At 61.7% G+C, this 457,535-nt stretch carries 450 protein-coding genes, 6 tRNA genes, 4 pseudogenes and 4 riboswitches (2 of these 464 only partly in view); of the genes and pseudogenes, 294 read left to right on the top strand and 166 right to left on the bottom strand.

The window, feature by feature from the left end:
- Positions 1–655: the 3' portion of an ATP-dependent helicase HrpB gene (gene hrpB, locus ATK23_RS09905; protein WP_066141319.1), read on the top strand. It extends 1,904 nt beyond the left edge of the window; 655 of the gene's 2,559 nt are visible here — the last part of the coding sequence; its start codon lies off the left edge, out of view; the stop codon is at positions 653–655.
- Positions 656–721: 66 nt separating this feature from the next.
- Here the strand turns inward: hrpB and ATK23_RS09900 are convergent, their stop codons facing one another.
- Positions 722–1,954, bottom strand: a complete 1,233-nt coding sequence (locus ATK23_RS09900; protein ID WP_066141316.1) for an acyl-CoA dehydrogenase family protein — start codon at positions 1,952–1,954, stop codon at positions 722–724.
- A gap of 101 nt (positions 1,955–2,055) precedes the next feature.
- Positions 2,056–2,745, bottom strand: coding sequence for a TetR/AcrR family transcriptional regulator (locus ATK23_RS09895; protein ID WP_066141313.1), 690 nt, complete (start codon positions 2,743–2,745; stop codon positions 2,056–2,058).
- Between the two features lie 161 nt (positions 2,746–2,906).
- On the opposite strand from ATK23_RS09895, the gene ATK23_RS09890 reads away from it, so the two are divergent.
- Positions 2,907–3,338, top strand: a complete 432-nt coding sequence (locus tag ATK23_RS09890; RefSeq protein ID WP_100339263.1) for a DoxX family membrane protein — start codon at positions 2,907–2,909, stop codon at positions 3,336–3,338.
- Between the two features lie 94 nt (positions 3,339–3,432).
- Positions 3,433–3,615 (top strand): hypothetical protein, encoded by a 183-nt coding sequence (locus tag ATK23_RS09885; protein ID WP_066141310.1) that lies wholly within the window; start codon positions 3,433–3,435, stop codon positions 3,613–3,615.
- Positions 3,616–3,686: 71 nt separating this feature from the next.
- Here the strand turns inward: ATK23_RS09885 and ATK23_RS09880 are convergent, their stop codons facing one another.
- From ATK23_RS09880 to ATK23_RS09870, 3 genes are all read right to left on the bottom strand, one after another.
- Complete coding sequence (locus ATK23_RS09880) at positions 3,687–5,138, bottom strand: DHA2 family efflux MFS transporter permease subunit (RefSeq protein WP_066141307.1); 1,452 nt, start codon at positions 5,136–5,138, stop codon at positions 3,687–3,689.
- Positions 5,139–5,198: 60 nt separating this feature from the next.
- Entirely contained in the window at positions 5,199–6,197 is a 999-nt protein-coding gene (locus ATK23_RS09875; RefSeq protein WP_233125400.1) for a PhzF family protein, read from the bottom strand.
- A gap of 95 nt (positions 6,198–6,292) precedes the next feature.
- Entirely contained in the window at positions 6,293–6,838 is a 546-nt protein-coding gene (locus ATK23_RS09870; protein WP_083515571.1) for an AMIN-like domain-containing (lipo)protein, read from the bottom strand.
- Between the two features lie 211 nt (positions 6,839–7,049).
- On the opposite strand from ATK23_RS09870, the gene ATK23_RS09865 reads away from it, so the two are divergent.
- Positions 7,050–8,144: a mechanosensitive ion channel family protein gene (locus ATK23_RS09865; protein WP_066141300.1), complete on the top strand. Its 1,095-nt coding sequence runs from the start codon at positions 7,050–7,052 to the stop codon at positions 8,142–8,144.
- A gap of 71 nt (positions 8,145–8,215) precedes the next feature.
- Here ATK23_RS09865 and ATK23_RS09860 read toward each other — a convergent pair whose 3' ends face one another.
- Together ATK23_RS09860 and ATK23_RS09855 are read right to left on the bottom strand one after the other, a co-directional pair.
- Positions 8,216–8,860, bottom strand: a complete 645-nt coding sequence (locus tag ATK23_RS09860; RefSeq protein WP_233125401.1) for a YqaJ viral recombinase family protein — start codon at positions 8,858–8,860, stop codon at positions 8,216–8,218.
- A 64-nt stretch (positions 8,861–8,924) separates the two neighbouring features.
- Positions 8,925–9,116 carry a hypothetical protein gene (locus tag ATK23_RS09855; protein WP_157066381.1) on the bottom strand — a complete coding sequence of 64 codons (192 nt, stop codon included), beginning with the start codon at positions 9,114–9,116 and terminating at the stop codon, positions 8,925–8,927.
- Between the two features lie 201 nt (positions 9,117–9,317).
- On the opposite strand from ATK23_RS09855, the gene ATK23_RS09850 reads away from it, so the two are divergent.
- The 3 genes from ATK23_RS09850 to ATK23_RS09840 all read left to right on the top strand — a co-directional run bounded on the left by ATK23_RS09850 (position 9,318) and on the right by ATK23_RS09840 (position 12,632).
- Complete coding sequence (locus ATK23_RS09850) at positions 9,318–10,061, top strand: ABC transporter ATP-binding protein (RefSeq protein WP_066141292.1); 744 nt, start codon at positions 9,318–9,320, stop codon at positions 10,059–10,061.
- Complete coding sequence (locus tag ATK23_RS09845; protein WP_066141289.1) at positions 10,058–11,383, top strand: FtsX-like permease family protein; 1,326 nt, start codon at positions 10,058–10,060, stop codon at positions 11,381–11,383. The genes ATK23_RS09850 and ATK23_RS09845 overlap by 4 nt, the downstream gene beginning before the upstream one ends.
- A 190-nt stretch (positions 11,384–11,573) precedes the next feature.
- Entirely contained in the window at positions 11,574–12,632 is a 1,059-nt protein-coding gene (locus ATK23_RS09840; protein WP_066141286.1) for an ABC transporter substrate-binding protein, read from the top strand.
- 7 nt (positions 12,633–12,639) lie between these two features.
- Here ATK23_RS09840 and ATK23_RS09835 read toward each other — a convergent pair whose 3' ends face one another.
- Positions 12,640–13,368, bottom strand: coding sequence for an MBL fold metallo-hydrolase (locus ATK23_RS09835; protein ID WP_245858358.1), 729 nt, complete (start codon positions 13,366–13,368; stop codon positions 12,640–12,642).
- Between the two features lie 92 nt (positions 13,369–13,460).
- Here ATK23_RS09835 and ATK23_RS09830 point away from each other — a divergent pair, with 92 nt between their 5' ends.
- The 3 genes from ATK23_RS09830 to ATK23_RS09820 are packed head-to-tail and all read left to right on the top strand — an operon-like array spanning position 13,461 to position 17,527.
- Positions 13,461–14,510: a FecCD family ABC transporter permease gene (locus tag ATK23_RS09830; RefSeq protein ID WP_066141280.1), complete on the top strand. Its 1,050-nt coding sequence runs from the start codon at positions 13,461–13,463 to the stop codon at positions 14,508–14,510.
- The gene (locus ATK23_RS09825) at positions 14,507–15,616 is read left to right on the top strand and encodes a FecCD family ABC transporter permease (RefSeq protein WP_223308768.1); all 1,110 of its coding nucleotides are present in this window, start codon (positions 14,507–14,509) and stop codon (positions 15,614–15,616) included. The genes ATK23_RS09830 and ATK23_RS09825 overlap by 4 nt, the downstream gene beginning before the upstream one ends.
- Positions 15,617–15,619: 3 nt before the next feature.
- Positions 15,620–17,527, top strand: coding sequence for an SIP domain-containing protein (locus ATK23_RS09820; protein WP_066141278.1), 1,908 nt, complete (start codon positions 15,620–15,622; stop codon positions 17,525–17,527).
- 72 nt (positions 17,528–17,599) lie between these two features.
- On the opposite strand, the gene ATK23_RS09815 is transcribed toward ATK23_RS09820, so the two are convergent.
- Positions 17,600–18,076 (bottom strand): MarR family winged helix-turn-helix transcriptional regulator, encoded by a 477-nt coding sequence (locus ATK23_RS09815; protein WP_073707932.1) that lies wholly within the window; start codon positions 18,074–18,076, stop codon positions 17,600–17,602.
- A 106-nt stretch (positions 18,077–18,182) separates the two neighbouring features.
- Here ATK23_RS09815 and ATK23_RS09810 point away from each other — a divergent pair, with 106 nt between their 5' ends.
- Positions 18,183–20,027 (top strand): ABC transporter ATP-binding protein, encoded by a 1,845-nt coding sequence (locus ATK23_RS09810; RefSeq protein WP_083515570.1) that lies wholly within the window; start codon positions 18,183–18,185, stop codon positions 20,025–20,027.
- Here ATK23_RS09810 and ATK23_RS09805 read toward each other — a convergent pair.
- On the bottom strand, positions 20,024–20,509 hold the full coding sequence (locus ATK23_RS09805) for a MarR family winged helix-turn-helix transcriptional regulator (protein WP_038993747.1): 486 nt from the start codon (positions 20,507–20,509) through the stop codon (positions 20,024–20,026). The genes ATK23_RS09810 and ATK23_RS09805 overlap by 4 nt on opposite strands.
- A gap of 140 nt (positions 20,510–20,649) precedes the next feature.
- Here ATK23_RS09805 and ATK23_RS09800 point away from each other — a divergent pair, with 140 nt between their 5' ends.
- Together ATK23_RS09800 and ATK23_RS09795 are read left to right on the top strand one after the other, a co-directional pair.
- Positions 20,650–21,225 (top strand): NADPH-dependent FMN reductase, encoded by a 576-nt coding sequence (locus ATK23_RS09800; RefSeq protein WP_038993749.1) that lies wholly within the window; start codon positions 20,650–20,652, stop codon positions 21,223–21,225.
- A gap of 124 nt (positions 21,226–21,349) precedes the next feature.
- Entirely contained in the window at positions 21,350–22,459 is a 1,110-nt protein-coding gene (locus ATK23_RS09795) for a glutathione S-transferase C-terminal domain-containing protein (protein ID WP_083515580.1), read from the top strand.
- A 71-nt stretch (positions 22,460–22,530) separates the two neighbouring features.
- Here ATK23_RS09795 and ATK23_RS09790 read toward each other — a convergent pair whose 3' ends face one another.
- Complete coding sequence (locus tag ATK23_RS09790) at positions 22,531–22,839, bottom strand: hypothetical protein (RefSeq protein ID WP_100339262.1); 309 nt, start codon at positions 22,837–22,839, stop codon at positions 22,531–22,533.
- A 117-nt stretch (positions 22,840–22,956) separates the two neighbouring features.
- Between ATK23_RS09790 and ATK23_RS09785 the strand changes: the two genes are divergently transcribed.
- Entirely contained in the window at positions 22,957–23,865 is a 909-nt protein-coding gene (locus tag ATK23_RS09785) for an RNase H family protein (RefSeq protein ID WP_066141267.1), read from the top strand.
- A 68-nt stretch (positions 23,866–23,933) separates the two neighbouring features.
- Here the strand turns inward: ATK23_RS09785 and ATK23_RS09780 are convergent, their stop codons facing one another.
- Positions 23,934–25,382, bottom strand: coding sequence for an APC family permease (locus ATK23_RS09780; RefSeq protein ID WP_066141261.1), 1,449 nt, complete (start codon positions 25,380–25,382; stop codon positions 23,934–23,936).
- A gap of 272 nt (positions 25,383–25,654) precedes the next feature.
- Between ATK23_RS09780 and ATK23_RS09775 the strand changes: the two genes are divergently transcribed.
- From ATK23_RS09775 to ATK23_RS09730, 10 genes are all read left to right on the top strand, one after another.
- The gene (locus ATK23_RS09775; protein WP_157801651.1) at positions 25,655–26,818 is read left to right on the top strand and encodes a serine hydrolase domain-containing protein; all 1,164 of its coding nucleotides are present in this window, start codon (positions 25,655–25,657) and stop codon (positions 26,816–26,818) included.
- 35 nt (positions 26,819–26,853) lie between these two features.
- Positions 26,854–27,642: an SGNH/GDSL hydrolase family protein gene (locus ATK23_RS09770; protein WP_245858356.1), complete on the top strand. Its 789-nt coding sequence runs from the start codon at positions 26,854–26,856 to the stop codon at positions 27,640–27,642.
- A gap of 102 nt (positions 27,643–27,744) precedes the next feature.
- Positions 27,745–27,842: riboswitch (glycine riboswitch) on the top strand.
- Positions 27,843–28,006: 164 nt separating this feature from the next.
- Complete coding sequence (gene gcvP / locus ATK23_RS09765) at positions 28,007–30,853, top strand: aminomethyl-transferring glycine dehydrogenase (protein WP_066141255.1); 2,847 nt, start codon at positions 28,007–28,009, stop codon at positions 30,851–30,853.
- Between the two features lie 13 nt (positions 30,854–30,866).
- A complete protein-coding gene (gcvT, locus tag ATK23_RS09760; RefSeq protein ID WP_066141251.1) occupies positions 30,867–31,994 on the top strand; it encodes a glycine cleavage system aminomethyltransferase GcvT in 1,128 nt (375 codons plus the stop codon).
- Between the two features lie 60 nt (positions 31,995–32,054).
- Positions 32,055–32,435, top strand: a complete 381-nt coding sequence (gene gcvH, locus ATK23_RS09755) for a glycine cleavage system protein GcvH (RefSeq protein WP_038993761.1) — start codon at positions 32,055–32,057, stop codon at positions 32,433–32,435.
- Positions 32,435–33,757 carry a serine hydroxymethyltransferase gene (gene glyA, locus ATK23_RS09750; protein ID WP_066141248.1) on the top strand — a complete coding sequence of 441 codons (1,323 nt, stop codon included), beginning with the start codon at positions 32,435–32,437 and terminating at the stop codon, positions 33,755–33,757. The genes gcvH and glyA overlap by 1 nt, the downstream gene beginning before the upstream one ends.
- A 188-nt stretch (positions 33,758–33,945) precedes the next feature.
- Entirely contained in the window at positions 33,946–35,355 is a 1,410-nt protein-coding gene (locus ATK23_RS09745) for an L-serine ammonia-lyase (RefSeq protein WP_066141240.1), read from the top strand.
- 417 nt (positions 35,356–35,772) lie between these two features.
- Entirely contained in the window at positions 35,773–37,128 is a 1,356-nt protein-coding gene (gene mgtE / locus ATK23_RS09740) for a magnesium transporter (protein WP_066141239.1), read from the top strand.
- A gap of 59 nt (positions 37,129–37,187) precedes the next feature.
- Positions 37,188–38,297, top strand: a complete 1,110-nt coding sequence (locus ATK23_RS09735; protein ID WP_066141237.1) for an NADH:flavin oxidoreductase/NADH oxidase — start codon at positions 37,188–37,190, stop codon at positions 38,295–38,297.
- Between the two features lie 140 nt (positions 38,298–38,437).
- Positions 38,438–39,568: a baeRF2 domain-containing protein gene (locus ATK23_RS09730; RefSeq protein WP_073707992.1), complete on the top strand. Its 1,131-nt coding sequence runs from the start codon at positions 38,438–38,440 to the stop codon at positions 39,566–39,568.
- A gap of 89 nt (positions 39,569–39,657) precedes the next feature.
- On the opposite strand, the gene ATK23_RS09725 is transcribed toward ATK23_RS09730, so the two are convergent.
- On the bottom strand, positions 39,658–40,749 hold the full coding sequence (locus ATK23_RS09725; RefSeq protein WP_066141230.1) for a CPBP family intramembrane glutamic endopeptidase: 1,092 nt from the start codon (positions 40,747–40,749) through the stop codon (positions 39,658–39,660).
- A 235-nt stretch (positions 40,750–40,984) separates the two neighbouring features.
- Here ATK23_RS09725 and ATK23_RS09720 point away from each other — a divergent pair, with 235 nt between their 5' ends.
- The 3 genes from ATK23_RS09720 to ATK23_RS09710 all read left to right on the top strand — a co-directional run bounded on the left by ATK23_RS09720 (position 40,985) and on the right by ATK23_RS09710 (position 44,500).
- Entirely contained in the window at positions 40,985–42,238 is a 1,254-nt protein-coding gene (locus tag ATK23_RS09720; protein ID WP_066141404.1) for a YibE/F family protein, read from the top strand.
- A 68-nt stretch (positions 42,239–42,306) separates the two neighbouring features.
- Entirely contained in the window at positions 42,307–43,362 is a 1,056-nt protein-coding gene (locus ATK23_RS09715; protein ID WP_066141229.1) for a metal ABC transporter solute-binding protein, Zn/Mn family, read from the top strand.
- A 109-nt stretch (positions 43,363–43,471) separates the two neighbouring features.
- The gene (locus tag ATK23_RS09710; protein ID WP_066141228.1) at positions 43,472–44,500 is read left to right on the top strand and encodes a CDP-glycerol glycerophosphotransferase family protein; all 1,029 of its coding nucleotides are present in this window, start codon (positions 43,472–43,474) and stop codon (positions 44,498–44,500) included.
- A gap of 10 nt (positions 44,501–44,510) precedes the next feature.
- On the opposite strand, the gene ATK23_RS09705 is transcribed toward ATK23_RS09710, so the two are convergent.
- The 5 genes from ATK23_RS09705 to ATK23_RS09685 all read right to left on the bottom strand — a co-directional run bounded on the left by ATK23_RS09705 (position 44,511) and on the right by ATK23_RS09685 (position 50,470).
- Positions 44,511–46,001, bottom strand: coding sequence for a gamma-aminobutyraldehyde dehydrogenase (locus ATK23_RS09705; RefSeq protein WP_066141227.1), 1,491 nt, complete (start codon positions 45,999–46,001; stop codon positions 44,511–44,513).
- 20 nt (positions 46,002–46,021) lie between these two features.
- On the bottom strand, positions 46,022–46,390 hold the full coding sequence (locus tag ATK23_RS09700; protein ID WP_066141226.1) for a cupin domain-containing protein: 369 nt from the start codon (positions 46,388–46,390) through the stop codon (positions 46,022–46,024).
- Positions 46,390–47,835, bottom strand: coding sequence for an NAD(P)/FAD-dependent oxidoreductase (locus ATK23_RS09695; RefSeq protein WP_066141222.1), 1,446 nt, complete (start codon positions 47,833–47,835; stop codon positions 46,390–46,392). Before ATK23_RS09695 ends, ATK23_RS09700 begins: the two co-directional genes overlap by 1 nt.
- 276 nt (positions 47,836–48,111) lie before the next feature.
- Positions 48,112–48,564: a hypothetical protein gene (locus ATK23_RS09690; RefSeq protein ID WP_066141220.1), complete on the bottom strand. Its 453-nt coding sequence runs from the start codon at positions 48,562–48,564 to the stop codon at positions 48,112–48,114.
- Positions 48,548–50,470, bottom strand: a complete 1,923-nt coding sequence (locus tag ATK23_RS09685; RefSeq protein ID WP_066141217.1) for a primary-amine oxidase — start codon at positions 50,468–50,470, stop codon at positions 48,548–48,550. The genes ATK23_RS09690 and ATK23_RS09685 overlap by 17 nt, the downstream gene beginning before the upstream one ends.
- A 130-nt stretch (positions 50,471–50,600) precedes the next feature.
- On the opposite strand from ATK23_RS09685, the gene ATK23_RS09680 reads away from it, so the two are divergent.
- The 4 genes from ATK23_RS09680 to ATK23_RS09665 all read left to right on the top strand — a co-directional run bounded on the left by ATK23_RS09680 (position 50,601) and on the right by ATK23_RS09665 (position 55,200).
- A complete protein-coding gene (locus tag ATK23_RS09680; RefSeq protein ID WP_066141214.1) occupies positions 50,601–51,194 on the top strand; it encodes a TetR/AcrR family transcriptional regulator in 594 nt (197 codons plus the stop codon).
- Between the two features lie 105 nt (positions 51,195–51,299).
- The gene (locus tag ATK23_RS09675) at positions 51,300–52,223 is read left to right on the top strand and encodes an AraC-like ligand-binding domain-containing protein (RefSeq protein WP_066141211.1); all 924 of its coding nucleotides are present in this window, start codon (positions 51,300–51,302) and stop codon (positions 52,221–52,223) included.
- A 108-nt stretch (positions 52,224–52,331) separates the two neighbouring features.
- Complete coding sequence (locus ATK23_RS09670) at positions 52,332–53,762, top strand: APC family permease (protein WP_066141209.1); 1,431 nt, start codon at positions 52,332–52,334, stop codon at positions 53,760–53,762.
- A 25-nt stretch (positions 53,763–53,787) separates the two neighbouring features.
- Entirely contained in the window at positions 53,788–55,200 is a 1,413-nt protein-coding gene (locus tag ATK23_RS09665) for an aldehyde dehydrogenase family protein (protein ID WP_066141206.1), read from the top strand.
- Positions 55,201–55,274: 74 nt separating this feature from the next.
- Here the strand turns inward: ATK23_RS09665 and arr are convergent.
- Positions 55,275–55,684, bottom strand: a pseudogene (gene arr / locus ATK23_RS09660) (NAD(+)--rifampin ADP-ribosyltransferase).
- 142 nt (positions 55,685–55,826) lie between these two features.
- Here arr and ATK23_RS09655 point away from each other — a divergent pair.
- Positions 55,827–56,642, top strand: coding sequence for a shikimate 5-dehydrogenase (locus ATK23_RS09655; protein ID WP_066141203.1), 816 nt, complete (start codon positions 55,827–55,829; stop codon positions 56,640–56,642).
- 92 nt (positions 56,643–56,734) lie between these two features.
- On the opposite strand, the gene ATK23_RS09650 is transcribed toward ATK23_RS09655, so the two are convergent.
- From ATK23_RS09650 to ATK23_RS09630, 5 genes are all read right to left on the bottom strand, one after another.
- The gene (locus tag ATK23_RS09650) at positions 56,735–57,211 is read right to left on the bottom strand and encodes an HtaA domain-containing protein (protein ID WP_066141200.1); all 477 of its coding nucleotides are present in this window, start codon (positions 57,209–57,211) and stop codon (positions 56,735–56,737) included.
- 92 nt (positions 57,212–57,303) lie between these two features.
- Entirely contained in the window at positions 57,304–57,741 is a 438-nt protein-coding gene (locus ATK23_RS09645) for a hypothetical protein (RefSeq protein WP_157066378.1), read from the bottom strand.
- Positions 57,742–57,779: 38 nt separating this feature from the next.
- The gene (locus ATK23_RS09640; protein ID WP_066141195.1) at positions 57,780–59,138 is read right to left on the bottom strand and encodes an FAD-binding oxidoreductase; all 1,359 of its coding nucleotides are present in this window, start codon (positions 59,136–59,138) and stop codon (positions 57,780–57,782) included.
- Between the two features lie 60 nt (positions 59,139–59,198).
- Positions 59,199–60,563 (bottom strand): aspartate aminotransferase family protein, encoded by a 1,365-nt coding sequence (locus tag ATK23_RS09635; RefSeq protein ID WP_066141193.1) that lies wholly within the window; start codon positions 60,561–60,563, stop codon positions 59,199–59,201.
- Positions 60,564–60,568: 5 nt separating this feature from the next.
- On the bottom strand, positions 60,569–62,071 hold the full coding sequence (locus ATK23_RS09630; protein WP_066141190.1) for a CoA-acylating methylmalonate-semialdehyde dehydrogenase: 1,503 nt from the start codon (positions 62,069–62,071) through the stop codon (positions 60,569–60,571).
- A 120-nt stretch (positions 62,072–62,191) separates the two neighbouring features.
- Between ATK23_RS09630 and ATK23_RS09625 the strand changes: the two genes are divergently transcribed.
- The 4 genes from ATK23_RS09625 (at position 62,192) to ATK23_RS16575 (ending at position 65,511) form a co-directional block, all read left to right on the top strand.
- Positions 62,192–63,709, top strand: a complete 1,518-nt coding sequence (locus ATK23_RS09625; protein ID WP_167550502.1) for a PucR family transcriptional regulator — start codon at positions 62,192–62,194, stop codon at positions 63,707–63,709.
- A 62-nt stretch (positions 63,710–63,771) separates the two neighbouring features.
- On the top strand, positions 63,772–64,617 hold the full coding sequence (locus ATK23_RS16580) for a hypothetical protein (protein WP_066141186.1): 846 nt from the start codon (positions 63,772–63,774) through the stop codon (positions 64,615–64,617).
- Between the two features lie 100 nt (positions 64,618–64,717).
- Positions 64,718–64,849, top strand: a complete 132-nt coding sequence (locus ATK23_RS16675) for a hypothetical protein (RefSeq protein ID WP_255209571.1) — start codon at positions 64,718–64,720, stop codon at positions 64,847–64,849.
- Entirely contained in the window at positions 64,846–65,511 is a 666-nt protein-coding gene (locus tag ATK23_RS16575; protein ID WP_407645323.1) for an HNH endonuclease signature motif containing protein, read from the top strand. Before ATK23_RS16675 ends, ATK23_RS16575 begins: the two co-directional genes overlap by 4 nt.
- Here the strand turns inward: ATK23_RS16575 and ATK23_RS09615 are convergent.
- The 4 genes from ATK23_RS09615 to ATK23_RS09600 form a co-directional block, all read right to left on the bottom strand.
- Positions 65,508–67,430: an acyl-CoA dehydrogenase family protein gene (locus ATK23_RS09615; protein ID WP_066141180.1), complete on the bottom strand. Its 1,923-nt coding sequence runs from the start codon at positions 67,428–67,430 to the stop codon at positions 65,508–65,510. The genes ATK23_RS16575 and ATK23_RS09615 overlap by 4 nt on opposite strands.
- Positions 67,431–67,510: 80 nt before the next feature.
- The gene (locus ATK23_RS09610) at positions 67,511–68,569 is read right to left on the bottom strand and encodes an ImmA/IrrE family metallo-endopeptidase (RefSeq protein WP_038990281.1); all 1,059 of its coding nucleotides are present in this window, start codon (positions 68,567–68,569) and stop codon (positions 67,511–67,513) included.
- Positions 68,570–68,726: 157 nt separating this feature from the next.
- Positions 68,727–70,106 carry an aspartate aminotransferase family protein gene (locus ATK23_RS09605; RefSeq protein WP_066141177.1) on the bottom strand — a complete coding sequence of 460 codons (1,380 nt, stop codon included), beginning with the start codon at positions 70,104–70,106 and terminating at the stop codon, positions 68,727–68,729.
- The gene (locus ATK23_RS09600; protein ID WP_066141175.1) at positions 70,103–70,570 is read right to left on the bottom strand and encodes an Lrp/AsnC family transcriptional regulator; all 468 of its coding nucleotides are present in this window, start codon (positions 70,568–70,570) and stop codon (positions 70,103–70,105) included. The genes ATK23_RS09605 and ATK23_RS09600 overlap by 4 nt, the downstream gene beginning before the upstream one ends.
- Positions 70,571–70,780: 210 nt before the next feature.
- On the opposite strand from ATK23_RS09600, the gene ATK23_RS09595 reads away from it, so the two are divergent.
- The 8 genes from ATK23_RS09595 to rpsN all read left to right on the top strand — a co-directional run bounded on the left by ATK23_RS09595 (position 70,781) and on the right by rpsN (position 76,859).
- On the top strand, positions 70,781–72,004 hold the full coding sequence (locus tag ATK23_RS09595; RefSeq protein WP_066141173.1) for an ABC transporter substrate-binding protein: 1,224 nt from the start codon (positions 70,781–70,783) through the stop codon (positions 72,002–72,004).
- Between the two features lie 118 nt (positions 72,005–72,122).
- Entirely contained in the window at positions 72,123–73,256 is a 1,134-nt protein-coding gene (locus ATK23_RS09590) for an ABC transporter ATP-binding protein (protein WP_066141171.1), read from the top strand.
- A complete protein-coding gene (locus tag ATK23_RS09585; RefSeq protein WP_052253594.1) occupies positions 73,253–74,176 on the top strand; it encodes an ABC transporter permease in 924 nt (307 codons plus the stop codon). The genes ATK23_RS09590 and ATK23_RS09585 overlap by 4 nt, the downstream gene beginning before the upstream one ends.
- 1 nt (position 74,177) lies before the next feature.
- Entirely contained in the window at positions 74,178–74,975 is a 798-nt protein-coding gene (locus ATK23_RS09580) for an ABC transporter permease (protein WP_038990285.1), read from the top strand.
- A 336-nt stretch (positions 74,976–75,311) separates the two neighbouring features.
- On the top strand, positions 75,312–75,812 hold the full coding sequence (locus ATK23_RS09575; RefSeq protein WP_066141398.1) for a MarR family winged helix-turn-helix transcriptional regulator: 501 nt from the start codon (positions 75,312–75,314) through the stop codon (positions 75,810–75,812).
- 328 nt (positions 75,813–76,140) lie between these two features.
- Positions 76,141–76,377 carry a 50S ribosomal protein L28 gene (gene rpmB / locus ATK23_RS09570; RefSeq protein WP_013349911.1) on the top strand — a complete coding sequence of 79 codons (237 nt, stop codon included), beginning with the start codon at positions 76,141–76,143 and terminating at the stop codon, positions 76,375–76,377.
- Between the two features lie 2 nt (positions 76,378–76,379).
- A complete protein-coding gene (rpmG, locus tag ATK23_RS09565; protein ID WP_013349910.1) occupies positions 76,380–76,550 on the top strand; it encodes a 50S ribosomal protein L33 in 171 nt (56 codons plus the stop codon).
- Between the two features lie 3 nt (positions 76,551–76,553).
- On the top strand, positions 76,554–76,859 hold the full coding sequence (gene rpsN / locus ATK23_RS09560; protein WP_038990287.1) for a 30S ribosomal protein S14: 306 nt from the start codon (positions 76,554–76,556) through the stop codon (positions 76,857–76,859).
- 61 nt (positions 76,860–76,920) lie between these two features.
- Here rpsN and ATK23_RS09555 read toward each other — a convergent pair whose 3' ends face one another.
- Positions 76,921–77,502 carry a DnaJ family domain-containing protein gene (locus ATK23_RS09555; protein WP_066141167.1) on the bottom strand — a complete coding sequence of 194 codons (582 nt, stop codon included), beginning with the start codon at positions 77,500–77,502 and terminating at the stop codon, positions 76,921–76,923.
- Positions 77,503–77,721: 219 nt separating this feature from the next.
- Between ATK23_RS09555 and ATK23_RS09550 the strand changes: the two genes are divergently transcribed.
- The 11 genes from ATK23_RS09550 (at position 77,722) to ATK23_RS09505 (ending at position 89,137) form a co-directional block, all read left to right on the top strand.
- The gene (locus tag ATK23_RS09550; RefSeq protein ID WP_066141164.1) at positions 77,722–78,690 is read left to right on the top strand and encodes an SDR family NAD(P)-dependent oxidoreductase; all 969 of its coding nucleotides are present in this window, start codon (positions 77,722–77,724) and stop codon (positions 78,688–78,690) included.
- Between the two features lie 174 nt (positions 78,691–78,864).
- A complete protein-coding gene (locus ATK23_RS09545) occupies positions 78,865–79,149 on the top strand; it encodes an HU family DNA-binding protein (protein ID WP_013349906.1) in 285 nt (94 codons plus the stop codon).
- Between the two features lie 274 nt (positions 79,150–79,423).
- Positions 79,424–79,708: an HU family DNA-binding protein gene (locus ATK23_RS09540; RefSeq protein ID WP_013349906.1), complete on the top strand. Its 285-nt coding sequence runs from the start codon at positions 79,424–79,426 to the stop codon at positions 79,706–79,708.
- Between the two features lie 156 nt (positions 79,709–79,864).
- A complete protein-coding gene (locus ATK23_RS16340) occupies positions 79,865–80,473 on the top strand; it encodes a hypothetical protein (protein WP_157801650.1) in 609 nt (202 codons plus the stop codon).
- 43 nt (positions 80,474–80,516) lie between these two features.
- A complete protein-coding gene (locus ATK23_RS16335; protein WP_066141160.1) occupies positions 80,517–81,107 on the top strand; it encodes a copper resistance CopC family protein in 591 nt (196 codons plus the stop codon).
- 76 nt (positions 81,108–81,183) lie between these two features.
- Entirely contained in the window at positions 81,184–81,699 is a 516-nt protein-coding gene (locus tag ATK23_RS09530) for a copper chaperone PCu(A)C (RefSeq protein WP_066141159.1), read from the top strand.
- Entirely contained in the window at positions 81,686–82,822 is a 1,137-nt protein-coding gene (locus ATK23_RS09525; protein WP_066141156.1) for a Dyp-type peroxidase, read from the top strand. Before ATK23_RS09530 ends, ATK23_RS09525 begins: the two co-directional genes overlap by 14 nt.
- 65 nt (positions 82,823–82,887) lie before the next feature.
- Positions 82,888–84,939: a bifunctional copper resistance protein CopD/cytochrome c oxidase assembly protein gene (locus ATK23_RS09520; RefSeq protein ID WP_066141154.1), complete on the top strand. Its 2,052-nt coding sequence runs from the start codon at positions 82,888–82,890 to the stop codon at positions 84,937–84,939.
- On the top strand, positions 84,932–85,687 hold the full coding sequence (locus tag ATK23_RS09515; protein WP_066141152.1) for a hypothetical protein: 756 nt from the start codon (positions 84,932–84,934) through the stop codon (positions 85,685–85,687). Before ATK23_RS09520 ends, ATK23_RS09515 begins: the two co-directional genes overlap by 8 nt.
- Before the next feature lie 149 nt (positions 85,688–85,836).
- Complete coding sequence (locus tag ATK23_RS09510) at positions 85,837–87,744, top strand: NHL domain-containing thioredoxin family protein (protein ID WP_066141149.1); 1,908 nt, start codon at positions 85,837–85,839, stop codon at positions 87,742–87,744.
- A gap of 154 nt (positions 87,745–87,898) precedes the next feature.
- The gene (locus tag ATK23_RS09505; RefSeq protein WP_066141146.1) at positions 87,899–89,137 is read left to right on the top strand and encodes an MFS transporter; all 1,239 of its coding nucleotides are present in this window, start codon (positions 87,899–87,901) and stop codon (positions 89,135–89,137) included.
- Here the strand turns inward: ATK23_RS09505 and ATK23_RS09500 are convergent.
- The 8 genes from ATK23_RS09500 to ATK23_RS09465 all read right to left on the bottom strand — a co-directional run bounded on the left by ATK23_RS09500 (position 89,134) and on the right by ATK23_RS09465 (position 95,836).
- Positions 89,134–90,156, bottom strand: a complete 1,023-nt coding sequence (locus tag ATK23_RS09500) for a zinc ribbon domain-containing protein (protein WP_141358465.1) — start codon at positions 90,154–90,156, stop codon at positions 89,134–89,136. The genes ATK23_RS09505 and ATK23_RS09500 overlap by 4 nt on opposite strands.
- A gap of 66 nt (positions 90,157–90,222) precedes the next feature.
- A complete protein-coding gene (locus ATK23_RS09495; protein WP_066141141.1) occupies positions 90,223–91,761 on the bottom strand; it encodes a helicase HerA-like domain-containing protein in 1,539 nt (512 codons plus the stop codon).
- Between the two features lie 18 nt (positions 91,762–91,779).
- Positions 91,780–92,547 (bottom strand): amino acid ABC transporter ATP-binding protein, encoded by a 768-nt coding sequence (locus ATK23_RS09490; RefSeq protein WP_066141139.1) that lies wholly within the window; start codon positions 92,545–92,547, stop codon positions 91,780–91,782.
- Positions 92,534–93,199, bottom strand: a complete 666-nt coding sequence (locus ATK23_RS09485; RefSeq protein ID WP_038990297.1) for an ABC transporter permease subunit — start codon at positions 93,197–93,199, stop codon at positions 92,534–92,536. The genes ATK23_RS09490 and ATK23_RS09485 overlap by 14 nt, the downstream gene beginning before the upstream one ends.
- A gap of 72 nt (positions 93,200–93,271) precedes the next feature.
- A complete protein-coding gene (locus ATK23_RS09480; protein WP_066141138.1) occupies positions 93,272–94,093 on the bottom strand; it encodes an amino acid ABC transporter substrate-binding protein in 822 nt (273 codons plus the stop codon).
- 86 nt (positions 94,094–94,179) lie between these two features.
- Positions 94,180–95,109 carry an AEC family transporter gene (locus tag ATK23_RS09475; RefSeq protein WP_066141135.1) on the bottom strand — a complete coding sequence of 310 codons (930 nt, stop codon included), beginning with the start codon at positions 95,107–95,109 and terminating at the stop codon, positions 94,180–94,182.
- 66 nt (positions 95,110–95,175) lie between these two features.
- Positions 95,176–95,246 (bottom strand) — tRNA-Gly (locus ATK23_RS09470).
- Between the two features lie 104 nt (positions 95,247–95,350).
- Positions 95,351–95,836 (bottom strand): SseB family protein, encoded by a 486-nt coding sequence (locus ATK23_RS09465; RefSeq protein ID WP_066141132.1) that lies wholly within the window; start codon positions 95,834–95,836, stop codon positions 95,351–95,353.
- A 111-nt stretch (positions 95,837–95,947) separates the two neighbouring features.
- On the opposite strand from ATK23_RS09465, the gene ATK23_RS09460 reads away from it, so the two are divergent.
- Positions 95,948–97,654 (top strand): fumarate hydratase, encoded by a 1,707-nt coding sequence (locus ATK23_RS09460; protein WP_066141130.1) that lies wholly within the window; start codon positions 95,948–95,950, stop codon positions 97,652–97,654.
- Positions 97,655–97,782: 128 nt separating this feature from the next.
- On the opposite strand, the gene ATK23_RS09455 is transcribed toward ATK23_RS09460, so the two are convergent.
- Positions 97,783–98,643 (bottom strand): M15 family metallopeptidase, encoded by an 861-nt coding sequence (locus tag ATK23_RS09455; protein WP_066141127.1) that lies wholly within the window; start codon positions 98,641–98,643, stop codon positions 97,783–97,785.
- 189 nt (positions 98,644–98,832) lie between these two features.
- Here ATK23_RS09455 and dcd point away from each other — a divergent pair, with 189 nt between their 5' ends.
- On the top strand, positions 98,833–99,414 hold the full coding sequence (gene dcd / locus ATK23_RS09450) for a dCTP deaminase (protein ID WP_038991749.1): 582 nt from the start codon (positions 98,833–98,835) through the stop codon (positions 99,412–99,414).
- Positions 99,415–99,496: 82 nt separating this feature from the next.
- On the opposite strand, the gene ATK23_RS09445 is transcribed toward dcd, so the two are convergent.
- The gene (locus ATK23_RS09445) at positions 99,497–100,816 is read right to left on the bottom strand and encodes an MFS transporter (RefSeq protein WP_066141124.1); all 1,320 of its coding nucleotides are present in this window, start codon (positions 100,814–100,816) and stop codon (positions 99,497–99,499) included.
- 226 nt (positions 100,817–101,042) lie between these two features.
- On the opposite strand from ATK23_RS09445, the gene ATK23_RS09440 reads away from it, so the two are divergent.
- The 6 genes from ATK23_RS09440 to mnhG are packed head-to-tail and all read left to right on the top strand — an operon-like array spanning position 101,043 to position 107,364.
- A complete protein-coding gene (locus tag ATK23_RS09440; protein ID WP_066141121.1) occupies positions 101,043–104,012 on the top strand; it encodes a Na+/H+ antiporter subunit A in 2,970 nt (989 codons plus the stop codon).
- Complete coding sequence (locus tag ATK23_RS09435) at positions 104,009–104,458, top strand: Na(+)/H(+) antiporter subunit C (RefSeq protein ID WP_038991744.1); 450 nt, start codon at positions 104,009–104,011, stop codon at positions 104,456–104,458. The genes ATK23_RS09440 and ATK23_RS09435 overlap by 4 nt, the downstream gene beginning before the upstream one ends.
- Positions 104,455–106,056: a Na+/H+ antiporter subunit D gene (locus ATK23_RS09430; RefSeq protein WP_066141118.1), complete on the top strand. Its 1,602-nt coding sequence runs from the start codon at positions 104,455–104,457 to the stop codon at positions 106,054–106,056. Before ATK23_RS09435 ends, ATK23_RS09430 begins: the two co-directional genes overlap by 4 nt.
- Before the next feature lie 11 nt (positions 106,057–106,067).
- Positions 106,068–106,694 carry a Na+/H+ antiporter subunit E gene (locus ATK23_RS09425; RefSeq protein ID WP_322787531.1) on the top strand — a complete coding sequence of 209 codons (627 nt, stop codon included), beginning with the start codon at positions 106,068–106,070 and terminating at the stop codon, positions 106,692–106,694.
- A 2-nt stretch (positions 106,695–106,696) separates the two neighbouring features.
- Positions 106,697–106,963 (top strand): MrpF/PhaF family protein, encoded by a 267-nt coding sequence (locus tag ATK23_RS09420; RefSeq protein WP_038991741.1) that lies wholly within the window; start codon positions 106,697–106,699, stop codon positions 106,961–106,963.
- The gene (gene mnhG, locus ATK23_RS09415) at positions 106,963–107,364 is read left to right on the top strand and encodes a monovalent cation/H(+) antiporter subunit G (protein WP_038991739.1); all 402 of its coding nucleotides are present in this window, start codon (positions 106,963–106,965) and stop codon (positions 107,362–107,364) included. The genes ATK23_RS09420 and mnhG overlap by 1 nt, the downstream gene beginning before the upstream one ends.
- 60 nt (positions 107,365–107,424) lie before the next feature.
- On the opposite strand, the gene ATK23_RS09410 is transcribed toward mnhG, so the two are convergent.
- On the bottom strand, positions 107,425–107,676 hold the full coding sequence (locus ATK23_RS09410) for a DUF4235 domain-containing protein (protein ID WP_038991737.1): 252 nt from the start codon (positions 107,674–107,676) through the stop codon (positions 107,425–107,427).
- A 75-nt stretch (positions 107,677–107,751) separates the two neighbouring features.
- Positions 107,752–107,872, top strand: a riboswitch (TPP riboswitch).
- Between the two features lie 62 nt (positions 107,873–107,934).
- Here ATK23_RS09410 and ATK23_RS09405 point away from each other — a divergent pair.
- Both ATK23_RS09405 and ATK23_RS09400 read left to right on the top strand, forming a co-directional pair.
- Positions 107,935–108,543: an ECF transporter S component gene (locus ATK23_RS09405; protein ID WP_066141114.1), complete on the top strand. Its 609-nt coding sequence runs from the start codon at positions 107,935–107,937 to the stop codon at positions 108,541–108,543.
- Positions 108,540–110,867 carry an ATP-binding cassette domain-containing protein gene (locus tag ATK23_RS09400; protein WP_066141111.1) on the top strand — a complete coding sequence of 776 codons (2,328 nt, stop codon included), beginning with the start codon at positions 108,540–108,542 and terminating at the stop codon, positions 110,865–110,867. The genes ATK23_RS09405 and ATK23_RS09400 overlap by 4 nt, the downstream gene beginning before the upstream one ends.
- Here ATK23_RS09400 and ATK23_RS09395 read toward each other — a convergent pair.
- Positions 110,864–111,739: an aminodeoxychorismate lyase gene (locus ATK23_RS09395; RefSeq protein ID WP_066141108.1), complete on the bottom strand. Its 876-nt coding sequence runs from the start codon at positions 111,737–111,739 to the stop codon at positions 110,864–110,866. The genes ATK23_RS09400 and ATK23_RS09395 overlap by 4 nt on opposite strands.
- Before the next feature lie 165 nt (positions 111,740–111,904).
- Here ATK23_RS09395 and cls point away from each other — a divergent pair, with 165 nt between their 5' ends.
- Positions 111,905–113,401, top strand: coding sequence for a cardiolipin synthase (gene cls, locus ATK23_RS09390; protein WP_255209570.1), 1,497 nt, complete (start codon positions 111,905–111,907; stop codon positions 113,399–113,401).
- A gap of 10 nt (positions 113,402–113,411) precedes the next feature.
- On the opposite strand, the gene ATK23_RS09385 is transcribed toward cls, so the two are convergent.
- The 4 genes from ATK23_RS09385 to ATK23_RS09370 all read right to left on the bottom strand — a co-directional run bounded on the left by ATK23_RS09385 (position 113,412) and on the right by ATK23_RS09370 (position 117,190).
- Entirely contained in the window at positions 113,412–115,337 is a 1,926-nt protein-coding gene (locus tag ATK23_RS09385) for a chorismate-binding protein (protein WP_066141105.1), read from the bottom strand.
- Positions 115,338–115,410: 73 nt separating this feature from the next.
- Positions 115,411–115,920 carry a low molecular weight protein-tyrosine-phosphatase gene (locus ATK23_RS09380; RefSeq protein ID WP_066141103.1) on the bottom strand — a complete coding sequence of 170 codons (510 nt, stop codon included), beginning with the start codon at positions 115,918–115,920 and terminating at the stop codon, positions 115,411–115,413.
- A 139-nt stretch (positions 115,921–116,059) separates the two neighbouring features.
- Positions 116,060–116,683 carry a LysE family transporter gene (locus tag ATK23_RS09375; protein WP_066141102.1) on the bottom strand — a complete coding sequence of 208 codons (624 nt, stop codon included), beginning with the start codon at positions 116,681–116,683 and terminating at the stop codon, positions 116,060–116,062.
- Between the two features lie 9 nt (positions 116,684–116,692).
- Positions 116,693–117,190, bottom strand: a complete 498-nt coding sequence (locus ATK23_RS09370) for a MarR family winged helix-turn-helix transcriptional regulator (RefSeq protein ID WP_038991728.1) — start codon at positions 117,188–117,190, stop codon at positions 116,693–116,695.
- Between the two features lie 173 nt (positions 117,191–117,363).
- Here ATK23_RS09370 and ATK23_RS09365 point away from each other — a divergent pair, with 173 nt between their 5' ends.
- From ATK23_RS09365 to ATK23_RS09355, 3 genes are all read left to right on the top strand, one after another.
- The gene (locus tag ATK23_RS09365; protein ID WP_066141389.1) at positions 117,364–119,490 is read left to right on the top strand and encodes an MMPL family transporter; all 2,127 of its coding nucleotides are present in this window, start codon (positions 117,364–117,366) and stop codon (positions 119,488–119,490) included.
- A gap of 275 nt (positions 119,491–119,765) precedes the next feature.
- A complete protein-coding gene (locus tag ATK23_RS09360) occupies positions 119,766–121,307 on the top strand; it encodes a DEAD/DEAH box helicase (RefSeq protein ID WP_066141099.1) in 1,542 nt (513 codons plus the stop codon).
- Between the two features lie 192 nt (positions 121,308–121,499).
- Entirely contained in the window at positions 121,500–121,973 is a 474-nt protein-coding gene (locus ATK23_RS09355; protein WP_066141096.1) for a hypothetical protein, read from the top strand.
- 81 nt (positions 121,974–122,054) lie between these two features.
- Here the strand turns inward: ATK23_RS09355 and ATK23_RS09350 are convergent, their stop codons facing one another.
- Positions 122,055–122,273 (bottom strand): PLD nuclease N-terminal domain-containing protein, encoded by a 219-nt coding sequence (locus tag ATK23_RS09350; RefSeq protein ID WP_066141093.1) that lies wholly within the window; start codon positions 122,271–122,273, stop codon positions 122,055–122,057.
- A 246-nt stretch (positions 122,274–122,519) separates the two neighbouring features.
- On the opposite strand from ATK23_RS09350, the gene dnaK reads away from it, so the two are divergent.
- The 4 genes from dnaK to ATK23_RS09330 all read left to right on the top strand — a co-directional run bounded on the left by dnaK (position 122,520) and on the right by ATK23_RS09330 (position 126,567).
- Positions 122,520–124,373 carry a molecular chaperone DnaK gene (gene dnaK / locus ATK23_RS09345; RefSeq protein ID WP_066141090.1) on the top strand — a complete coding sequence of 618 codons (1,854 nt, stop codon included), beginning with the start codon at positions 122,520–122,522 and terminating at the stop codon, positions 124,371–124,373.
- A 13-nt stretch (positions 124,374–124,386) separates the two neighbouring features.
- Positions 124,387–124,968 (top strand): nucleotide exchange factor GrpE, encoded by a 582-nt coding sequence (locus ATK23_RS09340; protein WP_066141087.1) that lies wholly within the window; start codon positions 124,387–124,389, stop codon positions 124,966–124,968.
- Between the two features lie 85 nt (positions 124,969–125,053).
- Positions 125,054–126,025 carry a DnaJ C-terminal domain-containing protein gene (locus tag ATK23_RS09335; RefSeq protein WP_066141084.1) on the top strand — a complete coding sequence of 324 codons (972 nt, stop codon included), beginning with the start codon at positions 125,054–125,056 and terminating at the stop codon, positions 126,023–126,025.
- 113 nt (positions 126,026–126,138) lie between these two features.
- Positions 126,139–126,567, top strand: coding sequence for a heat shock protein transcriptional repressor HspR (locus ATK23_RS09330; RefSeq protein ID WP_038991723.1), 429 nt, complete (start codon positions 126,139–126,141; stop codon positions 126,565–126,567).
- Here ATK23_RS09330 and ATK23_RS09325 read toward each other — a convergent pair.
- Together ATK23_RS09325 and trmB are read right to left on the bottom strand one after the other, a co-directional pair.
- Complete coding sequence (locus ATK23_RS09325; protein WP_066141387.1) at positions 126,564–127,190, bottom strand: GNAT family N-acetyltransferase; 627 nt, start codon at positions 127,188–127,190, stop codon at positions 126,564–126,566. The genes ATK23_RS09330 and ATK23_RS09325 overlap by 4 nt on opposite strands.
- A 47-nt stretch (positions 127,191–127,237) precedes the next feature.
- The gene (gene trmB / locus ATK23_RS09320) at positions 127,238–128,095 is read right to left on the bottom strand and encodes a tRNA (guanosine(46)-N7)-methyltransferase TrmB (protein WP_066141076.1); all 858 of its coding nucleotides are present in this window, start codon (positions 128,093–128,095) and stop codon (positions 127,238–127,240) included.
- Between the two features lie 126 nt (positions 128,096–128,221).
- On the opposite strand from trmB, the gene ATK23_RS09315 reads away from it, so the two are divergent.
- A complete protein-coding gene (locus ATK23_RS09315) occupies positions 128,222–128,632 on the top strand; it encodes a YccF domain-containing protein (protein ID WP_038991721.1) in 411 nt (136 codons plus the stop codon).
- A gap of 69 nt (positions 128,633–128,701) precedes the next feature.
- On the opposite strand, the gene ATK23_RS09310 is transcribed toward ATK23_RS09315, so the two are convergent.
- Both ATK23_RS09310 and ATK23_RS09305 read right to left on the bottom strand, forming a co-directional pair.
- Positions 128,702–129,886, bottom strand: coding sequence for a TerC family protein (locus ATK23_RS09310; protein ID WP_038991720.1), 1,185 nt, complete (start codon positions 129,884–129,886; stop codon positions 128,702–128,704).
- A 382-nt stretch (positions 129,887–130,268) separates the two neighbouring features.
- Positions 130,269–130,763, bottom strand: coding sequence for a DinB family protein (locus ATK23_RS09305; protein WP_066141072.1), 495 nt, complete (start codon positions 130,761–130,763; stop codon positions 130,269–130,271).
- A gap of 170 nt (positions 130,764–130,933) precedes the next feature.
- On the opposite strand from ATK23_RS09305, the gene clpB reads away from it, so the two are divergent.
- The gene (gene clpB, locus ATK23_RS09300; RefSeq protein WP_066141385.1) at positions 130,934–133,522 is read left to right on the top strand and encodes an ATP-dependent chaperone ClpB; all 2,589 of its coding nucleotides are present in this window, start codon (positions 130,934–130,936) and stop codon (positions 133,520–133,522) included.
- A gap of 72 nt (positions 133,523–133,594) precedes the next feature.
- Here clpB and ATK23_RS09295 read toward each other — a convergent pair whose 3' ends face one another.
- The gene (locus tag ATK23_RS09295; protein WP_066141068.1) at positions 133,595–134,266 is read right to left on the bottom strand and encodes a septum formation family protein; all 672 of its coding nucleotides are present in this window, start codon (positions 134,264–134,266) and stop codon (positions 133,595–133,597) included.
- A 222-nt stretch (positions 134,267–134,488) separates the two neighbouring features.
- On the opposite strand from ATK23_RS09295, the gene ATK23_RS09290 reads away from it, so the two are divergent.
- Positions 134,489–134,707 (top strand): DUF3073 domain-containing protein, encoded by a 219-nt coding sequence (locus ATK23_RS09290; protein WP_038991764.1) that lies wholly within the window; start codon positions 134,489–134,491, stop codon positions 134,705–134,707.
- A gap of 191 nt (positions 134,708–134,898) precedes the next feature.
- On the top strand, positions 134,899–135,789 hold the full coding sequence (locus ATK23_RS09285) for a Sir2 family NAD-dependent protein deacetylase (protein WP_066141383.1): 891 nt from the start codon (positions 134,899–134,901) through the stop codon (positions 135,787–135,789).
- A gap of 99 nt (positions 135,790–135,888) precedes the next feature.
- Here ATK23_RS09285 and purM read toward each other — a convergent pair whose 3' ends face one another.
- The 4 genes from purM to ATK23_RS16455 all read right to left on the bottom strand — a co-directional run bounded on the left by purM (position 135,889) and on the right by ATK23_RS16455 (position 139,451).
- Positions 135,889–137,031 carry a phosphoribosylformylglycinamidine cyclo-ligase gene (gene purM, locus ATK23_RS09280; RefSeq protein WP_066141065.1) on the bottom strand — a complete coding sequence of 381 codons (1,143 nt, stop codon included), beginning with the start codon at positions 137,029–137,031 and terminating at the stop codon, positions 135,889–135,891.
- A gap of 79 nt (positions 137,032–137,110) precedes the next feature.
- A complete protein-coding gene (gene purF / locus ATK23_RS09275) occupies positions 137,111–138,634 on the bottom strand; it encodes an amidophosphoribosyltransferase (RefSeq protein ID WP_066141062.1) in 1,524 nt (507 codons plus the stop codon).
- 105 nt (positions 138,635–138,739) lie between these two features.
- Positions 138,740–139,066 carry a hypothetical protein gene (locus tag ATK23_RS09270; protein WP_066141060.1) on the bottom strand — a complete coding sequence of 109 codons (327 nt, stop codon included), beginning with the start codon at positions 139,064–139,066 and terminating at the stop codon, positions 138,740–138,742.
- A 4-nt stretch (positions 139,067–139,070) separates the two neighbouring features.
- Positions 139,071–139,451 (bottom strand): sterol carrier family protein, encoded by a 381-nt coding sequence (locus ATK23_RS16455; protein WP_083515562.1) that lies wholly within the window; start codon positions 139,449–139,451, stop codon positions 139,071–139,073.
- Between the two features lie 278 nt (positions 139,452–139,729).
- Between ATK23_RS16455 and purD the strand changes: the two genes are divergently transcribed.
- The 3 genes from purD (at position 139,730) to ATK23_RS09250 (ending at position 142,410) form a co-directional block, all read left to right on the top strand.
- Positions 139,730–141,016: a phosphoribosylamine--glycine ligase gene (gene purD, locus ATK23_RS09260; RefSeq protein WP_066141056.1), complete on the top strand. Its 1,287-nt coding sequence runs from the start codon at positions 139,730–139,732 to the stop codon at positions 141,014–141,016.
- A 15-nt stretch (positions 141,017–141,031) separates the two neighbouring features.
- Entirely contained in the window at positions 141,032–141,937 is a 906-nt protein-coding gene (locus tag ATK23_RS09255) for a phosphoribosylaminoimidazolesuccinocarboxamide synthase (protein ID WP_066141051.1), read from the top strand.
- A gap of 110 nt (positions 141,938–142,047) precedes the next feature.
- A complete protein-coding gene (locus ATK23_RS09250; RefSeq protein ID WP_066141048.1) occupies positions 142,048–142,410 on the top strand; it encodes an iron chaperone in 363 nt (120 codons plus the stop codon).
- A 12-nt stretch (positions 142,411–142,422) separates the two neighbouring features.
- On the opposite strand, the gene ATK23_RS09245 is transcribed toward ATK23_RS09250, so the two are convergent.
- The 4 genes from ATK23_RS09245 to ATK23_RS09230 all read right to left on the bottom strand — a co-directional run bounded on the left by ATK23_RS09245 (position 142,423) and on the right by ATK23_RS09230 (position 149,450).
- Complete coding sequence (locus ATK23_RS09245) at positions 142,423–144,231, bottom strand: ABC transporter ATP-binding protein (protein ID WP_066141046.1); 1,809 nt, start codon at positions 144,229–144,231, stop codon at positions 142,423–142,425.
- The gene (locus ATK23_RS09240) at positions 144,228–146,063 is read right to left on the bottom strand and encodes an ABC transporter ATP-binding protein (RefSeq protein WP_407645300.1); all 1,836 of its coding nucleotides are present in this window, start codon (positions 146,061–146,063) and stop codon (positions 144,228–144,230) included. The genes ATK23_RS09245 and ATK23_RS09240 overlap by 4 nt, the downstream gene beginning before the upstream one ends.
- Positions 146,064–146,225: 162 nt before the next feature.
- The gene (locus ATK23_RS09235; protein WP_066141040.1) at positions 146,226–147,179 is read right to left on the bottom strand and encodes a metallophosphoesterase; all 954 of its coding nucleotides are present in this window, start codon (positions 147,177–147,179) and stop codon (positions 146,226–146,228) included.
- A 120-nt stretch (positions 147,180–147,299) separates the two neighbouring features.
- Positions 147,300–149,450, bottom strand: coding sequence for a transglycosylase domain-containing protein (locus tag ATK23_RS09230; protein ID WP_245858353.1), 2,151 nt, complete (start codon positions 149,448–149,450; stop codon positions 147,300–147,302).
- A 384-nt stretch (positions 149,451–149,834) separates the two neighbouring features.
- Between ATK23_RS09230 and ATK23_RS09225 the strand changes: the two genes are divergently transcribed.
- On the top strand, positions 149,835–150,311 hold the full coding sequence (locus ATK23_RS09225) for a RidA family protein (protein WP_066141034.1): 477 nt from the start codon (positions 149,835–149,837) through the stop codon (positions 150,309–150,311).
- Between the two features lie 61 nt (positions 150,312–150,372).
- The gene (locus tag ATK23_RS09220; protein ID WP_038991698.1) at positions 150,373–151,287 is read left to right on the top strand and encodes an NUDIX hydrolase; all 915 of its coding nucleotides are present in this window, start codon (positions 150,373–150,375) and stop codon (positions 151,285–151,287) included.
- A gap of 70 nt (positions 151,288–151,357) precedes the next feature.
- Here the strand turns inward: ATK23_RS09220 and ATK23_RS09215 are convergent, their stop codons facing one another.
- Positions 151,358–152,035 (bottom strand): Crp/Fnr family transcriptional regulator, encoded by a 678-nt coding sequence (locus tag ATK23_RS09215; RefSeq protein WP_022874282.1) that lies wholly within the window; start codon positions 152,033–152,035, stop codon positions 151,358–151,360.
- A gap of 204 nt (positions 152,036–152,239) precedes the next feature.
- On the opposite strand from ATK23_RS09215, the gene ATK23_RS09210 reads away from it, so the two are divergent.
- Entirely contained in the window at positions 152,240–153,430 is a 1,191-nt protein-coding gene (locus tag ATK23_RS09210; RefSeq protein ID WP_066141031.1) for a MarP family serine protease, read from the top strand.
- A 9-nt stretch (positions 153,431–153,439) separates the two neighbouring features.
- Here ATK23_RS09210 and aroQ read toward each other — a convergent pair whose 3' ends face one another.
- Complete coding sequence (gene aroQ / locus ATK23_RS09205) at positions 153,440–153,892, bottom strand: type II 3-dehydroquinate dehydratase (RefSeq protein WP_066141028.1); 453 nt, start codon at positions 153,890–153,892, stop codon at positions 153,440–153,442.
- Between the two features lie 129 nt (positions 153,893–154,021).
- Positions 154,022–155,998 (bottom strand): acetate--CoA ligase, encoded by a 1,977-nt coding sequence (acs, locus tag ATK23_RS09200; protein ID WP_100339261.1) that lies wholly within the window; start codon positions 155,996–155,998, stop codon positions 154,022–154,024.
- A gap of 203 nt (positions 155,999–156,201) precedes the next feature.
- Here acs and nth point away from each other — a divergent pair, with 203 nt between their 5' ends.
- Entirely contained in the window at positions 156,202–156,996 is a 795-nt protein-coding gene (gene nth, locus ATK23_RS09195; RefSeq protein ID WP_066141022.1) for an endonuclease III, read from the top strand.
- Positions 156,993–157,670, top strand: coding sequence for an NUDIX hydrolase (locus ATK23_RS09190; protein ID WP_066141019.1), 678 nt, complete (start codon positions 156,993–156,995; stop codon positions 157,668–157,670). Before nth ends, ATK23_RS09190 begins: the two co-directional genes overlap by 4 nt.
- A 6-nt stretch (positions 157,671–157,676) precedes the next feature.
- Here ATK23_RS09190 and ATK23_RS09185 read toward each other — a convergent pair whose 3' ends face one another.
- Entirely contained in the window at positions 157,677–159,326 is a 1,650-nt protein-coding gene (locus ATK23_RS09185; RefSeq protein ID WP_066141013.1) for a bifunctional 3'-5' exonuclease/DNA polymerase, read from the bottom strand.
- A gap of 147 nt (positions 159,327–159,473) precedes the next feature.
- Here ATK23_RS09185 and ATK23_RS09180 point away from each other — a divergent pair, with 147 nt between their 5' ends.
- The 7 genes from ATK23_RS09180 to ATK23_RS09150 all read left to right on the top strand — a co-directional run bounded on the left by ATK23_RS09180 (position 159,474) and on the right by ATK23_RS09150 (position 164,036).
- Positions 159,474–160,538, top strand: coding sequence for a CpaE-like family protein (locus ATK23_RS09180; protein WP_066141010.1), 1,065 nt, complete (start codon positions 159,474–159,476; stop codon positions 160,536–160,538).
- Positions 160,535–161,776 carry a TadA family conjugal transfer-associated ATPase gene (locus ATK23_RS09175; RefSeq protein WP_066141006.1) on the top strand — a complete coding sequence of 414 codons (1,242 nt, stop codon included), beginning with the start codon at positions 160,535–160,537 and terminating at the stop codon, positions 161,774–161,776. Before ATK23_RS09180 ends, ATK23_RS09175 begins: the two co-directional genes overlap by 4 nt.
- Positions 161,777–161,779: 3 nt before the next feature.
- Positions 161,780–162,460, top strand: coding sequence for a type II secretion system F family protein (locus ATK23_RS09170; protein WP_066141003.1), 681 nt, complete (start codon positions 161,780–161,782; stop codon positions 162,458–162,460).
- Positions 162,457–162,996 (top strand): type II secretion system F family protein, encoded by a 540-nt coding sequence (locus ATK23_RS09165; protein WP_066141000.1) that lies wholly within the window; start codon positions 162,457–162,459, stop codon positions 162,994–162,996. The genes ATK23_RS09170 and ATK23_RS09165 overlap by 4 nt, the downstream gene beginning before the upstream one ends.
- Positions 162,997–163,122: 126 nt before the next feature.
- Positions 163,123–163,305, top strand: a complete 183-nt coding sequence (locus tag ATK23_RS09160) for a DUF4244 domain-containing protein (protein WP_038991688.1) — start codon at positions 163,123–163,125, stop codon at positions 163,303–163,305.
- A 3-nt stretch (positions 163,306–163,308) separates the two neighbouring features.
- On the top strand, positions 163,309–163,644 hold the full coding sequence (locus ATK23_RS09155; protein WP_066140997.1) for a TadE family type IV pilus minor pilin: 336 nt from the start codon (positions 163,309–163,311) through the stop codon (positions 163,642–163,644).
- Complete coding sequence (locus tag ATK23_RS09150) at positions 163,641–164,036, top strand: Rv3654c family TadE-like protein (RefSeq protein WP_038991687.1); 396 nt, start codon at positions 163,641–163,643, stop codon at positions 164,034–164,036. The genes ATK23_RS09155 and ATK23_RS09150 overlap by 4 nt, the downstream gene beginning before the upstream one ends.
- Positions 164,037–164,050: 14 nt before the next feature.
- Here ATK23_RS09150 and ATK23_RS09145 read toward each other — a convergent pair whose 3' ends face one another.
- Entirely contained in the window at positions 164,051–166,381 is a 2,331-nt protein-coding gene (locus tag ATK23_RS09145) for a DNA 3'-5' helicase SftH (protein ID WP_066140995.1), read from the bottom strand.
- 98 nt (positions 166,382–166,479) lie between these two features.
- Positions 166,480–167,136, bottom strand: a complete 657-nt coding sequence (locus tag ATK23_RS09140; protein ID WP_038991682.1) for a GNAT family N-acetyltransferase — start codon at positions 167,134–167,136, stop codon at positions 166,480–166,482.
- A gap of 165 nt (positions 167,137–167,301) precedes the next feature.
- Here ATK23_RS09140 and trhO point away from each other — a divergent pair, with 165 nt between their 5' ends.
- Positions 167,302–168,201, top strand: a complete 900-nt coding sequence (gene trhO, locus ATK23_RS09135; protein WP_066140992.1) for an oxygen-dependent tRNA uridine(34) hydroxylase TrhO — start codon at positions 167,302–167,304, stop codon at positions 168,199–168,201.
- Between the two features lie 51 nt (positions 168,202–168,252).
- Here the strand turns inward: trhO and ATK23_RS09130 are convergent, their stop codons facing one another.
- Complete coding sequence (locus tag ATK23_RS09130) at positions 168,253–168,831, bottom strand: GNAT family N-acetyltransferase (protein WP_066140989.1); 579 nt, start codon at positions 168,829–168,831, stop codon at positions 168,253–168,255.
- Between the two features lie 73 nt (positions 168,832–168,904).
- Between ATK23_RS09130 and ATK23_RS09125 the strand changes: the two genes are divergently transcribed.
- The 6 genes from ATK23_RS09125 (at position 168,905) to proC (ending at position 176,869) form a co-directional block, all read left to right on the top strand.
- The gene (locus tag ATK23_RS09125) at positions 168,905–170,494 is read left to right on the top strand and encodes a DUF7059 domain-containing protein (RefSeq protein WP_066140987.1); all 1,590 of its coding nucleotides are present in this window, start codon (positions 168,905–168,907) and stop codon (positions 170,492–170,494) included.
- A 23-nt stretch (positions 170,495–170,517) separates the two neighbouring features.
- Entirely contained in the window at positions 170,518–171,168 is a 651-nt protein-coding gene (locus tag ATK23_RS09120) for an ArsR/SmtB family transcription factor (protein ID WP_038991753.1), read from the top strand.
- Positions 171,169–171,317: 149 nt separating this feature from the next.
- Entirely contained in the window at positions 171,318–174,092 is a 2,775-nt protein-coding gene (gene topA, locus ATK23_RS09115; protein WP_066140983.1) for a type I DNA topoisomerase, read from the top strand.
- A gap of 32 nt (positions 174,093–174,124) precedes the next feature.
- Complete coding sequence (locus ATK23_RS09110) at positions 174,125–175,144, top strand: Ppx/GppA family phosphatase (protein WP_038991675.1); 1,020 nt, start codon at positions 174,125–174,127, stop codon at positions 175,142–175,144.
- Positions 175,145–175,197: 53 nt separating this feature from the next.
- Positions 175,198–176,022, top strand: coding sequence for a sugar phosphate isomerase/epimerase family protein (locus ATK23_RS09105; protein WP_038991673.1), 825 nt, complete (start codon positions 175,198–175,200; stop codon positions 176,020–176,022).
- A gap of 4 nt (positions 176,023–176,026) precedes the next feature.
- Entirely contained in the window at positions 176,027–176,869 is an 843-nt protein-coding gene (gene proC, locus ATK23_RS09100; protein ID WP_066140979.1) for a pyrroline-5-carboxylate reductase, read from the top strand.
- Positions 176,870–176,943: 74 nt separating this feature from the next.
- Here proC and ATK23_RS09095 read toward each other — a convergent pair whose 3' ends face one another.
- Together ATK23_RS09095 and ATK23_RS09090 are read right to left on the bottom strand one after the other, a co-directional pair.
- Positions 176,944–177,600: a potassium channel family protein gene (locus ATK23_RS09095; protein ID WP_038992348.1), complete on the bottom strand. Its 657-nt coding sequence runs from the start codon at positions 177,598–177,600 to the stop codon at positions 176,944–176,946.
- Positions 177,601–177,607: 7 nt separating this feature from the next.
- Positions 177,608–179,041 carry a TrkH family potassium uptake protein gene (locus ATK23_RS09090; protein ID WP_038992320.1) on the bottom strand — a complete coding sequence of 478 codons (1,434 nt, stop codon included), beginning with the start codon at positions 179,039–179,041 and terminating at the stop codon, positions 177,608–177,610.
- A 205-nt stretch (positions 179,042–179,246) separates the two neighbouring features.
- Between ATK23_RS09090 and ATK23_RS09085 the strand changes: the two genes are divergently transcribed.
- The 5 genes from ATK23_RS09085 to ATK23_RS09065 all read left to right on the top strand — a co-directional run bounded on the left by ATK23_RS09085 (position 179,247) and on the right by ATK23_RS09065 (position 183,208).
- Complete coding sequence (locus ATK23_RS09085) at positions 179,247–180,416, top strand: acetoin utilization protein AcuC (RefSeq protein ID WP_066141381.1); 1,170 nt, start codon at positions 179,247–179,249, stop codon at positions 180,414–180,416.
- A gap of 95 nt (positions 180,417–180,511) precedes the next feature.
- Entirely contained in the window at positions 180,512–180,955 is a 444-nt protein-coding gene (locus ATK23_RS09080; RefSeq protein ID WP_083515560.1) for an ArsR/SmtB family transcription factor, read from the top strand.
- Between the two features lie 190 nt (positions 180,956–181,145).
- Positions 181,146–182,489, top strand: a complete 1,344-nt coding sequence (gene gdhA / locus ATK23_RS09075) for an NADP-specific glutamate dehydrogenase (RefSeq protein ID WP_038992317.1) — start codon at positions 181,146–181,148, stop codon at positions 182,487–182,489.
- A 256-nt stretch (positions 182,490–182,745) separates the two neighbouring features.
- Entirely contained in the window at positions 182,746–182,970 is a 225-nt protein-coding gene (locus ATK23_RS09070; protein WP_013349804.1) for a helix-turn-helix domain-containing protein, read from the top strand.
- 139 nt (positions 182,971–183,109) lie between these two features.
- On the top strand, positions 183,110–183,208 hold the full coding sequence (locus tag ATK23_RS09065) for a 30S ribosomal protein bS22 (protein ID WP_005504750.1): 99 nt from the start codon (positions 183,110–183,112) through the stop codon (positions 183,206–183,208).
- A 102-nt stretch (positions 183,209–183,310) separates the two neighbouring features.
- On the opposite strand, the gene ATK23_RS09060 is transcribed toward ATK23_RS09065, so the two are convergent.
- Positions 183,311–184,117, bottom strand: a complete 807-nt coding sequence (locus ATK23_RS09060; protein WP_066140971.1) for an HAD family hydrolase — start codon at positions 184,115–184,117, stop codon at positions 183,311–183,313.
- A gap of 62 nt (positions 184,118–184,179) precedes the next feature.
- Between ATK23_RS09060 and ATK23_RS09055 the strand changes: the two genes are divergently transcribed.
- Positions 184,180–184,425, top strand: coding sequence for a glutaredoxin family protein (locus ATK23_RS09055; protein WP_322787529.1), 246 nt, complete (start codon positions 184,180–184,182; stop codon positions 184,423–184,425).
- Between the two features lie 27 nt (positions 184,426–184,452).
- Positions 184,453–185,127 carry a redox-sensing transcriptional repressor Rex gene (locus ATK23_RS09050; RefSeq protein ID WP_255209569.1) on the top strand — a complete coding sequence of 225 codons (675 nt, stop codon included), beginning with the start codon at positions 184,453–184,455 and terminating at the stop codon, positions 185,125–185,127.
- Positions 185,128–185,232: 105 nt separating this feature from the next.
- Here ATK23_RS09050 and ATK23_RS09045 read toward each other — a convergent pair whose 3' ends face one another.
- On the bottom strand, positions 185,233–186,009 hold the full coding sequence (locus ATK23_RS09045) for an AI-2E family transporter (RefSeq protein WP_066140964.1): 777 nt from the start codon (positions 186,007–186,009) through the stop codon (positions 185,233–185,235).
- 174 nt (positions 186,010–186,183) lie between these two features.
- Between ATK23_RS09045 and ATK23_RS09040 the strand changes: the two genes are divergently transcribed.
- From ATK23_RS09040 to ccsB, 5 genes are read left to right on the top strand one after another with little or no spacing between them, the layout of a single operon-like run.
- Entirely contained in the window at positions 186,184–186,846 is a 663-nt protein-coding gene (locus tag ATK23_RS09040) for a histidine phosphatase family protein (protein WP_066140961.1), read from the top strand.
- A 5-nt stretch (positions 186,847–186,851) separates the two neighbouring features.
- Positions 186,852–187,475, top strand: a complete 624-nt coding sequence (locus ATK23_RS09035) for a TlpA family protein disulfide reductase (RefSeq protein WP_066140958.1) — start codon at positions 186,852–186,854, stop codon at positions 187,473–187,475.
- An 8-nt stretch (positions 187,476–187,483) separates the two neighbouring features.
- Positions 187,484–188,239, top strand: a complete 756-nt coding sequence (locus ATK23_RS09030) for a cytochrome c biogenesis CcdA family protein (RefSeq protein WP_066140954.1) — start codon at positions 187,484–187,486, stop codon at positions 188,237–188,239.
- Complete coding sequence (gene resB, locus ATK23_RS09025; RefSeq protein ID WP_066140951.1) at positions 188,239–189,867, top strand: cytochrome c biogenesis protein ResB; 1,629 nt, start codon at positions 188,239–188,241, stop codon at positions 189,865–189,867. The genes ATK23_RS09030 and resB overlap by 1 nt, the downstream gene beginning before the upstream one ends.
- Entirely contained in the window at positions 189,860–190,927 is a 1,068-nt protein-coding gene (gene ccsB, locus ATK23_RS09020; RefSeq protein WP_066140948.1) for a c-type cytochrome biogenesis protein CcsB, read from the top strand. The genes resB and ccsB overlap by 8 nt, the downstream gene beginning before the upstream one ends.
- Before the next feature lie 267 nt (positions 190,928–191,194).
- On the opposite strand, the gene ATK23_RS09015 is transcribed toward ccsB, so the two are convergent.
- The gene (locus ATK23_RS09015; RefSeq protein ID WP_083515559.1) at positions 191,195–191,638 is read right to left on the bottom strand and encodes a PLD nuclease N-terminal domain-containing protein; all 444 of its coding nucleotides are present in this window, start codon (positions 191,636–191,638) and stop codon (positions 191,195–191,197) included.
- Between the two features lie 53 nt (positions 191,639–191,691).
- Between ATK23_RS09015 and ATK23_RS09010 the strand changes: the two genes are divergently transcribed.
- The gene (locus ATK23_RS09010) at positions 191,692–191,982 is read left to right on the top strand and encodes a DUF4229 domain-containing protein (RefSeq protein ID WP_038992302.1); all 291 of its coding nucleotides are present in this window, start codon (positions 191,692–191,694) and stop codon (positions 191,980–191,982) included.
- A 133-nt stretch (positions 191,983–192,115) separates the two neighbouring features.
- On the opposite strand, the gene ATK23_RS09005 is transcribed toward ATK23_RS09010, so the two are convergent.
- The 3 genes from ATK23_RS09005 to ATK23_RS08995 form a co-directional block, all read right to left on the bottom strand.
- Positions 192,116–193,000, bottom strand: coding sequence for a 1,4-dihydroxy-2-naphthoate polyprenyltransferase (locus ATK23_RS09005; RefSeq protein WP_066140945.1), 885 nt, complete (start codon positions 192,998–193,000; stop codon positions 192,116–192,118).
- Positions 193,001–193,075: 75 nt separating this feature from the next.
- Positions 193,076–194,203 (bottom strand): AMP-binding protein, encoded by a 1,128-nt coding sequence (locus ATK23_RS09000; protein ID WP_066140941.1) that lies wholly within the window; start codon positions 194,201–194,203, stop codon positions 193,076–193,078.
- Between the two features lie 27 nt (positions 194,204–194,230).
- Positions 194,231–195,193, bottom strand: a complete 963-nt coding sequence (locus ATK23_RS08995; protein ID WP_174520610.1) for a 1,4-dihydroxy-2-naphthoyl-CoA synthase — start codon at positions 195,191–195,193, stop codon at positions 194,231–194,233.
- Positions 195,194–195,377: 184 nt separating this feature from the next.
- Between ATK23_RS08995 and ATK23_RS08990 the strand changes: the two genes are divergently transcribed.
- Positions 195,378–196,817 (top strand): amino acid permease, encoded by a 1,440-nt coding sequence (locus ATK23_RS08990; RefSeq protein WP_066140938.1) that lies wholly within the window; start codon positions 195,378–195,380, stop codon positions 196,815–196,817.
- A gap of 75 nt (positions 196,818–196,892) precedes the next feature.
- Here the strand turns inward: ATK23_RS08990 and ATK23_RS08985 are convergent, their stop codons facing one another.
- Entirely contained in the window at positions 196,893–198,320 is a 1,428-nt protein-coding gene (locus ATK23_RS08985; protein WP_174520609.1) for an MFS transporter, read from the bottom strand.
- 336 nt (positions 198,321–198,656) lie between these two features.
- On the opposite strand from ATK23_RS08985, the gene ATK23_RS08980 reads away from it, so the two are divergent.
- Genes ATK23_RS08980 through ATK23_RS08970 form a run of 3 tightly spaced genes read left to right on the top strand, consistent with a single transcriptional unit; the run spans position 198,657 to position 201,552 of the window.
- Entirely contained in the window at positions 198,657–199,880 is a 1,224-nt protein-coding gene (locus ATK23_RS08980) for a thiolase family protein (RefSeq protein WP_066140935.1), read from the top strand.
- A 2-nt stretch (positions 199,881–199,882) separates the two neighbouring features.
- Positions 199,883–200,677, top strand: coding sequence for an enoyl-CoA hydratase/isomerase family protein (locus ATK23_RS08975; RefSeq protein WP_066140932.1), 795 nt, complete (start codon positions 199,883–199,885; stop codon positions 200,675–200,677).
- 2 nt (positions 200,678–200,679) lie between these two features.
- Complete coding sequence (locus tag ATK23_RS08970; protein WP_038992296.1) at positions 200,680–201,552, top strand: 3-hydroxyacyl-CoA dehydrogenase family protein; 873 nt, start codon at positions 200,680–200,682, stop codon at positions 201,550–201,552.
- Between the two features lie 54 nt (positions 201,553–201,606).
- Here ATK23_RS08970 and ATK23_RS08965 read toward each other — a convergent pair whose 3' ends face one another.
- Both ATK23_RS08965 and ATK23_RS08960 read right to left on the bottom strand, forming a co-directional pair.
- Positions 201,607–201,861: a LuxR C-terminal-related transcriptional regulator gene (locus ATK23_RS08965; protein WP_038992295.1), complete on the bottom strand. Its 255-nt coding sequence runs from the start codon at positions 201,859–201,861 to the stop codon at positions 201,607–201,609.
- Positions 201,862–202,007: 146 nt separating this feature from the next.
- Complete coding sequence (locus ATK23_RS08960) at positions 202,008–202,910, bottom strand: serine protein kinase RIO (RefSeq protein WP_066140929.1); 903 nt, start codon at positions 202,908–202,910, stop codon at positions 202,008–202,010.
- A 140-nt stretch (positions 202,911–203,050) separates the two neighbouring features.
- On the opposite strand from ATK23_RS08960, the gene ATK23_RS08955 reads away from it, so the two are divergent.
- From ATK23_RS08955 to ATK23_RS08940, 4 genes are all read left to right on the top strand, one after another.
- Positions 203,051–203,779 carry a tyrosine-protein phosphatase gene (locus ATK23_RS08955; RefSeq protein ID WP_066140924.1) on the top strand — a complete coding sequence of 243 codons (729 nt, stop codon included), beginning with the start codon at positions 203,051–203,053 and terminating at the stop codon, positions 203,777–203,779.
- 31 nt (positions 203,780–203,810) lie between these two features.
- On the top strand, positions 203,811–204,179 hold the full coding sequence (locus ATK23_RS08950; RefSeq protein ID WP_066140921.1) for a VOC family protein: 369 nt from the start codon (positions 203,811–203,813) through the stop codon (positions 204,177–204,179).
- Positions 204,180–204,312: 133 nt separating this feature from the next.
- A complete protein-coding gene (gene paaZ, locus ATK23_RS08945; protein ID WP_066140918.1) occupies positions 204,313–206,436 on the top strand; it encodes a phenylacetic acid degradation bifunctional protein PaaZ in 2,124 nt (707 codons plus the stop codon).
- Between the two features lie 393 nt (positions 206,437–206,829).
- Complete coding sequence (locus ATK23_RS08940) at positions 206,830–208,539, top strand: carbohydrate-binding module family 20 domain-containing protein (protein WP_083515576.1); 1,710 nt, start codon at positions 206,830–206,832, stop codon at positions 208,537–208,539.
- Positions 208,540–208,596: 57 nt separating this feature from the next.
- Here ATK23_RS08940 and ATK23_RS08935 read toward each other — a convergent pair whose 3' ends face one another.
- The 6 genes from ATK23_RS08935 to ATK23_RS08910 form a co-directional block, all read right to left on the bottom strand.
- A complete protein-coding gene (locus tag ATK23_RS08935) occupies positions 208,597–209,310 on the bottom strand; it encodes a nicotinamide mononucleotide transporter (RefSeq protein WP_157066377.1) in 714 nt (237 codons plus the stop codon).
- Positions 209,311–209,524: 214 nt separating this feature from the next.
- Entirely contained in the window at positions 209,525–210,142 is a 618-nt protein-coding gene (locus tag ATK23_RS08930; protein WP_066140910.1) for a TetR/AcrR family transcriptional regulator, read from the bottom strand.
- Between the two features lie 32 nt (positions 210,143–210,174).
- Complete coding sequence (gene paaK, locus ATK23_RS08925; protein ID WP_038992288.1) at positions 210,175–211,494, bottom strand: phenylacetate--CoA ligase PaaK; 1,320 nt, start codon at positions 211,492–211,494, stop codon at positions 210,175–210,177.
- A 32-nt stretch (positions 211,495–211,526) separates the two neighbouring features.
- Entirely contained in the window at positions 211,527–211,973 is a 447-nt protein-coding gene (gene paaI, locus ATK23_RS08920) for a hydroxyphenylacetyl-CoA thioesterase PaaI (RefSeq protein ID WP_066140907.1), read from the bottom strand.
- A gap of 116 nt (positions 211,974–212,089) precedes the next feature.
- Positions 212,090–213,103, bottom strand: a complete 1,014-nt coding sequence (locus ATK23_RS08915) for a GNAT family N-acetyltransferase (RefSeq protein ID WP_083515558.1) — start codon at positions 213,101–213,103, stop codon at positions 212,090–212,092.
- A 20-nt stretch (positions 213,104–213,123) separates the two neighbouring features.
- Complete coding sequence (locus ATK23_RS08910) at positions 213,124–215,277, bottom strand: S9 family peptidase (RefSeq protein ID WP_066140904.1); 2,154 nt, start codon at positions 215,275–215,277, stop codon at positions 213,124–213,126.
- A gap of 202 nt (positions 215,278–215,479) precedes the next feature.
- Between ATK23_RS08910 and ATK23_RS08905 the strand changes: the two genes are divergently transcribed.
- The 9 genes from ATK23_RS08905 (at position 215,480) to ATK23_RS08865 (ending at position 223,118) form a co-directional block, all read left to right on the top strand.
- Positions 215,480–216,946 carry an amino acid ABC transporter substrate-binding protein/permease gene (locus ATK23_RS08905; RefSeq protein WP_100339260.1) on the top strand — a complete coding sequence of 489 codons (1,467 nt, stop codon included), beginning with the start codon at positions 215,480–215,482 and terminating at the stop codon, positions 216,944–216,946.
- The gene (locus ATK23_RS08900) at positions 216,943–217,698 is read left to right on the top strand and encodes an amino acid ABC transporter ATP-binding protein (protein WP_066140902.1); all 756 of its coding nucleotides are present in this window, start codon (positions 216,943–216,945) and stop codon (positions 217,696–217,698) included. The genes ATK23_RS08905 and ATK23_RS08900 overlap by 4 nt, the downstream gene beginning before the upstream one ends.
- Before the next feature lie 198 nt (positions 217,699–217,896).
- Complete coding sequence (locus tag ATK23_RS08895; protein WP_066140898.1) at positions 217,897–218,346, top strand: DoxX family protein; 450 nt, start codon at positions 217,897–217,899, stop codon at positions 218,344–218,346.
- A gap of 141 nt (positions 218,347–218,487) precedes the next feature.
- Positions 218,488–219,474 (top strand): 1,2-phenylacetyl-CoA epoxidase subunit PaaA, encoded by a 987-nt coding sequence (paaA, locus tag ATK23_RS08890; protein WP_038992281.1) that lies wholly within the window; start codon positions 218,488–218,490, stop codon positions 219,472–219,474.
- 1 nt (position 219,475) lies between these two features.
- Positions 219,476–219,766 (top strand): 1,2-phenylacetyl-CoA epoxidase subunit PaaB, encoded by a 291-nt coding sequence (gene paaB / locus ATK23_RS08885; protein WP_038992280.1) that lies wholly within the window; start codon positions 219,476–219,478, stop codon positions 219,764–219,766.
- A complete protein-coding gene (paaC, locus tag ATK23_RS08880; RefSeq protein WP_066140894.1) occupies positions 219,763–220,623 on the top strand; it encodes a 1,2-phenylacetyl-CoA epoxidase subunit PaaC in 861 nt (286 codons plus the stop codon). The genes paaB and paaC overlap by 4 nt, the downstream gene beginning before the upstream one ends.
- Before the next feature lie 36 nt (positions 220,624–220,659).
- Entirely contained in the window at positions 220,660–221,157 is a 498-nt protein-coding gene (gene paaD, locus ATK23_RS08875) for a 1,2-phenylacetyl-CoA epoxidase subunit PaaD (RefSeq protein WP_038992277.1), read from the top strand.
- On the top strand, positions 221,154–222,314 hold the full coding sequence (paaE, locus tag ATK23_RS08870; protein ID WP_066140891.1) for a 1,2-phenylacetyl-CoA epoxidase subunit PaaE: 1,161 nt from the start codon (positions 221,154–221,156) through the stop codon (positions 222,312–222,314). The genes paaD and paaE overlap by 4 nt, the downstream gene beginning before the upstream one ends.
- Before the next feature lie 18 nt (positions 222,315–222,332).
- Entirely contained in the window at positions 222,333–223,118 is a 786-nt protein-coding gene (locus ATK23_RS08865; protein WP_066140888.1) for an enoyl-CoA hydratase/isomerase family protein, read from the top strand.
- A gap of 69 nt (positions 223,119–223,187) precedes the next feature.
- On the opposite strand, the gene ATK23_RS08860 is transcribed toward ATK23_RS08865, so the two are convergent.
- Complete coding sequence (locus ATK23_RS08860) at positions 223,188–223,640, bottom strand: Lrp/AsnC family transcriptional regulator (protein ID WP_066140885.1); 453 nt, start codon at positions 223,638–223,640, stop codon at positions 223,188–223,190.
- A gap of 225 nt (positions 223,641–223,865) precedes the next feature.
- Here ATK23_RS08860 and pdhA point away from each other — a divergent pair, with 225 nt between their 5' ends.
- The 4 genes from pdhA to ATK23_RS08840 all read left to right on the top strand — a co-directional run bounded on the left by pdhA (position 223,866) and on the right by ATK23_RS08840 (position 228,806).
- Positions 223,866–225,029 (top strand): pyruvate dehydrogenase (acetyl-transferring) E1 component subunit alpha, encoded by a 1,164-nt coding sequence (gene pdhA, locus ATK23_RS08855; protein ID WP_066140882.1) that lies wholly within the window; start codon positions 223,866–223,868, stop codon positions 225,027–225,029.
- Between the two features lies 1 nt (position 225,030).
- Complete coding sequence (locus tag ATK23_RS08850; protein WP_066140879.1) at positions 225,031–226,113, top strand: alpha-ketoacid dehydrogenase subunit beta; 1,083 nt, start codon at positions 225,031–225,033, stop codon at positions 226,111–226,113.
- Positions 226,114–227,535 carry a dihydrolipoamide acetyltransferase family protein gene (locus ATK23_RS08845; protein ID WP_066140876.1) on the top strand — a complete coding sequence of 474 codons (1,422 nt, stop codon included), beginning with the start codon at positions 226,114–226,116 and terminating at the stop codon, positions 227,533–227,535.
- 242 nt (positions 227,536–227,777) lie between these two features.
- Positions 227,778–228,806 (top strand): hypothetical protein, encoded by a 1,029-nt coding sequence (locus ATK23_RS08840; protein ID WP_066140873.1) that lies wholly within the window; start codon positions 227,778–227,780, stop codon positions 228,804–228,806.
- A 37-nt stretch (positions 228,807–228,843) separates the two neighbouring features.
- Here ATK23_RS08840 and ATK23_RS08835 read toward each other — a convergent pair whose 3' ends face one another.
- The gene (locus ATK23_RS08835; RefSeq protein ID WP_157801649.1) at positions 228,844–229,500 is read right to left on the bottom strand and encodes a phosphatase PAP2 family protein; all 657 of its coding nucleotides are present in this window, start codon (positions 229,498–229,500) and stop codon (positions 228,844–228,846) included.
- A gap of 287 nt (positions 229,501–229,787) precedes the next feature.
- On the opposite strand from ATK23_RS08835, the gene ATK23_RS08830 reads away from it, so the two are divergent.
- From ATK23_RS08830 to menD, 3 genes are all read left to right on the top strand, one after another.
- Complete coding sequence (locus tag ATK23_RS08830) at positions 229,788–230,783, top strand: o-succinylbenzoate synthase (protein WP_066140867.1); 996 nt, start codon at positions 229,788–229,790, stop codon at positions 230,781–230,783.
- Between the two features lie 125 nt (positions 230,784–230,908).
- Positions 230,909–233,002: a PhoX family protein gene (locus tag ATK23_RS08825; protein ID WP_066140865.1), complete on the top strand. Its 2,094-nt coding sequence runs from the start codon at positions 230,909–230,911 to the stop codon at positions 233,000–233,002.
- Between the two features lie 155 nt (positions 233,003–233,157).
- Entirely contained in the window at positions 233,158–234,849 is a 1,692-nt protein-coding gene (gene menD / locus ATK23_RS08820; RefSeq protein WP_066140863.1) for a 2-succinyl-5-enolpyruvyl-6-hydroxy-3-cyclohexene-1-carboxylic-acid synthase, read from the top strand.
- A gap of 85 nt (positions 234,850–234,934) precedes the next feature.
- Here menD and ATK23_RS08815 read toward each other — a convergent pair whose 3' ends face one another.
- The 4 genes from ATK23_RS08815 to ATK23_RS08800 all read right to left on the bottom strand — a co-directional run bounded on the left by ATK23_RS08815 (position 234,935) and on the right by ATK23_RS08800 (position 238,915).
- Positions 234,935–235,717, bottom strand: a complete 783-nt coding sequence (locus tag ATK23_RS08815) for an amino acid ABC transporter ATP-binding protein (RefSeq protein ID WP_066140860.1) — start codon at positions 235,715–235,717, stop codon at positions 234,935–234,937.
- Positions 235,718–235,730: 13 nt separating this feature from the next.
- On the bottom strand, positions 235,731–236,522 hold the full coding sequence (locus tag ATK23_RS08810) for an amino acid ABC transporter permease (protein ID WP_066140856.1): 792 nt from the start codon (positions 236,520–236,522) through the stop codon (positions 235,731–235,733).
- A 99-nt stretch (positions 236,523–236,621) separates the two neighbouring features.
- Complete coding sequence (locus ATK23_RS08805; protein WP_038992261.1) at positions 236,622–237,410, bottom strand: ABC transporter substrate-binding protein; 789 nt, start codon at positions 237,408–237,410, stop codon at positions 236,622–236,624.
- Between the two features lie 167 nt (positions 237,411–237,577).
- Positions 237,578–238,915 (bottom strand): isochorismate synthase, encoded by a 1,338-nt coding sequence (locus ATK23_RS08800; protein WP_066140853.1) that lies wholly within the window; start codon positions 238,913–238,915, stop codon positions 237,578–237,580.
- Between the two features lie 293 nt (positions 238,916–239,208).
- Between ATK23_RS08800 and ATK23_RS08795 the strand changes: the two genes are divergently transcribed.
- Positions 239,209–240,306, top strand: coding sequence for a polyprenyl synthetase family protein (locus ATK23_RS08795; RefSeq protein ID WP_066140850.1), 1,098 nt, complete (start codon positions 239,209–239,211; stop codon positions 240,304–240,306).
- A gap of 94 nt (positions 240,307–240,400) precedes the next feature.
- Here ATK23_RS08795 and ATK23_RS08790 read toward each other — a convergent pair whose 3' ends face one another.
- The 3 genes from ATK23_RS08790 to ATK23_RS08780 are packed head-to-tail and all read right to left on the bottom strand — an operon-like array spanning position 240,401 to position 242,769.
- The gene (locus tag ATK23_RS08790; protein WP_066140847.1) at positions 240,401–240,913 is read right to left on the bottom strand and encodes an HIT family protein; all 513 of its coding nucleotides are present in this window, start codon (positions 240,911–240,913) and stop codon (positions 240,401–240,403) included.
- Positions 240,913–241,347: a hypothetical protein gene (locus ATK23_RS08785; protein ID WP_066140844.1), complete on the bottom strand. Its 435-nt coding sequence runs from the start codon at positions 241,345–241,347 to the stop codon at positions 240,913–240,915. Before ATK23_RS08785 ends, ATK23_RS08790 begins: the two co-directional genes overlap by 1 nt.
- An 18-nt stretch (positions 241,348–241,365) precedes the next feature.
- Complete coding sequence (locus ATK23_RS08780; protein ID WP_066140841.1) at positions 241,366–242,769, bottom strand: PucR family transcriptional regulator; 1,404 nt, start codon at positions 242,767–242,769, stop codon at positions 241,366–241,368.
- A 114-nt stretch (positions 242,770–242,883) separates the two neighbouring features.
- Between ATK23_RS08780 and ATK23_RS08775 the strand changes: the two genes are divergently transcribed.
- From ATK23_RS08775 to gabT, 3 genes are all read left to right on the top strand, one after another.
- Positions 242,884–244,491 (top strand): sodium-dependent transporter, encoded by a 1,608-nt coding sequence (locus tag ATK23_RS08775; RefSeq protein WP_066140838.1) that lies wholly within the window; start codon positions 242,884–242,886, stop codon positions 244,489–244,491.
- Positions 244,492–244,493: 2 nt separating this feature from the next.
- Positions 244,494–244,637, top strand: coding sequence for a methionine/alanine import family NSS transporter small subunit (locus ATK23_RS08770; RefSeq protein ID WP_073705872.1), 144 nt, complete (start codon positions 244,494–244,496; stop codon positions 244,635–244,637).
- Between the two features lie 207 nt (positions 244,638–244,844).
- Positions 244,845–246,188: a 4-aminobutyrate--2-oxoglutarate transaminase gene (gene gabT / locus ATK23_RS08765; protein ID WP_066140835.1), complete on the top strand. Its 1,344-nt coding sequence runs from the start codon at positions 244,845–244,847 to the stop codon at positions 246,186–246,188.
- 87 nt (positions 246,189–246,275) lie between these two features.
- Here gabT and rarD read toward each other — a convergent pair whose 3' ends face one another.
- Positions 246,276–247,166 carry an EamA family transporter RarD gene (gene rarD / locus ATK23_RS08760; protein ID WP_245858350.1) on the bottom strand — a complete coding sequence of 297 codons (891 nt, stop codon included), beginning with the start codon at positions 247,164–247,166 and terminating at the stop codon, positions 246,276–246,278.
- A 286-nt stretch (positions 247,167–247,452) separates the two neighbouring features.
- Between rarD and htpX the strand changes: the two genes are divergently transcribed.
- Both htpX and ATK23_RS08750 read left to right on the top strand, forming a co-directional pair.
- Positions 247,453–248,331, top strand: coding sequence for a zinc metalloprotease HtpX (gene htpX / locus ATK23_RS08755; protein WP_066140830.1), 879 nt, complete (start codon positions 247,453–247,455; stop codon positions 248,329–248,331).
- A 181-nt stretch (positions 248,332–248,512) separates the two neighbouring features.
- Positions 248,513–249,106 carry a hypothetical protein gene (locus tag ATK23_RS08750; protein WP_066140827.1) on the top strand — a complete coding sequence of 198 codons (594 nt, stop codon included), beginning with the start codon at positions 248,513–248,515 and terminating at the stop codon, positions 249,104–249,106.
- A 118-nt stretch (positions 249,107–249,224) separates the two neighbouring features.
- On the opposite strand, the gene ATK23_RS08745 is transcribed toward ATK23_RS08750, so the two are convergent.
- The gene (locus ATK23_RS08745; RefSeq protein WP_038992247.1) at positions 249,225–249,713 is read right to left on the bottom strand and encodes a YajQ family cyclic di-GMP-binding protein; all 489 of its coding nucleotides are present in this window, start codon (positions 249,711–249,713) and stop codon (positions 249,225–249,227) included.
- Between the two features lie 182 nt (positions 249,714–249,895).
- Here ATK23_RS08745 and ATK23_RS08740 point away from each other — a divergent pair.
- Positions 249,896–249,977: transfer RNA gene (locus tag ATK23_RS08740), tRNA-Tyr, on the top strand.
- A gap of 140 nt (positions 249,978–250,117) precedes the next feature.
- Entirely contained in the window at positions 250,118–250,492 is a 375-nt protein-coding gene (gene trxA / locus ATK23_RS08735; RefSeq protein ID WP_038992246.1) for a thioredoxin, read from the top strand.
- Between the two features lie 25 nt (positions 250,493–250,517).
- Here the strand turns inward: trxA and ATK23_RS08730 are convergent, their stop codons facing one another.
- On the bottom strand, positions 250,518–251,480 hold the full coding sequence (locus ATK23_RS08730) for a DNA-3-methyladenine glycosylase family protein (RefSeq protein ID WP_157066375.1): 963 nt from the start codon (positions 251,478–251,480) through the stop codon (positions 250,518–250,520).
- 137 nt (positions 251,481–251,617) lie between these two features.
- On the opposite strand from ATK23_RS08730, the gene ATK23_RS08725 reads away from it, so the two are divergent.
- Both ATK23_RS08725 and ATK23_RS08720 read left to right on the top strand, forming a co-directional pair.
- Positions 251,618–252,982, top strand: a complete 1,365-nt coding sequence (locus ATK23_RS08725) for a pyridoxal-phosphate dependent enzyme (RefSeq protein ID WP_066140822.1) — start codon at positions 251,618–251,620, stop codon at positions 252,980–252,982.
- 27 nt (positions 252,983–253,009) lie between these two features.
- Positions 253,010–254,167, top strand: coding sequence for a cystathionine gamma-synthase (locus tag ATK23_RS08720; protein WP_066140820.1), 1,158 nt, complete (start codon positions 253,010–253,012; stop codon positions 254,165–254,167).
- Positions 254,168–254,255: 88 nt separating this feature from the next.
- Here the strand turns inward: ATK23_RS08720 and ATK23_RS08715 are convergent, their stop codons facing one another.
- Positions 254,256–254,672, bottom strand: a complete 417-nt coding sequence (locus ATK23_RS08715) for a hypothetical protein (RefSeq protein WP_157066374.1) — start codon at positions 254,670–254,672, stop codon at positions 254,256–254,258.
- Between the two features lie 308 nt (positions 254,673–254,980).
- Here ATK23_RS08715 and ATK23_RS08710 point away from each other — a divergent pair, with 308 nt between their 5' ends.
- Complete coding sequence (locus tag ATK23_RS08710; protein WP_038992241.1) at positions 254,981–256,873, top strand: DEAD/DEAH box helicase; 1,893 nt, start codon at positions 254,981–254,983, stop codon at positions 256,871–256,873.
- 90 nt (positions 256,874–256,963) lie between these two features.
- On the opposite strand, the gene thiC is transcribed toward ATK23_RS08710, so the two are convergent.
- Entirely contained in the window at positions 256,964–258,706 is a 1,743-nt protein-coding gene (thiC, locus tag ATK23_RS08705) for a phosphomethylpyrimidine synthase ThiC (protein ID WP_066140813.1), read from the bottom strand.
- Positions 258,702–258,809: riboswitch (TPP riboswitch) on the bottom strand. (Overlaps the previous gene by 5 nt.)
- A 277-nt stretch (positions 258,810–259,086) precedes the next feature.
- Positions 259,087–259,158, bottom strand: a tRNA-Thr gene (locus tag ATK23_RS08700).
- Positions 259,159–259,711: 553 nt separating this feature from the next.
- Here ATK23_RS08700 and ATK23_RS08695 point away from each other — a divergent pair.
- Together ATK23_RS08695 and ATK23_RS08690 are read left to right on the top strand one after the other, a co-directional pair.
- Positions 259,712–259,783: transfer RNA gene (locus ATK23_RS08695), tRNA-Thr, on the top strand.
- 47 nt (positions 259,784–259,830) lie between these two features.
- Positions 259,831–259,907, top strand: a tRNA-Met gene (locus ATK23_RS08690).
- Positions 259,908–260,000: 93 nt separating this feature from the next.
- Here ATK23_RS08690 and ATK23_RS08685 read toward each other — a convergent pair.
- Positions 260,001–260,777, bottom strand: coding sequence for a GTP pyrophosphokinase (locus ATK23_RS08685; RefSeq protein ID WP_066140810.1), 777 nt, complete (start codon positions 260,775–260,777; stop codon positions 260,001–260,003).
- Between the two features lie 240 nt (positions 260,778–261,017).
- On the opposite strand from ATK23_RS08685, the gene ATK23_RS08680 reads away from it, so the two are divergent.
- The 7 genes from ATK23_RS08680 to ATK23_RS08650 all read left to right on the top strand — a co-directional run bounded on the left by ATK23_RS08680 (position 261,018) and on the right by ATK23_RS08650 (position 266,200).
- Positions 261,018–261,959 (top strand): DUF2797 domain-containing protein, encoded by a 942-nt coding sequence (locus tag ATK23_RS08680; RefSeq protein WP_083515555.1) that lies wholly within the window; start codon positions 261,018–261,020, stop codon positions 261,957–261,959.
- Positions 261,960–262,043: 84 nt separating this feature from the next.
- Entirely contained in the window at positions 262,044–262,319 is a 276-nt protein-coding gene (locus ATK23_RS08675) for a hypothetical protein (protein ID WP_038992239.1), read from the top strand.
- Positions 262,320–262,420: 101 nt separating this feature from the next.
- The gene (locus ATK23_RS08670; protein ID WP_066140804.1) at positions 262,421–262,867 is read left to right on the top strand and encodes an FAS1-like dehydratase domain-containing protein; all 447 of its coding nucleotides are present in this window, start codon (positions 262,421–262,423) and stop codon (positions 262,865–262,867) included.
- Between the two features lie 2 nt (positions 262,868–262,869).
- Complete coding sequence (locus tag ATK23_RS08665) at positions 262,870–263,310, top strand: MaoC family dehydratase (RefSeq protein ID WP_038992237.1); 441 nt, start codon at positions 262,870–262,872, stop codon at positions 263,308–263,310.
- Positions 263,311–263,312: 2 nt separating this feature from the next.
- Complete coding sequence (locus ATK23_RS08660) at positions 263,313–264,515, top strand: MFS transporter (RefSeq protein ID WP_066140801.1); 1,203 nt, start codon at positions 263,313–263,315, stop codon at positions 264,513–264,515.
- A gap of 55 nt (positions 264,516–264,570) precedes the next feature.
- Positions 264,571–265,632, top strand: coding sequence for a UDP-N-acetylmuramate dehydrogenase (locus ATK23_RS08655; RefSeq protein ID WP_066140799.1), 1,062 nt, complete (start codon positions 264,571–264,573; stop codon positions 265,630–265,632).
- Between the two features lie 43 nt (positions 265,633–265,675).
- Positions 265,676–266,200 (top strand): GNAT family N-acetyltransferase, encoded by a 525-nt coding sequence (locus ATK23_RS08650; RefSeq protein WP_066140796.1) that lies wholly within the window; start codon positions 265,676–265,678, stop codon positions 266,198–266,200.
- Positions 266,201–266,284: 84 nt separating this feature from the next.
- Here ATK23_RS08650 and asd read toward each other — a convergent pair whose 3' ends face one another.
- The 9 genes from asd to ATK23_RS08605 form a co-directional block, all read right to left on the bottom strand.
- Positions 266,285–267,403, bottom strand: coding sequence for an aspartate-semialdehyde dehydrogenase (gene asd, locus ATK23_RS08645; protein ID WP_066140793.1), 1,119 nt, complete (start codon positions 267,401–267,403; stop codon positions 266,285–266,287).
- A 112-nt stretch (positions 267,404–267,515) separates the two neighbouring features.
- Entirely contained in the window at positions 267,516–267,743 is a 228-nt protein-coding gene (locus ATK23_RS08640; RefSeq protein WP_038992232.1) for an NF038396 family protein, read from the bottom strand.
- 7 nt (positions 267,744–267,750) lie between these two features.
- Positions 267,751–268,326 (bottom strand): dihydrofolate reductase, encoded by a 576-nt coding sequence (locus ATK23_RS08635; RefSeq protein WP_066140790.1) that lies wholly within the window; start codon positions 268,324–268,326, stop codon positions 267,751–267,753.
- Positions 268,323–269,132, bottom strand: coding sequence for a thymidylate synthase (locus ATK23_RS08630; protein WP_066141367.1), 810 nt, complete (start codon positions 269,130–269,132; stop codon positions 268,323–268,325). The genes ATK23_RS08635 and ATK23_RS08630 overlap by 4 nt, the downstream gene beginning before the upstream one ends.
- Positions 269,133–269,241: 109 nt before the next feature.
- Entirely contained in the window at positions 269,242–269,574 is a 333-nt protein-coding gene (locus ATK23_RS08625) for a GNAT family N-acetyltransferase (RefSeq protein ID WP_066140787.1), read from the bottom strand.
- Positions 269,575–269,713: 139 nt separating this feature from the next.
- The gene (locus ATK23_RS08620) at positions 269,714–270,721 is read right to left on the bottom strand and encodes an NUDIX hydrolase (RefSeq protein WP_233125253.1); all 1,008 of its coding nucleotides are present in this window, start codon (positions 270,719–270,721) and stop codon (positions 269,714–269,716) included.
- Positions 270,721–272,937, bottom strand: a complete 2,217-nt coding sequence (locus ATK23_RS08615; RefSeq protein ID WP_066140784.1) for an RNA degradosome polyphosphate kinase — start codon at positions 272,935–272,937, stop codon at positions 270,721–270,723. The genes ATK23_RS08620 and ATK23_RS08615 overlap by 1 nt, the downstream gene beginning before the upstream one ends.
- Before the next feature lie 84 nt (positions 272,938–273,021).
- A complete protein-coding gene (gene mshD / locus ATK23_RS08610) occupies positions 273,022–273,978 on the bottom strand; it encodes a mycothiol synthase (protein ID WP_066140780.1) in 957 nt (318 codons plus the stop codon).
- Between the two features lie 52 nt (positions 273,979–274,030).
- Positions 274,031–274,699: a winged helix-turn-helix domain-containing protein gene (locus tag ATK23_RS08605; protein ID WP_038992228.1), complete on the bottom strand. Its 669-nt coding sequence runs from the start codon at positions 274,697–274,699 to the stop codon at positions 274,031–274,033.
- A gap of 198 nt (positions 274,700–274,897) precedes the next feature.
- On the opposite strand from ATK23_RS08605, the gene ATK23_RS08600 reads away from it, so the two are divergent.
- From ATK23_RS08600 to ygfZ, 3 genes are all read left to right on the top strand, one after another.
- Positions 274,898–275,566, top strand: coding sequence for a hypothetical protein (locus ATK23_RS08600; RefSeq protein WP_066140777.1), 669 nt, complete (start codon positions 274,898–274,900; stop codon positions 275,564–275,566).
- 266 nt (positions 275,567–275,832) lie between these two features.
- Positions 275,833–276,447 carry a heme-binding beta-barrel domain-containing protein gene (locus ATK23_RS08595; protein WP_066140775.1) on the top strand — a complete coding sequence of 205 codons (615 nt, stop codon included), beginning with the start codon at positions 275,833–275,835 and terminating at the stop codon, positions 276,445–276,447.
- Between the two features lie 2 nt (positions 276,448–276,449).
- Entirely contained in the window at positions 276,450–277,532 is a 1,083-nt protein-coding gene (gene ygfZ / locus ATK23_RS08590) for a CAF17-like 4Fe-4S cluster assembly/insertion protein YgfZ (RefSeq protein ID WP_066140772.1), read from the top strand.
- 74 nt (positions 277,533–277,606) lie between these two features.
- Here the strand turns inward: ygfZ and ATK23_RS08585 are convergent, their stop codons facing one another.
- From ATK23_RS08585 to ATK23_RS08570, 4 genes are all read right to left on the bottom strand, one after another.
- Positions 277,607–278,635, bottom strand: a complete 1,029-nt coding sequence (locus tag ATK23_RS08585; RefSeq protein ID WP_038992222.1) for a 6-phosphofructokinase — start codon at positions 278,633–278,635, stop codon at positions 277,607–277,609.
- Between the two features lie 254 nt (positions 278,636–278,889).
- The gene (locus ATK23_RS08580; RefSeq protein WP_038992221.1) at positions 278,890–279,132 is read right to left on the bottom strand and encodes a PspC domain-containing protein; all 243 of its coding nucleotides are present in this window, start codon (positions 279,130–279,132) and stop codon (positions 278,890–278,892) included.
- A 35-nt stretch (positions 279,133–279,167) separates the two neighbouring features.
- Positions 279,168–279,416 carry a hypothetical protein gene (locus tag ATK23_RS08575; protein WP_141356555.1) on the bottom strand — a complete coding sequence of 83 codons (249 nt, stop codon included), beginning with the start codon at positions 279,414–279,416 and terminating at the stop codon, positions 279,168–279,170.
- Between the two features lie 12 nt (positions 279,417–279,428).
- Complete coding sequence (locus tag ATK23_RS08570; RefSeq protein WP_066140769.1) at positions 279,429–280,751, bottom strand: PspC domain-containing protein; 1,323 nt, start codon at positions 280,749–280,751, stop codon at positions 279,429–279,431.
- A gap of 126 nt (positions 280,752–280,877) precedes the next feature.
- Here ATK23_RS08570 and ATK23_RS08565 point away from each other — a divergent pair, with 126 nt between their 5' ends.
- Positions 280,878–282,131 (top strand): ATP-binding protein, encoded by a 1,254-nt coding sequence (locus ATK23_RS08565; protein WP_073705891.1) that lies wholly within the window; start codon positions 280,878–280,880, stop codon positions 282,129–282,131.
- Positions 282,132–282,135: 4 nt separating this feature from the next.
- Entirely contained in the window at positions 282,136–282,804 is a 669-nt protein-coding gene (locus ATK23_RS08560; RefSeq protein WP_066140762.1) for a LuxR C-terminal-related transcriptional regulator, read from the top strand.
- An 80-nt stretch (positions 282,805–282,884) separates the two neighbouring features.
- Here the strand turns inward: ATK23_RS08560 and ATK23_RS08555 are convergent, their stop codons facing one another.
- Entirely contained in the window at positions 282,885–284,084 is a 1,200-nt protein-coding gene (locus ATK23_RS08555) for a pyridoxal phosphate-dependent aminotransferase (RefSeq protein ID WP_038992216.1), read from the bottom strand.
- A 268-nt stretch (positions 284,085–284,352) separates the two neighbouring features.
- On the opposite strand from ATK23_RS08555, the gene ATK23_RS08550 reads away from it, so the two are divergent.
- The 8 genes from ATK23_RS08550 (at position 284,353) to ATK23_RS08515 (ending at position 289,918) form a co-directional block, all read left to right on the top strand.
- A tRNA-Trp gene (locus ATK23_RS08550) sits at positions 284,353–284,425 on the top strand.
- A gap of 114 nt (positions 284,426–284,539) precedes the next feature.
- Positions 284,540–284,788: a preprotein translocase subunit SecE gene (gene secE, locus ATK23_RS08545; RefSeq protein WP_038992215.1), complete on the top strand. Its 249-nt coding sequence runs from the start codon at positions 284,540–284,542 to the stop codon at positions 284,786–284,788.
- A 72-nt stretch (positions 284,789–284,860) separates the two neighbouring features.
- Complete coding sequence (nusG, locus tag ATK23_RS08540; protein WP_066140759.1) at positions 284,861–285,679, top strand: transcription termination/antitermination protein NusG; 819 nt, start codon at positions 284,861–284,863, stop codon at positions 285,677–285,679.
- Between the two features lie 129 nt (positions 285,680–285,808).
- Positions 285,809–286,240, top strand: a complete 432-nt coding sequence (rplK, locus tag ATK23_RS08535) for a 50S ribosomal protein L11 (protein ID WP_066140756.1) — start codon at positions 285,809–285,811, stop codon at positions 286,238–286,240.
- Positions 286,241–286,375: 135 nt separating this feature from the next.
- On the top strand, positions 286,376–287,077 hold the full coding sequence (gene rplA / locus ATK23_RS08530) for a 50S ribosomal protein L1 (RefSeq protein ID WP_038992212.1): 702 nt from the start codon (positions 286,376–286,378) through the stop codon (positions 287,075–287,077).
- Between the two features lie 554 nt (positions 287,078–287,631).
- On the top strand, positions 287,632–288,153 hold the full coding sequence (gene rplJ / locus ATK23_RS08525; RefSeq protein ID WP_038992211.1) for a 50S ribosomal protein L10: 522 nt from the start codon (positions 287,632–287,634) through the stop codon (positions 288,151–288,153).
- A gap of 73 nt (positions 288,154–288,226) precedes the next feature.
- Complete coding sequence (gene rplL / locus ATK23_RS08520) at positions 288,227–288,601, top strand: 50S ribosomal protein L7/L12 (RefSeq protein WP_066140753.1); 375 nt, start codon at positions 288,227–288,229, stop codon at positions 288,599–288,601.
- A gap of 147 nt (positions 288,602–288,748) precedes the next feature.
- Positions 288,749–289,918 (top strand): acyltransferase family protein, encoded by a 1,170-nt coding sequence (locus ATK23_RS08515; protein ID WP_066140750.1) that lies wholly within the window; start codon positions 288,749–288,751, stop codon positions 289,916–289,918.
- Here ATK23_RS08515 and ATK23_RS08510 read toward each other — a convergent pair.
- The gene (locus ATK23_RS08510) at positions 289,872–290,369 is read right to left on the bottom strand and encodes an aminoacyl-tRNA deacylase (RefSeq protein WP_083515553.1); all 498 of its coding nucleotides are present in this window, start codon (positions 290,367–290,369) and stop codon (positions 289,872–289,874) included. The genes ATK23_RS08515 and ATK23_RS08510 overlap by 47 nt on opposite strands.
- 613 nt (positions 290,370–290,982) lie before the next feature.
- On the opposite strand from ATK23_RS08510, the gene rpoB reads away from it, so the two are divergent.
- The 19 genes from rpoB to rpsQ all read left to right on the top strand — a co-directional run bounded on the left by rpoB (position 290,983) and on the right by rpsQ (position 314,375).
- Positions 290,983–294,489 (top strand): DNA-directed RNA polymerase subunit beta, encoded by a 3,507-nt coding sequence (rpoB, locus tag ATK23_RS08505; protein ID WP_038992208.1) that lies wholly within the window; start codon positions 290,983–290,985, stop codon positions 294,487–294,489.
- 97 nt (positions 294,490–294,586) lie between these two features.
- Positions 294,587–298,477, top strand: coding sequence for a DNA-directed RNA polymerase subunit beta' (locus ATK23_RS08500; protein WP_038992206.1), 3,891 nt, complete (start codon positions 294,587–294,589; stop codon positions 298,475–298,477).
- A gap of 233 nt (positions 298,478–298,710) precedes the next feature.
- Positions 298,711–299,913, top strand: coding sequence for a phospholipase D-like domain-containing protein (locus ATK23_RS08495; protein WP_066140747.1), 1,203 nt, complete (start codon positions 298,711–298,713; stop codon positions 299,911–299,913).
- A gap of 452 nt (positions 299,914–300,365) precedes the next feature.
- Positions 300,366–300,740: a 30S ribosomal protein S12 gene (gene rpsL / locus ATK23_RS08490; protein ID WP_013349694.1), complete on the top strand. Its 375-nt coding sequence runs from the start codon at positions 300,366–300,368 to the stop codon at positions 300,738–300,740.
- A complete protein-coding gene (gene rpsG / locus ATK23_RS08485) occupies positions 300,740–301,210 on the top strand; it encodes a 30S ribosomal protein S7 (protein WP_038992204.1) in 471 nt (156 codons plus the stop codon). The genes rpsL and rpsG overlap by 1 nt, the downstream gene beginning before the upstream one ends.
- A 69-nt stretch (positions 301,211–301,279) precedes the next feature.
- A complete protein-coding gene (gene fusA, locus ATK23_RS08480) occupies positions 301,280–303,394 on the top strand; it encodes an elongation factor G (RefSeq protein ID WP_066140744.1) in 2,115 nt (704 codons plus the stop codon).
- A 241-nt stretch (positions 303,395–303,635) separates the two neighbouring features.
- Positions 303,636–304,826 carry an elongation factor Tu gene (gene tuf / locus ATK23_RS08475; protein ID WP_066140741.1) on the top strand — a complete coding sequence of 397 codons (1,191 nt, stop codon included), beginning with the start codon at positions 303,636–303,638 and terminating at the stop codon, positions 304,824–304,826.
- A 126-nt stretch (positions 304,827–304,952) separates the two neighbouring features.
- Positions 304,953–308,750, top strand: a complete 3,798-nt coding sequence (locus ATK23_RS08470; RefSeq protein ID WP_157066373.1) for a hypothetical protein — start codon at positions 304,953–304,955, stop codon at positions 308,748–308,750.
- Between the two features lie 399 nt (positions 308,751–309,149).
- Positions 309,150–309,458, top strand: a complete 309-nt coding sequence (gene rpsJ / locus ATK23_RS08465; RefSeq protein ID WP_013349689.1) for a 30S ribosomal protein S10 — start codon at positions 309,150–309,152, stop codon at positions 309,456–309,458.
- Positions 309,459–309,478: 20 nt separating this feature from the next.
- Entirely contained in the window at positions 309,479–310,129 is a 651-nt protein-coding gene (gene rplC / locus ATK23_RS08460) for a 50S ribosomal protein L3 (protein WP_038992198.1), read from the top strand.
- A gap of 4 nt (positions 310,130–310,133) precedes the next feature.
- Positions 310,134–310,736 (top strand): 50S ribosomal protein L4, encoded by a 603-nt coding sequence (gene rplD, locus ATK23_RS08455; protein WP_038992197.1) that lies wholly within the window; start codon positions 310,134–310,136, stop codon positions 310,734–310,736.
- Positions 310,733–311,035: a 50S ribosomal protein L23 gene (gene rplW, locus ATK23_RS08450; protein ID WP_038992196.1), complete on the top strand. Its 303-nt coding sequence runs from the start codon at positions 310,733–310,735 to the stop codon at positions 311,033–311,035. The genes rplD and rplW overlap by 4 nt, the downstream gene beginning before the upstream one ends.
- A 31-nt stretch (positions 311,036–311,066) precedes the next feature.
- A complete protein-coding gene (gene rplB, locus ATK23_RS08445; protein WP_038992195.1) occupies positions 311,067–311,906 on the top strand; it encodes a 50S ribosomal protein L2 in 840 nt (279 codons plus the stop codon).
- Between the two features lie 12 nt (positions 311,907–311,918).
- Positions 311,919–312,200, top strand: coding sequence for a 30S ribosomal protein S19 (rpsS, locus tag ATK23_RS08440; RefSeq protein ID WP_022874134.1), 282 nt, complete (start codon positions 311,919–311,921; stop codon positions 312,198–312,200).
- Between the two features lie 59 nt (positions 312,201–312,259).
- Positions 312,260–312,625: a 50S ribosomal protein L22 gene (gene rplV / locus ATK23_RS08435; RefSeq protein WP_013349683.1), complete on the top strand. Its 366-nt coding sequence runs from the start codon at positions 312,260–312,262 to the stop codon at positions 312,623–312,625.
- On the top strand, positions 312,626–313,405 hold the full coding sequence (gene rpsC, locus ATK23_RS08430) for a 30S ribosomal protein S3 (protein ID WP_038992194.1): 780 nt from the start codon (positions 312,626–312,628) through the stop codon (positions 313,403–313,405).
- Entirely contained in the window at positions 313,406–313,822 is a 417-nt protein-coding gene (gene rplP / locus ATK23_RS08425) for a 50S ribosomal protein L16 (protein WP_022874131.1), read from the top strand. It begins immediately after the preceding gene.
- A 2-nt stretch (positions 313,823–313,824) separates the two neighbouring features.
- Positions 313,825–314,088, top strand: coding sequence for a 50S ribosomal protein L29 (gene rpmC, locus ATK23_RS08420; protein WP_038992193.1), 264 nt, complete (start codon positions 313,825–313,827; stop codon positions 314,086–314,088).
- A complete protein-coding gene (gene rpsQ / locus ATK23_RS08415; protein WP_013349679.1) occupies positions 314,088–314,375 on the top strand; it encodes a 30S ribosomal protein S17 in 288 nt (95 codons plus the stop codon). The genes rpmC and rpsQ overlap by 1 nt, the downstream gene beginning before the upstream one ends.
- Before the next feature lie 188 nt (positions 314,376–314,563).
- Here the strand turns inward: rpsQ and ATK23_RS08410 are convergent, their stop codons facing one another.
- Positions 314,564–315,355, bottom strand: a complete 792-nt coding sequence (locus ATK23_RS08410) for a helix-turn-helix domain-containing protein (protein WP_066140734.1) — start codon at positions 315,353–315,355, stop codon at positions 314,564–314,566.
- A gap of 70 nt (positions 315,356–315,425) precedes the next feature.
- Between ATK23_RS08410 and ATK23_RS08405 the strand changes: the two genes are divergently transcribed.
- From ATK23_RS08405 to rplQ, 20 genes and pseudogenes are all read left to right on the top strand, one after another.
- On the top strand, positions 315,426–315,932 hold the full coding sequence (locus ATK23_RS08405) for a VOC family protein (RefSeq protein WP_066140729.1): 507 nt from the start codon (positions 315,426–315,428) through the stop codon (positions 315,930–315,932).
- 116 nt (positions 315,933–316,048) lie between these two features.
- On the top strand, positions 316,049–316,987 hold the full coding sequence (locus tag ATK23_RS08400) for an endonuclease/exonuclease/phosphatase family protein (protein WP_066140726.1): 939 nt from the start codon (positions 316,049–316,051) through the stop codon (positions 316,985–316,987).
- A gap of 464 nt (positions 316,988–317,451) precedes the next feature.
- Positions 317,452–317,823, top strand: coding sequence for a 50S ribosomal protein L14 (gene rplN, locus ATK23_RS08395; RefSeq protein ID WP_038992191.1), 372 nt, complete (start codon positions 317,452–317,454; stop codon positions 317,821–317,823).
- A 2-nt stretch (positions 317,824–317,825) separates the two neighbouring features.
- Complete coding sequence (gene rplX, locus ATK23_RS08390; RefSeq protein ID WP_038992190.1) at positions 317,826–318,170, top strand: 50S ribosomal protein L24; 345 nt, start codon at positions 317,826–317,828, stop codon at positions 318,168–318,170.
- A complete protein-coding gene (gene rplE / locus ATK23_RS08385) occupies positions 318,170–318,739 on the top strand; it encodes a 50S ribosomal protein L5 (protein WP_038992189.1) in 570 nt (189 codons plus the stop codon). Before rplX ends, rplE begins: the two co-directional genes overlap by 1 nt.
- Positions 318,740–318,796: 57 nt before the next feature.
- Positions 318,797–319,195 carry a 30S ribosomal protein S8 gene (rpsH, locus tag ATK23_RS08380; RefSeq protein WP_013349671.1) on the top strand — a complete coding sequence of 133 codons (399 nt, stop codon included), beginning with the start codon at positions 318,797–318,799 and terminating at the stop codon, positions 319,193–319,195.
- A 20-nt stretch (positions 319,196–319,215) separates the two neighbouring features.
- Positions 319,216–319,752, top strand: a complete 537-nt coding sequence (gene rplF / locus ATK23_RS08375; RefSeq protein WP_038992188.1) for a 50S ribosomal protein L6 — start codon at positions 319,216–319,218, stop codon at positions 319,750–319,752.
- Positions 319,753–319,754: 2 nt separating this feature from the next.
- Entirely contained in the window at positions 319,755–320,126 is a 372-nt protein-coding gene (rplR, locus tag ATK23_RS08370; RefSeq protein ID WP_066140723.1) for a 50S ribosomal protein L18, read from the top strand.
- Between the two features lie 29 nt (positions 320,127–320,155).
- Positions 320,156–320,833: a 30S ribosomal protein S5 gene (rpsE, locus tag ATK23_RS08365; RefSeq protein WP_174520608.1), complete on the top strand. Its 678-nt coding sequence runs from the start codon at positions 320,156–320,158 to the stop codon at positions 320,831–320,833.
- A gap of 3 nt (positions 320,834–320,836) precedes the next feature.
- Positions 320,837–321,043: a 50S ribosomal protein L30 gene (gene rpmD / locus ATK23_RS08360; RefSeq protein ID WP_038992184.1), complete on the top strand. Its 207-nt coding sequence runs from the start codon at positions 320,837–320,839 to the stop codon at positions 321,041–321,043.
- Positions 321,044–321,045: 2 nt separating this feature from the next.
- Complete coding sequence (rplO, locus tag ATK23_RS08355) at positions 321,046–321,498, top strand: 50S ribosomal protein L15 (protein WP_038992183.1); 453 nt, start codon at positions 321,046–321,048, stop codon at positions 321,496–321,498.
- Positions 321,499–321,754: 256 nt separating this feature from the next.
- Positions 321,755–323,059, top strand: a complete 1,305-nt coding sequence (secY, locus tag ATK23_RS08350; protein ID WP_038992182.1) for a preprotein translocase subunit SecY — start codon at positions 321,755–321,757, stop codon at positions 323,057–323,059.
- Positions 323,056–323,628, top strand: a complete 573-nt coding sequence (locus ATK23_RS08345) for an adenylate kinase (RefSeq protein ID WP_038992181.1) — start codon at positions 323,056–323,058, stop codon at positions 323,626–323,628. Before secY ends, ATK23_RS08345 begins: the two co-directional genes overlap by 4 nt.
- Positions 323,629–323,772: 144 nt before the next feature.
- Complete coding sequence (gene map, locus ATK23_RS08340) at positions 323,773–324,606, top strand: type I methionyl aminopeptidase (RefSeq protein WP_066140719.1); 834 nt, start codon at positions 323,773–323,775, stop codon at positions 324,604–324,606.
- Positions 324,607–324,836: 230 nt separating this feature from the next.
- Positions 324,837–325,058 (top strand): translation initiation factor IF-1, encoded by a 222-nt coding sequence (gene infA, locus ATK23_RS08335; protein WP_013349662.1) that lies wholly within the window; start codon positions 324,837–324,839, stop codon positions 325,056–325,058.
- A 127-nt stretch (positions 325,059–325,185) separates the two neighbouring features.
- Positions 325,186–325,299, top strand: a complete 114-nt coding sequence (rpmJ, locus tag ATK23_RS08330; protein ID WP_013349661.1) for a 50S ribosomal protein L36 — start codon at positions 325,186–325,188, stop codon at positions 325,297–325,299.
- Between the two features lie 148 nt (positions 325,300–325,447).
- Positions 325,448–325,822: a 30S ribosomal protein S13 gene (rpsM, locus tag ATK23_RS08325; protein ID WP_022874115.1), complete on the top strand. Its 375-nt coding sequence runs from the start codon at positions 325,448–325,450 to the stop codon at positions 325,820–325,822.
- Positions 325,823–325,865: 43 nt separating this feature from the next.
- The gene (gene rpsK, locus ATK23_RS08320; protein WP_038992179.1) at positions 325,866–326,267 is read left to right on the top strand and encodes a 30S ribosomal protein S11; all 402 of its coding nucleotides are present in this window, start codon (positions 325,866–325,868) and stop codon (positions 326,265–326,267) included.
- Positions 326,268–326,436: 169 nt separating this feature from the next.
- Positions 326,437–327,438 (top strand): DNA-directed RNA polymerase subunit alpha, encoded by a 1,002-nt coding sequence (locus ATK23_RS08315; RefSeq protein WP_038992178.1) that lies wholly within the window; start codon positions 326,437–326,439, stop codon positions 327,436–327,438.
- 82 nt (positions 327,439–327,520) lie between these two features.
- A pseudogene (gene rplQ, locus ATK23_RS08310) lies at positions 327,521–327,961 on the top strand (50S ribosomal protein L17); the annotation flags it as partial.
- Positions 327,962–328,128: 167 nt separating this feature from the next.
- Here rplQ and ATK23_RS08305 read toward each other — a convergent pair.
- Together ATK23_RS08305 and ATK23_RS08300 are read right to left on the bottom strand one after the other, a co-directional pair.
- Entirely contained in the window at positions 328,129–328,569 is a 441-nt protein-coding gene (locus tag ATK23_RS08305) for a hypothetical protein (RefSeq protein WP_143180986.1), read from the bottom strand.
- 124 nt (positions 328,570–328,693) lie between these two features.
- Positions 328,694–329,146 (bottom strand): hypothetical protein, encoded by a 453-nt coding sequence (locus ATK23_RS08300; protein ID WP_157066372.1) that lies wholly within the window; start codon positions 329,144–329,146, stop codon positions 328,694–328,696.
- Positions 329,147–329,313: 167 nt separating this feature from the next.
- On the opposite strand from ATK23_RS08300, the gene truA reads away from it, so the two are divergent.
- The 6 genes from truA to ATK23_RS08270 all read left to right on the top strand — a co-directional run bounded on the left by truA (position 329,314) and on the right by ATK23_RS08270 (position 335,342).
- Positions 329,314–330,249, top strand: coding sequence for a tRNA pseudouridine(38-40) synthase TruA (gene truA, locus ATK23_RS08295; protein WP_083515551.1), 936 nt, complete (start codon positions 329,314–329,316; stop codon positions 330,247–330,249).
- A gap of 324 nt (positions 330,250–330,573) precedes the next feature.
- Positions 330,574–331,017 carry a 50S ribosomal protein L13 gene (rplM, locus tag ATK23_RS08290; protein WP_038992172.1) on the top strand — a complete coding sequence of 148 codons (444 nt, stop codon included), beginning with the start codon at positions 330,574–330,576 and terminating at the stop codon, positions 331,015–331,017.
- A 38-nt stretch (positions 331,018–331,055) separates the two neighbouring features.
- The gene (rpsI, locus tag ATK23_RS08285) at positions 331,056–331,556 is read left to right on the top strand and encodes a 30S ribosomal protein S9 (protein ID WP_052253868.1); all 501 of its coding nucleotides are present in this window, start codon (positions 331,056–331,058) and stop codon (positions 331,554–331,556) included.
- A gap of 169 nt (positions 331,557–331,725) precedes the next feature.
- Positions 331,726–333,072, top strand: a complete 1,347-nt coding sequence (glmM, locus tag ATK23_RS08280) for a phosphoglucosamine mutase (protein WP_066140711.1) — start codon at positions 331,726–331,728, stop codon at positions 333,070–333,072.
- 148 nt (positions 333,073–333,220) lie between these two features.
- The gene (locus ATK23_RS08275; protein ID WP_066140708.1) at positions 333,221–334,609 is read left to right on the top strand and encodes a UDP-glucose dehydrogenase family protein; all 1,389 of its coding nucleotides are present in this window, start codon (positions 333,221–333,223) and stop codon (positions 334,607–334,609) included.
- A 13-nt stretch (positions 334,610–334,622) separates the two neighbouring features.
- Positions 334,623–335,342 (top strand): SDR family NAD(P)-dependent oxidoreductase, encoded by a 720-nt coding sequence (locus tag ATK23_RS08270; RefSeq protein ID WP_066140702.1) that lies wholly within the window; start codon positions 334,623–334,625, stop codon positions 335,340–335,342.
- Between the two features lie 11 nt (positions 335,343–335,353).
- On the opposite strand, the gene ATK23_RS08265 is transcribed toward ATK23_RS08270, so the two are convergent.
- The 3 genes from ATK23_RS08265 to glmS form a co-directional block, all read right to left on the bottom strand.
- On the bottom strand, positions 335,354–336,802 hold the full coding sequence (locus ATK23_RS08265; protein ID WP_167550501.1) for an NAD(P)H-hydrate dehydratase: 1,449 nt from the start codon (positions 336,800–336,802) through the stop codon (positions 335,354–335,356).
- A 161-nt stretch (positions 336,803–336,963) separates the two neighbouring features.
- Complete coding sequence (locus ATK23_RS08260; RefSeq protein ID WP_066140694.1) at positions 336,964–337,314, bottom strand: holo-ACP synthase; 351 nt, start codon at positions 337,312–337,314, stop codon at positions 336,964–336,966.
- Between the two features lie 87 nt (positions 337,315–337,401).
- A complete protein-coding gene (gene glmS / locus ATK23_RS08255; protein ID WP_066140691.1) occupies positions 337,402–339,273 on the bottom strand; it encodes a glutamine--fructose-6-phosphate transaminase (isomerizing) in 1,872 nt (623 codons plus the stop codon).
- A 167-nt stretch (positions 339,274–339,440) separates the two neighbouring features.
- On the opposite strand from glmS, the gene coaA reads away from it, so the two are divergent.
- The 7 genes from coaA (at position 339,441) to tsaD (ending at position 345,051) form a co-directional block, all read left to right on the top strand.
- Positions 339,441–340,400: a type I pantothenate kinase gene (coaA, locus tag ATK23_RS08250; RefSeq protein ID WP_038992165.1), complete on the top strand. Its 960-nt coding sequence runs from the start codon at positions 339,441–339,443 to the stop codon at positions 340,398–340,400.
- Between the two features lie 110 nt (positions 340,401–340,510).
- On the top strand, positions 340,511–340,909 hold the full coding sequence (gene mscL, locus ATK23_RS08245; protein ID WP_038992164.1) for a large conductance mechanosensitive channel protein MscL: 399 nt from the start codon (positions 340,511–340,513) through the stop codon (positions 340,907–340,909).
- Positions 340,910–341,055: 146 nt separating this feature from the next.
- Complete coding sequence (gene alr / locus ATK23_RS08240; protein WP_083515550.1) at positions 341,056–342,255, top strand: alanine racemase; 1,200 nt, start codon at positions 341,056–341,058, stop codon at positions 342,253–342,255.
- Entirely contained in the window at positions 342,248–342,826 is a 579-nt protein-coding gene (gene tsaE / locus ATK23_RS08235; RefSeq protein ID WP_066140686.1) for a tRNA (adenosine(37)-N6)-threonylcarbamoyltransferase complex ATPase subunit type 1 TsaE, read from the top strand. Before alr ends, tsaE begins: the two co-directional genes overlap by 8 nt.
- Complete coding sequence (tsaB, locus tag ATK23_RS08230) at positions 342,819–343,496, top strand: tRNA (adenosine(37)-N6)-threonylcarbamoyltransferase complex dimerization subunit type 1 TsaB (RefSeq protein ID WP_038992161.1); 678 nt, start codon at positions 342,819–342,821, stop codon at positions 343,494–343,496. The genes tsaE and tsaB overlap by 8 nt, the downstream gene beginning before the upstream one ends.
- On the top strand, positions 343,493–343,984 hold the full coding sequence (gene rimI, locus ATK23_RS08225; protein ID WP_038992160.1) for a ribosomal protein S18-alanine N-acetyltransferase: 492 nt from the start codon (positions 343,493–343,495) through the stop codon (positions 343,982–343,984). Before tsaB ends, rimI begins: the two co-directional genes overlap by 4 nt.
- A complete protein-coding gene (gene tsaD / locus ATK23_RS08220) occupies positions 343,981–345,051 on the top strand; it encodes a tRNA (adenosine(37)-N6)-threonylcarbamoyltransferase complex transferase subunit TsaD (RefSeq protein ID WP_066140683.1) in 1,071 nt (356 codons plus the stop codon). The genes rimI and tsaD overlap by 4 nt, the downstream gene beginning before the upstream one ends.
- Before the next feature lie 152 nt (positions 345,052–345,203).
- Here tsaD and ATK23_RS08215 read toward each other — a convergent pair whose 3' ends face one another.
- The gene (locus ATK23_RS08215) at positions 345,204–346,373 is read right to left on the bottom strand and encodes a metallophosphoesterase family protein (RefSeq protein WP_066140680.1); all 1,170 of its coding nucleotides are present in this window, start codon (positions 346,371–346,373) and stop codon (positions 345,204–345,206) included.
- Positions 346,374–346,600: 227 nt separating this feature from the next.
- Between ATK23_RS08215 and ATK23_RS08210 the strand changes: the two genes are divergently transcribed.
- The gene (locus tag ATK23_RS08210) at positions 346,601–347,872 is read left to right on the top strand and encodes an MFS transporter (RefSeq protein WP_066140678.1); all 1,272 of its coding nucleotides are present in this window, start codon (positions 346,601–346,603) and stop codon (positions 347,870–347,872) included.
- On the top strand, positions 347,869–348,543 hold the full coding sequence (locus ATK23_RS08205; protein ID WP_066140675.1) for a FadR/GntR family transcriptional regulator: 675 nt from the start codon (positions 347,869–347,871) through the stop codon (positions 348,541–348,543). The genes ATK23_RS08210 and ATK23_RS08205 overlap by 4 nt, the downstream gene beginning before the upstream one ends.
- 27 nt (positions 348,544–348,570) lie before the next feature.
- Here ATK23_RS08205 and ATK23_RS08200 read toward each other — a convergent pair whose 3' ends face one another.
- Together ATK23_RS08200 and ATK23_RS08195 are read right to left on the bottom strand one after the other, a co-directional pair.
- A complete protein-coding gene (locus ATK23_RS08200; RefSeq protein WP_066140672.1) occupies positions 348,571–349,713 on the bottom strand; it encodes a glutamate--cysteine ligase in 1,143 nt (380 codons plus the stop codon).
- A gap of 155 nt (positions 349,714–349,868) precedes the next feature.
- Complete coding sequence (locus ATK23_RS08195; protein WP_066140670.1) at positions 349,869–351,110, bottom strand: THUMP-like domain-containing protein; 1,242 nt, start codon at positions 351,108–351,110, stop codon at positions 349,869–349,871.
- Between the two features lie 455 nt (positions 351,111–351,565).
- Between ATK23_RS08195 and ATK23_RS08190 the strand changes: the two genes are divergently transcribed.
- The 5 genes from ATK23_RS08190 to guaB all read left to right on the top strand — a co-directional run bounded on the left by ATK23_RS08190 (position 351,566) and on the right by guaB (position 359,541).
- The gene (locus ATK23_RS08190) at positions 351,566–353,122 is read left to right on the top strand and encodes an amino acid permease (RefSeq protein WP_100339256.1); all 1,557 of its coding nucleotides are present in this window, start codon (positions 351,566–351,568) and stop codon (positions 353,120–353,122) included.
- A 204-nt stretch (positions 353,123–353,326) separates the two neighbouring features.
- Positions 353,327–353,623 (top strand): co-chaperone GroES, encoded by a 297-nt coding sequence (groES, locus tag ATK23_RS08185; RefSeq protein WP_013349608.1) that lies wholly within the window; start codon positions 353,327–353,329, stop codon positions 353,621–353,623.
- Positions 353,624–353,656: 33 nt separating this feature from the next.
- A complete protein-coding gene (gene groL / locus ATK23_RS08180) occupies positions 353,657–355,261 on the top strand; it encodes a chaperonin GroEL (RefSeq protein WP_066140667.1) in 1,605 nt (534 codons plus the stop codon).
- Positions 355,262–355,760: 499 nt separating this feature from the next.
- A complete protein-coding gene (locus tag ATK23_RS08175) occupies positions 355,761–357,914 on the top strand; it encodes an acyltransferase family protein (RefSeq protein ID WP_066140664.1) in 2,154 nt (717 codons plus the stop codon).
- A gap of 121 nt (positions 357,915–358,035) precedes the next feature.
- On the top strand, positions 358,036–359,541 hold the full coding sequence (guaB, locus tag ATK23_RS08170; RefSeq protein WP_038990687.1) for an IMP dehydrogenase: 1,506 nt from the start codon (positions 358,036–358,038) through the stop codon (positions 359,539–359,541).
- A gap of 268 nt (positions 359,542–359,809) precedes the next feature.
- Here guaB and ATK23_RS08165 read toward each other — a convergent pair whose 3' ends face one another.
- The gene (locus ATK23_RS08165) at positions 359,810–360,364 is read right to left on the bottom strand and encodes a hypothetical protein (RefSeq protein ID WP_157066370.1); all 555 of its coding nucleotides are present in this window, start codon (positions 360,362–360,364) and stop codon (positions 359,810–359,812) included.
- 274 nt (positions 360,365–360,638) lie between these two features.
- On the opposite strand from ATK23_RS08165, the gene ATK23_RS08160 reads away from it, so the two are divergent.
- The 7 genes from ATK23_RS08160 (at position 360,639) to ATK23_RS08130 (ending at position 371,409) form a co-directional block, all read left to right on the top strand.
- Complete coding sequence (locus tag ATK23_RS08160; protein ID WP_245858345.1) at positions 360,639–361,913, top strand: BtrH N-terminal domain-containing protein; 1,275 nt, start codon at positions 360,639–360,641, stop codon at positions 361,911–361,913.
- Positions 361,914–362,087: 174 nt separating this feature from the next.
- Positions 362,088–363,239 (top strand): GuaB3 family IMP dehydrogenase-related protein, encoded by a 1,152-nt coding sequence (locus tag ATK23_RS08155; protein WP_066140656.1) that lies wholly within the window; start codon positions 362,088–362,090, stop codon positions 363,237–363,239.
- A 174-nt stretch (positions 363,240–363,413) separates the two neighbouring features.
- Positions 363,414–364,223: an SURF1 family cytochrome oxidase biogenesis protein gene (locus tag ATK23_RS08150; protein WP_066140653.1), complete on the top strand. Its 810-nt coding sequence runs from the start codon at positions 363,414–363,416 to the stop codon at positions 364,221–364,223.
- 50 nt (positions 364,224–364,273) lie between these two features.
- Positions 364,274–364,738: a DUF3817 domain-containing protein gene (locus ATK23_RS08145; protein ID WP_038990681.1), complete on the top strand. Its 465-nt coding sequence runs from the start codon at positions 364,274–364,276 to the stop codon at positions 364,736–364,738.
- 144 nt (positions 364,739–364,882) lie between these two features.
- Complete coding sequence (gene guaA / locus ATK23_RS08140) at positions 364,883–366,469, top strand: glutamine-hydrolyzing GMP synthase (protein WP_066140650.1); 1,587 nt, start codon at positions 364,883–364,885, stop codon at positions 366,467–366,469.
- A 393-nt stretch (positions 366,470–366,862) separates the two neighbouring features.
- Positions 366,863–371,095, top strand: coding sequence for a DNA helicase (locus ATK23_RS08135; protein WP_245858342.1), 4,233 nt, complete (start codon positions 366,863–366,865; stop codon positions 371,093–371,095).
- Positions 371,092–371,409: a hypothetical protein gene (locus ATK23_RS08130; protein WP_038990678.1), complete on the top strand. Its 318-nt coding sequence runs from the start codon at positions 371,092–371,094 to the stop codon at positions 371,407–371,409. Before ATK23_RS08135 ends, ATK23_RS08130 begins: the two co-directional genes overlap by 4 nt.
- Positions 371,410–371,413: 4 nt before the next feature.
- Here ATK23_RS08130 and cpaB read toward each other — a convergent pair whose 3' ends face one another.
- Both cpaB and ATK23_RS08120 read right to left on the bottom strand, forming a co-directional pair.
- Entirely contained in the window at positions 371,414–372,124 is a 711-nt protein-coding gene (cpaB, locus tag ATK23_RS08125; protein WP_167550500.1) for a Flp pilus assembly protein CpaB, read from the bottom strand.
- A gap of 61 nt (positions 372,125–372,185) precedes the next feature.
- Entirely contained in the window at positions 372,186–372,800 is a 615-nt protein-coding gene (locus ATK23_RS08120) for a 5-formyltetrahydrofolate cyclo-ligase (protein WP_066140641.1), read from the bottom strand.
- Between the two features lie 85 nt (positions 372,801–372,885).
- On the opposite strand from ATK23_RS08120, the gene ATK23_RS08115 reads away from it, so the two are divergent.
- Positions 372,886–373,506: a GNAT family N-acetyltransferase gene (locus ATK23_RS08115; protein ID WP_066140639.1), complete on the top strand. Its 621-nt coding sequence runs from the start codon at positions 372,886–372,888 to the stop codon at positions 373,504–373,506.
- Positions 373,507–373,686: 180 nt separating this feature from the next.
- On the top strand, positions 373,687–374,520 hold the full coding sequence (locus ATK23_RS08110) for a hypothetical protein (RefSeq protein ID WP_066140636.1): 834 nt from the start codon (positions 373,687–373,689) through the stop codon (positions 374,518–374,520).
- Positions 374,521–374,592: 72 nt separating this feature from the next.
- On the opposite strand, the gene ATK23_RS08105 is transcribed toward ATK23_RS08110, so the two are convergent.
- A complete protein-coding gene (locus ATK23_RS08105) occupies positions 374,593–375,099 on the bottom strand; it encodes an Lrp/AsnC family transcriptional regulator (RefSeq protein ID WP_066140633.1) in 507 nt (168 codons plus the stop codon).
- Between the two features lie 112 nt (positions 375,100–375,211).
- On the opposite strand from ATK23_RS08105, the gene ATK23_RS08100 reads away from it, so the two are divergent.
- The 4 genes from ATK23_RS08100 to ATK23_RS08085 all read left to right on the top strand — a co-directional run bounded on the left by ATK23_RS08100 (position 375,212) and on the right by ATK23_RS08085 (position 379,030).
- Positions 375,212–375,682 (top strand): NUDIX hydrolase, encoded by a 471-nt coding sequence (locus tag ATK23_RS08100; RefSeq protein WP_038990672.1) that lies wholly within the window; start codon positions 375,212–375,214, stop codon positions 375,680–375,682.
- 40 nt (positions 375,683–375,722) lie between these two features.
- On the top strand, positions 375,723–376,628 hold the full coding sequence (locus tag ATK23_RS08095) for a glycine betaine ABC transporter substrate-binding protein (RefSeq protein ID WP_066140630.1): 906 nt from the start codon (positions 375,723–375,725) through the stop codon (positions 376,626–376,628).
- Positions 376,629–376,720: 92 nt separating this feature from the next.
- Positions 376,721–377,941: a pyridoxal phosphate-dependent aminotransferase gene (locus ATK23_RS08090; protein WP_038990670.1), complete on the top strand. Its 1,221-nt coding sequence runs from the start codon at positions 376,721–376,723 to the stop codon at positions 377,939–377,941.
- A 225-nt stretch (positions 377,942–378,166) separates the two neighbouring features.
- Positions 378,167–379,030 carry a PPK2 family polyphosphate kinase gene (locus tag ATK23_RS08085; RefSeq protein WP_038990669.1) on the top strand — a complete coding sequence of 288 codons (864 nt, stop codon included), beginning with the start codon at positions 378,167–378,169 and terminating at the stop codon, positions 379,028–379,030.
- A gap of 17 nt (positions 379,031–379,047) precedes the next feature.
- Here the strand turns inward: ATK23_RS08085 and ATK23_RS08080 are convergent, their stop codons facing one another.
- The gene (locus ATK23_RS08080; RefSeq protein ID WP_038990668.1) at positions 379,048–379,278 is read right to left on the bottom strand and encodes an exodeoxyribonuclease VII small subunit; all 231 of its coding nucleotides are present in this window, start codon (positions 379,276–379,278) and stop codon (positions 379,048–379,050) included.
- A gap of 28 nt (positions 379,279–379,306) precedes the next feature.
- Complete coding sequence (gene xseA, locus ATK23_RS08075; protein ID WP_066140627.1) at positions 379,307–380,569, bottom strand: exodeoxyribonuclease VII large subunit; 1,263 nt, start codon at positions 380,567–380,569, stop codon at positions 379,307–379,309.
- A gap of 326 nt (positions 380,570–380,895) precedes the next feature.
- Between xseA and ATK23_RS08070 the strand changes: the two genes are divergently transcribed.
- The 4 genes and pseudogenes from ATK23_RS08070 to ATK23_RS16790 all read left to right on the top strand — a co-directional run.
- Positions 380,896–382,038, top strand: a complete 1,143-nt coding sequence (locus ATK23_RS08070; protein ID WP_066140624.1) for an SH3 domain-containing protein — start codon at positions 380,896–380,898, stop codon at positions 382,036–382,038.
- A gap of 100 nt (positions 382,039–382,138) precedes the next feature.
- Positions 382,139–383,230 (top strand): 4-hydroxy-3-methylbut-2-enyl diphosphate reductase, encoded by a 1,092-nt coding sequence (locus ATK23_RS08065; RefSeq protein ID WP_038990665.1) that lies wholly within the window; start codon positions 382,139–382,141, stop codon positions 383,228–383,230.
- Positions 383,231–383,302: 72 nt separating this feature from the next.
- On the top strand, positions 383,303–384,388 hold the full coding sequence (gene ychF / locus ATK23_RS08060) for a redox-regulated ATPase YchF (RefSeq protein WP_066140622.1): 1,086 nt from the start codon (positions 383,303–383,305) through the stop codon (positions 384,386–384,388).
- 267 nt (positions 384,389–384,655) lie between these two features.
- Positions 384,656–385,009: pseudogene (locus ATK23_RS16790) on the top strand (siderophore-interacting protein); the annotation flags it as partial.
- A gap of 515 nt (positions 385,010–385,524) precedes the next feature.
- On the opposite strand, the gene ATK23_RS08050 reads toward ATK23_RS16790, so the two are convergent.
- A complete protein-coding gene (locus ATK23_RS08050) occupies positions 385,525–386,007 on the bottom strand; it encodes a heme-binding beta-barrel domain-containing protein (RefSeq protein WP_066140616.1) in 483 nt (160 codons plus the stop codon).
- 53 nt (positions 386,008–386,060) lie between these two features.
- Positions 386,061–386,228: a hypothetical protein gene (locus ATK23_RS16330; protein WP_157066369.1), complete on the bottom strand. Its 168-nt coding sequence runs from the start codon at positions 386,226–386,228 to the stop codon at positions 386,061–386,063.
- Positions 386,229–386,244: 16 nt separating this feature from the next.
- On the opposite strand from ATK23_RS16330, the gene ATK23_RS08045 reads away from it, so the two are divergent.
- From ATK23_RS08045 to ATK23_RS08035, 3 genes are all read left to right on the top strand, one after another.
- Positions 386,245–386,685, top strand: coding sequence for a YtoQ family protein (locus tag ATK23_RS08045; RefSeq protein ID WP_066140613.1), 441 nt, complete (start codon positions 386,245–386,247; stop codon positions 386,683–386,685).
- A 152-nt stretch (positions 386,686–386,837) separates the two neighbouring features.
- Complete coding sequence (locus ATK23_RS08040; RefSeq protein WP_052253659.1) at positions 386,838–387,422, top strand: DUF5655 domain-containing protein; 585 nt, start codon at positions 386,838–386,840, stop codon at positions 387,420–387,422.
- 331 nt (positions 387,423–387,753) lie between these two features.
- Positions 387,754–388,161 (top strand): hypothetical protein, encoded by a 408-nt coding sequence (locus ATK23_RS08035; protein WP_157066368.1) that lies wholly within the window; start codon positions 387,754–387,756, stop codon positions 388,159–388,161.
- 41 nt (positions 388,162–388,202) lie between these two features.
- Here the strand turns inward: ATK23_RS08035 and ATK23_RS16785 are convergent, their stop codons facing one another.
- Positions 388,203–388,643, bottom strand: a complete 441-nt coding sequence (locus tag ATK23_RS16785; RefSeq protein ID WP_157801647.1) for a VOC family protein — start codon at positions 388,641–388,643, stop codon at positions 388,203–388,205.
- 169 nt (positions 388,644–388,812) lie between these two features.
- Here ATK23_RS16785 and ATK23_RS08025 point away from each other — a divergent pair, with 169 nt between their 5' ends.
- Positions 388,813–389,106, top strand: coding sequence for a hypothetical protein (locus tag ATK23_RS08025; protein ID WP_157066367.1), 294 nt, complete (start codon positions 388,813–388,815; stop codon positions 389,104–389,106).
- A 14-nt stretch (positions 389,107–389,120) separates the two neighbouring features.
- On the opposite strand, the gene ATK23_RS08020 is transcribed toward ATK23_RS08025, so the two are convergent.
- From ATK23_RS08020 to ATK23_RS07995, 6 genes and pseudogenes are all read right to left on the bottom strand, one after another.
- Entirely contained in the window at positions 389,121–389,414 is a 294-nt protein-coding gene (locus tag ATK23_RS08020) for a DUF4287 domain-containing protein (RefSeq protein WP_038990654.1), read from the bottom strand.
- Positions 389,415–389,522: 108 nt separating this feature from the next.
- Positions 389,523–389,909 (bottom strand): hypothetical protein, encoded by a 387-nt coding sequence (locus tag ATK23_RS08015; protein WP_066140601.1) that lies wholly within the window; start codon positions 389,907–389,909, stop codon positions 389,523–389,525.
- 48 nt (positions 389,910–389,957) lie between these two features.
- A pseudogene (locus tag ATK23_RS08010) lies at positions 389,958–390,674 on the bottom strand (alpha/beta fold hydrolase); the annotation flags it as partial.
- Positions 390,675–390,871: 197 nt separating this feature from the next.
- Complete coding sequence (locus ATK23_RS08005) at positions 390,872–391,639, bottom strand: Rv2133c family protein (RefSeq protein ID WP_066140598.1); 768 nt, start codon at positions 391,637–391,639, stop codon at positions 390,872–390,874.
- Positions 391,636–392,175, bottom strand: coding sequence for an Rv2134c family protein (locus ATK23_RS08000; protein ID WP_038990650.1), 540 nt, complete (start codon positions 392,173–392,175; stop codon positions 391,636–391,638). The genes ATK23_RS08005 and ATK23_RS08000 overlap by 4 nt, the downstream gene beginning before the upstream one ends.
- A gap of 10 nt (positions 392,176–392,185) precedes the next feature.
- Positions 392,186–392,869, bottom strand: a complete 684-nt coding sequence (locus ATK23_RS07995) for an Rv2135c family putative phosphatase (RefSeq protein ID WP_066140595.1) — start codon at positions 392,867–392,869, stop codon at positions 392,186–392,188.
- A gap of 360 nt (positions 392,870–393,229) precedes the next feature.
- Between ATK23_RS07995 and ATK23_RS07990 the strand changes: the two genes are divergently transcribed.
- Positions 393,230–394,144 carry an RluA family pseudouridine synthase gene (locus tag ATK23_RS07990; RefSeq protein ID WP_066141348.1) on the top strand — a complete coding sequence of 305 codons (915 nt, stop codon included), beginning with the start codon at positions 393,230–393,232 and terminating at the stop codon, positions 394,142–394,144.
- A 25-nt stretch (positions 394,145–394,169) separates the two neighbouring features.
- Entirely contained in the window at positions 394,170–395,012 is an 843-nt protein-coding gene (locus ATK23_RS07985; RefSeq protein ID WP_066140593.1) for an MBL fold metallo-hydrolase, read from the top strand.
- Positions 395,013–395,053: 41 nt separating this feature from the next.
- Here ATK23_RS07985 and ATK23_RS07980 read toward each other — a convergent pair whose 3' ends face one another.
- The 4 genes from ATK23_RS07980 to ATK23_RS07970 form a co-directional block, all read right to left on the bottom strand.
- Positions 395,054–395,518, bottom strand: a complete 465-nt coding sequence (locus ATK23_RS07980; RefSeq protein ID WP_066140591.1) for a DUF8821 family protein — start codon at positions 395,516–395,518, stop codon at positions 395,054–395,056.
- Between the two features lie 64 nt (positions 395,519–395,582).
- Entirely contained in the window at positions 395,583–396,782 is a 1,200-nt protein-coding gene (locus tag ATK23_RS07975) for an acyl-CoA dehydrogenase family protein (RefSeq protein WP_066140589.1), read from the bottom strand.
- Positions 396,779–396,922: a hypothetical protein gene (locus tag ATK23_RS16325; RefSeq protein WP_157066366.1), complete on the bottom strand. Its 144-nt coding sequence runs from the start codon at positions 396,920–396,922 to the stop codon at positions 396,779–396,781. The genes ATK23_RS07975 and ATK23_RS16325 overlap by 4 nt, the downstream gene beginning before the upstream one ends.
- A gap of 31 nt (positions 396,923–396,953) precedes the next feature.
- Positions 396,954–398,102 (bottom strand): acetyl-CoA C-acetyltransferase, encoded by a 1,149-nt coding sequence (locus ATK23_RS07970; RefSeq protein WP_066140586.1) that lies wholly within the window; start codon positions 398,100–398,102, stop codon positions 396,954–396,956.
- A 339-nt stretch (positions 398,103–398,441) separates the two neighbouring features.
- Between ATK23_RS07970 and ATK23_RS07965 the strand changes: the two genes are divergently transcribed.
- The 4 genes from ATK23_RS07965 to ATK23_RS07950 are packed head-to-tail and all read left to right on the top strand — an operon-like array spanning position 398,442 to position 400,252.
- On the top strand, positions 398,442–399,194 hold the full coding sequence (locus ATK23_RS07965; RefSeq protein WP_066141345.1) for a class I SAM-dependent methyltransferase: 753 nt from the start codon (positions 398,442–398,444) through the stop codon (positions 399,192–399,194).
- On the top strand, positions 399,187–399,492 hold the full coding sequence (locus ATK23_RS07960; protein ID WP_066140583.1) for a hypothetical protein: 306 nt from the start codon (positions 399,187–399,189) through the stop codon (positions 399,490–399,492). The genes ATK23_RS07965 and ATK23_RS07960 overlap by 8 nt, the downstream gene beginning before the upstream one ends.
- A gap of 3 nt (positions 399,493–399,495) precedes the next feature.
- The gene (locus ATK23_RS07955) at positions 399,496–399,720 is read left to right on the top strand and encodes a hypothetical protein (protein ID WP_066140580.1); all 225 of its coding nucleotides are present in this window, start codon (positions 399,496–399,498) and stop codon (positions 399,718–399,720) included.
- Positions 399,721–399,724: 4 nt separating this feature from the next.
- The gene (locus ATK23_RS07950; RefSeq protein WP_066140577.1) at positions 399,725–400,252 is read left to right on the top strand and encodes a 2'-5' RNA ligase family protein; all 528 of its coding nucleotides are present in this window, start codon (positions 399,725–399,727) and stop codon (positions 400,250–400,252) included.
- Here ATK23_RS07950 and ATK23_RS07945 read toward each other — a convergent pair.
- Entirely contained in the window at positions 400,249–400,983 is a 735-nt protein-coding gene (locus tag ATK23_RS07945) for a CDP-alcohol phosphatidyltransferase family protein (protein WP_245858338.1), read from the bottom strand. The two genes, ATK23_RS07950 and ATK23_RS07945, sit on opposite strands and share 4 nt — an antisense overlap.
- A gap of 22 nt (positions 400,984–401,005) precedes the next feature.
- Positions 401,006–401,299: a hypothetical protein gene (locus ATK23_RS07940; RefSeq protein ID WP_066140574.1), complete on the bottom strand. Its 294-nt coding sequence runs from the start codon at positions 401,297–401,299 to the stop codon at positions 401,006–401,008.
- Positions 401,300–401,482: 183 nt separating this feature from the next.
- On the opposite strand from ATK23_RS07940, the gene ATK23_RS07935 reads away from it, so the two are divergent.
- The 6 genes from ATK23_RS07935 to ATK23_RS07910 all read left to right on the top strand — a co-directional run bounded on the left by ATK23_RS07935 (position 401,483) and on the right by ATK23_RS07910 (position 406,046).
- Positions 401,483–402,016: a GNAT family N-acetyltransferase gene (locus tag ATK23_RS07935; RefSeq protein WP_066140571.1), complete on the top strand. Its 534-nt coding sequence runs from the start codon at positions 401,483–401,485 to the stop codon at positions 402,014–402,016.
- A 70-nt stretch (positions 402,017–402,086) separates the two neighbouring features.
- Positions 402,087–402,473, top strand: a complete 387-nt coding sequence (locus tag ATK23_RS07930) for a VOC family protein (protein WP_066140568.1) — start codon at positions 402,087–402,089, stop codon at positions 402,471–402,473.
- A 67-nt stretch (positions 402,474–402,540) separates the two neighbouring features.
- Complete coding sequence (locus ATK23_RS07925) at positions 402,541–403,002, top strand: GNAT family N-acetyltransferase (RefSeq protein WP_245858336.1); 462 nt, start codon at positions 402,541–402,543, stop codon at positions 403,000–403,002.
- 106 nt (positions 403,003–403,108) lie between these two features.
- Positions 403,109–403,870 carry an isocitrate lyase/PEP mutase family protein gene (locus ATK23_RS07920; RefSeq protein WP_066140563.1) on the top strand — a complete coding sequence of 254 codons (762 nt, stop codon included), beginning with the start codon at positions 403,109–403,111 and terminating at the stop codon, positions 403,868–403,870.
- 57 nt (positions 403,871–403,927) lie between these two features.
- Positions 403,928–405,007, top strand: coding sequence for a tellurite resistance/C4-dicarboxylate transporter family protein (locus ATK23_RS07915; protein ID WP_066140560.1), 1,080 nt, complete (start codon positions 403,928–403,930; stop codon positions 405,005–405,007).
- 334 nt (positions 405,008–405,341) lie between these two features.
- Positions 405,342–406,046 carry a hypothetical protein gene (locus ATK23_RS07910; protein WP_066140557.1) on the top strand — a complete coding sequence of 235 codons (705 nt, stop codon included), beginning with the start codon at positions 405,342–405,344 and terminating at the stop codon, positions 406,044–406,046.
- On the opposite strand, the gene ATK23_RS07905 is transcribed toward ATK23_RS07910, so the two are convergent.
- The 3 genes from ATK23_RS07905 to ATK23_RS07895 form a co-directional block, all read right to left on the bottom strand.
- The gene (locus ATK23_RS07905) at positions 406,043–406,537 is read right to left on the bottom strand and encodes a mycothiol transferase (RefSeq protein WP_066140554.1); all 495 of its coding nucleotides are present in this window, start codon (positions 406,535–406,537) and stop codon (positions 406,043–406,045) included. The two genes, ATK23_RS07910 and ATK23_RS07905, sit on opposite strands and share 4 nt — an antisense overlap.
- On the bottom strand, positions 406,534–407,427 hold the full coding sequence (locus tag ATK23_RS07900) for a GNAT family N-acetyltransferase (RefSeq protein WP_066140550.1): 894 nt from the start codon (positions 407,425–407,427) through the stop codon (positions 406,534–406,536). The genes ATK23_RS07905 and ATK23_RS07900 overlap by 4 nt, the downstream gene beginning before the upstream one ends.
- 127 nt (positions 407,428–407,554) lie before the next feature.
- Positions 407,555–409,639, bottom strand: a complete 2,085-nt coding sequence (locus ATK23_RS07895; RefSeq protein WP_211286064.1) for an NAD(P)/FAD-dependent oxidoreductase — start codon at positions 409,637–409,639, stop codon at positions 407,555–407,557.
- A gap of 302 nt (positions 409,640–409,941) precedes the next feature.
- Here ATK23_RS07895 and ATK23_RS16320 point away from each other — a divergent pair, with 302 nt between their 5' ends.
- From ATK23_RS16320 to ATK23_RS07865, 6 genes are all read left to right on the top strand, one after another.
- Complete coding sequence (locus tag ATK23_RS16320; protein ID WP_066140544.1) at positions 409,942–410,631, top strand: VOC family protein; 690 nt, start codon at positions 409,942–409,944, stop codon at positions 410,629–410,631.
- Positions 410,632–410,686: 55 nt separating this feature from the next.
- A complete protein-coding gene (locus ATK23_RS07885; protein ID WP_157801645.1) occupies positions 410,687–411,406 on the top strand; it encodes a lysoplasmalogenase in 720 nt (239 codons plus the stop codon).
- Between the two features lie 26 nt (positions 411,407–411,432).
- Positions 411,433–412,191 carry an alpha/beta fold hydrolase gene (locus ATK23_RS07880; RefSeq protein WP_157801644.1) on the top strand — a complete coding sequence of 253 codons (759 nt, stop codon included), beginning with the start codon at positions 411,433–411,435 and terminating at the stop codon, positions 412,189–412,191.
- Positions 412,188–412,775, top strand: coding sequence for a GNAT family N-acetyltransferase (locus tag ATK23_RS07875; protein WP_157066365.1), 588 nt, complete (start codon positions 412,188–412,190; stop codon positions 412,773–412,775). Before ATK23_RS07880 ends, ATK23_RS07875 begins: the two co-directional genes overlap by 4 nt.
- Before the next feature lie 4 nt (positions 412,776–412,779).
- The gene (locus ATK23_RS07870) at positions 412,780–413,217 is read left to right on the top strand and encodes an OsmC family protein (RefSeq protein WP_066140532.1); all 438 of its coding nucleotides are present in this window, start codon (positions 412,780–412,782) and stop codon (positions 413,215–413,217) included.
- 288 nt (positions 413,218–413,505) lie between these two features.
- On the top strand, positions 413,506–414,726 hold the full coding sequence (locus ATK23_RS07865; protein WP_066140530.1) for a mechanosensitive ion channel: 1,221 nt from the start codon (positions 413,506–413,508) through the stop codon (positions 414,724–414,726).
- A gap of 81 nt (positions 414,727–414,807) precedes the next feature.
- On the opposite strand, the gene ATK23_RS07860 is transcribed toward ATK23_RS07865, so the two are convergent.
- Positions 414,808–415,767: a GNAT family N-acetyltransferase gene (locus ATK23_RS07860; protein ID WP_167550498.1), complete on the bottom strand. Its 960-nt coding sequence runs from the start codon at positions 415,765–415,767 to the stop codon at positions 414,808–414,810.
- 79 nt (positions 415,768–415,846) lie between these two features.
- Positions 415,847–415,951, top strand: a riboswitch (TPP riboswitch).
- Here ATK23_RS07860 and thiO point away from each other — a divergent pair.
- The 7 genes from thiO (at position 415,949) to ATK23_RS07825 (ending at position 422,360) form a co-directional block, all read left to right on the top strand.
- Positions 415,949–417,076, top strand: a complete 1,128-nt coding sequence (thiO, locus tag ATK23_RS07855) for a glycine oxidase ThiO (protein WP_066141343.1) — start codon at positions 415,949–415,951, stop codon at positions 417,074–417,076. (Overlaps the previous riboswitch by 3 nt.)
- The gene (gene thiS / locus ATK23_RS07850; RefSeq protein ID WP_052253651.1) at positions 417,073–417,318 is read left to right on the top strand and encodes a sulfur carrier protein ThiS; all 246 of its coding nucleotides are present in this window, start codon (positions 417,073–417,075) and stop codon (positions 417,316–417,318) included. Before thiO ends, thiS begins: the two co-directional genes overlap by 4 nt.
- Positions 417,319–417,320: 2 nt before the next feature.
- Positions 417,321–418,142, top strand: coding sequence for a thiazole synthase (locus ATK23_RS07845; protein ID WP_066140524.1), 822 nt, complete (start codon positions 417,321–417,323; stop codon positions 418,140–418,142).
- Positions 418,139–419,284, top strand: a complete 1,146-nt coding sequence (gene moeB, locus ATK23_RS07840) for a molybdopterin-synthase adenylyltransferase MoeB (protein WP_066140521.1) — start codon at positions 418,139–418,141, stop codon at positions 419,282–419,284. The genes ATK23_RS07845 and moeB overlap by 4 nt, the downstream gene beginning before the upstream one ends.
- Positions 419,285–419,314: 30 nt before the next feature.
- Positions 419,315–419,887 carry a GNAT family N-acetyltransferase gene (locus tag ATK23_RS07835; protein WP_245858497.1) on the top strand — a complete coding sequence of 191 codons (573 nt, stop codon included), beginning with the start codon at positions 419,315–419,317 and terminating at the stop codon, positions 419,885–419,887.
- A gap of 147 nt (positions 419,888–420,034) precedes the next feature.
- Positions 420,035–421,942, top strand: coding sequence for a translational GTPase TypA (gene typA / locus ATK23_RS07830; protein ID WP_066140514.1), 1,908 nt, complete (start codon positions 420,035–420,037; stop codon positions 421,940–421,942).
- Positions 421,923–422,360 carry a hypothetical protein gene (locus ATK23_RS07825; protein WP_066140511.1) on the top strand — a complete coding sequence of 146 codons (438 nt, stop codon included), beginning with the start codon at positions 421,923–421,925 and terminating at the stop codon, positions 422,358–422,360. Before typA ends, ATK23_RS07825 begins: the two co-directional genes overlap by 20 nt.
- A gap of 76 nt (positions 422,361–422,436) precedes the next feature.
- Here the strand turns inward: ATK23_RS07825 and ATK23_RS07820 are convergent, their stop codons facing one another.
- Positions 422,437–422,946: a helix-turn-helix domain-containing protein gene (locus ATK23_RS07820; protein ID WP_066140508.1), complete on the bottom strand. Its 510-nt coding sequence runs from the start codon at positions 422,944–422,946 to the stop codon at positions 422,437–422,439.
- A gap of 126 nt (positions 422,947–423,072) precedes the next feature.
- Positions 423,073–423,297, bottom strand: a complete 225-nt coding sequence (locus tag ATK23_RS07815; RefSeq protein WP_245858333.1) for a putative acetyltransferase — start codon at positions 423,295–423,297, stop codon at positions 423,073–423,075.
- A 232-nt stretch (positions 423,298–423,529) separates the two neighbouring features.
- Here ATK23_RS07815 and fdxA point away from each other — a divergent pair, with 232 nt between their 5' ends.
- The 4 genes from fdxA (at position 423,530) to ATK23_RS07795 (ending at position 427,115) form a co-directional block, all read left to right on the top strand.
- Positions 423,530–423,853 (top strand): ferredoxin, encoded by a 324-nt coding sequence (gene fdxA / locus ATK23_RS07810; protein ID WP_013349521.1) that lies wholly within the window; start codon positions 423,530–423,532, stop codon positions 423,851–423,853.
- Positions 423,854–423,865: 12 nt separating this feature from the next.
- Entirely contained in the window at positions 423,866–424,981 is a 1,116-nt protein-coding gene (gene dapC / locus ATK23_RS07805) for a succinyldiaminopimelate transaminase (RefSeq protein ID WP_066140501.1), read from the top strand.
- A 98-nt stretch (positions 424,982–425,079) separates the two neighbouring features.
- Complete coding sequence (locus ATK23_RS07800) at positions 425,080–426,366, top strand: citrate synthase (protein WP_038990615.1); 1,287 nt, start codon at positions 425,080–425,082, stop codon at positions 426,364–426,366.
- 140 nt (positions 426,367–426,506) lie between these two features.
- The gene (locus ATK23_RS07795; RefSeq protein WP_157066363.1) at positions 426,507–427,115 is read left to right on the top strand and encodes a hypothetical protein; all 609 of its coding nucleotides are present in this window, start codon (positions 426,507–426,509) and stop codon (positions 427,113–427,115) included.
- A 76-nt stretch (positions 427,116–427,191) separates the two neighbouring features.
- Here ATK23_RS07795 and dapD read toward each other — a convergent pair whose 3' ends face one another.
- Positions 427,192–428,145: a 2,3,4,5-tetrahydropyridine-2,6-dicarboxylate N-succinyltransferase gene (gene dapD, locus ATK23_RS07790; protein ID WP_066140498.1), complete on the bottom strand. Its 954-nt coding sequence runs from the start codon at positions 428,143–428,145 to the stop codon at positions 427,192–427,194.
- Between the two features lie 82 nt (positions 428,146–428,227).
- Here dapD and dapE point away from each other — a divergent pair, with 82 nt between their 5' ends.
- Positions 428,228–429,304 carry a succinyl-diaminopimelate desuccinylase gene (gene dapE, locus ATK23_RS07785; RefSeq protein WP_066140494.1) on the top strand — a complete coding sequence of 359 codons (1,077 nt, stop codon included), beginning with the start codon at positions 428,228–428,230 and terminating at the stop codon, positions 429,302–429,304.
- 96 nt (positions 429,305–429,400) lie between these two features.
- Here dapE and ATK23_RS07780 read toward each other — a convergent pair whose 3' ends face one another.
- The 4 genes from ATK23_RS07780 to ATK23_RS07765 all read right to left on the bottom strand — a co-directional run bounded on the left by ATK23_RS07780 (position 429,401) and on the right by ATK23_RS07765 (position 432,720).
- Positions 429,401–430,312 carry an amino acid ABC transporter permease gene (locus ATK23_RS07780; RefSeq protein ID WP_066140491.1) on the bottom strand — a complete coding sequence of 304 codons (912 nt, stop codon included), beginning with the start codon at positions 430,310–430,312 and terminating at the stop codon, positions 429,401–429,403.
- Positions 430,309–430,986 (bottom strand): amino acid ABC transporter permease, encoded by a 678-nt coding sequence (locus tag ATK23_RS07775; protein WP_038990609.1) that lies wholly within the window; start codon positions 430,984–430,986, stop codon positions 430,309–430,311. The genes ATK23_RS07780 and ATK23_RS07775 overlap by 4 nt, the downstream gene beginning before the upstream one ends.
- A gap of 140 nt (positions 430,987–431,126) precedes the next feature.
- Positions 431,127–431,957, bottom strand: coding sequence for a glutamate ABC transporter substrate-binding protein (locus ATK23_RS07770; protein ID WP_066140488.1), 831 nt, complete (start codon positions 431,955–431,957; stop codon positions 431,127–431,129).
- A gap of 31 nt (positions 431,958–431,988) precedes the next feature.
- On the bottom strand, positions 431,989–432,720 hold the full coding sequence (locus tag ATK23_RS07765; RefSeq protein WP_038990719.1) for an amino acid ABC transporter ATP-binding protein: 732 nt from the start codon (positions 432,718–432,720) through the stop codon (positions 431,989–431,991).
- Positions 432,721–432,897: 177 nt separating this feature from the next.
- Here ATK23_RS07765 and ATK23_RS07760 point away from each other — a divergent pair, with 177 nt between their 5' ends.
- The 3 genes from ATK23_RS07760 to ATK23_RS07750 all read left to right on the top strand — a co-directional run bounded on the left by ATK23_RS07760 (position 432,898) and on the right by ATK23_RS07750 (position 434,322).
- Positions 432,898–433,683, top strand: coding sequence for an LOG family protein (locus ATK23_RS07760; protein WP_066140484.1), 786 nt, complete (start codon positions 432,898–432,900; stop codon positions 433,681–433,683).
- Positions 433,684–433,686: 3 nt separating this feature from the next.
- Entirely contained in the window at positions 433,687–434,031 is a 345-nt protein-coding gene (locus ATK23_RS07755) for a DivIVA domain-containing protein (protein WP_038990606.1), read from the top strand.
- Positions 434,032–434,154: 123 nt separating this feature from the next.
- On the top strand, positions 434,155–434,322 hold the full coding sequence (locus ATK23_RS07750) for a DUF3117 domain-containing protein (protein WP_013349509.1): 168 nt from the start codon (positions 434,155–434,157) through the stop codon (positions 434,320–434,322).
- Positions 434,323–434,417: 95 nt separating this feature from the next.
- Here ATK23_RS07750 and ATK23_RS07745 read toward each other — a convergent pair whose 3' ends face one another.
- Positions 434,418–435,083, bottom strand: a complete 666-nt coding sequence (locus ATK23_RS07745) for an O-methyltransferase (protein WP_066140481.1) — start codon at positions 435,081–435,083, stop codon at positions 434,418–434,420.
- 138 nt (positions 435,084–435,221) lie between these two features.
- Here ATK23_RS07745 and sigE point away from each other — a divergent pair, with 138 nt between their 5' ends.
- Positions 435,222–435,839 (top strand): RNA polymerase sigma factor SigE, encoded by a 618-nt coding sequence (gene sigE / locus ATK23_RS07740; RefSeq protein ID WP_038990605.1) that lies wholly within the window; start codon positions 435,222–435,224, stop codon positions 435,837–435,839.
- Between the two features lie 77 nt (positions 435,840–435,916).
- The gene (locus tag ATK23_RS07735; protein WP_038990604.1) at positions 435,917–436,318 is read left to right on the top strand and encodes a sec-independent translocase; all 402 of its coding nucleotides are present in this window, start codon (positions 435,917–435,919) and stop codon (positions 436,316–436,318) included.
- Between the two features lie 14 nt (positions 436,319–436,332).
- Here the strand turns inward: ATK23_RS07735 and ATK23_RS07730 are convergent, their stop codons facing one another.
- From ATK23_RS07730 to ATK23_RS07720, 3 genes are read right to left on the bottom strand one after another with little or no spacing between them, the layout of a single operon-like run.
- Complete coding sequence (locus ATK23_RS07730) at positions 436,333–437,436, bottom strand: Mrp/NBP35 family ATP-binding protein (RefSeq protein WP_066140475.1); 1,104 nt, start codon at positions 437,434–437,436, stop codon at positions 436,333–436,335.
- Between the two features lie 3 nt (positions 437,437–437,439).
- Positions 437,440–438,048: a DUF1003 domain-containing protein gene (locus tag ATK23_RS07725; RefSeq protein ID WP_038990602.1), complete on the bottom strand. Its 609-nt coding sequence runs from the start codon at positions 438,046–438,048 to the stop codon at positions 437,440–437,442.
- A 42-nt stretch (positions 438,049–438,090) separates the two neighbouring features.
- Complete coding sequence (locus tag ATK23_RS07720) at positions 438,091–439,341, bottom strand: magnesium transporter MgtE N-terminal domain-containing protein (protein ID WP_038990601.1); 1,251 nt, start codon at positions 439,339–439,341, stop codon at positions 438,091–438,093.
- 132 nt (positions 439,342–439,473) lie between these two features.
- Here ATK23_RS07720 and ATK23_RS07715 point away from each other — a divergent pair, with 132 nt between their 5' ends.
- Positions 439,474–440,337 carry a YflT domain-containing protein gene (locus tag ATK23_RS07715; protein ID WP_066140472.1) on the top strand — a complete coding sequence of 288 codons (864 nt, stop codon included), beginning with the start codon at positions 439,474–439,476 and terminating at the stop codon, positions 440,335–440,337.
- 85 nt (positions 440,338–440,422) lie between these two features.
- Here the strand turns inward: ATK23_RS07715 and ATK23_RS07710 are convergent, their stop codons facing one another.
- Positions 440,423–441,970 (bottom strand): aminopeptidase P family protein, encoded by a 1,548-nt coding sequence (locus ATK23_RS07710; RefSeq protein WP_066140470.1) that lies wholly within the window; start codon positions 441,968–441,970, stop codon positions 440,423–440,425.
- Between the two features lie 65 nt (positions 441,971–442,035).
- Here ATK23_RS07710 and ATK23_RS07705 point away from each other — a divergent pair, with 65 nt between their 5' ends.
- On the top strand, positions 442,036–442,881 hold the full coding sequence (locus ATK23_RS07705; protein WP_066140466.1) for a PHP domain-containing protein: 846 nt from the start codon (positions 442,036–442,038) through the stop codon (positions 442,879–442,881).
- On the opposite strand, the gene ATK23_RS07700 is transcribed toward ATK23_RS07705, so the two are convergent.
- From ATK23_RS07700 to ATK23_RS07675, 6 genes are all read right to left on the bottom strand, one after another.
- Positions 442,866–443,750 (bottom strand): DNA-methyltransferase, encoded by an 885-nt coding sequence (locus ATK23_RS07700; protein ID WP_066141340.1) that lies wholly within the window; start codon positions 443,748–443,750, stop codon positions 442,866–442,868. The two genes, ATK23_RS07705 and ATK23_RS07700, sit on opposite strands and share 16 nt — an antisense overlap.
- A gap of 77 nt (positions 443,751–443,827) precedes the next feature.
- Positions 443,828–445,453 carry a DEAD/DEAH box helicase gene (locus ATK23_RS07695; protein WP_066140464.1) on the bottom strand — a complete coding sequence of 542 codons (1,626 nt, stop codon included), beginning with the start codon at positions 445,451–445,453 and terminating at the stop codon, positions 443,828–443,830.
- A gap of 256 nt (positions 445,454–445,709) precedes the next feature.
- The gene (locus ATK23_RS07690; RefSeq protein WP_066140461.1) at positions 445,710–447,164 is read right to left on the bottom strand and encodes an RNB domain-containing ribonuclease; all 1,455 of its coding nucleotides are present in this window, start codon (positions 447,162–447,164) and stop codon (positions 445,710–445,712) included.
- Positions 447,165–447,285: 121 nt separating this feature from the next.
- Positions 447,286–447,507, bottom strand: a complete 222-nt coding sequence (locus tag ATK23_RS07685; RefSeq protein WP_066140459.1) for a DUF3107 domain-containing protein — start codon at positions 447,505–447,507, stop codon at positions 447,286–447,288.
- Between the two features lie 64 nt (positions 447,508–447,571).
- Positions 447,572–448,195 (bottom strand): TetR/AcrR family transcriptional regulator, encoded by a 624-nt coding sequence (locus ATK23_RS07680; RefSeq protein WP_052253668.1) that lies wholly within the window; start codon positions 448,193–448,195, stop codon positions 447,572–447,574.
- A 138-nt stretch (positions 448,196–448,333) separates the two neighbouring features.
- On the bottom strand, positions 448,334–449,653 hold the full coding sequence (locus ATK23_RS07675; RefSeq protein WP_066140456.1) for a glutamyl-tRNA reductase: 1,320 nt from the start codon (positions 449,651–449,653) through the stop codon (positions 448,334–448,336).
- 148 nt (positions 449,654–449,801) lie between these two features.
- Between ATK23_RS07675 and hemE the strand changes: the two genes are divergently transcribed.
- The 8 genes from hemE to hemL all read left to right on the top strand — a co-directional run.
- Positions 449,802–450,857 (top strand): uroporphyrinogen decarboxylase, encoded by a 1,056-nt coding sequence (gene hemE, locus ATK23_RS07670; RefSeq protein ID WP_066140455.1) that lies wholly within the window; start codon positions 449,802–449,804, stop codon positions 450,855–450,857.
- Between the two features lie 82 nt (positions 450,858–450,939).
- Positions 450,940–452,556, top strand: coding sequence for a protoporphyrinogen oxidase (hemG, locus tag ATK23_RS07665; protein ID WP_407645296.1), 1,617 nt, complete (start codon positions 450,940–450,942; stop codon positions 452,554–452,556).
- 92 nt (positions 452,557–452,648) lie between these two features.
- Positions 452,649–453,335 carry a hydrogen peroxide-dependent heme synthase gene (hemQ, locus tag ATK23_RS07660; RefSeq protein WP_066141334.1) on the top strand — a complete coding sequence of 229 codons (687 nt, stop codon included), beginning with the start codon at positions 452,649–452,651 and terminating at the stop codon, positions 453,333–453,335.
- A complete protein-coding gene (locus ATK23_RS07655) occupies positions 453,332–454,537 on the top strand; it encodes a ferrochelatase (RefSeq protein ID WP_066140452.1) in 1,206 nt (401 codons plus the stop codon). The genes hemQ and ATK23_RS07655 overlap by 4 nt, the downstream gene beginning before the upstream one ends.
- Entirely contained in the window at positions 454,534–455,508 is a 975-nt protein-coding gene (gene hemC / locus ATK23_RS07650; RefSeq protein WP_066140450.1) for a hydroxymethylbilane synthase, read from the top strand. Before ATK23_RS07655 ends, hemC begins: the two co-directional genes overlap by 4 nt.
- A 9-nt stretch (positions 455,509–455,517) precedes the next feature.
- Positions 455,518–456,342: a uroporphyrinogen-III synthase gene (locus tag ATK23_RS07645; protein ID WP_066140448.1), complete on the top strand. Its 825-nt coding sequence runs from the start codon at positions 455,518–455,520 to the stop codon at positions 456,340–456,342.
- Between the two features lie 31 nt (positions 456,343–456,373).
- A complete protein-coding gene (hemB, locus tag ATK23_RS07640) occupies positions 456,374–457,357 on the top strand; it encodes a porphobilinogen synthase (protein WP_066140446.1) in 984 nt (327 codons plus the stop codon).
- Between the two features lie 3 nt (positions 457,358–457,360).
- Positions 457,361–457,535 carry the beginning of a glutamate-1-semialdehyde 2,1-aminomutase gene (gene hemL, locus ATK23_RS07635; protein ID WP_066140442.1) on the top strand. The gene runs 1,133 nt beyond the window's last position, so only the first 175 of its 1,308 coding nucleotides appear in the window; it begins with the start codon at positions 457,361–457,363; its stop codon lies off the right edge, out of view.

Genomic DNA, 457,535 nt, shown 5'->3' with positions numbered 1-457,535 from the left:
AGCCCATCCGATCAAGGCCACCGAGGAACTGGGGATGCAGGCTGTGGCCAGCGCCCTTGCCACGCAGGGCATGCGCTTCTTCGGTACCCACGAGAAATTCGATGCCTTGCGTCGGCGCATGGCAGTGGCCCGCCGTTTGCTCGGGGAACCTTTTGTCCGGGTTGACGACCAGAGCCTGGTTGACGCTGCAGATCATTGGCTGCAGCCGGTACTGCGGAAGATTGCTTCCGGCACGAATGCAGCCAAGGTCGACCTGTATTCGGCATTGCGGACATTGCTGCCCTGGGAGCATGCCCATGATTTCGATTCCCTGGTGCCCGAGCGGCTCCAGGTTCCTTCGGGATCGAGAATTTCTGTGGCCTACCCCGAGGTCGGTGAATCTGGTCCTGCGGTTGTCGCGGTGAAACTGCAGGAATGCTTCGGGCTGGAGGACTCGCCCCGCCTGGTCAATGGCAAGATGCCGGTGCAATTCCATCTGCTGTCGCCGGGTGGCAGGCCACTGGCGGTGACCGATGACTTGGTGAGTTTCTTCAATGGACCCTATGCCCAGGTGCGTGCTGAAATGCGCGGGCGCTACCCGAAGCATCCCTGGCCGGAGAATCCGTGGGATCACGTGGCCACCGCAAAGACGAAGAAGCGCTTGGGCGAGCAATAGAAAAAGCACGCCCGGACCGCGGCTCAGATTGAGCCAGGTCCCGGCGTGCTTTCCTGCGTCCTGGTACTAAGCGAAGGCGGAGAGGCCGGTGATGTCGCGGCCCATGATCAAAGCCTGCACGGTTTCGGTGCCTTCATAGGTGTGGATCGCTTCCACATCGGCGAAGTGGCGGGCCACGCGGTTGCTGGTCAGGATGCCGTTGCCGCCGAGCAGGTCGCGGGCATTCGCCGCGATGGAGCGTGCGGTGCGGGTGGCGGTGTACTTGGCCAGCGAAGCCTGCGGCCCGGTCAGCTCACCGGAGGTTTCGCGCTTGGCCGCCTGCATCACCAGAACCTGGATGGTGGCCAGCTCGGACTGCATGCGCGCCAGCCGTTCCTGGACGATCTGGCTGGCAGCCAGCGGGCGGCCGAACTGCACGCGCTGCTTGGCGTAGTTCACTGCCGACTCGTAGCATGCGGTCGCGTGGCCTGCGGCAGACCAGGCGACGCCCAGGCGGGTGGCGAAGAGGACACGGGAGGTGTCCTTGAAGCTCTTGGCTTCCGGCATCACATCCTCATCTGGAACGAAGACGTTGTCCATGCGGATATGCGCCTGCCAGATGGCGCGAAGGGACAGCTTGTTCTCGATGGTGGTGGCCTTGTAGCCCTCGGCATCCTGGTGGACGATGAAGCCGCGGACCTTGCCCTCGTCATCACGAGCCCAGACGATGCTCACGCCGCCGATCGAGCCGTTGCCGATCCATTTCTTCTCGCCGCTCAGTCGGTAGCCGCCCTCGACCTTGGTTGCGCGGGTTTCCAGCGACACCGAGTCGGAACCGTGGGTGGGCTCGGTCAACGCGAAGGAGCCTGGGAGCTCGCCGCGCAGCATGGGGATGGCGTACTTCTGGATCTGCTCTTCGTTGCCGCAGTACAGCACCGAGCGAAGGGCCAGGCCGCCCTGGACGCCGACAATGGTGGAGACGGAGCCATCGCCACGGGCCATTTCCATGTTGACCAGACCGGCAGCCAGCGGACTCATTTCCGCGTAGCCCTCGGGATTCAGGCCATCGCGCAGGAGATCTGCGTCGCCAAGCTTCTTGATCAAGTGCAGCGGGTAGTCGGCCTTGTCCCAGTACTCGTGGATGTCGTGCTTGACCTCTTCGAGGATGAACTTGCGGGCCTTGGCGCGCCAAGCATTGTCCGCTTCGCCGACTTCGGCAAAGACTCCGGTCGGGTCGGTGTTGACGTCCTCCGACCACAGGTCGTATTCGGGTTCAACAACGCCTGCGGGAAATTCGAATTCGGTCTCCAGCTGGGACATTTCGGGTGCTCCTAATAGCTAGGGTGAAAAAGTTTCACTCACTAGACTAGTGGAACGCAGTGCCATGTCAAGAAACTAGGTTTCAAGGTGTGGGGGACAGATTACTTTCCGTGCTCTTTAAGTGCGCGGGAGACCGCTTGGAGAATATCCTTCTCCTCGGCGGCGGCGTCCAGCACCGAGACCACCACGCTGGGGGACGCGGGCTTGGCAGGGGTTGCCTTCTGGTCCGGGTCGAGCAGATCTGCGAAGCGGTTGAGGAACTGGCGTACGTCGTTGGCCAGCTTGGTGCGGTCAGTGCTGTGCGCATCCTTCAGCCAGCTGCGCAGATGGTCATTATGGATGGCCACCAGACCGGCGCTGACGCCTAGGCACAGCGACTTCTCCGATGCGGTCTTCGCCAAGTCGCGGCGCTTCAAGAATCCATAGAAAGCGCGTTCGTATCGGTGGGTGGAAACCAGCTCGCGCTCGCGCAACGATGGCACCGAGGAGAGCAGCTTGTGGCGCAGCGCGGCTCCTTCGGGATTGACCGTGTACTGGTCGAAAACTACATGCGCGGCATCGATGAGCGTAGTGATCGCATCAACCGACGAGGCTGCCAGCGTGGTCTCGACGTGCGCAATGATCATTTCCTGGTCGGCAAAGACCATGTTCTCTTTCGAACCGAAACGGCGGAAGAAGGTGGAACGGGAAATACCGGCGGCAGCTGCCAGCTCATCGACGCTGGTGGCATCGAAGCCCTGCGTAATGAGCAGATCTAGGGCTGCTGGGGGAACTGCGGAAGAAGCGATCATGATTCACGAATTTAGCATGATTCAAGCTGGGAGATTCTTGGGTTCAGCTTTGCGCGCCGCCCAAATGATTGTGAACTACTGCGCCCATGACTACGCTGAACATCAGGGCGTTCTATAGAAGATCGCCATTTCTGGACTAAAAGAAAGAGAAGTGAGGGCCCATGGGAATCTCGATTGCAAACGCCGCGCTACGTTTGGTCAGTGGCGCGTTCATTCTCAACAGCGGCATCAACAAGTTGCGCATCGATGAAGCGAGCGCGGCAGGCCTGCAGCAGATGGCAGCCAACGGCGTGCCGCAGCTGGCCGAGCTGGAACCAGCAGTTTTCGGCAAGGCTGTCTCCATCAGCGAGATCTCGCTGGGCAGCGCCCTGCTGCTTCCGCTGATTCCATCGCGTCTTGCGGGCTTGGGCCTGGGTGCCTTCTCCGGCGTGCTGCTGGCTTCCTACCTGCGCACCCCGGGCATGACGGAATCCGATGGCATCCGTCCGACCGCAGACGGCACCGCCCTGGCCAAGGATGTCTGGCTGGCAGGTATTGCGGTGGCCCTGATCTTTGGCCGCAAGGCAGCCAAGAAGATCAAGAAAGCGAAATAAACGCTTGAGCAAAGCGCTCAGCTGGCCTTAAGTTGATCTTGAAGACTGCGGTTTTCAGCGGCCATATTTGAACCACAAGCTAAGAGGAGAACCAATGGGTTTCTTAGATGATGCAAAGAAGAAGCTGGGCGAGGCAGTCGAAAACGCGAAGGAATTCGCCGGAGACGCCAGCGAGAACATCAAGAGCTTCGCAGCTGATGCCCAGGAGAAAATCGGCGAGAAGGTCGACGAGTTCAAGCACGGCGACAACGAAGAAGATCCTGAAGACAAGGTCTAAGGGCCATAAGGCAAACGCCTGATCCACCGACGTTCACGTCATGGATCAGGCGTTTGCCTTTGACGCGTTGCCTAGCGCCGGGCCTTCTGGCCGTCGCTGAGGAACGCAACAACCAGCACGGCGGCCACGGCGATGAAGCCTGGCAGCATCAACGCCTGCCCCAAGCCGACAGACATGGCTTCCATGATCACCGCAGGATCCTTGGAGCCCGCCTGCGCGATCTGCGCCGAAACACGGGCATCCATCATCACCGCGATCAGCGCCGACCCAAGGACCGAACCGATTTGCCGGGTGGTGTTGTAGATTCCCGAACCGGCACCGGCATCACGCGCGGTCAAGTCCTTGGTGGCCGCCAGCGACAGGGACGGCCAGATCATGGCTGAACCGACGCCTTGGACCGCCGAAGGGATCAGCAGGGCCCACAGCGGGATATCGGCGTGCATCAGGAAGGCATAGGCCACCGTGGCACCGCCAAACAGGAAGAACCCGGGCACAGCCAGGATCCGCGGACTGAGCTGATTGACCTTCTTGCCCAGCTGCGGAGCGATGAAGATCGCCACCAGGGCCATCGGGGAAATCATCAACGCGGATGCGGTCGGACTCAGACCGCGCACGTTCTGCAGGAAGAACACCATAGGCAGGGCGATAGTCGCGATCGTCAGGCCCATGAACGTGATCGCGACGTTGGCCAGCGAGAAATTGCGCACCGTGAACAAGCGCAGTGGAACCAGCGGCTCGGATTTGGTCTTCGACTGCCACCGGACGAAGGCACCCATCAGCACAATGCCGATGATGATCAGATGCCACGAATTCAGCGGGCCAATAAATGGTTCCCAGTTGGTGGCGTCGCCTTCCTGGATGCCGAAGACCAAGCAGAACATGGCCAGCGCCGAGAGGAAGACGCCGAACCAGTCGAAGGAATGCGAATGGGCTTCAAGCGCGGGAACGAACTTGAAGACCATGGCCAGGCTGAGAACCGAGATGGGCAGGTTGATGAAGAAGATCCACTCCCAGCCAATGGAGTCCACCAGCAAGCCGCCGGCAATCGGTCCAATCAGCGAGGCGATGCCCGCCACCGCACCCCACAATCCCATGGCCGCGCCGCGGTGCTGATACGGGAAGAGCCGGGTAATCAGCGTCATGGCCTGCGGGGAAATCATCGAAGCGCCCAGGCCCTGGACGGCGCGTGCTGCCACCAGGGAACCGAGGGAATCGGACAGGCCGCACCACAGCGAGGCCAGCGAGAAGACCACCATGCCGATGAGGTAGATGTTGCGCGGGCCAAAGCGGTCGCCGAGCCTTCCGGTGACCAGCAGCGGCACGGCGAAGGTGAGCAGGTAGGCGCTGTTGACCCACAGGATGCTGGAGATGTCGGCATCCAGCGACTTCATGATGGCAGGCATCGCGGTGGACACGATGGTGGTGTCCAGCAGGATCATGAAGAAGCCGATGACCAATGCCCAGAGGGCTCGCCACGCGGCTTTTCTGTCGAAGTGTGATTCGGGATTCGCAGTATCAGGCACCGCTCAAGGCTATTCCCTATTCGCCGGATGCGGAACCGATAGCGAACCTATGAAGGTTAATCAGTCGAAGCTCACATCACCGGAGATGCGGGTGGCGACATCACCGCTGACCCAAACACCGCGTTCGGTCGCTTCGATATGCAAGATTGCTTCACGGCCCAGGCGGGTTCCCTGGCGTACCGTATAGCGTTGCGGCGCATACCCGGATTGCGTCAGCCAGGTGCCGAACGCCGCGTTCAGCGAACCAGTGGCTGGGTCTTCAGGAACGGCCTCGCCGGGGATGAAGGCACGGACTTCATAGTCGGCGGGAGGCTGGAGCACTACATTGCGGAAACGCTCCTCGGAACGCTCGAAATCAGAAAAGTCCAAGGGACGCAGTTCTTCACGCGTCCCGGAAACCCGCGGGATGACCGATCCGCGCGGTTGCCACACGCTCTGCGAGACGCTGGAGGCCGTGTAGGGGCCGATGACTCCGACTTCCAACCCCTGGAGCGCCACGTAGTCCGGTTCGATACCCAGCACGATATCGGCGTCACGCAGCACCAGGCCGGCAGGATGCGGGCCGTTGACCAGCCACTGGTGGTCCACCACGTCTTCCTCGCGAATGCCCAGACCGGCAATCGCCCATTGCAGGACATCCGGCTCCAAAGGACCGGAGCGGGTGAGCGGGGGAGCGAGGAAAGCCAATCGCCGCGAGTGCCGGTCGCTGCTCTCGCGCTCCACGCGCACCGGGATCAAGCCGGCGCCGCACTGCTGGATCAGATGGCCGGACGGGCCGGCTTCCCCACCGGATTCCAACCAGGCATGGGCAGCGCCAAGGGTCGGATGGCCGGCAAAGGGAAGCTCGGTGCTCGGGGTGAAAATGCGGATGGCATAGTCGGCTTCCTCGTCGCTCGGTTCGACGAAGAATACGGTTTCAGCAAGATTCATCCACTGCGCAAAGTGCTGCATCTGGTCATCGCTCAGGCTGTCAGCATTGAACACGACTCCCAGGCCATTGCCGTTGAAAGCAGTGGGTGCAAAGACGTCAACCTGCTGATAAGAGAATGTGCGCGACATACTTAGCATGGTGGCACATTAACCAGCAGGTTGACCCGGTGTTACGTGTTAGGTCACGCAAAAAGTTGCGAACGCATCATGCAAGCGGACCTTCCTTACCAATGGTGCGCAACATCGATGACCAAGCGTGAACCGTCGCCAGGTCCAGCCAGGGTGAACACGCGCATCGGAAGCCGGGCCCTGGTGGAGATCCCCACCTTGGTCTGGCCTTCAAAGCTGCCCAGCCAGACCAACTGGCGGAACGTCGTATAGCCCAGATTCTTCACCTTCGCTCCGGGATTGAACCCCGGAGCTGTTGGTGCCTGCACCAGGATTTCCAAGTTGGCACCACCCGTGGTGGCCACCGGCAGTCCGGAACCGATTCCAGTCAGTTCGCTGACATACCTTGCCGAGTAGCTGGCAGCCGGTCCTGCCAGATCAATGACCAGCCGGTCAAAGCACAAATGGCGTCCGGTACGCAGATCCTGAATCGTGGAATGCGTGGACAAGGAACCGGTTTTGGCCAAAGAACCCCAATAGACCGTTGGACAGGAAGTGGATGCCTGCGCGGCCGGCGCCGGAGCCGCCGCGGAAGCCGGCGTCACGACGAGCAAGGCCGCCGCCACCGCGCCCAGCGCGATTCCAATTTTTTCGTGGCGCATAGGGATCACCGTCTTTCTTGGTTTGCGCCTGCTGGCAGAGCATACTGCCAGTGAATCTACTAAAGCCCTGGCCCATGTGAAGCACAAGGGCAAAAAGGAATTGGAACCACTCTGAGACGGTTCTGCAATGGTGCTGGAAACCTCCCGAACCATATGGTGGGACGAAGGTTCCGCACAGCATTTATTTAGCGCCATATGACATGCTTAAAGCATGTCTCCTACCCCCGTTGAACCTCTAGACGAAACCGTCGAGGAAGTCATTACAGCATCAAGCTTCCTCCCCGAATCGTTGCAATTCTGGGTTGTGCTGCTGATCGGTGCGCTCGTAGCCGCAATCTTGGCATTCGTTTTCAGCGGCGTGGCACGCCGCGTGCTGCGCCGGATCGGCGTGGATGAAGCCGATGTGAAAGCCACCAGATTCCCGTTCTTCGGCATGGTCACATCGATCATCGCGAAGTCGGCCTTCGCGGTTTTCTATAGCGATCGTCCCTGGTACAACCCCTGGCAGTTCGCCATCCTGATCGTTCTGGTTTTCTTCCTCACCTGGTTCATCATCAAGCTGGTGCGCGTGATTGAAGCGGGCATGATGGCACGCTTCGAGTCGAGATTCGGCCCAGGACGCAGGCTTGCCAAGGTCCAGACGCAGGTTGGCCTGATGCGCCGCGTGCTGATCGCGGTGTTGTGCATCCTTGCCGTCGCCGCGGTGCTGCTGACAATCGAACAGGTCAGGGCGCTGGGCGCCGGCCTGTTGGCGTCGGCCGGTCTGGCATCGGTGGTCGTCGGCTTGGCCGTGCAATCAACCTTGGCCAACGTCTTCGCCGGCTTGCAGGTCGCGTTTACCGACTCCATTCGTGTGGATGACACGGTGGTGGTCGAAGGGGAGCGCGGCACCGTCGAGGAAATCACCCTCTCCTATGTCGTCGTGCATCTGATCGATGGGCGCCGGATGATCCTGCCATCGACCTACTTCACCACCACGCCGTTCGAGAACTGGTCGCGGCGCAGCACCGAGATTTCCGGAAATGTCGCACTGCAGCTGAAGCTCAATGCGCCGATTGCCTACTTGCGCCAGCGCAGCACCGAACTGCTTGAGTCCTCCGACTGGTGGGACGGCCGGGATAATGAGCTACTCGTGACGGATGCCCAAAATGGCTTGCAGACAGTGACCATTTATTTATCTGCGCGCAACGCCGGGGACCTGTGGAACCTGCGCAACATGCTGCGGGAGAAGCTGCTGGCCGAGCTGGTGGAAAACTACCCTGACAGCCTGCCAGATCCCCGGATGATCCCGAGCAACCCGGTCTGATGGCATAGAGATAGCCACTGATTCCAGTCCTTCGAACTGGTTTCAGTGGCTATTTCCGTTTCCCGGTGAAATCAGAGCCGCAACGCCGCCGGCCCGTAGTCGTTGTAGCGCTCCTGGCGGGCCGTCGCCTCGCGCAATGCGTCGATCAGCGACTCGGCCTTGCCAATCAGATCGCTGATCAAATCATCGTCCCGTTCCACCCAGAGGTATTCGGGAACCGCGCGCACCGGCACGAAATTGTCGTGCTCTTCCCAGACGAACAGCGTGCGTTCGGCACCGATCACGTGCTGCTGCCACAGGATCTGGCGCAGATAGTTCTTCGGGATTTTCTTGAACGGCTTATTGGTGGTCTTGATTTCAGCCAATACCGGAACCCCCGAAGCGTCAAAGCCAAGGCCATCGGGAGTTGCCAGATGCAGCTTCGATTGCTGCGAGTGGAAGAGCTGGGTGGAAGGAAAAATATTGAAATTCTCTTGGACCCAGGCGGCAATGACCGGTTCGCGCTTGCGTCCATGGTCGGTGTAGGGATTGCCGGAGAAGCCATTGCCGTACAGCTTGTCCCACGCGGCATTCTTGATGGACTTCTCGGTGGACAGCTTGGCCACGTCCGTTGCCGTGATGCCCTGCGCTCGTGCCCGCAGCCACTCGATGCGGTTGGAAGAGTCAGCTAAAACACGTTCGAAGCATTCATGGTGGACGCCGGGCACAGTAATCACTTGATCTATTCTTCCCCATGAAGGGGCAAGAATCGTGCACCTTGGCCTCGCCGCCGGCGTGAGACTAGTCGCTGGATCCGGCGATAGCGGTCAACAGCTGATTGATAGTCGGCGTCTCACTGGCACGGAATTTCTCTGTGCCGTCCTGCAATAGCCGGATGACCGGGGTGCTGGTGATTTCCAATTCCTCGCCACGGGCCACCTGCTCCACGACGTTGATCTCTTCGACCTCCAACGCGGGCAGCAATTCCTGCACTCGGGCCACGGTTTGCCGAGTGCGGACGCATGGCGCGCAAAATGGCTGCGTATACAATTCCAGCTTCATTTGCCGCTGACTGCTCCTGCTGTAGTTGTGAACAATGCGCCGGCAGCTCCTACCGGGGGATGAGCCCGGCCGGAGGCGACTTGGCCCCCTGCGCCGATGCGCGTAAGGGCACACGATTGAAAACATTGGGTCATGCTTGAAAATTCCCTTGGCCATCCACCCGTCCTCGACGCTCGCCGACTCTACCGCAGCTTCGGCTCCACCACCGCATTGAACGGCATCGACCTGCAGATTGCACTGGGCCAATCGCTGGCCATCATGGGTCCCTCGGGGTCCGGCAAATCCACGCTGCTGCACGCACTGGCCGGTATCGAACTTCCAGACGCCGGCAGCATCATGCTGAACCGCCCGGGCCGGGCACCGGTGGATATCCAAGGGCTCAAGGACAAGGCGCGCACCAAGCTGCGCCGCGAATCCTTCGGCTTCGTCTTCCAATCCGGACTGCTGATTCCCGAGCTGACCGCCGAGGAGAACGTGGCCATGGCCCTGATGATCAACGGGGTGCCACGCAATGCCGCCATTGCCAGCGCCGGATCAGCGTTGGCCGAACTGGGCCTGGCGGGGATGGAGCAACGCCGCATCGGCCAGCTCTCCGGCGGGCAGCAGCAACGCGTTGCCATAGCCCGCGCACAGGTCACCGGGGCCATGGTGGTCTTCGCCGATGAACCCACCGGCGCCCTGGACTCGACCACGGGATTCGAGGTGCTCGATACCTTGCTGCGCTGCACCGTCGGCGCAGGCAAATCATTGGTGATGGTGACCCACGATCCCAACGTAGCCGCACGCTGCGACCGCATTGTGCAGCTGCAGGACGGCCAGCTGACCGGCGACAGCCTGCACCCGGCGCATGCCGCGAAGGACGGTGCCCAGCAGTGAATATCCTGCACCTTTCATGGATGCTCGGCCGGCCGGAGAAATCCCGGCTGGCACCGCAGATCCTGACTGCCAGCGCCTACGCCATGGTCAGCGCGATCCTGCTGATCGTGCTCGGCGGCGCCTACTCCTTCACCAGTTTAGAGCTCGAAGCTCAGGGAACCTATCTGCCCTTGGCCATCTTCGCCGTGGTGCTGCTGGTGGTCCCGCTGCTGGTGCTCGGCTCGGCCGCGGCCCGGCTTTCCGCACGCTCCAATGACCGGGCCCTGTCATCCTTGCGCTTGCTCGGCGCCACCGGTGCGCAGATCAGCCTCGTGGCAGTGCTCCAGGCAGCAGGCACGGCACTGGCCGGTGCGCTCGCCGGTATCGCGCTGTACTTCCTGGCAGCCCCGTTGGCTTCCGTGATTCCGTTCCAAGGTGCGCCGATCGGCTCAGCCATCTACTTGCCGCTGTGGGTGCTGGCGGTAGCGGTAGCCGCTATCGTGCTCCTCTCGGCGGGCAGTGCAGCTGCCGGCCTGCGCAAGCTGGTTATCACCCCGCTGGCAGTGGCAACCCGCAGCACGGTGCCCACCCCCAGCTGGCTGCGCGCGGTGATCTGTATCGGCGGCATCCTGCTGCTGTACGCGCTGTTCTCGAACATGGGCCAGTTCATGCAGTCCATCGCCGCGATCATCGCAGTGATAGCGGGCGGATTCGGCCTGGGCTTGCTGGTGATGAACCTTCTCGGCCCGTACCTGGTGGCCAAGGTGGGCAAGGGCAAGCTGCGCAAGGCCAGCACTCCGCAGCAGCTGCTGGCCGCCCGCATGATCCTGGAAAGCCCTGCCGAGTCCTGGCGCCAGGTCTCCGGGGTGGCCATGGCTTCCTTCGTCGCGGTGGTGGGCGGCAGCGGTGCCGCCCTGATGGCATCGCCCGGCAATGAATTCGGCCAGGGCACCTGGATGGAGCATGTGCCGGCAGATATCGTCACCGGCGTGCTGGTGACCCTTGCCATCAGCTTCATCTGCGTGGCCGCCTCGGCAGCTATTTCGCAAAGCGCCAGCACCTTGGACCGTGCCCCGCTGTATCGCGGGCTGAACCGCTTGGGCATGCCCTACACGACGATGAACGCCGCGCGCACCAAGTCGATCATGATCCCGGCGCTGACTGCCTCGATCGGTTTCGCCATCGCCTCCACAATCCTCGTGCTCCCCCTGGCCGGGGCCGCCGTCCTGCTCCAGCCGCTGACAGTCGTCACCGTCATCTCCTGCGTCGTGCTCGGATTGCTGCTGGTGCGAACGGCAATTTCGGTTGCCGATCCGCAGAAGCTGCTAGCAACTAGAGAATAAATTCTCTAGTCAGCACACCGAGATAATGGCCCGATTTGGTTAGGGTCACTTCCGGGCCGGTGATTAGAGACGTTTCGTGTTGCGTAATGCCGATAAAAACGCGTATTGTGGCATACGGCCCGGATAGGCTTGCCTAACCTTGCTGACCGATACGCTTACAGTACCTCGCATAGTCTGGAATTACCGACCCATGAAAAATTCACGTCGCGCCGGAATTTTCGCCGCATCATCCGTCATCCTCGTCCTCGGCCTGACCGCCTGCGGCGCGTCGAGCAACTCGGCGGATCCATCGGCTGACACCTCTGCCAAGGCTGCAGAAGACTTCACCCCGGTCACCATCGAGAACATCTATGGCGAGACCACCATCGAAGAAGTCCCAGAACGCATTGCGACCATCTCGTGGGTCAACGCCGACACCCTGCTGGCACTGGATACCGTGCCGGTAGGCATGGACACCGACACCTACGGCATGAACGAGAACAACTCCACCGCGTGGAAGGACGCCGCGCTTCAAGAGCAGGGCGCCGCCATCGGCTCCGAGAACGCTCCCGTGCAGTACAAGGTGGGCGACGACATCGACTACACCGGCATCGCCGCCAGCAAGCCGGATGTCATCTTCGCCCCGTACTCGGGCCTGAAGAAGGAGCAGTACGAGAAGCTGCAGGAAATCGCCCCGGTCGTTGGCCCCATCGAGCCGAACTACCTGACCAGCTGGGAGCAGGTTACCGAAGCTGCCGGCCAGATGCTGGGCAAGGAAGAAGAAGCCGACGCCCTGATCGAAGAGATCGAAGGCAAGCTGGCCAAGGTCGGCGAAGACAACCCAGTGCTGAAGGACACCACCTTCATCGCCGCCGACCTGTCCGCTCCGGACACAGCCTACGTCTACTCCGAGGGCGACACCCGCCCGCGCTTCCTGAGCGCGCTGGGCATGACCCAGGCCGAGTACGTGCAGGAGAACGCCGCCAAGGACACCTTCTTCTTCACCGTTTCCCCTGAAAAGGTCAACGAGTGGGATTCGGACATCGTCTTCGCCTCGGCAGTTGCGGGCAACACCATGGACGACATCATCAAGGGCCAGCCGCTGTACGGCCAGATCCCTGCCGCGAAGAACGATGCAGTGGCACTGCCAGGCACCGACGAGGCAACCCTGGCCATCTCCGCGGCATCGCCGCTGTCCATCGAATGGGCACTGGAGAACGTGGTTCCAGGCATCGTGAAGGCTGCCGAAAACGCGGCTGCCGCGAAGTAGCCTCGGGCTAGGGATTCACTGACAGATAGTGCAATTGCGCTTCCAGGGAATGGGTAGCCGCGCCCACCAGGCGCGCATCGAGGTCGGGGTAGACATGCTCCAGCAATTCTGCTGGCTGCGTGTCGGCCCCGGCCTTGCCGAGTTTCCGCAGCGCCGCACGCACCTGGTCCAGCCGGGACTGGCGGTGCTCGATGTACATCTGCAGCAGCGGATGCGAGGACTCATGCTGTTCGCCGTGAGCCGGATGCAATGCCATGTCGGGCAGCTCCAGCAGCCGCTGCAGGGAGTCCAGGTAATCGGCCAGCGTGCCATCGGGATGCTCCAGGATGGTGGTGCCGCGGCCCAGCACCGTATCCCCGGTGAACAGGTGGGCGCGTTCGCCCTGGCGGATGAAGCACACCGAGTCCGAGGTGTGTCCCGGGGTGGAGAGCACCTGGATGCTGGCCCCGGCCGCATGGATCACCTCGCCATCGGCGAGAACCGGCGCATCCCGGCAGTACTCGGGGAGCTTGGCTCGCACCGGCGCCGCGGCCATCCGGCGCAGCGCATCGATGCCTCCGGTGTGATCGGCATGCCGATGGGTAATGAGCACCAGCTGGATGTCGAACACCGCCAAGGCCTGCAGATGCTCTTCGAGCTCGGGGCCCGGATCGATCAGCACCACCGGTGTTCCCGGCGCAAGTTCGCCCGCAGCCGGGTCGAACAGCAGATACGAGTTGGTCCCGTCCAAAGTCATTTCAGAAGGATTCGGCGCGCACAGCACGCCGATCCCGGGGGCGATAATAGTGGGCAAGGGAAGATGAGCCATAGCAAAGAGTGTAGGAACCAATGACCGCGACTGAAAGCGTGACGCGCCAGTCACCGGGGGCCGCATCGGCAAAAACCACCCGGAAGCTCGGCGCCGTGCTGCTGCTGATCGCGCTGCTCGCCCTGGCGTTGTTCGCCTCGCTGCTGCTCGGTGCGCGCAGCGTCTCGATCGGCACCGTCATCGATGCCATCTGGAATTTCGACCCGACCAACGGCGACCAGGGCGTGGTCGCCTCGCGCTTCGCCCGCACCGTCGGGGCCATCGTGGTGGGCGCCGCCCTGGGATTGGCCGGCGCAGGCCTGCAGGGGCTGACCCGCAACCCGCTGGCCGATACCGGCATCCTCGGACTGAACGCCGGATCCTCCATGGCAGTGGTGCTGGCGATCGCCTTCCTCGGCGTCAGCTCGCTGGGCGGAATCATGGTTGCCGCCTTCATCGGCTCCGCCGGGGTGATGGCGCTGGTCTACCTCGTGGCGAACGTGGGCCGCGACGGCGCCACCCCGATCAAGCTGGCCCTCGGCGGTGCCGCCATGGCGGTGGGCGTCGGGGCGATCACCAACGCGATCCTGATGATTTCCGATGCCACCGTGGACCGCTTCCGCATGTGGCAGGTGGGCACCCTGTCCAGCAGCGGCATCGACATCTTCCTCGGCGCCATTCCCGTGGTGGCCGCCGGAGCGCTGATCGTGCTGTCAACCGCCAGGGCCTCCAATGCCGTGTCCATGGGCGATGACACCGCGATCGCCCTGGGTTTCAACCTGAACCGCGCCCGGCTCATCGGCTCCATCGGCGTGGTCATTCTCGCCGGCACAGCTACCGCTGTGGCCGGGCCCATCGCCTTCGTCGGCCTGATGATCCCGCATGCGGTGCGCCTGCTGGTCGGTTCCGACTACCGCTGGCTGATGCCGGCGTGCCTGATCGCCGGTCCGATCCTGCTGCTGGTCGCTGATACGGTGGGACGGATCATCGCCCCGCCCAGCGAGATCCAGGTAGGCGTCATGTGCGCTATGCTCGGCGGACCGATCTTCATCATCATGATGCGCAGCGGCATGAAGTCGGTGAGCCTGTGAGCACGAGCGAAATGGAAGCAACCACCATGGCCCAGCCGACCAGTACCGGGGACGCGGACTTGCCGGCGAAGCCGCCGGCTGCCGCCCAGTCCGGCACGACGCTGGCGGCCCGGCGCCGCTCCCGCGTGCGCCGCACCGCCCTGTGGATGGTCGTGGCGCTGGTGCTCGCCATCGCCGCCTACCTGTTCTGGGGACGGGATCGCCTTCCGGCGGCCGAGGTGTTCCAGGTGCTGGGCGGCGAGAAGGTGCCAGGCACCAGCTTCATTATCATGTCCGACCGCCTGCCGCGCATCGCCGTGGGCGTGCTCGCCGGTGCTGGCCTGGGCATTTCCGGTGCGCTGTTCCAGCGCTGGCTGGGCAACCCGCTGGCCAGCCCCGACGTGATCGGCGTGGGCTACGGTGCCTCGGCGGCCGCCGTCTTCGCCATGATCATCCTCGGCTACACCGACTGGAAGCTCAACGCCTTCTCGCTGGCCGGCGGGCTGCTGGTCGCCGCGCTGATCTATTGGCTCTCGGCCGCGGGCAAGCGCACCGGGTCCCGGCTGATCCTGGCCGGCTTGGCCATCGGCGCAATGCTGCAGGCGCTGATCCAGTACCTGCTCACCCAGGCGCAGGTGAACACCGCCAGCGATGTCATGCACTGGTTGACCGGTTCACTGGCCAGCAGCAACTGGGAGAACGCGCTGCTGCTGCTGGTCTCCCTCGGCGCCATCGGCATCTTGCTGCTGCCGCTGGTGCTGCGCCAGCTGAAGATGCTGGAGCTGGGCGAAGACGCCGCGGCGGCCCTGGGCCTGCATGTCGGCTGGGCCCGTGCCCTGCTGGTCTTCGTGGCCGTGGCCATGGGTGCCCTGCCGATCGCCGTCACCGGGCCGATGGCGTTCGTCGCCTTCCTGGCCGGCCCGATTACCGCCGCGCTGACCCGCGGACCGATCAACATCCTGCTGGCCGGCCTGACCGGAGCCACGCTGGTGACCATCGCCAATTTCTTTGCCGCGAACTTGTTCGCGGACCTGTCGCTGCCGGTGGGCGTTATCACCGGCGCATTCGGTGCACCCTTCCTGATTTGGATTCTGGTGCGCGCCAACTCAACTGGAAGCGGGGCATAACCCATGGCCACTTTGCAGGCTAGCGATCTGACCTTGGCCTATGACAAGGTCACCATCGTCGACGAGCTGTCGCTGGATATCCCTACCGGGCAGGTGAGCATCGTCGTCGGAGCCAACGGCTGCGGCAAGTCCACCCTGTTGCGCGCCCTCTCCAGGCTGCTGAAGCCGGCCGGGGGGCAGGTGCTCCTGGACGGCGCGGATATCCACTCGAAGCCGGCCAAGGAGGTCGCCAAGACCCTGGGCCTGCTGCCGCAGTCGCCGACGGCCCCGGACGGCATTACCGCCCGCGAGCTGATCAGCCGCGGCCGCTACCCGCACCAGGGCCTGTTCAAGCGCTTCTCCGCGGAGGATGAGGCGGCGGTGAACCGCGCCATGGAACTGACCGGCACCACCGAGCTGGCCGACCGCTCGGTGGACGAGCTCTCCGGCGGGCAGCGCCAGCGCGTCTGGATCGCCATGGCCCTGGCCCAGGAGACCGACCTGCTGCTGCTCGATGAGCCGACCACCTTCCTGGACGTGGCGCACCAGCTCGAAGTCCTGGATGTGGTCAGCGAGCTGAACCGCAGCCGCGGGATCACCGTGGTGATCGTGCTGCACGATCTGAACCTGGCTGCCCGCTACGCCGACTACCTGGTGGCCCTGCGCCACGGCAAGATCTACGCCGCCGGCCACCCCAACGACGTGGTCACCGAAAAGACTGTCAAGGATGTCTTCGGCATGCCAAGCCGCGTGATCCCGGACCCGGTGGGCGGCACCCCGCTGGTGCTGCCCATTGGCCGGCACCGCGTGCTGCGCACCGAACAGGTCCTGGCCACCAAGGGCATCTACCGCAGCGAAGCGTCGGCGCGGGACACCGCGGCGAAGCAGGCCGCCAGCGTGAAGGAAGCCGCCGAAGCCGCGGCCCAGCTCGATCCGCAGGCCATGCGCCCGGCCCATGAGCATGTGCCGACCCTGGCCTTCGACACCACGGTCGTCAAGAGCCAGCAGCTGGCCCCGTCCTTTCGCCGGCTCACCGTCAGCGGCGAGGACCTGGAATACTTCGGCACCAACAGCCACCCTTTGGATATGCGCATCAAGCTGCTGCTGCCGCCGGCCGGCGGAACCGCGCTGACCGATGAGATCGCCTCTATGCGCCCGGAGGCTCTGACCAGCCCGGCCGAGCAGCAGGGCTGGTACAAGCGCTGGCTGTCGATCGATCCGGACACCCGCGGCTACATGCGCACCTATACGGTGCGGGCCTTCCGAGAAGCAGGGCACCGGGACAATATCGGGGCCACCGCGGAGCTGGACATCGACTTCGTGATGCACGGGCATATCGTGGACGGCCAGCTGCAGGGCGGACCAGCGACGGAATTCGGCGACCGGGCCAAGGTCGGCGACCAGCTCTTGCTGCTGGGCCCGAACAAGACCCTGAATGACTCCACCTACGGCGGCATCGAGTTCCGCCGCGGCGAGGCAACCCGCGTGGTGCTGGCCGGCGACGAAACCGCCGCCCCGGCGATCTGCGCGATCCTCGAAGCGCTGCCGTCGAACGTCACCGGCCATGCGCTGATCGAGGTTCCGGAGACCACCGACATCCTCGGTGCTTCCACCCGCTCGGGCGTCTCGGTGCAGTGGCTGACCCGCGGCAGCCACGAGCATGGAGAATTGCTGCAGGCCGCCTTGCGCCAGGTGGTCGCTATTCCGGCCGCCGGAGTGGTGCATACCAATGCCGAGCCGGAAGATATCGATGTGGATGCCGACATCCTGTGGGAGACCGGCCAAGCGAACACCGCGCCGTTCTACGCATGGATTGCCGGCGAGGCCGGCACGGTCAAGGAAATGCGCCGTTATCTGGTGCGCGATGCCGGTGTGGACCGCAAGCAGGTGGCCTTCATGGGATACTGGCGCCGCGGAAAGACCGAGAACTAGGCGGCAGCGTCAACCAGAACCAGGGCCCCGGCACACTGTGCCGGGGCCCTGGTTCGTTCTGGCAGCGGTCCGCTATTTTTCTTTGGCCGGGTTCTGGCACGCGCCGCGTGCAGGCCGCGGGTTTTCGCGGTCGAGGATTGCCAGAAGCCGGGTGAGCTCGGCGCGATCCTCGTCGCCGAGTTTGTCGAAGTAGCCATCCATGCTGGAACGGCGCAGCTCGGCAAGCTCCCCGAGCTGGGCGCGGCCCGTGGCGCTGAGCGCGATCAGCGTGGCCCGGCGGTCCGCTGGATCCGGGGTGCGCACGACCAATTTCTTGGCCTCCAGCTGGTCGACCACCTCAGTGGTCGAGCGGGCGGCAATATGCAATCGTTCTGCAAGCTGCGAGTTGCGCAGCCCTGCGTCTTCGGCGCGGGCCAACAGGGTCAGCACCCGTGATTGGTGCGGGGTGATTCCCAGGGGAATCAAGCTGTCCCTCCACCTGCCGCGAAGCATGCGCGAAGCGTGGAGGAAAAGATCTGCCAAGTCAGGCTTGGACTCGTCGTTCTGCATGTTTTCAAGAATAGTGTGTTTCTGCGGACATTTTCAAGATGCAACCACATAGTGAGGTTCCCTCTGTTATTCTGGACTTGGGAAATCCAGGACAAGGAGAGGGCTTATGAGCGCTATGGGAATGCCAGGTCCGCATCCAGGCGGTGGCGGACGGGGCCGGTCCGCGGATGCCGCAAAGGACAAGCAGTGGCTCTCCGAGCATCCGGTGTCGCTCGCACGCATCGCCGGGCTCTTCCGTCCTCATCTGGGATCGGTGATTGCCGTCATGCTGCTGATCGTGGCATCCTCGATCATCGGCTTGGCCCAGCCGTTCATCATCCGGGAACTCATTGACGACGCCATTCCCCACAGCAACGTCCGATTGCTGCTCTGGGGCGCCGGGGGACTGGTGCTGATCGCCTTGGCCACCGCGATCCTGGAAGTCCTCCAGACCTGGCGGGCAACCCTGATGGGCCAACGTGTCATGCATGGACTGCGGACCGGGCTGTTCACGCACCTGCAGAAGCAATCCCTGGGTTTCTTCACCAACTCCCGCTCCGGGGACGTGCAGTCCCGCCTGGTCAACGACGTGGGGCAGATGCAATCGGTGATCACCAATTCGGCCACGAGCATTGCCTCGAACCTGACTACGGTCGTTGCCACCGCCTGCGCGATGGTGGCGATTTCGTGGAAGCTGAGCCTGATCTCCCTGGTCGTCCTGCCGCCAGCAGTGCTGTTGGCCAAGCAAACCGCGAAGCTGCGCCGCGCCGTGACAGGAAAGCGCCAGCGCGAGATGTCTAACTTGACCTCGCTGATCGAAGAACGCCTGAGCATCTCCGGGGTCCGGCTCTCCAAGATCATGGGCACCGGCACCGCCGATGCCCAAGCTTTCGGAGACTCCAGCCGCAAGCTCATCGACCTGGAAATGAAAAGCGCCTTGGCCGGGCGATGGCGCATGGCCACGATGAGCATCATCTTCGCTGCCATCCCCGCGGTGCTCTACATCGTGGCAGGTCTGCCCGTGACCGGGCAGGGCATGAGCATCGGCACCCTGGTGGCCTTCACCGGGTTGCAGGCCGGGATCTTCCGCCCGGTCATGGGCCTGATGCAGATTTCGGTCCAGTGGATCTCTGCCATGGCCCTGTTCAGCCGCGTCTTCGAATATCTCGATACCGACCAGGCGCTGCCGGTAGCCGAGCATCCGCGGGCGGTTGAACCCGCGAAGCTGCGCGGCGAAGTGCAGTTGCGCAATGTCAGTTTCCGCTACCCCGAAGCTGATCGCGCCACCCTGGATCAGCTGAATCTGGAGCTGGAAGCCGGGACCATGACCGCGGTGGTTGGCGCTACCGGCTCGGGCAAATCCACCCTGGGATCCTTGCTGCCCCGGTTGCTTGATCCCACCGAGGGCCAGGTGCTGCTCGACGGCATTGACCTGAAGGACTTCGAACCCGAGGGGATCGCGCAGGCGGTCTCCGTGGTGGCTCAGGAAAGCTACCTGCTGCATGCCTCGATTCGCGAGAACCTCTTGTGGGCGGCGCCGGAGTCAACGGAAGAAGAGCTCTGGGATGCACTGGACGCCGCGCAGATTGCGCCACTGATCCGCAGCCTGCCGCACGGCCTGGAAACCCAGGTGGGGCAGCGCGGGCACCGCTTCTCCGGTGGCGAGCAGCAGCGACTGGCCATTGCCCGCACCATGCTGCGCAAGCCGAAGGTGCTGGTGCTCGATGAAGCCACCAGTGCGCTGGATACGGTCACCGAGGCACTGGTGCAGCGGGCGCTGGATGAGCTGGCGATGGGGCGCACCACCTTGCTTATCGCGCACCGGTTGAGCACGGTGATGCGGGCGGACCGCATCGTGGTGCTGGAGGATGGACGGATTGCCGAATCCGGTACCTTTGATGAACTGGTCCAGCGCGGGGGCCAGTTCGCCCAGCTGGTAGCCAAGAGCGAACTAGCCCAGAGGACCAGTTAGCACCCGTCCGGTTTCAGGCCCTGCTGCTCCAGGGAGGCCAGGATCTTGGGCAGCGCCGATTCGAAGGCGGTGCGCTCGGACGGCTCCAGCGAGTCGAAGATGGTTTCACGCACGAAGCTCACGTGGCTTGGCGCGGCCTCTTCGATGGTTTGGCGCCCTTGGGCGGTCAGCGTGATCTGGTGCCCGCGGCGGTCGGTTTCATCCGAGCAGCGGCTGATCAGGCCCTTGGCTTCCATGCGCCGCAGCAGGTGGGAGAGGCGGGAGCGATCCCAGCGTAATGCGGTGGCCACGTCGGCCGGGCGCAGGCTCGGCTCGGCCGTTTCCGAGAGCACGGCCAGCACTGAGTATTCGCCGGACTGCATATTCGAATCGCGGAGCATCTGGCGGTCCATGGCGCTGGGGAACTGCCAGAGGAATTCGCGCAGGGTACGCCAGAGGTCCTGCTCGCTATCGGTGAGCCAGCGGGTCTCTTCGCTCTTCATTCTCTTTCCTAACCATGTTCTGCCCAACGGGATGCCGAAATATTGTTGACGCATCAATCATCTCCTGTATAGTGGGATTTGGCAAGAGATGATGACGTGTCAACTAAAGTGGTTGGCCGCAGAGCTCCAAGGAGATTGAATTGTCGAAGATCGCTATCGTTACCGGTTCCACCCGTCCAGGCCGCGTCAACCAGTCTGTCGCGCAATGGGTGCTGGCCAAGGCCGAGGAATTCGGCGGTGCCGACTATGAGCTGGTGGACATCGTGGATTTCAACCTGCCGATTCTCGATGAGCCCTTCCCGGCCGCCTACCAGAACTACCAGAACGACCACACCAAGGCCTTCGCCGCCAAGATGAGTGAATTCGACGGCTACATTTTCATTGTTGGCGAGTACAACCACTCTGTCCAGCCTGCCTTGGCCAACGCGCTGAGCTACCTGAATGCCGAGCTGAACAACAAGGCCGCAGGCATGGTCGGCTACGGCTCCGCCATGGGTTCGCGCGCGGTGGAGCACCTGCGTGGAATCCTCTCCGAACTGCAGATCGCCCATGTGCAGAAGACCGGCATGTTCTCGCTGTTCACCGACTTCGAGAACTTCTCCACCTTCGCACCGACCGAGCAGTCCGCTGGCAGCGTGCAGCCGATGTTCGAGCAGCTTCTGGCCTGGAGCAAGGCCATGGCGACCGTGCGCGACAGCGCCTCGGTCAACGCTTAAGGGAGTTCGAATATGGCGGGGTGCTGGCAATCGGCACCCTGCCATTTCCAAACCTGTCCAACTGCCATAGTCTCGACATGAATGGTTTATGCACGGGACCGCAAAATTCTTTGGAGGGAATGCGATGAGCGACGAATACTCGACCAAGGGCTCCTACGTCACCGGCGGAGAATTCACCCGGGACACCAACTACATCCAGGACCGCATCGTCGCTGATGCCAGCGCCGAGCACTATGGGCACAAGGACAGCCACAGCAAGATTGGGCATCCCGACGCAGGGCTGTCCGAAGGCGCCCAGCTCTGGCCGGTGGAGGCCGGCCGCTACCATCTGGTGGCCGCCCGCGCGTGCCCATGGGCCAACCGGACCCTGATAGTCCGCCGCCTGCTGGGCCTGGAAGACGCGCTGTCCATCGGACTGCCCGGTCCCACCCACGATGCGCGCAGCTGGACCTTCGACCTGGACCCGGAGGGCAAGGATCCGGTGCTGGGCACCGAGCGGGTCCAGGAAAACTACTTCAAGCGCTTTGCCGATTATCCACGCGGGATCACCGTTCCGGCCATTGTCGATATCCCCACCGGCGCGGTTGTCACCAACGACTACCCGCAAATCACCTGGGACATGTCCACGCAGTGGAAGGAATTTCATCGTGAAGGCGCACCTGATCTCATTGCCCATGACCAGCTCGATGAGATGCTGCCGCTGATCAAGCGGATTTTCACCGAGGTGAATAACGGCGTCTACCGTGCCGGGTTCGCGGGGGACCAGAAGTCCTACGACGACGCCTACGACAGGCTATTCACCACGTTGGACTACCTCGAAGAACGGCTATCCACCCGCCGCTTCCTCATGGGCGATTACATCACCGAGGCCGACGTACGGTTGTTCACCACCCTGGCGCGATTCGACCCGGTCTACCACGGCCACTTCAAGGCCAATCGCAACAAGCTCATCGACATGCCCAACCTCTGGGGGTACGCCCGGGATCTGTTCCAAACCCCAGGCTTTGGCGACACCATCGACTTCGAGCAGATCAAGGCCCACTACTATGTGGTCCACGAAGACATCAACCCGACCGGGATCATTCCGAAGGGACCGGATCTGGCGAACTGGCTCGAAGCCCCGGACCGGGAAGAACTGGCAGAGCACGGCCCGTTCCTGAACGGCACGGCACCGGGCGAAGTCCGTGCCGAGGAACGCGTCCAGGCAGGACACAACCCGCTGTACCCTGCCTAGGCTCCGGAAGAACCAGCCTCGCGGCCCAGGACCAGATCCATCCCATGGAGCGGATCCCGGGCCGCTGCGCTTTATTCGAAGTCGAAGCCCTGGGCTTCGCACGCCTCCTGGAATGCTGCCAAGTCGGTGATCTTCGGCGTGCCGGCATCATCGGTGGCCACGGCAGCGCTGATTTCTCCGGTCGTGGCCTTCGCCCCGTGCTCAGCGGCTTTCGCCATGTTCGTCGCGCCCATGCCCTCGGGGTCAACCATGCCCCCGCCAAAGTGCACGCACGCGGTATGGCCCTGCGGATCCTGCTCGCGCAGCTCATCGATCGACGGGCCGCCGCAAGCGGTGAGCGCCAAGGCTAGGGTGGCCAGTACAGGCATAATTTTCTTCACAACCCAATCCTAGGCATGGATCCGCTGGGATGCTGAGTTCCGCTCTGCAGGAATTCGCTGGCGACATGGCCCTATGCCTGGAACTCCGCGGTGCGGTGAACGTGGCAGGATTAAACCATGACAATCATTGCAGCGGCGGATGGATCAGCCCTAGGGAATCCCGGACCAGCAGGTTGGGCCTGGTACGTGGACCAGGACAACTGGGCCGCTGGCGGTTGGGACCACGGAACCAACAACATGGGCGAGCTCCAGGCGGTGCTCGAGCTCTTCCGGGCTACCGAGCACCTGCCAGACGAAGAACTGAAGATCCTGTGCGACTCGCAGTACGCGATCAACTGCATCAGCAAATGGATGCCAGGGTGGAAGAAAAAGGGCTGGAAGAAGGCCGACGGCAAACCGGTACTGAACCAGGACATCCTCAAGGAACTGGATCAGGCCATTTCCGGGCGCAAATACACTTTTGAATGGGTCAAGGGACATGCCGGCCATGAGCTGAACGAGGCAGCAGACGGACACGCCCGCGCGGCTGCCACCGCGCACCAGCAGGGCACGGCAGTAGAGGCTGGACCCGGCTACACTGCCGGTGGATCAGCCTCGTCCGGCTCTCCGGCTGAGACGGAGGCGGCACCAGCACCGGCGGAAGAAACCGCTGCCACGCCAGAACCCGGCATGGACATCGCGGCCGCCGCCTATGAGCTGGAGCAGGGTTTTCTCGACCCGCAGATCCGCGCCAGCTTCGCCGAGCTGAACGACTTCCTGCACCCCGGCTATCAGGAAGTGACCCGGCATGGGGGCCTGCTGGACGTGGCCACGGTCCGATCCATGCTGGAATCCGGGGCAGCACTGCCAAGCACCGGTGCGGTGCAGGTGCTTGCGGCGCGCGAAGTGGATGCGCAGATGGTGCTGCTCGCCTACCGCATGAAGCCCGCGGATTCCCCGGTGCTAGTGGTCTCGTCGTGGTGGCAACGCACCGAACGCGGCCTGAAGCTTCGTTTCCGCCAGGAAACCATCGAGCAGGCGGCGTAGAAAACGCGCTTAATGCAGCAATGCCCGCCGAATCAATCGGCGGGCATCGCTGCATTAAGAACTAGGGATCAGTACTGGCCCGGGCGGGTTTCAATGACGCCCTTCTTGTAATTGATCCGGTTGATCAGCCAGGTGACTGCCCACAGCACGATGCCGATCACCAGCAGCAGGCCGGCAATCTCGTACTGTACCCAGTCCTCGCGGGAGCGAGCCCAAGGACCGGCAAGGAACAGGCAGAAGACCACGCCGAGGATCGGGATGGTCGTTGGCGCGCGGAACGCGCCGGGCTCCGGCTTGTCGCGGCGCAGCACCAGCAGGGCGACGTTCACGACGGCGAATACGCACAGCAGCAGCAGTGCGGTGGTGCCGCCCAGCGAGCCGACGATGCTGCTGCCGGTATCCAGGTTCACGTAGGCAACCAGTGCGATGGCCAGCGCGGTGCTGAACAGGATCGCAACCCATGGGGAGCGCCGGGTCGAGTGCACCTTGCCCAGGAACTGCGGAAGCACGCCCTGGCGGGCCATGCCGTAGAGCAGGCGGCTGGCCATCAGCATGTTCATCAGCGCCGTGTTGACCACCGCGAAGACGGTCAGGAACGGGAAGATCGCGTCCACCGGCAGATTCGGCAGGCCAATGCGCACCACATCCAGCAGGATGCCGGCATCCGGGTTCTTCGGATTCAGCAGGTCACCGGTGGGGATCACCATGATGACGGTGACGGCCACCAGCATGTAGATCACGGCGCAGATGCCCAGGCCGATGAGCATGATCTTCGGGAAGACCTTCTTCGGGTTCTTGGTTTCCTCCACCAGGTTCACCGAGTCCTCGAAGCCCACCATGGCGAAGAATGCAATGGCGGTGCCCATGGTCACGGCGGCGAAGACGCTGCGGTCGGTCGGGGTCTCGAAGACCACCAGGCGGGAGATGTCTCCGTGGCCCGAAGCGATCACGGCGAAGCCGATGCCGATGATCGCGGCCATGATGGCCAGCGACACGACGGTCAGGAAGAGGTTGAACTTCACGCTCTCGCCGACGCCGCGGAAGTTGATGATCGCGAGGATGACGATCACCGCAATAGCCGCCCACATGCCCGCTTCAGGCGTGTTGGGCACGCCCTCGACGAACTGGCCGATGCCAATCAGCAGGTTCCGCCCGACCAGGGTGGCCGAGGTGGCGGCGCTGGTAATGCCGGAGCAGGCAACGGTGAAGGCCACCAGGAAGGTCACGAAGTGGATGCCGAACGCCTTGTGGATGTACAGGGCGGCACCTGCTGCGTGCGGGTACTTGGTGACCAGTTCGAGGTAGCTGAAGGCGGTGAGGGTCGCGATCGCGAAGGCGATCAGGAACGGCAGCCACGCGGCTCCACCCACCTGGCCGGCAACCTTGCCGGTAATGGCGAAAATGCCGGCGCCGATGATATCGCCCATGATGAGGAATAGCAGCAGCTTCGGGCCAATCACCCGGTGGAGTTCTGTTTCTTTGCCGTCGGTAACGGCCGTGTCACTGTTCACAGTCATGCGATCTAGATCATCTCCTTCAAATTTGTAGGCAAACGTTACAACTTTAGGGTCAGGGCATGAAGTGGGCAAACCGGGCTCTGAGCTGGCTCGCAGAATCGCGGGACGAACGGCATTATTACGTCGGCGAGTGGCTTAATCGCTTCAAAGGTGTGAGCTGACCTACCTATATGCTGGGTGGTGGACAGCATGTGGAACCTTCGGGAAATGGGAGCACTGCGGTTAGGGTTGGTTGTTGAGGAACAAGCACTTTAAGGATTTAGATGCAATCGGTGATCACTGAAGATTTCGCGCCCCTGGCCCAGGCTTTGGAAGCGCGTGCCGCTGAGGAAGAAGGCTACTCGGCGCAGCTGGCCGTATACCACCGCGGAGAACTGGTGCTCAGCCACACCGTCGGAGAGCACCTCTCGGGCGACGCGTTGACCTGTGTTTTCTCCTGTACCAAGGGCCTGGGCGCGCTGGTCGTGGCACTGCTCGTGCAAGATGGCCTGATTGATCCGAATGCGCCCATGGCCACCTACTGGCCTGAATTCGGCGAGAACGGGAAATCCAGGCTCACCGTCGGCGAGGTGCTCAGCCACCAGGCCGGCGTGCTGGGCGTTCCCGGGGGCGTGCCCAGCAAGATCCTCCTGGACTCCGCCGAGTACGCCAAGGTGCTGGCTTCCATGCCCAGTGTCTGGCCGCTGGGGCAGAATATCGTCGGCTACCACGCGATCACCATGGGCGTGCTCATGGAAGAACTGGTCCGCCGGGTCACCGGCAAGGAGCTCAAGGAGGTCTTCGAGGAGCGCATCCGCAAGCCGCTGGGCGCCGAGGCCTACATCGGCCAGGACCCAGCGCTGGAATCGCGCTACCGCGATGTGCTGCCAGCTGCCGAAGCTGCCACCGAATTCTTCGACCCGTTTTCCCCGGCCGGACTGGCGGTGAATTCGGCCTCCGGGTTCGCGCTTGAAACTGGCCCGGTCTACAACTGGCACGAACTGGCCAATGCGCCGCAGGTGCGCGAACTGGGCCCGGCATCCATGGGAGCGGTGGCCAACGCCCAGGGCCTGGCCGCCATCTATGCCGCATCCTTCGGTGCAGTTCCGGCACTGGGAACCACGCGCGGATTCCTTTCCGCCGACACCTGGTCCCAGGTATCCACCGAACTGGTCTACGGCCATGACCGGACCAATGGACTGCTGCAGGCCTTCGCCCTGGGATTTATGAAGGCCACCGCGCGCAACAATTACGGCTCGATTTTCGCCTACGGCCATGACGGTGCGAACTCCTCGCTGGCCTTCGCCGATCCGGCCCACCAGCTGGGCTTCGGATTCATCCCCTCGCGCAATGAAGGTCTCAAGGAGACCTCCACCGGGGTGAAGCTCAGCCAGCTGGCGCGCCAGCTGATCATGCAGAAGAACATGGCGGCCCAGGCTGCCGGCAACAACGCATAGCCGCCCCACCGGGCAAGGAACGAAGCAGGAGCGAAGTGAAGAAGTTTGTGGCACTGGGTGACTCGTTCACCGAAGGCGTTGGCGACGCGGATCCGGTCCGCCCTAACCAGGTGCGCGGCTGGGCGGACCGGGTGGCCGAGGTGCTCTGCGCCGAAGGAGAATGGGAATACGCCAATCTGGCCGTGCGCGGCAAGAAGATCGGCCAGGTGATCAACCAGCAGCTGGACCAGGCCCTTGCGTTGGCCCCGGATCTGGTCTCCATCTACGCCGGCGGCAACGACATCCTGCGGCCCAAGGCCGACCTGGATGCGCTGATGCGCGGCTATGCCGGCATGGTGCGCCGCTTTTCCGAAGCCGGAAGCACGGTGCTGCTGTTCACCGGTTTCGACACCGTGGACTCGCCGCTGTTCTCCAAGACCCGTCCGCGCACTGCCATCTACAACGAGAAGGTCCGCGAAATCGCGGACGAATACGGTGCGCTGATCGCCGACTACTGGCGATGGCGCGAATTCTCTGACCTGCGCTACTGGGCGCCGGACCGGCTGCACATGAACGAGCTGGGCCACACGCTGATGGCCTCCAAGGTCCTGGACGTGCTCGGCACCGGGCAGATCACCAAGGAGAACTGGTCTGCGAAGATCCAGCAGCCGTCGCTGCCGGATCTGGCGGTGAACTCGCGCGGCGAGAAACTGAAGCAGGAATTGGGCTGGGCCAGGGAGCATTTGGCTCCGTGGATCAAGCGACGGCTCACCGGCACCTCATCGGGAGATTCCTTATCAGCGAAGTATCCCGATTACATCCGTTTAACTGCAGGCGCAAACTGAACGCGTTTATGACTTTTCCTGCCACCGTTCCTGTTTGACGTTGGGGGCGAGGCGGGTAACATGGTGGTGTGCTGCAGGTCTCCGGCCGGCAGCACACGCCATAGACGGATGGCGGGAGAGTCCCGTTCACACCATGGACGGGCGCCGTAGGAGCAATTCCTCCCCAGGAAACTCTCAGGCACCCGTACCGCCATCATGAGGCAACTCTGGAAAGAAACCGGCCCGTTCCGGTTCACCGAAGGTGCAAGTACCCGGCCTGGTTTGCTGGATGCGTAAAACTCTCAGGTTATGCAACAGGGATGGGGAGGTAAAAAGACCTTCCTTTGGCATGCGCCAAGACAGATCCCATGGAGATACCCGCACCATGACCATCACGCAGACTTCGGCACCAGCGAATACCGAATTCGTCTCCCGCCATATCGGCCCGCGTCCTTCCGACGTTGCCACCATGCTTCAGAGCCTGGGCTACGACAGCCTGGAAGCACTGATCGACACCGCCGTTCCGGCAGATATCCGCCAGGACTCCGCACTGGATATCCCTGATGCGCTGAGCGAAACCGAAGCCTTGGCCCGCCTGCGTGCGCTTGCCTCGAAGAACGTCATGAAGACCCAGATGATCGGCCAGGGCTTCTACGACACCATCACCCCAGCCGTAATCCGCCGCAACATCGTGGAAAACCCTGCCTGGTACACCGCCTACACCCCGTACCAGCCGGAAATCTCCCAGGGCCGCCTCGAAGCCCTGCTGAACTTCCAGACCATGGTCATGGACCTGACCGGCCTGCCGATCGCCAACGCTTCGCTGCTGGACGAATCCTCGGCCGCAGCCGAAGCCGTGCTGATGATGCGCCGCGCCAACAAGAAGAAGGCCAAGGGCAAGACCGTCCTGGACTCCAACATCTTCCCGCAGACCCTGAAGGTCGTGCAGGGCCGCGCCGACGCGCTGGGCTTCGAGATCGAGGTCGCCGACCTGTCCGCAGGCCTGCCCGAGGGCGACATCTCCGGCATCGTGCTGCAGCAGCCGGGCAATGACGGCTCGATCGCCGATCACGCGTCGATCATCGCCGCCGCCAAGGAAGCCGGCGCCATGGTGACCGTGATCGCGGACCTGCTGTCGCTGACCATGATCACCCCTCCGGGCGAGCAGGGCGCCGACATCGCCGTGGGCAACACCCAGCGCTTCGGCGTGCCGCTGTTCTTCGGCGGACCGCACGCAGCCTACATGGCTGTTGCCGATGGCCTGACCCGCTCGATGCCAGGCCGCCTGGTGGGCGTCTCGGCCGATGACGCTGGCGTTCCCGCGTACCGCCTGGCGCTGCAGACCCGCGAGCAGCACATCCGCCGCGAGAAGGCCACTTCCAACATCTGCACCGCGCAGGCCCTGCTGGCCATCTGCGCATCGATGTACGCCGTCTACCACGGTCCTGCCGGCCTGAAGCAGATCGCAACCCGTGCCAACAACCACGCCCGCGTGATCGCCAGCTCGCTGGTCGCAGGCGGCTTCACCCTGGCCTCGGATACCTTCTTCGACACCGTTGTGGTGAACGTCGAGAACGCCGATGCCATCATCGCCAAGGCCGTCGAAGCAGGCATCAACCTGCGCAAGGTGGGCAAAACCCAGGTGGGCATCTCCACCGACGAAACCACCACCTCCGCCGTGGTCAAGACCCTGCTTGAGGTCTTCGGTGCGGAACTCTCGGCTCCGGAAGGCTTCGAGCTGCCCGAGTCGATGGTGCGCACCAGCGACTTCATGACCCACCCGATCTTCAACTCGATCTCCTCCGAGACCCAGATGATGCGCTACCTGCGCCGCCTCTCGGATCGCGACCTGGCACTGGACCGCACCATGATCCCGCTGGGCTCGTGCACCATGAAGCTGAATTCGGCCGCCGAGATGGAATCCATCACCTGGCCTGAATTCGCATCTATCCACCCCTACGCACCTGCCGCGCAGACCGCCGGCTGGCGCGAGCTGATCACCGACCTGGAAGGCCGCCTGACCGCCATCACCGGCTACGCAGGCGTCTCCATCCAGCCGAACGCCGGCTCGCAGGGCGAGTACGCCGGCCTGCTGGCCATCTCGGACTACCACCGTTCGCGCGGCGAAAGCCAGCGCGACCTGTGCCTGATCCCTGCATCGGCGCACGGCACCAATGCCGCTTCGGCGGTGCTGGCAGGCATGCGCGTGGTCGTCGTGAAGACCGCGGCCGATGGCACCATCGACGCCAATGACCTGGATGCCAAGATCGAGGCCAACAAGGACGTCCTTGCCGCCATCATGATCACCTACCCATCCACCCACGGTGTCTACGACGCCGACGTGCGCGAGGTCTGCGACAAGGTCCACGCCGCCGGCGGCCAGGTGTACATCGATGGCGCGAACATGAACGCCATGGTGGGCCTGGCCCAGCCGGGCAAGTTCGGCGGCGACGTGTCGCACCTGAACCTGCACAAGACCTTCTGCATCCCGCACGGCGGCGGCGGTCCGGGCGTTGGCCCGATCGGCGTGGGCGAGCACCTGCTGCCGTTCCTGCCAGGCGACGCCTCCGGCACCTACTCCGAGCGCGACGGCGTGCCGGTCGTGGCAACCGCCTTCGGCTCGGCCGGCGTGCTGCCGATCTCCTGGGCCTACATCGCGATGATGGGCGGCGACGGACTGACCGAAGCCACCAAGCACGCGATCCTGAACGCGAACTACATCGCTAAGCGCCTGGGCGAGCACTTCCCGATCCTGTTCACCGGCAACCAGGACCTGGTCGCCCACGAATGCATCCTGGACCTGCGCGAACTGACCGCCAAGACCGGGGTCACCGCCGAGGACGTGGCCAAGCGCCTGATCGACTTCGGCTTCCACGCGCCAACCCTGTCCTTCCCGGTCGCCGGCACCCTGATGGTGGAGCCGACCGAGTCCGAGGACCTGGCCGAGATCGAGCGCTTCATCGAAGCCATGATCACCATCCGCCAGGAAATGGACGAGGTGCTCTCCGGTGCGTACAGCATCGAGGAATCCCCGCTGCGCAACGCTCCGCACACGGTCTCGGCAGTGGTCAACAGCAACTGGGACCGCAAGTACTCGGTGGAGCAGGCAGCCTTCCCGGTAGCCAGCCTGAAGTTCGACAAGTACTTCCCAACCGTGGGCCGCATCGACGGCGCCGGCGGCGACCGCAACCTGATCTGCTCCTGCCCGGCTCCTGAAGCCTTCGAAGACTAAGGAAGAGTTAGAGATGACTGAGACTACCCAAGCACTCAAGCGCACCGCACTGCACGCCCAGCATGAAGCTTTGGGCGCGAACTTCACCGACTTCGGCGGCTGGGACATGCCGCTGAAGTACGGCTCGGAACTGGCAGAGCACAAGGCCGTGCGCTCCACCGCCGGCCTGTTCGACCTGTCCCACATGGGCGAGGTCTACCTCACCGGACCGGAAGCCGGCGTCGCGCTGAACACCGCGCTGGCAGGCAACCTGAGCATCATGAAGGTCGGCAAGGCGAAGTACTCGCTGATCCTGAACGCCGAGGGCAAGATCATCGACGACCTGATCGTCTACCGCCTGGAAGAGGAGAAGTTCCTCGTCGTGCCGAACGCCGGCAATGCCCCGGTGGTCGCCGCCGAGCTGGCAGCCCGCGCCGCTGATTTCGACGTTGTCGTAGATGACGCATCGGGCCGCCAGTCGCTGATCGCGGTCCAGGGCCCGAACGCCGAGGCGATCGTGAGCAAGCTGGCCGCCGACGAGGCAACCGCCCAGGCCGTCGCAGAGCTGAAGTATTACGCGGCTGTGAAGCTGGTGCTCGGCGGCATCGACGTGCTGCTGGCCCGCACCGGCTACACCGGCGAGGACGGCTTCGAGCTGATCATCGAGAACGAGGATGCGGCAGCCCTCTGGGAGAAGACCGTTGAGGCAGGCAAGGACCACGAGCTGGTTCCTTGCGGCCTGGCCGCCCGCGACTCCCTGCGCCTGGAAGCCGGCATGCCGCTGTACGGCAACGAGCTGTCCCTGGAACGCACCCCGTTCGATGCGGGCTTCGGCCCGGTGGTTTCCTTTAAAAAGGAAGAGAACTTCGTGGGCCGCGAGGCACTTGAAGCGCTGCGCGGCACCACCCCGCCACGCAAGCTCGTGGGCCTCAAGGGCCTGGGCAAGCGCGCCGGCCGCGGAGGCTACTCCATCGTCAAGGACGGCACCGTCATTGGCGAAATCACCTCCGGCCAGCCATCGCCAACGCTGGGCTACCCGGTGGCGCTGGGCTACATGGATGCCGAATTCAGCGCAACCGGAACCGAGCTGGAGGTCGATCTGCGCGGTAAGACTTTGCCATTTGTCGTAGTCGAACTGCCGTTCTACACCCGAGCCAAGTAACGTTAAACATCAGTAGGGCTAAGCTAAGCGCCCGCTAATTCCCTTGGGAGAGGAAATACCGTGAGTAAAGTTCTTTCGTCATTGCGCTACTCGGCTGAGCACGAGTGGATCGATGCATCGTCCCCAGCAAAGATCGGCATCACCCAGGTTGCCGCTGACGCCCTGGGCGACGTGGTCTACGTCGACCTGCCAGAGGTTGGCGACACCGTGACCGCAGGCGAGACCTGCGGCGAGGTCGAGTCCACCAAGTCGGTCTCCGACCTGTACTCGCCAGTGACCGGCACCATCGTTGAGGTCAACCAGGAAGCCGTGGACAACCCGGCGATCCTGAACGAGGATCCATACGGTGCCGGCTGGCTGTTCACCGTTGAGGTCACCGAAGAAGGACCGCTGCTCTCGGCAGCAGATTACGCAAGCGCGAACGGTGGAAACGTCGAGTAATGAGCAACCAAACCTTTGAAACCGTTGCCTCGAGCTCGCTGACCCAGTCGCTGGCATCGCTGGACCCGGAGGTGGCGCAGCGTATTGACGCTGAGCTGGCTCGCCAGCAGCGCGGCCTGGAAATGATCGCCTCGGAGAACCACACCGCGCAGGCCATTATGCAGGCGCAGGGTTCGGTGCTGACCAACAAGTACGCCGAGGGCTATCCGGGCCGCCGCTACTACGGCGGCTGCGAGGAAGTCGACGTCATCGAGACGTTGGCGATTGAGCGCCTCAAGGAGTTGTTCGGGGCGAAGTTCGCGAACGTGCAGCCGCATTCCGGTGCGCAGGCTAATGCCTCGGTGTACCACGCGCTGGTGCGTCCGGGCGATACCGTCCTCGGGCTGAACCTGAACCACGGTGGGCATTTGACCCACGGCATGAAGCTGAACTTCTCGGGCCGCTTGTTCAACATCGTGCCTTACGGCGTGGATGAGGAAACGTACCAGGTGGACATGGATGAGGTGGAGCGCCTTGCCGTTGAGCACCAGCCGAAGATGATTGTTGCCGGCTGGTCGGCGTACCCTCGCCAGCTGGATTTCAAGCGTTTCCGCGAGATTGCCGACAAGGTTGGCGCGTACCTGTTCGTGGATATGGCGCACTTCGCTGGCCTGGTGGCCGCCGGGTTGCACCCGTCGCCGGTGCCGCATGCCCACGTGGTGACCTCCACGACGCACAAGACGTTGGCTGGTCCGCGTGGCGGCATCATTCTGTCGAATGATGCGGAGATCGCGAAGAAGCTGAATTCTGCGGTGTTCCCTGGCCAGCAGGGTGGTCCGTTGGAGCATGTGATTGCGGGCAAGGCTGTGGCGTTCAAGATTGCTGGGTCGCCGGAGTTCAAGGAGCGCCAGGAACGTACCTTGGCTGGGTCGAAGATCTTGGCTGAGCGTTTGACCCGGGAAGACGTTGTTGCCAAGGGCATCAGCGTGCTGACTGGTGGCACCGATGTGCATCTGGTGCTGGTGGATCTGCGTGACAGCGAGTTGGATGGCCAGCAGGCTGAGGATTTGCTGGCGCAGGTGGAGATCACGGTGAATCGTAATTCGGTTCCGTTTGATCCGCGTCCGCCGATGGTGACTTCGGGCTTGCGTATTGGTACTCCGGCGTTGGCGACGCGTGGTTTCTCCGAGGCTGCGTTTGCTGAGGTTGCGGAGATTATTGCGCAGACCTTGATCGCTGGTGCCGACGGCAATACGGCTGCACTGCCAGAGCTGAAGGAACGTGTTCTGGCGTTGGCTGAAGCCCACCCACTGTACCCGGACCTGCCAAAGGTTTCCGAGTAGCAGCAAGCTAGTGAAGATGCGGGCCCGGAAGGTGGAATTAGGCGCTTTCCGGGCCCGCAGTCTCTCACCATCCAAAGTTCCACCAGCCGCGGCGATACCTGCGGCGGCCCGGGGGGAGTTTGGAACCACACTTCATAGATCCGGAGCCCAAGCTCTCGGATTACCCAAGTTCTAAGGATGTGACCCGCATGGCGGTTAGCGTATTCGATCTTTTCTCGGTTGGCATCGGACCATCTTCCAGCCATACCGTGGGACCAATGCGTGCAGCGCACGCATTCATTGCCCAAGTAATCCGAGAAGGCCAACTGGACGCACTGGAAAATATCCGTGTGGACGTCTATGGATCCCTGGCCGCTACCGGCCGCGGCCACGGTACCTTCACCGCCATCATGCTCGGGCTCGAAGGCTTCGAACCTGAAACGGTGCTGCCAGCACAGGTCGATGAGCGCCTGGCAGACATGGAAGCCACCGGCGTGCTGCGCTTGGCCGAACAGCTGGGCCAGCGCAAGGACCTGGACTACAAGGTCGAGGACATGATCCAGCACCCGCTGACCGTGCTGCCGCGCCACACCAACGGGGTAAAGTTCATTGCCCTGGATGCCGAAGGCAATGAAATCGTCAACGAGACCTTCTTCTCCGTCGGTGGCGGCTTCATCGTGCGCGAAGGCGCCGAAGACCGCATCGAGAAGAACCTCGAGGAGAAGCTGAACAAGCAGCCCTACCCGTTCACGACAGCAGCCGCACTGCTGGAGCATGTGAAGGAAACCGGCTTGTCCATTGCCGAGATCATGATGGCCAACGAGGAAACCTATCGCACCCGCGAGGAAATCCGATCAGGACTCATCCACATCTACGAAGTGATGGAAGGCTGCAAGGACTCCGCGCTGGAACGCACCGGCGTGCTGCCCGGCGGCCTGAAAGTCCGCCGTCGCGCCCCGGAATGGCATGAACGCCTGCGCAAGGAAGATAAGGACCGCGATCCGGTCTACTGGCAGGAATGGATCAACCTCGTCGCGCTGGCAGTCAATGAGGAGAACGCCTCCGGCGGACGGGTTGTCACCGCCCCCACCAACGGCGCCGCCGGCATCATCCCGGCAGTGCTGTTCTACGCCACCCACTACGCGCCAGGCGCGAAGTACTGGAACGAGGATGAAAAGCACGACGCAGTCGTACGCTTCCTGCTCACTGCAGGCGCCGTCGGCGTGCTGTACAAGGAACAGGCATCGATTTCCGGAGCGGAAGTCGGCTGCCAGGGCGAAGTCGGTTCGGCCTCCTCGATGGCCGCCGGTGGCCTGGCCGAAATCCTTGGCGGCACCCCAGCCCAAGTGGAGAACGCCGCGGAAATCGCAATGGAACACAACCTGGGACTGACCTGCGATCCAATCGGCGGCTTGGTCCAGATCCCATGCATCGAACGCAACGCCATTGCTGCTTCGAAGGCAGTGAATGCGGCGAAGATGGCACTGATGGGCGACGGCGAACACCACGTCACCTTGGACGAAGTCATCATCACCATGCGCGAAACCGGCAAGGACATGAGCGACAAGTACAAGGAAACTGCCATGGGCGGCTTGGCCGTGAACGTGGTGGAATGCTGATTTCATAGCACCGCGAGAACCAAGTCCAGGAGGCCTGCACCGCAGGCCTCCTGGACCATTTAAACGTGATATCGATCCCCAAAGCGGGCATTTCCCAGCCATTGCTGATAGAACTTGGTCAAGGCCCGATGCGCGTGAGCGCAAACCGATTTCGAGGAGGTGAGCGTCGTGGACGACAGTTCAAGTCGATCTATGCCCACGAACTCACCTGGGCGCTCATAGCCGAAGCTGCCGAATAGGGCTGCATCCTGCCATGGGAGTCCCATGAGTTCGTGACACCTGCACATGTCACGGGCGCAGAAACCTGCACGCAAATACTGACTGATTTATCTCCCTGTCTTCACGGGGTGCTCCAGCGGTGAGAATTTGCTGGCAGGCTTGTATTCCTGCGCCAAATGAACCATTTGGACCCACATCATGATTTCTCCAGAAAAGGTAGACTTATCTACTATTTCGCGCTCCTTGTGCTCCCACCTCAACCACGGCGAATTCCAGCAAGCAGCACGGCTGCTGGGGGAGCTGCATACCGCTGAGGCTATCGAGCACCTTGAAGCGCTGGATGCCACCGAAGCAGCCTTGGCCTACCGCCTGCTCGACAAGCAGGCCGCCCTGCTTCTCTTCAAGGACCTCGACGCTGAGGTGCAAGCCGAACTGATTCGGGCGCTGCAGTCAGAAGCAGTGGTCGATGCCTTCTCCCAGCTCTCCGCCGCACAACGGGCAGCACTGCTCGATGAGTTGCCAGCCATCGTGGCAACGAAACTGCTGGCAGGTGCATCGAAGGCCAAACGCCAAGACATCGGAGCCCTGCTGGGCTATCCCGAAGCAAGCGCCGGCAGGGCGATGTCCCCGGACTTCATCGCCACCCATCCGCAGCTAACCGTGGCAGAATCCCTGGCACGCATCAGCAAGCGTTTCGCGCATTGCAAGGACGCGCAGCACATCTTGGTGATCGATGATGAACGCAGGCTGCTTGGCACCATCACGCTCAGCGAGCTGCTCGTCGAACCGGGCACGATGACGGTCGCAGAATTGTGCACCCCTGGCCCCAGCGTCCAAGCCTGCGAGCCGGAGGAAAGCGCAGCACGATTGGCCGTGGGGCGGAAGGCAGGGGTGCTCCCGGTACTTGATCGGGAAGACCGCCTGCTGGGCGTGCTGACCTTGCCCATGGCGCTCGGGATCCTGGAGGATGCCGAGGAGCGACGCACTGCGAACGATCCCGAGCCGGAACCGCTCGTCCGCCCGTACCTGGGTACGCCGCTGCGCCAACTGGTGAAGGCGCGGATCATCTGGTTGCTGGTCCTTGCGATTGGTGCCACTTTGACCGTCAAGGTCCTCGCCAGTTTCGAGCAGACGCTTGAATCGATGGTGGTGCTCAGCTTGTTCATCCCGCTGATTGTGGGCATTGGCGGGAATACCGGCAACCAGGCGGCGACTACCGTTACGCGTGCGCTGGCGATGGGGGAGGTGCGGGGCCGCGACTTTTGGCGGGTGCTGATGCGTGAGGTGCGTATCGGGGCGATCTTGGGATTGAGCCTTGGCCTTGTCGCCCTGTTCTTGGCCGGGCTCATTTTCGAACCCAGCATCGGATTGGTGATTGGCACCAGCCTCGTGGCGCTATGCAGCATTGCGGCCGCTGTTGGCGGGGTGATGCCGATCATCGGAAAATTCTTCAAGGTCGACCCTGCGGTATTCTCCAATCCCTTTATTTCAACGTTCGTGGATGCCGCTGGGCTGATTGTCTACCTCTCTGTGGCGGTACTGATTCTCGGCTAGTTTGACCTGGCACTGGGGGTGCGCGGAATAAATTCGCGCACGCCAGCGTCGTAACTGGTATGCCTCAAAGCAAGCTATTTACTGAAATTACCGTTCCAACCCGCAGCGGCGAAGGCCTGAAGCTGCGCAACCGCGTGGTCCTCCCGCCGATGTGCCAATACTCCGTGGAAAAACACGACGGCGTTCCAACGACCTGGCACCTGGCTCATCTGGGCTCCATGGCGCATGGCGGATACTCGCTGGTCATCGCCGAAGCAACAGCGGTGGCAGCTGAAGGCAGGATCTCGGACCGCGACACCGGTTTGTGGAATGACGAGCAGACTGAGGCCTGGAAGCCGATTACAAAGTACATCCGCTCACATGGTGCAGCCGCTGGCGTGCAGCTGGCGCATGCCGGCGCGAAAGCCTCGACCTATGGTTGGCTCAAGGAGTTCGAAGAGGCCGGAAAAATTGGCAGCATCAGCGATGAAGAAGGCGGCTGGGAAACCTTCACTTCCACTCCAAGCGAGCTCTATGGACTGAAGCCGGCTACCGAGATGACTGTGGAACAGATCCAGGACTCGGTTCAGGATTGGGCTGACGCGGCCAAGCGCGCAGACGAGGCAGGATTCGACCTGATCCAGATCCATGCGGCCCACGGCTACCTGGTGCACCAGTTCCTCTCGCCGCTGTCCAACAAGCGCACGGATGAATACGGCGGCAGCTTCGAGAACCGCACGCGGTACCTGCGTGAAATCATCAAGGCGGTGGCAGCCGTGTGGCCGGAAAACAAGGTCTTGGGCATCCGCTTCTCGGGGGAAGACTGGGTAGACGACGGATGGGGTATCGCTGACACGATTCGAATCGCCAAGGAGCTCTACGGCTACGGTGTTCGCCATTTCGACCTGTCCAGCGCCGGCATCGGCAAGTTCAAGGGTCCCTCTGGTCCCGGATACCAGGTGCCGTTGGCCCAAGCAGTGAAAGACTCACTGCCGCAGGATGCCTTCGTCACCGCGGTGGGCGTGATCACCGAGCCGGTGCAAGCTGAGCACATCGTTGTGACCGGGCAAGCCGACGGCGTGAGCATCGGACGCGCCGCTCTGGGCGACCCGCAGTGGGCCAACCGTGCGGCGAAAGAACTCGGAGCGCCGCTGGCATTCCCTGCCCAATATTGGCGCGGCCGCTGGTAGATACTTGCTGTCATGCTGATTTCATCCAAACAACGACATAGTTTCTGGTTACCTCTTCCAGCCACTGAATAGTGATGTTAGGTTAGTGCCACGGATCTAGTCGCACCGCGGCCAAGGCTCGCGTGCGGAAGGGAGTCAGCATGGCACTACGCGCGGATTCTAACGGAATCGACGCTTCGCTTTATCGGAGAAACGGCTCGTGGAGCACCGCCCTCGTGGACGCATCGTTGGGAACCACTGCGGCCCAAGAAGCCGCAGATCGGCTTCCGGACGACGTAGCCAAGCTGCTCAAGAGCCAGCAGGCACAGCCGGACGATGTCCAAGCACTGATCGGCGCACTGGAACCAGCCGAGGGCTTGCGAGCACCCGTAGCAAGATTCGTCGCCGTTCATGACGGCGAAGTCGTGCTCAACGAAATCATCCCAGGACTCAAGGTCCAAACTCCATCGGTGGATGTGGGTCCATTCCCGAACTTCACAGCGCTGGCTCGCGCGCGTGGCGGTTCGTTCTCCTACCTCGTAGCCGAAGTCAGCAAGGACGGAGGTGAAGTGCACCTCTATAACACGGCGTCCCCTGAACGCCTCGGCAGCCGTGGCATAGTCGGATTGCCCGAGGAAATCCACCATGCGCGCAAGGTGCCCGGCGAATATGACCAGCCGAAGGCCCAGGCAGCCGCCGATGAGATGGTACGTCGAAATGCTGATGAGGTCGCCGGCCTGATCAGTGAGATGTCCGCCGAGAACTACGTTCGTCTGGTCATTCTTTCCGGCGATATCAAGGCTCGTGAAATAGTGCTCGGGGCACTTCCGGTGGCACTGAAGGAATACGTAGAAGTCATCGACTCGCATACGCGTACCGGAGGCGCGGACGCCAAGCAGGTCGATGCCCAGATCACCAAGCTGGTGGAGGAGGTCAAAGCCAAGGATCTGGCTGAATTGGAGTCGAAGGTTGCCGCCCAGTCCGGCAACGGCCGAGCGCAACTGGCTGTCGGATTGAATGAAGTCGTCACTGCACTCCAATCGGCGCAAGCTGAAATGGTGCTGGTTGGCCAATATCAAAGCGAGCATACCCTGCGCGCCTTGAGCGCAGAACCGTGGATTGCCCATCAAGATGGGGATGACCATGCAGAGTTGGTGGTCGGCGAGTGGCCAGCGCCGGAAGTGCTCTTGCGCGCGACTGCGCTGACGGACGCCAGCATCCGATACGTACCGGAATCGATGATCCCTGACGGAGCAGGAATCGCGGCCTTGCTGCGCTGGGCCAAGTCCTGAAGAAGCGCACTAAATGAAATTGCAGTAAACGAAACGATCCGCACAGGAGCTCCTGTGCGGATCGTTTTTGCGCTTGAGCCGCGTGAATCCTAGCGGTCCGACGGGTCGGGTGCCCGCGGCGCTGGTGGGGAATCCATCGGCGGATTGCCGGCGTGTGGCTGCTGCTCTGGCTGATATGCCGGAGGAGCCCAGTATGGCTGGTTAGGGCGAAGCGGCGGCTGGTTCATTTGCCAAGGTTGCAGCAACGGCCGGCGGTCTGCAACCGGGATTGGGCCCGCCGTACGAGCGATGCCCTGCCTATCGGCAAGCTTCACCAGCATGAAGGTCAACAGGGCCATGAAGCACACCGAGAAGACTAATGAAACCGGGTTGGATTCCGTGGCGTTCAGATCGACAAGGCCGACTGCGCCGAGCAGGAACAAGAACGTGTTGTTGATGATGTGCATGGCCATCGCCGCTTCCAGGCCGCCGGTGCGCCACGTCAGATAGCCTGCCGCGATAGCGAAGGCTGCCACATCGAGAAGCCCCCAGATATCGTAGAGGTGGCCGATGGTGAACAGCGGCACCGGTAGCAGAATGGCGAACAAGGGATGCTTCAGCCAGCTGCCGATGACCTGCATGAACGCACCGCGGAAGACGAGCTCTTCGGCTGCGCACTGGAACGGTGTCAAGAGGATAACCAGCAGCGCATAGAACAGCGGATCCGTGGGCAGGCTGCTGGCAGGCACCGGCTCGGACGCGCCAATTCCCACTGCGCCCAGCCCGAAATTCACCCCGAAATACAAGGCGAACAAAACGGCGCTGGCAGCCAACGCCAGGCCGAACCATCGCCAGCGCAATTTGCCGGTGACCGAAATCAACTGGCCGACAGGCTTAGGTCCGATAAGCAAATAAGCGAAAAAGACCGCAGGGATCATGATGATCAATGAGGCCATGGTCATCGAGAAGTCCGTCGCCGAAGCCATATTCAGCATTGGATCCATGAGGAATTGGTCGGGGGCCTCTTCAGGATTATCGGCAGCCCACGTCATCGGGTTCAAGAGCAGTGCGGCGAACATCGCCAGCATTGCAATGAGCAAAGCTGCGAGGTAGAAGCCAATGCCGACGCCGGAGAACGCCAGCGGACGCCACCAGCGATAGTTCGCACTGCGTCTCATCAGGCGATGGAACTGATAGCTCATTTCACCTTCGGCGCCTTGCGGCGCGGGTGGAAAATTCATTGGCAAGCTCATGGCTCAATTCTCCCGTTTCGCGATGCTGGAAAGCATGAACCTTGCGGAGGATTTATCGCGTCATCCTTTTGAGCGTCCACGAACAGCGCGGGAAGACGCGGACTGCGTCCATATGAAACTCCCAGGGGCAAGCTCTTAGACTTGGTAAGGACGATTCGCCTTTATTGATTTGGAGCAGCGCCACGTGGGCCATCATCACCATGACGAACCGATTTTGCAGGATCCCAAGCGCCGGCGGCGTGCCTCGATCATCCTTTGGGCTCTGCTTGCGCCCATAGGTGCGTTGGCCATGGTCATGGTCATCCTGTTGTGGCCGCAAGGCAACTACGACAAGTTCGCCCTCAACGGAGCCATGGATACTACCGGTGGAGCGACGATGGAAGTTGGCACAGTTACGCGCAGCGCCATCCAGGATTGCCCTTCGTCCCAAGGATTGGAAGAAGTAGGCGGCAAGGTGCTCGAATGCCAGGTCACCTATGTGATGCCTGAATCCGGTGGCGCTGAAATCCAGTTGGAGATCCCGCCGGAAATGCTGCAATCACGGGATGCGCGCGCGGGCGACAGCATCCGCTACCTAGATCTTTCCACGGTCGACACCACCAGCGGAAGCCCGTACGTGTTCGTTGACTTCGTGCGCACGTTGCCCATGGCACTGCTGGCCATCGCCTATGGCGTGGTGGTGGTGCTCGTCGCCGGTTGGCGCGGCACCCGGGCCATGATCGGCCTGATCGGCGGCATCGCCTTCATGATCGTCTTCATGGTTCCGGCCTTGCTTGAAGGCGGCAATCCGGTCTTGGTGGGACTCACAGGCTCTACCGCCATCATGTTCGTCGCGCTGTATTTCGCCCATGGACTGAACGCGAAGACATCCACAGCGCTGCTGGGAACGCTCTTCGGTCTTGCGGTGACTGCAGGGATGGTGCTCTGGCTGACCGATGCGGCCGCGTTGACCGGGGCCAATGATGAATCGGCAATCACCTTGTCGACGGTGGCCCCGCAAATATCCTTGCCTGGCTTGCTGATCTGCGGTGTCCTGGTCGGCGGCATGGGTGTGCTCAATGACGTGACGATCACCCAATCGGCCACCGTGTGGGAACTGGCAGAGAGCACGCCGAAGTCCTCGGCCAGGGAATTGTTCTTCCGCGGAATGCGCATCGGCCGCGACCATATCGCTTCGACCGTTTACACCATTGCTTTCGCCTATGCTGGTGCGGCCCTGCCAGTCTTGGCTATTGCCGCATTGAGCAACCAGAGTTTCGGGGTCACCCTGGGCTCCGGCGCCATGGCCGAAGAGGTCATCCGCATTCTGATCGGCTCCATTGGATTGGTCCTGGCAATTCCGGTAACGACCGCAATTGCGGTCATGGTCGTGAAGGCGACCGGCACCGGCGGAGCCCACGGCAAACGCTCCTTGCAACGCGTGGGTTCCGTCGCCTAGGTGCGAACCATTCTCATATGTAATGTAGAATAGTTCTCAATAGCGATCCGATTTAGATGGAGACACCCATGAAGAACCACCGCTCGCTGCTCGCAGCAGCTGTAGCCCTGCCTGCTGCTGGACTGATCCTCGCCGGATGCGGTAGTAGCACGGCCAGCGAATCAACGGAAGCGGATTCTGCTGCGATCAGCGTAGTGGCCACGACGAACGTCTACGGACAGATCGCCCGTGCCATTGGCGGGGAGAGCGTGGAGGTCAGCGAGATCATCACTTCGGCCGCACAGGATCCGCATTCCTACGAGCCAACAGCCCGAGATAAGCTGGCGATCTCCAATGCCACGCTGGTGCTGGCCAATGGCGGAGGATATGACCAGTTCATGGACTCCTTGGTTTCCTCGATTCCAGAAGGCAAGGCTGGCGAGATCACGCTCGTGCACGCAGTGGATTCCTCGCCGGTAGCTGAGGAATCGGAAGCAGCCGGGCATGAGGGCGAGAGCGCTGAAGAGCATGCGCAGCACGCCGAAGAGGATTCGCATGAGGGCGAAAGCGCTGAAGAGCATGCGCAGCACGCCGAAGAGGATTCGCATGAAGGCCACGACCACGCGGCCTACAACGAGCACATCTGGTATGACCTGGAATCCATGGGCGACCTGGCTGATGCGCTGGCTGAATCCTTCGGAAAGGCCGATAGCGCCAACGCCGAGCAGTACCAGCAGAATGCGGCTTCCTTCAACGAAGGAATCGACAAGCTGGAGCAACAGCTCGAAACCGCGAAGCTGGATGGCAAGAGCTTCGTGATGACCGAGCCGGTACCATTCCACCTGCTGCATGCTGCAGGCATGGAGGATGCCACCCCGGAAGGGCTGAGCGAAGCCATTGAAGAGGGCGAAGGCATTGCAGCGATAACCATGAAGAAGGCCGAAGACCTGCTTTCCGCAGGCGACGCCGACATGCTGGCCTATAACGTGCAGACTGAAGGCAGTGAAACCAAGGCGCTGAAGAAGAGCGCAGAGCAGGGGCAGATCCCCGTGGTTGACTTTGCAGAAACCATCCAGGATGACTCCAGCTACCTTGAATGGATGGAATCCAACATTTCCGACTTGGCTTCCGCGATCAACGGCTAAACCTACGTAGACTAAATGCATGGCATTGTTCTCTTCCCAGATAACTCAAGCGACAGGTAAAGCACGCTCCCTCCTCGCGGAGCGGTCTGTCCGAGCAGAAATCGCCCACTTGGACCGGGGAATCGAACAAGCCGACCATGTGCTGTTCTTCGCCGAAGGCCCCGGCCAGTTCTACCAGCTCGGAGTCTGGCTGGGGACCTTTGAGCGGTTGGCTGCCCAGGGCCTGAGCATCGGAGTGGTGCTCATGGATGCCCTGAGCGCACGCCATGCGCTGGAAGCGACGACTCTGCCGATCATGTTCTCGCGTTCCATGGAACAGATCGAGAACAAGCTGCGCGAGTGGGATGCCAAATCCATCAACTACGTGAATAACGCCCAGCGGAACTTCACGATGCTGCGTTTCAATGGGCCAGCGCACATTCACCTGAACCACGGTGAAAGTGAAAAGACGTCGATGGTCTCCAACCAGCTCAAGGCCTACGACTTCGCCTGCGTGGCCGGTGCCGCTGCGGTCGAGCGCATCACTGAAAGCATTGCCCGTTTCGACCCAACGCATCTGGTGCAGATCGGACGCCCGCAGCTGGACAACCTGGAATGGTCCGAGCCATCCGAGAAGATCCGGGTGCTCTACGCGCCGACGTGGGAAGGCGATTCCCAGACCATGGCCTACTCCTCGGTGGCGACCCTGGGGGAGCGGATTCTCGCCCAGTTGAGCAACGATGAGCGCTTCGACGTGCGTTTCCGACCTCATCCGAAGACCGGAGATGTCTCCGCTGAAGCGAAGAAGGCAGTTCTGGGCCTGAAGAGCAATTATGCCGCCACGCTGGACCCGATCGGCGATGCGGCGCAGTCATTGGTGTGGGCGGACGTGGCCATCTGCGACACCTCGGCGATGGCCTATGACGCGGTAGCGCTGAACATCCCGCTGCTGCTGTCGGGGGATCCCGAAAGCAAGCTCCATGCTGGGCTGCCATTGAACCAGCGGCTGGGCAACGCGAACGGCCTGGCCCAGCGGGTAGCTGACCTGGCCGCCTCGCCCGTGGCCGGGGCGCAAAAACAGCTGGCCCAGTACTTCTTTGCCACCACCGAACCAGGGGTGGCAACCAAGAAGCTGAACCAGCTGCTTTCCAGTCTCTAGTATTTCGCGCCTAGCGGTGCTTGAAGACCGTATCCTGCCATTCACGGTGGGCACGAGAATCGTGGGAGATCATCACGTGCTTGACGTTGGTGTACTCATCGAAAGAATACTGGCTCATGTCCTTGCCCATGCCGGAAGCCTTGTAGCCTCCATGCGGCATGTCTGAAACGATCAGAATATGCTCATTGATCCACACGCAACCGGCCTGGATCTCCGCGCTGGCACGCATCGCACGGTCCACGTTCTTGGTCCATGCGCTCGCCGCCAGCCCATACGGGGTATCGTTGGCCAGTTCGATGGCCTCATCGTCAGTGCTGAATGGCAGGGCCACCAGAACCGGTCCGAACACTTCCTGCTGCACGATCTCCGAATTCTGGGCAGCTCCAACCACCAAGGTGGGACGGTAGAAGAAGCCATCGCCCTCAAGCTGATGGCCGCCCGCCAGCACCTGAGCTCCTTGATCCTTGGCCCGCTGGACCATCGAGGAGACCTTCTGCAGGTGCTCCTGGCTGATCATTGAGCCCATGTCGGTATCGGGGTCGGTGGGATCTCCCACCACCATGGCGTCCATCAGCTCGGCCACACGGCTGGTGAACCGCTCGAAGACCGAGGAATGCACGTAGGCGCGGGTGGCCGCAGTGCAATCCTGGCCTGAATTGATCGTCGAGCCGGCTACCGCACCGTGCGCGGCGGCTTCGATATCCGCATCATCGAAGACCACCAGCGGGGCCTTGCCGCCGAGTTCCAGATGCACCCGGGTACCGCTCTCGGCGGCCATGGACATGATTTTCAGGCCCACCGCGGTGGAGCCGGTGAACGAGGTCATCTTCACCAGCTGGTGGCGCACCAATGGCGCGCCGACGCTGGGCCCGTCGCCAACCACAATATTGATCACCCCGTCCGGGAGCCCTGCATCCTTGGCGGCCCGGGCAAAGAGGACCGAGGTGCCCGGGGTCAGCTCGCTGGGCTTGAGCACAATCGTGTTGCCGGCGGCGATCGCGGGCAGGATCTTCCATGCAGCCATCTGCAACGGGTAGTTCCAGGGGCTGATCGAGCCGATCACGCCGATGGCTTCGCGGCGAATCATCGAGGTGGTGTTCCCGGCGTAGTCCCCGGTGGCCAAGCCCTGCAGGTTGCGTGCGGCGCCAGCAAAGAAGTTCACGTTGTCGATGGAACCCGGCACATCGAACTGGGTGGACATGCGGATGCTCTTGCCGGTCTGCGCGGTCTCCACGGCGGCGATCTCATCAGCATGCTTCTCAAGTTCGCGGGCGAAGGCCAGCAGGTGGTCGGCACGCTCGCCCGGGGTGAGCTTGGACCAGGTTGTGAAGGCCTCGGCGGCCGCGTGCACCGCCTGGTCAACCTGTTCGAGGCTTGCGGTATCGACGTCCAGCAGCTTCTTCCCGGTGGCAGGGTTCACGCGTTCCAGCACCGGGCCGAGCCCCCGGACCTGCTGGCCGTTGATGAACTGGTGTCCGAGGGAACTCTCGTAGTAGGCCATGTGGATTCTCCTAGGGATGCTCAGAGGGTGAAATAGAACTTGCGCAGGGTTTCGGTGACAGTCCGCTGTGTTCTCATGCCAGCATGAAGCCTGGCAATGCTGCCCGGAACCAGCCGGAGTTCCTGGGCGCCGAAGCCGCCGGCTTCCAGGATCTGCACGGTGGCGCGGCCGGAAAGCACAGCGAAATATTCGTCGGATTCGATATCCCGCATGGCTCCGGCAGACATCTCCCAGATGCCGACTTCCGCATTCCCGAGGGTGCCCAGTAACGCATAGCCTGTGGTCGCGGGTGCCTGACCGTCAGCCCGCTGGTCTTCGCCGATCGGTTCGTGGCTCAGCTCCACGTCGCCGGCCTGGACGATACTGGCTCGAAGATCTTTGGACGGCATCAGGAATCGAACCCCATTCCGATCTTGTCCATAAGCTTCAAGAAGGCCGAGCGCTCGCCGTGATTGCGGTCGGCTTTGGCCAGCTGGCTGGTCATGAGTTTCACGCCCACCCACGCGGCAGGCTCGGGAGGGAAAGGGATCGGCTTGGTGCGCACCAGTTCCAATTCGGTCAGCCCCGTTTTCTTCCCCGAGAGCAGATCCAGCATGACCTTGGCCCCGAACCGCGTGGCGCCCACACCGAGGCCGGTGAAGCCTGCGCAGTATGCGACCTTGCCGCCATAGGCCAGATCGAAGAACGAGAAGAATCGCGAGCAGGTATCGATGGCGCCACCCCATGCGTGGGAGAACTTCACATCCATCAGGTCCGGGAAGCTGCCGAAGAAATGCGCGGCCAGCTTTTCGAAGGTCCGCTGGTTGGTGTCGTAGCTGGAGCGGACCTTGCCGCCGAAATGGTAGACCGCGTCGTAGCCGCCGTAGAGAATGCGGAAGTTCCCCTCGGCATCGATGGTGGGGCGGGCATAGTGGAAGCGGTTGTTCAGATCTGCCAGGCCCACCATGTCCTCCCAGCCGATGGCTGCGCGCTGCTGGGCTGTGAGTGGTTCGGTCATCAGCGCGTAATCGTAGACCGGGATGATGCGTGCGCGGTGGCGCTTGAGCAGCGAGGGGAAGACGTTGGTGGCCAGGGCTACGCGCTGGGCGGTGATTTGGCCGTCGGCGGTGAGCACCTGGACCTGCGTGCCGGTATTCTCCATCTCCAAGGCGTGGGTGTGCTCGTAGAATTCAACACCCATTTCGCGGCACACGCGGGCCAGTTCCCAGACGAGCTTGGCCGGGTGGATCAGCGCGGTGGAATGGTTGTCGCGGGCGCCGGCCAGGAAATCCGGGGAGTTGATCAGCTGCTTGACCGCATCGGCATCCAGGTAATCGACGCCCGGGGCTTCAGCTTCCCCGGCCACCCACGCGATCTGATGCTGCTCGGTGGCCACGTTGATCGAGCCGTGGCGGATGAAGTCCACGTCCATGGCGTAGCGCTGCACCGTCGCTTCGAACTCGTCGAGGTTCTGCGCCCCGAGCTCGGCGAGCAGCTCGATTTCTTCCGGCAGGTGGTTTGCGCCATTTGCTTCGCCGTGGACCAGCGATGCTTCGCAGAATCCGCCATTGCGCCCCGACGCGGCCCAGCCCAAGCGCTGGCCCTCGATCAGCACCACTTTGCGGGCAGGATCCCGTTCCTTGGCTTGAAGCGCGGTCCATAATCCGGTGTAGCCGCCGCCAATAACCAGCAGGTCGGTGGTGATTGACCCGTGCAGTGCCGGGTGGGGCGCGGGGCGCTGGACGTTGTCCAGCCAGTAGCTGGTGCGCTTGGCATCTGCCAGTGCCCGGGCGACCAAGGCGGGGGAGACTTCGGCTTCATGCCTGTCAAACGTCAGTTCATTGGTGGTGGCCATTGGTACTTTCCTCGAAGATAGCTGGTTCGGTGGACGCTATCGATGCAGGGGAACGACCAATGGTCCCTGCGGCTTTGCGGTCTGCTGGGCACCGAGGATGCCAGATGAGTGCCTGTCGGCGGTCAAGGCTATCCCTCTTCTCGGAAAAGTTGAACACAAATTGAATGTGATTCATTACTCATCTAAGCCGGTGCATCTCGGGGTTGTCAAGATCCGGGAGCAGGCAGAAACCCGGCCTTGAGAACAGCGGAGCGCTGCATCCAAGACCGGGTCTGGTTAGGCGGGAAGAGCCGCGGGTTCTGAGCTATCCGGTTGATCGGCACGGCGTGGGACGCTGCCTGCGGTGAGGCGGCTGAGCCAAGCGGCGCCGAACATCACGACGAATTCGGCAGCCGCGATGCCCAGCATCACCGGCGCATGGTGCGTGCCATGCCCCGCATGGGCTCCGTGATGGCCGGCGAACCAGGGCATCCCGATTACCATCGCCACGTGCGAAGCGCCCATCAGCGCGCTCATCACCAGCAGGCTCATGGGACAGCCGCCGCGCAGCACGCACCAGGAGCATTTGACGCACCAGACCGCCATTGCCAGCAAGGCCAGGGTCCACCACAGCGTGTGCGGCAGCACTGCCAGCACCAGCAGGTGGGCCGCCGCCAGGCACAGCGAGCCGATGCCGAGCGCGCAGTGCCCGGCGGAAACCCTGGCAGTGAGACTAGTCGCCGCTGCCACAGCAGCCGTCGGATTCCGTAGTGGCACAGCAGCCGTGCTGGACCGGGGCTGGAACGTCAAGCACAGGGGAGCGGTCGAAGAATCCTTCGGGGCGGATGGTGAATCCGACCTTGTCCACGGGCATCATTGGCCAGTCCTCGGTGCGCGGGAAGTGGGTCAGCGCGAAGGTGTGCCACAGGCTGATTTGCTCGCCATCGATGTTCTTGTCGTCCTCGATCCAGGAACCGATGCCGTCAACGCCAGGGTTCTGGTTCACGAAGTCGCCGGTGGGGTAGCGCTGGCCATCCTCGCGCTTGGTCACCCACAGCGCCTTGGAAGCGAACTCGGCGCGGCGGTGGATGGAGGATCCCTCGGCGGCTAACAGGGTCGGGAGTCCCTGGGACATGAGCTTGTAGCCTACCGGTTTGCCCAGGTAGTTCGTCTTCTCGGGGTTGGTGACCACCCAGGTGCGCCCGGCCGTCGGGTTGTTGTCGCGCACCGCCTGCTTCTCGGTGGCCAGCACAGTGTGGCTGCGGGTAAAGGCGTTGCCGCGCGGATTCTCCTTGCTGATCGGCAGGCGGACGGCTTCTTCCTCGATGACGCGGCTCGGACCGCCATCCAGCGCGAAGTCCAGGCGGGCGCCGAAGATGTGCTGGTGGAACGGCGCGGTCAGCCCCGGAGCCATCTCGGATGAGAAGCGCTCGTCGCCCATGGCCGAGGTGAACACGATGCCGGTGGCCTTGGCCTCGAATTCGATGGTGCCATCCAGGTAGAGGTACCAGTAGAAGCCGTAGTCGTAGTTGCCCACGGTGGTGAAGAAGCTGATCACCAGGCGGCGGTTGCGCCGGGTGTACTTCACCCCGGACCAGTCATCGGCATGCTTGGAGAGGATCGAGGCGTCCTCCTCATGCATGCAGATGCCGTTGGCGATCTTCTGCGCATTGCCGTCGGCATCGGTGACCACCGGGGAGATGTAGTGGATTTCGCCCAGGCAGTCGCAGCCGAGCTCCAGCGAGTTGGCCAGGCGCCCGATGAGGTATTCGCCGGTGTCGAAGTAGTTCTGCCAGCTGCGTACCGGGGACGGATCCCCGTAGGGCACGACCATTTCCGCGATGGAGGCGCGGTCCAGGATCCGGCGTTCCACGCCCTTGTCGTTGAAGGCGATGTTGTAGAGCACCAGGCCCTCGCGCATGTCGAAGCCGATGTCCAGCGACCATTTCTCCCACTCGACATGGTTGCCGGCGCTCACCGTGAAACTTGGGCCTTCGGGCTGGGTGATCTCGATAGGCTTCTGGGTGGTGCGAACCGGGCCGGTGAGTTCCGGGTCGGTGTAGTTGCCGTGGGTCTCGGGCACCGGAACGATGCCCAGATCCAGCAGCTGGTCGATTTTCCCGGCGATGGTGTCGATGTAGACCACCAGTCCGTCAACCGGGTGGGCCCACGCGGAGTCTTCGGCGAAGTCCTGGCGGAAGGCCAGCCCGCGCAGGATGCGGCGTCCTGATTCCTGCGGGTACTCGTCGTCGTACACACCTGCGGACAGCGGGGCCACGCGCACCTGTTCCGGCTTCAGCCCGCGCTTGGCCAAAGCGGCCGCCCACTGCGGGTCGTCAATCAGGATGGACTCGACCTTTTCGAATTCCTCCAGCAGCACCGGCATCTGCCCCACCTTGGCCGGATCCAGATCGACGCTTGAGTGCACGCCCTGGGCGCCCAGGTCCAGGACGACATCCTTGGGGGAGTCGGCCAGCTTGTCCATGAGCATCACGCGGACAAAGCGGCCGGGGCGGTCGGCGCGCGGGTCTTCCAGGCCCATGTAGGCGATGCGGGTGTTCTCGGTGAACAGCTGGTTGCTGACCAGCAAGTCCTTGGCGGCGGCAACCTCTGCTTCGCTGAGCAGGGTGAAATCCGTGGCGGTGGTGGTTGGCATGAGACCGGCTCCTTTAGTGCTGAAATGTGATCTGCAGCATTTATTATTCTCTGGTTGTAGAGAATACGGGCGGACTCGCAAAGGCGCAAGCCTTTGGTGGAAATAAATGATTTATCGCTAATCTTGAGGCATGCCGAAAATCGTGGACCATGATCAGCGTCGCCGGGAGATCGTCGAGGTCACATGGAGATTCATTGCCCGGGAGGGGATCGAGAAACTCAACCTGCGCGACCTGGCTGCTGCCGCCGGATACTCCAACGGCGCCTTCAAGCCCTACTTCCCAACCCGCGATGCGCTGCTGGCAGCGACTTTCCGCTATGTCGCCGAGGCGACCGACAAGCGCATTGCCCGCAAGTGCCAGGGGCAAACGGGAATCGCGGCCATCGAGGCATTTGCCCGGGAAGTGCTTCCGCTCGATGAGCTGCGGCGAAATGAAGCGCGCATCGCGGTGCACTTCTGGCATCTGGCCCTCGGGGATCGGGCGCTGGCGGCGGTCAATGCGGGAACCATGGACCGCTGGCGCACGCTGGTTGACCAATGGCTTGAGCAGCTCCTCGGCCCCGACCACCCCACGGCTCCCGTGGCGCGCGACTCGATGATCAATTTCCTGATGGGCGCGCAAACCAGCAGCGTGCTCGACGAGGCAGTCAATACCCCCGACGCGCTCGAAGCGCAGCTGCAGTACCGCCTGGAGGCCTTGCGCAGCCTGCGCGCAGCGGAGTAGCTGGATATTCTCCGCACGACGAAAAAAGTGACTTTTCGGCGCGCTCGGCGTACTCTCATTCGTGATGCCCGACACAGTTACTTGGGCTTCGATGGGGAGGCAGGCATGTATCAACTTCAGCACGTCGATTCGTTCACCGCGTGGTCGCGGCTCATTTCCGACGCCTTCGTGAAGCTGCGCAGCGAGCAGATTTCCAGCGGACATTTCACCGCTACGCTGGGTGCCAACATGCTCGGAGAGATCGGCTTGATGCGCATCCATGCCAAACCCCACGCGGTGAAGCGAACCGAGGACCTGAGCGCCAGCGGCGACGGGGATTTCTACAAGGTCTCCTACCAGCTCGATGGCTATGGGCTGCTGATCCAAGACGGCCGCGAAACCTTGCTGGCACCCGGGGACCTGGCGATCTACGATACCCAGCGCCCGTACACTCTGGCCTTCGAGAAACCTGCATCGGTGCTGGTCACCTTGGTTCCGCATGATCTTTTCCGCTTGTCGCAGCAGCAGGTCGGCCAGCTGACCGCGGTTGCGCTCAAGGAATCGCACCCGTTGTCGGGGACCGTCGCACCGCTGCTGCGCCACCTCGGATCCAACCTTTCCCAGTGGGATGAATTCGGCGGCTACCAGCTGGCCCGCAACACCGTGGATCTGCTGGCCACCGCACTGGGCGGCGCGCTCGGCGCCGAATGCCATGGGGACGCCAAGTTGCGCCAACGCGAATTGGTCACCGGCTACATCAACGCGCACCTGGACGACGCCGATTTGGGACCGGCCCGCATCGCGGCCGCCCACTTCATGTCCGTACGCAGCCTGCATGCGCTGTTCGAGCACCAGCCGCTCAGCGTCGCCGCGCTGATCCGCCATCTCAGAATGCGCGAAGCAGCGCGCCTGCTGCGCGACCCGCTCATGGCCGACCTGCCAGTGCAGGCCATCGGATCCCGGGTGGGAATTGCCGATGCCGCGGGCTTCAGCCGCATGTTCTCCAAAGAATTCGGTTCAACCCCGGGCAAATACCGCGACGCCGCCTGAGACGCAGCGGAAGTGCACGCGGTGCCAATGGTCCTGCGCTCAATGCCAACGAAAAGTTCGAGGACTCCGGGATGCTGATATCCAAGAACTCGGATAATGGGGGATCGAATGGGACTCGAACAACGCACGCTCACGGTGCCGGCTCTGGTCGTGATGATCATTGCCGCCAGCGCACCGCTCACCGCCGTGGCTGGCGGCGTGACGACCAACTACGCGGTGACCGGCATGGAATCGGTGCCGCTGTCCTTCCTCATCATCGGTGCCATACTGCTGGTCTTCAGCATCGGCTACACCGCGATGAGCCGCTACATACCGAATGCCGGAGCGTTCTACGCCTACATTGCCCAAGGCCTGGGCGGCGCAGCGGGCGTCGGCGCGGCGATGGTCGCGCTGGTCAGCTACAACCTCATGCAGATCGGAATCTACGGAATGTTCGGGTTCGCCGCCGCATCCTTCGCCAACGCCTCCTTCGGCACCGCCATCCCGTGGTGGGTCATGGCGCTGGTGGCCTGGGCAGTGGTCGGCTTCCTCGGCATGAACCGGGTCGACTTCTCGGTCAAGGTGCTGGGCATCGTCGTCGCCGCTGAATTCCTCGTCGTCATCATCTACAACATCATGGCTTTCGCCTTCGGACCCGAGGCGCCGCAGCCGGCCGCATCCTTCAACGTGGCCGACGCTGTGGCGCCGGGAATGGGCGCGGTCATGGCCTTCACCATCGCCGCATTCATGGGCTTCGAATCCGGAACCATCTACAACGAAGAGGTGAAGGATCCTGTCCGCACTGCCCGGCGTGCCACGATGATCGCGGTCGTCATCATCGCCTGCTTCTACGCGTTCTCGGCCTTCGCCGTAGCAGTCGGCGAAGGCGCCTCGAACGTCATCGGCGCTTCGGCGGAACTCGGCCCTGACCTGATCTTCGCCTTCTTCGGCGCCAACGCCCCAGCATGGTTCGTCGATTTGGCCAACATCCTGTTCATCACCAGTTTGTTCGCCGCGCTGCTGGCCTTCCACAACGTCATTGCCCGCTACTTCTACGCCATGGGCCGCGGCGGGGCCCTGCCGAAGTTCCTTGCCGTCACCTCGCGCACCACCCACGCGCCGGTGGCCGGCTCGCTGGCGCAGTCAACCCTCGGCCTGGTTGTCATCGCCATCTTCGCGGTGATCTCGCAAGGCAAGGACCCGATGTACGTCGTGTTCACGATGTTCACCTGGATGACCAACTCGGCGGCCTATGGCCTGGTGCTGCTGATGGCGCTGACCTCCTTTGCCGTCATCGGATACTTCAAGCGCAAGCAATCCTCTGAATCCCTGGCCACCCGGGTGATCGCCCCGCTCGTCTCCGGCATTGCGCTGGCCTACGTCTTCGCGCAAATCGTCATCAACTTCGACATCTTGCTTGGCATGGAAGAACCGGGAATGCTCGGTTATGTCCTGCAAGGCATCGTGATCCTGCCCGGCGTCATCGCCTGGGTACTGGCACTGGTCGTCCGCTCGTCGACACGGCGTGCGCCCATGGCCGATGAACTTCCCGTCAGCTAACCAACTAGAACCAAGGAGCTCAAAGATGGCTTACGCAAACGCCCAAGAACTGCTGGACGCGATCCAGCCGGCAACCGGTGGCACAGAAATCCTGGACCCGGCAACCGGTGAACTGGTTGGCCGTGTCGCCGAGCAAAGCGCCGCGGACCTCGACGCCGCGGTCGCCGCGGCAAAGGCCGCCCAACCGGCATGGGATGCCCTGGGCCATGAGGAGCGCAAGCGCCTGCTGAACGCCGCGGCCGACAATATCGAAGCCAATGCCGAGGCACTGGCCGAACTGCTCTCCCGCGAGCAGGGCAAGCCGCTGAACGGCCCGAACGCCCGCTTCGAGGTCGGCGGAGCGGCCGCCTGGCTGCGCGCCGCCACCGCCTATGAGGTCGAGCCGGAAGTCGTCGTGGACGACGGCGAAACCTACGCCGCCAAGCACTACCGCGCACTGGGCGTCGTCGGCGCCATCGGCCCGTGGAACTGGCCAATGATGATCTCCATCTGGCAGCTGGCCCCGAGCCTGCGCATGGGCAACACCGTGGTGATGAAGCCCAGTGAATACACCCCGCTCTCGGTCCTCGCGCTGGTCCATGTGCTCAACGAAGTGCTGCCGGCCGACGTGCTGAACATTGTCGCCGGCGGACGCGAGGTTGGCGAGAAGCTCTCGGGGCATCCGGACATCGCCAAGATCATGTTCACCGGTTCCACTCCTACCGGCAAGGCCATCATCCGCTCCTCGGCCGATACCGTGAAGCGCCTGACCATGGAACTGGGCGGCAACGACGCCGGTATCGTGCTGGAAGACGCCGACCCGCAGGCCATTGCCGAAGACCTGTTCTGGGGTGCCTTCATCAACACCGGCCAGACCTGCGCTGCGCTCAAGCGCCTGTACGTGCCGGAATCGATCTACGATGCGGTTTGCGACGCGCTGGCCAATGTGGCCGCGAAGATGCCGATGGGTGTGGGCCTCGATGAGAACAACGTCCTCGGCCCGCTGCAGAACAAGGCCCAGTACGACATCGTTGCTTCCCTGGTCAAGGACGCCGTGGATTCCGGGGCGAAGGTGCTGCTCGGCGCCAACCCGGACGAGAACGCCGCCGGCTACTTCTACCCGACCACGCTGATTGCCGACATCGACCCGTCTAACCGCCTCGTGGTCGAGGAGCAGTTCGGCCCGGCCCTGCCGATCATCAAGGTCAAGGACACCGCCGAAGCGATCAAGCATGCCAACGCCCTGGAAGTAGGCCTCGGCGCCTCGGTGTGGAGCAGCAACCGCGAGCAGGCACTGGAAGTTGCCGCGCAGATCCAGGCGGGTACCGTATGGATCAACTCCCACGGCACCATTGATCCGCGTATTCCGTTTGGCGGCGCCAAGCAGTCCGGCTATGGCCTGGAATTCGGCCTGGACGGCTTGAAGTCGCTGGCCCAGCCGCAGATCATCAAGGGCTGATATAGGCCAGCCGATCCAACGTCCATGGGCGGCGCCCGGTGCCGATCAGGCATCGGGCACCGCCCATGCACTGGCTAATTGATGATCTCGGCTGTTGGATCATTCGTGAGCCGTGCGATGCGCTCACGCCAGTCCTGCAACGCTTCGGGCGACAAGCGCGTCCAGCCATGGACCTCACGGATGACACGGACCGGATGCGCACTGCGGTAGGACCGGGTGGGATTGCCCGGAAATTCTTATCCGTGACATTCGGGTCATTTTCAAATGGCCCGGTCGGCTCCACCTCATACACATGCGCAGTGCCGTCCAATGCAGCGATTTCGGCTGCCAATCCTGCGCCATCGGCTAATGCGGTGAAGTAGATGTGGTTCATGATGACTTCGGGCCGATAGTTCGAGGGGAAACCGGGAGATAGCAGATCCCCGGGGCGCAATGCTGCCTTGGTGCCGTGGAAAAAAGGTCCCTGGTCAAGATCCTGGCTCATGCGCACTGAGCTTAGCCGATGCACTGGCAGAGCGAAAGAGCAACCCAAGCGTGCCCCTGATTGCCGTTGCGGCTTTGCGGGATGCACCAGTCAGTGCACGTATATTGGAGGTGAACCGGCCACCACCACTGGAGATCCCCGCGTGCCCATTTTGAACAAAGACATGTCCCTCTGCATTTCGCTCTCCGGGCGACCATCGAATATCGGGACGCGTTTCCACAACTACCTGTATGACGAGTTGGGGCTGAACTTCATCTACAAGGCCTTCTCCACCGAGGACCTGCCAGGAGCAATCGCCGGGGTACGTGCCCTGGGCATTCGCGGCTGCTCGGTCTCGATGCCGTTCAAGGAAGAAGTCATGGAACTGGTAGACGAAATCGAGCCTTCTGCAGCTGCCATCGATTCGGTCAACACGATTGTGAATCACGATGGCCGGCTCGTGGCATCGAATACCGACTTCGAAGCGATCGCCGCCCTGATTGACCGCCATGGATTGAATGCGCGAAGCAGCGTTCTGGTGCGCGGTTCCGGCGGCATGGCCAAGGCAGTGGTTGCCGCTTTCCGCGAGGCCGGATTCAGCGACGTGACGGTGCTGGCACGCAATGCGCACGCAGGCAAAGCACTGGCCGACAAGTACGGCTACCGCCACGCCTCGGCAGATCCAGTTCCAGGCCACCAGATCCTGGTTAACGTCACTCCATTGGGCATGGATGGGGAGAATGCCGAAACGCTGTCGTTCACCGCTGAGCATATTGCTTCGGCACAAAGCATCTTCGACGTGGTCGCCTTCCCCAGCGAAACGCCGCTGATACGTAACGCACGAGACGCTGGCAAGCAGGTCATCACCGGAGCCGAGGTCATCGCGCTGCAAGCCGCGGCGCAGTTCGAGAAGTACACCGGGCACCCGCTGACCGAAGAACAAGTTATGCGCGCGTCGGAGTTCTCGCGCGAATCCTGAATCAGGGGGTGACCAGCCACTTGGCTGGCGCGGCAACCCAACACAGTGAAGGCCCGGCACTTGCGCGCCGGGCCTTCACTGCTGGTCAGCTGCTAACCGCGCAGCACAACCTCAACTTCTTCCATCTGCTGTCCGGCAGGATATTGGCCGTTGAACAGCTTCGAGCCAGCCTCGGTGAGCACCGCCGAGAAACGGGTCTTGACCAAGCCAAAAGCGTTCGAAACGCTGGTTTCGGTAAGCTCGGCAATGGCTACGCGCTCGCCGGCCTCGTCAATGGTGAGGGTGATGCGGTCATCGTGGTTCACGATGCGCGGCTCAATGAGATCCAGCTTCATCATGCCTCCGTGCCCGGAGAAGGAAACACGGCCGTTGAACCAGATTTCATTCTCCGGAACCTCGGTAGCGGGGGAGACAGGGAACGCCAACGCGTTGCCTGCCTGCCACACCCCGTTGGCGGCCTCGATGCGTCCGTCGGCGAGGGAAGAAATGTAGCTCACGAACGAAGCCTTCAGGCCCCATTCAAGATGCGGCTGGAACGGATCGCCTGCTGGCGCGCCACTTCCGATCATGGTCTTTTCCCTCCACAGGATATTGGCGTGAATAAATGCTGTGGCCAGTATTTCACACTGAAGTCAGATCCTGGTTCGCAGTTCTCTGCCAGCTAATCCTTCGTCATCCTGGGCTCGACGAGCGGGCGGTATTCGGCCTGCATGGAGATCTGGGCGTCCTCGTAGCTGGTGCCATCGGGGAGGGTGATGTCCGCCGTGGCCCACGACCCGTTCCAATACTTGATATCCAGCTTGGTCGGCGAGTATTCCTTGTGGATGTTCGCTTCGAGATTGCTCATCGCGGTGCTGTAGCCGGTGATCCCCAAGACCAGGAAGACGGCTGTCGCGACTGCTGCAAGTCCGGCTGAAATGAATTCGGTGCGAATGGACGAGCGCCGGGCATAGGTCTGCTCCCCGTCACGCAGGCCGGCGAACGCCCTCCGGCGGATCAGTGCGTGGATTGCCAGGGGCACCGCGATCAGCAGGAGGACCACGGACAACGCCACGGACATGAGCGGAAGGCCGAAGACTACGGGTAGATACTCATCCATGTACTTACCCTACCCATGTCAGCACCGGACTTCTAGAACTAAATCGCCTTCCCCGGGTTCAAGATGCCCTGCGGATCGAACACCGCGCGCAGCTGCCGTTGCAATGCCAGCGAGGTCTCGCCCAGCTCCTCGGCCAGCCAATCCTGCTTGAGCAGGCCGATGCCGTGCTCTCCAGTCAGCGTGCCGCCCAGCAACTGGGCAAGGTGGAACATGTCGCCCAGCGCGGCTTTCGGCGCGCCACTGGTGATCGACTGTCCTTCGGGCACCACGATGATCGGATGCAGGTTGCCGTCGGCGGCATGGGCAATGGTGAAGATCGAAACTCCGCGCTCGTCCTCGATGCGCTGCAGGCCGGCGAACGCCTCGGCCAAACGGTGCCGCGGCACGCCGATATCGCAGATCGAGGCGGTGCCCAGCAGCTCCATGCTCGGGATGGCCTGGCGCCTCGCTTCGATGAGCGCCTGGGCTTGTGCCCCATCGCGGGCAATCTCGATATGCCCGGCCAGCGGGGCAATCGCCTCCTGCAGCGCCTGCATTTCCAGGTGCGCGCCGTAGCCATCGGTCTGCGCGAGCAACAAGGCGCCGCCGCGCGACTGGTGATCCGTTCCCAGCGCCGCATCCACCGCCTTCAAGGTCTTGCCGCACATCAGCTCCAGCACCGAGGGAGTCAGCCGTTCGGCGATCACCGCCGAGGCGGCCTTTGCCGCGGCATTTTCATCGGGGAAATAGGCGACCAGGGTGGAAGTATGCTTGGGCTTGGGGCGCAGCCGCAGCAGCGCCTCGACCACGATGCCCAGCGTGCCTTCCGAACCGATCATCAGCGCATTCATGTCGTAGCCGGCCACGCCCTTGATGGTCCGCCGCCCGGTGCGCAGCAGCTGCCCGTCGGGCAGCACCACCAGCAAGCTGAGCACCGACTCGCGGGTCACCCCGTACTTGGCGCACCACATGCCCCCGGCGTTGGTGGCGATATTCCCGCCGATGGAGCAGATCGCCGTGCTGGCCGGATCCGGGGCATAGAACAGCCCATGCTCGCCGGCCGCATGGTTCACCGCCGCATTGATCACCCCGGGCTGAACCACTGCGGTGGCTTCCACCGGATCAATCTGAAGGATCTTGTCCATCCGGGACAGATCGAGCACGATCTGCCCAGCCTGCGCGCTGGAACCTGCCGCCAGCCCAGTACCTGCCCCGCGCGGCACGATTATGGCCCCATGCTCATGGGCGAGCTTCATCGCGAGCACCACATCGTCGATGTCCTGCGCGAAGATCACCCCGTCGGCATAGGTTTCGGGCACATAGCCCGAGCGGTCCACGCTGGCCTGCCTGCGATCCTGCTCATCGATCGAGGCCCGGGGATGGGCGTCAAGCACGGCACTCGTTGCGAGGGTGGTCATCTCGATCTCCTTGTTAATGCGCAACTGGCAGGACAGCTGTGCTGTCCTGCCAGTCAGGTGCTATTGAACGAACGTGTCGGCGACGTCCAGGGCCTGCTCGAGGCGATCCAGCGCCTCGATGAGCACCGAGTCCTCGATGTTCATCGCAGGCACCACGTGCAGCCGGTTGAAGTTCGCGAAGGGCAGCAGCCCTGCGGCCTTCGCAGCGGCAACCACCTGGTTCATCTCCGGGCTGCTGCCTCCGTAGGCGGCCAGCGGCTCGCGGGTCTCCCGGTTCTTCACCAGTTCGATCGCCCAGAACACGCCGGTTCCGCGCACTTCGCCCACGGAAGGATGCTCGGCGGCGAACTGCGCCAGGCGCGGCCCGATGATCTCTTCTCCCAGGCGCTTGGCGTTTTCCACCATGCCCTCGTCCTCCATCGCGGTGATGGTGGCCACGGCCGCCGCGCAGGCCAGCGGGTGGCCCGAGTAGGTCAGCCCGCCCGGGTAGGCCCGCTCGCGGAAGGTCTCGAAGATTTCCGGGCTGATCGCCACCCCGCCCAGCGGCACATAGCCGGAGTTCACGCCCTTGGCGAAGGTGAGCAGATCCGGGACGATGTCCCAGTGGTTGACCGCGAACCATTCGCCCGAGCGGCCGAAGCCGGCCATCACCTCGTCGGCGATGTGCACGATGCCGTACTTGCGGGTCAGCTCGCGCACCCCGGCCATGTAGCCGGCCGGCGGCAGGTAGATGCCTGCGGTGCCCGGGATGGACTCCAGGATCAGCGCGGCGATGTTCGACGGGCCCTCCAGGATGATCGTGTCTTCCAGGTGCTTCAGCGCGCGCTCGGTCTCCTCGGCCTCCGTTGCCGACCCGAAGTAGGAGCGGTACGGGTAGGCCGGGAAGAAGTGCACGATGCCGTCCGCGCCATGATCCGAGGCGAAGCGCCGCGGGTCGCCGGTGATGTTCACCGCCAGGTGGGTGCCGCCGTGGTATGAGCGGTACGCGGAGAGCACCTTGTGCCTGCCGGTGTGCAGCCGCGCCATGCGCACCGCATGCTCCACCGCATCCGCCCCGCCGTTGGTGAAGAAGATCTTGTCCAGCTGCCCCGGGGTGTGCTGGGCGATCAGCCTGGCCGCCTCGGAGCGCGCGTCGTTCACATGCTGCGGGGCGATCGTGGCGATCCTGCCCGCCTGCTCCTGGATCGCGGCGATGACCTTCGGGTGCTGGTGGCCGATGTTCGTGTTCACCAGCTGGCTGGAGAGGTCGATGAGCTTGTTGCCCTCCCCGTCCCACACGTACGAGCCCTCGGTCTTGAGGATCGCCATCGGGGTGAACGGGCCCTGGGCCTGCCAGGAGTGGAAGACGTGCTCGCGGTCCAGCTCGTAGGCGCGCTGGCCTGCAGCGATCTGGTCGCTGGTGATGTCGCTGATTTCGGTAGTCATGGGTCCTAGTCGTTCTGCGGGAAGCCGAGGTTGATGCCGCCGTGGCTCGGGTCGAGCCAGCGCTTGGTGATCACCTTGTTGCGGGTGAAGAACTTGAAGCCCTCCGGGCCGTAGGCGTGCTGGTCGCCGAACAGCGAGGCCTTCCAGCCGCCGAAGGAGTGGTAGCCCACCGGAACCGGGATCGGCACGTTGACCCCGACCATGCCCACCTGGATTTCGTCCTCGAAGCGGCGGGCCGCGCCGCCGTCATTGGTGAAGATCGCGGTGCCGTTGCCGTACGGCGAGGAGTTGATCAGCTCGATGCCCTCGTTGAAGCTGTCCACGCGGACCACCGAAAGCACGGGGCCGAAGATCTCCTCGGTGTAGATGGACATGTCCGTGCCGACCTTGTCGAACATCGTCGGGTGCAGGAAGAAGCCCTCGCCATCGGCGTCCACCGTGCCGGTGCGGCCATCGAGCACCAGCTCGGCGCCGGCAGCGACGCCTGCATCGATGTAGCCGGCCACCTTCGCCTTGTGCTCGCCGGTGATCAGCGGGCCCATGTCGCAGCCGCGGGTGCCATCGCCCACGCGCAGCGTCTTGGCGCGTTCGGCGATCTTGGCTACCAGCTCATCGGCGATGGTGTCGAGCGCGACGACCACGGAGATCGCCATGCAGCGCTCGCCGGCCGCGCCGAAGCCCGCGTTGACCGCCATGTCGGCGGCCAGGTCCAGGTCGGCATCCGGCAGCACCAGCATGTGGTTCTTCGCGCCGCCGAAGGCCTGCACCCGCTTGTTGTGGGCGGTTCCGGTGGAGTAGACGTACTGCGCGATCGGGGTGGAGCCCACGAAGGACACCGAGTTCACCCGGGGATCGGTCAGCAGCGTGTCCACCGCTTCCTTGTCGCCGTGCACCACGTTCAGCACGCCCTCGGGCAGACCGGCCTCGGTGAACAGCTCGGCCAGCCAGTTGGCGGCCGACGGGTCCTTCTCCGATGGCTTGAGCACCACGGTGTTGCCCGCGGCGATGGCCACCGGGAAGAACCACAGCGGCACCATGGCCGGGAAGTTGAAGGGGGAGATGATGGCCGAGACGCCGACCGGCTGGCGCAGGGACTGCACGTCGATGCCGGTGGAGGCGTTCTGCGAGAACTCGCCCTTGAGCAGGTAGGGGGCGTTGCAGCACAGCTCGACGACCTCCAGGCCGCGGGCCACCTCGCCCAGCGCGTCATCGAGCACCTTGCCGTGCTCGGCGGTGATGATCGCCGCCAGCTCGCCCTTGCGCTCGGCCAGCAGCTGGCGGAAGTTGAACATGATCGCGGTGCGGCGGGCCAGCGAGGTGTCGCGCCAGCCCGGGAAGGCGTCCGCGGCGGCGGCAATCGCGTGCTCGGTGGTGGCCTTGGAGGCCAGCGCCACGTGGCGGGAGACCTCGCCGGTGGCGGGGTTGTAGACCTTGCCGGTGCGGTCATCGGCGGAGTAGCTGGTGTTGTTGATCCAGTGCTGCAAGGTATCGGTCAGCGTTGCGGTCATCGTATCGGCCTTTCGAAGTTGGGTGCCTGCATTCATCATGGGTCATGGATGTGAGGGGCAACACCATCACTGTGTCATGATTTAAGTACTATCGATGACGGAGTGTAAAAAATGCTGACGGTGAACGACGTGCTGCACCTGCCGGTGGTGCAGGCCGCCGACCCCCAGGTGCTCTGCGCCGCCGGGATGGACGCGCAGCTGCGCTGGGTGCACGTCACCGAATCCACCGAGAACATCGACCTGTTGCTGGGCCGCGAGCTGATCCTCACCACCCTGCGCAACGTGAACGATGTGCGCGCCTTCATCACCGCGCTGCGCGAGGCCGGAGCGGTCGGGGTGATCATCGAGGACTTGTCGGGCGTCGAGCTGGATGTCGCCGACCTGGGCCTGCCGGTCATCGCCCTGCGCACCACCACCCGCTTCGTGTCGATCACCGAGGTCATCCACCAGAAGCTCGTGGCCGAGCAGCTCGAAGCCGTCCAGTTCTCCCGCACGGTGCACGAAATCTACACCGGGCTCTCGCTGACCGAGGCCGACGAAGCGCAGATCGTGGCCCGCACCGCGCAGCTGCTCTCGGCCCCCGTGGTGCTCGAAGATGTCCGCCACCATGTGCTCGCCGAGTCCGGCGCGCAACTGGAAGACTGGATCACCCGCTCCCGTTTCGTCGGCTACCTGGAGCACACCGGGCGCGCCACCGGCGCCGAGAACTGGCTGCAGACCCCGGTCGGGGCGGTGCGCAGCCGGTGGGGCCGGCTGATCGTCCCGGCCGTGCTGGATGACGACGACCGCGCCGCCCTGGTCCTGGAACGTGCTGGCCAGGCGCTGACCATCGCCCGGCTTTCCGGCCGCGACCAGCGCGAACTGCTCTACCAGGCCCGAACCTCCACGCTGCACGAACTGCAGTCGGGGCACAGCTACAGCGACAAGGACATCGCCATCCGCACCCAGGCCCTGGGCCTGGCCGCCGCCCCCTACTACGTCCCGGTGGTCATCTCGCTGGCCGGATCCGGCACGCCCACCGAAACCCAGCTGGCCGACCGCGCCTTGCTCGAAGTGCTCGACCAGCTCGCCGACGCCCAGCACCTGGGCATCCTGGCCGGCTCGCTCAAGCCCGGGTATCTGGGGCTGATCCTGCCGCTGCGCGCCCGCGAACTGGTGGACTCCACCCTGCAGGGCTTCACCCGGCGGCTGGCCGAGCAGCTCACCGCCCCGGTGGCCATCGGCGTGGGCCCCGAAGGCACGCTGGCCACCAGCATCGCCGGGCTGGAGGAAGCCGCGCACGTCGCGCAGATCGTCCCGCACTTGCCAACCCGCGCCCAGCCCTATTACCGCTTCGCCGACCTGCGCCTGCGCGGGGTGCTTTCGGCCATGGGCGGCGACCCGCGGATGCGTTCCTTCGCGCAAGCCGAGCTCGCCGGCCTGCTCAACCCGGTCGATCACCAGGGACTCGACCTGCTCGATCTCTACCTGGCCCACGGCGGGAACAAGACCGCACTGGCCAAGGCCGGCTACCTTTCGCGGCCGACCCTGTATTCCCGGTTGGCCAAGCTCGAAGCAAAGCTGGGGGTGCAGCTGGACTCCGCCGAATCCCGGGCCTCGCTGCAGGTCGCGCTGCTCTGGTACCGCATGCACGGCTGAGGTTTTCCACATTCCGCCCCGGCGTACCAGCGGCATGGCGTTTCGGGCGCAAGCTGGTTTCCATGAGCACAGACATCGCGCAAGCACTGAAGGACCTGGCCGACGCCAAAGCGTTGGCCGCTTCAGCGACCCGGCGCCTGGCACACGCGGGACTCACCGCAGGCCAAGCCGCCTATCTCGCGCTGCTCACCGAAGACTTGGCCCAAGAACTCACCCGCACCCAGGTCCACGCGGCCGCCGCCCTGCGCAGCACCGGCGCCCACAAGCTCGACCAGGAATCCTTCCAGGCCATCACTGACCTCGGGCCCGACCCCACCATCGAGCAAATTGAAGAGGCGAAGGGGCGCACCACCACCGGGCGCACGCATTTCAAGGATGCCAAAGGGCTGATGACCGGCTGGCTGGACATCCCGCGCAGCACCGCGGCCGCCCGGCTGGTGCAGGCCGACTGCCTGCTCGGCGGCGTAGACGAAGCAGGACAACCAACCGAACCATGGCTGCCCGAGCTCGCCGTGCAGTCCGAGGACCCGGGCATCGATCCGCGGCTGGTCGCCTCGGCGGCCATGAAGCTGCATTCGGTGCGCAAGGACCTGGGCGAAGGGAAAGCGGCCGAAGCGAAGAAGCAGCAGCTGCAGGCTGAGTCCGCGGCCTTCCTGCGGTCGGAGCCGAAGTCGGCGCGCAAGCACATCAACGACCTGGTCGCGCAGGTCAAGGCCGGCAAACGCCCGCTCAAGGCCCTGCTGGACGGGATCGGGATCTTCAAGCGCGGGATGCGCAAAGGCCTGGTGGAATACCTCTTCCGTGTTCTTCCCTCGCAATCCGCATACATCGAGGCGTATTTCGCGAATCTGGATAATCCTTCCACGGTTGCCGGCAACCGGCAGGGCTTGAAAGACGTGGATGCCTAGTTCACCGGTGAGGAAACCAATGGCTGGGATGATGAGGGCAGCAAGCCCGACTGGGCGAAAGACAGACCCGGTGACGAGGACATCGAGGATGACCCGCCGGATGAGGAGGACCTCCCGCCGGATGAAGGGCTCCACCCAGAAGCAGAGGATCACCACTCCGAAGATGGTGATCATCAGCCAGAAGATGATTCCGCTGAAGAGAACCCGGCCAACGGTGAATGGGAAGATCTGAAACCCGAGCGGCGGCGGCTCGTTGGCTTCATGGCTTTGCTGATGAGCGAACGGAAACCGAATGGCAGCCCGCCGGACAAGCAGGCTGGGCTTGCCAGCTCGCAGGTGAGCATCATTCTTGATTGGGAGAAGCTGCAACAGAAAATGGAGGATTTCGCGGTGACTTCCTCGGGGATCCTGCTCTCCCCGGGCGAGGCCAGGACAGCATTGTGCACTGCGGGGATTTTGCCGGTGGTGCTCAACGGCAAGAGCCTGCCCTTGGATCTGGGGCGGACCCAGCGGTTGTTTTCCAAGGCGCAAGTGCGTGCTTTGCAGGCAGCCTATCGGGGGTGTTCGTATCCTGGGTGCAGCATGCCTGCACAAAGATGCGAAGCGGATCATTTGGATCCGTGGGAGAAGGGCGGGCGCACTGATATCAAGTCTGCGGTGTTGAATTGCCTGATCCACCATACGGCCAGGCATTGCGGGTTGTTCCATGCGGTGAAGATCCCTGACAGCCGGCCGATGGTGCTGTTGCCGCCGGAGTTGGATCCGGAGCAGAAATTGCGCGTCAATACGTATTTCATGACGCCGGCCGAGGCGTTGGAGGCTGAGGCGTTGGCGGAGGAGACCACTGCGCGGTGGCGTGCGGGGTTGCTGGACGTAGAAATCGCCGAGCCTTAAGACCCCTTCCCATACGGCCAGCGCACATCCTCGCCAACCTCATCGGACCACTGGGCGATCCAGACACCGGTGCCTTCAGAGGCATCGCGGACCCCTTCTGCCAGCCACTGGAACTTGCCGTCCAGCAGGTCGGCGGCGAGCTGCCCGTCGGAATGCGTCGTGTTGTTCCAGAGCTTCTCGAAGTGCATCTCGCAGCGTTGCGCAGCTTGCTCGCAGAAGGCCAGGGCAAGGCGCTGCGCCGAGTCGCGCTGTGCAGCAGGAGACTGCGGCAGCGCGGTGGTCTTGGCAATCACGGCGGACATGGCGAACAGCTCCGCGCCGATATCCACGATATGGCCGAGGAAAACCTGCTGCTTTTCCATGCCTGCCTGCCAGCGTGCCATGCCGGCGAACGTCTGCCGAGCGAGCCGGCGCGAGGTCCGTTCCACATAGCGCAGATGCTTCGCCAAGGGGCCATGCCTGGAATAGGACGTCGGCACCGAGCCTGCGCCCACGGCGAGCTTGGGCAGCCAGCGGGCATAGAATCCCGACGCGGATGCCGCGGCCCGAGCCTTTTCCTCCATGCTCGCCCCGGCACGAGCCAGGTCTCCCGCGGCCTGCAGGTGGGTATCCACCGCCTCGCGGGCAATCAGCAGGTGCATGATTTCGGTGGAGCCCTCGAAGATGCGGTTGATCCGCAGATCGCGCAACAGCTGCTCCACCGGCACCGCCCGCTCGCCGCGCGCCGCTTGGGACCGGGCGGTCTCGAAGCCGCGGCCGCCACGGATCTGCAACAGCTCATCGGCGATCGTGCACGCGACCTCCGAAGCCCAGAGCTTGGCCAGGGCCGCTTCGATGCGGATATCCTTCGTGCCGGCATCGGCCAGCCGGGCCGAAACCTCGAAAACCGCTTCCAGCGCATAGCTGCTGGCAGCAATGTAGGCGAGCTTGCCGGCGACGGCCTGGTGCTTGCCGACCGGCCTGCCCCACTGCACTCGCGCCGCGGACCATTCGCGGGCAATCTTCGTGGACCATTTGCCGGCCCCGGCGCACATCGCCGGAATGGACAGGCGCCCGGTATTCAAGGTGCTCAGCGCGATCTTCAGTCCCGAGCCTTCCTTGCCCAGCCGGTTGGCCACCGGGACGCGCACCTCGCGGAAGCGTGTCACCCCGTTCTCGATGCCGCGCAGGCCCATGAACTGGTTGCGGTTCTCCACGACGATGCCCTCGGTATCAGCCTCGACGATGAAGGCGGTGATTCCTCCGCGGCCCGCCGGCTCTTCACCCGCGGCCTCGTGCGGCTGCACCGCGGCCATCACCACCAGCAGCTCGGCGACCACCCCGTTGGTGGTCCACAGCTTTGCGCCGTCCAGGAGATAGTGGGTGCCGTCGTCGCTGAGCCGGGCCGTGGTGCCCAACCGGGCAGGGTCCGAACCGACATCATTCTCGGTGAGCAGGAAGGCGCTGATTGCTCCGGCCGCGCAGCGCGGCAGGTATTCGCGTTTTTGCTCCTCGGTGCCGAAGGACTTCACCGGTTCGGGGACGCCAATGGACTGATGGGCCGAAAGCAGCGCGCCGAGCGCGGGGCACACCACGCCGACCCGCATGAGTGCCCGGCCGTAGTCCAGCAGGCTCAGCCCCAGCCCGCCGTATTCAATCGGGATCTTCATGCCGAAGGCGCCGATGCGGCGCAGCTGGGCAGTGTACTCAACGGGGATGCGTGCCTCGGCTTCGATGAGTTCCGGGTCGATGGAATCGAGCACCGCTTCGAGCTGCGGCAGGAAGGCCTGGCCGCGTTCCGGGTGCACGGCTCCCGGCAGCGGTTCGATCAGCGAGAAGTCCACGGCCCCCATGTACAGGCCCTTGGCGAAGCTGGGGCGGTTGAACTGCTCGCGGGATTCCTCGGCGATTTGCCGGGACGTGTCGGCGTTGGCTTGCATGGCGATCCCCTTTTGGCTCGGCGATCGGCCGCGGCGCCATCGCCTGGTGGCACCAGCGTAGCCCCGAATCCGCGGGGTTGCTAGAGCGCGCGCAGGTGGCCGCGGATTCCCTCGCCGGCTTGATGCAGGTTCCCGCCGTCGAGCACCACGTAGGCCTGCCCGAAGGTGAGCTCATGGATCTGCGCTGCGGTCTGCCCCAATTCGCGGGCGATCCGTGCGGTGCTGGCCCGATGATCGAGCTGCAGCGAGGGGAAGACCAGCGAGAACACCCGGGAGACGAGTTGCTGGTGCCCTGCGGCCGGTTCCAGAGCCAGCTCCTGGGACAGCCAGCGGTAGGTGCCGTCGCCCAGCAGGCCGCAGGCCCGGGCGTGGGCCAGGATCGCCGTGGCAGGTGCCCCGAAGTGCTCTTCGAGAACCAGCAGCTGCGGGATCTGCAGCGAGTCCGAAACCCTGACCTGCAGGGACAAGGAGGGCAGCAGCAGGCGTGCGGCGAATTCATCGGCCTCGCGCTCGGCGGTGGCCATCTGCTCGCGGTTCTCGCCCAGCGAGGAGTGCATCAGCAGATGCCCCAGCTCGTGGGCCATGTCCAGGCGTTGCGCATTGCGGCTGCCGGCGGCCAGGAAGATGAAGGCCTGTCCGTCTTCCCAGAAGCTGAAGGTCTTGACCGCGTCCAGCGAGGCAGGCAGGCTCAGCACCCGCACCCCGTGGGATTCGAGCAGGTGCAGCAGATCGGGCAGCGCGCCGCAGCCCAGATCCCATTCGGTGCGCAGCTGCGCTGCCGCATCTTCCGGGGTGAAGCCGCACAGCTCGGGGATCTCGGTTTGCGGGAGCCGGAAGTTCCGCGTGATCAGGTGGTAGAGCTCCACGCCGTTGCGGCCCAGGGCGGCGGCTGCCACCTTCTGCGCGGTGCTAGTGCGGCGAGGGGAGCGGAAGAAGATCCGTTCGGTGTCGATGCCCCGGGTGGCGGGAAGCCGGAAGTACTGCGGCGCGCAGTCCAGCGCATCGGCCAGCGCAAGGGAAAGATCCTCGGGAGCACGAGCTAGTTCGCGCTCGCAAATGCCCAGCGAGGCGGCCAAGGCGGACCGGCTCAGCGCCGCACGTTCGCGTGCCAGCCTGATTCTGGTCGGTTCCAAAGTCATGAGGTTCCTGCAATCTTCCAAAAGGCGATCTTAATCGTCTAATGACCTCAGACTAGTGGCCTGTGCCACAAAGTACCAATTGGGCGTAGCTTCGTGAAGTAACACGCTCTGACTAGTGCAAAAGGCCCGCAGGCGATACCTGCGGGCCTTGTCGCACCTAGATCCTGCTGGCCGCTTCCTGCAGCACGGTGCGCAGGATGGATTCGATCTGGTCGAACTCCGGCTGCCCGATGGTGATCGGCGGAGCCAGTTGGATGACCGGGTCGCCGCGGTCGTCGGCGCGGCAGTACAGTCCGGCCTCCCATAGTGCCGAGGTCAGGTACCCGCGTAGCAGGCGTTCGGACTCGGCATCGTTGAAGGTTTCCTTGGTCGCCTTGTCCTTGACCAGCTCGATTCCGTAGAAGTACCCGGCACCGCGCACATCGCCGACGATATCCAGGTCGGTGAGCTTGGAGAGCGTGGACTTGAACGCGTCGGCATTGTTCTTGACGTTCTCGTTCAGGCCCTCGCGTTCGAAGATGTCCAGATTCGCCATCGCCACCGCTGCGGCCACCGGATGCCCGCCGAAGGTGTAGCCGTGGTAGAACGTGGTGTCGCCCTTGGTGAACGGCTCGAACAGCTTGTCGGAAACGACCATTACGCCCAGCGGGGCATAGCCGCTGGTCAGCGCCTTGGCCGAGGTGATGATGTCCGGGACGTAGCCGAAGTCATTGCAGGCGAACATGGAGCCGATGCGACCGAAGGCGCAGATGGTCTCATCGGAGACCAGCAGCACGTCGTGCTCGTCGCAGATTTCGCGCACCCGGTCGAAGTATCCAGGAGGCGGCGGGAAGCAGCCACCGGAGTTCTGCACCGGTTCCAGGAACACCGCTGCCACGGTGTCGGGGCCTTCGAACTCGATGGCTTCGCGAATACGCTCTGCGGCCCACAGCCCGAAGTCCTTCTCGTTGTCGGCGAACATCTCCGGGGCGCGGTAGAAGTTCGTGTTCGGCACGCGGAAGGTGCCGGGCACCAGCGGTTCGAACGGGGTCTTCATATCCGGCAGCGAGGTGATGGCCAACGCGCCTTGCGGGGTGCCGTGGTAGGCCAGGGCGCGGGAAATGACCTTGGTCTTGCCCGGCTTGCCCTTCATCTTGAAATGCTGCTTGGCCAGCTTGAAGGCGGATTCGACAGCTTCGCCGCCGCCGGTGGTGAAGAAGACGCGGTTCAGATCGCCCGGCGCATAGCTGGCCAGGCGTTCGGCCAGGTCGATCGCCGGCTCATGGGCGTAGGACCACAATGGCATGAAGGCCAGCTTCTCGGCCTGCTTGGCCATGGCCTCGGCCAGTTCGGCGCGGCCGTGCCCGGCGTTGACCACGAACAGCCCTGCCAGGCCGTCGAAGTATTCGCGACCGGCATCGTCGTAGATCTTGTGCCCCTCGCCGTGCGAGATGATCGGTACCGGCGCACCGTTGGAAATTCCGGAGTGCCGGGCCATATGCATCCATAGGTGATCGCGAGCGGCCTGCTGGCGATCGGTACCACGTGGTGTGTTCATCGTGTTCCCCAGTTGTATTCCTGTTTTTTGAGTGAAAGGTAGGTGTACGTATTGGTGCTGACCACGCCTTCGAGCCCGCGGATCGTTCCGATCACGCGCAGCAGGTCTTCATCGTTCGAGCAGATGACCTCGGCGAGGATGTCCGAGCTGCCGGCAGTGACCACGCAGTAGTCGACCTCCGGCAATTCGGCGATCCGGTCGGCGGTGCCGCTGATGTCATTGGCGGCGACGATGCCGATCATGGCCTGGCGGGTGAAGCCCAATTCCAGCGGATTGGTGACTGCGACGATTTGCACGACGCGGCTCTCGACCAGCTTCTGCACGCGCTGGCGTACAGCCGCTTCGCTCAGGCCGACTGCCTTGCCGATGGCGGCATAGGAGCGCCGGCCATCCTCCTGCAGCTGCTCGATGATCTCCTTGGAAATTTCATCAATGGCCTGCGCGGTATGCGAGGGCAGCGTCATATCGACCTCCTAGGTCTAAGGGACTTTCCACAGACCCTACCTTCACTGAATCAGTTGCGAAAGGGGTATTTTCGAAAGATTTCAGTTTTAGTAACGCAATTTTTACAAGGAAACTTGCGTTCAGGTCTTGTTGCACCTGCGTATTGCTGGCAGGATGAACGTCAACACTCTCATGTGTGGCCGATCACATTCGTCGTTAGGACTCCAGCCATGTCGCACTCGCAACGCCGACTTCCGCAAGACCCGCAGATCCGCGCACTCGTCCAGGCCATGAGCCAGCGCAGCTACTCCCGCCGCTCGGTGCTTTCCGCCGCCGGCGCCCTGGGCCTGACCGGGCTGCTCGCGGCCTGCGGCACCGGTGGCAGCAGCACGCAAGCAGCCCCGTCGATCAAGGACATTTCTGAAACCGATCCGACGGTCAACTGGGCCAACTGGACCCTGTACCTGGATTACGACGATGAGAAGAAGACCTATCCGACCCTCGGTGCCTTCACCAAGAAGACCGGCATCGCGGTGAACTACCGCGAGGACATCGACGGCAACGACACCTACTACGGCAAGGTGCAGGGCCAGCTCAAGGCCGGGCAGGACATCGGCCAGGACATCGTCACGCTGACCGACTGGATGGCCGGGCGCATCATCCGCCAGGGCTACGTCCAGGAACTGGACCTGGCGAACATCCCCAACTCCGCCAACCTGCTGCCGAGCCTGAAGGAAGTCGACTTCGACCCGGGACGCAAGCACTCGCTGACCTGGCAGTCCGGATATGCCGGCATCGCCTGGAACAAGAAGGCGTTCCCGAAGGGCCTGAAGTCCGTCGAGGACCTCTGGGATCCGAAGCTCAAGGGCCGTGTCACCGTGCTCGACGAAATGCGCGACACCATCGGCCTGCTGATGATGCAGAACGGCGTGGACATCGCCGGCCAGTGGGGCGAAAGCGAATTCGGCGCCGCGACCGACGTGCTGCGCGAGAACATCGACAACGGCCAGATCCGCCAGGTCAAGGGCAACTCCTACAAGGAGGACTTCGTTTCCGGCGATGCGATCGCCGGCATTGTCTGGTCCGGGGACATCGTGCAGATGAACTTCGAGAACGACGACCAGTGGGAGTTCGTGCTCCCCGAAGCAGGCGGCACCCTGTGGAGCGACAACCTGATGGTTCCGGTCGCGTCGCCGCGCAAGGCCAACGCCGAGAAGCTCATGGACTTCTACTATGACCCGGCCGTGGCCGCGGAGGTCGCAGCCTACGTGAACTACATCTGCCCGGTGGTCGGCGCCAAGGAAGAAATGGAGAAGATCGACCCGGAACTGGTCAGCAACCCGCTAATCTTCCCGTCCGACGCCGATCTGGCCAAGGCGCACGTCTTCCGCTCGCTGGAGGCGGATGAAGAGACCACGTTGAACTCTGAATTCCAGAGTGCCATCGGCGCCTAGAAGCGGGGAATTCCATGAGACAACGAGCCGACATCTGCACGCGCAGAGGCGCAGTCCAGGCGCCTCGCCGTTCGGCGCCAACCGTTGACCAGAACCAGTTCCAGGAAGTGATAGGGGCATGACAATCTTGGCACCGCGTACTGAAACCACTGCCACCGGTGCGGACCTGCACCTGTCGGGCATCACCAAGCGCTTTTCCAGCTTCGTGGCGGTCAAGGAGCTCGACCTGGTGGTTCCATCGGGCACCTTCTTCGCCCTGCTCGGTCCGTCGGGCTGCGGCAAGTCGACCACCCTGCGCATGATCGCCGGCCTGGAAGCTCCCAGCGAGGGCAGCATTTCGATCGGCGGGCAGGACGTGACCGGGTTGGCCAGCCACCAGCGTCCGGTGAATACCGTGTTCCAGTCCTATGCGCTGTTCCCGCACATGAGCGTGCTGGAGAACGTGGCCTTCGGGCTCAAGCGCAAGAAGGACAAGCAGGCTATGGACAAGGCGAAGGCCGGTCTGGAGCTGGTGGAGCTGGGGCATCTTGCAAACCGCAAGCCGATCCAGCTCTCCGGCGGCCAGCAGCAGCGTGTGGCCCTGGCCCGCGCGCTGGTCAACCGCCCGCAGGTGCTGCTGCTCGATGAGCCGCTCGGTGCGCTGGACATGAAGCTGCGCCGGCAGATGCAGCTGGAGCTGAAGAACATCCAGACCGAGGTGGGCCTGACCTTCATCCACGTCACCCACGACCAGGAAGAGGCCATGACCATGGCCGACGTGGTCGCGGTGATGAATGGCGGGCGGATCGAGCAGATGGGTCCGCCGCGCGAATTGTACGAACTGCCCAAGACCGCGTTCGTCGCGAACTTCCTGGGCAAGTCCAACCTGATGCGCGGCACGGTCACGGGCCAGGAGGCAGGGATGCTCAGCGTCCTGGTCAATGGGCAGAGAATCCTGCTGCCGGCTGACCGCGCGGTGCAGGCTTCGGGCGAAGTGGTCGTCGGCGTGCGCCCGGAGAAGATCTCGATCTCGCGCGAGGGGTTTGCGGGGGAGAACCGCCTGACAGGCACCGTGATCGACGTGTCCTTCACCGGCACCACCACCGAATACCTGGTCGAGGTGGACGGGATCGGCACCATCGGGACCTTCGCGCAGAACCGCGGCCAGCAGCCGGCCGCCGAGGGCGACACCGTGCACCTGTCCTGGGAGGCGCAGCACTCCTTCGGCCTGGCCGGCGCCGAGCATGAGGACGCGGGGGTGGACCAGACATGACGCTGATGACTAGGAAGGGGATCGCCGACCTGCGCAGCCGCGAGGAGATCCGGGCGGAACGGCGCAAGGGGCGCACCGGCGTCTACCTGATCGCGCCTGGCATGCTGGTGCTCGCCCTGTTCTTCGCGCTTCCGGTTCTCGTGCTGCTGGCGATGAGCCTGTATGTGAAGCCCGAAGGCGCGGAAATCGGCGAGTTCGTGCCGGGCTTCGAAATCGGCAACTACGCCACGGTACTCGCCGCCTACTGGCCCGAGCTGCTGCGCTCCTTCGGCTTCGCGCTGATCGCCACCGTGCTGGCCCTGCTCATCGGCTTCCCGATGGCCTACCTGGTGGCGGTCCGCCTGCGCGAGAAATCGCTGCTGCAGGGCATCTTGCTGGTGCTGCTGATCGCCCCGTTCTTCTCCAGCTTCATCCTGCGCACCCAGGCCTGGAAGCAGATCCTGGCCGACGAGGGGTTCATCGCGCAGACACTGAAGTTCCTCGCGATCCTGCCGGCCGACGGGCACCTGACCGCCACGCCGATCGCGGTGGTTGCCGGCCTGACCTATAACTTCCTGCCCTTCATGGTGCTGCCGATCTACGCGAACCTGGGCAGGCTGGACACCCGGCTGCTCGAAGCCTCGGGGGACCTGTACGCCAGCCCGATGACCTCGTTCTTCAAGGTGACCCTGCCAATGAGCGCCCCTGGCGTCTTCGCCGGCACCCTGCTGACGTTCATCCCGGCCGCCGGCGACTACGTCAACGCGGCCCTGCTGGGCAATAACCGCAATACGACGATGATCGGCCAGGTCATCGACTCCAGGTTCTTCAAGGTCATTGATTACCCGGGCGCCTCGGCCCTGAGCTTCGTGCTGATGGTCTCGATCCTGATCCTGGTCACGATCTATATCCGCCGCTTCGGCACCGAGGAGCTGATGTAGCATGAAGCAGAAAATCGGACGCTGGTTCATTCCCGCCGTCGGCGGGCTGGCCTTCATCTACCTCTTGGTCCCGATCGCCTACATCTTCGTGTTCTCCTTCAACGATGCAGGCCGCACCAACCTGGAATGGCGCGGCTTCACCCTGTCGAATTGGCAGAACCCCTGCGGCGCTCCGGCAGTGTGCGAGTCGCTGGTTCACTCGTTGCAGGTCGGCACGGTGGCCACCATCGTCGCCACCGCCCTGGGCACGCTGATCGCCATCGGCCTGGTCCGCTACAAGTTCCGTTTCCGCAAGCTCACCGACGTGCTGATCATCCTGCCGCTGGCGACGCCGGAAGTGGTGCTCGGCGCGTCGCTGCTGGCGCAGTTCCTGAACCTCGGTTGGGAACTGGGCTACACCACCATCGTGATCGCCCACATCGTGTTCTGCATGTCCTTCGTGATAGTCACGGTCAGGGCGCGGGTTTCCTCGCTGGATCCGCGATTGGAGGAAGCTGCCGCCGATCTTTATGCCTCGCCGCGCACAGCCTTCTGGAAGGTCACGTTCCCGCTGCTGCTGCCGGGCATCGTGGCTGCCGCGCTATTGTCCTTCGCGATGAGCTTCGACGATTTCATCATCACGAACTTCAACTCCGGCACCTTCCAGACTTTCCCGAAGTTCATCTATGTGGCAGCGACCCGCGGCATCCCGGCCCAGGCGAATGTCATTGGCTCGGCAATGTTCATCCTCGCCCTGCTCGTGGTGGTCATCGGGCAGGTGATCAGCTACCGCAAGAAGAAGCAGCTGGAAAATTCCTAGCTGTCCCGCGCTCCGCTCCCAGTCCCGCGCTCCAGAAGCGCGGGACTTTGGCGTGCCCTGCGTGCTGGTTCGCCAATTCCATCGGGACGTGCCCTGGCCCGGATCCGGGACATGTGTTCGGCAGGTGGCAGATCTTCCGATTCGGTGCAGGAACCGTGGTGGCGGCAAGCGCCCGCGAGGAGAGCGCATTAGGATGGCTAGCGGATGGAAATATCGGCAAAGAACTGAATTATGGGCATCTGACATATAGTAAATACTTAGCTTTACAATATGTGCTCTACTGTTTGATGCTCTCCCGACCTGATAATGGCGGTTCTCGAAACGATTGGAAACTTCATGAGTGATAAGCCAGTTTGGCTCTCCCAGCCTGAACGCGACGCCTGGCTTGGACTGCATGCGGTCATGACTTTGCTGCCGGCTGCCCTGGACTCCGACCTGCACGGACTGGAAGGTATCACGCTCTTCGACTATCACATGCTCGCTATGCTCTCCGAGGCCAAGGACCACCAGCTGACGATGACGACACTGGCCTCGCATACCAGCGCCTCGCTGTCGCGGCTGTCGCATGTGGTGAAGAAGCTGGAGAAGCGCGGCTGGGTGATCCGCGAGCAGTCCCCAGAAGATGCCCGTGTGAAAATCGCCTCATTAACGCAGGAAGGGTGGGAAGCTGTGCAGCAAATGGCACCTCATCATGTTGCTTCGGTGCGCGGGCTGCTCTTCGATACCCTCGATGACAAGGATGTTAAGGATCTTACGCGGATTACACGCAAGATCACGACGTCGCTTGATGCAGATAATTGGATCCTGAACGCGGAGACTTCCGATTTGGAACACTGAGAAATTCTCGATAAGCTAATCAGGCGTTAATCGCGTGTGTTGCTATGCCGTATAACGGCAGAACAACTGCGCGTTGCCCGTAATACCGAATATCGTGGCCAACTGAGTACGGGGAAATTGCTCGACCGGTTGCGAAGTTCACCGACTTACATACTTTAAGGCTCTTCGGTTGGTTCTCACCCAGCCTGGTTACCTTCCTAGTGTGCAGTATTAACGGTGTTTCACTGGTTGGCGGGACTCATAACGCATCAAGCCGTGTCGATATTTAGGTATGGGCACTGTGCGCGAGTACCGCCGAATTTTACTACTAACTAACTGAGGAGTGATCATGGCAGCTGTTTGCCAGGTAACCGGTACTACTCCGGCCTTCGGACATAGCATCTCCCACTCGCACCGTCGCAACAAGCGTCGTTTCGATCCGAACATCCAGAAGAAGACCTACTACGTGCCTTCGCTGCGCCGTAAGGTGACCCTGACCCTGTCGGTCAAGGGCATCAAGGTAATCGATGCTCGCGGTATCGACGCTGTTATTGCTGACCTGATTGCGAAGGGTGTGAAGCTCTAAACATGGCAAAGAAGGATAAGGACGTACGTCCGATCATCAAGCTGAAGTCCACCGCTGGAACCGGTTTCACTTACGTAACCCGTAAGAACCGTCGTAACAACCCTGACCGCATGGTCATGAAGAAGTACGACCCGGTAGTCCGCAAGCACGTAGAATTCCGAGAGGAGCGCTAAGACATGGCCAAGAAGTCCAAGATCGCAAAGAACGAACAGCGCAAGGTCATTGTCGAGCGTTACGCTGCAAAGCGCCTCGAACTGAAGAAGACCCTGGTTGATCCAAACGCAACCGACGAAGCTCGTGAAGCTGCACGCGTAGGCCTGCAGAAGCTTCCACGCAACGCTTCCCCAGTGCGCGTCCGAAACCGCGACGCCATCGACGGCCGCCCACGCGGTACCTTCCAGAAGTTCGGCATCTCCCGTGTCCGCTTCCGCGACATGGCACACCGTGGTGAGCTTCCGGGCATCACCAAGTCTTCCTGGTAAGACCTGCAAGTCTTTTGACTTAGCAAGCCGCCTTCCCGTTTCGGGAGGGCGGCTTCGCCATTTAACGCCTCCACCACCGGCGTTTTGGCGGTGCACTCTCTTCCACTGGCGACGGTTTCTCCGCGCGGCGCTGTTGCCAGCCAAGCACCTCGGCAGTGGAATCGCGCAACGCGGTGATCACCGGGGGTCCGCCCAGCAGCTGGCGCCGTGCCTCAATGATGCGGGCGTTGAAATCCTCGATATGCTCCCGCACGGCACGCTCGGTGGGCAAGCGGTCCAGAGTTTGCTCCATCTGCTCATCTTCAACCCGCAAGGTCAGCGCAGGTGGTCCTAGACCGGTGAGCTGCTCGCGGCGCATCATCGACTTCAGCCACCAGTCGGGATCATCGTTGCTGGTGATGTGGTCGATCTTCTGTCCGGCGAGAGCCAGATTGTCGAAGTCGCCGCGGGCGAAGGCCTCATCGAGCACCGAGTTGGCCACCTCCCAGGCTTCGTCCTCGGCATGCAGCTGCAGGGGAGTCTTCTGCTTCTCAACGGGAGCCATCCCGGTGGCCTGCGCATACTCATCCACGGGCAGCGGCTCGCTGTCCTGCTTCATCTTGTACCGGGCCGCATTCAGCGCGGCATCCTCGTTATGCTCCATCTTCCAATGATCCCACCGCGGGCTGGAACCCGGCAATGCGCGTGCAGGCTTTCCAGAGCAATCCACGCAGGAGCTGGGCGAATAAAATCAATCCCCGCGGATCCGCGTGGATCGCCGAAGATCATGGGCACCACGTGCTGCTGCGAGGTGTCTGCGGGTTTGGCTCAATTGCCATGTCCCACCGGCATTCGAGGGCCCGCCCTGTAGTAGCGTGTAACCATGAAGCCAGCGACCCCCTACCCGCAACCCGCAGCCGACATCTACGCGAACCGGAAGCGGTGGGCGACACTGGGTCACGGCAAGACCGTCGTAGTGACCGGCGCGAATAGCGGCCTCGGCTTCTTCGCCAGCCTCGGCTTGGCGCAGGCCGGTGCGCAGGTCATCCTTGCCTGCCGCAACCAGAGCCGCGCAGAACATGCGATGGGGCAGATCCGGCGGCGCGTGCCGGAGGCCCGTGTCGAATTCATGCAGTACGACTCCTCACGCATTGAATCTGCCATGGGGCTGGCGGCAGAGCTGCGCAATCGGCCACTGGACGCGCTGATCGCCAACGCCGGGATTATCCGGGCGCCGCGGGAACGCCAAGGGGGCCTGCTCGGTTACGAGCTCACTATGAGCACCAACTTCATCGGACACGCACGATTGGCCGGCGAACTCGCCGACCGCTTCAGCCAGCCGATGCGGTTCATCGGCCTGGGGTCGATGTCCACACGTATGCTGGCCACCGATCCGCAGAATCTGGCCTTGGCCCGCGATTACCATCCCTACCGCGCCTATGTGCAGTCCAAGGCGGCAGTGCAGGCGTTCACCCTGGCCCTGGACCACCGGCTGCGCCAGCTGGAACTGCCGGCTCGTGCGCTGGCGATCCATCCGGGATATGCGCTCTCCGGGCTGTCCCCGCAGGTGCCCAGCATTAGTGAGCCGGACTACGCCAAGCGGCTGATCGGCCAATTGCAGGCTGGTTTCGCGCAGGGCAAACACGAAGGAGCGGTGGCCTTGGTCGAAGCGGCCTTGGCACCTGAATTGGATGCCGCGCCACGTGGCTGCTACCTGGGGCCGAAATTCCTGACGAAGGGCCCAACGGTACTGGCCAGCCCGGCGAAAGCGACCCGCGGCAAAGAGCTGCAAGGCAAAGCCTGGGAGCTGTTCGTGAAGGCAAATGAGGGACTCGATCCGTTCGCGCTGTAGGTCCCGGGTGAACTTTCACACCTTTGATTTGGCTAAAAATTCAGCAGAATCCGCATGATGATGCACTTTTTGTCGCCGCCAGCTGGTAAGTTCAACTCTTGATAAGTCCGTGCGACCGCGCGGCGTCCGGGCCCGGAAGAGGGTCTTGGATCACTAGTCCAGGAGGACCATACATTGGCTATGAACCGTAGCGAACTTGTTGCTGCTGTTGCAGCGAAGACCGAAAACTCCCAGGTTGCCGTCAACGGTGTTCTGGATGCAGTCTTCGAGGTTTTCGTCGACCAGATTTCCAAGGGTGAGAAGGTGTCGATCCCAGGTTGGTTGGCTGTAGAGCGCACCGATCGTGCAGCTCGTACCGGCCGCAACCCGCAGACCGGTGAAGCAATCCAGATTCCTGCTGGCCACTCGGTCAAGCTGACCGCTGGTTCGAAGCTGAAGGCTGCTGTAGCCAAGAAGTAAGCTTCCTGTCGAGCTTTGCGCAAGGCCCGCCAACCGTCCTCGGTTTGGCGGGCCTTGCCGCGTTAAGCAGCGTTGCAATAGCTTTTATTCAGCTCGAAAATGGTGCCGTTGAACCAAGAAAACTGCAATTAGTTGAAAAAATCCCGGTTTTCCGCCCGTTTTCCAGTGTTTCAGGGCAAAACGTTTGATATGTTCTCACTGATAAGTCCGTGCGACCGCGCGGCGTCCGGGCCCGGAAGAGGGTCTTGGATCACTAGTCCAGGAGGACCATACATTGGCTATGAACCGTAGCGAACTTGTTGCTGCTGTTGCAGCGAAGACCGAAAACTCCCAGGTTGCCGTCAACGGTGTTCTGGATGCAGTCTTCGAGGTTTTCGTCGACCAGATTTCCAAGGGTGAGAAGGTGTCGATCCCAGGTTGGTTGGCTGTAGAGCGCACCGATCGTGCAGCTCGTACCGGCCGCAACCCGCAGACCGGTGAAGCAATCCAGATTCCTGCTGGCCACTCGGTCAAGCTGACCGCTGGTTCGAAGCTGAAGGCTGCTGTAGCCAAGAAGTAAGCTTCCTGTCGAGCTTTGCGCGAGGCCCGACCCGCTCCGGGAAATCCAGGAGGCAGGGACGGGCCTTTTGCGTTATCTGGCACCATTTGAGGCATACTTCTACTTCGCGTAGAATCAGCCATGATTGAAGATTTCCACTAAGAATGGCTGCCCACCGTGTCACAGAAACCCGCTACCCGCGTACTGCGCGGCTGGTTAGCGGCAAGCGTGTGCACCTGGACAGCTTTTGCCGCCCACGCCCACAGCGCGCCCACTGCGCTGTCGGTCGTGGCCATGCTGCTGATTACCTGCGTTTCCGCGGCGATCAGTGTTGTGCTGGTTGGCCGTAAATTCTCCCTGTGGGCAACCAGCCTGGTCGTGCTGCTCAGCCAAGGGCTCTACCACTTGAGCCTGTCGGTGATGAGCCACCCGAGCGGCGATGTTTCCGGCATGGAGCACGTCCATCATGCGGGACGAAATCTGGAGCTGGCGCAGAACATCACCGCGCAGTACGCCAACGTGCATACCGAATCGATGCTCTACGCCCACGTGCTGGCCGCGATCGCCAGCGTTGTGGTGCTCAACGGCGGTGAACGCCTGCTCAAGGTCTTGGGCAGCTGCCTCACACTGTCAACGGCCCGGCGGATCCTCGCGCGCATTCGCGTGCAGGCTCCTGCTGCCCGGCCGCTCCGCGCCTACTTCCCCTTGCGCTTCCAACTCAAGCTGGCGCAACTGGGAAGGTTGCCGGAGCGCCGCGGTCCTCCCTGCTTCATTCTTGCCGCCTGAGAAAAGAATCGAAGCGCCCCGACAGGGGCTTGGAAGGAAAACCATGACCGTAGCAACCAAGAAGATCTCGCGCGTGATCGCCGTATTGGCGTTCTCCCTGCTGGCCTTTGCCGGCTCGATTAGTGCCGCGAACGCCCACGACCAGCTGATCGGCTCCACCCCGAAGGACGGGGCAACCGTCAAGCAGGCCCCGGAAGACATCACCCTGGAATTCTCCGGTGTGCTCCAGAGCTTATCCGGCGTGGACTCCACGGTGGTCTCGCTGACCCTTGATGGGGAAAAGATCGACGCCGAAGCGCAGACCAAGGGCACCAAGGTCACCATCACCCCGGCCCAGGAACTGGCCAACGGAGAGTACCAGCTGGCCTACCGCGTGGTGTCCTCTGACGGGCACCCGATCGAGAACAAGATCGGTTTCAGCATCGACGCGCCGCAGGCCGAACCGACCCTGGTCAGCTCCAGCGCGCCAGCCGCTCCAAGCGAGACTGCCGGCTCCGCTGACGAGGAACGAGGCCAGAACCCGGTCCAGGAACTGGGCAGCTCGGTGAGCCCGGTCATCTGGGTGATCATCGGCGTGGTCATCCTCGGCGGTGCGCTGGGCGTGCTAGCCAAGTTCATGCGCCAGTCCAAGTAACCCCCACTCTTCCGGTGCGCCAGAGGCCACCGCAGCCTTTGGCGCGCCTGCACACCGATTTTGAAAGCTTGAGAACATGAAATTCCAAAAGACTTCTGCACTGGCCTTGGGCCTCACACTGCTGCTCGCCGGCTGCGCGCAGGGCGCCGGCTCACCCGCACCGGGCAGCGAGCAGCAAACCGTCCGGCAGGCTGAAGCGCTGACTACGAGCGAGACCTGGGCAAAGGCCGCCGAATCAGGCATGAGCGCGGCCTTCGGCACCCTGCACAACTCGTCGGGCACCCCGATTGCACTGCACCAGGTCAGCAACGCGCAGGGCGACGAGATCCAGATCCACGAAATGCGCGGCACCGGCACCGGGATGACGATGGCGCAGCTCGAAGGGGACCTGGTGATCGAACCCGGGAAGGACGCGGTGCTGGCACCGGGCGGAAACCACTTGATGTTCATGGACCTGCAACAGCCGCTCGTGGCCGCCCAAACGGCGAGGCTGACGCTGGAGTTCGCCGACGGGTCGAGCACCGAGGTCGATTTCCCGATCCGCAACTTCGACGGAGCCAAGGAAAGCTACGACGAGCATGCCGGGCATTAGTGTCGATCGCCGGGCGCTGCTGGGCACCACCGCGGCCGCCGCGCTGGGCGGGATGCTCACCGGGTTCGGCACCGGCAAGCTCAGCGTGCCAGCGGCCAGCGCCGCTGAGCCTGGCTACCGCCCGTTCTACGGCAAGTACCAGTCGGGAATCCTCGATCGCCAGCAGGCCCACGCGGTGTTCGCCGGATGGGATCTGCACTGGCGCGAAGGGTCGAAGAAGGACCAGCTGCGCGCGATGCTGCAGATGATCACCGAAGATGCGGCCAGGCTGGCCAGCGGCCGCGGAGTGCTGGCCGACACCGAACCGGAAATGGCGCAGCCCGGATGCGAGCTGACGCTCACCGTGGGGCTGGGCCAGAGCCTGCTCGATGTGGCCGGGCACGGGCAGATCGGCACGTTGCCGCATTTCGCCGGCGACCAGCTCGAACAGCAGTACGGGCAGTGCGATCTGCTGATCCAGTTCTGCGCGCAGGATCCCACGGTGCTGCAGCATGCAGTGCGGGCGGTATCCAAGAACCTGCGCGGCCTGGCCTCCCGGCGCTTCGCCCAAACCGGGTTCGCAAGCCCTGGCGTGCACGGGTTCCGCAACCTGTTCGGCCAGCTGGACGGCGTCAACAACCCCGAGGGGGAGGTGCGCGCGGAAGCGGTGTTCGGCCAGCCGGGCTGGATCGAGAACGGAACCACGCTGGCGCTGCGCAGGTTCGAAATGGACCTGGATGGCTGGGACGAGGTGGACACCGCAGGACGCGACCATGCGCTGGGCCGGCGGCAGGCCGACGGCTCGCCGTTGTCCGGGGGCAGCGTCGATGACCCGGTGGACCTCGCAGCGGTCAATGGGCTCGGGCTGCCGGCGATCGCGGCCAACGCCCACGTGGCGCTGGCCAGGCCGGGCAGCGCCGATGAAGTCATGCACCGGCGGGGCTACAACTTCGCCGGGCAGGCTTCGGGCCTGCTGTTCGCCAGCTACCAGCGCGACCCGGCAACCAGCTTCATCCCGGTGCAGCACCGGCTGGCGGCCGCGGATGCGCTGAACACCTGGCTGAAGCCGGTGGGATCAGGGCTGTATGCGATCCTGCCCGGGGTGGCTGAAGGCGGCTATCTGGGGGAGCAGCTTCAAATGTGAGATGCGCCCAACCCGCCCGGCCGCACGGTGACCGGCCGGGCGAAGAATGAGATGATGAGAAGGTTATGGATACACAGCGTACGGTTTCAGTTGCCCGCTTCATCCTGCCCGGAATCCTCGCTGCGACGGTGGCCTTCCTGGCGGCGGTGTTGTTCACCGGGATCGCCCGGCCGGCGGAATTGGCCGATCCCGGGGCGTTCGTGCGCTGGTCGCTGCCCATCGCCCGGGCCATCCACCACGCCTCGATGGCGCTGAGCATCGCAGCACTGGTGTTCGCCGCGGCGATCATCCCGCGGGCCGCCAAGGTGACCCGCGATACCGAAGGGGACGCCCATCCGGCATTCACCCGCACGATGAATATCGCCGCCGTGGCGGCGGTGGTGTGGACCCTGTCCGCGGCCACCGTCATGCTGCTGACCTTCTGGGACCTGGCAGGCATCCCGATGAGCCTGGACCCGCAGTACTCGGCAGCGATCCTGGACTACATCCTGTCGATCACCACCGGACGGGCCTGGGCCTGGATGGTGGTGATCGCCGCCATCACCAGCTCGCTGGCGCTGGCAGTGCGCTCCAAGACCACGGTGGGGCTCAGCGCCCTCTTCTCGCTGTTCGGCATCCTGCCGCTGGCGTTCATCGGCCACGCGGCCGGGGGAGACGACCACTTCGCCGCGGTGAACTCCATCGGCCTGCACCTGCTCGCCGTGGTCCTCTGGTTCGGCGGCATCATGGTGCTGGCCCTGCTCGCTCCGACGCTGGGAGGCGAAGCGCCGGGCCGGGCCCGCGGGCAGGTGCTGGCCGGGGTAGTGCTCAAGCGCTATTCTGCGCTGGCCACCTTCGCGGTATTCCTGATGATCGGCTCCGGTCTGGCTTCCGCGGTCATCCGCATCACCGACTGGGACCAGTGGCTGACCCCGTATGGAACCCTGGTGGTCGTGAAGCTGCTGATCACCCTGGCACTGGGCATGCTGGGCCTGTGGCACCGGCGAATGGTGATTCCGAAGCTGCTGGAAGGCAAATTCACTGCGCTGCGCGCGGCCTGGCAGGTCGTGGCCGCGGAAGTCGTCCTGATGGCCGCAGTGATGTCGGTGGCCACCGTGCTGGCGCGCACCGCTCCGCCGACTTCCGACGCCCCGCCGGCCGAAGCGACCCCGGCGCGACTGCTCACCGGCTATGACCTGCCACCGGCTCCGGACACGGCCGCCTGGTTCACCACCTGGCGGATGGACTGGATCTGGGTGGCTGTGTGCCTGTTCGGCCTGGCCGTGTACCTGTGGGCGTTCATCAAGCTCGCCCGCCGCGGGGACAAGCCCAGCGTGCTGCGCCTTGCCAGCTGGATCGTCGGCCTGTTCGCGCTGTTCTACGTGACCAGCGGCGCGGTGGCGGTGTACGGCAAGATCCAGTTCTCCACGCATATGGTCGACCACATGTCGCTGACCATGATCGTGCCGATCTTCCTGGTCCTGGGCACCCCGGTCACGCTGCTGCTGCAGGTGCTGCCTTCGCGCGCCGATGGCACGCGCGGCCCGCGCGAATGGATCCTCTACCTGGTGCACTCGCGCTACTCGAGGGTGATCACGCACCCGATCTTCGCGGCCGTGAACTTCGCCGGCTCGATCGTGGTCTTCTACTTCACCCCGCTGCTCGAACCGGCCATGCGCTACCACGCCGGCCACGAGCTGATGAACCTGCACTTCCTGCTCACCGGCTACCTGTTCGCCCTGTCGCTGGTGGATGCCGACCCGGTTCCCAAGCGCTACCCGTATCCGATGCGCCTGGTGGTGCTGCTGGCCACCGTCGCCTTCCACGCTTTCTTCGGCGTCGCGCTGATGAGCACCGAAACCCTGCTGGCCCCCGACTACTTCGGGAACATGGGCCGGACCTGGGGCGGCACCGCGCTGGAAGACCAGGTGGTGGGCGCCGGGGCGATGTGGGCGATCGGCGAGGTGCCGACGCTGGTGCTGGCGATTTTCGTGGTCATCTCCTGGCTGCGCCAAGACAAGAAGGACACCAAGCGCTACGACCGCCAGGCCGAGCGCGACAACGATGCAGAGCTGGCTGCCTACAACGAAATGTTCGCCCGCTACAAGCAGGCCGACCGAAGGGACCCCCGTGCCTAGCACCAAGAAGATCCTCGCCTCCTCCCTGCTGGCCTGCGCGCTGCTCGCGGCCACCGCCTGCTCCGCGGAGCAGGAGATGCCGCAGGACGAGACCCACAAGATCGCCGTGCAGGGCACCGCGACGCCCAGCGCCTCCGAGAAAGCTGAAGAGCCTGCGGAAATGACCACCGCGCAGGTGGCCACCACCGCCGGGGCAGTGATGGCCGCCGAGCTCGGCTTCCCGGCCAGCGCGAAGATCCAGGGCAAGGACCTCGAATCCCTGGCCACGCCGCCCACCGACACGCTCAAGGACATCGTGGTGCTGCCGGCCCAGTGCTCGGCCCCGATCGAGGATTTGAACTGGTCGCCGGTGCAGCTGGGCACCGAGGCGGCGCGCACCGACTTCACCAACGAGAACCAGTCGATCACCGGTTCGGTGGAGGTCGCCAAGCTCGGCGACCAGGCGGCCAAGGTCGCGGCGCACAACAAGAACGTGGCCACAATCCTGGACGAATGCAAAACCGTGAAGCTCAACGGCCTGGATTACCGCGAGACCCTGAAGTTCTCGGATCCCGGCGTGCCGGAAGCCGATTCGGCCCTGTACTACAGCCGCGACGGGCAGTATGCGCAGGATTCGCTGGTGCTGATCAAGAGCACCGATCAGTACGCGGTGATGGTTTCCTTCATGTCCGCGACCTCGCTGCAGGATGCCACCTTCAACAAGGTGGCCACCAGCATCTTGGACACCGTGCTAGCGCAGCTGCCCTAGCGGGAATACCCGGCGCGGGCCGGTGGTTGCACCAGCAAGAACTTCACACTTTTCTCAATGTTGCTTAACACCGTTCGCCCGTTCGGGCGGCGGTGGCAGATAATTGAGCTTCGAATTGCCGCAGCCGCGGCGACAGCGAAAGGATGACCATGAGCACTTCCGAATCCGTCCGCGCCAATTACAAGGTGCGCGCCAGCGAGCTGCTGGGCCGGAACTGGCTGAATACCGGCGGCAAGCAGCTGGATCTGGACGCCCTGCGCGGCAAGATCGTGATCCTGGACTTCTGGACCTTCTGCTGCATCAACTGCCTGCACGTGCTCGACGAGCTGCGCCCGCTGGAGGCGAAGTACTCCGACGTGCTGGTCACCGTCGGCGTGCATTCGCCGAAGTTCGAGCACGAAGCCGATCCGGACGCGCTGGCCGCAGCCGTGGAACGCTATGAGATCCACCACCCGGTGCTCGATGACCCGGAGCTGGTCACCTGGCAGGCCTATGGGGCGCGTGCCTGGCCAACCCTGGTGGTGCTGGATCCCGAAGGCTACATCGTCGCCCACCTTTCCGGCGAGGGCCATGCCCAGGGCCTGGGCTCGCTGATCGAGGAACTGGTGGCTGAGCACGAAGCCAAGGGCACGCTGCACCGCGGCAACGGGCCGTACGTGGCTCCCGAGGCCCGCGAAGGCGACCTGCGCTTCCCGGGCAAGGCCATCGCCCTGGCCAACGGCAACTTCCTGGTGGGCGACTCGGGCCACCACCGGCTCGTCGAGCTGGCCGGGGACCTGTCCACCGTGGTGCGCACCATCGGCGCCGGGGTGAAGGGCTACGCCGACGGCGACGCGGACACCGCCCAGTTCAACGAGCTGCAGGGCCTGGCCGCACTGCCGGCCGAGCTGGCCGCGGAACTCGGCTACGACGTAGTCGTTGCCGACACCGTCAACCACCGCCTGCGTTCGGTCAACCTGGCCACCGGGCAGGTGGGCACCCTGGCCGGCAACGGCGTGCAGCGCCTGCTGGACTCGGAGAACGCCCGCCAGGAAGTCCAGCTAACCGAGCTGGGCACCGACGCGCTGAACATCTCGCTGTCCTCCCCATGGGATGTGCTCTACCACCCTTCGGGCAAGATCATCATCGCAATGGCCGGCACCCACCAGATCTTCGCCTTCGACCCGCGCACTAGTGCGGTGTCGGTCTTCGCCGGCACCGGCCTGGAAGGGCTGGCCGACGGGGCACCGGACCAGGCCTGGTTCGCCCAGTCTTCGGGCTTGGCCCTGGACGGGGAGAACGTGTGGATCGCCGACTCGGAAACCAGCGCCCTGCGCTGGATCGAGGTCGAAGACGGCCAGGCCCAGTCGGTGCACACCGCGGTGGGTACCGGGCTGTTCGACTTCGGCTTCCGCGACGGCGACGCCGAGGCGGCGCGCCTGCAGCACCCGCTGGGCGTTGCGGTGCTGCCTGACCACTCGATTGCGATCGCCGACTCGTACAACGGCGCGGTGCGCCGCTTCGATCCGGCCACCAAGACAGTCTCCACCCTGGCCAAGGGGCTGAAGGAACCGGCCGACGTGCTGGTTGACAGCTCGGTGGACGGCGAACCGGTGCTGCTGGTCGTGGAGACCAACACCCACCAGCTGGTGCGCATCCCGATTCCTGCCGAGGCCCTGGTGGTGGACGAAGGCGCCAGCCAGACCCAGCGCCCGAAGACCCGCGTGCAGGCAGGAAAGCACGAGATCCTCGTGCGCTTCGCAGCGCCGAAGGGGCAGAAGCTCGATGACCGCTGGGGCGATCCGACCCAGCTGAAGATCTCGGCCAGCCCGGAGGAGCTGATCCTCGACGGGGCCGGCACCTCGGTGGGCCTGACCCGCACCCTGGAGCTGAACCCGGAGGTGGCCGACGGCGTGCTGCACATTTCCGCCCGCGCCGCGGCCTGCGACGGAGAGCCGGGCGGCGAGATTCCCGATCACGCGGCCTGCCACCTGTACCAGCAGGACTGGGGCATCCCGGTCGTGCTTGATGCGGACGGCGAGAACGAGCTGCTGCTGGATTTGCGCGGCGTGAACTAGAAAAAGGCGCACCCGAGGGTGCGCCTTTTCCATGCCCGGCGAAAGACGGCATCACAACGATAATCTGAGGAAACCTCAGCATTTTCCTGCCCAAGTAGCTAGACTGGAGGGCGGGAGGAGCCGGAGGGATCCGGCGATAAGTATGGCGTCGAAAATGTTCCGTGCACTGGAAATACCAAATTACCGGTTGTGGGTGATCGGCGCGCTGGTCTCCAATATCGGAACCTGGATGCAGCGCGTGGCCCAGGACTGGCTGGTGCTCACCGAGCTCACGGACCACGATGCGGTGGCCACCGGCATCACCACCGGCCTGCAATTCCTGCCGGTGCTGCTGCTGGGCCCCTATGCCGGTCTGATCGCCGACCGCTTCAACAAGCGCCGGCTGCTGATCCTCACCCAGAGCTTCATGGGAGCCTGCGCCCTGATCCTCGGCCTGCTGGTGGTCACCGGCACCGCGCAGCTCTGGCACGTCTACGTGCTGGCCACAATGCTGGGCATCGGCGCCTCCTTCGACGCGCCGGCACGCCAGGCGTTCGTCTCCGAAGTGGTTCCGGGCACCCACCTGGCCAACGCGGTGGCGTTGAACAGCGCCAACTTCAACCTGGCCCGGCTGGCCGGTCCGGGCGTAGCCGGTGCGGTCATCGCCCTGGTCGGCACCGGGCCTGCCTTCCTGCTCAACGGCGCCTCCTTCCTTGCGGTGATCTCCTCGCTGGTGTTCATGCGCAAGGACGCGCTGAACCCCTCCAAGCCGGTAGAGCGGGCCAAGGGGCAGGTGCGCGAAGGCATCGCCTACGTGAAGAACCGCAAGGACCTGCTGCTGATCTTCTTCCTGGCCGGGGTGATCGGCACCTTCGGGCTGAACTTCCAGATGACCAACGCGCTGATGGCTACCGAGGTCTACGGGGTGGGCGCAGGGGAGTACGGAATCCTGGGCTCCATCATGGCCGTGGGCACCTTCGGCGGCGCGCTGCTGGCGGCACGGCGTTCGGCTCCGCGTTGGCGCTACTTGATCGGCGGCGGCGTGTTCTTCGGCATCGCCGGGGTCGCCAGCGCATGGATGCCCAACTACATCGCGTTCGCCCTGGTGCTGATCCCGGTGGGACTGGGGTCGCTGACCTTCCTGAACAGCTGCAACACCATGTTGCAGACCTCGGTGCCGCCGCAGTACCGGGCGCGCGTGCTGGCACTGTACCTGATGGTGGTGATGGGTGGAACGCCCATTGGCTCGCCGCTGATCGGCTGGTTCGCCGAACTGTTCGGGATCCAGATCGCCGTGACCATCGGGTCCGGGCTGTCGCTGGCCGCCAGCCTGGCGGCGCTGCTGGTCTGGCAGAAGTTCAAGACCAACGCGGTGCCGCTGCGCAGCCAGTTCCGCGAACTGCTCGGGCGCTAGCCGGCCACCTGTTCGCCGCCGGCCACCGGGACCACCGACACTTCGGTGGTGCTGGTTGTCAGCTGGGCAGTGAAGGAGTAGTCCTCCTTGACGGTCTTCTTGGCCTTGGCACCGGTGCGCAGATCCTGCTCGGTCAACGTCAAGGTGGCGGTGGTCTTCAGCGGGGAGAGCACCCAGGCGCCGTTGTAGTAGTTCACTTCAATGGTCGGGTACTTCGAAATGGACCAGTCGATGGTTGCCGGGTCCACGCGCGCAGAGGTGTTGTAGGCGAACGGGCAGCCGGACGGCATCAGCACCTGCTGTTCGGCGCAGTCGTTGAGGTACTTCTTCACCTTGGTGTTGATGGCTGCGATGAATTCCTTGGTCGGCTCCGTCTTCAACGCGATCTCCACCGGTTCCTCGGCAGGCGCGGTGACCACCATGCCGCGGGTGTCGGCCGCGAAGTTCTTGGTGCTGAAGCTCGCGTCGAGGATCGCAGGGTAGAACACCGGCAGGGTGCTCACGCCGGCGGACAGCGGGATCTTCTGCTCGTTGACCGTGACTTCGTTGACGGTGTTGGCCTTGATCTTCACGCTGGGCAGGGTGCTCGGCTCGAAGGCCCACTTGTCGAACAGCAGCCAGGATTTGCCGGCATGGCGCAGCGTGTAGGTGGATTCCTTCTCCACACCGTGGGCCTTGTAGTGAGCGGTGACGGTGCGCAGCTGCTCATCGCCGTCGACCGGCTGGGCCTTGTCCGTCGTGAACTCCGTAATCCCGGCCTGGGTGCGCTTGAGCACGTCCCCGTCCAGGGCCACCGCGTCGCCCTCCGGGACCTGGGCCTGCATCAGGCCCAAGGCCTCGGCGCCTTCGCCCTTGGCCAAATGCTGCTGCAGCGCCTTCACCTGGTGCTGCGGGGAGAAGAGCGTGCGGTTGGCGGCAATCGACCCGGCAATGACCAGGACGATGACTGCCGCTGCGGCCATGGCCCAGCGAAGCGCCAGGCGGGCAGCGGAGATCTGCATGGAATTACGAGTGTTCATCAGTAGCTAGGCTATCTGGTTTCCGGGCCCAGATAGTAAACGGCGTGCTGGAATGAGCGGGTAATATCACCGGCGACGGCGCTTGCGGTTGCCGAAGAAACCGCGGATCAGCTCGCGGCCAATCACCTTCGCGGCATCCATGGCCATGTCCATCATCGGGTTCGCTTCCTGCCGCTCCCGGCCCTGGCGTGGTGTACTTTCCCGAGACGGTTCCGGCGCCGCCTCGGGAACCGGAGCCGCGGCCGGCTGCGCTGCCTGGGCTTTGGCGTCGAGCATTTCGCGGGCAGAATCACGATCCATCGCGGCCGAATATTGCGCCGCCAGTGCCGAGCTGCCGCGGACCTGCTCTAACCGCTCGGAGGAGGCGGGGCCGATATTCGAGCCCGGCGAGGACATCTTGGTCCATGCGACCGGGGTCGGAGCGCCCTTTTCGCCCAGCACGGTCACCACCGCTTCGCCGACCCCGGCCTGGGTCAACGCCTCCTGCAGGTCCAGCTCGCCGGAGGGGAAGGTCTTGATGATCTGCTTGAGCGCGCTCTGGTCCTTGGCAGTGAAGACACGCACCGCATGCTGGATGCGATTGCCCAGCTGGCCGAGCACCTCGTCGGGCAGGTCGGTGGGGGACTGGGTGATGAAGAACAGGCCCACGCCCTTGGAACGGATCAACCGCACGGTGCTGATGATCGCGTCGGTGAAGGCCTTGGTCGCATCCTTGAAGAGCAGGTGGGCCTCGTCGAGGAAGAACACCAGCTTGGGCTTGTCCAGGTCTCCGGCTTCTGGCAGGTCCTCGAACATGTCGGCCAGCAGCCACATGAGGAAGGTGGAGAACAGTATGGGCTGGGAGCTGACCGAGGGCAGTTCCAGGATGTTGATGACGCCTGCGCCGTCGCGCACCTGCAGGAAGTCCGCGGTATCGAACTCGGGCTGGCCGAAGAACTGGTCCAGGCCCTGGGTCTGCATGATGGTGATGCCCCGCAGGATCACCGACGCAGTGGACGAAGACACCCCGCCCAGGGCTTCCAGTGCCTTGGCACCGCCGTCGCTGAGCAGGAAGCTGATGACCGCCTTCAGATCGCTCAGGTCATCGAGCGGAAGCTTGTTGGAATCGGCGTAGTGGAAGATCAGCTGCAGGCATTCTTCCTGGGTCTCGTTCAGTTCCAGGACGCGGGCCAGCAGGATCGGTCCGAAAGCGTCCACGCTGGCGCGCACCGGGACGCCCTCGCCCTTGCCTACCAGGCTGAGGATTTCGACCGGATTGGTGCGCGCAGTGAACTCGTGGCCCAATTCGGCCAGACGGGCTGTGAGCTTGTCCGACGGCTCGGCAGGCTGCGCCAGGCCGGTCAGATCGCCCTTGACGTCGGCCAGGAATACCGGAACGCCGGCCACCGAGAGCTGTTCTGCCATGGTCTGCAGTGTGACGGTCTTGCCGGTGCCCGTGGCGCCGGCAATCAGGCCGTGGCGGTTGAGCATCTTCAGCGGCAGGCGGACCTGGGCGGCCGGCTCGGCCTTGCCGTCGATCAGCGCAGCCCCGAGCTCCAGGCACGCGGATTCGAAGGCATAGCCTTCAACGAGGCTGTTCAGCAAAGTATTCGTTTCCTGGGGCATGGCATCACTCTATTGCTTTTAGAACGGGTGCAAAAGACGCTGGACGAAACTTCGCGTGCGCGGGTTGGCAGGCGTGCTGAGCACCTGGGCGGCCGGGCCGGTTTCCACGACTACCCCGCCGTCCATGAACACCACGGTGTCAGCCACATCCCGGGCGAAGGCCAGCTCGTGGGTCACCAGCACCATGGACCAGCCCTCCTGGGCCAATTCCTTGATGACGGTGAGCACTTCGCCGACCAGCTCGGGGTCCAGCGCGCTGGTGGGCTCGTCGAAGAGCAGCAGGTCCGGCTGCTGCATCAGCGCGCGCACGATGCCCACGCGCTGCTGCTGTCCGCCGGACAGCGAATTCGGGTAGGCATCGGCCTTGGCTTCCAGGCCGACGCGGGCCAGCAGCTTCTTCGCTTCGGCCAGCACCTGGTCCTTGGGGCGATTCTGCACCTCGATCGGGCCGATGCTCACGTTCTGCAGGACCGTCAGATGCGGAAACAGGTGGTGTCCCTGGAACACCATCGCCGAACGATTGCGCAGGATCTGCGCGGACTTGGGCTTCATCCCGGGGCTGAAGGACACCTCCGGGCCGCCGGCGAATCCGACGGAACCGGCATCGGCGATTTCCAGGCCGTTCAGGCAACGCAGGGCGGTGGTCTTCCCCGAGCCGGACGGGCCGATCAGCGCCAGCACCTCGCCGGAATGCACGGTGAAGTCGATGCCCTTGAGCACCTGGTTCGCCCCGAAGGCCTTGTGCAGGCCGGAGACTGCCAGCAGCGGGGAATTACTTGGCGACATACTTTTCAAGCCTTCCTTCAACAGAGTTTTGCAGGGCCGAAAGCACCAGGCAGATCACCCAGTAGATGGCCGCGGCTTCGCAGTAGAGCAGCAGGAACTCATAGGTGGAAGCCGTGATTTCCTGGGCCTTGCGGAACATTTCGGTGACCAGGATGGTGGAGGCCAGCGAGGTGTCCTTGACCAGTGAGATGAAGGAGTTCGACAGCGGCGGCACGGCCACCCGGGTGGCCTGCGGCAGGATCAGCCGGTACAGGGTGCGTGTGCGCGACATGCCCAGGGTGTAGCCGGCTTCCCATTGGCCTTGGGGGACCGAGAGGATCGCCGCACGGATGATCTCAGCGGCGTAGCCGCCGATATTCAGGCTGAAGGCGATGATGGCGCTGGGCCACGGGTCGATGACCAGGCCCACCGAGGGCATGCCGTAGAAGATGACGAACAGCTGCACCAGCAGCGGCGTGCCGCGGATGATGGAGATGTAGATCCGGGCAATCGAGGACACCACCCGGTTCTTGCTGATCCGCATCAGCGCCATCAGCAGGGCGATGACCAGGCCCAGGGCCATGCTGATCAGGGCCAGCGGAATGGTTGCGGTGATCGCACCTAGGGCCAACGGCCCGAGCGAGTCGAGGAATAACTGCCATTTCGGATCCATGGGCTACCTTTGCGCAAATGAAACTGGCTCCACGCGTTTCCACGTGTGGAGCCAGTCTACTGATAGTGCTTGCTACTTGCTGACGTCTTCGCCGAAGTACTTCTCGGAGATTTTCGCCAGTTCCCCGTCGGCGCGCAGCTCGTCCAGGGCGGTGTCGATCGCCTTGGCCAATTCGGTGGAATCCTTGCGCAGGGCGACCGCGGATTCGCTCTTCTCCTCGGACTCGGCAGCGATCTTGATGCTGTCATCCGGGTTGGTCTTCTGCGCATCAAGGAATGTCAGCTTGTCGTTCACGGTGGCATCGACACGGCCCTGCTTGAGCAGGGTGATCGACTGGGCCCAGCCTTCAACCGGTTCGACATTCGCACCGGCATCCTTGGCGGTCTCGTAGAAGTTGCTGGTCAGCGACTGCGCGGTGGTCTTGCCCTTGAGCGTGTCGAAGGACGTGATGTCGGTATTGTCGCTCTTGGTCACCACCACGCCGGTGGAGACGGTGTAGGGCTGGGTGAACAGGTACTTCTCTTCGCGTTCAGGGTTGATCGAGACCTGATTGGCGATCACATCGAAACGGCCGGCATCCAGGCCGGCGAAGATCGCGTCCCACTGGGTCTCCTGGAACTTGACCTCGACGCCCATCTTCTCGCCGACGGCTTCGATCACCTCGACGTCGTAGCCGGTCAGCTCGCTGCCCTCATGGTAGGAGAAGGGGCGGTAGGTGCCCTCGGTACCTACGGTCAGCACGCCGGAATCCTTGACCTTCTTCAAGGTGTCTCCGGTTTCGGCCGTGGCGCCACCCGAGGCGCTGGGGGAGGCCGGCGAGCCGGAGGACCCGCAGGCGCTCAATGACAGGGCGATGATTGTGGCGGCAGCCAGCAGGGGTGCAGTGCGCTTCATGATGACCTCACTAGGGGAGCGGATAGAACCAGTAGTCCATAGAACACTCTAGTGATGATCGCTTATTCCTGCCGCGCGACGTTACCTCAGATTCCGAGGATGATCGCCAGCAGCATCATCAGCGGGATCGCGCAGATGGTGGTGACCAGCACGGTGTCCTTCGCTACGACCACCCCGTGGTCGTAGCGCATGGCCGTTACGAAAATGTTCTGTGCGGTCGGCAGGCCGGCCATGATGACCGAGGCCACTAGCAGCTCTCCACGCAAATTGAAGACCCAATAGGCAAGTACCCAGGCCAGGAACGGGTGCAGGAGCAGCTTGGCAGCCGTGGCGATCAGCACGTCGGCGCGGCGGCCGGTTTTCTTTTCCAGCGGCTTGGAGCCCACCAGCGAGATGCCGAAAGCCATGAGCATGGCGGGAATCGAGGCGCCGGCAATCAGATCGACGGGTTCAAGCACCATCGAAGGCAGCTCGATGCCGGTCAGCGCCACCAGCAGGCCGAGCAGCGAGCCGATGATCATCGGGTTCTTCGCGGTAGCCAGCAGCAAGGCGATCGGGGTGGTGCGGTGTCGAGAGGTGGTGGCATCCAGCATTGCCAGATTGACCGGCTGGTAGAGGGCCAGCTGGAAGAGGATGATCGGGGCCGCATAGGACATGTCGCCGAGCACGTACAACGCGATGGGCAGCCCCAGGTTCGCGGAGTTCACCGTGGAGGCGGACATCGCGGCGATGATGCTCTCCGATGCCGGGCGCTTCAGCGTCCGCACCGTCGCCAGGTAGTAGATCGCCGCAGTCAAGGCCGCGGACAGGGCAGCCACCCAGAGCAGCGGCCCGAGCACGGAGACCGGATCGGACTCGGCCAGGGTGGTGAACAGCAGGGCCGGGCTGGCCACGAAGAAGGTGACCCGGCTGAGCACGTGGCGGCCCTGGTCGCCGAGGACCCCGGTGCGGCCCACCAGATAGCCGACGAGAATGACGACCCAGATGATGGAGAAGCCTTCGAGGACTCCGGTCATCGTGCTCCTTCGCTGGCTGCAGGGACAGAAACGCCGGAGCACCATTGGTGCCCCGGCATTCGCTTGAGCGGGCGACGGGAATCGAACCCGCGTATCGAGCTTGGGAAGCTAGCGCTCTACCATTGAGCTACGCCCGCAGTGCTCCGAGCGGCCTATTGACGGCCCGGGCATCAAAAGCATATCCCACGAATCTTGCGCACCGGCAAACGGCACGGGAAATCGTGGCAAAAGTTACGAAACGCTATTCCGGACGCTTCTCGTTGAGCAGCTGTTCACGCAAAATCGCCACCCCATCAGCGGGGACTTCGAAGCTGAGCTCGTCGCCGGGGTTCACCACGAAGCCGGTGTTCTCCAATGCGCGCACCACGGTGGCGCCTTGGACCTTCACGCCGTAGGGTGCCATGTCGATGTACGAGGAAGGGATCCGCTCCAGGGTGGTGAAGACCGCTACCACCGCTTCGCCCGAAGGGTTGGTGAGCATCATCGGCTGGGCGTTCTTGTTCTCGCCGGTGACCTCTTCGCGGGAGAGGAAGTACACCTCTGCACTCATGAACGCGCCGATGACCGAACCGGAGAGCTCGGGTTTGTTAAGCCCGGCCTGCAGCATCATCTCGAAGTGCGTTTTGGGCTGAGCCCGCTGCTTGTCCATCGGGGTTTCGATGATCGCATCTGGGCCCTGGGCAGGCTTTTGGTTCTCGTGCGCTTCGGAGGCGTTCTCGTTGCTCATGTATTACAGCATGTCGCGATAAACCTTCAGGTGCAAACGGCGAATGCGGTTAATTCGGGGTAAAGGCCTAAAATGGCAGATGAGCACCCACGATTGAATCAAGGACTGAGCATGCCTGAATTCCGTTATGAGGATCTTCTGCCCATTGGCGAAGACACCACCAAATACCGCAAGATTTCCTCCGAAGGCGTCGAGGTAGTCGCCGGTCCGGACGGGAAGAACTTCCTGAAGGTCGCGCCGGAAGCCTTGGAGCAGCTGGCAGAAACGGCGCTGCACGATATCTCGCACTACCTGCGCCCGGCCCACCTGCAGCAGCTGCGCAACATCCTCGACGATGAGGAAGCCAGCCCGAACGACAAGTTCGTGGCGCTGGACCTGCTGAAGAACGCGAACATCGCCGCCGGCGGCATCCTGCCGATGTGCCAGGACACCGGTACCGCGATCGTGATGGGCAAGCGCGGCCAACGCGTGCTCACCGAAGAGCAGGACGAGATTTCGCTCTCGCGCGGCATCTACAACGCCTACACCCGGCTGAACCTGCGCTACTCGCAGCTGGCTCCGATCACCACCTGGGAAGAGAAGGCCACCGGCAACAACCTCCCGGCGCAGATCGACCTGTACGCGAACACCAAGGACGGCGCTGACACCAGCTACAAGTTCCTGTTCATGGCCAAGGGCGGCGGATCGGCCAACAAGTCCTTCCTGTACCAGGAGACCAAGGCGATCCTCAACGAGAACTCGATGCTGAAGTTCCTCGACGAGAAGTTGCGCTCGCTGGGCACCGCCGCGTGCCCTCCATATCACCTGTCCATCGTCATCGGCGGCACCAGTGCCGAGATGGCATTGAAGACCGCGAAGTACGGTTCGGCCAAGTACCTGGACTCGCTGCCCACCGAGGGCGCGATGACCGGCCGCGGCTTCCGCGACACCGAACTGGAAGAAAAAGTCCTGGAACTGACCCGCCACTTCGGCATCGGCGCCCAGTTCGGCGGCAAGTACTTCTGCCACGACGTGCGCGTGGTGCGCCTGCCGCGCCACGGCGCCTCGATGCCGGTGGCCATCGCCGTATCCTGCTCGGCCGACCGCCAGATGCTGGCCAAGATCACCGAGGAAGGCCTGTTTGTCGAGCAGCTGGAAACCGATCCGGCCCGCTTCATGCCGGACGAATCCCACCCGGCCATCGCGGCCCACGACCACGAGACCGATGGCGTCACCGGCACCGGCGGTTCTTCCGTGGTGAAGATCGATTTGAACAAGCCGATGGATGAGATCCTGGCCGAGCTGACCAAATACCCGGTCAAGACCCGGCTGTCGCTGACCGGCCCGCTGGTGGTCGCCCGCGACATCGCCCACGCCAAGATCAAGGAGCGCCTGGACGCCGGCGAGGACATGCCGCAGTACCTCAAGGACCACCCGGTGTACTACGCCGGCCCGGCCAAGACCCCGGAGGGCATGCCCTCGGGTTCCTTCGGCCCGACCACCGCAGGCCGCATGGACTCCTATGTCGACCAGTTCCAAGCTGCCGGCGGCTCGATGGTCATGCTGGCCAAGGGCAACCGCTCCAAGCAGGTCACCGATGCCTGCAACACGCACGGCGGCTTCTACCTGGGCTCCATCGGCGGCCCGGCCGCGCGCCTGGCCCAGGATTGCATCAAGAAGGTCGAGGTGCTCGAATACGAGGAGCTGGGCATGGAAGCAATCTGGAAGATCGAGGTCGAGGACTTCCCTGCCTTCATCGTCGTCGATGACAAGGGCGAGGACTTCTTTGCCGAGACGCTGAAGCCGACCTTCACCGGCATCCCAGTGCGTGCGAAGTAGGACTTCAAGCTAGTAGGAGCCGCCAGCTGAAAGTTGGCGGCTCCTTTTCCTGTTCGGGCCGCTTTGTCCCCGTCGCCGGGAACGAGGAACCAGGTCCGGGCTTGGCAGTGAATCCTGCCCCGGGGTGGCTACTGGGTGAAGCCGAAGCCCCAGTCGCGGTACGGCGGAAGGAAACGCAGGACCAGCAAGTCCTCGTCCACGACAACATCTTCGCCAGCCTTCTGGGATTCTTCCTTCGGCTTTTCTTGCTTGGCCTTTGCCGGTTCCTTCTCGATGGCAACCTCAGCTTCGCTCTGCTTGGCGCTCTCAAGCGAGTCGGCGAGCATCTGGTGGTACTCTTCGAAGGTTTCTGCGCCGGAAGCCAGCATCGCTTCGGCATGCTCGGTTCCGATGTAGCGCACATGCCATGGCTCGTACTTGTAGCCGGTGATCTCTTCCTTGCCCTGTGGATAGCGGATGACCAGGCCGTACTCCACCGCATGTTCGGCGATCCACAAACCGGCCGGAGTCTGGCCGAACTCTGCCTTCAATTCGGCACGGCTGTTGGTGTAGCCCAGGTCTGCGGCCAAACCGAGCTGGTGCTCGCTGGTCCCGGGGCGTGCAGAAATGCGTTCGGCATAGGCAGTGCCGTATTTGGCTTGGTACTGGTTGAACAGCACCGCCTGGCGCTCGTAGGAACGGTAGGCGCTGAGCAGCTTGATCGAGTGGCCGGCGGCGCGTGCGTCGGCAATGAGGGCTTCGACCGCCTTGGCGGCTTCTGGACGCAGGGTCATCGAGCTGCCGGCAACACTCACCAGCTTGCCTGGAACGTAGTCTTCTGGCGAAAGCTTCGTGCTGGGGTTGATCAGGGCCAGGGGGCTCGATGCCTTCGTCAGCTGCGAGCTCTCCACCGCAGGCAGATCCTCAGCCGGCGCAGCGAGTGCGGCGGTGCCGGAGAGCAGCAGTGCCGAGGCGAGTACGGTGCCAGTCAGCGCGGAGGCTAGACGCATGTTGAATAAACCCTTGTGTTGCGGAGCGATGATGGGAAAACCCAACTTAACGATAGCTGGAAACACTGGGTATTTGGTGAGAAATCCGCCACCGGCGGGTGAACAGGAGGCGCCTGCGGGAATCGACTCGCCGTACATATTTGGCCCAATAGTTCGGCTGCCGGGGAAAGTCAGGATAAATTTATATCCGTGTTGTATTCAGATGGTGATATTCGTCGAGAAATAGCGTCCGGTGAGATTGGGCTGGAGCCCTTTGAACCGGCGATGGTCCAGCCCGCATCCGTGGATGTTCGACTTGACCGGTTCTTCCGGCTTTTCGACAACCACAAGTATGCGCACATCGACCCTTCGGTGGAGCAAGATGAGCTCACCCGCCTGGTCGAGGTCGACCCCGATGAGCCATTCATCCTGCACCCGGGCGAATTCGTGCTCGGCTCAACCTATGAAGTGGTGACCTTGGGCCACGGCGTGGCAGCCCGCCTGGAGGGCAAGAGCTCGCTGGGACGGCTCGGTCTGCTTACCCATTCCACCGCAGGCTTCATCGATCCGGGCTTCTCCGGACACGTGACCTTGGAACTGTCCAACATGGCAACCCTCCCTATTAAGCTGTGGCCCGGTTCGAAGATAGGCCAGCTGTGCTTCTTCAAGCTGACCTCGGACACCGAGCACCCTTATGGTTCCGGCCCTTACGGCAACCGCTACCAGGGCCAGCGCGGCCCAACGGCTTCGCGCAGCCACCTGAACTTTCACCGGACGAGCATCGAGAACTAACGGCAGCACGCCTGGTCATCTCGCAAACGGCGCTGGCTCCCAACGATTGTTGGGAGCCAGCGCCGTTTGCACTCGGGTTGGCTCAGGCGGCCTTCTTCGGCGCGCGGATCGGCAGGAGCAGCAGCAGGCCGAGAGCCAAGACCACCAGGATGCCCAGGATGCCGTAGCGCTGAGCTTCACCGGATGCCACCAGCGGGGTGGCGATGGCGATGGCCCCGGCGAACAGCGCAGGTGCCAAGAAGGACACGGCGCGGCCGGTCGTCGCATACAAGCCGAAGAGTTCCCCTTCGCGCCCTTCGGGAATCAAGCGCGAGAGGTAGGAACGTGAAGCTGCCTGTGCCGGCCCGACGAACAGGCACAGCAGCAGGCCGAAGATCCAGAAACCTGTGGCTTTGGGCGAGAAGAAGACGCCAGCGCCGGCCACCAGCAGGCCGATGAGCGAACCGACAATGACAGCCTTCGGTCCCGCCCAGTCATCGATCCGGCCGCCAAGCACTGCACCCAGGGCGGCAACCACGTTGCCGACGATGGCGAAGATGATCACTTCGGTCAATTCGAAACCGAAGGTGCCGGCGGCAATGACCCCGCCGAAGGTGAAGATCGCTGCCAGCCCGTCGCGGAAGACGGCCGACGAACACAAGAAGAACAGCAGGTTGCGGTCGTTGCGCCACAGTTCCTTGATGTTGTTGAACAGCACCTTGTAGGTCTGAACCAACGGGATCTTCTTCGACGTGCTCGGCGGTGCTTCAGGGATCACGAAGAACAGCGGCAGCGCGAAGAGCAGGCACCATGCGGCCGAGAGTATTGCCACCCAGCGCAGGTTCAGGGATTCATCGGTATTGGCACCCGGCCATTCCACAATGGGCTGCACGAACAGGAAGAGCACCAAGGCGAGGGCGAGGATGCCGCCGACATAGCCCATGCCCCAGCCGAAGCCGGAGACCTTGCCGACCGTTGCCTTGGTGGAAATCTGGTTCAGCACCGCGTTGTAGTTCACGCCGGCGAATTCGCCGACGACAGACATGCCCGCGATAAGGATAGCGCCGAACCAGAGGTAGGAAGGGTCGGGGTAGACGAAGAAGCAGGCCGCGCAGATCACCACGAGAATCAGCGTGTTGACCACGATCCACAGCTTGCGTCGTCCGGCAACATCGGCCCGGAGCCCGGTGACTGGCACCAGCAGGGCGATGGCCAAACCGCCGACGGCCAGTGCCTGCGAGAGCACCAATGAAGCATGATCGGTATCGCCAAAAAGCTCGCTGGTCAGATAGACGGTGAAGACGAAGGTAATCATTACCGCGTTGATCGCCGCTTGGCCCCAGTCCCAGCTGGCCCAGGCCCATGTGTACCTATTAAGCCACTTTTCACGAATCGCTGACGGTTCGACCTGATTGATTCCCATGCTCGCATCGTACCGGCAACTGGTAATCAGCGAATGAATAGGAACGACTTTTTAGAAAATATCGAGCGATTCAGAAAATCAGCTGGTTGCGGAAAACGCGGGGAATATTCCATAACCGACACATTCCTGCAATGGCAGGCAGCTGCTGGCTGATAAAATTGCAGATGCAGACGCTTTTTGCGGCGTTCTGGATACTCTGCCCACCACCAGCCGACAGAGGAAATGCGTGCTAATAATTCTCACTGCGCTGTTTGTGACCGCTCTTTTATGTCCACTGATATTCAGGGCCCTGAAGCGTAACGGTTTCTACGTTGTGGCGGTCGTTCCTGCAGTGGGATTCATTTGGTTGCTGACCCGCATGCCTGCGGTGCTTTCCGCTGACAATTCACTGGCCAATGGTGCGCCGAATGCGCCGCCATCAGTTCAGATGGAATGGATTCCCGGGCTGAACATCGCCCTGAATTTCCGCATGGATTCCTTGGCCGCGACAATCCTGCTGCTGATCCTGGGCGTGGGCGCGCTGGTGCTGTTCTATTGCGCCCGCTACTTCAAGAATGATGATCCTCAGATCGGCGGCTTCGCGGCGAAGATGGTAGCTTTCGCCGGGGCCATGACCGGCCTGGTGACGGCAGATGACATCATCATCATGTTCATTTTCTGGGAAATCACCAGTGTCCTTTCCTACTTGCTGATCGGTTTCAGCCAGGCCCTGATCACCGCGCGCCGTTCGGCCATGAACGCCCTGATCATCACGACCCTCGGCGGTCTGGTGATGCTCGCCGGCATCCTGATGCTCGGCGCGGCGGCCGGCAGCTACCAGCTGTCGGAAATCATGGCGTCGGCCGATGCGCTGGTGGCGCTGGGGACCTTCACCGATGTTGCGGTGGCGCTGATCATCGTCGGTGCGATCTCCAAGTCGGCCCTGGTGCCCTTCCACTTCTGGCTGCCCGGTGCCATGGCGGCCCCGACTCCGGTGTCCGCGTACCTGCACGCGGCGGCCATGGTCAAGGCCGGTGTCTACCTGATCGCCCGCCTGGCCCCCGGCTTTGCCGAGACCGCGCTGTGGGCACCCATGACCGTGGGCATCGGCATTCTGACCATGCTCATCGGAGGCTACCGGGCGCTCAAGCAATACGACCTCAAGCTGATCCTGGCCTTCGGCACGGTCTCGCAGCTGGGCTTCATCATCGCGGTCTTCGGCTTCGGCACGCCCGAAGCCGCCTTCGCGGCGCTGGCCATGACGCTGGCGCACGGCCTGTTCAAGGCGACGCTGTTCTTGAGCGTGGGTATCATCGACCACAACACCGGTACGCGCGATATCCGCAAGCTCACCGGTTTGGGCCGGGCCATGCCGATCCTGGCCACGACCACCGGCATTGCCGCGGCCTCCATGGCCGGCGTTCCGCTGCTGTTCGGCTTTGTCGCCAAGGAGGCTGTCTACGAGGCGACCCTGCACCTGGATACCGGGTGGTCGCTCGCGGCACTCATCGGCATCCTGCTCGGCGCGGCGCTGACCATGGCCTATTCGCTGCGCTTCTTCTTCGGAGCGTTTGGCGTGAAGAAAAAGAAGCTGCCTGCGCTGCAGTGCAAGGCCCCGACGCTGATCTTCCTGGCCCCCTTGCTGGTTCTTTCGGCGGCGACGCTGTTCCTCGGCCTCTACCCGCAGCTGGTGGAGCCGTTGGCCATCCACTGGTCGGCCGCGCAGGGCGGCCCTGGCAAGATGCACCTGCTGCCCTTCGCCGGCTTCAACGCGGCCATCGGGCTGAGTGCCATTTCCGTGGGCCTGGGCCTGTGCTTCTTCTGGCTGCGCCACCGCACCGACACCGGCGCCCCGCTGCGCCGGATGATCACCTCGGCCGAGGAGATCTACCGCATGTCGGTGAACGGGCTGGACAAGGCGGCCATTTGGATCACCGGTCGCACCCAGCGCGGTTCGCTGTCCTTCTACCTGGGCGTCATTCTGGTCGTGGTGCTGGTGATTCCGCTGGCCATCGCGCTGACCGTCTACACCCCGTGGCCGTCGAACTGGATCATCGCCGACCACCCGGCACAGCTGCTGATCGGTGCGGTGATCATCGCCGGTGCGGTGGTTGCCATTACCGCGCCGAAGCGCTTCATGGCGGTGCTGATGGTTTCGGTAACCGGCTATGGCATGGTCGCGATCTTCGCCCTGCAAGGTGCCCCCGACCTGGCACTGACCCAGCTGCTGGTGGAGACCATCGTGCTGGTCTCCTTCGTGCTCGCCCTGCGCGCCTTGCCCAAGCGGTTGTGGGTCGGGCTGACCAAGATCAAGTGGGGCCGGGCGATCTTGGCGATCTCCCTGGCCTTGATGGTCGTCTACATCGCCATCGCGATGATGGCCGCGCGCACCGAGGCACGCATTTCCCTGGCTTGGCCGGACCTGGCCTACTACGACGGATTCGGCAAGAACATCGTCAACGTGGCCCTGGTGGATATGCGCGTGTGGGATACCTTCGGTGAAATTACCGTGCTGGCGGCGGCAGCCACCGGTGTGGCGTCGCTGATCTTCGCCGGACGCAGCTTCGGCAACCGGGTACGCGCCCACCATGTGGCCCCGGGCAGCATCGACGCCGGCTCCGAAGCCATCGGCACCAAGGACTCGAAGGAAACCGAGCTGCGCATCGCCCGGCGTTTCGCTTCCAGCTCCAACCAGGACTGGCTGATGGCCGGCAACACGCTGGTCGCTGAACGCCGCTCGATCATTTTCGAAGTTGTCACCCGGCTGATGTTCCACACCGTGCTGATCATGTCGGTGTACACGCTGCTGACCGGTCACAACACCCCGGGCGGTGGCTTTGCGGGCGGGCTGATTGCGGGCTTGGCGCTGACCATCCGCTACCTGGCCGGAGGCCGCGTGGAACTGTCCGAGTCAATGCGCATCGCTCCGGGCATGCTGATTGGCGGTGGCATTGCGCTGGCCGGCTTGGCCGGCATCGTGCCGTTGCTGCTGGGCGATGGCATCTTCACCACTTATGCCCTGGAATTCTGGTTCTTCGGCGAGCACAAGTTCGTTTCCTCAACGATTTTCGATATTGGAGTGTATCTGGTGGTCCTTGGCCTCGTGCAGGATGTGCTGCGTTCCCTGGGCAGCGAAATCGATTCGCTGTCCGAGGGCCGCAGCCCGGTGGACCGCCACGATGAAATCCAGGCATCACGGACAGGAGTTGGCCGATGAGCGTGAATATCACCTTCCTCGTCGTCACCGGCGTGCTGCTGGCCGCCGGCTTCTACCTGGTGCTCGAACGCACCCTGACCCGTGTGCTGCTGGGCATCATGCTGCTGGGCAACGGCATCAACCTGCTGCTCCTCACCAGTGGCGGCCGCAAGGGAGCGGCACCGCTGTTCAACCCCGAGGTGCCCGCGGACGAGTATTCCGATCCGCTGCCGCAGGCGCTGATCCTCACAGCGATCGTGATCACCTTCGCAGTGACCGCGTTCCTGCTCGCGATGATCTACCGGTCCTGGACCTTGACCAGCGCAGATGAGCTCACCGATGACACCGAAGATATCAAGGTGTCCCAGAAGACCGCCTACGACGAGGAAGAGGACTCGCCGGTGGCTGAGGACACGACCGAATTCGTCGATGAAGAAGGCCGCCCAGTGCGCGAGGGGGAAGAGTGAATTTCCTGGATCTAGCCCCGTTGGCTGTGGTGCTGCCGATCTTCGGCGCCGGTGCCGCATTCCTGGCCCGCCGCCAGGTCCGCATGCAGCGCCTGATCACTATCGGCATCCTCACCCTGACCCTGGTGCTCGAAGCCGGGATGCTCGCCGCCGTGTGGGGCGGGGAAAGCTACGCCATCCACATTGGCGGCTGGGACTCGCCTTTCGGCATCGCGCTGATGGTCGACGGGTTCAGCTCGTTCATGCTGCTGGTCTCCACGGTTGTTTCGCTCGCCGTGCTGCTCTTCGCCACCAGCCAGGGCCTGGCCGATGGCGATGAGCCCGGACCGGTGTCGGTTTTCCATCCGGCCTACCTGATCCTGCTCGCCGGCGTGTCCAACGCCTTCCTGGCAGCCGACCTCTTCAACCTGTATGTCGGATTCGAAATCCTGCTCACCGCCAGCTATGTGCTGCTGACTCTGGGCGGCACCGCTGAACGCATCCGCGCCGGCACCACCTATGTGGTGGTATCGGTGGTCTCCTCGGTGATCTTCCTGATGGCCATCGCGATGATCTACGCGGCCACCGGCACGGTGAACATGGCAGACCTCGCGGTGAAGCTGCCTGAATTGGGCCAGGGCCCGCAGCTGATCCTGCATGTGCTGCTGCTGATCGCCTTCGGCATCAAGGCCGCGGTCTTCCCGCTGTCGCTGTGGCTTCCGGACTCCTACCCGACCGCGCCGGCACCGGTCACCGCTGTGTTCGCCGGGCTGCTAACCAAGGTGGGCGTCTACGCGATCGTCCGCACCGAAACCCTGCTCTTCCCGGGCGGCTCGGTCAACGCCGGCCTGCTGGTGGTGTCCGCGCTGACCATGGTCATCGGCATCCTCGGTGCGCTGGCGCAGACGGACTTCAAACGCATGCTCTCCTTCACGCTGACCAGCCACATCGGCTATCTGATCTTCGGCGTGGCAGTGGGCGGGCCGCTGGCCATCGCCGCGACCATCTACTATGTCGGCCACCACATCATCGTGCAGACCTCGCTGTTCATGGTGGCGGGCCTGATCGAACGCCGTGCCGGCAGCTCTAATGTCACCCGGCTCGGTTCGCTGGCCAAGCTGTCCCCGGCGCTCTCCCTGCTCTTCTTCATCCCGGCCATCAACCTGGGCGGCATCCCGCCATTCTCCGGGTTCCTGGGCAAGTTCGGGCTGCTGCATGCTGCCGCGCAGGACGCCGACCCGCTGACCTGGGTAGTGATCGGTGCCGGGCTGCTGACCAGCCTGCTGACCCTGCTGGCGATCATCCGCGTGTGGGCCCGCGTGTTCTGGCGCCGTGCCGCCGATGCCGAGGTGCCCAACCAGGAGCTGGTGGCCGAAGCGACGCAGGTCGCCGACGAGACGCTGGCCGGCGGTGCGCAGAACCCGCGCCTGGGCTTGAAGCTGGCCAAGCAGCTGGAAGCCGACTCCTTGCCCTGGGGCATGCGCTATGCCACCGGTTCGCTGGTGCTGGCGGGCATCGCCCTGGCCGTCTTTGCCGGGCCGATCTTCGAATTCTGCGAGCGGGTGGCCGCTGAGCTGATCGCCCGCGAACCATATATCAGCTCGATCTTGCCATTCTGATTGGAGGGATGATGCCGAACAAGAACTTTGAACCGCGCGACCAGCGCATCGATGATGCGCTGGATACCTCCGGCGTGCGCCACCGTGCGACACTCAAGCAGGAGTGGCCGCTCCTGCTGCTGCTGCTCTTCGTCTGGGGCGCCCTCTGGCAGGACTTCTCGCTGGCGAACATGATCTTCGGGGCGGTCATTGCGCTGGTGATCGTGAACCTGTTCCCGCTGCCGCCGGTGGTCCTTTCGGGCCGGATCAACCTTTGGTACTGCGTGAAGCTGTTCATCTGGTTCCTCGGTCAGGTTGTCGCCGCCAGCGTCCACGTGGCCTGGCTGGCAGTGGCCCGCGGGAAGAACACCCGCAGCGCGATCATCGCCGTCCCGCTGCGCACCGGCTCGGACCTGATCGTGATGACCGTGGGCCACGTGCTCACGCTGATCCCGGGATCCTTCGTGATCGACGTGGACCGCAGCTCGTCGACCCTGTACCTGCACTACATCGACATCCAGTCGCCGGAGGATGTGGAGACGGCACGAGCAGCTATCCGGGACATCGAACGCCGGCTGATCATGGCCATCGGCAGCCGTGACGAGTACGAGGCGATCAAGAGCGAATGCGGACCGGACTTCGCTGCGAGGAAGGGGTAGACATGCTGGATATCGTCATCTGGATCTGCGGCATCATGCTCGGGCTGGGTGCCATCGCCTGCCTGATCCGGGTTGCCAAGGGGCCATCAATCCTTGACCGGGTGCTTGCCCTGGACGTGATGCTGCTGATCATCTCCGCCGCCCTGTGCCTGGAGATGGTGCTGCACAAGCACACCGACTACCTGCTGTTCGTGGTTGCCGCGTGCATGCTCGGCTTCATCGGCTCGGTGACCGTCTCACGCTTCGTCTCGGATCAGAGGAATGCCTAATGGAACTCTTCCTCGATATCCTCGTCGCCATCCTGCTGATCCTCGGCTGCCTGATGTCCTTGATCGCAGGCATCGGCTTGCTCACCTTCCCGGACATGCTCACCCGCATGCACGCGGCCACCAAGCCGCAGGTGCTCGGCTTCCTGTTGATCTTCGCCGGGTTGGCCATCTACCTGCGCAGCTGGGCGGTCATCCCGGTCCTCGCGTTGGCTTGGGGCATGCAGCTGCTGACAGCGCCGGTTTCCGCCCACATGATCGGCCGTTCCGGCTACCGCACCAAGCACGCGGCCAAGGAAACCCTGTTCTCCGATGAGCTCAGCCTTGTGGTCAACAGGGTCAATGGCGCACCGCCCACCGGAGCAACACCGATGTCCAAGGCCGAAGCGCCAGAGGACAAGTAATGCGAAAAGAGCGGGAACAGTTCAGCTGAACTGCTCCCGCTCTCGGCTTGCCACCGAAGCCTATTTGGTGAACTTGGCAACAACCTTGTTGGCGCTGCGGTCGGCCACGGTCTGCATGATCGCTGCCACCAGGGCCGAGACGATCGCGAAGCCCAATGCGCGGCGGAAGGACGCTTCAGCCGCTTCCTCGGTGCCCTTGCGTGGCGCTTTGCTGCCAGTTGCCTTCAACCAAATGAAATCAACCAGCTTGCCACCGAGCATGCCCGCGCCAACGGTGATGCCGGTAGTGACAAGTTTCTGCACTTTATCCATTTTTTCCTCGCGATCAAGCTCGTGACACATCGTTCCTCTGCCCAGCATACCTGCGGTATGGTGGGGGAGCAGTAATTATTCCGACAGGGGAGCGTCAGACTTCTACGAAGTCGCAGGACGCTGAGAGTGCGATGGATCGCAGACCCTCGAACCTGCCCCGGCTAGTACCGGCGAAGGAAGTCGAGCATCTCGGATGCGGATAGGCGCAGCATGCCCTCATTCCGTGCATCCCCCCTCCTTTCCACAGGAGGACCAACAATGAACGAAACAATTTCGAAGCATCGTACCGGCTGGCGTGTCGTCGATATCGTCGTGGCATCGGTGATCGCCGTGGCTTCAGGAGTCATTTTCTGGGCATGGAGTGCCGGCTACGGCCTGTTTTCGCTGGCCTTCGCGGCTTTCCCTCCAGCCACCGCGCTGCTCACCGGCATGTGGCTGTTCCCCGCGGTGCTCGGCGCATTGATTATCCGCAAGCCTGGCGCCGCGCTCTACTGCGAGCTGCTGGCCGCCGTGGTTGAAGCGCTGCTCGGCTCGCACTATGGGTTGACCGTCCTGATCTCCGGCCTGGTCCAGGGCCTGGGCGCGGAGCTGGTCTTCGCGGCATTCCGCTACCGCAAGTGGAACCTGGGCGTGGCACTTCTGGCAGGCCTGTTCTCCGGCCTGTTCGCCGGCATTACCGAGGCATACATCCTGGCCTACTACGTCGAGTACACCGCCGGGATGAAGATCTTCCACGTGATCGCCACCGGTGTTTCCGGTCTGGTCATCGCCGGGCTGCTGTCCTGGCTGGCCACGCGCGGACTGGCGAAGACCGGTGCCCTGAGCGCACTGGCGAGCCGGCGTGCACACCTGGAAACCGCAAAATGAGTTCAGTTGCCAATTCCGATGCCGCCTCGCTGACCCAGCGCGGAGCGTCAATCACCGCAACTGGTTTCGGCTGGCAGCATTCGGAGCGGCAGGAACCTGCCATCTCGGGGCTGGATCTGCAGATCCACGCCGGTGAAAAGGTGCTGCTGCTCGGTCCATCCGGTGCCGGCAAGTCGACGTTGCTGCATGCAATGGCCGGGCTGCTGGCAGCCGATGAGGATCAGCAGCTTGCCGGCCAGCTGCAGATTGATGGCAACGATGCGTTCAGCCGGAGCCACCCGGTGGGCTTGATGCAGCAGGACCCGGAGACCCAGGTCGTGCAAAGCAGGGTCGCCGATGATGTGGCCTTCGGAGCGGAGAACCTCGGGATGGATCCGGGCGTGATCCGCCAGCGGATCCCCGAAGTGCTGGACGCGGTCGGATTGGGCGCGCTGTCCTTCGACCACCGCACCCAGCAGCTTTCCGGCGGGCAGAAGCAGCGCTTGGCCCTGGCTGGCATCCTGGCCATGGAACCCGGCCTCATGCTGCTCGATGAACCGACCGCCAACGTGGACCCGCAGAGCATCGGGCCGTTGCGCGATGCGGTGCTGAACGCCGCGAAGCTATCCGGTGCCACGCTGGTTGTGGTCGAGCATCGGATCGAAGCCTGGGCAGAGCATATGGACCGGGTTATCGTGCTGGAACCGGGCGGGGGAGTCGCGCACGACCTGGATCCGCGTCAGCTGTACACCGAAGAACCCGTGCGCCAGGAGCTGGCTGCCGCCGGGCTATGGGTTCCCGGATATGTTCCGCAGGTGGCACCGGCCGAGAACCTTGCCGGAGCCATGCTGCTGGAAGCGCGGCAGCTGGTCTGCGCCCGCACGGCTACCGCGCCGCATACCCAGGCGGTGGATATGGCAGTGCAGGCCGGCACCGCGACGGTGATTCTCGGCGAGAACGGCGCCGGCAAATCGACGCTGGCCCTGGCCCTGGGCGGACTGCTGGCCCCGGCCAGCGGTGAGCTGACGGCCACCGCGCAACTGGCCGACGGCCTGGGCAATTCCCCGTTTGCTTGGAAAGCCGGTGCACTGATCGGGCGGATCGGCTCGGTCTTCCAGGAGCCCGAACACCAGTTCGTGACGCAGAGCGTCCGCGAAGAGCTGGCTTTCGCACCCAGCCGTGCGCAGGCGAGCAGCGCCAACGCGCCGAAGTACGACCCGGCCCAGGTCCAGGCGCGCGTCGATGCGTTGCTTGAACGCTTGGGGTTGGCGCATTTGGCTGAGGCGAATCCGTTCACGCTCTCCGGCGGAGAGAAACGCCGGCTGTCCGTGGCCACCGTTTTGGCAGCCTCGCCAGAGGTGCTGATCCTCGACGAGCCGACGTTCGGGCAGGATTCGAACACCTGGCGGGAGCTGGCCGGGTTGCTGGTCGAAGAGCTGCAGCAGGGCACTGCGATCATTGCAGTCACCCACGATGAGCATTTTGCCTCGGTGCTCCAGGCCAACCAGCTGGTGCTCGCTTCCGGCACCCCGGATGCTGATGCCCCGCGCCAAGGGCCGGTGCTCGATGCGCCGGTAGGGCACAGCTGGCTGGCGAAGATCAATCCGCTGGCCAAGCTGGGTGCGGTGGCCGCGGCAACGCTGCCGCTGATCACCACCTTGGATTGGGTCTCGGCACTGGTGATTATCCTGGCGACCCTGGTGTTCTTCCCGCTGGCCGGGCTGAGCCTGCTGAAATTCCTCAAGCGTGCGTGGCCGTTGCTGCTTGCCGGGATCTTCGCGGCCTGGGGCATTGCCCTGGTGGGCCAGGACAGCGGCATGGTGTACGCGCAATTCGGCGCCTTCAGCATCACCGAGGGATCGGTAGCCGGCGGCATCGCCACCGGACTGCGCGCCTTCGCACTGGCCATCCCGTGCATCTTGCTGCTGGCCACCACGAACCCCAGCGATTTGGGCGGGGCGCTGTCCCAGCAGCTGAAGGTCCCGCACCGGTTTGTGCTCGGGGCGCTGGCAGGCATGCGATTGCTTGGGCTGATGGTGGAAGAATTCACCACGCTCACCCTGGCCCGGCGTGCTCGCGGTGTCGGAAACTTCGGCACCGTGGGCCAGCGCATCAGGGCAACCCTCGGCCAGGTGCTGGCGTTGCTGGTGCAGGCGATACGCCGTGCCGGACGGCTGGCAACCACGATGGAGGCCAAGGGGTTCGGCACGGCCAAGCGCACCTGGATTCGCACGGCCACCTTCACCTGGCGTGATGGCATGGTGCTGGCAACCGGAATCCTGCTTGGCACGACCGCCATGGCTGCGGCCGTGCTGGCAGGGACCTACAACCTGGTGTGGTCCTAGCGGATTGCGTCGCTCAGGGCGCTGAGCTCCTCATGGAGCTCGGCGTCCAGCCGCAACGGCTTGGCATCGATGGTGCGCACCGGGGTGAGCAGGCGGATCGATGACACCAGCCACACGCCGTCGGCCTGGTACAGGTCTTCAGGGCGAAGCGGGCCATAGCCCAGCTCCCAGCCGTCCTGCGCCGCCGCATCGAAGATCGCGCTTTGCGTGGTGCCTGGCAGAATGCCGGTTTCCAGCATCGGGGTGAGCAGCCGCTTGGTCTCGCCATCGCGCTGGGCAACCAGCACGGTTGAGGTCGGAGCTTCGAGGATGATGCCGTCAGCCGAAGTGAAGATGACGTCATGGGCGCCGTGCTTGTGCGCGTAGCGCAGGGCGGCCATGTTGATCGAGTAGGAGAGGGTCTTGGCGCCCATCATCAGCCATGGTGCGCGTTCGGCCAATTTCGAGTCGTAGCCGCGGTCCAGCAGCAGGACATCCACGCCGGTTTCGCGCTGTTCCTTGCCCAGCGCCGGTGCCGGGGTGACGGTGACCCAGCAAATGGCGGGATCGCTGTCGTGCTCGCCGCGTGCAGCGACCAGCTTCACCACTGCTTCTTCGGCGCCACCGGTGGCGTCGAAGTCGGCCACCGCGGTGTCGACCGCGGCATACCAGCTGCGCGAATCGGGGATGGCCAGGTCTGCGACTTCAGCAGAGATTGCCAACCGTGCCAGATGCGCTTCGAATTTGCGGACGGCCTGGTTGGTGTAGAGCATCGATTCGAAGATGCCATCACCTCGCGTGACTCCCTGTGCAGTGACCAGAAGCTGCGGTGCGGTGATATCGGCAAGACGTCCGGCCGGATAGGCAGGATCCAAGAATACAAGTGAGCTCATAAAGACAGATTATCGAACCCCAGCGTCTTCTGCGTGATTTCTGCGGGCGGAGATTCAGACAAGCAGGAGATTGTTCGATAAGCTAATCGAAGGATTTTGGCCTGTATATCGCAGATCAGAGGCCGAAATGCCAACTTCGAGTGTATAGCCAAAGGGGGTGCCTACGTGTGGCCGAGCAATGAAGTCTTCTTGCAGATCGGCGGTGTTCTCTGGAGCGTGCTGGTCGCGATTGAGCTTGCGGTCCGCTACTTCATGATCGGCATCGTTCCGGGCAACCGGCGCCCCACCACCGCAATGGCATGGCTCTTGGCCATCTTCTTCCTGCCCGTGGTAGGACTTGTCGCCTATTGGCTATTCGCCAATCCACGGCTGTCGCGCAGCCGGTTGGAAAAGCAGCGGCGGGCCCATGATGAAATCATGGAGGCCACGAGCCACATGCAGCTGCCCGAAGAATTCCATTCCCAAGAGGAATGGGTCGAATCGGCGGTCATGCTCAATCGCAACCTTGGTGCCATGCCGCTGGAAGGCGGAAACCAAGTTGAGGTCCTTTCCGATTACCGTGCCTCGCTTGACGCAATGCGACTGGAAATCGAAAAGGCCACCCGTTATGTGCACATCCAGTTCTACATCATGGGCGATGACCCGGACTATGTTGGGCCGGTACTCGATGCGCTGGAAGCGGCAGCGGATCGCGGCGTGCACGTCCGATTGCTTTTCGACCACTTGGGGACCTTGCGCGTCAAGGGCTACAAGGATTTCAAGAAGCGCCTGAAGAAGTCCAATATCAACTGGCACCCGATGCTGCCCATCGACTTGATTGGCCGGCGCTGGCGACGCCCGGATCTGCGCAACCACCGCAAGATCCTGGTGGTTGACGGCGAGGTGGCTTTCACCGGAAGCCAGAACCTGATCGAACCTGGCTACAAGCGCGAGTCCGCCCACAAGGTTGGCCGCGAATGGGTTGAAATGATGTTGCGCGTCGAAGGCCCGCTGGTGCGCAGCCTGGACGTCACCTTCGCTACCGACTGGTGGCAGGAGGACGACGACCAGGAAGTGCTGATGGACATGGCCGAGGCCCGCCACCCGCTGGCCTACGAGGAACGCCCTGGCTCCACCCTGGCGCAGCTGCTGCCCAGCGGCCCAGGCTACGGGACCGAGAATAATCTGAGGCTGTTCAATACGCTGATCTATTCGGCCTCCGAACGCCTGGAGATCACCAGTCCCTACTTCGTTCCCGACGATTCGCTGCTCTACGCCATCACCACTGCCGCACAGCGCGGGGTGGAAGTCGAGTTGTATGTTTGCGAAGAAGGCGACCAGTTCCTGGTGCACCATGCACAGCAGTCGTATTACCAGCAGCTGCTGGAAGCCGGCGTGCGCATCCACCGGTACCCGGCTCCCATGGTGCTGCATACCAAGTGCTTCACCGTGGATAACGAGGTGGCGGTGGTGGGATCCTCGAATATGGACATGCGTTCGTTCAGCCTGAACATGGAAATATCCGTGATGCTGCTGGGCCGGGAAATGGTCGATGCGGTCAACCAGGTGCAGAAGCACTATCGGGATATTTCTTCGGAGATCACCCTGTCGCAGTGGCGCCGCCGGCCGCGCATGCAACGTTGGATCGACAACGTCGCACGCCTGACGGCCACCTTGCAGTGACGCGTAGCGCTTAGGATTCGTCCGGGAAGCTGGCCCCCAGCGCCTGGAGCACACCACGGGATTTGGTGATGACCTCGTCCCATTCGTCGGCGGGTACCGAATCTGCGGTAATCGCTCCGCCTAAGCCCAAGCTCAAGCGCCATGACTGGTCAGCCAGCTGGTCGCAGACCAGGGTGCGGATCACCACTGAGAAGTCGGCAGCGCCATCAGCACCCAAATAGCCCACCGCCCCTGAGTACAGTCCGCGGGCACGATGGTTTTCCAGCTCATCCAGGATATTCATTGTGGACAGCTTCGGTGCACCGGTCATGGAACCGGGAGGGAACGCTTCACGCAGGGCCTCGGCGGCCAAGTGCGGGGAGGACAGCGTGGCGTCGATGGTCGAGACCATCTGGTGCACCGTCGCATAGGATTCCACCGCGCACAGCCGGGCTACCTTCACCGAACCGGGAACCGCATGGTGCGACAGGTCGTTGCGCAGCAGGTCGACGATCATGATGTTCTCGGCCCGGTCCTTGGGATGCGTAGCCAAATCATGCTTCAAAGCGAGATCCGATTCTTCATTCTCGCCGCGCGGACGGGTGCCCTTGATCGGCTCGGCCCGCAGCTGCCCGTCCTTGGACAGCGCGAGGAAGCGTTCCGGCGACATGCTGGCGATCTGCAGATTGGCGAAGCGCAGGTAGTGGGCAAAGGGTGCCGGGCTGGAGCGGCGCATGCGGCAATAGGCTTCGAATGGATCGAACTGTTCGGCATGGGCGGTCAACTCGGTGGTCAGGCACACTTCGTAGGTGTTGCCTTCATAGATCTCCCGTTGAGCTTTGCGGATCTTGTGCTTGTAGCCGGTTGCAGTATCCGCGCAGCTGAATTCCGGGATGGGCAATTCCCGCCCGCTGCGCAGTTCTGGCGGGTTGCCCAATAGGATGCTCACTGCCGCTGCGGGCTCGGCAATGCTGTGCAGATGCATCTGCTGTTGGTGATGGTCGATGACCACCACGGTGTCCGGCGCGAAGAACTGGGCATCCGGGCGTACCCGTCCGGGTTCAACCAAAGCCTGCAGATCTGCGGCGCCGACCTCGCGTTTCAGCTCATACCCGAGATACCCCACCCATGCGGGCAACGGATAGCCGGTTTTCGCATCGATTGGCGAGCCAGGCCAGCAGCCAGCCAGGGCGCGGAAGAAATCTTTGCCCAGCCGTACTTCAGCGCCGGGCAGTCGGATGCTCGTGCCGTGGCTGGTAGCGCTCAGCAACGGCGGCTGCTGAGCAGTGGAGAGAGCAAGCACCGAATAGCGATTGCGTTCCAATGGGTCGCTGAGCTTGTGGCTTGTCGATTCCAATAACGCGGCATGCGGAAGGGCAGCGGCCAGTTGCTCGAAAAGCGAGGCCGCATCACCTGGCGCCTCGTAGCTCTGGCGGAATTCCAGGACGCTGGGAGCCGTGTTGGGGCCTGCGCACCGCTGGCGTATTCCGGCGGGCAGGTATGGGCAGGCCAGTGCCCAGATTTGCATGGGATCGAGGTCGCTGGCGGCGTCCATCACCAGGTCGGCCGCGTGGTGCGGGTTATGGGCCTTCAGGTACCGATCTTCCTGCTCGGCCCACATGTCCCAGTACGGGCGGTAGGTCTCGCCGTCGCGGGCCAGGGCCCGGTCGCGGCGGCAGTTTTCCGGGGCCTCAAGCCAGATTCCGAGGTCGAGGTACTTCCGGGCTGCGCCATGGAGCGCGCCGACGCCTTCAACGACAACGATCTCGGCAGGCGAGAAGTTGCTGGATTGGCCGAGGGTACTCGATTCCCAATCCCAGGTGGGGTATGCAGCGGTGAGCCCTGCTGCCAGCTGCGGCAGGATCCGTTCATACAGCTCGAAGGAACTGTGCAGTCCATCCCAACCGTGGTAGAGGTCTTCAAGGCGCAAAATAGCTACGGAGGCGGTGGCTTCCAAGTATTCCGCTAGGTCTGTTGCAAAGGTGCTTTTGCCGGATCCGGAACGCCCGTCAATGGCAATAAGTGTTGGTCTAGCGGTTTCCACGAGAGGTGATATTACTCCGCACGTAATCTACAAGGGCAGGCAGGGAAGCAGAAATGAGTTTCCAGGTCTCGCGGAAATCTCCCGCGTCACCGTACCAAGGGTCGTAAATGCCCTGCTGGTCGTGCGGGGAGTTCGCGGTTCCCGGATCGAAGGAACGGAACATCCGCAGCTGCGGGCGTTCGCTCGGATCGATCTCGGCCAACTCGGGAACGAGATCCTCGAAGTGGTCGGTGTCCATTGCCAGGACAAGATCCATCTTGGCAATTTCGTCCGAGTCGATCTGGGCGGCAATGTGCTCAGCAGCATCAAGCCCATGGCTGCGCAGCGTACTGGCGGCCCGCTCATCGATGCGCTTGCCGACTTCGCCATCGGTGATGGCTCGCGAAATGACCTCCACCTGCGAGACCTCGGCGTCCTTGAGCGCATTCTTGAGCATGTACTCGGCCATGGGGGAACGGCAGATATTTCCCGTGCACACGATCATTATCCGGAACATGGCATCAGTCTATGGGCACAAGGCGATTCGATCGATAGCTACGCGCACGTTTCCCGGCAACAAAACGGCAACGATTCGGTGCGCAGGGTCATGAATGGGTTACGACTAGGGGTTCAAGACGGCTTTGGGGGAGAAAAAATTAGTGGATCAGCAACAGCAGCGCGGCGACCAGGATGAATAGGATGCCGAAGAGGATGTTCAGCAGCTTGGCACCCCGGTAGGTGGCGGTGAAGCGCTGGAAGGTACGGGCGGTGCCGGCAAAGAAGAAGAACATCACCAGGATGTCCACCACGATGACCGTGCCGATGAAGATGGCGTATTGGGCCAGGAGCGGCTGGTCGGCGCGGATGAACTGCGGGGTGAAAGCCAGGAAGAAAACTATGGCCTTGGGGTTGAGCAGGTTGACCAGGATGCCGCGGTTGAGCATAGCCCAAGGGGTCAGCTTGTGCCCGCTGCTGGATCCGTCGGAGGCGACCTCGGGTTTGGACAGCAGCATCCGGATGCCCAGGTACACCAGATAGGCAGCTCCGGCGTAGCGGATGATGGCGAAGAGCAACGGCGAGCTGGCCACGAGCAGCCCGACTCCGGCTGCGACGATGACCACATGGATCAGCAGGGCGATCTGCTGCCCGAGCACGCCCCAGATGGAAGCGCCCCAGCCCTGCCTCAAGGAATTGCTCATGGTATTGATCGCACCGGCACCGGGGGTGAAGCTGATGACGATGCAGGCGCTGAGAAGGGAAAGCCAGAGGGAAAGGGTCACTGCTTAATGCTAGGTTGCCGGGATGCTGCGGGCTGATTCGTTGCGCGCTGTTACGGCTTCTTCGCGAGCACTGTCCACCCCGGCAACCGCTTCGGCCATGAAACGGGCTATGACCTGCAGCTGCTGTTCGTCGTAGTGGCTGATCACTTCGCGCATTTTGATGCCCAGCGGCATGAACATTTCCCTGCCCTTGCCTCGTGCTTTGGCGGTCATGGCAATGCGGATGACACGGCGGTCCGCATCCGAGCGCTGGCGCTCGATCATGCCCAGTTTTTCAAGGCGGTCGAGCATGGCGGTGGTAGCTGGGGAGCTCAGCTGCAGTTCGCGGCTCAGGTCGCGGGGAGAAGGCAGCTGGCCGCGTTGCTCGTGCTTCATGATGATCGACAGCGCATTCATATCCGTGCGATGGGTTCCGTACAGTGCTCCAGTGGACTCAACGTACCGGTCTGAGGCCTGGCCGAATTCCTGCAGGAGCATGACCAAGCGGTGCTGTTCTCTGGCGCTCATAAGCGCAATCCTAGTCTGAAAAATTCAATAGCCTAGTAACTATTTCGATAATGGAAATACATCTTGTAGTATTGCGTTCGGGATCGCTGGTCGATCCACCGGCAGCAAATACGAGTGAGGACGGATCAGTGGCGCATCTAGCGAAAACCGGCCAGGCACCGGGCAAGAAGCGAATGAACAAGAAGAACGTCGGCATCAGGGCGGGAATCTATGCCCTGCTGATCGTCCTGTGGCTGGGTGTCGCCGGAATTGGCGGCCCGACCTTCGGCAAGCTTTCAGAGGTCCAGACCAATGACCAGACCGCATTCCTCCCGGCTACCGCAGAGGCAACCGAGGCCCTGGAATGGCAGAACAAATTCCGCTCCACCGAGGCAATTCCAGCGGTCGTGCTGCTCACCAGCGATGCCGGGGTCAGCCGGGAAAGCGCCGCGCTGGTGGGCGAAGCGCTCAACGGCTTCACGCATCTTGACGGCCAGATCACCGGCCCCTTCCTCTCCGAGGACGGCAAGGCCGCTGAATTCATTGTTCCGGTCTCCGGCGAGGTGAAGGCCAACGAGGGAGTCGACGAACTGCGTTCGCTCCTGGCCGCCGAGAAGCCCGAGGGCGCCAGCGCCTATGTCACCGGCCCGGCCGGCTTCAGTGCCGACCTGGTCGAAGCCTTCGGGGGCATTGACGGAGTGCTGCTGGGCGTGGCGCTGGCCGCCGTGCTGGTGATCCTGCTGCTGGTCTACCGATCGCTCCTGCTTCCGTTCACGGTGCTGCTGACCTCGGTGGTGGCGCTCTGCGCGGCAATCGTCGCGGTGTACTTCATGGCATCCGAAGGATGGATCCGTCTCGATGGGCAGGCCCAGGGCATCTTGTCGATCCTGGTCATCGGCGCGGCGACGGACTACTCCCTGCTCTTCGTGGCACGGCACAAGGAAGCCCTCGTTGCAGGCGAGGACAAGTGGCAGGCCGTGGCATCCGCGTGGAAGGGTTCCGTGGAACCGATTGTAGCTTCCGGCGGTACCGTGACGGTGGGCCTGCTGTGCCTGCTGTTCTCGGATCTGAACTCGAACAAGGCGCTGGGCCCCATCGGCGCCTCGGGCATCATCTTCTCGATCATCGCCGCATTGACATTCCTGCCGGCGGTGCTTGGCCTGCTGGGCCGGGCCGCCTACTGGCCGTTCCCGCCCAAGCCGGCGGCCGCGGATGCCCACGGCCAGCAGAAAGAAGGCCTGTGGGGCAGCATTGCGCGTTTTGTCGCCAATCATCCGCGCCCGATCTGGATCATCACCGCGCTGGTGCTGGCCGTCGGAGCGCTGGGCATGACCCAGCTCAAGGCCCATGGCGTGCCGCAGAGCGAGCTGGTGGTGGGCGGTTCCGAAGCGCGAGATGGCCAGATCGCCCTGGGCGAGCACTTCCCTGGCGGATCGGGCTCCCCGGCCACGGTGATCATCGATGAAGCTGAAGCACAGACTGCCCTGGAAAAGGCCCTCGATGTCACCGGCGTCGATTCGGCCTACCTGCAGGCCGAAGACGGGGGACCGGCGATGGCCGCCCGAGGCGCCGAGCCCTACAGCGTCGAAGGCCGCAACCTGATATCGGTGACCCTGTCCGATGCGGCGGACTCGGATGCCGCCAAGCAGACCGTAGTCGAGCTGCGCGAGCATATGCATGCGCTCGATGCCAACGCCCTGGTCGGCGGCACCACTGCGACGCAGCTGGATACCAACGAGACCGCGATCGCGGATCTGTTCAAGATCATTCCGATCACGCTCCTGGCCATCTTGCTGATCCTGATGCTGCTGCTGCGCTCCATTCTGGCGCCGGTGCTGCTGATCCTGACCACCGTGCTTTCCTACGGCACCGCCATGGGCGTCAGCGCGCTGGTCTTCAACAACGTCTTCGGGTACGTAGGCGCAGATCCGTCCGTGCCGCTGTTCGGCTTCGTCTTCCTCGTGGCGCTGGGCGTGGACTACAACATCTTCTTGATGACCCGTGTGCGCGAGGAATCCCTGAAGCGCGGAACCCGAGAAGGCATGCGCGTGGGATTGAAGGTCACCGGCGGCGTGATTACCTCCGCCGGCGTGGTGCTTGCCGCGACCTTCGCCGCATTGGGAGTGGTGCCCATCATGTTCCTGGGCCAGCTGGGCTTCATCGTCGCCTTCGGCGTGCTGCTCGATACCTTCGTTGTGCGAAGCCTGCTGGTGCCGGCCTTGGTTGAGGAAATTGGACCAAAGGTCTGGTGGCCCTCGAAATTGGCGAAGCGCGAATTCGAGCTGGAGCAGCCAGCAGAAAGGCACGTCCCGGGATCCTAGTGGCGAATATCTCCCGGGGAGAGGCGGCAAAGCGGGGCCGCTCACAGACTGGCCCCGCTTTTGGCCTGTAGTATGGATCCTTGTGCGTCACTGGAAAATTCGGTGGCGCATGCGTCGACAGTTTAGATTTCCCCTCTGTGTGGATCGGCCGGAGAACCTCTTCCGGTCCACTTTTGCGGCCGGCCTTTCTCGGCCTGGCATGATGCGGACTTCCTCCTGGCTCGGCGAACCCCAGCGCCTGAAACAGGCGTGCGAATCAGAGAGAAAGCATGGCTATGTCCGTAACTTTTAGCGCCCTTGGCGTGCCCGAATACCTGGCGAAGGTCCTTGCCGACAGCGGAATCGAATCCGCCTTCCCGATCCAGGAAGCGACCCTGCCTTCGACCCTGGCCGGCGGCGACGTCCTCGGCCGCGGCCAGACCGGATCGGGCAAGACCCTGGCCTTCTCGCTGCCCCTGGTAGCCCGCCTGGCCGAACGCCCGCAGCGCCGCAAGGCCCGTTTCCCGCGTGCGCTGATCATGGCGCCAACCCGCGAACTGGCAACCCAGATCGCCAAGACCGTCGAACCGCTGGCCAAGGCCGCAGGTTTGCGCACCACCGTGATCTACGGTGGCGTCGCGCAGAGCCGCCAGGAAAAGGCCATGAACGAGGGCGTTGACATTGTCATCGCCTGCCCGGGCCGCCTCGATGACCTGATCAAGCAGAAGATCGTGGACCTTTCCCAGCTGGAAATCTCCGTGCTCGATGAAGCTGACCACATGGCGGACATGGGCTTCTTGCCCGTCGTGCGCCGCATCATGGACCGCATGCCAACCGGCATCCAGCACATGCTGTTCTCCGCCACCTTGGACAACGGCGTGGACAAGGTCGTCAAGCGCTACCTGAGCAACCCAACGATCCATTCGGTGGATGCACCCAAGGCCGCGGTGAACACCATGGAGCACCACGTCTTCGTGATCCCCAACGACGACAAGAAGGAACTGATTCGCGTCTTGGCCCAGGGCACTGGCCGCCGCATCATGTTCATGCGCACCAAGCACCACGCCAAGAAGATGGCAGTCACCCTGTCCAAGGCTGGCGTGCCAGCGGTGGACCTGCACGGCAATCTCTCGCAGAACGCCCGTGACCGCAACCTGGCAGCGTTCGCTGAAGGCACCGCCAAGGTGCTGGTAGCTACCGACGTGGCAGCACGCGGCGTGCACGTTGATGGCGTGGAACTGGTAGTCCACATCGATCCACCGGCAGAGCACAAGGCCTACCTGCACCGTTCGGGCCGTACCGCCCGCGCCGGCTCGGATGGCACCGTGGTGACCATCTGCACCCCGGACCAGCAGGGCGACGTTGCCAGCTTGATGAAGCAGGCAGGGATCAAGGTGCCTTTCGAGAAGGTCGCCGTGGATTCCCCAGCAGTCATGAAGGTTGTCGGCGAAGTTGCCGAACCGGTTGCCTATGTCGCTCCGGTTCAGCAGAAGCGCAATCCGGCCAAGAGCAAGCCTGCCGGTGAAGGTTCCGGCCGTGGCGGACGTGGTGGACGCGGCCAGCGTCCAGCCCGTGGTGCCAAGCCGGCTGCCGAAGCCCAAGGCCGCGGAGGCGAACGCCGCCGTGCGGATCGCGACGGCGCTAGCCAGGGCGAGCGTCCGGCGCGCGGCGCTCGCGGTGCGAACACCGAGCGCCCGGCCCGTGTTGCCAATGCGGAGCGTCCATCGAGCCCGTCGGCGCGTTCGCCTCGCACCGGCGGACGCAATGCAGGCGGCGCCACCGGCGGCCGTTCGCGCGGTCCGCGTCGGGCAACCAGCCCGGCAGGCCGCGGCAACTAGCCGCTGGCACTAATCCTTGAGGAGTACTCCCTCGCATCTACCTTTCTGGATGCGGGGGAGTATTTCGTTTAAGCCGTGGCAAAACCCGTCAAAAGTTTACCCCTGCTGGCTGATCCCGTATCGACTAGGCAAAACATAGAATTGAAGCAACAAGACAGCGAGCAACTTCCACCATTCCAGGAGTAACCAGCCATGATTGAATCCCTGCAGAATTTCGCCGCATCCTTCCCGGAGCCGCTGCAGTTCGTCGCCGTGGCCCTGGTCGCTGCTGTTCCCTTCATCGAGTCCTATTTCGGCTCGCTCATTGGCGTGGTGATCGGAGTTCCGGTAGTAGCTGCCATCGCCACCGCCGTGATCGGCAACGTGATTTCCATGCTGCTGTTCGTCAACAGCGCGCACGCGGTGCGCAGCAAGGTGCGCAAGGGTGCCGAATCGGAGAAGAAGGAGCGCAAATACGAGAAGCTGCGCCGGGCTTTCGACAAGTACGGCATTGCAGGGGTGAGCCTGCTCGGCCAGACGATTCTGCCTTCGCAGATCACCTCCGCGGCGCTGGTGTCCTTCGGCGCGAACAAGCAGAAGGTCATCTTCTGGCAGATCATTTCGATCATCCTATGGGGCACTCTCTTCGGTGTCCTGGCTGCCCAAGGCATCAACCTGATGCGCTGATCAGAGCACGCTGACAGCGAACAAGCCGTCCTCGAATTGTCGAGGACGGCTTGTCTTTTGCGTTTCGGGGAACGCCGGTAACTACTTGCGGCGGCCGAAAGCGAAATAGGCGATGGGGCCAAAGAAACTGATCAAGCTGGCTGCGGCCCAGGCCGGCTTTGGCCCCTTGACTTGCTCGGCCGGCCGCTTGTAAAGGTCCCGCAGGGCGGCAACCATCAAGGTCAGCTGGGCAATAACTGTGACGATGACCGCGATCTTCCCGCCAGCTGGCAGATCCTTGAACTTGCGCTTCGCTTCCATGGGGTGGCTCCTGACTGCCGTTCTTCCTGCCCGCTGGCGGTTTCGGAAATCGGCGGATGAAAAATTTTTCTAAACGGGAATTATTCTCCCACTACTGCCGTTGATATGAACAGAACGCAAAGTTGAGTCACCTTCGCTCAAGTTAATTTGACAGTCGAAACCGCCTGAGTAAACTTGAGTGCAGAACGCTCAATGAGGCAAAAGCCTCGGCGTTAGATCTTTCAATCAAGGCAAAGGAGAGCCATTATGTCGCGTGCCGTTGGTATCGACCTCGGAACCACCAACTCCGTCGTTTCCGTGCTCGAAGGTGGTGAGCCAACCGTTATCGCCAATGCGGAGGGCAACCGCACTACCCCGTCCATCGTCGCTTTCTCGAAGAGCGGCGAAGTCCTGGTTGGCGATATCGCCAAGCGCCAGGCAGTAAACAACATTGACCGCACCATCGCATCGGTCAAGCGCCACATGGGTACCGACTGGTCCATCGACATCGATGACAAGAAGTACACCGCACAGGAAATCTCGGCTCGTACCCTGATGAAGCTGAAGAACGACGCTGAGTCGTACTTGGGCGAAAAGGTCACCGACGCTGTGATCACCGTTCCTGCATACTTCAACGACGCAGAGCGCCAGGCCACCAAGGAAGCCGGCGAGATTGCCGGCCTGAACGTCCTGCGCATCGTCAACGAGCCAACCGCTGCCGCACTGGCCTACGGCCTGGAAAAGGGCAACGAGGACGAGCTCATCCTGGTCTTCGACCTCGGTGGCGGCACCTTCGACGTGTCCCTGCTGGAAGTCGGCAAGGACGACGACGGCTTCTCCACCATCCAGGTCCGCGCAACCGCAGGTGACAACCGCCTGGGCGGCGACGACTGGGACCAGCGCGTTGTCGACTGGCTGCTGGCCCAGGCCAAGGCCAAGGGTGCAGACCTGTCCAAGGACAAGATCGCCCTGCAGCGCCTCAAGGAAGCTGCTGAGCAGGCCAAGAAGGAACTGTCCTCGGCTACCAGCACCAACATCTCGCTGCAGTACCTCTCGGTCACCCCAGAGGGCCCAGTGCACCTGGACGAGCACCTCTCGCGTGCCAAGTTCCAGGACCTGACCAAGGACCTGCTGGAGCGCACCCGCAAGCCATTCAATGACGTCATCGCAGAAGCAGGCATCAAGGTTTCGGACATCGCCCACGTGATCCTGGTTGGCGGTTCCACCCGTATGCCAGCCGTTGCCGAACTGGTCAAGGACCTGGCCGGCAAGGAAGCCAACAAGGGCGTGAACCCTGACGAGGTTGTCGCCGTGGGCGCAGCCCTGCAAGCCGGCGTGCTGAAGGGCGAGCGCAAGGACGTTCTGCTCATCGATGTCACCCCACTGTCCCTGGGCATCGAGACCAAGGGCGGCGTGATGACCAAGCTGATCGAGCGCAACACCGCCATCCCGACCAAGCGTTCGGAAACCTTCACCACCGCTGAAGACAACCAGCCTTCGGTTTCCATCCAGGTCTTCCAGGGCGAGCGCGAGTTCACCCGTGACAACAAGGCTCTGGGTACCTTCGAGCTGACCGGTATCGCACCGGCTCCTCGCGGCATCCCACAGGTCGAGGTCACCTTCGACATCGACGCCAACGGTATCGTGCACGTATCCGCTAAGGACAAGGGCACCGGCACCGAGCAGTCGATGACCATCACTGGTGGCTCCTCGCTGTCCAAGGAAGACATCGAGCGCATGGTTCAGGAAGCTGAAGCACACGCCGAAGAGGACAAGGCACGCCGCGAAGCTGCTGAGACCCGCAATGCTGCCGAGCAGGCAGCCTACTCGGTGGACAAGCTGATCAAGGACAACGAAGACAAGTTGCCAGAAGAGGTCAAGACCGAGGTTCAGGCCGACGTTGACGCACTGAAGGCTGCTCTTGAGAAGCAGGACAACGACGACGAGGTCAAGGACGCGTTCGAGAAGCTGCAGGCTTCGCAGACCAAGCTGGGCGAGGCAATCTACGCCAACGCCCAGGCTGAGGGAGCTGCTACTGGCGAAGGCGAGCAGGCACCTAACGCTGATGAAGACATCGTCGACGCCGAGGTCATCGACGAAGACGAAGCCGACAAGAAGTAGGGAGTTTAGGAATATGTCCGAGGCAAAGGACCAGAACGAGAACTCCGGCCAGGAGCCGGAGAACCAGCCCGAGGCCGCTGACCAGCAGCCAACTGCTGACGCCCTGGGTCAGGCCGAGGCGATCCTGAACGAAGCTGCTGCTGGCGCTGAAGCCGAAGCGGAGCAGCCGGAAGATGCCGGTGTGGTGGAAACCGAACTGCGCAACGACCTGCTGCGCCTGCAGGCTGAATACGTCAACTACCGCAAGCGTGTGGAACGTGACCGGGCAGTGGCGCGTGAAAACGCCGTCCAGTCCGTGCTCAACACTCTGCTTCCGGTGCTTGACGACATCGATGCGGCACGAGCCCACGGCGACCTCGCCGACGGCCCGTTCGCGTCGATCGCCAACAAGCTGGATGGCATTCTGGCTCAGCATGGCCTGGAACGCATCAACGAGGCCGGTGTGGAATTCGACCCGAACATCCACGAAGCCCTGCTTCGCCAGGCTGTTCCGGAGATTCCAGCCGACCACGTGGGACAGGTGCTGCGCACCGGTTACCGCAAGGGAACCATCATCCTGCGCGCAGCCCAGGTGCTGGTAGCCACCGGCGAATAGCCACGAATAGCACAATCGATACTGCCCACTGCCGAGTCCTCGTCAGTGGGCAGTGTCGAATTGGCACTGAAAGGATGGGGCCCTGATGGCAAGTCAGGACTGGATCGAAAAAGACTTCTACGCCATTCTGGGCGTCTCCAAGGACGCCAGCGAGGCGGACATCAAGAAGGCGTACCGCAAGCTTGCACGCAAGTACCACCCGGATACCAACCAGGGGGACGCGGCCGCTGAAAAGAAATTCAAGGACATCTCCGAAGCCAACTCGGTGCTTTCGGATAAGGAAGAACGCGAGCAGTACGATGCGATCCGCGCCATGGGCGGCGGAGCGCGGTTCTCTGCGGGCGGCGGACCGGGTGGCCCAGGCGGGCAGGCCGGCTTCGAGGACATCTTCTCCAACCTCTTCGGAGGTGGCGGAGGCGGCGCTCGCGGTCGTGGCGGACAGCCGGACTTCTCCGACCTGTTCGGAGGCGGCGGCGGTTTTGGCGGCGGCTTCGGCCAAAGCGCACCGCCGCGCAAGGGTGCCGACCGCACGGCCAGCACCACGATCTCCTTCTCCGGATCGATCAAGGGAACCACCATTGGCCTGCGCGAACAGAACGGCGAGGTCATCGACGTGCGCATCCCGGCGGGAATCAAGGACGGGCAGTCGGTGCGCGTGCGTGGCAAGGGCCAGCCAGGAGCTGCCGGCAACGGCGACCTGCTGGTCAAGGTCAAGGTCAGCGAGCACCCGTTCTTCAAGCGTGAAGAGAACAACATCCGCATCCACGTGCCGGTGACCTTCGATGAAGCGGTGCTTGGAGCAAAGATCCACGTACCGACCCTGGACGGGGAATCCGTTGCGGTGAAGGTGCCTGCCGGATCCAACTCCGGACGCACCTTGCGCTTGAAGGGCCGCGGGGTGAAGACGTCCAAGGCCACCGGCGATCTGCTGATCGTCCTGGACGTCGCGATCCCGCAGAACCTCTCGGACGCCGCCAAGAAGGCCGTGGAGGACTTCGCTGCAGCCACGGAGGGCGAGGATCCACGAGCGGACTTGGCAGCCCACGCCAAGCTCTGAACCCAATAGCCTGTTTTCCCTGTCCTGGCATCGAACTGGCAGGGCGGGGAAGATAGACTCAAAGGCAAAAGGGCCAGTATCGTAGGTCCTTGCAGAAAGGTGTTAAAAGCAACGTGAACGGGGAGTACCTGCGACCTGTCTTCGTCATTTCCGTCGCCGCCCAGCTTGCAGACATGCATCCGCAGACGCTGCGCCAATACGACCGCATCGGCTTGGTTTCGCCCAGCCGGCAAAGCGGAAAGCAGCGCCGCTACTCGCAACGCGACGTCTCGCTGCTGCGCCAGGTGCAGTCATTGAGCAAGGAAGGCGTCTCGCTGGAAGGCATCAAGCGCATCCTGGATCTGCAAGATCAAGTCGCGTATCTGCAAACCGAAGTCAATGGGCTTCGCCAAGAACTGTCCGCCGTTCGCCAGGGCCAATCGCGCATCTTCGCCGCGGGCACCGCTGGAGGCGACATCGTTTCGCTGTCCCGGGGCATGCGTCCGGAACGACGTGAACCGACCGTGTCGCTCTTCCCGGTACGCCGCGCCATCGGCCGCTAGATCCGTCCGTGCCTCGCCAGGCGCGCTTCCAACTGGGTGCGCACGGCAGGCCACTCGTGCGGGAGGATCGAGAAGACTACGGTGTCTCGAAGCGTGCCGGTCTTCGGATCATATTTGTGATTGCGCAGCACGCCATCCTGTTTGGCGCCAAGCCGTGCAATTGCTGCGCGTGACACAGTGTTGTGCCAGTGCGTGCAGAAAGCCACTGAATAGCAATCCAACTCCTCGAAAGCGCGGCGCAGCAGCATGAACTTGGCCGCCGGATTGATCCCGGTGCCTTGGGCGGGCACGGCAAAGAATGTCGAGCCGATTTCCACGCGATGGTTGGCCGCGTCGATATTCAGGTAGCTCGTAGCCCCCACCGCTTGGCCGGTGGACAGGTCGATGATGGCGAACGGAGCCATCGCTCCAGTTTCCTGCAACGCCAGACGGCGCTCGATATCCGCCTGCATGGACTCGGCCGATGGGGTGGTGGCAAACCATGCTTCATCCAGCCGGCCGTTGGCGGCGAGCTGGATCAGCTCCGGGGCATGGTCCAATGACAGTTGTTCCAGCCTCACCCCGGCATATTCCATGCTCGGGTCTTGGGAGCAGAACTGGTTCTGAGCAGAAAAGGAGGCCATGGAATCCATCCTAGGGATTCCATGGCCTCCTTGATGCTTTTCGGCCGCTAGCCGATGCGCGTGTACGCCAAATCGAACACCAGGCGTCCAGCCTTCAGCGCCTTGCCCTCGAAGCTGGTGAGGATGCGTCGCTCGAAACGCGGTGCCCAGCCGCCCTGGACGTCAATGAAGTCAGGCTCGGGGTCGAAGCCTTCCATGCCATCGCGGCGCACCTTGGTTAAGTTGCTCTCCTCGCCGGAGAGGTTTCCGGGATGCTGGTTCTCGAAATCAGGGTGGGCTTCGAGGACCTCGCGCATCTGCTCCGCATAGTTCGACCAGTCGGTGGCCAAGCGCAGGGTGCCCTCTGGCTTGAGTACGCGGGAGACCTTGTCCAGGAATGAGGCCTTGATCAGGCGGCGCTTGTGGTGCCTCGGCTTGTGCCACGGATCGGAGAAGAAGATCCAGATCTCGTCCGCGCTGTTCTCATCAAGCATGACGTCCAGCACCTCAGGGGCATTGGCCTGCACGGCGCGGACGTTGGTGATGCCGAAGGATTCGACCTTCAGCATCAACTGGGCCAGGCCTGGACGGTAGACCTCAACGGCGAGGTAGTTGCGCTCGGGATCGTCCTTGGCGGCGTTGGCGATGCATTCGCCCAGGCCGGTGCCGATCTCCACGATCAGCGGTGCCGTGCGGCCGAAGGCCTCCGCGGGATCGAGCTGGAAGTCGTCAGCAACCGAGGTGTCGGCAATCTTGCGGGGCGGCTCGATGACATACTGCTCGGCATTGCGCTCCCAGGCGCTGGCCCGGCGGCCCTGCAGGCGGTTGCCGCGACGCACGAAGGACACCGGCTCGGCACGGAAAAGGTCTGGGTTCCTGGGGGCAGAGCCATGGGGTGGACGCTGCTGCTCGCTCGATTCGCTCATGATGATTAATCCTAGCCGAGCAACCTGCATCGATGCGTGCCGAACGGTGGGGGATTGGACACCCCTAGGGGGAATTCGGGGTGATCCCCGATGGAGCATGAGAGGCAAAAGAAGGAGAATGTAGCCATGACTGATTTAGTGCGCGGTATTCTCAACATTATCTGGCTGCTGTTCGGCGGCCTGTGGCTGGCCCTGGGTTACGTGCTGGCAGGCATCATCTGCTGCGTGCTGATCGTGACCATTCCCTTCGGCATCGCCTCGTTCCGCATTGCCGGCTATGCGCTGTGGCCCTTCGGCCGCACCGTAGTCGACAACGGACCGGTCGGCGCGTTCTCCACCCTGGGCAACATCATCTGGATCATTTTTGCCGGCATCTGGATTGCCATCGGGCACGTGGTGACCGCGATCCCGATGTTCGTATCGATTATCGGCATCCCGCTGGGCATCGCCAACCTGAAGATGATCCCGGTGTCCCTGATGCCCTTGGGCAAGGTCATCGTGCCTTCGGACAATTACATCGGCAACGTTCGCCGCTAGGCAGCACCAAGACGGCAATGGCTGCCAACTCCAATGAGTTGGCAGCCATTGCTCTAAGCCTGAATCGGATCAGCTCTTCAGGTACTCATCGTGCTGGCGGTGCGCCTCGGCGACCTCGACGCGGATCTTGTCCACGTCCTTGGCCTTGTCGCGGTATTTCTTCTCCATGGTCTTCACATACGCTTCTTCTTCCACCAGGGCACGGTAGATGCGTTCGCGTTCGTTTGGATCCGAGGTGTAGCTCAGGTCGTTGTAGCTGCTCGCATGGCGGCGCAGGTTGCCAATGGCGGTTTGTGCCTTGCCAGCCTTGCTGAACAGCGAAGCGAGAATGGTCAGCACGAGGACGCCGATGATCACGCTCAGCGACAGCCCGGTGCTGATTTCGATGACCATCACGTGCTCGCCGTCGTTGATGAATGGCAGGTTGTTCTCGTGCAGCGCGTGCAGGATCAGCTTCACGCCGATGAACGCCAAGATCGCTGCCAAGCCATAGGACAGGTAGATCAAGCGGTCCAGCAATCCATCAAGCAGGAAGTAGAGCTGGCGCAGGCCCATGAGCGAGAACGCGGTAGCGGTGAACACGATGTAGACGTTCTGGGTGAGTCCGAAGATCGCTGGGATGGAATCCAGGGCGAAGAGGATGTCGGTTCCGCCGATGGCCACCATGACCAGCAGCATCGGGGTCAGGACCTTCTTGCCGTCGATCATGGTGAACAGCTTGTCGCCGTCGTACTTGTCGGTGGTGTGGAATAGCTTCTTGGCCAAACGGATGATGAAGTTGTTAGCCTCGTCGGATTCGTCGTCCTTCTTCAGCAGGTTGCCTGCGGTGAGCAGCAGGATCAGGCCGAACAGGTAGAAGACCCAGGCGAACTGGTTGATCAGCGCCGCGCCGACAAAGATGAACGCGGTGCGGGCGATCAGCGAGAAGACGATGCCGAAGAGCAGTACTTTCTGCTGGTCTTCGCGGGGGACCCTGAAACTGGCGATGATGATCAGGAAGACGAACAGGTTGTCGACGGACAGGGCCTTTTCGGTGATGTAGCCGGCGAAGTATTCGGCGCCCATGTCGATGCCGCCGAAGATGAGCACCAGCACACCGAATATGAGGGCCAAGCCGACATAGATGCTGGACCAGATCGCTGCTTCACGCAGGGATGGAACGTGGGCCTTGCGGATGTGGAAGAAATAATCGAAGGCCAGTAGGGCGAGAATCACGACAATCGTGATGCCCCAAATCAAAGGGGAAGCTCCCATAGGGATTCCTGCTTTCGTAAGTTGCGCGCGGACGCGTCCGAGTAAGTCTCTTCACCGACACTGTGGTTGGCCGTAAAACCCGGCAGGACCATGAAGTCCCGCGTATTGACGGATTCAACGATTGTGAATACTCCCTTACGTCCTTTAATCCTAACCCGAAGCGGTGCTCCTGGAAGAATTCTGGTTTACGGATGTCATGTTGTTCTGTAATGTACTTCGTCTTTGCCCAGTTAGGTAGGCGTCATATGCAATTCGAAGGATGCGGTGGGCAAAGTGCTCGAGTGAATTCTTCGGCCCAGGTCTCGGGACGCCTTGGAAATCCTCGCAGGACTCGGAGCGCTGGCAACAGCATGCGCGGTACCTGCCGATGATGCGTGGCCGGCTAATTCCGTGCGGACAGGATTTGCTCACGCAGGATATCGGCGTGCCCGCAATGCTGCGCCAATTCGCGCAGCATGTGCAGCTGGATCCAGCGCAGCGGCAACGACCCGCGCCGATTGCCGGAGAAAACTTGATCCCCGGTCTTGCCCTTGACTACTTCACGTGACAGTTCGATGGCCTGGGCATAGTCACGCCGAATGGATTCGATGGTGTCGGACGCGGACAAGTCGAAGGACTTGCTGGGCGACGACGCAATGCCCAGTTCGGCCCGGCTCTTGCCGGTGGCTGCTTCGCCAAACCAGACACGTTCGACGAAGATCGCATGTTTCACCAGCCCGAGCAACGTGGTCTTGGATTCAACCAGCTTCAACCGCGCTTCGTCTTCGTCCAGCCCGTCGAGGCTGGAAAGCAGCATCTGCCGGTGCTGATCGATGAAAACCTGGACCATCTCATCGTGGGGCAGGGAAAAAATATCTTGGGAATCCGGGTTGGCCATGCCTCATCCTAAGACTGCAAATCGCGCTCCACAAGGGGTTTTGCCGCCGAGGCAAAGGGAAGAAAAAATATCTCGAGAATCTTGCTCTAGCTGGAATACTAGGACTAGGAGTAGAGTTGAGTTAAGTGCACTCAAGTTTATGGGTTCACTCCAATAGAGAAAGGATGCGCGTGGACACGAAACTCACCACTAAGAGCCAAGAAGCTCTCTCAGCTTCCGGGATGAACGCTTCAACCGCAGGCAATCCGCAGATTGAACCTGCGCACCTGCTGAAGGCATTGTTGGACCAGCGAGAGTCCGTCGCAGTGGCCTTGCTGAAGACTGCGGGGTTGGATGTCGACGCGCTTTCCGTCAAGGCGAGCGCTGTCATCAACGCGTTGCCCTCCAGCTCCGGTACTTCGGTTGCCCAAGCTCAGTACTCCCGGCAGCTGCTGCAGGTCGTGAGCAACGCCCAGGCGGCCGCCGCGGAAATGGGGGACACCTACGTCTCCACCGAGCACCTGCTCATCGCCCTGGCATCAGACCAGACCAAGGCGGGTGAAGCCCTGCGCGAATTCGGCGCCACCCGCGAACTGCTGGTGGGCACCTTGCCGACCATCCGCGGCGACCGCAAGGTCGATAACCCGGATCCTGAGGCAACCTTCCAGTCCCTGGAGAAGTTCGGCACCGACATGACCGCCCTGGCGCGCTCGGGCAAGCTGGATCCCGTCATCGGCCGCGACCGCGAGATCCGCCGCGTGGTGCAGGTGCTCTCCCGCCGCACCAAGAACAATCCAGTGCTGATCGGTGAACCCGGCGTGGGCAAGACCGCTGTGGTCGAGGGCCTGGCCCAGCGCATGATCGCTGGCGACGTCCCGGAGTCGCTGCGCGGCAAGACCTTGATCTCCTTGGATCTGGGTGCCATGGTCGCCGGTGCCAAGTACCGCGGCGAATTCGAAGAGCGGCTGAAGGCGGTGTTGGAAGAGATCAAGGCTTCGGATGGCCAGATTGTCACCTTCATTGACGAGATCCACACCGTGGTCGGTGCTGGCGCCTCCGAGGGTGCGATGGACGCAGGCAATATGCTCAAGCCGATGCTAGCCCGTGGCGAGCTGCGCCTGATCGGTGCCACCACGCTGGACGAGTACCGCGAGAACATCGAGAAGGACCCGGCCCTGGAACGCCGCTTCGCCCAGGTATACGTGGGCGAGCCGAGCGTGGACGACACCATCGCCATCCTGCGTGGGTTGAAGGAGCGCTACGAGGCGCACCACAAGGTCTCCATTGCCGACTCCGCACTGGTGGCTGCTTCCACGCTGTCCAACCGCTACATCTCCGGACGCCAGCTGCCGGACAAGGCCATCGACCTGGTCGATGAGGCCGCCAGCCGGTTGCGCATGGAGATCGATTCGGCGCCGGAGGAGATCGACGAGCTGCGCCGCGAGGTGGACCGATTGACCATGGAAGAACTGGCTCTGTCCGATGAGACGGATCCGGCTTCGGTGGAACGCCTGGATTCCCTGCGCAAGGACATGGCTGACAAGAAGGAAAAGCTGGATGCGCTGAATTCCCAGTGGGAAGCGGAGAAGGCTGGCCTGAATCGCGTCGGCGATCTGAAGGTCATGCTCGATGAACTGCGCAGCCAGGCCGACAAGGCCCAGCGCGAGGGTGACCTGGAGAAGGCATCGCGCCTGCTCTACGGGGAGATTCCGACGCTGCAGCAGGAGCTGGATGCGGCGGCCGCCGCCGAAGCCGACAAGGCCGAGACGCACACCATGGTCGCCGAGGAAGTCACCGCGGATGACATTGCGGAAGTCATTTCGGCCTGGACTGGCATCCCGGCTGGTCGCATGCTGCAGGGCGAAAGCCAGAAGCTGCTGGAGATGGAAGAGATCATCGGGCAGCGCCTGATGGGCCAGAAGCAGGCGGTCGCCGCGGTCTCCGACGCCGTGCGCCGTACCCGTGCCGGCATTGCCGACCCGAACCGGCCCACCGGTTCCTTCCTGTTCCTCGGTCCAACCGGTGTCGGCAAAACCGAGCTGGCCAAGTCGCTGGCGGACTTCCTCTTCGATGACCCGCGCGCGATGGTGCGCATCGACATGTCCGAATACTCGGAGAAGCACGCGGTGTCCCGCCTGGTCGGTGCCCCTCCGGGCTACGTGGGATACGAAGAGGGAGGGCAGCTCACCGAAGCTGTACGCCGCCGCCCGTACTCGGTGATCCTGCTGGACGAAGTGGAGAAGGCGCACCCCGAAGTCTTCGACATCCTGCTGCAGGTACTCGATGACGGCCGGCTGACCGATGGCCAAGGGCGAACGGTGGACTTCAGGAACACCATCCTGATCCTCACCTCCAATCTGGGTTCCCAGTTCCTGGTGGATCCAAGCTTGGAAGACGAGGCCAAGAAGTCAGCGGTGATGAACGTGGTCAACGCTTCGTTCAAGCCGGAATTCTTGAACCGCCTGGATGAGGTCATCCTCTTCGATCCATTGAGCATCGAGGAGCTGGGCAGCATCGTCAAGCTGCAGATCGACTTGCTCGCGCAACGCCTGGCCGATCGCCGCCTGAGCCTGGAGGTGGACCAGGCCGCCAGCGAGTGGCTGGCCTTGACCGGTTATGATCCGGCATACGGCGCCCGTCCGCTGCGCCGCTTGGTGCAGCGCGAGATCGGCGACCGGCTGGCCAAGGAGATCTTGGCTGGGGCGGTGCAGGATGGCGACACCGTGGCTGTCACCCTGGATGAGGTCGGCGACAAGCTCAAGGTAGCCAAGAAGTCCTAGCAACTGGCAACGGCGAGGGCATGAACAGATGGAAATCCGTTCACGTCCTCGCCGTTGCTGTACTCAAGCTGCCTAGCTGTCGGTGGTCTGCTGGCCGTTGGACTTTTCGTCGGCCGGCTTTTCGTCCTCGGACTTCTTCTCTTCGGAGCTACCGGCATCTTCATCGTCGGCGCCCTCGGGCAGCAACGAGCTGCGGACGCTGCCCTCCGAAAGACTCAGGAAGCAGGAAACGGTGCGGTCGCCCTGGGCCCAGGTGCTCTCCGATGGGCGGGAGAAATGATAGGTCCAGGTGGAGTCCAACCCTGCACGCGGGTCCAGCGAGACCGACTTGCACAGGTCTTCGGACTGGGTGAGCAGCATGTTGGCACCGGGGTACTCCTCGCCGTTGACCTGGAAGATGCCGATTACTTGCGCGTTGTGGGAGGAACCACAGGTCACGACGGTCTGCGGATCCAGTGGCGACGTGAATCCCCGCAGGCAATCGCCTTGCTCCAGCTGCGTAGGCGGCATCCCGGTGGCAATGATGCCGTCGAGGCCTGGATTCTCATTGCGTTCCACATTGTTCGCAGTTGGCGAAGCGGGCGGATCCACGAGCCTCAACACCACGAAAACCACTGCAGCGGCCAGCGCCAGAACGGCGACAATCATCAGGGCCCATTGGGCACTCTGCCGCTTCGGCTTCTCCGGTTCTGGCTGCAATGGCGGCAAAGCCGCCTGCGGCTCGGGCAGATTGTTTTCCACCACCTGTTGAGCTCCTTCGTGGTTGGGTCGGGCGATCGCTCGCCGGCTCAATACATAGTCGTTGGACTAATCCACAGTCTAGCTGTTTCGTTGGGTGTTGCATTCAGCGCTCGCCGGTGAATCGTGTTAACCTTTAATTACGAAAGAACTGATCACATATTCGGGGGCCTTCACCTTTCACAGGTGGACCACCTCCCGACTCTACTGAAAAGAGGGGGTCACGCCATGGGGCGCGGCCGTCAAAAGGCTAAAGCACAGCGTCAGGCGCGAGATATCAAGTACTACTCGCCATCCACTGACCTTTCGGCACTTGAACGCGAGTTGGGCGTTCGGTCCGATCATCATGCTCAGAATTCTGAGCGTAATGATTCATCGTATGACGACGAATACTCGGAATACGACGAGCTGACTAAGAAGTACTCGGGAGATGACGAAGACGAGTAGCCTCGTCTTCTGATGCCGGGAGTCCTTGGCTCAGAGTGCCACACCTTGAGCATTGAGTGGTACAGCTCTTCAGTACATTTTGCGACAAGCCGCAGCGACTAAGCTAAATTAGCTTTTAGTCGCTGCGGCCTTTGTCGTGCCCAGCAATACTAAGGTGGAACGTGAGCACTCCAGAAGAACTGTCGATCAAGATGGCGCATCATTCGGCGATCCGCTCCATGCAGCGCATTGTGGAGCAGCAAGCGGCGCCCTCGCCGGAAAACGAGGCCCGGGACGGAGTCCAGCGGATGCTGGATGCCGGGAATGTGCTCGTGGTGACTGGCGCCGGCGTATCCACGGATTCGGGAATCCCGGATTACCGCGGCCCCAATGGCTCATTGCAACGCCACCGGCCAATGACCTATCAGGAATTCCGCTTCCGTCCAGAAGCCAGGCAGCGCTACTGGGCCCGCGGCTACGTCGGCTGGCGGCATATGGACAAAGCCGAACCCAACCGCATTCACCGGCGCTTGGTGCAGTGGGAAGAACAGGGGAAAATCAGTGGCATCATCACCCAGAACGTGGACGGGCTGCACCAGCAGGCAGGATCCAAGCGCGTGATTCCGGTGCATGGCGATCTGTCGATTGTCCGCTGCCTGGACTGCGGGAACAGTGAGCATCGCATTGACTTCGATCTGCGCCTCCAGGCAGCCAATGAGGGATACCTGGAGGCCGTGGAGATCGATCCCGGCGCGGTGAACCCCGACGGCGATGTGGAGCTGCCCCAGTACCTGGTGGACCGGTTCAACATGGTGGCCTGCTTGCGCTGCGGATCGCTCGCGCTGAAACCTGACGTGGTGTACTTCGGCGAGAGCGTTCCAGCCGACCGCAAGGAGCGTATCGCGGCACTGGAAGCGGAATCCACGGCGTTGCTGGTGATGGGCTCCTCGCTTGCGGTCATGAGCGGCTACAAGATCCTGTTGAACTTCGTCAAGCGGGATCTGCCGGTGGCGCTGATAACCAATGGCCACGTCCGCGGCGAGCAGAAGGCCACCTGGCGCTGGCGGGTGCCGTTGGAAGACGCGCTGAAGCAATTGGACTAGCGGGAGAATATTTCGCTCCGCAAGGCCATCGTGGTTAAAACCCGATGCGCCGCACTGGAATCAGTGCGGCGCATCGGGTTTATAGGAGCTTTCGCTGGCCTACTTGGCGTAGTTGCCGGTCAGCAGCACTGCGCCGCCGTCCACGCCCTTGGCGCCCTGGACGAAGTCCAGTCCGGCATCGGCAGCCGACGGATCGATGTTCTCGACTCCGCCCATGACCCACGCGCCCATGCCCGCAGCGTTCAGCAGCTCGACTGCACGATCAGCGACGGCAGGATCAACGACAGCAACCATGCCCACGCCCAAGTTCAGGGTGCGCTCCAGATCAGGCTGCGGCACGTTGCCCAGCTGCGCGATGGTGGAGAAGACCGCTGGCAGCGCCCAGGTGGAGCGGTCCACGCGGGCCATCAGGCCGCGGGGCAGCACGCGGGCCAGGTTGGCCGCCAGGCCGCCGCCGGTGACGTGGCTGAAGCCGTGCACGCCGAAGTTCTCGCCGTCGTTCAGCGCGCCGACCAGATCAAGGCAGGCGGTGGTGTAAATGCGGGTCGGAACCAGCAGTTCCTCGCCCAGGGTGCGGCCGAATTCGGCGACCTCGCGGTCCAGCTCCCACTTGGCGTGGGCGATGACGCGGCGCACCAGCGAGTAGCCGTTGGAGTGGATGCCGGAGGAGGCCATGCCGATGACCACGTCGCCGGCCTGCACGCGCTCCGGGCCGAGCAGCTGGTCGGCCTCGATGACACCGGTGGCGGCACCCGCCACGTCGTACTCGTCCTCGGCCAGCAGGCCCGGGTGCTCGGCGGTCTCGCCGCCGACCAGCGCGGTGCCGGCCAGCTTGCAGCCCTCGGCGATGCCGCGCACGATGTCCGCGATGCGCTCCGGGACCACCTTGCCGGTGGCGATGTAGTCGGTCATGAACAGCGGCTTGGCACCCACCACGACGATGTCATCAACCACCATGCCGACCAGGTCCTGGCCGATGGTGTCGTGAATGTCCAGCTTCTGGGCGATGGCCACCTTGGTGCCCACGCCGTCGGTGGAGGTCGCCAAGTACGGCTTCTTGTAGCCGGTGAGGAACGATACGTCGAAGAGCCCGGCGAAGCCGCCGACCCCGCCCACGACACCGGAGGTGTGGGTTGCCTTGATCGCGCCCTTCATCAACTCAACGGCACGGTCACCGGCCTCAACGTCAACGCCGGCACCGGCATAGGTGATGGAAGTTGGCTGCTGATCATTGCCGCTCATGGCAGTCGGTTCCTTTTCTGTTCGGGGCGCCGTTTTCCAGCGCCCTTTGCAACGGGATGGTTGGGGATCGTGAAGGGGATTAGCTGTTGATTTCGAACTCGGCATCAGGGCCCGGCTCGCAGCCGGCCTGGTTGCTGCGCTCCAGCAGGTTCTTGCCGCGGCGCTCCTCATTCGGCAGGGCGATCGGGTAGTCGCCGGTGAAGCAGGCGGTGCACAACCGTTCGCGCGGCTGGCGGGTTGCTTCGATCATGCCGTCTTCGGAAATGTAGGCCAACGAGTCGGCGCCGATGGAGGTGGCGATCTCGTCCACGGCCGCGCCGTTGGCGATCAGCTCGGCACGCGACGCGAAGTCGATGCCGTAGAAGCAAGGCCACTTCACCGGAGGCGAGGAGATCTTCACATGCACCTCGGCGGCGCCGGCCTCGCGCAGCATGCGCACCACGGCACGCTGGGTGTTGCCGCGCACGATCGAGTCGTCGACCACGACCACCCGCTTGCCGCGCAGCACCGATTCCAGGGCGTTGAGCTTGAGCTTGATGCCCAGCTGGCGCAGGGTCTGCGAGGGCTGGATGAACGTGCGGCCCACGTAGGCGTTCTTCACGAAGCCGTGGGTGAACGGGATGCCGGATTCTTCGGCGTAGCCGATGGCGGCCGGGGTTCCGGACTCCGGCACCGGGATCACGATGTCCGCTTCCGCGCTGTTCTCGCGGGCCAGCTGGCGGCCCATTTCCACGCGGGATTCGTAGATCGAGCGGCCGGCGATGGCGGCATCCGGGCGGGCCAGGTAGACATACTCGAAGACGCAGCCCTTGGGGGTGGACTCGGCGAAGCGGGTGGAGCGCACGCCGTTCTCATCGATGGCGATCATTTCGCCTGGCTCGATTTCGCGGATGAACGAGGCGCCGACGGTAGCCAGTGCAGGCTGCTCGGAGGCAACTACCCAGCCGCGATCCAAGCGGCCCAGGACCAGCGGGCGAACGCCGTGCGGGTCACGGGCCGCGTACAGGGTGTCCTCGTTCATGAAGACGAAGCAGAAAGCGCCTTCGATTTTCGGCAGCAGCTCCAGCGCGGTTTCTTCCAGCGACTGGCCTTCGGAGCCGGCCAGCAAGGCGGTGACCAGCGCGGTGTCGGTGGTGTTGCCCTGGGCGAGTTCGCCACGGACCTTGCCGCCTTCGGCCCGCTGCTTGGCGGAGACCATGTCGGCCAGGTCGGCGGAGTTGGTCAAATTGCCGTTGTGGGCCAGCGCGACGGTGCCGGTCTGGGTCGGGCCCAGGGTCGGCTGCGCATTGGCCCAGTGGCTGGCACCGGTGGTCGAATAGCGGCAGTGGCCAATGGCCAGCTGGCCGGTCATGGAGTTCAGCGTATTCTCGTCGAATACCTGGGAGACCAGGCCCATGTCCTTGTAGACATTGATGCGCGCGCCATCGCTCGTGGCGATGCCGGCGGATTCCTGTCCGCGGTGCTGCAGGGCATACAGGCCGTAATAGGTGAGTTTTGCGACCTCTTCGCCAGGAGCCCAAACGCCGAAAACGCCGCATTCATCCTGCGGGCCCTTGTCGCTTGGAAGCAGGTCGTGATTTAAGAATCCATCGCCACGCGCCATGTTGGTTATTCTCTCATGTTCCGGTTGGTCGACACCGACCAAGAATGTGGTGGGTGGCGGCCAGGTGCGCGGCCGCCTGCTCTTCTAATTCAGGAGAAAAGCTGCCTAGCCTTGTTGTCCGCTGGAGTCAGTGTCCTCGGCCAGAGGAACTGCCAGATGCTTGGTGGTTTTGCGTGAGGTCACGCGGTCAACAATCACATATGCCAGTGCGCCGATGCCTACGCCAAAGCCTGCGCCGAAGATTGCAAAGAATCCGGAGGCCGAGGCACGGGTGTATTCCTGCGACGGTTCGCCAAGCAGTCCGATGATGAGGCCGACTAGCGCGCCGAAGACCGCGAAGGTCAGAATGAATGGCCAGAACTTAGGCGATGAGTGAATTTGCACTTCAACGCCCTGATCGGCAGGCGACGGTGTAGCGGGGTGTTGCTCCATGCCTTTAAGGGTACTCAATAAGTGGTAGGTGTGCTGACAAGTCTGCCCTAAGTCCCGAAGCGTGCAATTGCCCAGTTTGCAGGGCTTCGGCCCAACTTATGCGGCCAGTAGCCAAGGAAAGCCAGAGTTCAGCAGGCATTTCGACCACATTCGGGGGAGTTCCGCGGGTATGCCGAGGCCCGGCTATGCACTGGGTCACACCGAAGGGCGGAACGCGCACCTCGACCGAATTGCCCTCGGCGCGGGAAGCCAGCTCCTCCAGCGAAAACCGCACTGCCGTGGCCAGCACCGGCCGGGCTGTTTTTCCTTGTCCCCGCGCGGTTGAGGACCATTCGCGCAAGGCCGCTCGGCCAGCGGTTTCGTCAACGCGCCGTTTGATCGCCATGGGTCGATTCCACTTTCTCTCAATGACAGAGAAACGTCACATTCCTCTGTGCGGGATCCCTGCCGCGGATCCGGGAAAACCGTAAATCCAGCCATGCCAACTCTAGTCCAACTCGCCGAACGCCAGCTGACAGCTTCGAAGGTGCTCCGGTGCAGTACCGGAAGCGAAATCGGCCGGCGTGCGGGGACCCGGATGCCGTTCGAGTGCAGAGCCGGGCGCTGGCCTTGCGTGCGTCATAGACGCGGTTGGCCCATGGATTCTCCGGTAAACTCGACCGCGTGAAGGTACTGGTTATTGGCCCAGGCGGCCGTGAACATGCAATTGTCCGTGCACTGAGTGCAGACCCCTACGTCAACGAAGTTCATTGCGCCCCCGGCAACGCCGGTATCGCACAGGACGTCACCACCCACGCAATCGACGCGCAGGACCCTGCAGCAGTCGTCGCGCTAGCCCAGGAACTGGACAGCGACCTGGTGGTCGTCGGACCCGAAGCGCCACTGGCCGCAGGCGTCGCCGATGCCCTGATCGCCGCGCAGATCCCGGTCTTCGGCCCGACCCAAGCCGCCGCGCAGCTCGAAGCCTCCAAGGCTTTCGCCAAGAACGTCATGGCTGCCGCCGAGGTTCCCACTGCGATGGCCCATGTGGCCGCCACCCGCGAGGAAGCGGCCAATGCGCTGGATGACTTCGGTGCACCGTACGTGGTCAAGGACGACGGCCTGGCCGCTGGCAAGGGCGTGGTGGTCACCAGCGATCGCGAGGAAGCACTGGAGCACGCAGATGCCTGCTTCGCGGCCGGCGGCACCGTGGTCATCGAGGAATTCCTCGACGGCCCTGAAGTATCCCTGTTTGTCATCTGCGATGGCAAGCATGCCGTGCCGTTGTCCCCGGCGCAGGACTTCAAGCGCATCTTCGACAATGACGAAGGCCCGAACACCGGCGGCATGGGTGCCTACTCGCCGCTGGAATGGCTGCCGGAGAACTTCGTCGACGAGGTCATGGACCGGGTCGCCTACCCGACCCTGCGCGAAATGGAAAAGCGCGGCACCCCGTTCACCGGCGTGCTGTACTGCGGCCTGGCCATCACCAAGCGCGGCATCCGCGTGATCGAGTTCAACGCGCGCTTCGGCGACCCGGAAACCCAGGCTGTGCTGGCACGCCTGAAGACGCCGCTGGGCGGGGTGCTGCTGGCTGCCGCCACGGGCCGGCTGGATGATGCCGAGCAGCTGACCTGGTCCGCGCAGACCGCGGTCGATGTGGTCATCGCCGCGGAGAACTACCCGGACACCCCGGTCAAGGGGGCAGTGATCTCCGGCCTGGACGCAGCCAACGCGATCGACGGCGTGCACGTGATGCATGCAGGAACTTCTGCCGACGCGGACGGGAACATCATCGTTTCAGGCGGCCGCGTGCTGGCAGTGGTGGGCCTGGGCGATGGCTTGGCCGCGGCCCGCGCCGCGGCCTATGCCGGGGTAGCCGAGATCAGCTGGGATGGCGCCCAGTCGCGCACCGACATTGCGCTGAAGGCCGAACGCGGCGAGATCGTCATCGCCAACGACAGCAAGTAGAGGACAACAGAACTCATGGCAGGATTCCAGACCGAAGTGCTCGACCTCGAAGGTTGGGACCATTTCTACTCGGGCAAGGTACGCGACCTGTACGTGCCTGCAGGAGCCAGCTTCGAAGAGACCGACCGGGTCCTCGTGGTGGCTTCCGACCGCATCAGCGCCTACGACTTCGTGCTGGCCAGCGAGATCCCGGACAAGGGCAAGGTGCTCACCCAGCTCAGCCTCTGGTGGTTCGAGCAGCTGGGCGGCTTCGCCAACCACGTGATCTCCACCGACGTGCCGGCCGCCGTGGCCGGCCGCGCCATGGTGTGCAAGAAACTTGGGATGTACCCGATCGAGTGCATCGCCCGCGGATACCTGACCGGTTCCGGCCTGGCCGAATACAAGGTCTCGCAGACCGTGTGCGAGCTGCCCCTGCCAGAGGGCCTGGTGGATGGTTCGCGCCTGGAGCCGGCGCTGTTCACCCCGTCGGCGAAGGCCGAAGTGGGGGAGCATGACGAGAACATCTCCTTCGCCCAGACCGTGGACCGCGTGGGCACCGAGGTCGCCGAAGCGCTGCGCGAGAAGACCGTGGCCCTGTACGAGCAGGCAGAGAAGATCGCCCGCGCACGCGGCATCATCCTGGCCGATACCAAGGTGGAATTCGGTGCCGATCCGGCCACTGGCGAGATCACCCTGGGCGATGAGGTGCTGACCCCGGATTCCTCGCGTTTCTGGGATGCCGAAACCTACCAACCGGGCCAGGCGCAGGCCAGCTTCGACAAGCAGTTCGTCCGCGATTGGCTGACCTCGGCCGCATCGGGCTGGGACAAGAACTCGGGCGAAGAGCCGCCGCTGCTGCCAGCGGAGATCATCGAGAAGACCCGTGCCCGCTACATCGAGGCCTATGAACGGCTGACCGGACAGGCCTTCAACGCCTAGCCCGGATGCCCAGCGACAGGACCCCGTACCGCCGATTAAGGCAGTGCGGGGTCCTGGGCTTAAGCCGAGCCATCTGGCGGCGGTTGGAAACGGGTGGCTAGACTCAAGGCATGGCTGGCAAAGCGGCAAGGGTGGAAGAATATCTCGGTGCGCTGGAACCGGATTTCCGGGCGGAACTCGAAAGGATTCGGGCCCTGGTGAAGGAACTGGTTCCGGAAGCGGAAGAAACCATGAGCTATTCGATGCCCATGCTGAAGTACAAGCAGCGTGCCTTGGTCGACTACACCGCGTCGGAGAAGCACCTGAGCTTCTACCCATCCTGCTGGGCCATTGAGGAGCTGGAAGACCGGTTGGAGGGCTTCAGCAAGACCGTCCATGCAATCCGATTCACTCCGGCCGCGCCGTTGCCCGACAACCTGATCAGGGACCTCGTGCTCGTCCATGTCCGGGAGGTTGACGCGGGAAGGCAGTAGGCGCCCGCCAGGCTACACCAGCGAGTCCTTCCACGCCTTGTGCAGGGCCGCGAAGCGCCCGTCATCGGCAATCAGCTGGGCCGGGGTGCCGTCCTCGGCGATCTTGCCGTCGTGGACCACCAGCACCCGGTCAGCGATCTGCACGGTGGACAGGCGGTGCGCGATGATCAGCGCGGTGCGGTTGCCCAGCAGGGTTTGCAGTCCGCGCTGCACTGCCCGTTCCGAAGGGATATCCAAGGAGCTCGTGGCCTCATCCAGGATCAGCACCGCAGGATCGGCCAGGAAGGCGCGGGCGAAGGAGATCAGCTGGCGCTGGCCGGCCGAGACGCGTCCGCCACGCTTGTTCACGTCGGTGTCATAGCCTTCGGGCAGGTCCATGATGAACTCGTGGGCTCCGACCGCGCGGGCCGCATCCTGGATCTGATCCAGCGAGGCACCCGGACGGCCCAGCGCGATATTCTCGGCGACCGAGCCGGAGAAGAGGAAGGCCTCCTGGGTGACCATGACGACGTGCTGGCGCAATTCCTTGTTGGACAGTTCGTTGATCGGCACCGAATCCAGTTCCAGGGTGCCCGAACGAAGGTCGTAGAAGCGGGCAATGAGCTTTGCCAGCGTGGACTTGCCGGCACCGGTCTGGCCCACCACTGCCACTGTTTGCCCGGCGGGGATCCGCAGGTCGAATTCCTCCATGATCACCGGGCCGTCGCCGTAGCCGAAAACCGCGTCCTTGAAGACCAGCTCGCCGGCCACCTTTCCGATGCTGCGCGGGGCAGCAGGCTCGCGCACGCTCGGTTCCTCCTCCAGCAATCCCGAAACCTTCTCCAGTGCGGCGGTGGCCGACTGCAGCGAGGAGTAGAACATCGCGATCTGCTCGACTGGCTGGAACAGGCGCTTGGATGCGAGCAGGATGGCCACCATCGCGCCGACCTGCATGGTGCCGTCGATGATGCGGAACCCGCCGTAGGCCAGCAGCGAGGCCACCGTCAGGTTGCCGATCAGCACCAGGCCGGGCTGCAGCACGCCGAAGAGGTTGAAGGAACGTACCGAGTTCACCCGGTACTGCTCGGCGAGATCCGAGTAGTTCTCGTCGTTGGCTGCCTCGCGGCGGAACGCCTTGACCGCGCGGATGCCGGTCATCGTTTCCACAAAGGTGGAGATGACCCTGGCCGACACCACGCGGGATTCGCGGTACAGGACCTCGGAGCGGCGCTGGTACCAGAAGAACAGGAGCGTGACCGGGATGGCTGCCACACAGACCACCAGGCCGCTGCGCCAGTCGAGGAAGAAAATCGAGGCCAGGGTGAAAACCACGAACACGCAGGAGGAGGCCAGTTCCGAAACGCCCTGGTCCAGCAGTTCGCGCAGCGTTTCCAGATCAGAGGTCTGCCGGGAAATGATCCGCCCGGAAGTGTAGTTCTCGTGGAATTCGAGGCTCAAGCGCTGGGTATGGCGGAAGACCTGCTGGCGAAGATCCAAGAGCATCGCCTGGGAGATCCGTGCCGCGCTGGTGATGTACCAGGAGAGCAGCACGCCGCTGAGGACCGCACCGAGGATGTAGCCTGCACCGGTCAGACCCAACGCGCCCCAGTTGCCTTCGCGCACCTGAGGCAAGGTCCAGTCGATGGCGAAGGCGATCAGCACCGGTAGCAGCACGCGCGCCGCATTGGATACCAGCACCAGCACCACGGTGAGGATGAAAAGCTTCTTCTGCGGCATGGCCAGGGCGGCCAGCAGCCGGAAAGAGCGCTGGCGCACGACCTTGCGTTCGGCCGCAGAGAGCTTGATGGCGTCTTCATTGGCAACGCCCAGGGGCTTGCTCATCGGGAAACCTCCGAGGTGGCTGGCTGCTCTTCGTCGTCCAGGCTGGCGATGACGAAACGGTAATGCTCATTGGTGCTCAGCAGATGGGTGTGGCTGCCCACCGCATCGATGCGGCCATCGCGCAGCAATGCGACCCGGTCGGCGAGCATCACGGTCGAGGGCCGGTGCGCCACGATCAGCGTGGTGGTCCCGGCCAGCACTTCGCGCAGCCGCTCGGTGACCAGTTCCTCGGTGCGCACATCCAGAGCCGACAGCGGGTCGTCGAGGACCAGGACGCTCGGGCGTGCGGCGATGGCACGGGCCAGGGCGATGCGCTGGCGTTGCCCGCCGGAGAGCGAAAGGCCCTCCTCGCCGATCAGGGTGTCCACCCCGTCGGGCAGGGCATAGGCGAACTGCGCCTGGGCGACGTCCAATGCTTCTGCAAGCAGCGCTTCGCGCTGCCGCTCATCGAGGTGTTCCGGTGCGCCGAGCAGCACATTGCCCCGAATGCTGGTGGAGAACAAGGTGGTGTCCTCGAAAGCCACGGCGATTTCCGCTCGCAGCTGCTCAAGGTCCCAGTCCTTGACGTCCTGGCCATGGACCAGCACCTTGCCGGCGGTGGCTTCGTGCAGGCGCGGCACCAGGTTCAGCAAGGTGGACTTGCCCGAACCGGTGATGCCCACCAGGGCCATGGTTTCCCCGGGGCGGATTTCCAGATTGATGTCGGCCAGGATCGGCCGGTGGGTGCCGGCGGTATCAGGGTAGGCGAAGCGCACATGCTCCAGCTTCACGCTGCCATCGCGTTCTGCCGGGATCTGCGGCTGTGCGGGGGAGGCGATGTCGTTGATTGAATCCATCACTTCGAAATGCCGGTCCAGGGCAGTTTTGGTGCTCAGCGTCATGCCCAGCAGCATGCCCATGCCTTCGACGGGGCCGGCGATGACCGCGGCGATCGCGAAATAGGCCACCAGCGAGCCGACGCTCAACGTGCCGTTGGCGACCTGGGCAAGGCCGATGACCAAGCCGATGCCCAGAATGGTTTCGGGGACGGCAACGACGGTGAGCAGGAAGCTGGCCAGCGTCTTGGCCTTGGTGATTTCGGTTTCCTGCAGGGACTTGGCCTGGGCGTTGAAGCCCTCGTAGACGTGCGGCCCGCGGCCAAAAGCCTTGATGACCCGGATGCCGTGCACGGATTCTTCCACGGCGGTGGCCAGGTCGCCGGCCTGGTCCTGGCTGCGCCGGCTGGCGGCCCGGTAGTCGTTGCGGAAGCGGTAGGCCTTGATGGCAATCGGGATGGAACCCAGCAGGTAGAGCAATCCCAGGATCCACGAATGGGTGAACATCAGCACCAGGCCGGTGACGACGGTGACGGTTTCAACTACCAGCATCATCGCGCCGAAGGCGAGCCAGCGGCGCAAGAGGGACAGGTCCGACATGGACCGGGAGAGCAGCTGTCCCGAGCCCCAGCGTTCGTGAAATGCCACAGGCAGACGTTGCAGGTGCTTGTAGAAGCGGATGCGCATCTGCGCTTCAAGGCCTGCTGCGGGATTCAGCACGAATTGGCGGCGCAGGAAGATCAGCAGCGCTTCGACGAAGCCCAGCGCGGCGATGATGCCGACGGAAATCCACACTTCCGAGGCCGCTCCATCACGCTGCAGCACGACGTTCACCAGCCAGGCGAGGACCTGTGGGATGGCCAGGGCGACAATGCCTGCTCCGAGCGCGCAAAGGAAACCGCAAAAGAGCCGAGGGAAGATCGGCTTGACGAAGGGAGCGAGACGCTTCAGCGTTGCAGTGAGCGGGACCGGATCATTGGATCCATTCGGTTGAGCCTGAGCCACGGTACCCCGCATTCATCCAGAAGTTCGACAGAGCTACAGACTACCGGCAGTAGTTGGGATAATTCAATCAATGCGCCGCTTTGGGAAAGAAGTGCTTCACAATGGATGCGAATAATCCCCGGCCGAGCACCAGCAAGGTGCTAGACCGGGGATGATCTGGAAGAATTTCCTGCTTTAGCCGCGGGCCGCCAGGGTGACCAGCACGGCCTCCGGCGGGCAGGCAAAGCGGATCGGGGCGAAGCGCGAGGTGCCGATGCCGGCGGAAACATTCAACGGAACGGTGTTGCCGTTGTAGTCCCAATCGGTCAAGCCGCGGGCACGCCAAGTCGGCAGGTCGCAGTTGGAGACCAATGCGCCGTACCCGGGGATGCAAACCTGGCCGCCATGGGTGTGGCCGGCGAAAATGACATCGGCCTGCGCCTCGGTGAATTGGTCCAGGACCCGCTGGTAGGGCGCGTGGGTGAGCGCGATCCGCACGTGGGGCGCCTGGATGCTGGAGGAGGACCCGCGCGGCCAGCCCGCGAAGTGGTCGAGATCGAGGTGCGGATCATCGACACCTGAAAGGTCCAGGCGCAGGCCGTTGAGCACGGTGGAATGCGCGCGGTTGGACATATTGATCCAGCCGGCGCTGCCGAAGGCACGGTGCATCTCTTCGAACGGCAGCTTGTCGCGGGAGGCTGGACTGGGGGTTACGGTTGAGGGAGCCAAGTACTTGAACGGGTTCTTCAGCTTCGGAGCGTAATAGCAGTTCGAGCCGGGAACGAACGCGCCGGGGAAAGCCATTAGCGGTTCCAGCGCCTTGATCAGGGCCGGTACGCCCTTGCGGTGGCTGAGGTTGTCGCCGGTGTTGATGACGAAGTCGGGCTCCAGATCTGCCAGGCTGCGCAGCCACTGGGTTTTGGCTTCCTGCCCCGGAACCATGTGGATGTCCGACAGGTGCAGGACCTTGATGTCGCCGTATCCGCGCGGCAGGACCTTGAGCGTCTCATGGCGCAGCCCGAACTTCTGGGCCTCCAGCATGCCATAGCCAACCAATGCGCCGCCGATGGCCAGGGCGCCGCTGGCGGCGAGGGCCACCGTGCCACTGGCGTGGCGCAATGCCGAAACGAAATTATTCTGTTCAACCATGACTTCTATGCCATCGTCCTTTCAAGCCCTGAGGCCACTTCAGCTGAAGTTCTCCTATGCCAATCTAAACCGGAAGGCCGCGTTCAACCAAAGTTGAACGCGGCCTTCGCAGCTCACTAGCTAGTCGTCGGACTTTTTGCCGTTTCCGTTGCCATTCCCATTGCCGTTGTCGTTTCCCCGGCCAATGTCGCGGGCGTCAGGCTTCGAGGAGGATTCTTCCTTCGGCTTGGAATCATCCGTCGAATCTTCCTTGTCATTGTCCTTCTCATCCGAGTCGGACTTGGAATCCTCTTCTTCCTTCGGCTTTGGTGGAGGCGGCTGGCGGCGGGCCGAACCGAAGCTGTTGCGCTCGTATTCGTGCACAGCCTCTTCCATGAAGTCGACCCAGAGCGGGGCGGCGTAGGTCGAGGAGTCGACCATCCATGGCGCCTTTTCGTCGTTGATCATCGCACCGTGCATCTCGTTCTTTTCGGTTGCGGCCTTGCCTTCCAGGCGGCCTACCCAAGCAGCGGTGGAAATGCCGGTGGTGTAGCCGACGAACCAGGTCGAGGTGGCGTAGTCGTTGGTACCGGTCTTGCCGGCGATCGGACCGTCGACCCGCCCCTTGGACACGCGCTTGGTGGCGATCTTCTGCAGCGTGCCGTTCAGGTCGGCGATGTAGGTCGGGTCGACCTGCTGGGAGCAGGTCTCCTTCTTGACCTTGTATTCGTTGCCGTCCTTGTCGGATACACCGGTGATGGCGCGTGGTTCGCAGTACTCGCCCTTGTTGGCGAACGCCGCAAAGGCTGCAGCCTGGGACAACGGGGTGATTTCTGCAGCGCCCAGGATGAACGACGGGTTTGCTGGGCTGATTGGAGCTGGTCCGCCCTTGGCACCATGATCGAGCAGCCCCAATTTCTTGGTGTAGTCGGCGATGGTGCACAGGTCGGTCTTGTACGCTTCCTGGACGGTCGCGGTGTTAATCGACCAGTACAGGCCGGTATCCACGGTCATCGAGCGGTAGAAGCCGGGGGAAGCGTTCTTCGGGGTCCAGTCAGCGGTGTAGGTGGTGCCGCCGGGCAGGCAGGAGGCCTTCCACTTGTTGCCGGCAGTGAAGTGCTGCTTCTTGGCATTGATCTTCTCGTACATGCGGTTGCCTTCAGCAAGCCAACCCAGCGTGGTGTACGGCTTCATGGTCGAACCGCCCTGGAAGCCACCAGCACCGCCGAGCGCACGTGGTACTGCGAAGTTGTAGTAGGTGTTCTTGCCCGAGTTCTTGATTTCCGGACCGTAGGTGGTGTTCTGCGCCATGGTCAGGATCTTGCCGGTGCCCGGCTCGACCGAAACGATGGAGGAGTAGATGTCGGTGTTGGACTTGGCATCTGGGTCAATGGCCTTCGCAGCGTCCTTGGCGGCCTTCTTGTTCAGCTTGCTGTTCAGGGTGGTCTTGACGGTCAGGCCCCCGCGGTACAGCAGGTTTTCGCGATCTTCCTTGGTCTTGCCGTAAGATTCATCGGTCAAGATCAGGTTGGTGACGTAGTCGCAGAAGTAGGCATTTTCCTTGGCCGCGGTGCAGCCGGAAGGCGAGATGCTCGGATCCAGTTCAAGATCCGACTTGACTGCCTGGTCGTATTCCTTCTTGGTGATCGCGCCGGTGCGGTACATGTTGCCCAGCACCTTGTTGCGGCGATCGATGGAACGCTCAGGGTTGTTGATCGGGTTGTAGACGTTTGGCAGCTGGACCATGCCGGCTAGCATGGCCGACTGCTGCAAGTTCAAGTCCTTGGCGTCGACCGAGTAGAAGCGCTGAGCGGCAGCCTGCACGCCATACTCGCGACCCGAGAAGAGGACCAGGTTCAGGTAGCCCTCCAGGATCTCGTCCTTGGACATTTCCTTTTCGATAGCCACCGCGTACTTCAGTTCGCGGATCTTGTCCGCATAATCCTTCTGTCCGGAGACGGTGGATTCTTTCGAACCAGTGAGCACCTGGTTGTTCACCAGCAGGTTGTTGACATACTGCTGGGTCAAGGTGGAAGCGCCAGAGCGGCTCGAGGAGGTGAGGTTGCCTACAACTGCACGGGCGATGCCCTTGGGGTCGATGCCCTTGTGCTCGTAGAAACGCTCGTCTTCAACCGAGATGATCGCCTTGCGCATGTTCGGCGAGATGTCATCTAGCTTCACAGGCTGGCGATTTTGCTGGTAGAAGGTCGCAATCGTCTTGCCATCCGCGTCAAGGATCGTGGAAGGCTCCGGGATAGGGAGCTTCTCGAACGAGCTCGGGAGCGCGCTCACGATGTTGTTACCAGTGGTCAAACCGGTTTTAGCGATAGCTGCAATGGGCACGAGCATGCCTGCTGCGAGCACACCACACAGGGCACTGATTCCGAAGAATGCAACGACTTTTCCCAGAGTGGTAGCTGTATCAAAAAAGGGGGACTTCTTGGCTGCCATACCCACTAGTTTACAAGGACGCGCTAACGTATCGAGTATGACTAAATGGGAATACGCCACTTTGCCGCTTTTGATTCACGCTACGAAGCAGATTTTGGACCAGTGGGGTGATGACGGCTGGGAGCTGGTAACCGTCGTTCCTGGCCCCAATGGCTCATCTCCAGTGGCCTACATGAAGCGTCCGAAAGCCTAACGGGCATCAACATCTACTGAAGGAGAAATCCCATGCAAGAAGCTACTTCCTCGCGTGTCGAGGCTCGCCTGGCCGAGCTTGGCCATGCGTTGCCAGCCGTGGCAAAACCGGTTGCGGCGTACCTGCCTGCCGTTACTTCCGGCAACTACGTTTACACCTCCGGTCAGCTTCCGCTGATTAAGGGTGAACTCACAGCGGTTGGAAAGGTTGGCGCCGAAGTTTCAGCCGAGGAAGCAAAGGCCCAGGCACAGACCGCCGCGCTCAACGCGCTGGCAGCCATCAAGGCGGAAATTGGTGATCTAGATCGCATTAAGCGCATCGTGAAGGTTGTCGGTTTCGTGTCGTCGGCACCGGACTTCACCGGACAGCCAGGAGTCATCAACGGAGCCTCCGAATTCTTCGGCGAAGTCCTCGGCGATGCAGGCCTGCATGCACGTTCGGCCGTCGGCGTAGCCGTACTGCCGCTGGATGCACCTGTCGAGGTTGAGGTCGTCGCCGAATTTGAGTAATTCAGGCCAGTTTCCCGCTGCGCGGTCCCGACGGGCTTTCCCGTCGGGACCGCGCAGCGGCATGGTTCGACGGCTCTTCGACCTGCCGCCGCATCAGATTGCCACCGCCGAAAACTGGTTCTCCTTCGGTTCGCGCACCCCGCGTACCCCGCGGCGAGCGTCCTCAGTGTGCCTTGTGAGGGATTCCTCCCACGGTGTGGAAACCTACCTGACTTATCGCCCCGGGGGCTCTCCTCTGGGCAACGTAGCCTTCCCGGGCGGCAGCCATGAGACGAGCGACCGTGCCACCTACCAATGGTTCGGCCCGAGCCTGTCCCAGTGGTCCAAGCGCATGGATTTGCTGGATCAGCAGCTGGTCCAGGCCTATCTGGTTTGCGCCATTCGCGAGCTCTTCGAAGAGACCGGGATCCTGCTGGCCGGAACCGACGAGCAATCCGTCGTTGAAATGACCGATGCCGAAGACTGGATGACCGCCCGCGAAGCCATCGCCGGACAAGATCTTGCCTTTGACGAATTCCTGCGCCGCCGCGGACTCGGTTTGCGTACCGACCTTCTGCGTCCTGTATCGCACTGGCTCAATCCGAACTTTGCCCTGCGCCGCTTCGACACCTGGTACTTCACCGCCACCGTGCCGAACCGCCAGGAAGCCTCATTGCTTCGTGGAAAAGGAAAATGGGGACGTTGGTCTGCTGCCGGAGACATTTTGGCAAAGCGCGGCACCAGCGAGCTGGGGGACAGCATTGGCCAACCCAACACGGTGAACCTCACGCTCTCGGAGATCAGCTACCCGGCGGTGGAAATGATTCTGGAAGCCATGGCGGAAGCCAACGGAGTGATCGCCTACCTCTCGCGGGCGCGATCGCTGAACCTCAAGCATCCGGATCTGCTGGTGCGCGATGGAATCTACTACCTGGAAGTCCTGGGATCCATCAGCGCCGAGTCCTCCCGGCCGTGGCAGACCACTGCCGGGCACTGAGCACACTGCTTAAAACACAACAGGCCGAAAATCCTCTGAGGATTTTCGGCCTGAAATGCTTTGTCGTGCTTTAGCGCGAACGCTGGCGCAGGCGCTGGATGTCCAGGATCACGACGGCGCGTGCTTCCAGGCGCAGCCAGCCGCGCTGGACGAACTCGGCCAGAGCCTTGTTCACGGTTTCGCGGGAAGCACCAACCAGCTGAGCCAGCTCTTCCTGAGTCAGTTCGTGGGCAACCAGGATGCCGTCGGTAGCCGGGCGGCCGAAACGGTCAGCCAGGTCCAGCAGCGCCTTGGCAACGCGGCCAGGAACGTCAGAGAAGACCAGATCGGCCAGGGACTCATTGGTGCGACGCAGACGTGCAGCCAGAGCCTGCAGCAGCTGGATCGAGACCTCAGGGGAGTTCAGGATAGCCTTGCGCATGTTCTCGTGGCTCAGGCCAGCCAGGCGGGTCTCCGACACGGCGGTGGCGGTAGCGTTGCGTGGGTGTGGATCGAACAAGGCCATTTCGCCAAACAGTTCGCCCGGGCCAAGAACAGCAATCAGGTTCTCGCGACCATCCGAAGAGGTGCGGCCGAGCTTGATCTTGCCAGAAACGATGAAGTACAGACGGTCACCCTGATCGCCTTCACGGAACACCGATGCACCGCGGGACAGATCAACCTCGGTCAATTCTTCGGTTAGCGCGGCGAAAACTTCATCACCAAGCGACGCAAACAGTGGCGCGCGACGCAGTACCTCGATATCCATTAAATCTCCTGTCAACAGTAGTAGGCGCTTACTTCATTGTGCCGTATTCGGTAACAATGTGACAGTTTCCACACGTGGTTTAACCAAGAAAATGTTGAAAATCACGCACATTCGACTAAAACTCGCGAATCTGCTCGCAGAAATCCATCAGCTTCTAAGGGTACCTTGGGTCTATACGAACTTTATGAATGAACTGGGGTCTGGGTGCTGGGAATTTTCAGCTGGCTCGATGTAGTCATCTGCGCTGTGTTGCTGATGTTCTTCATCGTTGGAGTTCGCCGAGGTTTCCTGCTGACAGTTGGCGACATGCTCGGCTTGCTCGTCGGTGGCGTCGCCGCATTCTTCGCGATCCCCCTGGTCTCCACCTTTGCCACGAATCCGTGGTGGCGTGTCGGTCTGATGATCGCCACCGCCGCGGTGCTGATCATCCTCGGCCAAGCGCTGGGACGGGTGATCGCGACCCGGATCAGGCACTGGATGAATGTCGATTTCCTGCGTGCCGCAGACCGCATCGCCGGTGGCGTGCTGTCGGTGTTCATCACCGCAACAATCATTGGTGGCTTGGCCTTTTCCACGGCAAGCATGGGTATCCCGAGGCTTTCGCTGGAGATCAGCAAGTCCAAGATGATCGACACGATTCGCGGCCTGACACCCGAGTTTGTCGATGCGGCCATATCTACCGCACGCTCCAAGGTGATCGCTGAAACCCTGCCCGCGTTCCTGGAGCCTTTCGCCCCTCCGGTGCAGGCGCCAGTGGACACCGAATGGGCCGCCAACGACCTGCAGCTGGCAGCCGCGCAATCGGCGGCCAAGATCTCCGGCACCGCCGTGCAGTGCGGCGTTAACCTGACCGGTTCGGGCTTCGTTGTCGACCACGAATTGGTCATGACGAATGCACACGTGGTGGCAGGATTGAGTGCTGCAACCGTGGAGGTCGGCGGTGACGAAGTTCACCGCGGAAAGGTAGTTTATTTCGATCCGCAGGCGGACATCGCGCTGCTTTATGTCGAGGGACTGCAGGCTGAGCCCATCGACCTGGCCACCGATGACCTGATGCGTGGCGACTCGGCAACATTCGTCGGCCACCCGTCGGGCGGACCGCAGCAGATCCGCGGAGCGCTGATCGCCTCGCGCGCCTTCGTCTCCATCGCCAACATCTATGGCGAAGACCCGTCGCGGATTTCGGTCTACCAGCTCACCGCGGAAGTGGCGCAGGGCAATTCCGGCGGACCGCTGCTGGATGAATCCGGCGACGTGGTGGGTCTGATCTTCGCCAAATCCCGCAGCGATGACGAGGTTGGCTTCGCCCTGAGTCTCGAAGAGATCGAGCAAGCCTTGGAACTCGGCAGCCAGCGGCGCACCAGCATCAAGACCGGCGACTGCGTTTCCGGCTGATGCCTGCGGCTACTTGCCGAGCAAATGCGCGAGCTGCTGCACGGCCAGCTTGTAGCCGTGCACTCCCGCACCGATGATGATCGAGCTGGCTACCGGCGAGATATAGGAATGGTGGCGGAAGGCCTCGCGCTTGTGCACATTGGAGATGTGCACCTCGATGGCGGGCAGCCGCACGCCGCTGATCGCATCGGCCAGCGCTACCGAAGTATGGGTGAACGCACCGGGGTTCATGATGATGCCTGCCGCGGTCGTGCGGGCCTCGTGGATCGCGTCGATGAGCACGCCCTCGTGGTTGGACTGCACCGCGCGCACCTCTAGGCCGTAGGCGGCCGCGGTGTCACGGGCCAGCTGCTCGACATCGGCCAGCGTGTCGTGGCCATAGATTTCCGGTTCCCGGGTGCCCAGCAGGTTCAGATTGGGGCCGTTGAGCAGCAAGATGGTGTTCGATGCGTTCTCAGTCATGAACCCAAATCTATTACACGGCAGGCATAATCCAGCGTCGTTGCGCCGGGTCCGTAATACAAGAAGCCGCCGTTCTTCCGCACCAGCGGTGCAGATGAACGGCGGCTCTTGCGGCAGTGCGTGCAGCGGCTACTTGCCCATGGACTGCGCGATCTGGCTCATGACCGTCGAATCCGAGAGCGTGGTGGCGTCGCCGACCTCGCGGCCTTCGGCCACATCCTTGAGCAGGCGGCGCATGATCTTGCCCGAGCGTGTCTTGGGCAGCTCGGGCACCACCAGCACATGCTTCGGCTTGGCGATCGGGCCGATGTCCTTGCCCACGTGGTTGCGCAGGGTCGCCACGACATCCTCGCCCTCGGCAGGCTCGGTCTGCAGGATCACGAACGCGACCACTGCCTCGCCGGTGGTCTCGTCCTTCGCCCCGACCACCGCGGCTTCGGCCACGTACGGGTGGGCGACCAGCGAAGACTCGATCTCGGTGGTGGACAGGCGGTGGCCGGACACGTTCATCACGTCATCCACGCGGCCCAGCAGCCAGATGTCGCCGTCGTCATCCTTCTTCGCGCCGTCGCCGGCGAAGTACATGTTCTCGAAGCGGGACCAGTAGGTGTCCTTGTAGCGTTCCATGTCGCCCCAGATGCCGCGCAGCATGGCCGGCCATGGTTCGCGGATGACCAGGAAGCCGCCTTCGCCGTCGGCTACGGATTCGCCGGCTTCGTCCACCACGTCGATGGCGATGCCCGGTACAGCCACCTGGGCAGAACCCGGCTTGGTGGCGGTGACACCCGGCAGCGGCGCGATCATGTGCGCACCGGTTTCGGTCTGCCACCAGGTGTCCACGATCGGAGCCGGGTGCTCCTTCTTCTCGCCGTTCTTGCCATTGTTGGAGCCGATGACATCGCGGTACCACATCCAGGCTTCCGGGTTGATCGGTTCGCCCACCGAACCGAGCACGCGCAGCGAGGAGAGGTCGTAGCCGTCCGGGATCTCCCGGCCCCACTTCATGAAGGTGCGGATGGCGGTCGGCGCGGTGTACAGGATGGTGACGCCGTACTTCTCCACGATCTCCCACCAGCGGCCCTGGTGCGGGGTGTCCGGGGTGCCTTCGTAGATCACCTGGGTGGCGCCGTTGACCAGCGGCGCGTAGGTGACGTAGGAGTGGCCGGTGACCCAGCCGATGTCTGCGGTGCACCAGAAGACATCGGTTTCCGGGTGCAAATCGAAGGTGTCGCGGTGGGTGACCGCGGTCTGCGTGAGGAAGCCGCCGGTGGTATGCACGATGCCCTTGGGCTTGCCGGTGGTGCCGGAGGTGTAGAGCACGAACAGCGGGTGCTCGGAGTCGTGGGCCACCGCGGTGTGCTCAGTGGCGGCGTTGCCGACCACGTCATCCCACCACTTGTCCAGCGCGCCGAATTCGGTAGGTTCGCCGTTGCGCTTGACCACCAGCACGTTTTCCACGGTGTGCCCCGGTGCTTCCAGGGCGGCATCCACTGCAGGCTTCAGCGGGCTCGGCTTGCCGCGGCGCCAGGTGCCATCGGCGGTGACCACGAGCTTGGCGTCGGCGTCATCGATGCGGCTGCGCAGCGCGTCGGCGGAGAAGCCGCCGAAGACCACCGAGTGGATGGCGCCGATGCGGGCGCAGGCCAGCATGGTGATCACCGCTTCGGGGATCATCGGCAGGTAGACGGCGACGCGGTCGCCCTTGGCCACGCCCAGGGACTCGAAGGCGTTGGCGGCCTTCTTGACCTCCTCGGCCAGCTGTGCGTAGGTGTAGCTGCGGGTATCGCCCGGCTCGCCTTCGAAGTAGATGGCCACGCGGTCGCCCCGGCCGTTCTCCACATGGCGGTCCAGTGCGTTATAGGCAGCGTTGAGCTTGCCGCCGACAAACCACTTGGCAACCGGCGCTTCAGACCAGTCGAGGGTTTCGGTGAAATCGGTGTCCCAGTCCAGTACCTGGCGGGCCTGGTCCGCCCAGTAGCCCAAGCGGTCTTCCTTGGCTGCGTCGTAGCGGGCCTGGGTGGCGATGGCTTGATCGCTGAAGTCCTTGCTTGGGGCAAAGGAGCGGGTCTCGGTCGACAGGTTGTCCAGGGTTTTCGAATCACTCACTGTGTTCGCGTCCTTCCACGTAGTCACAAACGTTTCTCTGTGATCAAAGTTACAGCCTCGGAGGATGAAGGTGTGCTTTGTGTCACTGTGATAGCGGAAATCGGGTAATTTGTGCGCCAAGCGGTGGATTGAACGCGATGAACAGCATGCCGGGGCGGTGTCCCGGGGTGAAAACCCTGCGCGCTCATGACACGATCTAAAGCGTGGCGAAGAAACTTGAGAATGAAACCGAGCTGGGGCTGAAGCGCCGGGCTCGCAAGATCAACCGGGAACTGGCGCAGGCCTACCCCTACGCGGTGCCCGAGCTGGACTTCGAGACTCCCTTCGAACTGCTGGTAGCGACCGTGCTCTCGGCGCAGACCACCGATGTGCGGGTCAATGCCATAACCCCAGCGCTCTTCGCCCGGTTCCCCAACGCCCTCGCAATGAGCCAAGCCGAGCGTGCCGAGCTTGAGCAGCTGATCCGCCCCACCGGCTTCTTCCGCGCCAAGGCCGATTCCCTGCTCGGGCTATCCGCTGCGCTGGTGGAACGCTTCGACGGCGACGTGCCAGCCAAGCTCGACGAGCTGGTGAAGCTTCCCGGAGTGGGACGCAAAACCGCCAACGTCGTGTTGGGCAATGCCTTTGGCGTTCCCGGAATCACCGTGGACACCCATTTCGGGCGGCTGGCCAACCGCCTGGGCTGGACCGCTGAAACCGACCCGGTGAAGGTCGAACACGCGGTGGGGGAATTATTCGAGAAACGCGACTGGACGATGCTCAGCCACCGGGTGGTATTCCATGGCCGGCGCGTCTGCCACGCCCGCAAGCCCGCCTGCGGAGCCTGCGTCATCGCCAAGCTGTGCCCGTCCTTCGGCATCGGCGAGGAAATACCGGCCAAGGCGAAAGCGTTGCTCAAGTATGAGCTTGCACCAGGACGGGAAGAGCTGCTGGCGAAAATGATCGCCGGAGCAACTCGCCGCGAGCTGAGGGCTGAAGGATACGGATTGGACGCATGAGCGCACGCTTGGAATTGGAACAAGTCATCGCCCGCCATACGGCGCAGGTCGGGGCGACGCAGCGGCTGCCCAACGAATGGGTGATGAACGAGATGGAGCTCGGTGCCGCGCGCCGGGCCGCGGTGCTGATCCTGTTCGGCGCGGCCGGCGAGGCGGCGCTGGAACCGCAGTCCCAGACGGACGACCTGGACCTGTTGTTCGTGGAGCGGGCAGCGACCCTGCGCAAGCATGCCGGGCAGATCGCTTTCCCCGGCGGCGGCATCGACCAGGAGGATCCGAGCGTTGCCAGCGCCGCTCTGCGCGAGGCATGGGAAGAAACCGGCGTGGATACCGCCGGCATCGAAGTGCTGGGTACCTTGGGGGAAACAGAGCTGCCGGTGTCGAACTTCCTGGTCACCCCGGTGCTCGGGTGGTGGCATACCGAATCCGAGGTGTATCCGGCGGACCCGGAAGAAAGCGCTGGGGTATTCCGCGCCCCGGTGGCGCACCTGCTGGATCCGAAGAACCGCTTGACTGGCGTTGTGCATCGCGGCACGCGGAAATTCAAGTCCCCGGCCTTCGATTTCGAAGACCGGATCATCTGGGGCTTCACCGCGATCGTTCTGGACCGTCTGTTCAACGAGCTGGGGTGGACCCGTCCGTGGGATAATCGGCGCGAACTGCGCATGGCCTGAGGCCCGCTATTTCGCGTCCGCGTAATTCCCTGAAATCGCAACACTGACCGGGAAACGCGGCGAGGCCTGGCCGAACAGCGAGCGTCCGGCCAGCATCGCCGCGTGGCGGATCAGCTCCTGCAGCTGCCCAGCCAATTCGGTGGGGCATTCGAAGACAATTTCGTCATGGACGAAGAACACCTGGCGGCAGCTGCGGCTCCACCCAGCCTGATGGATCAGGTGCCGCGCGTGGCCCATCCACACCAAGGCCCACTCGGCCGCGGTAGCCTGCACGACAAAATTCCTGGTGAACCGGCCACGGGCCCGCGCCGCGGAGTCAGCGGCCCGCTGCGATGCCTCATCGCTGGTGGCCCGCTGCGCCTGCAGCCACTGCTCATCTGCGGGAGGGCAGCCGCGGCCAAGGAAACTGCGCACGCCTCCACCCTGTTCGCCAGCCTGCGCCGCCTGTTCGACAAAACGCATGGCAGTGGGAAAGCTGCGGGTCAGCGCCGCGCCGACGCTGCCCGAAGCACCGCCACCTCCGCCATAGATGACCGAGAGCATGCCCAGTTTGGCTTCATCGCGCGAGGCGACAAGCTTGGCATCCAGCAGCCACTGGTACAGGTCGTCTTGCTGGCCAGCCTTTTGCAGCTGCTGGTCATGGGAAATTGCCGCCAGGATGCGCGGTTCCAGCTGCCTGCCGTCGGCCACCACAAAGGTCGACCCCGCCGGGGCGCGAACGACCTGCCGGATGGAATGCGGCAATTGGAGCGCACCGCCGCCTGATGCCGCCCAGCGTCCTGAAATGACGGTTCCCAGCACGTAGTGCGGATGGAACCTGCCATTTTCCACCCATTGATCCAGCCAGGCATCGCCGTGGGTGCTGGCAAGGCGTGAGAGCTTCTTGTATTCGAGGACCTCGGTAATCAGCGGATGCTTGATCTGCTCAAGTTCCCATGCCCGCACCGAACCCACTGCGAAGCCGGCCTTGTGCAGGGCGCGCAGCAGTTCTTGCGGCGAATCGGGATTGAGCCCGGGACTGCCCAACGCCTCAGCCAGCTGCTGGGCCTTGGCAGCCAGCTTGGGAAGCCGTCCGTAGTCGGAGACGCGCTCGCCCAATTGCTCGCGCAGCAGGGCGCGGTGCCCCGGTTCATCCCACGGCAAGCCGGCCGCTTCCATCTCGCAGGCAATCACGGCGCCCACCGATTCGGCATGGATCAATAATTCCAGCCGACGGCGGACATCGGGTTCTTGCGGCAGTGCGTCGCGTTGGGCCAGGTACATGGCGATCAGCTCAGGCAGCGACTCGCCGGTGACAGGCGCGGAGAAGAGCGCATCCTGGTTGGCCCATTCCCTGCCCTGGGGTGGCTGTTCAAGGTTGAAATCATCGAGCGCCTTCGCGCTCAGCGGGGAGCGGTGCAGGATGCGCTGCGCCAAGGAGAGAATGTATGCCTTAGCCAGGAAAACCCCGGCTGCCGCCAGCGGCTGCATCCACGGGGTGGTGCGGAGCATGGCCCAGCGGGGCGAATGCCGTGCTTCGGTTTCGGCGACAAAGCCAGCCAGCTCTTCGCGGGATACCGAGGAAACCGGTTGCAGCGAGTTGCCAGTGTGCTGGTCGCGAAGGTCGATGAGGGCATAGCCATCCGGGTCGGCGGCAAGGAAGGCGATGGCACTCATGGATCTATTGTGCCGTGCCAGTGGACGATATCCCCAGCCGGTTGGCTGGCTGCACGCAGATGAATGGATGGATGCCACGCTCGATGCATGAAATGGCTATCAGAATCCCCATCGGCTAAGCCGCTGAAGAATGCACAACGATTTGTAATGACAGAATCGGATTTCGAGCAGTTGCCGCAGAAGGGAACCAGCGCGCCAGCGGCTGGTGAACGCACTGCGGATGATGAACCGATCTGCACCATCGTGAGCAACGACACGCGGATTATCGAGCGATGCGCGGTGATCGCGGTCGGCGCGGCTGTGCGAATCAACCAATGCGCAGACCCGCAGTTGTTGCCCGGCGATGGTTCGGGGCCGGTGCTGTGGGGCAGCGACATGGCAGCCCTGGCCGAAAACCCGGGCCGGCCGGTAGATGTGCTGGTCGGCTTGGAGGATAGCGAGGCCCTCATCTGGTCTCTGGCCAGCAGGATTCCCAAGGCGCGGGTGGCGGTTCTGCCGTCGGCCAGCCAATGGCTGGGCGAATACCTCGGCCTTTGGGCCATGCGGGCAGGGCATGGGCACACGCTGGCGCTGAATTCCACGGCCGGAGGGTTGGGGACGACAACCCTCTCCCTGCTGCTGGCGCACGCTGGAACACTCAGCGGACTGCGCAGCGCCATGATTGATTTGGATCCGCATTCCCAAGGAGCGTGGCCGCTGGTGTGCGCGCAGCCGCCTATCGGAATCGGCTGGGAGGAATTACAGCAATCCGGCGGTGCGCTGGCGGCCCATCAACTGGCCGAAACTTTGCCGAAACTGCGCGATACAGCCATCCTGACCTGGTCCCGCGCCAACCGAACGCAGGAGCTGGAAGACCAGCTGGTGATTCGGTTGCTGGCTGCGGCCCGGCAAGGGTTCGACCTCGTGGTGGTGGATGCCGGCCGCGCACCGCATCCGCAACGGCTGGCGATGAACCAGTTCATCGACCGGAATATCGCCACCGCCAGTTCCATGACCTTGCCGGCTTCAGGGGAAGTGGTGCTGTGCGGGGAGCAGAAACTGCGCTGCACCCCTCAAGGCTTTCCGGAGATACTTGGTGCCGTCCCTGTCCTTCCGCGGATCAGCAAGGCCCTGGAGCGCGGCCAGCTCTTCGACATTTTCAAATCCCGGGCACTGCGCCAGCACCTGTCTAACCTGTGCCTGATTCCGCAGGTGAAGGAGCAGCACCCATGAGCCCGGGACGGCACAGCCACAATGCCAGCCCAGCAATGGGCGGGCCCGTGCTCGATGCCAAGATTCTCGAATCAGTGCGTGAACGGGCACTGCTCACCGGCGGGCAGCTCGACGCGATTGCCTTGGCCGGAGCCGTCCACGACTCGGGCGTGGCCCTGGGATCGCAGGGCGCCGCCCAGTCATTGGAATCGCTGCAGCACGAAGTGGCAGGATTGTCTGTCCTTGAGCCTTTCGCCCAGCGGCCCGAAGTCACCGATGTCCTAGTGGACGGTCAGGGGAGGGTCTGGACCGATTCTCCGGCCGGACTGGAACCCACTGAATTCCGGTTTTCCTCCCCGGAACAGGTGCGGACGCTGGCCGTGCATCTGGCGACCCTCGCTGGACGACGGCTGGATTCAGCGAGCCCATTCATGGACATGAGCTTGAAGAACTACCGGGTCCACGCCGTGCTGCCGCCAATTGCCACGGACGGTCCGTTGATCTCGATTCGAGTCAAGCGCAGTGCCCAGCTTGAACTGGGCGCGGTTCTGGAAGGATCCAAGGGCTTTTGGCTGCCGCTGCTCCAAGCCATTGTCCAGCGCCAGATGAACTTCCTGATTACCGGCGGTACAGGCAGCGGAAAAACAACCCTGCTGCAAGCCATGCTGGCCGAGACCAACCCGCAGCACCGTTTGGTCATCGTCGAGGACTCGAAGGAGCTGCAGGTGCCGCACCCGCATGTCGTGTCCTTGCAAACCCGTTCGGCCAACGTCGAATCCGCCGGCCAAGTGGAACTGAAGGATCTGGTTGTCCAGGCCCTGCGCATGCGTCCCGACCGCTTGGTCGTTGGCGAATGCCGCGGGTCGGAGATACGCGATTTCCTGGCGGCGATGAACACCGGGCATCAAGGAGCCGCGGGCACCATGCACGCCAACAACCCGCAGTCGGTTCCGGCACGCTTGGCGGCGTTGGGTGCGCTCGCCGGATGGAGTGTGCAGGCAACCGCGTTGCAGGCCTCCAGCGCACTGGATCTCGTCATTCACATGAACAGGGGCAGCCATGGGCAACGTGGACCGGTGGCACTGGGCAGCTTGGAGACCGGTAGCGACGGCCAGATGCAGATGAGGCACCTGATCGATCTGGAGGATGCCGAACCGCTTGCCGAATATGGCCGACGCTTCTTGGCGGACAGGTTCGGCCAAGCACTCGCACGCACCGTCGCCACGGCGCTGGGTAACGAAAGCAACAAGGAGCATTGAACCATGCTGATCCTCATCTTGGGCGCGTTGGCCTTATGGCTCTGGATTCCCGCGCACCCGGCCAGCAAAAGGGCCCCGGGCTCATCGCGCAGACGGTGGAACCGCGGGGCAGAACGCCACCAGGCAGGAGAGCAGCTGCTGAGCACCGACGCACGCATCATCCGTGAATTATCGGCGCTGCTCCGAAGCGGACTGGGGTTCCATCTAGCTGTTGATGCGTTGCTTGAAGCTGAAGATGACACCGGGGACATCATCTGTGCGCTCAAGGATCTCCAAGCAACACATCGGCTCAGCAACAGCGCACCCGGACCGGATGCAGCACAGGGAAAAGGACAGGGACCGGCGGTGCAACGGCTGCACTGGTGCCTGGAGCTCTCCGAACGCAGTGGCGCCAGTCTTGCCGACGTCTTGGAACGGCTTGCCGAAGACCTCGAAAGCGCACTGGTAGCCCAGCAGGCGTTTGACGCGGCCATGGCTGGACCGAAAGCAACTACCAAATTGCTGACCTGGCTGCCGCTGGTGGGGTTTGGATTCGGCCTGCTTCTGGGCATTGACGTGCTGGGCACGATAGCGCGATCATGGGCGGCGCAACTCAGCGTGTTCATCGGGGCATTGCTGTGGATCGCCAATCGGATCTGGTGCCAGCGGCTCATGCATGCAACTTCCAGCCAGGCAATGTCATGATTCTCTTGATTCTGCTCTTTGGCGCTCTTGCCATCGCCTTGGCACTGGGGCCGTCCACTGCGCGAACAAACGGCGAAGGCAAAGCAGCACAATGGCTTTGGAACAGACGGCAGGAGAACGACAAGCCAATCGAGCTGGTCCTGGATCTCAGCGCCAGCCTGCTGGATTCGGGAATGCCCATTACCGAGATCCTGGATCTGCTCGGAAACAGCATTGAACAGTGCGCGGTGCTGCGCAGCGTCGCGCGCTGCCTGGAAATGAACATGGCGTGGGACAAGGCCTGGGAAGCCGTGCCTGCCTGGCTCGCGCCGCTGCGAAAGGCCCTGCACTTCGCTCACAGGACGGGTGCTCCGGCAGCTAACCTGCTGCGCAATACTGCGATTCTGCAACGCCGTGAGCATACGCAGAAAGTTGCACGCCTCGGCGCGCAATTCGGTACCCGCCTTGTGCTTCCCCTGGGGGCTTGCGCCTTGCCGGCCTTCATCGCTTTGGGCGTCGTTCCACTGATCATCGCGTTGTTCCCCAGCTACCAGTAAATCCCGGTCCAAGGTTATGCCCAGCTCGCAAGTAACCGATCTCTGCGCCGTCTGCGCTCGCCGAAGGTAGAAGCACAAGGTTCCCGGCATCGGCGCCGGGGACAGGTATCCAGAAAGGAAAACACAATGAACCGACGGTTCCGTGAAATCAGGGATCTGCTCCAAGAAGAGCAGGGTTCCACCACAGCCGAATTCGCTATGGTCACCCTGGCTGCCGTAGCCTTTGCCGGCCTGCTGATCAGCATCCTGTCCAGCGGCGACGTACGCGGCATGCTGATGGGCCTGATCACTAAAGCACTGTCGCTGTAGGCCATGAGATTCAGTGACGAATCCGGCAGCAGCACTGCAGAATTTGCGGTGCTGCTGCCAGCAGTTGCGATCATGCTGTCCTTGGCTCTGTGCTTTGGTGTCGTTGGGATCCAACAGATTCAAGTTCAGCAGGCGGCCGGGGCCATGGCCAGGGAATTGGCCCGCGGCGAGGATGATGCCACCGCTCGCGCCAGCGGGGTTCGGCTAGCAGGAAACCAAGCCCGATTCTCGCTGTCAACATCCAACGGCTACTCGCAAGTGCACGTTAGCAAAACCGTGCGGCTTCCAATTGCCGGCAGCCTGCAGGTCCACGGACAAGCCAGCGTGGCAGTCGAATGAGCAAGCTGCAACGCCTCCGAAACGAACAGGGCAGCGGGACGGTCATGGCGACGGCGCTCGTCGTTGTTGCGCTGCTTATCGCTGGAGCGGTCCTGGCATGGGTTGCAGCAACACGAGCTGCGATGCAGGCAGCCAGCGCTGCAGACATGTCGGCGCTGGCTGCCGCAGATACGGCCCGTGGGCTGCGTCCCGGCGAACCCTGCACCGTAGCTGCGCAGCTTGCGCAATCCAACGGTGCGCAGTTGGCATCATGCACGGTGGAACCCGGTGGCGAGTCGGTGCGTGTAGCAACCTATGTTCCTGTCGGATTCCGTGCCATGGGCGTGGAACTGTATCAGGCCGAAGCCCGGGCGCGGGCCGGAGCGCCACCGCTGGATGCTCCGATGCCCTGAGCAGGCACATGGGTTCAGCGGTGGTGGGCTGGTTCCACGTCATCGAGCACGGCGGTCAACAGCAAGATGGCGCCAGCCTTGTCCAACGGATTATTGCGGTTTCCGCACTTGGGGGATTGCACGCAGCTGGGGCACCCGTGCTGGCATTCGCAAGCCTGGATGGCATCTCGGGTGGCCCTAACCCAATCGGTGAAGCGCTCGAAACCGCGCTCGGCAAACCCTGCACCACCGGGCTGGGCGTCGTAGACGAAAATTGTCGGATGCCCGGTATCCATATGCAGCGCGGTGGATACTCCGCCAATATCCCAACGGTCGCTCGTGGCAACAAGGGGCAGCAAGCCGATCATGGCATGCTCGGCTGCATGCAAGGCTCCGGGGAATTGGTCAACCGCCAAGCCAGCTCGCAATAGCCGCTGCTCGGTCAGCGTGAACCAAACGGACTTGGTGTTCAGATCCCTGGCTTCAAGTTCCAGGGGCTCTTCTGAGAGCACCTCGTTGGAAGCCACCGACTTGCGCTGGAAGGAAACGACCTGGGTGGTCACCGTCACTTCGCCGAAATGAATCGTCAGGTCCCGATGGTTGCGCTCGCGTTCCTCGGATTCGATGGCGACCGTGGTGAGATCGCGTGCTGTGGTGTAGTAGTCGGGATTGACCCGGGTCACGATCACCACGTGGTTCTGCTCGTCAAGTTCTTCCACATGGTAGCTCGCACCCTGGTGGACATAGATGGCTCCTGGATGCGCCTGATAATGCGTTTGCGGGGAATCCATGGTGCCGAGCAAGGCGCCGGTTTCCGCATCGATGATGTCAACTGGTCCACCGCCATCGGCGCGGATGGAGAACATCGCCGCCGCATGCTGCGGATGTGTCCAAAACCATCCGGCAGGGCGTCGGCGCAAGTATCCGCGTTGCACCAGCGAATCCAGAAGCTGCTCGGTCTGTGGACCGAAAAGTTCGAGCTCTTCAGGGCGCAGGGGAGATTCTTGCGCGGCCGCGCAGAGATGGCCGCTGAGCACATACTTGTTTTGCGGATCAAAGACCGTTGCTTCAACGCCCAAATCGAAGATGGCTTCGGGGTGATGCGCCAGGTAGGTATCCAACGGATCTTCGGCCGCGACAAAGATCGCGAGCGCATCTTGGCCGGAACGTCCGGCACGGCCGATTTGCTGGAAGAACGACGCGCGGGTACCCGGCCAGCCAGCCACCACAACGGCGTCCAGACCAGCAATGTCGATGCCCAATTCCAGCGCCGAGGTCGAGGTGACGCCCAGCAGCTCGCCGTTGCGCAATTGCTTCTCCACCGCTCGGCGCTCATTGGGCAGGTAGCCCGAGCGGTAGGCCGCAATCCGGACGGATAGTTCTGGAGCAAATTTTTCCAGATGCTTGCGAGTGAGCGTTGCGATGGTTTCAGCGCCCCGGCGAGACTTGATGAAGACAATGGTTCGAACATGGTCGGCCATCAGGTCGGTGAGGATCGAGGCGCTTTCGGCAACGGCGGTGCGACGTATTGGCGCACCGTTTTCACCTCTGTGCTCGCTCATCGGAGGTTCCCACAAAGCCATCACCAGTTCGCCGCTGGCAGAGAAATCATTGGTTACCGCTTGCGCTGGTGCTCCGATGAGGCGACCGAAGGATTCTTCCGGGTCTGAGCTCGTAGCGGACGCACCGATGAACACCGGGTAATTGCCGTAATGGGCGCAAACGCGTCGCAATCGGCGCATCAGGTTGGCGACGTGCGCGCCGAAGACTCCGCGGTAGGAATGCGCCTCATCAATGATGATGTAGCGAAGGCGCTTGAAGAACCGGGACCAAGCCGGATGGTTGGGCAGGATGCCGCGATGAAGCATATCGGGATTGGTGAAAACGAAGTTGGCATGCTGGCGTACCCAGGCACGCGTTGCCTGATCGGTATCCCCATCGTAGGGAGCGGCTCGGACACCGGGAACCTTCAAGGATTCCACCGCGGATAGCTGGTCGGCCGCCAGCGCTTTGGTGGGGCAGATATAGAGCACCGATGCTCCGGCATCGGCATCGTTGAACCCGCTGTCCTTGGCCCGAAGTAATTGTTCCAGGCACGGCATCAGATAGGCCATGGACTTGCCCGAAGCGGTGCCGGTGGAAACGATGGTGTGATGGCCATCGTGGATGAGATTAGCCGCCTGTGCTTGGTGCAGCCATGGCTGCTGGATGCCCAGACCCTGGAAGATCTCGATGAGCTCGGCGCTGAGCCACTGGGGCCAAGGGCTGGTGATCTCGTCCTTGGCAGCCCTGGTGCGGCGGTGCACCACCGCGTCTGGATCATTGGTCCGGTCGAAGGGATCTAAGAGAGAACGCACTGACTTCACGAGGACGCCTTCCGGACCGGGAACTGCTGGAGTTAAAGACTATCGCCGTGCTTGACGCGGATACGTCAAGCACGGCGATGAGAGCGACTGTGGAGGCGCTAGGCCTTGAACATGACAACCTTGCCCAGCGAAGTCCAGCCCAGTGAAGCATAAAGCTGCTGGCCATCGACGGAAGCGATCAGCAGGCCTTCATCAACATCGTGTTCCTGGGCCAGCGAAGCCAGCGCACGCATGATCAAGGTGCCGAGGCCCTGGCGGCGGAAATCGGCGCCGGTGATGATGCGGTCGAAGATCGCATATCCGTCGACTGCCGAGACGTGGCCGGAGGCGGCAACTACTTCCTGGTTGTCTTCAGGATGCAGCGACACATAGGCATGCGTGCCATCGCGTTCGATCTGGAAAATGAAGCCGTCTGCAGGCAGCGGGACCTCGACATCGTGGACGGCTAGTTCAGTGACCATCAGCGCTTCGTCGTCGGCGGTGACCTGCAGGCCAACTTCGGTCGCCATTGCGACCAGATTCTCGGCGGAGTCGTCGAATGCCGTCAGGCGGCGGTTTGGGTGCTTCGCCAAGGTCTCGGCGACTGCGGCGAGTTCCTCTTTGGAAGGGCCATAGATGACGTATTCCCAGTCTTCTGTGGTGTCGTGGCGCAGCGCAGCGTGGACTCGTCCTTCGTTACGAGTTTCATAACCACGAGCCCCAGCCCAGCCTGCTACCCAGGTGCCAATCAGTTCATCGCTTGCGTTTGATGCCATAATTTGACCCTACCTTGTCTTTCCTAGGAATTAGCTGACATTGAACTAATCGTTGCCTACTTGAAACTATCGCACTGGCCGAGAGCCCGATATTCCCGGGAAAGATCAATGTGACATTGCTCTTTTCCTCGGCGTTTCGCGGCCCGAAGCTACTAACATTGTAGGGTGGCCATTCATCGCATAGTTCTGTATTACGCATTTACTCCGCTCCCAGATCCGGAGGCAATCCGCCTTTGGCAGCGCTCTCTGCTTGAGCGCTGGGGCCTGCGCGGACGCATCATCATCTCCAAAGACGGCATCAACGGCACCGTGGGTGGCGAGATCTCCGCAGTCAAGGCCTACGTCAAGGCCACCCGGGAACTTCCCGCATTCAAGAAGATGGATATCAAGTGGTCTGAAGGCTCGGCTGAGGACTTCCCGCGTATCTCCGTCAAGGTTCGCGACGAGATCGTCACCTTCGGCGCCCCTGGCGAACTCGAAGTCGACGAGAATGGCGTGGTTGGTGGCGGCACCCACCTGCGCCCCGAAGAGCTGCACGAACTGGTTGACAGCAAGAAGCAGGCCGGCCAGAAGGTGCACTTCTTCGATGGCCGCAACGCCTTCGAAGCGCAGATCGGCAAGTTCAAGGACGCCATTGTTCCTGACGTGGAGACCACCCGTGATTTCGTTGCAGAACTGGATTCGGGCAAGTACGACCACCTGAAGGACCAGCCGGTGGTCACCTACTGCACCGGCGGCATCCGCTGCGAGGTGCTCTCGGCCTTGATGGTCAAGCGCGGTTTCCAAGAGGTGTACCAGATGCAGGGCGGCATCGTCCGCTATGGAGAGAAGTACGGCGATGCAGGCCTCTGGGAAGGTTCGCTGTACGTCTTCGACAAGCGCATGCACACCGAATTCACCGAAGACGCGGTGACCATCGGCGAATGCGTGGGCTGCCAAGGCCCGACGAACAAGTTCGAGAACTGCTCGAACCCTGCCTGCCGCAATCTGCGCCTGTTCTGCGAGGACTGCGCGAAGGATGAAGAACTGCGCCGCTGCCCAGAGTGCAGCACCGTGGACGCCTGATCACCGCATGGACCAACTGCGGCCCGGACTTTCGAAGTCCGGGCCGCAGTCCTATCTTGCCGCCGCCGGCCACAAGCCAGTCGAGGCGTCCTTGACATCGGTCTCTTCCACCTCGGTCCGGTAAATCTTCAGCCCGCGTGCTTGGTAATTCGGCAGCGCCGCCGGGCCGTCCAATGAGCACGTATGCAACCACACCCGGCTGACCGCAGGCAGCTGCGTCCAGCGTGAGCCCAGGGTCCAAGCCTGTCGCAGCGCTTCGCTGAGCAGCACTCCGCCGAGGCCGCGACCGGTAGCTTCAGGAAAGAGCCCGAAGTAGAAGATCTCGACTTCGCTGCCGGCTTCCACGACTTCCGTGACGAGCTCCACGTACCCCTTGGGCGCACCCTGTTGGTAGAGCACCCACGTTTCAGAGCCGGGACGCCGGAGCACTTCCTCCCACTGTTCGCGGGTGGAATCCAGGCGATCAGCCCAGTTCAACTCGCTTCCGACGCTTTGGTAGAGGAACCGCGAAAATTCCGGGGTGATCTCCTGGGCCAGTTCAATCCGGGCATCCTCGGGCAGGGATTTGGACGAAGAAATGACCTCTGCAGGATTGAGCTGTTGCAGATAGGTCACGGTTACTTGGGTCATGCCCACATCATAGGTCGGGCCAAGTTGACTAGCCTAGCTCACGCCGGTTGCGTTACTCGGTAGACTTGGCGATGTGAATGCTGCTGAATTTTCTTCCATTGATGACGCTCCGCAGAGCCATAATCAACTGCTCATCGACTCGCTGGCCAAAGACCTGACTGATGTCGGGTACAACTATGAAAATGTCGAGGGGCTGCTGGGCGAGGAAGCTGCCGCGGCATTTGCGCGCGACCAGCTGCACCCGGCATTGCGCAATCTGGATCGGCGCGGGGAGGATACCTCTCTGGCTTGCGTAGTTCGCCTCTTCCAATTGGGGCAGACCCAGGAAGAGGCTGCTATCAATGCCGCCTTCCCGACGCTGAAGACCGACGGCCTGCTCAAGCTGGGGCTGGTCGAGTCCTGGGCCAGCGGTTACCGTGCCAAGATCGCATTGGCACTGCATTCATCTGATGCCGATGGCGAATTGTGGGTGGCCCACGACTTGGGCGCACACCAACGACCCGGCGTGCTGCGCACGGACCATGTGCTCGGCATTGGCCAGGCTTCGCTGACCCTGGCGCAGATCACCATCCGCGAAAAGGTCGAGCGCGCCCTGGACTTGGGCACCGGCTGCGGTATCCAGCTCTTCCATCTGCTCTCGCATGCGGAACACGTCACCGCCACCGATCTGTCGGCCCGCGCCTTGGGATTTACCCGGTTCAACTTGATGCTCAACCACGAGGCCTTGGCGCTGGATCCGGGGAATCTGGATTCCCGGGTCACCTTGCTCCAGGGAAGCCTGTTCGAGCCGGTGGCCGGATCCGCGTTCAACTTGATCGCAAGCAATCCGCCGTTCGTGATCACTCCGCGAAGCAGCAACGAACGGGCCAAGGACCGTTTCACCTACCGTGATGGGGGAATGGCTGGCGACACCTTGGTGAGCACCCTGATCGAGCAGGCTCCCGAATTCTTGGAGCCGGGTGGTTCCATGCAAATGCTTTCAAACTGGGAGATTCCTCTTCTAGACGATGAATCGAACCAAACATGGGATGCCCGGGTGCGCCAGTGGTTCGGCGACAAGCTGGACGTGTGGGTGATTGAGCGCGAGCAGACGACCCCAAGCGGCTACGCCGAAACCTGGTTGCGCGACTCTTCGCAGACCGAAGACAGCAGCTCGTATGTCTCCGCCTACAACGCGTACCTCGATGACTTCGAGTCCCGCGGCGTGGGGGCCATCGGCTTCGGCTTGGTGTACTTCCGCCGCCCGGTTGCAGGCCGCCCTGTCCTGCAACGCTACGAGCAGATCTCGCATCAGGTGGAACAGCCGCTCGCCCCGACATTGGAGCGGGATATCGCGATGGCTGACCAGCTGGCAGAGGCCGGCGAAGGGTTCAAGGATTGGCACCTGCTGGTGCCTGAGGACGTCACCGAGGAACGCCACCAGCGTCCGGGAGCAGAGCACCCGGGCGTGATCTTGCTGCGCCAGGGTGCTGGCCTGCGCCGAACTGAATTGCTTGATACTGCGCAGGCTGGATTTGTTTCCGCCTGCGATGGCGATTTATCTGTATCGCAACTAGTCAACGCGCTGGAATCGCTGATAGGCGAGGGGCAGGAAGACTTCTCCGACGTGCTTTATGAAGCAGTGAAGAGACTCTTGCGACATGGCCTGCTTCAGAAAATGTGAAACAAGCGCTAAAGTTTTTCCCTATGACACGGAACACAATTGAGGAACAAGGTGGAGCCGCCTCGCAGGATGCGGCGAAAATACCACAAGTTGTCTCGATCACTGACCCCCAAGCGATTCGAGCGTTGGCGCATGATGCTCGACTGATTGTCTTGGATGAGCTCTTTGCTTCGCAGACCACTCGCACCGCTACGGAACTTGCATCGCTGTGCGCGTTGACCCCCAGCGCAATGAGCTATCACCTTCGGGCGCTGGAGAAGTACGGATACGTGATTCGTGCGGCCAGCGAGGGAGACGCCCGCGAGCGCCGTTGGCGTGCGGCCGGTGAACGGCTTGAGCTGAACACGCAGATCGACTCGGCCAATGCCAAGACCGCGTACTTGAACGTGCAGTTGAACGCATTCCGCACGCGGCTTAATGCCGAAGTCCAACGCCGCGAAGCAGAAGCGAAGGCCGGAATCGCTCCGGAGCCTGACCGCCCGCCGATGCTGACTAGCGGTTTGGTCTTCCTCTCGGAGGCCAAGCAACGCGAGTTCAACCGCCGGATGCTGGATCTCGTGTACGAATACGAGGCACAGGCAACAGCCGAGGAACGCAGTATTGATTCGCGGCGTATGTTCTACTTAATCTCATTGCTTCCCGAATACCAGAGCATGGGGGAGGCGACATCATAAGCATGCCCGGCTCAGGGAGCGCAGATCCTTCGGTGTAAGATCATCGAGAAATGTGCTTATAGAGTAGGCATGAAGAACGAAGCTGCGATGGCGGATCGAGCAACGCCCGGGAATGGGTGCCGAAGGTCCGTGTTGTCTAAAGGAGTGCTGTGCCCCCCAAGGCCAAGGAAAAGACTGGTAAGAAACTCGTAATCGTGGAGTCTCCTGCCAAGGTGAAGTCGATCGCCAAGTATTTGGGCGAAGGCTTTGACGTGGATGCCTCTGTGGGCCATATCCGCGACCTTCCGCAGCCCTCGGAACTGCCAACCGAGCTGAAGAAAACCTCGGTAGGCAAGTTCGCTGTCGACCTGGACAACGACTTCGAGCCGTATTACATGGTCTACCCGGACAAGAAGAAGCGCGTTTCCGAACTGAAGGCGAAGCTCAAGGAAGCTGACGAACTCTACCTCGCAACCGATGCGGACCGCGAGGGCGAAGCCATCGCGTGGCACCTGTTGCAGGTCCTGAAGCCAAAGGTTCCGGTACGCCGCTTGGCCTTTACCGAAATCACCAAGGAAGGCATCGCCCGCGCACTGGAGAACATGCGCGAACTTGATACCGACCTCGTCGACGCCCAGGAAACCCGCCGTGTCCTGGACCGCCTCTACGGTTACGAAATTTCGCCGGTGCTCTGGCGCAAGGTGGCCCGAGGCCTGTCCGCAGGCCGCGTGCAGTCCGTGGCAACCCGTCTGGTCGTTGAGCGCGAACGCGAACGCATGGCCTTCATCCCCGCCGGATACTGGGACGTGAAGGGCAACTTCGCTACCACTGACGGCGAAGCTTTTGCGGCAAAGCTGTCGGCAGTAGACGGCGCCCGTGTCGCCTCCGGCCGCGATTTCGATGACCGCGGCCAGTTGAAGGCCACCCGCAACAAGCTGGCTCACCTTGACCAGGAATCGGCCCAGTCGCTGGTGGCCAACCTGTCGAAGACCGACTTCGAGGTGACCTCTGTCGAGGACAAGCCGTACACCCGTCGTCCGGCAGCGCCGTTCACCACCTCCACGCTGCAGCAGGAAGCATCCCGCAAGCTGCGCTGGAGTTCCAAGATCACCATGCAGATCGCACAGCGCCTGTATGAAAACGGCTACATCACCTATATGCGTACCGACTCGGTCTTTCTCTCGGGCGAGGCTGTGACTGCCGCGCGCAAGCAGGCCACCGAGCTGTACGGAGCAGATTCCGTTCCAGCCAAGCCGCGCGTCTACAAGGCGAAGAGCGATGCGGCGCAGGAAGCCCACGAAGCCATCCGACCGGCCGGGGACATGTTCCGCCGCCCGAAGGACGTGCGCTCCTCGCTGTCCAAGGACGAATACGCGCTCTACGAGCTGATCTGGAAGCGCACCGTCGCCTCGCAGATGGCCGATGCCAAGGGCTTCACTGCCACCATCAAGCTGCAGGGCACCGCCAGCGATCAGCGGGTGGCCGAGTTCTCGGCATCCGGCACCGTCATCACCTTCCGCGGTTTCCTTTCCGCCTACGAGGAAGGCAAGGACGAGCAGGCTGTGGAAGCCGCGGCAGAGAATTCTGAAGCCCGCCTGCCGCAGCTGGCCGTGGGCCAGCAGCTGGCTGGCGACGAGCTGACCGCACTGGGCCACGAGACCACACCTCCAGCTCGTTACACCGAAGCGTCGATCGTGGCTGAGCTGGAAAAGCGCGAGATCGGCCGCCCGTCGACCTATGCGCCAACCATCTCCACCATCATGGACCGCGGCTACGTCACCAAGCGTGGCGGCGCCCTGGTGCCGAGCTGGATCGCGTTCTCGGTGATCCGCCTGCTCGAAGAGCACTTCGCGAAGTACGTGGACTACGATTTCACCGCCCGGCTGGAAGATGATCTCGATGAGATCGCCAACGGCCAGCGTGCCCGCACGGACTGGCTGAACCTGTTCTACTTCGGCAAGGGCGCTGATGCCGAGACCGAGGGCCTGAAGCATGTGGTCGACAACCTGGGCGATATCGATGCCCGGGCGATCAATTCGATCAAGGTCACCGACGACATCACCTTGCGTGTGGGCAAGTTCGGCCCGTATCTGGAACGCGCCATCCCGGAAGGTGCCGAGGAAGGGACCGAGCCGCAGCGCGCCAACGTGCCTGAGGACCTGGCGCCGGATGAGCTGACTGCCGAAAAGGCCGAGGAGCTCTTCGCCAATTCGCAGGTCTCGGAAAAGGACCTGGGCAATGATCCGGAAACCGGTCGCAAGATCGTGGCCAAGGATGGCCGCTACGGCGCCTACGTCACGGAGATCATTCCGGAACCGACCGCGGAGGAATTGGCGGCGCTGCCGGTCGAGTACTACAAGAACGGCAAGCCCAAGCCGCCGAAGAAGCCAACCAAGGTCAAGCCGCGCACCGCGTCGCTGTTCAAGTCCATGACCGTGGAATCGGTGACCCTGGAAGAAGCCCTGAAGCTGATGAGCCTGCCTCGTGTGCTGGGTGCTGACGCCGAAGGCGAAGAGATCACCGTGCAGAACGGCCGCTTCGGCCCGTACCTGAAGAAGGGCAGCGATTCGCGCTCCATCGAGAGCGAAGAGCAGATCTTCACGATCACGCTGGACGAGGCGCTGGCGATCTACGCGCAGCCGAAGCAGCGCGGCCGGCGTGCCGCGGTGCCGCCATTGGCCGAGTTCGGCGTCGACCCGACCAGCGAGAAGAACATCGTGGTCAAGGACGGCCGCTTCGGCCCGTACATCACCGACGGCGTCACGAACATCACCGTGCCGCGCGGCACCTCGCTGGAGGAGCTGACCCGCGAGCAGGCTATTGAACTGCTGGCGGACAAGCGTGCCCGCGGACCGGTGAAGCGCACGGCAAAGAAGGCGCCGGCCAAGAAGGCCCCGGCGAAGAAGGCTACGGCCAAGAAGACCACCGCAAAAAAGACTGACTAGTCTTTCTTGCCAGGCCTAACGAGGAGCGCACCATGAGACTCGGTGTATTGGATATCGGTTCGAATACCGTTCACCTCTTGCTCGTCGACGCATATCCGGGTGCCCGCCCGGTTCCCTATGCCTCGCACAAGCGACCCCTGTCCCTGGTGCGCTACCTCAATGAGTATGGTGCCATCACCGAGGAAGGCCAACTCGAGCTGATCTCCTTCATCAAGGAAGCTGCGCAGTTTGCAGAGAACCATCAGGTCGAGGACTTCATGGCGTTCTGCACTTCCGCGATCCGCGAATCCTCCAACGGCGCTGCCGTGCTGGAACGCGTCGAGGCGGAGACTGGCGTGAGCTTGATGGAACTGACCGGCGAGGAAGAAGCCGGCATGACCTTCTACTCGGTACGCCGCTGGTTCGGCTGGTCATCTGAATCCATCTTGAACCTGGACATGGGCGGCGGCTCGCTGGAACTGGCCCTGGGCGTTGACGAGTTCCCCCAAACCGCATTCTCCGTGCCACTGGGCGCCGGCAGGCTGACCCGCGAATGGCTTCCCAACGATCTGCCGTCGATGAAGGAAGTCAAGGAACTGCGTACATACGTACGCGATGTCCTCGCCGACCCGACCACTGAACTGCGCCAGTACGGCAAGCCCACCTTGGCCACCGCGACTTCCAAGACTTTCCGTTCCCTGGCGCGCATCACCGGCGCCGCGCCGAGCACGGAGGGTCCTTACGTCAAGCGTGTGCTCCATCGGGATGCACTGAAATTATGGACCAACCGCTTGACGGCGATGAGTTGGGCAGAACGTGCAGAATTGCCCGGCGTTTCAGAGATCCGCGCCCCGCAATTGCTCGCTGGCGCGATCGTAGCCCACGAGGCGATGAGTGCCCTGAAGCTGAAATCTGTGCGAATTTGCCCTTGGGCTATCCGTGAAGGCTTGATGCTGAGACGATTTGATCACGTGATGTTTGACTCTGCGACACCGCTCAGTAGTAGCGTGGGAGTTGGGGAAGTAGCGCTGGACAACGAGAAGTACAAGTTTCTCGCCAAACCCAGCAGCTAACCTTCTTGGCTAAACGGTGCCTGCAAAGTGGGCACGGTAACAGGAGGCAAGGCATGGAAGACCAGAAGAGCACAATGAAGGTGCCAGTCACCCTCTCCAGCGCGTCAGTTTATCCGCTGACCGTCCATGATGCCTTCGCTATGGCCAAAGACGTGGGATACGACGGGCTGGAAGTGCTGATTACCGGCAATGCGGCCAGCCAATCTGCCACCGCGCTCAAAGCCTTGATGGACAAGTACCAGCTGCCGATCCTGGCCATTCATGCTCCGACACTGCTGCTCACCCAGCAGGTGTGGGGCTCTGCCTGGGCAAAGATTGAACGCTCGGTCATCCTGGCTCAAGCCGTCGGCGCCAGCGTGGTTGTCGCCCACCCGCCATTCAGGTGGCAAGGTTCCTACGCCGAGGAATTCGCCGAAGGCGTGCAGCGGCTGACCGACACCACTGGGATGAAAATCGCCGTGGAGAACATGTATCCGTGGCGTGCCCGGGGCCGAGAAGCCAAGATGTATCTTCCGCACTGGAACCCCGTCCCGCAGCACTACCAGAATGTGACCTGGGACTTCTCCCATGCCGCCATCGCCAATATGGATTCACGCCAAGCAGTCGAGGATCTGGGCCAGCGACTGGCGCACGTGCACCTGTGCGATGGCCTGGACAACGGCAAGGACGAGCACCTGGTGCCAGGCCTGGGAACCCAACCGGTGGCCGAAACTCTGCAATACCTGCGCGATGCCAACTGGGACGGAACCATAGCCGTCGAGGTGTCAACCCGCAAAGCGCGCAATGCGGGACAAAAGGAAGAATGGCTGGGAAAGACCCTAGAATTTGCCCGCCAGCACTTAACAGTCGGCAGTGACCCCAAGCCAATGACACAATAGCCATATGAGTGAAGAAACAAAGAATCTGTCCCTGTCCTTCCTCGGTGCTGGCTCCATGAACGGCGCCATCCTGCGTGGCATCATCGGATCAGGCCATGATCCGAAGCTCATCACCGCCACCGTCCGCAGCGGAAAGCGCGCTGCAGAACTGCGTGAGCTTGGCATCAACGTCCTGGTCAGCGAGGACGACCCAGAATCCAACCGAAAGGCCGCGGCCAGTGCCGACATCATTTTCCTGGGAGTGAAGCCGGTCGGCATCACCGACCTGTGCGAAGAGATTTCCGGATCCCTGGACGCACAGAAGGTCGTTGTTTCCGTGGCCGCCGCAATCACCCTGAGCAGCATGCAGGCACATCTGCCGCAGGGCCAGCCGGTGATTCGCTCCATGCCGAACACCCCTTTGATGGTCGGTGCAGGCGTTGTGGGCATCAGCCCGGCTGAAAGCGTCAGCGAAGAGCAAACCCAGCTGGTCACCGACCTGCTCTCCGGCTCCGGCGATGTGCACGTCATCGGCGAGGATCAGCAAAACGCGCTCTCCGCAATTTCCGGTTCCGGCCCTGCCTATGCCTTTTACCTCGCTGAAGCCATGGCCAACGCCGGTGTGGCCATGGGCTTGGACGAGAAGCTGTCCATTGCGCTGTCCCGTGCCACCGTGGCTGGCGCAGGCAAGATGCTCTCGGACCCTGATGCGGATCCGGCGGCCCTGCGCAAGGCAGTGACCAGTCCAAAAGGCACCACCGAGCAGGCCATCGCCACCTTCGATGAGCACGGCATTCCAAAGATCATTGCTGCCGGAACCCAAGCGGCAGCGGCCCGTGCGGCCCAATTGAGCGACGAGCTCGGCTAGACCCCAACACGTGAAACGGCGGTGGCCGGCAACCAACTGGATGCCGGCCACCGCCGTTTTCGAATCCTTTGGCCCTAGGGGCGTGCCGCGAAACGCTCCAGCAGATCCACGTGCCCCGAGACGATCAGGACATCTCGACGCGTCACCATGGTATCGGGGATGGCGTAAGTGAAATCCTCACCAGGGGACTTCACCCCGACAATGGTCACCCCGTACTTGGAGCGGACCTGGGACTGGGCCAAGGTGAAGCCCTGGGTCTCCTTGGGCGGGTACATTTTCACGATGGCGAAGCCGTCATCGAATTCGATGAAGTCGAGCATGCGACCGCCGACCAGGTGCGCGGCACGCACCCCGGCATCGGCTTCCGGATAGATGACATGGTTGGCGCCGATGCGCGTAAGGATCTTTCCATGGGACGGAGTGATGGCCTTGACCCACAGGTGCTCGATGCCCAGATCCACCAGGTTGACGGTGATCAGCACCGAGGATTCGATGGAAGTGCCGACGCCCACGACAGCAGAGGAGAATTCCTGGGCGCCGAGCTGGCGCAGCGCATCGATGTTGGTTGCGTCGGCCGCGACAACGTGGGTCAGGGTGCTGGCCCACTGCTGGACGAGCTCCGGGCTGCGCTCGATGGCCAGCACTTCGCGGCCCTGCTTGACCAGCGTCTCGGCGACAGAGGCACCGAAGCGGCCCAAGCCGATCACCAGCACCGGGGCATTGTGGTCCATGTTCTTGTCAGCCAATGAGCGGCCTTTCTTCTGGAAGTCTGAACAACGTGTTGCGGTGGCGCATGGTCAATGCGCTGGCGAGTGTAATGCTGCCGATGCGTCCGGCAAACATCAACGCACTGAGCACATATTTGCCAGCCGGAGGCAGTTCTTGCGATACGCCGGTGCTCAGCCCCACGGTAGCAAAGGCCGAAATCGACTCGAACAGGGCACGCGAGAAGCCCACTGATTCATCAATGGTCACCAGTGCCCCGGTAGCGACCATCACCAGCGACGCGCCCATGGCGACCACTGAGATGGCCACGCGCATGGTGCCCTGAGGAATCTGCCGGCCGAAGGCCTTCGCGTCCGTATCGCCGCGGACCTCTGCCAGAATGGCCAAGAACATCACGGCAATGGTGGTGACCTTGATGCCGCCAGCGGTGGAAGCTGAACCGCCACCGGCAAACATCAATGCGTCGGTCAGCAGGACGGTCACCTGGTGGATGTCGTTCTGGTCCACCAGATTGAATCCACCGGAACGGGTCATCGTCGAGGCGAAGAATCCATGAATGATCTTGTCGCTCAAGGACAGACCCCCAATGGTCTTGGGATTGGCCCATTCGAATACCAGCCACAGGAAGGATCCGGCAAAGAGCAGGATCGTGGTGGTGAGCATGGTCAGCTTAGTATGCAGGTTCCACTTCTTGATGTTGAACTTGTGCGCCAGGAGCACCATGATGACCGGGAACCCCAAGGAACCGGTGAAAACGCCGGCCATCAAGGGTCCCAGGATCCACAGGTCGGTTTCATAGGGAACCAAACCATCGGAGTGCGGGGTGAAGCCTGCATTGTTGAAAGCCGAGACTGCATAGAAAATTCCGTGCCAGATGGAGGACAGCACGCTTTCGCCCAGAATGTAGAAGCGCGGGATCAAGAACAGCGCGATCACCGCCTGCAGGCTGATTGCCGTGAGGATCACGATGCGCAGCAGCGAGCTGACCTCGCCCAGCGCAGAGGCTCCAGAACTGTTCATGGAGTTCTGGGCCATCAGCTTGGCTCGCACGCCCAGCTTGCGCGATACCGCCAGGGACATGATGGAGGCCAAGGTCAAAATGCCCAACCCTCCCATGAACGTCGCGACCAGCATGATCAGCTGGCCGGCAAATGACCAGTGCACCGCGGTGGAGACGGTGGTGAGGCCGGTGACGCACACCGCCGACACCGCCGTGAACAATGCGTCATGCAGCGCGGTGGCTTCTCCGGTGGCCGAGGAAAACGGTGCGGCCAGCAGGGAGGTGAACAGCGTGATAGCCAAGAGGAAAGCGCCAAGAGTCAAGCGCGCGGGGGAGCGCACGGTGAAGTCGGCGACTGCGATGCGAACCGCCAGCCATTTCTTGCGTCGCCGTTCACGCATTTCAGCTGCCCGGGCACTGGGGCCCGGTGCACTGGCTGTGCTCATTTATTTCTCGCCGTTTCCTTGGGAACAGTACTTTGCCATGCGGAATTGAAGTCCTCCTAGTAATTTACGCGTTTCCACCGCTAAACGCTTGCGTTGCCCGCCTGAAGACCCGACAAGCCTCGCAATCTGCCATAAATTCATGAGTTGGATCACTATCGGGTAGCCTGAAATCGTGTTAGATCCGCAGCATGCCCCACGGTCCACCATGGTGATGTGGGATGAACAGTATCTGAAGTACAAATTCAGCGACTGGCATCCGATGCACCCTTCGCGGCTAGAGCTGACCTATCGGCTCAGCGACGAGCTGGATGTTTTCGATGCGCAGAACGTCTCGATCCAGGCGCCAGAAGTTGCCGAGGACGCGGTTATCGGCACGGTTCACGACCAGACCTATATCGACCAGGTACGACGGGTCAGCAACGATCCGGCACTGGTTGCCGAAGAATTCGGCTTGGGCACTGAAGACGACCCGGTATTCGCCGGGATGCATGAAGCAGCCGGACGCATCGTGGGAGGCTCGGTGATGGCGGCCCAAGCCATCATGGATGAAGATGTTGTCCGTGCGGTGAATTTCGCCGGCGGCATGCACCATGCAGCGAAGAGCAAAGCCAGCGGTTTCTGCATCTACAACGACGCTGCCGCCGCGATCCATCGCATGCTGGAACAGGGCGCGAAGCGCGTAGTCTACATCGATGTCGACGCGCATCATGGGGATGGCACCGAATCGATCTTCTGGGATGACGAACGTGTGCTGACAATTTCCATCCACGAATCGGGGTTGTCGCTTTTCCCGGGAACCGGATTTGCCAATGAAATCGGCGGCAAGGATGCCCAGGGCAGCGCAGTCAACGTCGCTCTTCCGGCCATGACCGGGGACTCTGGGTGGATGCGTGCTTTCCATGCGATCGTTCCCCAACTGGTGCGCGCCTTCAAGCCGGAAATCATTGTCTCCCAGCATGGATGCGATGCGCACCGTGATGACGACATGACCAATTTGAAGCTGTCGGTCGATGCCCAACGCCAGGCCGCCTTGGATATTTCCCTGCTGGCGGACGAACTGTGCGAAGGTCGTTGGCTGGCTACCGGAGGCGGGGGTTATAACGTCACTGCCGTCGTTCCGCGTACCTGGACCCATCTGACCGCGATTGTCGCCGGCAAGCCGGTGCCGTTGCGCACCTATGTCCCCGAGACTTTCCGCCGCTATGTCCTGGAGAAGTACGGGCGTGCCATGCCTTATCTCATGGGCGACGATGCCCAGTTGTGGTGGCGCAATTGGGAAGTTGGCTATGATCCGGCCGATCCGGTGGACCGGACCATCATCGCTACCCGCAAAGAAGTCTTCCCGCTCTTTGGCCTTGATCCCTGGTTTGACTAGCATCGGGTCGATGCGACCACTGGGCGCAGCAACAAGACTTCACAGCTTTTTCGACAAGTAAATCGATTGCCATTCATTCATATGCCGTTAGGGTTATGAGTGTGGCAATTGATGAAGTATTTTCGGCGTTGGCTGAGCCGACCCGACGCAGGATCATAGAAGCGCTCAAGTCCGAGCCGAAAGCCGTGGGCACCTTGGTCACGGAACTGGAGATTTCCCAGCCGACCGTTTCCAAGCACCTGAAGGTATTGCGCGAAGCTGAGCTGGTGAGCATGGCCGCTGCCGGGCAGCGGCGCATCTACAGCATCGACACCGCTGCGCTCGAAGACCTCGTGCATTGGTGCACCGAATTGGTTCCTGCACCAGCGGTGGACCAGGAACCGGCAACGGCCGAAACCGGAACCGAGGGGCAGCTGGCTGTGGCATCGAATCCGACCGCCCAGCAGATCGGCCGCCGCGTGGGCCAAGGCTTGGAACAAGTTACGGGACGTGCGCAGGAATTCTTCGAGAAACTTCCTCGGTTCGGACGCCGACGCTAGGCGTTGTCCAGTCTTCGACGCTGCAACCGGGCAAAATGGTCAATCTTTTAAGTTACGCGCGCAATCCTGTTTTATAACAAGAAAATTTTGTTCAGAATGCCCAGCATGGCATTCTCGTGTGCGGGGCAGTGACGCCGGCTATGAGGCCCCTCGTGCGCCTGTGCCTGCCCCAAGTGATGAGGAGAAGAACTTGGACAAGCACTTAGCGACGATTCGCGACGAAGTCTTCCGCCGCAATCCCGGCGAAGCAGAATTCCACCAGGCCGTCACAGAAGTATTCGAGAGCCTTGAAGCCGTATCGGTCAAGCACCCTGAATACGCTGAAGCCGCAATCCTGCAGCGTTTGTGCGAACCTGAACGCCAGATCATCTTCCGCGTGCCATGGGTTGACGACGAGGGACGCGTGCAGATCAACCGCGGCTTCCGCGTTGAATTCAACTCGGCACTGGGCCCATACAAGGGCGGTCTGCGCTTCCACCCATCGGTCTACCTTGGCATCGTCAAGTTCCTGGGCTTCGAGCAGATCTTCAAGAACTCCCTGACCGGCATGCCAATCGGCGGCGGCAAGGGCGGCTCGGACTTCGACCCCCGCGGCAAGTCCGATGGCGAAGTCATGCGCTTCTGCCAGTCCTTCATGACCGAGCTCTACCGCCACATTGGCGAATACACCGACGTGCCAGCAGGCGACATCGGCGTGGGTGGCCGCGAAATCGGCTACCTCTTCGGCCAGTACAAGCGCATCACCAACCGCTACGAGTCCGGCGTGCTGACCGGCAAGGGCTTGAGCTGGGGCGGTTCCCTGGTTCGCCCGGAAGCCACCGGCTACGGCGCAGTGATCTTCACCGAAGAAATGCTCAAGACACGCGGCCAGACCTTCGACGGCCAGCGCGTGGTCGTTTCCGGTTCGGGCAACGTGGCAATCCACGCCATCGAGAAGGCGCAGGCACTGGGAGCCAAGGTCGTCACCGCCTCCGACTCGGCCGGCTTCATCGTCGACGAAGGCGGCATCGACCTGGATCTGCTGCGCCAGATCAAGGAAGTCGAGCGCGGGCGCATCTCCGAGTACGCCGAACGCCGTGGCAGCAAGAAGGTCAAGTACGTCGCAGGCGGCAGCGTCTGGGACGTCGAAGGCACCGTGGCCCTGCCATGCGCAACCCAGAACGAGTTGGGTGCCGAGGCTGCGAAGAAGATGGTCGCCGCTGGCACCATTGCCGTCGCCGAAGGCGCCAACATGCCTACCACCGCTGAGGCAACGTCGATCTTCCAGGATGCCGGAGTGCTCTTCGGCCCAGGCAAGGCCGCCAACGCTGGGGGTGTCGCCACCTCGGCCCTGGAGATGCAGCAGAACGCCAGCCGCGATGCATGGACCTTCGAGCATACCGAGCGCCGCCTGACCGAGATCATGGTCGGCATCCACGACAGCTGTGCTGCCACTGCAGACGAGTACGGCATGCCAGGCAACTACGTCGCCGGTGCCAACATCGCTGGCTTCGTGAAGGTTGCTGACGCCATGCTAGCGCAAGGCGTCATCTAGTAATTCAGTTTGTTGCAATCCGCGTGGATTCATCGGAACCCCGGTGAATCCACGCGGATTGTCTCATTCTGGCATCGAAATATGCGATTCAGATGGTCACCGGTGTGTTTCGTGATGCAAAAGTTACAAAAGTGCGATTAGACTAGTACAAAGCGAACGTGAACCTGAACCGCCGATGTTGATCCAAAGTCGTGTAAGTTCATCTTCGCTAAAATAACGCGACGAATTAGAGATCAGCGTCAGGAGAATATCCCGCATGACGGATAAACAGAATTTTGCCGGAGCCCGATTCATGACTGTGGCCGAAGTCGCCGACATGATGCGTGTTTCCAAAATGACCGTTTATCGGCTGATCCACGCCGGTGATCTGCCAGCTGTTCAGTTCGGTCGCTCCTATCGTGTTCCGGAAAACGCCGTGGAATCATATCTGAATGCCGCGGCCATTGATCCGCAGCACGGTACCGGTTCCTACGGTCGATAGTCCGCGCGATGGTCAGAGCATGGCCGAAAAGCGGGTAATCTGTTAAGGAACGTTTAACGTCCGGTCAACCTTGTCCTTGTGCTCGCGCGCAAGCAGGCGTTTGGGGTTGACGCATTTATTTAGTTTGTGAGGAACCACTATGGGCTCTGTTATCAAGAAGCGCCGCAAGCGCATGTCGAAGAAGAAGCACCGCAAATTGCTTCGCAAGACCCGCCACCAGCGTCGCAACAAGAAGTAAATCTGCTTCTGAGCGTTTGCCGCTTGGCAATCATCGCCACCGCTTCACAGTGATACTGCTGAACGGTGGCGATTGCTTTATCCAAAACCGCTCAACGCCCGCCTAAGAGCCGGAACGGCGCACGAATGAACGCCGGGCAGCCCAGAGCGCGCCAAGGACGCCAGCGGCCTTCAGGCCCAGTTTGGCGGCCCGCTGGCCGGTGCGGAAGTCATAGACCTGCCAGCCGCGGCGCTTGGCGTAGGCGCGCAGCCGTGCATCGGGATTGATGCACACCGGATGGCCCACGGCTTCAAGCAGGGGAACATCATTGTAGGAATCCGAGTACGCCCAGGACTTCGATAGCGAGATTCCGCGAGCCTTCGCCAGGGAGCGCACGGCCTGGGCCTTTTCCGCAGCATGCAGGATCGGACTGGCCAGCGCTCCGGTGTAGAAACCGTCTTCGCTGGCCACTACGGTGCCCAGTGCGCCGGTAAGTTCCAGGCGATCTGAGATGACATTCGCCACTTCCAGGGGAGTGGCAGTGACCAGCCAGACCTCACGCCCCACCGTCCGATGCTGGCGGGCAATGGCTACCGTCCCGGTCCACAGCTTGGGTTCGATGTATTCGTCATAGATCTCGTTGCCGATCTTCTTGATCTCTGACACCGGAATCCCGCGAACCATCATCAACGCACGGTCGCGGATCTGGTGGATGTCCCGGAGGTGCTCGCCTCGGGCGGCGAAGCGCAGCTGCTTGAGCGCGAACCAGAGGATTTCGCGGAACTGGAAGAAACGGCGCTCATGCAGCTTGCGGGCCAGCAGATACAGCGAGGCGCCGCGCACAAGTGTGTTGTCGACATCGAAAAAAGCGGCGACCGTTTCCGGCGCCAGGGCGGAATTCGGGCTGGGGTGTGGATCGATGGAAGGCATTTGATCCAGTTTATTTCATCGCCAAGTTTAAGCGTGGTTACGGCTCGTGAGATTATAGGCAGGTGAGTACTTTGCATCAGATCCAGCTATTGGTTCGAGAAGGCTGCCACCTGTGCCACGCCGCACGCGCAACCGTGGCCGAGGTGACTGGACAGCTGAATATGGAGTTTTCCGAACTCGATATCGACCAGCACCCTGATCTGCTGGCAAAGCACCACGAAGAAGTGCCGGTGCTGCTCATCGACGGAGCAGTCCGCGACTTCTGGCACATCGACGCACAGCGTCTCGAACGGCTGCTGCGCAGCTAGCCGCGGCGGAATTCATGAATATGCGTTGTGCTCGTCCAGAGCACCGAAAAGTGCGGGAGAACGAAGATGTCAGAGCTTGAAGCCCGGGTCCTGCCTGAGGCCACGCTGGCTCGACTGACCCAATACCTGCGCGCGCTGAACGCCCTGGAAGCCCAAGGCCTGGAACGCACCAGTTCCGGTGTGCTGGCCAAGGAAGCCGGCGTTAACCCCTCCATCTTGCGCAAGGACCTTTCCTGGTTGGGATCCTACGGAACCCGCGGTGTGGGCTATGTGGTCCGCGAGCTGGCAGAACATATCAGCCGCACACTTGGCTTGAACCAGGACTGGCGTGTGGCCATTCTCGGCGCAGGTAACCTCGGCCGGGCGCTCAGCGGCTATGCAGGGTTCAGGACTCGCGGCTTCAACGTCAAGGCGATTCTGGATGTCGATCCTGCACTGGTGGGCAGCGCAGTTGGCGAACTGCATGTGGAAGCCATCGCGGACTTGGCTGCTGTTGTGGAACGCGAGGAAATCAACATTGCCGTCTTGGCTGTTCCCGGAGAAGCCGCGCAGGATCTGGTCTACGAACTGGCCGAGCTGTCGGTCCGCTCGGTGCTCTCCTTCGCGCCGAAGCCGCTGCGCGTACCAGCGGGAATGAATCTGCGGCGCGTCGACCTGTCCACCGAATTGCAGATCCTTGCCTACCTCGCCGTTCAAGGCTGAAACTCCGGCACGCAGAAAGGCGTAGCCGCATCATCCTCCGATGGGATGACGCGGCTACGCCTTGATTGTTCTTGCGGGGCCTCGCGAAGCTGCAAGGCCAGGGGTTTAGCGGAAGCCCGCGAGGCGGGCCTGGCGGCGCTGCGCAATGTATTGCGAGGACGGGCGCAGCCAGGAGAAGACCACGCCGGCAACGCCCAGCAAGATGCCCACAACGTAGACGGCATTGATGATTCCGGCTTGGGTGTCGGCGAACATGCTGATCATTGGAACGGTCGTCACGAGGTTTAGCAGCGAAATCGCACCGAGGATCGTGGCGATAATGCGCATGGCGCCCACGCCGCGGCCAACGAAGAAGCCCACCAGGAAGTATAGGCCCAAGGTGATGACCATGCCGACAATCACGAAGCTCGACATCATGGAATTGACCTGGGACATGAACGCTTCAGGGCTGGCCATCATCTGCTCGACCAGCGGATCCTGCTCCATGCCAGGAGTGCTCTGCATCTGCTTCTCGAACTCTTCTTGGACCAAGGACCACTGCTGGCCAATCATGTTCGCCATCATGTTGGAGTTGGCCATCAGCCAGCTGGCCAGGGCGCTGAAAATGCCGGCGAGCAAGATCAAGCCAAAGGCGATGGCCAAGGTCCGCGGACGCTCGGTCGGCGGCTGCACGCCAGTGTAGCCGCCCTGGTGGCCATACTGGTCGTAGCCCGGAGCCTGCGGCTGCCCGTAGGGATTCGGATTCTGGCCGTACGGGTTCTGGCCATAGGGCGAGGGCTGCTGGCCGTAGGGGTTTTCACCGTAAGGGTTCTGCGATGACCCCTGGCCCGAAGGGTTCGGGTTATAGGGCTGGCCCGGCTGGTTAGGATCGTAGTCGCTCATCATGCATCCTTCTGGGTCGAACTATCTTATTTACCAAGCGTAGTGGCAGGTCATTGTGAGCAACCCCTCCGAAAGGATGGTTTTTCCATATGGGATTCCAATGCGTGTCCTGTGAATAGTTGACGGTGGCCACAATATGGCTAATTTGCACCGAATATTTGAGACACTGGAATCATGCCATTATCGACTGTCCATTTGTTGCGCCATGGGGAAGTTTTCAACCCTGACCGTATGCTCTACGGCAGGATCCCCGGCTTCGGGCTCTCGGAACTGGGATTCCAGATGGCCGATGGAGCAGGCGAATATTTTGCCACGCGCCAGGCCGAAGGCGGCAACGTGGTCCGGTTGGTAGCCTCTCCGCTCTTGCGTGCCCAGCAGACTGCCGCGCCGACCTCCAAGGCCTTGGACCTGCAGATCCACACCGACGAACGGGTGATTGAAGCGGGCAACAAGCTCGAGGGCCTGTCCAAGGTCGCAGAGCACCTGCGCCAGCCGAAGTATTGGCCGCTGCTGGTCAACCCGCTGAAGCCTTCATGGGGTGAAGCCTACGTCGAGCAGGTAGCCCGCATGCGCCTGGCCATGGACGAGCATCGCAAGGCAGCGGTCGCCGAACACGGCGAAGGCTCCGAGGTCATCATCGTCAGCCATCAGCTGCCGATCTGGGTGACGCGCCGGGCCGCCGAGAAGAAGCGTCTGTGGCATGATCCGCGCCAGCGCGAGTGCACCCTTGCATCCATCACCAGCTTTGATTTTGAGGGAGACGAATTGGTCTCCGTGCGTTACACCGAACCGTGCCCCGAGCTGCTTGCCGGCGCGGCGAATATCCCTGGAGCCTAAAGCAAATGACTGATCCCGTGCCTAATCCTCGCCCGTTGAGCCGCCGTACCATGCTGCGATCGCTGATGGTTGCCGCCGCCGTGGTGCCGCTGGCTGCCTGCAGCGGCAAGGAAGATGCGCTGACCGCGCAAGCGAACAGCGGCGACGGCAAGAACTACATTGCCGGCGACGGTGCAGTGGAAGAATACGAAGTCTCCAAGCGCAGCGAACCGGTGGCCATCAAGGCCACCACGTACCATGGCACGGACATCGACTTCACGCAGTGGCAGGGCAAGCCGGTCGTCATGAACTTCTGGTATGCCGCCTGTGCACCGTGCCGCATCGAAGCGCCGGATCTGAAGAAAATTGCCGAAGAGTTCGGCGAGAAGGTCGAATTCATAGGCATCAACGTACGCGACGAAGCCGAAGCCGCGAAGGCCTTTGAACGCACCTTCGACATTCCCTACGAGTCCGTGCAGGACACTGACGGGGCGATCCAGCTGGCGATGACCAAGTACGTGCCGCTGCAGGCTGTTCCATCCACGCTGGTGCTGGACCGCAAGGGACGTGTCCGTGCCCGCGTGATCGGTGCGGTGGAGCCGGGTACTCTCAAATCGTTGATCAGCACCGCTCTGACCGAAGAGTTGTGAGCTGAGCAGTGACCTCTAATCCCTTTGCCGACATCGTCCTGGACGGGTCGTTGCTCCTGGCCGCACCAGTGGCCCTGCTGGCCGGATTGGTCTCCTTCCTCTCGCCTTGCGTCCTTCCGCTGGTGCCGGGCTATCTCGGCTACGTCACCGGATTGACCGGCGCAGATTTGAAGGACCACCGCCGCGGCCGGGTCGTCTCCGGCGTGCTGCTCTTTGTCCTGGGATTCTCTGTGGTCTTCATTGCCGCCGGCGTGCTCTTCAGCCAGGCGTCCGCATGGCTGAGGTTCAACGGCTCCTGGGTCACCCAGGCGTTGGGGTTGGTCGTGGTCTTCATGGGCATCGTCTTCATGGGCGGATTCTCCTGGATGCAGCGGGACCGCAAGATCCAGAGGAAACCGCCTGCCGGCTTGTGGGGCGCCCCGGTGCTGGGCTTGACCTTCGGGTTGGGATGGGCGCCGTGCATCGGCCCGACGTTGAGCGCGGTATTGATCATGTCCACCGGAGTGGACGCGAACGTGGGCCGCGGAACCCTGCTGACCGTGTTCTATTGCCTCGGGCTGGGCCTGCCCTTCATCCTGATCGCAATGGGTCTGCAGCGCGGCATGCAGGCGCTGGCGTTCTTCCGCAAGCACCAAGTACTGATCATGCGTTTGGGCGGGGGACTGCTCATCGCCTTGGGCCTGGTCATGGTGACAGGGCTCTGGGGAACATGGGTAGCAGAACTGCAAAACTGGTTTGCCAATGAAGTGAGGTTGCCAATTTAATGGCGAAAAAACAACGGAAGTCCAAGGGAACCGGCGACGTGCCTGCCCTGGGATTCGTGGGCTCCATGCGCTGGATCTGGACCCAGCTGACATCGATGCCGACAGCACTGTTCCTGCTGCTGCTGCTCGCTGTCGCTGCGGTGCCGGGCTCGATTTTCCCGCAGCGCGATGCCAACCCCGAATCTGTCGCCCAGTATCTGGAGCAGCACACCACCGCTGGCCCCTGGCTGGACCGCTTCCAGATGTTCGACGTGTACTCCTCGGTGTGGTTCTCCGCGATCTACATCCTGCTGTTCATCTCGCTGATCGGCTGCATCCTCCCGCGTGTGAAGAAGCACGCCAAGGCCTTGCGCACCCCGCCACCGCGGACCCCGGCGCGCCTGGACCGCCTGCCCCAGTACAGCACGCATGAAATTCTTGAAGGCGAAGCCGATACGCCCGATGACCAGCAGGTCATCGATGATGCGTTCAGGATCCTGAAGAAGCGCGGCTACCGCGTCGAGCGCCGCGAGGATGCCACCGGTGCCTCGGTGGCCGCTGAGCGCGGGTACACCCGCGAAATCGGCAACCTGCTCTTCCACATCTCGCTGGTGGGCGTCCTTGCTTCCGCTGCGATCGGCGGCTCCCTGGGCTACACCGGGCAGCGTGTGGTGGTCGAGGGGGAAACCTTCGTGAACTCGCTGGTCGCCTATGACTCCTTCACCCCCGGCACGAACTTCAATGCCGATAACCTCCCTGGCTACGCAGTGACCCTGGACAAGTTCGATATTGTCTTTGACCGCGAATCCGAATCCCACTTCGGCCAGCCTCTGGACTTCACCGCCCACGTGCAGGTGCGCGAATCAGCCGATGCCGAGCCTGCGAAGCAGGAACTGAAGGTCAACCACCCGCTGCGCATCAAGGGCGCCGACGTCTACCTGGTCGGCAACGGCTACGCGCCGGTGATTACCGTCAAGGACGGCAACGGCAACGTCGCCTACTCCGGCCCGGCGGTCTCCATCCCGCAGGACTCGGTCTACACCTCGATGTTCGTGCTGAAGGTGCCGGACGCAGAACCTTCGCAGCTGGGCTTCCAGGGCTTCCTGCTTCCCACCGCGCTGGTAGACGAGAACGGCTTCGGCATTTCCGGCGACCCCAACGCCATTAACCCGCAGCTGCACCTGAACTCGTACTTCGGCGATCTCGGACTGGACAACGGCAACCCGCAGAACGTGTTCGTGCTGGACACCGACAAGATGGAGCCGCTGAACAGCCGTGATCTGGATGCCGGCGGAATCATCCTCGAAGCCGGACAGACCTACGAGCTGCCCGACGGCAAGGGCTCGATCGCCTTTGACGACCTCAAGCGCTATGTCGCACTGGACGTGAACCACGACCCGGGCAAGCTGCCGATCGGCATCTCTTCGGCCCTGGCGTTGATCGGCTTGTCGATCTCGCTGTTCACCCCGCGTCGCCGCGTTTGGGTGAAGCTGAAGAATGAGGACGGCAAGCGTAGTATCGAATACGCATTGCTGGCACGTGGCGAAGATCCGCGTCTGGAACGCGAAGCCGCAGAACTACAAAAGATCTTTGACAAGGCTTGGCCATTGGCAAGCCAGGAGCAGAACCAAGGAGCCGTAAATGGATAACGCAGGGGCATTAGCGCCAATTAATGAAACGCTGGGTGAATACAGCCAGCTGTTCATGCTGCTGGCCGCCATGGTCTATGGGGTCGTCTTCATCATTTTCGCCTTGGACCTGGCAAAAACCAACAAGTCCATCAGCGAAATGGATTCCCAGGCGCTCAAGCGCGACGAGGAACTGCTGGTCAGCGCCGGCAGTGCCGCGGTGGGCACCAAGGCCCGTGCCCGCAGGGGTGCCGCCGCGCGTGCCGATAACATCGGCGAGCACATCGTGACCGACAAGATGGAATACACCCAGCTGTCATCCAAGCGTCCGATGGCGCGCATTGCCGTGGTGCTGATGTGGCTGGCAGCGGTCCTGCACGGCGGCGCAGTGGTTTCCCGGGCAATGGCAGCGCACCGCGTGCCGTGGGGCAACATGTACGAGTTCCTGTCGACCGGTGCTTTCCTGGTGGCCCTGGTGTACCTGCTGGTGCTGATCTTCAAGGACCTGCGCTTCATGGGATCCTTCATTTCCGGCCTGGTGACCTTGATGCTGTGCGGTGCCACCATCGGGTTCCCCACGCCGGTGGGCCACCTCGTTCCCGCTTTGCAGTCGCCATGGATCGTCATCCACGTTTCCATCGCGGTGCTGGCTTCGGCGCTGTTCGCCATCAGCTTCGCCATGAACGTGCTGCAGCTGATCCAGCATGCCCGCATGAACCGCCTGGCCGCTGGCCAGAAGGACAAGTTGCCCTTCATGCGCGTGGTGCCGGGCGCCGGCGCACTGGAGAACTTCGCCTACCGCATCAACACCATCGCCTTCGTGATGTGGACCTTCACCGTGATCGCCGGAGCGATCTGGGCTGAAGCCGCCTGGGGCCGTTACTGGGGTTGGGATCCAAAGGAAGTCTGGTCCTTCGTGATCTGGGTTGTCTATGCAGGCTACCTTCACGCACGCGCCACCGGCGGTTGGACGGGTCCACGCTCGGCCTGGTTGTCCATCATCGGCTTCCTGTGCGTGGTCTTCAACTTCACCATCGTGAACATCTTCTTCGACGGCCTGCACTCCTACGCCGGAGTCTAGACCCAAAAGAAATCGGCACTGCGAGCGGTTTCCCTTTCAGGGGAGGCCGCTCGCAGCGTTTTAACCGCGCAGTGCAGGGCGCCGTGTCCAGCCGAGGCGCAAGTAGCCCGCAAGTGGCCCATGGAGCCCGTCCGGAGCCCGGAGAAGCGGTCCGGGGCTATAGTCCTGCCACACGGTTGCCCCGGGGCTCCAGGGCACAAATAAAGCCCAGCTGCGCTGGCTAGGCGTGCTGGGCTGGTTGCCGGGAACCCCGGCAGGTCGAGAGGGCTATTCGGAGTCAGGCGAAGCGCTGTCTGAGCCTTCTGGGTTGTTCTTGTGCTCCGCGCTGGGCTTTGGCTCCTTGGCCTCCGGCTTGGCTGGTTTCGCGTCGTCGGCCTTCTGCGCTTCCTCGCGTTGGGTGAGGTCTTGCTCACGCGCCTTCAGGTCGGCTTCACGCTGCTGCTGGCGGCGCCAGATCTCCAGCTGGCGCAGGAAATCCTCGTCATCGTCCGGAGCCATGGACTTCTGCGCCGGGGCATCATGAGATGCTGCAGGGCGCCCCAGGAGGAACCACAAACCGGCTCCGACGAGCGGTAGCAGGATGATGACCGCGAACCACGCAGGCTTAGGCAATGAACGTATGCGGCTGCGTTCTGCACGAGCGCATTCGATCAGGGTGTAGATCGTCAAAGCAACCGAAACCACTGCGGCGAAAATTAAAATGCGGACCATGCTTCCATTCTAGTGATAATCCTGTTCACAGGTTCATCGGTAGACTTGAGACTATGCAGTTCGTGAAATATACCGTTATCCGCCTAGGCGTATTCCTCGCCGTTTTCTTGGGCCTCTGGTGGGGTCTGAGGTGGCCAATCTTCGTTTCCGGAATTATTGGCCTCATCGTGGCCTTCGCAGTGGCCTACCTTTTCTTCAACAAACTTCGTCTACGGGCGAACGAAGATATCCGCAATGCCTTCAACAAGACCTCGGCCAACAAGACCAAGAAGCAGCTGGACGACGAAGCTGTCGAGGATGAATTCGACGAATCGCAGCGCAAGCAGACGCCTCACGCCGAGTAGTTCCCGCTACGCAGGTCAATCGAGAACTGCATGGCCCAGCCAACCACCCTGGCCGGCACGGCAATTAACGAGATGGGCTGGCCGGATCGCATGATCCGGCCAGCCCATCGTCTTATGCAGTCACTGCTGGAGCCTAGGCTAGAACCTTGATGGCGATCGCCAGGGCGAAGAGCACCGCGTAGACCATATTCACAATACCGGTCTGCTTGAGCACCAACACCAGTTTGGGAAGCCGCTGCTCGCGAAGCATCAGCAGCGATGGCGCCGCCGCAGGAATGAAGGTGATCAGGATCAGCCACATCCACGGGAAGTCGCCGGTGGCCAGCAATGGCAGCAGGATGGCTGCCGCCAGCATCAGCACATAGCTCAGGCGGGCGTTGTGTTCGCCAAGGCGTACCGCCAAGGTAATCTTCCCCACCTCTCTGTCGGTAGGAATGTCGCGCACGTTATTGGCCATCAGCAGGGCGCAGCCAATCAGCCCGGTGCCGATGGCACCCCACAGTGAAGCCATGGTCAGCTGGTTGATCTGGGTGAAAGTGGTGCCAAGGGTGGCAACCAGGCCGAAGAAGATGAAGACGTAGATATCGCCCAGACCTCGGTAGCCATAGGGGTTCTTGCCGCCGGTGTAGCCCCAGGCGGCAAAGATCGCGGCAAAGCCGACCAGCAGCAGCGGCCAGGCTGAGGAAAGGATAACCAGGATCAGGCCGAAGGCGGCGGCCAACCCGAAGCACCCGAAAGCGGCATTGCGCACGTTCTTCGGCTCCGTGAGCTTGGAACCGGTCAGGCGCAGCGGGCCGACGCGTTCGTCATCGGTTCCGCGGATGCCATCCGAGTAGTCGTTGGAGTAGTTCACTCCCACTTGGAGCAGCAGGCCCACGAGCAGAGCCAAGATGAAACGGATCCAGTGAATGGTTCCGGTTTCACCGAGCGCGGCCGCGGTGCCGATGACGACCGGGGCAATGACGATGGGCAAGGTGCGCAAGCGCGCTCCGGAAACCCATTGGGAAAGTGTGGCCACTTCCTGTCCTTTCAGGGCAAGTGAAAACTCGTACCCTCTAGTTTCCCGCGATTAGCCGTGCAAGGCGAATTGAGGCTAGTCGCGTATGCCCAGTTCCTCGATGAGCAGCCGCCGGTTGAACTTGCCGTTGGGCAGCTGCGGCAAGCCGTGGGGGTAGTGGCGCACGTGCTTTGGCGCAGCCTCCTTGCCCAGGGTCCGGCGCACCGCGTCAAAGGCATCGGCGGTGCTGGTCGGGCCCGAATAGGCCAGGCCCACGCTTTGGCCCCATTGCGCATCGGGCACCGGAACCACGATTGCCTGCGTAAAGAATTCCTCCAGCAGCCGTTCGATCTTCGATGCCGAAAGCTTGATGCCACCGGAATTAATCACGTCATCGACGCGTCCGATGATCTTCAAGCGCTGTCCGTCAACCGTGCCCAGATCATCGGTGACATACCAGCGCGCACCATCTCGTTCAACGAAGTGCTCGGCCGTGGCTTCGGGGGCGTTGGCGTATCCGTCGGCCAGCATCGGTCCGGAAACCCAGATGCGTCCCTCATGCTCGGCCAGCTGCACGCCGGGAAGCGCGGTGCCGTTGTAGACCAGGCCGCCGGAGGTTTCCGAGGAGCCGTAGGTCTGGAAAATCTTCAGCCCGTGATGCCGGGCGCGGGTCAGCAGATCCCGGCTGGCTCGTGCCCCGCCCAAGAGGATAGCATCGAAGCGCTTCAGCGCCTGCAGGGTTTCCGGAGCCGGGTTGTCCAGCAGCCGGGCCAGCTGGGTCGGCACCAGCGAAGTGATCCGGCGGGACTCGACCATTTGATTGGCCGCTTCGGTGAAAGCCGTGGCCGAGAAGCTCCCCCTGGTGTCCATGGCCACTGGCTTGGTGCCGGCGAACAAGGAACGGGTCAGCACGCTCAGGCCCGCCACGTAGTGCACCGGCAGGGCCAATAGCCACTGGCCTTCGAAGCCGAGGAACTCGGCCGTGGCCTGCGCGCTGGATGCCAACGCCGAAACGCTGAGCACCGTGCGCTTGGCCCGGCCGGTGGAACCGGAGGTCCGCACTACCGCCATGGGCTGCTCGAAACCCGGCAGGTCCGTTGGGGCCAGGTACTCGATGCGCCATCCGCTGGGGCTGCGCTCATCGAGCAGCACCTCAACGGCCGGGCCCTCGTCATTGGCCGCCTTGGCCAGGGCCGCGAGCAGTTCAGCGAGTTGTGCGTCCATATCCGGTCCTCGTTCCTCCGCGCTGGATTAGAAGTAGTAGGGGTAGTTGGACCAATTCGGGTCGCGCTTGCCCAGGAACGCGTCGCGCCCCTCCACTGCTTCGTCGGTCATGTAGGCCATGCGGGTGGCCTCGCCTGCGAAGACCTGCTGTCCGGCCAGGCCATCGTCGGCCAGGTTGAAAGCGAACTTCAGCATGCGGATGGCCTGCGGGGACTGGCGCGCGATATCGGCTGCATACTCCAACGCCACCTCTTCGAGGCGTTCGTGATCCACCGACTCGTTGACCGCGCCCATGCGGACCATGTCATCGGCCGAGTACTCGCGGGCGAGGAAGAAGATTTCGCGGGCTGTCTTCTGCCCGACCTGGCGGGCGAGCAGCGCCGAACCGTACCCGGCATCGAAGGAGCCGACGGTGGCGTCGGTCTGCTTGAACTTGCCGTTCTGCTTCGAGGCGATGGTCAAATCCGAGACCACGTGCAGCGAGTGCCCGCCGCCGGCAGCCCAGCCATTGACAACGCACACCACAACCTTTGGCATGGTGCGCATCAGGCGCTGGACCTCCAGGATGTGCAGGCGTCCGGCACGTGCCGGGTCGATGGACTCGCGGGTCTCGCCCTCGGCATAGCGGTAGCCGTCGCGGCCGCGGATGCGCTGGTCGCCGCCAGAGCAGAAAGCGTGCCCGCCGTCCTTCTCCGATGGTCCGTTGCCGGTCAGCAGCACGGTGGCCACATCGCTGGTCATGCGGGCATGGTCCATGGCGCGGTACAGCTCGTCCACGGTGTGCGGGCGAAAGGCGTTGCGCACCTCGGGGCGGTCGAAGGCGATGCGCACGGTGGGAAGGTCGCGCACGATGCTGCCATCAGCGGTTCGCTCAACCTGGCGATGGTAGGTGATGTCGGTGAAGTCGAATCCCTCGACCACGCGCCAGCGCGTTGGATCGAAGACATCGGAGACCTTCTCGGGCAATGCGGAATTATTCAGGCTACTCACCCTATGAATGCTAGTCGGTTTCGTCCCGAACTCTAAGAAAGGGGGAGTAGACTCTTCACGGCCCGACTGGCGGTTGCGCACGGAATCCCCGCGTCGAAGCCTTGGACCACCCAGTGAGTCACCGGATTCATTTCACGATTTTGCACGGATCCATTCAACGCTTCCGTAGGTCAGGAGTTCATCTATGCCATCTGCCCAGCATCCCCCGGCAGCCCCGGAAATCAGCGCCGAGGGCTACAAGAAATCCCTGAGCCGCCGCCACATCCAGATGATAGCGATCGGCGGAGCCATCGGCGTGGGGCTGTTCATGGGGTCCGGCGGGCGGCTGGCCTCGACCGGGCCGGCACTGGTGCTGTCCTATCTGGTGGCCGGTGCGCTGGCCTACCTGCTGATGCGGGCCCTGGGTGAATTGATCATGTACCGCCAGACCTCAGGCTCCTTCGTCTCCTACGCCGCTGAGCTCTTCGGTCCGAAGGGCGCCTTCGTCTCCGGATGGATGTACGTGCTGAACTGGATCATGACCGGCATCGCCGAATTGATCGCCATCGGCCTGTACTTCCAGTACTTCTTCCCGAATGTCCCGGTGACCGTGTCCGCATTCTGCGCGCTGCTGCTGCTGGTGGCCATCAACCTCTTCAGCGCCAAGGCGTTCGCGGAGTTCGAGTTCTGGGCGGCCTGCATCAAGGTTGCCGCGATCCTGCTGTTCCTGGCCGTGGGCACCTGCATGGTGGTGACCAACGCCCAGGTCGGGGAGCACACCGCATCGGTGGCCAACCTGTTCATCGGCGATGAGAACGGCGAGGGCGGCATGTTCCCGCGCGGCTTCTTCGTCAGCATCCTGGTCCTGAATTCGGTGATCTTCGCCTACAACGCCATTGAACTGGTGGGCATTGCCGCCGGTGAGATGGAGCACCCGGAAAAGGAAGTTCCTTCGGCAATCCGCGCCGTGGTCGTCCGCATCCTGGTCTTCTATGTCGGCAGCGTGTCCCTGCTGGCCATGGTGCTGCCCTGGAACGAGTATGAATCCGGGGTCAGCCCGTTTGTCACGGTCTTCGAGAAGATGGGCCTGGGCTGGGTGGGCAGCGTCATGAACCTGGTGGTGATTACCGCCGCGCTGTCCTCCTGCAATTCGGGCTTGTACTCCATCGGCCGCATCCTGCGCACCATGAGCGGCAACGGGCATGCCCCGCAGTGGCTTTCCAGGATGAACAAGCACTTTGTGCCTTCAACCGGCATCATCACCGTGGGCGTGGTCTATCTTGCCGGCGTCATCCTGAACATCTGGCTTGGCGATTCTTTCGCCTTCGACCTTGCCTTGAACACCGCATCCATCGGCGTGCTGTTCACCTGGGCCTCGATTTTCGGATGCCAGCTGATGCTGCGCAAGAAAAAGGGCGCTGTGTCCTCGCTGCCCATGCCGGGTTCGCCCATGACCGGCTGGATCGGACTGATTTCCCTGCTGGTGATCACCGTCTTGATTTCCTTCGATACGCTGACCGGGGAGAACGGCGAGGTATTCCCGGTAGGGCTGTACACGATCGCGACGATTCCGCTGTTCGCGGTGCTGCTGTGGGTCGGCTGGCGGTTCGCCCGCAGGCACGCCCGGTCGAGCATCGACTTCTAGCCGCCGGGCTTTCGGCACCAAGCACCAAGGGGGCGCATCTGCACTGCAGATGCGCCCCCTTGGTGCTGTGCTGGCTCAGGACGTCCGGGTTTCGTCCTGTTGCACTGTGGCCAAGATGCCGGTGTCCAGGGCATCGGGGATTTCTGTCCCGCGCAGCGAGGCTCCGGCGGTCTCCGGCATGAACTTGATGGCGATCGCGCCGATGACGCAAGCTGCCATCATGTAGATCGCAGGGAAGAGCAGGAAGCCGGTGGAATCGATTGCCGCTTCGTTGACCATCGCGGCGGTACCGCCGAAGATGGCGGTGGCGATGTTGTAGGTGATCGCGAAGCCCGCGAAGCGCACCTGCGAGGGGAACATCGCCGGGAAGGTCGCGGTGATGGTCGCCAGCTGCGGGATGTACAACAGTCCCAGCACAGCGAAGCCGACAATGGCCCAGGCGAAGGACTGGCCCATGAGCCAGAACATCGGCAGCGCCAGCACGAACAGGCCGATCACCGAGGCGTACCACATCGGACGGCGTCCCACCTTGTCGGAGAGCGAGCCGGCGAACGGGATAACCGCCATCATGGCGACCTCGCCGATCAGGATGGTGGCCAGCGATGCGCTGGAGCTCAGCCCCAGCTGGGTTTCCAAGTAGGTCGGCATGTAGCTGAGCAGCGTGTAGTTGACCACGTTCAGCGCGATGACCAGTCCGGTCATGGTCAGCATCGGGCGCCAGTACTGCATGACCAGTTCCTTGAGGGAACCGCCCTGCTGGGCTTCGCCGGCCTCTTCCATCTCCTGGAAGACCGGGGTGTCCTCCAGCTTGCTACGCAGGTACAGGCCGATCAGGCCCATGGGCAAGGCGAGGAAGAATGGGATGCGCCAGCCATAGGCCATCATGGCTTCTTCGCCGAGCATCAGCTGAAGGGCCAGCATTACCGCGGTACCGAGGGCGAAGCCGCCCAGGGTGCCGAATTCCAGGAAGGAGCCGAAGAAGCCGCGCTTGCGGTCCGGCGCGTATTCGGCCATGAAGGTTGCCGCGCCGCCGTATTCGCCACCGGTGGAAAAGCCCTGGACCATGCGCAGCAGCACCAGCAAGATCGGGGCTGCGATGCCAATGGCTTCATAGGTGGGCAGGACACCGATGAGGAAGGTGGCCAGCGACATCATGATGATCGTCAGGGCCAGGATCTTCTTGCGACCCAGCTTGTCGCCCAGCGGGCCCCAGACCAGGCCGCCAATCGGGCGGACCAGGAAGGAGAGGGCGAAGGTGGCCAGGGCCATGAAGGTGCCGCCCTCGGTGGGGAAGAAGTGGGCGGTGATGTAGGTGACGGCTACGGCGTAGACACCGTAGTCGAACCATTCGGTCATGTTGCCCATGGCCGAGGCGGCAGTGGCCTTGCGAACTTCTTGCCGGCCTTCCTGCGTGTTCATGTCCGGGCCGATGTCGTGGTCCAGGTTGGGTGTGAAATTATGAGAATTCGAGTTGTCGTCTGGCTGGCTATGTTCCGGTTGCATTGCTGCTCCGTTGTTTTCAGCTTTCCGTCGACCGATCGCCCAAGGGCCAGATAGAAATTCATCGCCTTGGCCGCGGTCCACGATCCGAGGGTTTCTCGGAGTCGGTTAAATACCAGAGGCTATTCGAATCATTCTGTAAAATCAAGCACTGACATGGATTTGGTTCCGAGGGTTCGCGGATAAAACGGTAGTTGGCCTGTGGGCTGGCCACGTGGAATAGCAGGCCTGAAAATGTTCAATTGTGAAAAAGCGGCGATCCGCGACTTTATTATTGAACGAATGGTCGGTAAGTTTAGGTGTTGAGGGTCACTAACCATTTCGGCATAAGGAGCACAAATGACCGAGGCATTTCTCGTAGGTGGAGCACGCACGCCGGTAGGCCGCTACGGAGGGACGCTCAGCGCTGTGCGCCCCGACGACCTGGCTGCGCTGACGATCCGCCGCGTCATCGACGACGCAGGCATCGACCCGGCAGACATCGATGAAGTCATTTACGGAAACGCCAACGGCGCCGGCGAGGAGAACCGCAACGTGGCCCGCATGGCTGCGCTGCTGGCAGGCTTGCCCATCACTGTTCCGGGCATCACGGTCAACCGCCTCTGCGCCTCCGGCATGAGCGCCATCACCATGGCCAGCCACATGATCAAGGCCGGTGCCGCCGACATCGTCGTCGCCGGCGGCACCGAATCCATGTCGCGGGCTCCCTGGGTCATGGAAAAGCCGGCCAAGGCCTTCGCCAAGCCGGGGGCAACCTTCGACACCTCCATCGGCTGGCGCTTCACCAACCCGCAATTCCTTTCCGGGGAGTACGCCCGCAATGGCAAGGCCACCTTCTCCATGCCGGAAACCGCCGAGGAAGTCGCCCGGGTCTACAACATCTCGCGCGAGGACTGCGACCAATTCGCCGTCGAATCCCACGCCAAGGCCATCGCCGCCATCGAAGCTGGGCGCTTCCGCGATGAAATCGTTCCGGTGACCGTCAAGGGCCGCAAGGGTGACACCATCGTGGATACGGATGAAGGGCCACGGCCTGGAACCACCATGGATGTGCTGTCCGGACTGCGCCCAGTAGTCAAGGGCGGCAGCGTGGTCACCGCCGGCAACGCCTCGACGCTGAACGACGGAGCTTCGGCGATCCTCGTGGTTTCCGAACGCGCCATCAAGAAGTACGGCCTGACCCCGCGGGCACGTATCGTTGACGGGCAGGCCGCGGGCCTGGAACCGGAGATCATGGGCATGGGACCGGTTCCGGCGACGCGCAAGGTCCTCGAACGCGCCGGCGTGGGCATCGAGCAGATCGGCGCCATGGAAATCAACGAAGCCTTCGCCAGCCAGTCCCTGGCCAGCATGCGCGAGCTGGGCGTAGACGCCTCAATTGTCAACCGCGACGGCGGCGCCATTTCGCTGGGCCACCCGCTGGGTTCCAGCGGTTCGCGCATTGTCATCACCCTGCTGGGCCGCATGGAACGCGAACTGGCTTCCGACCAGCGCAAGCTGGGCATCGCCACCATGTGCGTGGGCGTCGGCCAGGGCACCGCCATCCTGCTGGAAGGCGTCTAGGCATGAGCGATTTGAACAGCGAATTCACCACCCTCAAGCTGTCGGAAACCGATGACCGGCTCTGGGTGCGTCTGCACCGGCCGGATGTGCGCAACGCAATCGACCAGGCCATGGTCGACGAGCTGCACGCCATTTGCGCCTACCTGGAGAAGAACCCCAAGATACTGATCATCGCCGGCACCCCCGCAGAAGCGCCGAGCGAAGCCAACCCCAAGGGGCGCAAGGGCATCTTCGCTTCGGGCGCGGATATTGCCCAGCTGCGCGAACGCCGTCGCGATGACGCGCTCGCCGGGATCAATTCGGGCATCTTTGACAGGATCGCCAAGCTGCCGATGCCGGTGATTGCAGCCCTCGACGGCTTCGCACTGGGCGGCGGTGCCGAGCTGGCCTATGCCGCGGATTTCCGCATCGGCACCCCCGAGCTGCGCATGGGCAACCCTGAAACGAACCTGGGCATCATGGCCGCGGCCGGCGCCACCTGGCGGCTGAAGGAGCTGGTCGGCGAACCGCTGGCCAAGGAAATCCTGCTGGCCGGCAAGGTGCTCACCGGCGAGCAGTGCCTGGCCGCCAACCTGGTCACCGAATTGCATCCGGGTACCGAGCTGGATGCGGCGGCCGACGCCTTGGCGGACCGCATCGGAGCCCAGGATCCGCTGGCGGTTCGGATCACCAAGTCGGTCTTCCATACTCCCCGCGAAGTCCACCCGGTCATCGACACCTTGGCCCAGGGCATGCTGTTCGAGTCCCAGGCAAAATTCGACCGCATGCAAGCATTCCTAGATCGAAAGAAGAAGTAAGCATGAGTGCACAGACCAGCTTCACCTCCGGCGCACTGCCGCAGCAGATGGGCGTGCTCGGCGGAGGGCGCATGGGCGCCGGCATCGCCCACGCGTTCCTGATCAGCGGCAGCTCGGTGACTGTTGTCGAACGCGACAGCGAGTCGGCGCAGGCCGCCTATGAGCGCGTGGCAGCATCAGTGGACAAGTCGATTGCCCGCGGCGGGGTGAGCGAAAGCCGCGAAGAGCTGCTGGCTCGTTTCTCCACCAGTACCGATTACGGGCAATTCGCCAGCGCGCAGCTGGTGATTGAAGCAGTCCCTGAAATCTGGGATCTGAAGGTCTCCTCGCTGCAAGCGGTGGAGCAGGCCTTGGGCAGCGATGCCGTGCTCGCATCTAACACCTCGTCGCTGTCGGTCAGCGGACTGGCCGAGGAATTGCAGCGTCCGCAGAACTTCCTGGGCCTGCACTTCTTCAACCCGGTCCCGGCTTCCACCCTGATCGAGGTCGTGATCGGCAAGCAGACCGACCAAGCGCTGGTGGGTGCATCGCGCGGTTGGGTTGAAGGCTTGGGCAAGACCGCGGTCGTGGTCAATGACGCTCCGGGCTTCGCATCATCCCGCTTGGGCGTGGCAATCGCGCTGGAAGCGATGCGCATGGTCGAGGAAGGCGTCGCCAGCGCCGAAGACATCGATAACGCGATGGTCCTGGGATACAAGCACCCCACTGGCCCGCTGAAGACCACCGACATTGTCGGTCTGGACGTGCGGCTGGGCATTGCAGAGTACCTGCATGAGACGCTGGGGGAGCGCTTCGCTCCGCCGCAGATCCTGAAGGACTTGGTGGCCGAGGGCAAGCTGGGCCGCAAGACCGGGCAGGGCTTCTATACCTGGTAGGACATCGATGAAAAGGGCTGCGCATGCAGCCCTTTTCGCGTTCCGGCAGGTGTTTCAGGCGATCAAGCCGCTGTGGCGCGCACGCAGCACCGCATCGAAGCGATTCGTGGCGACCAGCTTCCGCGCCGCCGGCGCCAGATAGCTCGTGACGGTGCTTTCGGCTAAGCCCATATGCGCGCCAATCAAGGCATTGCACGGGACCAGCGCCAGATGGGAATCCACTTCGAGCTCACGCGGCGAAAGGACAGAGAGGCCGACGCCTTCATTTGCCTGGCCATGGGAGCCTTCAGCGCAAGCACGCTGATTCACGAGCTCGGCGGCTGGCCGGGCCGGATATCACCGCACTCCTGGCCTGGTACGGCTTTTTGCCATCGGCGACAACACCACCTGGCGTCGTGCGGTGCTGCCCGTCTGAGCCCAGTGGGCGTACAAACCCGTGGTCGGCAAGGGCCGGCTCAGAACAGATGGCTCAGCAACGAAGAAAACAACTCATCCGGGTCATTGGGCAGTCCCTTGGAAGCGAACCACTCGCAAAGATTCACGCAATCGCGATGCAAGAAGTCCAAACCGTTCGGGTTGCCGGCGAGATCGACGCACTGCGGAACATCGATCACCACCAGGCGTTCGCCGGATACGAGAAGGTTGTATGCCGAAAGGTCGCCGTGGGCGACCCCGAGTCCGGCAAACCTCTCCAACGCGTCGACGAGCTGGTCCCACAGCGCTGGCAGGCGCGGATCAAAGCGCGAGAGCTGCTGCAACCTCGGAGCCGCCGCATGCTGGTCCTCGGGATCGGCGATGAACTCCATCAGGATTTCGGTGCCGTCGATTTGCACCGGATAGGGGACCGGAATTCCCGCCTCGTAGCAGCGCAACAGGTAGGTCCATTCGGCGTTGGCCCACTGCAGCGCTGCCACCTGCTTGCCGTAGGTGGAGTTGTTGCGGATGGCGCGATTATCACGCGAACGCCGTGCGGAGCGCCCATCGCTGTAGGCCTGGGAACGGCTGAACTGCATTTGCTCACGTGAACGGTAGCGCTTTGCGGCCAGAAGGCTGCTGCGATCTTCGGTGGCACGTTCCAGCAGGAAGACATCGCCTTCCTTGCCGGTTTTCAGGATTCCCAGCTCCGTGTCAATAGCGGCGGCGTCTTCGATGAGCCAGTGCGGATACGGCTTCGGCCCGCGCAACCCCTTTTCGATAAATGGCCACGTCGAGTACCGTTGGCCGTCATCCGGTTCACCGGTATCGGATTCGTTCCAGACAGGCTTGTGCTTGCTGAATTTCAGTTGCTCATCGGCATCTGCGGAGCCGGCATCGATCAGTGGTGAATGTGCGGCCGCGAGGCCAGCGGGGTAATGCATTGGAAATAGTCCTTGGAAGTAGTGGGGAGTGACGGGTACAGGCGGAAAGCAATCATCGTTACCCCTCCTTCGCTAGACTGATTGACGTTTGTCAATGACTAAAACTCTACAACATGCCAGCGATGTGTTGCAATGGGCCTATGAACCAAAGCCTGAATTACCGCAAGCAAGCCGGAGATCTGGAATGGAACGGAGCCGTCAATGCGCGGCATGTCTGCGGGGCGTTCTACCGCATGGGCAGGCACGAGTGGCTGACCGACCAGGGGTGGCGGCAGCTGCAGGATGACGGCATTGACCGGATCATCGACCTGCGCAACCCGAGCGAGATCAGGCGCCGCGAACATGACCCGGTGGTTGCCGAGCCGAGCATGCGGGGTATCGAGCTGATCAATCTCCCGCTGGAATCCCCAGGTAACGAGCGTTTCGAAGCGGTCGCGGTCCCGTATATGAACCACACCGGGATGTACCGGCTGGTTTGCGAGGAATTCGGGGATCAGCTGGTGGCGGTCTTCGAGAATCTGGCGGCAACCCGCAGCGGAGCGGTGATCCACTGCTCCGCCGGGAGGGATCGCTCGGGCCTAGTGGCGACGCTGCTGCTGGATTTGGCCGGGCTCCGCGACGAAATCCTGGCGCAGGACGAAGCGGCGGTGCGCGGCATCAATGAATGGCATCGGGTCTCGCCGCGCAAGCACCCCCATGAGTCCCACCAGTCTGCCAGTGAGCTGGAGGCTATCATCAGCAGCCGCGCCGCCGAATTGGAGAAGTTCCTGGACTGGCTCGGCTCTGCGGAGGACTACCTGCGCGGCCAAGGCCTGAGCGAGGACAGCCTGTCCGCTGTCCAGGCGCTGGCTCGACTCAATATCCCATGACAGCGCCGCAGCCGCGCTGTAGGCTCGGGGAATGGATGGAATACCGCGGCATCATGCCTTGAGCTATGTTGAACTGACCGTCACCGACCTGCAGGCGGCAAAGGATTTCTACGCGGCCGCCTTCGGCTGGAAGTTCATCGACTACGGTGACCAGTACGCTGGCATCCTCATGCCGGAAGCGAGCACTGAAGAGTCCGGGGGACTGCTGCTGTCCGACAAGCCGCGGCCTGTTGGCGGGCCCTTCGTGCTGCTGTATTCCGACGACCTAAATTCCACGGCGCGCGCCATCGAGGCCGCTGGCGGATGGCTCGACCAGCCGGCCTATCCGTTCCCCGGCGGTCGCCGGCTGCATTTCACTGATCCCTCCGGCAACGAGCTGGGTGTCTGGGCCAGCCGATAGCGAGCTTCGGCCGGTTGTCGGCGCTGGCGCTTCACCTCGTTCTCTTGCGCAGTCATTCAGGTGTCGTCGATCACGCCAATGCTGATATGGTTAACACTATTACTGACCGACCGTTCAGAAAGGAATTGCGTCGATGACGACAGCCCAGATTGGTGCAGTACCAAGTTTCATTGCCGGCCAATGGCAGACCCCAGCAGCCGAGGGAGGTACCGAAGTCCTCGACGCCAACACAGGCGAGCTGCTCGCCACCGTCACCAAGGAACCCCTTGATGTCGCCGGCGCCGTCGCCTACGGCCGAGAGACCGGCCAGCGGGAACTTGCCAAGCTGTCCCTGCATGAGCGCGCGCTCAAGCTCAAGGAACTGGCGCTGTACCTGAACGAGCGGCGCAAGGACCTGTACGAGGTCTCCTTCAAGACCGGTGCTACCAAGATCGATTCGATGGTGGACATCGACGGCGGCATCGGCGTGCTGTTCACCTTCTCCTCCAAGGGCCGGCGCGAGCTGCCCAACTCCAACGTGATCCTGGATGGGCCAACCGAACCCCTGAGCAAGGACGGCTCGTTCATCGGCACCCACATCTACACCGCGATGGCCGGTGTTGTTGTCCAGGTCAACGCATTCAACTTCCCTGTGTGGGGCATGCTGGAGAAATTCGCTCCTGCCTTCATCGCCGGCGTGCCAACAATCGTCAAGCCGGCGACCCCCACCGGTTACCTCACCGAGGCGGCGGTGCGCATGATGCTGGATTCGGGCATCCTTCCTGAAGGATCCCTGCAGCTGCTTTCCGGATCCGCCCGCGACATCATGGACCACCTGGACTACCGGGACATGTTCGCATTCACCGGCTCGGCATCCACCGCCAGCAAGCTCAAGGCGCACCGCAACGTCATCGACGGGGGTGTCCGCTTCGCGGCAGAAACCGATTCCCTGAATGCGGCCATCCTCGGCCCGGACGCGGTGGAAGGAACCCCTGAATTCGACGCTTTCGTCAAGGTTGTCGTCAATGAGATGACGTCGAAGGCCGGACAGAAGTGCACCGCCATCCGCCGCAACATCGTGCCGGCCGCTCAGGTTGACGCGGTCATCGCCGCCATCGGGAAGCGCATCGATGAACGCGTAGTCATCGGCGACCCGCGTGTTGAGGGCGTCACCATGGGCGCTTTGGCTTCGCTGGAGCAGCTGGCCGACGTGCGCGGGGCCGTCGAGGACATGATCGCTGCCGGCGGCGAGCTGGCCTACGGCCGGCTGGATGCCCCGGCGGTACGAGTGGCTCCGGAAACCGATGCCGTAGCGGAATCCGGTGCCTTCATGTCGCCTGTGGTGCTGCGCTGGAACGACGCGCGCAACCCGATCGTGCACTCGCGCGAAGCGTTCGGCCCGGTCAGCTCAGTCATCGGCTATGGCAGCGTCGAGGAGGCAGTGGAGCTCGCCGCCATGGGCGCCGGATCGCTGGTCGCGACCGTGTGCACCAATGACGCCGAAGCCATGCGTGCCCTGTCTCTAGGCATCGCCGCCCACCACGGGCGCGTGCACATCCTGAACCGCGAAACCGCCCGGTCCACCACCGGCCACGGATCCCCGGTTCCGCACCTGGTCCACGGCGGCCCAGGCCGCGCCGGCGGCGGCGAAGAACTCGGCGGCATCCGCTCGGTCAAGCACCACATGCAGCGCACCGCGGTCCAGGGCTCGCCCAACATGATCACTGCGCTCAGCGGAGTCTGGCATACCGGCGCCCAGCAGTCGCTGGCAGGCAGCCCGAAGTTCGGCGGCAAGCCGGATAACGTCCACCCGTTCCGCAAATCGCTGGCCGAGCTGAAGATTGGTGACGGTTTCGCTTCGGACCTGCGCGAAGTCAGCTTGGAGAAGATCACCGAATTCGCCAACGAAACCGGTGACACCTTCTACGCGCACACCGACCAGGCCGCCGCGGAAGCCAATCCGTTCTTCCCCGGCATCGTGGCCCATGGCTACCTGCTGGTTTCCTGGGCCGCGGGGCTGTTCGTAGAGCCTGCTCCGGGACCGGTCCTGGCCAACTACGGATTGGAATCCCTGCGCTTCATCACCCCGGTGGCTGCCGGAGATTCAATCCGCGTGACCCTGACGGCCAAGAAAATCACGCCGCGAGTCACCGATGAATATGGCGAGGTCGCATGGGATGCGATCTTGCACAACCAGAATGATGAGATTGTCGCGACCTACGATGTCTTGACCTTGGTGGAGAAAGAAAACCTCACCTACGCCAACTTCGAAGGCTAAAACGCAACTTCAGCAAGGGTGGATGCCGTCAACCACGGCATCCACCCTTTTGCGTGCTCGCAGCCAGGACAGCTTTGCCGGATATCTATGAAAGCGTTTCCAATTTTGACAAGATTTGACGCGGAGTGAAAAAAGTTTTAGGGCAATTTACGCGGACATTTTCGCGGGTTTAATGTATTTACAGAAATTTACTTATTGGAGAGAGATAAGAAAACGCTTACAGTTGTGTCGCAGGTCACGCGTTGATGGGGAACGTGTGGTTGAGCGATCCCGACGCTGTCGCGTCGAGCTATCGCAGCCCGATCATCACAACAAAGGAGTTTTTCTGTGGGACTTTTGCCATCACGTGCCAAATCAACACAACGCCGGCACGGAGCCAGGACGGTGAAGCCGGTGGCAGCACTAGGCGCCTCGCTCGCCCTGCTCGCCGCACCGTTGTTCGCAGCACCCGCCCAAGCCGCCACCCCATCCAACGACGGCAAGGATGTCATCCTCAACCTGTTCCAATGGAACTGGAATTCGGTAGCCCAGGAATGCGAGTCCAGCATCGGTCCAGCAGGATATGGCTACGTCCAGGTCTCGCCTCCAGCTGAGCACCTGCGCGGCACTGCATGGTGGACCTCGTACCAGCCGGTGAGCTACAAGGTGGACTCGAAACTGGGCAACCGCGAGGAATTCTCCGCCATGGTCAAAAGCTGCAACGATGCAGGCGTGAAAGTGATCGCAGACGCCGTGGTCAATCACATGACCGGAGCCGGGCAGACCGGTACTGGAACCGCAGGCTCGGCTTTCTCCGATGACAACTTCCCAGAGTATTCGGCCCAGGACTTCAACGATTGCCGCACCAACATCACCAACTATGCCGACCGCTGGCAAGTGCAGCACTGCCGCCTCGTGGGCTTGCAGGATCTGAAAACCTCCAGCAGCTACGTCCAGCAAAACATCGCCGACTATCTCGATGACCTCGTCTCGCTTGGGGTATCCGGATTCCGCATCGATGCCTCGAAGCACATCCCCGCAACGGACCTCGAAGGCATCAAATCCAAGATGAAGAACCCCGGCGTGTACTGGGTCCACGAGGTGATCGGGGCGTCGGGTGAACCGATCCAGGAGAGCGAATACCTCGGCAGTGGCGACTCGCACGAATTCGACTATTCGCGGCAGCTCAAGCATGATTTCGACGCGCAAATCGCCAACTTGCGCTTCATCGGCGACGGCAAGCTCACCAGCGACCGGGCCGGGGTTTTTGTCACCAACCACGACACCGAACGCAACGGCGAATCCATGAACTACAAGTGGGGTGCCAAGTACCTGCTGGCCAATGTTTTCATGCTCTCCTGGCCTTACGGATCGCCCACCGTGTATTCCGGATTCGCGTTCACCGACAAGGATGCAGGCGCTCCGGGCGCCAGTGACGCATCGGTACCCAATGCTGGCTGCGACTCCTCCGCCTGGACCTGCGAACAGCGGCAAGATGAAATCACCGGAATGGTGGGCTTCAACAACGCCGTCGGCGACGCGGCTGTCAGCAATTGGTGGGACGATGGCGGCAACCAGATCGCATACGGCCGCGGCAATAAGGGATTCGTAGCCATCAACAACACCTCGGCGGCAACCACCCGCGAATACACCAGCTCGCTGGCCGCTGGCACCTATTGTGATGTGGTGTCCGGAGGTGATTGCTCGAAGACCATCACTGTGGGCGCCGACGGCAAGTTCACCGCGACACTGCCTGCCTACGGTGCCATGGCCCTGCACATCGGTGCCGTATCCGATGGCGGATCAGGAACGCCGGATCCGGTCGAAGACACCGCTGATGTCAGCGTCGCGGTCACCGCCCAAACCGTCTGGGGGCAGAACATCCGCATCGTAGGCAACCGGCCGGAACTAGGCAGCTGGGATCCGGCCAAGGCGCCACAGCTATCAGCTGCCAGCTACCCGAGCTGGAGCGGAACGGTGGACCTTCCGGCAGGAACGCAGTTCGAATACAAGTACGTCAAGTACGACCAGAGCGGCAATGCCACGTGGGAATCAGGGGCCAACCGCATCGCGACCGTGAACGCGGACGGTTCCCTGAACCTGAACGACAGCTGGCGCAATTAGCCACAAAAAAATGATCCCGCCCCAGTTCACACTGGGGCGGGATCATTCTAGGTTCAGCTATTTTTCGGTTTTGGCATTCAGCTTGTCCATGGTTGCCTGTTTGGCTTTTTGCAAGGCCAGCTCTTCCTCGTCCAGCTCGACCTGCACCGGCTCGGCAGCCTGGGCAGGAAGGCCGCGCCACAGGAAGTAGCCGTACGCGGCGGCCAGGGCGATGAAGACGAACAGGCCCATCATGCCCAGCATCGGGGAGATCAGGAAGTAGACAACCAGATCGGCAACGGCGGCCAAGGCCAGCACCAGCCAGCCGGCGCGCACGCCGCGGGCAACCATGACGAATGACGCGAAGATGGCCGCATCGGCGAAGTACAGGACCCAGATTTCCGGGGTTGCGCTCATGAATCCGCCATTGAACAGGAACGGGCCGAAGCGCAGGGCAACCAGCAGGATCAAGCCTACGAGCAGGCCGAGCGCGGACCATGGCGTCACGGTGGTGCTCGTGACCATGCGGGTGAATTTGCCCTTGAGCTCGAAGCGGGAGAAGCGCCACAGGCCGAAGATGGCGATCAGCAGCAGCGGAACGGCGTAGATTAGTCCCAGTAGATCGAACTGCATCGAGGTAATGACCGGGCCAACGAAGACGCCCAGAATCAGGGTCCACCAGCCTAGGTCATTGCGGTGCGCCAGCAGGGCCGCAGAGACGAAGACAAGCAGCATGCTCGCGGCAGAAAGCAGGATCTGGACAAAGGAACTACTGCTGTCGGCGGTAGCCATGAAAAGGGTTTCTAAGATGGAATCCACAGCGCTCTTCACTTGGTTGATCGAGAATGTCCGGTGCTGGAAGCACCCCTTCGATGCTAGCTGTGAATTCTGTGAGGATGGCAAGATTGCCAGGTTGGATGCGCCACATCCAGGTGCCTCCGCACCCGGTTAACGACATTGGCTCCCACCTGGAAGGCGGGAGCCAACGCGTAGCCTTGCCGTGCAACTAGGCGTTCACGGTATGCAAGCCATTGAAGAGCAGGGAAACGGCTTGCTCTTCAAGTTCGGTTCCGTTGATGGGCCCGTCGGCGCGGTACCAATCCACCACCGAGTTGATCAAGCCGAAAAGCAGCCTTGCAGTTGCCCGTGGTTCCAAATCGGCACGCAACTTGCCATCCGACTGCGCGGCGGCCACCAGCTCCGCCAGCTGGCGGTCCATGGCGCGGCGGCGCTGCAGTGCTTGGCGCTCCAGTTCGGTGTTGCCGCGCAGTCGCAGCAGCAAGGTCACGTAGGAACGCTTGTCCAGCAGGATCCGGAACGTCGCGCGCAGGAAGAATTCCAGGCGCTCATCTGCGGTGCCCTCATGGGTGCGGACCTCGGCGATCACTGCTTCCAAGGGAATCAGCGCTTCGTCCAAGGCCAGCCGCAACAGGTCCTCTTTGGACGGGACATGGTGGTAAATCGCGGATTTGCTGATACCCAGGCGGTCGGCGAGCTTGCCCATGGAGGTTGCGTCGTAGCCGTATTCGTTGAATGCCTCGACAGCAATGCGCAAAACGGCTTCTTGATCGTATCCGGGGCGGCCACGCTTGGTCGGACGGTTGGCAGTATCGGTAAGTCCCATGGTTACTTCATTATCCCATGTCCCGGCCGGGACTAGTTGGAGCGCATGTCGTAGATGCGCTTGAGCTTGCCCATGGAGCGTTCCAGCGATTCCGGCTCGACAACGTCAATGGCGCAGGACGAGCCGACATGGATCTTGATGAGCTTGGCCAGTTCCTTGGCACCGTTGGTTGCATCTTCGATGGTCGCCTCGCTGCGGCGCTCCACCTTGACTGCCAGCTGGTCCATGCGATCCGGACGGGTCAGGATCAGCTGGAAGTGCGGCGACAGGGTCGGCACCTTCAGGATCAATTCCTCGATCTGGCTTGGGAACAAGTTCACGCCGCGCAGGATGATCATGTCATCGCTGCGCCCAGTGATGCGGCCCATGCGGCGGTGTCCCGGGCGGCTGGTGCCAGGCATCAGTCGGGTCAGGTCATGGGTCCGGTAGCGGATGATCGGCAGGGCCTGCTTGGTCAGCGAGGTGAAGACCAGTTCGCCGTGCTCGCCATCGGGCAGCACCTTGGTCTCGTCGAAAGCATCAATGATTTCCGGGCGGAAATGGTCTTCCCAGATGTGGCTGCCATCCTTGCGTTCTCCGGATTCGCCAGCCACGCCAGGGCCCATGACCTCGGAGAGGCCGTAGATATCGCAGGCGGTGATGTTGAACATCTCTTCCAGCTCGTGGCGCATCTCTTCAGTCCATGGCTCGGCGCCGAGCACGGCCACCTTCAGCGAGGTGGATCGCGGATCGAGGCCCTTGCGCTGCATGGCATCGCCGATGGTCAGCAGGTAGGTCGGGGTGCAGAGGATCGCGTCAGGCTCGAAGTCCTGGATCAGTGTGATCTGCTTGTCGGTCTGGCCTCCGGACATGGGGATGACGGTGGCGCCGAGGTACTCGGCTGCGGCGTGCGCACCCAAGCCGCCGGTGAACAGCCCATAGCCGTAGGCGTTGTGGACCTTCCAGCCCGGCTTGACCCCGGCCATGCGCAGGCAGCGGGCACCGAGCTTGGCCCAGTCTTCCAGGTCCTTCTTGGTGTAGCCAACCACGGTGGGCTGTCCAGTGGTGCCCGAGGAAGCATGGATGCGGGCGACCTCATGCTGCGGAACGGCAAACATGCCGAATGGATAGTTCTTGCGCAGATCTTCCTTGTCGGTGAAGGGGAACTTGGCGAGGTCGCTCAGTTCCTTCAGATCATCGGGGTGCACGCCAGCGGCATCGTACTTCGCCTTGTAGTACGGCACGTTGTTGTAGGCATGGTGCAGAGTTTCCTTCAAGCGGGTCAGCTGGATCGCTTCGATCTGCTCACGGCTCATGGTTTCTTCTGGATCAAGCGGATTCGGAAGGCTGTCGCGGTCGGTGTTCTGGGACATGCTGGAACTTTCGTGTCGAGTGGGCTGGGTGCTTAGCGGTTCTGTGGTTTCGGGACGGTGCGCGAACGTCCGCGGAACTCTGCGACGGTTTCGATTGAGCCGTCGCCCGCTGGCTGGGTCACCTTGATGTCGTAGATCCCGCTGCGGCCTTGCTGCGAGACACGGTTGCCGGTGGCAGTCAGCACTCGTCCGGGAATGGCTGGCTTGAGGAAGTTGACGTCGGCACCGGACGCTACAGTGATGGTCTCATCCGAGCCGCCCTGCGGATTGCAGCTCAGTGCGAACGCAGTGTCGGCCAGAGCGAAGATCATCCCGCCGTGGCCAATGCCGAAACCGTTGAGCATTTCCTGCCGGAGCGTCATGGTGATGACCGCGTGGCCGTCGGAGACCTCAACTACTTCGATTCCCATCCACTGCGTGGCGTAGTCATTGTGAAGAATGGCGTGCGGGACCGAATTCTCTACCTGTGTTTCGCTCATCATCTTCCTTCGCCGAATTATTTACCGAACGATCATTAGGTAATAACATTATGTGAGCTAAGTCAAGTTAGGCGAGCGTTTTGGCGGTACTGTTTCAGCGAGGGCAAACCGGAGAACTAGCGGGTGAAAATTCGCTGGTGCACGTCGAGGATGAACGGCTCCTTGATCCGGTTGTAGTCCATGACCAGTCCATTTTCGCCATCGCTCGCAGCCAGCGCACGGGCAGCGTTCCGCTTGACCGAGGCATATGCCAGACGGTCAGTTTCGTTGTGTTTCAGATGCTCGCGAAAAATCAGGTGCCGCAGGTACTCGGGGCTTCCCGCGCTGAAGACATGGATATTGGCTTCGGGAAGCAATGAACCGGCAACCGGCTTGAGCATGCGGTGGCCGTACCACCCGGGTTCGCGGTGCCAGAGAATGATGCCGGTGGAATCCAGAGCTGGGACGTAGGACGCTTCCTGGTTCGCATCGGGGACCAGCAAGATGATGTCGATGATCGGCTTGGCTGGAAGGCCTGGAACGGACGTGGAACCGGTGTGCTCAATGGCCAGCGCGGTGGAACCCAGTGCATCGGCGATCTGATCGCGCAGGCGGTGGAAGTCCTTGGCCCACTGATCGGTCGGTTCGGCAATCGCGATCAGTCCGCGCATCAGTTCGCCGCCGACAGCCTCGTATCCCGGATCTTCTTCCGGCTGGCTGGTCAGCAGCGGGTAGCAGGGCAAGGTGCACAGGTACCGCTGGGCCTCCGGCCAGCGCGGGTCGACAGCCGACGGCGAGACGAGGCAACCGAGCGCACGGTAGAAGCCCACCGCATCATCATCGGTGGTGGCCCAGATGTTCTTCTGATAGGTGTCGCGCGGTCCAGCCAGCAGGGCGGAGCCCAGACCCTGTCCTTGCAGTGCTGGATCGACGGCAAGATATTCGACGCAGATCGCGTAGCTATCGCTGTGCCGGTAGGCGGCCAGTGCCGTGACGTCGCCTGAGGCAGTCGTGCTGGCAAGGACCTCGAGTCCTTCGCATTCATCGAGCAGCGTTTCAAGCGCCTGCTCGCTGGCAGGTTCGGCGGCCAGCACCAGCAAGCGGCGTACCGCAGGGTCGTTGCGGTGGTCGCTGATCTTGATGTGGTGCATGGCCGCCGTTCCTCCGGTTGTCAGATTTCTTCAGTGCATCCCAGCGCATCCAAGGCGAAGGAATAGTCCCACGCACGGGACTTCCAGGACTCGTAGCGCCCCGACGCGCCGCCGTGCCCGCCATCCATCTCGGTCTTCAGCACAATCGGTTCCTGCCCGGTGCCGATTTCACGCAGCTTGGCCACCCATTTGGCTGGCTCTACGTACAGTACACGGGTGTCGTTCAGCGAGGTGACCGCAGCGATCTTCGGGTAGTCCTGTGCCGTGACATTTTCGTAAGGGCTGTAGGACTTCATGTAGTCGTAGACCTCCTTGCTCTCGATCGGGTTGCCCCATTCTTCCCATTCCAAGGCCGACAGCGGCAGCTCGGGATCAAGGATGGAGGTCAACGCATCGACGAAAGGCACCTGGGCGATGATCGCCGTGTACAGTTGCGGGGCCATATTCGCGATGGCTCCCATCAGCAGTCCGCCGGCCGAACCGCCCAGAGCGGCGATGCGCTGCGGATCGGCCCAGCCGGAATCGAGCAGGTACTTGGTGGAATCAATGAAGTCGGTGAAGGTGTTCTTCTTGTGCAGCTTCTTGCCCTGCAGGTACCAGTTACGGCCGAGCTCTCCGCCGCCGCGCACGTGGGCGATGACAAAGACCACGCCGCGATCCAGCACGCTCAAGCGGGGGATGCCGAAACCAGGATCCATGGAAGCCTCGTAGGAGCCGTAGCCGTAGATCAGCACCGGCTGGGGAACCGAGGTATCCAGGTCGGCCCGGCGCATGATGGTCAACGGAATCCTGGTGCCATCGGCCGCGGTGGCCCACTCGCGCGTGGACAGGTACTTGGCCGGGTCGAAGTTGTTCACCGGAGTCTGCTTGCGCAGCACCAGCGACTGGTCTTCCAGCCACAGGTCGTAGACGCGTGGGGGGGTGAAGTCAGCGGTATAGCCGATGCGGACCAACGGCGCCTCCAATTCGGCGAAGGTCGCCGAGGCGGTGAACAGCTCATCCTCGAAGTCCGGTTCAATGGCCGGCTGCTGGGCTTCGGTGCCCAAGCCGTCCAAGGCAAGCAGCTGGACGCGCTCGCAGGTGTCGCGGCGAACCGAGAGCACCACGTGCGAACCGGTAATTGCCGTGCCTTCGATCTTGACGGTGTCCTCATGGGCCACCACGGTGCGCCACTGGGCGGGGTCGGTGTTCTCTCCCAGCTGGTCCACGGAAGCCAGCGACACCATATTGTTCGGTGCTTCATGGTCGTGGGTGATCAAGGCCTGGCCGGCACCCGGCATCAGATCGATTCCATGCAGCAGGCGCAAGCTGCGCGGCACCAGCAGGACTACTGCCGCCGAGGGATCGAGCAGATCCAGCATGCTGGTTTCGGCGTACTCGGAGTTGCCGCTGGAGATCATCAGCGTCTTGCGGTCCGGGCTCAGATCGAAGCCGAGCCACATGCCTGGATCAGTCTCTTCGAAAATGATCTTGTCTTCCGCTGGGAGGGTGCCCAGCCGGTGGGCGCGGATCTGGTGCGGCCGCCAAGTCTCGTCAACTACCGTATAGAAGATCGTTGAAGAATCCGGGGAGAAGGCCAGCCCGTAGAACACCCCTTCAATGGTGTCTTCCAGCAGCTTTCCGGTTTCCAGGTCCTTGATGAACAGGGTGAACCGTTCATCGCCGGCATTGTCGACGCAGTAGGCGAGCAGGTTGCCGTCCCCATTCAGGGCCATGCCGCCGAGCGAGAAGAACGGCTGCCCTTCGGCCAATGCGTTGCCGTCGAGCAGCACCTCTTCGGCAGGAAGCGCGGTTTCCGGGTCGATGACCGGGGGCGTCCAGTCGGCCACCAGGTCCCCGGTGTCCGAGGCTTTGACACGGCACTGGATCGTGTAGGGCTTGCCTTCGGCCGAACGGGTGAAGTACCACCAGCCGCGGCGGCGCACCGGAACCGACAGGTCGGTTTCAACGGTGCGGCCCTTGATCTCGCTGAACAAGGCATCGCGCAACGGCTGCTGGCCAGCGGTAATGGTGTCGGTGTACTCGTTCTCCGCGGTCAGGTGGGCGATGACCTCCGGGTTGGATTTCTCGCGCAGCCATTCGTAGTTGTCGATGAAGTCGTCGCCGTGGAAGCTGCGGGTGGTGGGCAGCTTCGCGGCACGAGGAGCGTTTGCGGTCAATGATTCAGGAGTCATACCACTATTCAATCCCACCGCCGATGCTTGCGGGGGTAGCTATGCTCAGCGCGGACAGAACCGCGGTTTCAAACCGGTAACGATGCAAGTGCAGGCGAGTCGTGGGGTACCGGCTAGGCTTTATTCGTCCTAGGCTTGCAGGCAGAACGTATCATCTGCACCTTGGGCCATTCGCCCTTCAGCACGAGAAAGCGATTCATCAGTGGAAAAGAAAAGAACAGCTGCCCCAGCCGGGCGCCTGGCCAGGTGGATAGCCGCGGCTGCCATCGGTTTGATGGCATTGGTCGTGGGCGCACCGTCGGCCCTGGCCCAAGGCAGTGAAAGCGTCGAGGGCCAAACCTATGTCATCGGCACGGATACGACGTTCGCGCCGTTCGAGTTCCGCCAGAACGGCGAGCTGACCGGTATCGACATGGATTTGTTGCGCGCCATTGCCGAAGACCAGGGATTTGAAGTCGAAATCAGGTCCTTGGGCTTCAATGCCGCGTTGGCAGCCCTCTCCTCCAACCAGGTGGACGGCGTGATCGCCGGCATGTCGATTACCGACGAGCGCAAGGAGATCTACGACTTCTCCGAGCCCTACTTCGAGTCCGGCGTCCAGATGGCTGTCGCTGCGAACAATGACGAGATCACCAGCTATGAGGACTTGAAGGGCAAGACCGTTGTCGCCAAGACCGGCGCCGAGGGCGAGACCTACGCCAAGTCCATTGCCAAGGAATACGGCTTCCAGGTCAAGTCCCTGGATCAGTCGGCCACCATGTACGAATCGGTCAAGGCCGGCTCCGCCGTTGCCGTTTTCGATGACTACCCGGTGCTGGCCTACGGCATCGCCCAGGGCAATGGCCTGAAGACCGTCACCGACAAGGTTCCTGGCGGTTCCTACGGCTTCGCTGTGAACAAGGGCGAGAACACCGCGCTACTGGCGGCCTTCAATGACGGGCTGGCCGAGCTGAAGGCCAGCGGAGAGTACCAGCAGATCCTGGACTCCTACCTTGCCGATCCGACCGCGGCGCAACCGAGCAACTTCTTCGATCTGCTGGTCAAGTCCATGCCAGCGTTGATGACCGGTTTGTGGCACACCCTGCTGGTGACAGCGATTTCCTTCGCCATCGCGATGGCGTTGGGCCTGATCTTCGGATTCATGAAGATCTCCGGGAACATCGTGCTGCGCGGCATCGCCACGACCTTCGTGAACATTTTCCGCGGCACCCCGCTGTTGCTCTGGGCATTCATGTTCTACTTCGGCCTTCCGCAGCTGACCGGCTGGGAGATCAGCGTCTGGACTGCTGGTGTGCTGACGCTGTCCCTGAACGCCGGCGCCTATGTCGCCGAAATTGTTCGCGGCGGTATCCAGTCGGTGGATCCAGGCCAGCTCGAAGCGTCCCGTTCGCTGGGCCTGGGCTACGGGAAGTCGATGCAGAAGGTCGTGATCCCGCAGGCCTTCAAGATGATGACCCCGTCGCTGATCAACCAGCTGATCATCAGCCTGAAGGACTCCTCGCTGCTGCTGGCTATCGGTTTCACAGAGCTGCTCTACCAGGGCCAGCAGATCTACGCGGCGAACTTCCGTGTCACTGAAACCCTGCTGATCGTCGGCATCATCTACTTCATCGCCATCATGGCGCTGACCAAGTTGGCAAATTATGCCGATCGGAGGTTCAACAAGTGAGCACCTCAACCGTGCAAAGCGACAACGTGAAGATCCAGGTCAAGGACCTGCACAAGTCCTTCGGGTCCAACAATGTGCTCAAGGGCATCGACATGGATGTGCGCGAAGGCGAAGTGGTGTGCGTGATCGGACCGTCGGGGTCCGGCAAGTCCACCTTGCTGCGTTGCCTGAACAAGCTCGAGGACATCACCTCAGGCAAGGTCGTCGTGGACGGCTTCGATGTCACCGATCCGAAGGTGGATATCAACGAGGTGCGCCGCCATGTGGGCATGGTGTTCCAGCACTTCAACCTGTTCCCTCATATGAGCGTCGCAGAGAACATCATGCTGGCGCCGGTCGAGCTCAAGAAGATCGGCAAGGCCGAAGCGCGGGAGCGTGCCCTGGAGCTCTTGGAACGCGTTGGCCTGCGCGAGAAGGCCAACGCCCGTCCGGCCTCGCTTTCCGGCGGCCAGAAGCAGCGTGTGGCGATCGCCCGCGCGCTGGCTATGGCTCCGGGCATCATGCTCTTCGACGAGGCGACCAGCGCTCTCGATCCCGAGATGGTCGGCGAAGTGCTGCAGGTCATCAAGGAGCTCGCCGATACAGGAATGACCATGGTCCTGGTGACGCACGAGATGGGCTTCGCACGTGAAGTAGCCGACCGGGTGGTCTTCATGGCTGACGGAGTTGTCTGCGAGCAGGGCGAGCCTGAACAGTTGTTCGGCAATCCGCAGCAGGCGCGCACCCAGGACTTCTTGTCCAAGGTCCTCTAGGCAGCAGCCGCACAGCCGGCCGGAAACCGTGCTGTCCGCAACTAGTTGAATCTGGTTGCGGGCAGCACGGTTTTTTCGTGACGAAGCTTACGCAGTAAATCCCTTCATATTATTGAAGTTTCAACTAATTTTCCAATAGGGTTGGGGCAGTAAATGAATGGGACTCGTCCCTGCATCTCAATCCTTAGGAGTTCACTAATGTCCGCTCTGGGAAATAGCGCAGGCCTGCAGGCCGCTGCCCGCACCCTGCTTCGCTTTGCTTTCGGTTTCCTCTTCCTGGCCCACGGCTGGCAGAAGTACTTCCAGTTCACCATCGAGGGGACTGCCGCTGCCTTTGGGCAGATGGGTGTTCCTGCCGCCAACCTGCTTGCCCCGCTGGCTGCAACCTTGGAGATCGCTGGTGGTGCCGCGATTATCCTTGGCCTGCTGACTCGCGTGTTCGCAGGCCTGTTGGGGGTGCAGATGATCGTCGCGCTGTTCATGGTTCACGCTGCAGGTGGAGTCTTCGTGGAAAATGGCGGCTTCGAGCTCGTCTTGGCACTGGCTGCCGGAGCACTGGCGCTGCTTCTGGTGGGCCCTGGCCGGATCTCGCTTGATGCGCTGATCTTCAAGGGCAAGAAGGCGGACAAGGTGCTCGTCAACGCCTAAGCCCCAGCTTTCGCAAACCCCGGGAAATCTTTCCCGGGGTTTTGTTGCGCCTGGAGGCGAGTTCATGTTGACGTGATCGAGCGCACTCTGACATACTGAACGAACGGTCAGTATGTAATTTGATTTCGATGAGGTGAACCCATGGCCCCGACCACACCGCAGGAGCCGGGACTTAGTGCCGTCCCGAGCTACGAAGAAGAGCAGTCCCAAGCGCGTTTCGACGCCTTGATCGATCAGGACTCCCGCGTCGAGCCACGCGACTGGATGCCTGAGAAGTACCGCAAGACCCTCAGCCGCCAGATCTCGCAGCACGCGCACTCCGAAATCATCGGAATGCAGCCTGAAGCGAACTGGATTACCCGCGCTCCATCGCTGAAGCGCAAGTCCATTCTGATGGCCAAGGTGCAGGACGAAGCCGGTCACGGCCTCTACCTCTATTCGGCCGCCGAGACCTTGGGCACCACCCGCGACGAGTACAACGAGCAGCTGCTCTCCGGCAAGGCCAAGTACTCCTCGATCTTCAACTACCCCGCACGCACATGGGCGGACATGGGTGCTATCGGCTGGCTGGTCGATGGGGCGGCCATCGCCAACCAGGTTCCGCTGTGCCGTGCTTCCTACGGCCCCTACGGCCGTGCCATGGTCCGCGTGTGCAAGGAAGAATCCTTCCACCAGCGCCAGGGCTTCGAGATCCTGCTCTCGCTCTCGCGCGGCACCGAAGCGCAGAAGAAGATGGCCCAGGATGCCATCAACCGCTTCTACGAGCCAGCCCTGATGATGTTCGGCCCGCCAGATGAGCAGTCGCCGAACTCCCAGCAGTCCATGGCTTGGAAGATCAAGCGCTTCTCCAACGACGAACTGCGCCAGCGTTTCGTCGGCATGATCGCCGAGCAGGTCAAGGTTCTCGGCCTGACCCTGCCGGACCCGGAACTGCACTTCGATGAAGAAAAGAAGCAGTGGATCCACAAGGATCTGAACTGGGACGAATTCATGGCAGTGATCAAGGGCAACGGCCCAGTGAACGCGCAGCGCATGGAACGCCGACGCGAAGCGCACCGCGAGGGCGCCTGGGTCCGTGAAGCCGCCGCAGCATACGCAGCAAAACAAGCACAAAGTGAGGTTGCCTAGCATGAGCCAACAGAGCAATTGGCCCCTGTGGGAAGTATTTGTCCGTTCATCTCGTGGACTCTCGCACGTCCACGCGGGATCCCTGCATGCACCGGATGCCCAGATGGCCGTGCGCAACGCCCGCGATCTGTACACCCGTCGCAACGAAGGCGTGTCCCTGTGGGTTGTGAAGTCCACCGACATCATCAGCTCCGACCCTGATGAGAAGGACGCCTTCTTCGAATCCCCGCAGGGCAAGGACTACCGCCACGCGACCTATTACAAGGCCAGCGAGGGAGTGAAGCACCTGTGAAGCACGAAGAACTCGACGAAGCCCTCGACAGCTTCGGCGATGCGCTGGCCTCGGCCACCCGCGTCACCCCGGGCAACGCCCTGCGACCGGAAGACATCGCTGTGGGAGGCGTCAAGCCGAGCGAAGAAGTTGCGCAGTACGCACTGACCCTGGGCGATGACGCCCTGATCCTGGCTCAGCGCATGTCGCACTGGATTTCCCGCGCTCCCGAGCTGGAAGAAGATGTTGCCCTGGGCAACATTGCACTGGACGTCCTGGGCCACGCCCGCTCCTTCCTTACCTACGCCGGGCTGGCGTGGGACAAGACCGAGGACGATCTGGCCTACTGGCGCGAGGAAGAGGAATTCACCTCGCTGTGGATCGTCGAGCAGCCCAACGGCCACTTCGGCGTCACCATCGTCCGCCAGCTGATCGTCTCGATCTTCCAGAACCTGCTGTACAAGCAGCTGACCGAATCCAAGGATGAAACCCTGGCCGCCATCTCGGCCAAAGCAGTCAAGGAAGTCGACTACCACCGCGACCACGCCATCCAGTGGACCATCCGCCTGGGCCAGGGCACCGAGGAATCGGCCGCCAAGATGCGCCACGCCCTGGAAATCCTGTGGCCGTACGTCGACGAGATGTTCCGCGATGAAGAAGTTCACCAGAACCTTGAGGGCATTGCCGTGCTGCCTTCCACCCTGCGCTCCGCGTGGGAGGAAGAAATCACCGCGGTACTGGACGCAGCCGGCTTGGAGATCCCTTCCACCGGTCAGGCCATGGCCTACGGCCGCCGTGGCGAGCACTCCGAACACCTGGGCTACCTGTTGGCGGAGATGCAAGTTCTCGCCCGCAAGCACCCCGGTGCCAGCTGGTAATTACGCAACTTTTGCCCGAATAAGGGGGAAGCAGTCTTGAGCAAAACGATCGCTGACGCCAAGGATCTGTTCGCTATCGCGTCCAAAGTGACCGACCCGGAAATCCCGGTGCTGTCCATTGCAGACCTGGGAATCCTTCGTGAAGTGAATATGGCCGAGGACGGAACCGTGCAGGTGGTCATCACCCCAACCTATTCAGGTTGCCCGGCGATGGATGCCATCAATGAAGACCTGTACGCCGTTTTCGGCGATGCCGGATATGAAAAGGTTGACGTCAAGCTGGTGCTGACCCCAGCGTGGTCAACCGATTGGATGACCGAGGAGGGGAAGAGCAAGCTCGAAGAGTACGGGATCGCTCCACCCACCGGCAAGGGCCATGCAGGCCGCGTCACCCTCGGCATGAGCGTGAAGTGCCCGCGGTGCCACTCGCTGAACACGCGTGAGCTGGCCCGGTTCGCCTCGACTTCCTGCAAGGCGCTCTACACCTGCAAAGACTGCTTGGAACCCTTCGACTACTTCAAGGTGCTCTCATGACCGAACAAACCACACCCACCCGACGCCGGGCGTCCTTCCATCGGCTCACTGTCTCGAACGTGCGCAGGCTGACCAAGGACTCAATCGAAGTCACTTTCGCCATTCCCGCGGAACTAAGCGAGGAATACGACTACGTTGCAGGCCAGTACGTGGCGCTGCGCAAGGAAATTCCCAACGCCGAGGGCGAACTCGTCGAGCTGCGCCGTTCCTACTCCATTTGCGCCGCTCCAACCGGGGATGAGATCAAGGTAGCGATCAAGCGCGACCTCGGAGGCCTGTTCTCCACTTGGGCCAACCAATCCCTGGCTGCGGGCGACCAGATCGATGTGATGAGCCCCGCTGGTGCTTTCATTTCCAAGCACAAGCTCACGGAGATCAACGATCCATCGACCATCGACACCAAAGCCCAGGACCGCTTCGTGGCCGTGGCCGCCGGCTCCGGCATCACCCCGGTGCTGGCCATCGCCCGCACGATCCTGGAAGCCAATGACCACACCCGCTTCGACCTGATCTACGCGAACAAGGCAGCCATGGACGTCATGTTCCTTGAGGAACTGGCTGACCTGAAGGACCGCTACCCATCGCGTCTGGCGCTGCATCACGTGCTCAGCCGCGAGCAGCGCATCTCGCCGCTGCTCTCCGGCCGCATCGACGCAGAGAAGCTCACCACGTTGCTGACCAGCGTGGTCCAGGCGCCGAACGTGGACGAATGGTTCCTCTGCGGCCCCTTCGAGCTCGTCCAGCTGGTCCGCGACCAGCTAACCAGCCTGGACGTTCCCGCGGAAAAGGTCCGCTTCGAGCTGTTCACCACCGGTGAGCCGACCAAGCCGCAAGGGCATATCGGCCGCCCGGTCGAGGTGGACGAGAACGAGGAAAGCTATGAGATCAGCTTCAACCTCGATGGCCTTAAGGGCGAAGTCATGTCACCGGTGCGCGCCAACGAAACCGTGCTGAACGCCGCACTGCGCGTCCGCCCGGACGTTCCGTTCGCCTGCGCCGGCGGCGTGTGCGGCACCTGCCGTGCCAAAGTCACCTGCGGCACGGTCACCATGGCCGAGAACTACGCGCTGGAACCCGAGGAAGTCGAGGCTGGCTACGTGCTGACCTGCCAGTCGCACCCGACCAGCGAGAAGCTAAGCGTCGACTTCGACGCCTAGAAAGGCCAGGACGAATCCATGATCGAACTGACGATTGCCGATTCAATCGCACGCGTGGTGCTCAACGCGCCGCAGAAGATGAATTCCCTGGACGAGGTGGCACTGGCCGAATTATCCGAGGCCTATGACAAGGCCGCGGCGGCCGTGGACACCGGAGAGGTCCGCGCCCTGGTGCTTTCCGGCGAAGGCCGCGGTTTCTGCGCCGGACGCGATATCTCAGGAGTCAACCCGGCAGATGACGACGTCATCGGCTACCTCGACGGTAAGGTGCAGCCGCTGCTGGAGAAGATGTCCAGCTTCCCGGCTCCCACCTTCGCCCTCGTGCAGGGCGCTTGCCTGGGTGTCGGCCTCGGCCTGGCTGTGGCCACCGACGTGGTGTACGTTGCGGAGAACGCCAAGATCGGCTCGCCGTTCGCCAACTTGGGCGCGACCTTGGACTCCGGGGGACACTGGCTGTTCACCGAGCGGCTCGGGGCTCACCGCACCTTGGACATGATCTACACCGCCGAGCTGATTTCCGGTGCCGAAGCTGTGCGTTCGGGCCTGTTCTCCCGCGCCTTCCCGGCGGAGGAATTGGCCGAGCGCGGCGAGGAGATCGTCGCCAAGGTGGCCCAGGGGGCCACCCAGGCCTTCGTCGCGTCCAAGCAGCTGGTTGCGGAAATCCGCGACCAGCGGGTAGGCCTGTGGAACTCGATGCGCACCGAAAACCGGGCGCAGGCAGCCTTGTGCGACACCGCTGATTACGCCGAAGGATTCAAGTCTTTCCAGGAGAAGCGCAAGCCGGTGTTCACTGGCAAGAAGTAGTTTCCCAGCAAACACGAGAAGAGCACCTGATGGCATCCAGGTGCTCTTCTCGTGCGTTAAACGAGCCGGCTATCGGGTGTCGGTGTCTTCGAAAATCAGCAGGGTCTGCGTATCCAGAACCGTTGGCAATGACTGCAATTGCTCAAAGACCACACGGCGCAGGTCCAGATTGTCTTTGGCGCGCACCAGCAGGATCACGTCGAAATTGCCGCCGACCAAGCCCACATGGTGCACCTCGGGAATCGATGCCAGATGGTCACGTAACTCGCGCCAGGAATGCTGGCGGAGTTTCAACGTCACGTAGGCGCTGGCCTTGAGTCCCGCCTTCACCGGATCAATCACCGCCGTATACCGGGTAATCACCCCGGAATCCTGGAGCTTTGCGATACGCGAGTAGGCGTGGGCCCGCGATACGTGCACCTTTTGCGCCACGGTGGTGACCGACTGGCGTCCGTCGCTGGTCAGCTCCGCGAGGATCGCATGATCGACATCATCGAGTTTTAGCTCCGCTTCCGCGACCATTGATTCTCCTTGTTGACGTGCCGGACGTCTCTATTCCAAACACAATCTATTGACACTTTTCGTCTACGAGTATACGGATAATATTCGCAACTTTCCACGATTCCCCGCCGGACTGGATACAGAATGCCACTCATACCCATAATTGATTGCAAATGATGTTTAGGTGAAGTGAGTCATAAGCAGTTGTGCTCATGGACCAGCCAGAACCACGAAAGGTGGGAGAACATGAGCACTGAAGCGCATGCGGATCGCATCTCTGAAGTCAGCAAGAAATTCGGGATTACCCCTGAAGACTACATGCTGCCAGCACGCCACATGATCAACCTGTTGAACCCGGACGGAACCCTGCGCCCAGAGGATCAGCAAGGCACTGAGCCGGGCCACGAGTACCCGCTGCCGAGCCCGGCCCGGCTGCTCGAAGCCTACGCTGCCCTGGTCACCGGCCGACGCGTCAACGACCAGAACTCCGCGCTGGTCCGCCAGGGCCGCATGGCGGTCTATCCCTCCAGCCATGGACAGGAAGCCTGCCAGATCGCGGCAGCATTGTGCCTGGGCGAGAACGACTGGCTCTTCCCGACCTACCGCGACACCGTAGCGGTGCTGACCAAAGGCGTTGCACCGATGGAAGTCATGACCAGTTTCCGCGGCGAATGGCACTGCGGTTATGACCCGAAGGCCTATAACTGCGCACCGATGTCCACTCCGCTCACCACCCAGCTGCTGCACGCAGTGGGTGTTGCACACGCTGCCAAGCTGCGCGGCGAAGACACCGTTGTCGTGGCGATGTGCGGCGACGGCGCCACGAGCGAGGGCGACTTCCACGAAGCGCTGAATTTCGCAGCGGTCTTCAACCTGCCGGTGATCTTCTTCGTGCAGAACAACAAGTACGCCATCTCGGTTCCGCTCTCGCAGCAGAGCGCAGCCCCATCCTTGGCTCACAAGGCTGTCGGCTACGGCATGGCCGGCGAGCGCGTGGATGGCAACGACCTGATGGCCTTGATGGCCATCATGACCCGCGCGGTGCGCATGGCCCGCGACGGCAACGGCCCGCTGCTGATCGAGGCCCACACCTACCGCATGCAGGCGCACACCAATGCCGATGACGACAAGCGCTACCGCGAGGACTCCGAAGTCCAGGAATGGATCGCCAAGGATCCGGTGACCCGGATGAAGGCATACCTGGATGATGCAGGTCTGTTGACCGATGAGACCGTCGCCAAGATCACTGCGGATGCCGAAGCCGTTGCAAAGACCCTGCGCGATGGCATGAACCAGGAAGCCAACACCGATCCACGCGAGCTGTTCGAGCATGTGTACTCGGCCAAGAGCCCGCAGCTTGCGGAACAGCAAGCCATTCTTGTCGACGAACTAGACCGTGAGGAAGCCTAGGATGACTGCCACTACTTCGCGCGTGAACCCGAACGTCAGCGCTGCCACCGCACGAGCCGCAGCAAAGGCTGCCAACGAGAACCAACCGGTGACCTTCGGCAAGGCGCTGAATACCGCCTTGGCCGATGCGCTGGTTGCCGATGACTCGGTAGTGATCTTCGGAGAGGATGTGGGAACCCTCGGCGGTGTCTTCCGCATCACCGATGGCCTGACCGCACGCTTCGGCTCCGAGCGCTGCTTCGACACCCCGCTGGCCGAATCCGGCATCGTCGGCATGGCCGTCGGCATGGCCATCAACGGCATGCGACCGGTCATCGAGATGCAGTTCGATGCGTTCGCCTACCCGGCATTCGAGCAGATCGCTTCGCATGTTGCCAAGATGCGCAACCGCACCCAGGGCAAGCTGCACCTGCCAATGGTGATCCGCATTCCTTACGCCGGCGGCGTGGGCGGCGTGGAGCACCACTGCGATTCCTCGGAAGCCTACTACGCGCACACCCCGGGCCTGAAGGTCTTCACCCCCTCGTGCGTCGAGGACGCCTACCTGATGCTGCGCGAAGCCATCGATTCGGATGATCCGGTGGTCTTCTTCGAGCCGAAGAAGCTGTACTGGTCCAAGGAGCAGGTTGACCTTGCGCAACTGGCCGAACAGTACGAGGCAAAGAAGAGGGCCACGACCGAGGGGCAGGCACGCATCGCCCGCCCGGGCAGCGATGCCACGCTCATCACCTATGGTCCAAGCGTTTCCACCGCAATGGAAGCCGCCAAGCTGGCAGCCGAGGAAGGCATCAGCCTGGAAGTAGTGGACATCCGCAGCATTGTGCCATTCGATGACGAGACCGTCTGCGCATCGGTCCGCAAGACCGGTCGGGCCATCGTGGTCGCCGAAGCCCAGGGCTTTGCCTCGGTAGCCAGCGAAATCGTAGCCCGGGTGCAGGAACGCTGCTTCCACTCGTTGGCGGCTCCGGTGCTCCGGGTGACCGGATTCGATATTCCTTATCCGGCACCAACGCTGGAGAAGTTCCATCTGCCAAGCGCCGAACGAATTCTCGACGCAGTTGACCAGCTTCAGTGGGAGGCGTAAATGAGTATCAAGACTTTCCTCTTGCCAGACCTTGGCGAAGGGCTGACCGAAGCCGAGCTGGTGCGTTGGATGGTTGCCGCCGGTGACGTCGTTGCGGTCGACCAGCCCATTGCGGAGGTGGAAACCGCGAAGTCGCTGGTGGAAATCCCTTGCCCATTCGAAGGTGTCGTCTCCACCTTGCATGGGGATGCCGGCCAGATGATGCTGGTGGACGAGCCTTTCATTTCGGTGAACACCGGCGGTGAAGACGCTGCGGTCCCTGCCGGCGAAGAATCCGAACGTGCCCAGTCCTACCGCGAGGAAGAGCGCGCCGGCACCCAGGTTCCTGCCGAGGATGATGCAGAATCCGATGAAGGCAGCGGAAATGTGCTCATTGGCTACGGCACCTCCTCTGCCCAGCGCAAGACCAGCCGCCGGCGTAAGCCGCGCTCAGGGGTCGCGTCGGCCGCGGTCCAGGCACCAGCTGAAGCGGTGCGCGTGATCAACCCGCTGGTACGCAAGCTGGCTCGTGACAACGCATTGGACATCACCACGGTTAAGGGCACCGGTCCAGAAGGGCTGATTCTGCGCACAGACGTGGAAGCCGCCTTATCAGCCGATGCGGTGCAGCCTGAACCGGCAACACCTGCAGCGCCGATGCCAACTCCCGCAGCCTCAGCTTCGGCCTCGGTTGCGGTGCCGGTGGCCCAAGCTGGGGAAGCTGATGCGAAGACCGGCCTGCCTGTAGCTTCCTCACAGGTGCTTTCGGGCGTGCGCAAGACCATCGCCAACGCGATGAGCACGTCGCGCCGGGAGATCCCGGAAGCGACCGTGTGGGTGGATGTCGACGTCACCAAGCTGCTGAAGCTGCGTTCGAAGATCAAGGAGTCAGACGGCCAGGCCCCGAGCGTCATGGCGCTGGTCGCCCGCTTCGCTGTGGCCGGATTGCAGCGTTTCCCGGAACTGAACAGCCGCATCGACGTTGAGGCTGACGGTGGATTGCGCCATACCCTCTTCGAGGGCGTGAACCTTGGCTTCGCCGCCCAGACCGACCGCGGCCTGGTTGTGCCCAATGTGCGCGATGCCCACAAGCTGAATGCCAAGGAACTGTCGGCCGAGTTCGCTCGGCTGGCTTCGGTGGCGCGCGAGGGTAAAGCGGGCGTTGCCGACCTGTCCGGCAGCACCTTCACCATCAACAACTATGGCGTGTTCAATGTTGACGGCTCCGCAGCCATCATCAACTACCCGGAAGCTGCCATTCTGGGGCTTGGGCGCATCGTCGAGAAGCCGTGGGTGGTCAATGGCAAGATCAAGGTCCGCTCCATCTGCGAGATGACGCTGAGCTTCGACCACCGGGTTTGCGATGGCGGAACTGCGGCTGGCTTCATGCGCTATGTCGCTGACGCGATGACAGATCCAAAGGCCGCGCTGGCGTCGCTCTAGCGTCCACAGTGCCCAGTTCTCGCTCTTTCGAGTGACCATGGTGCCCGTCGAACCTCGCGAGGAACGGCGGGCATCATTCTTTTTGCTGGCATTCTGTCAATGCTCGACGATTTATTCCCATGTCAAATACCAGTTGGTAGAGTCAGATCGATAATCATTTCTGTGCTGGAAATAAGTTGTGCCCGTCTGCTTGCTTGGAAAGTGGGCCAACCGGCACAAAGCAGCGAGAGCAGGGGATTGGGATGGCAATCGCAGGGACCGGAATCAGGAATCGGCCGCTGACCTGCCTGCTGCTTCTTCTCCCAGCAGCTCTTTCGGGTGCCACCTATGCGCTGCTTGCTGGCGACCTGCCGGAAATGACCGCCACGCACTGGAGCTCTACCTACCCGGACGGGTTCACCCGAACCGCCGTCTTTGTCCCGGTCTGCATCGGGCTGACCGTCGTTGGTGCCATCACCGGGATGTTCTCCTTGAAGCTGCGCAACAAACCGGCTTTGCTCATGATGCTGCTCTTTGCCGGTGGCCTGCTCGCGTGGAGTGCAGCTGGCGTTTTCGTCAGCTCGGCGGTATCGACAGCGCTCGCCGAAACACCTGAAACGGCAGTGCTGGGCGGCATGATGGTGTTGCTTATTGCCTGCGCGTTGCTGGGCATAGCGCCGCTGTGGGCCAGCGGCATCTACCAGCAGTACACACGGCAATCCAACGAGGACCGCCAGCAACGAATCGATGCAGCCCAAAGCGTACAGCGGACTGACGCGGTGGAGGCATTCGCCGAGCCACAGCCAGATTCCAGGCAAGCGGAGTTCAAGCAAACTATGGCCGCACCATGGTGGATGTGGATGCTATGCCTCGTGCTGTTCGCAACACTGATCGTTGCTGTAGTGCTGCCCTTTCTAGCCGGTGGAAGCCACGACGGCAGCTTGGCGAGCGTCATCCTTCCCGTGGCCCTGTCAGCCGCAGTCTGCGTGCTGATGCTAGGCGTGATCTGGATCCGCGTATCCATCATCGGCGATCGTTTCCGGGTATCTTCCGCGCTCTTGGGGATCCCAATGCGAACTATCAAGATCACTGACATTGAATCTGTGACCAGTGAAAAGATCGAACCCATGATGTGGGGAGGCTGGGGCTGGCGGATCATTCCAGGCGGTTCGGCCATCGTGATGAAAGAACACGAAGGCCTCGTTTTCGACCTCAAGAACAAGAAACGATTCGCCGTGACCATTCCGGACTCAAGGCAGGCTGCGAACGTTCTCAATGCCCGCATGGGCTAGGCGGAACAGCAGCCTGCTTGATTCCTGTGCCGGTGCCCTATTTCTTCAAGGTGCGCATGGGGCCGATAACCACCGAGCGCAGCACTAAGCCGGATACCAGCGACGCGGCCACGACATGGATAATCCCCAAGGCAGCGTAGGCCAATTGCAGGAACTCCGGAATTTTCTGGATGTGCGGGTGCGGCAGGACGAAGGACAATCCGATGACAGCAGCCCAGAGAACCAAGCTGCCCGCCCCGACATTCCTCGACCAGGATCCCTTGGGAACTTCGTGGCTCAGCGGCTGGATGCGCTGGAGCACTGCCGAAGCCAGAACCAGCCAGAATCCTGCCACCACGAAACCAGCGGCAATGTCGCTTGGGCGGTGCCAGCCGCAGATCAGGGTGGCCAGTCCCGTCACCGTGGCGAATAACCAGGCAATCGGTTGCACCACTGGACGCAGCTTCGGTGGCGACACCAGATACATCAGTCCCATGGCGGCAGCGGCGGCGGTGGTATGCCCCGAGGGGAAGGAATTTCCTGTAGTGCCGAAATTGAAATCCGGGCGGGTCAAGACCTCGTGCTTCAGAAGCTGCGTGGTGCCGGCTGCGGCTGCGGCCGCGAGGATCGCTACGATGGCCCGAAGGAAATGGCGGTCGCGAATCACCCGATACAGCAGGAATACTGCAGCAATCGCGCCACAAATTGCTGGCAAGAGATCTAGGAATTCGCGGACCGGATTGAGCAAGTCGGTCCGGGGCCACCATTGCGACCACGCGATGAATCCTGCCTGATCCGCCCATTGCCCACTGCGTTGCTGAACGAAAAATATGTACTCAAGACAGAAAAGCGCAACCAGCAGCAGCAAGGCCCACCACCACCTGATATGGTGCGGGCGCGTGGAGGCTGAATGGCGTGGCATATCTCTAGGGTGTCATATCAGGCAGGCGGAACGGCACCGTTCAGGCATGTAACCATGCCCACGCTCGCTAGGCTTGGACCATGAGCTTTGAACTACCGCCCCTTGAAGAATTGCTGGCGCATTCCCATGTTGTCCGCCTTCCGATGCGCGTGAAATTCCGTGGCGTCATCCAGCGCGAGGCCCTGCTGATCGAAGGGCCGGAAGGCTGGGGCGAATTCTCTGCGTTCACCGAGTACGGAGCTGCGGAAGCCGCACGATGGCTGGCCGCCGGAATCGAGGCCGCCTACCAGCCGTTCCCCGAACCGCTGCGCACCAGCATCCCGGTCAACGCCACCCTGCCAGCGGTCGCGGCGAAGGATGTAGGGGCGGTTCTTGAACGCTACGACGCGCCGCACACCATCAAGATCAAGGTGGCAGAACAGGGCCAAGGCCTCGACGAAGACCTGGCCCGCGTGGCTGAAACCCGGCGGCTCTACCCGCAGGCAGCGCTGCGCGTGGACGCCAATATGGGGTGGGATATCACCCAGGCGGTTCCCGCACTGAAAGCACTGAGCGAGTACGACCTGCAATACGCAGAGCAACCGGTGCCTGGCATTACCGGGCTGGCGGAAGTCCGCGAGCAACTGCGCAACGCCGGAAACCCGTTGAAGATCGCCGCAGATGAAGCGGTACGCAAGCACACCGACCCCCTGGAAGTCTCGCGGTTGGGCGCGGCGGATCTGATGGTCATCAAGACCCAGCCGCTGGGCGGCATCAGCGCTGTGCTGGACATTGCCAAGCACGCGGAACTGGATGTCGTCGTCTCCAGCGCACTGGATACCTCGGTAGGCCTGGCCCAAGCGGCGGCATTGGCCAGCGCACTGCCAGCATTGCCCTATGCCTGCGGCCTGTCTACCGGCACTTTATTCGCCGAAGACGTTTGTGCCGAGCCGATGCTGGCTACCGCCGGATATTTGCCGGTGCGACGCATTGAGCCGGATCACCAGAAACTGGAGAGCCTGCGTCCAGAAGAGGCGCACGTAGGCTGGTGGCGGCAGCGGCTGGAATCCTGCTATGCGGAATTGGCTAGGGAATAGTACTACTCAGGAATCTGTTTCCCTGCCGTTCACCTTTGCGTTGCATTTAGAACACTTCCAAGTGAAAACCTCAGTTCGAGTCATTCCCCTGACGATGAGCCACATACTGAGGAAGTGAGCGGATCATGAATCCAACCCGTACCCTTTTGCCAATGCTGGGCCACACCCGCGGCGGCCGTTCTGCAGCTACTTGCCACTTCAAGTGCGCTGACGCCTGCACCAAGCCGGATTGCAACACTTCGTCCAATGGCTACTTCAAGGACATCGCCGACAAGTCGATGTCCCGCCGCAGCATGCTGGGCCTGGGCGCCGTCGGCGCCTCGGCACTGGTCATCGGCCCGCAGCTCTTCGGCGCTGCTGACGCGACCGCGGCGCCACTGGTGCCAATGAAGCCAAGCAAGGGCGGGCACCTTTCGTTCGACGCCATTGAGCCGGTGTCGCGTTCGGTAGATACTGTTTCAGTTCCTGACGGCTATGACTGGAACGCCATCATCCGCTGGGGCGATCCGCTCTTCAAGAACACCCCGGCATTCGACGCCTCCAAGCAGTCGGCCCGCAAGCAGGCAGAGCAGTTCGGCTACAACTGCGACTACCTGGACATCATCGTCGACAAGTACTCGGGCCGTACCGGCGTACTGGTGGCCAACCACGAATACACCAATGAAGACATGATGTTCGACGCTGCCTGGTTCCAAGCGAACAAGGACGAAGCCCGCAAGATCGCGATGAACGCCCATGGCTTCTCGGTCGTCGAGGTCAAGCGCAAGAAGAACGACAAGAAGTGGAGCTACGTGCAGGGTGGCGAGCGCAACCGCCGCATCACCGCCAGCACCGAATTCCTGGTCGACGGCCCAGCGGCAGGCAGCGACCTGCTCAAGACCGGTGCTGACCCAACCGGAACCAAGGTCCTTGGCACCCTGAACAACTGCGCCGGCGGCACCACCCCGTGGGGCACCGTGCTCTCCGGCGAAGAGAACTTCGACCAGTACTTCCGCGGCAAGGGCACCGCTCAGGAAGCCCGCTACGGCATCGGCACCGGCGCGACCGACCGCGGCTGGGAAGACATCGACCCGCGCTTCGGCCTGCACAACGACGGCTACGAGAACGAGGCCAACCGCTTCGGCTGGGTCGTCGAAATCGATCCGCAGGACCCAACCTCCACCCCGGTCAAGCACACCAACCTGGGCCGCTTCAAGCACGAAGGCGCCAACGTGCGCATTGCCAAGAACGGCAAGGTCGTTGCGTACTCCGGCGACGACTCGCGCTTCGAATACCTGTACAAGTTCGTCTCGAAGAACACCTATTCCAAGCACGATCGCAAGCACAACATGGGCTTGCTTTCCGAAGGCGACCTGTACGTTGCGAAGTTCGAAGGCAACTCGCCAGCAAGCGAAATCGACGGCAGCGGCGCTGTCCCGTCCGATGGCGCCTTCGACGGCATGGGCACCTGGCTGCCGCTGGTGAAGAACGGCGAATCCAAGGTTGATGGCATGAGCATCGACGAGGTGCTGGTCTACACCCGCCAGGCAGCCGACAAGGTCGGGGCCACCAAGCTGGACCGTCCGGAAGATGTCGAGCCGAGCCCGGTCTCCGGCAAGGTCTACGTGGCGCTGACCAACAACACCGACCGCGGCAAGGAAGGCAAGGAAGGCGCCACCGAAGTCAGCCCGCGCGTCCGCAACCGCGACGGCCACGTACTGGAAATCACCGAGGCCGGAAACGACGCCACCGCGGCGAAGTTCACCTGGAACATCCTGCTGGTGGCCGGTGACCCCAATGTGAACGGATCGACCTACTTCTCCGGCTACCCAGCAGACAAGGTCTCGCCAATCTCCTGCCCGGACAACCTGGCCTTCGACTCCAAGGGCAACCTGTGGATCTCCACCGACGGCGCCCCCGGCACCATCGGCTACTCCGATGCACTGCACAAGGTCACCCTGACCGGCAAGGACCGCGGCCGCGTCGAGCAGTTCCTGGCCGTGCCAACCGGCGCAGAGACCTGCGGCCCGCTGATCCATGACAAGGACAACTCGGTCTTCGTTGCCGTGCAGCACCCGGGCGAAGGCGGCAGCTTCGCCAGCCCTACCTCGCTGTTCCCGGATTTCGTGAAGAACGCCGCTGATGCAGGCAAGGGCCAGTTCTACGGTCCACGCCCATCGGTAGTCCAGGTCTTCAAGGAAGACTCGAAGCCGGGCAAGGGCAAGGGCCGCAACAAGTAGGCGCAGCCAGCCCGAGCCCTCAGGGCGCCGGCAGGATCCATCAGCGGATCCTGCCGGCGCCCTGGCGCATTCCAAATCGGTTCTCCGGCAGCCCAAGGCATAGACTTGGATAATTGCCTTCAGCTATGGAATCTAAGGAGTCATGCCGCGTGGGAATGCAGCAACCTGACGAGCAACGCGCCATCACCACCGCTCGCCACGTACTCTCCGCAGTGATCCGCGCGGGAATCAGGGATCTGGTGATTTCTCCCGGTTCACGCAGCGCCCCATTGGCCTACGCCGCGGCCGAGGCCGCCGCTGCCGGGATCCTGGATATCCACGTGCGCATCGATGAACGCTCTGCCGCCTTCATGGCCCTGGGCCTGGCCCAAGGCACCGGGCGGCCGGCAGCAGTGGCCGCCACCAGTGGCTCTGCCGTCGGGCAGATGCTGCCGGCGGTGATGGAAGCCAACCACACGGCGACACCGCTGCTGGTTCTTTCTGCTGATCGCCCCGATGAATTGCACGGCACTGGGGCAAGCCAGAGCACCCGCCAGAAAAACCTCTTTGGCGAGCACGTGCGCCTGGCGGCCAATGTTCCTGCCGGTGCTGACCCGCAGCATGAACTCGCACAGGCCTTGGCTGCCTTGGCCGGCAACGAGCAGGATCCGGCCGGACCGGTCCAATTGAACCTGCAGTTCCGGGATCCGCTGACTCCAGCACCCCAAGAGCGCATCGAGGAACAACGCTGGACTGCGATTGAACCCGGGCAATGGCCGGCACCGCGCAAGCCGGATATGTCGACCCTGCCCGTCCAGCAGCTCAAGCCACGCCGGAGCGTGGTCGTCGCCGGGCATGGGTCTGGCGAGGAGGCGCAGCAATTCGCCCAGGACCTGGGGTTGCCATTGTTCGCCGAGCCATCGTCCAACGCACGTTTCTCGGCCAATGCCATAGGCCACTACCGCCCGCTGATCACCGTGGGCCTTGAGCGCATTGAACGCGTGGTGCTCTTCGGCCGCCCGACCCTGAGTCGCCCGGTGGGCAAGCTGCTGGCCGACCCGGCGATCGAATCAGCGATCTGGCAGCCGGTGCCGGTGGCCTGGTATGAGCAGGGCCGGCGACGCGAGACCCCGGTCAGCTCGTGGAACGAACTGCAGGAATTCGCCGGCTCTGGTGCACCGGGCTGGCTCGAAGCGTGGCAGCAGCTCGATACCCAAGCCTTGTCGGTGCGCCAGGATCTGGGCCGGGAGTCGGCGGCCAATGGGGCAGATGTCGCCGAGGCCATCTGGGAGCACGCACCGGAAGTGCTCCTGCTCGGCTCTTCGAACATCGTCCGCGATTTCGACTTGGCGGCCCGCCCGGCACCAGTACGGACCATGACCGTGCACGCCAATCGCGGCCTCGCCGGAATCGATGGAACCATCGCCACCGCCCTGGGCCTGGCCCAGGGCAGCAAGCGTCCGACACTGGCGGTGATGGGGGACATCACCTTCGCCCATGACGCCAGCTCGCTGTCCTGGGCTCCGGGTGAAGAACAGCCCGTGGTGGACATCGTGGTCTACAACGACGGGGGAGGAGCAATCTTCTCCACCTTGGAGCACGGTGAAGTAGACGCTTCGGGCCGCTACGCCAATGCGGTGGAACGGCTCTTTGCCACCCCGCAGCGGCTGAGCCTGCCTGCGCTCGCCGAAGCCTATGGCTGGCAGTACGCCAAAGCAGAAACCAAGGAAAAGCTTGGCGCCGTCCTGGCCGCACGGCGCACGGCAAACCTGCGGCTGATTGAAGTGCCGGCCTCGCGCAGCAACCTGCGCGCCGAGACGCTTGAGCTGAACCAGACGATCGGGCAGCTGTCCTGGCCAACCCCCTGAAAGCCGCTGCGAGGCAAAAAGGAATCCCCTGCGCTGCCAGTCCATTTCACTGGCAACGCAGGGGATTGCCGATGCGCTGTGGTGCTTAGATGTCGACGTGCGTCGGATCGAGCACGCGGCGCAGGAAGTCCTGCGTACGCGGCTGCTGCGGATTGCCGATGACATCCGCTGCCTTGCCTTCTTCCACCACGACCCCGCCGTCCATGAAGAACACCCGGTCCGCAACTTCCTTGGCGAATGCCATCTCGTGGGTGACCACGAGCATGGTCATGCCCGCCTGGGCCAGGTTCTTCATGATGGACAGCACCTCGCCTACGGTTTCCGGGTCCAACGCACTGGTTGGCTCATCGAAAAGCATCAGGGTCGGTTCCATGGACAGCGCGCGTGCGATGGCTACGCGCTGCTGCTGGCCGCCGGAAAGCTGATCGGGGTAGCGGTCGCCGAAGTCGCCCAGCCCTACGCGTTCCAGGTGGCCCAAGGCGATTTTCTCCGCCTCGGCCTTCTTGCGCTTGAGCACCTTGATAGGCGAAACGGTGCAGTTTTCCAGCACCGTCAGGTGCGGGAACAGGTTGAACTGCTGGAAGACCATGCCCACTTGCTGGCGCATCTTGTCCAGGTTCACGTCGGGATCGGTGGCGTTGAAGCCGCCGACCATGATGGTGCCGCCATTTGGCTGCTCCAGCAGGTTCACGCAGCGCAGCAGGGTGGACTTTCCCGAGCCGGAAGGACCGATCAGGCAGACCACCTCGCCCGGAGCAACATTCAGGTCAATGCCCTTGAGCACTTCGTTGCTGCCGTAGGCCTTGCGCAGTCCGGTGATTTCCACGCCCGAAGCATGGACTGAAAGCTTATTGGTGTCGCTCGACATTTCCAGGTCCTCTCTATCGCTTGGTCTTTGCGGCGCGGGATTCGAACTTGCGGGCCACCAAGCTCAGCGGGATGGTGATCACCAAGTAGAACAGGCCGGCGACAACCAGCGGGGTGATGCCGGCATCGATTTGCGAGATGCCGTCGCGGCCGAACTTGGTCATTTCGTACTGGGACATCGAAGCACCGAGGATGAAGGCCAAGGAGGTGTCCTTGGTCAGCAGGATGATTTCGTTGGTCATCGGCGGCAAGACGATCTTGAAGGCCTGCGGGATCACGATGGTGACCATGGCGCGCCATGCTGGCATGCCCAGTGAACGAGCGGCTTCGGTCTGCCCCTTGGGCACTGCCTGCAAGCCTGCACGCAGTGTTTCTGCAATGTATGCTGCCGAGACCAAGCCCAGGGCGCACATGACGTTGACTGGCTGCGGCCACTGTGTTCCAAAGGCCTGCGGCAAGCCGAAGCCGAAGGCCAAGAGCACCAGGATTGCCGGGATGCCGCGGAAGAATTCAATGAATGCGGTGGCGAACCAGCGGTAGGGCGCAAATGACGCCATTTTCATCAGTGCCAGAAGCAGGCCAAGGACCAAGCCGAAGGCGAAGGAAATGATGGTGTAGAAGATGGTGTTCTTCAGGCCGACCAGGATCATGCCTGGGAACATTGGCCCCAGCTTGTCGAAGGAGAAGAAGGCGTAGACTGCCTTGTCCCAGTCGACTGCCAAGACCAATGCGATGATCGCGATGATGAAGATGGCGATCTGGATGGTCTTGCTCATGCGGGCGCGCTGACGGGTGGTCATTGCCATGCTTGATTACCTCTCATGCAGGAAGCGGAGGCAGGGCTGCCAACCTGTGGGCGCAGCCCGATGCCCCCGCTTGCCTTGAAATCAGATGATGCTCGAGAATTACTTCTCGCCGAACCACTTCACGGTCAGTTCTTCCATGGTTCCTGCATCGGTCAAGCGCTTGAGGGTGCCGTTGACCAATTCCAAGGTCTTTGGCTGGTCCTTTGGAACTGCAACGCCCAGCTGCTCGCCGGTCTTGAAGTCGGCAACAACGCTGAAGCCTTCTTTGTCCTTGATGGAGTAGCCGAGTACCGACTGGTTGCCCAGCAGCGCGTCGACCTGGCCAGCCAGCAGTGCCTGGGTCTGCAAGCCGGCATCCTCGAAGCCTACGATGTTGGTCAGGCCCTGTTCCTTGGCGTACTTCTCACCGGTGGTCGCCTGCTGGACGCCGACCTTCTTGTCCTTGGCGGATTCAAGATCCTTGATGCCTGAACCGTCTGCCGAAATCAGCACCAGGTCGTCATCCATGTACGGGGTGGAGAAATCCATCTTGGCCGAACGCTCTTCGGTGATCGAGATGGAGGAGATCGCTATATCGCACTGGGTGTTGAACAGGCCGGATTCGATGGAGTCGAAGCTGGCGTCGATGACGTTCAGATCCAGTTCTGCATCCTTGGCAATCTCAGCTGCGATGTCCATGTCGAATCCGACGTTCTTGCCATCCTTGACGAACTCGAATGGCTCGTAAGGAATATCTGAGCAAATGGTGAGCTTGCCTTCGTTCAGCGGGAATGAACCAGCTTCGGCTTCACCTTCAGAACCGGAGCCGGAACCGCAGGCGGTGAGCGCCAGCAGTGCAACGGAGGTGACAGCAACTGCGGAGGCGAACTTCTTCTTGAGACTACGCATAGGATCAGAACCTACTTTCGGGTAATGCGAGTGGATCATTGCGTAGCCATAATCATAACCACGCCAGCACTAGGCTGAGATTCACCTCACACATAACGCGCCGAGAGTAAGGATTGTTTATGCTCAACCGGGTGCTACCCGACCGCCTTCCCTTGTGCTGACTGGGCCTACTCGGCGCCCAAGGCTTGGCGCATGGGACGCATCTTGGCCCACGACTCGGCTAATTCATCTTCCGGCACCGAGCCGGGGACAATGCCGCAGCCGGCGTACAGGCGCATCAGCTTTTCGTCTTCCAGGATTCCGCCGCGCAAGGCGATGCCGAATTCGCCATCTCCACGGCTGTCAACCCAGCCGACCGGACCTGCGTACGGGCCGCGGTCCATTCCTTCCAGTTCGCGCAAGAGCACGCCGGCCTTCTTGGTCGGGGTGCCGCATACGGCTGCGGTCGGATGGAAGATCTCGGCAACATCCAGTGCGGTAGGCAGGGTGCCGGCGGCATCTGCGCGCAACTGGGCACGGACGTCGCTGGCTAAATGCCACACATTGGGAAGCTGGAGAATGAATGGTTCCTCCGGGGCATTCATTCCGTGCGAAATGGGATTCAAGGACGCGGTGAGCGAATCGATGGCCAGCTGGTGCTCATTGCGCTGCTTCGGATCCTCAAAGAGGTTGCGGCGCGCGAAGTCGGGATCCTCGGCACCAGCGGCAGCGCGGTCCAGGGTTCCGGCCAAGACGCGGGCCTCGGCCAAGCCGCCGGTCACGCGCACCAGCATCTCCGGGGTGGCGCCTACCAAGCCGTCAACAGAATAGGTCCAGCAATTGCCATACTGCTCGGTTAGCGCATCGACGATGCGGGCCAAGTTGATCGGGGTGGAACTATGCGCCAACACGTCACGGGCCAGCACCAGTTTGGAGATTCCGCGTTCCTCGAAATGGCCCAGCGCATGGTCCACGGCTTCAAGGTAGGAACCGGCGGTCAGTTGTCCGCTGGTCAGCTCGATGCTGCCCGTTTCGGCTGCCGGCAAGGATGCATCTGCCATCGCTGATTCGGCGCGTGCCAGGGCCTGCTGGTAGGTCAGTCCGTTAAGTTCCTCGGCGCTGCCGGTAACGGTGATCCAAGACTTCTCCTCATCGCGGCCGATAACCAGCTGGGGGATGACCAAGCGCGATTCGAAAACGCTGGTGAAGGAAAATGCGAAAGAGCCAAAAGACACCAGGCCGCTGCCCGGGCGGGAGATCGGGTCGATGATCCGAGCCTGCTCGATGACCTGTGCGAACCATGCGCGTGCACGCGCAAAGCGCTCTTCACCGTGCGTGTGCAGGCGGGCGGCAGTGCCGAAGCCGACCAAGCCGTGGCCGTTGCGGGTCCATACCAGGCTTCGGTGACGCAATGAGTCGGCCAGCAGTGTTTCGGGGGCATCGAGGTATTCGAAGGTGATGCTGGTGAGAACAGGAGCCGACGGCTGATGAGCGCTGGCGCTAAGAACGGGCGAATCTGCAGACATGATAAGGCTAAGCCTACCGCGCAATGCCGGGGAAAAAGGCTTGCGGGTGTCCGTGGTCACCCCTGTGAGATCGGCCGGGTCGGGTGAGAAGTGCAGGGGGAACCCGGTAAACTCTAAATCGACCTCTCAGGTCGCTGGTACCAGACCGGTAGGCCCGGCTCCGGCCATGCCAGCAATGTGCAGTTGAAAGCATCGGCTAGAGTGAAGAGATGTTTGCGTGCATCTTGCAGGCAAGAATTGCCTTCGCACACCGCGATGGCCAACCCGATGAAAGATAAGTAAGCCGTAGAACAGTGACTGATTCGAAGAGCAACTGGACCGCAGCCGGACATGACGTGTCCGACTCGATTGAGCTGAATCCTGAAACCGCTGCATTAGCTGCGGCCATCAATCTTCCCTCGGGCTTCGCTTTGCTGGCCGAGGATCCGGACTTCGGTCCGGCTATTTCCATGGGCATGGCAAAGGTGGAGAAGCTGCTGCGCGATGCACTGGCCAACTCTGACCCCTTGATCGACGCATCCAGCCGCCACCTTGTCGAGGCCGGGGGCAAGCGCGTACGCCCGCTACTGGTGCTGCTGACCTCCCTGCTCGGCGAGGGCGTCAACGATGAGGTCATCAAGGCGGCGGCTGTCGTGGAACTTACCCACCTGGCCACCCTGTACCACGATGACGTCATGGACTCCGCTCCCATGCGCCGCGGCGCACCGACCGCACATGAAGTGTGGGGAAACTCCGTTGCCATTCTCGCAGGCGACCTGATCTTCGCCCGTGCCTCGGTGTTCGGCTCCGAGTTGGGCCCAGAAGCAGTAATGTGGCAATCACGCACCTTCGAACGCCTGTGCCTGGGACAGCTGCATGAATCCATCGGCCCTCGCGAGGGCGACGATGCCATCGAGCACCACATCCAGGTGATCAGCGACAAGACCGCATCGCTGCTGTCGACCTCCGGTGCTTTCGGCGCGCGTTTCGGTGGTGCCCCTGACTACATCGAGGTGCTGCGCGAGTACGGCGAGAAGGTTGGCATTGCCTTCCAGGTCGCCGATGACGTGATTGACCTGGCGTCCAAGGAAGCCGATTCGGGCAAGACTCCGGGCACTGATTTGCGCGAAGGCGTGCCGACCCTGCCGATTCTGCTGCTTCGCCAGGCGGCTGCGGACGGCGACACCCAAGCACAGCAGGCTGTCGAACTGGTCGATGCGGACCTGACCAGCGATGAAGCCCTGGCGGCCGCTGTAGAAGCCGTGACCGCCCATCCGGCAATCCACGAGGCCTGGAAGGCCGCGCGCAAGTGGGCCGATGATGCGATTGCCGTCCTGGCTCCGCTGCCAGAAGGTACCGTGAAGCAGGCGCTGATCTCCTTCGCCGATGCGGTGGTTACCCGCGAAGCCTAGACGGGATTGAACAAGCAAACCCCGGAAGACTGTGAAAGCCTTCCGGGGTTTCCTTGTGCTCGGGGCCTGCTTCTGCCCAGGTGCATGCTCCTGCTTATCCGACGATATCCTCGCGGGTCAGCGGCTGCGGATGCTCGGGGGAGAAGAGCGCCTGGCGCAGCTGTTCCGCTTTGCTCGCCCGCTCCTGGATTGAAACCCGGTGGCGCAGCTGCCGATAAAGCTCGTCATCGGCGTAGCGCGGGAAAACATGCTGGTGATAATGCCACACGTGCTGATTGCCCGCCGGCTCATTATGCTGCCGGGTACTCGTGCCTTCCGGATCCCAGGCCAGCTTCATCGCCAAGGCGACGCGCTTGGTCTCGCGCATGATGGCGGCACCAGTGGCCTCATCGAGGTCATAGAGCGCCTCCAGATGCGCGGTAGGAATGATCATCACATGACCGCCGTAGTTCCCGAACCCATCACAAGCCATGATCGCTGCCACAAGTTCGGTCTGGTAGATCAAATCTGTGGGCGCGCACAAGTTGTCCTGGCTGAAGGGCAGGTCGTTGACCAGCTCGCAGAAAGGGCACGCGTAATTGGCTGGTTCATGGGAACGGTGGAGCACTAGTCCTCCAATTCGGCGGCCAGCTCTTCGAAGACCCAGGCGAACATGTCCAGGGTGAATTCGCTGAAGGTGCCTTCCTCGCTGGTCCATTTGCCCTTGGCATTGTTGCGGCGGTAGACGATTGGATCGGGAACATCGAGCTGGGACGCCTTGAAGCCCCAGACGAACTTCTCTTCCTCGTCTTCCAGGAACAAGAGGTAGCCGTCTTCGATTTCCAGTTCTTCCGGATCGAAGAAGTAGTGGTAGGCCTCCATGAAATCTTCATTATTGCCCAGCGCACGATAGAACTCTTCAAGGACGAAGGGAATCGGCACCTCGGACTGCCCCAGCCCTTCGCGCAATTCTTCGGCGCTCAGGCCATCGGCCTCGTTCCACTGGTCTTCCAAGTACTTGGGAACCAGGGAACAGAACTTCTCTAGAAACATGTCTGCCATGTCTTTATCCTATCGAGATTAGCCCAGCTCAAGGGCGCTCAACGCGATCCAGAGCTGGACTCGGTCGCTGGTCACATTCGGGTCGTAGCCGGAAAGGTCTGAAATCTGCTGGATCCGGTAGCGCACAGTGTTGCGGTGCAGGCCCATGGACTCTGCCACCGCGCCCACCGAGCCATCGCGGTTGAGATACTCGCTCAACGTCAGCAACAGGTCGGAATCGTGGGAGGCATCGAACTCCTGCAGCGGCCCCAGCACTTCGATGGCCAAATCCTGCAGGGGAACATCGTGGGCGGCGAGCAGGAGCGAGGTGAGCGACAGCTTGGTAGGCTCGTTGACCCGTTCGCCGTGGCGCAATGACTCCAGGGCCTCGAAGTAGCTCCAGCGGATGCCGGTGGTATTCGGGTAGCGTCCGCCGTAGCCCACGCGCGCCGGAATGCCGGCCGCGAGCAGATACTCATCGAGGTGCTTGACGGACAGCTGCACCTTGCTATGCGCAACGATGATTGCCAATCGGCCATCGATGATCGCCGAAACCTGCGAGGAGAGATCGGAAGGCAGCGGCAGGGTTTGCAAGCGCTCGATCTGGCTTGGAGCCTGGACCAGGATGACCGAGTGCTCGCGCTGGGTGTTCAAGCCCAGAGCGCCAAGGCGTCCAGCCGCATCGGCGCCGACCAGGGCGCCGCCGGCGAGGTCTTCGAGCACTTGGCCGTTGGCGTGGCGCTGCGAAGCGCGCAGCCGGGACTTGTTCGCCAGTTCCAGGCCGATCAGCGACTGCGCGTAGTCGACTACTTGCTGGTGGACGTAGGGCTCGGCAATATGCAAGGTGCACTTGTCGCGCAGCCCGGTGGCCACCGGGCGTTCATGCCAGGAACGCGCCGGATCATAGTCGCCGCTGATCACTTCTCCGTGCAGGGTCAGTGCCACTTGGGTGCCGAGCATGCGTTCGAGTTCCTCGAGCATGCTGTCAAGATCCGAGGAGAGCAGTGTCTGGGCCAGCTTCTGGTGGGACTTCAGCAGGCTTTCAACGCGCTTGAGATGATCGGAGTTCAGTGCTTCGGCAATCAGCCGGGTGATCGCCGCAAAAGGTATCTGATAGGGAACCTCGAAGACGGGAAGTCCTACTTCGCGGGCGGCGTCAACGGTCGCCTGCGGTACCGAATCGTGCTCCAGTCCTGTGCCAAAACCCAAAGCTACGGCATCATTGGCCGCAAGGACATGGACGAACTGCCGTTGCGCGGCTTTGGTCTTCTGGCGAACGCCAGTGGTCAAGACAATTTCTCGTCCGGTCAAGAACTGCGAAGGGTCGAGTAGTTCGGTCACTGCACCCCAGGTGATGACCATGCCATCGCGGTGACTGTGTTCAGTTAGCGGCCGAAGATCGAGCTCGTCATGTTCCAGAAGACCGCGTAAACTAATTGCCATACAGTCATTCTAGTGGGAGATCGAAAAGTTCCCGATTTAGCAAAATGCTCAAAATGTGGACAAGCAAGCTCTAGAAATGACCACAATGTGAAAGTTTTGCAGTAGCTTAGACACATGAGCACTCCATCTTCATCGCAGGGCGCTCCACTCGCAACAGAGAAGCGTGAGACTTTCAGCTCCCGAAAGTTGTTCATCCTCTCAGCGATTGGTTCGGCCGTTGGTCTGGGAAACATCTGGCGTTTCCCCTATGTCGCCTACGAAAACGGCGGCGGCGCATTCTTGATCCCGTACCTGGTCGCAATTCTCTGCGCCGGCATCCCGCTGCTGTTCCTCGACTACTCGATCGGCCACCGCTACCGCGGCTCCGCCCCGCTGGCTTACCGCCGGGCTAACCGCAAGGCTGAGGTCCTGGGTTGGTGGCAGGTACTGATCTGCTTCATCATCGCCATCTACTACGCTGCCATCATTGCCTGGGCCGCCATGTACTGCTGGTTCTCCATCACCAAGACATGGGAAACGAACGCAGACGGCGCCGCCGGGTTCTTCATGGGGGACTTCCTCAAGGTCTCGGACAACGTCAATGTCGGGTTCGACTTCGTTGGCAACATCTTCATCCCGATGTTCTTCGTTTGGCTGGTCACCATCGTGATCATGGTCGCCGGCGTGAACAAGGGCATTTCACGAGCCAACGCGGTCTTCATGCCGCTGCTGATCGTGATGTTCTTGATCCTGGTCGTCCAGTCGGTCTTCCTGCCAGGCGCCATCGACGGCCTGAATGCATTCTTCACCCCGGACTTCGCGGCACTGTCCAACCCGGCGGTGTGGGCTGCAGCCTTCGGACACATCTTCTTCTCGCTGTCCGTGGCCTTCGGCATCATGGTGACCTACTCGTCCTACATGAAGCGCAAGAGCGATCTGACCGGTTCGGGCTACGTTGTCGCCTTCGCCAACTCCAGCTTCGAACTGCTGGCAGGCATCGGCGTCTTCGCCGCTCTGGGCTTCATGGCCTACAACGCCGGCAGCTCCGTGGACGAGGTTGCCACCTCCGGCATCGGCTTGGCTTTCATTGCCTTCCCGACCATCGTGTCCGAAGCGCCGCTGGGCTCGCTGATCGGTGTGCTGTTCTTCGGCTCGCTGGTCTTCGCAGGCCTGACCTCGCTGATCTCCATTCTTGAGGTGATCGTGGCGGCATTCCAGGACAAGCTGGGCTGGAAGCGCGTCCCAGCGACCCTGGTCGTGGGCATTCCGGTTGCAGTGATTTCGCTGGTGCTGTTCCCGACCACCACTGGCCTGTACCTGCTGGACACCATGGATGCCTTCGTCAACCAGTTCGGCATCCTGGCCTGTGCCTTGGTACTCGTGATCGTCTTCGGTGCCGGCCTGGGCATGCTGCCGAAGCTGGCCAAGCACCTGAACCGCCATAGTTCCATCAAGCTGGGAACCGGTTGGAAGGTCCTCGTTGGCGGCATCGGACCAGCAGCCTTGGGCTACATGCTGATCAACGAATTGCAAAGCAAGATGGCCGAGTCCTACAGCGGTTACCCTGTCTGGTTCAACGGCATCTTCGGCTGGGGCATGGCCGGTGCGCTGATCGTTGGCGCGATCGTGCTCTCGCTGATTCCATGGAGCAAGAACTCGAAGATCGATGACCCCGAGTTCGACCAGCATCGTGCGAATGTCGAGGCCGAGGAAGTTCCTGAAGTCGCTGGAAAGGAGTACTAGCCATGAGTGCCATCGCGATTGTCTTCATGATTATCTCCATGCTCACCATCTGGGGCGGCCTGGCCGTCTCGCTGATCAACCTGAGTCGTCATCCTGAAAAGCAGGACGACGATGTGATTGAGCCAGCTGGCTCGGCAGGAAACTAGAACCTGCACGCAGCATCAGGATTAGAGGCCTCTGCGCTTCAAGCTACGGCTTGGAACGCAGAGGCCTCTTTCTTGTGCAAATGCACTAGGCGACACGGAATGCTTTGTGCCATTCAGCGTAGTCCGCTGGTGGCCAGGAGAATACTCTCTAGTTATAGAGAAAACTGGGCAAGCGAGCTCACCAACAAGTTCTGGAAGGACAAGCACATGGACGTTACCTACCGCATTGATCAGAAGCGCAAGATCAACGGTCCGTTCCCCGGCCCGAAGTCGCAGGAGCTGACCGCCCGTCGAGCCAAGGCAGTTGCCGCAGGCGTGGCTTCCAGCCTGCCGGTATACGCCGCAGAGGTGGATGGCGGCATCATTGTCGATGTCGACGGCAACCAGCTGATCGACCTGGGATCCGGCATCGCGGTGACCACCGTTGGCGCTTCGAATCAAGCGGTAGCCAAGGCCGTCGCCGAGCAGGCAGCCCGCTTCACGCACACCTGCTTCATGGTCGCCCCGTACGAGAACTACATCGAGCTGGCCGAGAAGCTCGCTGCCATCACCCCGGGCAACTTCGAGAAGCGTGCGGTCTTCTTCAACTCCGGTGCCGAAGCGGTAGAGAACGCCATCAAGGTCGCCCGTATTGCCACCGGCCGCCAGGCAGTGGTCGCCTTCGACCACGCCTACCATGGCCGTACCAACCTCACTATGGGTCTGACCGCCAAGGCAGCTCCATACAAGCGCGGCTTCGGACCGCTGGCACCGGAGATCTACCGCATGCCAATGAGCTACCCGTTCCGCGAGGAAAACCCGAACATCTCCGGCAAGGAAGCTGCCGAGCGCGCCATCCTGGCCATGGAGAAGCAGATCGGTGGCGACCAGATCGCGGCGATCATCATCGAACCGATCCAGGGCGAGGGCGGCTTCATTGTTCCAGCCACAGGCTTCCTGCCGCGCATTGCCGAGTGGGCCAAGGAAAACGGCATCGTCTTCATTGCCGACGAAGTCCAGGCAGGCTTTGCCCGCTCCGGCGCATGGTTCGCGTCGGATATCGAGGGCATCGAGCCTGATATCGTCACCCTGGCCAAGGGCATTGCCGGTGGCATGCCGCTGTCGGGCATCATCGGCCGCGCCGAACTGCTGGACTCGGTGCACGGCGGCGGACTGGGCGGCACCTACGGCGGCAACCCGGTAGCAGTGGCCGCAGCCCTGGAATCCATCAAGTTCATGGAAGAGCAGGACCTGGCGGGCCGCGCCCGGCAGATCGAAGAGAAGTTCTTCACCCGCTTCGGAGCGCTGCAGAAGGACATCAAGGAACTGGGCGACATCCGTGGCCGTGGCGGCATGGTCGCGATGGAATTCGTCAAGGCCGGGGGCAAGGAGCCGGATGCCGCACTGACCAAGGCGATCGCCGACGAATGCCTGGCCCAGGGTGTGCTGATCCTGACCTGCGGCACCTACGGCAACGTGGTGCGCCTGCTGCCGCCGCTGGTCATTGGCGACGAGCTGCTCGAAGATGCCTTTAACGTGCTGGAAGATGCCATCCGCAAGGCTGTCGCCTAAGCAGCCGGCCGAGCACGGCGAAAGCCTCGACTCTCCTTTTCGGAGATTCGAGGCTTTCGCTTAATCAGTGCTCATGCCACTTGGCGCTCAGCCCAGCCTCTTTGGTTCGGGCATGGATCCACTGCGTGGAATCCGCATCATGTCCACGAGCACGAAGATGACTGCAACCCATACCAGAGCGAAGCCAACCCAGCGTTCGAATGGCATGTGCTCGCCGAAGACCAATAAGCCCAAGATGAACTGCAAAAGCGGGGCGAGGAACTGCAGCGAGCCCAGCGTGCTCAAAGGCAAACGGCGTGCCGCACCCCCGAAGAGCAACAGCGGAACAGCGGTGATAATTCCGCTGCCTGCCAGGAGCAAGAGTCCTGGAACGTCAGCCGAGAACAGTGCCGACTGACCGTCAACAGCCAGCCACAGCAGGTAGCCGAAGGCCAGCGGAGCCAGCCAAACGGTTTCAACGGTCAACGACCCCAGAGCAGTACCGCTTTGGCCCACCTTGTTCTTCACCAGTCCATAGAAGCCAAAGGAGAAGGCCAGCCCGAGGGAAATCCATGGAACCCGCCCCAGACCGACGGTCAGGACCATCACGGCAACAGTGGCTACGCCGACTGCGATCCACTGCAGGCGACGCAATTTTTCCTTCAAAACAACGACGCCCAGCAAGATCGCCACAATCGGGTTGATGAAGTAGCCCAGCGATGCTTCCAGCACATGCCCGGTCAAGACTGCCAGCGCATAGAGGGTCCAGTTGGCCGCGATCAGCACACTGGCCAGTCCCAACTGCCACATGGCTGTGGAATCCTTGAACATGGCCAGGAACCCCTTGAACTGGCGGGTGAACGCCAGCAGAAGCAGGCAGAAAACCAGCGAGAAGATAACCCGGACAGCAACGAATTCGAATGCCGAGATGGCAGGCAGCAATAAGAAGTAGGCCGGGAGCATGCCCCAAATCAGGTATGCGGAGGTGCCTTGGATCAACCCATAACTATGTTCTGAACGGATCGGTTTGGCAGTACTTAAGGACATGCAGGGCGCACACTTTCAGAATCGCAATAGGGCGGGGGAGCGGACCAGCCGGAAATAAACTGTGGCACCGCATCTTAAAACTACAACGTCCAGCCTCCCGGTATATTCCCCTGCCCTGCGGATGCCTGCAACCGGGTGCGCCGATGTGATCTTCTCACCGGAACATATTTGGATTTCCAGTCGTTGACTAGACTAGAGAACACCAACTTGGTTTGCTTCATTGAGGGAGTGCATCGCCGTGCATGGACATAACAACGGACTCAAGACCGCCTTTTTGATGGGTGGAATGTTTGCCCTGCTGCTGGCCATCGGCTCGCTGATTTCCGCGGGTACCGGCCGTTCGATGTTCATATGGATCTTCGCCTTGATCGGCCTCGCAAGTACCGCCTACAGCTATTGGAATAGCGACAAACTGGCCCTGCGCTCAATGCATGCCTACCCGGTCAGCGAAGCGGAACAACCGGAAATGTACCGCATCGTGCGCGAGCTTTCGATGAACGCGCAACAGCCGATGCCGCGTCTGTATGTTTCCCCAACCACTTCGCCGAATGCCTTTGCTACCGGCCGCAACCCGCAGAACTCGGCGGTGTGCTGCACCGAAGGCATCTTGCAGCTGCTTAACGAACGAGAATTGCGTGGTGTGCTGGGCCATGAACTGATGCACGTCTACAACAGGGACATCCTCACCTCATCGGTGGCCGCGGCCATTGCCGGCGTGATCACTTCGGTGGCGCAGTTCCTGATGTTCTTCGGAGGCGGCAACAGCAACGACAACCGCGGGGTGAACCCGATCGCTTTGATTGCCTTGTCGCTGCTGGCACCATTGGCTGCGTCCATCATCCAGATGGCTGTGAGCCGCACCCGCGAATACGACGCCGACGAAGATGGTGCCAAGCTGACCAATGATCCCCTGGCGCTGGCAAGCGCGCTTCGCAAATTGGAATCGGGGATCTCCCACGCTCCGCTGGCGTCGAATGACCAGAAGCTGGTCAACAGCTCGCACCTCATGATCGCCAACCCCTTCGGTTCGCGCCTGAAGCGCATGTTCTCCACCCACCCTCCGATGGAAGATCGCATCGCGCGGCTTGAAGCAATGGCCGGCGGCCGCGGGTACTAAGCCGAATGCGCTGGAGCAGGTGACCGCTCCTGCGGATCGACCTGTTGTAGCAGCGCTCCATGGGCGATCGGAGACTCGCGTCTGCGGGAAGTTGAAGCCCTGGGGGGAAGCCTCAAAGGCGTTAACCCAGAACCGTGATCGCGGCATGCTTCTCATCAACAGACCTCGAGGAGAAAGAAAAATGACCGACGGCGAAATCCGTTTTCCTTCGCTGGGTGATGCGATTGCTGGCCGGTTGACGACAGGTGTGGTGAAGGGAGCGGTTGCCCTCCTGCTCGCGTGGATCATTACGCTGTTCATCGGTGTCGACATGGCGTTTGACAGGATCGCGGTCGCACTAGTTCTTGCGTTTGTCCTATCCGAGATTGCGGGCGCAGTCATTGAGCGGCCCATCGTGCTCCGCGATCGCAGGCCCAATCCAGGCGGGTTTGCTTACGTTTTCCTGCCGTTCACGGCGTCAATAGTGATCAGTTTTGTTGCTTCTTACGCTCTCCACCGTTCCATAAGTGCCAGTGCAGTGGTGACGGCTGCAGTGGCAATCTGCAACTTGGCAGAGCTGCTCTGGATGAAAAGTTGGATTCCTGGGCCGACTCCTGAGGAAGAGCAGGCCACGATCGATGAATTCACGGCGATGACGAAGGAGCATTTTGCCGACGATGTGGAGGAGATCAAGCGTGGTGCCAGGGAGAGGACCCGCGACAGGTACTACAAGAAAAAGGCCCGTGACGAGGCCAAGGCGCAAAAACGCAAAGGCGATGGCAAACGGACACGTTGAGCAGTCGGACGAGAGTTTTCGGTAATCCAGCAAAAAGCCGGGGGCAGTTACCCATCCACCACGGATGGGTGACAGCCCTCGGCTCTTGCGAAGTACGTCTAGCAGGCTGAGATGAGCCCTACCGGAAGTTCACGAACTGCAGGTCTGCTTCTTCGAAGTCGCGCAGCAGAGCCATGGTGGCCTGAAGATCATCGCGGGACTTGGACGAAACGCGCAGCTCATCGCCCTGGATCGTGGACTTGACGCCCTTAGGTGCCTCATCGCGGATCAACTTGTTGATCTTTTTGGCGACATCTTGGGCGATGCCCTCCTTGATGCTCGCTTCGATGCGGTATTCCTTGCCCGAAGCGAAAGGGTCACCGGCATCCAACGACTTCAGCGAAATGCCGCGCTTGACCAGTTTGGACTGGAAAACATCCAGTACAGCGTTGACGCGCTCTTCCGAGTTGGCCTTCATCAGGATCTTCTCGCCGCTGAAGTCAATTTCAGCGCCAACGCCCTTGAAGTCGTACCGCTGGGCGATTTCCTTCTGGGCCTGGTTCATCGCGTTGGCGACTTCCTGGCTATCAACCTTGCTTACGACGTCGAATGTGGAATCACTAGCCATGTGAATACTCCTAGTTGAAACGGGTCTGATTCGCTTCATAGCCTACCGGTTTTAACCTTCAAATTCGGGGTGTGATCAGGCTTACAGCAAAAATGCCCCTCTCGATTTCACAACTCCGGAAAACTCCTGTAGAGTTATTTCTCGTTCCGACAAGAGCAAATGTTCTTGAAGCGAACATACTCGGCAGATTACCCGAGTGGCCAAAGGGGGCTGACTGTAAATCAGCTGGCAACGCCTTCACTGGTTCGAATCCAGTATCTGCCACAAAATAACTCCCGGATCCCAGGATCCGGGAGTTTTTTGCATATGGAGAACTTGCGCGGCCATCGGGTTGGTTTTATTCCCGTGCTCAACCAAGATCACCTTTCTACGTATTTCAAATAAGGATCGGCTACCGTATAACCATGGCAACGAAAAATGTGAGCGAAGACGAATTCGCGCAGCTGATTGATGAGAACGACATCGTCCTGGTGGACTTCTGGGCTGCCTGGTGCGGTCCATGCCGCAATTTTGCGCCGGTGTACGAGCAGACTTCCGAGAAGTTCCCCGATGTAGTGTTTGCCAAGGTGGATACCGAAGCGGAACAAGGCTTGGCCCGCGCTGCGAACGTCACCTCGATTCCGACCATCATGGCGTTCCGCGAGAATGTCCTCGTGTTCTCGCAGGCTGGTGCGCTGAACCAGACCCAGCTCGAAGACCTTGTTACCGCCGTCAAGGGCATTGACATGAGCGAAGTGCATAAGCAGATCGCAGAGGAAGCCGCGCAGGCAGACTCCTAGGAATTCCCATAGACTTCGGGCTCCCTTACCGCCGCCGGTGATCCAGCGGTGCGTATCGGGGCCCGAAGCTTTGTTTTCTCTGCCCTGAAAGCTGCAGCAAGCGGACCACGCGTTGCCGATGCGGGGCATAGGGTGCCAGTAGGTCAAGCATCTGCGCATCGCTGATTCCTGAACCGGCAAGCACCTGTCCAACGAAATCTGCCAGATGGAAATCTCCGACGGAAATGTGATCAGCAGATCCATGGGAACGCTGCAGCGTCTCGGCAATGGTCCATGGTCCGATGCCCGGCACCGACGCCATCGCCGCTTCCAGGGTTCCCGGTGCCATTGCCTTGGGCTTTGGCTGGTTTATCGGCTTATCCGCCCACCATTGCAAGCTGCTGGCAACCCGCACCACGCGCGTCATCGTGGTGGCCCGCTGCCCCTCAACACGCGCTGCTTGCCAGTCCCACCGCTTCATCGTTGCCAATTTCTGCGGACGGGGGAAAATCATCAGGCCCTCGGGGGCCGGGCCCGGGGCCCGGTGGCCCAGATGGCGGATCAGCCAGCGCCACGCGTAATTCGCTTCGATCCCGGTGACCCGCTGTTCCAGGATCGCCCCGGCCACGTGCTCGAAGATCCTGCCGGTGCTGGGCAGAATGAAATCCGGATGATCGAAGCGGGAGCGCGCGATGATCTCCGGGAACTTGCCTTCTTTGACTCCCGCGTCGAAATCGGTCCAGTCATCTTTCGCACCCAGCAAGTTCGGTGCCGATTCCATGGCCCACAGGGCGCCAGGACCCCAGGCCTGCAATGCGGCTGGCGAGCTCGGGGAGGGCTTATGGATATGCAAAGTTGCATCCCCGAGCGGCGTCGCAAAGGCCAGCCACGCCTCGGTCTGCGACAGGCGGATCGTCGGATCGCCCAGGCCGCGGCGCAAGATGCCCAAGGTCTTGGGCAGGGCCACCGGACGCTGCGGATCGTAGCTGGCGGTCAACGACTTCTCCATGAAACGCATCCTATAACTTCGTGCTCGGGATTCCTGGGCCAGCATCGCTATCACCAGAGAAAAGCGTGCGTCCACTGCGTGACGTTTCGCTACGCCTCGGAACGACATGTATGACATCCGCCGGTAAAGTTCTTGACATGAAGTATGCGTCCACAGTTCTAGACCTGATCGGCAATACCCCTTTGGTGAAGCTCAACCGAGTCACCGACGGGATCAAAGCCACCGTACTGGTGAAGCTCGAGTACCTGAATCCGGGCGGTTCCATCAAGGACCGCATCGCATTGAAGATGGTCGAGCGCGCCGAGGAATCCGGCCAGCTCAAGCCCGGTGGAACCATCGTGGAACCGACCAGCGGCAACACCGGCGTCGGCCTGGCGATGGTAGGCCAGCTCAAGGGCTACAACACCATTTTCGTCACCCCCGATAAGGTCGGCGAGGAAAAGCGCGACGTGCTGCGCGCCTACGGTGCAAAGGTCGTCGTCACCCCAACCGCGGTGGCTCCGGATTCGCCCGAGTCCTACTACGGCGTATCCGACCGCCTGGTCACCGAAATCGACGGCGCATACAAGCCCGACCAGTTTTCCAACCCGGGAGCGCCTGACAGCCACTTCGAGACCACCGGCCCGGAAATCTGGAATGACACCGACGGCAAGCTGACCCATGCGGTCATCAGCGCAGGAACCGGCGGCACCATCACCGGCACCGGACGCTACCTCAAGCAGATCTCTGCTGACCGCGCTGCCGGCCCGGTGAAGATCATCGCCGCTGACCCGGATGGCTCGGTCTACTCCGGCGGCACCGGACGCCCCTACTTTGTTGAAGGCGTCGGCGAGGACATGTGGCCGGGAAACTACGACCCCTCCGTGCCGGATGCCGTAGAGCCGGTCACCGACGCCGAGGCATTTGAGATGACCCGCCGTCTGGCCAAGGAAGAGGGCCTGCTGCTGGGCGGTTCCTCGGGCATGGCTGTCGTCGCCGCGTTGCGCGCTGCCAAGGATCTGGGCGAAGACGACGTGGTTGTCGTGATCGCACCGGATGGCGGCCGCGGCTACCTGGCCAAGATCTTCAATGACCAGTGGATGCTGGACCAGGGTTTCACCACCGATGAATACTCCGCGCTGGACTTCATCGGCGAGGCGCTGGCCAAGCAAGGCACCGCGACAGTGCCATTGGACACTACCCTGGCCGAGGCGGCCAAGGCGCTGCGCGAGCAGGGCGATGACGCGCTGGTCGTAGCCACTGCACCACTGCCTGCGCGAATCGGCGAGATCCGAGGCGTGATCGGGGCCAGCGACATTACCGACGCGCTGCTGGCCGGTGCAGAACCAACCAGCACGCTGGCAGATCTGGGCGACCTGGCAATGCCATTCATTGGCACCGCAGACACCCCGGAGCATGCGCAAGAACTGCTCAAGAGCCACCCGGCCGTGCTCCTGACCAAGGGCGGCGAAGTGATCGCCGCGGCCACCGCAGCCGACCTACTGGCATACACCACCCGCTAAAGACTTCACCACAAAGGATTGATATCGATGACTGAAAACCATCAGGGAGCAAACACCCGCTTTGTCCACGCGGGCCAGGAATTCGAACCGGTTACCGGCGCGGTAGTTCCGCCGCTGCACTTCTCCTCGACCTACGCGCAGGACGGCATTGGCGGCCTGCGCAACGGCTACGAGTACGGCCGCGGCACCAACCCGACCCGCGACGCCCTGCAGGCGCAGCTGGCCGGCGCAGAATTCGGCAATCACGCATTTTCCTTCAGCTCTGGCCTGGCCGCCGAGGATTCGCTGATCCGCGCCGTTCTGCGCCCGGGCGACCACATTGTGCTGGGCAACGACGCCTACGGCGGAACCTTCCGCCTGATTGACCGCGTCCTGGGTGCATGGGTCATCGGCAACACCCCGGTGGACATGGGGGACGAGGCTGCCCTGGCCGCTGCCATCGAGAAGAACAAGGCGAAGCTGGTGTGGGTGGAAACCCCGTCCAACCCGATGATGAAGATCACCGACATCGCGAAGGTCGCAGAGATTGCGCATGCTGCCGGCGCACTGCTGGTTGTGGACAACACCTTCGCCAGCCCGTTCCTGCAGCAGCCGCTGACCCTGGGGGCCGACATCGTGGTCCACTCGACCACCAAGTACATCGGTGGCCACTCCGACGTGGTGGGCGGCGCCGTGATCGTCAAGGACGCCGAGCTGGCCGAGAAGATCGGCTTCATCCAGTTCGCCGTGGGCGCCGTTTCCGGTCCCATGGATGCGTTCTTGACCACCCGCGGCCTGAAGACCCTGGGCGTGCGCATGCGCACCCACTCGGAGAACGCCGCGCAGGTGGCCCAGTGGCTGCGTGAACGCAGCGAGGTCGAGCGCGTGCTCTACCCGGGCTTCGAAGACCACCCGGGCCACGAGATTGCCAAGAAGCAGATGTCCGGCTTCGGCGGCATGGTCTCCGTGCAGTTCAACGGCGGGGAATCGGCAGCCCGCAAGATTGCCGAGAGCACCAAGCTGTTCACCCTGGCTGAATCCCTGGGCGGCATCGAGTCGCTGATGAACTATCCGTCGGAGATGACCCACGCTTCGGTGAAGGGCACCGAACTGGCAGTGCCAGTGAACCTGCTGCGCCTCTCGGTCGGCATCGAAGACCCTGCAGATCTGATCGAAGATCTGGAGAAGGCCTTCTCCAACCTGTAAGCCGTAAACGCAAAGGACCTGGGTTCTGCTGCCCGCCAAGGGCAGCAGAACCCAGGTCCTTCGTGCATTGAACCGGGTTCCGGTCCGGCTACCGGCGGCGCTTGGCCGGCTTGGGATCGACGATCTTGAAGTACCTGTTGCTTGCCGGCAACCACATCAGCACCACGCTGAACATGATGATGGCGGCCAGCAGCGAATAGCGTCCGAACCGCAGCAGCAGCGGCAGTGCGGCAATCAGCCCCAGCCAGGACAGCTTGGCGCGCGCTGCCCGGTCGCCGGTGAACAGCCGGTATCCCAGCACGCCGCAGGCGATGCCCGCTGCGGCGAAAAAGACCATCAGCGCAATGCTGCCGAAATCCAGTGTGGAATCTCGGCTCTGCTCATAGGCCAGGAAGCCGCCGAAGCCGAGAAAAAGCACTCCGGCCAGCAACCAAAGCATCTGGGCGACGAACAACCCGCCGGGGGTGGGCTCATCGGGACGTCGTGGAAAAAGTGGTTTCTTCACGTGCTTAACCCTACGTGCCCTGGCGCGGTGCCCGATCTCACACGGCTTCGGCACTGACAACTCAGTGCCGTTCAAGCTAGCATTAAGTGTTCGCGAACATCAGGGTATCCCTCTCGCATCCAGCCCAATTTTTGAGGCTGGAGCCTTCTCGTGTTGTATTTTCCGCAAAGTGTGTGCGGGTCTTTATGTCATAGGGGAGCGCTTGATGAGCGTGACTTGTATCTGACTGTGCAGCCTATACGTCGTTTCTTTGGGGACGGCCAAGGCCTATCCCCAAACGAATGAGGTAATTCTTCGTGTCTTCTGACATGCCCGTAAACACCAACGACAACCAGACCCCGGAAGAGCCAACCGTGCTCTTCTCCGAGCTTGGCCTGGATGCCCGCGTGCTTGCATCGCTTGCCGACCTTGGCTACGAGAAGCCATCGCCAATCCAGGCAGCGACCATTCCACTGCTCCTCGAAGGCCGCGACGTGGTCGGCCTGGCCCAGACCGGTACCGGCAAGACCGCTGCTTTCGCACTGCCTGCCCTGTCCCGCATGGCCGAACTGGCTGATACCAACGGTCCAGCCAAGACCCCGCAGATCCTGGTCCTGGCTCCAACCCGCGAGCTGGCCCTCCAGGTCGCCGAGGCCTTCACCTCCTACGCCAAGTACCTGCCGAACTTCACCGTTCTGCCCGTGTACGGCGGCTCCCCATACGGCCCGCAGCTCAACGGCCTGCGCCGTGGCGCACAGGTCGTCGTGGGCACCCCCGGCCGTGTGATCGACCACATCAACAAGGGTTCCCTGGACCTGTCGAACCTGCAGTACGTGGTGCTGGACGAGGCCGACGAAATGCTGCGCATGGGCTTCGCCGAAGAGGTCGACAAGATCCTGGAAGCGACCCCGGAAGAGAAGCAGGTTGCCCTGTTCTCGGCCACCATGCCACGCACCATCCGCCGCATCGCTTCGGAATACCTGCGCAACCCGCAGGAAGTCGCCGTGAAGTCCAAGCAGTCCACCGGCACCAACATCACCCAGCGCTTCCTGCAGGTCATGGGCGCGCACAAGCTTGACGCCATGACCCGCATCCTCGAATCCGAGGAATTCGACGGCGTGATCACCTTCGTGCGCACCAAGATGGCTACCGAAGACCTGGCCGACAAGCTCAAGGCCCGCGGCTTCACCGCTGCCGCCATCAACGGCGACATCCCGCAGCAGCAGCGCGAGCGCACCGTGGAGAACCTGCGCTCGGGCAAGATCGACATCCTGGTGGCTACCGACGTGGCGGCCCGCGGCCTGGACGTCGAGCGCATTTCGCACGTGATCAACTTCGACATCCCGCATGACACCGAGTCCTACGTGCACCGCATCGGCCGCACCGGCCGTGCCGGCCGCAAGGGCGACGCGATCCTGTTCATGACCCCGCGCGAGAAGTACCTGCTGCGTGCCATCGAGAAGGCGACCCGCCAGCCGGTGACCCAGATGCAGCTGCCGTCGCTGGATTCGGTCAACGACCGCCGCATCCAGAAGTTCACCGACCGCATCGACAAGACCATCAGCGGCCAGGACCTGACTACTTTCCGCGAGATCGTGGAGAAGTTCGCTGCCGAGCACGAGGACCTGGACCACCTGGAAATCGCGGCTGCACTGGCTTTGATGGCCCAGGGCGGACGCCCGCTGCTGATGACCGAACCGGTCATGTCGCCTGCGAAGAAGGCCCGCATGGATCGCCCGGAGCGTGGCGAACGCGGTGAGCGCGGTCCACGTGCCCGCAAGACCGCTGCCGAGGGCAACGCCATGTACCGTCTGGCAGTTGGCCGCCGCAACCGCGTGCAGCCAGGCTCGATCGTCGGCGCGCTGGCCAACGAGGGCGGCTTCGATTCTTCGGAAATCGGCGGCATCGACATCCGTTCGGACCACACCCTGGTGGAGCTGCCAGCAGAGCTGAGCAAGGACCAGTGGCGTGCACTGTCCAAGACCCGCATCGGCGGCGAAGCCATCGATCTCCAGCTCGACAATGGCCGCAGCCCGCGCCGTGACGACGATGGCGACCGCGGTGGTTTCCGTGGCAGCCGTGGCGGCTACGGTGGTGGACGTGGCGGCCGTGGCGGCTACGGTGGCGGACGCAATGGCGGACGTGGCGGATTCGGCGGCGGACGCGGTGGCAAGGACCGCTACAGCGATTCGAACCGCAGCGGTGGACGTCGCGACTACTAAGCCTGCAGCGCACAGCTGAATAGCACTGGATAGCGCCCTTGGGGCAAGCCGAAAGCTTGCCCCAAGGGCGTTTTCGCATGCCCGGGCTAATTACTCGGCAGGGGTCCCGACGGGGATCTCGTCCCCGAGATAGACCGTGCCCCCGCTTTCCAGGAACTGAATGCTTTTCTGCGCCATCCCCGCCAATGCCGCCTGTGCCTCGGCCGAGCCGTATTCGTCGCGGATATCCTGGGAAATGCGCATGGAGCAGAATTTCGGCCCGCACATGGAACAGAAGTGGGCAGTCTTCGCAGGCTCGGCCGGCAGCGTCACGTCATGGAATTCCTGCGCGGTGACCGGATCGAGGGACAACGCGAACTGGTCATTCCAGCGGAATTCGAAGCGAGCCTTGCTCAGCGCATCATCCCGTGCCGTGGCACCCGGATGCCCCTTGGCCAGATCTGCCGCGTGCGCCGCGATCTTGTAGGTGATCACCCCGGTCTTCACGTCATCCCGGTTGGGCAGCCCCAGATGCTCCTTGGGGGTGACATAGCAGAGCATCGCGGTACCGTAGCGGGCAATCTCCGTGGCGCCGATGGCGCTGGTGATGTGGTCGTAGCCCGGCGCGATATCGGTAACCAGCGGGCCCAGGGTGTAGAACGGGGCCCCGTCGCACAATTCCTGCTGGCGCTCCACATTCTCGCGCACCAGATGGAAGGGGATATGCCCCGGGCCCTCGACCATCACCTGCACATCGTACTGCCAGGCGCGCTTGGTCAGCTCGGCCAGGGTATCCAGCTCGGCGAATTGCGCTGCGTCGTTCGCATCCGCGATGGAGCCCGGGCGCAGCCCGTCGCCCAGCGAGAAGGCCACGTCGTACTGAGCGAAGATCTCGCACAGCTCATCGAAGTGGGTGTAGAGGAAATTCTCCTGGTGGTGCGCCAGGCACCATCCTGCCATGATGGAGCCGCCGCGCGAGACCATGCCAGTGACCCGGTTGGCGGTCAGCGGGATGTAGCGCAGCAGCACACCGGCATGGATGGTCATGTAATCCACGCCCTGCTCGCACTGCTCGATGACGGTGTCGCGGAAAATCTCCCAGGTCAGCTTGTTGGCTTCGCCATTGACTTTCTCCAGCGCCTGGTAGATCGGCACGGTGCCGATGGGCACGGGGGAGTTGCGGATGATCCATTCGCGGGTGGTGTGAATGTCCTCTCCGGTGGACAGGTCCATCACCGTGTCGGCACCCCATTTGGCGGCCCACTGGAGCTTGGAGACCTCTTCAGCGATGGAGCTGGTCACCGCCGAGTTGCCGATATTCGCATTGATCTTGACCAGGAACGCCTTGCCGATGATCATCGGTTCGGATTCCGGATGGTTGATGTTTGCCGGGATGATGGCTCGTCCGGCGGCGAGCTCGCTGCGCACCAGCTCGACATCGCATTCCTCGCGCAGCGCCACATAGCGCATTTCCGGGGTGATGACCCCGGCGCGCGCATAGTGCATTTGCGTCACGCGGGCTCCTCCAACGGCCCGCAGCGGAGGGGCCGAACGTCCAGCCCATTCCGCGCTGGCCGTGCCGCGGCGGACCGCTGAGCGCCCGTCGTCGTGCAGATTGCGCTCGCGGCCGGCATAGGTTTCCACATCCCCGCGCTCCCGGACCCATCGCTCGCGGAAGGGTGGCAAGCCCTGGGTCGGTTCGCTTCCCGGTCCGCTGGTGCGATACACCGACAGCGGCTCGTTGGGCTTTCCATTGGGGGAGTCTGCCAGATGGATCTGCGTGACGGGAACAGAAATTCCCGCAGATTCGCGGTAGGCAAGGGTGTGGGCAGGGTGCTGTTTAAATTGTTCCACTTGGAAACTCACTTCCTTCGCCGGCATTACCCGGACAGGTTCGACGGTCGCGGACGGCGATAGCCCGATCTCAGCCCTTGCCAGGGCACCCGTGTGGTCGCGAACAACTTAGCACGCTTGGGAGGAGGAAACGCAAATCCAGTGGTCAGAACAGTGACATCAAGTCAGGATGCGGGCACTGGCCCCGGCGGCAGGCGATGGTTTCTGGAAGCGATCAGTCTCTTGCGGCGCGAATCCGGAATCTGGGAAAAAGGGCGTGGCAGATAACTGGCGAAGGAGCGCGGGTGCAGGCTGAAGCGATGGCCGCGCGATGGGGCACTGAGAGCGGTAGATAAACGAAAAGAGAAGCAATCTGGAACCAGATTGCTTCTCTCATTTCGAGCCCCCTGCCGGAATCGATCCGGCGACCTCGTTCTTACCAAGAACGCGCTCTACCACTGAGCTAAGGGGGCAACAGGTAAATACTTTACACAGGTTTTCGAGGTTTGCAAAATCTGCCGGGGATTTGTTGCTGACATCACAATGTTCCTAATCAAGGCGGAAATGGAGGTCGGTAAACCTAGGGGGATTCTGCGCCCGCAATAGCTTGCGCTTATGCCACTGAATTCCGGTTGCTGCACGTGGTGGAGAGTTCACCCACCGGATGCCGCGCACCCAGCCGGATGTCGCGCACCCTTCCGGACGACCCGTGGCCCTGGAGTTCGCGGGGGCAGGGGGAGTGTTCTCTTCTGGAGTATTTGTGTTGGAAGATTTGCCGGCTGCCTCAAAGGAATTCGGCGCGGAACCCTATCCTGTAAGCCTGAGCGAAGCGGCGATTGACCGCGAGGGGCAACCCAGTGAGCATCGTCACCAGAACACTTTTTGTCCCAGCCTTCGTCCCTGATTGCCTTCAAGCTCTGGCTAAAACCGTTTTGACTAGTAGTTTTATGGAAATCTCCGGGCGCTTTCCAGATCGGTTTGCCGATTTTTCTTTGCCGGGAAATGCGTGTAGAGTATTTACTCGTTGCCCCCTTAGCTCAGTGGTAGAGCGCGTTCTTGGTAAGAACGAGGTCGCCGGATCGATTCCGGCAGGGGGCTCTGAGTGAGAAGCTTTCTTGGCTTCTACTGGATTGTTTCTCACTTGTGGCGGCGTAGCTCAGCTGGTTAGAGCGCACGACTCATAATCGTGAGGTCCCGGGATCGAGTCCCGGCGCCGCTACCAAATCAAAGATCCTCAGCTTCGGCTGAGGATCTTTTTTGGTTTCCGGGTTTGAAACGGTCTTCAGCGGACCTTGAGCGCTAAAGCCATTAAGGCTTAGTTGTCGTTACACTTTTCGGGGCCTCTGGTGCTGGCTTGCTGTACCAGCGACAGCAGTCCTTGGAAGACCTTCGTATCGAAAGTCGCCTCGTGGCCTGCTTGGTCATTGGCATCATGGCCGTGTACTTCGGTATGCAACCGTTGCATTTGCATATCGAGTTTCGTTGCAACAGCTGCCGCATCGGCGAGCTCCTGTACCAGATGCTCTGGAACCTCGCCCTCGTACTTGTAGAAAATCTTATGTTTCAGGCTTGCCCAGAAGTCCTGGGCGATGGTGCGGATCTGCAACTCCACTACAACGTCGACAGGGCCGTCGGACAAGAAGACCGGAATTTGCACAATCGCATGAACACTTTTATAGCCGCTAGGCTCCGGGTTCTTGATGTAATCCTTGATCTGGATGACCTTCAGGTCATTTTGAGCGGTCAAGGTGTTCAGAACCTTATAGATGTCCTTGACGAAACTGCAGGTGATGCGCACACCCGCAATATCGCTGAGGTTCTCGCGTATGGCAGTAAGAGACGGTGCGACATTCCGGCGGGCAACCTTGCGCATGATGCTCTCCGGAGTTTTCACCCGGGAACTGACATGTTCGATTGGATTGTATTTGTGCAAGTACAAGAACTCTTCGCGCAAGATCGAGACCTTGGTCAGTACTTCGTCCACCGCAAACTGGTATTCCATCATGAAGCGCTGGAAATCATGGTGGAAGGCCTTCGTCAATCCCTGCAACTCAGCCGGGGAAGGGGTAGTTCCAGCAGCTGAGATTGCCACTGCACGCGTCTCGTCATCAAATGGGACAGAAATCCTGGATCACCTCAACAGATTGTGGCCCGGCCCGCGGTACGTTTCCGGTGCAGTTTCAGCCTACGGGCATCTCCTAAGAATTAGGCCAGAACCAATCGGGAATTTGTTCAGCTAACTTTCGGACTTTGTGCATCGGCCAACCTGTCCGCCGGACCTGGCCATCTGCGGTGAACTATCGTTGGGAGGGGAAACTTCAGAAAGGTCCTGATGGAATTCGCTTCAGCTACCCGGCAGCTATGCCACGGCATTAGCTTCGCAGGACATGAACCCGCCCCGATGCTCCGGCTGCGCAGCGGTGAAACCTGGGGTACCGAGTACCTGGAAGCGGGGCGTTCACTGGCCCTGGAGATCGGAGAACTGAAGTTCTGCCTGGGCTACATCACGATGAAGGCCGACGGCTCGCGCAATACGCTGCCGTGCCCCAAGAACCAGGCCCTGCGCACCGGTACCCAATGCGAGAGCTGCCGCCGGCTGGACCAGTCGAAGTTCATGCACCATTTCCACAAGACGGGCGAAGCCCCCGAAGGCCTTCGCAAGTACCTGGAACAGCCGCACTTCTTGTATATAGCCAGCTTCGCCCACGGCGCGACCAAGGTCGGCACCACCTCGACCAGTAGCAAGTGGACCCGGCTGGCGCAGCAGGGCGCGGTCATTGCGCGTTATGTCGCCCGCGCCAACGACGGGGCGGCCATCCGGGTGCTCGAAGACCTGGTCACCGAGCATGTGGGCCTGAGCCAGCAGGTGAGGCAGAAGTCCAAGGTCAAGGGCTTGGCTAGCTGGGAACTGGACTACGCCCAGCTTGATCAGATCAACGCCGACGCAGCAGGCAGGGCCCGGGACTTCCTCGGCACGCAGCGGGGCTTGGAGGCCTACGGCGTGCAATTGCGTGACGAGCTGTGGGAGCAGCCGGCTTTCGCCCGCCCAGTCATTGGCGCCTGGGATGCGCATGCGCTGCATGCCTGGACCACGGCCCTGCCCGGAAGCACCGTGAACCTGCGCATCCGCGGTGTGCTGGGACAGAGCATCCTCGCCGACAGCGGCGATGGCACCACCCTGCGCGTGCTGGATGCCTCCGAGCTGAAAACCCGCGCGGTCGCGGTGGTGGAGCAGCGCGGTGACTTCAAGGAAGAGCAATCCGCCTTGTTCTGAGGCCGGAGCGCTGTCGGGGGAGTCACGCGGAAATGCCCCGGCGGCAATGAGCGCTCCCGGCCCGGGCTGAACTAGACTTGAGCCATGACCAATACTCCTTGGGAATCCGCCTCGCCGCGCTACAAGAAGCTCGTCTTCGCCGCCATGGGCATCATGGGCGTGGGCATCATCCTGGCCATCATCGGCGCCAACATTCCGTCCCTGCCCACGGTCTACACCGCGATCGGCATCATGGTCATCGGCATGCTCTGCCACATCGCCAGCCTGGTTGTCCGGGCCAAGGACGCACGCCAGTGGCGCATCGAGAATGGCCTTGCCGCACCACGGACCAACAAGCGCCCCTCCGACGGGCAGAACTAGGCTCCCGCAAGAATTCCACAGTGTGACCGGGCAGCTGCGCCCGGATTTCGTATCCGGCGGCATCCACGCCCGGCCACGTCCAACAACGTTCAGGAGAACCCATGGGCATCAACCCTGACCTGGTAGGGCGCATCTACCCTGCCGGCGAGTCCTACCAGGTAGGCCGCGAGAAGATCCGCGAATTCGCCGCCGCCACCAAAGCCGCCAACCGGGCGCACTACGACGTGCAGGCAGCCCGCAAGCTGGGCTACAGCGACGTTGTCGCCCCGCCGACCTTCGCAATCATCATCGCACAGCGGGCCGATGCGCAGCTGATCTCCGACCCGGCCAGCGGCATCGACTTCTCCCGCGTGGTGCATGCCGACCAGCGATTCACCCACCACCGACCGATCGTGGCGGGTGATGAACTGCTCGTCGAGCTCTACGTGGACCAGGTCCGCGAGATGGGCGCCGGCGCGATGATCACCACCCGCGCCGAAATCACCACCGCGGCCGGCGAGAAAATCGCCACCACCGTTTCATCGCTACTGGTACGAGCTGAGGACTAAGCATGATTGAATTCGACAGCCTCGAAAAGGGACAGGTCATTGGATCGCACACGGTGCAGGTCAACCGCGCGGACCTGGTTCGCTATGCCGGAGCTTCGGGCGACTTCAACCCGATCCACTGGAATGAGCGCTTCGCCAAGGAGGTGGAACTGCCTTCGGTGATCGCCCATGGCATGTTCACCATGGGTTCGGTCATCGACCTGGTCTCGCAGTGGGTAGGGAACCCGGGCGCCATCATCGACTACCAGACCCGCTTCACCAAGCCGGTCGTCGTCGAGGACCCGGAAGGCTCCAACCCATCGGAGCATGAAGGCACCACCATCTCGGTGGAAGGCAAGGTCGGCGCCTTGGACGCCGAAGCCCGCACCGCCCGCATCGACTTGGCAGTCTCGGCCGATGGAGCCAAGGTGCTGCTCAAGTGCCAAGCAGTGGTGCAGCTCTAGGCATGCAGCTTCCAGGTGATGCGCAGCGGCCGGCAACCCAGTGGCGCAATGCGCTGATGGCCGCCTACCTGGCCAGCGGCCTGCTGATCTCGGCCCTGGTCTCGCGCTTGCCGGCGGTGCGCGACGCCCTGGCGCTGGACCACGCCAGTGTCGGCCTGCTGCTGCTGTGCCTGAGCGCAGGGTCCTTCCTGTCCGTGTCGGTCTCGGGGCAGCTGGTCCTGCGGCTGGGCGCCACCAGCGTCATGCGCATCGCCGCGACCCTGGCCGGCGGCTCGCTGATCCTCGTCGGCGTCGGTGCCGGGATCTTCGGCAGCGTCGTCATCTGCGGCATCTTCCTCTTCGCCCAGGGACTGGGCACTGCCTCTTGGAATGTCGCCTCCAACGTCCAAGGCGCGGCCATGGAACGGGCCCTGGGCAAGAGCATCATGCCTGCCCTGCACGGCTTCTTCTCCATTGGCACGGTAATCGGCGCCGGCGCCGGCGCGCTGGGCGCACGCCTGCAGATCCCGCTGCAGTACCACTACGGCTTCATGGGCCTTCTCATCATCGCCACGGTCCTGTTCAGCGCACGATTCTACGGCGAAGACTTCAGCCGGACCCCGCGCACCAGCAGCAACGGGTCCTCGCTGAAGAAGGCCTGGACCGAACCGCAGACGGTGCTCCTGGGCGTGCTGGTGCTGGGCATGGCCCTGGCCGAAGGCGCTGCCGGAGACTGGGTGGCCATGGCGCTGGTGGACGGATACCAGACGAAGGAAGGCGTGGGCGCCATCGGCTACGGCGTCTTCGTGGCCGCCATGACCCTGACCCGCCTGCTCTCCGGCGATTTGATCCTGCGGATGGGCAGGGTTTTCATGATCCGTGCCAGCGCCATCAGCGCGCTGGTTGGCGTGCTGCTCTTCGCCTTCGGCAACAATCTGCCCCTGGCCTTCGTGGCCTTGGCCATCTGGGGCATGGGCGTGGCCCTGACCTTCCCGTTGGCCATGAGCGCTGCCTCGGATGATCCGGTGCATGCCGCGACCCGCGTCTCGGTGGTGTCCACCATCGGGTACGGCGCGTTCCTCGGCGGCCCGCCACTGCTGGGTCTGCTGGCCGAAGTCATCGGGCTGCTGCCGGCCTTGGGCTCCATCTCCATCCTGGTGGTTGTGGCCTTCTGCCTGTCCTCGAATGCCGCCGCAAGCCGTGCCGGCGGCGAGCCCAAGGCCTAACTGGCCGAGCAGGAAGCCCACCCCTACCTCCTCATACGGAAAGTAAACTGAAGCAATGCTGAAGAACCTGACCACGACCCGCGTCGGCGGGCCAGCCCGGCAAATGGTGACCGCAACCAGCGAAGCTGAACTGGCTCACGCAGTAGCCGCCGCGGATGCCGCAGGGCAGGACGTCCTGCTCATTGGCGGGGGGTCCAACCTGGTGATCTCCGATGAGGGCTTCCCGGGTGTTGCCGTGCAGATTGCCACCCGTGGATTGCACCTGGACGAGCAGCCGAATGGCAAGGTGCTGCTGCGTGCCGCCGCCGGCGAGAACTGGGACACGACAGTTGAATACAGCTTGGCTGAGGGCCTGAGCGGGCTGGAAGCGCTCTCGGGCATCCCAGGGTGCACCGGTGCCACCCCGGTGCAGAACGTTGGAGCCTACGGTGCAGACGTGTCCCAGTCCTTGGCGTGGGTGCGCGCCTATGACCGCGAGAGCGACCAGGTGCTCAAGCTGGATAACGCCGAGCTTGAATTCGCCTACCGGGAGTCGCTCATCAAGCGCACCAGCACCAATGGGTCCCCGCGCTATGTGGTCCTGGAGGTGGCGTTCCTGCTGGCCCGCGAGAACGAATCGGCTCCGATCCGCTACGCAGAGCTGGCCCGCCGGCTCGGGGTTGAAGCCGGAGACCGCGCCAACGCGCTCCAAGTGCGTCAAACAGTGCTCGAATTGCGCCGTTCCAAGGGCATGGTCTTTGATATCTTGGACGCCGACTCGCATTCCACCGGTTCCTTCTTCACCAACCCCATCGTTGAATCCAGCGTCCTGGACAAGCTTCCGCCGAACGCCCCGAACTACCCGGTGGAACGGGCCGGCTTCGTGAAGCTGTCCGCTGCGTGGCTTATCGACCAGGCCGGTTTCTCCAAGGGCTACGGCTTGGAGGGGACCGGCGGATTCGCGCTCGCCGATGGCCGCGCTTCGCTGTCCACCAAGCACACGCTGGCCATCACCAACCGCGGGGAAGCCACTGCCCAGGACATTCTGGCCATCGCCCGCTCAGTACGTGCCGGCGTGCAGGAACGTTTTGGGATCGAACTGGTCAACGAGCCGTTGCTGATTGGCGAAGGGCTCTAAGCGAAATGCTTCCTGGTGGTTGCCGGGGCAAGGGAGGAATGCCGTGGCGGAAGTATCCCTGCGCAAGCTCTGTCCAGCAGATATCGACCTGCTGGAGGTGAACTTCCAATCCGTCCAGGGCGCCGGCGAAGCCCAATGGTTCGGCTTCTGGGATACCAGCAAGCTGCGCTACCGCGTGGCCCAAGACCAGATGATCAGCAGCGCTGACGGTGCGCTGGCAGTTTGCCTGGGAGAGCAGGTCATCGGCAAAGCCGATTGGTTCACCGTCACGTCGCGGGGCCGGGCCAACACCTCTGACTGCTGGGAAATCGCCATCGGCATCTTTGCCGAGTTCCGCGGCCAGGGCCTTGGCACCCGAGCGCAGGAGTTGCTTGTCGATTACTTGTTCTCCCATTACCCGCGGCATCGGATTCAGGCCACGACAGCTGCTGAAAACCTGGCTGAGCAGAGGTGCCTGGAGAAGCTGGGGTTCACCCGCGAGGGTGTCATCCGGCAAGCGCAGTGGCGTGCCGGTGCGTGGCATGACCAGCTGATCTATTCGCTGCTCAGGGATGAGTTGGCCCGCTAGCGCTCACCTGCAGGAAAATGGCACACAGCCCGGAACAGAAATCTTGTTCCGGGCTGTGTGCCATCGTTTGCGCTTCAGGGATGGCTAGAGGCGGCCCTGGGCGATAGCGAGCATGCGACGCAGCGGCTCCGCTGCGCCCCACAGCAGCTGGTCGCCGACGGTGAAGGCCGAAATGTATTCCGGGCCCATTTCCAGCTTGCGGATGCGGCCTACCGGGATGTCCAAGGTGCCTGAAGCCGCGACCGGAGTCAGCTTATCCACGGTCGCTTCCTTCTCGTTCGGGATGACCTTGGCCCACTCGTTGTCGGCTGCCAGCAGCGACTCGATTTCGGAGACCGGCAGGTCTTCCTTCAGCTTCAGCGTCAGTGCCTGCGAGTGCGAACGCATGGCGCCAATGCGGACGCACAGTCCGTCCATGATGATCTGCTGGTCGCCGGAAGTCTGCAGGATCTTGTTGGTCTCAACGCCTGCCTTCCATTCCTCGCGGGACTGGCCGTTGCCCAGATCCGCGTCGATCCATGGGATCAGCGAGCCGCCCAGCGGTACGCCGAACTGGGAAGCGTCGAGGTTTCCGCGCTGGGTTTCCAGGACCTTGCGGTCGATTTCCAGGATGGCGCTTGCCGGGTCAGCCAGTTCGCTGCCCACCGATGCGTTGATGTCGCCGAACTGGGTGAGCAGTTCGCGCATGTGGCGGGCTCCGCCGCCGGAAGCGGCCTGGTAGGTCATCGCGGTGCCCCACTCGACCAGGTTGTTCTTGAACAACCCGCCCAAGCCCATGAGCATGCACGAGACGGTGCAGTTGCCGCCGATGTAGTCCTTGGTGCCAGCGGCCAAGGATTCGTCGATCACCGAGCGGTTGACCGGGTCCAGGACGATGACGGAATCATCGTTCATGCGCAGCGAGGACGCGGCATCGATCCACAGACCGTCCCAGCCGGACTTGCGCAGCTCGGTGTGAACCTTGGTTGTGTAGTCGCCACCCTGGGCGGTGACGATAATCGGCAACTTCGACAGCGTGTCAATGTCGAACGCGTCCTGCAGCGGGCCGGCGCCCTCAGCGAATGCCGGGGCGTTGCCGCCAGCATTGGAAGTCGAGAAAAATACCGGGTCGATCTGGGCAAAATCGCCTTCGTCGAGCATGCGCTGCATCAGCACGGATCCAACCATGCCTCGGTAACCTACAAAACCAACAGATGAAGTCATGTCTCCATGGTAGGTGCGATGATCGGGCAGAGCCCGGTTCGTTACAAGAGTTAAAGCAGAATCACACCCAAGCCCCAGCAGGGTTCAGGTGTGATTCGGTACAGCGAAAGTTTTACTTTTCCTCAAGCAGCAGCTTGCGGTTCTTGATCGCCCACATCGCCGAGAAGATGAAGATCTGCGTGGGAACCAGCAATAGGATCAGTCCGAAAATCTTGTGGCCGCCCAGAACCATGAAGAAGCCGAGTACGGCCACTACCAATGCCAGCAGCGGGAAGAGCATGTATCCGAGAATGAAGAGTGCCTCGGGGTGCTGCTTGAGCTCTCCGATGTATTTTTTCATGGTCGTTCTAGTCCTTTTGGCGAAGCCAGGTTTCAAAGCGGTAGCGGGTACCGGTGGAGGAAGTATGCCAACGGGCAGCTTCCGATTCTTGGGATGGATCGCAAGCACCCAGAACGAAGTCGGCGGTGAGCGCGGGTGCAGAGGTGTCTCCTTCGGGGGAGACATCAAGCTTGGTGACCACTGCGAGGTCCAGCAGGGCCAGTGCCTGTGCGTAGACCTTGCCGCCGCCAATGATCCAGACTTCTTCGCCGCCTTCGCTGCGCTGTGCCAGGGCAACGGCTTCTTCCAGGCTCGAGACGGGTACTGCGCCATCCTCGCGGAGTTGCCCATGGGCATCGGCCTGAGTGGTCAGCACGATGTTGGTGCGGCCTGGCAGGGGGCGAAACTTCGCCGGGAATGAGTTCCATGTGGTGCGGCCCATGATTACCGGATGGCCTGCGGTGGTGCGCTTGAAGTGGGCCAGATCCTCGGGAACATGCCATGGCATAGCACCGCCAGCGCCAATGATGCCGTTCTCGGCTTGGGCCCAAATGGCGCCAATTAGCGGTTGCGCTTCGTGCGCGTGGCGCGGATTGGAGGTCATACGGCTACGGTTCCCTTGATGGTCGGGTGGTGCTGGTAGTCGTTGACGCTGAAATCTTCCTGCGTGTAGTGGAAGATCGACTCTGGCTTGGAATTGAAGCTGAGCGTCGGGTATGGGTAAGGATCGCGGGAGAGCTGTTCCTTTACCTGTTCCAAGTGGTTGGTGTAGATGTGCACGTCGCCGCCGGTCCAGATGAACTCGCCTGGTTCCAGATCGAGCTGGTGCGCTAGCATGCGGGTGAGCAGGGCATAGGAGGCGATGTTGAAAGGCACGCCCAGGAACATGTCTGCACTGCGCTGGTAAAGCTGGCACGAGAGCTTGCCTTCGGCGACGTAGAACTGGAAGAACACGTGGCATGGCGGCAGCGCCATGTTGTGGATTTCTGCGACGTTCCACGCCGAGACGATGTGGCGGCGGGAGTCAGGGTTGTTGCGCAACGAGTCGACCAGCTGGGAGATCTGGTCAATGTGCCCGCCGTCTGGAGTTGGCCAGCTGCGCCATTGGACGCCGTAGACCGGGCCGAGTTCGCCGGTCTCATCAGCCCATTCGTTCCAGATGCGAACGCCTTGGTCCTGCAGCCACTTCACGTTGGACTCGCCGCGCAGGAACCACAGGAGCTCGGCAGCCACAGACTTGAAGTGCACCCGTTTGGTGGTGATCAGCGGGAAAGAATCTTTCAGATCGAAGCGGATCTGGCGGCCGAATACCGACAGGGTTCCGGTTCCGGTGCGGTCTTCCTTGGAGGCGCCGTTTTCCAGCACGTCTCGAAGCAGATCTTCATAGGGGGTCGCGATTGAACTCGTCATCATACCTGTCGTGCTGGTGGTCGGCGCTGGCTTATTCACACGTTCCAGTTTAGATCACTCGGGATGCTGCCGGAACAAGGCGCAAGGATGACCCTGCTCGCATTCGAGGCTAGCTGGCGGAAACCACCATGTCGTTGTATTCCGGGTAGCGGTGCAGGTAGTCCTGGACGTAGCTGCACTCGGGAATGATCTTCAGGCCCTCGTCGCGGAACTTGTCCAGAACCAGGGTCACCAGGGCACGAGCATATCCGCGGCGGCCGAATTCCTCATTGACGATGGTGTGCTGAATCGTGGCGATCCCGTCTTCTTCGTGGTAGCCGAGGAAGCCGACGAAAGTGGAACCGTGCCACAGAGAATAGCGGCCACGGCTTGCGTCGTGATCCAGACGCAGGCCATGGTGCACAATCTTCTCGACTGGCTGGTGCGGCTGCTTGGCAGTCATGGAATTACCTCATTCTCTGCTGTGACCTGTGTCCTATTTACAGTCTTATCCCTAATCGGAGCCAGATGCAACGGGTTGCGCCAAGCCATGAGAGAACACCTATGCACGGCATGCATTGGACGGGCAGCGGCCGCCGAGGCTAGTCGTGGTACGGCGTGTGGATCTCGAATGAGACGATGCGCGGTTTGCCGGCTTGGACCTGCTGTGCAACGATCAAGGATCCTGGTTCCAAATAGGGATCTTGATCCGGCAGCGCCTGGGCCAGTTCAGCGGTGGAGTTCTTTGCGAGGACCTCCAGTACGAAGGGCAGCACCGGTCGATGCGTGCAAATGACCTGGGAACGGTACTTGTCGAACAGCTTCTGCACGGCCTTGCGGGCTCGCTCAGGCTTGCGCGTGGCAGCATGTTCGGTCAGTGCCTTGATGCTCTTGAGGTTCAACGCGTGCAAGGCTGCGTAGGGCGTAATCGTCTGTACGCAACGCATCCACGGCGAAGAAGCCACGTGCATAGGCTTCCACGCTTCGAGCATCCGCGAAACAGCCTGCGCTTGGCGCCGTCCGGTCGCCGCCAGCGGGCGGTCGCCCTCGGCGCGCGTCCATTTGCCACGCGGCTTGGCCTTGGCATGGCGGACGATCAGCACCGGGTGCGTATCGAGCACGCCAGCGTCATGGGCCCGCACCAGGTCGTCCAGCGGCTGGTTGTCGGTGGCCGCGGACAGCATCCTGGCAGCTTTCTTGGGGCTGACCCAGCGCGTCTCGTCGCATTCTGCGCCGTCGGGTTCGATCACCGTCTGCGGATCGGTCTTGGCCGCCCAGTAGTAGACGACCTTGGTTTTCTGCCCGACTGTGTAGGCAGTGGCCGAAAGCGGGATGCCCAAGGTTATGCGCAACCCGATTTCCTCGCGGACCTCGCGCAACGCGCACTCTGCGATGGATTCGCCCTGGTCCAGCTTTCCCTTGGGCCAGGACCAGTCGTCGTACTTGGGACGGTGGATCAAGAGAACTTGCAGTTTGCCGTCCTTCAGCCTCCAGGGGATCGCCCCGGCAGCCACGATGTCGTATTCGCCAAGGCGGATTTCCTCGGCGTCTGCGGATCGGATGATGTCACGAGCCCTGGTGCGAGTATCGCGCAGCTCTGATTCGTTCACTAGCTGTTACGTCCACTGTTCCGTCGGCGGGCATGTTCTTCTACTAGCCAGAACTGGACATCGGAGAGCGACTTGCCATCCTCGTCCTGGTAATGGCGGATCCATTCTCCATCGGAGTTCAAGTGCCAGGAAGCGGTCTTGTCATCCATGTAGCGGGCCAGCAGCGTGATCATGCGGTCGATGTCTTCCGGGTTGCGCAGCGAAACCAGGGCTTCCACGCGCCGGTCCAGGTTGCGGTGCATCATGTCGGCGGAGCCGATGTACACCAGTGGATCTCCGCCATTTTCAAACATGAACACGCGGCTGTGCTCAAGGAAACGGCCAAGGATGGAACGCACTTCGATGTTCTCGCTCAGTCCGGGGACACCCGGGCGCAGGGCGCAGATGCCGCGAACAATGACTTCAACCTTGACGCCTGACTGGCTGGCCCGGTACAGCGCATCGATGATGGCTTCATCCACGATCGAGTTGACCTTGATGACGACCTTCGCCGGCTTGCCCGCGGTGGCGTTGACGATTTCCTTCTCGATGTGCGCCAGCAGTCCGGTGCGTACCGAACGCGGAGCAACCAGCAAGCGGTTGTATGTCGAGCGCGGGGCGTAGCCCGAGAGCTGGTTGAAGAGCTTGGAGATATCCTCGCCAACCTCGTCGTCGCAGGTGAGCAAGCCGAAGTCTTCGTAGTAGCGCGCGGTGCGCGGGTGGTAGTTTCCGGTGCCGATATGGCAGTAGCGGCGCAACTTGTCGCCTTCGCGGCGAACCACCAGGGAGAGCTTGGAGTGGGTTTTCAGGCCAACGATGCCGTAGACCACGTGCACTCCGGCCTGCTCCAGCTTGCGCGCCCAGGAGATGTTGGCCTGCTCGTCGAAGCGCGCCTTGATTTCCACCAGGGCCAGGACTTGCTTGCCGGCTTCTGCCGCGTCGATCAGCGCATCGACAATTGGCGAGTCGCCGCTGGTGCGGTACAGGGTTTGCTTGATGGCCATGACCTTCGGGTCAGCTGCGGCCTGTTCCAGGAAGGCCTGCACGCTGGTGGAGAAGGAATCATAGGGATGGTGAAGCAGGATGTCGCGGCGGCGTACGGCCGCGAACACATTGGCGGCCTTGGCAGTTTCCGATTCGTTCAGGTAGTTGGAAGTATGGCCGACATGCTTGGTGTAGTGCAGTTCGGAACGATCCAGCGATGCGATGACACCGAGGCCGCGCAGGTCCAATGGGGTGGGAAGCTTGAAGACCTCGTCCTCTTCCACACCTAGTTCGCGGGTGAGCAGTTCCATGATTTCGGGGTTGATGTCATCGGCGACCTCCAAGCGAACCGGTGGACCGAAGCGGCGGCGCAGCAATTCCTTCTCCAGCGCCTGCAGCAGGTTTTCTGCATCGTCTTCTTCAACTTCCAGGTCTTCGTTGCGGGTAACGCGGAAGAAGTGGTGCTCAACGATTTCCATGCCGGGGAACAGCAGCTCCAGGTGTACCGCGATGAGTGCTTCGAGCGGGATGAAGCGGGCGGTGCGCAGCGACGAGTGCGCAGCGCGGGTGCCGTCGATGCTGATCAGGCGGGCGATGGTGTCCGGCACCTTCAAGCGGGCGAAGAGTTCTTTGCCGGTCAATGGGTTGCGGACTACCACAGCCAAGTTCAGCGAGAGGCCGGAGATGTAGGGGAACGGGTGGGCGGGGTCAACGGCCAGCGGGGTGAGTATCGGGAACACCTGGGAAACGAACCATTTGGAAAGCAGTTCTCGTTCGGAGGCCGAAAGGTCTTCCCATGTGGTGATGCGGATCCCTTGCTCGGTCAAATCCGGGTAGACCGAGTCGGCGAAGACCTTGGCGTGGCGGGTCTGCAGTGCGTGGGCCGAGGAGAGCAGCAGCTCCAGCTGGTCTACCGGGTTCATGCCGTTTGCCGCTGGCACTGCCAGTCCTGCGTGGATGCGGCGCTTCAGCCCGGCAACGCGAACCATGAAGAACTCATCGAGGTTCGAGGCGAAGATGGACAGGAAGTTCACACGTTCCAGCAATGGCAGATCGGTGTCTTCGGCCAGTTCCAGTACACGGGCGTTGAAGTGCAGCCAGCTGAGCTCGCGGTCAAGGAAACGTTCATTTTTGAATCCGCCATCAGGATGCAAGTCCGGCAGCGAATCGGCAGGTTCTATGCGGTCCTCGTTGACTTTCGAAGAAGGGACATCGCGTAGTTGAGTACCAGTTTCCTTGGGGTAGCTATTCATCTGCTGAACTCACTTCTTTCCTGCAAGTGGACGCTAAAGACACCGCTCGTGGCAGTCCCGAAATAATCGGAACTGCCGATACCCCTAGTCTATCTTCTGCGGACCGTACATGATGTCGGCATCCCAAAGTGTGAAGCCCAGCGAGCGGTAGAGCTTCACCGCTGCCTCATTATCGGCATCGACGTACAGGATCACCGCATCAACGCCCAATTCAAGCAGGTAGTTGACGCCGGTGGTGGTCAAGGAACGGCCCAAGCCCAGTCCCTGCGCCTCGGGAACCACCCCGACAACATAGACTTCGCCGGTGGGACGTGCCGCGTCAGCGGAGGCAGGATGGATCTTGGTCCAGTGGTAGGCGAGCAGATTCTCCTCCGCATCGAATGCGAGGAAGAAGCCGGTTGGATCGAACCAGTCCTCGGACATGCGTGCTTCGAGGTCGTCGAGGGTCAGCGAGCCCTGCTCGGGATGGTGCGCGAAGGACTTGGCGTTGGCTTCCAGCCACTGCGGCTCATCCTCGCCAACGCGGAACGTGCGAACCGTGATGCGGCGGTCAATCGGGGATTCTTCCAAATAATCGGTGCCTTCGCGGCGCATCCGGAACAGCTCGCGTACGCGGTTCAGTCCTACGCCGGCGGCCAGCTTCTTGGCCGCCTCGTGGTCGCCGTGCGCCCACGCCTGGATTTGCGAGAGGTCCAGCAGCTCGCCGAGCTTGCCCAACAGGGCGCGGCCAATACCGGCCCGACGATGCTCAGGGTGGACCACCAGTTCCAGGACCCAAGGGTGCTCCTCGGATTCCCGAACCGCGACAGCCACACCGGCCAACGTGGAATCCGCACCTTCACCGGCTTCAGCGAGCAGTGCAATTAGATTTCCGTTTGACTCATCGGCTGCCAAGGCCACCAGGGTCTGATCACTCAACGGCGGATTGCCATCGGCTTCCTGCGCATCGAGTGCTAGTTGACGCACGTCGGACAGTACCCGTTCATCAAGCTCACCGGGGACGTGCTGAATGGAAACAGTGTTCTGTGGCAGTTCGCTCATGCATTTCACGATAGTCGCAAAATGTGGGAAGTGGGTAGGAGTTATCCGAAAGTTATGATTCGGTGTGGAAGCGGTAGCCGACGTTGCGCACCGTTCCAATGAGCTGCTCATGGTCGGTGCCGAGTTTCGCGCGCAAACGGCGCACATGCACGTCAACGGTACGGGTGCCGCCGTAGTAGTCGTAGCCCCACACCTCATGCAGCAGCTGCTCGCGGGTGAAGACCCGACCGGGAAACTGCGCGAGGTACTTGAGCAGCTCGAACTCTTTGTATGTCAGGTCCAGCATGCGGTTATCGATACGGGCGGTGTAGCTCAACTCGTCGATGCGCAGGCCCGAAGAGCTTTCGGGCTCGACCTGCGCCGGGGCAGGCGCCGATGCGCCTGAGAGCATCAGACGGATGCGTGCATCAAGTTCGGCAGGAATCGCGGAAGGCAGCAGGAAATCCGTCGCGTGCCAGTCCGAATTCAAAATGCCCAGTGCGCCTTCGCTGACAACCAGCAGCAAGGGGAGATTCAAGTTGGCGTGCAAGAGCTGTGCCAAAGAGCGAGCCGGAATCAGATCGGTGCGGGCATCGAGAATGAGCGCATCGCATTCCGGGAGTTGGCTCAGCGACTCTGTGGTTGCAGGGAAGAATGAAATCTCGTGCATCAACAGTTCAAGTGCCGGAAGAACTTCAGCGGCATTTTCGGCATGATTACTTAGGAGCAGTAGGTGAGCCAATCGGTCTGCCTCCTGCCAGATAGTTGCGAAAAAATCACTTTTACGTGTCACAGTATAAGGAATGAATCAGTTGAAGCACGCATGTGAACACGCAAGTGCGGACACATTACCGTCAGGAATCGGAATTTGAGAATCAAGGTTTTATTCAGTGGGCTCGTTGCAGCAGCACTGCTTGTCGTTGTCGCAAGTCTGGATTCGATGAGCTGGCTGATGGGTGTGCTCACCGCGGTATTGCAGCTGATTTTCGCCTATACGTGGCCCCGCATGGTTCGCTCCGATGCGCCATGGCCGATCACCATCATCTTGGCGCTATGCTCGTTGGCTGCCACGGCCTTGGCCATGTTTCTGCCGGGCGGGTCGATGATGTCACATAGCGTCGAAGTCATCGCGGTTGGCGTGCTTCTGGTATTTATCAGCCAAGTATTGCGCGGTGCAGAAGCCGAAGGCCGGTTGGCCGGCGTGGTTTCCGGTGTCACTGGCATTGTCCTGGGCGTGCTCGGTTCTGCCTGGGCCGCCAGCGCTTACGCGCCATACGGCTTTGGGTTGACCGTGATCACCGTGGTCGCGCTGCTCGGGGCCGGCGCGGTGTCTGTAACCCGACTTCCGAACCGGATGACGATGATTCTTGCGCCGGTGGTCGCTGCCGCATTGGGCGCGGCGTCCAGTGCGTTGCCCATGGATTTGCTTTGGTACCAGGGCGCGATCCTCGGGTTGCTGGCAGGACTGCTGGTTGGTTCGTTACGCGCCTTGGCTTTGGTCAGCCGCAGCGTGCGCAATCTGAGTGGAATCCTGGGCTTGGCCTGCGCCATCTTGCTGATGAGCGGTGCTGTCAGCTGGTATGCGATGGAAGTTCTGGCATTTATTTAACGGTGAGCGGTTCAAATATGATGCAAGCTGCGTCACGCGTGTCGAAGTTGTCCGGGCTCGCACGCTAAGATGAAGCCATGAATGAAAATTACCTTGCAATCGAAATTTTCTTCCAGGCACTTGTAGTGATCGCCGGTCTCGGAATGGCCGGGTTCGCGGGCCTGGTAGTGAAGCGCCTCTTCCAGGGCCAGAAGTAGAAACAGCGCACACAACAACGTGTGCGCTGTTTTCTTTTCATCACTAACTAAATTAGGAGCGAGTAGTCCATGGCCTTTGACCTACCTACGGACCTCACCCCGGAACTTGTACCTTTCGCTTGGCTCATTGGCACCTGGGAAGGTGCCGGCCGTCTTGGCGAAGGCGAAGCCGAGGACGAGTACTTCTGGCAGCAAGTCATCTTCCGCGACCTTGGCGGCCCTTACCTTGAATACCGCAGCGAAGCCTGGCTGACAGAAGCCGATGGCACGAAGCTGCGCATCCTGGCGGTTGAATCCGGATTCTGGTCGCTGGACCGCGAACAGCAGGATGCCGATGCGGGTCCTGGCATGGTGCCGGGGGATATCTTCCCGGTATTGCGTTCGGCTGACGATGTGCAGAAGCTGCACACCGAGGACGGCTTCAAGATCCAGGCGCATATCGTCCGGCCTGATGGCATCTCAGAGCTGTATTACGGCCTGATTGATGGGCCGCGTATTCAGCTTGCCACCGAGAGCCTGCTGCGCAGCAAGAATGCCCAGGCTTACGCATCGTCCACTCGCATCTACGGTCTGGTCAATGGCGAGCTGTTCTGGCGCTGGGATGTCTCCAAGGGCAATATGGACCTCCAGGCGCACGCCTCCGCGGCGCTCAAGCGTGTCACGGCCGAAGGGACGGCGAACTGATCATGGCCGCTGGATACCGTTCAGTTCTGCTCGATCGCGCTGGGGCTGTGGAAGCTGGCGGTGTTGATGCCGGTGTCGCAGCCCACTACGGGGCGCCGACCCGTGAAGCACGCAAGCTCGCCGAGGGCCAGGCAGTTGCCGATCTGAGCCACTTCGACGTTGTCGAGATCCGGGGCGAGGATCGGCAGAGCTGGCTCGATACGCTCAGCAGCCAGCGAATTTCCCATCTGAACCCAGGGGGCAGCACCCAGGCGCTGCTGCTTTCGGTCCAGGGTCGCATTGAGCACGAGATGAAGGTGCTCGCCACCGAAGAACGATTGCTGCTGATTGTTGAACCGGGCGCCGGGGCAGCGTTGGAGCAGTTCTTGAACTCGATGCGCTTCATGCTGCGCGTTGAGGTCAATGACCTTTCCTCCAGCTATGGCGTACTGGCAGCTACCCGCAAGATCGGCACCGCTGGATCGCTGGTCTGGGAGAACCCATGGCCAGGCATTACCGAGGGCGGGTGGGCCTATTCCCGCGAAGACCACCCAGGCAAGGAACGTCCATGGTTCTTGCACATCGTGGAGCTGGAGAATCTGGCCGAAGCCGTAGGTGACGAAGAACTAGCCGGCATGATGGCTGTCGAAGCCTTGCGCATTGCCGCGTGGGAACCGCGTTTCGGCGCTGAGATCGACGACAAGACCATTCCCCACGAGCTGGACTGGCTGCGTACCTCGGTGCATTTGAACAAGGGCTGCTACAAGGGCCAGGAAACGATTGCCCGCGTGCACAACATTGGCCACCCGCCACGCCGACTGGTGTTCTTGGACCTTGACGGTTCCATGCACACGTTGCCTGCCGCCGGCGCCGAAGTGAAGCTGGGGGAACGCACGGTAGGCCGGATTACTTCCCCGACCTTGCATTATGAAGCCGGGCCCATCGCCTTGGCCGTGGTCAAGCGCAACGTCGATCCGGAAGCGGAATTGGCCGTGATTGATGGTGAAACGAGCTATCCGGCGACGCAGGAAGTCATTGTGGCTACCGATGCCGGCCAGGTCGCTGGGCGCTTTACCGGGTTCCTGAGGACTCCGCCCCAAGGCTAGAAGCCTACGACAAGGGCGTGGGGTGAAATGCTTTCCAAGGCATTTCACCCCACGCCCTTGTTGCGTCTCCAGGATCAGCCGAAGAGCACAGCCGCTTCTTCGTAGCGTTCCATGGGCACGCGCTTGAGGTTGTTCAAGGCGGCCCGCAGAGGCACGCGCAGCACCTTGGTGCCGTGCAATGCCACCATGGTTCCCCATGCCTCGGCGTGAATGGAATCCACAGCTGCCATTCCCAAACGGGTGGCAAGGACACGGTCGAAAGCCGTAGGCACGCCGCCACGCTGAATATGCCCCAGCACGGTTGCACGCGTTTCAATGCCGGTACGTTCCTCGATCACTGGCGCGAGCATCTCGCCAATGCCGCCAAGGCGAGCACGGCCGAAAGAGTCGAGGCCGCGTACCGAGAAGGCCTCTTCCATGCCTTCGGGCACGAAGCCTTCGGCGACAACTACCAATGGGGCGCGTCCGCGTTCATGGGCTTCGTTCACCCACTGGCAGATCTGCTCCATGGTGGTGGATACCTCCGGGATGAGTACGGCGTGCGCACCGGATGCCATGCCCGCGTGCAGGGCAATCCAGCCCACGTGCCGGCCCATCACTTCAGCGACCATGCAGCGGTGGTGCGAGTCGCCGGTGGTGCGCAGGCGGTCGATGGCTTCGACGGCGATCTGGTTGGCGGTATCGAAACCGAAGGTGTAGTCCGTGGCGTCCAGGTCATTGTCAATGGTCTTGGGGACGCCAACGATAGGCAGGCCCGCCTCGCAGAGGCGCTGGGCGCCGGCGAGCGTGCCTTCGCCGCCGATGGCGATCAGCGAATCGATGCCATTGGACTTGAGGACTTTGGAAATGTTCTCGGCGCCACCGAGATCACCCTCGAACGCATTCGTGCGCGAGGTACCTAAGATGGTGCCGCCCTGCTTGGCGATGCCGCGCACAGCGGTTCGGGGAAGATCAAAGTAGTCGCCTTCCTTGACGCCACGCCAGCCGTCGCGGAAACCGACGAACTCGTAATCGTAGCTTTTGATGCCGTTCAGTACCGCTCCGCGGATAACAGCGTTCAAACCTGGGCAGTCGCCGCCCGAGGTCATGATTCCAATGCGCATTGGCCCTCGCTTAGTAAAGGGAAAGCCTTGTGCAGCAGCTGGAGCAAGCAGGCTCCCGATATAGCTGCGACAATAAGGATTTCCATTCGGATGTCATTCAATATCCGCGCGCCATTGAGCATCTACTCTGCGTGCCATTGTACGTGCTTAAAGCCACTAGGGCGAGTCTCACGTCACGGATGTGCGTGAGACCCGCCCTAGCCGGATCATGGCGCCAAACCTCGTTCGCCGAGTTGGCCGGTCGGGACCAGAACCTAGAATTTGCGCAGCCAGTTCTGCAAGATGATGGTGTTGTCCTGTGCCGGGATCAGGATCCACGCCAGAATATATGCGGCAATGCCCATGACCGGGAGCAGGAACGAAAGCAGCAGCGCAATGCGCACCAAGGTGACATCCCATCCGAACTTGTCGGCAATGCCTCCGGCGACGCCGCCGGCCAAGCGGCCTGGTCCGCGGCGAAGCGGCATGGAACGAAGCGAGTTGAAGAATGCGTCCATCAGATAACTCCTAATAGTTGGAAAAGCGTGGAAACTTAGAGGTTGGGGTCCGTGGGCAGAGGTGGTTCAGCTGCGGATTTCCGGGCCTTGCCGGCCGCGGCCAGACCGGAGAAGATCATGGCAACACCAGCCAACGCGACGATGGTGATGAAGAACAACGGCATGTCGAAACTCCATTGCAGAACCAGTCGGCTGAGCGATGCCAGGGCGACAACGATCATGATCAGCCCGAAGACCAAGGTTCCGGTAGGGAATTTTCTAGCTGGAGTGGAAGAAGAATTCATGAAGCTCAGTCCTTAGAAATCCTTGTTGCTGGGGTTCAGGATGGTGGGAGTATCGACGCTGGTGGAGAAGGAGGAAAAAGCGCCGTCGACTTCAACGGTCAGCGTTGGTGCATCGCCGGGCAAGGTCCGCAGATCCTGAGGCAGCTCCAAGTCCATGCCGGATAGGAACGCGCCTTCGGTTTGTACCTTCACCGGAACATTCTCCGGCAGGAGCAGGTCCAGCTTGGAAAATACGGAGTCGATCTCTACCGTAGTGGGCTTGGTAATCGTGCCCAAATGGGTCAGGTCTACCGTGGAGCTGCTGAATGCTGCACTGTACTGGCTGTCGTCTCCGGTTGCCGAGCGAACGAACCCGCGGGTTGAATCACTGAAGGACGTTACAGAGAAGATCACCGTCAACACCAGCAGAGGAATTGCCAAGCCCAAGAGGCCCCCACTGGTGCGCCCGGAAAGGGCGGCCAGGACTATGACGAGCCCAACCAGCAGCAGTCCGCAAGCCAAGGCCACCGTCCAGCCCGAACCAGGCAAAGCAACGATATCCAAGTAATCGGACAGCATGACCACAGCGATCACCAGCACGGTGAGGCCGAAGACGGTCGTTCCGAGCCATCCCGGAATCGGGTGGCTGACCGTCTTGCGATTCACCTTGGGGTTGTAGGCCTTGGTGTATGCAGGATCTGGTGAGTAGCTATTCTCGTGCTGGCGTGTGGGGCCAGAATCATCTGAACTCATGGGGTGCTCCTTGGTTGGCGCATCTCGATTACCGGCCGCGAACCGGTTCGCCGCGCTTGCATTGAAACTCTGGGTGCCATCTCCACGCCATGGATGCTCCAGCGCCGTGGTCTTGCTGGCAGGCTTGGGCGAGGCGGCAGGACTGGTACCGGTTGGCGCCGTCTTTCGGGCCCCGTCCGGCCGCGCAAATCGGGTGTTTTTCCTGCTGAAGATGATGAATGCGATGGCCGCGACAATTGCCACGGGCCACAAGATCGGTGCCAGCGAATCCAAGAACCAGGGAGCCGGGAAGATGCCAAACGCAAAGATGATGACTGCGCCGGTCATGCCGCTGGTCCAGTTGCGATTCACTGCACTTTCCAGATGCATCTTTCCAGCGGCATCAGGCAGCAATGCCCAAGCCAGACCGTAGAGCACCATGCCCAAGCCGCCGAGGACACCGAGCACCACGAAGATGCCGCGGATCAGGACCACATCGACCTTGAAATAATCGGCCACGCCAGTTGCGACGCCACCGAGCCACTGCGAGTCCTGGCGGGTGACCGGTGATTTGCGCAGCTGTTCGTATATGCCGCGACGACGTTGAGACCCTTCGTTATTCATAGTTCAATGTTCTCGCGTTGCCGGGGTCCAGCGCTATGAGGGGATTCCCTGAACTTCCCCTAGGGGTGCCCCTAGATCCGGTGATCAACCGCGAAGAATCGCCAAGAACGTGCTTGACTTAGAACCATGGAAAGTCCTGAACGACGTTTGATGGTTCGCAGCGAAAACCGGCTCGTTGCTGGTGTCTGCGGCGGCCTCGCGGAGCATCTGAATCTGCCGCTGAAGTACGTCCGGCTGGGGTTTCTGGGACTGTCCGTTTTAGGCGGCGTCGGCATACTGCTCTATGCCTGGCTCTGGGTATTCGTCCCGAGCGCAGAAGAAGCGCACGCGGACGAGCTCCGCTCCTGGGGCACCAGGTCTCGCAGCCTTGCTGAAGAGATGAACCGAGTGCAGCAAGGCATTTTCCGGCCACGCGAAGGGTGGGAAAGGAACTCCACCTGGCGTGACACGTTAATCGGTGCGGGCTTGCTGGCGCTCGCCGTCCTGGCCTTCGGGCAATGGACCGGCTGGAATATCCGCTGGGATCTGATCTGGCCTTCCTTGTCCATTATTGCTGGCATTGTGCTGGCCTGGATCCAATTCGATGAGGGAATCACCGAGGGCAGGAAACGTCTGGCACTGCCGTTGCTGCTGCGCTTGGCCTTTGGGCTGGTCCTGGTTATCGGCGGGCTGCTGGCCTTGCTGGGAAACATTGTCGGTGCCGCGGACCTGCTCGGCGGCCTGTGGGCGGCTTTGGCGATTATCGTCGGCGCGACCGTTGTCTTGCTTCCTTGGGGCACCCGGCTATGGCGGGATTTCATCGCTGAACGAAGCTCTCGACAGGCTGCGGCCCAACGAGCCGAGTTCGCCGCTCACCTGCATGATTCGGTTTTGCAAACCTTGGCGGTGATTCAAAAACGCAGTGAAGACCCGGCTGCGGTGAGGACCCTGGCACGCGTCCAGGAACGTGAACTGCGCCAATGGCTGTATGGCAACCACGACCTTGATGACGAAGATGTCATCGTTGAGATTCAGCACGAGGCAAGCCACATTGAACAGTTGCTCTTGCGCGATGTCGAAGTCGTTTCGGTAGGCAATGCGCAGGGCTTTGCCGGACAGCAGGCACTGGTGGCCGCTAGCCGCGAGGCCATGATGAACGCGGCCAAGCATGCTGATGGCAAGATTTCAGTTTTCATCGAATGCTCGGCCGCGCAAGTAGAAGTGTATGTGCGCGACCGCGGCACAGGTTTTGACATCGAAGGAATACCGGCGGATCGTCACGGCATCAGGGAATCAATCATTGGCCGCATGGAACGCGCAGGCGGCACGGCACAGATCCGCAGCGGCGCATCCGGAACTGAAGTGCAGCTGAGCATGCCATTGGACATGGAGGAAGAATAGGAATATGAGCGCAGAAAACGCCTCCGGGCTGTACCGAGTAGTGCTGGTGGATGACCATGCCATCTTCCGCTCCGGATTACGTGCCGATTTGGCCCAGGATATCGAGATTGTCGGCGAAGCCGGCACCGTGGAAGACGCCATTGAGGTGATCAGCGCGCAGCAGCCGGATGTGGTGCTATTGGACGTGCATCTGCCCGGCGGCCGCGGCGGCGGCGGGGCCGAAGTGCTCAAGGGCTGCACCGGGCTGCTGGGATCAACGCGCTTTCTGGCATTGAGCGTTTCCGACGCGGCGCAGGACGTCGTGACGGTTATTCGTTCCGGTGCCCGCGGGTACGTCACCAAGAGCATTTCCGGGGCGGAGATTTCTGATGCGGTGCGGCGCGTGGCCGGGGGAGATGCCGTGTTCTCGCCACGCTTGGCAGGGTTCGTCTTGGACGCCTTTGGCAGCAGCGCGCCGGTGGCGGAAATTGATGAAGAACTCGATCTGCTGTCCGACCGCGAATTGCAGGTCATGCGGCTGATCGCCCGCGGATACAGCTATAAGGAAGTTGCCAAGGAGCTGTTCATCTCAGTGAAGACCGTGGAATCCCATGTCTCAAATGTGCTGCGCAAACTCCAGCTATCAAACCGGCATGAGCTCACCCGTTGGGCCGTTGACCGCAAGATCCTCTGAACAGCATTGCGGAAAAACAATGAAGCCGGGAAATCCATGATCGTGGTGGATTCCCCGGCTTCTTGCGTGGTGAGTCTCGCTTACTTGGCTTCGCCCAGCAGCTTGGCCATCCGCGCGACGCCTTCTTCAAGGTCTGCATCACCGAGCGCATAGGACATGCGGATGTATCCGGACGGGCCGAACGCTTCACCTGGAACGACGGCAACTTCTGCGTGCTCCAGGATGAAGGCCGCCAGTTCTGCACTGGTGTTGTTCACAACTCCGCGGATCTCGCGACCCAGCAATCCGCGCACGTCCGAGTAGGCGTAGAACGCGCCCTCCGGGGTTGGGCAGTGCAGTCCGTCAATTGCGTTCAGCGACTCGACGATGGCCAGCCGGCGACGGTTGAAGGCGACCTTCATTTCGTTGACTGCATCCAGTGGCCCGGCAACGGCTGCCAAGGCGGCGCGCTGCGAGACGTTGGAAACATTCGAGGTCGCGTGGGACTGCAGGTTAGTGGCGGCCTTGATGACATCCAGTGGACCTGCCATCCAACCCACGCGCCAGCCGGTCATGGCATAGGTCTTTGCGACGCCGTTGAGAATGACAACTCGATCTTCGAGCTCCGGGACCAAGGTCGCGATGGAGCTGAAAGAGGCATCGCCGTAGGTCAAGTGCTCGTAGATTTCATCGGTAACGACCCACAGGCCCTTGGATGCGGCCCACTGGCCGATCTCGCGGACCTGCTCTGGGGTGTACACCGCACCGGTCGGGTTCGATGGGGAAACGAACAGCAGCACCTTGGTACGTTCGGTCAGCACGGACTCAAGCTGTTCAACGGTCACCTTGTAGCCCTGCTCTGGACCGGCGAAGATCGATACAGCCTTGCCTCCGGCAAGCTGGATGGCTTCAGGATAGGTGGTCCAGAAGGGCGCTGGAACGATGACCTCGTCGCCTGGATCAAGCAGCGTGGCAAACGTGTTGTACACCGCCTGCTTGCCGCCGTTGGTGACCAGAACCTGGTTGGCGTTCAGTGCGTAACCCGAATCGCGCATGGTCTTAGTGGCGATTGCTTCGCGCAGCTCGGGAAGACCGGCAGCAGGGGAGTACCGGTGGTTCTTCGGATCCTGGGCTGCCTTGACTGCTGCTTCGACAATGTAGTCAGGGGTTGGGAAGTCAGGTTCACCGGCACCGAAACCGATGACTGGTCGACCTGCTGCTTTAAGAGCCTTCGCCTTGGCATCTACTGCGAGAGTCGCGGATTCGGAAATTGCGCCGATGCGGCGAGAAATGCGAGACATTGGGGATTCGTCCTGAAATCTATGGGGACAGCTGTTACACCTCAGTTTAGTTTGCGACCCTGCACTTCAGCATCACAATCTTGAAAATGACACAATAAGGTGCAAATCGGGGTCCGGGAATGCGTTCTGCGCCACACCGGAGGTTGTCAGTTCGACATTTCCGATTTCGTTGCGTAAAGTTATTTCTCGTTGCCGAGACATCGCAACGGACAAAGCAGGAAGTTTTATCCGCTAAGATGTTCTAGGTGGGAGCGGTAAAAAGCTCCGAAGGGTAGTGGCGCAATTGGTAGCGCAGCGGTCTCCAAAACCGCAGGTTGCAGGTTCGAGTCCTGTCTGCCCTGCGCAATAGCGATTTATCGCTTAGCGAATTATCTCATCACGGTGTGTTGCAGTCGAATAGACTATGGCACACCGTGATTGTTTCAACTGGCCAAATTTTTGAAACGAGGAAGAACATGACCGAATCTGCTCTCAGCTCCGGTAAGGGTGGACAGAAGTTGGGTTTCTTTGCCCGGATCTTCTTGTTTTTCCGTCAGGTAATCGCAGAACTTAAAAAGGTCGTCACCCCGACCCGCAGCGAACTGGTGAATTACTTCCTGGTTGTTGTCGGTTTCGTAGTCGTGGTGATGCTGATCGTGACGGCCCTGGACTTCGTCTTCGGGCAGGGGTCGATCCTCCTGTTCACCAACAAGGTAGAACAGTAATTTTTTTGCCTCGGCGGTATGATTACCCCGAGGCAATTTAGTGTCATTCAGTCAAAGAAAGCAGGAGCTGCAGTGTCCGACAAGGAACTCGAACCGCAGATTAATGACGAGGTCGATAACGAGTTCGTTGAAGCCGCCGGCGATCAGGTAGAGCCAGCTGTTGAAGCTGGCATCGACCCAACCGAAGCACCAGCACAGGACGCTGAAGACGCTCAGGTTTCCGAAGGCGCAGCTGAAGAAGCTGAAGGCGACGACAACGAAGCCGAAGCTGAAGACAACGCAGCAAAGCTCAAGGAAGAATTCCGCGCTAAGCTCCGTCGCCTTCCGGGTGACTGGTTTGTGATCCACACCTACGCTGGCTATGAAAACCGCGTGAAGGTCAACCTCGAGACCCGTATCCAGACCCAGGACATGGATGAGTACATCTTTGACATCCAGGTTCCAATGGAAGAGGTCGTTGAGGTCAAGAACACCCAGCGCAAGATCGTTCGTCGCGTGCGCATTCCGGGCTACGTCCTGGTTCGCATGGAACTGACCGACGCTTCGTGGGGTGTTGTTCGCCACACTCCAGGTGTCACCGGATTCGTTGGCAACGCCCACGATCCAAACCCATTGAACCTTGATGAAGTGTTCTCCATGCTGGAGCACACCATCGTTGATCCGGTAGAGCAGCCGTCGGCTTCGAAGCCAGGCCGTGCTCCAATTACTGAGGTCACGGTTGATTTCGAAGTTGGCGAATCGGTCATCGTGAACGACGGACCGTTCGAGACGATGCCGGCAACCATCTCGGAAATCAAGCTGGATGCTGCTCAGCTGGTCGTGCTGGTTTCGATCTTCGAACGCGAAACCCCAGTGACCCTGAACTTCAACCAGGTCACCAAGATCCAGTAGTATTAAGTCTTCGTGCTCCATATCGGTCGCTTATCGATGTGAGAGCACGGTTGGCTGTCGCGCCACGACAGCCAGATCCCCGTACCACGCTCCTGTGCTGCGGGAAACGCAAGAGTAGAAGGACCCGACATGGCCCCAAAGAAAAAGGTCACCGGACTCATCAAGCTGCAGATCCAGGCAGGTGCTGCTAACCCAGCTCCTCCAATCGGTCCAGCCCTTGGTCAGCACGGCGTCAACATCATGGAATTCTGCAAGGCTTACAACGCAGCGACCGAGTCGCAGCGCGGTAACGTGATTCCAGTTGAAATCACCGTATACGAAGACCGTTCGTTCACTTTCATCACCAAGACTCCGCCTGCAGCTGAGCTGATCAAGAAGGCCGCTGGCATCGCCAAGGGCTCGGGTGTCCCGCACACCAACAAGGTCGCCAACCTGACCCAGGCACAGGTCGAGGAAATCGCCAACTCCAAGATGGCTGACCTGAACGCCAACGATCTGGCTGCTGCAGCCAAGATCATCGCCGGCACCGCCCGCTCCATGGGTGTGACCGTAGAAGGCTAATTGCGCCTTCCGCTATTCACCACGTGAACAGCAACAAAGAATTTAATCTAAGGCGTTTCGATCCGTTGATCGATTCGCCCGTGGCAGGACCGGGCGCGGTCCATATGACCACGACTGCATAAGGAGATAACGCAGATGGCAAAGCGCAGCAAAGCATACGTAGCCGCCGCGGCTAAGATCGACGCGGACAAGTTCTACGCTCCAGCCGAGGCAATCGCCCTGGCCAAGGAGATCGCAGGCGACAAGGCAAACTCGACCGTTGAGGTTGCTTTCCGCTTGGGTGTTGACCCACGCAAGGCTGACCAGATGGTTCGCGGTACCGTGAACCTTCCACACGGCACCGGCAAGACCGCCCGCGTGGTTGTTTTCGCTAACGGCGACAAGGCAGAAGCAGCTCGTGAAGCTGGCGCCGACTTTGTTGGCTCGGACGACCTGATCGAAAAGATCCAGGGCGGCTGGACCGACTTCGACGCAGCAGTTGCAACCCCTGACCTCATGGGCAAGGTTGGCCGCTTGGGTAAGGTTCTGGGTCCTCGTAACCTGATGCCAAACCCTAAGACCGGCACCGTGACCATGGACGTGGCCAAGGCTGTCACCGACATCAAGGGCGGCAAGATCGACTTCCGCGTCGACAAGCACTCGAACCTGCACTTCATCATTGGCAAGGTTTCGTTCGATGCAAAGCAGCTGACCGAGAACTACGCAGCAGCCCTGGACGAGGTTCTGCGCCTGAAGCCTTCGGCTTCGAAGGGCCGCTACATCTCTAAGGCAACCATCGCTACCACCTTCGGTCCAGGTATTCCTGTTGACGCGAACGTAACCCGCGTTGAGGCCTAAGCCTAGTAGCTAGCTAGTTTGAGGGAGCATGTCGAAATTCGGCATGCTCCCTCAACTTTTAAGCCAATAACTTCCTTCGCTGCCGGCGCACGAAAGCATGTCTGCGTTTCATGCCGGGCGGCCGCCGGTGATAAGCTTTGACTACCGAGTATTCGGTCGTCCGCGTATGGATCCCCCAAGGCCCTACGCGGGCGAGGCACGAAAGTTTCCCCAAGACTTTCATGTCGGCGGGGCTTGTTGCCAGCGTTCCCCAAGCGTGGGCAAACGAGCCCCGCCATTCTAATTTTTATCTTCCCAGTGACCAGGATCATGGGGATGCTTCCGGCATTGATTTGCTGTCGCGTCGACTGCTCCTATAAACTGGAACTACCGAAGACCGTCGGTTGAACATCTGGTTTCCATTTGTTCCTAAGGATCCGCAAGGATGACCAACGCAGGTTACATAGATTTTTTGACTTTGAATAAGTTGAAACGCCCTGTGCTCCTGCGCGGGGCTATTTTTATGGCCTCGCCGGTTTTGAAACGGTACCGAACAAATCCCCGGAAGGAGTGTTATGGCAACCCCAAGCAAGACTGCAGCGATTGAAGAAATCACTGCGGAATTCAACGATTCGTCGGCGGCTGTCTTGACCGAATACCGTGGGCTTACCGTTGCACAGCTCAAGGATCTGCGCCGCTCGCTTGGTCAGGAGACCAAGTACGCAGTCGTGAAGAACACCTTGACCGCAATCGCAGCGAAGAACGCTGGCATCGATGCTTTCGATGAGCAGCTTTCTGGTCCAACCGCAATCGCCTTCATCAAGGGCGACGCAGTTGCTGCCGCTAAGAGCCTCACGGAATTCGCCAAGACTAACGACAAGCTGGTCATCAAGACCGGTTGGTTCGAAGGCAAGGCACTGGATCAGAGCGGCATCGCTGCTCTGGCTGCGCTGGAATCCCGCGAAACTCAGCTCGCCCGCGTTGCAGCAGTGCTGCAGGCTCCAGCTTCCGCTGCTGCCCGCGCTGTCGAAGCTCTGCGTGCAAAGCTCGAAGAGAACGGTGGCGAAGCTGCCGAGGAAGCTCCGGCAGAAGCCTAAGCTTTCGAGTTCTCTCGCAACGTAAACCCAAATTCATCGGCCCTCAAGGCCAAAAACCGAAAGGACGCCCATCATGGCGAAGCTCAGCAACGAAGAGCTGCTTTCCGCATTCAAGGAAATGACCATCATCGAACTGTCCGAGTTCGTTAAGGAATTCGAAGAGACCTTCGACGTAACCGCTGCTGCTGTTGCAGTTGCTGGTCCAGCTGGCGGCGGCGAAGCTGCTGCTGAAGAGAAGACCGAATTCGACGTAATCCTCGAATCGGCTGGCGACAAGAAGATCGCAGTCATCAAGGAAGTTCGCGGCATCACCTCCCTGGGTCTGAAGGAAGCTAAGGAGCTCGTTGACGGCGCTCCAAAGGCTCTGCTGGAAGGCGTTGCCAAGGACGCAGCCGAGAAGGCTAAGGAAGCTCTGGAAGCTGCCGGCGCAACCGTCACCGTTAAGTAAGTTCAGCGGTCACTCGCAACTTATTGCCAAAGGTCCACAGACGAAAGTCTGTGGGCCTTTGGCCGTTAAGCTGGGAAATTGATACCAATAGTTTTATAACGTTTCTATTAACAGGGTTCATTCAAGTTCATTGTTTACAGTGAAAATGTGCCAAAAACCGTCGCTACCCAGACCCAGAAGCCAGCACCGCGCCTAGGGCTCCTAGACGCCCTGAGAATCACTGCTGCGCTGATTGTCGTGCTCTACCACTACACCGCATGGGGACACGATCATTGGGGAACGCAAGCTGCCGAGTTCTGGCCGGTGCTTTCCGAATTCACCCGCTATGGACAGCTGGGCGTCCAGCTGTTCTTCCTGATATCGGGCTTCGTGATCCTGATGTCCCTCCAGGGGAAGAACGTCATTGGCTTCATCGGTTCGCGCGTCGGAAGGCTCTACCCGGCGTACTGGCTCGCGGTGATCGCAGCGGCAGTACTCTCCCTTCGCATCTGGCCCTCCGGTAACGAAGGCAGGTCAGCCAGCGATATTCTTCCCAACCTGACCATGATGCAGGCTGGATTCGGCATCACCGATATGGACGGCGTCTACTGGACACTGTGGGTCGAGTTGCGTTTCTACGTGCTGCTCGCCGTGCTCTTGTCCTTGGGCTTCGTGAAGAACAAGCACATCCTTGTGCTTTCGGCTGTTTGGCCAGCATTGGGCCTGTACCTGCATTTCACCAGCTTGGACAAGCTTCAGGAATGGATCGCAGGACAGTATGCGGCATTGTTCGCGGCCGGTATGGTGCTCTTCTTGATCTATCAAAGCGGCCATAGCCTTCTGCGGTGGTTCATGGTCGCTGCCAATACGGCCATCGCAGCATTCTTTACCGGCATCAAGGGGCGCAATGACGCGGACTTGCTCTCAGGCCTGGATATCCCCGCTTGGCATTTCCAGCTGCTGACCGTACTGTGCGTGGCCCTGCTGGCAGCGTGTACCCTGACCCCGCTCAAGAACGTCCAGGGCAAGTGGCTCGCAGTGGCAGGTTCCCTGACCTACCCGTTGTACCTGGTGCACCAGTTGTGGGGTTGGTGGCTGATCGACCAGCTGCACGATGCCGTGAACAAGTACGTCCTGCTAGCCGGTGTGCTGGTGCTGATGCTGGTCATCGCCTACCTGGTGGCACGCTTCGTCGAGCAGCCATTGGGGCTGCCGCTGCGCAACGCAACGATCAGGGGATTGACTGCAGCGCAGGCTTCGACCAAGAAAATATTTGCCAAGCCTGGGCTGGTTATTCCGGAGTCGAAATATCAGCAATCGTGGCATCAAATCCGCTAACCAAATCCTTGGCGCGAACGAGTAGCCCATGGGAGCGGTCTCCGCTGCCCAAGCCGATCTGTTCTGGAACAGGCTCTTCGAAGACGCTGGCATCGACGTATACCGGCAGTACCGTGTGGGAGCCGAAAGGAGTGATCGTTCCGCTCTCGTAGTGCGTGACATCCCAAGCGATATCGGAGGATGGCAGCGAGAGCTTGTTGACTCCCATGACGCCACGAAGCTTCGCCCAATCAAGTTTCCGTCCACCGGGAATGAGCGCGAAGACGAAGGTGCCATCCGCGCGTTTGATCACCAGTGTCTTGAGCAGTGCCGAGGTCGAGATACCCATGGCGTCCGCTGCCTCTTCCAGAGAACGGACCTTGTCGCGAGGGACAATCTCAATCGGGATGTTCCTGCGCGAGGCGTCGAGGGTGACTCGGGTCAGTGCTTCATCTGATTGCAGCTTATTCACTTCGTCTCCTAACCGTGGATGTTTGCTCGATCATAGCTAGTGGCCATGGAAGAAGCCACCGGACACACGACGGCGTGGACGCTTCTTACCTGCTCGGGAGAAAGCGGTACAACGTTTCCGGATGACCAGGTAAGGTTCGCAGCGAAGCTTACCGGGACGCTGGAATCCCGGATCTTGATGGTTTTGGAACTCTTCGAACTTGGATGTGACAAAACGCATAGCGATGCCGGATGTCCGGAATATGAATCATGCTTTCAACGCATCCCGAGCCTCTGCTTTTCTGGGCAACCGGCGCAAACTCGCGCATCAGTTGGGAAAATGCGTGCGGTTCTCGTGGAACGATCACGCCAGGATTCGTGACGGAGCTGAGCCGAGGCGACGAAATGGGGGGACTGGGCGAAAGTGGGGGCGAAAACTATAGCACGAATTTCTGCACCGAGTATCGACAACCGGATTTTCCTCCGGTAGAGTGGAAATTTGCGCCTTGCTGTTTGCGCGCGCGGCCTTCATATAGCGGTGGGTTCGTGCGGACGAAAAAAGAGGAACTGTCCTATGGCAGGAACCTTAGCACGGTAAGCGTTCGGAAACCTGACGGTCTTTGGAAGGATCCATCTTGGTCGCCTCGAGCAACCCTAACAACCAAACCGCTAGTTCGGCTCGCGATGCTGCATACGCTGGCCGACTTTCTTTTGCAAAGATTCACGAACCCCTTGAAGTGCCTAACCTGCTGGCATTGCAGACGGAGAGCTTTGACCGCCTCGTCGGCAACCAGAACTGGGTAGAGCGCCTGGCCAAGGCAGAAGCCGCTGGCGACTTCAGCGTGCCCAACACCTCGGGCCTGGCAGAAATCTTCGAGGAAATCTCCCCGATCGAGGACTTCCAGGACACCATGTCCTTGAGCTTCTCGGATCCGGAGTTCGCTGATCCAAAGTACTCGATCGCTGAGTGCAAGGACCGCGACGCCACCTACGCGGCACCGCTGTATGTCAAGGCCGAATTCATGAACAATGAAACCGGCGAAATCAAGCAGCAGACCGTGTTCATGGGCGATTTCCCGCTGATGACCGAAAAGGGCACCTTCATCATCAACGGCACCGAGCGTGTCGTTGTTTCCCAGCTGGTTCGTTCCCCAGGCGCATACTTCGAGTCCGCGCCGGACAAGACCAGTGACAAGACGATCTTCTCGGCACGCATCATCCCATCGCGTGGTGCTTGGTTCGAGCTGGAAATCGACAAGCGCGACCAGATCGGCGTACGCCTTGACCGCAAGCGCAAGCAGTCGGTCACTGTCTTGCTCAAGGCCCTGGGCTGGAGCGAAGAGCAGATCCTGTCCGAGTTCGGCCAGTACGATTCGATGCGCGCTACCTTGGAAAAGGACAGCATCAAGGATCAGAACGAAGCCCTGCTGGACATCTACCGCAAGCTGCGTCCAGGCGAGCCTCCTACGGTTGAGGCTGCCCAGGCACTGCTGAAGAACATGTACTTCGAGCCAAAGCGCTACGACCTGGCAAAGGTCGGCCGCTACAAGCTCAACCGCAAGCTGGGCGTGGAGACTCCGGTCAACGCCGAGAACGCTTCGGTGCTGTCGCTGGACGACCTGGTGGCCATGATCCGCTACCTCGTTGCACTGCACGCAGGCGAGAAGACTGTCCAGGGTACCCGCAAGGGCGAGATCGTCGATATTCCTGTGAACGTCGACGACATCGACCACTTCGGCAACCGCCGCATCCGCGCCGTGGGCGAACTGATCGAGAACCAGGTCCGCACCGGCCTGTCCCGCATGGAGCGTGTTGTGCGCGAGCGCATGACCACGCAGGACGTCGAGGCGATCACACCGCAGACCCTGATCAACATCCGCCCTGTCGTGGCTGCGATCAAGGAGTTCTTCGGTACTTCGCAGCTCTCGCAGTTCATGGACCAGAACAACCCGCTGGCCGGCCTGACCCACAAGCGCCGCCTGTCGGCTCTGGGCCCAGGCGGCCTGTCCCGCGACCGCGCAGGCATGGAAGTCCGAGACGTGCACCCTTCGCACTACGGACGCATGTGCCCGATTGAAACCCCCGAAGGCCCGAACATCGGCCTGATCGGTTCGTTGGCTACCTACGGCCGCATCAACGCCTTCGGCTTCATCGAGACCCCGTACCGCAAGGTCTCCAACGGCCTGGTGTCCAACGAGGTCGAATACCTGACCGCGGACGACGAGCTGCAGCACTACATCGCGCAGGCCAACGCGCCGCTGGATGAGAACGGCCGCTTCGTCGAAAACACCGTGCTGGTCCGCGAAAAGGGCGGTGGCGGCGAGCCTGTCATCGTCGACGCCGATGAAGTGACCTTCATGGACGTTTCGCCTCGCCAGATGGTGTCGGTCGCTACCGCGCTGATTCCATTCCTCGAGCACGACGACGCCAACCGCGCGCTGATGGGCGCCAACATGCAGCGCCAGGCTGTGCCGCTGCTGAAGTCCGAGCGCCCGCTGGTGGGTACCGGCATGGAGAAGTTCGCCGCAGTTGACGCCGGCGACTCCGTGGTCGCATCCAAGCCTGGCGTGGTCACCGAGGTTTCGGCTGACCTGGTTGTCGTCATGAACGATGACGGCACCGAGTCGATGTACCCGATCATGAAGTTCGCCCGCTCCAACCAGGGCAACGCCTACAACCAGCGCGTGCGCGTTTCGGAAGGCGACCGCCTGGAGTACCAGTCGATCATCGCCGACGGCCCGTCGACCGACTCGGGCGAGCTCTCGCTGGGCAAGAACCTGCTCGTGGCATTCATGTCCTGGGAAGGCTACAACTACGAGGATGCGATCATCCTCTCCCAGCGCATGATCTTCGACGACGTGCTCACCTCGATCCACATCGAAGAGCACGAGGTCGACGCCCGCGATACCAAGCTGGGTGCCGAGGAAATCACCCGCGACATCCCGAATGTCTCGGAAGACATCCTCTCCCAGCTCGATGACCGCGGCATCGTCTACATCGGTGCAGAGGTCGAGGCCGGCGACGTGCTGGTTGGCCGTGTCACCCCTAAGGGCGAGACCGAGCTGACCCCGGAAGAACGCCTGCTGCGTGCCATCTTCGGCGAGAAGTCCCGCGAAGTGCGCGACACCTCGCTGAAGGTTCCGCACGGCGAGTCCGGCACCGTGATCGGCGTGCGCATCTTCGACCGCGACAACGACGACGACCTGTCGCCTGGTGTCAACCAGCTGGTCCGCGTTTACGTTGCGCAGAAGCGCAAGATCTCCATTGGCGACAAGCTTGCAGGCCGCCACGGCAACAAGGGCGTCATCTCGCGCATCATGCCGCTGGAGGACATGCCATTCCTCGAAGACGGCACCCCGCTGGATGTCATCCTGAACCCGCTGGGTGTTCCTGGCCGCATGAACGTCGGCCAGGTCATGGAAATCCACCTGGGCTGGGCTGCCAAGCAGGGCTGGAAGATCGAGGGCGAGCCTGAATGGGTCAGCGCGCTGCCGAACCTGCCTCGCGAAACCGGTTCCACCACCGTGGCAACCCCGGTCTTCGATGGCGCTTCGGAAGAAGAGATCCGCGGCATCCTGGATTCGACCAACAAGACCCGTGACGGCGTGCGCCTGATTGGCAACTCCGGCAAGGCGAAGCTGTTCGACGGACGCTCCGGCGACCCGCTGCCGGATCCGGTATCCGTGGGCTACATGTACATCTTGAAGCTGCACCACCTGGTGGACGACAAGATCCACGCCCGTTCCACCGGTCCATACTCCATGATCACCCAGCAGCCGCTGGGCGGTAAGGCCCAGTTCGGTGGCCAGCGCTTCGGTGAAATGGAAGTTTGGGCACTGGAAGCATACGGTGCCGCTTACACGCTGCAGGAAATCCTGACCATCAAGTCGGATGACATCCACGGCCGCGTGAAGGTCTACGAAGCTATCGTCAAGGGCGAGAACGTTCCAGAGCCTGGTGTTCCAGAATCGTTCAAGGTGCTCATCAAGGAAATGCAGTCGCTGTGCTTGAACGTCGAGGTACTCGGTACCGACGGCAACACTATCGAAATGCGTGAGTCGGACGAGGAATCGTTCCGCGCCGCTGAAGAGCTGGGCATCGACCTTTCACGGTCGGAGCCGAACTCCGTAGAGGAAGTGTAATCTGGCGCCCTGCCTGCAGGACCTGCAGGCAGCGGCGGCACATTTCCAACCTCATTCGTATCGACTTCAGACACCACAGAAGAGAGAAAAGGACCATATGTCCAGCGATTCCTCATTCGGCCTCATGCGAATCAACCTTGCCACCGCGGATGAAATCCGTGGCTGGAGCTACGGCGAGGTCAAGAAGCCGGAAACCATCAACTACCGCACCCTGAAGCCGGAGAAGGACGGTCTTTTCTGCGAAAAGATCTTCGGCCCTTCCCGCGACTGGGAATGCTACTGCGGCAAGTACAAGCGCGTGCGCTTCAAGGGCATCATCTGCGAGCGTTGCGGCGTCGAGGTGACCCGCGCGAACGTACGCCGTGAGCGCATGGGCCACATCGAGCTTGCAGCCCCAGTGACCCACATCTGGTACTTCAAGGGCGTTCCATCGCGCTTGGGCTACCTGCTTGATCTGGCTCCGAAGGACCTCGAAAAGGTCATCTACTTCGCTGCCTACATGATCACCAGCGTGAACGAGGAACGTCGTCACGCCGAGATGCCGAACCTGCAGGCCCAGCACGACCTGGAGCTGCGCAACCTTGCGAACAACGCGGAAGCCGACAAGAAGGCTGTTGCAGCCGACCTGGAAGCCGAGCTGGAGCGCATGGAAGCAGAAGGCGCCAAGAACGCCGAGCTGAACAAGGCACGCACCCTGGCCGAGAAGACTGTTCTGCAGATCGACAAGCGCGCCAAGGCCGAGGCCGAGCGCCTGCGTGCGGTTTGGGAGCGCTTCAAGAACCTGAAGGTCGCCGACCTGGAAGGCGACGAAGGCCTGTACCGCACCATGCGTGAGAAGTACGGACTGTTCTTCGAGGGCTCCATGGGTGCAGAAGCCATCCAGAAGCGCCTGGAGAACTTCGACCTGGCGGCCGAAGCTGAAGAGCTGAAGACCGTGATCGAGAACGGCAAGGGCCAGAAGAAGGCCCGCGCCCTCAAGCGACTGAAGGTCGTCAACGCGTTCCTGGCCAACGGCAACTCGCCCAAGGGCATGGTCCTCGACGCTGTTCCGGTGATCCCGCCAGAACTGCGCCCAATGGTCCAGCTCGACGGTGGCCGTTTCGCCACCTCGGACCTGAACGACCTGTACCGCCGCGTGATCAACCGCAACAACCGCCTCAAGCGCCTGCTTGATCTCGGCGCGCCTGAGATCATCGTGAACAATGAAAAGCGCATGATGCAGGAAGCTGTTGACTCGCTGTTCGACAACGGCCGCCGCGGCCGTCCGGTCACCGGTCCAGGAAACCGTCCGCTGAAGTCCCTGAGCGACATGCTCAAGGGCAAGCAGGGCCGCTTCCGCCAGAACCTGCTGGGCAAGCGCGTCGACTACTCGGGCCGTTCGGTCATCGTGGTCGGCCCGCAGCTGAAGCTGCACCAGTGCGGCCTGCCGAAGCAGATGGCGCTGGAGCTGTTCAAGCCGTTCGTGATGAAGCGCCTGGTTGACCTCAACCACGCACAGAACATCAAGTCGGCCAAGCGCATGGTTGAGCGCTACCGTCCGCAGGTGTGGGATGTCCTTGAAGAGATCATCACCGAGCACCCGGTACTGCTGAACCGTGCACCGACCCTGCACCGCTTGGGCATCCAGGCCTTCGAACCACAGCTGATCGAAGGCAAGGCCCTGCAGCTGCACCCATTGGTCTGCGGCGCGTTCAACGCCGACTTCGACGGCGACCAGATGGCAGTGCACCTGCCGCTGAGCCCAGAAGCCCAGGCTGAAGCACGCATCTTGATGCTGTCCTCGCACAACATCTTGAAGCCTTCCGATGGCCGCCCAGTGGCACAGCCTTCGCAGGATATGATCATCGGCTTGCACCACTTGACCACCAAGCGTCCAAACGAAAAGGGCGCCGGCCGAGTATTCGCCACCGTTTCCGAGGCCATCATGGCCAAGGATCTGGGCGAGCTGCACCTGAACGCACCGATCAAGGTCCGCGTGGAGAACTTCGTTCCTTCCGCAGACCAGCCAGCCCCTGAGGGTTGGGAGCCAGGTACCCCGGCACTGCTGGAGACCTCGCTCGGCCAGGTGCTGTTCAACGACACCCTGCCTGCGGACTACCCATGGGTTGCCACCGTGGCCGGCAAGGATGCGCTTTCGGAGATCGTGAACGATCTGGCAGAGCGCTACCCGAAGATCGTTGCAGCAGCCACCCTGGACAACCTGAAGGACGCCGGTTTCTACTGGTCGACCCGTTCGGGTGTCACCGTGGCGATCTCGGACATTACCTCGAACATGGACAAGACCGCAATTCTTGCTCCATACGAGGAGAAGGCCGCCAAGGTCCAGGCTTCCTACGACAAGGGCCTGATTGCCGATACCGAACGCCGCCAGGACCTGATCGACATCTGGACCAAGGCTACCGACGAGGTTGCCGAGGCGATGAAGAACGGCATGGAAGAGCTGAACACCATTAACCGAATGGTGACTTCCAAGGCTCGCGGTAACTACCTGCAGCTGCGTCAGATCGCGGGTATCCGTGGTCTGGTGTCCAACCCCAAGGGCGAGATCATCCCGCGCCCGATCAAGTCCTCGTACCGCGAAGGCTTGTCGGTTCTGGAGTACTTCATCGCTACCCACGGCGCCCGCAAGGGCCTGGCGGATACCGCGCTGAAGACCGCGAACTCGGGCTACCTGACCCGTCGCCTGGTCGACGTTTCGCAGGATGTCATCGTTCGCGAAGAGGACTGCGGCACCAAGCGCGGCCTGACCGTTGCCATCGCGGACAACTCCGCCGGCATCCGTGTCAAGCACGAGACCGTGGAGAACTCGGCGTACACCCGTACGCTGGCTGCCGACGTGAAGGACGCCGAAGGCAACGTGCTGGCTACCGCCGGCTCGGATGTCGGAGACGTGCTGATCGACGAGCTGTACGCTGCAGGCGTGGACGAGATCCGCGTCCGCTCCGTGCTGACCTGCGACTCGGCTGTTGGAACGTGTGCGCTGTGCTACGGCCGTTCGCTGGCCAGCGGCAAGACCGTGGACATCGGCGAGGCTGTGGGCATCATCGCCGCGCAGTCCATCGGCGAGCCTGGTACCCAGCTGACCATGCGTACCTTCCACACCGGTGGTGTGGCATCGGCTGACGATATCACCCAGGGTCTGCCTCGTATCCAGGAATTGTTCGAAGCCCGTACCCCTAAGGGTGTGGCTCCGATGTCCGAGGTCGCCGGTCGCGTGTCGATCGAAGACGACGAGAAGCAGCTGCGTGTTGTGGTCACCCCGGACAACGGCGACGAGAAGCAGGCCTACCCGGTTCTGCGTCGAGCCCGCCTGCTGGTTGAAGAGGGCGAAAGCATTGCTGCCGGTACCCAGCTGACCAGCGGTACCCTGGACCCGAAGCAGGTTCTTCGAGTCCTCGGCCCGCGTGAGGCACAGAAGTTCCTGGTCCGCGAGGTCCAGGATGTGTACCAGTCGCAGGGTGTAGGCATCCACGATAAGCACGTGGAAGTCATCGTCCGCCAGATGCTGCGCCGCGTCACCGTCATCGAGTCAGGCGACACCGACCTGCTTCCAGCCGAGCTGGCCGATCGTTCGCGCTTCACCGCTGCGAACCGGAAGGCTGTCTCGGAAGGCAAGCGTCCTGCCGCCGGCCGTGACGAGATGATGGGCATTACCAAGGCCTCGCTGGCCACCGATTCGTGGCTGTCGGCTGCTTCCTTCCAGGAAACCACTCGCGTCCTGACCCAGGCCGCGATGGAAGGCAAGGAAGATCCGCTGCGCGGCCTGAAGGAGAACGTGATCATCGGTAAGTTGATCCCGGCCGGTACCGGTCTGGACCGCTACACCCAGGTCAACGTCGAGCCAACCGATGAAGCAAAGGCAACTTTGTTCACCGGCACCTCGGCCTTCTCCTCCGGCCTGTACGACGATGCACTGGAAGGCGGGCTGTCGCCTGAATTCCGTGCCATCTCGATGGACGACTACGACCACGGCTCGGACTTCCGCTAAGCCGGAAGCCGGGACGCCGTAAGGTAGCCTGAACCAATGCCTGCCCGCACACTGTGCGGGCAGGCATTGGGCGTTTAACCCGAAAAGATCTTGTTCACCGGCACGTTACCGAATGCTTACCCAAATATGAAATGGTGCAGTAGTTGGTGAGCTGGCTGGGGTGTCCCAGTAGTTCGCCTCATATCAGCAAACGACAAATAGCAGACGACAAAGGGTGGAAAATGGTAAGTGCAATGAAAGCCATCGTGGCAGCGACGTTGGGGGTGGGGCTGCTATTGGGCGCGCTTCCGGCGCAGTCCGCACGGCAGATCGACCAGGGAAAGCAACCGGAACTTCCCTGTGCGTCGGCGCCGTTGGTGAAGGTAGAAACTGGCGCGGTCTTCTCCGATCCGTTGCTGAACCGGGCCGGCGCCGTTTCCGAACGGCTGTGCTCGTACTTCAAGCAGGCCGATGCAGGGTCGACCATTTCCCTTGCGGCGTTCGTGATTTCGGGTCACAGCGGCGAAGACTACGTCGACCAGTTGCTGGCGGCTCACGAACGCGGAGTGAATATCCAGGTCGTCATGGACGGGTGGCAGATTTCCAAGGCGCCATCCGCGCGACTGATAAACGCCCTGGGAACTGACACTAGCCGTGGATCGTGGGTGTCTGTCTGTGCGAACAAGTCTCCGGAGGGGAATACCAGCTCCTGCCAGGGAACCAAGGGCATGCACAACAAATTCGCGCTGTTCTCCTCGTTGTCCGGGAAGCGGAATGTGGTGGTCCAGTCCTCCGCTAACGTCACGGACGTGAACCACGTGAGTTATTGGAACAATGCGCTTACTGTGACCGGCGATGACGGGCTGTACCGGGCCTATCACTCCTACCACTCGGATATGGCCCGCATGGTGCAAACTCCGGACTATAATCGCACTGTGACTTCGCGGGGACCGGCAGGAGTGGCGGTTTCACGATTCTTCCCGGTGGCCACCGCCGACCCCGTGGCGCAGCGACTCTCGGAACTCCAGTGCAAAAACAAGAACAGTTCGGTGGCAGTGATCATGAGCGAGTGGGACGGAACGCGCGCCGCAATCGCGGAAGAGCTCGCACGGCTCAAGGCTGAAGGATGCGAGGTCACCGTAGCCACGGGGCCAGTCGACGGGCAGGTCGCAGGTGTATTGGACGCCGCTGGTATCGAACGACGTACAGTAGAGGACACCTCGACTACCGGGCGTGTGCATTCGAAGTACTTCGTAGTTTCCGGAATGCGAGATGCTGCCTCACCTGAAAAGAATCGCGGAAATGCTTCATTCGTTTTCACTGGAAGCCATAATTACAATTCCACCAGCTTGCGCCGCAATGATGAGGCGATTCTGGAACTGCACAATCGTTCCGTGGTCAAGGCCTATCAGGCAAACGCCCAACGGCTGATGGACATCGGTGAGTCAAGCGGCTGATCGCGGTCATCGACAAGGTGGAATTATCATCTAGGCGATATTGCGACCATAGTATACTTCTGGTTCGCCGCTTGGGTGTTCAGCGGAACCCTTCCTCGAAGCGGTTGAAAGTTCACCGGCAGGGGATAGGTTGGATTCGAGTTCCTCGCGCGCCTCAGCCGCAGGGCGACGGTCGAACAGGGGCCTTCGCGGTGAGTTAGCTTACTGTACATGGTGGCTCGGTGGATTAATGCTAGACTGAGATCAATTGTTTTATGTGTGGCAAAATGGACTCCGTCCGGGTTGCGGGTAGGTTGCGCAACGAATGCCACACTTTCGCACGCCTAGGGACTTTTGATTCTGAGTGCGCGGTAAAGCAAGCAGCTAGCTACATTGCGAAGCGCTAAAACTTTTCTAGGCTTAGGCGTTTTCGTCGTGTTGCCGAAGAACTTAGACAATGGAAGGACACGAAAGTGCCTACTATTCAGCAGCTGGTCCGCAAGGGCCGCTCGCCTAAGGTCGTCAAGACCAAGGCCCCTGCCCTTAAGGGCAACCCAATGCGCCGTGGCGTGTGCACCCGCGTGTACACCACCACCCCGAAGAAGCCGAACTCGGCTCTGCGTAAGGTCGCACGTGTGCGCCTTGCCGGTGGCGTCGAAGTTACCGCTTACATTCCAGGTGTCGGACACAACCTGCAGGAACACTCCATCGTGCTCGTTCGCGGTGGTCGTGTGAAGGACCTTCCAGGTGTCCGCTACAAGATTGTTCGTGGTGCTCTGGATACTCAGGGTGTGAAGGATCGTAAGCAGGCTCGTTCCCGCTACGGTGCAAAGAAGGATGGTAAGTAATGCCTCGTAAGGGTCCGGCGCCAAAGCGCCCACTAGTTTCTGATCCAGTCTTCGATTCCCCATTGGTCACCCAGCTGATCAACAAGGTTCTCGTAGACGGCAAGAAGTCCACTGCAGAGCGCATTGTTTATGGTGCACTCGAAGGTGCCGCGGCAAAGTCCGGCACCGATGCTGTTTCGACCCTCAAGAAGGCCATGGACAACATCCGTCCAGCCCTCGAGGTTCGTTCCCGCCGTGTCGGTGGCGCTACCTACCAGGTTCCAGTTGAGGTCAAGCCAGGCCGTGCAACCGCACTGGCTCTGCGCTGGCTGGTTGGCTACTCGAAGGCTCGCCGCGAGAAGACCATGATCGAACGTTTGATGAACGAGATCCTGGACGCATCGAACGGTCTGGGTGCCGCTGTGAAGCGTCGCGAAGACACTCACAAGATGGCTGAGTCCAACAAGGCCTTCGCCCACTACCGCTGGTAAGAACCGCTCGGAAAAGCTGGGCATCAACCGATGCCCAGCGATTCCGGCCTCACCTTATAGGGAGACAACGTGGCACAGGACGTGCTTACTGACCTTAACAAGGTCCGCAATATCGGCATCATGGCTCACATTGACGCCGGTAAGACCACTACTACTGAGCGCATCCTTTTCTACACGGGTGTGAACCACAAGCTCGGTGAAACCCACGACGGTGCTTCGACCACCGACTGGATGGAGCAGGAAAAGGAACGCGGTATCACCATTACCTCCGCGGCCGTGACCTGCTTCTGGAACAAGAACCAGATCAACATCATCGATACCCCGGGCCACGTTGACTTCACCGTTGAGGTGGAGCGCTCGCTGCGCGTGCTCGATGGCGCCGTTGCCGTCTTCGATGGCAAGGAAGGCGTTGAGCCTCAGTCCGAGACCGTTTGGCGCCAGGCTGACAAGTACAACGTTCCACGTATCTGCTTCGTCAACAAGATGGACAAGCTGGGTGCTGACTTCTACTTCACCGTAGACACCATCATCAACCGCTTGGGTGCCAAGCCGCTGGTCATGCAGCTGCCAATCGGTTCCGAGTCGGACTTCATCGGTGTTGTCGACCTGCTGACCATGAAGGCTTTCGTTTGGGAAGGCGACGCCAAGGGCGACGTTTCGCTGGGCGCCGCTTACGAGACCCGCGAAATCCCTGCAGACCTGCAGGAAAAGGCCGAGGAGTACCGCGCCAAGCTGGTTGAAGATGTCGCTGAGGCATCTGAAGAGCTCATGGAGAAGTACCTCGAAGGTGAAGAGATCTCCCTCGAGGAACTGAAGGCTGGCATCCGCAAGCTGACCGTGAACTCGGAAGCTTACCCGGTATTCTGTGGTTCGGCGTTCAAGAACCGCGGCGTGCAGCCAATGCTCGACGCTGTTGTCGACTTCCTGCCAACCCCGCTCGACGTGGGCGCAATGGTCGGTCACGATCCTAAGAACGAAGAAATCGAGCTCACACGCGAGCCTTCCGAGGATGCACCATTCTCGGCACTGGCATTCAAGATTGCCGCTCACCCATTCTTCGGCCAGTTGAACTTCATCCGCGTTTACTCCGGCAAGGCAGAGTCCGGCGCGCAGCTGCTGAACTCCACCAAGCAGAAGAAGGAGCGCGTTGGCAAGCTCTTCCAGATGCACTCCAACAAGGAGCAGCCGGTAGATGAGATCCACGCAGGTCACATCTACGCTGTGATCGGCCTGAAGGACACCACCACCGGTGACACCCTGTGCGATCCGCAGAACCCAATCGTCCTCGAATCGATGACCTTCCCGGATCCAGTGATCTTCGTGGCCATCGAACCAAAGACCAAGGGCGACCAGGAAAAGCTGTCGACCGCTATCCAGAAGCTGTCCGCAGAAGACCCAACCTTCACCGTGTCCCTGAACGAAGACACCGGCCAGACCGAAATCGGCGGCATGGGCGAGCTTCACCTGGACATCCTCGTTGACCGCATGAAGCGCGAATTCCGCGTTGAGGCCAACGTTGGCAAGCCGCAGGTTGCATACCGCGAAACCATCAAGAAGGCTGTGGAGAAGGTCGACTTCACCCACAAGAAGCAGACCGGTGGTTCGGGCCAGTTCGCAAAGGTCCAGGTCTCGTTCGAGCCTCTGGAAGTTGTCGACGGCGTAACCTACGAGTTCAAGAACGCTGTTACCGGTGGTCGCGTTCCTCGCGAGTACATTCCTTCGGTCGACGCAGGTATCCAGGACGCAATGCAGTACGGTATCCTCGCAGGCTACCCACTGGTTGGCGTCAAGGCTACCCTCATCGATGGTGCTTACCACGATGTCGACTCCTCGGAAATGGCCTTCAAGATCGCTGGTTCCCAGGTATTCAAGGAAGGCGCACGCCGCGCTAACCCTGTTCTGCTTGAACCACTGATGAGCGTTGAAGTCCGTACCCCAGAAGAGTACATGGGCGACGTTATCGGTGACTTGAACTCCCGCCGTGGTTCCATCCAGGAGATGTCCGACGCTGCTGGCGTCAAGGTCATCCGCGCTGGTGTGCCGCTGTCCGAGATGTTCGGTTACATTGGTGACCTGCGTTCCAAGACCCAGGGTCGCGCAGTTTACTCGATGACCTTCGACAGCTACTCTGAGGTTCCGAAGGCTGTAGCCGACGAGATCATCCAGAAGTCCCGCGGCGAGTAATCGTCTCGGAATAAAACCTGGCCGTGACCCCCATTGCGGGGAAGTGGCCGATCGCGGGCCGGTTCCGTTGGGAAACGGAGCCGGTGCCGCAAACGGCCAACGAGGGATTTGCATCACAATGCAGGTCCCGCAGAGGACCGGAATTTCCTAAATTATCCAAGCCCCCAGTAGACTATTTCTAGTTCGTTTGCGAACCGCGCAGACGAAGAATGTCTTCTGTAAATGTTTCTAGGAGGAACTTGTGGCAAAGGCAAAGTTCGAGCGCAACAAGCCGCACGTCAACATTGGTACCATCGGTCACGTTGACCACGGTAAGACCACTCTGACCGCGGCTATCTCCAAGGTTCTGGCTGACAAGTACCCAGACCTGAACGAACAGCGCGACTTCGCTAACATCGACTCGGCACCGGAAGAGCGCCAGCGCGGTATTACCATCAACATCTCGCACATCGAGTACCAGACCGAGAAGCGCCACTACGCACACGTAGACGCTCCAGGTCACGCTGACTATGTCAAGAACATGATCACCGGTGCTGCACAGATGGACGGCGCAATCCTCGTTGTTGCCGCCACCGATGGCCCAATGGCTCAGACCCGCGAGCACGTTCTGCTGGCCCGCCAGGTTGGTGTTCCAACCCTGATGGTTGCACTGAACAAGTCGGACATGGTTGACGACGAAGAGCTGCTCGAGCTCGTGGAGATGGAAGTTCGCGAACTTCTGTCCTCGCAGGGCTTCGATGGCGACGACGCTCCAGTGATCCGCGTTTCGGGCCTGAAGGCTCTGGAAGGCGATCCAAAGTGGGTTGCAGCAGTTGAGGAACTGATGGACGCTGCTGACAGCTTCATCCCGGATCCAGTTCGCGACCGCGACAAGCCATTCCTGATGCCAATTGAAGATGTCTTCACCATCACCGGCCGCGGTACCGTTGTTACCGGTCGCGCCGAGCGTGGCACCCTGGCAATCAACTCGGAAGTTGAGATTGTCGGTATCCGCCCAATCCAGAAGACCACCGTTACCGGTATCGAGATGTTCCACAAGCAGCTCGACGAAGCATGGGCAGGCGAGAACTGTGGTCTGCTGCTTCGCGGTCTGAAGCGCGACGATGTTGAGCGCGGCCAGGTTGTCGTAGCCCCAGGCTCGATCACCCCGCACACCAACTTCGAAGCTAACGTCTACATCCTGTCGAAGGACGAAGGCGGACGTCACAACCCGTTCTACTCGAACTACCGTCCGCAGTTCTACTTCCGCACCACCGACGTTACCGGCGTTATCACCCTCCCAGAGGGCACCGAAATGGTTATGCCAGGCGACAACACCGAAATGTCGGTTGAGCTGATCCAGCCAATCGCTATGGAAGAGGGCCTCGGCTTCGCAATTCGCGAAGGCGGCCGCACCGTTGGTTCGGGCAAGGTTACCTCCATCACCAAGTAGTCATTACTTGACGGTGTAGTTCCCTAGCGGACTGAAAAAATCCCCCAGCACTGATGTGCTGGGGGATTTTTTTGGTTAATTGCGAGCGTCAGCTAGTGAATATATCTAGAAGGTGGTCTAATTGGAGTGCGCACCAATTCATTAACTGGGGGAGTTGCTTCAATGATCGGCTGGGCCATCGTATCTATCATCTTGATCCTGCTGGCCTACGGCCTTGGCCGACGCCAAGGAAAACGAGCTGCTTCGCACAGCCCGCAACAGCTGGATGCGCTGGGCGAAGCCTGGCAGAGAGGCTACGACGAGGCCGTCAGATACTTGGGGCAATCCGGTGGGAAGGCTCCCGCGGAGCCAGCCGTCGACGAAGCCCTGGGGGCCCCGGGGGGCCCGGTACCGCCGGATAATGCGCAGCCCGCGCAGCCGCAACCAGCGGCCGCCGGTGACGCCGCGCCGGTCGCACCAGGGGCCGAAGCGGTTCGCGGCAGCCAGCCGTACCTCCAGCAAGTTCCTGCTAATGCAGCTTCCGCCTACCGCACGCTTGCCCCCGCGGTAGGGTCTACGGCGCCGGCAAGGCCGATGAAGGTCCTGACCAAGCGCGAGCGCGAATTGCGCAATATCAATATCACGCTCTACGTCGCGGCCCTGATGATCGTTGCTGCCGGCGCGCTATTCTTGAGCTTCGCGCTGCCACCGCTCTCCAAGCTCATTGCCCTCTTCCTGCTCTCGGCTGGGTTCTATGGCGGCGGCCTGGTCACCTATGCAGTGAAGCCTTCCTTGCGGCCAGCGGGTGCCGCCTTTGCCGGCACCGGTTTGGCCTTGCTGCCGTTGTGCGCCATCGCCACGCATGGCACGCTGGAGATCTCCGGGCCAGCGACCTGGCTGGTATTCTCGGCCATCGGCACGGTAGCAGTGGGCTATGCGACGCTGGCGCTCAAGTCCCGTGTCCTGGCCTGGGTGGCCGTGCTGATTCTGGTCAGCACCGCCATGGCGGGCGCGGCCACGTTGCAGCGCGGAGTACTCTACTACATGCTGATCCTGCTGGTGCTCTCGATCGTGCTGATGCTTCTCGCCTCACGCAGCGAAAGGATCCGCGCCTCGATCTTCTTCCAAGCGCTGCTCGGCACCGCGCAGCAGCTGCCTGCGTTCGTCTTCGTCCTGGCGGCGATCCTTGCCGAGATGCTCACCAGCCGGGATCTGTTCTGGATCTTCGCCTTGCTCACCGCCCAATTGCTGCTCAGTGTCAGGCTGCTCGCCAACCTGCGTTTGCTTCGCACGTATGCTGCCCGCGCCGCGTTCATGGGCGTGCTCGTCTCTGGCTGCAACTATCTCGGCATGACCGCAACGAGCACCTGGCTGGTGCTTGCCTACGCCTTCGGGCTCCAGGCCGTGGCAGCCCTGCGCTGGGCGACCGGATACCGGCAGAGATTGGGATTGGCACTCAAGCACTTGCAAATTGAACGCGCGGTGCTGTGGAGCGCCGGGATTGCCTCGGTCTCCTTCGCGTACTTTGCCGCAGAGGGCATCGAGGCCTTCATGCTCAGCTGCATCGCGGTTCCCATCTTCATGGCGTTGGCAGTGACGGGCCTGCTGCGCGGAGCCAAGCTGGAAATTGGAGCCATTGCGGTTCTTCCGCTCGTGACGCTGGTGGATCTGCAGATTTTCAGCTGGCGTCCACTGCCGGCCTTCGTGCTGGCACTGCTCGGCCTTTCGCTGGCGCATCGCCGCAATCGCAGCCTGCTTAGGGAAATCACCGGACACGTGCGCTGGGTACTGACGCTGATTGGCGCAGGAGTGCTCGGTGCCGCCATCCAGGAGCTCGCGACCGGTGGCGACGGATCTGCGAATGGCAACGCCTCGTTGATTGCGGTGCTCCTGGTGATGTTCATCTTGTGGGTGGCGAATCTGGCAAGCCGATCCTTGCTGGAACGAGGATTGGCGCAGGCGCACCGGCTGGGGCGTGTGGGTGCTTCGGCGCTGCTCGGCGTGGTACTGCTGCTCGGCCTGAGAATCCTGTCAACCAGGGGCGAAGATGGCTACGGTGCAAGTTCCATGGCGTTCCTCGGGCTCAGCTCGCTGGCTTGGTTCATCGTCGGCTTGGTGGTTGCAGCGGGCCTGGTCATTGCCTCGGGGTGGCGGCTTCGAGACCTTGCTGTCCAGCGACCCGAGCTGGGACAGTCGATCAGCCTGGGGGCAGCCGGACTGCTGCTGGGGCTCTATGCGCTCAGCTTCGGCAGGCATTTCTGGCCGCTGGCAATTTTCATCGGGGCGGCTTCCTTGGGTTATTTCATCTGGTGCCTGCGCCGTAGCATCAATCAGCGGTGGAAGGTCATCTACGCCGCGTTGGCCCAAGTGCTCTTCAGCTCCATGGTGTGGTGGCTTGCCTACAGCATGGAATTCGATATCCACGGCCGGTTCTGCCTGCTGCTGGTTTCGGTGGCCATCCCGCAATTGGTCCGGTTGCTGGCCAGCATCCGCAGAGGCAATGCGCTGCGTAGTGAATTGCGGTGGATGGCAGTTGGCCTGCTGGCGGGCATTCCAGCGGCAACGTTGGCTTACGGGCAGTTCGCCGGCGGCTTGGATCGGGGAGCGGTTCTCCTTGCCTGCTTGTTCTTCGGGCTGCACGGACTGGCTGCATTCAAGGCTGAGACCGGTCTGGCGATAGTGAAGCGGCAGCTCTATCTGCTGGCCCCGATTCTGTCGCTGATCCTGCTGATCAGCATTCCGGCGCTGGCGATGCCCGATGCGACCGGGTGGGTCCGCACCATCTGGTGGAGTTCGCAAGCTGCTTGCGCCATGCTGCTGGCGGTGGGCCTCGGCGCACTCGTCCTTGAATGGCGTTTGCGTGCCAAGAAGCAGTATTCGCTGGCCGTGGCGCTGGCTATCTTCCTTCCTGCGGTATGGGCCGCCGCATGGCAGGCAGGTTCTTGGTGGGCAGTTGCTGCGCACTTGTTAATGGCTTGCGCGTTCATCCTCATGGTGCACACGCGTTCGAGTGCCTGGTATGCCGCCGGATCGAGCATCATGCTGGCTGTGGCAATCCTGCGTGCGGTCTTCGAAGTGCGGCAAGCTGGTGGCGCCTTGATGATGGAACTGATGGATGCCGCATGGGCGCTGGCGGGCACGGGCATGGTGCTGTATCTGCTTGCCATCTTCCATGGGCGAATGAAGGAACCAACACCGGGATATCCTCGCTTCGGCCGCCTTCATGCGGATCCGCCCGGTGCTGCTTCGCGATTGTATTTTGCTGGCATGCTCTTCGCGTTGCTGCTGGCAGGTGGGATCGGCCACCTCGATGCTGGCGCAACATGGCAGGTGGTCGGCGGTGCGCTGCTCATCTTTGGTGTTGCGGTGCTGGTGCGGCTCTACGAGCTTCCCCAGGCGCTGGTGACTTTCGGAGTCGACGGCTTCATTCTCCTCGGGGCCCTGCTGGCGCTCAGCAGCTATGCGCAGATCGCCGGCGCACCGCGGGCCAGCAGCGTGGCAGCCTATGCCTGCATTGTTGCAGTAGTGCTGGTGGTGTGGCGCAATGCCAGAGCCGATGCGCGATTGCAGAAGATCTACCTGCTGGCTGCATCGGCTGCCGGCAGCCTGGCTTTGCTGACGGCGCTGGTCGAATCCAATGGTGCAGCCCAGGTGATCGGCCTGGTCTTCTTCGGCGCACTGGTGGCGTGGGGGCTGAAGCTGGGGGAGCGGCTGTTCATCTGGTGGGGTGCGGCAGCCATCACCCTGGCAGTCTTGTGGTTCCTGCGTGACCTGGCGTTCCTCTGGCTGGTGGTCATCGGCCTGGGGCTGATTGCCGCCGCGGTCTTCAAGCTGGTGAAGGTTGACAAGCAGGAATCCGTGCCGACGAAGCAGGGGAGCCTGGCAGATCCACCGATGCCTGCGGGGCCGGAGCGGACCGGACAGGATGGGCCAGAGCCGTCGTGAGGTCAAGATCACGGGCACGGATAGGCATAAAAGATTTGCGCGATCGTGGCCGACCTGTCAGACTAGATAAGTTGCTTCAGTGCAACCCGGTCCCCATTTATGGGGTAACCGGATCTGGTTTGAACGACCGGGATCGACTCTCACGCAGGATAATGCCTGGGGTTCGGGATCGATACAACTGCTTCAAATTATAAGGCCCCTCGATAAGGTGAAAACTTTGTGGGTGTTTTGTGACTGAAATTTTCACGACACGCCCGAGCGCGGGGGTCGGAGCCTCCTGCGGGTGAGGAACCCGGATCTGATCCGGATTCAGCCGCAGAGCAAGGCGTGCCGGTCCGGAAGGACCCGTATATAGGCACAGAAACTTTAGATAGTGCTAACAGAAAGAGGCATGACGCCATGGCGGGACAGAAAATCCGCATCCGGCTGAAGTCGTATGACCACGAGGTCATTGACGTTTCGGCCCGGAAGATCGTTGAGACGGTCACGCGCGCAGGCGCAACCGTAGTCGGCCCAGTGCCGCTGCCAACGGAGAAGAACGTGTACTGCGTTATCCGTTCGCCACACAAGTACAAGGACAGCCGTGAGCACTTCGAAATGCGCACGCACAAGCGTCTGATCGACATCGTTGATCCGACCCCGAAGGCTGTTGATTCGCTGATGCGTCTCGACCTGCCAGCGGATGTCAACATCGAAATCAAGCTTTAAGGGGAGGTGGCGAGAAAACTATGACCGCAACCCGTAATTTCAAGGGCCTGCTGGGCACGAAGCTCGGCATGACCCAGGTTTGGGATTCGAACAACAACCTGATCCCTGTCACCGTCGTGCAGGCTGACAGCAACGTTGTCACCAAGCTCATCACTGAAGAGCGCGATGGCTACACCGCAGTTCAGATCGGCTACGGCCAGATCGATCCTCGCAAGGTCACCAAGCCAATGGCTGGCCACTTCGAGGCTGCTGGCGTTACCCCACGTCGCCACCTGGTAGAACTGCGCACCGCAGACGCTGCCGAGTACACCGCAGGCCAGGAGCTCTCCGTGGAGGTCTTCGAAGCCGGCCAGAAGGTCGACGTCGTAGGCACCTCGAAGGGTAAGGGCTTCGCCGGCGTTATGAAGCGCCACAACTTCTCCGGTGTTGGCGCATCGCACGGTGCTCACAAGAACCACCGTAAGCCAGGTTCCATCGGCGGCGCATCGACCCCAGGTCGCGTATTCCGCGGACAGAAGATGGCCGGTCGCATGGGTGCTGAGCGTGTTACCACTCAGAACCTGACCATTCACGCTATCGACGTTGAGAAGAACCTCCTGCTGATCAAGGGTGCCGTTCCAGGCGCCCGCGGCCGCGTCGTTCTCGTACGCAACGCCGTGAAGGGAGCATAAGTAAATGACTAAGGCACTTAACGTCGAACTGCCTGCAGAGATCTTCGACGTACAGACCAACGTCCCGCTGCTGCACCAGGTTGTCGTCGCACAGCTTGCTGCTGCCCGCCAGGGTACCCACAAGACCAAGGACCGCTCCGAGGTTTCGGGTGCAGGTCGCAAGCCGTTCAAGCAGAAGGGTACCGGCCGCGCCCGCCAGGGTTCGATTCGTGCTCCACACATGACCGGCGGCGGCATTGTCCACGGTCCAACCCCACGTGACTACTCGCAGCGTACCCCGAAGAAGATGAAGGCTGCTGCACTGCGCGGCGCCCTGTCTGATCGCGCACGCTTCGATCGCGTCCACGTGATTGAGAACCTGGTTGCTGGCGAAACGCCTTCGACCAAGGAAGCTCTGGCTACCTTGCGTTCGCTCACCGAGCGCAAGAACCTGCTTGTCGTCATCGATCGCGCCAACGATGTTGCTGCCCTCTCGGTTCGCAACCTCGTCAATGTGCACGTTCTGTACGTCGACCAGCTGAACACCTACGATGTTCTGGTTTCGGATGACGTAGTCTTCACCAAGGCTGCCTTCGATGCCCTGGTCCAGAAGGAGGAAGCCAAGTGAGCGCGTTCTCAAAGGCTCCACACGACGTGGTCATCGCACCTGTCGTATCGGAAAAGAGCTACGGTCTGATCGACGAAGGTCAGTACACCTTCGAGGTGGCACCAGGCTCCAACAAGTCGGAAATCAAGTACGCCGTTGAAGCCATCTTCAACGTCAAGGTTGACTCCGTTAACACCATCAACCGAGCTGGCAAGCGCAAGCGCACCCGCTTCGGGTGGGGTGCGCGCAAGAACACCAAGCGCGCCATCGTCACCTTGAAGGACGGCTCGATTGACATCTTCGGCGGTCCGCTTTCCTAAGCGGAGACCACTTTAACGAGGAATATAAATAATGGGAATTCGTAAGTACAAGCCGACTACCCCGGGCCTTCGCGGCTCGTCGGTAGCCGACTTCGCAGAAATCACCCGATCGACTCCGGAAAAGTCGTTGGTTCGTCCACTGACCAAGTCAGGCGGCCGTAACAACTCCGGTAAGATCACCACCCGTCACAAGGGTGGCGGACACAAGCGCGCCTACCGCGTGATCGACTTCCGTCGTCACGACAAGGACGGCGTTCCGGCAAAGGTCGCTCACATCGAGTACGACCCGAACCGTACCGCACGCATCGCGCTGCTCCACTACGTGGACGGCACCAAGCGCTACATCATCGCACCGAACAACCTGAAGCAGGGCGATGCCATTGAGGCCGGCGCAAACGCCGACATCAAGCCAGGCAACAACCTGCCACTGCGTAACATCCCGGTTGGTACCGTGATCCACGCTGTTGAGCTCCGCCCAGGCGGCGGCGCCAAGATGGCTCGTTCCGCTGGTGCATCGATCCAGCTGGTAGCCCGCGAGGGCCGCTACGCTCAGCTGCGTTTGCCTTCGGGCGAAATCCGCAACGTTGATGTGCGCTGCCGCGCAACCATCGGCGAAGTTGGCAACGCTGAGCAGATCAACATCAACTGGGGCAAGGCCGGCCGTATGCGCTGGAAGGGCGTACGCCCAACCGTTCGCGGTGTTGTCATGAACCCAGTTGACCACCCACATGGTGGCGGTGAAGGCAAGACCTCCGGTGGTCGTCACCCGGTCAACCCTAACGGTAAGCGTGAGGGACGCACCCGTCGTCCAAACAAGGAAAGCGACAAGCTCATTGTGCGTCGCCGCAAGACCGGCAAGAACAAGCGATAGGAGCCTGGAAACATGCCACGCAGCCTGAAGAAAGGCCCCTTCGTCGATCAGCACCTGTTCCTGAAGGTCGTTGCTGAAAACGAAAAGGGCACCAAGAACGTCATCAAGACGTGGTCCCGCCGTTCGATGATCATCCCGGACATGCTGGGACACACCATCGCCGTACACGACGGTCGCAAGCACATCCCAGTGTTCGTCACCGAATCGATGGTTGGACACAAGCTCGGAGAGTTTGCCCCAACCCGTACGTTCCGTGGCCACGTGAAGGACGACAAGAAGGGCAAGCGCCGCTAGGCCCCGCGAGGGTACTAGTATCGCTTAGCACTTCTTCGATAGACGAGAGAAGGATAGCAATGGAAGCCAAGGCAATTGCGCGTCACATCCGCGTAACGCCTATGAAGGCCCGGCGCGTCGTCAACCTTGTTCGTGGTCTGCAGACCAACGAGGCACTGGCCATCTTGAAGTTTGCCCCACAGGCAGCTTCGGAGCCGGTATACAAGGTTGTCGCATCGGCAGTGGCTAACGCCCGTGCCGCCGCGGACCGCGCAGGTGAAGCATTCAATGAGGACGAGCTGTTTATCAGCGAAGCGTTTGTTGACGAAGGTCCGACCATGAAGCGGTTCCAGCCGCGTGCACAGGGTCGCGCATTCCAGATCAAGAAGCGCACCAGCCACGTGACTGTGGTTGTTTCAACCACGCAGAAGGGTGGGGAGAACTAAATGGGACAGAAGATTAACCCGAACGGTTTCCGTCTCGGCATCACCACCGATCACGTTTCCCACTGGTTCGCTGATTCCAGCAAGCCAGGCCAGCGCTACGCTGACTACGTGAAGGAAGATGTCCAGATCCGCGCCCTGCTGTCTAACGGCATGGACCGCGCTGGCATCGCCCGCGTCGAGATCGAGCGTACCCGTGACCGCGTACGTGTGGATATCCACACTGCACGTCCAGGTATCGTCATTGGTCGTCGCGGCGCAGAAGCTGACCGCATTCGCGGCGAGCTGGAAAAGCTCACCAAGAAGCAGGTTCAGCTGAACATCCTCGAGGTCAAGAACCCTGACATGGAGGCCATGCTGGTCGCCCAGGGCATTGCCGAGCAGCTTGCTTCCCGCGTGGCTTTCCGCCGTGCGATGAAGAAGGCAATGCAGTCGGCAATGCGCGCTGGTGCCAAGGGCATCCGCGTTCAGTGCTCCGGTCGACTTGGCGGCGCAGAAATGTCCCGCAAGGAGTTCTACCGCGAAGGCCGTGTGCCGCTGCACACCCTGCGCGCGAACATCGACTTCGGCAAGTTCGAAGCCAAGACCACCTTCGGCCGCATCGGCGTGAAGGTCTGGATCTACAAGGGTGACGTTACCGCCAAGGAACTGGCTGCACAGCAGGCTGCTGCTCCAGCTCGTGGCGGCCGTGGCGGCAACGACCGTCCACGTGGCGGCGAACGCCGTCGTCGCAACGATCGCAAGGGCGCTGCAGCTCCGGCTGCGGAAGGAGGACAGGCTTAAATGCTTATCCCACGTCGTGTGAAGTTCCGCAAGCAGCACCACCCGAAGCGTTCGGGCGCTGCTAAGGGCGGCACCACCGTAGCATTCGGTGAGTTCGGTATCCAGGCGTTGACCCCGGCTTACGTGACTAACCGTCAGATCGAAGCCGCTCGTATCGCCATGACCCGTTACATCAAGCGTGGCGGTAAGGTCTGGATCAACATCTACCCAGACCGTCCGCTGACCAAGAAGCCTGCCGAAACCCGCATGGGTTCCGGTAAGGGTTCGCCGGAGTGGTGGGTCGCCAACGTCAAGCCAGGACGAGTCATGTTTGAACTCGGTGGCGTCAGTGAAGAGGTAGCTAAAGAGGCATTGCGTCTTGCAATCCACAAGCTGCCAATGAAGGCACGCATCGTGCGTCGTGAAGGTGGTGAATAGGGATGTCTATCGGTTCGAAGGACCTTAGCATTGAGTCCCTGGACGGCTTCGATACCGCTCGTTTGAACGAGGAATTGAAGAAGGCCAAGGCAGAACTGTTCAACCTGCGTTTCCAGTCGGCTACCGGCCAGCTGGAATCCCACGGGAACCTGAAGGCAATCAAGCGCGACATCGCCCGCATCTACACTGTGCTGCGCGAGCGCGAGCTGGGCATTCGTGAGGATGTCGTTGTTCCGGTTGAAGAAACCAAGAAGGATTCCAAGTAATGAGCGAGAAGGAGAACGGTGTGGATAACGCTACCGAGCGTAACGACCGCAAGACCCTCCGTGGTTACGTGGTATCCGACAAGATGCAGAAGACCATCGTCGTAGACGTTGAGGACCGTGTGAAGCACGCCCTCTACGGCAAGGTTATGCGTCGCAACAAGAACGTAAAGGCTCACGACGAGAACAACGAAGCCGGCATCGGCGACTTGGTTGTCATCGCTGAGACCCGCCCGCTGTCCGCTGACAAGCGCTGGCGTCTCGTTGAGATCGTAGAGAAGGCTAAGTAAGCTTCCCCGCGATTTCACGGATCTCGTGATTGACGAAACGCCCCGGACTTTTCGCAAGAAGAGTCCGGGGCGTTTCTGTATTCAATGCCGTGAATGGCATCTGGCACCGACCCACAGAACGGGACGTGCACTAATTGACCGCAGCTGACGGCTACTTGACCGCTAATAGCGACTGCGGTGTTGGCAGGCTAGATTCTGCCCTGCCGATAAGTTCGAGGGGAATAACCCAGCACCTTCCGGAAATCGGCAGCGAGATGGGCTTGATCTGAATATCCCAGCTCCGCGGCAATGCCAGCGATGGAGGCCCCAGGGTCATCGCGCAGCCTACGGGCTGCTTCTTGCAAGCGATAGCGCCGAATCACTGCCAGCGGTCCCAGACCCAAATACCGTTCCGACTTCCGTTGCAGGCTGCGCGAACTGAGCGACAGGTGCTGGGCCAATTGGGAAACCCTCACGATCCCGCGTTCCATGGCGACGGCGTCGAGCAATTCATTGGCACGCAGGCCTTCGCGCGACACGTGTGGAAGATGGGCGTTGAACCACGAGCTGAAGGCATCAGCACAGGCGGCCCCGTTGCTTTCGTGGGAGCCCCGCGTTTTGATCTCGGTGATCGCGGCCAGCAGCTCAGGCGCGTTGAACTGGATTTCCTGGTCCAGCAGCTGCACAGGCTCCACGCCCAGAGCCTGAGCAGCTGCGGGCCGGAGCAAGGCTGCAACGGCCCATCCGCTGCCGGACAAGTCGCGGTGCGATGCTCCGCTGGCCGGGCCGGAAAGCGTTACCCCCTCTGCCTGAACGACCAGATTCATTTGCGGAACGGGCAGCAATTCCTGCCTTGAGGTGCGTCCCGGGGCAATATCCCATTCCACTAGCCAAAACCACGAGACCAACTGTCTGAGGCACGGATCGGGCGAGTAGCGCTCGATTGCCGGTAGGCGGGCGGGATACAAAACGCCGCGCGGATCTGCTGCAGCTTCCTCCATGGCCTACCACCCGTACAAGTTGTCGCATATTTACAAGATCCAGCGTGCCACACACTCCTAGGCTGAAGATATGGAAAATCTCGAAGAAGCCACGCACGGCGTGACAGGGAGGCATACCACTGCTGGCGTGCCGCATGGGGTCACCAGTTTGACGCCATTCTTGGCAGTACCCAACGCAAGGGCAGCCCTGGACTTCTATGCAGAAGTCTTTGGCGCCACCGTATTGGATTCGACCGAAATGGGCGGGGCAGTAGTCCACGCGGAGATAGATTTCGGCAATGGCCACTTGCAGATTGGCGAACCGTCACCTGCCTATGGATTGGTCGGGCCACCGGCCGCCCCGAACGCCTGCTATTCCTTGGGATACTACTGCGAAAATGCAGATGCGGTAGTGGCCAGGGCCAAAGCCGCAGGTGCCGTGATTCGAGAGCCACTGAGCAACTTCGTCTCGGGGGACCGCTTTGCATCAATCCTCGATCCCTTTGGCGTTCGCTGGTCCATCATGTCAAGGGTTCAGGATCTGTCGACGGAAGAGAGCGCACGGCGTGTAGCGCAGTGGGCATCGCAGCAATCGTGAATTGGACAAAGGCTTAGCTGGACGCGAACCGACCAGCAACGAACGGATGGGAAAGCGTCCTGACCGGAATCACAATTCGGATCGCGTAGGCTCGGGGCGTGATGATTCGACGACGAATGCCGTACTTTCGGTGGTCTGCCGGTGCGGTTCTGGTTCTCGCCCTGGCTATTGGAGCCCTTCCGTATCTGGGTTTCCTCGGCGGCGGATGGATTCCCAAGCTCCAGGCCTTCCAGCCTTACCTCCTGCTCCTTCTGGCAGCGGGCCTCGTTATGGGCCTGCTGCGCAAGAAGTGGATGATCAGCGGATGCCTGTTCGTGCTCCTGCTTTGCGGGACAGTGCCCAACGTGCAACTGAACGCTGTCGAGGGGCAGTCGGGAAACGACAACTCCGAGCTGGTCGTCTTATCGTTCAATGCGTTGAAAGCCGGAGCGGACCCTGAACAGCTCGCGGAAGTGATCAGCAGGACGGAACCGCAGATTCTCGTCCTGGTGGAAACCAGCGAACCATTGCACCGGCAGCTCGCAGGGCGCGGCGCCCTGGACGACCTCGGCTATCGGAGCCACGAGGCGCCCAGTGGGGGAGAACGGGATACCGTGATCTTTTCAAAGTATCCATTGCAGGAACGCGTCAGGGATCTGGATGCAGAAGCCACGGGTTGGTATTCCTTGCCTGTCGTCGATGTGCAGGCACCTGGCGGCCTCGTGAGCGTGGCCGGCATCCATATCTATCCGCCAGTCGGCGATGCGCAAAGGTGGGAGCGGGGTTTGGCTTCAGTCATCGACTGGTCGGAACAGCAGAAGAACAATCCGGTGATCCTTGCCGGCGACTTCAACTCCGTTCGCTCGCATCCTGCATTCCGGGCCCTGGGGGAAGGATTCGTGCAAGCTGACGGCTTCTTGCCCAGCCCGACCTGGCCAGCTGGCCGGAGCTTCCCGCCGCTGATCGGCATTGACCATATACTGGCGAAGGAACTCACTGTTACGGGGTCTTCTTCCCATGCGGTCGGCGGTTCGGATCACCTGGCGGTAAGCGCAACGTTCGAGTTCTTGGATTGAACCGAAAAATAATCCCACTTATGGCAATTTGCCCGACTTTCGTCCGCGAGAGCGCTCGGAGGGAACTCGAAAGGCAGACGGAAGCCGCTGCAAGCGGCGAGCTGCCGCAACCGATGCCAGCACCAAAACCCCGGAATTCAGGGAATCTGGAGTGCCAACGGTGTGACGAACGACGCTCGCCTTTCTCATACCACACCATTTCGGATTCGCGCCACTCTAGGCTAGACTTAAGAATCTGTGCGCATGATGTTCGAGGACTATCCACCTTCGGCATAATGCAGTGCGGTCCAAATCCGTTTGGCCGCGCAAGCCCAGCCTCGATATTTTACGCCTCGGCCCTGCCGGCAATTGGGATCAGCATTCGGTGCGCCCGCGCCAGTGGGGGTAAGCGATACGTATCGTGGAGACCATATCCGTTCCGCAAGGCTCATTCATGAGAACCAGCGAGACGACAGGAGTAAGAAGTGATTCAGCAGGAGTCGCGACTGAAGGTTGCCGATAACACCGGTGCCAAGGAGATCCTTGCCATTCGTGTTCTTGGCGGCTCGAAGCGTCGCTACGCAAGCATTGGCGACACCATTGTCGCTACCGTCAAGGATGCAATTCCTGGCGGCAACGTGAAGAAGGGCGACGTCGTCAAGGCAGTCGTCGTTCGCACCAAGAAGGAAATCCGTCGTGCAGACGGTTCCTACATCAAGTTCGACGAGAACGCTGCAGTGATCCTCAAGGGTGACGCTGCCGATCCTCGTGGCACTCGTATTTTCGGCCCAGTGGGCCGCGAGCTTCGTGACAAGAAGTTCATGAAGATCGTTTCCCTGGCTCCGGAGGTGCTGTAACCATGGGCGCAAAGATCAAGAAGGGTGACCTGGTCCAGGTCATCGCTGGCAAGGATCGTGGCTTGCAGGGCAAGGTCCTGAAGGTCATCACCGAGACCAACCGCGTGCTGGTCGAAGGCGTCAACCGCGTCACCAAGCACACCAAGGCAGGTCAGACCGAATCCGGTTCGGCCACCGGCGGCATCGAGGTTGTCGAGGCTCCAGTGCACGTTTCCAACGTTGCAGTGGTTGACCCAGAGACCAAGAAGCCAACCCGCGTCGGCTTCCGCGAGGAAACCGTTGAAAAGAACGGCGTGTCCAAGACTGTACGCGTCCGTTACGCCAAGGCTTCCGGAAAGGATCTGTAATGACTGAAGCAGCCACCAAGATCCAGCCACGTCTGAAGGCTAAGTACGCAGCTGACATCCGCCCTGCCCTGCAGGAGCAGTTCAACTACGCCAACCCAATGCAGGTACCGTCCCTGACCAAGGTTGTCGTGAACATGGGTGTTGGCGAAGCGGCCAAGGACTCGAAGCTCATTGAAGGCGCCGTGCGCGACCTGACCGCAATTACCGGTCAGAAGCCAGTGGTTACCAAGGCCCGCAAGTCGATCGCTCAGTTCAAGCTGCGCGAAGGCATGCCAATCGGTACCCACACCACCCTGCGTAACGATCGCATGTGGGAATTCGTCGACCGCCTGATCACCCTGGCACTGCCTCGTATCCGCGACTTCCGCGGCCTGAGCGACCGCCAGTTCGATGGCAATGGCAACTACACTTTCGGTCTGACCGAACAGTCGATGTTCCATGAAATCGATGTGGACAAGGTTGACCGCGTACGTGGTATGGACATCACCGTCGTTACCACCGCCAAGACTGATGACGAAGGCCGTGCCTTGCTCAAGGCTCTGGGCTTCCCATTCAAGACCAACAATTAATCTCACTACGTTACAGGTCCGCCAAGGAAACCGTAACGAGGAAGGGCTGAAGCCCACATGTCTATGACAGATCCAGTCGCAGATATGCTGACTCGTCTGCGCAACGCCAACTCGGCTTACCACGACACTGTGTCGATGCCGTCGAGCAAGCTGAAAGTGCGCATTGCAAACATCCTCAAGGAACAGGGCTACATCGCCTCGTTCGAGGAAGTAGCAGCAGAAGTCGGCAAGACTCTGACTATCACTTTGAAGTATGGCCCATCGCGTGAGCGTTCGATCGCTGGCGTACGCCGTATCTCCAAGCCAGGTCTTCGCGTTTACGCAAAGTCCACCAACCTGCCTCACGTGCTCGGTGGCCTTGGCATCGCTATCCTGTCCACCTCCTCCGGTCTGCTTACCGACCGTCAGGCTGCAAAGAAGGGCGTGGGTGGGGAAGTCCTCGCCTACGTCTGGTAACGGGAAAGGGGAAACATACAATGTCACGTATTGGACGTCTTCCGATTTCCGTACCTGCCAACGTTGAGTTGAATGTCGACGGCCAGCTGGTCGCCGTCAAGGGTCCCAAGGGTGAACTTTCGATCACCGTCAAGGCTCCTATCACCGTTGCCAAGGACGAGAACACTGTTACCGTCAGCCGCCCGAACGACTCCCGCGAGGCTCGTTCGCTGCACGGTCTGACCCGCACCCTGATCAACAACATGATCGTTGGTGTGACCGAGGGTTACGAGAAGAAGCTCGAAATCCACGGTACCGGTTACCGCGTACAGGCTAAGGGTGCCGACCTGGAGCTTGCTCTGGGCTACTCGCACCCAGTGAAGGTTGCTGCCGTTGACGGCATCACCTTCTCGGTCGAGGGCAACAACAAGATCACCGTTGCTGGTATCGACAAGCAGCACGTCGGTGAGGTTGCCGCTAACATCCGCAAGCTGCGCAAGACCGAGCCTTACAAGGGCAAGGGCATTCGCTACGCTGGCGAGATCATCCGCCGCAAGGTCGGAAAGGCTGGTAAGTAAACATGGCTATCGGAATCAAGGGCAAGAGCAAGTCCGCTCAGCGCGGTCGTCGTCACCAGCGTTTGCGCAAGCACATCGTTGGTACCTCCGTTCGTCCACGCCTGGTTGTCAACCGCTCGGCTCGTCACATCTTCGTACAGATCGTAGACGACTCGCAGGGCATCACCCTGGCCAGCGCATCGACCATGGAAGCAGATCTTCGCGCAAGCGATGCTGACAAGACCGCAAAGTCCAAGCGCGTTGGCGAGCTCGTTGCAGAGCGCGCCAAGGCTGCTGGCATCGAAGCAGTTGTCTTCGACCGCGGTGGCAACAAGTACCACGGTCGCGTGGCTGCTGTTGCTGAAGGCGCACGTGAAGGTGGGCTGGCACTGTGAGCGAAGCAACTAACAAGAAGGAAACTCAGGTGTCTGAAGCTACTGAAGCAGTCGAGACTGCATCGGCTCCCGCTACCGAGAACGCAGGATCCCGTCGCGGCGAAGGCCGCGGTCGTGGTGAAGGCCGTGGACGTGGCGAAGGCCGCGGTCGTGGTCGCGACCAGAAGGATAACCGCAACGAAGACAAGGACAAGTTCCTTGAGCGCGTTGTAGCTATCAACCGCGTCTCCAAGGTCGTCAAGGGTGGTCGTCGCTTCAGCTTCACCGCACTTGTGGTCGTTGGCGACGGCAACGGTCTGGTTGGCGTTGGCTACGGTAAGGCCAAGGAAGTTCCTGCTGCTATCGCCAAGGGCGTTGAAGAGGCCAAGAAGTCCTTCTTCCGCGTTCCACGCGTTGGCACTACCATTCCACACCTGGTCAAGGGTGAGGCCGCCGCTGGCGTCGTCTTGCTCCGCCCAGCAGCTCCTGGTACCGGTGTTATCGCCGGCGGTCCAGTGCGCGCCGTGTTGGAGTGCGCAGGCATCCACGACATCCTGTCGAAGTCGATGGGTTCGCAGAACCAGATCAACATCGTTCAGGGCACCATTGCTGCACTGAAGGCTCTGGAAGAGCCCCAGGCTGTTGCTGCTCGCCGCGGTCTTCCGCTGGACGAGGTTGCACCAGCAGCAATGCTGCGTCACATCCAGTCCCAGAAGGCAGGTGCTTAATCAATGGCTAAGAACATTGTTCCAAGCGATGCCAAGCTGGCAATCACCCAGGTCAAGTCCATCATTGGTGGTAACCAGGGCCAGCGCGACGTTGTTCGCTCGCTGGGTCTGAAGCGCATCGGTCACACCGTTGTCCGCACCGCCGATCCTGTGACTGTTGGCATGGTCAACAAGGTCCCACACCTGCTGAAGGTCGAGGAGGCGAAGTAGAGATGGCTGAAGAAAAAGCACTTAAGGTTCACCACCTGCGCCCAGCTGAGGGTGCCAAGACCGCTAAGACCCGCGTGGGTCGCGGTGAGGGCTCGAAGGGCAAGACCGCAGGTCGCGGTACCAAGGGTACCAAGGCTCGTTACCAGGTGAAGGCAGGCTTCGCAGGTGGTCAGCTTCCGCTGCACATGCGTCTGCCAAAGCTGCGCGGCTTCAAGAACCCATTCCGCGTCGAGTTCCAGGTTGTAAACCTGGACAAGATCTCGGAGCTGTTCCCAGAAGGCGGCGAAGTCACCGTCGAGGCACTGGTTGCCAAGGGCGCCGTTCGCAAGAACCAGCCTGTCAAGGTCCTGGGCACCGGCGACATCACGGTCAAGGTTGACGTGAAGGTTGACGCCTTCTCGACTTCCGCAGCCGAGAAGATTGCTGCTGCTGGCGGCTCGGCAAACACCCTCTAATACAGGGTCAAGCCTTTGAATAGTCCCGGTTCGGGTTGAGCAATCAACGCGAACCGGGACTTTCTTTTACTCTCGGCGAAACATTCTAAGATTTCTAATAATTGCTTGGCTGATTAGTCAGTTTAGTCCCAATTCTGCAAACATTCCTGCGCTTTTCGTGTGGCGCATTTGGCAGGATTGCCTAACTGACCGCTAGAATCGTTAGGTCTGGGAAGAATCTCTTCCCCAGACTCAAGCACTTACTTCAGGAGGACGCTTGTTCAGCGCCATAGCCCGAGTTTTTCGGACGCCTGATCTGCGCAACAAGTTGCTGTTCACGCTTGGGATCATTGCGATCTATCGTGTGGGCGTATTCATTCCCGCACCGGGCATTGATTACAGCAACGTTCAGCAGTGTCTGGCAATGGGTGAAACCACCGGTGGACTTTATTCATTCGTGAACCTGTTCAGCGGCGGAGCCCTGTTGCAGGTATCGGTTTTCGCAATGGGAATCATGCCGTATATTACTGCGGCAATTATCGTCCAGTTGCTGCGTGTGGTGATCCCGCACTTCGAGGCACTGCACAAGGAAGGCCAAGCCGGCCAGGCCAAGATGACGCAGTACACGCGTTACCTGACCATCGCCCTGGCACTGCTGCAGGGAACCACCTTGGTCACCCTGGCGCGCACCGGCAGCCTGTTCCCAAGCTGCACCCTTCCGCTGATCCCGGATGACTCGCTGATCGTCATCTTGCTGATGATCATCACCCTCACGGCAGGCACCGGCCTGATCATGTGGATGGGCGAGCTGATCACCGAACGCGGCATCGGCAACGGCATGTCCATCTTGATCTTCATCTCTATCGCTTCGGGCTTCCCATCCTCGATGGGCGCGATCTTCCAGGCACAGGGCATCATGACCTTCATCGGCGTACTGCTGGTGGGCCTGCTGATTGTGGCCCTAGTGGTCTTCGTTGAGCAGTCCCAGCGCCGTGTCCCGGTGCAGTACGCCAAGCGCACTGTGGGACGCCGTACCGTGGGCGGCACCTCCACCTATATTCCACTGAAGCTGAACATGGCGAACGTGATCCCAGTGATCTTCGCCAGCTCCATCCTGGCGCTGCCGCAGATGATCGTCCAGTTCAACCAGAACGACGACGGCACCCTGCCCGAGTGGGCGATGTGGCTGCAGGAGCACTCGGCGACGTCCTCGCCGTGGTACATGCTGGTGTACACCCTGCTGATCATCGGCTTCACCTACTTCTACGTAGCGATTACCTTCAACCCTGAAGAGGTCGCAGACAACATGAAGAAGTACGGCGGATTCATCCCGGGCATTCGCGCAGGTCGTCCGACCGCGCAGTATCTGCAGTACGTGATTTCCCGTATTACCTTCCCGGGCGCCCTGTATCTAGCGTTCGTTGCGTTGATTCCACTGATTGCCTTCGTGCTGTTCAACGCTGATCAAAGCTTCCCATTTGGCGGTACATCGATCCTGATTATGGTTGGTGTGGGCTTGGAAACCGTCAAGCAAATCAATGCTCAAATGCAGCAACGGAACTATGAAGGGCTTCTGCGATGAGTCGACTGCTAATTATTGGACCTCCCGGTGCCGGCAAAGGCACCCAGGCCGTAAAGATCTCCGAGCGCTTGGACATTGTTGCCATCTCGACCGGTGACATCTTCCGTGCCAACGTCAAGGGCGGAACCCCGCTGGGCCTCGAAGCCAGCAAGTACATTGACAACGGGGACTTCGTCCCTGATTCGGTCACCAACAACATGGTTGAAGACCGCCTGAACCAGGACGACGTAGCCAACGGCTTCCTGCTGGACGGCTACCCGCGCACCAGTGCGCAGGTCGATGCACTGGATGCGATGCTGGCCAACAAGGGCATCGCCCTGGACGCAGTGCTGCAGCTGACCGCTGATGATGACGAGCTGGTTGCCCGCCTGCTGAAGCGTGCCGAAATCGAAGGCCGCGCCGATGACACCGAAGAGGTCATCCGCCACCGCCTGAGCCTGTACAACGAAGAAACTCGCGTCGTTGTAGAGCGCTACGAGGAACGCGGCATCGTGCGCAAGGTCGACGGCCTGGGCGCTATCGACGAAGTCACCGAACGTGTTCTTGCGGCGTTGAACGTCAACGCCTAGGCACAAGCGTTACAACGCGCAGGGACCGTGCAGCAACAATGGATGTTGCAGCCCGGTCCCTGCGCACTTTTTGCATTGATGGACCTTGCAGATGCCGGCAACGGCACAGGGCGGGACATCACACTTTAAGGCAGGGGAATCACATTGGCATTAGGACAGCCGAAAATCGAGTACAAGTCCAACTCCGAGATCTTGAAAATGCGCAAGGCCGGGTTGGTTCTGGCTGAAGCACTGGACGAAGCTGTCGCGATGGCCCGCCCGGGCGTGCGGACCGAAGCTATCAACGAGGTTTTCGGCAAGGTGCTGGAACGCCACAACGCAACCAGCAACTTTCTCGGCTACCACGGTTTCCCAGCCAACATCTGCGCGTCGGTCAACCATGAGGTAGTCCACGGCTTCCCGTCCGACTACGAGCTGAAGGACGGCGACGTGCTGAAGATCGATGGCGGCGCCGTCGTGGAGGGCTGGCACGCCGACTCGGCCCGCACCGTCCTGGTCGGGGAAAACATCGACCCGGCCGACCAGCGCCTGAGCGATATCACCGAGCAGGCCATGTGGGCCGGCATTGCTGCCGCAGCCAACGCACGTTTCGTCGGCCAGATCGGGCAGGCCATCGATGACTACGTCACCAGCCAGCCAGGCGACGAGCTTGGCATCCTCGAAGACTACTGCGGCCACGGCATCGGCTCGCAGATGCACATGGCACCGGACGTGCTGAACTACAACTCCGGACACCGCGGCCCACGGATCAAGCCAGGTATGTGCTTGGCCATTGAGCCAATGCTCGTACGCGGCGGCATCGAGACCTCCGTGCTGGAAGATGACTGGACGGTAGTCACCAACGACAAGTCCAACGCCTCGCAGTGGGAGCACACCATAGCCTTCCACATGGGCGGCATCTGGGTATTGACCGCGCACGACGGGGGAGCGGCGGGCCTGGCTCCATTCGGCGTGACACCATCGCCGATCCAGGGCTAACGCCAACCCAGAATCCAAGGGATCCAGTACGCCACCGCGTTGTGGCGTGCTGGATCTAACATTTTTAATATCAGTGAACGATTGGCACTGCGAGAACTAATGCCGTATCGTTGTTTGTTGGTTCTTGATTTAATTGCGCCTAAAACCCTTAGGTTTTCGGTACAGGGATCAAGAGCCGGAACCAATTACTTGTTGGTGGAAATTGCCAACAAAAAAAGTTAGCGGGGAAAATGGGCAAGAAGGAAGGCGTCATCCAGGTAGAGGGCACCGTCTCGGAGGCACTGCCGAACGCGATGTTCCGCGTGGAGCTGCCAAATGGACACGTAGTGCTCGCCACTATCTCGGGTAAGATGCGTCAGCACTACATTCGAATCCTCCCAGAGGACCGAGTGCAGGTTGAAATGAGCCCATACGACCTCAACCGAGGTCGCATCGTCTACCGCTACAAGTAAATCTGCACAACCCAAGACATTCCCAGCAGGCCAAAGCGCAGTCATGCGCAACAACCGCTGGATGATTGTTCTTGGGCGAAGCTATTTACTGCTCCACATTTAACTGCAACCGCAAAAGGACAAAGCCTTGAAGGTTAACCCTAGCGTGAAGCCGATCTGCGACAAGTGCAAGGTGATCCGTCGTAACGGCGTGGTCATGGTGATCTGCGAGAACCCACGCCACAAGCAGCGTCAGGGCTAATTCCGTTCTTACGGGATTCCCACGCGTAGTCAATTAGGCAGTATCAGCCAGGACGGAAGTTCTGGTGCACCCCCGGATTCGGAGGCCGGGGCCGTGAGCAATCACGGAAGATGCTGCTCCAGACCTCCGTTCGTTGAAAGGTAGCCACTTGGCTCGTTTAGCAGGCGTGGATATTCCACGCGAGAAGCGCGTAATCATCGCGCTGACTTACATCTACGGCGTGGGCAAGACCCGTGCAGAAGAGACCATCGCAGCGACCGGTATCAACCCGGACACTCGCGTCAAGGATCTCACCGATGACCAGCTCGTGCAGCTGCGCGACTTCGTCGAAGGCACCTACAAGGTAGAAGGTGACCTGCGCCGCGAGGTTCAGGCCGACATTCGCCGCAAGGTAGAGATCGGATCCTACGAAGGTATTCGTCACCGTAAGGGCCTGCCGGTCCGCGGTCAGCGCACCAAGACCAACGCACGTACCCGCAAGGGCCCGAAGCGTACCGTCGCCGGTAAGAAGAAGACTCGCTAAATCTTAGCGATCTAGTTCAAATACTTTTTTCGTAGGAGAAGAAATGCCCCCAAAGACTCGTGGAGCGGTACGTAAGCCGCGTCGCAAGGACAAAAAGAATATTGCGCAGGGACAGGCGCATATCAAGAGCACCTTCAACAACACCATCGTATCGATCACCGATCCGACTGGCGCTGTGATCTCGTGGGCTTCGGCCGGCGAGGTAGGCATGAAGGGTTCGCGCAAGTCGACCCCATACGCTGCCCAGATGGCTGCCGAGTCCGCTGCAAAGCGCGCTCAGGAGCACGGCATGCGCAAGGTTGACGTTTTCGTCAAGGGCCCAGGCTCGGGACGCGAAACCGCGATCCGTTCGCTGCAGGCTGCTGGCCTTGAGGTTGGATCCATCCAGGATGTTTCCCCAAGCGCTCACAACGGTTGCCGCCCATCGAAGCGTCGCCGCGTCTAATTGATTCGCTAGGCTTAGCCTAAGAAGTCACCGAAGCATTCACTCGTGGGTGCTCCGGTGACTATCTTGGACTTATTAGCCTGCAAAAGACGAACGGCCACCTCAGGCTACCGTCGTTTCCACCCCCGTGAGGCGTCATATAGCGGACGCTCGCTGAAAGGAAATGTAAGTGCTCATTACGCAGCGCCCAACCCTGACCGAAGAAGTAGTTGCCGAAAACCGCTCCCGGTTCGTTATCGAACCACTGGAGCCAGGCTTTGGCTACACCCTTGGTAACTCGCTCCGCCGTACCCTGCTCTCTTCGATTCCTGGTGCTTCCGTCACCAGCATTCGAATTGACGGTGTACTGCACGAGTTCACCACCGTAGCCGGTGTCAAGGAAGACGTCACCGAACTGGTCTTGAACATCAAGAACCTGTCGGTATCTTCCGAGCACGACGAGCCAGTCGTTGCCTACCTGCGCAAGCAGGGCCCGGGCATCGTTACTGCAGCGGACATCACCCCTCCAGCAGGTGTGGAGTTCCACAACCCTGATCTGCACATCGCCACCCTCAACGCCAATGGCAAGTTCGACATGGAACTGACCATTGAGCGCGGCCGTGGCTACGTGTCTGCCGCTCAGAACAAGAACATCGATGGCGAGATTGGCCGAATCCCAGTTGATTCGATCTACTCCCCAGTTTTGAAGGTGACCTTCCGCGTGGAAGCAACCCGTGTTGAGCAGCGCACCGACTTCGATCGCCTGATCGTTGACGTGGAGACCAAGGAATCGATCACCCCGCGCGATGCAGTTGCATCCGCAGGTACCACCCTGGTTGAGCTGTTCGGTTTGTTCCGCGAACTGAACACTCAGGCTGAAGGTATCGAAATCGGTCCATCGCCAACCGATGCAGCCATGGCTGCTGACATGGCGCTGCCGATCGAGGATCTGGAACTCACCGTTCGTTCGTACAACTGCTTGAAGCGTGAGGGCATCCACTCCGTGGGTGAACTCGTTACCCGCTCCGAGGCCGACTTGATGGACATCCGCAACTTCGGTGCAAAGTCCATTGACGAAGTCAAGGCCAAGCTGGTTGAACTGGGTCTGGCCCTGAAGGATTCCCCTCCAGGCTTCGATCTGGCCGCTCGTAGCGCCATCGACGATGGCGACGAATACGACGAAGGTCTGTAAGACCCGCGTCTAGCGACACACTACTTCATCCGACTGGACGACAGATTCGTCCAGTACGGGTTATTCATCTAGGAGAACTACCATGCCTACCCCTACCAAGGGTCCGCGTCTCGGCGGCAGTGCAGCACATGAGCGATTGATTTTCGCTAACATGTCGGCACAGCTCTTCGAGAACAAGAAGATCACCACCACCCTGACCCGTGCCAAGCGTCTGCGTCCACACGCAGAGCGCCTGATCACCTTCGCAAAGCGCGGAGACCTGGCTTCGCGTCGCCGCGTCCAGGCCGTCATCGCTTCGCGTTCGCGCACCAACAAGTCGATCGTTCACGAACTGTTCGAGAACATCGCACCAGCAATGGCAAACCGCGAGGGTGGCTACACCCGCATCACCAAGATCGGCAACCGCAAGGGCGACAACGCTCCTATGGCTGTTATCGAGCTCGTGATGGAGCCAGTTTCGCCGAAGCAGGCTGTCGTCAAGGAAGCCACCCAGGCTGCCGAGAAGGCTGCTGAGACCGAAGAGGCCTAAGCTTCTTCGAGCTGAAGCTCCCTCGCCTGCAAGGGCAAAAAGAGTCCCGTTGGATCCGCAAGGAACCAACGGGAATCTTTTGTTTAAGCCTGTTCAGTGATGCATGCCGGAGCGCGTGCCTGTCAGATGGCGGGTCTCGAGCATCCGCAACGTGGAATTTCCTAGCTGAACGAATCCATGTCCGGGCATGCCGTATTCAGGTATTCAGTAGCCTCTGAGGCTTCGGCAGTGTCGAGCTCGGCGACTTTTTGCGAAATCTCCATCATATTGGTGCCGTCTGCTTCAGCCAACAAGTCTGCCATTTCCTTGTTCTGCCCGGCAGCTGCGTTCAAGGACGTGGCAAGCTTGCTGTCCTTGGTATTTTCAGCGGCTTCACCCAAAATGGCATTGAACTCATGCATGACCTCGACGTATGCCGAAGTTTCGCCCACCATGAGCTTTGCGCTGGAATCATCCGCCTTCTTTTGCAGATCGCGCTGGACTACCTGGTCATTGATAAAGGAGCAGGTGTCCTCGGTGGACATTTTTCCAGCACCGCAACCAGTGAGCATGAGTGAAGCGAGCGCGAGCGCAGCGGCAGGTGCCGCGAACTTTTTCAGCATGGAGATCCTTAGATGATGAACCGCTGGTCTAGCAGGGTAGCCATTGATGACTACTTGATTATTCTATAGTCAGGATTTACTGCAGGCGGTGTGTGACGTGCTTGGGTCTGCGGACGAAACGTATTTACGGTTCGACCGTGCCGGATTCCTCACAGGAAATTGGGCAGGTCTGATCCACATAGTCCGAATATTGATCTGTCAGATCGACCGCGGCCGCTTCAAGGTCTGCCCCGAACGTTGGATCATCGAAAGCGCGGCCCTCAATGAGGTCGACGAAGTCTTGGAACCTGCTGATTTCTGAGTCCAATGCAGTGCGCAGTTTCCCATTGCTGGTCTGCTCGGAAACTTCTTGGTAGATGCCGATGGTGGCTTCCATGACATCTACGACAGGTTGCGTGTCTTGCTCAATAGCGCCCATATATGCCAGCCCCCACTTGTCCCCGATCGATTGATCGATAGCCAATTCATGAAGCAGGTCGCATGACTGCTCGGTGTTCAGCTGGCCGGAACTGCAGCCACTCAAGCAAAACCCAAAGGCGGTTGATGCTGCAATGATGCTTGCGGTAGTCCTTCGCATGGGAAGTCCTTAGAACGATGATGATGGCCTTGCCGCCTAAGCGGCAGGACGTTGGATGCACACAGGCTACCTCCGCGGGAGTCCCGCGTTTTTGTGCCTGTGGATAACCGGCCGGAAGGCGGCCATTGATTCGACGGTTGCGCAGGTCCTTACGCATAATTGAATGCATGAGTATCCAGCCAGAGAGCATCGATCCCATGGGCACCAACGCATTGGGGGCCACTGCCGCACCAGCGTGGCTCCGGATGCGCATGGTCCTCGGATACGACGGCGCCGCCTACAGCGGTTGGGCACGCCAGCCCAATGTCCTAGGCGTGCAGCAGCTGGTTGAGGAAGCATTGGAAATGCTGGTCCGTCGCCGTGTGCGAGTAGTTGTCGCCGGCCGCACCGACGCAGGCGTGCATGCGCGCCACCAGGTGGTGCATTTCGACCTGACCGATGACGAATACGCGGGCCTGCCGCGCAAGGCGCCCCTGGCTCCCGGCCCAGCGCTCGTACGCCGCATCAATGGCATTCTTGGCCGCCAAGAGGGTGCCGTGTGGGTCCATGAAGCCGAGCGTGCTCCAGAAGGCTTCGACGCCCGGTTCTCGGCGCTGGCCCGCCGCTATTCCTACCGGATCGCCGATGGCCAGCAGCGCTGGGATCCGCTGACCCGACACCTGACCGCATGGCACCGCGAAGAGCTCGATGTCGAGGCCATGAATCGCGAGGCGCAAAGCGTGCTGGGCCGCCATGACTTCTTGTCCTACTGCAAGCCTCGTCCGCACGCCACGACCATTCGCACCTTGCAGGAATTCTCCTTCACCCGCGGTGCCGACGGCCTGGTGCTGGCGCACCTGAAGGCCGATGCTTTCTGCCACAATATGGTCCGTGCGCTGATTGGCGCCGCAATGATGGTGGGGGACGGGCGTGAGCAGCCGGGCTTCTTGGCCCAGCGGCTGGAGCAGATGGTCCGTGACTCGAAGACCAAGCTTTCGCACCCGCGGGCGCTGGTTCTCGAAGAGGTCTATTATCCGGAAGCGGGAGAGCTGGCAGAGCGGGCACTTAGGACCCGCGCGCTGCGCACCGATGATGAAGTAGATACGGCCCGCTCGGAAGGCTGATTGGCGTTGAGCCCCGGAATCTTAAGGGTGTTGTTGCTCACGGCATACATCCTTTTTTGGCCGGAAACACTTTAATCCGCTAAACTTTTATGAGTTGTGTATGTCCACGTTCGACACTACACGCCCAAGCGTGACGGCTTAGTTGCATAGTCGCTGGTCTGCTGGGTGTGCGAACAGCATATGGACGGCCGGTTATCATCAGTCCTCACCTGACGTACTGGTCTAAACACAAGAACAACACGACAGTGCCTGTCACTGGGGGATCTCACCGCCTTCAGCCAAGCGACTGTTTGACCAGAAACGAATCAACGTAAGGCAATTACTGTGCGTACGTACACCCCAAAGCCGGCTGACCAGACTCGTCAGTGGTATGTCATTGACGCCACCGACGTAGTGCTCGGCCGTCTCGCCGTCCAGGCCGCAACCCTGCTGCGCGGCAAGCACAAGCCAACCTATGCTGCACACATGGACATGGGCGACCATGTCATCATCATCAATGCAGACAAGGTTGCACTGACCGGTAAGAAGCTGCTGAACAAGCGCGCTTACCGCCACTCCGGTTTCCCAGGTGGCCTGAAGAGCATCAACTACGCAGACCTGCTGGAAAAGAACCCAGTACTGGCTGTTGAGAAGGCTATCAAGGGCATGCTGCCTAAGAACAAGCTTTCGGATGCCCAGCTGTCGAAGCTGAAGGTATACCGCGGCGCAGAGCACCCACACGCTGCTCAGTCGCCGAAGGCACTGGAAATCACCCAGGTCGCTCAGTAGTCCTGGCCCCGAGAAGAAATACTTAATAGGAGATTATCGTGGCTCAGAACGCTGAAGAAACCACTGAATTCGAGGGTGAGACCCCTTCGACCTACACTACCGAGACCGCAGCTTCGACTGTTGTTGCTGACACCGAGCGCGCTCCACTGACCGTGCCAGGTGCTGCTGTTGGCCGTCGCAAGCAGGCTATCGCCCGCGTTCGCCTGGTACCAGGCTCCGGCAAGTGGACCGTAAACGGTCGCGAGCTGGACAACTTCTTCCCAAACAAGCTGCACCAGCAGGATGTTAACGAACCATTCAAGGTTCTGGGTCTGGAAGGCGCATACGACGTTATCGCACGCATCAACGGCGGCGGCATCTCCGGTCAGGCTGGCGCACTGCGCCTGGGCATCGCCCGCGCCCTGAACGAGATCGACCGCGACGCGAACCGCGCCACCCTGAAGAAGGCCGGTTACCTGACCCGCGACGCACGCGTCATCGAGCGCAAGAAGGCTGGTCTGAAGAAGGCACGCAAGGCTTCGCAGTTCTCGAAGCGCTAAACCTTACTTCAAGGTCTTTCCAAGGGCCCTGTCATCCTGCAAAGGATGCCAGGGCCCTTGGGCATTTAACGCCGAGGAACGCAAAATGCTATTAAACTTTTCTCATATCACTGTTATTCCGAGGCTTTGAGCCATTTAAATCAATGCAGAGGGCATATGATTGAATGCGATGGCAAGGTTATTTGGGACCGATGGGGTCCGAGGAAAAGCAAACGAACTGTTAACTCCCGAGCTCGCGCTGGAACTGGCGCAGGCGGCATCCGTGGTGCTGGGCTTGAGCCAACCAGAGGACGGCTACAAGCCAGTCGCAGTGGTTGCCAAGGATCCGCGCATCAGCGGTGACTTCCTGTCCGCCGCAATCGAGGCCGGCCTGGCTGCCTCCGGCGTCGACGTGATGGATGCCGGCACGCTGCCCACTCCCGCGGCGGCATTCCTGGTAGGGGACTTGAACGCTGACTTCGGCGTCATGATTTCCGCCTCGCACAACGCGGCTCCGGATAACGGTATTAAGTTCTTGGCCCGTGGCGGCAAGAAGCTGGACGATGCGTTGGAAGACGCCATCGAAGCCTGCTTGAAGATGCCAAAGCCACGCCCAACAGGCGGCGAAGTAGGACGTGTCTCGCGTTTCGCCGACGCTGAAGACCGCTACATCATGCACCTGCTGCAGGCACTGCCTAACCGGCTCGAGGGCTTGAAGGTAGTCCTGGACTGCGCCCACGGCGCTGCTTCGGGATGCTCCCCGGAGGTCTTCAAGGCTGCCGGCGCCGAAACCATCGTCATCGGCGCAGATCCGGATGGCATCAACATCAATGACGGCTACGGCTCCACCCATCTGGAGAAGCTGCAGGCCGCTGTGCTGGAGCACGGAGCGGACTTGGGCATCGCCCACGACGGCGACGCCGACCGCTGCCTGGCCGTTGACCATGAAGGCACGATCGTTGACGGCGACCAGATCATGGCCATCATGGCACTGGACATGAAGGACCGCGGCGAGCTGAAGGACAACACCCTCGTTGCCACCGTGATGAGCAATCTCGGCCTGACCCTGGCCATGGAAGCTGCAGGCATCACCGTCAAGCAGACCGGCGTGGGTGACCGCTACGTGCTCGAAGGCATGCGTGAAGGCGACTTCTCCCTGGGCGGCGAGCAGTCCGGCCACGTGATCTTCTCCAAGCACGCCACCACCGGCGACGGTGTCCTGACCGGCCTGATGATCGCGGCTCGTGTGAAGGCTACCGGCAAGACCTTGAAGGAACTTGCTGCTGTGCTGACAGTCCTGCCGCAGGTCCTGATCAATGTACGCGGCGTCGACAAGGCCGGAGTTCCGGACTGCGATCCGCTGCAGGACGCTGTTGCCGCCGCCGAGGCCCGCTTGGGCACCACCGGTCGAGTGCTCTTGCGCCCATCGGGGACCGAACCTGTAGTCCGCGTCATGGTCGAGGCGGCTACCCACGACCAGGCCCAGACAGAAGCTGAAACCCTGGCTGAGTCGGTCAAGGAGCACCTGTCCCTCTAGGCTCTGCAACTGCCCAGCAACCACTACGTAAATATCAAGAAAACTCACACCCCCGCAGCGCGTTCCATGCCGGAACACGTTGCGGGGGTGTGGCATGCTAACTAGTAGGAACCGATCTGGGTTCGCGTTCTCGGAGAGAAGGACTTTCGTGACTCTACGCATCAGCGTGATCGGCACCGGCTACCTCGGTGCAACCCATGCCGCCTGCATGGCTGAACTGGGCTATGAAGTCATTGGACTGGACGTGGACACGGCCAAGCTCGAAGCCTTGGCCGCTGGTGTTCTGCCTTTCCACGAGCCGGGCCTGCCCGAGCTGCTGCGCAAGCACGTGGCCTCCGGGCACCTGCGGTTCACCGACAGCTACGCAGAAGTCGCTGCCGGCGCGGATATCCACTTCATCACCGTGGGAACGCCGCAGCGTGCTGATTCGCAGTCCGCAGACATGTCCTACGTCGATGGTTCCGTGGACTCCCTGCTGGAGCACATCACCGGCGAAGCGCTGATTGTCGGCAAGTCCACCGTCCCGGTAGGCACCGCACGACGGCTGAGCGAGAAGATTGCCCAATCTGCCAAGCAGGGAAGCGACATAGCGCTGGCCTGGAATCCAGAATTCCTGCGTGAGGGTTTTGCTGTCCAGGACACCCTGCGCCCCGACCGGCTGGTCTATGGATTGCAGGATGGGCGAGGCCTGGAACTGCTGCGCAAAGTCTATGCTCCGATCCTCGCCTTGGACACGCCGGAGATCGCCACGGATCTGGAAACAGCGGAACTGGTCAAGGTCGCGGCCAACGCCTTCCTGGCTACCAAGATTTCCTTCATCAATGCTTTTGCCGAAGTCACGGAGACCGTGGGTGGCGACATCAAGGTCCTCGCCGACGCTATTGGGCACGATAAGCGCATTGGACGCCGCTTCCTGAACGCCGGGGTGGGGTTTGGCGGTGGATGCCTGCCGAAGGACATCCGCGCGCTCCAAGCCCGGGTCAGCGAGCTTGGGTTGAGCCAGACCATGGGCTTCTTGGCAGAAGTCGACCAGATCAACCTGCGCCGCCGCGACCGCGTGGTCTCGCTCGCCTCGCACATGCTCGGCAACGAGCTGGCAGGCAAGCAAGTGTGCGTACTCGGCGTGACCTTCAAGCCGGACAGCGACGACGTGCGCGACTCTCCAGCCCTGGATATCGCCGTACGCCTGTACAACGAAGGCGCTGAAGTCTCGGTCTACGACCCAGAAGGCAACGCCAACGCCGCCCGGCGCTTCCCGCGCTTGAATTATGTGGACTCCTGCAAGGAAGCCGCGCAGAAGGCAGATTTGACCTTGGTGCTGACCGAATGGAACGAGTTCCGGGAAATGAACCCGTCCGACCTTGCCGACGTGGTGGCAAGCAAGCAGCTAATCGACGGTCGCAATGTCCTCGACCGCCCAGAATGGCGGAAGCAAGGCTGGACCATCACCGGCCCGGGAGAGTACTTCGAGCTGGGCAACATGGCTCCGGCAACCACCTCGATTCCGGTACAGGCCAAGCCGGCCGCCTCTGCTTAGGGAAGCGAGGAGCATGGCATTCACAGTGGTCACTGGCGGCGGACGTGGATTAGGCGCTGCCATTGCGCTGCGCCTAGCCACCAGTCGCAACCTGATACTCGGTTATCGGCAGGATGAAGCGTCAGCCCAAGCGGTGGCCACTCAAGCCCGTGAACTCGGGGCTACATGCCACGTGCTGCAGATTGACTGCGCCAACGAAGAATCAGTCGCTGGATTCTTCGCCCGGGTCAAGGACTTCGGAGCCCTCGAAGGCCTGGTGAACAACGCGGGAGCGGCAACGGCAATCGGAAAATTGGCTGACAACCAGCTGGCGGATATTGGCGCGGATCTGAATACCAACTTGCTCGGCCCCATCGCTTGCATCAAGCATGCGCTGCCGTTGTTCCATGCACACGGCGGCGGAGCCATCGTGAACATCTCCTCGGTGGCGGCAGAATCCGGCAGCCCCTTCACCTACGTGCACTACGCTGCAGCCAAGGCAGGCGTGGAAGCGTTGACAGTGGGACTGTCCAAGGAACTGGCCATGGACGGCATCAGAGTGAATGCGGTGAGCCCCGGAACACTGTGGACAGAATTCCATAGGGACCCGCAGCGGCCTGCGCTCGTCGCCGAGACGATCCCGATGCGCCGGGCAGGCATGCCGGAAGAGGTGGCCGGTGCGGTGGCCTGGCTGCTGTCCAGCGAAGCCGCCTACACCACCGGCAGCATCCTCAAAGTATCTGGCGGGCTCTAGGGATCCGAAACCTAGAAGCCGAACTGCTTCATGACCTTGGGAAGATTATCGATCAGGCGAGAAGCATTCACGGTGCCGTCCGCGGCGGTCACCCGGCCCAGATGGCCGTGGATGTAAGCAGCGCACGCAGTCAACTCCATCATGCGGCGGTTGGGCACGGTTCGCAGGCCTTCGGTGCCCGTCAGCGAGCTGTCGGAGAGCATGTAGCCGAGGATGCCGGTCAAGACATCTCCGCTGCCCGCAGTGGCCAGTTCCGGTGCTGAGTGGCTCACCATCAGGCTGTCGCCATTAGGCGCAACAATGTAGCTGGTGGGGCCCTTGAGCAGGACTACGGCGTTGTAAGCCAGGGCGGCCCAACGGGTCCAGCGAATCGGGTCCTGGGAAAGCTCATCAGGAGTGATCTTCACACCCGCGCGGCCAAGCAACATGCGCAATTCCTTGGCGTGGGGCGTCAGCACGCGGGGCTGCTCGCTGGGCCCGGCAGGAACCACATCCAGGCCGGATGCGTCGATGACAGCAGGCTGGGGGCTGGCGAAGACATCAGCGATGGCACCAGTCGGGGGAGTGCGTCCGTCCAAGCCCGGTCCAATAGCCCAAGCCTTGATCTTGGCGCTCTTGCCGTGGATCTGGCGGCGCGAGAATGACAGCGCTTCCTTGATCTGCTCATCATCCAACGGCACGGACTCCGGCACGGAGACTGCCATAAGCGGCTGGATGGAATCGGGTACGTGGGTGCGGAGCAGCCCGACTCCGCAAGCCACGGCGGCCTTGGCAGTCAGCTGGGCAGCTCCGGGATACAGGTCGGAACCGGCGATGAGGCCAAGGACTCCACGCTGGTATTTGTGGCGTCCGGCATCCCGCCAGGAGCGGTGCTGGTCCAGCAGCTCGCGGGCAGCCTGCTCGTCCACTAGCTGGGTGCCGGGCTGGACGGAAGAAAAGTCGAATTCCAGATCAGCCACGGTGATCTCGCCGGTAACCAGCGGTCCATCCACGGACAGCAGGCCGGCCTTCATGGCGCCGAAGGTCACCGTGCGTTCAGCTCGGAGAACCGAGTCCTGCGCAACGCCGGTTTCAGGGTCCAACCCTGAGGGAACATCGCAAGCCAGAACCCGTACGCCAGCCGGAACCGATGGGACGTCGGAACCGGCTCGATATCCAAGACCATAGATGGCGTCGATAACGAGCGAGGCATTCGCCAGTTCTCCGTCGCCATCTGACAGATCCAGTATGGTGCCGCCGGCGGCTTGGTACGCTGCAGCAGCCTCTGCGTTAATCTGCTCGTGGCATTGCAGAGCCAGCGTGGAAATCTTCTGCTGCTGAAGCTCTGCCAGCGCATACAAGCCATCGCCACCGTTGTTGCCCGGGCCGATCAGTGCGACCACGAACGCCGGTTCGGTGCTGTGTCCTTCGGCCAGCATGGCGACAGCCGTTGAAGCCAAATGGGCGGCGGCTTGCTTCATTAAGCTGGTCTCGCCTCGCTTGGATTTCTCCTGGGCTTCAACCGCACGAATTTGCGCAACACTGTAGACAGGAATCATAAGACAAACAATACTCAAGGCTTCTGTGCGATGCCCTATTTAATGAGATACGTGTCGTTATTCCTTCGTCGTGGCGTTGGTGCTCAACGTTCGGCAACCACCATTGCGATCGCCATGTCGCCATCGTGGGACATGGTCAGGTGCCAGGATTTGATGCCGCGCAGCTCGCTGGCTGCGGCCACTGAGCCGGTGTTGTGAATCTGGGGATCACCGGCTTCGTCCTTGCGGATGGTGCAGTCCTGCCAGTTCATCCCGGCAGGAGCGCCCAGTGCTTTGGCGATTGCTTCCTTGGCTGCGAAACGGGCTGCAAGAGAACGCAGGGGCAGGTCCCGTTCTTCTTCGGTGAAGAGCCGGTCGCGCAACCGTGGAGTCTTCTCGAGCTGACGACCGAAACGTGGCACATCAACGATGTCCACTCCAATACCTGCAATCATGCCTATCAGTTTATCCAGTGCCTGCAAGGCAAAAAAATTGCGGGCACTCCCGAAAGGGAATGCCCGCAATGATTCATGCTGGGTGGATTACTCCACGGTCACAGACTTGGCCAGGTTACGCGGCTGGTCAACATCGAAGCCCTTCGCGGATGCCAGCTCGCAAGCGAAGATCTGCAGTGGCACGGTGGCCAGCAGCGGCATCAGCAGGGTTGGGGTTTCTGGTACGTAGAAGACCCACTCGGAGAAGTCCTTGACGGCGGAATCGCCGTCTTCGGCAATAACCAAGGTCTTGGCGCCACGGGCGCGGACTTCCTGGATATTGGAGACAACCTTGGAGTGCAGCGAGTCGCGACCACGAGGGGAAGGCACTACCACGAACACCGGCTGGCCGTCGTCGATCAGCGCGATAGGACCGTGCTTCAGCTCGCCGGCGGCGAAGCCTTCGGCGTGGATGTAGGCGATTTCCTTGAGCTTCAAGGCGCCTTCCATTGCCACCGGGTAGCCGACGTGGCGGCCCAGGAACAGCACGGAGTTGGCTTCCGACATGTTGCGTGCCAGATCCTTGATCTCGTCCGCACGGTCCAGGATGTCCTGGATCTTGGAAGGGATCTTGCCCAGGTCGGCAAGGATGTCCTTGATCTGGCCCTGGAACAGGTTGCCGCGCAACTGCGCCAGGTACAGGCCCAGCAGGTAGGTCGCGGTGATCTGCGCCAGGAATGCCTTGGTGGAAGCCACAGCGATTTCTGGACCCGCGTGGGTGTACAGCACTGCATCCGACTCGCGTGGGATGGTCGATCCGTTGGTGTTGCAGATCGACATGGTCTTGGCGCCCTGCTCCTTGGCGTAACGCACGGCCATCAGGGTGTCCATGGTTTCGCCGGACTGGGAGATCGAAACGATCAGGGTCTTGTCGTCAACGATTGGCTCGCGGTAGCGGAACTCGTGGGAGAGCTCGACCTCGACCGGGATACGGCACCAGGACTCGATCGCGTACTTGGCAACGGAGCCGGCGTAGGCCGAAGTGCCGCAAGCAAGAACCACGATCTTGGAGATGGCAGCCAGCTCTTCCGGAGCGATTCGCAGTTCGTCCAGGGTCAGACGGCCATCGGCGTCCGAGCGGCCCAGCAGGGTATCGGCAACAGCTGCTGGCTGGTCGAAGATTTCCTTCTCCATGAAGGATGGGAAGCCGCCCTTTTCAGCGCTGGCTGCGTCCCAGTCAACGGTGAATTCCTTGCCTTCGGCAGGGTTGCCTTCGAAATCGGTGATGGAGTGGGTATCCGGGGTGATGGTAACGATCTGGTCCTGGCCCAGCTCGACGGCGCGACGGGTGAAGTCGATGAAGCCGGAGACGTCCGAACCCAGGAAGTTCTCGCCTTCGCCCAGGCCCAGAACGAGAGGGGAATTGCGGCGGGCCGCGACGACAACGCCTGGGTGGTCCTGGTGAACGGCCAAGAGGGTGAAAGCACCTTCCAGCTGCTGAACAGCAAGCTGCACGGCGCGGGTCAAATCGCCCTCCGCCTCGGTGCTGTAGAGCTTGCCCAACAGCGCTGCGGCAACCTCGGTATCGGTATCCGAGAGGAATTCAACGCCCTCGGCTGCCAAACCGGCCTTGATGCCGGCGAAGTTTTCAATAATTCCGTTGTGGATCATGGCAAGCTTGCCACCATCGGCCAGGTGAGGGTGAGCGTTCTGATCGCTCGGTCCACCGTGGGTTGCCCAACGGGTATGCCCAATGCCGGTCATCGACTGAGGCAAAGGGGACTCGGCAATTTCATTTTCAAGGTTGACCAGCTTGCCGGCCTTCTTCCGAGAATGAATGGCGCCGTCGGCAACTACCGCGACTCCAGCCGAGTCGTAGCCTCGGTATTCCAAACGACGCAAACCTTCAATTAGAACGTCGAGGGCGCCGTGCTCGGCGATCTGGCTCGAGGTTCCTGCATATCCAACAATTCCGCACATGGGAAAAATCCTACCGGTTCAATCCCCATCGATGGGAATAATCGTGGCACAGCACTCAAAATTACCTATGTCTTAGCTCACCAGGCCGCCGTATTTGACCGAAACTAATTGCCTTGTTGATTTTGTTAATTGGGATGTGGAGCATATTCTTGGCAGAATTTACCCTCGTGGAACCACACGGAACACTAGAATCATCCATCTCGCCGTTTGTTGAACTTGAACGAGAGACATGGGCGCGACTGTCCAACAAGATGGAACAGCCGCTGAACTACTCCGACATCGAACGTCTTCGCGGCCTCGGCGATCAGCTGGACCTCCAGGAGGTCCGCGACGTCTACCTGCCACTGAGCCGCCTGCTGTCGCTGTACGTGGAGGGAGCCGGTGCAACGCATCAGGCGACTACTACCTTCCTGGGTGAGCAGACCAATCGGACGCCTTTTGTCATCGGCGTCGCCGGATCCGTTGCCGTGGGAAAATCCACGACCGCTCGTGTATTGCAGGAAATGCTGCGCCGCTGGCCGCATACTCCTGATGTCCAGCTCATCACCACTGACGGTTTTCTGTACCCCAATGCGGAGCTTGAGCGCCGCGGCATCATGCACCGCAAGGGTTTCCCTGAATCCTATGACCGTCGTGCATTGCTGCGCTTCGTCTCGGCAGTGAAGTCTGGTGCCCCAGAAGTCAGTGCCCCGGTGTATTCGCACCTGACCTACGACATCATCCCGGGGGAGCGCAATGTAATCCGCTCGCCGCAGGTGCTCATTGTCGAGGGATTGAACGTGCTGCAGCCGGCGCGAACTCGTTCCGATGGAACCGTGGGACTCGCGCTGAGCGATTTCTTCGACTTCTCCGTATATGTCGATGCACGTACGGCGGATATCGAAGAGTGGTACATCAAAAGATTCATGCGCCTGCGCTCGGGAGCCTTCTCCGACCCGGCGAGCTACTTCCATCGCTATTCCCAGCTCACCGATGTGGAAGCGCGAGAAACCGCGCACGGCATTTGGAAGCGCATCAATGAACCGAATCTCAAGGAGAACGTCTTGCCCACGCGAGGACGGGCGCAATTGGTACTGCGCAAATCAGCCGATCATTCGGTGCGGCGAATGCTGTTGCGGAAAATCTAGGCTTCTTCAGCTGATTTTTAAGCAAACGAATTCTGTGAATTTGCCGAACTATTGGAAATCGCTCCACAAAATCGTATTCGTGCTGTGATTTTCCTGTGTATGCTCTAACCATGCTAAAAGGTTTCCGCGATTTTATTATGAAGGGCAACGTTGTCGATTTGGCCGTTGCCGTTGTTATCGGCGCTGCCTTCGGCGCCGTAGTTACCGCCTTGGTCGACAATGTGCTGATGCCGTTGATTGCCGCCCTGGTTGGTTCACCAAGCTTCGACGACTTCCTGTTGCTCACTATTAACGGGGTAGAGATCAAGTTCGGCGTCTTCCTGACCGCGCTGGTCAACTTCCTGCTGATTGCCGCAGCCGTTTACTTCGCGTTGGTTCTGCCAATGACCAAGCTGAACGAGCGCATCGCAGCGCGCCGTGCTGCAGGTGCAGAAGAGCCTGAGGAAGAAGTAGATCCACAGCTGGAGCTGCTTGCCCAGATCCGCGATGAGCTGAAGACTCTTCGCTAACCCCCGATAAAACATCCGTCTTCAAGGAGCGGGTTCGAACAGCAAAGTTGTTCGTACCCGCTCCTTCCGGCTTTAACCAGCATCATGTGCCGAACTGCGCATGGGTGAACAAGGCAAGTGGTTCAGAAAAGTGCGAAGATGAATGGGTGAACTCTGAAGCGCTTGAAGAAAGCAACCTGACAAACAGCACCAGCAGTGCACAGGCGATCGGCTTTGAACGCCGCGCAGTCATTGACCTGTCGGCCATCCGCAACAACGTCAAGCAGATTTCTGATGTTGTGGCCCCAGCTGCAGTCATGGCCGTCGTCAAAGCTGACGCGTACGGGCACGGTGCCATCCCGGTAGCCAAGGCTGCCTTGGAAGGCGGAGCCCGGTGGATAGGTTGCGCCCATGTCACTGAAGCACTCGCCCTGCGCGACGCGGGAGTCGATGCGCCCATGATGGCTTGGCTGCATACCGAAAACACCCCGTTCGAGGCCGCCATTGACGCCGGTCTTGACCTCGGTGTTTCAGGCTGGGAACTTGAATACGTTGCCGCCGCGGCTCGTGCTGTGCAGACTCCGGCACGGATCCATATCAAGGTAGATACCGGGCTTGGCCGCAATGGCTCCACCATGGATGCCCTGCCGGATCTGCTGAACCGCGCCAGCGATTTCCAGGAAGAAGGGTTATTGCGTGTAGTTGGCATCTTCTCCCACCTGGCGGTGGCAGATGAACCTGAACGCCCGGAAACCGATGAGCAGCTGGAAGTCTTCGACAGGGCCATAGAACTGGTGGAAGCTGCTGGCTTCGATTTGGAAGTGCGTCATATCGCCAACACTCCTGGCATCCTTTCTCGACCGGATTCACATCACGAAATGGTGCGCCTGGGTCTGGGCCTGTATGGACTTAGCCCGTTTGACGGTGAATCGCCAGAGAGTTTCGGGCTGCGCCCAGCCATGACAGTGAAGACCCGGGTTGCGAATGTCAAGAAGGTTCACCCGGGGCAGGGTGTTTCCTATGGCCTGAATTACAAGACCGAAGGGGAAACCTACCTCGGCCTGATCCCCATGGGTTATGCGGATGGACTGCCAAGGATCGCAACCGGTGCTCCAGTGACTGTCAATGGGCGCACCTATCCAGTACGTGGTCGCATTGCCATGGACCAGTGCGTCATCGATTTGGGATCAGATATCAACCCAGAAGAATTCCTGGGAGCTGAAGCAATTATCTTCGGTGACGGCGGGCAGTCGGTCAACACCTGGGCTTACGCAGCGAACACCATCAACTACGAAGTGGTAACCCGCATCTCGCCACGTGTACCTCGCTACTACATTGAAGGCAGCTGGGGTGAGGCCGGTGAATAACCCGGTATCGGAGTTCTCCCGCCAGCTCGATGACCTCACCGTCACCGAAGCAATGGGCGAAGCCTTGGGTGCTCAGCTCAAAGCCGGCGACCTCGTCATCCTTACCGGTGCCCTTGGCGCTGGCAAGACCACGCTGACCCAGTCGCTGGGCGTGGGACTGAACGTCCGTGAAGGAATCATCTCCCCGACGTTCGTACTGGCTCGCCAGCACCCATCACTTGGGGATGGACCCGGTCTGATCCACGTAGATGCCTACCGTCTCAAGGACCATGATGACGTGGACACCCTGGATCTTGAATCCACGCTGGCAGATTCAGTTACCGTCGTGGAATGGGGCTTGGGGAAGGTCGAACACCTTACCGATTCACGCTTGGAAATCCAGCTGGATCGCGAAGCCCTGGCCGCACCAGTCGGCAATCCATGGGAAGAAGCTGAAGAGGAACTGGATGAGCCGCGGTTGTTCAGCCTAAAAGCTATCGGCCCGCGCTGGGACGAAGATGCCTTTGCCCAGCTGAAAGATTCATTGCTGTCTGCGGTTGCTGCACAGCGCACGGAAGAAAAACATGTCTAATTACTTAGCAATCGACACCTCTGCCAACGCATCGGTGGCACTAGTTGACGAAACCACCGGTTTACTTGTCGACAAGCGTGTTTCCTCCAAGGGAAACGACCAGACCGAAACCTTGTCGGCATACGTCAAGGAGCTATTGGACACCCACGGCCAGAAGGGCCAAGACCTTGCGGGCATCATCGTCGGCGTTGGCCCGGGTCCTTTCACCGGCCTGCGCGTTGGCTTGGTGGCCGCGCGTACCTTCGGATTCGTATGGCAAGTGCCTGTGCACGGAGTGATGTCGTTGCATGCGCTCGCCGAACAGGTGCTGGAGTCCAGCGATGTTCCTGCTGAATTCGTTGTCGCCTCGGACGCACGACGCAAAGAAGTCTACTGGGCACGCTACGACAATTCCGGAACCATGGTTGGAGGGCCGCACGTTTCAGCAGCGTCAGCTCTTCCAGCGATGCCAGTTTTCGGTGTCGGGGCCGGCATCTACGCCGAGCAGCTTGAGGAAGCCGGTGCCAAGCCAATGCCTGAGTCCTTCGAATGGATTGCCGACGCCGGCTTCCTGGCCCGCCGGGCATTGAGCGACCTCGCTGGAGGCAAGGACCTCTCAGATACTTCGCCTCAGTATCTGCGCGAATCCGATGCCCAGATTCCTGCCTTCATGAAGCAGGCCAAGGCGTGAGCGAGCAGCACGAGGTTCTCCTGCGCCGCATGCAGCCAGATGATCTGCAAGCCGTCCATGATCTTGAGCAGCAGCTTTTTCCCGAGGATGCATGGCCCCTTGCCGGTTTCGAATCCGAGCTGGCGCAACGCGATACCCGCACCTACTGGGTCTATGAAGACGCTGGTCGAGTTGTCGGCTATGCAGGGCTTTGCGTGGTCTTGCCGATAGCCGATGTCCAGACCATAGCCCTGCACCCGGATTACCAAGGCCGGGGCTTGGGCCGCAAGCTGTTGTCATTGCTTGTCCAGACGGCCGGTGAGAAAAATGCACTGGATGTGATGCTCGAAGTTCGCTTTGACAACCCCACCGCCATTGGCCTGTATGAATCCTTTGGATTCACCACTATCCACCGCCGCAAGGGGTACTACAAGGGCGGGGTCGATGCACTAATTATGAGACTCCCGCTGGATGCACAGCACGGACAAGAGGAAGAACGCAACGCATGAGATTCAACGAACCCGTAGTACTAGGCATTGAGTCCTCTTGCGACGAAACCGGCGTAGGCATCGTGCGCGGCAACAAGCTTCTGGCCAACGCTGTCTCCAGTTCCATGGATGAACACGTGCGCTTTGGCGGTGTCATTCCCGAGATTGCGGCCCGTGCGCACTTGGAAGCATTCGTGCCAACCTTGCAGTCCGCGTTGGACACAGCCGAACTGGCTCTTGACGATATTGATGCCATCGCTGTAACCAGTGGTCCGGGCCTGGCTGGAGCGCTCATGGTGGGCGTTTCAGCGGCCAAAGCCTTGGCCCTGGCAACCGGCAAACCGCTCTACGGCATCAACCACCTGGTTGCCCATGTAGGCGTAGGTGTTCTCGAAGGAACCGTATTGCCACCGACCTTCGGAGCTTTGCTGGTCTCGGGCGGGCATACCGAAATCTTGAAAGTCACTTCGCTGACCAACGATGTGCAACTGCTGGGCTCGACCATTGATGATGCGGCCGGCGAAGCCTATGACAAGACTGCTCGTCTGCTGGGCCTGGGGTATCCTGGCGGGCCAGCCATCGACAAAGCGGCCAAAGATGGAGACCGCAAGGCATTCCGCTTCCCTCGCGGCTTGTCCTTGCCGAAGTTCGTCGGCAGCGCCGGGAATCCTGGCAAGCACCGCAACAACTTCTCATTCTCGGGACTCAAGACTGCTGTAGCCCGCTGCGTAGAGCACTTCGAGGCCAATGGCGAAGAAGTCCCAGTCGCCGACATTGCTGCGTCCTTCCAGGAAGCAGTCGTGGATGTCATCACCTCGAAGGCCGTGCGTGCCATGCAAGAACAAGGCCTGAAGACCTTGCTTTTGGGCGGGGGAGTGGCAGCTAATACCCGCTTGCGCGAACTGCTGGCAGCGCGTTGCACCTCGGCGGGAATCGAACTCGTGGTTCCGCCGTTCAGCCTCTGCACGGATAATGGCGGCATGGTCGCGGCGCTCGGCGCACAGTTGGTCGCTGATGGTGTGGCTCCGTCGGGCCTGGATTTCGCTACTGACTCGTCGCAGCCGGTCACGCAGATCACCTTGCGGTAAGCGCAGATCTGCATTTCTTAAAACCGGATACTCGTACTGGTCCTCTAGTCCCTGGGAGGCTTAGGCAAATACCGGAACGCCATTATGCCTGTGCTTTTCGGTTCAGATGGCCTGCTGCACGCTGGTTATTCAGCGTCCAGCAGGCCTCACTGCTATGGAAGAGGAAGCGGCTCGTCGATCGGCTGGGCCTTGGTGCCCATATCGATGCCCAGATCCTTGGCAAAGATGGTGCGGGTTCCGGTATAGACCCCGTCCCTATTCTCGTCGAGTTCGAAGACGCGGGCGCCACGAAGCTCGTGGTTCTCGGTACCGCCTAATCCGTAGGTGCCGAATCCGGTACCTGGCGCGTAGCCCAGCTCGATGCCGTAGTAGTCGCCCTTGAAGGTGTTGATGTGGTCGTGGCCGCAGTACACGCCACGCACATCTCCGCGTTCCTGCAGGGCAGTGAACATGCCCGAGTTGAACGCTGCGGTGTAGATGCCCTCGTTCTTGACTCCCTCGATGGAGTGCTTCTTGACGGCCTTCTCATGGTCGGCATCATTCGAAGTGAACTGGGCTCCGTACCACATGTGGTGGTGCTCCCACAGCGGGATGTGGAAGAACATCAATGACTGGACCTTGCCGTAGCGTAATTCGGTGGCCTTGGACGCGTCGCGGTACCACGCGATCTGCTCCGGACGGATCCAGTCGTAGGACATGAGCCCTTCGAAATCCTGGCCTCCAATGGCATCTGGCGCGTAGCGATTCGAGTCGAGCAGCCAAATGCCGAAGGCGGGCTTGGCGTTCTTGGACGAAGCGATCAAAAGCTGGGAGTTCGACTCGCCCTGGATCTTGTCATTCTTCGCGTTGACATTGAACTCGTACCCGCGAATGAAATCGAGGATCTTGGCATCGGACATATTCGTGCCGTTGGGCATCGAATCCTCGTCATGGTTGCCAAAAGTCAAAGCCCAGGGGATGCCCCGCGATTCCATTGGCTGCACCACGTTGTTGATAGCTTGCTTGACCTCAGTGACGGTTTTCGGCGAACCGTTGATGACGTCGCCGTTGATGAGTGCGAAGCCCGGCTTCTCGGTATCGAGCACCTTGTTCATCAGTTCAAGCGTGCGTCGGTCGGTGCGTGGCCCATCCTGGGTGTCATTGAACTGGACGATCTTGAATTTGCCGTCGGCAGCGAACTTGAGCTTCGGGGCATATGCCGTGGACTTCTTGGCTGGAGCAGCAGCTGCTGCGGTGCCGCTGGCGGCGAACAGACCGGTAATCGCGGCAGCGGTGCTGCCAATCAATACTCCACGACGGGGGACAGGAGACGAAGTGCTCAAAGAACTGCCTTTCACATGAAATTAGTAGCCAGCTGCAAAGTGGACCGGCTGATAACTCCTAGAGCGTATGGATGTCTAGTGACCGGTTGGTGAACATTGGTAGTCCGCAGGCATTGTTGTGCGTAAATAAAATGGGCGAACTTGCGTCTTTCGCGCTTGTGCCGGTCAGAACGTGGAACGAGTCACATGATTCGCTAAGCTAAACATCAAACGTCTAATGTTTAAACGTGATCGACAACTCCTCTGAATCAGTGCTTCCGCCAGGGGCCAACCTTCCGCGCAAATCCCCATGGCTGGCTGGTGCACTCGCTGTAGCAGCCGTTATTCTCGTGGGCCTGAACCTGCGCATGGGCATTGCCTCGGCATCGCCGCTATTCCATGACCTGCAGGAGATGATGGGGTACGGGACATTCGTCGCTTCGTTGCTGCCCACCATCCCGGTTTTGTGCTTTGCCGTAGCTGGCGCGGCAACGAGCCTGGTGATCCGCTGGACCGGCCTGGAACTGGGCATAGCGCTGTCCTTGCTGCTGCTCACCGCAGGCCTCGCCCTGCGTGTTGTCGATTCAACCTGGGCTTTGCTGGCCGGCACCGTTGTGGGCATGTGCGGCTTGGCCATCTGCAATGTGGCGATGCCATCGTTCATCCGAGAGCACCACAGGAATTGTGCTGCGTCGATGACTGCTGCTTACACGACAACCATGTCCATCGGCGCGACGCTGGCCTCGGCGGTCAGCGTTCCACTAACGGTCCAGGCAGGTTCACCAACAACCGCCTTGGCCTTGTGGGCTATTCCCGCAGGCATGGCTTTGCTGGTCATGGTGCCGCTTTCCATTTCCGGGAAGGAGCCTGCCGTTGAAAAAGGCGCGCATGTTTCCCCATGGCCGTTGCTGGCCACGCGTAAGGGCTTGCTGTTCACCACCGTTTTCGCCCTCCAGTCGCTGCTGGTCTACACCGTGGTCAGCTGGCTGCCCCACATTCTCATTTCGCGCGGGTTGGAGCCAGTTGATGCCGGATTGATGCTGGGCATCGTGCAGGGCGTCAGCATTCCGGCAGTCATGATCATGCTCTGGATGGCGTCGAAGCCGACCTTGCTGCGCAGTGCCTTCCTGCTGACAACCAGTTGCTCTGTCCTTGGCTTTATCGCGTTGCTGCTGTTGCCAGTGGAGCTGTCCCTGATCAGCTCGATCCTCATCGGCCTGGGTTTCGGGGTGTTCCCGCTGGTGATGCTCATGATCAGCCGCAGCGGCGGCAGCGCAGCGGAAACCACTGCACTGTCCACCGTGGCCCAATCTGTCGGCTACCTGCTTGCGGCCATCGGCCCTTTCACACTGGGACTCATGCAAGGCGCTTTGGGGTCGTGGACGGCTGGCCTGGTGATCATCATTGGCTTCTCCGTGATGCAGCTGTTGTTCTGCTTCAAGCTCGGCGGCTTGCGTACCGAAACCGATGAGCACCAGCTGATTGAAGTCGACAGCGATGCCGAAGTGGAGCGCTCATGAGCAAGACCCCGTTGCGTCCGCCGTTGTCCGAAGAGGTCGGAGCGAAGTTGCAGGCCGCCGTAGCCCAAGGCCGCTGGAAGGTCGGGGAACGGATACCGGCAGAGCCCGAGCTGATGGCTGAAATGGGTGTCTCCCGGGGGACCGTGCGCGAAGCCATCAAGGCGCTGGCCAGTACTGGCATCTTCGAGGTTCGCCGCGGTGATGGGACCTATGTGCGTGCGACCAGCGAGATCAGCGGCACCGCTCAACGCGTGTTCCGAGACCACTCAGACCAGGACGTGCTCCAGGTGCGCTTCGCCCTCGATACCCAGTCGGCCCGGCTCGCAGCGAAAGCTGCTGATGCGAAAGTCATCGAAAAGCTGCGCACGCTGCTGAGCCAGCGAAGCGAGGCGTGGGAAGCCCGGGACTATCCGGCCTGGGCGCAAGCCGATTGGAAGTTCCATTTGGAAGTGGCGCGGGCATCCGGAGTTCCGCTGATGAGCGAGATCTATGAGAGCTTCGGGGATGTCTTCCACGGAACCAAGATGGTCCAGCGGCTTTCCGATGGATTCGATGGCTGCCTGCACGAGGGCCACGAATCATTGGTGGACGCAATCCAGGCAGGCGACCCTGAAGCCGCCGCCAGAACTGTCATCAAGAACCTCGACTACTGCATGAGCTGGATGCCGTAATTTGCGACCATTGCGGTCCTGCCCAAGCTAGACGGCCTTCATTCGGCTCACGTTTTCCTGCACCACGGCCTTAAAGTCCCCGCCCGCAGCCGCAAAAGTATTGCGCTGCAGCTGGTATTCGGCACCGCGCTCGATCAAGCGGATGATGCCCTGCAATTCTTCGGAGCACCCCAGCTGCTCGGCGATCGGCGCCAGTCGCTTGACCTCTGAGCGCAGGTGGTCGGTCACCAGCATCTCATCGCCCTGCGCATTGAGGATGATGATGGCATCCAGTCCGTAGCGGGCGGCGCGCCACTTGTTCTCCACACGGAACCAGGCCGGCATGACCGGAATCTTGTAGCCGGCTTCGATGGACAGCGACATGTCGTGCACCAGGCACTGGGTCAGCGCGGTGATCGCGGCAATGTCCTCCAACGAGCTGACGCCATCGCAGATGCGCATTTCCACGGTGCCCAAACGCGGCACCGGTCGCACATCCCAACGGATTTCCGAGACATCGTCAATGACCCCGGTGTGCAGCATGTCTGCCACGTGGGCTTCGTACTCGGACCACGAATCGAAGTGGAAAGGAATCCCTGCCGCCGGCAGCTGCTGGAACATCAGCGAACGCTGCGACGCGTAGCCGGTGTCTTCCCCGCCCCAGTAGGGGCTGGAAGCGCTGAGGGCCTGGAAATGCGGCTGGTAGTTGATCAGCCCGTCGGTGATGGGCAGAGCCTTCTCGCGGTCATCGAGTCCCACATGTACGTGCACGCCGTAGATCACCATCTGCCGTCCCCACCACTGGGTACGGTCAATCAGCTTGGCGTAGCGGTCTTTGTCCGTCACCGGCTGCAAGGTCGGTGCGGCAAACGGATGCGAACCTGCAGAGTACAAGTCCACCCCGTGATTGCCCGCCACCTCGTTGAGCATGCGCACATTGGTTCGCAGTTCCTCGGCCGCATCGGCCACGGTGGTGTGGACGCCGGTGACTACCTCGACGGTATTCATCAGCAGCTCCGGCTTCACCGTGGGATGCTCTTCATCATGGGCGAGGCCGGCCTCGTCCTTAAGCTGGTTGAGAATGTTCTCGGCAACCGAGCACAAGTCCGCACTTTCGCGATTGACCAAGGCAATTTCCCACTCGACACCGATGGTGGATTGGGAAGACTGGGCGAACTCGATTTTCTGCACGGCGCTCCTATTGATGACATCTCGGACGGACTGCTCCGGAGCCGAACCAAACGGATGGAGTACGCACCGATTGCCCGGTGATTCTCCATAATTATTGTATGTATTGCGCCGCTCCCGCCAGGGCAATGTTCCGGTGGGACCTGCGTCACCCCAGATTAGTGCGGGATGACCTCGAATGCTACGCGCTTGTCTCCCAGACGGGCCAGGATCAGCGTGGCCTTGTTCTTGGCGCACTTGGGAGTGCCCGCTAGCAGAATGCGCCGCAGTTCTTCCGGAGTGACGTCGACTCCGCGCTTCTTGATATCCAGCGTGCCGATGCCGTTTGATTTCACCCAGCTGCGCAGCTTCTTGACGTTGTAGTCGTGGACTGCCAGGACTTTGTAGCCGCGCGCAAACGGCGTGGAAATCTGCTGTTCATGGGTGAAGTAGGCAATATGCTCATCGAGCAGATGACCGCCAGTCTGCTCCAGCAACGTCGAAATCAGGTGGGAGCGGATCACTGCGCCATCTGGTTCGTAGATGTGCGCTTGCAAGTCGCCTACCGGTGCTGGCTGGTCGTTCTCCGCGGTATCAGCACTGGACAATTCGTGAGCGCCGTCCTTGTCGATGACTAGCGCTGCGCGGGCAATGTCCTTGCGCTTCAGCTTGCCGAACCAGAGGCAGGCCTCGATGACCGAGCCATGGTCCGAGATCCAGACCGCCTCGGCATTCTCCGGGATCGCTTCATGAGGAAGGCCAGGGCCCAGCTTCACTCCGACATCCAGCCCCGAGTCCACCAGTTTCTCCACGAAAGACAGCGGAGGGGAGAACGCCTCGGGGTCGAAGAGCCGACGGGTGCTCCCTTTCACGTCGGTGCGCCGCGCAGGATCCAGCCAGACACCATCAATGCCGGTCAGGTCCGTATCCTCGGCACTGCCGTGGATTACTTTGGCGTTGTCAAAGGGCATCAGGTTCAAGGTTGTGGCGGCCGCAGTCGTTTCATCCAGCTCAACGGCGGTGACCTGCAGTCCTGCGCTGGCAAGCGCAATCGAATCGGTGCCGATGCCGCATCCGAGGTCTGCCACATGGGTGGATCCGGCATTCGTGTAGCGGCGTGCATGCAGCCCGGCAATGGTGAGGCGGGTCGCTTGCTCCAATCCGGCCGGGGTCAGGACCAGCGAATCGGCGAATGGGCCGAATTTCACCCGAGCCCTGAATCGCAGCTCGGCCTGGGCCATGACAGCGCGGACCACCTTGGGGTCGTGGCCCTCCTTGCGCAGCTTCTCGTTCAGCGCCCAGGCGGCATCCTTTGAAGCCACCATGGATGGATCGATGGTGGAAAGCAGCTTCCAGCCATCTTCCGAAAGCAGAGCGGCGAATTGTTCAATCAGCGTGAAGTCATTTGAAGCCTGGGCCATGAACCAAGACTATCGTCGATGAGCCTCGGGCATGTGCGGGCATCATGGTGCGTCCAGCCCGCAAAGAACGTGATCTATGTGACAAAAGCGCGTCATATTCGGAATTCACAGAATCACCGAGAAGGCATTGCCACGACTTGGTACGCGGGCCGGGAGCACCCGGGAAAGAAGCATCTTGAAGCCGGAGGATCTGAAATCCGAACCTCGCTAGAGAAAGGGATGCTTTTTCATGAGTATCAAATTGGTTAGAAAGCGTAATCCTTGTTGCCATCTGGTGCATCCGACTAACAAGTAGTGCTCTCGCTGTTTTACAGTTCTCCGTCACCGTGCAGCCGTTATCTGGACTGCGGAGCAGTATTGTCGGCAAGCGGGCAAACGCCTTCCGCAAAACGTGAAGTGATCCGCGTCGCATTCCGTCGTGCGACTGGTGTTGTATGGCACCTGTGATGAAACCTATGCAGCGAACGACAACGACGTCGACTATCGACCAAAAGACCGCGGCCGTTACGCCGGGGGATCCGGCGCCTCTGGCGCAGAACCAGCTCAAGCGCGGCATGAGCAGCCGCCACCTGCAGATGATCGCCATTGGCGGTTCCATCGGCACCGGGCTGTTCGTGGCCTCGGGCGGCACGATTGCCCAGGCGGGACCCGGTGGCGCATTGCTGGCCTATGCAGCCGTAGGACTCATGGTCTACCTGCTCATGCAGTCCCTAGGCGAGATGACCGCGAAGATCCCGGTGGCAGGATCCTTCCAGACCTTCGCCACCCGCTTCGTCTCTCCGTCCTTCGGATTCGCCATTGGCTGGAACTACTGGTTCAACTGGGCCATCACCGTCGCGGCGGAACTGGTCGCCGCCGGCATCGTGATGAGCTTCTGGCTGCCCGATGTTCCCGGTTGGGTCTGGGCCGGAGTCTTCCTGGTTGCGCTGACCGCATTGAACGCCCTGTCTGCCAAGGCCTTTGGCGAGGGGGAGTTCTGGCTCGCCCTGATCAAGGTGGCCACCGTCATCGCCTTCCTGGCCGCTGGCGTGCTGATGATTTTCGGCGTCCTCGGATCGCACGCCGATCCTCTGGCGAACTGGCGCGAAGGCAAGGATGTATTCCATGGCGGCTGGCTGTCCATCGTCTCGGTCTTCATGATTGCCGGTTTCTCCTTCCAAGGCACCGAGCTGGTGGGTGTCGCCGCCGGCGAGGCCAAGGATCCGCGACGCGAAGTGCCCAAGGCCATCCGCCGGGTGTTCTGGCGCATCATGCTCTTCTACATTGGCGCAATCTTCATCATCGGCTGCCTGATTCCCTTCACGGACCCGAGCCTGCTGGCCAGCGGCGAAGCGGACGTGGCTTCCTCGCCCTTCACCCTGGTCTTTGAGCGGGCCGGCATCGCCTTTGCCGCGGCCGCCATGAATGCCGTCATCCTCACCGCCATCCTGTCCGCCGGCAATTCAGGGCTCTATGCATCGACCCGCATGCTCTATGCCATGGCCCATGACGGCAAAGCGCCGAAAATCTTCGGGCGCACCAACTCGCGCGGCGTGCCGATCATGGCGCTGCTGGCCACCGCGGCGGTCGGCCTGTTCGGATTCCTCACCGCGCTGGTGGGCCAGGGTGCGGCCTATACCTGGCTGCTGAACGTCTCGGGCCTGTGCGGGTTCATCGTCTGGGTGGGCATCGCCGTCTCCCATTACCGGTTCCGCCGCGGCTACCTCGCCCAGGGCTACAGCGCAAAGGACCTGCCCTATGTGGCCCCGCTCTTCCCGCTGGGGCCGATTGTGGCATTCCTGATGCTCATCGCCGTGATCATCGGGCAGAACTACCAAGCGGTGCTCGCAGGCCATGCCCTGGAAGTGCTTTCGGCCTATATCGGCTTGCCGCTGTTCCTCGTGCTGTGGCTGGTGCATCGCATGGTGACCAAGTCCAAGCTGGTCAAGCTCACCGAGATGGACCTGAATGCTCCGGAGGACATCGAGGAGTCCGCGGCTGTGCGCTCTGCGCGAACCGGTATGAAGAACTAGGGCAATGATTAGCACTCACCTTGACCGAGTGCTAAAACTCGTCCTAAAGTCATGTGTGGGTGTCGCATTGGAAGTTGCATCTGCAGCTTGCAGCGTGGCACACCGCCTGACTGGATACCACCAACTGGCACCGCGACGACGGTTGGTCCAATGCCATAGGGCGCACCCCTACAACCATTGGTTCATACACGAAAAGGAGAGACCATGTCTGTCTCCATCAAGCCGCTCGAAGACCGCATTGTCATCAAGCAGGTCGAAGCCGTAACCACCACCGCTTCGGGCCTGGTCATCCCAGACTCCGCTAAGGAAAAGCCGCAGGAAGGCACCGTAGTTGCAGTAGGCCCAGGCCGCATCGACGACAACGGCAACCGCATTCCTCTGGACGTCGCAGAAGGCGACGTAGTCCTGTACTCGAAGTACGGCGGAACCGAGGTCAAGGTCGGCAACGAAGAGTACCTGGTGCTCTCGGCTCGCGACGTACTGGCAGTCGTCGTAAAGTAACGCCAACCTCTCTAAAGTTTCAGGAGAAAATGCATGGCTAAGCAGCTAGCATTCAACGAGGATGCACGACGCGCCCTCGAAGCGGGCATCGATAAGCTCGCAAACACGGTGAAGGTCACCCTCGGCCCACGCGGCCGCAACGTGGTGCTTGCCAAGACCTGGGGCGCCCCGACCATCACCAACGACGGTGTCACCATTGCGCGTGAGATCGATCTGGAAGATTCATACGAGAACCTTGGCGCGCAGCTGGCCAAGGAAGTAGCCACCAAGACCAATGACGTAGCAGGCGACGGCACCACCACCGCCACCGTGCTCGCCCAGGCCCTGGTCAAGGAAGGCCTGAAGAACGTCGCCGCTGGCGCCGCTCCAGGCGATGTCCGCAAGGGCATTGAACTGGCTGTCGAGATCGTCTCTGACGCACTGGCAGCAAACGCCGTGGCCGTCGAGGACAAGGTTGCCAACGTTGCCGCGATCTCCGCGCAGTCGGATGAAATCGGCGAACTGCTGGCCAAGGCCTTCAAGACCGTGGGCACCGATGGCGTAATCACCATCGAAGAGTCCTCTACTACCGCCACCGAGCTGGTCCTGACCGAAGGCATGCAGTTCGACAAGGGCTACCTCTCGCCGCAGTTCATCACCGACCAGGAGCGCCAGGAAGTTGTCCTGGAAGACGCACTGATCCTGATCAACCCGGGCAAAATCTCCACCGTGGCAGAATTCCTGCCGCTGCTGGAAAAGGTCCTGGAAGCGAAGAAGCCGCTGCTGATCATCGCCGAGGACGTCGAGGGCGAAGCCCTGTCCACCCTGGTGGTCAACAAGCTGCGTGGCCTGCTGAACGTGGTAGCCGTCAAGGCTCCAGGCTTCGGCGACCGCCGCAAGGCCATGATGCAGGATCTGGCCATCCTCACCGGTGCCCAGGTTGTCTCCTCGGAACTGGGCCTGTCCCTGGACCAGGTCGGCACCGAGGTGCTCGGCTCGGCACGCCGCGTGACCGTCACCAAGGATTCCACCACCATCGTTGATGGCGCTGGCACCGACGAGGATGTGGCAGAGCGCGTAGCCCAGCTGAAGGCTGAGCTGAACCGCACCGATTCGGAGTGGGACCGCGAGAAGCTCTCCGAGCGACTGGCCAAGCTGTCCGGCGGCATCGGCGTAATCAAGGTGGGCGCTTCCACCGAGGTCGAGCTGAAGGAACGCAAGCACCGCATCGAGGACGCAGTGTCCTCGACCCGTGCGGCGCTGGAAGAAGGCATCGTTGCCGGTGGCGGTACCGCCCTGGTTGACGCGCTGGCTTCGCTGGATACCGATGCCCGCATCGCGGGCACCGAAGGCGACGTAGCAGCAGGCGTAGCGATTGTCCGCCGCGCCCTGCTGCAGCCGCTGTTCTGGATCGCTACCAACGCAGGCTTCGACGGTTCGGTAGTTGCCTCCAAGGTCGCAGAGTCCGGCGCCAACGAAGGCTTCAACGCCAAGACCGGTGTCTACGAGAACCTGCTGCACGCAGGCGTCATCGACCCGGTCAAGGTCACCCGTTCGGCACTGCGCAACGCAGCGTCGATCGCGGCCTTGGTGCTGACCACCGAGACCCTGGTGGCAGAGAAGGCCGAAGAAGCAGACGAAGAAGCGCACAGCCACTAAGGCCAAGCGTGAAGCATGGGCATAGTGCCCGTGCGCGAAAGCCGCCGCCGGGACCAGCCTCAAGCTGGTTCCGGTGGCGGCTTTCTCCATGCTGCCTTCAGATAGCGAGACAGGTTGGAAAGCATGGAACCGGAAAAGCACGCCGGGTCCAAGCTGTGGCCAGGTAGTACGCCTGGCCAAGCTTCGAGCGGAGCCCCATGCATCTGGCAGAGTACATGCATCTTCCTGTCCTGAGCCGTAGCAACTGCCTTTTCGGCATCCCAATTGCGCCGCGTCGGGCCCAAGGCAGATTGCGCCATTGCATGTTGGCATAGCCCGAGATGCGTGGTTTTGAGCATGAACCGCCGGAATTCCGGTGACATTTTTCCAAGGAGCCGCAACTAAACCATCACAAGTCAGCACTATGGGAGCTTTCTGCATTCGAGGCAGAACAGTTGTGGAAAGCGCTAGATGGGGAAGAACGCGTGGTGCGGATTGATAAGATGGTTGGTTGTCTGACGTGATTCGAGAAGAAAGCGCCGAGGACCATTTCCTGTTCCCGACGAAAGCGCAGCCAGTGACCCATACCTTGGATCAGCCTCGGAAAACCACGGAACGTGCCGGTTTCCGAGTTGATTTGCAGGGACTTCGCGCCCTCGCAGTCCTGCTGGTGATGTGCTATCACATCTGGTTCTCCCGGGTCTCCGGCGGTGTGGACATCTTCTTGATGCTCTCCGCTTTCTTCCTGACTTCCTCCACTGCCCGGCGCATTGCCCGCGGGCAGCGCCCGCCCCTGCTGGACGGCTGGCTGCATCGATTTTCCCGCCTGATCCCGCAAGCCGCGGTGGTCATCATAGGCGTGGTCATCGCTGCGTGGATCATCCTGCCAAGCACCCGTTGGCTGGAACTGATTGACCAGTCCAATGCCTCCCTGTTCTATTGGCAGAACTGGTACCTCTCGAACCACCAGGTGGACTACTACGCCTTCAACACCGCTGCCGCCTCGCCGCTTCAGCATTTCTGGTCCTTGTCGGTTCAGGGCCAGATCTTCATCATCTGGCCGCTGGTGCTCGCCGGCAGCGCACTGGTCTGGAAGAAGTTCTTCTCCCGCCGCAGCTTCGCGCTGGTAGCCGGCAGCGCCTTCGGTGCCATCTTCGTAGGCTCGCTGGCATATTCCATCCACATCACAGCCACCAACCAGCAGGTCGCGTATTTCCACACTGGCGCGCGACTGTGGGAATTCGCGCTCGGCTCGCTGCTGGCTTTGGCCCTGCCATGGCTGTCCACCCTACCGGAGAAGATCCGCCGCATTGGCGGCTGGGCAGGACTGGTCACCGTGATCGGCAGCGGTGCCGTGCTCGATGTGCAGGGACAATTCCCGGGCTTCATGGCGCTGGTTCCCACCGTCGCCGCCGCGCTGGTGATTGCCGCCCCGGCTCCGCGCAGCTGGGCCAACCCATCCGGCCTGCTTTCCCTGCCCCCGCTGGTCAAGCTGGGCGACCTGTCCTACGGCATGTACCTGTGGCACTGGCCCATGCTGGTCTTCTACCTTGAGGTCTCCGGCAATGAGAAGGCGTCCTTCCTGGCTGGTGCCATCCTCATCGCGGCATCCATCGGCGCCTCGTGGTGCACCACCAAGTTCATTGAGAAGCCGGCCATCGCCTGGCAGGCCAGCCCAAGCTTCTCGCGCTTGATACCGCAGGCCGGCTTCAAGCTGATCGCCCAGTTCGCGGTTGTTGCATTGGGAATTGGCGTAGCCAGCCTCCCTGTACTGGCATGGGAGAACAATGTCGAGCACCGCCGTGCCCTGGCTGCGGCGCAGACCGATACCGACAACCCCGGTGCCAACGCGACCGAGGACTGGGATCCATCGCCTGCTGCTTTGACCTTGCCGCTGGCCACCGAGCTGGATAGCGAGTGGCAGACCCCGGGCATCGCCTGCGAAGGGCCCAACGCCCCCGAGGATAAGCGGATCCACTTCTGCGAGCAGGGCGGCGACTTTGACGGGGGAGCACCGGACCTGGTGCTGCTCGGCGATTCCCACATGCAGCACTGGTCTGCGGCGGCATCGGCAATGATCGAGGAAGCCGGCGGAAGCTGGATCCTGGTCTACGAGCCAGGATGCCGCTACGGTTCCGATGCGGATCGCGTGGATGAAACCTGCTCCGACTTCCAGGATGCCGCGCAGGACTATGTCGCGGATTTGGCGCCGCAAATGGTGCTGACCACCGCCAGCAAAACCGTTGCTGCCCCGGATGCCATGCTGCGCAGCCCGGGAGAGCAGGAAACCTTGGTGGACAACTACGCCGAGATGATCCAGCCGCTGCTGGATGCGGGAAGCCGCGTCATCGCGATGCGCGATACCCCGCGCTACACCTACTCCATTCCCGAATGCGTGGATTCCAACAAGGGCGAATTGGACAACTGCGATGGCTCGGCCGGCTACGCCTTGAATAGCGTGAACCCTGTAGAGCAGTTCCTGGATTCGAAGGATTACGGGAACCAGGTTGTTTCCCTCGACATGACGGGGTTGCTCTGCCCCGACGGGGTCTGCAAAGCTGTCATTGGAAATGTCCTGACGTATCTGGACGATTCGCACCTGTCCAAGACCTTCGTGCTCAGCGCCAAGCGCCAGTTCGCCACCTCCTTCAAGGAAGCAACAAACTGGGAATAAGTCACCATGGATACGGTGTGAAGCATGAGCTTGAACACAGTGCGCCACGAAGGAATAACTGGAACGCCAAAAGAGCTCTACCATTTAACCAACCTCCGCTGTCGCCCCGAAAGGTTTCCACGTGACTGAGTTCAACCCCTTTGCTTTTGAAGGACTCACCTACGACGACGTTCTGCTGTTGCCTGGCCCGACGGATGTGATTCCTTCGGAGGCGGACACCACCACTCGCTTCACCAAGCGCATCAATATCCAGGTGCCAATCAGCTCCGCCGCCATGGACACCGTGACCGAGGCTCCAATGGCCATTGCGCTGGCACGCCAGGGCGGCATCGGCGTGATCCACCGCAACCTGTCCATCGAGGACCAGGCTAAGCAGGTTGACCAGGTCAAGCGCAGCGAATCGGGCATGATCACCGACCCGGTCACCGTCCACCCGGGCGCCACCTTGGCCGACTGGGATGAGCTGTGCGCGCAGTACCGCGTCTCCGGCCTGCCGGTAGTCGACGAGAACCGCAAGTTGATGGGCATCATCACCAACCGCGACACCCGTTTTGTTCCACGCGAGCAGTACATGACCACCAAGGTCTACGAAGTCATGACCGGCATGCCGCTGATCACCGCCAAGGAAGGCGTATCGCGCGAGACCGTTATCGAGCTGCTGTCCAAGAACCGCATCGAGAAGCTGCCGCTGATCGATGACGAGGGCAAGCTGACCGGCCTGATCACCGTCAAGGACTTCGACAAGGCAGAGCAGTACCCGCTGGCCACCAAGGACGAGGACGGCCGCCTGCGCGTAGCCGCAGCCGTCGGCTTCTTCGGCGAAGGCTACGAGCGCGCCATGACCCTGATCGACGCTGGCGTTGACGCACTGGTTGTCGACACCGCCAATGGCCACTCGCAGGGCGTGCTCGACATGATCGCCCGTCTGAAGAAGGACCCAGCCGCTGCGCACGTGGATGTCATCGGCGGCCAGGCAGCAACCTACGACGGTGCCAAGGCGCTGATCGATGCTGGTGCCGACGCGATCAAGGTCGGCGTTGGGCCAGGCTCCATCTGCACCACCCGCATTGTTGCCGGCGTGGGCGTCCCGCAGGTAACCGCGATCTACGAAGCAGCCAAGGCCGCGATTCCAGCTGGCGTGCCAGTGATCGCCGACGGCGGTCTGCAGCACTCGGGCGACATCGGCAAGGCACTGGTTGCCGGCGCCGACTCGGTCATGCTCGGCTCCCTGCTGGCAGGCACCGCAGAATCCCCCGGCGATCTGGTCTTCATGGGCGGCAAGCAGTTCAAGGCCTACCGCGGCATGGGTTCGCTGGGCGCCATGGAAACCCGCGGCAAGAACACCTCGTACTCCAAGGACCGCTACTTCCAGGCGGATGCCCCATCGAACGAGAAGCTGATTCCTGAAGGCATCGAAGGCCAGGTGCCTTACCGCGGCCCGCTGTCCGCAGTCACCCATCAGCTGGTTGGCGGCCTGCGCCAGACCATGTTCTACGTTGGCGGACGCACCGTTCCGGAGCTGAAGGCACGCGGCAAGTTCGTCCGCATCACCGCTGCAGGCCTGAAGGAATCCCACCCGCACGACATCATGATGACCGTTGAGGCTCCGAACTACCGTTCGCGCTAAACGCATCTGATACGGAAACCCCACCAAGCAACGAGTTCTGCTTGGTGGGGTTTTTCGTTGCAACTTTCGCCGGAGTTCTCACGGCCACATGCCAATGTGCCAGTGGCAGCTACGAGGTCGGTTGCCCAATGCCAGGAGCAATACGGTTCGCAGCGGGGCACGAGCCGAGGTGCCCACGGGCGCAACGCCGCAGGCAATGCGTTCAGAAACGAATCAGGCTAGGGATGATCGTGTTTCCTAGAGGTCTGGTGGCCGATGGGGTTCGTCTTCAGCTTTCGAATGGAGGCCAATCTTCACGAGTTGCCACGTATTTGAATTCTCCATCTTGTGTAACCACTGTGACAGAGCGAAGGTTCTTGTCCTGTTCTCCGAACCGAAGCATCGTGTTGCTGCCTACATAGGCCAAATCGGACCGGGCATCGACTTTCCACTCATAGGGTTCAAGGGTAATCAGCAATTCACCGCATTCGGGCGCTTCAAAGGGAAGCATATGCCCATGTGGATCCGTTGGGTACCACTTCAGGAAATCCTCCGGCTCATGGATGTCCATGACAACGTCCTCCCAGCCCTCATTGATTTCGTCCATCCATTGCTGCATCTTCTCATCGGCCCAGTCCTGCAGCTCTTTGTCCGAATAGTCCTCGGGTGCTTTCGAAGCCGTCGGTTCTGCAAGTGCTGGCAGTTCGGATGTTTCCTGTTGCCCAGGAGCAGGCTCGACTGCAGTTGTGGAGGCCCGGACCTGCTCAAACCCGGTATAAATGCAAGATGCCAAAGCCAGAGCTGCGATGGCAAGCAGAGGCAAACAGGTCAGCGATTTGCGCACGGTTATCTTTCTGAAGACGAGGGGAGTGATGCTAGACGTCAGTCTAAGGGAACACAGAGACAAAGACGCCTCATCGCGATCTAGTGGACTCATGCGTGGGACTGACTTGTCCAGAAGCACAGTGCACAAGGCATCCAGTACCAGCGACCCCACGTAGAATGAAAGCTCGGCAATACCTCTCGGTGCGCGGGAACCACCCGCAAGTGAGCGAACGTCAACGAAGGACATCAATTTGGGTCAGCCAGCCAATCTGAAGAAGCAAACTCGCCAGCGAATGGAGCGCACGGGGGAGAGCTACACGACCGCGCGCAAGAACATCCTGGCCGGCAAGCCTGAAAGCCCGCGGGCAGCCCGCGCCGCGGCCGCACGCGACTACGCCAAGGAAGCACGCGAGAAGGCCAAGGCGCAAGCCAAGAAGGACAAGGAAGCTCCGGCAGCTTCGCCGGCTGACGAGTTACCTGAATACCCGGCACCAGAAGATGTCATCCAATACGATGCCGCGCTGTGGCACCGCGTGCTGGTTCAAGCTGGCGTCACCAACAAGCACACCGGCCAACCGCTGAGCCAGGCGCTGCTCGCCGGTCTTGCTGGCGGCATTGGCTTCATGGCCTTCACCCACGAAGGCGGCGAAGAAACCGCAGTAACCCTGGTGACCCGGCACAACCCGGAGCCGTACACCCAGAACCTGCTGGCCCGCTGCGGTGCCACGGTCACCGAACGCACCACCGGCTCAGCTGAACGCGCCGCCGAATACATGGACGCCGCCCTGGACGCGGGCCGCGCCGTCGTGGTTCGCGTGGCAATCAGCGCGCTGCCATGGATCGACGGCACTACGGTGGATGAAGCCGAGACCCTGGACCTCGCCGTGGTTGGCGAGCACAAGAAAGACCTGCTGGTTGATGACGGATCCGGTGCCCTGAACCTGATCAGCCCCAAGGAGTTGGCCGTCGCCCGTGCGATGCGCAAGAAGGAAAAGCACTGGCAGGCGTGGATCCCGTCCTCGCGCTCGCCGAAGACCGAAACCCTGGCCGCCAACGCTGTGGAGGCTATCGAGGAAACCACCGCTCGGTTGCTGGGCACCAGCGAGCTGTCCGGGGTCCCGGTGCACTTCGCCAAGAATTTCGGCATTACCGGAATGCGCACCTTGGCCACGCGACTGCGCGATTCCGAGTCCAAGACCGGCTGGTCCCAGATCTTCGCAAGCCAGCAAGCGCTGGCCAATGGCCTGGACCAGCTGGCCGGGTTCTTCTCTGATACGCGCTTCAGCGGTGAAGGCGCATTGCGCGGGCTATACTCCGACTTCCTTGCCGAAGCAGCCGAACTTCCGGGTCTCTCGGCGTTGGCAGCGCACGTGGATGCGTATCAGCAGTTGTCTGCGCAATGGGACGAATTCGCTGACCTGATCGATCCAGAGATCGAATTCTCACAGCGCGCAGAGCACTTCGCATTACTGGCAGACGCGATAGAGCGGATCGCCGAAGCCGAGGAGCAGGCCGCGACCGCCTTGGCCGCAACAGCAAAGCAGTTGGCCGCCAAGACGGCGAAGTAAATCTGGCTCAACATTCGCCCCGGCATCGGGTGATATTGCTCACCGAATGCCGGGGCATTGTTGTCCCGGTGCGCATCCAGCCGCCGGATGCCTCGAAGCTGTCGACGCCGCAGCATCTATGGCCAGCGCACTGCCAAAAGCGGGATTATCCCGGAATCTTGGTAACCTAGTTAGGTGAGTAACGAGATTGAGATCGGCCGCGGCAAGCGGGCAACTAAGGCATATTCCCTGGACGACGTAGCGATCGTACCGAATCGCCGTACCCGTGATCCGAAGGACGTATCGGTGTCCTGGCAGATCGACGCCTTCCAGTTCGACACCCCTATCCTGGGCGCACCAATGGATTCGGTGACCTCCCCGGCGACCGCCATTGCACTGGGCAAGCTCGGCGGACTGGGCGTGCTGAACCTCGAGGGCCTGTGGACCCGCTACGAGAATCCGGAAGCAGTGCTGGCTGAAATCGCCGGCCTGGAGTCCGAGGCGGCGACCCGCAACGACCCCAAGATCACCGCCAAGCTGCAGGAACTGTATGCGGCTCCAATCCAGCCAGAGCTGATCACCTCGCGCATCTCCGAGATCCGCGACTCGGGTGTTGTCGTTGCCGGCTCGCTGACTCCGCAGCGCACCCAGGAGCACTACAAAACCGTGGTCGCCGCTGGCGTTGACATCTTTGTCATCCGCGGCACGACCGTCTCGGCCGAGCACGTCTCTAAGACCACCGAACCGCTGAACCTGAAGCAGTTCATCTATGAACTCGACGTCCCAGTGATCGTCGGCGGCGCAGCTGGCTACACCCCGGCCATGCACCTGATGCGCACCGGCGCAGCAGGCGTGCTGGTCGGCTTCGGTGGCGGCGCATCCTCGACCACCCGCCGCACCCTGGGCATCCATGCCCCGATGGCTACAGCAATTGCCGACGTGGCAGCTGCCCGCCGCGACTACATCGAAGAGTCCGGCGGACGCTACGTCCATGTCATCGCCGACGGCGGCATGGGCAACTCCGGCGACATCGTCAAGGCCATCGCCATGGGCGCCGACGCAGTGATGCTTGGTACCGCGCTGGCCCGCGCCGATGAAGCGCCAGGCGCTGGTTACCACTGGGGCATGGAAGCTGTTCACGAGGCCAGCCCACGCGGCGACCGCGCCAAGGTCGGTACCGTCGGCTCGCTGGAGAAGGTACTGCACGGCCCATCGCATGAGACCAACGGCACCTCGAATCTGGTTGGCGCGCTGCGCCGCTCGATGGCCACCACCGGCTACTCGACGCTGAAGGAATTCCAGCGCGTCGATGTCGTGCTTTCCCCTTACGAATCGGATCGCTTCTAGCGGATCTCGATCTGGCCCCGTTCTTCTGCTGAAGGGCGGGGCCAGTGCCATGTGCACGCTGGGTCTCAACGAATGGATAAGCAAGTTGGTTCCACCAGCGGAAAATAAGGCAACAGGGCTAATCTCACGCCCTTGCATTTCGAGTTCTACGCCAAATAGAAGTACCGTTAGAGTGTGCTTAAAACCGCTCTGAAGCCCAAATGGATCGCCGCCCTGCTTGCCGCGCTAGCGATCGCCACCGGATTCGTCCTGCTCTCCGGATGGCAGTTTGGCGCCTCTGAAACCGAGCCGCCGGTCAAGATCGACAAGACCGAGAAGCCGGTTGCGCTGATCGAGCATCAGGAAGTCGGCAAGGAACTGCTGGGCATCAAGGCAGACCAGATCATCACCATGGAGGGCGAATTCGTCCCGGGCACCGATCAGCTGATTTCGCCGCGGCTCAATGGGGAACAGCGCGGTGTCTGGGTGGTCACCGAGTTCAAGGTCGAGGGCGCGGACAAGGACGCCGGCATCGCCGTGGTACGCGGCTGGCAGCCTGAAGCAACCAAGCCTGCACCGGCACCGGAGGGCGAACTGGAAATCACCGGCCGCCTGCTGCCAAGCGAAGGCCCGGAATTCCGCGTGGACCTGCGCAGCCCGACGCTGCCTACGGTCGCCTCGGCGCAGCTGGCGAACATCTGGGATTCGATCCTCTATGAAGGATTCGTCTCGGCCCACGAAATCACCACGGCCAAGGGCGAGGCCGCAACGCAGGCGGGCCTGGAGCTCGTCCTTGTCGGCCCGCAGCCCCAAGGAGGCCAGATCAACTGGCTGAACGTCTTCTACGGCCTGGAATGGGTCCTCTTCGCAGGCTTCGCCATCTTCCTCTGGTACCGCATGGTGCGCGATGACTACCAGCGAGACCTTGACGAGATTGCTGAGCGCGCCGCCGAAGCACATCACAAGGGCGGCAATGCCACCCAGGCTGACAACAGCAACGAATAGCATTTCACGCACACCGCACTTCTTACCGAAATCGGAAGGAACCACCAACGATGTCCAGCACCACCCCGGCACCGAAGCCCCGGAAATTCGGCGGCACACCTAAGCAGATCCGCGCAGCCGCGAACTTCTACAAGGTCTTCGCCTACGTCACCGGCGTGATGCTGCTGCTGCTCGTGCTGGAAATGATCTTCAAGTACTTCTGGTCCTTGGAACTGTTCGTGGGCGGCACCCTGGTGGATGGCACCGCCAACGCCATCGGCATGTACAACCGCGCCGAGGTAGCCGGGGGACTGAACCTCTCGCTGGGCATCCTGATTGCGCACGGCTGGCTCTACGTGGTGTACCTGTTTGCAGACTTCCGCCTGTGGTCGCTGATGCGCTGGCCGTTCATGCGCTTCATAACGATTGCGCTCGGCGGCGTGGTTCCATTCCTGTCCTTCTGGACCGAAGCCAAGGTGCACGCTGAAGTTGATCGCGAGCTGGCGGCCCATCCGAAGGCGGCCAAGCGCTACTGACACTGCAGCGCAGTGCATTCCAAGGGCGGATCGGTTCATCGCAGATGAACCGATCCGCCCTTGCTTTTGCCAAAAATGCACTTGGTGACGCTGATGACATCACCTTGGCTGTTTCGCGCGCAGTGAACCGCGTAGACTGTAACGGTGACTACTGCTCCCCTCAATCCAGAACATAAGCCGGTTCTGGTCGTCGACTACGGGGCCCAATACGCGCAGCTCATTGCTCGCCGCGTACGCGAGGCCCGTGTGTACTCGGAGATCGTTCCGCACACCCTGTCCACCGAAGCCATCCTGGCCAAGAACCCTGCTGCGATCATCCTTTCCGGTGGTCCTTCCAGCGTCTATGCCGATGGCGCCCCTTCCGTAGGGGCCGACCTGTTCGAGGCCGGCGTCCCGGTCCTGGGCATCTGCTACGGCTTCCAGGCCATGGCTAACGCCCTGGGCGGCACCGTGGCCGAGACCGGCCTGCGCGAGTACGGCCGCACCGCAACCACCTTCGAGGGCGAAGCCCGCTCCATCCTGGCAGGCGCCGCACAGGCGCCTACCGTCTGGATGAGCCACGGCGACGCCGTCTCCCAGGCGCCGGAAGGCTTCGAGGTCCTGGCCACCACCGCTGGTGCTCCCGTGGCGGCGTTCGCCAACGAAGCCAAGCGCCTGTACGGCGTGCAGTGGCACCCGGAGGTGAAGCACTGCGAGTACGGCCAGGACGTCCTGGAGAACTTCCTGTACAACGGTGCCGGCCTGAAGGGCGACTGGACCGCGGACAACATCGCTGACGAGCAGATCGAGCGCATCCGCGCCCAGGTCGGCACCGGCAAGGCCATCTGCGGCCTGTCCGGCGGCGTGGACTCCGCTGTGGCAGCTGCCCTGGTGCAGCGCGCCATCGGCGACCAGCTCACCTGCGTGTTCGTGAACCACGGCCTGCTGCGCGAAGGCGAAGCCGAGCAGGTTGAGAAGGACTTCGTCGCTTCCACCGGCGCGAAGCTGTACATTGCCGACGAGCGCGAGCGCTTCCTGACCGCGCTGGACGGTGTCACCGACCCGGAGACCAAGCGCAAGATCATCGGCCGCGAATTCATCCGCGCGTTCGAAGCAGCCGAAGCTGCGATCATCGCCGAGGCCGCTTCCGAGGGCGAGCCGGTGAAGTTCCTGGTCCAGGGCACCCTGTACCCGGACATCGTCGAATCCGGCGGCGGCGAAGGCACCTCCAACATCAAGAGCCACCACAACGTGGGCGGCCTGCCAGAGGATCTGCAGTTCGAACTCGTCGAGCCGCTGCGCACCCTGTTCAAGGATGAGGTGCGTGCCGTGGGCCGCGAGCTGGGCCTGCCTGAGGAAATCGTTGGCCGCCAGCCGTTCCCCGGCCCGGGCCTGGGCATCCGCATCATCGGTGCGGTCAACGAGGAGCGCCTGGCCATCCTGCGCAAGGCCGACGCGATTGCCCGCGCCGAGCTGACCGCTGCTGGCCTGGACGACGAGGTCTGGCAGATGCCGGTAGTGCTGCTCGCCGACGTGCGCTCGGTTGGCGTTCAGGGCGATCACCGCACCTACGGCCACCCGATCGTGCTGCGTCCGGTATCCTCCGAGGATGCCATGACCGCCGACTGGTCGCACCTGCCATACGATCTGCTCTCGAAGATCTCCAACCGCATCACCAATGAGGTCGATGGGGTGAACCGCGTGGTTCTGGACGTCACCTCCAAGCCACCGGGAACCATCGAGTGGGAGTAAATCCCGTAGCCTGGAATTCCCCTGCCTGCTGCCGCGCTTGCGGCAACAGGCAGGGGAATTTTTTGCGTTCTGGCGCGCGGAACCCTCTTGAGGGTCAAGGCAGCGTCGCGAAGCAGACATCGTAGTTGGAAGGTGGCCGCAAGCGCATCATGGCCAATGGGCGCAGATCGTGCAAGAGAGCGCGGGCCACACGCCACGGCTTCATGAAATCGCGCATCCAACATCCGCAGTTTGCTGAGCGAGGCCCATAAGCGAACACCGCGAGCATGAGCTTGCGCATCCCGCGGTTAAAACGTGTTTCGCGCACCGGTTCTGCACTGTCGGTGCACTACGTTAGAAAGAGGCGTATCTGCACCTGTGGTGCGCCCGAATGTGGTCGGTTCAGTGAAGGGAATGACTGTCGTGACTAGTGGACAGAATGCTGCCGCCGAGCGTGTAGCTGCCTGGGTTAAATCGCTGGGGCAGAGTGCCGGGGCGGATACGACCCTGCGGTTTGCTCCGTCGACCTCCAATAGCATCGACATAACCCATGCCAATCCATCGGGCTTGGCCCAGTTCCTTGCCGGGCGGAGAACCCGCCTGTCCACCCTGCTGCATGATGCGGACCAGTACGCCACCGCGCGCCGCACCGCCCGTGCGCTGTCGGCCAAGATCAGTGAACTGTGGGAAGAACGCGGCATCGATGTCGGCTACCTGGCCGCCGGTGTCGCCAACTGGCGTGCCGTCCATGATGGCAAGAGCGAGCCGGTTTCCGCTCCCATCATGCTCGGACGCATCACCCTGGCCAAGCATGTGGACGCCGACGACTACGACCTGCAGCTCGTAGGGCGCGCTACCGTATCCCCGGCGTTCGTGCGACAGTTCGAGGCCGACCACAACGCCAAGGTCGACGTCGACGCCGTTGATGCCGCCGCCTATTCCATCGCCCGCTTTGATCCGGTCCGGGGCATGGATGCCCTGCGCCACCAGATGGCCGAGGTCCCCGGCGTAGTCGTGGGCCACCGCCTGCTGCTCTCCACCTTCTCCGAACTGATGGACCCGGCAGACCCGGCCAAGCTCAACGGCTCGCACCCGGTCATCGAGGCACTGATCCGCTATGACACCGTGGTAAAGCAGGCAGGGAACAGCCAAAGCAGCAAGACCTCGGAGGCGCTGGCCAACCTGGTGGCTTCAAAGCCGGGCGCCGCGAAGCCCGAGGATTCGAAAGCCGAAGGATCGAAGCCCGAGGACGCCACCGAGGATCCTGCTGCAAAGAAGCAGGACGGGCAGCCAGCCGCGCAGGCTGGCGAGGCCAAGGGCAATGAAGGCTCCGGTTCGAGGCTGAGCCGCGTGAAGAACATCCTCAAGGAAAGCGCGCGCTCGCGGAAGCAGGGCGCAGTCTCCGAGGAATCGTCGGCCCGCAAGGTCCACACCGGAACCACGACCATCGCCAAGTCTTCCGATGATCGCGATCCGGAAGACGAGCTGTTCCTGCTGGACGCCGATGAATCCCAGTCCAAGATGCTCGACTACATCGCCGCTGGCGAATCGGTGGCCATCAATGCCGCCGCCGGCACCGGTGCCACCCAGACCGCATTGAATGCCGCCGCGCTGCTGGCAGCCCAGGGCAAGCGCGTGCTGGTTGTTGCCGAACAGCGCTCCGCTGCAGAGGAATTCGTGTCTCGCTTCAACGAGCAGCTGGATGCCGGCAGCATGCTGCTGGAACCGAATGAGGATCCCGAAGCGCTGCGCGCCATGCTCACCAAGGCGATCCTGCGCAATGAACGCGCCGCCGAGCCGCAGCTGGGCTCCATGTTCAAGCGCCTGCGCGAATCCCGCCATGCGTTGCACGAGCATGTGAAGTCGCTGCACTCGGTCCGCAGCCGCTGGGGCTGCTCGCCGTACCAGGCGATGCAGGAGCTGGCACGCCTCTCCGCACTGGAACCAGCGCCATCCACCACCGTGCGCCTGAAACGTTCGGTGCTCGATTCCATGGGCCAACGCGGACATGTTGCCGCGCAGCTCAAGCGCGCCGCCCAGCTCGGCGCCTTCTCCAAGGTGCACACCACCAGCCCTTGGCACGGTGCTCCGCTGCGCAACACCGAAGCCACCGAGAAGGCCCTGAACCTGGCCAGCGGCCTGGGTCGCGACCTGCCAATCCTGCATGACCACATGCTGCAGATTGCCGAGCGTTCGCAGATCAGGCTGGAAGAAAGCTACGACAAGTGGGGAGACCAGCTGCAGCTGCTGGTCGCCGTCCGCGGCTCGCTGGACAAATTCGAAGCCGATATCTTCGAGGGCGATATCGACGATTTGATCGCCGCCACCGCAACCAGCGCATGGCGCCGTGAACACGGTGTCGAGATGGGTTCGATTGTCCGTTCCCGGCTGCGCAAGATCGCCAAGGAATACGTCCGTCCAGGCATGCACGTCGCCGACCTGCAGTCCGCACTGCAAGCCGTATCGGTCCAGCGCGATGCGTGGCGAGCCATCGCCACAAGCCAGCGCAACCCCCAGGTCCCGGGCGGACTGCTGGATGTCGAGGCCGGCTACCATGACGCCGGTGCCCGCATCGACAAGCTGGCCGAAATGCTGCCATCCTCCCTGGGGTCGCGCCTGCGCGAAATGCCGATCAAGGAACTGCTCTCGGTGATCGCCTCGCTTGTTGAACGCCGCGAGGACCTGGGAGAGTTGCCCGAACGCACGCTGATCTCCGAGCAGCTGGCCGAAGCCGGTCTCGGCGATTTGCTCGATGACTTCGCCGAACGCGAGATCGATGCCGACCAGGTAGACAGTGAATTGGAACTTGCCTGGTGGCAGTCCGTGCTGGACGCCATGATCTCAGGCGATGACTTCCTTGCCATGAACGACGGATCCAAGCTGGAGAAGATCGAAGCGGACTACCGGCTGGCTGACGGTGCGCATATCGCCGCCGGACCGCAGCGCATCCGCTGGGCGCTGGCCCGGAACTGGAAGGCCGCGCTGGCTGACCACCGTGCCGGCTCGCGGGCGCTGCGCGAGATGCTCAAGGGCGGAACCCCGAGCATTGCAGGGTTGCTGGATCTTGGCGCGCCGCTGGCCAATTCGCTGACTCCTGTCATCGTTTCGGCTCCGCTGCTGCTGGGCAGCGCTCTGCCGGAGGACACGAAGTTCGATGCCGTCATCCTGCTTGAAGCCAACTACCTGACCCTGCGGGAAGTCCTGGATGCGATCCGCCGCTCCGAGCAGGTCATTGCCATCGGCGATGAAATGCTCGGTGGCCCGAAACGCTTCGAAGTCTCCGTGGACCCCACCGCCCGTGTGCGCGAGCAGGGCGTGGATCGTTCCGCGCTGGAAGCGTTGAATAAGGTGCTAGTCACCGGTTCGCTGTCCACCGTGTACCGCGGAATCGACGAAGGCCTGGTGGAACAGCTGTCCACCACCTACTACGACGCTGCGCTCTCGCGCCTGCCGATGGCGGTGAACCTCACCGGCAACTCGTCGCTGCTGCGCGGCGAATATGTCCCGGATGCCACCGGATCGCTGTCCAGCAGCGAAGATGGCGTGCAGACCACCGCCGCTGAAGTGGCGCGGGTAGTGGACCTGGTCTTCGAGCATTTCAAGAACCACGGCGGAGAATCGCTGGCGGTCATTGCCTCGAACCGCAGCCATGCCTCGGCCATCGCCGAAGCGATCCGTGTCCAGCTGCCAAACCACAAGTACGCGATGGAGCACCTGCGCTCCAAGCGCGAACCATTCGTGGTGACCACCATGGACCGGCTGATCGGCCTGCGCCGGGATTCGGTGATCTTCGCCTGGGGCTACGGACGTACCCCGCACGGCAAGACGCTGCACGAATTCGGCGCCTTGTCCCGCGAGGGCGGCGAGCAGCTGTTCGTCGCCGCGATGACCCGATCGCGCACCCGCATGACCCTGGTTTCCAGTCTGCTGCCGGAAGACGTCGACCTGAACCGCGTCTACCGCGGAGCCCGCCAGTTCTTCGAGCTGTTCGGACGCGTGCAGGCCGGGGATTCCGGAGTCAGCTCGATGCGCAACCCGCGCTTCGACCCATTGGTCTCGGATCTTGCCCGACGCTTGCGCGAAAGCGGTGCGATCGTTTCCGAGGACTACCGTGGCGTGCTGGATTTGTCGGCACATGCCTACGACTCGGCGCACACCGGCATCCGCCCGCTGGCCGTGGTCTACGACGGCACCGAGCACTATGCGGGCCTGACCGTGCGTGAGCGCAGCCGCCTGCGCCCGGAATTCTTCGAGAAGCACGGTTGGCGTTATGTTCCGCTGTGGACCATCGATGTCTTCACCGACCCGGGTGCTGTCGCCGATCGCCTGGCCCATGCCCTGGGCCTGAAAAAGACGACGGCTGCTGAACAGCCATCGGCCCGCAGCGGCATGGCCGCCGCTCGACCAGTCTCGGCCCGTGAAGTCACCACCGAGCCGGAGGAGCCGAAGGAAAAATCGAAACTGCTGAAGTCCACCAAGACGCGCCAGGAACCCAAGGCAGAGAGCAAGCAGGAAGCAGCGGTTGCTGACAGCGCGGCCAAGGCCGGAACCGAGTCGCCTGCCAAGGACGATGCAGGCAAGCCGGTGACCCCAGCACCTGTGCCAGCCACCAGCAAGATCGATGAATCGGAACCGAAGAAGCCATGACTTCTGAGCAAGAACCAACGCGCGGCCGCCGCAAGCGGCCGCGCGTTGTGGCACCGCCGCAGCATTTGGCTGCACGTGTCGAACTGACCGGCAGCTACACACCGGTGCCCCATTCAGAATCCGTCAACCGTGCGCTAGCGGGCCCGCAGGGTGCCGGTGCGCCCGAGAACACGATGGCGGCAGCAGCCAAGAAGCGCACCACCGATCCGCTGGCTGATTTGCTCGCCAAGGACCAAGACCCGCGAAATTGGGGCGACTCCAAGGAAGATCTTGCTGAAACTATGAAGCGCGAGAAGCCGCCGCACTGGGGCTGAACGCCTAATTCACCAAGACGGCTGAAACCTTGCCGCGCGATACCGCCCCTGCCAGATCATCCGAGAGGCTGTTGGCCGCCGCAACCACGACAATCCCCTCGCCGGTCGGGGCAGCGCTGCTGAGCATGCCGAATTCAGAATCAGTGGCATTATCCGGAACCCAGAGCACCGGCACCGCTTTGGCGATGGTTTGCGAGCTGATTTCCTTCTCAAAACCGTCGCCGGTGGTCAACACAATATCCACCAATTGCCCAGGATGCAGCAGCGTCACCGTGGCCGGGTCGCTCAGACGCAGCGGAACTGCGACGGTACCTTCCGGTGATCCGTGCAAAAGATGCGGTCCCACCAGCGAATAGTCGCGCAGCACCGTTCCTGCACGCAGTGCCACGGCCGCGCGTTGCCCTGCTACGGCCTCAATGCCTTCAAAGACCTCGGCATCATGCGGGTCGAGCCGCACAGTTTGCACCTGCAGCTGGTTGGCGGATATCCGGGAACCGGCGGGAATGTCGCTGAGCGCCACTACGACCTCGCGTTGGGCCAATTGCCCGGAAGAAAATACATTGAGCATGCCTGCCAAGGCGAGCAACGCGCAGGCAATGGCCAATGGCTTTCGATAGCGGCGCAACAGCTCATTGCGATTACGGACCGGCCTGATTTTCGGCTTGGGAATCACCGGAGGACGGGGCGCGGCTTGGGTCCTGGAGAAGTAGCTCATATCCCCATGCAACCTGCCAGCACTGGAAACCGTGGCCCGCCGCCCGCGAGCTGTGGGTAAATCAGATGATCTGATGCACCTGCTGTGGCGTGAACACCAAGTCCACCGGCTGGTCATGTTCGTCAATCCGGAAAGCACCGGTTGGAACATACTCATGCTCGTACACCACCGCAGCTACCCGTACCGGGGCGTCTTCGATCAACGGCAGGAAGCGATCGTAATAGCCACCGCCCTGGCCCAGGCGCAATCCGTCCTCGTCGATGGAAAGGGCTGGCATGATCAATGTATTGATCTCGTCGAAGAGTTCCGTGCCGATCCGTTCGCCCACAGGTTCCATCACCGGGGCCAAAGCGCTCGGCGCGAATTCCATGCCGGGGGTGTACTCGACCCATGACAGCGCATAATCCGGTTCGCACACCGGCAGATAGACGTCAATGCCCTCATTGACCAGTGCATCCAACAACGCCTCGGTTGGCGGTTCATCTGGACCGGAGCAGTAGGCCGCGACCTTCTGGACGACTCCGGTGCTTTGGCTCAGGTAGCCGATCACCGTGCGGGCCAGATCCTGGCCGAGCTGCTCGCGCTGGATCGGATCAAGCGCCCTGCGCCAACTGCGGACGGCGGCACGTGCGGCCTTCTTGTCGGATCCAGGATGCTGGTCAGCGGTGAGGTTCATGCCTACAGCTTACGCGTACGCAATGAATCGCTGCCCGCTGGTGCCGTTGCCGGCTGCGGGCATGACGAAGTAATACGATGTGCACATGTTCATCTCTCGTCGGGCAAAGCACCTGGTTCCGTATCTGGCCTCGGAACGGCTGCTGCTGCGCCAGCTGACTGCGCGGGATGAGGCCGAGTGGATCAATCTGCGCTATGCCAATGCCAAATGGCTCAAGCCGTGGGATCCCACGAGTCCCTTGGGCCCGCCGGAATCCATGACCTTTCGGGAGATGCTCAGGGCGAGGGACGAATCGGCAATTGACGGAAGCGGATACTCCTGGGCACTGGCCCTTCCCCAGCTGCATAGGGGGCGCCCGCCACTGATCGGGCAGGTTTCCGTGTCTTCCGTGCAATACGGGGCCGCACGCACAGCGTCCATCGGTTATTGGATTGACCGCAATCATGCCGGGTTCGGCCTGATGCCGGAAGCCTGCGCCTTGGTCATCGACCACTGCTTCGAGCAGTTGCAGCTGCACCGCATGGAAATCAATATTCGTCCGGAGAATGCCGCCAGCCTTCGCGTTGTGGACAAGCTCGGTTTCCGCGATGAGGGCCTGCGCAAGGATTATCTGCACATCGACGGGCAGTGGCGGGATCACCGCACCTTCGCGTTGACCCGCGAAGAGCTGAAAACTCCGATGCTCGAACGCATCTACGAATACTGACCCGGATTCCGTGCTATTTCGTTCAATCAAGCTCTGATATGAGCAAACCGGATCGAAAACATGCGGACACGCCTAGGGATGTGCGTGAGCGCGCACCCAAGGTTGCATAGTGTTGATTTGACGGAACCATATTTGGTTCCACAAGGATTTGACCGAATCAATCGGTGATGGAGGACCCACATGGCTGACACGTCACAGAGCGCTCCGCAGGAAAGTGCTGCGACCAAACTCAAGATTCGTGTGCGCTATGGCCGGTTGTCCGTCGCACTCGTTGGTGCCTTGGCAGTCATCGCGACCGTTGTCGGTCTCATCCTGGCTCCGTTCACGGCCCTGACCTTTGGTGCCGTCGGCTTGTTCGCGCTGGTTGCCGTCGCTTCCTTCGCCACCCTGCGCGGCCTGGCTGTGCGCGACCGCAACCGCAAGCTGCTTGAGTACCTCGAAGCCACCCGGCAGAAGGCGCTGCAGACCCCGGCCTTCGACGACGCCGCCAATCAGGTCGTCTCGCGCAAGCATGAAAAGGACGAGGTCTTTGACGCCCGACCAGGTTCTTCCCGCCGTGCTCCAGCAATTACCGCTGAAGAGCTGCGTGCCGAAGCGCTGCGCGTGGCGCACGGCCACGGCGGCGTGAAGCAGCCAGAGACATGGGAGCCAACGCGTGTCCCGAAGCCTACCTATGTGGAAGCCACTGAGCGGATTGCCAAAACTGCGGAAAAAGCAGCTGAGCAGGGTGCACATCGTACCCACAAGCCTGCGCTTCCAGTCCAGCAGCAGTTGCGCCCGAGCAAGCAGATCAGCCTGAAGGCATCGGAGGACGCCAAGCGCCTGGCTGCCGAGGTATCAGCTGAAGAGCGCGCAGCAGTTCCATCGGTTGCTGCCAAGCGTTCCGAGAGCGCTCCGGCAGACAAGGAAGCCGTTGCTCCGGTGGCTCCGGCGCCAGAAGCCGCGCCGGCAGTTTCCGCAGCTTCCAAGCCTCGGCTGAACCTCGATGCGGTCATGCAGCGCCGTCGCGCATAGGACATCCACGCTCAACGACGTGTGGCCCGGACCCTTTTCCCAAGGTCCGGGCCACACGTCTATGAATTGCTGTCAGCTGATCATGTCCTCGAATGGCAGCGGTCCGCGATTGCCGCGGTGATGAGCGAAGACCAAGGTGGTTTCGGTATGGCCCACCGACTCATCGGTCGCCAGGTTATCAAGCACCCAATCCCGCAGCGCATCGGTGGAGCCAACCGCGATATGCAGCAGGTAGTCGGTGCCGCCGGATACATGGAACATGGAGAGGACCTCAGGCAGCTGCGGAATGCGTGCCACGAACGCATCGATTTTCTCGCGATCGTGCGCCCGCAGCTTGACCGAGATCAATGCCTGCACGGTACGGCCGACAGCTGCCAATGACACCTCGGCGTGGTAGCCGGTGAGGATGCCGCGTTCGACCAGGGAACGGGTACGCAGCAGCGCAGTGGATGGTGCGATGCCGGCACGCTGTGCGAGGGTCGCGTTGGAGATACGCGCATTCGCGACCAATTCGTCGATGATGATTCGATCGATTTCGTCCAGATCGACGTTTGATGAAAGCTCTGATTGCTGGGCCATAATAATATTTCATCATATTCGCAAGGCATCAGCGGGATCTTTGAGGTAAAAATCGGAGTATGCCGTCCGCGTACGAACAAATAATCGGTGAACAAACGGATATATTGGGGATATGACACGTCGTTCTGAGCACACCGGTGAATCCTTCGATACCAGGCTGGCAGCCTATTGCTTGGTGGAACACGAAGGAAAGGTACTGCTTACGCTCTGGGATATGCGTCATCGCGATCCGCGCTTCACGCCGCGCTGGTCCCTTCCAGGTGGCGGTATCGACTTGGGGGAGCCTATCGAGGAAGGCGCCCGCCGTGAGGTCTATGAAGAGACCGGCTACGCCGTAGACGCATTGGAGCTCCTGGATGTCACCACGGGAGTTATTCCCGGTTCGAAACGCTACTCGGGCGAAGGCCACGCCATGCAAACGGTGGCCGTCACCTATCGTGCCAGGCTGACCGGTGGCGAATTGCGCCATGAAGTCAACGGCTCGACCAGCCAGGCGGCCTGGTTCACGCGCGAGGAGATTGCCAAGCTGAACTGCATTGAACGCGTCGAGAGCATTTTGCGACTGACCGCACCCGGCAAGTAGCAACGGATAGCAGGTGACCTGCCCTAGAATCAATAGGGACATGAACTTGCGAAATTCCATCACCGTCGGCACGCTCAGCGCAGCACTGCTGCTCACCCTGTCTGCGTGCACTGAAGACGAAACGCCAACAACAGAGCAGAGCAAGGAGATCACCTTGCGGATTGCTGCCGGCACCCAGCCGGCTGACCAGGCCCTGGCCCATGTCTACGCCAACGCCTTGAAAGCCGAAGGCTATAAGGCATCGCTGAACGAGCCAGCGGCGAATCCCTACCAGCAGGTTGTTGATGGAAAAGCCGACCTGGCGTTGGACCAAGCGGCCAAAGCACTGTCCCTCGCTGCTGATCCGGCAGCTATCACCGGCGAAGACCAGCTGCTCAGTGCCGAGGAATCCCAAAGCCTGCGCAGTGCCATCAATGACGCTGAGGGTAAAGTGACTGCTTTGGAGCTCAGCCCTGCTGATGCCGGCAAGATCCTGGTCATGAGCCAAGCTCAGGCAACCCTGCACAAGGTCGATTCCGTAGAAACCCTGATTGCTGCCTGCGCTGATCTGACGATCATCAGCGATGAAGCCAGCTCCGAATCCTTGAAAACTGCATTGAAGGATGCGGGCTGCGAGAAGCCAAAAGTCGTAGAAGAACAGACCGCGAACTTGGCAGGCAAGCTGCGCACTTCGGTGGACAGCGCGGTGGTGCTGAGCGCCGGAAATGCAGTCATCTCGGATGAGGGCTTCTACAGCATTCCGGGAAGCGCAAGCTTCTTCAACGCGGAGAATTACATGCTGCTGGCCGATGACGACGTGGATGACAAAGCTCGGGCGCAGTTGAACACCATCACCGGTGAATTCTCGCAACAGTCGCTCGTTGACCTGAATCGGATGGTCAGCCAAGAAGACGGCCTGAGCCCGGAACAAGCGGCCGCCCGTTGGGAATGGATCATTGAAGAGTAGGCCCTAGCCAGCGCTCCCAAGATTTCGGCCGCTGACCATAGCGGTCGAGTAATAAGGTGTGTGGATCGCACCTGACGTGAGAAAGTGTAATTATGGCAGAATTCAAGCAATCAACGAAACTGCACAATGTCCTCTACGATATCCGTGGCCCGCTGTTGGAGCATGCCACGCGCATGGAGTCCGAAGGACACCGGATCCTGAAGCTGAACATCGGCAATCCCGCGCCATTCGGCTTCGAGGCGCCTGATGCGGTGCTCGTTGACATGATTCGCAACCTGCCTAATGCCCAGGGCTACTCGGATTCCCGGGGTATTCTCTCGGCACGCACCGCCGTCTCCCAGTACTACCAGACCCGTGGCATCCAGACCATCGGCGTTGACGACATCTACCTGGGCAACGGCGTCTCCGAGCTGATCACCCTCTCGCTGAACGCGCTGCTGAACAACGGCGACGAGATCCTGATTCCAGCCCCCGACTACCCGCTGTGGACCGCATCGGTTTCGCTGGCTGGTGGCACCCCGGTGCACTACCTGAATACCGAAGAAGAAGGGTGGCTTCCAGATCTTGAAGATATGGAAGCGAAGATCACCGATCGCACCAAGGGCATTGTGATCATCAACCCGAATAACCCCACCGGTGCGGTGTACCCGAAGGAAACCCTGGAGGGCATCCTCGAACTGGCGCGCAAGCATGGGCTGATCGTGTTCTCTGACGAGATCTACGAAAAGATCCTCTACGACGACGCAGTGCACATCAATACCGCTTCGTTGGCAGATGACGTGCTGATCCTGACCTTCTCCGGCCTGTCCAAGGCCTACCGCGTGTGCGGCTTCCGTGCGGGCTGGATGGCGATCTCCGGGCCCAAGCACCAAGCCGGGGATTACATCGAAGGCATCAATCTGCTGACCAACATGCGACTTTGCGCCAACGTGCCGGCGCAGCACGCAATCCAAACCGCCTTGGGCGGCTACCAGTCGATCAACGACTTGATCCTGCCTGGCGGACGCCTGCTCGAACAGCGCGACGCGGCCTACAACTTACTGACCGCAATTCCAGGAGTGAGCGTGCAGAAGGCCAAGGGTGCGCTCTACATGTTCCCAAAGCTGGATCCAGAGGTATACCCGATCCACAATGACGAGACTTTTGCCCTTGAACTGCTTAAGGCGCAGAAGATCCTGATTTCCCAGGGCACCGCCTTCAATTGGGTCCGTCCTGATCACTTCCGCTTGGTCACTTTGCCGAACGTGCGCGACCTGACTGATGCGGTGGGACGCATCGGACAGTTCCTGGAGGACTGGCGTACTCGCGCCTAACTTGACTAGAACCGAACAGGCCCAGAATCGCTGACGTGATTCTGGGCCTGTTGTAATTAAAGGGAGCGCCAGGAGAGCAAGGTCCCGGGAGGTCCGGGGTGCTTCGTGGAGGCAACTGCGGCAGGGGGGGAGCGTTGGCCATGCCCTCTTCTCACCATGCCACCAGCGACAGTAGGCTGACTACAACGAAGAGCAGTACTTCCACACATGCCTGAGGAGTCATTGATGAGCGCTTACCCTGCAAACCTGATCGAAGCTTTGCGTGCAGAACCTGGCCTGAAGCTTTCTCAGCGTGCGACCAAGGATGCTCAGTGGTGGCCGGCGGATGCCCCGCAGGACAAGAAAGCTGCAGAGAAACGCATGGACGAGCTGGCACCGCTGCTCTCGGAATTGCAGGAACGGTTGTTTGCCGCCTCGGTATCTGGCGGGACAGCGCCTGCAGTGCTGCTCATGCTGCAAGGAATGGATACTTCGGGCAAGGGCGGGATTGTCCGCCATGTCCTGGGCATGCTGGATCCGCAGGGCGTCGAGCATCATGCCTTCAAGGCGCCTACCGAAGAAGAAGCGGCGCATGATTTCCTGTGGCGCATCACCAAGCAATTGCCTGCCGGGGGACTGGTAGGAGTCTTTGACCGTTCCCACTATGAAGACGTGCTGGTCGCCAAGGTGAAGGGTTACGCAAGCCCGGATGTGATCGAATCACGTTACGGGAAAATCGTCGACTTCGAGAAGCAGTTGCTTGAGCAGGAAATCCTTCCGATCAAGGTGATGCTGCACATCAGCCGCGAGGAACAATACGAGCGGCTCGCGGAGCGCTTGGAGCGTGCCGACAAGCATTGGAAGTATTCGCCTGGCGATGTCGATGACCGGCTCCTGTGGGATGATTTCCAGGCAGCATACGAGGTGGCGATCAACCGCACCGATAACCAGAATGCACCATGGCATATCGTTCCCGCTGACCAGAAGTGGAAGGCCCGCTTGTGCGTCGCCGAGCTGCTGCTGGCGGCCTTGGAGCGCGTGGCTCCGGACTGGCCTGCTGCCACCTTCGATGTGAAGCGCGAACAGGCCCGGCTTGAAGCGGCGAAGTAATCCGCAGCAATGCGACGCTACTCGCCGGCTGCCTGCTCGTGGTTGGCACGGGCCTGCTCCAGGCGCTGCGATACGCCGTTGAGCCAGTTCTCGCAGTGGGCGGCCAAGGCTTCGCCGCGCTCCCACAACGCCAACGAGGCTTCCAACGCCACGCCGCCGGTTTCCAGCTGGTTGACCACTGTCAGCAGTTCTTCGCGAGCCTGCTCGTAGGAAAGCTTGGCAATGTCTTCAGGGATCTGTGCAGTCATGATTACTCCAGTTTGGTATGTGGGGCAGCTAGTTTGCGTGCTCGCCGGCGGGGACGGATTCAAGGGTTTTCGCGACCAGTTGTCCTGATGCCACCCGGATGAACAGCTTGCTGTCCGCTGGTGCCTGGGTGGCTTCGCGTACGATGCTCCCGTCTTCCAGCTGGGTGACCGAATAGCCTCGGTCCAGGGTTTGCTGCGGGGAGAGCGCACGCATCTGGTTCTTCAGGTGGTTGATCTCGTCGCTGGCGCGCATCACGCGATGGCGCAGCAGATCCGTGGAACGCTGTTTCCAGCGCTCCAGATCTTCGGCGCGGGAGGAGACCATCACCTGGGGGTTGGCCAGAACGGGGCGTTCGCGTACCGATGCCAGCATCTGGGCCTCGCGTTGCAGCAGGTTGTTGATGGAACGGTCCAGGCGGCTGCGGGCCATATCCAAGCCGGCGAACTCCTCATGCAAATCAGGGACAATCCGCTTGGCCGCATCAGTAGGGGTCGAGGCGCGAAGATCAGCCACGTCATCCAGGATCGGGCGGTCCGCTTCGTGCCCGATGGCCGAGACGACCGGTGTGGCAGCGGAGAAGACAGCACGTACCAGATCCTCATTGGAGAAGGGCAACAGGTCTTCCAACGCGCCGCCGCCGCGGGCGATCACGATGACATCGATCTCCGGGTCCGCATCCAGCTGCTGCAACGCGGCGATGACCTGGTTGGCGGCATCCACGCCCTGCACTGCGGTATTGATGACCTTGAACTGCACCGATGGCCAGCGCAGAGTGGCATTGCGCAGCACGTCCTTCTCCGCATCCGAATCCCGTCCGGTTATCAGGCCAATGCGGTTGGGAAGCACAGGCAACGGGCGCTTGTGCTCAGGGGAGAAGAGGCCTTCTGCCCCCAAGGCTTGCCGCAGGCGTTCCAGGCGCACCAGCAGCTCGCCCAAACCAACCGGGCGCAGATCCGTGGCATTCAAGGAAAGCCGGCCGGTTTTGGCGTAGAAGCTCGGTTTGACCTGGGCTACCACGCGCGATCCAACCTGCGGGGTGGATTCCAGCCGGCGCATTGTCGAGGCCCAAATGGTCACCGAGAAGGAGAAGTCCGCATCGACATCGCGCAGCGTGATGTACGCGTGCCCATTGCGCACATTGGCTTCCAGCAGCTGGCCCTCGACCCAAACCACCGGCGAGTTCTCAATGTGGATTTTCAGCTTCTCCGAGAGCAGGCGCAACGGCCAAGGATTGTCCGCCGTAGTTTGACCAGCGGTGGCCGGCAAACTGGCGGGGGCTTGGTGATCCATAGGGGCCGCTCCTTGGAAAATCGAATCTCTGGTGCATCTGTGAGATTACCGCATGGCACCGACGGCTGGCCGGATTGCCGGTAGCCGGGCCGGGTGGCAACCGGTGTAGAGCAGGTTTCGCTATGGGAGATTTTCAACACTGCTGGGCCTTGCCGGGCCGGGGGAAATGGGGTTTTTCAACGATTCGGACAAGCCCGACTCCGGGCATTGCGAGGGGCACCGTGCGGGTGGACACTATTGAGCATCGGGGAAGATTTCGAGAAGGATTCATGGCCATGCTTGGGGCATTGGGGAATAGGACTATTGGACGTTCGGGGTGGATTTGGGTGGCAGCATTCAGCTTGCTTACCGGTTCCATTCCGTTGCCCGCCGCGGCCTCGGTGCCCGCACCGGTAGTTGCGGCGGTTCCCGCCGCAACGGTGTCGCTTGCCGGCGCCCTATCCATCGATTGGCCGGTGCGGGTGCGCACGACGGCGAACCTGAATCTGCGCACCGGTGCTTCGACCGCGTACCGGATCCTGGCGCAGATACCCAAAGGGACCTCGGTCCCGGTCTCGGGGCGTGCGTCCAACGGCTGGTACAAGGTCAGCTACAACGGGTACACCGGCTACGTGAGCGACTACTACGTGGTCGCTTCAACGGTGCGCACGCTCGATGACTTGAACCTGCGCACCGGACCATCCACCAGCTACCGGATCCTGCTGAGCATCCCGAAAGGCAAATCGGTGCCTGCCTACGCCCGCGCTTCCAACGGGTGGTACAAAGTCAGTTATGCAGGGTACACCGGCTGGGTCAGCGGCAGCTACGTGACCAGTTATCCGAAGCCGCCGTCGGCACCGCAGTCCACCGGGCCAAACCGGACATCCAGGGTAGTGCTCACCTTCGATGACTGCCCGCGAACGCTCAGCTCCTTCACCTCGGTGGTGGACTACGCAGCCAGCAGCAATATCGGCCTGGTGATAGCTCCCACCGGCGATTGCCTCGGATCGTTCAAATCGCGCTATGGTGTGGATTTGGCCGCCCTGGCCCGGGCCAAAGGCCAATGGGTGATCAACCATTCGGTCAGCCACCCGGACCTGCGTCCGCTGTCCTGCCAGCAAGCCGGCGCGCAGCTGGGCGGTTCAGGGGTGCACGCTAACTTTGGGCGCCCGCCCTACGGGGCCATCGACGGTTCGGTGCGCTGCGGCTACGACAGCCGCGGCATGGCTATCTGGACCTGGTCGCGGGACACCCGGGACTGGGACGTGAAATCAAAGTCGATCACGGTGTCCCGGGCTTCGGCAGCGCTACCCGGGGATACCGTGCTGATGCACATGCAGTGGTACGGCTTCTCGCCCGATGCGCTGCGCCAGATCAAGGCGAACCTCGGCGCCCGTTCCGTGGGCGTTTGCCGGGCCTACCGCGGGTCCGATGGCACCGGAGCCGTGGTGCGCACCCCGGTGCTGCTGCCCAGTTCCCTGCCGTGCTGAACCGGCAGGCACGCTGCGGAGGCAGATCTCACAGTCGCGGGAGGGTGGCGCGCATCATATGAGCATGGGCTAACTTGCATGCACTTCGTAGAATGGAGGCATGGCTACTTCCACTTCCACAACGGTTTCGCTGTCAATGCCTCGGATCCCGCGGGTGCGCCGCACCCCGGCCGAAATTGCAGCCGCCTCTCCGACGGTCACCGAGCGCAAGGTCCTGCTGGCCGCTCCTCGCGGCTACTGTGCAGGCGTGGACCGGGCAGTGGTTGCCGTTGAAAAGGCGTTGGAGCACTACGGTCCGCCGGTGTACGTGCGCAAGCAGATCGTGCACAACCTGCACGTCGTTTCCGAGCTGGAATCCCGCGGCGCAATCTTCGTCGAGGAGAACGAGGAAGTGCCCGAAGGCGCACTGGTGGTCTTCTCCGCCCACGGCGTTTCCCCGGCAGTGGTGCAGTCCGCCGCGGACCGCAACCTGCAGACCATTGACGCCACCTGCCCGCTGGTCACCAAGGTGCACCGCGAGGCCGTGCGCTTTGCCAAGAACGACTACGAGATCCTGCTCATCGGCCACGAAGGCCATGAAGAGGTCGAAGGCACCTACGGCGAGGCTCCGGAAGTCACCACCATCGTGAACAACCCCGAGGAAGCCGACACCGTCCAGGTGAAGAACCCGGACAAGCTGATCTGGCTCTCGCAGACCACGCTGAGCGTGGACGAGACCATGGAAACCGTGCGCCGATTGCGCGAGCGCTTCCCGAACCTGCAGGATCCGCCCAGCGATGACATCTGCTACGCCACCACCAACCGCCAGGCAGCGATCAAGAACATTGCGCCGCAGTCGGATCTGGTGATCGTGGTCGGGTCGGCGAACTCCTCGAACTCGGTGCGCCTGGTCGAGGTGGCGCTGGACCACGGCGCCAAGGCCGCCTACCGGGTGGACTTCGCCAATGAGGTGGACGAAGCCTGGTTCGAGGGCGTCTCCACCGTCGGCGTGACCTCCGGCGCCTCGGTGCCCGAGGTGCTGGTCCGCGAGGTCGTGGCGCTGCTGGCTGAGTACGGCTTCACCGACGTTTCTGAGGTCACCACCGCGCAGGAAGACATCATCTTCTCGCTGCCCAAGGAAATCCGCGGCAAGCTCAAGGAAGCCGGGGACGAGGATCGCGCCCTGGGCGGCCACGCTCGCCCGCAGGCCTGATTTCACCCTAAGAATTCAAGCGCCAGTACACCATTGCGCGCTCATCACTAGTAAAAGGTAGAATTTTCTCCCGTGGCTCTTACTATCGGAATCGTCGGACTGCCCAACGTCGGCAAGTCCACCATGTTCAACGCGCTGACCCGTGCCCAGGTGCTGGCAGCCAACTACCCGTTCGCAACCATTGAACCCAATGTCGGTGTCGTGCCGTTGCCCGACGAGCGCCTGAAGGTGCTCGCCGGAATCTTCAACTCGGAGCGCATCCTGCCGGCTACCGTGTCCTTCGTGGACATCGCCGGCATCGTCAAGGGCGCCTCGGAGGGCGAAGGCCTGGGCAACAAGTTCCTCGCGAATATCCGCGAAGCCGACGCGATCTGCCAGGTGACCCGCGCGTTCGTGAACGATGACGTGATCCACGTGAACGGCAAGGTCGATCCGGAGTCGGACATCGAGACCATCGCCACCGAGCTGATCCTCGCCGACCTGCAGACCATCGAGAACCAGCTGCCGCGTCTGGAGAAGGAACTGCGCAGCAAGAAGATCGAGAAGTCCTTCATGGACAATCTGCTCGCAGCCCAGAAGGTGCTCGAGGACGGCAAGACCCTGTTTGCCGCCGGCAAGGCCGCCGGCATCGACATGGACGAGCTGGCACCGATGCAGCTGATGACCACCAAGCCATTCATCTACGTCTTCAACACCGACGAGGCCGGCCTGGCCGACAAGGACATGCAGGCCAAGCTCTCCGAGCTGGTGGCCCCTGCCGAGGCGATCTTCCTGGACGCCCAGTTTGAGGCCGAGCTGGCCGAGCTGGAAGAAGACGAGGCCGCCGAGATGCTGGAGGATGCCGGTATCGAGGAATCCGGCCTGGACAAGCTGGCCCGCGTCGGCTTCGACACCCTGGGACTGCAGACCTACTTGACCGCAGGCCCGAAGGAATCGCGCGCCTGGACCGTCCGCAAGGGCGCTACCGCACCCGAGGCTGCAGGCGTCATCCACACCGACTTCCAGCGCGGCTTCATCAAGGCCGAAGTCATCGGCTTCGACGATCTGGTGGAAGCCGGTTCGGTGGCCAACGCCAAGTCCGCCGGCAAGGCGCGCATCGAAGGCAAGGACTACATCATGAAAGACGGCGACGTCGTGGAGTTCCGCTTCAACGTCTAGAATCACATGAAGTCAGCACTCCTCCTTCCGCCCTGAACGGCGGGAAGGGGGAGTGTTCGTCTTTAATGCCAATCTCGCCAGAGCTTGTCCTGTGCGGGATCCTGCTATCGGCCGAGAATAGCAGAAACGCTAAGACCGGTTCCGCCTATTCAGGCAGGCCCAGGGCCGGCCTTCACGTTTTTCGGAAGTGTTGTCGCGCGCGGCCCGAAGTTAGGATATCCATTACCGAATGGGCTGAAAAAGAACACTCCGACCGAACGTGCATTCATGATGGCCGAAGTCGTGCGGTCCGTACGACTTAGCCCGAGCTACGTCCGGCTGACATTTGCTGGACTCGACGGGCTTGCGAGGCGCGGTGCCGACCACTGGTGCCGTCTGTTCTTCACCCGCGAAGGGCAAGACGTGCTCGCGTTGCCGAGCCGCACGTCCGAGATCGGCTGGTACCTGCAGTACCTCGCAACGCCGAAGTCGAGACGCCCGTGGGTGCGCGCCTATACGATCCGCAACGCGCGGCCTGAAGCCGGCGAAGTCGACATCGACTTCGTCATCCACGGGGACCGGGACGGGAACATCGGGCCGGCCTCGCGATTTGCGCTCGATGCGACCCCGGGGGACCGCGTCGGGTTTCTTGACCAAGGCGTCGGCTCCACGCCTGACCACCTCCACGACTGGACGCTGCTGATTGGCGACGAGACGGCACTGCCCGCCATCCGGCGCGCCCGGCTTGTGACCTGCACTGATCGCAACGCTTCCGACGCGCGACGCCAGATCCGCAAGCTCCTGCGTAACGGTCAGGAGCGGGTCATCGTCGTGCTCTCCCTGTTCGCTGACGAGCGTCGACCGCCAGCATCGAAGAAGCTCACTGGCCGGGACGCCTGGCGCGTTCGGAAGGAAAACTGGCGAATCCTCTGCGAGATCCACGAAAGCGAACTCCTCGTCATGGTCGTCGGGATGGTCGTCGTGGCGGAAATTGGCGCGATATCTACCGAAGGTGACGAGCCGCCGGAACGAGACCATATGCCCAGGGCAAGAGGTCCGAACGAAAGGTTGGCCTGTGCCGGAACGCTGAGGAAATCCCGATCAACGTCCGCCCGCATTCCGCCCGGCCGGCCATTCCGAAGCCGGACGTCGCGCTCCTATCGGCCGTCGGGTTGCCGGCGCAGTTCGGAGGCCAGGTGGTGCGTCATCGGCTGGCCTACAGCGGCCATCGCGAAACGCGTCGTCAGCACGTCGCCGGCCAGTACCAGGTCGCGTTCGGTGGCATCGACCTGCTTGGCGCTCGCCGAGTTCGCGATCCGCGCTGCGAGCCGGAAGCGCAACCCTTCGGTGGCGGCTTCCAGCTGTCCTTCGGCCAGCTCCGTCTGCCCCGTAGGCTGGGCCAGGATGAACTCCACGCGCTGTCCCTCGATGACCCTCAGGAACCCGGTTTCGGTGTGCATGGGCACGCCAGCGGGCGACCAGGTGCGCTGCAGGTACTGCAGGAAGGGCTTGCCTGCGTGGGAAAAGGCCACTTCCTCGGTGTAGTCGAAGCTGCTGATCGTGGGATATTCCCCATGCCCTTCGCCGCGCCAGGTGCCCAGAAGGCCTGCCACGGCGGCCAGTGCCGGATGCAGTTCCATTCGTTCTCTTCCTCCTGCCGGGTCGGGATGGCTGGCAGGCCAGCCCCTGCCACCTAGCCTAGTGCCGGCGCGGCTGCGCGGCGAGGAGCAGTGCTGCCCTGCCCGTCCAGGCAACGGGTGGCGGCCTTCGATGCCGCCCCGCCATCGCTGATTTCCGTGCACGACTTCAATAGGATGGTGGTTCGACCCGGAGATTCTTCCGGGACCTGCCTGTTATCCATCAAGCAGCCTTGAACCATGAGTTTCAACGTCTATCTCTCCGGCGAGATCCACACCGGCTGGCGCGACGAGATTCGGCGAGGCGCTGAAGCGGCCGGACTGGACATCGTTTTCACCGCGCCGGTGACCGACCACCCGGCCAGCGATGCCGCGGGCGACCATTTGGGCGAGACCGCCACCGGGTTCTGGCGGGACCACCAGTCCGCCAAGATCAACGCCATCCGGACCCGCACCCTGATCGAGAAGGCGGACTTCGTCGTGGTGCGTTTCGGCGACAAATACAAGCAGTGGAACGCCGCGTTCGATGCCGGGTACTGCTCGGCGCTGGGCAAGCTCTATGTGACCCTGCACGACGAGGACATCGTCCACCCGCTCAAGGAAGTGGACGCCGATGCGCAGGGCTGGTGCAAGACCACCGGCCAGGTGGTCGAGACCCTGCGCTACGTGCTCCAGGGCTGAGCAAGGCCGGCCAGCCGGCCAGCCGGCCGCGCCGGGCGAAGCATTGCCAGGGGAATCAGATCACGCACCGGGGCATGGAATTTCCCCGCTGTCCGCTGGTTGCGTGCCGTACGCACAGTGTGCGGCGGACGCCGCGTTGCTATTATCGCTGCATGGAAGCTTCCCAGCAGAATCCCCGCTCCTGGCAGGAAATGCGCCAGTGGCAGGTCGAACTGCTCGAACGCACCACCGGGCAGTCCCTGGAGGCGTGGAACGAACTCGTCCGCCGGGAGGGCCCGGCCGCCGAAAAGGAACTGCGTGCCTGGCTGGCCGAACACTCGGTCACCGGCTACAGCCAGATGCTGCTGGTCTTCGAGCGCTTCGGCTACCCGGACTTCTTCACCCGCAGTGCCGACGAACTGGTCCAGGGCCAATACGCCGACCGGCCGCAGCTGCGGGAAATCTACGACGCGGTGCTGGCTCTGCTGCCCCAGCTGGGGGAAGTGGCCATCCAGACGCGCAAGACCTACGTCGCCCTGCTCACCGCCCGCCGCACCTTCGCGGTCATCGCGCCGGTGACGCGCACCCGGGTGGACCTGGGGCTGCGCTGGGAGGCCGCGCCGGACTCTCCGCGGCTTTCGGCACCCGGCAGCAGGCTGGGCAGCGCGGTGACCGTCAAAGCCGGGTTGCGCTCTGCCGGGGACGTTGACGACGAGCTGATCGGTTGGCTGCAACAGGTCTACGACGCGAACCTGTGAGGTGCGCAGCATGGCAACCACCGCGTAATTAACCGCAAGGTTGACGCCCACCGCGTCCACCCGGCTTCGAGGTACCTGACAGTTTTTCTTTGGCACGCCACCAGAACACTTCGACATGAACATCTTTGCAGCGGCGTTCGTGCTGAATTGCAGTCGGTGCCGGTGATGCGTGTTGGAAAGTACTCCCGCAAGGACAGTCGGATTCTTGCCCGGCCAGCACCAACGGTTCAAACAGCGGCGACCTGGCTTGAAATTAAAGCCAGACCGCTTCGTGAGGGTGGCAGTGGAGCTTCTGCGACGGAACCAGCCCATTTTTTGCTATGTTGAGGTGATGACCATACTTTCGTTTGCTGAGCAATCCGCATGGATGCGCTCGATGCGGCCGCTGGCCACTCGCATCGAGTTCGTTTTCAACGATGGAGACGAAGGGCATCCGCTCCTGGAACTGCTATCGCACCTCGATTCGAAGAGAACGGTAGGTGTCGGCCCAGGCTATGGCTATTACGAGCGGGGTCGCCCAACCGTAGTAAAGCGCAGCTACGCATACGACAGGGGCATCATTCGAGCAATCGAAACCCTCGGTTGCTTCTTCCCAGAAGCAGGAAACAACGAGCAATGGACCGAGCTGGGCGATGTCGATGTCATCTTCCTTGACCATCGCGGCAAGATGCTCGGTGCGACTGTGACCCACGAAGGCATGATCATCACGCCCGAAGACGAGGAACACATGACTCGCTGACCCTGGGAACGGCTTGTGCCCCAGTCATGTGGCGTTCGTGGTCAACGCGTAGGACTGTGCACAGTGTCCTGTGGCTGGATATGGTGCTGCACAATCTGTACGAGGTGCCCGTCCGGATCCTCCACCCACGCGATGAGCAAGCGATCGAGCCATGGAGACGGAGCCTTAATAGGCTTCGCACCGAAGCCGATGAGACGGCCATAGCCTGCCGGGACATCATCGGTCCAAAGTATCACCGCGGCGCGCTGGCCGTCGGCGACCGGACTGAGCCCATGGTCTTTGCGGGTGCTGCTTTCGGTGGCTAGGCCGAGCCTGTACCCGTCGAGGGCGAGGTCAACATGGATTGGCGTTCCCGCTTCGGGCGTGCGGAACACTTCCCGAAAGCCCAGCGCACCATAGAATGCTGTCGCGCGGTCGATATCACGCGTGAATAGAACAACTTGAGGAGTCCGGAAGTGGCCTATGCCCCAAGTGTGGTCCAACCCGACGCTTCCCGCAACGGATACGGCCTGTCTTTCGTATGCAGTTTTCGTTTGCCGGACCAATCAGTTGACCTGGGCCCTGATAGCTCAACGATCATCTTCTTGATGATCGAGTCCAGACCGAGCCTCGGCCGGACGGGCATTCAGCATTCGAACGTGGAAGCGCCCAGTGCCTCATCCCGCAGAATCTGAGATGATCCACGGTATAGAGAAAATGATTGGAGAACTAATGCGGAGGCTTTCCAAATCTGCCTGGAAACGAGTCGCGGTGTACCTCGGCGTCTCGGTCGCGGGTCTGGCCTTGTTCCTTGCGGCCTATTGCCTCATTTCAGGTAGGCCAGTGCTTGAAGCTATTGACAGTTTTTGGATCGCCATCGCGATTGCATTGGCCGTTTCAGCCGTTACTGCAGTTCGCGACCAACGGGAGGAGTCCGGAACAACGCCTGGCGATCAGGATCTTTAGCTTTCGCGTTTGGCTCACTTGGACGGCTTCGTCGCGATGCCGTCGAGCCACAGCACATCTGATTCGTCATTGTGCGTGCCGCCGGACCCAACATGTTTGCTGGAGATGCCAGGTCCCTTCTGGATGACATGCACCAATGCCATGCCATGTCCTCTTCCCAGTTCGTAGTCATCCTTGAGCCAAGCCAGGATTTCCCCGGCTTTGACACCTTCCTGGTCTAGTCCTTTTTCGTGGGCGATACCGACTAGCTGGCGCGGAGTAAGTCCGGTCTTTTTCTCGATGGTGTCCAGATAGGCCTGGAATGACATGGCGAATCCTCTCGAAGGCCTGAACATGTGCCACGAATACTACTACCGAAGCGAAGCGCCGGACAATAGAGTTATCAGGCTCGTGCCGGCCAAGCCTTGTCGAGAAGGTTAGTTCCGTACGACGAATTCCAACGTGTAATTTTCGGAAGTTGGCAGGTGCCCGGGGTCATCTTCAAAAGGCATGTAATCCACCGAGTGAAGGTATCCGTCAACAACCCAAAGAGTCAGTTGCCCAAGGTATTCTCCACCTTTTCCAACGTCAACGGTGGAGAACGGGCCACCGCCATGCCGGATACTGCGGCAATCCCGCTTGCTAATGAACGAAATCAAGAAGCACTCGCAGTCCTCGAACTCGTAGCCGCCCCAGCGTGCAAACTCCAACTGCTGCCGGGCTAGAGCCGATTCAGCATCTTTGCCGCTGCAGAGCAAAGCCAGCAGCTCTAGTTCAGCAGGCCTAAGTTCTTCGCCTGGTGTCCGGGGCGGCCTATGGTCCATGAGGAAAGTCTATATTGGCCTGTGACTAGTGCTCGAATCGCTGCTTGCCTACAGGTGCAGCATTGAATCAGCAACCTGGGAGAAGGCAGAAGTAGGTATGGCAGTCGAAGCGTTTTCAAGCACGAGCAAGGAAGCGTTCGCTATCTCCCTGGCCAGCGCTTCGCCATTGCCGACGGGGAAGAACGGATCCTTGGCTCCGTGTACGACCAGTGTGGGGATAGCTAACTCGGGGAGCCATTCGCGCCAACGTGGAGTGCAGTCCAGCTTGGAAAAGACAATCCCGATCTGGTTTGCCATCTGGACTTCTGGCTCTGCGCTCGCCGTACGGTCCCAGATGCGGGAGGCCAGATCCAGGGCGGCCTCCGGATCGTTGCCAAGGATTTGGGAGCCCTCGGCGGAGTGCTGGGCAACGGACTCGCGGTCTGCCCAATCTGGCATGGGGCGGGAGAACAGCTTGCCCATGGTTGCTTGGTCATGGTCTGGCAGATCCTTGTCCACCGGTCCTGGCGCTACCGGCCGTGTGCCAACCAATGTCAGGGCGCTAAACTTTTCAGGATAATCCAGCGCCGCCACCTGGGCGATCATCCCGCTGACCCCGATACCCGCCACATGTGCTGGACGGTTATCCAGCAGTTGAGCCAATGGCGCGGCATCAGCAGCAAGATCACGCAGGTTGTATCCGGGTTTCATCGGGTTCCCTGCGGTTGATTCTCCGTAATCCCGGAGGTCGTAGCGCACCACATGGCGCCCACCAGCGGCCAATGCCTCGCATAGGGCCTCGGGCTAGGCAAGCATGGTTGTGCCGCCAATGAGGAGAATCAATGGATCGTTTTCGTTTCCGAAGGATTCGACACCGAGGTCTACCTTGTTTGCCTTGACCGTTCCCATGCGCGACCTGTCCTTTGCTATCCGACTCCTAGAATGGCTTGCAGGCTGCCCTGCGGTCAACAGAAAACTGCGTGCTAGAAAAGCGGCCAGGGCACGGCAGGCATCTGCCCGCGATGCGCAGGGAATCGCCCTTCACTGAGCAGATCCGTGCAACGGTCGGCGAGCGCGGCGATTTCTTCACCGGTCAACAACGCGGCCAGTTCTTGCCCAAGATCCGCGTCCAGCGCATCGCTGACCCTCTGGACACCGGCCAGTTCGTCGTCGGTCAGCGGCTGGCCAACCCATCCCCAAAGCACGGTGCGCAGTTTGTGCTCTTCACTGAAGCAGAGGCCGTGGTCGACACCGTAGCGGTGGCCATCTGGCATGGCTAGCACGTGATCGCCTTTGCGGTCGGCATTGTTGACCAGCACATCGAAGACCGCCATGCGTCGCAGTGCAGGAGTATCTTCGTGAAGCAGAGCCATCTGATGCCCCGATTCGTCCTCTCCGTGCAGGACGGTCTTCCAGCCGTCTTCAGGCACCTTGTCCGCGGCTACGATGTCTACTGGGTGCTGTTCCCGATCAATGTCTTGCCATAGCTGCACCATGCCTTCGCCGAATCGCCCGTTGCGCAGCCACGTCTGGGGGACGAGGTTCCATCCCAGGGCTTCAGATACTCGAAAGGCGGCAACCTCGCGGTAGGCCAGTGATCCATGGGGAAAGTCCCAAAGGGGTTTCTCTCCAGCGACGGGCTTGTAGACAACGCTTTTTTCACCGATGCTGCCCAAGAACGTCGCGTTGGAAGCGGTGGTGATGCGGCCGGTCAGTTCCAGCTGCGCAGTCAGCAGATCGGGCGCATTCACTGTCCGTTCTCGTCCCTGCAGGTATGCCCATCCGGATCAATCGGATAACCGCAGTTGGCGCACATCGGCCTTCCAGCGGCCACGATCTCGTGGGTGCGCATCGCGAAAGCGCGTGCGGTGCCTACGGGCATGCGCACGCGCATGACTGCGCCCGGTCCATCCGGATCGAAGTTCTCGTCATCTTCGTCATTCAGGGAGAAAGCTTCCAGGACTACCTGCGCTACGGTTGCGTCCCATCCGAGATTCATGGATCCGACGCGGAATGATTCGTTCACTTCTTCCAGCGGATCGTTGTCGACCAGTTCCACCGGGGTATGTTCGGGAACGTTGAAGGGGTTGCCCTTGACGGTGGAAAGCTGATCCAGGATCTCGTCAATCATCTCTGCAACCACTGCGGCTTGCTGCTTTTCCAAGGCGATGCTGGAAAGCTCCGAGCCGGCTCTTGCCTGCAGGTAGAAGGTTCGGGACCCGGGCACGCCGATGGTGCCGATGACTACGCGATCCGGCCAGTTGAATTCGTTGACTGTTGCCGTCATTTCAGTCTCCTTAGTGTCCTGCTCCGCCGCCGACCGGGGCATCGGTTGTCTTGAGGCCAGGGGCTAGCCACGAGAGGTCTCCGGCGTCGGTGTTGATGGAGTACACGCGGGGCGCGCCGGACCCGTAGTGCACAAGCGATGCGGACCCCGGACCTACGCTAATGCGTTGGAACAGATCCAAATGCATGCCCAGCGCGTCAGCCAGTACCGACTTGATGATATCGCCATGGCTGAATGCCGCCCAGACTGCTTCAGCACCATGCTCGGCTTCGATCGCCGCGTCATGGCGCCTGATGGCTGCTACAGCCCGCGATTGCATTCCGGCCATGGATTCCCCGCCCGGGAAGGTCACCGCTGACGGCACGGACTGCACTGTTTTCCAAAGTTCCTCGGCAGCCAAGTCCTGCAGCTTGCGGCCCTGCCACAGGCCGTAGTCGCATTCCGAGAGTTCTGGCTCAATTAGCAATTGTGCGGCTTGGCTTTGCTGTTGCATGGCGAATTCCGCTGTCTGCACGCAGCGTTCCAGCGGGCTTGAGACGATGCCAGCCAGGGGGATTGCCGCTAGCCGCTCGGCGGTGCGGATCGCCTGTTCTTCCCCGGTATCGTCGAGGAACACGGAGGGCGTGCGTCCAGCCAGTACGCCGGTGGCATTGGCGGTGGTACGTCCGTGCCGTACAAGTATTACTGTGGCCATGAACCCAGCCTAGTCATGGAGAAGAAGCCAGGCGACTATTGGACCGGCAACTATTGTGCTATTTCAAATGGCCGCCAGGACCGGCTATTGCTCCGCGCCATGTTCATCACGGCCTGATAGCCCCTGGCGATTTTGTGAGTTCAGACCTCCTGCCTGTTGCTTCACTCGTAGAGGATCACGGCATCGGGGTACGATTAAGGTTGGCCAATTCGGGGCGGCAGCTCCCGGAAGTCCCTTGAAAATGACCCGCCGTGAACGGCGATGCCATGATCCACTCATGGATGTGGCCCCTAAATGGAGTGATAGTTCTTGCCTGGAGTCTTCCAGCATCCAGCGGCAGAAGTGCGGTCTGATTCCCAGATGCACACCATTGTCATCGACGGCGAGCATGCCGGCCGGCGTATCGAAAAGTTCCTGAGGACCCGGCTCAAAACGGTGCCGGCAGGGCAGCTTTTCCGGCTCATGCGCAAGGGTCAATTGCGCGTCAACGGCAAGAAAGTCCAAGAAGGGTATCGGCTGGCCGAAAATGACAAGATTACCTTGCCGGCGCTGCATGCAGCACCGGGCCGGGAGCCCGCCCCCGACGTCCCGGAGTACTTGGTCAAGCGGCTGCGCAACACCGTGGTGCACGAGGACCAGGATGTGCTGGTCATTGACAAGCCTGCCGGCATCGCCGTGCACGAGGGCACTGATAATCCTGCGGGCGTGATCGAAGTTTTCCGCCAGTTGCGCCCGGAACTGCCGGATCTGGAATTGACTCACCGTCTGGATCGCGACACTTCAGGGCTGCTGGTGCTGGCGAAGACCCCAAGCATGCTGCGCTACTTGCATGAGTTGCTCCGGGACCGGGAAGACGAAATTGAACGCCACTACCTGGCGCTCGTGGCAGGGCACTGGAAGCAGGACATCGAATCGATCCACGCGCCGTTGCTGCGCCGCGCCGACAAGGTCGTGGTTGACCCGCACGGGCAGCGAGCCGAGACCCGCGTCGTGGTCAGGCAACGCGTAGGACAGCGCGCCACCATCTTGGACGTGCAACTGATGACCGGACGCAAGCACCAGATCCGTGTCCACCTGCAAAGCCAAGGGCATCCGATTGCCTGTGATGACCGGTATGGATTTGCGAAGTTCAATCGCCGTGTTGAACACCTAGGAGGCCGCGGGCTGTTCCTGCATGCGACTAAGCTAGTGATTCCCAAGCCCGATGGCCAGGAACTGGTGGTCGAGGCACCCATGCCGCAGCGCTGGAAACAGTTGCTGAAGGCAGGACTCTAGCCAAGCAGAACCGGCAGGACGGCAGATGATGGTTGAACGACACTGGAACCAGATAGCCCCGGGAGTATTCCAGAGGCGTTATGATCCGTTGGACATCTCCGTTGGCGCGGTGCTCGGCGGACACGGCGTGACGATTATCGATACCCGCAATAACGAACGCGAGGCACGAGAAATCATCGACGAGGCCGCAGCGCAGTTTGGTCTTCCAATAGTTGCGGTGATCAACACACATGCCCACTACGACCACACCTTCGGCAATCAGCTCTTTGCCCAGCAGGGAATCCCGATTTACGGCCATCACCGGATCCCTGCGCATTTCGAGCAATTCGAGAAGCCCCGGCTTGAGTTGGTTCGGCGCTCGCCGGAACTCGAACCCGACATGGATTGGGACGGTGTGCAAGTGACACCGCCGAGCCACCTGCTGGAACAACCCTGCATGCTGAGTCTCGGCGGGCGGGACATGCGGGTAATCCCGTTGGGAGCAGGGCACACCGACACCGACCTGGCGATCCATATTCCTGATGCCAAGACTTGGTTCCTGGGCGATATCATCGAGCAGTCGGGCCCGCCGATGTTCGGGTCGGGCGCCCATCCAATGGGCTGGCCGGGAGTGCTCGAATTCCTGCTAAAGCACATCCAGCCCGGTGACGTGGTAGTTCCTGGCCACGGGGAACCTGTGGACAGGGAATTCGTGATCCAGCAACTGCACTGCTTCGAGCAGCTCGCAGCGACCCTGTGTGCGGCGCTTCAGAACGGCACAGCCATCAAGGACATCGTGTTCCCGGCTGAAGTGCGCGCGTTGTGGCCTGCTGATTTCCTGCTAGAGGCAGCCAAGGATGCCTACGCGCAGTTGCCGGGTGCCCAGTAGGATCCACGAAAGCGCGGGGCAGCAGTCCATTCTTCGAAAGGTCAGTATTCGTTCTTGATCACGAAGTAGGAGCCGCGGATGGTTCCTGCCAGCTTGGACTTCTGCCGAGCGAACTTGAACTTCTCTTGCAGCTCATCTGGCACTTCCATGCCGTCGGAGAGCTTGAAGCCGACGGCGCGCTTTTCACCGGGTTCCAAGCCGTAGAGGACATTTATGGACAGGCCTGACTCATAGAAGACGTAGGCGCGCCTTGCGCCGTCCGCCTCGAAGATGGTCGCCTGCAGCGGCGTGGATGCGATGTGCAGGTCGCGTTCTTCGGCAAGAATCTTGTTCACCCACGCAATGGTGTCCTGGGCGTCGGCCGCTTGCTCGACGGCAAAGTCGTGGTTGAACTTGTTCTTCAGATAACGCGCTTCGTTGGCGCGCAAGCCTGCGAGTGCATCGGCAACGGGCGAGGACTCAAGGCCCTGGGTGGAGACGTCCTTGAAATCGACTAGGTATGGCATGGGCAGTCCTTCGGTCGTTGGCCAAGCGGTAACGCAAGATTCATCATTATCGTACTCCGCGGTTCTAGCTGAAGGCGCTGAAGCCGGTCAGATCCCTGCCGAGAATCAATGCCTGGACCGACTCCGTTCCCTCGTAGGTGTGCAGCGCCTCGATGTCCCCGACATGGCGAATGACATGATTTTCCAGCAGGATTCCATTGCCGCCCAGCAGATCGCGCGCGGTGGATGCGATCCTGCGGGCAGCGCGGGTGTTATGGAACTTCAGCAATGATGCCTGAGTGTCCTTCAACTGGCCGGCGGCCTGGATGCCGGCGACGGCGGCACACTGCAACTGCATGTTGGTGATTTCGGCCAGCATCTGCGCCAAGCGTTCCTGGATCATCTGGTGTGCGGCGAGCGGTTTGCCGAACTGCGTGCGCTGCTTGGCATACTGCAGTGCAGCTTCAAAGAGGAACTGCGCATGGCCCAGAGCCGACCAGCCGACATTCACCCGGGTATCAACCAGCGCCCGCGAGACATCCTTGAACGATTCCGCCCCGGTGAGACGGGCGGACTCCGGGACGCGAACATCCGTCAGCCGGATCTCTGCCTGCTCGATGGCGCGCAGCACGCCCTTGCCGCGCACCGGGGCGGCCTCGTAGCCGGGGGTGCCCTGGTCGATAATGAACCCCTTGACCTGCGAATCGGCAACATCCCGCGCCCACACGATGGTGATGCCGCCGGCAGCTCCATTGCCGATCCATTTCTTGTGCCCATTGATGATCCAGTGCTTCCCGTCGCGCCGGGCGCTGGATTCCAGGCCCACAGCGTCCGAACCATGGTGAGGTTCGGTCAGCGCGAAGCCACCGAGCAACTTACCTGAAGCCACCGGTTCCAGGTATTGCTCCTGCTGTTCGGGGCTGCCGAAGAATTTTAGGCTGCGCAAGACCAGACCGCCCTGCACTGCAGCTGCCGCGGCCATCGAGCCATCGGCACGAGACAGCTCCATGGCTACGAGTCCTGCGGCCAGCGGGGAAAAGTGTGCGTGGCCGGGGATCCTCAGCCCGTCGGTGAACAGATCGAGCTCGCCCATGCGCCGGACCAGGTCCAGCGGGTAATGCCCGTTCTCCCAGTGCTCGTTGATGACCGGCAGGATCTCTTCGCCGTATTGCCGGGTGCGAGCCCAATGCCTGCGATCCTCGTCGGTGGCAGTCGCGAAAGCGGACAGGTAGTCGACATCCACCGCGGTGGCGAGCTCGTAGGGTGCCCACGGGTCGTGGTTCATTGGGCGCCGCCCGAAGCCGTGTTGCGTTCAGCGCGCGACTTGCGCTTGAGCAATTTGCCCGATTGGTTGCAGCGCATGAGCGCACCAATGGTGTTCGGGTCATCGGGTTTCATCGCCGTATGGGCGGGCAATGCGCTCATGGGTGGTGTCCTTCGTGGCCGGTGCCGGAAGCTAGAGGCGTTCGATGATCGTGACGTTGGCCTGGCCACCGCCTTCGCACATGGTCTGCAGGCCAAAGCGGGTATCGCTGCGTTCCAGCTCGTGCAGCAGGGAGGTCATCAGCCGTGCGCCGGTGGCGCCAATGGGATGGCCCAGGGCGATGGCGCCGCCGTTGACATTGACCTTGGACATGTCGGCGCCGGTTTCCTGCTGCCAGGCCAGGACCACCGCGGCGAAGGCTTCGTTGATCTCAATGCGGTCCATGTCCTCGATGCGCATGCCAGCGCGGGCCAGAGCATGCTGGGTGGCGCGGATCGGTGCTGAAAGCATCATGACCGGGTCATCGCCTCGGGCCGAGATGTGGTGGATGCGGGCGCGGGGCTTGAGCCCATAGCGCTTGACCGCGGACTCCGAGGCAATGAGCAGCATGGCGGCGCCATCAGACATCTGCGATGCGGTAGCCGCTGTATGCACTCCTCCGTCGATGATCGGGGCCAGTGATTGCATCTTGGCGCGGTCCACAGGGCGCGGGCCCTCGTCGGCGGCCAAGCCATCCAGGGCCAGGATCTCGCGGTCGAAGTATCCCTGCGCTTGGGCGTTCAACGCGCGCTCATGGGAACGCACGGCAAAGTCCTCCAACTGGGTGCGGTCCAGGCCCCAGCGCTCCGCCATCATTTCTGCACCGCGGAACTGGGAAATTTCCTGCTCGCCGTAGCGTGCAGCCCATCTCTTGGAGCCGGAGTAGGGGTCAGGGAAGCCGAAGTCCGTGGCGGCTGCATTGGAGTAGGAGAGCGGGATGCTGGACATGGATTGGACGCCGCCGGCAACGACGAGGTCACTGGTGCCGCTCATGACCGCCTGCGCCGCATAGGAGACTGCTTGCTGCCCGGATCCGCACTGGCGTTCCACCGTGGTCCCGGGAACGTGTTCCGATAGGCCGGCAGCCAGCCATGCGTTGCGGGCAATGTCCATGGCCTGGGGTCCCAGCTGGTCGATGCAGCCGAGGACGATCTCATCGTATTGCTCGGAGTCAATGTTGTTGCGGGTCACCAGCTTCGCCAGCGGTGCCGCAGCGAGATCCAGTGGATGGATCTGTGCCAGCGATTTCCCCCGGCGTCCAACCGGTGTACGCAGCGCATCAATGATGTAGGCCTCGGCCATGGGGCTCCTCCATTAGGGTTTTCGAGCAGACGGGGAACGTCTGTTGAACCAACAATGCCCAATTCACCATCAGTTGTCTAGGTCACAATTGATGTGGTTGGCTTGGGGATATGCAGTTTGTGCCGGAGCGACTACTGATTAGTAGGAGCGGCCGGGGGCAAAGTTCCATGCGAAGAATGATTGGGCGATTGGTGCGGACCGTAGGATGTCTGACGGGACAGTACATGCCGGCATCGAAGCAACCGGCAATGAGCCGGCTTCACCTAGGCAAGGCAAGAATTGTTGCGCACCCCGGCACTTCGACCGAAAACTCTGAGCACAGAAGAGGACCACGTGAGCATGGCCGACTATGATCCACGAATCACGGAACTCTACGACACGGATAATCCCGATGGACCGGATCATGATTATTACCGTGCACTCGCGACTGAAACCCAAGCCGAACGGATCCTGGATCTAGGCTGCGGCACTGGGCTCTTGACGGTAACGCTTGTCGGCGAGCGAAGAACTGTCGTAGGCGTTGACCCCTCACCGGTAATGCTTTCCTACGCCAGGCGTCGGCCCGAAGCTGGGAGAGTCACCTGGATCGACGGCGATTCTTCGGCTATCGACGGCGGGCTCTTCGACTTGATGGTGATGACTGGGAACGTCGCCCAGCACATCCCTGGCCAGCAGTGGGAACGAACCTTGAAACAACTGCGCGAAGCTGCGAGGCCCGGAGCGGTGCTGGCTTTTGAAAGCAGGAACCCGTCGACGCGTGCCTGGGAAAAGTGGGATGCAGAAGAAGCCGCCACTCGGCAGACGCCATTCGGCCCGCTGACCGAATGGTTCGATGCCGACGAAAGCAGCCCGGGAGTCGTCCGCCTATTGTCCTACACCAAGTTCGAGCAGTCGCAGGAAGTAGTGGTCGAAAAATTGGAGTTGGCCTTCCGCAGCGCCGAGCAGATCAGTAGAGATCTTTCCGCCGCAGGGTTCGAGGTTCGCGCTATCTGGGGCGACTGGACGCGAGAACCATTCAACGGCGAGCAGCCGCTGATGATCTTCGAAGCTGAAGCGGCCAAGGGAAAAACCGGGGAGACGGCTCATGGATAAGCGGTCTTCGCAGCTCCAGGTAACCAGGTTTTCCATCGAACAGGCAGCCTGCTTGCAGCGGTTGATGGAAAGCAACCCGGGGTACTCGCAACGTGTTACCGGCGCAGTTCCCGCAGCTGATGCCGCAATCGAGGCATTGACCGCCCTGCCGCCGACGGCGCGGGCCGAGCAGAAAATCGATCTTGGCCTTTGGCTGGATGCAGAACTCGTCGGATTCGCTGATCTGATTGTCGGCTGGCCGAGAACGGACACGGTCCACATCGGTTTGCTCATGATTGACGGCGCAAGGCAAGCATAGGGGTTGGGGAAGCAGATCCATGAAGAGGTACTCACGCTGGTGCAGGATTATCCGTCGATCACCACCTGCCGGATAACAATTGTCGATACGAACGCCGCCGAAGCGGAACCGTTCTGGACGAGCCTTGGCTACAGGCCTACCGGGGAGGCCAGCAACCATGCGGCAGCGGACCAGAAGTCATGCGCCCGTACATGGACGCGTCCGGTGACCAGCAGGAGAAAGGAATAGCTGGATGAGCAGATCCCCAGATAACATCCTGTTGCGCTTCTCGGCCGAGCAGGAGCAGCAAGTGCGGGAAATCTTTGCCCAGCTGGAAAAGCGAGGGTTTCCAGCACAACACCAGACTCCGCATATCACCATCACCTTTTCGCCCAGAATGAGCGATGCTGTAGCGCAGCGGGCCGCAGAACTGCTCCCAGATCTCATCCCCGCCTGCTTCCACCGGGTGGGCACGATTGTTTTCGGTACCAAGCGCAAGCAGACGGTTGCCTGGCTGCTGGAAACGACCGACGCCCTGGAAATGGCGGCCCGGGAAATCAGCGCCGTGAATCCCGACGGACGAGGACCCAGATGGACCCCGCATCTGACCATGGGCCTGCGCCTTCCACGCGAGATCGTTCCCGACTATATCCGTGCACTGGATGAGCTGGCGTCAGCGCAGCTCAGGGAACTGACTGCTTGCAGGGCAGCACTGTGGAAGCCCCGGCTGCAGGAATTGACGCTCTTGGCCGGTGACATGGGGCACAACGGCCGTGACTAGCTGGCCGAGGACCTCTGCGTTTTGGCCGAAGCACGCATAATGCGCAGATAGCCGAAGCCCACAAATAGATGCAGCACCGTGCCGGCTGCCAAAATGGCTACGCCCGGTGCGGCCAGCACCGTAAATTCGGGGATTCTGCCAAAGGCCACGCAGGCCAGGCCCAGCATCATGATGGCAGTGCGGATCTTTCCCAGCCATGTGGAAGCCGGCGGGGATTCAAGGCGCAAGAAGAAATAGGTGCACAGCAGAACCAGGTCAGTGACGAAAACGGCCAGGCCAACCCAGACCGGGATCGCTCCGCTAATTACCAGCGCGATAGCGATAGCCACGATGCCCAAGCGATCGGCAATGGGATCCAGCAGGATGCCAAGCTGCGAGACCTGGTTGAACTTGCGGGCGATAAACCCGTCAACCCAGTCACTGAGGCCGAAGGCAAGAAGCAGCACCGCAGTCAGCACCGGTTCGGTATCGGCCACCAGAAAGCCAACGATGGGAAGAACCAGGAGAAAACGAATGATCGTGATGGCGTTCGGAATCGTCGCCCATTCATGTTTGCGTACCGCGCGCGTTTCCACTGTTTTCCCCTTTCCCTTAGTTGAACGATGACGCACGGAGCCGCAATATACAAGGCTGCGAGCCAGCTGGCCCGGGAAAAAATATCCGTCCAGTTGGCCGAGGTAATTTGTTAAAGAACTGCGGGGGCCGTCCCGAAGGACGACCCCCGCAGTCAAAGTTAAAGGGCAGGGTGCGGCATTAACCCTGTTCGAGAAGCTGGAAGCTCACGCCGCCCTGCTCGTCTACTGCCGCATCGAGTACCCTGCTATCCAGTGCGTCGGCAATCGCCTCGTCCACATAGACAGGGCTGCCTTCGGTATCCACCACGCCATCGGTGCTTTCGGGCGCGGGGACAATCTGCAATCCGAAAGCTGCCTCTTCAGGGTGGGTGCTGTCTGCCTGCATGATGCGCAGGCCAGCGGTTTCTTCCTCGGCTTGGTTGGTGACGATCGCGGTCACGATCGATGCTGCTTGGTCGGTCAGTGCGAGCACGATGGCTCTCCTTCCGGTTGAGGACATGCCAAGTTCAGGGCATGTGCGTGCCACGATTCCAAAAATGGCAATGAAACTCAACACCGCTTAACAGCTGCGCAACATGCTTGGACTTGAACCCAGCACAGCGATAGGGTCCGCCCCAATGCATTGATAGGAATTGAACCGCGAAGGAGAAAACGAATGAGCAACAATCCGCCAGCCCACGGCGTGACTACCACGGAGCCTGAATTGCGCTTGACTGACTTCCGTGCTCAAGACCTGTCTGCGGTGCACAACTTCGCTGCTGACCCACTGGTGTGCCGGTACTCGACGTGGGGCCCTAACCAGCTGGCCGATACCCAAAAATTCCTTGCCGATGCACTAATCGAGCAACCGCACCGTCGCTTGCGAGCGATCATGCTTGGCGATGTGCTCATTGGTTCTGCGTCAGAGTGGGCAACCGACCGGAATGCGAAGGCCGGAGAGCTTGGCTACACGCTGAATCGGGAATACTGGGGCAACGGATACGCCACGGCTGCCGTGGGACACCTGCTCCGACTGGGGTTCGAAGATCTTGGTTTGGAACGAATCAGTGCAACGTGCGATGCCAGGAATGCAGCTTCCATCCCCGTCCTTGAAAAATCCGGTTTCAAGCTCGAAGAGCGCCGCACCGAAGACCCGGAAAACAACAAAGGACGGGTTGAAACCCTGATTTTCGGATTGCACCGAACCTAACTGTGGTCAAGCGCCTTGCAGGTATATTGGCAGTACTGCGATGAGCATGTCTAGAGACGAGGAAACCTGAATGAGACTCCATCACGTTCAGATATCAATGCCACGTGGTGAAGAATCTGAAGCTCGACGATTCTACGGTGAAGCGCTGGGACTTGCCGAAGTTCCCAAGCCTGCCTCCCTCGCCGGAAGGGGAGCATGCTGGTTTCGTGCTTTCAAAGCGGATGCCGTGGTGGCGGAAATCCATCTTGGCGTAGACGATTCATTCGTACCGGCCAAGAAAGCGCATCCGGGATTAGTTTGCGACTCGATCCACGAGCTGGAAACTCTCGCTGAACGCATCGGCTCCAGGGGCTATGAACTGTCTTGGGCTGAGCGTGAAACCTTTGAAGGATATCTGCGGTTCCACGCGCGTGACGGATTCGGGAATCGACTGGAAATCATGACTCCGGCAAGCTAGCACAATTACATTACGTTCGGGAGGCCTTGTGGAACCGATGACTTTCGCAGCGACCAGGGATCAAGCCGTGCCAGATGATGTCGCGCGATTGCTTGCCTCTGTTCCCGAGTGGTTTGGCCAACCTGAATCCAACGCGGAGTACATCCAAGCCGCGCGGAGCAAGGAAACCTGGACCGTGCGCAATGCCGCCGGCACGGTACTCGGTGTTCTCTTGGTCGACCGGCACTACGCCCACAGCATCGAGATCCATCTAATGGTGGTCGACCGCGAACTCCATGGAACTGGAATCGGGTCGGCCTTATGCTCAGCCATTGAAGCCGACGCGCTCGCCGGGGGAGTTCAGCTGCTGCACGTCAAGACCTTGGGGCCTTCGCACCCGGATGCAGGCTATGCGAAGACTCGTCGGTTCTATGAAAGCCAGGGATTCCTGCCGCTGGAGGAAACTGACCTCTGGGGACCCGAAACACCCTGCCTGATTATGGTGAAACCACTAGCCGGCAAGCAGCGAGGGAAGCGAAATAGCGCTTGAATTCGGGCCGAATGGGGGAAAGCTGGGAGTTCATCTTGCGGTTGTTTCGCTAGGGGGCCTGGAGCCGTAGACTGGGCGCAATCCGCCACGACGTTAGGAGATCTCCTTGTCTGATATTTCAGCTCTTGCCCAGAACCTCGCCCAGCAGCATGCTTCAGGGAAGCTGTTGGTGATGCCCACCGTGTGGGATACCTTCAGCGCCAAGGTGGCGGTCGAAGCCGGGTTCGAATCCCTGACCATCGGCAGCCATCCGGTCGCCGATTCCATAGGCAGCGCCGACGGCGAGCAGATGGACTTCGCAGACTACTTGGCTGTGGTGCAACGCATCACCAGCAGCGTTGACGTGCCGGTCAGCGCCGACGTCGAGTCCGGCTACGGACTGGACCCCAAAGAACTCTTCGAACGCGTCGCCGCAGCGGGTGCAGTTGGAGTGAATATCGAAGATGTCCTCCATCGGGAAGGAGGCCGTGTGCGCGAACGCCAGGAGCATGCGGACTACATCCACGGCGTCCGCCAAGCGGCGGATGCTGCTGGCATCGACTTCGTGATCAACGGACGCACCGATGCTGTGAAGCTGGCCGACAAGTTCGCCGACCCGCTGGGTGAGGCTATCGAGCGCATCAAGCTGATGGAGCAGGCCGGTGCGCGCAGCGTGTATCCGGTGGCGCTGGCCGATGCGGATCAGGTAAGGCAGGCCGTGCAATCGGTTGGAATCCCGGTGAATGTCACTGCCCACCCGGTCACGGCGCACGCCGCCGGAGACTTGGCGGCCTTGCGAGAGCTGGGAGTTCGCCGGGTGAGCTTCGGACCGCTGTGGCAAATGTGGCTGGCGGAGGTCTCCGGCAGGCAGCTCGGGGAGTGGCTCTGAGCTCTTGCCAGATCGTGTAATTGCACCTCGCTGAGGCAACAGTCGTACGCTGGAGGCATGGACGATCGGCAAACCCCGCATGAAACGGCACCCTCCAGACCTCGGGTTTTCCGTGAGATCCTGGAGAACCTGTCGCCAGGGTATTTCGCCCTGACGATGGGCACTGGCATTGTCTCCATTGGCCTTCACGAAGCCGGATGGGACCTTCTCTCCGGGATCCTGCTGGCGTTTGCCGTGCTGTCGTATGCAGTGCTGTGGGTGCTGTACATCTGGCGGGCAATTGCCTTCAGCGGAGCCATGAGGGCTGAACTTCGCCGACCGGAAATGGCCTTCGGGTACTTCACCGTCGTCGCCGGCACCGATGTTCTCGCGGTGCGATTGAGCGCCGAAGGATTCAGCGCGATCTCCATAGTGCTCGTGGCCCTGGCCGCCATTCTCTGGTTCATCTTCGGCTACGTGCTGCCGTGGCAGGTTTTCCTGAGCCGGGACGGAAAGCCGATCCTCTCCCGGGTCAACGGCACCTGGTTCATCTGGGCGGTGGCCAGCCAATCCTTGGCCATCGGCCTGAGCGTTATCCAGCCGCATGTTGCGAACGGGCAATCACTGATCGGCTTGCTTGCCGTGCTGACTTGGTCGGTGGGCGTCGCGCTCTATGCTGGCATCGCCGTGCTGGTGCTGCTGCGGATCGTGCACTTCGGGATGACTCCGAAAGAATTCGAACCACCGTATTGGGTGGCCATGGGAGCCATGGCCATAGCCGTTGTTGCGGGCAGCAAGATTGTCGGCATGGATTCCACTCCAATGGTTGATGCCACCCGTGCGCTGATTGCGGGGACAGTGGCGGCTTTCTGGAGCTACTGCCTCTGGCTGATTCCAATCCTGGTGGGAGCTGGCGTGTGGCGGCATGTGGTGCACCGCGTTCCGCTGGCGTATATGCCCACGCTATGGTCAATCGTCTTCCCTGTTGGAATGTTCGCAGTCGCCTCGATCAACCTTGGAAGGGTCGACTCGTTGCCGGTGGTGGAAAGCATCGGCCACGGGTCGCTGATCGCCGCGGTGCTGGTGTGGGCTGTGGTCTTCGTTGCGATGATCCGCCACTATGTGCTGCTCGCTTGGCGCAGCCGCACCCGCAGCTGATTACTGATTCCGTAGGCCTTGCCGATGCTCTGGGTGTCCTCAATGGTTGCAGCATGAACGCGGACAGATCGGCACGCGGTATGGTTCCGCACAACCGGCCGGGTTCGCCATGCCGTGTGCGACCGTTTCGCGGCCGCTGCTGGGGCAGCGGGGATCGAACCGAGCAGCTGCCCCGACAGGCCGAAAATCATTCTCCGCATTCCCCGTACCAGTCAAGCATTATTCATGGTCGGCGAGTTGATGAAATGCTAACTTAGGCAACAGGCGGCTATATCAACCCAAAGCACCGAGGCGTGTCTTGATGAATGATTTTCCTGCTCAACCTCCATCTGGCATGAAGCAACGTCGAAGAGCGTTCGCGTGGCAACCCGAATCCGATACGCTCATTGCCCTGGCCACCTTGCTGGCGTTTTCCCTGTGCTACTCCGCGGGAACCTCGATCAACAGCCTTTTCCTCTGGCTTGGCATACTGGTCTTCGGCACCGCCATCCCACTGTGGACGGTGCTGTGCCGGCGGCGTGAAACCTTGGCCGGGGTGGGGATCACGAGAAAATTCCTGCTGGCGTCCCTGGCTGTCTCTCTGGTACTGGGTGCCGGATCCGCCTACGAATTATTTGCCTTGGCCAGTGCCATGGGTGCCGATATTGCAAGACACCTGGTGGCGAACTTCGTGGTCTTGTGGGAACCATTCTTTGTCTTTGGCTGGCTGTACCTGCGGTGGGAACGTGCCTTCGGATGGTTGCCGGCGATCGTGCTGACCGGTCTTGGCTTCATGATCCAGCACCTCGGATCGGTGCCCGTGGAAGCGGCAGCCGGATTCGGTGTTTTCGCGATCATATTGGCGATTGCCTTTGCCCTGGTGCGCAACCTCGCCGTGCTGTGGCCGCTGTTCTATCCCGTAGCCAGCGGGATCGGGACCTTGCAGGCGGGGTTCGTGATGGGATGGGGCGATGCCGGCATTTCGGCCATCGTCCTGGTGCTCCAGCTGGCGATTTTCTGGTGGATCAACAAGAAGGCCAAGAGTCTGCCTGCGGCTTAGATCATCGTGCCGGCAGCGTAGGCTGCCTGCCCGACATGCACGGACGCATCGTCGATGATCGATACCAAGCGCACCGCACGCGTTACTGCTGGATTCCAGCTGCGATCGATGATTTCGTCCAGTTCTTCTTCGCCCAGCGTGGCGGCGTAGCCGCTGAGCGCGGACAGGCACGCGGCCAAGTAGTCCACGAGCAGCTGCTGGTCGCTCACGGTTATCTGGCGGGCCTGTTCGGCACTATGCCCGTAGCCCATCGAATCACCGAGCTCGCCCAGGTTGAAGCGTGCACGGAACTGCGCCCAGAGTTCGGGTTGGCCGCTCAGCGCCGAGAGCTGGGTATCGGCTTCGCGTCCGGCATGCCACAGCAGCCAGGCAATCGAGTTGGGATGGTTTCCCGGATGGGCATTGAGCTGTTCGGCGCTCAGCTGCGGCAGGGCCTGCGCCGCATCAATTGGGCGCTGGGCCAGGTCGGCCAGAATCTCGGAGGCGTTCATGATTCCACCGGTTCCTCGTCCCCGCGATGCCAGTCGCGGTCTTCGGTATCGGCAACGAACCCGGCGGCGAGATAAGTGGCAACGGCTGCGCGGTTCTCGCTGGGCGTGCACACCAAGGCACTGGACGCACCCATTGACCGCAGCTCTGCGGCGGCGGCCAGGCTGATCGCCGTGCCGAACCCCTGGCCGCGAAAAGCCGGGTGCACCGCAATGGGTTCCAGCAGTCCTGGCCGCCCGGAACCAGCGGACCAGACCCCTGCGACGGCCAGCGGGTTCATCTCCCCGTCGTAGGCGGTGAGGCATTGGCCCTGTTCATAGATCGGAGTGCTGGCCATGGTGTGCCAGCGCTGCAGCGCACGGGCCAGATCCTCCTGCGTGAAATCGCTGCCGCGAAAGGCGTTGAGGTGCACTTCCATCCACTGGCCGGCCAGGGAAGCATCAATCCGCCGGAAGGCCAGTTCAGGCAGCCGCACCGGAGCATCCAGGGCACGGCGCAGGGGAGTCCAGGCTTCACCGGGCATCCAGCCATGGGCCTGCAGGATCTTGCCCAGTGCCGTTGCGCCGCGGGCTTCGATGCTGGCACTTTCGGCCGGGAAGATCTGGTTTTCCGCAGAGCTGAGGTCGGCATGGATCTGCTCGGCCAGGGGCTGGATGTCGACAAAGTCGGGATGCAGTGCCATGCGAATCAGGTTCGGTCCATCGAGCAGGCCGATGGCATAGATGGATTCGCGGTCCGCCCAGGCCCGCAGGCCTTGTGCGGCGGCTTCCATGCCCCGCATGGCGTACCAGCCCACATCGCCTGGATGCAGTTGCACCGGCAGGCCGTCACGTTGCCAGCTGGCGAGCTCGTCAACGAGGTCGGCAACCTGCGCCGCGGCGGGAGTATGCATTCGAAGGCCCATTGGCCTATTCAAGCACCGGGCCTGCCCGGCGGACAAGGGTACGCAAAGGGCAGCGGGATGGCAGCTTCCCCAGGATGCTGCGCTCCCGCTGCCCATGCGTGCGAGTGCCTCCGGCCTACAGTTCGACGGTGGCTTCCCAGGCCGAGTGGATGGCGCCGTGGATGTAGTTCACGGCGCCGGCATCGCCGACCACGTCGACGCTGAAGCCTGCGCCGCGCAGCTCGTCGGCCACCGGTGCGGCGGCGGTGGTGCCGTCCGCGTAGACCACCATGTCGGCCGGGGCGCTCTGCGCCTCGCCGTTCACCGTGAACTCCACGGACTTTTCGGTGATGCGGTCCACCGTGGCGTTGCGGTGGATCTGCACGCCGTGGGCCAGGTTGTCCTTGACCGCGGTCCAGCGGCGCGGCATGGCCAGCGGCAGGCCCAGCTGCTGCTTCTCGTGCACCAAGGTGACCTTGCGGCCGCGTTCGGCGAGGAACTCGGCCAGCTCCAGGCCTACCAGCGAGCCGCCGATCACCACGACGTTCTTGCCCATCGGCAGCCAGTACTTGGTGAACTGGCGGACGAACTCCGGGGACTTGGTCAGCCCGGACAGGCGTCCCAGCTTGCCCATGGTGCTCAGCACCAGGCCGGCCTCGGCAGCGGTGGCGGTACCCAGCATCATGGCGCGCAGGGTGTCGCCGGTCTGCACGTTCGGCAAATCGCCGCCGGGCATGTCGGGCTTCGGGCGCACCGCACCGGTGGCAACGATGATGTGGTCCGGGTTCAGCGCGCGGATGGTCTCCACGGTGGCAGGGGTGTTCAGCTTGACCGCCACGCGCAGGCGCTTGAGCTCGGACTTCAGCCAGCGCAGCAGGCGCTCGTTGTCCGGGGTGGTCATGGTGGAGAACCACATGGTGCCGCCCAGGCGGTCGGCCTTGTCGATCAGGGTGACGCGGTGCCCGCGTTCGGCCAGCACGCGGGCCGACTCCATGCCCGAAGGTCCGGATCCGACAACCACGATGTGCTTCGAGGCGCTGGCAGGCTTCAGCGGCAGCAGCTTCTCATTGCCCAGCGCCGGGTTCACCGCGCAGAACGGGGTGTCGTCGAAGAAGTTCTCTCCCACGCACAGGAAGCAGTTGATGCATGGGCGGACCTGGTCGAACTTGCCCTCGCGCAGCTTGTTCGGCAGTTCCGGGTCGGCCAGCAGCTGGCGGCCCATGGCGGCGAAGTCGACCTTGTTCTCGGCAATGGCCTTCTCCGAGATCTCCGGAAGCATGCGGCCCACGGCGATGACCGGGATGGAGACGTGCTTCTTGATCTCGGCGGCGTTCTCCAGGTAGGCGCCGACCTTGTTCGGCAGCGGGCCGTCGGTGAAGTTGTCGAACGGGTTGCGGCCCCAGCCGGTGACATGGATGGCATCCGCGCCGGCGGCTTCGAACAGCTTGGAAGCTTCGATGGACTCCTGCAGGCTCAACGCGCCTTCCTGGCCGTATTCCTCGCCGGCCACGCGCACCAAAATCGCCAGCTTGTCGCCGACGCGTTCCTTGACCGCGGAAATGACTTGGCAGGCCAGGCGGGCGCGGTTCTCCAGCGATCCGCCGTACTCGTCGGTGCGCAGGTTATCACGCTGGTTCAGGAAGACGCCGAGGATGTAGCCGTGGGCCACATGGATTTCGATGGCGTCGGCCCCGCCCTTGGCCACGCGCTCGGCGGCGTCGGTCCAAGAGGTGATCAGCCAGTCGATGTCTTCCTTGGTCATCGCGTGGTAGGTGGTCTGCTTGCCCGCGGTGGCGGCGCCCATCTTGGCGAGCTCTTCCGGGGTGCAATCGGCCAGTGCGTCCATCGAGTAGCGGTAGTCCGGCTCATTCGGGGCGAGGACCGGGCGGTCATTGGCGGTGTCGACTCGGGCCACCTTGCCGTGGTGGGTCGACTGGATGCACAGTTTGGAGCCGGCAGCGTGGATGGCGTCGGCCAGTGCCTTGATGCCGGGGATGAACTTGTCGTCAGACAGTCCCGGTTCCTTCATCGACGCGGCGCCGTAGGGGAAGGCGATGGCGCAGGCACCGGTGATGATCAGGCCGGCGCCGCCAGCGGCGCGAGCGGCGTAGTGATCGATTTCCGACTGCTCAATCTCGCCGCCTTCGGACACATTCATGTCCATCGCCGGAAGCACGATGCGGTTCGAGGTGCCCATGGGCCCGATCCGGCCTTCTGACATTAGATGGGGAAATTCCTTGTTGCTCATGACAACATGGTACCGGTGGAAAACACTCCGATTTGCGTGAGGGTACAAGATTGACTGCGATAAAAGCAGGTAAAACTAACGACTAGCGTAAATATAATCAGTCCACCTGAGTAATCTAATCTTTGGTTCGATCTACTATCGACAGAGAATTTCTGAAAAGAATTCTATTTATATCGCCTAAGTCAACAATAATTAATTTCCATATGCGGAGATTAAATGGACGCCCCAATCCCATTGCAAAGTGATGGGCATCACTGCCACGGTAGGCTTGAAGCATGTACTGGGAAAATATCGTCTTCGATGCCGAGAACCCGCGGCGGCATGGGGAATTCTGGGAGGCTGCGCTCAAAAGCCAGATGCTCACCGATAACGAAGGCGGCTATGAAACACGCTTGCAGTTGCCTGGGGAGCGTTACCTGGATCTGTGTTTCCCCATCGTCCGGGATCCGGATCGTGCCCGGCAGCGCGCGCACCTGATCCTCGGCAGCGGCGCCCCTCCTGCCGAAGACCTTGGTGCGGAGCTGCTGGATGCTCTGGAAACCCGGCTCGACGCCGCAGGAAACGAGTATCTGCTCCGAGCCGAGGGCAAGCCGGCAAGTGGCTTGGTGCTCGAAGCCTTCCAACTTGCCTGCGCTGACCCGGCAGGTGATGCAGAATTCTGGAAGCAGCTGCTTGGCTGGGAAATCGTAGCGCGATCCCCGATGGTGCTGGCCGACCCAACCGGCGTGGGCCCGCGTCTGGTTCTCGTCCGCGAAGCGTCGCCCAAGACAGCGGCGAAGAATGCGATCCACCTTGATTTGCGTCTTGGGCAGGCGGAGAGCATGGATGACGCGCTTGCTGCGATCTGCGCATCGGGTGGAGCCGAGCTGGATGGGCCGTGGGAGGGATTGCCATGGCGGGTATTCCAGGACCGCTCAGGAAACGAATTCTGCGTCTTGGCGCCGTCGGCTTCCTCTGATGACTGATCCGGAGACGTCCGGGGTGGCCAGCCGGAAGCATCGATTCTACGCAAGGAAAAACGTGCAGCTGCATCTCGGTACAGAGCACTCCCACGCAATGGTCCCAGGACGGCCACGTCGTGGAATCGTGGTGCTGGCGCTGCTGCTGGCCACTTTGGCTCATTTGCTGGCCCAGCTGTTCTGGCCTTCCGGGTTGCTGGCCGATGCCACACAGATCCTGCTGATGCCGCTTTTGGCAGGAGCGGTTATCTCCTTCACCACTTCGCCGCGCGGCAGGCTGATCCGGCTGGTGCTGGCAGCGCTGTTCTTCTCCTGGGTCGGTGATGCCCTACCGCGGTTCATGGATGGAGACCCGGCATTCCTGGCCATGGTGGGCGCGTTCCTGGTCGCGCAGTTCTTCTACATTGGCGCTCTGGCAACATACTGGAAATCTTCGATACTGCGCCGATGGTGGATGCTGTTTCCCTATCTTGCGGCATTCGCAGTGCTGCTGGTCCTTTGCTCACCCGGTGCCGGAGCGCTGCTTGCCCCGGTGATCATTTACGGCTTGGCATTGATGGTGATGGCCATCCTCAGCACTGGGCTGGGACCCGTCGGGGGTTCCGGCGGCGCAATTTTCTTCCTTTCCGATTCCTTGATCGCACTGCGCTCATTTACGGACATTGGCATTCCCGGCATGGGATTCTGGATTAGGCTCACCTATGTGGCCGGGCAGGCCATGATCAGCTATGCCGCGAGCCAGCGCGATGCACAGGAGAAAAGCACGATGACATGCAGGTAAACCACCTCAGTAGAATCCCGTTGTTCATGGTGCATGGCAACGGCGTAGACCACCGGATTCTCAAGCCGCTAGAAGCAACGCTGGAGAAAATGCGGATTTTCGACTTGCACTACATCGACTTGCCTGGCTTCGGCACCTGCCCGCCGCTTGAAAATTCCGGTGGCCTGCCAGAACTGGCAAGCTGGTTGGAAGCGCTGATCCGGCAAACCGCGGGCGAGGGAAGATTTGCGCTGCTGGGCAATTCCCTTGGCGCCTTGCTCTGCCAAGAGATGGCCGACAGGTTTCTTGGCCAAGCTCAAGGGCTTTTCCTCCTGGCGCCAGTAGTCTTTCCTGATGCCGCTCGGCGTACCGTGCCAGAGCAGCAGGTGTCAGTAGCAGACCCTCTGCTTCTGGCTGAGCTTGATCCACACCATGCGCAATTATTCTCTGACGTAGCAGTGGTTCAATCACCAGAAGCATGGCGGAAGTTCGCGCAGTGGGTGCTGCCCGGGTTGGTCTGCGCGAACTTGCGAGCCATGGCTAAGCTGTCACGGCGGTACTTCCTGGACCCGCTGCCCGTCGAGCGTGGAAACCAGCTGGATATTCCGGTCACGATCGTGTGCGGGAAGCAGGACCATGTCACCGGATACCTGGATCCCGAGCAGCTCGTCCACCGGTATCCCCTGATGAAGCTCTGCGTGCTTGAACCAGCGGGCCATAACGTGCACCTTGAGCAGCCCGAACAGGTCTTGGCCGAATTGCGGGACTGGGCGCAACGTACCGGCGGCCTGCAGGAACGATCTTGATCCGGAAGGAAAGGTCCAATCCGATGACACGCAACGCTCGATTGGGACTTGAGGAAATGCCGGCATCCGGCTACATTTCGAAGCAGCAACTACGGTTTTGCCTGAGCAAGAAGGAACTTGGCATGGACGAAGCTCTCGTGCTGCGCGAGTTGGCGAGCATTGATGAAGTGCCTGACCTATTGGATATCTGGCGCAGTTCGGTGGAACGCCGGAGGGACTTCCTCTCAGCTGCAGACATTGATGCAGTGGCAACCGCCCTGGAAGCAATCTATAGCCAGTCGGTGACCGTCAGAATCGCCCAGCAAGGCCAGCGCATCATGGGCTTCGCAGCCTGGAGTGATACACGCATTGAGCTGCTCTGGGTGCGGCACAGCGATCGCCACAAGGGTGTGGGCCGTGTTCTGCTGGAAGCAATCGTCGCGCACACTCCCGGCATCAGCGTGCATCTGGATTGCCAGAGACAGCCTGCCATTTCATTCTTTGGCGACTGCGGATTCTTGGCAGTCGACGGAGGTCCAGAACTGGTGCCGCAACGGATCACGTTGCGCCACACAGAATCTTTGCCCCGAATCGTGGCACCATAGTTCTATGAGTGAAAATAGCCGTGAAATACGGGAAGTCAGCATCAAACGCGTCGAATCACGCAAGTACCAAGCCACCAGCCTGGAATCCGGCGCCAGCCTGGAATTCGGCCAGGGCGAAGGGCTGCTGACGCCGGTGGAGCTTCTGCTGGCTGCCATTGCCGGGTGCTCAGCGATCGATGTTGATGTGGCGACTACCCGCAGAAGCGAGCCTGAGAACTTCGAGGTCAAGGCGAGCGGCTACAAGGTCTCCGAGGACTCGGCTAGCCGAATGGAAGACATCCGCCTTGGCTTTGATTTGAAGTTCCCCGATACCGAGGAGGGGCGCAAAGCGGCCGGCATGGTTGAACGCATCGTCAAGCTATCCCATGACAAGTACTGCACGGTTTCTCGCACCGTCGAGCTAGGTGCCTCAGTGCAGAGCGAAGTCCTCAACCAGGCCTGATGCATTTCGTGCGGATCCCAGATTGATAATGGCCAATGGCTGACTCCGCAACAGCTTCCAAGGCAATTCACGACTTCGAGCGCGACACGAATTTCCCAACATTGCGTGAATCAGTTGTCGTTATGGCTTGATTGTTCGAAAAACGTTGAATCCAGTGTGAATGAATCATGAATCCGCAATTCGGGGTATGAAAGTCCGTCGATTCAAGCTGGCAGTACGGGTCTTTGCCCTAGTCAGCGGAGAACCTTCATCGTAGGGTCAGATTGTCCCTACGTTGAAGGAGCAGCAATGCAGTCTGAGAACGTTTTAGGCAATATCGACTGGGCGTCGATGCTACAAAAGGTTGGCATCGCGCTAATCATCCTCATCATTACGTGGCTTCTCGCGCGCATCGTTCGGTGGGCTGCCGCCAAATTGGTGACCAGGGTGAAGTTCCTGCAGAAGCAGGGCAATGACGGAGAGCAAATAGGCCAATCTCTGGGCAAGGTTGCGGGACTGATCGTCTGGCTGTTCGGCCTCGTGGCAATCCTGCAAGTATTCGCGCTATCTGAAGTGCTATCGCCGGTGCAGGGCCTGCTCGGCGGCGTCATGGCCTTCATCCCCAACCTCATCGGTGCGGGCTTCATCTTCTTCATCGGCTACGTGATCGCCAATATCGTTCGCCAGCTGCTGAAGACCGGTTTGGGAACTGTCGACTTCAGCGGGCTGGTCCGCAAATTGACCCCAAGCGATGAACCGGTTGACGAAGTCCAGTCTCGCGAGTCCCAAGCGAAGATCGTTGACATCATTGCCAATATCGTCTTCGCCTTGTTCCTGCTCGTCGTTGCCATTTCGGCACTGCAGGTCTTGGGCATCGCGGCAATTTCGGACCCTGCCCAGCAGATGCTGCAGCTTGTCTTCACCGCAATACCGCAGGTCATCATGGCCTTGGTGCTCTTGGCCGTCGGTATTCTGATTGCCAAGTTCGTCGGCCAGCTGCTTGAATCAACCCTTCACGGGGTGGGCACCGACTCCGTTGTTGCCCAATGGGGTGTTGTTCCCGAAGGCAAGAGCGCTTCGGGAATCATCGCTGGCATCGTCAAGATTGCCATCGTGCTGTTCTTCGGCGTGATGGCGGCCCAGATGCTGAACTTCCCGGCGATCACCAACATTCTCAATGAAATCCTGGCCTTGGGCGGCAAGATTCTCTTCGGCGCAGCAATTATCGCCGCAGGTTTCGTCATCGCCAACGTTATTGGCCGTTTCTTGGGCGACACCACCGCTTCAAAGATCATCCGCTACACGGCAATTGCGTTGTTCGTGGCAATGGGCTTGAAGTACATGGGTATCGCTGATTCGATCATCAATATGGCCTTCGGTGCAATCGTCATTGGCGCGGCTTTGGCCGCGGCGCTGGCCTTTGGACTTGGTGGCCGCGATGCTGCGGCTCGCACGCTGAAAAAGATCGAGGCCAATCAGGCCACCGACGGCCGGGATTCGACGCCGCCGGCATCAACTCCAGGCATCTAGCCAATATCACTAAACCTGAGGGACAGATAAAAAGTCGCGGAACCCGAAACCGGATTCCGCGACTTTTTGTTGCCCGCCAAGCTACGGCTGCGTGCTCCACGGCAACGGCACTACGTCGGGGACCTGATCAGTCCGCAACCGCGCGTAGGCGTACACGTCAACGCGTTCTCCAGCAACCAGGAACTTACCGCGCTCGACACCCTCGCGCAGGAACCCGTTGCATTCGGCAACACGCTTCGATCCAGGATTGTTCGCCCGAAGACCTAGTTCCAAACGGTACAAACCGAGCTCGCCAAACAGGTGGTTCACCAAAGTAGCCACTGCGCGAGTGGCCAGAGACCTCCCGCGGTAGTCCTGGTTCATCCAATACCAAACCCATACGTTCTGATTGGCTGGATCGACAGTACCGCAGACCAAACCGACCAGCCGGTCTCGATAGGCGACGGCCAAAGCCTGCTGCCGTTCGCCGGCCTCCATCAGGGCACGCACGTACGATGCGGCCTTTTCCGGAGTGTCGGCATCTCCTTGGCGATCCATATCGGCATTGGAGGAAAAGGCTTCGAAAACAGCTTCGGCATCCGATTGGCGCAGCCTGCGAACCGAGAAATCGTCGTCGACTAATGCGGCCTTGTTCGGTTCTGCAAAAGAAAGCTGCCGCGCAGCGGGCGTGCCCTGATGGAAGAACAGCTGCCAGCGATCCTGCTCATGGATCCACAGCGAACTGCGCTCGCTGGCGGATCCCGATAGCAACCTCCAGCGCAGAAGCACCGCTTGATCGGCAACCTGGATTGCTACGGGGCTGCCGACTTCCCGAGATCCGGAATCCCGTTCCGGCTCCTGGGCCAGCTGGGCAATGATCGACTCGCGATCGTAGACACGGCCGCTGGCACCCACTTCGGAGAACTGCGGATGCAAGTACCGTTCCAATTGCCTTCGGCTATGGCGCTGGCTGGTTTCCAAGAGCTCCTGCTCCAACGAAATGATCGTGTTGGACAACGCAGATCCCTGGGGAAGCACGCGGGGGAAGTCATGAGATGCCATGTCAACTAGTACATCACAGAAGATGACGGAGCTGCGGTTGCTCCAGTTCGACTTTATGAGCTGGATCATGCCTATAATCGCAGTACTCCGCGGGAGCCTGAATCGACCAGGCTGAGAGGGCACCGAGCCGACCGCTACACCTGATGCGGGTCATGCCGCCGTAGGAAGGATGCGTGCTCTCGTGCATGTGAATATTGTTGGCGCCGGAATCATCGGCCTGTCAGTTGCGTTCGAACTGGAATCACGGGGACATACTGCCACCCTCATCGATCCAGCACCAGGCCAAGGTGCAAGCTACGCGGCAGCCGGAATGCTGGCCCCGGCAGCTGAAACGGTCTGGGGCCATGGCCCGCTTCACGAGCTGCTTGCCGCCTCGAATGCCGCCTATCCAAAGTTCATTGAGCGCATCGAATCCGTGACCGGGCAACGCCCGGACTACCTGCAGAACTCAACCCTCGTCGTCGCGGCCGAACCGGCTGACCGCGAAGCCCTGCATGAGCTGGCCGAACTGCAAGTTTCCCTCGGCCTGTCAGCGGAAAAGCTTTTGCCCAGCCAAGCCCGCAAACTCGAACCAGCCTTGGCCGCGAATATAGCAGGCGCAGTCCTATGCCAAGATGACCACCAAGTCGACCCACGGTCAGTCGTCAAAATCCTGCTTGATCACCTGCGTGGCCGCCTGATCGAGGAGCGGGCGCAGGCGCTGGTGGGCGACGGGAGCCGAACCAACGCGGTACGCACCGCATCGGGCAAGATCCTCGAAGCGGATCAAACCATCGTGGCCACCGGACTGGGCACCATTGACGGCCTGGACCGGGTGCCGGTGCGCCCCGTCTACGGAGATATTCTCCGGATCCAGGGGCCAGCCGGTCCGCCATTGATCACCCGGACCATCCGCGGCATCGTGCACCGGGAGCCGGTGTATCTCGTGCCGAGAAAGGACGACAGCCTCGTGCTTGGAGCCAGCGTCCGGGAAGACCGCCAGCCTGCAGTGAACATCGGAGCCATGCACCTACTGCTGGACAATGCACGAAAGCTCATCCCCGGCATCAGCGACTGCACGCTGAACGAGGCAACTGCCCGAGCCCGTCCCGCCACACCTGATGACCGTCCGCTGCTGGGGCGCATTGACCCGGGCCTGGTGCTTAGCACCGGATACTCCCGGCACGGAGTACTGCTGGCTCCGCTGGGCGCAACACTCACCGCTGACCTTATTCACGGAAATGGAACGCACCCCTTGCATCAGGCTGTGAATCCACACCGCTTCGCCACAGCAACCCAGACCAACCACCGAACGGAGCAGCATCCATGAAAAGCATTGGCATCAAGTTCAATTCCCGGGAACTGAACCTGGACGAAGGAATCACCCTTCGCGAATTCATCAGCATGCAGATCGGCAAGGATCTGGATAGCAACTCGGCGGCCGTGGACGGCAGCAAGCTTGGAATAGCCGCCGCGGTCAATGGCGCTGTCATCCCGCGCAGCGCCTGGAACAGCTACACGCTGGCCGAAGGGCACAGCATCGAACTCGTTACCGCAGCCCAGGGAGGCTAGGCGTGGACACGCAAAACATCACCGAACTGGACATCAACAGCGATCCATTCCAGGTTGCAGGACGCACCTTGTCTTCGCGCTTGATCCTCGGCACCGGGGGAGCGAGTTCGCTGACCACCCTGGAAAGCGCATTGCAGGCCTCTGGAACCGAACTGACTACCGTGGCCATCCGACACTTTTCGGCGGCAGGCGAGTCCAACGTGTATGACTTGCTGCAGCGCAACAACGTGATTGCGCTGCCGAATACCGCTGGATGCTTCACCGCCCGCGACGCGATCCTCACCGCGCACCTGGCCCGCGAAGCGCTGGAAACGAACTGGATCAAGCTCGAAGTGATTGCGGACGAGCGCACGTTGCTGCCTGATCCGCTGGAGCTGCACGCTGCCACCGAACAGCTGGTCGCCGATGGATTCCAGGTCTTCGCCTACACCAACGATGATCCTGCCCTTGCCCAGCGCCTCCAGGATGCCGGTGTCGCGGCCATCATGCCAGCCGGCGCACCAATCGGATCCGGCCTGGGTATCTTGAACCCGCACAATATTTCCACCATCGTCTCCCGGGCCCAGGTGCCGGTCATCCTGGACGCCGGAGTCGGCACCGCCTCTGACGCCGCCCTGGCCATGGAGCTCGGCTGCGATGCCGTGCTGCTGGCCAGTGCGGTGACGCGGGCGCACAACGCGCCGCTGATGGCGATGGCCATGAAGGATGCGGTGCGTGCCGGACGAGCCGCACGGCTCGCGGGCCGGATCCCGCGCCGCGACACCGCCCTGGCATCCTCGCCCACCGAAGGCATGATGCAGACCCTGGTCGGTGACTTCTCGTGAACCAGCCAGCATTGGTAGCCCCGGGGCCGGAGCTGGCATCTGAAGAATTGGCGCGTTATTCCCGGCATCTGTCGCTTCCCGGCGTCGGCGAAGAAGGGCAACGCAGGATCGCCAATGCCAAGGTGCTGGTAATCGGAGCCGGGGGACTGGGCAGCCCCATTGCCAGCTACCTGGTCGCCGCGGGGATCGGCACCCTCGGGGTCGTGGACGACGACACGGTTGAACTGTCCAACCTGCAACGCCAAACCATGCACAGGCAACAGGACGTAGGCCGCTTGAAGGTGGAATCGGTCCGCCGGATGGCCCACGAGCAGAACCGGAATGTCCGGGTTATCGCCGTGGATGGCAAACTGGATGAGACCAACGCCGTGGCGCTTTTCAGCGACTACGACCTGGTCATCGACGGCAGCGACAACTTCGCCACGCGCTACCTGTCCAACGACGCCGCAGAAATCACCGGCACCCCACTGGTCTGGGGGACGCTGTTCCAATTCTCCGGGCAGGTGTCCGTCTTCGACCCGCGCACCGGTCCGATGCTGCGCGATCTTTTCCCTGAAATCCCTGATGCGGACTCCGTGCCCAGCTGCGCCGAGGGCGGGGTCTTTGGCGCCCTGTGCGGCGTCATCGGCTCGGTGATGTGCACCGAGGCCCTGAAGCTCATCACTGGAATCGGCACCACGCTCAGCGGAAAACTTTGGCTCTACGATGCACGGGAAGCCAATGTGCGAACACTCAATTTTGCCAGGGACCCGCAACGCGAACCGGTGAGCCGGCTGGGCGAGTACCAGCCAGCGTCCTGCGCTGTCGATGGGCATGTTCCGGAAATTTCCGTTGAGCAACTGGCGGACCTTGAAGCGGAGGAACCGGTGCTGCTGGTGGATGTGCGTGAAGCCTGGGAACGCGAGATCATTGCGATCCCGCACAGCCAGCCCCTGCCGCTCGCGCAACTGGAAGAACAAGGACTGGGAGGGCTCGCGCAGGGTGCCTCGGCGATCGTGTTCGTCTGCAAAACGGGTGTCCGTTCACAGCGGGCGGCGCGGATTGCCAGGCGGGATCTGCAGCCAGCCGTCCAGGTGTACAGCCTCAGCGGCGGCACCGTGGAATGGGCCAGGCAGGTTCAGGGGCAGCAGGTGGCCTACTAGCGCCCGGCCTTGCAGTGCCTGCGCTTCTTGGTGCCGGCCCAGCTCTGGCATACTTGCGCCATGGCTATGGGAATTGTGCTGGAGATCCGTGAATTGGAAATCGGCGACGAACAGCAGGCAATCGATGCCCATCATTTGATGCTTGGCGATGATTTCGAGTTCTTGCCCACCTGGACTTCCGCTGAGGCTTGGGAGGACTATGCCTACCGGATGAAGGCAGGGCGCCGTGGCGAGCACATCCCCGAAGGATGGGTTCGCTCGGCGCTGTTTGCCGCCTTCGACGACGGGGAACTGGTGGGCCGTGTATCTGTGAGGTATGAGCTCAACGAGGGCCTGCTTCATTACGGCGGGCATATCGGCTATGGTGTAGTTCCCGAGTATCGTCGCCGTGGTGTGGCACAGCAACTGTGCAGATTCGGATTGCAGGAACTGCGCGAAACAGGAATTGAGCGCGCTCTGGTTACCTGTGCTTCCGATAACATCGGTTCAAGATCGACCATTGAGAAATGCGGCGGATTGCTGGACGCCAAGCTTCCGGAAATTGAAGCCAGCCATGGCGCCGGCACGCTGCGTTTTTGGATACCTACCCAGTCGATCCGCTGAATTTCTCGCGACCGGTACATGAAATTTCTGTATGTTCTGACACAGATCAACAGACTATTAGTCTCGAGAGCGTAAACTGGATTGTTGGGTCGACTTTGGCCCCGACTCCACAGACCCAAATTCTCGAGCGGAAGTGAGCCTTCACGCATGTCAGCAAACACCATTACTCGCGATGAACTTCGCAATGTAGCCATTGTGGCGCACGTTGACCACGGCAAGACCACCCTGGTCAACGCCATGCTCCAGCAGACCGGCGCATTCGACAGCCATGGTGAAACCGAAGACCGCGTGATGGACTCAGGTGAGCTGGAACGCGAGAAGGGCATCACCATTCTTGCCAAGAACACCACCGTGTTCTACAGCGGCCCAGCGGCCGAGGGCAAGAAGATGACCATGAACATCATCGACACCCCGGGCCACGCCGACTTCGGTGGCGAGGTTGAACGCGGCCTGTCCATGGTCGACGGCGTTGTTCTGCTCGTCGACGCATCCGAGGGTCCGCTGCCGCAGACCCGCTTCGTGCTGCGCAAGGCGCTTGGCGCCAACCTGCCAGTGATCATCGTGGTCAACAAGACCGACCGCGCCGATGCCCGCATCGACGGCGTCGTCTCCGACTCCATGGATCTGCTGCTCGGCCTGGCCTCTGACCTGGCTGACGAAGCTCCGGACCTGGATCTGGATGCCATCTTGAACGTCCCCGTGGTCTTCGCTTCGGGCAAGGCCGGCTACGCGTCGATGAACCAGCCAGTTGACGGTACCCTGCCTGACAACGAAGATCTTGAGCCGCTGTTCGAGACCATCATCAAGCACGTTCCTGCGCCGACCTATACCGAGGGCGAAGTCCTGCAGGCCCACGTCACCAACCTTGACGCTTCGCCATTCCTCGGCCGTCTTGCACTGCTGCGCATGATCAACGGCACCCTGCGCAAGGGCCAGCAGGTCAACTGGGCACGCCAGGACGGCACCATGAAGCAGGTCAAGATCACCGAACTGCTGGCCACCCAGGGCCTGACCCGCGTTCCAGCTGAAGAAGCCGGACCGGGCGAGATCGTTGCAGTCGCCGGTATCGAAGACATCATGATCGGCGAAACCCTCACCGACCTGGAAAACCCTAAGCCGCTGCCGCTGATCACCGTTGATCCACCTGCGATCTCCATGACCATCGGCATCAACACCTCGCCACTGGCTGGCAAGGTCAAGGGCGCCAAGGTCACCGCACGCCAGGTCAAGGATCGCCTGGACAAGGAACTGATCGGCAACGTTTCGCTGAACATCCTGCCAACCGAGCGTCCAGACGCTTGGGAAGTCCAGGGCCGTGGCGAACTGGCACTGGCCATCCTCGTTGAGCAGATGCGCCGCGAAGGCTTCGAGCTGACCGTTGGCAAGCCGCAGGTTGTCACCAAGATGATCGACGGCAAGGTCCACGAGCCAATGGAGCGCATGACCATTGACGTGCCGGAAGAGTACCTGGGCGCTATCACCCAGCTGATGGCATCGCGCAAGGGCCGCATGACCGACATGGCCAACCACGGTACCGGCTGGGTTCGCATGGAATTCATGGTTCCAGCACGTGGCCTGATCGGCTTCCGCACCCGATTCATGACCGAAACCCGTGGTGCCGGCATTGCCGCTTCGCTGGCCGAAGGCTACGAGCCGTGGGCAGGCGCCATCGAGTACCGCATCAACGGCTCGATCGTGGCCGACCGTGCCGGCGTGGTGACTCCATTCGCGATGATCAACCTGCAGGAACGCATGAGCTTCTTCGTGAAGCCAACCGAAGAGGTCTACGAGGGCATGATCGTGGGCGAGAACTCGCGCGCCGATGACATGGACGTGAATATCACCAAGGAAAAGAAGCTCACCAACATGCGTGCAGCTTCCTCGGATTCCTTCGAGAACCTGACCCCGCCACGCACCCTGACCCTGGAAGAGTCGCTTGAATTCGCTCGCGAAGACGAGTGCGTTGAGGTCACCCCGGAAGCAATCCGCATCCGCAAGGTGCTGCTGAACGCCAACGACCGTGCCAAGGCCAGCCGTGCACGCGCACGCTCCTAATAATCGCAATTCCCTCGGAGGCAACTTCTCCGCGCTGTGGCGCGGTGCGGTTGCCGCCGTGGCTGCAGGATTGTTCGGCACGGCAATCCACGCCTCCATCAGCTATATCGGCAACGATTTCCCGCTGGTTTGGGGCGTGCTCGTTGCCTGGCTCCTGCTCGGAGTACTGGTGTACTGGGCTGCGGTTTCTTCCGCGAAGCTGTGGGCCGGTGCGGTGGCGTTCATCGGATGCTATGTGACTGTTGGCCTGATTTCCTATGTGGGCGACGACCAGCTGATCTTGGGCATGCAGTACTACGAGTACCTGCCCGGACCGGCGTTGGCCTCTGCACTGTGGATGTACGGAATGGTCATTCCATCGGTGATTGCCTTGCTGTGCTCCTTGCGGGTGTTGCGCAAGCGGCAACGGCAGAATTGAAAAACAGTAGGAGTTCTTCCCCAACGGGAGGAACTCCTACTGTTTTTAATAAGGTTTTGGGGAAGCGGTGACCGGCCTACTGGCGGTCACGCGCATTGCCGGTGATATCCAGATGGTGGGCCAAGAACAGCGAGGTGGCCACGCCATCGGGATCCGGGTCGCGTACTGCGTAGTCCTCGATAACCGCCCGCAGCCGGCTCATCAGTTCCTTCTGGTTTTCTTCATTGAGTTTCAGACCCAAGCGGATGACCTGTATTTCCTGCGGATCAAGTCCCTCGATTTCCTGCAGGAAGGTGTCCACGAGCATCGGAGCCGCGTCGGGAATGCGGGTGCCCCAGGACTGCTTGGTGCTTCGATAGGGCACTTCTTTGGCACCGCGGTTGCCTCGGCGCGGTTCTTCCGCGGCGAGGTAGCCGTTGCTGACCAGGGTGCGCACGTGATGCAAGGACGTGGCGGGATTCAAATCCAGAATGTCCGCAATTTCCTTGTTCGTGCGTGACTCATGGAGGCACAAGCGCAAGATGCGAAGCCTCAGCGGGGAGCTGAGGGCTCGTGCTCGCGATTGGACAAGTTTATCGGAGGGCATGAAAACAGCATACGCGAAAAGTGCTAAGTGATTGGAAGATTCAAATCGCATGTCTTCCCAAGCCGGATCAACGCAGCTGCGACCCGGATAAGTGGCATCGTGAAAATCTTGCGGCTTGCTAGGACGCTATTCGCTGCGCGGGACGCGGGGCCTGCGGCGCGCCGGAGCCTGCGGTACCCGCTTGGCGTGGGTGATCGCCGCGCGGGGGATGCGTACCAGCTCGGTGCGGGTCTGGATGCTCACCGATTCCTCGGTCACTTCCCTCAGCTCTCCCAACGCGTCGGAAAAATGTCCGCCGGCCTGGCCCTCGGCCAATCGGTAGCGGACAACTAGCCGTTCACCGGGCGTCACATCACTAAAACTAAGCATTTGGAAGCGTCATCTTTTCGTAAGAAGAATTCATTTGCACCACGGGAAGCTGAAATGTGAATGGTCGATTACGTCACAGCGCGCCGATAGGCGGTTCGATGAATGGTTATACAGGACTAGACTGTAGTTTGAGCTGGTAAAGGATTCAAAGAGCATCTGCTGAAACCACTAGCTCTGTTGAAACCACCCAGTGCAAGGAAAGGTCTCGGCCCTCGTGACTTACATCATCGCTCAGCCGTGCGTCGACGTGAAAGACAAGGCGTGCGTCGAAGAGTGCCCGGTAGATTGTATCTATGAAGGTGAGCGCTCGCTCTACATTCATCCGGATGAATGTGTTGACTGCGGCGCCTGCGAACCTGTCTGCCCCGTCGAAGCCATCTACTACGAAGATGATGTGCCGGACGAGTGGGCCGACTATTACAAGGCAAACGTCGACTTTTTCGACGAACTTGGATCCCCGGGCGGCGCCGCTAAAATTGGTAACACCGGCACTGACCACCCACTGATCAGCGCCTTGCCACCTCAGAACCAAGGCTAGGTTTTCACTTTCATGCTTGAACTCCCCGATTACCCCTGGAACCAGCTTGCCCCGTATCGCGAGCAAGCGTCCGCACATCCGGGGGGAGTCGTGGACCTGTCGATCGGCACGCCCATCGACAGCACGCCGCAGGTCATCCAGCAGGCGCTGGCCGACGCTGCCAACTCGCACGGCTACCCCACCACGCACGGGACCATTGAGGTCCGCCAAGCCATCGTCGACTGGTTCGCCCGCCGACGCAACGTCACCGGATTGGGCACCGATGATGTCATGCCGACGGTTGGCTCCAAGGAAATGGTGGCGTGGCTGCCGTTGTTCCTGGGCCTGGGCGCTGGCGATATCGTGGTCCGTCCCGAAATCGCCTACCCGACCTATGACATCGGTGCCCAGCTGGTCGGCGCGACCCCTATCGCCACCGACGACCTCTCGGAATTGACTGCTGAGCAGCGCGAGCGCGTGAAGCTGATCTGGGTCAACTCGCCTGGCAACCCGACCGGAAAGGTCCGCGATACCGCCCAGCTGGCAGGCATCGTGGCTCAGGCCCGCGAAATGGGTGCCGTCGTCGCCTCCGACGAGTGCTACGCGGAACTGGGGTGGGATGAATACGAGGGGCAGGTGCCCAGCATCCTGGACCCGGCGGTCAACGGTGGAAACCTCGATGACCTGTTCGCGCTGTATTCGCTGTCGAAGCAGTCCAACCTCGCCGGATACCGCGCCGCCTTCGTTGCCGGTGCTCCCAATCTGATGCCGTCTCTGGTCAATAGCCGCAAGCATGCTGGCATGATCGTTCCCGGTCCAATCCAGCACGCCATGGTGGTGGCCCTGAAGGACGACGAGCATGTCGCGGCGCAGCGCGAGCTGTACCGGGCACGCCGTGACATGCTGCGGCCGGCGCTGGAGAATTTCGGCCTGTCCATCGAGGATTCGGTGGCGGGCCTGTATCTGTGGTGCACCGCTGGGCGTCCGAGCTTTGAAACCATCGGGGCGCTGGCGGAACTGGGCATCGTGGCCGGTCCCGGGGCCTTCTACGGCACCGCCGGGGAACGCCACGTGCGCGTGGCGCTGACTGCATCCGACGAACGGATCGCGGCTGCCGTTGAACGGTTGAATTCTTCCGCCAATCGGTGAAGATGAAGCCCTAATTAGCTTGAATGGGTCAAATCGCGGTATGTTCTACGGTGACGACTGACCTTTCGGAACTACACGCTTTCCGGTTAGGAGATGCAATGACAGATACTACGTCTGCACAGCTACACTTTGGAGAATCCAGCCTCGAGCTGCCGGTAATTCAGGCAGCAGAGGGCAACGACGGATTCGGCGTAGCCCCACTTTTGAAGACCACCGGGAACGTGACTTACGATCCCGGCTTCATGAATACCGCGGCCACCAAGTCCGCGATTACCTACATCGACGGCGACGCAGGCATCCTGCGCTACCGCGGGTACCCAATCGAGCAGCTGGCCGAGAAGTCCAGCTTCATCGAGGTCACCTACCTGCTGATCTACGGCGAACTGCCAACTGCCGACCAGCTGGCCGAGTTCGACAACTCGTTGCGCCGCCACACCCTGCTGCACGAAGAGCTCAAGGGCTTCTTCGGCGGCTTCCCTCGCGACGCGCACCCGATGCCGGTGCTGTCCTCGGCTGTTTCGGCCCTGTCAACCTGGTACCAGGATTCGCTGGATCCGAAGGATGACGCACAGGTTGAGCGTTCGACCCTGCGCCTGCTGGCAAAGCTTCCGGTCTTGGCCGCGTACGCGCACAAGAAGTCCATTGGCCAGGCGCTGCTGTACCCGGACAACTCGATGAACATGGTCGAGAACTTCCTGCGCCTGTGCTTCGGCACCGCTGCCGAGCCGTACATCGTGGATCCAGACGTGGTCAAGGCTCTTGACCTGCTGCTGATCCTGCACGCTGACCACGAGCAGAACTGCTCGACCTCCACCGTGCGCCTGGTTGGCTCCTCGGAAGCCAACATGTTCGCTTCGGTTTCGGCAGGCATCCACGCGCTGTCCGGCCCGGCCCACGGCGGCGCCAACGAAGCCGTCCTGAAGATGCTGCGTGAAATCCAGTCTTCGGGCATGACCCCTGAAGAGTTCATGACCAAGGTCAAGAACAAGGAGGACGGCGTACGCCTGATGGGCTTCGGCCACCGTGTGTACAAGAACTACGATCCACGCGCCAAGATCATCAAGAAGACCGCTCACGACCTGCTGGCAAAGCAGGGCAAGAACGAGCTGCTTGATATCGCGATGAAGCTGGAAGAAACTGCGCTGAACGATGAATACTTCATCTCGCGCAAGCTCTACCCGAACGTAGACTTCTACACCGGCCTGATCTACACCGCCATGGGCTTCCCGGAGAAGATGTTCACCGTGCTGTTCGCCATCGGCCGCCTGCCAGGCTGGATCGCGCAGTGGCGCGAAATGATCAAGGACCCGGAGCTGAAGATCGGCCGCCCACGCCAGCTGTACATGGGCGAAACCGCTCGCAACTACCCGGGCTACCAGGCCTAGGCTAGCTGCCGGATTCCTGCGGCAGGACCTGTCTTCCCACGATAGTGGGGGACAGGTCCTTCCCTGTTTTAAGCGGTATTTCGGGAGTATCCTTTGAGGCAGAGGAAACGACAAGTGTGCCGAAGAATCAGGTGGTATGCATGTACTTACGTCGTGGAAATTATTGGTCGCTGGCCATAAATACCAATCAGAACATGCTGATGGCGTTGTACCTGCGCGAACTCTCAGGCGTCCACCCCGCGGAGGCCGGACCCAATAGCCGGCTTGCTTCCAATATCAAGAACCGCAACACGATTGACGACTCGCACGGACAGCTCAAGCAGGAATGGAGTTCCTGGTGGGATTCGCTGACCGCGGTGGCGCCAGCCAGTGAACCGGAGGCCAGCGATGCACTGATCAAGCGGCTGGAAGACGAGGGTTACCCGGCCCTGGCCCGTCTGGCGCGGGCACACTACGGCCAGGCCACGGTGTTCGCCCAGCAGCATGCCCAGGACTTTGCAGAAAACAGCGGCAAGTACGTGCCGCACCGCATGGATGAGCTGGAGCGGATCCTGATTGACCACGGCGTGGAACACGATATGCAAGCCACTCGGCAGGAGATCCACCTCATTGACGTGCCCTTGGACGAGCCCAGGGCTTGGCTGACTGGCCGGGCAACCATCGTGGCCAGCACGTCGCTGCTGCGCGACTCCAAGGCTTTCCACGGCTTCATCCAGCCCATGGTGACCATCATCTTTCCCGGCGGCTAGCCGAGCAGCAAGAAACTGGGCAATAAAAACTGGCAGACCACTTTCGTGATCTGCCAGTTCGAATGCAACAGGAGAATTAGTTGGCGTGAAGCGCGCTGTTCAGCTCAACGGTCTGGCCTGCGCGTGGCAGGGCCTCAACAGTGCCGGTGATCGAATTGCGGCGGAAGAGCAGGTTTGGCACGCCGGACAGCTCCAGTGCCTTGACCTGCTTCTCGCCCAGCACCACACGCGTGCCGGCGGTGACGTACAGGCCAGCTTCGACCACCGAGTCATCGCCGATCGAGATGCCCACACCGGCGTTTGCCCCCAGCAGCACGCGTTCGCCGATGACAATGCGTTCCTTGCCGCCACCGGACAAGGTGCCCATGATTGATGCGCCGCCTCCAACGTCCGAGCCATCGCCAACAACGACCGATGCCGAAATGCGGCCTTCCACCATCGAGGTGCCCAAGGTGCCGGCATTGAAATTGACGAACCCTTCGTGCATGACGGTGGTGCCCGAAGCCAGGTGGGCGCCGAGGCGCACACGTCCAGCGTCGGCAATGCGCACGCCGGCCGGAACCACATAGTCGACCATGCGCGGGAACTTGTCCACGCCGTACACGGTGACCGCACCACGAGCGCGCAACTTCAACCGGGTCGTTTCGAAGCCCTCGACCTGGCAAGGACCGAAATTCGTCCATACGACGTTTGCCAGATGGCCGAAGATGCCGTCGAGGTTGATGCTGTTCGGCTGGACCAGGCGGTGCGATAGCAAGTGCAGGCGCAGCCACACATCGGCGGTGTCAGCCGGAGCTACATCAAGATTAATGGTCAGTGAAACTACCTTCTGGGTGGTGCCGCGGGCTGCATCATCCTGCGCGGCGGCAGAGAGTTCACCGGAGAGCTCTTCAGCTTGGGCGAGTTCGCCCAAGACTGGAGCCGGGTACCAAACATCAAGGATCGTTCCATCGGATGCGACCGTTGCAATGCCATGCGCTGAGGCTAAACGGACAGATGATTCGCTGGATGTCACAGATTCTGAAGTCATACACCGATCGTATCTTTGCTGACCGGAGTAACGTTGATAAATGACAAAAAAGTGAAGCTAGAGACTCAGGACGTAGCCAGCCGTGAACGAATTGGACCTGCAACAAGACGTTGCCCTGCTCACCGAGCAGATCATGAATATTGAATCCGTTTCCGGCAATGAGCAAGAGCTGGCCGACAAGGTGCACCACGCGCTGCAGCAGCTGGCGCATCTTGAGGTCCATCGGGACCAGGACGCCATCGTGGCGCGCACCAGCTTTGGCCGCGAACGCCGCGTCGTGCTGGCCGGGCATCTGGACACCGTGCCGTTGCCACGCACCGAGGGCGCCAAGGGCACCGTCCCCGCACAGGTCATCGGCGGGGTGCTCTATGGCCGCGGTGCGACGGACATGAAAGGCGGGGTTGCCGTGCAGCTTGCCCTGGCGGCAGAGCTGACCGACGCCAAATACGATGTCACCTACGTCTTCTACGACCATGAGGAAGTTGAAGCGGCCAAGTCCGGATTGGGCCGGCTGGCCAAGAACAGCCCGGAACTGCTGGAAGCTGACTTCGCGATCCTGCTGGAACCGACCAACGGCACCGTCGAAGGCGGGTGCAACGGAACCAGCCGCTTCGTCATCCGCACCCGCGGCAAGGCGGCCCATTCGGGACGCGCATGGATGGGGCATAACGCGATCCACGACGCGGGGGAGATCCTGCAGCGGCTGGCTGCCTACCAGCCCCAGAGCATCACCGTCGAAGGCCTGGACTACCGCGAGGGAATGAACGCAGTCCGCATTGCCGGCGGCATCGCGGGCAACGTGATTCCGGATTACTGCGAGGTGGAAGTGAACTACCGATTCGCCCCGGACAAGACGCTGGCCGAGGCTGAGGCCGTTGTCCGCGAGCTTTTCGATGGCTTCGATATCGAGCGCACCGATGGCGCCGATGGAGCCAAACCGGGATTGGACCAGCAGATTGCCGCGGACCTGATCAAGGTGCTGGGCCAGGAACCCAAGCCGAAGTACGGCTGGACCGACGTGTCGCGCTTCTCGGCCTTGGGAGTTTCGGCAGTGAACTTCGGCCCAGGAGATGCGCTGCTAGCACACAGCGATGATGAGCATGTACCGCAGCAGGCCATCCGTGATTGCCTGCAGAGCCTGCGCGCGTGGCTGCGCTAGCAATGCCCTGTCACTGAGCAATTGTCGTGGCAAGAAAAAATCTCCGTACCGTGTGGTTGATGCCCAAGCGGTACGGAGATTTTTCTGTTGCGGTGGCTAGGCCTTGGGATCTTCGCGATCCTGGCCCGCTTGCGTGCCCAAATCCGCTGGGGCTCCAACCACTGCCGCCGCCGGGTTGGCGGCTGCAGTCTTGTCCTTCTTCACCCGGCTGCTCAAGCGGCGCGAGACGATCACTGCCAGCTTGCTCAGGGTGAAGTTGATGATGATGAAGATCGCCGCTGCCACGATCAGAGCCTGCAGCACATTGCCGTTCGGCGAGGAGTAGGTGCGGGCGAAGAACAGCAGCTCGTTGAAGCTGATGATGTAGCCCAGGGCCGAGTCCTTCAAGATCACCACGAACTGGCCGATCAGCGCTGGCAGCATGGCCACCAGTGCCTGCGGAATCTCGATGTAGCGCAAGGACTTGCCGCGGGTTAGGCCGATCGCGATACCGGCTTCGCGTTGGCCCTTGGGCAGATTGTGCACTCCGGAACGGACCAGCTCCGCAACTACCGAGCCGTTGTAGAAGATCAGTGCCGCGACCACGGCCCACATCGCGGTATCTCCTGGCAGCTGCAATGAGCGGGAGAAGAAGACGTTGAAGAACACGATCATCAGCAGCACTGGAACCGCACGGAAGAATTCGACAATCACGGTGGATACACCGTTGATCAGCTTGTTCTGCGCCAGGCGTCCAACACCGAAGATCAGGCCGAATATCACGGAGCCGACGATGCCGAAGATGGCGGCCTTGACGGTGTTCCACAGGCCTGGAAACAGGTAGTTCTTCCACGTGCTTGAGTCGATGAAGTCATCCCACTGGGAAGCCTGCATCTGGTCCTTGGCGGCGAGACCCAAAATGATCCAGGCCACGATGCCCAAGGCAATCAGGGCACCGATGATGTTGACAGCCAGGATGCGGCGCCGGGCCTTGGGCCCGGGAGTATCGAAAAGAATCGAGGCGCTCATCGTGCCACCGCCAGTTTCTTCGAAGCCCAAGTGGTCAGCAGTCCCACCGGAATAACGATGATTACGAAGCCCACGGCGAAGGTCAAGAAGATCGGGATGACGATATCCGCGCGGAATTCGATCATGGTCTTCATGACCGAGGAGGATTCGGTGGCTACCGAACCAACAGCTGCGACCGTGGAGTTCTTGATCAAGGCAATCAGGGTGTTGCCCAGCGGCACGATCGCGCCGCGGAAAGCCTGCGGCAGGATCACCATGCGTGCTGCGGGCAAGAAGCTCAGGCCGATGGCACGGGCAGCTTCAGCCTGTCCCAGCGGAACCGTGTTCACGCCGGAACGGATGGCTTCGCACACGAACGCCGCATGGTAGACCGCAAGGCCAAGGACGGCCAAGCGGAAGAAGTTGTTCTGGAAGTCTGAGCTGAGCACGAATCCCAGCTGGCCATAGAGCGCCAGCACGCAGAACAGGATGATGATGGTCAGCGGCGTATTGCGGATCAAGTTGACGTAGCTGGTGCCAATGGCCTGGAAGCTCCCGACCGGGGAGATGCGCAGCAAGGCCAGTATGGTGCCCAGAACGAGGGCGCCAATGGCGGCCCAGAACGTTAGTTGGATATTGACCCAGAAAGCTCCGGGAATGTCGTACTCAGTGAATATGGATAAATAGTTCTCCACTGCAAGCCTCTGTCTCGATGGCCGGAAGACCGGCCAAGTGGCTATGGGTCCGATACCTGCATCAGCCGGTTACCGGAAAAACGCAGATTGCAGATGGGGGCCAAACACGCTGCGTTTGACCCCCATCGCATCAGGTGCTGCTAGGCGCAGGAATCCGAAAGGGTTGGCGGGTTGGTCTCAGCGTTTGGCTTGTAGCCGGTGCCTTCGGTGTTCTTGTCCAGAGCCTTCTGCCATTCGCCGGACTCGATCATCTTGGTGATGGCCGCGTTGATGTCGGCGCACTTGTCGGTGCCATCAGGCAGGCCCACACCGTAGTTCTCTTCCGAGAACGGCGCGCCAACAACCTTGAACTTGCCCTTGTAGGCTGGCTGCGCAGCCAGGCCCGCGAGGATGATGTCATCGGTGGTCACCGCGTCAATGGTGCCGCCGCTCATCTGGGTGGTGCACTCTGCGTAGCCCGGAAGCTCCTGCAGGTTGGTGTTCTTGGCGTAGTTGTCCTTGACCTTCTGGGCCGAGGTGGAACCGGTGACCGAGCAGAGGTTCTTGCCGTCAAGATCCTCCGGCCCGGCAATATCCGAGTCGGCTGGAACCAGCAGGTCCTGGCCGGCGACGAAGTACGGACCGGCGAAGTCGACGACCTTGTTGCGCTCATCGGTGATCGAGTAGGTTGCGAAGATCATGTCGACCTGGTCGTTCTGCAGCATGGTCTCGCGGTTGGCGGACGGCGCTGAAATGAATTCGATCTGATCCTCGGTGTAACCCAATTCGTTGGCTACGTACTTGGCGACGTCCACATCGAAACCGGTGTAGTTATCGCCGTCCTTGAAGCCGAGGCCTGGCTGGTCGAATTTGATGCCGATGCGGATCTTGTCGCCGTCGGCTTCGCTGTCGCCGGAGCCGCCGCATGAAGTCAGGGCCAGGGCCGCGACGGCCGCCATTGCGGCTACTGTACCGAAACGAGTCTTGCGCATTGTTCCTCCTAGTGGATGCGTGATGATGAAATCAGTGGTTGGTAATCAGCTTGCCAAGGAAGTCCTTGGCACGGTCGGATTTGGGATTGGTGAAGAATTCTTCCGGTGCGGCCTGCTCGACGATCTGGCCGTCGGCCATGAAGATCACGCGATCCGCGGCCTTCCGCGCGAAGCCCATCTCATGGGTGACCACGAGCATGGTCATGCCTTCCTTCGCCAGTCCGACCATGGTGTCCAGGACCTCGTTGATCATTTCCGGGTCCAGTGCGCTGGTCGGTTCGTCGAAGAGCATGACCTTCGGCTTCATGGCCAGCGCGCGGGCGATCGCCACACGCTGCTGCTGGCCGCCGGAAAGCTGCGCTGGCAATTTTCCTGCCTGGTTGGCCACGCCGACGCGCTCCAGCAGCTGCATTGCCAAGTTCTTCGCTTCGTCCTTCTTCATGCCCTTGACCTTGATCGGACCGAGGGTCACGTTTTCCAAGATCGACTTGTGGGCGAAGAGGTTGAAGGACTGGAAGACCATGCCGACATCTGCACGCAGATTGGCCAGCGCCTTGCCTTCTTCGGGAAGGGTCTTGCCGTCAATCTTGATGGTGCCTTCGTCGATGGTTTCAAGCCGGTTGATGGCGCGGCATAACGTCGACTTGCCCGAGCCGGAAGGGCCGAGGATTACAACAACCTCGCCCTTGGTGACTTCGAGATTGATGTCGTTGAGCACATGCAGCGCGCCGTAGTGCTTATTGACCCCAGTCAGCTGGACGATAGGGCCGTCAGAAGAAGCCTGAGCCTGATGATCGCTTTTCATGCTGTAGACATTACTTGATGTGACGTCGACTATGCGAGCCTTCGACCACGTCACACCGAGTTGTTATCAAACTGTTCTTCAATCAGCGGTAGGTCACATCCAAGGATGGGCAGAACTAACCGATAGAGTGAAGGCATGGTTCATCAGCGTAAGAGTGAAGAAAATGCCCGGCTCGGGCAAAAGCGCCACATCGAAGCGAGCTGGCCAGGGAAGCAGCCAGAAGATCAGCTTGACCACTATCTCCTCGATAGTCCGCAGGCAGATGTCACGCACACCGATGTGTGGCGCGTGCTGCGGATCCAATCGGAATTCGTCAGCGGTTTTGGAACCATGGCCGATACCGGACCCGCCATCGCAGTTTTCGGTTCGGCGCGCACTGATCCAAGCAGCCCGTACTACGCGATGGCCGAGCGTGTCGGCAGCCGCCTGGCCGAGGAAGGCATCACCACGATCACCGGTGGTGGCCCCGGCGCAATGGAAGCCGCCAACAAGGGTGCCGCCGAAAAGGACGGCATCTCGGTAGGCCTGGGCATCGAGCTACCCTTCGAGACCGGGCTGAATGCCTCGGTGAACAAGGGCCTGAACTTCCGCTACTTCTTCGTGCGCAAGACGATGTTCGTGAAGTACTCGCAGGGATTCATTGTGCTGCCAGGCGGTTTCGGCACCCTTGATGAACTCTTCGAAGCGCTCACCCTGGTTCAGACCAAAAAGATCACCAGCTTCCCGATTGTGCTTGTCGGCACCGACTACTGGGGCGGCTTGGTGGACTGGATCACTAGCACGCTCGTTGCCGAGGGCACCATATCGCCGGCTGATTTGGACCTGTTCACGATCACCGATGACCCCGATGAAGCAGTTAATCTGGTGCTGCGCGCGCATCAGGAAAACCAGAAGGTCGGCGACTTGGCGAGGGGACAGTAACCGATGCCAACGCTTCTGATTGCCATTGCGGTATTGCTGGTTGGCGCGGTCGCGCTGCTGCTCTCCAGCCAGCGGAAGAACGTGCCGGCCGGCCGCCACTTCGAATCCACCGGTGAGGCCATCACTGGATTGGTCGAGCACCAGGCATCGCTGCCTCCGGTGCTGCTGCCCAAGAATCCGCGAGCCGAAGACGTGGACAAAGTCCGCTTCTCCCTGGGCTTGCGCGGCTACCGTTGCGACCAGGTCGATGATGTGCTCGATGTCCTGGCGGCCGAAATTACCAACCTAGAGAATACGATTCGTGACTTGGAGTCACGGCGTGTGATTAGCGACACGAACGAAAATTAGTAATAATAAGAGATAAGTGTCCCAACTCAGCCGGGATTCCTTGCTGACGATGGACTAGGCATTCGGTTGCATGCGTGGCAAGTGCCAACGCATGCGTTAGCCACAGACGAAGGGAACAGCTTAATGGCTGCTATGAAGCCACGCACCGGTGACGGGCCTATGGAAGTCGCTAAGGAAGGCCGCAGCCTCATCTTGCGCCTGCCAATCGACGGAGGCGGACGACTGGTGGTCGAGTTGAACAACGACGAGGCAACCGAATTGCGCGAGTGCCTGCTCAAGGTCACCGAGTAGGGTTGCTCAAGTTCCAGCTTGGCCGCACGAGGTGTTCGTGCGGCAATTGAGGACCGGCAGAAGTGTCGGTCCTTCGTTTTGCCTGAAAATGGCTGCTAGCGCCGCGTGGCCGGCTTGGCAGGCAGGACAGTTGCCACGAACAATCCCTGCTCGGTGGGGAGAAGGTGCGTTTGCAGCCGCGGATCCTCTCGCATCATGCGCAGTGCATCTCGGGTCGTGACGGTGGAAGTCCGTCGCACCGCGGGCTTGGCCAGGCGGTGCTCGTCGAAGGCATTGTTCACGATGATCACGCCGCCGGTTCCCACCAGCCGCTTGGCTTCTGCTACATATTCGAGCAGTAGTTCGGCGCCGGCATCGATGAGCACCAGGTCGTAGGCGTGGTCCGCCAAGCGCGAGAGGACGTTCTCCGCGCGCTCATTGATGATGCGGGCGCGGGCCGATGGGATTGTCGAGTCGCGCAGGCCCTGCCGCATCGCATTGGCGTGTTCCAGATCCGGTTCGATCGCGGTCAGCGTCATGGCGCTACCCATGGCTTCCAGCATTGCCAAGGACGCGACACCCACGCCGGAACCGATTTCCACGACGTTGCGCGGCTGGCGGAGGGTGCACAGCAGCTGCAGCATTGAGCGGCCCGCCGGGTCAATGCACCGCACGCCCAGGTCTTCCGCGCGCTCGCGAACCGCGGCGACATGCTCCGGCTCGTTGACGTGGGTCTGGGCGTAGGTCCAGCTCGCAAAGAGTTCTGGATTCATCGAAGGCATCTGCGGTGGTCCTCAAAAGTTGAATTGGCGTGGCCAGTATCAATCGTACCTACGCCGTTACCCGAAATTGTTGAACTTGCAGGTTCTCGCGCAGAGGATTCTTAGCTTCAGCTCAGCTTCCCATTTCATACTTGGAGTGTGAACAATGCACGAAGTGAATCTGTTTCTGCTGCTGCGACTGGCGAAACCGCGACCCCGACCTGGGACCAGATGGTCCAGGAGCATGGGCAGCGGGTTTTCCGTTTGGCCTACCGGTTGACTGGCAACCGCCAGGATGCCGAGGACCTTTCCCAAGAGGCTTTTGTTCGCGCGTTCAAGGCACTGGAGAACTACACTCCGGGAACCATGGGCGGGTGGCTGCACCGCATCACCACGAATCTGTTCCTGGATCAGGCGCGGCGCAAGAGCAAGATCCGCTTCGATCGTTTCGCCGAGGGAAGCGAAGACCGGATGCCCGGTACCGCTGTGACCCCGGAACGCTATTTCGAATTCAACAACCTGGATGTCGACGTGCAAGAGGCCTTGCGCGCCCTGTCCCCGGAGTTCCGTGCGGCCATCGTCCTGTGCGACATGGAAGGCTTCTCCTACGAGGAAGTCTCACGCATATTGGACGTGAAGCTAGGCACGGTGCGCTCGCGAATCCACCGTGGCCGAGCCATGCTGCGAGACGCGCTGGCTCACCGCAATCCGGCAAATCGCCCAGCCAAGACCATGTCGTTGCCACGCATCCCGCGAGGCTTGCGCGCCGCCAGCTAACCCCGTTCACCGGGTGTTCACCGTTGGCATGGCGCGGTGACTTCGTCAGTCGCTCTGGAACAAGGTAATCTTCTTACGTGGATCTTTTTGGTATTAATGGTGGCGAGTTTGTCGTTCTCGCCGTGCTTGCGGTCGTTATTCTGGGCCCCGAAAAGCTTCCCGAGTACGCCAAAAAGCTAGCGAACCTGGTCAAGGAAGTGCGGCGCATGGCCAATGGGGCCAAGGAGCAGCTGCGCGAGGAAGTCGGCGACGAAGTTGCCGATATCGACTGGAAGAAGCTGGATCCCCGCCAGTATGATCCTCGCCGAATCATCAAGGAAGCGCTTATCGATGAATTCGATGATGCCGTGAATGTTGCCAAGGGTGCCCCTGCCAAGACGGTGGCCCCGGCTCCGGTGCGTACCGCGGTTCCTTCCATCACCACGCAGCAGCAGCTGGGCGCCAACGAACCGGCTCCGTTCGACTCCGAAGCAACCTAGGCCTGCAACCCACTTTAGAAAGTCATTGGCAGCGATCGCCCGGCAAGTCCGCGCGGTCGCTGTTCCAATTTTCCTGCAAGCTCCCGCATCGCCGCGGCGGCCGGAGCATCCGGGGTGCTGAGCACCACCGGCTGGCCGTGATCCGAGCCCACGCGTACGGATTCTTCCAATGGAATCTGGGCCAGCAGCTCGACCGGGTATCCCAGTTGCTGGCTCAGCGAGTCGCTGAGCTTGGCGCCACCGCCGGAACCGAAGACCTCCAGGCGCGTGCCGTCGGGCAGCTGCAGGAAGCTCATGTTCTCCACCACGCCGATAACCTTCTGCTTGGTCTGCAAGGCGATGGTGCCGGCACGTTCGGCAACCTCTGTCGCAGTGGACTGCGGGGTGGTGATCACCAGGAGCTCGCTATTGGGCAGCAGCTGGGAAACTGAGATCGCCATGTCCCCGGTGCCGGGCGGCAGGTCGAGGAACAGGTAGTCCAGGTCGCCGAAGTAGACATCCGAAAGGAACTGTTCCAAGGCGCGGTGCAGCATCGGTCCACGCCAGATCACCGGCTGGTTGGAATCCAGGAACATGCCAATGGAAATGACCTTCACCCCGTGCGCTACCGGAGGCAAGATCATCTCATCCACCCGGGTGGGGTTCTGCGAGATTCCCATCAACGAGGGAATGGAGAAGCCGTGGACATCGGCGTCGATCAGTCCGACCTTCAGCCCCTGGGCTGCCAGCTGGCAGGCAAGATTCGCGGTCAGCGACGACTTGCCGACTCCGCCCTTGCCGCTGGCCACCGCGATCACCCGGGTCAAGGACGCAGGGTCGGAGAACGGCGTGCGGCGGCTGGCCAGGGACTCGCGCAACGCTGCCCGCTGGTGCGGATCCATGACACCCAGCTGCACCTCGACGTGCTGCACGCCGGCGACGGCCAGCAGGGCCGCGGTGGCATCCTGCTCGATGGTGGAGCGCATCGGGCAACCGGCGATGGTCAGCAAGATTTTCACCGTGGCCGTGCCATCGGCCAATTCAGCGGATTCCACCATGCCCAGTTCGGTGATCGGCCGGCGAAGCTCCGGGTCGTTGACTTGTGCGAGGGCGGCGAGGAGTTCTGGGGTGTTGCTCAATGCTCAGTTGTTCTTCCGGTGCTGGCTCTGCTGGGGCTTGACGGTTTCGATCATCCCGGTTTGCGGCTGGGAGTTCTTGTTGCCGCCTTTTTTCTTGGCGCGCAGGTGCAGCTCTTCGCCGTCGGTGGTTTCCAGCAGCTCTTCAAGGACATTGCGCAATTCTGAACGGACGTAGTCGCGGGTGGCGACATCGCGCAGGGCCAGACGCAGGGAAGCCAGCTCGCGGGTCAGGTACTCGGTGTCGTACAGGTTGCGTTCTGCACGGGCGCGGTCCTCGGACAGCGAGACGCGGTCGCGGTCATCCTGGCGGTTCTGCGCCAGCAGCAGCAGCGGAGCCGCGTAGGAAGCCTGCAGGGAAAGCATCAGCGTCAGCGCGGTGAAGCCGATGGTGGCATCGTCGAAACGCCAATTGATCGGCGCGACCGAATTCCAGATCAGCCAGAAGGCGCAGAATACCGTCATGTACAGCAGGAACTGCGGGGTGCCCATGAAGCGGGCGAACTTCTCCGTGGCCGAACCGAAGAGGTCGGGGTTCGGGGAGAACCGCGGCCAGAAGCGTTGCCGTGCTGCAAGCGGGGTATCCAGGCCATTACTCTTGCGCTGCTCAGCCATAGCTGGAACTCCTTTGCTGCTGGTGGGTAGTTGGGGCGTTGGCTAGTCCTGGGAACGCCAGTCATCCGGAAGGATGTGGTCCAGCACGTCATCCACGGTGATGGCGCCGACCAGCCGGCCCTCCTTGTTGGTCACGCCTACGCTGGTGAGGTTGTAGGTGGCCAAATGGCGAACCACTTCGGTGATATTGGCCAGATCCGACATCGGTTCCAGCTCGGTATCAAGGATATCGCCCAGCGGTTCCGGGGGAGCGGCACGCAGCAGAGCCTGGATGTGAACTTGGCCCAGGTAGCGTCCGGTGGGGGTTTCCAGAGGCGGGCGCACCACATACACGGTGGAAGCCAGCGCGGGGCTCAACTCCTCCAGACGCACCGAGGCCAAAGCTTCCGCGACCGTGGATTCCGGGGTGAGGATGACCGGAACAGGGGTCATGATCGATCCGGCGGTGCCTTCGGGGTAGGCGAGCAGGCGGCGGACGTCCTTGGCCTCTTCCTCGTTCATCAGATCCAGCAGCTGGTGCTTGGTTTCTTCGCTGACTTCGGCCAGGAGGTCGGCCGCGTCATCCGGGTCCATTTCCTCAAGCACGTCCGCGGCGCGTTCCAGCCCCAGTGCGGAGAGGATTTCCACCTGTTCGCGGTCCGGGAGCTCCTGGAGCACGTCAGCCAAGCGCTCATCTTGCAGATGGGCGGCAATTTCCAGGCGTCGCTTCTCATTCATTTCGTGCAGGGCGTCGGCGAAGTCTGCGGGCTTCATCTCGTCGTGGGCTGCCACGAAAGTGTCAGCGGACTGCGGTTCGCTCTTCGAACCGTGGCTGACCTCGTCCCAGGAGACCAGCACCTTGTTGCGGCGGCGCGAACGCAGGCCCAGCAGATTGGCGGTCGGTTCGCCGCGCTGGACATAGTATTCGTTGATTTCCCAGTCGCCGCGACGGGTCTGCGCAAGGCCGATATCCTCGATGACGCCGCGGCCGGACCCGTCAGTGAAGGTGATGGTGCGGTCGAACATTTCGGCGGCCACCAGAATTTCCTGGCCGCGCTGCTGGAAGCGGCGCATGTTCACCAGGCCGTTGCAGATCACCTGGTTGGCTTCCATGGACTGGATGCGGGTCATCGGAACGAAGACCCGCCGCTTGCCGGGGACCTCGACGACCAGGCCCACGCAGGCGGCGGGTTTCTTGGGGCCGCGGGAGACCACCACGACATCGCGTAAACGGCCTAGGCGGTCGCCCAAGGGGTCAAAGACATCAAGCCCGAGCAGCCGGGCGACGAAGATTTTAGACACTTGTGCGCTCACCTTCCCAGACTATCGCGTTCACGGCCTGTTCCCGGTGTGCCAAGCCACAGGCGACGCCCTGTTTCTTTCACCCACAGCGATAGTTGCTTCACAACTATGCAGGCTCACAGTAAACTCGTGCACAATATAGATATGACCTCGCCTCATGGAGTAAATTCGATTAGCACCAGCGGCCTGCCGCGCGGAGAACTGCTTGGACGTTACACCAGCTATCTCGATGCCCAGAAGCTCGTGGATTACCTGGCCGATAACGATTTCCCGGTCGCTGCGGTAAGCATCGTCGGCAACGACGTGCGCACCGTGGAGCGGGTCACCGCGAAGCTTTCCTACCCGCGCGTGGCGCTGGCCGGTGCGGCCCAGGGCGGCATGATGGGCCTGTTCGTCGGCCTGCTGCTGACGCTCTTCGGGGGCGGCGGAAACGGGCTGTACCAGATTCTCTCCGCAATCGGCCTGGGCATGGCTATCTGGATGATCGCTGGCGTGATCAGCTATTCGACCCGTCGTGGCAAGCGCGACTTCGCGTCTTCCAGCCAGTTCGTGGCCACCAGCTTCGACGTAGTGGTTGATTTCGAGCATGCGCAGGCTGCCCGCACCCTGGCCTCCAAGTTGCCTATGCGCCCGCAGCAGGCCCCGGCGCACCCAGCGTCCCAGGCCCCGCAGCAGCAGGCGCCTGCCGTCCCCGCCACGCCTCCAGCACAGCCTGCCGCGGCAGCACCGGCCAGTGGTGCGCAGCCCGCAACGGGCGCGGAGCGCAGCTCGCAGTTCCCCGACCTGCCAGATGGCCGCCCGCGCTATGGCGTGCGAGTGAACGAGGCCCAGCCAGCAGCTCCAGCGGCACAGCCGGCCAAGGAGGAAGCCCAAGCACCGGCATCCGAGGCCAAGGAAGCGCAGGACCTGTCGGAAGTCGAGCCGAAGGTTGATACCTCGCAGCAGCCGCAAGCCCAAGCCGAAGAACCTGACCAGGACCCGGCATCCCGCAAGGATTCGGAAGGCTAGGCGACAGCCGGGCACAAGCAAGGCCTGGGTGCAGTTACCACGGTAACCGCACCCAGGCCTTCGCCGTTTAACGCTGCCGGAGGATTCAGCCGCGCAGCTTAGCCATCCACGCTTCGACCTCGTCAGGCTTGCGCGGCAGGGCAACGCTCAGGTTCTCGGCGCCATCGGCGGTGACCAGAATGTCATCCTCGATGCGCACGCCCAGGCCGCGGTATTCTTCGGGGATCGCCAAATCCTCGTCCTTGAAATACAGGCCAGGTTCGATGGTGAAGACCATGCCTTCTTCCAGCTTGGCATCCAGGTACAGGTCGGCGCGTGCCTGCGCGCAGTCGTGCACGTCCAGGCCCAGGTGGTGGCTGGTGCCATGCGGCATCCAGCGGCGGTGATGCTGGCCTTCTGGATCCATTGCTTCTTCCACGGAGACCGGCAACAGGCCCCAGTCGGATAGGCGCTCGGCCAGGACGCGGGTAGCGATCTGGTGCAGGTCGCGGAACTTCAGCCCCGGCTTCGCCGCGGCGAACGCGGCATCGGCGGCATCCAGTACAGCCTGGTAGACCTTGCGCTGTACCTCGGTGTACTTGCCTGACACCGGCAGCGACCGGGTGATGTCCGCGGTGTACAGCGATTCGGCCTCGACACCGGCGTCCAGCAGCAGCACGTCGCCCGGCTTGACGGATCCGGTGTTGCGGATCCAGTGCAAGATGGTGGCGTTGTTGCCCGAGGCGGCGATGGTGTCATAGCCCAGCTCGTTGCCCTCAAGGCGGGCACGGGCGAAGAAGGCGCCTTCGACAACGCGTTCGCCGCGTTCGTGGGCGACGGCCTTGTCCAAGTTGCGCACCACATCTTCGAAACCGTTGATGGTTGCGGCAACCGACTTGCGCAGCTCCGCGATTTCGTATTCGTCCTTGATGAGGCGAAGCTCGGAAACGAACTCGGACAGCTCGGTATCCAGGGCGTCGCTGGCTTCCAAGTCCTGCCCGGTGTTGATGCGTGAGGTGTCCACCAGCGCCTCGATGTTCAGGTCGACTTCGCGCACCAGGCGGATGCGGATGCCGCCCAGGGCCTGCGGGCCGGAGTTCTTGGTGATCGCCATTTCCAGCTGTTCCAGCGAGTCGGTAGGCATCCCGGTGCGTGCCGACAGCGAGGAGAGGGTAGGGCGCGGGCCGACCCAGAATTCGCCGGACCGCGAGTTCAGGTAGAAGTCGGTGGTGTCGCGGCCGGCCATCGGCGCGAAGTACAGGGTGGAGACGTGGTTGGAGCCGTGCTCGCCGGCGCCGTCATCGGTTGGTTCCATGACCAGTACTGCGTCGGGCTCGTGGTCGACGCCCAGGCCGGTGAGGTGGGCGAAGGCCGAATGCGGGCGGAAGCGGTAGTCGGTGTCGTTGGAACGGACCTTGAGCGGGCCGGCCGGGATTACGATGCGTTCGCCTGTGAAGTTTTCCGAGAGCTTGGCACGACGGGCCGCCGCGTAGCTGGCAGCGGCATCCTGTTCTGGCAAGTCCGAGGTGTCCTGGGCCCACGAGGAGGCCATGAATTCCTGAAATGCCTTGGACGTTGGACGCTGGGAACGGTTGTTCACGCGGTCTTCCAACGGCTGATCAGTGCTTGGTGCAGTTGAATCTTGATTGGTCATGCTCCAAGTGTGTCACCATCAGCTGTATCCCAGCAAAGAATCAGCGCAGGGGATAACCTAGGCATATGCGAATTGACCTGCACACCCACTCCAATGTGTCCGACGGAACTGAAACTCCGTCCGAGCTGATGCGCGCAGCGTCGGCTGCCGGCCTGGATGTCGTGGCGTTGACAGATCATGACCAGACCAGCGGTTGGGACGAAGCCGCGGCGCAGGCGCGGAAGCTGGGACTGGGGTTCGTTCCGGGCATGGAAATCACCTGCCAGGATGCCCACGGCATCAGCGTGCACCTGCTCAGCTACCTGCACGACCCCACCTACCAGCCACTGCTCGATGAGCTGGACCGCGCGCTGAACTCGCGGATCATCCGCGCCCGCCGCATTGTCGATCTGCTGGCCGAGGACTATCCGATCAGCTGGGATCTGGTGGGGGAGCATTGCCTTCCGGGCTCCACCGTTGGCCGCCCGCATATTGCCGATGCGCTGGTGACCGCGGGGGTGGTGGAGAACCGCAACGAGGCGTTTGCCAACATCCTGTCCTCGCGTTCGCGCTATTACGTGTCGCATCCAGCGGTGAATCCGGCCACTGCTGTGCAATTGGTACGGGAAGCTGGCGGCGTTCCGGTGTTCGCGCATCCCAAGGCCTCAGCCCGGGGACGGGTGGTTCCCGACTCGACCTTCTACGAGATGATCGAGGCCGGTCTGGCCGGGGTTGAAGTGCACCACCGGGACAATACCGCAGAGGGGAGATCCTGGCTGCTCGAGCTGGCCGCCGAGCACGATCTGATCGTTACCGGCTCGTCGGACTACCACGGGACCGGAAAGCTGAACCGGCTCGGTGAGAATCTCACCGAGCCGGACATGCTGCAAAGAATAATCGCCGAGGGGACTGGGACTCAGGCCTCGATGTAAGTGGTGCCTTCAGGCAATCGGGCCTTCATCACCTCGATGGCTTCGACGTTCTGGTCAATCAGCACATACTGGCGTCCCAGCTTCGCCGCCACCGCACCGGTGGTGCCGGAACCGGCGAAGAAGTCCAGCACCCAATCGCCGGGGCGCGAGGACGCGGCCACGATCCTGCGCAGCACGCCTTCGGGCTTCTGCGTCGGATAGCCGGTCTTTTCCTTGCCAGTAGGCGAGACGATGGTGTGCCACCAGACATCCGTGGGAAGCTTGCCCAGGGCGCGCTTCTCCGGGGTCACCAGTCCGGGAGCCATATACGGTTCGCGATCCACCTCGGCCGAATTGAAGTGGTACTTCTTCGGATCCTTCACATAGACCAGGATGGTGTCGTGCTTGGCCGGCCAGCGGCTCTTGGCACGAGCCCCATAGTCGTAAGCCCAGATCAGTTCGTTCAGGAAGCACTCCCGGCCGAAAAGCCCGTCGAGCAGCACCTTCACATAATGCACCTCGCGGTAATCCAGGTGCACGTAGAGCGTGCCGTCCTCGGCCAGCAGGCGGTGGGCCTCGCGCAGCCGCGGCTCGATGAAGCTGAGGTAGTCGTCAAAGGCATCGTGATACGACCGGGCGATCCCCAGCTCGGTGTTGTACTCGCGCCCCTTGAATCCGGTGCGGTCGCCTTCGCCTTCGGCAGCGCGGACCATGGTGCGCTGGGCGCGGGTCTGCTTGCGTCCGGTGTTGAATGGCGGGTCCACGTAGATCAGGGTGAAGCTCTGATCGGGCAGGGCGCCGAGGATGGAGAGGTTGTCGCCGTGGTACACGGTATTGCCCGAGGCTGGAACGCCGGACGCGTGGGCGTCTGGTGTTCCAGCATCAGGCAAAGCTGGTTCTTCGGGTAGAGCGAGCACCGCTGGTGTGAGTTCCTTTCGGAAAAGTTGACTGGCCGATTGGACTGGGATCAGTCCTGGCCGCCTGCTTCGGTGCTGCGGGTGCGGCGGCGCGGACGGCGGCGGCGTGCTGGTGCTGCGCCCTCGGTCGCTGCCTGCTCCTCGCCGGCCACATGGGTTTCGCGGTGGCGCTCGTTTTCGCGTGCCGGACGATCCTGCTTGCCCTTGGAATGGCCGTGGCGTGCGCCGTCCTGCTCGGCACCGGAGCCCTGCCCGCCGCGCTGGCGCGTCTGCACGCCGTTCACGGTGCGGGTGCGGGTGCGCGAATTGCTGCGGCGGCGCGGGGTGCGCGCTGATTCCTCGCGGCGCGGCGAACCATCGCCCTCGGCGGCGGCAGTCTTCTTGGCACGCTGCAGCCGGCCTTTGGTGCCCTTGGGGATATCCAGGTCGGTGAAGAAGTGCGGCGACGAGGAGTAGGTTTCCACCGGCTCGGGAACGTTCAGGCCCAGCGCCTTGTTGATCAGCGACCAGCGCGGCACCGAGTCCCAGTCCACGAAGGTCACCGCGGTGCCGGTGTTGCCGGCACGGCCGGTGCGGCCCACACGGTGCAGGTAGGTGTTCTCGTCATCCGGGCACTGCAGGTTGACCACGTGGGTGACGTCATCCACGTCGATGCCGCGGGCCGCGACGTCGGTGGCGACCAGGATGTCGACCTTGCCCGAGCGGAAGGCCTTCAACGCCTGCTCGCGGGCGCCCTGGCCCAGATCGCCGTGCAGCGAACCGGCGTTGAAGCCGCGGTCCACCAGCTCATCGGACAGCTTGGCAGCCGAGCGCTTGGTCTGGGTGAAGATGATGGTCTTGCCGCGGCCTTCGGCCTGCAGCAGGCGAGCGACCATCTCGTCCTTGTCCATGTTGTGCGCACGGTAGACCAGCTGGCGGATGTTGCGTTTGGTCAGCGAATCGTCATCGCCCGGGTCCTGGGCGCGGATGTGCGTAGGTCGGGTCATGTAGCGGCGGGCCATGGTGATCACGGCGCCGGGCATGGTGGCCGAGAAGAGCATCGCCTGGCGTACCGGCGGCAGTGCGGCCAGGATGCGCTCGACATCCGGCAGGAAGCCGAGGTCCAGCATCTCGTCCGCCTCGTCCAGCACCACGGTGCGCACCTGCTTGAGGTTCAGCACGCGCTGGCGGTTCAGGTCGATCAGGCGGCCCGGGGTGCCCACAACCACGTCGGTGCCGGCCTTCAGCGCGGCAATCTGCTCCTCGTAGGGGCGCCCGCCGTAGATGGTGGTGATCGAGATGTTCGAGTGCTTCGAAGCCTGAGCCAGGTCGGCGCCGACCTGGATGGCCAGCTCGCGGGTCGGTGCGACGATCAAGGCCTGCGGGGCACCGGGGAATTCAAGATCCCCGTAGCCCTTGTCGCCCTCGCGGATCACGCGCTGCAGGGCAGGAATGCCGAAGCCCAGGGTCTTTCCGGTACCGGTCTTGGCCTGGCCGATGATGTCGTTGCCGCCCAGGGCAACTGGCAGGGTCAGCGCCTGGATCGGGAAGGGGTACTCGATCCCGGCTTCCGAGAGCGAAGCAACAATGTCTTCGCGAACGTTCAGATCAGCAAAGCTCTGCTTGGCCGGTTCTGCGGGGGTTGGCTCGTTGTCTTGTGGTTCGGCAGCTGCGGCCGAAAGCGTCGTGTCAGTCACGATGTCCGTGTTCTCGTTTCATGCGGGCACGGCACCTGTTCCCTTCCGGCTTGGAAGAAGCCGGGAGCATGCAGGGTGCCGTGCGAATCCAGCGGAGCCGATCGCTGCTTTCACGCTCGGTAGCTTGGTCAAGCACCTGCGGGATGGCGACCGCTGGGAAGTCGCCATAAAACTGTTTCATCTATCAGCCCATTGCGATCGGGCATCCTAATTGCTAATAGGCCAAGCATAGCCGGTTTTGACCGGAAACCCGGGCTTAGGAGTCCGAAGCCACGATTTCGAAGCTGATCTTGCGCACTTCGGGATCGGCCTGCACCAGCTTCACGCGCACCAAGGTGCCTGGCTGGGCGGATCCGGTAAAGGATCCGGTAATCGGTTCATCTGCCAGCTGGAGGACACCGGGACGAATCTTGCCGTCTTCTTTCTGCTCAGCGGACTTCAGCACGATGGCCTGGAATTCTTCCCCGACCCGTGTTTTGAGCACATAGGCTTCGAGCAGGTCAATGGCCGCATTGTTCACCCGGTTGGCGGCAATGCTGCTGCTGCGCATCAGCCCGGGCAGATCCTCCAACGCCGAGCTGAGCTGTGCCGGGAGCGGCTGGCCGGTGGACAGCAGGTTGCAAGTGAGCAGCACGAAGCGGTCCACGAGACGGCGCAGCGGCGCGGTGGTGTGCGCGTAGGGCGATGCCAGTGCCGCCTGGATGAGTTCTTCCTCGGGCTGCCCATTGATGACCTGGTAGTCCGCGCCGCGGAACAGGGCGGCGGCGCGATGCATGATGACCAGCTGCTTCGGGTCGCTGACATCCAATGCATGCAGGTACTGCCCGTAGCTGAGCGATTCGTCCCACGGAGTGCCGAGCAGCTGTGTTTGGGTACGGAATTCGCGCTGGTCTGCGTCGTCCGGGGCAGGCATGGTGCGCAAGATGCCCACGCCGGCTTTGAGCATGATGCGGGCCGCGGCAATGCCGGTGAGCAGGGAAATCTGCGCGTTGTGGCCTTCCAGCGGCAGGGGAGCGCGGCTGACCAGCTTGTAGCCCTCGCCTGCTTCTTCAATTTCCTGATCCGGCAAGTTCAAGGAAGCGCCGCCGCGCAGTTGCTCTTGGCGCAGGCGGGCCGCGCCGATTTCGGCGAGCAGCTCGAGCTGCTCATCGGGTTCTCCCGAATCCAGCCGGGCTTGGGCCGAGGCGTAGTCCAGCTGCGCCCTGGAACGGATGCGCGCGCGGTTCAGTTCGACCTTGCCGAGGGCGCCATCGGCGTCCAGGGAAATTTTCCAGTGGAATGCCGGTCGTTCCTTGCCCGGCAGCAGCGAGCCCTGATCCTCGGAGATCAGAGGCGGGTGCAAGGTGATCTTGCGGTGCGGCAGATAGTAGGTCTGGCCGCGTTGGCGGGTCACCGCATCAAGCTGGCCGCCCAGGGCAACGAAGGCTGGCACGTCGGCGATGGCGTAGTGCACTGTGTAGCCGTCGCCGTGCCGTTCAAGGAACATTGCCTGGTCGAGATCGGTGGCGCCGGGTGGATCAATGGTGAAGAAAGGGATGCCGGTCGCGTCCTGGCCGGGGAGCTGCAATTGGGCTACCGCCTGCTCTGCGGCTTCCAAAGTCTGCTCGTCGAAAGGTGCCGGCACCTCGAACTCCGCTTCCAGGCCGAGCAGCAGCTGGGCCAGCGAGTTGGCGGGAACCGGGCGGGGGCTTCGGATTCTTCGTTCAGTCACACCCAAGGAATATCACGACTCGGTGACTCGAATCACTATTTGGGCAAAGAAATAGCCGGTTTCGCATTCGGGCGAAACCGGCCACCAGCTGCCAAGGCGGGGCCTTGGCGAGCTGCAAGCGCTACTGTGCGAAGCCGACGCGGCGCACTTCTTCCGGGCCAACCTCAACGTAGGCGATGCCAGTGGAAGGCACCAATACCTCGCGGCCCTTTGGATCCTTCAGTGCCAGAACGGTTCCGTCGGCGATAGCCTTCGCTACCAGCTCGTTGACTTCGGCGTTGCTCAGCTCGGAGTCAAGCACTACTTCGCGGGCTACATTCTGAATGCCAATGCGGATTTCCATGTTTGTCGCAGATCCTCTCGAACGAAATAGGTGTCCCGTGTGGGGCCTCTGGTCACTAATTTAGCTAGTTTTCCTTCGGGAACTGCGAAATTCCGCGCCAAGCTAAACGGGAGATCAGCTCGACTGCTGCCTCCTGGTCCACCGAGGACTCGCTGGTGGCCCAATAGCGAGCCGAAACCTGCGAGAGCCCGGCCAGTGCGCGGCCTGCCAGCAGGCCTTCGTCCTCGCTCATATCGGTATCCTCGACGACGACGCGGGCGATGGAGGAAGCCAGCGAGCTGTTGAACTGCTCGATGCGATGGGCGATCAGCGGATCGGAGAGGACATCGGATTCGAAGATCAGGCGGTAGGCCTGGGATTCGCCCTTGATGTAGCTGTAGTACGTGTTGATGGTGGCGAAGACACGCTCGCGGTTGTCATTCGTGGAGCGGATCGCTTCATCGAGCTGCCGGCTGAAGTCGGCCAGGTGGGAATCGAGCAAGGCGAGATACAGTTCGCGCTTGCCGGGGAAGTGCTGGTAGAGGACCGGCTTGGAGACCAAGGCGACTTCAGCAATTTCGTCCATCGACGCGCCATGATAGCCGTGGGCCACGAAAACCTGGTGCGCTGCCTGCAGCAACTGGCGCCGACGCGCTTCACGTGGCATCCGTTGGGGGCGGGTGCCTTTGATATTTTCGAGTTCCGTCATGTCGAATGGGGCCTTTCCAGCTGCAGAGTGATCAGCTCCCAAGTCATCGAAGGAATTGTCGGGAGAGTAATCTACTTGGAAGTAGTATTCCATGCTTCTGTGCGGAAAGTGGAAAAAACCGACGGGAAATCAGATTTTCTACGCTGATTTGACTTCAGGCGCGGCAGGGCAGTTGCCCTGGGCCTGCAGTGGTTCCGATTTCTCGGCAACGGGCTGGTCAAGTTCCAAGCCGTAGAGGGTTTCCAAGGCCGCGACATACTCGCTGGTGCGGCCTTCGCCTGCCAGCTCGCGGGCGCGCATGGTCGGCACATGCAGCAGCTGGCGCACCATGCGGCGCATGGCGAGTTCCACTTCCTCGGCGGCGGCGCTGCAGCCGTGCTGTGCGCGGACCTTGGCGATTTCCGCATCCAATACGGTCTTGGTGTGCTGGCGCAGGGCGACAATCGCGAAGTCGGCTTCGCGTTCCCGCTGGGCTGCGGCGAACTCAGCGGTGGCTTTCTTGACGATCCGGCTCGCCGCGTGGACGGCCATCGCCTGTTCGGTCGGGGCAGCCATGCGCACCGATTCCAAGGTAATCAGCTCGACATCCGGCAGTTCCACCAGGGTCGGGTCGAAGTCGTGGGTGAGCGCCATGTCGATGGCGATCAGCGGGTGGTTCTTCACCCGCAGGGCTTCGAGCTCTTCGCGGGCCAGCTGGTGCCCGCCTCCGGAGCAGCCCACGATGATGTCGGCTTCGCGAAGGGCCTGCGGCAGCAATTCGTCGTTCAACGGGAATCCGCCGCGCTTGGCGGTGAAATCTGCGGCGCGTCCGGAATGCGAGTAGACCGAGATGCGCTGGACCCCGCGTTCCTTGAGCAACGCCATCGTGGCGCCAGCGTAGGAACCGGTGCCAAAGAGCACGACGTCCTGTTCGGACCAGTCGCTGGCTTCATCGCGCAGCTCTTCGGCCAGATCGAGGGCTACCGAAACCACGGACTTGCCCTGGGTGCCGAGGTTGGTGTTCGAACCGACATCCTTGGCTGCGCGGGTGGCGTTCTGGAACAGCCGGGTGAGGTTGCTGGTCGTGGTCTTCTCCTGCTGCGCCTGGGTCAGCGCGCGACGCACCTGCCCAGCGATTTCGCGTTCGCCGACCACGGCAGAGTCCAGGCCGGCGCCGACGGAGAAGAGGTGCTCGATGACCGGGTCGCCTTCCAGCTTGGTCAGGCGGCGGGACAGGAATTCGGGGGAGAGGCCTGCGTTGGCGGCCAGCTCGTTGACCAGATGTTCCGCTGCATCCTCCGCATGGTCCACGTCTGCGTAGACCTCGAAGCGGTTGCACGTAGCAAGCACGACGGCACCATTGATAACTGCCGATCCGTTAACGGAGGCAGCTGCCAGCCCATCGGCCGAAGCACTGATTTGTGCCACGGTCTCCAGATCGAGCTGCGAATGCGATGCGACAAGAGATAAGAAAACCACAGTGACCCCAGAATAGGCCGGAAAATACCGCCAGACAACGCAGGTGTGCCTAATATGGCATGGTTCCGTGGGGTTAGTTTGCTCACCTTCACCTGCGGGCGAACGCCGTAAATGGGCTTTTAATCCCAAGACTTGGCAGAATTGGGGCATGACCCTGTCGCAGAACCATCCGATGCTTGATGGACGTACCCAAGATTCCGCTTTGATCCAAGCCTTGACCGGCAAGAAGCCTTCGCATCACCCGGTGTGGTTCATGCGCCAGGCCGGCCGCTCGCTGCCTGAGTACCTGAAGCTGCGCGAAGGGGTGAGCATGCTCGACTCCTGCCTGGATCCATCCATGGCCAGCGAGATCACCCTGCAGCCGGTGCGCCGCCACAAGGTGGACGCTGGCATCTTCTTCTCGGACATCGTCATCCCGCTGCGCCTGGCAGGTATCGGCGTGGACATCGTGCCAGGAGTCGGCCCGGTGCTGGACACCCCGATCCGCACCATGGAACAGGTCGCGGCGCTTCCCGAGCTGACCGACGAGTCGCTGGAACCGATCCGCGAAGCGGTGCGCCTGACCGTAGCAGAGCTGGGCAAGACCCCGCTGATCGGTTTCGCCGGTGCCCCGTTCACCGTGGCCGCCTACATGGTCGAGGGCAAGCCGAGCCGCGACCACCTGGGCCCGCGCACCATGATGCACACCGATGCGGAGGTCTGGGACGGGCTGATGACCTGGGCAGCTAACGCCTCGGGCCAGTTCCTGCGCGCGCAGGTCGAGGCCGGCGCCTCGGCCGCCCAGCTCTTCGACTCGTGGGCCGGGTCGCTGTCGTTGCCGGACTACCAGAAGCATGTCGCCCCGTACTCGGTGAAGTCCCTGGACTACGTCCGCGATCTGGGCGTGCCGCTGATCCACTTCGGCACCGGCACCGGCGAGCTGCTGACCGCGATGCGCGATGCCGGCGTGGATTCAGTCGGCGTGGATTACCGCATCCCGCTTGCAACGGCGATCGAGCGTTTGGGCCAGGACGTTTCGGTACAGGGCAATATCGACCCGGCACTGCTGGCAGCCCCATGGGAAGTCCTCGAAGCGCACGTGCGCGAGGTGGTTGCGGCCGGCAAGAAGGCCCGCGGCCACGTGGTGAACCTGGGCCACGGTGTTCCCCCGACCACCGACCCAACCGTGCTGACCCGTGTGGTCGAGCTCATTCACTCGCTGTAATTCAACAGGTCTAAGCTAGGTTTAACGCCGTGTCCCACTGGCCCTCGACGCCACGGCCAGCGGGACAGGGCCTCGGCATATCGTGAAGGTGGAAGGTGCAAGGCACGTGAGCAAGGAACAACGCAATGTGCGCGCAGGGGAATCAGCGCAAGCCACCGGTGCATCCAAGCCGCGACGGGATATTGCCAACGATGCCGCGGCGCACGCCTTGCGCCTGCTGGAAAAGGTGCGCAGCGCCAGCGAAGCACGCCTAGCGAAAACCGGATCAGCGGACCAGGCTGAGAAGCCATCGGCACCGCATGCGGTAGTGGTCGGCGGCGGCATCGCCGGGCTGGTCGCTGCCCGTGAGCTTCGCCAGACCGGACACGAAGTAACCGTGCTGGAAGCAACCGGTACCTTCGGCGGCTGCGTGCGCACCACCGAAGTCGCCGGGATGGCCATCGATGCCGGCGCGGAATCCTTCGCGCTGCGCGGAGGCATTGTTGCCTCCTACCTCGACGAGCTGGAGTTGGGCGGGCAGATCGCCAAGACCTCAGGTGCGCGGGCCTGGCTCGTCCAGGGCGAGGAGCGGGACATCCTGGCCCACCCGATGCCTGAAACCGCCTTGCTGGGCATCCCGGGCAATGTGCGCACCGACGAGGTGCGCTCGATCATCGGCCGGCCCGCCACCGTGCGCGCCGCCGCGGACCTGATCACTCCGATGAACAAGAAGTGGGCTACCGAGCCGCTGTCCATTGCCGAGGTGGTCCGTTCCCGCATGGGCCAGGCGGTGCTGGACCAGCTGGTGGCCCCGGTCGTCAACGGGGTCTATTCCACCGACCCCGCCAAGATTTCCATTGACGCCGCTGCCCCTGGCCTGCGCCAAGCGATGCTGGAGACCGGTTCGCTGGCTCGCGCCGTCACCAAGCTGCAGGAATCGGCGCCGGCAGGCTCCCGGGTCGCCGGCCTGAACGGCGGCATGTACACCATGGTCGAAGCCCTGGTTTCCCAGCTGGGGGAGGCAGGCGTGGCGCTGGTGCGTAATTCGCCGGTCACCGCGGTGCGCCACGAAGGGCAGTCGCCAACCCCGTACACGGTGAGCACCCTGGGCCAGGAACTGCACGCGGACCGGGTCGTCCTGGCAACGCCCGCGGCGTCGGCACTTGCGCTGCTGAACCCGTTGCTGGCACCCGAAGACCAGCTGGCCAGCGAAGGCGGCGACAACGCCATCGCCTTGGCGATCCTGGTGGTCGACAAGCCCGAACTCGACGACGCCCCGCGCGGTTCCGGCGTGCTGGTCTCCAAGGGAGCCCCGCTGACTGCCAAGGCGCTGACACACTCCACGGCCAAGTGGCCATGGCTGGCGGACGAGGCAGGGCCCGGCACCCACGTGCTGCGCCTGTCCTTCGGGCGCATCGGCGAACATGATGCACTGGTCGAATCCGGGGATGACTCGGCACTCATCGAACAGGCAATCAAAGACGCTTCAAAGATTCTCGGTGTTCAATTGCATCTTGATGATGTCTTGGGAAGCACCGTTTCACGCTTCAGCGACATGGTTCCGCTGCAAGGCCAGGCCGCTGCCGCGCGCCGTGGCCAGCTGCAGCGCAGCCTGTCGGACTTCGAAGGGCTCGATGTGGTTGGCGCATGGATCGCCGGCACCGGATTGGCACGAGTGATCAGCCAAGCCCGTAGTGCCGTCGCGATCAGCGCCCGCTAACCGCGCCCGGGACAACCAACCTGGACTTTTGTCCGAAACCAGATCAAGGAGAATATCAAGTGAGCAACGCACCGGAGCATAATTCCCCAGTTATTCGCGAACGCGAAAACGCAGGAGAAAACCCGACGTTCTTCTACACTCTCTGGACCATTTTCAAGCGTTCCGACATCGTTGAGCGTTCCGAGGCGGCTGCCGCTGAATTCGATGCACTGGTCTCCGAGCTGGCCGCCGAAGGCGCCACCGTCCGCGGCATCTACGACGTATCGGCCATGCGCGAAGACGCCGACCTGATGGTCTGGGTGCACGGGCCATCGGCCCAGCTGCTCCAGGCTTCGATGCGCAAGATCCGCCGTTCGGCCCTGCTGGCAGGCACCGAGATGGTGTATTCCACCATGGCCGTGCACCGCGAAGCTGAATTCGCCAAGGACCACTCGCCGGCGTTCGCCCGCGGGGTGGCCGCCAAGGAATGGATGACCGTCTACCCGTTCGTCCGCTCCACCGAGTGGTACACCCTGGACCCGGCAGCCCGCGGCAAGATGCTGCGCGACCACGGCATCCTGGGCCGCGAATTCCCCAACGTGCTGGCCAACACCGTGGCCGCGTTCTCCTTCGGCGACTACGAATGGCAGATCTGCCTGGAAGCCGATGACATGATCGACCTGGTCGACATGATGCGCCACCTGCGCTACACCGAGGCCCGCCACCACGTGCGTGAGGAGACTCCGTTCTACACCGGCCGCCGCATTTCGGCAGCCGAAGCGCTCGAGGTGCTGAAGTGAGCCAGGCCTTCGATCCCCGCGAGGGATATGACAGCAGCGGCCAGATGATTCCCAAGGCCTACGAGGCCATCCTGCTGGCATCCTTCGGCGGCCCGGAGGGGCAGGATGATGTCATCCCGTTCCTGCGCAAGGTCACCGCGGGCCGCGGCATCCCGGATGAGCGGCTGGAAGAAGTGGCGGTGCACTACCGCAAGAATGGCGGCGTCTCGCCCATCAACGCCCAGAACCGCGCGCTGAAGGCAGCGCTGGAAGCCGAATTGGCCGACCGCGGCATCGACCTGCCGATCTACTGGGGCAACCGCAACTGGCATCCGTTCATCGACGACACGCTCAAGCAGTTGGCAGCCGACGGCCACCGCAAGGTGCTGCTCATGGGCACCGGCGCATACTCCGGCTACTCGGCCTGCCGCCAGTACCGCGAGGATGCCGGCATGGGCCTGGTCAACACCGGCCTGGACGGCGTGGTGGAAGTGGACAAGCTGCGCCAGTTCTTCGACACCCCTGCCTTCATTGCTCCTTTTGTGGATTCCTTGCGCACCTCGCTGGCCAACGTGCGCGCCCAGCTGGCCGAAGCAGGCAAGGAAGACGGGGCGATCAAGATCGTCTTCGTCACCCACTCCATTCCGATGTCCGATGCCGAGGCCGCTGGGCCCGAAGGCATCCGGGGCGAGGGATACGAGAATCTCTACACCCGCCAGCACCAGGCGGTAGCCAACGGCATCCTGTCCCAGGTGGAAGAAGCCCAGGGACTGGAGCACAGCCTGGTCTACCAGTCCCGCTCCGGGGCACCGCATGTGCCATGGCTGGAACCGGATATCAACGATGCGCTGGAAGAAGATGCCGCAGCCGGCATCGCCGGTGTCGTGGTGGTGCCCATCGGCTTCATCTCCGATCACATGGAAGTCATGTGGGATCTGGATACCGAAGCCAAGGACACCTGCGCGGAACTGGGCCTGGCCTTTGACCGCGTCGCCACCCCGGGCACCCACCCCGGGTTCATCTCCGGCCTGGTCGACTTGGTTGAAGAACGCCTCGCCGGTCCCGACGGCAAGGCCTTGCGCCCAGGACGCGCCTCGGTGGTCGAGGGCGGCCCATGGTTCGACGTCTGCCGTCCAGGCTGCTGCGAAAAGCGCGCGCTGGATGGAACCCTGCGCCCGACCATCGGCGCCGTCGACTCGGAAGTAGGTGTGCCGGCACCATGAGCGAAGCATTCCGCGTAGGAACCCGCGGCAGCGCGCTGGCAACCACCCAGACCGGGTGGGCCGCCCAGCAGCTGGCCGAGATCTCGGGTCTGGAGGTGCAGACCGTGCTGGTCAAGACCGAAGGCGATGTGGTGACCGGTTCGCTGGCCACCCTCGGCGGCACCGGGGTCTTCGCCGCCGCGTTGCGCCAGCACCTCCTAGATTCCGGGTGCGACCTGGCCGTGCACTCGCTCAAGGACCTGCCCACCGCGCAGCCCGAGGGCCTGGTGCTGGCCGCCATCCCGCCGCGCGAGGACGTGCGCGATGCGTTGTGCTCGCGCGACTCGCTGGGCTTGGACCAGCTGCCGCAGGGCGCGAAGATCGGTACGGGTTCGCCGCGCCGCGCCGCCCAGCTGCTGGCCTACCGCAGCGATTTGCAGATTGTCGATATCCGCGGCAATGTCCCCACCCGCTTGGGACGAGTCAAGGGTGTCGGGGAGACCTTGGATGACGGCAGCGTGGGACGCAGCACCCAGGGCGACCTGGACGCGGTGATCCTGGCGGCAGCCGGCATGCGCCGGTTGGGCTTGGAGAAGCACATCACCGAGTACCTGGATCCTGCCATCATGCTGCCGGCCCCGGGGCAGGGCGCGTTGGCGCTGGAAACCCGTACCGCCGGCTCCGGCCACAAGTCACTGGATGCGGCGTTGGCGCAGTTCGACGATGCCGCCACCCGCATGCAGGTCGAGGCCGAACGCGCGCTGCTGGCTGAACTGGAAGCCGGGTGCGCCGCCCCGATTGGCGCCTTGGCGCATATCGAAGGCGATGAGCTGGTCCTCGAAGCCGTGGCCTGCAACCCCGACGGCTCGCAGACCATGCGCCGCAGCGCCCGCACCGAGGCCAGCTCTGTTCAATCGGCGCAGCAGCTGGGCCGTTCGCTGGCGCAGTCGATGATCGCTGACGGCGCGGCCGTCGTCGCCGGACTGGCCTAGTCCCAGCAGATGGCCTACCAAGCACTGATCCTGCGCAACCCGGCACGCGCCGCGGCCACCGTGCAGGAATTCGAGCAACTGGGCATCATCTCAAGGTGTGCCCAGCTGATCGATACCGTCTGGCCCGAGGACCGCAGCCAGCTGCACCGCATCGGCGAAGAACTGGTGGCCGGCCGCTTCAGCTGGCTGGTGTTCACCTCGGTGAATACGGTCCATGTTGTTGCACAGGTGCTCGATGGCCGGCAGCTTCCCGCAGATCTGCGGATTGCCTCGGTAGGCCAGAAAACCACCGGCGCAATTGCCCGGCTGCTGGGCCGGTCGGTGCACTTCCAGCCGGCCGAGCAGTCTGCGGCCGGGATGGTGGCCGAATGGCGCCTGGAAGCAGGGGCGCGGATCTGCTATCCGCATGGGGACCTGGCTAGTTCCACGCTGGCTGACGGGCTGGCCGAGCATCCGGTCGAGGTCAGCGAATGCATCGCCTATGAAACCGTTGATGCCGGCCGTGGCGGCCAGCCGGTCACCGAAGCAGTGGCCGCCCCGGGGATCAATATCCTGCCGGCGGAGCAGATCGGTGCCACACTGGAAGAGCTGGACCTGGTGGTCTTTTCGGCCCCGAGCGTGGTTCGCCGCTTCATCCAGCTGGCAGGGAGCCGCTTGCCGTCCCGGACGCAGGCCATCGCCATCGGCAAGCCGACGGCCGCGGCCATGGAACGCGCCGGGCTGCCCGTGCATGCGATTTCCGCGCAGCCCACGCCGCAGGGCCTGGCCCGTGCGGCCCAAGATTTGCTCCGGCGCACCGGTCCTTCCGGTGCCGCGGAGCGTACCGCAGAATAAGAAGTTATTGAGAACTGGAGAAAGAGGAGCCATGGGTTTCCCCCAGCATCGCCCGCGCCGGTTGCGGCAGAATCCTGCGATCCGCCGTCTGGTGGCCGAAAACGAGCTTTCGGCCCGGCAGCTGATTCTGCCCGCCTTCGTGCGCGAAGGGCTGAGCCACCCCAACGAGATCACCTCCATGCCTGGGGTCTACCAGCACACCATGGATTCGCTGAAGGCGGCCGCCAGCAACGCGGCCGAACTCGGGCTGGGCGGCATCATGCTCTTCGGCATCCCCGAGGAACGCGATGAGAACGGCTCGGCCGGAATCGACCCGCAGGGCATCCTGAACCAGGGCATCGCCGCCGTGCGCGCCGAAGTGGGCGACGAACTGGTGGTCATGTCCGATGTGTGCCTGGATGAATTCACCTCGCACGGCCACTGCGGCGTGCTCGACGAGCACGGCATCGTGGACAATGACGCCACCCTTGAAATCTATGGCCAGATGGCCGTGGCGCAGGCCGAGGCCGGCGCCCACATGCTGGGTCCCTCGGGCATGATGGACGGCCAGATCGGCGTCATCCGCCAGGCCCTGGACACTGCCGGACGCCAGGACGTCTCGATTCTCGCCTACAGCGCCAAGTACGCCAGCGCCTTCTACGGCCCCTTCCGCGAAGCCGTGGACTCCCAGCTGGTGGGGGACCGCCGGACCTACCAGATGGATTCGGCCAACCGGAGCGAAGCAGTGCTGGAAGCAGAGCTCGATATTGCCGAGGGAGCCGACATGATCATGGTCAAGCCGGCCATGAGCTACCTGGACATCGTGCGCGACATTGCCGATATCTCCCCGGTTCCCGTTTCCGCCTACCAGATTTCCGGCGAGTACTCGATGATCGAGGCTGCCGCGGCCAACGGCTGGATCGACCGCAAGGCCTCCGTGCTCGAATCGCTGCTGTCGATCAGGCGCGCCGGTGCCCAGCAGATCCTCACCTACTATGCAGCCGAAGTTGCCGGCTGGCTCAAGGAAGGCAAGTAATAAATGTCGAACTCTGAAAAGCTCTTCGCCGAGGCCCGCGAGGTCATGCCCGGCGGCGTGAATTCCCCGGTGCGTGCCTTCGGCTCGGTCGGCGGCGTTCCACCGTTCATGGTCGGCGCCAAGGGCGCGTACCTGAGAGACGCCGACGGCAAGGAATATGTCGACCTGGTCTGCTCGT

Source organism: Glutamicibacter nicotianae, assembly GCF_002797775.1.
Classification (GTDB): domain Bacteria; phylum Actinomycetota; class Actinomycetes; order Actinomycetales; family Micrococcaceae; genus Glutamicibacter; species Glutamicibacter nicotianae.
The sequence above is the reverse complement of the archived record's forward strand: the minus strand, read 5'-3'. Positions and strand labels throughout refer to the sequence as shown.

Bases quoted from the DNA above. Each gene is read 5' to 3' on its own strand.
- ATK23_RS09900 (WP_066141316.1), bottom strand. From the start codon at position 1,954: ATGTCCCAGCTGGAGACCGAATTCGAATTTCCCGCAGGCGTTGTTGAA.
- ATK23_RS09895 (WP_066141313.1), bottom strand. From the start codon at position 2,745: ATGATCGCTTCTTCCGCAGTTCCCCCAGCAGCCCTAGATCTGCTCATT.
- ATK23_RS09890 (WP_100339263.1), top strand. From the start codon at position 2,907: ATGGGAATCTCGATTGCAAACGCCGCGCTACGTTTGGTCAGTGGCGCG.
- ATK23_RS09885 (WP_066141310.1), top strand. From the start codon at position 3,433: ATGGGTTTCTTAGATGATGCAAAGAAGAAGCTGGGCGAGGCAGTCGAA.
- ATK23_RS09875 (WP_233125400.1), bottom strand. From the start codon at position 6,197: ATGTCGCGCACATTCTCTTATCAGCAGGTTGACGTCTTTGCACCCACT.
- ATK23_RS09870 (WP_083515571.1), bottom strand. From the start codon at position 6,838: ATGCGCCACGAAAAAATTGGAATCGCGCTGGGCGCGGTGGCGGCGGCC.
- ATK23_RS09865 (WP_066141300.1), top strand. From the start codon at position 7,050: ATGTCTCCTACCCCCGTTGAACCTCTAGACGAAACCGTCGAGGAAGTC.
- ATK23_RS09850 (WP_066141292.1), top strand. From the start codon at position 9,318: ATGCTTGAAAATTCCCTTGGCCATCCACCCGTCCTCGACGCTCGCCGA.
- ATK23_RS09840 (WP_066141286.1), top strand. From the start codon at position 11,574: ATGAAAAATTCACGTCGCGCCGGAATTTTCGCCGCATCATCCGTCATC.
- ATK23_RS09835 (WP_245858358.1), bottom strand. From the start codon at position 13,368: ATGACTTTGGACGGGACCAACTCGTATCTGCTGTTCGACCCGGCTGCG.
- ATK23_RS09830 (WP_066141280.1), top strand. From the start codon at position 13,461: ATGACCGCGACTGAAAGCGTGACGCGCCAGTCACCGGGGGCCGCATCG.
- ATK23_RS09820 (WP_066141278.1), top strand. From the start codon at position 15,620: ATGGCCACTTTGCAGGCTAGCGATCTGACCTTGGCCTATGACAAGGTC.
- ATK23_RS09815 (WP_073707932.1), bottom strand. From the start codon at position 18,076: ATGCAGAACGACGAGTCCAAGCCTGACTTGGCAGATCTTTTCCTCCAC.
- ATK23_RS09810 (WP_083515570.1), top strand. From the start codon at position 18,183: ATGAGCGCTATGGGAATGCCAGGTCCGCATCCAGGCGGTGGCGGACGG.
- ATK23_RS09805 (WP_038993747.1), bottom strand. From the start codon at position 20,509: ATGAAGAGCGAAGAGACCCGCTGGCTCACCGATAGCGAGCAGGACCTC.
- ATK23_RS09795 (WP_083515580.1), top strand. From the start codon at position 21,350: ATGAGCGACGAATACTCGACCAAGGGCTCCTACGTCACCGGCGGAGAA.
- ATK23_RS09785 (WP_066141267.1), top strand. From the start codon at position 22,957: ATGACAATCATTGCAGCGGCGGATGGATCAGCCCTAGGGAATCCCGGA.
- ATK23_RS09780 (WP_066141261.1), bottom strand. From the start codon at position 25,382: ATGACTGTGAACAGTGACACGGCCGTTACCGACGGCAAAGAAACAGAA.
- gcvP (WP_066141255.1), top strand. From the start codon at position 28,007: ATGACCATCACGCAGACTTCGGCACCAGCGAATACCGAATTCGTCTCC.
- gcvT (WP_066141251.1), top strand. From the start codon at position 30,867: ATGACTGAGACTACCCAAGCACTCAAGCGCACCGCACTGCACGCCCAG.
- glyA (WP_066141248.1), top strand. From the start codon at position 32,435: ATGAGCAACCAAACCTTTGAAACCGTTGCCTCGAGCTCGCTGACCCAG.
- ATK23_RS09745 (WP_066141240.1), top strand. From the start codon at position 33,946: ATGGCGGTTAGCGTATTCGATCTTTTCTCGGTTGGCATCGGACCATCT.
- mgtE (WP_066141239.1), top strand. From the start codon at position 35,773: ATGATTTCTCCAGAAAAGGTAGACTTATCTACTATTTCGCGCTCCTTG.
- ATK23_RS09735 (WP_066141237.1), top strand. From the start codon at position 37,188: ATGCCTCAAAGCAAGCTATTTACTGAAATTACCGTTCCAACCCGCAGC.
- ATK23_RS09730 (WP_073707992.1), top strand. From the start codon at position 38,438: ATGGCACTACGCGCGGATTCTAACGGAATCGACGCTTCGCTTTATCGG.
- ATK23_RS09725 (WP_066141230.1), bottom strand. From the start codon at position 40,749: ATGAGCTATCAGTTCCATCGCCTGATGAGACGCAGTGCGAACTATCGC.
- ATK23_RS09715 (WP_066141229.1), top strand. From the start codon at position 42,307: ATGAAGAACCACCGCTCGCTGCTCGCAGCAGCTGTAGCCCTGCCTGCT.
- ATK23_RS09705 (WP_066141227.1), bottom strand. From the start codon at position 46,001: ATGGCCTACTACGAGAGTTCCCTCGGACACCAGTTCATCAACGGCCAG.
- ATK23_RS09700 (WP_066141226.1), bottom strand. From the start codon at position 46,390: ATGCCGTCCAAAGATCTTCGAGCCAGTATCGTCCAGGCCGGCGACGTG.
- ATK23_RS09695 (WP_066141222.1), bottom strand. From the start codon at position 47,835: ATGGCCACCACCAATGAACTGACGTTTGACAGGCATGAAGCCGAAGTC.
- ATK23_RS09685 (WP_066141217.1), bottom strand. From the start codon at position 50,470: ATGCCAACCACCACCGCCACGGATTTCACCCTGCTCAGCGAAGCAGAG.
- ATK23_RS09680 (WP_066141214.1), top strand. From the start codon at position 50,601: ATGCCGAAAATCGTGGACCATGATCAGCGTCGCCGGGAGATCGTCGAG.
- ATK23_RS09675 (WP_066141211.1), top strand. From the start codon at position 51,300: ATGTATCAACTTCAGCACGTCGATTCGTTCACCGCGTGGTCGCGGCTC.
- ATK23_RS09670 (WP_066141209.1), top strand. From the start codon at position 52,332: ATGGGACTCGAACAACGCACGCTCACGGTGCCGGCTCTGGTCGTGATG.
- ATK23_RS09665 (WP_066141206.1), top strand. From the start codon at position 53,788: ATGGCTTACGCAAACGCCCAAGAACTGCTGGACGCGATCCAGCCGGCA.
- ATK23_RS09650 (WP_066141200.1), bottom strand. From the start codon at position 57,211: ATGATCGGAAGTGGCGCGCCAGCAGGCGATCCGTTCCAGCCGCATCTT.
- ATK23_RS09645 (WP_157066378.1), bottom strand. From the start codon at position 57,741: ATGGATGAGTATCTACCCGTAGTCTTCGGCCTTCCGCTCATGTCCGTG.
- ATK23_RS09640 (WP_066141195.1), bottom strand. From the start codon at position 59,138: ATGACCACCCTCGCAACGAGTGCCGTGCTTGACGCCCATCCCCGGGCC.
- ATK23_RS09635 (WP_066141193.1), bottom strand. From the start codon at position 60,563: ATGACTACCGAAATCAGCGACATCACCAGCGACCAGATCGCTGCAGGC.
- ATK23_RS09630 (WP_066141190.1), bottom strand. From the start codon at position 62,071: ATGACCGCAACGCTGACCGATACCTTGCAGCACTGGATCAACAACACC.
- ATK23_RS16580 (WP_066141186.1), top strand. From the start codon at position 63,772: ATGAGCACAGACATCGCGCAAGCACTGAAGGACCTGGCCGACGCCAAA.
- ATK23_RS16675 (WP_255209571.1), top strand. From the start codon at position 64,718: ATGAGGAGGACCTCCCGCCGGATGAAGGGCTCCACCCAGAAGCAGAGG.
- ATK23_RS09615 (WP_066141180.1), bottom strand. From the start codon at position 67,430: ATGCAAGCCAACGCCGACACGTCCCGGCAAATCGCCGAGGAATCCCGC.
- ATK23_RS09610 (WP_038990281.1), bottom strand. From the start codon at position 68,569: ATGACTTTGGAACCGACCAGAATCAGGCTGGCACGCGAACGTGCGGCG.
- ATK23_RS09605 (WP_066141177.1), bottom strand. From the start codon at position 70,106: ATGAACACACCACGTGGTACCGATCGCCAGCAGGCCGCTCGCGATCAC.
- ATK23_RS09600 (WP_066141175.1), bottom strand. From the start codon at position 70,570: ATGACGCTGCCCTCGCATACCGCGCAGGCCATTGATGAAATTTCCAAG.
- ATK23_RS09595 (WP_066141173.1), top strand. From the start codon at position 70,781: ATGTCGCACTCGCAACGCCGACTTCCGCAAGACCCGCAGATCCGCGCA.
- ATK23_RS09590 (WP_066141171.1), top strand. From the start codon at position 72,123: ATGACAATCTTGGCACCGCGTACTGAAACCACTGCCACCGGTGCGGAC.
- ATK23_RS09585 (WP_052253594.1), top strand. From the start codon at position 73,253: ATGACGCTGATGACTAGGAAGGGGATCGCCGACCTGCGCAGCCGCGAG.
- ATK23_RS09580 (WP_038990285.1), top strand. From the start codon at position 74,178: ATGAAGCAGAAAATCGGACGCTGGTTCATTCCCGCCGTCGGCGGGCTG.
- ATK23_RS09575 (WP_066141398.1), top strand. From the start codon at position 75,312: ATGAGTGATAAGCCAGTTTGGCTCTCCCAGCCTGAACGCGACGCCTGG.
- rpmB (WP_013349911.1), top strand. From the start codon at position 76,141: ATGGCAGCTGTTTGCCAGGTAACCGGTACTACTCCGGCCTTCGGACAT.
- rpmG (WP_013349910.1), top strand. From the start codon at position 76,380: ATGGCAAAGAAGGATAAGGACGTACGTCCGATCATCAAGCTGAAGTCC.
- rpsN (WP_038990287.1), top strand. From the start codon at position 76,554: ATGGCCAAGAAGTCCAAGATCGCAAAGAACGAACAGCGCAAGGTCATT.
- ATK23_RS09555 (WP_066141167.1), bottom strand. From the start codon at position 77,502: ATGGAGCATAACGAGGATGCCGCGCTGAATGCGGCCCGGTACAAGATG.
- ATK23_RS09550 (WP_066141164.1), top strand. From the start codon at position 77,722: ATGAAGCCAGCGACCCCCTACCCGCAACCCGCAGCCGACATCTACGCG.
- ATK23_RS16335 (WP_066141160.1), top strand. From the start codon at position 80,517: ATGACCGTAGCAACCAAGAAGATCTCGCGCGTGATCGCCGTATTGGCG.
- ATK23_RS09530 (WP_066141159.1), top strand. From the start codon at position 81,184: ATGAAATTCCAAAAGACTTCTGCACTGGCCTTGGGCCTCACACTGCTG.
- ATK23_RS09525 (WP_066141156.1), top strand. From the start codon at position 81,686: ATGCCGGGCATTAGTGTCGATCGCCGGGCGCTGCTGGGCACCACCGCG.
- ATK23_RS09520 (WP_066141154.1), top strand. From the start codon at position 82,888: ATGGATACACAGCGTACGGTTTCAGTTGCCCGCTTCATCCTGCCCGGA.
- ATK23_RS09510 (WP_066141149.1), top strand. From the start codon at position 85,837: ATGAGCACTTCCGAATCCGTCCGCGCCAATTACAAGGTGCGCGCCAGC.
- ATK23_RS09505 (WP_066141146.1), top strand. From the start codon at position 87,899: ATGTTCCGTGCACTGGAAATACCAAATTACCGGTTGTGGGTGATCGGC.
- ATK23_RS09500 (WP_141358465.1), bottom strand. From the start codon at position 90,156: ATGAACACTCGTAATTCCATGCAGATCTCCGCTGCCCGCCTGGCGCTT.
- ATK23_RS09495 (WP_066141141.1), bottom strand. From the start codon at position 91,761: ATGCCCCAGGAAACGAATACTTTGCTGAACAGCCTCGTTGAAGGCTAT.
- ATK23_RS09490 (WP_066141139.1), bottom strand. From the start codon at position 92,547: ATGTCGCCAAGTAATTCCCCGCTGCTGGCAGTCTCCGGCCTGCACAAG.
- ATK23_RS09485 (WP_038990297.1), bottom strand. From the start codon at position 93,199: ATGGATCCGAAATGGCAGTTATTCCTCGACTCGCTCGGGCCGTTGGCC.
- ATK23_RS09480 (WP_066141138.1), bottom strand. From the start codon at position 94,093: ATGAAGCGCACTGCACCCCTGCTGGCTGCCGCCACAATCATCGCCCTG.
- ATK23_RS09475 (WP_066141135.1), bottom strand. From the start codon at position 95,109: ATGACCGGAGTCCTCGAAGGCTTCTCCATCATCTGGGTCGTCATTCTC.
- ATK23_RS09465 (WP_066141132.1), bottom strand. From the start codon at position 95,836: ATGAGCAACGAGAACGCCTCCGAAGCGCACGAGAACCAAAAGCCTGCC.
- ATK23_RS09460 (WP_066141130.1), top strand. From the start codon at position 95,948: ATGCCTGAATTCCGTTATGAGGATCTTCTGCCCATTGGCGAAGACACC.
- ATK23_RS09455 (WP_066141127.1), bottom strand. From the start codon at position 98,643: ATGCGTCTAGCCTCCGCGCTGACTGGCACCGTACTCGCCTCGGCACTG.
- ATK23_RS09445 (WP_066141124.1), bottom strand. From the start codon at position 100,816: ATGGGAATCAATCAGGTCGAACCGTCAGCGATTCGTGAAAAGTGGCTT.
- ATK23_RS09435 (WP_038991744.1), top strand. From the start codon at position 104,009: ATGAGCGTGAATATCACCTTCCTCGTCGTCACCGGCGTGCTGCTGGCC.
- ATK23_RS09425 (WP_322787531.1), top strand. From the start codon at position 106,068: ATGCCGAACAAGAACTTTGAACCGCGCGACCAGCGCATCGATGATGCG.
- ATK23_RS09420 (WP_038991741.1), top strand. From the start codon at position 106,697: ATGCTGGATATCGTCATCTGGATCTGCGGCATCATGCTCGGGCTGGGT.
- mnhG (WP_038991739.1), top strand. From the start codon at position 106,963: ATGGAACTCTTCCTCGATATCCTCGTCGCCATCCTGCTGATCCTCGGC.
- ATK23_RS09410 (WP_038991737.1), bottom strand. From the start codon at position 107,676: ATGGATAAAGTGCAGAAACTTGTCACTACCGGCATCACCGTTGGCGCG.
- ATK23_RS09405 (WP_066141114.1), top strand. From the start codon at position 107,935: ATGAACGAAACAATTTCGAAGCATCGTACCGGCTGGCGTGTCGTCGAT.
- ATK23_RS09400 (WP_066141111.1), top strand. From the start codon at position 108,540: ATGAGTTCAGTTGCCAATTCCGATGCCGCCTCGCTGACCCAGCGCGGA.
- ATK23_RS09395 (WP_066141108.1), bottom strand. From the start codon at position 111,739: ATGAGCTCACTTGTATTCTTGGATCCTGCCTATCCGGCCGGACGTCTT.
- ATK23_RS09380 (WP_066141103.1), bottom strand. From the start codon at position 115,920: ATGTTCCGGATAATGATCGTGTGCACGGGAAATATCTGCCGTTCCCCC.
- ATK23_RS09370 (WP_038991728.1), bottom strand. From the start codon at position 117,190: ATGAGCGCCAGAGAACAGCACCGCTTGGTCATGCTCCTGCAGGAATTC.
- ATK23_RS09365 (WP_066141389.1), top strand. From the start codon at position 117,364: ATGAACAAGAAGAACGTCGGCATCAGGGCGGGAATCTATGCCCTGCTG.
- ATK23_RS09360 (WP_066141099.1), top strand. From the start codon at position 119,766: ATGTCCGTAACTTTTAGCGCCCTTGGCGTGCCCGAATACCTGGCGAAG.
- ATK23_RS09355 (WP_066141096.1), top strand. From the start codon at position 121,500: ATGATTGAATCCCTGCAGAATTTCGCCGCATCCTTCCCGGAGCCGCTG.
- ATK23_RS09350 (WP_066141093.1), bottom strand. From the start codon at position 122,273: ATGGAAGCGAAGCGCAAGTTCAAGGATCTGCCAGCTGGCGGGAAGATC.
- dnaK (WP_066141090.1), top strand. From the start codon at position 122,520: ATGTCGCGTGCCGTTGGTATCGACCTCGGAACCACCAACTCCGTCGTT.
- ATK23_RS09340 (WP_066141087.1), top strand. From the start codon at position 124,387: ATGTCCGAGGCAAAGGACCAGAACGAGAACTCCGGCCAGGAGCCGGAG.
- ATK23_RS09335 (WP_066141084.1), top strand. From the start codon at position 125,054: ATGGCAAGTCAGGACTGGATCGAAAAAGACTTCTACGCCATTCTGGGC.
- ATK23_RS09325 (WP_066141387.1), bottom strand. From the start codon at position 127,190: ATGGCCTCCTTTTCTGCTCAGAACCAGTTCTGCTCCCAAGACCCGAGC.
- trmB (WP_066141076.1), bottom strand. From the start codon at position 128,095: ATGAGCGAATCGAGCGAGCAGCAGCGTCCACCCCATGGCTCTGCCCCC.
- ATK23_RS09315 (WP_038991721.1), top strand. From the start codon at position 128,222: ATGACTGATTTAGTGCGCGGTATTCTCAACATTATCTGGCTGCTGTTC.
- ATK23_RS09310 (WP_038991720.1), bottom strand. From the start codon at position 129,886: ATGGGAGCTTCCCCTTTGATTTGGGGCATCACGATTGTCGTGATTCTC.
- ATK23_RS09305 (WP_066141072.1), bottom strand. From the start codon at position 130,763: ATGGCCAACCCGGATTCCCAAGATATTTTTTCCCTGCCCCACGATGAG.
- ATK23_RS09290 (WP_038991764.1), top strand. From the start codon at position 134,489: ATGGGGCGCGGCCGTCAAAAGGCTAAAGCACAGCGTCAGGCGCGAGAT.
- ATK23_RS09285 (WP_066141383.1), top strand. From the start codon at position 134,899: ATGGCGCATCATTCGGCGATCCGCTCCATGCAGCGCATTGTGGAGCAG.
- purM (WP_066141065.1), bottom strand. From the start codon at position 137,031: ATGAGCGGCAATGATCAGCAGCCAACTTCCATCACCTATGCCGGTGCC.
- purF (WP_066141062.1), bottom strand. From the start codon at position 138,634: ATGGCGCGTGGCGATGGATTCTTAAATCACGACCTGCTTCCAAGCGAC.
- ATK23_RS09270 (WP_066141060.1), bottom strand. From the start codon at position 139,066: ATGGAGCAACACCCCGCTACACCGTCGCCTGCCGATCAGGGCGTTGAA.
- ATK23_RS16455 (WP_083515562.1), bottom strand. From the start codon at position 139,451: ATGGCGATCAAACGGCGCGTTGACGAAACCGCTGGCCGAGCGGCCTTG.
- ATK23_RS09255 (WP_066141051.1), top strand. From the start codon at position 141,032: ATGGCAGGATTCCAGACCGAAGTGCTCGACCTCGAAGGTTGGGACCAT.
- ATK23_RS09250 (WP_066141048.1), top strand. From the start codon at position 142,048: ATGGCTGGCAAAGCGGCAAGGGTGGAAGAATATCTCGGTGCGCTGGAA.
- ATK23_RS09245 (WP_066141046.1), bottom strand. From the start codon at position 144,231: ATGAGCAAGCCCCTGGGCGTTGCCAATGAAGACGCCATCAAGCTCTCT.
- ATK23_RS09240 (WP_407645300.1), bottom strand. From the start codon at position 146,063: ATGCGGGGTACCGTGGCTCAGGCTCAACCGAATGGATCCAATGATCCG.
- ATK23_RS09235 (WP_066141040.1), bottom strand. From the start codon at position 147,179: ATGGTTGAACAGAATAATTTCGTTTCGGCATTGCGCCACGCCAGTGGC.
- ATK23_RS09225 (WP_066141034.1), top strand. From the start codon at position 149,835: ATGCAAGAAGCTACTTCCTCGCGTGTCGAGGCTCGCCTGGCCGAGCTT.
- ATK23_RS09220 (WP_038991698.1), top strand. From the start codon at position 150,373: ATGGTTCGACGGCTCTTCGACCTGCCGCCGCATCAGATTGCCACCGCC.
- ATK23_RS09215 (WP_022874282.1), bottom strand. From the start codon at position 152,035: ATGGATATCGAGGTACTGCGTCGCGCGCCACTGTTTGCGTCGCTTGGT.
- aroQ (WP_066141028.1), bottom strand. From the start codon at position 153,892: ATGACTGAGAACGCATCGAACACCATCTTGCTGCTCAACGGCCCCAAT.
- ATK23_RS09190 (WP_066141019.1), top strand. From the start codon at position 156,993: ATGAGCGCACGCTTGGAATTGGAACAAGTCATCGCCCGCCATACGGCG.
- ATK23_RS09185 (WP_066141013.1), bottom strand. From the start codon at position 159,326: ATGAGTGCCATCGCCTTCCTTGCCGCCGACCCGGATGGCTATGCCCTC.
- ATK23_RS09180 (WP_066141010.1), top strand. From the start codon at position 159,474: ATGACAGAATCGGATTTCGAGCAGTTGCCGCAGAAGGGAACCAGCGCG.
- ATK23_RS09175 (WP_066141006.1), top strand. From the start codon at position 160,535: ATGAGCCCGGGACGGCACAGCCACAATGCCAGCCCAGCAATGGGCGGG.
- ATK23_RS09170 (WP_066141003.1), top strand. From the start codon at position 161,780: ATGCTGATCCTCATCTTGGGCGCGTTGGCCTTATGGCTCTGGATTCCC.
- ATK23_RS09165 (WP_066141000.1), top strand. From the start codon at position 162,457: ATGATTCTCTTGATTCTGCTCTTTGGCGCTCTTGCCATCGCCTTGGCA.
- ATK23_RS09160 (WP_038991688.1), top strand. From the start codon at position 163,123: ATGAACCGACGGTTCCGTGAAATCAGGGATCTGCTCCAAGAAGAGCAG.
- ATK23_RS09155 (WP_066140997.1), top strand. From the start codon at position 163,309: ATGAGATTCAGTGACGAATCCGGCAGCAGCACTGCAGAATTTGCGGTG.
- ATK23_RS09150 (WP_038991687.1), top strand. From the start codon at position 163,641: ATGAGCAAGCTGCAACGCCTCCGAAACGAACAGGGCAGCGGGACGGTC.
- ATK23_RS09140 (WP_038991682.1), bottom strand. From the start codon at position 167,136: ATGGCATCAAACGCAAGCGATGAACTGATTGGCACCTGGGTAGCAGGC.
- ATK23_RS09130 (WP_066140989.1), bottom strand. From the start codon at position 168,831: ATGACCCAAGTAACCGTGACCTATCTGCAACAGCTCAATCCTGCAGAG.
- ATK23_RS09120 (WP_038991753.1), top strand. From the start codon at position 170,518: ATGACACGGAACACAATTGAGGAACAAGGTGGAGCCGCCTCGCAGGAT.
- ATK23_RS09110 (WP_038991675.1), top strand. From the start codon at position 174,125: ATGAGACTCGGTGTATTGGATATCGGTTCGAATACCGTTCACCTCTTG.
- ATK23_RS09105 (WP_038991673.1), top strand. From the start codon at position 175,198: ATGGAAGACCAGAAGAGCACAATGAAGGTGCCAGTCACCCTCTCCAGC.
- proC (WP_066140979.1), top strand. From the start codon at position 176,027: ATGAGTGAAGAAACAAAGAATCTGTCCCTGTCCTTCCTCGGTGCTGGC.
- ATK23_RS09095 (WP_038992348.1), bottom strand. From the start codon at position 177,600: ATGGACCACAATGCCCCGGTGCTGGTGATCGGCTTGGGCCGCTTCGGT.
- ATK23_RS09090 (WP_038992320.1), bottom strand. From the start codon at position 179,041: ATGAGCACAGCCAGTGCACCGGGCCCCAGTGCCCGGGCAGCTGAAATG.
- ATK23_RS09085 (WP_066141381.1), top strand. From the start codon at position 179,247: ATGGTGATGTGGGATGAACAGTATCTGAAGTACAAATTCAGCGACTGG.
- ATK23_RS09080 (WP_083515560.1), top strand. From the start codon at position 180,512: ATGAGTGTGGCAATTGATGAAGTATTTTCGGCGTTGGCTGAGCCGACC.
- ATK23_RS09070 (WP_013349804.1), top strand. From the start codon at position 182,746: ATGACGGATAAACAGAATTTTGCCGGAGCCCGATTCATGACTGTGGCC.
- ATK23_RS09065 (WP_005504750.1), top strand. From the start codon at position 183,110: ATGGGCTCTGTTATCAAGAAGCGCCGCAAGCGCATGTCGAAGAAGAAG.
- ATK23_RS09060 (WP_066140971.1), bottom strand. From the start codon at position 184,117: ATGCCTTCCATCGATCCACACCCCAGCCCGAATTCCGCCCTGGCGCCG.
- ATK23_RS09045 (WP_066140964.1), bottom strand. From the start codon at position 186,009: ATGAGCGACTACGATCCTAACCAGCCGGGCCAGCCCTATAACCCGAAC.
- ATK23_RS09040 (WP_066140961.1), top strand. From the start codon at position 186,184: ATGCCATTATCGACTGTCCATTTGTTGCGCCATGGGGAAGTTTTCAAC.
- ATK23_RS09035 (WP_066140958.1), top strand. From the start codon at position 186,852: ATGACTGATCCCGTGCCTAATCCTCGCCCGTTGAGCCGCCGTACCATG.
- resB (WP_066140951.1), top strand. From the start codon at position 188,239: ATGGCGAAAAAACAACGGAAGTCCAAGGGAACCGGCGACGTGCCTGCC.
- ccsB (WP_066140948.1), top strand. From the start codon at position 189,860: ATGGATAACGCAGGGGCATTAGCGCCAATTAATGAAACGCTGGGTGAA.
- ATK23_RS09015 (WP_083515559.1), bottom strand. From the start codon at position 191,638: ATGGTCCGCATTTTAATTTTCGCCGCAGTGGTTTCGGTTGCTTTGACG.
- ATK23_RS09010 (WP_038992302.1), top strand. From the start codon at position 191,692: ATGCAGTTCGTGAAATATACCGTTATCCGCCTAGGCGTATTCCTCGCC.
- ATK23_RS09000 (WP_066140941.1), bottom strand. From the start codon at position 194,203: ATGGACGCACAACTCGCTGAACTGCTCGCGGCCCTGGCCAAGGCGGCC.
- ATK23_RS08990 (WP_066140938.1), top strand. From the start codon at position 195,378: ATGCCATCTGCCCAGCATCCCCCGGCAGCCCCGGAAATCAGCGCCGAG.
- ATK23_RS08985 (WP_174520609.1), bottom strand. From the start codon at position 198,320: ATGCAACCGGAACATAGCCAGCCAGACGACAACTCGAATTCTCATAAT.
- ATK23_RS08980 (WP_066140935.1), top strand. From the start codon at position 198,657: ATGACCGAGGCATTTCTCGTAGGTGGAGCACGCACGCCGGTAGGCCGC.
- ATK23_RS08975 (WP_066140932.1), top strand. From the start codon at position 199,883: ATGAGCGATTTGAACAGCGAATTCACCACCCTCAAGCTGTCGGAAACC.
- ATK23_RS08970 (WP_038992296.1), top strand. From the start codon at position 200,680: ATGAGTGCACAGACCAGCTTCACCTCCGGCGCACTGCCGCAGCAGATG.
- ATK23_RS08960 (WP_066140929.1), bottom strand. From the start codon at position 202,910: ATGCATTACCCCGCTGGCCTCGCGGCCGCACATTCACCACTGATCGAT.
- ATK23_RS08955 (WP_066140924.1), top strand. From the start codon at position 203,051: ATGAACCAAAGCCTGAATTACCGCAAGCAAGCCGGAGATCTGGAATGG.
- ATK23_RS08950 (WP_066140921.1), top strand. From the start codon at position 203,811: ATGGATGGAATACCGCGGCATCATGCCTTGAGCTATGTTGAACTGACC.
- paaZ (WP_066140918.1), top strand. From the start codon at position 204,313: ATGACGACAGCCCAGATTGGTGCAGTACCAAGTTTCATTGCCGGCCAA.
- ATK23_RS08935 (WP_157066377.1), bottom strand. From the start codon at position 209,310: ATGGCTACCGCCGACAGCAGTAGTTCCTTTGTCCAGATCCTGCTTTCT.
- ATK23_RS08930 (WP_066140910.1), bottom strand. From the start codon at position 210,142: ATGGGACTTACCGATACTGCCAACCGTCCGACCAAGCGTGGCCGCCCC.
- paaK (WP_038992288.1), bottom strand. From the start codon at position 211,494: ATGTCCCAGAACACCGACCGCGACAGCCTTCCGAATCCGCTTGATCCA.
- paaI (WP_066140907.1), bottom strand. From the start codon at position 211,973: ATGAGCGAAACACAGGTAGAGAATTCGGTCCCGCACGCCATTCTTCAC.
- ATK23_RS08915 (WP_083515558.1), bottom strand. From the start codon at position 213,103: ATGCACCACATCAAGATCAGCGACCACCGCAACGACCCTGCGGTACGC.
- ATK23_RS08910 (WP_066140904.1), bottom strand. From the start codon at position 215,277: ATGACTCCTGAATCATTGACCGCAAACGCTCCTCGTGCCGCGAAGCTG.
- ATK23_RS08895 (WP_066140898.1), top strand. From the start codon at position 217,897: ATGTCCGCTCTGGGAAATAGCGCAGGCCTGCAGGCCGCTGCCCGCACC.
- paaA (WP_038992281.1), top strand. From the start codon at position 218,488: ATGGCCCCGACCACACCGCAGGAGCCGGGACTTAGTGCCGTCCCGAGC.
- paaB (WP_038992280.1), top strand. From the start codon at position 219,476: ATGAGCCAACAGAGCAATTGGCCCCTGTGGGAAGTATTTGTCCGTTCA.
- paaE (WP_066140891.1), top strand. From the start codon at position 221,154: ATGACCGAACAAACCACACCCACCCGACGCCGGGCGTCCTTCCATCGG.
- ATK23_RS08865 (WP_066140888.1), top strand. From the start codon at position 222,333: ATGATCGAACTGACGATTGCCGATTCAATCGCACGCGTGGTGCTCAAC.
- ATK23_RS08860 (WP_066140885.1), bottom strand. From the start codon at position 223,640: ATGGTCGCGGAAGCGGAGCTAAAACTCGATGATGTCGATCATGCGATC.
- pdhA (WP_066140882.1), top strand. From the start codon at position 223,866: ATGAGCACTGAAGCGCATGCGGATCGCATCTCTGAAGTCAGCAAGAAA.
- ATK23_RS08850 (WP_066140879.1), top strand. From the start codon at position 225,031: ATGACTGCCACTACTTCGCGCGTGAACCCGAACGTCAGCGCTGCCACC.
- ATK23_RS08845 (WP_066140876.1), top strand. From the start codon at position 226,114: ATGAGTATCAAGACTTTCCTCTTGCCAGACCTTGGCGAAGGGCTGACC.
- ATK23_RS08840 (WP_066140873.1), top strand. From the start codon at position 227,778: ATGGCAATCGCAGGGACCGGAATCAGGAATCGGCCGCTGACCTGCCTG.
- ATK23_RS08830 (WP_066140867.1), top strand. From the start codon at position 229,788: ATGAGCTTTGAACTACCGCCCCTTGAAGAATTGCTGGCGCATTCCCAT.
- ATK23_RS08825 (WP_066140865.1), top strand. From the start codon at position 230,909: ATGAATCCAACCCGTACCCTTTTGCCAATGCTGGGCCACACCCGCGGC.
- menD (WP_066140863.1), top strand. From the start codon at position 233,158: ATGCAGCAACCTGACGAGCAACGCGCCATCACCACCGCTCGCCACGTA.
- ATK23_RS08815 (WP_066140860.1), bottom strand. From the start codon at position 235,717: ATGTCGAGCGACACCAATAAGCTTTCAGTCCATGCTTCGGGCGTGGAA.
- ATK23_RS08810 (WP_066140856.1), bottom strand. From the start codon at position 236,522: ATGGCAATGACCACCCGTCAGCGCGCCCGCATGAGCAAGACCATCCAG.
- ATK23_RS08805 (WP_038992261.1), bottom strand. From the start codon at position 237,410: ATGCGTAGTCTCAAGAAGAAGTTCGCCTCCGCAGTTGCTGTCACCTCC.
- ATK23_RS08800 (WP_066140853.1), bottom strand. From the start codon at position 238,915: ATGTCTGCAGATTCGCCCGTTCTTAGCGCCAGCGCTCATCAGCCGTCG.
- ATK23_RS08785 (WP_066140844.1), bottom strand. From the start codon at position 241,347: ATGGCAGACATGTTTCTAGAGAAGTTCTGTTCCCTGGTTCCCAAGTAC.
- ATK23_RS08780 (WP_066140841.1), bottom strand. From the start codon at position 242,769: ATGGCAATTAGTTTACGCGGTCTTCTGGAACATGACGAGCTCGATCTT.
- ATK23_RS08775 (WP_066140838.1), top strand. From the start codon at position 242,884: ATGAGCACTCCATCTTCATCGCAGGGCGCTCCACTCGCAACAGAGAAG.
- ATK23_RS08770 (WP_073705872.1), top strand. From the start codon at position 244,494: ATGAGTGCCATCGCGATTGTCTTCATGATTATCTCCATGCTCACCATC.
- gabT (WP_066140835.1), top strand. From the start codon at position 244,845: ATGGACGTTACCTACCGCATTGATCAGAAGCGCAAGATCAACGGTCCG.
- ATK23_RS08750 (WP_066140827.1), top strand. From the start codon at position 248,513: ATGACCGACGGCGAAATCCGTTTTCCTTCGCTGGGTGATGCGATTGCT.
- ATK23_RS08745 (WP_038992247.1), bottom strand. From the start codon at position 249,713: ATGGCTAGTGATTCCACATTCGACGTCGTAAGCAAGGTTGATAGCCAG.
- trxA (WP_038992246.1), top strand. From the start codon at position 250,118: ATGGCAACGAAAAATGTGAGCGAAGACGAATTCGCGCAGCTGATTGAT.
- ATK23_RS08730 (WP_157066375.1), bottom strand. From the start codon at position 251,480: ATGGAGAAGTCGTTGACCGCCAGCTACGATCCGCAGCGTCCGGTGGCC.
- ATK23_RS08725 (WP_066140822.1), top strand. From the start codon at position 251,618: ATGAAGTATGCGTCCACAGTTCTAGACCTGATCGGCAATACCCCTTTG.
- ATK23_RS08720 (WP_066140820.1), top strand. From the start codon at position 253,010: ATGACTGAAAACCATCAGGGAGCAAACACCCGCTTTGTCCACGCGGGC.
- ATK23_RS08710 (WP_038992241.1), top strand. From the start codon at position 254,981: ATGCCCGTAAACACCAACGACAACCAGACCCCGGAAGAGCCAACCGTG.
- ATK23_RS08680 (WP_083515555.1), top strand. From the start codon at position 261,018: ATGGAATTCGCTTCAGCTACCCGGCAGCTATGCCACGGCATTAGCTTC.
- ATK23_RS08675 (WP_038992239.1), top strand. From the start codon at position 262,044: ATGACCAATACTCCTTGGGAATCCGCCTCGCCGCGCTACAAGAAGCTC.
- ATK23_RS08670 (WP_066140804.1), top strand. From the start codon at position 262,421: ATGGGCATCAACCCTGACCTGGTAGGGCGCATCTACCCTGCCGGCGAG.
- ATK23_RS08665 (WP_038992237.1), top strand. From the start codon at position 262,870: ATGATTGAATTCGACAGCCTCGAAAAGGGACAGGTCATTGGATCGCAC.
- ATK23_RS08660 (WP_066140801.1), top strand. From the start codon at position 263,313: ATGCAGCTTCCAGGTGATGCGCAGCGGCCGGCAACCCAGTGGCGCAAT.
- ATK23_RS08655 (WP_066140799.1), top strand. From the start codon at position 264,571: ATGCTGAAGAACCTGACCACGACCCGCGTCGGCGGGCCAGCCCGGCAA.
- asd (WP_066140793.1), bottom strand. From the start codon at position 267,403: ATGACTTCATCTGTTGGTTTTGTAGGTTACCGAGGCATGGTTGGATCC.
- ATK23_RS08640 (WP_038992232.1), bottom strand. From the start codon at position 267,743: ATGAAAAAATACATCGGAGAGCTCAAGCAGCACCCCGAGGCACTCTTC.
- ATK23_RS08635 (WP_066140790.1), bottom strand. From the start codon at position 268,326: ATGACCTCCAATCCGCGCCACGCGCACGAAGCGCAACCGCTAATTGGC.
- ATK23_RS08630 (WP_066141367.1), bottom strand. From the start codon at position 269,132: ATGACGAGTTCAATCGCGACCCCCTATGAAGATCTGCTTCGAGACGTG.
- ATK23_RS08625 (WP_066140787.1), bottom strand. From the start codon at position 269,574: ATGACTGCCAAGCAGCCGCACCAGCCAGTCGAGAAGATTGTGCACCAT.
- ATK23_RS08615 (WP_066140784.1), bottom strand. From the start codon at position 272,937: ATGAATAGCTACCCCAAGGAAACTGGTACTCAACTACGCGATGTCCCT.
- mshD (WP_066140780.1), bottom strand. From the start codon at position 273,978: ATGAGCGAACTGCCACAGAACACTGTTTCCATTCAGCACGTCCCCGGT.
- ATK23_RS08600 (WP_066140777.1), top strand. From the start codon at position 274,898: ATGAGCTGGCTGATGGGTGTGCTCACCGCGGTATTGCAGCTGATTTTC.
- ATK23_RS08595 (WP_066140775.1), top strand. From the start codon at position 275,833: ATGGCCTTTGACCTACCTACGGACCTCACCCCGGAACTTGTACCTTTC.
- ygfZ (WP_066140772.1), top strand. From the start codon at position 276,450: ATGGCCGCTGGATACCGTTCAGTTCTGCTCGATCGCGCTGGGGCTGTG.
- ATK23_RS08585 (WP_038992222.1), bottom strand. From the start codon at position 278,635: ATGCGCATTGGAATCATGACCTCGGGCGGCGACTGCCCAGGTTTGAAC.
- ATK23_RS08580 (WP_038992221.1), bottom strand. From the start codon at position 279,132: ATGGACGCATTCTTCAACTCGCTTCGTTCCATGCCGCTTCGCCGCGGA.
- ATK23_RS08575 (WP_141356555.1), bottom strand. From the start codon at position 279,416: ATGAATTCTTCTTCCACTCCAGCTAGAAAATTCCCTACCGGAACCTTG.
- ATK23_RS08570 (WP_066140769.1), bottom strand. From the start codon at position 280,751: ATGAATAACGAAGGGTCTCAACGTCGTCGCGGCATATACGAACAGCTG.
- ATK23_RS08565 (WP_073705891.1), top strand. From the start codon at position 280,878: ATGGAAAGTCCTGAACGACGTTTGATGGTTCGCAGCGAAAACCGGCTC.
- ATK23_RS08560 (WP_066140762.1), top strand. From the start codon at position 282,136: ATGAGCGCAGAAAACGCCTCCGGGCTGTACCGAGTAGTGCTGGTGGAT.
- ATK23_RS08555 (WP_038992216.1), bottom strand. From the start codon at position 284,084: ATGTCTCGCATTTCTCGCCGCATCGGCGCAATTTCCGAATCCGCGACT.
- secE (WP_038992215.1), top strand. From the start codon at position 284,540: ATGACCGAATCTGCTCTCAGCTCCGGTAAGGGTGGACAGAAGTTGGGT.
- rplK (WP_066140756.1), top strand. From the start codon at position 285,809: ATGGCCCCAAAGAAAAAGGTCACCGGACTCATCAAGCTGCAGATCCAG.
- rplA (WP_038992212.1), top strand. From the start codon at position 286,376: ATGGCAAAGCGCAGCAAAGCATACGTAGCCGCCGCGGCTAAGATCGAC.
- rplJ (WP_038992211.1), top strand. From the start codon at position 287,632: ATGGCAACCCCAAGCAAGACTGCAGCGATTGAAGAAATCACTGCGGAA.
- rplL (WP_066140753.1), top strand. From the start codon at position 288,227: ATGGCGAAGCTCAGCAACGAAGAGCTGCTTTCCGCATTCAAGGAAATG.
- ATK23_RS08500 (WP_038992206.1), top strand. From the start codon at position 294,587: ATGTCCAGCGATTCCTCATTCGGCCTCATGCGAATCAACCTTGCCACC.
- ATK23_RS08495 (WP_066140747.1), top strand. From the start codon at position 298,711: ATGAAAGCCATCGTGGCAGCGACGTTGGGGGTGGGGCTGCTATTGGGC.
- rpsG (WP_038992204.1), top strand. From the start codon at position 300,740: ATGCCTCGTAAGGGTCCGGCGCCAAAGCGCCCACTAGTTTCTGATCCA.
- rpsJ (WP_013349689.1), top strand. From the start codon at position 309,150: ATGGCGGGACAGAAAATCCGCATCCGGCTGAAGTCGTATGACCACGAG.
- rplC (WP_038992198.1), top strand. From the start codon at position 309,479: ATGACCGCAACCCGTAATTTCAAGGGCCTGCTGGGCACGAAGCTCGGC.
- rplD (WP_038992197.1), top strand. From the start codon at position 310,134: ATGACTAAGGCACTTAACGTCGAACTGCCTGCAGAGATCTTCGACGTA.
- rplB (WP_038992195.1), top strand. From the start codon at position 311,067: ATGGGAATTCGTAAGTACAAGCCGACTACCCCGGGCCTTCGCGGCTCG.
- rpsS (WP_022874134.1), top strand. From the start codon at position 311,919: ATGCCACGCAGCCTGAAGAAAGGCCCCTTCGTCGATCAGCACCTGTTC.
- rplV (WP_013349683.1), top strand. From the start codon at position 312,260: ATGGAAGCCAAGGCAATTGCGCGTCACATCCGCGTAACGCCTATGAAG.
- rpsC (WP_038992194.1), top strand. From the start codon at position 312,626: ATGGGACAGAAGATTAACCCGAACGGTTTCCGTCTCGGCATCACCACC.
- rplP (WP_022874131.1), top strand. From the start codon at position 313,406: ATGCTTATCCCACGTCGTGTGAAGTTCCGCAAGCAGCACCACCCGAAG.
- rpmC (WP_038992193.1), top strand. From the start codon at position 313,825: ATGTCTATCGGTTCGAAGGACCTTAGCATTGAGTCCCTGGACGGCTTC.
- rpsQ (WP_013349679.1), top strand. From the start codon at position 314,088: ATGAGCGAGAAGGAGAACGGTGTGGATAACGCTACCGAGCGTAACGAC.
- ATK23_RS08410 (WP_066140734.1), bottom strand. From the start codon at position 315,355: ATGGAGGAAGCTGCAGCAGATCCGCGCGGCGTTTTGTATCCCGCCCGC.
- ATK23_RS08405 (WP_066140729.1), top strand. From the start codon at position 315,426: ATGGAAAATCTCGAAGAAGCCACGCACGGCGTGACAGGGAGGCATACC.
- ATK23_RS08400 (WP_066140726.1), top strand. From the start codon at position 316,049: ATGCCGTACTTTCGGTGGTCTGCCGGTGCGGTTCTGGTTCTCGCCCTG.
- rplX (WP_038992190.1), top strand. From the start codon at position 317,826: ATGGGCGCAAAGATCAAGAAGGGTGACCTGGTCCAGGTCATCGCTGGC.
- rplE (WP_038992189.1), top strand. From the start codon at position 318,170: ATGACTGAAGCAGCCACCAAGATCCAGCCACGTCTGAAGGCTAAGTAC.
- rpsH (WP_013349671.1), top strand. From the start codon at position 318,797: ATGTCTATGACAGATCCAGTCGCAGATATGCTGACTCGTCTGCGCAAC.
- rplF (WP_038992188.1), top strand. From the start codon at position 319,216: ATGTCACGTATTGGACGTCTTCCGATTTCCGTACCTGCCAACGTTGAG.
- rplR (WP_066140723.1), top strand. From the start codon at position 319,755: ATGGCTATCGGAATCAAGGGCAAGAGCAAGTCCGCTCAGCGCGGTCGT.
- rpmD (WP_038992184.1), top strand. From the start codon at position 320,837: ATGGCTAAGAACATTGTTCCAAGCGATGCCAAGCTGGCAATCACCCAG.
- rplO (WP_038992183.1), top strand. From the start codon at position 321,046: ATGGCTGAAGAAAAAGCACTTAAGGTTCACCACCTGCGCCCAGCTGAG.
- ATK23_RS08345 (WP_038992181.1), top strand. From the start codon at position 323,056: ATGAGTCGACTGCTAATTATTGGACCTCCCGGTGCCGGCAAAGGCACC.
- infA (WP_013349662.1), top strand. From the start codon at position 324,837: ATGGGCAAGAAGGAAGGCGTCATCCAGGTAGAGGGCACCGTCTCGGAG.
- rpsK (WP_038992179.1), top strand. From the start codon at position 325,866: ATGCCCCCAAAGACTCGTGGAGCGGTACGTAAGCCGCGTCGCAAGGAC.
- ATK23_RS08305 (WP_143180986.1), bottom strand. From the start codon at position 328,569: ATGCTGAAAAAGTTCGCGGCACCTGCCGCTGCGCTCGCGCTCGCTTCA.
- ATK23_RS08300 (WP_157066372.1), bottom strand. From the start codon at position 329,146: ATGCGAAGGACTACCGCAAGCATCATTGCAGCATCAACCGCCTTTGGG.
- truA (WP_083515551.1), top strand. From the start codon at position 329,314: ATGAGTATCCAGCCAGAGAGCATCGATCCCATGGGCACCAACGCATTG.
- glmM (WP_066140711.1), top strand. From the start codon at position 331,726: ATGGCAAGGTTATTTGGGACCGATGGGGTCCGAGGAAAAGCAAACGAA.
- ATK23_RS08270 (WP_066140702.1), top strand. From the start codon at position 334,623: ATGGCATTCACAGTGGTCACTGGCGGCGGACGTGGATTAGGCGCTGCC.
- ATK23_RS08265 (WP_167550501.1), bottom strand. From the start codon at position 336,802: ATGAAGCAAGCCGCCGCCCATTTGGCTTCAACGGCTGTCGCCATGCTG.
- ATK23_RS08260 (WP_066140694.1), bottom strand. From the start codon at position 337,314: ATGATTGCAGGTATTGGAGTGGACATCGTTGATGTGCCACGTTTCGGT.
- glmS (WP_066140691.1), bottom strand. From the start codon at position 339,273: ATGTGCGGAATTGTTGGATATGCAGGAACCTCGAGCCAGATCGCCGAG.
- mscL (WP_038992164.1), top strand. From the start codon at position 340,511: ATGCTAAAAGGTTTCCGCGATTTTATTATGAAGGGCAACGTTGTCGAT.
- tsaB (WP_038992161.1), top strand. From the start codon at position 342,819: ATGTCTAATTACTTAGCAATCGACACCTCTGCCAACGCATCGGTGGCA.
- tsaD (WP_066140683.1), top strand. From the start codon at position 343,981: ATGAGATTCAACGAACCCGTAGTACTAGGCATTGAGTCCTCTTGCGAC.
- ATK23_RS08205 (WP_066140675.1), top strand. From the start codon at position 347,869: ATGAGCAAGACCCCGTTGCGTCCGCCGTTGTCCGAAGAGGTCGGAGCG.
- ATK23_RS08195 (WP_066140670.1), bottom strand. From the start codon at position 351,110: ATGGCCCAGGCTTCAAATGACTTCACGCTGATTGAACAATTCGCCGCT.
- ATK23_RS08190 (WP_100339256.1), top strand. From the start codon at position 351,566: ATGCAGCGAACGACAACGACGTCGACTATCGACCAAAAGACCGCGGCC.
- groES (WP_013349608.1), top strand. From the start codon at position 353,327: ATGTCTGTCTCCATCAAGCCGCTCGAAGACCGCATTGTCATCAAGCAG.
- groL (WP_066140667.1), top strand. From the start codon at position 353,657: ATGGCTAAGCAGCTAGCATTCAACGAGGATGCACGACGCGCCCTCGAA.
- ATK23_RS08160 (WP_245858345.1), top strand. From the start codon at position 360,639: ATGGAGCGCACGGGGGAGAGCTACACGACCGCGCGCAAGAACATCCTG.
- ATK23_RS08145 (WP_038990681.1), top strand. From the start codon at position 364,274: ATGTCCAGCACCACCCCGGCACCGAAGCCCCGGAAATTCGGCGGCACA.
- ATK23_RS08135 (WP_245858342.1), top strand. From the start codon at position 366,863: ATGACTGTCGTGACTAGTGGACAGAATGCTGCCGCCGAGCGTGTAGCT.
- ATK23_RS08130 (WP_038990678.1), top strand. From the start codon at position 371,092: ATGACTTCTGAGCAAGAACCAACGCGCGGCCGCCGCAAGCGGCCGCGC.
- cpaB (WP_167550500.1), bottom strand. From the start codon at position 372,124: ATGAGCTACTTCTCCAGGACCCAAGCCGCGCCCCGTCCTCCGGTGATT.
- ATK23_RS08120 (WP_066140641.1), bottom strand. From the start codon at position 372,800: ATGAACCTCACCGCTGACCAGCATCCTGGATCCGACAAGAAGGCCGCA.
- ATK23_RS08115 (WP_066140639.1), top strand. From the start codon at position 372,886: ATGTTCATCTCTCGTCGGGCAAAGCACCTGGTTCCGTATCTGGCCTCG.
- ATK23_RS08110 (WP_066140636.1), top strand. From the start codon at position 373,687: ATGGCTGACACGTCACAGAGCGCTCCGCAGGAAAGTGCTGCGACCAAA.
- ATK23_RS08105 (WP_066140633.1), bottom strand. From the start codon at position 375,099: ATGGCCCAGCAATCAGAGCTTTCATCAAACGTCGATCTGGACGAAATC.
- ATK23_RS08100 (WP_038990672.1), top strand. From the start codon at position 375,212: ATGACACGTCGTTCTGAGCACACCGGTGAATCCTTCGATACCAGGCTG.
- ATK23_RS08095 (WP_066140630.1), top strand. From the start codon at position 375,723: ATGAACTTGCGAAATTCCATCACCGTCGGCACGCTCAGCGCAGCACTG.
- ATK23_RS08090 (WP_038990670.1), top strand. From the start codon at position 376,721: ATGGCAGAATTCAAGCAATCAACGAAACTGCACAATGTCCTCTACGAT.
- ATK23_RS08085 (WP_038990669.1), top strand. From the start codon at position 378,167: ATGAGCGCTTACCCTGCAAACCTGATCGAAGCTTTGCGTGCAGAACCT.
- ATK23_RS08080 (WP_038990668.1), bottom strand. From the start codon at position 379,278: ATGACTGCACAGATCCCTGAAGACATTGCCAAGCTTTCCTACGAGCAG.
- xseA (WP_066140627.1), bottom strand. From the start codon at position 380,569: ATGGATCACCAAGCCCCCGCCAGTTTGCCGGCCACCGCTGGTCAAACT.
- ATK23_RS08065 (WP_038990665.1), top strand. From the start codon at position 382,139: ATGGCTACTTCCACTTCCACAACGGTTTCGCTGTCAATGCCTCGGATC.
- ATK23_RS08050 (WP_066140616.1), bottom strand. From the start codon at position 386,007: ATGGAACTGCATCCGGCACTGGCCGCCGTGGCAGGCCTTCTGGGCACC.
- ATK23_RS16330 (WP_157066369.1), bottom strand. From the start codon at position 386,228: ATGGATAACAGGCAGGTCCCGGAAGAATCTCCGGGTCGAACCACCATC.
- ATK23_RS08045 (WP_066140613.1), top strand. From the start codon at position 386,245: ATGAGTTTCAACGTCTATCTCTCCGGCGAGATCCACACCGGCTGGCGC.
- ATK23_RS08040 (WP_052253659.1), top strand. From the start codon at position 386,838: ATGGAAGCTTCCCAGCAGAATCCCCGCTCCTGGCAGGAAATGCGCCAG.
- ATK23_RS08035 (WP_157066368.1), top strand. From the start codon at position 387,754: ATGACCATACTTTCGTTTGCTGAGCAATCCGCATGGATGCGCTCGATG.
- ATK23_RS08020 (WP_038990654.1), bottom strand. From the start codon at position 389,414: ATGTCATTCCAGGCCTATCTGGACACCATCGAGAAAAAGACCGGACTT.
- ATK23_RS08015 (WP_066140601.1), bottom strand. From the start codon at position 389,909: ATGGACCATAGGCCGCCCCGGACACCAGGCGAAGAACTTAGGCCTGCT.
- ATK23_RS08000 (WP_038990650.1), bottom strand. From the start codon at position 392,175: ATGACGGCAACAGTCAACGAATTCAACTGGCCGGATCGCGTAGTCATC.
- ATK23_RS07995 (WP_066140595.1), bottom strand. From the start codon at position 392,869: ATGGCCACAGTAATACTTGTACGGCACGGACGTACCACCGCCAATGCC.
- ATK23_RS07990 (WP_066141348.1), top strand. From the start codon at position 393,230: ATGCACACCATTGTCATCGACGGCGAGCATGCCGGCCGGCGTATCGAA.
- ATK23_RS07985 (WP_066140593.1), top strand. From the start codon at position 394,170: ATGATGGTTGAACGACACTGGAACCAGATAGCCCCGGGAGTATTCCAG.
- ATK23_RS07980 (WP_066140591.1), bottom strand. From the start codon at position 395,518: ATGCCATACCTAGTCGATTTCAAGGACGTCTCCACCCAGGGCCTTGAG.
- ATK23_RS07975 (WP_066140589.1), bottom strand. From the start codon at position 396,782: ATGAACCACGACCCGTGGGCACCCTACGAGCTCGCCACCGCGGTGGAT.
- ATK23_RS16325 (WP_157066366.1), bottom strand. From the start codon at position 396,922: ATGAGCGCATTGCCCGCCCATACGGCGATGAAACCCGATGACCCGAAC.
- ATK23_RS07970 (WP_066140586.1), bottom strand. From the start codon at position 398,102: ATGGCCGAGGCCTACATCATTGATGCGCTGCGTACACCGGTTGGACGC.
- ATK23_RS07965 (WP_066141345.1), top strand. From the start codon at position 398,442: ATGGCCGACTATGATCCACGAATCACGGAACTCTACGACACGGATAAT.
- ATK23_RS07960 (WP_066140583.1), top strand. From the start codon at position 399,187: ATGGATAAGCGGTCTTCGCAGCTCCAGGTAACCAGGTTTTCCATCGAA.
- ATK23_RS07950 (WP_066140577.1), top strand. From the start codon at position 399,725: ATGAGCAGATCCCCAGATAACATCCTGTTGCGCTTCTCGGCCGAGCAG.
- ATK23_RS07935 (WP_066140571.1), top strand. From the start codon at position 401,483: ATGAGCAACAATCCGCCAGCCCACGGCGTGACTACCACGGAGCCTGAA.
- ATK23_RS07930 (WP_066140568.1), top strand. From the start codon at position 402,087: ATGAGACTCCATCACGTTCAGATATCAATGCCACGTGGTGAAGAATCT.
- ATK23_RS07915 (WP_066140560.1), top strand. From the start codon at position 403,928: ATGGACGATCGGCAAACCCCGCATGAAACGGCACCCTCCAGACCTCGG.
- ATK23_RS07910 (WP_066140557.1), top strand. From the start codon at position 405,342: ATGAAGCAACGTCGAAGAGCGTTCGCGTGGCAACCCGAATCCGATACG.
- ATK23_RS07905 (WP_066140554.1), bottom strand. From the start codon at position 406,537: ATGAACGCCTCCGAGATTCTGGCCGACCTGGCCCAGCGCCCAATTGAT.
- ATK23_RS07900 (WP_066140550.1), bottom strand. From the start codon at position 407,427: ATGCATACTCCCGCCGCGGCGCAGGTTGCCGACCTCGTTGACGAGCTC.
- ATK23_RS07895 (WP_211286064.1), bottom strand. From the start codon at position 409,639: ATGTCAGAAGGCCGGATCGGGCCCATGGGCACCTCGAACCGCATCGTG.
- ATK23_RS16320 (WP_066140544.1), top strand. From the start codon at position 409,942: ATGTACTGGGAAAATATCGTCTTCGATGCCGAGAACCCGCGGCGGCAT.
- ATK23_RS07880 (WP_157801644.1), top strand. From the start codon at position 411,433: ATGGTGCATGGCAACGGCGTAGACCACCGGATTCTCAAGCCGCTAGAA.
- ATK23_RS07870 (WP_066140532.1), top strand. From the start codon at position 412,780: ATGAGTGAAAATAGCCGTGAAATACGGGAAGTCAGCATCAAACGCGTC.
- ATK23_RS07865 (WP_066140530.1), top strand. From the start codon at position 413,506: ATGCAGTCTGAGAACGTTTTAGGCAATATCGACTGGGCGTCGATGCTA.
- ATK23_RS07860 (WP_167550498.1), bottom strand. From the start codon at position 415,767: ATGGCATCTCATGACTTCCCCCGCGTGCTTCCCCAGGGATCTGCGTTG.
- thiS (WP_052253651.1), top strand. From the start codon at position 417,073: ATGAAAAGCATTGGCATCAAGTTCAATTCCCGGGAACTGAACCTGGAC.
- typA (WP_066140514.1), top strand. From the start codon at position 420,035: ATGTCAGCAAACACCATTACTCGCGATGAACTTCGCAATGTAGCCATT.
- ATK23_RS07820 (WP_066140508.1), bottom strand. From the start codon at position 422,946: ATGCCCTCCGATAAACTTGTCCAATCGCGAGCACGAGCCCTCAGCTCC.
- dapC (WP_066140501.1), top strand. From the start codon at position 423,866: ATGCTTGAACTCCCCGATTACCCCTGGAACCAGCTTGCCCCGTATCGC.
- ATK23_RS07800 (WP_038990615.1), top strand. From the start codon at position 425,080: ATGACAGATACTACGTCTGCACAGCTACACTTTGGAGAATCCAGCCTC.
- ATK23_RS07795 (WP_157066363.1), top strand. From the start codon at position 426,507: ATGTACTTACGTCGTGGAAATTATTGGTCGCTGGCCATAAATACCAAT.
- dapD (WP_066140498.1), bottom strand. From the start codon at position 428,145: ATGACTTCAGAATCTGTGACATCCAGCGAATCATCTGTCCGTTTAGCC.
- ATK23_RS07780 (WP_066140491.1), bottom strand. From the start codon at position 430,312: ATGAGCGCCTCGATTCTTTTCGATACTCCCGGGCCCAAGGCCCGGCGC.
- ATK23_RS07770 (WP_066140488.1), bottom strand. From the start codon at position 431,957: ATGCGCAAGACTCGTTTCGGTACAGTAGCCGCAATGGCGGCCGTCGCG.
- ATK23_RS07760 (WP_066140484.1), top strand. From the start codon at position 432,898: ATGGTTCATCAGCGTAAGAGTGAAGAAAATGCCCGGCTCGGGCAAAAG.
- ATK23_RS07755 (WP_038990606.1), top strand. From the start codon at position 433,687: ATGCCAACGCTTCTGATTGCCATTGCGGTATTGCTGGTTGGCGCGGTC.
- ATK23_RS07750 (WP_013349509.1), top strand. From the start codon at position 434,155: ATGGCTGCTATGAAGCCACGCACCGGTGACGGGCCTATGGAAGTCGCT.
- ATK23_RS07745 (WP_066140481.1), bottom strand. From the start codon at position 435,083: ATGCCTTCGATGAATCCAGAACTCTTTGCGAGCTGGACCTACGCCCAG.
- ATK23_RS07725 (WP_038990602.1), bottom strand. From the start codon at position 438,048: ATGGCTGAGCAGCGCAAGAGTAATGGCCTGGATACCCCGCTTGCAGCA.
- ATK23_RS07715 (WP_066140472.1), top strand. From the start codon at position 439,474: ATGACCTCGCCTCATGGAGTAAATTCGATTAGCACCAGCGGCCTGCCG.
- ATK23_RS07710 (WP_066140470.1), bottom strand. From the start codon at position 441,970: ATGACCAATCAAGATTCAACTGCACCAAGCACTGATCAGCCGTTGGAA.
- ATK23_RS07705 (WP_066140466.1), top strand. From the start codon at position 442,036: ATGCGAATTGACCTGCACACCCACTCCAATGTGTCCGACGGAACTGAA.
- ATK23_RS07685 (WP_066140459.1), bottom strand. From the start codon at position 447,507: ATGGAAATCCGCATTGGCATTCAGAATGTAGCCCGCGAAGTAGTGCTT.
- ATK23_RS07680 (WP_052253668.1), bottom strand. From the start codon at position 448,195: ATGACGGAACTCGAAAATATCAAAGGCACCCGCCCCCAACGGATGCCA.
- hemE (WP_066140455.1), top strand. From the start codon at position 449,802: ATGACCCTGTCGCAGAACCATCCGATGCTTGATGGACGTACCCAAGAT.
- hemC (WP_066140450.1), top strand. From the start codon at position 454,534: ATGAGCGAAGCATTCCGCGTAGGAACCCGCGGCAGCGCGCTGGCAACC.
- ATK23_RS07645 (WP_066140448.1), top strand. From the start codon at position 455,518: ATGGCCTACCAAGCACTGATCCTGCGCAACCCGGCACGCGCCGCGGCC.
- hemB (WP_066140446.1), top strand. From the start codon at position 456,374: ATGGGTTTCCCCCAGCATCGCCCGCGCCGGTTGCGGCAGAATCCTGCG.